380 protein-coding genes, 3 tRNA genes, 1 other RNA gene, 7 pseudogenes and 2 riboswitches (2 of these 393 running past the window's edge) are annotated in these 461373 nt (G+C 67.0%); of the genes and pseudogenes, 226 read left to right on the top strand and 165 right to left on the bottom strand.

From position 1 onward, the window contains the following. On the top strand, window positions 1-320 hold the 3' portion of the coding sequence (locus tag CKW06_RS19970) for a VanZ family protein (RefSeq protein WP_024957035.1). The gene continues 73 nt to the left of window position 1, outside the view; the window shows 320 of its 393 coding nt (coding positions 74-393); its start codon lies beyond the left edge, outside the window; the stop codon is at window positions 318-320. 105 nt (window positions 321-425) lie between these two features. Here CKW06_RS19970 and CKW06_RS19965 read toward each other — a convergent pair whose 3' ends face one another. The 3 genes from CKW06_RS19965 to CKW06_RS19955 form a co-directional block, all read right to left on the bottom strand. Beyond that, a complete protein-coding gene (locus tag CKW06_RS19965) occupies window positions 426-2783 on the bottom strand; it encodes a family 20 glycosylhydrolase (RefSeq protein WP_024957034.1) in 2358 nt (785 codons plus the stop codon). Window positions 2784-2894: 111 nt separating this feature from the next. Continuing rightward, window positions 2895-5603 carry a TonB-dependent receptor gene (locus tag CKW06_RS19960; protein WP_024957033.1) on the bottom strand — a complete coding sequence of 903 codons (2709 nt, stop codon included), beginning with the start codon at window positions 5601-5603 and terminating at the stop codon, window positions 2895-2897. A gap of 143 nt (window positions 5604-5746) precedes the next feature. After that, window positions 5747-6766, bottom strand: a complete 1020-nt coding sequence (locus tag CKW06_RS19955) for a glucokinase family protein (protein WP_024957032.1) — start codon at window positions 6764-6766, stop codon at window positions 5747-5749. A gap of 378 nt (window positions 6767-7144) precedes the next feature. Here CKW06_RS19955 and CKW06_RS19950 point away from each other — a divergent pair, with 378 nt between their 5' ends. The 6 genes from CKW06_RS19950 (at window position 7145) to CKW06_RS19925 (ending at window position 16118) form a co-directional block, all read left to right on the top strand. Next, window positions 7145-8431, top strand: coding sequence for a sugar MFS transporter (locus CKW06_RS19950; protein ID WP_024957031.1), 1287 nt, complete (start codon window positions 7145-7147; stop codon window positions 8429-8431). A gap of 39 nt (window positions 8432-8470) precedes the next feature. Beyond that, on the top strand, window positions 8471-9538 hold the full coding sequence (locus CKW06_RS19945) for a LacI family DNA-binding transcriptional regulator (protein WP_006391719.1): 1068 nt from the start codon (window positions 8471-8473) through the stop codon (window positions 9536-9538). Window positions 9539-9545: 7 nt separating this feature from the next. Next, window positions 9546-10574: an SIS domain-containing protein gene (locus CKW06_RS19940; RefSeq protein WP_005411044.1), complete on the top strand. Its 1029-nt coding sequence runs from the start codon at window positions 9546-9548 to the stop codon at window positions 10572-10574. Further along, a complete protein-coding gene (gene nagA / locus CKW06_RS19935; RefSeq protein ID WP_024957030.1) occupies window positions 10574-11722 on the top strand; it encodes an N-acetylglucosamine-6-phosphate deacetylase in 1149 nt (382 codons plus the stop codon). Before CKW06_RS19940 ends, nagA begins: the two co-directional genes overlap by 1 nt. Next, on the top strand, window positions 11722-12789 hold the full coding sequence (locus tag CKW06_RS19930) for an acyltransferase family protein (RefSeq protein WP_024957029.1): 1068 nt from the start codon (window positions 11722-11724) through the stop codon (window positions 12787-12789). The genes nagA and CKW06_RS19930 overlap by 1 nt, the downstream gene beginning before the upstream one ends. A gap of 299 nt (window positions 12790-13088) precedes the next feature. Continuing rightward, window positions 13089-16118: an autotransporter family protein gene (locus CKW06_RS19925; protein WP_024957028.1), complete on the top strand. Its 3030-nt coding sequence runs from the start codon at window positions 13089-13091 to the stop codon at window positions 16116-16118. Window positions 16119-16378: 260 nt separating this feature from the next. Here the strand turns inward: CKW06_RS19925 and CKW06_RS19920 are convergent, their stop codons facing one another. Next, complete coding sequence (locus CKW06_RS19920; protein ID WP_024957027.1) at window positions 16379-16813, bottom strand: hypothetical protein; 435 nt, start codon at window positions 16811-16813, stop codon at window positions 16379-16381. Window positions 16814-17225: 412 nt separating this feature from the next. On the opposite strand from CKW06_RS19920, the gene CKW06_RS19915 reads away from it, so the two are divergent. The 5 genes from CKW06_RS19915 (at window position 17226) to CKW06_RS19895 (ending at window position 20581) form a co-directional block, all read left to right on the top strand. Next, entirely contained in the window at window positions 17226-18263 is a 1038-nt protein-coding gene (locus tag CKW06_RS19915) for a S41 family peptidase (RefSeq protein WP_024957026.1), read from the top strand. 3 nt (window positions 18264-18266) lie between these two features. After that, entirely contained in the window at window positions 18267-18602 is a 336-nt protein-coding gene (locus CKW06_RS19910) for a hypothetical protein (protein WP_024957025.1), read from the top strand. Between the two features lie 49 nt (window positions 18603-18651). After that, window positions 18652-19086, top strand: a complete 435-nt coding sequence (locus tag CKW06_RS19905; RefSeq protein ID WP_005411035.1) for an SseB family protein — start codon at window positions 18652-18654, stop codon at window positions 19084-19086. Between the two features lie 137 nt (window positions 19087-19223). Next, window positions 19224-20177, top strand: a complete 954-nt coding sequence (locus CKW06_RS24030) for an RHS repeat-associated core domain-containing protein (RefSeq protein WP_024957024.1) — start codon at window positions 19224-19226, stop codon at window positions 20175-20177. Beyond that, window positions 20174-20581: a hypothetical protein gene (locus CKW06_RS19895; RefSeq protein ID WP_024957023.1), complete on the top strand. Its 408-nt coding sequence runs from the start codon at window positions 20174-20176 to the stop codon at window positions 20579-20581. The genes CKW06_RS24030 and CKW06_RS19895 overlap by 4 nt, the downstream gene beginning before the upstream one ends. Before the next feature lie 85 nt (window positions 20582-20666). Here CKW06_RS19895 and CKW06_RS19890 read toward each other — a convergent pair whose 3' ends face one another. Both CKW06_RS19890 and CKW06_RS19885 read right to left on the bottom strand, forming a co-directional pair. Further along, window positions 20667-21887: a multifunctional CCA addition/repair protein gene (locus CKW06_RS19890; RefSeq protein ID WP_024957022.1), complete on the bottom strand. Its 1221-nt coding sequence runs from the start codon at window positions 21885-21887 to the stop codon at window positions 20667-20669. A gap of 204 nt (window positions 21888-22091) precedes the next feature. After that, complete coding sequence (locus CKW06_RS19885; protein ID WP_024957021.1) at window positions 22092-24077, bottom strand: transglycosylase SLT domain-containing protein; 1986 nt, start codon at window positions 24075-24077, stop codon at window positions 22092-22094. A gap of 150 nt (window positions 24078-24227) precedes the next feature. Between CKW06_RS19885 and CKW06_RS19880 the strand changes: the two genes are divergently transcribed. Beyond that, window positions 24228-24635: an ExbD/TolR family protein gene (locus CKW06_RS19880; protein ID WP_024957020.1), complete on the top strand. Its 408-nt coding sequence runs from the start codon at window positions 24228-24230 to the stop codon at window positions 24633-24635. A 56-nt stretch (window positions 24636-24691) separates the two neighbouring features. Here CKW06_RS19880 and CKW06_RS23645 read toward each other — a convergent pair whose 3' ends face one another. Continuing rightward, window positions 24692-25579, bottom strand: a complete 888-nt coding sequence (locus CKW06_RS23645) for a hypothetical protein (protein WP_143565628.1) — start codon at window positions 25577-25579, stop codon at window positions 24692-24694. Between the two features lie 629 nt (window positions 25580-26208). Here CKW06_RS23645 and CKW06_RS19875 point away from each other — a divergent pair. Continuing rightward, window positions 26209-29070 carry a TonB-dependent receptor plug domain-containing protein gene (locus tag CKW06_RS19875; RefSeq protein ID WP_024957019.1) on the top strand — a complete coding sequence of 954 codons (2862 nt, stop codon included), beginning with the start codon at window positions 26209-26211 and terminating at the stop codon, window positions 29068-29070. 44 nt (window positions 29071-29114) lie between these two features. On the opposite strand, the gene CKW06_RS19870 is transcribed toward CKW06_RS19875, so the two are convergent. The 4 genes from CKW06_RS19870 to CKW06_RS19855 form a co-directional block, all read right to left on the bottom strand. Next, window positions 29115-29549 (bottom strand): hypothetical protein, encoded by a 435-nt coding sequence (locus tag CKW06_RS19870; protein ID WP_231910812.1) that lies wholly within the window; start codon window positions 29547-29549, stop codon window positions 29115-29117. A gap of 199 nt (window positions 29550-29748) precedes the next feature. Further along, window positions 29749-31908: a ferric-rhodotorulic acid/ferric-coprogen receptor FhuE gene (gene fhuE, locus CKW06_RS19865; RefSeq protein ID WP_024957017.1), complete on the bottom strand. Its 2160-nt coding sequence runs from the start codon at window positions 31906-31908 to the stop codon at window positions 29749-29751. Between the two features lie 171 nt (window positions 31909-32079). Next, window positions 32080-32631, bottom strand: coding sequence for a M23 family metallopeptidase (locus tag CKW06_RS19860; protein ID WP_024957016.1), 552 nt, complete (start codon window positions 32629-32631; stop codon window positions 32080-32082). Window positions 32632-32640: 9 nt separating this feature from the next. After that, window positions 32641-33123 carry an Lrp/AsnC family transcriptional regulator gene (locus tag CKW06_RS19855; RefSeq protein WP_005411028.1) on the bottom strand — a complete coding sequence of 161 codons (483 nt, stop codon included), beginning with the start codon at window positions 33121-33123 and terminating at the stop codon, window positions 32641-32643. Window positions 33124-33195: 72 nt separating this feature from the next. On the opposite strand from CKW06_RS19855, the gene CKW06_RS19850 reads away from it, so the two are divergent. Then, complete coding sequence (locus tag CKW06_RS19850) at window positions 33196-34071, top strand: EamA family transporter (RefSeq protein ID WP_024957015.1); 876 nt, start codon at window positions 33196-33198, stop codon at window positions 34069-34071. Between the two features lie 58 nt (window positions 34072-34129). Here the strand turns inward: CKW06_RS19850 and CKW06_RS19845 are convergent, their stop codons facing one another. The 4 genes and pseudogenes from CKW06_RS19845 to CKW06_RS19830 form a co-directional block, all read right to left on the bottom strand. After that, a complete protein-coding gene (locus tag CKW06_RS19845) occupies window positions 34130-34867 on the bottom strand; it encodes an endonuclease/exonuclease/phosphatase family protein (RefSeq protein ID WP_005411026.1) in 738 nt (245 codons plus the stop codon). A 53-nt stretch (window positions 34868-34920) separates the two neighbouring features. Next, window positions 34921-35757 carry a thiol:disulfide interchange protein DsbA/DsbL gene (locus tag CKW06_RS19840; protein WP_024957014.1) on the bottom strand — a complete coding sequence of 279 codons (837 nt, stop codon included), beginning with the start codon at window positions 35755-35757 and terminating at the stop codon, window positions 34921-34923. Between the two features lie 106 nt (window positions 35758-35863). Next, complete coding sequence (locus tag CKW06_RS19835; protein ID WP_005411024.1) at window positions 35864-36514, bottom strand: thiol:disulfide interchange protein DsbA/DsbL; 651 nt, start codon at window positions 36512-36514, stop codon at window positions 35864-35866. Window positions 36515-36652: 138 nt separating this feature from the next. Continuing rightward, window positions 36653-37420 (bottom strand): annotated as a pseudogene (locus CKW06_RS19830) (c-type cytochrome); the annotation flags it as partial. Window positions 37421-37576: 156 nt separating this feature from the next. Here CKW06_RS19830 and yihA point away from each other — a divergent pair. Continuing rightward, complete coding sequence (gene yihA / locus CKW06_RS19825; RefSeq protein ID WP_005411022.1) at window positions 37577-38179, top strand: ribosome biogenesis GTP-binding protein YihA/YsxC; 603 nt, start codon at window positions 37577-37579, stop codon at window positions 38177-38179. A 72-nt stretch (window positions 38180-38251) separates the two neighbouring features. Here yihA and CKW06_RS19820 read toward each other — a convergent pair whose 3' ends face one another. From CKW06_RS19820 to CKW06_RS19810, 3 genes are all read right to left on the bottom strand, one after another. Beyond that, window positions 38252-39223, bottom strand: coding sequence for an MBL fold metallo-hydrolase (locus CKW06_RS19820; RefSeq protein ID WP_038646393.1), 972 nt, complete (start codon window positions 39221-39223; stop codon window positions 38252-38254). Between the two features lie 715 nt (window positions 39224-39938). Further along, window positions 39939-40763, bottom strand: a complete 825-nt coding sequence (locus CKW06_RS19815) for a helix-turn-helix transcriptional regulator (RefSeq protein ID WP_005411020.1) — start codon at window positions 40761-40763, stop codon at window positions 39939-39941. Further along, on the bottom strand, window positions 40760-41464 hold the full coding sequence (locus CKW06_RS19810) for a VIT1/CCC1 transporter family protein (RefSeq protein WP_012481248.1): 705 nt from the start codon (window positions 41462-41464) through the stop codon (window positions 40760-40762). The genes CKW06_RS19815 and CKW06_RS19810 overlap by 4 nt, the downstream gene beginning before the upstream one ends. A gap of 152 nt (window positions 41465-41616) precedes the next feature. On the opposite strand from CKW06_RS19810, the gene CKW06_RS19805 reads away from it, so the two are divergent. After that, window positions 41617-42981, top strand: a complete 1365-nt coding sequence (locus tag CKW06_RS19805; RefSeq protein ID WP_024956060.1) for a glutamate--cysteine ligase — start codon at window positions 41617-41619, stop codon at window positions 42979-42981. A gap of 122 nt (window positions 42982-43103) precedes the next feature. Here CKW06_RS19805 and CKW06_RS19800 read toward each other — a convergent pair whose 3' ends face one another. Then, on the bottom strand, window positions 43104-44162 hold the full coding sequence (locus CKW06_RS19800) for an NAD(P)-dependent alcohol dehydrogenase (protein WP_024956059.1): 1059 nt from the start codon (window positions 44160-44162) through the stop codon (window positions 43104-43106). A gap of 107 nt (window positions 44163-44269) precedes the next feature. On the opposite strand from CKW06_RS19800, the gene CKW06_RS19795 reads away from it, so the two are divergent. Then, window positions 44270-45154, top strand: coding sequence for a LysR family transcriptional regulator (locus CKW06_RS19795; RefSeq protein ID WP_024956058.1), 885 nt, complete (start codon window positions 44270-44272; stop codon window positions 45152-45154). Between the two features lie 146 nt (window positions 45155-45300). Here the strand turns inward: CKW06_RS19795 and CKW06_RS19790 are convergent, their stop codons facing one another. Beyond that, complete coding sequence (locus CKW06_RS19790) at window positions 45301-45963, bottom strand: TetR/AcrR family transcriptional regulator (protein ID WP_024956057.1); 663 nt, start codon at window positions 45961-45963, stop codon at window positions 45301-45303. Window positions 45964-46039: 76 nt separating this feature from the next. Between CKW06_RS19790 and CKW06_RS19785 the strand changes: the two genes are divergently transcribed. Next, a complete protein-coding gene (locus CKW06_RS19785) occupies window positions 46040-46735 on the top strand; it encodes a DAPG hydrolase family protein (protein WP_024956056.1) in 696 nt (231 codons plus the stop codon). 15 nt (window positions 46736-46750) lie between these two features. Here the strand turns inward: CKW06_RS19785 and CKW06_RS19780 are convergent. After that, window positions 46751-47164 (bottom strand): annotated as a pseudogene (locus CKW06_RS19780) (VOC family protein); the annotation flags it as partial. 114 nt (window positions 47165-47278) lie between these two features. Here CKW06_RS19780 and CKW06_RS19775 point away from each other — a divergent pair. Continuing rightward, window positions 47279-47956 carry an SMI1/KNR4 family protein gene (locus CKW06_RS19775; RefSeq protein WP_024956055.1) on the top strand — a complete coding sequence of 226 codons (678 nt, stop codon included), beginning with the start codon at window positions 47279-47281 and terminating at the stop codon, window positions 47954-47956. A 112-nt stretch (window positions 47957-48068) separates the two neighbouring features. On the opposite strand, the gene CKW06_RS19770 is transcribed toward CKW06_RS19775, so the two are convergent. Beyond that, a complete protein-coding gene (locus tag CKW06_RS19770; RefSeq protein ID WP_024956054.1) occupies window positions 48069-49172 on the bottom strand; it encodes an alkene reductase in 1104 nt (367 codons plus the stop codon). Between the two features lie 129 nt (window positions 49173-49301). Here CKW06_RS19770 and CKW06_RS19765 point away from each other — a divergent pair, with 129 nt between their 5' ends. From CKW06_RS19765 to CKW06_RS19740, 6 genes are all read left to right on the top strand, one after another. After that, window positions 49302-50207 carry a LysR family transcriptional regulator gene (locus CKW06_RS19765; RefSeq protein ID WP_005414458.1) on the top strand — a complete coding sequence of 302 codons (906 nt, stop codon included), beginning with the start codon at window positions 49302-49304 and terminating at the stop codon, window positions 50205-50207. 70 nt (window positions 50208-50277) lie between these two features. Continuing rightward, entirely contained in the window at window positions 50278-50553 is a 276-nt protein-coding gene (frmR, locus tag CKW06_RS19760) for a formaldehyde-responsive transcriptional repressor FrmR (protein WP_005411009.1), read from the top strand. Between the two features lie 59 nt (window positions 50554-50612). Beyond that, window positions 50613-51722, top strand: a complete 1110-nt coding sequence (locus CKW06_RS19755; protein WP_005411008.1) for an S-(hydroxymethyl)glutathione dehydrogenase/class III alcohol dehydrogenase — start codon at window positions 50613-50615, stop codon at window positions 51720-51722. A gap of 8 nt (window positions 51723-51730) precedes the next feature. Continuing rightward, on the top strand, window positions 51731-52132 hold the full coding sequence (locus CKW06_RS19750) for a YqcC family protein (RefSeq protein WP_024956053.1): 402 nt from the start codon (window positions 51731-51733) through the stop codon (window positions 52130-52132). 21 nt (window positions 52133-52153) lie between these two features. After that, the gene (gene fghA / locus CKW06_RS19745; protein ID WP_024956052.1) at window positions 52154-52984 is read left to right on the top strand and encodes an S-formylglutathione hydrolase; all 831 of its coding nucleotides are present in this window, start codon (window positions 52154-52156) and stop codon (window positions 52982-52984) included. A gap of 188 nt (window positions 52985-53172) precedes the next feature. After that, on the top strand, window positions 53173-54618 hold the full coding sequence (locus CKW06_RS19740; RefSeq protein ID WP_024956051.1) for a GGDEF domain-containing protein: 1446 nt from the start codon (window positions 53173-53175) through the stop codon (window positions 54616-54618). A gap of 39 nt (window positions 54619-54657) precedes the next feature. On the opposite strand, the gene CKW06_RS19735 is transcribed toward CKW06_RS19740, so the two are convergent. Together CKW06_RS19735 and CKW06_RS19730 are read right to left on the bottom strand one after the other, a co-directional pair. Continuing rightward, a complete protein-coding gene (locus CKW06_RS19735; RefSeq protein WP_024956050.1) occupies window positions 54658-55128 on the bottom strand; it encodes a hypothetical protein in 471 nt (156 codons plus the stop codon). A 5-nt stretch (window positions 55129-55133) separates the two neighbouring features. Continuing rightward, on the bottom strand, window positions 55134-55580 hold the full coding sequence (locus tag CKW06_RS19730) for a universal stress protein (RefSeq protein ID WP_024956049.1): 447 nt from the start codon (window positions 55578-55580) through the stop codon (window positions 55134-55136). 141 nt (window positions 55581-55721) lie between these two features. On the opposite strand from CKW06_RS19730, the gene CKW06_RS19725 reads away from it, so the two are divergent. The 4 genes from CKW06_RS19725 to CKW06_RS19710 all read left to right on the top strand — a co-directional run bounded on the left by CKW06_RS19725 (window position 55722) and on the right by CKW06_RS19710 (window position 60835). Beyond that, window positions 55722-56639: a LysR family transcriptional regulator gene (locus CKW06_RS19725; RefSeq protein ID WP_005411002.1), complete on the top strand. Its 918-nt coding sequence runs from the start codon at window positions 55722-55724 to the stop codon at window positions 56637-56639. Between the two features lie 153 nt (window positions 56640-56792). After that, window positions 56793-58322: an MFS transporter gene (locus CKW06_RS19720; RefSeq protein WP_012481237.1), complete on the top strand. Its 1530-nt coding sequence runs from the start codon at window positions 56793-56795 to the stop codon at window positions 58320-58322. Between the two features lie 21 nt (window positions 58323-58343). Continuing rightward, a complete protein-coding gene (locus CKW06_RS19715; RefSeq protein ID WP_012481236.1) occupies window positions 58344-59426 on the top strand; it encodes an HlyD family secretion protein in 1083 nt (360 codons plus the stop codon). Then, window positions 59423-60835: an efflux transporter outer membrane subunit gene (locus CKW06_RS19710; protein ID WP_024956048.1), complete on the top strand. Its 1413-nt coding sequence runs from the start codon at window positions 59423-59425 to the stop codon at window positions 60833-60835. The genes CKW06_RS19715 and CKW06_RS19710 overlap by 4 nt, the downstream gene beginning before the upstream one ends. Window positions 60836-60947: 112 nt before the next feature. Here the strand turns inward: CKW06_RS19710 and CKW06_RS19705 are convergent, their stop codons facing one another. The 5 genes from CKW06_RS19705 to CKW06_RS19685 all read right to left on the bottom strand — a co-directional run bounded on the left by CKW06_RS19705 (window position 60948) and on the right by CKW06_RS19685 (window position 65745). Then, complete coding sequence (locus CKW06_RS19705; protein WP_005414449.1) at window positions 60948-61286, bottom strand: hypothetical protein; 339 nt, start codon at window positions 61284-61286, stop codon at window positions 60948-60950. A gap of 77 nt (window positions 61287-61363) precedes the next feature. Further along, window positions 61364-62305, bottom strand: coding sequence for a DegV family protein (locus CKW06_RS19700; RefSeq protein WP_005410997.1), 942 nt, complete (start codon window positions 62303-62305; stop codon window positions 61364-61366). Between the two features lie 94 nt (window positions 62306-62399). After that, window positions 62400-63032: a 2-hydroxychromene-2-carboxylate isomerase gene (locus CKW06_RS19695; RefSeq protein WP_005414448.1), complete on the bottom strand. Its 633-nt coding sequence runs from the start codon at window positions 63030-63032 to the stop codon at window positions 62400-62402. Between the two features lie 20 nt (window positions 63033-63052). Further along, entirely contained in the window at window positions 63053-64336 is a 1284-nt protein-coding gene (locus tag CKW06_RS19690) for an amidohydrolase family protein (RefSeq protein WP_024956047.1), read from the bottom strand. Then, window positions 64336-65745, bottom strand: coding sequence for an amidohydrolase (locus CKW06_RS19685; protein WP_024956046.1), 1410 nt, complete (start codon window positions 65743-65745; stop codon window positions 64336-64338). Before CKW06_RS19685 ends, CKW06_RS19690 begins: the two co-directional genes overlap by 1 nt. Window positions 65746-65897: 152 nt before the next feature. Between CKW06_RS19685 and CKW06_RS19680 the strand changes: the two genes are divergently transcribed. After that, window positions 65898-66674, top strand: a complete 777-nt coding sequence (locus CKW06_RS19680) for an AMP nucleosidase (RefSeq protein ID WP_005414446.1) — start codon at window positions 65898-65900, stop codon at window positions 66672-66674. A 43-nt stretch (window positions 66675-66717) separates the two neighbouring features. Continuing rightward, a complete protein-coding gene (locus CKW06_RS19675) occupies window positions 66718-67257 on the top strand; it encodes a DUF924 family protein (protein WP_024956045.1) in 540 nt (179 codons plus the stop codon). Between the two features lie 119 nt (window positions 67258-67376). Here CKW06_RS19675 and grxD read toward each other — a convergent pair whose 3' ends face one another. Next, window positions 67377-68303 carry a Grx4 family monothiol glutaredoxin gene (gene grxD, locus CKW06_RS19670; protein ID WP_024956044.1) on the bottom strand — a complete coding sequence of 309 codons (927 nt, stop codon included), beginning with the start codon at window positions 68301-68303 and terminating at the stop codon, window positions 67377-67379. A gap of 59 nt (window positions 68304-68362) precedes the next feature. On the opposite strand from grxD, the gene CKW06_RS19665 reads away from it, so the two are divergent. Continuing rightward, window positions 68363-69142 carry a polysaccharide deacetylase family protein gene (locus tag CKW06_RS19665; protein ID WP_024956043.1) on the top strand — a complete coding sequence of 260 codons (780 nt, stop codon included), beginning with the start codon at window positions 68363-68365 and terminating at the stop codon, window positions 69140-69142. A 75-nt stretch (window positions 69143-69217) separates the two neighbouring features. On the opposite strand, the gene CKW06_RS19660 is transcribed toward CKW06_RS19665, so the two are convergent. The 3 genes from CKW06_RS19660 to CKW06_RS19650 are packed head-to-tail and all read right to left on the bottom strand — an operon-like array spanning window position 69218 to window position 71834. Then, window positions 69218-69934 carry a class I SAM-dependent methyltransferase gene (locus CKW06_RS19660; RefSeq protein WP_024956042.1) on the bottom strand — a complete coding sequence of 239 codons (717 nt, stop codon included), beginning with the start codon at window positions 69932-69934 and terminating at the stop codon, window positions 69218-69220. A 4-nt stretch (window positions 69935-69938) separates the two neighbouring features. Continuing rightward, a complete protein-coding gene (locus CKW06_RS19655) occupies window positions 69939-70556 on the bottom strand; it encodes an SGNH/GDSL hydrolase family protein (protein ID WP_024956041.1) in 618 nt (205 codons plus the stop codon). A 3-nt stretch (window positions 70557-70559) separates the two neighbouring features. Then, the gene (locus tag CKW06_RS19650; protein WP_005414441.1) at window positions 70560-71834 is read right to left on the bottom strand and encodes a pyridoxal phosphate-dependent aminotransferase; all 1275 of its coding nucleotides are present in this window, start codon (window positions 71832-71834) and stop codon (window positions 70560-70562) included. Between the two features lie 114 nt (window positions 71835-71948). On the opposite strand from CKW06_RS19650, the gene rsgA reads away from it, so the two are divergent. Then, entirely contained in the window at window positions 71949-73058 is a 1110-nt protein-coding gene (rsgA, locus tag CKW06_RS19645; protein WP_032129866.1) for a ribosome small subunit-dependent GTPase A, read from the top strand. A gap of 209 nt (window positions 73059-73267) precedes the next feature. Beyond that, on the top strand, window positions 73268-74521 hold the full coding sequence (locus CKW06_RS19640; protein WP_024956039.1) for a flavohemoglobin expression-modulating QEGLA motif protein: 1254 nt from the start codon (window positions 73268-73270) through the stop codon (window positions 74519-74521). Between the two features lie 439 nt (window positions 74522-74960). Here the strand turns inward: CKW06_RS19640 and CKW06_RS19635 are convergent, their stop codons facing one another. The 5 genes from CKW06_RS19635 to CKW06_RS19615 all read right to left on the bottom strand — a co-directional run bounded on the left by CKW06_RS19635 (window position 74961) and on the right by CKW06_RS19615 (window position 81459). Continuing rightward, a complete protein-coding gene (locus CKW06_RS19635) occupies window positions 74961-77258 on the bottom strand; it encodes a TonB-dependent receptor (protein WP_024958497.1) in 2298 nt (765 codons plus the stop codon). Between the two features lie 160 nt (window positions 77259-77418). Beyond that, on the bottom strand, window positions 77419-77943 hold the full coding sequence (locus CKW06_RS19630) for a hypothetical protein (RefSeq protein WP_024958496.1): 525 nt from the start codon (window positions 77941-77943) through the stop codon (window positions 77419-77421). Window positions 77944-78151: 208 nt separating this feature from the next. Beyond that, a complete protein-coding gene (gene phbB, locus CKW06_RS19625; RefSeq protein WP_024958495.1) occupies window positions 78152-78892 on the bottom strand; it encodes an acetoacetyl-CoA reductase in 741 nt (246 codons plus the stop codon). A 24-nt stretch (window positions 78893-78916) separates the two neighbouring features. Next, window positions 78917-80245, bottom strand: a complete 1329-nt coding sequence (locus CKW06_RS19620; protein WP_005419191.1) for a CitMHS family transporter — start codon at window positions 80243-80245, stop codon at window positions 78917-78919. A 74-nt stretch (window positions 80246-80319) separates the two neighbouring features. Further along, entirely contained in the window at window positions 80320-81459 is a 1140-nt protein-coding gene (locus CKW06_RS19615; protein ID WP_024958494.1) for an OprO/OprP family phosphate-selective porin, read from the bottom strand. Between the two features lie 242 nt (window positions 81460-81701). On the opposite strand from CKW06_RS19615, the gene CKW06_RS19610 reads away from it, so the two are divergent. From CKW06_RS19610 to CKW06_RS19595, 4 genes are read left to right on the top strand one after another with little or no spacing between them, the layout of a single operon-like run. Then, window positions 81702-82391, top strand: a complete 690-nt coding sequence (locus CKW06_RS19610; protein ID WP_024958493.1) for a response regulator transcription factor — start codon at window positions 81702-81704, stop codon at window positions 82389-82391. Beyond that, window positions 82384-83775, top strand: a complete 1392-nt coding sequence (locus tag CKW06_RS19605) for a sensor histidine kinase (RefSeq protein ID WP_024958492.1) — start codon at window positions 82384-82386, stop codon at window positions 83773-83775. Before CKW06_RS19610 ends, CKW06_RS19605 begins: the two co-directional genes overlap by 8 nt. Beyond that, on the top strand, window positions 83772-84827 hold the full coding sequence (locus tag CKW06_RS19600; protein WP_005414429.1) for an ABC transporter substrate-binding protein: 1056 nt from the start codon (window positions 83772-83774) through the stop codon (window positions 84825-84827). Before CKW06_RS19605 ends, CKW06_RS19600 begins: the two co-directional genes overlap by 4 nt. 28 nt (window positions 84828-84855) lie before the next feature. After that, a complete protein-coding gene (locus CKW06_RS19595) occupies window positions 84856-85506 on the top strand; it encodes a response regulator (RefSeq protein WP_024958491.1) in 651 nt (216 codons plus the stop codon). A gap of 554 nt (window positions 85507-86060) precedes the next feature. Here the strand turns inward: CKW06_RS19595 and CKW06_RS19590 are convergent. Continuing rightward, window positions 86061-88703, bottom strand: coding sequence for a hybrid sensor histidine kinase/response regulator (locus CKW06_RS19590; protein ID WP_024958490.1), 2643 nt, complete (start codon window positions 88701-88703; stop codon window positions 86061-86063). 66 nt (window positions 88704-88769) lie between these two features. Continuing rightward, window positions 88770-89939, bottom strand: a complete 1170-nt coding sequence (locus CKW06_RS19585) for an OprO/OprP family phosphate-selective porin (protein WP_005414426.1) — start codon at window positions 89937-89939, stop codon at window positions 88770-88772. A 332-nt stretch (window positions 89940-90271) separates the two neighbouring features. Here CKW06_RS19585 and CKW06_RS19580 point away from each other — a divergent pair, with 332 nt between their 5' ends. Next, window positions 90272-91615, top strand: a complete 1344-nt coding sequence (locus CKW06_RS19580) for a dicarboxylate/amino acid:cation symporter (RefSeq protein ID WP_005410972.1) — start codon at window positions 90272-90274, stop codon at window positions 91613-91615. 230 nt (window positions 91616-91845) lie between these two features. Then, on the top strand, window positions 91846-94137 hold the full coding sequence (locus CKW06_RS19575; RefSeq protein WP_024958489.1) for an NADP-dependent malic enzyme: 2292 nt from the start codon (window positions 91846-91848) through the stop codon (window positions 94135-94137). A 498-nt stretch (window positions 94138-94635) separates the two neighbouring features. Here CKW06_RS19575 and CKW06_RS19570 read toward each other — a convergent pair whose 3' ends face one another. The 3 genes from CKW06_RS19570 to CKW06_RS19560 form a co-directional block, all read right to left on the bottom strand. Beyond that, window positions 94636-95580, bottom strand: a complete 945-nt coding sequence (locus tag CKW06_RS19570; RefSeq protein WP_038646404.1) for an IS481-like element ISStma1 family transposase — start codon at window positions 95578-95580, stop codon at window positions 94636-94638. A 147-nt stretch (window positions 95581-95727) separates the two neighbouring features. Continuing rightward, window positions 95728-96471, bottom strand: a complete 744-nt coding sequence (locus CKW06_RS19565; RefSeq protein ID WP_032964638.1) for a basic secretory protein-like protein — start codon at window positions 96469-96471, stop codon at window positions 95728-95730. Then, entirely contained in the window at window positions 96468-99812 is a 3345-nt protein-coding gene (locus CKW06_RS19560; RefSeq protein WP_024958468.1) for a GH92 family glycosyl hydrolase, read from the bottom strand. Before CKW06_RS19560 ends, CKW06_RS19565 begins: the two co-directional genes overlap by 4 nt. Before the next feature lie 421 nt (window positions 99813-100233). Here CKW06_RS19560 and CKW06_RS19555 point away from each other — a divergent pair, with 421 nt between their 5' ends. From CKW06_RS19555 to CKW06_RS24025, 4 genes and pseudogenes are all read left to right on the top strand, one after another. Continuing rightward, a complete protein-coding gene (locus tag CKW06_RS19555; protein WP_005410967.1) occupies window positions 100234-100431 on the top strand; it encodes a zinc-finger domain-containing protein in 198 nt (65 codons plus the stop codon). A 15-nt stretch (window positions 100432-100446) separates the two neighbouring features. Beyond that, window positions 100447-101562, top strand: a complete 1116-nt coding sequence (locus CKW06_RS19550) for a glycosyltransferase (protein WP_024958467.1) — start codon at window positions 100447-100449, stop codon at window positions 101560-101562. Continuing rightward, window positions 101543-102874 carry an O-antigen ligase family protein gene (locus CKW06_RS19545; RefSeq protein WP_012481209.1) on the top strand — a complete coding sequence of 444 codons (1332 nt, stop codon included), beginning with the start codon at window positions 101543-101545 and terminating at the stop codon, window positions 102872-102874. The genes CKW06_RS19550 and CKW06_RS19545 overlap by 20 nt, the downstream gene beginning before the upstream one ends. A 149-nt stretch (window positions 102875-103023) precedes the next feature. Continuing rightward, a pseudogene (locus CKW06_RS24025) lies at window positions 103024-103388 on the top strand (transposase). A gap of 42 nt (window positions 103389-103430) precedes the next feature. Here CKW06_RS24025 and CKW06_RS19535 read toward each other — a convergent pair. Beyond that, on the bottom strand, window positions 103431-104348 hold the full coding sequence (locus tag CKW06_RS19535; RefSeq protein WP_005410964.1) for an LpxL/LpxP family Kdo(2)-lipid IV(A) lauroyl/palmitoleoyl acyltransferase: 918 nt from the start codon (window positions 104346-104348) through the stop codon (window positions 103431-103433). 60 nt (window positions 104349-104408) lie between these two features. On the opposite strand from CKW06_RS19535, the gene waaA reads away from it, so the two are divergent. Further along, window positions 104409-105707: a lipid IV(A) 3-deoxy-D-manno-octulosonic acid transferase gene (waaA, locus tag CKW06_RS19530; RefSeq protein WP_024958465.1), complete on the top strand. Its 1299-nt coding sequence runs from the start codon at window positions 104409-104411 to the stop codon at window positions 105705-105707. 216 nt (window positions 105708-105923) lie between these two features. Next, a complete protein-coding gene (locus CKW06_RS19525; RefSeq protein ID WP_024958464.1) occupies window positions 105924-107141 on the top strand; it encodes a hypothetical protein in 1218 nt (405 codons plus the stop codon). Between the two features lie 87 nt (window positions 107142-107228). Here the strand turns inward: CKW06_RS19525 and CKW06_RS19520 are convergent, their stop codons facing one another. From CKW06_RS19520 to CKW06_RS24230, 3 genes are all read right to left on the bottom strand, one after another. Next, complete coding sequence (locus CKW06_RS19520) at window positions 107229-108587, bottom strand: TolC family outer membrane protein (RefSeq protein ID WP_005410961.1); 1359 nt, start codon at window positions 108585-108587, stop codon at window positions 107229-107231. Window positions 108588-108603: 16 nt separating this feature from the next. After that, window positions 108604-109251, bottom strand: a complete 648-nt coding sequence (locus CKW06_RS19515; protein ID WP_005410960.1) for a protein-L-isoaspartate O-methyltransferase family protein — start codon at window positions 109249-109251, stop codon at window positions 108604-108606. A gap of 136 nt (window positions 109252-109387) precedes the next feature. Continuing rightward, window positions 109388-109948 carry a TetR/AcrR family transcriptional regulator gene (locus CKW06_RS24230; protein ID WP_024958463.1) on the bottom strand — a complete coding sequence of 187 codons (561 nt, stop codon included), beginning with the start codon at window positions 109946-109948 and terminating at the stop codon, window positions 109388-109390. 117 nt (window positions 109949-110065) lie between these two features. Between CKW06_RS24230 and CKW06_RS19500 the strand changes: the two genes are divergently transcribed. Both CKW06_RS19500 and CKW06_RS19495 read left to right on the top strand, forming a co-directional pair. Further along, complete coding sequence (locus tag CKW06_RS19500; RefSeq protein ID WP_024958462.1) at window positions 110066-111196, top strand: efflux RND transporter periplasmic adaptor subunit; 1131 nt, start codon at window positions 110066-110068, stop codon at window positions 111194-111196. Window positions 111197-111200: 4 nt separating this feature from the next. Continuing rightward, complete coding sequence (locus tag CKW06_RS19495; RefSeq protein WP_005410957.1) at window positions 111201-114362, top strand: efflux RND transporter permease subunit; 3162 nt, start codon at window positions 111201-111203, stop codon at window positions 114360-114362. A 158-nt stretch (window positions 114363-114520) separates the two neighbouring features. On the opposite strand, the gene CKW06_RS19490 is transcribed toward CKW06_RS19495, so the two are convergent. After that, window positions 114521-115426: a LysR family transcriptional regulator gene (locus CKW06_RS19490; protein WP_024958461.1), complete on the bottom strand. Its 906-nt coding sequence runs from the start codon at window positions 115424-115426 to the stop codon at window positions 114521-114523. A 117-nt stretch (window positions 115427-115543) separates the two neighbouring features. Here CKW06_RS19490 and CKW06_RS19485 point away from each other — a divergent pair. Then, window positions 115544-116316 (top strand): annotated as a pseudogene (locus CKW06_RS19485) (SDR family oxidoreductase). A gap of 101 nt (window positions 116317-116417) precedes the next feature. On the opposite strand, the gene leuB reads toward CKW06_RS19485, so the two are convergent. The 9 genes from leuB to ilvC all read right to left on the bottom strand — a co-directional run bounded on the left by leuB (window position 116418) and on the right by ilvC (window position 126072). After that, entirely contained in the window at window positions 116418-117479 is a 1062-nt protein-coding gene (leuB, locus tag CKW06_RS19480; RefSeq protein WP_024958460.1) for a 3-isopropylmalate dehydrogenase, read from the bottom strand. Continuing rightward, complete coding sequence (gene leuD, locus CKW06_RS19475; RefSeq protein WP_024958459.1) at window positions 117469-118047, bottom strand: 3-isopropylmalate dehydratase small subunit; 579 nt, start codon at window positions 118045-118047, stop codon at window positions 117469-117471. Before leuD ends, leuB begins: the two co-directional genes overlap by 11 nt. Then, window positions 118047-119465 (bottom strand): 3-isopropylmalate dehydratase large subunit, encoded by a 1419-nt coding sequence (gene leuC, locus CKW06_RS19470; protein WP_005414408.1) that lies wholly within the window; start codon window positions 119463-119465, stop codon window positions 118047-118049. Before leuC ends, leuD begins: the two co-directional genes overlap by 1 nt. Window positions 119466-119525: 60 nt before the next feature. Beyond that, window positions 119526-120305, bottom strand: a complete 780-nt coding sequence (locus CKW06_RS19465; protein WP_024958458.1) for a class I SAM-dependent methyltransferase — start codon at window positions 120303-120305, stop codon at window positions 119526-119528. A gap of 10 nt (window positions 120306-120315) precedes the next feature. Beyond that, entirely contained in the window at window positions 120316-121902 is a 1587-nt protein-coding gene (locus tag CKW06_RS19460; protein WP_024958457.1) for a 2-isopropylmalate synthase, read from the bottom strand. Beyond that, window positions 121899-122990, bottom strand: a complete 1092-nt coding sequence (locus CKW06_RS19455; protein ID WP_033835631.1) for a threonine dehydratase — start codon at window positions 122988-122990, stop codon at window positions 121899-121901. The genes CKW06_RS19460 and CKW06_RS19455 overlap by 4 nt, the downstream gene beginning before the upstream one ends. Window positions 122991-123086: 96 nt before the next feature. Beyond that, on the bottom strand, window positions 123087-123338 hold the full coding sequence (locus CKW06_RS19450) for an ACT domain-containing protein (protein ID WP_024958817.1): 252 nt from the start codon (window positions 123336-123338) through the stop codon (window positions 123087-123089). Next, the gene (ilvG, locus tag CKW06_RS19445) at window positions 123322-125058 is read right to left on the bottom strand and encodes an acetolactate synthase 2 catalytic subunit (protein ID WP_024958816.1); all 1737 of its coding nucleotides are present in this window, start codon (window positions 125056-125058) and stop codon (window positions 123322-123324) included. The genes CKW06_RS19450 and ilvG overlap by 17 nt, the downstream gene beginning before the upstream one ends. Window positions 125059-125097: 39 nt before the next feature. Further along, window positions 125098-126072, bottom strand: a complete 975-nt coding sequence (gene ilvC / locus CKW06_RS19440) for a ketol-acid reductoisomerase (RefSeq protein WP_005410945.1) — start codon at window positions 126070-126072, stop codon at window positions 125098-125100. Window positions 126073-126729: 657 nt separating this feature from the next. On the opposite strand from ilvC, the gene ggt reads away from it, so the two are divergent. Both ggt and CKW06_RS19430 read left to right on the top strand, forming a co-directional pair. Beyond that, window positions 126730-128448 carry a gamma-glutamyltransferase gene (ggt, locus tag CKW06_RS19435; RefSeq protein WP_024958815.1) on the top strand — a complete coding sequence of 573 codons (1719 nt, stop codon included), beginning with the start codon at window positions 126730-126732 and terminating at the stop codon, window positions 128446-128448. A 472-nt stretch (window positions 128449-128920) separates the two neighbouring features. Beyond that, window positions 128921-130272, top strand: a protein-coding gene (locus CKW06_RS19430) for an IS3 family transposase (RefSeq protein ID WP_095052030.1) whose coding sequence is annotated in 2 segments (ribosomal slippage) — window positions 128921-129368 and window positions 129368-130272 — 1353 coding nt in all. Because the reading frame shifts where the segments join, the coding sequence is not laid out codon by codon here. Between the two features lie 159 nt (window positions 130273-130431). On the opposite strand, the gene CKW06_RS19425 is transcribed toward CKW06_RS19430, so the two are convergent. Further along, complete coding sequence (locus tag CKW06_RS19425) at window positions 130432-132009, bottom strand: BCCT family transporter (protein ID WP_005410943.1); 1578 nt, start codon at window positions 132007-132009, stop codon at window positions 130432-130434. Between the two features lie 220 nt (window positions 132010-132229). Then, window positions 132230-132330, top strand: a riboswitch (TPP riboswitch). An 82-nt stretch (window positions 132331-132412) separates the two neighbouring features. On the opposite strand from CKW06_RS19425, the gene thiC reads away from it, so the two are divergent. The 6 genes from thiC (at window position 132413) to CKW06_RS19395 (ending at window position 142081) form a co-directional block, all read left to right on the top strand. Beyond that, window positions 132413-134257: a phosphomethylpyrimidine synthase ThiC gene (gene thiC, locus CKW06_RS19420; RefSeq protein WP_012481195.1), complete on the top strand. Its 1845-nt coding sequence runs from the start codon at window positions 132413-132415 to the stop codon at window positions 134255-134257. A gap of 139 nt (window positions 134258-134396) precedes the next feature. After that, window positions 134397-135068, top strand: coding sequence for an ion channel (locus tag CKW06_RS19415; RefSeq protein WP_024957131.1), 672 nt, complete (start codon window positions 134397-134399; stop codon window positions 135066-135068). 269 nt (window positions 135069-135337) lie between these two features. Beyond that, window positions 135338-137668: a winged helix-turn-helix domain-containing protein gene (locus CKW06_RS19410; RefSeq protein ID WP_024957130.1), complete on the top strand. Its 2331-nt coding sequence runs from the start codon at window positions 135338-135340 to the stop codon at window positions 137666-137668. Between the two features lie 114 nt (window positions 137669-137782). Beyond that, window positions 137783-138682: a helix-turn-helix transcriptional regulator gene (locus tag CKW06_RS19405; protein ID WP_005414398.1), complete on the top strand. Its 900-nt coding sequence runs from the start codon at window positions 137783-137785 to the stop codon at window positions 138680-138682. A 49-nt stretch (window positions 138683-138731) separates the two neighbouring features. Further along, complete coding sequence (locus CKW06_RS19400; protein ID WP_005410938.1) at window positions 138732-141695, top strand: TonB-dependent receptor plug domain-containing protein; 2964 nt, start codon at window positions 138732-138734, stop codon at window positions 141693-141695. Between the two features lie 191 nt (window positions 141696-141886). Next, the gene (locus CKW06_RS19395; RefSeq protein ID WP_223846439.1) at window positions 141887-142081 is read left to right on the top strand and encodes a hypothetical protein; all 195 of its coding nucleotides are present in this window, start codon (window positions 141887-141889) and stop codon (window positions 142079-142081) included. Between the two features lie 57 nt (window positions 142082-142138). On the opposite strand, the gene CKW06_RS19390 is transcribed toward CKW06_RS19395, so the two are convergent. Then, complete coding sequence (locus tag CKW06_RS19390) at window positions 142139-143260, bottom strand: HDOD domain-containing protein (protein ID WP_005410936.1); 1122 nt, start codon at window positions 143258-143260, stop codon at window positions 142139-142141. Between the two features lie 152 nt (window positions 143261-143412). After that, the gene (gene ppa / locus CKW06_RS19385) at window positions 143413-143949 is read right to left on the bottom strand and encodes an inorganic diphosphatase (protein ID WP_005410935.1); all 537 of its coding nucleotides are present in this window, start codon (window positions 143947-143949) and stop codon (window positions 143413-143415) included. 184 nt (window positions 143950-144133) lie between these two features. On the opposite strand from ppa, the gene CKW06_RS19380 reads away from it, so the two are divergent. The 4 genes from CKW06_RS19380 to CKW06_RS19365 all read left to right on the top strand — a co-directional run bounded on the left by CKW06_RS19380 (window position 144134) and on the right by CKW06_RS19365 (window position 149370). Next, window positions 144134-144607, top strand: coding sequence for a hypothetical protein (locus CKW06_RS19380; protein ID WP_005410934.1), 474 nt, complete (start codon window positions 144134-144136; stop codon window positions 144605-144607). A 72-nt stretch (window positions 144608-144679) separates the two neighbouring features. Beyond that, window positions 144680-145180, top strand: coding sequence for an RNA polymerase sigma factor (locus CKW06_RS19375; RefSeq protein WP_005410933.1), 501 nt, complete (start codon window positions 144680-144682; stop codon window positions 145178-145180). Window positions 145181-145283: 103 nt separating this feature from the next. Then, the gene (locus tag CKW06_RS19370) at window positions 145284-146219 is read left to right on the top strand and encodes a FecR family protein (protein WP_024957129.1); all 936 of its coding nucleotides are present in this window, start codon (window positions 145284-145286) and stop codon (window positions 146217-146219) included. Between the two features lie 232 nt (window positions 146220-146451). After that, window positions 146452-149370 carry a TonB-dependent receptor domain-containing protein gene (locus CKW06_RS19365; RefSeq protein WP_038646413.1) on the top strand — a complete coding sequence of 973 codons (2919 nt, stop codon included), beginning with the start codon at window positions 146452-146454 and terminating at the stop codon, window positions 149368-149370. Window positions 149371-149520: 150 nt separating this feature from the next. Here CKW06_RS19365 and CKW06_RS19360 read toward each other — a convergent pair whose 3' ends face one another. Continuing rightward, window positions 149521-149778, bottom strand: a complete 258-nt coding sequence (locus CKW06_RS19360; RefSeq protein ID WP_024957127.1) for a DUF2789 domain-containing protein — start codon at window positions 149776-149778, stop codon at window positions 149521-149523. A gap of 107 nt (window positions 149779-149885) precedes the next feature. On the opposite strand from CKW06_RS19360, the gene CKW06_RS19355 reads away from it, so the two are divergent. Genes CKW06_RS19355 through CKW06_RS19335 form a run of 5 tightly spaced genes read left to right on the top strand, consistent with a single transcriptional unit; the run spans window position 149886 to window position 152838 of the window. Further along, window positions 149886-150473: a biliverdin-producing heme oxygenase gene (locus tag CKW06_RS19355; protein WP_024957126.1), complete on the top strand. Its 588-nt coding sequence runs from the start codon at window positions 149886-149888 to the stop codon at window positions 150471-150473. A 31-nt stretch (window positions 150474-150504) separates the two neighbouring features. After that, entirely contained in the window at window positions 150505-150972 is a 468-nt protein-coding gene (locus CKW06_RS19350) for a YbaN family protein (protein ID WP_024957125.1), read from the top strand. Continuing rightward, window positions 150959-151687, top strand: a complete 729-nt coding sequence (gene exbB, locus CKW06_RS19345; RefSeq protein ID WP_050426945.1) for a tonB-system energizer ExbB — start codon at window positions 150959-150961, stop codon at window positions 151685-151687. The genes CKW06_RS19350 and exbB overlap by 14 nt, the downstream gene beginning before the upstream one ends. Before the next feature lie 9 nt (window positions 151688-151696). Next, window positions 151697-152122, top strand: coding sequence for a TonB system transport protein ExbD (gene exbD / locus CKW06_RS19340; protein WP_024957123.1), 426 nt, complete (start codon window positions 151697-151699; stop codon window positions 152120-152122). Further along, the gene (locus tag CKW06_RS19335; protein ID WP_024957122.1) at window positions 152119-152838 is read left to right on the top strand and encodes an energy transducer TonB; all 720 of its coding nucleotides are present in this window, start codon (window positions 152119-152121) and stop codon (window positions 152836-152838) included. The genes exbD and CKW06_RS19335 overlap by 4 nt, the downstream gene beginning before the upstream one ends. Before the next feature lie 77 nt (window positions 152839-152915). On the opposite strand, the gene CKW06_RS19330 is transcribed toward CKW06_RS19335, so the two are convergent. Next, window positions 152916-154943, bottom strand: coding sequence for a sodium-translocating pyrophosphatase (locus tag CKW06_RS19330; RefSeq protein WP_005410924.1), 2028 nt, complete (start codon window positions 154941-154943; stop codon window positions 152916-152918). A 308-nt stretch (window positions 154944-155251) separates the two neighbouring features. Between CKW06_RS19330 and CKW06_RS19325 the strand changes: the two genes are divergently transcribed. Further along, a complete protein-coding gene (locus tag CKW06_RS19325) occupies window positions 155252-155755 on the top strand; it encodes a hypothetical protein (protein ID WP_005410923.1) in 504 nt (167 codons plus the stop codon). 73 nt (window positions 155756-155828) lie between these two features. On the opposite strand, the gene CKW06_RS19320 is transcribed toward CKW06_RS19325, so the two are convergent. After that, the gene (locus tag CKW06_RS19320; RefSeq protein WP_005410922.1) at window positions 155829-156218 is read right to left on the bottom strand and encodes a DUF488 domain-containing protein; all 390 of its coding nucleotides are present in this window, start codon (window positions 156216-156218) and stop codon (window positions 155829-155831) included. Between the two features lie 118 nt (window positions 156219-156336). Continuing rightward, window positions 156337-157593, bottom strand: a complete 1257-nt coding sequence (locus CKW06_RS19315) for a 6-phosphofructokinase (protein WP_005410921.1) — start codon at window positions 157591-157593, stop codon at window positions 156337-156339. A 136-nt stretch (window positions 157594-157729) separates the two neighbouring features. On the opposite strand from CKW06_RS19315, the gene CKW06_RS19310 reads away from it, so the two are divergent. The 3 genes from CKW06_RS19310 (at window position 157730) to CKW06_RS19300 (ending at window position 160562) form a co-directional block, all read left to right on the top strand. Then, window positions 157730-158293, top strand: coding sequence for an adenylate kinase (locus CKW06_RS19310; protein ID WP_024957121.1), 564 nt, complete (start codon window positions 157730-157732; stop codon window positions 158291-158293). Window positions 158294-158622: 329 nt separating this feature from the next. Then, complete coding sequence (gene mpl, locus CKW06_RS19305) at window positions 158623-159987, top strand: UDP-N-acetylmuramate:L-alanyl-gamma-D-glutamyl-meso-diaminopimelate ligase (protein ID WP_024957120.1); 1365 nt, start codon at window positions 158623-158625, stop codon at window positions 159985-159987. After that, on the top strand, window positions 159984-160562 hold the full coding sequence (locus CKW06_RS19300) for an LON peptidase substrate-binding domain-containing protein (protein WP_012481182.1): 579 nt from the start codon (window positions 159984-159986) through the stop codon (window positions 160560-160562). Before mpl ends, CKW06_RS19300 begins: the two co-directional genes overlap by 4 nt. 150 nt (window positions 160563-160712) lie before the next feature. Here CKW06_RS19300 and CKW06_RS19295 read toward each other — a convergent pair whose 3' ends face one another. Next, the gene (locus CKW06_RS19295; RefSeq protein WP_012481181.1) at window positions 160713-162710 is read right to left on the bottom strand and encodes a bifunctional DedA family/phosphatase PAP2 family protein; all 1998 of its coding nucleotides are present in this window, start codon (window positions 162708-162710) and stop codon (window positions 160713-160715) included. 85 nt (window positions 162711-162795) lie between these two features. Here CKW06_RS19295 and CKW06_RS19290 point away from each other — a divergent pair, with 85 nt between their 5' ends. Both CKW06_RS19290 and CKW06_RS19285 read left to right on the top strand, forming a co-directional pair. Continuing rightward, entirely contained in the window at window positions 162796-163458 is a 663-nt protein-coding gene (locus CKW06_RS19290; RefSeq protein WP_012481180.1) for a serine/threonine-protein kinase, read from the top strand. 14 nt (window positions 163459-163472) lie between these two features. Beyond that, complete coding sequence (locus tag CKW06_RS19285; protein WP_217279012.1) at window positions 163473-163961, top strand: DUF2867 domain-containing protein; 489 nt, start codon at window positions 163473-163475, stop codon at window positions 163959-163961. 51 nt (window positions 163962-164012) lie between these two features. Here CKW06_RS19285 and CKW06_RS19280 read toward each other — a convergent pair whose 3' ends face one another. Then, window positions 164013-164696, bottom strand: a complete 684-nt coding sequence (locus tag CKW06_RS19280) for a hypothetical protein (RefSeq protein WP_024957118.1) — start codon at window positions 164694-164696, stop codon at window positions 164013-164015. Between the two features lie 108 nt (window positions 164697-164804). Here CKW06_RS19280 and CKW06_RS19275 point away from each other — a divergent pair, with 108 nt between their 5' ends. Further along, window positions 164805-165623 (top strand): SDR family oxidoreductase, encoded by an 819-nt coding sequence (locus CKW06_RS19275; RefSeq protein WP_005410913.1) that lies wholly within the window; start codon window positions 164805-164807, stop codon window positions 165621-165623. A 93-nt stretch (window positions 165624-165716) separates the two neighbouring features. After that, window positions 165717-166709, top strand: coding sequence for a YiiG family protein (locus tag CKW06_RS19270; RefSeq protein WP_024957117.1), 993 nt, complete (start codon window positions 165717-165719; stop codon window positions 166707-166709). A 55-nt stretch (window positions 166710-166764) separates the two neighbouring features. On the opposite strand, the gene CKW06_RS19265 is transcribed toward CKW06_RS19270, so the two are convergent. After that, window positions 166765-167637: an ion transporter gene (locus tag CKW06_RS19265; RefSeq protein WP_024957116.1), complete on the bottom strand. Its 873-nt coding sequence runs from the start codon at window positions 167635-167637 to the stop codon at window positions 166765-166767. Between the two features lie 63 nt (window positions 167638-167700). Here CKW06_RS19265 and CKW06_RS19260 point away from each other — a divergent pair, with 63 nt between their 5' ends. Beyond that, the gene (locus tag CKW06_RS19260; RefSeq protein WP_024957115.1) at window positions 167701-168927 is read left to right on the top strand and encodes an acetylornithine transaminase; all 1227 of its coding nucleotides are present in this window, start codon (window positions 167701-167703) and stop codon (window positions 168925-168927) included. A 53-nt stretch (window positions 168928-168980) separates the two neighbouring features. On the opposite strand, the gene CKW06_RS19255 is transcribed toward CKW06_RS19260, so the two are convergent. Further along, complete coding sequence (locus CKW06_RS19255) at window positions 168981-169583, bottom strand: HAD-IA family hydrolase (RefSeq protein ID WP_024957114.1); 603 nt, start codon at window positions 169581-169583, stop codon at window positions 168981-168983. 122 nt (window positions 169584-169705) lie between these two features. Between CKW06_RS19255 and azu the strand changes: the two genes are divergently transcribed. Continuing rightward, window positions 169706-170155 carry an azurin gene (azu, locus tag CKW06_RS19250; RefSeq protein ID WP_005410908.1) on the top strand — a complete coding sequence of 150 codons (450 nt, stop codon included), beginning with the start codon at window positions 169706-169708 and terminating at the stop codon, window positions 170153-170155. Window positions 170156-170227: 72 nt separating this feature from the next. Here the strand turns inward: azu and hemL are convergent, their stop codons facing one another. Next, window positions 170228-171517: a glutamate-1-semialdehyde 2,1-aminomutase gene (gene hemL / locus CKW06_RS19245; protein ID WP_024957826.1), complete on the bottom strand. Its 1290-nt coding sequence runs from the start codon at window positions 171515-171517 to the stop codon at window positions 170228-170230. A 16-nt stretch (window positions 171518-171533) separates the two neighbouring features. After that, window positions 171534-172160 carry a thiamine phosphate synthase gene (gene thiE / locus CKW06_RS19240; RefSeq protein ID WP_024957827.1) on the bottom strand — a complete coding sequence of 209 codons (627 nt, stop codon included), beginning with the start codon at window positions 172158-172160 and terminating at the stop codon, window positions 171534-171536. Window positions 172161-172227: 67 nt separating this feature from the next. On the opposite strand from thiE, the gene CKW06_RS19235 reads away from it, so the two are divergent. Beyond that, a complete protein-coding gene (locus CKW06_RS19235; RefSeq protein ID WP_012481171.1) occupies window positions 172228-172419 on the top strand; it encodes a rubredoxin in 192 nt (63 codons plus the stop codon). A 78-nt stretch (window positions 172420-172497) separates the two neighbouring features. On the opposite strand, the gene CKW06_RS19230 is transcribed toward CKW06_RS19235, so the two are convergent. The 8 genes from CKW06_RS19230 to CKW06_RS19195 form a co-directional block, all read right to left on the bottom strand. Continuing rightward, on the bottom strand, window positions 172498-173343 hold the full coding sequence (locus tag CKW06_RS19230) for a SirB1 family protein (protein WP_024957828.1): 846 nt from the start codon (window positions 173341-173343) through the stop codon (window positions 172498-172500). Between the two features lie 144 nt (window positions 173344-173487). Continuing rightward, window positions 173488-173931 carry a DUF192 domain-containing protein gene (locus tag CKW06_RS19225; RefSeq protein WP_024958822.1) on the bottom strand — a complete coding sequence of 148 codons (444 nt, stop codon included), beginning with the start codon at window positions 173929-173931 and terminating at the stop codon, window positions 173488-173490. Window positions 173932-173952: 21 nt separating this feature from the next. After that, window positions 173953-174600 carry a ribose-5-phosphate isomerase RpiA gene (gene rpiA, locus CKW06_RS19220; RefSeq protein WP_006389802.1) on the bottom strand — a complete coding sequence of 216 codons (648 nt, stop codon included), beginning with the start codon at window positions 174598-174600 and terminating at the stop codon, window positions 173953-173955. Between the two features lie 22 nt (window positions 174601-174622). Further along, complete coding sequence (locus tag CKW06_RS19215) at window positions 174623-175102, bottom strand: EVE domain-containing protein (protein ID WP_005410901.1); 480 nt, start codon at window positions 175100-175102, stop codon at window positions 174623-174625. Beyond that, window positions 175099-175692: a 5-formyltetrahydrofolate cyclo-ligase gene (locus CKW06_RS19210; RefSeq protein ID WP_024958823.1), complete on the bottom strand. Its 594-nt coding sequence runs from the start codon at window positions 175690-175692 to the stop codon at window positions 175099-175101. Before CKW06_RS19210 ends, CKW06_RS19215 begins: the two co-directional genes overlap by 4 nt. An 84-nt stretch (window positions 175693-175776) precedes the next feature. Then, window positions 175777-175962: non-coding RNA, 6S RNA (gene ssrS / locus CKW06_RS19205), on the bottom strand. A gap of 154 nt (window positions 175963-176116) precedes the next feature. After that, entirely contained in the window at window positions 176117-176413 is a 297-nt protein-coding gene (locus tag CKW06_RS19200; RefSeq protein ID WP_005410899.1) for a cell division protein ZapA, read from the bottom strand. Continuing rightward, a complete protein-coding gene (locus CKW06_RS19195; RefSeq protein WP_005410898.1) occupies window positions 176410-176631 on the bottom strand; it encodes a TIGR02449 family protein in 222 nt (73 codons plus the stop codon). Before CKW06_RS19195 ends, CKW06_RS19200 begins: the two co-directional genes overlap by 4 nt. Window positions 176632-176784: 153 nt before the next feature. On the opposite strand from CKW06_RS19195, the gene CKW06_RS19190 reads away from it, so the two are divergent. Both CKW06_RS19190 and CKW06_RS19185 read left to right on the top strand, forming a co-directional pair. Continuing rightward, on the top strand, window positions 176785-177333 hold the full coding sequence (locus CKW06_RS19190; RefSeq protein WP_005410897.1) for a YecA/YgfB family protein: 549 nt from the start codon (window positions 176785-176787) through the stop codon (window positions 177331-177333). A gap of 5 nt (window positions 177334-177338) precedes the next feature. Then, window positions 177339-178661: an aminopeptidase P N-terminal domain-containing protein gene (locus CKW06_RS19185; RefSeq protein ID WP_024958824.1), complete on the top strand. Its 1323-nt coding sequence runs from the start codon at window positions 177339-177341 to the stop codon at window positions 178659-178661. A 556-nt stretch (window positions 178662-179217) separates the two neighbouring features. On the opposite strand, the gene pepQ is transcribed toward CKW06_RS19185, so the two are convergent. The 7 genes from pepQ to rph form a co-directional block, all read right to left on the bottom strand. Further along, window positions 179218-180549 (bottom strand): Xaa-Pro dipeptidase, encoded by a 1332-nt coding sequence (gene pepQ / locus CKW06_RS19180; RefSeq protein ID WP_024956761.1) that lies wholly within the window; start codon window positions 180547-180549, stop codon window positions 179218-179220. A gap of 75 nt (window positions 180550-180624) precedes the next feature. Further along, the gene (locus tag CKW06_RS19175; RefSeq protein ID WP_005410894.1) at window positions 180625-180999 is read right to left on the bottom strand and encodes a PilZ domain-containing protein; all 375 of its coding nucleotides are present in this window, start codon (window positions 180997-180999) and stop codon (window positions 180625-180627) included. After that, on the bottom strand, window positions 180996-183275 hold the full coding sequence (locus tag CKW06_RS19170; RefSeq protein WP_024956760.1) for a DUF1631 family protein: 2280 nt from the start codon (window positions 183273-183275) through the stop codon (window positions 180996-180998). Before CKW06_RS19170 ends, CKW06_RS19175 begins: the two co-directional genes overlap by 4 nt. Window positions 183276-183477: 202 nt before the next feature. Continuing rightward, the gene (hemW, locus tag CKW06_RS19165) at window positions 183478-184704 is read right to left on the bottom strand and encodes a radical SAM family heme chaperone HemW (protein ID WP_024956759.1); all 1227 of its coding nucleotides are present in this window, start codon (window positions 184702-184704) and stop codon (window positions 183478-183480) included. Between the two features lie 56 nt (window positions 184705-184760). Continuing rightward, entirely contained in the window at window positions 184761-185357 is a 597-nt protein-coding gene (gene rdgB / locus CKW06_RS19160; protein WP_005410891.1) for an RdgB/HAM1 family non-canonical purine NTP pyrophosphatase, read from the bottom strand. Then, the gene (locus tag CKW06_RS19155; protein ID WP_005414366.1) at window positions 185354-185743 is read right to left on the bottom strand and encodes a VOC family protein; all 390 of its coding nucleotides are present in this window, start codon (window positions 185741-185743) and stop codon (window positions 185354-185356) included. Before CKW06_RS19155 ends, rdgB begins: the two co-directional genes overlap by 4 nt. Further along, the gene (gene rph / locus CKW06_RS19150; RefSeq protein ID WP_005410889.1) at window positions 185740-186465 is read right to left on the bottom strand and encodes a ribonuclease PH; all 726 of its coding nucleotides are present in this window, start codon (window positions 186463-186465) and stop codon (window positions 185740-185742) included. Before rph ends, CKW06_RS19155 begins: the two co-directional genes overlap by 4 nt. Before the next feature lie 124 nt (window positions 186466-186589). On the opposite strand from rph, the gene CKW06_RS19145 reads away from it, so the two are divergent. After that, complete coding sequence (locus CKW06_RS19145) at window positions 186590-187450, top strand: YicC/YloC family endoribonuclease (RefSeq protein ID WP_024956758.1); 861 nt, start codon at window positions 186590-186592, stop codon at window positions 187448-187450. A gap of 25 nt (window positions 187451-187475) precedes the next feature. Here the strand turns inward: CKW06_RS19145 and CKW06_RS19140 are convergent, their stop codons facing one another. From CKW06_RS19140 to fdnG, 10 genes are all read right to left on the bottom strand, one after another. Continuing rightward, window positions 187476-188129, bottom strand: a complete 654-nt coding sequence (locus CKW06_RS19140) for a nucleotidyl transferase AbiEii/AbiGii toxin family protein (RefSeq protein WP_024956757.1) — start codon at window positions 188127-188129, stop codon at window positions 187476-187478. After that, window positions 188126-188617, bottom strand: coding sequence for a helix-turn-helix domain-containing protein (locus CKW06_RS19135; protein WP_024956756.1), 492 nt, complete (start codon window positions 188615-188617; stop codon window positions 188126-188128). The genes CKW06_RS19140 and CKW06_RS19135 overlap by 4 nt, the downstream gene beginning before the upstream one ends. A 70-nt stretch (window positions 188618-188687) precedes the next feature. Then, window positions 188688-189767 (bottom strand): selenide, water dikinase SelD, encoded by a 1080-nt coding sequence (selD, locus tag CKW06_RS19130; RefSeq protein ID WP_024956755.1) that lies wholly within the window; start codon window positions 189765-189767, stop codon window positions 188688-188690. A gap of 26 nt (window positions 189768-189793) precedes the next feature. Then, window positions 189794-189889, bottom strand: a tRNA-Sec gene (locus tag CKW06_RS19125). Between the two features lie 24 nt (window positions 189890-189913). Beyond that, window positions 189914-191845: a selenocysteine-specific translation elongation factor gene (gene selB / locus CKW06_RS19120; protein WP_024956754.1), complete on the bottom strand. Its 1932-nt coding sequence runs from the start codon at window positions 191843-191845 to the stop codon at window positions 189914-189916. Then, the gene (gene selA, locus CKW06_RS19115) at window positions 191842-193266 is read right to left on the bottom strand and encodes an L-seryl-tRNA(Sec) selenium transferase (protein ID WP_024956753.1); all 1425 of its coding nucleotides are present in this window, start codon (window positions 193264-193266) and stop codon (window positions 191842-191844) included. The genes selB and selA overlap by 4 nt, the downstream gene beginning before the upstream one ends. Before the next feature lie 4 nt (window positions 193267-193270). Beyond that, on the bottom strand, window positions 193271-194254 hold the full coding sequence (gene fdhE / locus CKW06_RS19110) for a formate dehydrogenase accessory protein FdhE (RefSeq protein WP_024956752.1): 984 nt from the start codon (window positions 194252-194254) through the stop codon (window positions 193271-193273). Window positions 194255-194638: 384 nt separating this feature from the next. Next, window positions 194639-195286: a formate dehydrogenase subunit gamma gene (locus CKW06_RS19105; RefSeq protein WP_005410882.1), complete on the bottom strand. Its 648-nt coding sequence runs from the start codon at window positions 195284-195286 to the stop codon at window positions 194639-194641. Further along, the gene (gene fdxH, locus CKW06_RS19100) at window positions 195283-196200 is read right to left on the bottom strand and encodes a formate dehydrogenase subunit beta (RefSeq protein WP_024958151.1); all 918 of its coding nucleotides are present in this window, start codon (window positions 196198-196200) and stop codon (window positions 195283-195285) included. Before fdxH ends, CKW06_RS19105 begins: the two co-directional genes overlap by 4 nt. A gap of 10 nt (window positions 196201-196210) precedes the next feature. Further along, a complete protein-coding gene (gene fdnG, locus CKW06_RS19095; protein WP_143568549.1) occupies window positions 196211-199279 on the bottom strand; it encodes a formate dehydrogenase-N subunit alpha in 3069 nt (1022 codons plus the stop codon). A 290-nt stretch (window positions 199280-199569) separates the two neighbouring features. Between fdnG and gmk the strand changes: the two genes are divergently transcribed. The 9 genes from gmk to CKW06_RS19045 all read left to right on the top strand — a co-directional run bounded on the left by gmk (window position 199570) and on the right by CKW06_RS19045 (window position 210294). Further along, a complete protein-coding gene (gene gmk / locus CKW06_RS19085; protein WP_024958153.1) occupies window positions 199570-200235 on the top strand; it encodes a guanylate kinase in 666 nt (221 codons plus the stop codon). Window positions 200236-200345: 110 nt separating this feature from the next. Continuing rightward, the gene (rpoZ, locus tag CKW06_RS19080) at window positions 200346-200645 is read left to right on the top strand and encodes a DNA-directed RNA polymerase subunit omega (protein ID WP_005410877.1); all 300 of its coding nucleotides are present in this window, start codon (window positions 200346-200348) and stop codon (window positions 200643-200645) included. A gap of 105 nt (window positions 200646-200750) precedes the next feature. Beyond that, the gene (locus tag CKW06_RS19075; protein WP_005410876.1) at window positions 200751-202913 is read left to right on the top strand and encodes a RelA/SpoT family protein; all 2163 of its coding nucleotides are present in this window, start codon (window positions 200751-200753) and stop codon (window positions 202911-202913) included. A gap of 183 nt (window positions 202914-203096) precedes the next feature. Continuing rightward, complete coding sequence (locus CKW06_RS19070; RefSeq protein ID WP_005410875.1) at window positions 203097-203483, top strand: RidA family protein; 387 nt, start codon at window positions 203097-203099, stop codon at window positions 203481-203483. Window positions 203484-203550: 67 nt separating this feature from the next. Further along, window positions 203551-205602, top strand: coding sequence for an ATP-dependent DNA helicase RecG (recG, locus tag CKW06_RS19065; protein WP_219625269.1), 2052 nt, complete (start codon window positions 203551-203553; stop codon window positions 205600-205602). Between the two features lie 392 nt (window positions 205603-205994). Further along, window positions 205995-206933 (top strand): nucleoside hydrolase, encoded by a 939-nt coding sequence (locus tag CKW06_RS19060; protein ID WP_005410872.1) that lies wholly within the window; start codon window positions 205995-205997, stop codon window positions 206931-206933. Window positions 206934-207021: 88 nt separating this feature from the next. Next, window positions 207022-207264, top strand: a complete 243-nt coding sequence (locus tag CKW06_RS19055) for a type B 50S ribosomal protein L31 (protein WP_005410871.1) — start codon at window positions 207022-207024, stop codon at window positions 207262-207264. A 296-nt stretch (window positions 207265-207560) separates the two neighbouring features. After that, complete coding sequence (locus tag CKW06_RS19050) at window positions 207561-208838, top strand: citrate synthase (RefSeq protein ID WP_005410870.1); 1278 nt, start codon at window positions 207561-207563, stop codon at window positions 208836-208838. A 436-nt stretch (window positions 208839-209274) separates the two neighbouring features. Beyond that, window positions 209275-210294: a hypothetical protein gene (locus tag CKW06_RS19045; protein ID WP_024958447.1), complete on the top strand. Its 1020-nt coding sequence runs from the start codon at window positions 209275-209277 to the stop codon at window positions 210292-210294. Between the two features lie 256 nt (window positions 210295-210550). Here CKW06_RS19045 and CKW06_RS19040 read toward each other — a convergent pair. After that, window positions 210551-211494 (bottom strand): annotated as a pseudogene (locus CKW06_RS19040) (IS481-like element ISStma1 family transposase). Between the two features lie 346 nt (window positions 211495-211840). Here CKW06_RS19040 and CKW06_RS19035 point away from each other — a divergent pair. From CKW06_RS19035 to CKW06_RS19010, 6 genes are all read left to right on the top strand, one after another. Further along, complete coding sequence (locus CKW06_RS19035) at window positions 211841-212350, top strand: CS1 type fimbrial major subunit (RefSeq protein WP_038646421.1); 510 nt, start codon at window positions 211841-211843, stop codon at window positions 212348-212350. A 52-nt stretch (window positions 212351-212402) separates the two neighbouring features. Beyond that, the gene (locus CKW06_RS19030) at window positions 212403-215129 is read left to right on the top strand and encodes a TcfC E-set like domain-containing protein (protein WP_038646424.1); all 2727 of its coding nucleotides are present in this window, start codon (window positions 212403-212405) and stop codon (window positions 215127-215129) included. Further along, entirely contained in the window at window positions 215126-216259 is a 1134-nt protein-coding gene (locus CKW06_RS19025; RefSeq protein ID WP_024958269.1) for a CfaE/CblD family pilus tip adhesin, read from the top strand. The genes CKW06_RS19030 and CKW06_RS19025 overlap by 4 nt, the downstream gene beginning before the upstream one ends. An 18-nt stretch (window positions 216260-216277) precedes the next feature. Continuing rightward, on the top strand, window positions 216278-216985 hold the full coding sequence (locus CKW06_RS19020; protein WP_024958268.1) for a pilus assembly protein: 708 nt from the start codon (window positions 216278-216280) through the stop codon (window positions 216983-216985). A 59-nt stretch (window positions 216986-217044) separates the two neighbouring features. Further along, window positions 217045-222087: an ESPR-type extended signal peptide-containing protein gene (locus CKW06_RS24010; RefSeq protein ID WP_032964451.1), complete on the top strand. Its 5043-nt coding sequence runs from the start codon at window positions 217045-217047 to the stop codon at window positions 222085-222087. Window positions 222088-222156: 69 nt separating this feature from the next. Further along, complete coding sequence (locus tag CKW06_RS19010; RefSeq protein ID WP_024958266.1) at window positions 222157-222900, top strand: hypothetical protein; 744 nt, start codon at window positions 222157-222159, stop codon at window positions 222898-222900. Window positions 222901-223159: 259 nt separating this feature from the next. Here the strand turns inward: CKW06_RS19010 and CKW06_RS19005 are convergent, their stop codons facing one another. Together CKW06_RS19005 and CKW06_RS19000 are read right to left on the bottom strand one after the other, a co-directional pair. Further along, complete coding sequence (locus CKW06_RS19005) at window positions 223160-223804, bottom strand: hypothetical protein (RefSeq protein WP_024958265.1); 645 nt, start codon at window positions 223802-223804, stop codon at window positions 223160-223162. Window positions 223805-224211: 407 nt separating this feature from the next. After that, complete coding sequence (locus CKW06_RS19000) at window positions 224212-226635, bottom strand: penicillin-binding protein 1A (protein WP_024958264.1); 2424 nt, start codon at window positions 226633-226635, stop codon at window positions 224212-224214. A gap of 219 nt (window positions 226636-226854) precedes the next feature. Here CKW06_RS19000 and CKW06_RS18995 point away from each other — a divergent pair, with 219 nt between their 5' ends. The 13 genes from CKW06_RS18995 to tkt all read left to right on the top strand — a co-directional run bounded on the left by CKW06_RS18995 (window position 226855) and on the right by tkt (window position 242715). Further along, window positions 226855-227913, top strand: coding sequence for a pilus assembly protein PilM (locus CKW06_RS18995; RefSeq protein WP_005410860.1), 1059 nt, complete (start codon window positions 226855-226857; stop codon window positions 227911-227913). Continuing rightward, a complete protein-coding gene (locus tag CKW06_RS18990) occupies window positions 227913-228785 on the top strand; it encodes a PilN domain-containing protein (RefSeq protein WP_024958263.1) in 873 nt (290 codons plus the stop codon). Before CKW06_RS18995 ends, CKW06_RS18990 begins: the two co-directional genes overlap by 1 nt. Beyond that, window positions 228782-229438, top strand: coding sequence for a type IV pilus inner membrane component PilO (locus CKW06_RS18985; RefSeq protein WP_005410857.1), 657 nt, complete (start codon window positions 228782-228784; stop codon window positions 229436-229438). Before CKW06_RS18990 ends, CKW06_RS18985 begins: the two co-directional genes overlap by 4 nt. Before the next feature lie 26 nt (window positions 229439-229464). Next, window positions 229465-229968: a pilus assembly protein PilP gene (locus tag CKW06_RS18980; RefSeq protein WP_050426971.1), complete on the top strand. Its 504-nt coding sequence runs from the start codon at window positions 229465-229467 to the stop codon at window positions 229966-229968. Window positions 229969-229989: 21 nt separating this feature from the next. Further along, window positions 229990-231957, top strand: a complete 1968-nt coding sequence (locus CKW06_RS18975) for a type IV pilus secretin PilQ (protein WP_005410855.1) — start codon at window positions 229990-229992, stop codon at window positions 231955-231957. A gap of 204 nt (window positions 231958-232161) precedes the next feature. Continuing rightward, window positions 232162-233187, top strand: a complete 1026-nt coding sequence (locus CKW06_RS18970) for an AAA family ATPase (protein WP_038646427.1) — start codon at window positions 232162-232164, stop codon at window positions 233185-233187. 8 nt (window positions 233188-233195) lie between these two features. Next, a complete protein-coding gene (locus CKW06_RS18965) occupies window positions 233196-234125 on the top strand; it encodes a DUF58 domain-containing protein (protein WP_005414346.1) in 930 nt (309 codons plus the stop codon). Further along, window positions 234122-234571, top strand: a complete 450-nt coding sequence (locus tag CKW06_RS18960; protein ID WP_024958483.1) for a DUF4381 family protein — start codon at window positions 234122-234124, stop codon at window positions 234569-234571. Before CKW06_RS18965 ends, CKW06_RS18960 begins: the two co-directional genes overlap by 4 nt. Further along, window positions 234568-235572 (top strand): vWA domain-containing protein, encoded by a 1005-nt coding sequence (locus tag CKW06_RS18955; RefSeq protein WP_024958482.1) that lies wholly within the window; start codon window positions 234568-234570, stop codon window positions 235570-235572. Before CKW06_RS18960 ends, CKW06_RS18955 begins: the two co-directional genes overlap by 4 nt. Continuing rightward, on the top strand, window positions 235569-237413 hold the full coding sequence (locus tag CKW06_RS18950; protein WP_024958481.1) for a VWA domain-containing protein: 1845 nt from the start codon (window positions 235569-235571) through the stop codon (window positions 237411-237413). The genes CKW06_RS18955 and CKW06_RS18950 overlap by 4 nt, the downstream gene beginning before the upstream one ends. Beyond that, window positions 237410-239125 (top strand): BatD family protein, encoded by a 1716-nt coding sequence (locus tag CKW06_RS18945; RefSeq protein WP_024958480.1) that lies wholly within the window; start codon window positions 237410-237412, stop codon window positions 239123-239125. Before CKW06_RS18950 ends, CKW06_RS18945 begins: the two co-directional genes overlap by 4 nt. A 57-nt stretch (window positions 239126-239182) precedes the next feature. Next, a complete protein-coding gene (locus CKW06_RS18940) occupies window positions 239183-240502 on the top strand; it encodes a dicarboxylate/amino acid:cation symporter (protein WP_024958479.1) in 1320 nt (439 codons plus the stop codon). Window positions 240503-240717: 215 nt separating this feature from the next. Then, window positions 240718-242715, top strand: coding sequence for a transketolase (gene tkt, locus CKW06_RS18935; RefSeq protein WP_005410847.1), 1998 nt, complete (start codon window positions 240718-240720; stop codon window positions 242713-242715). A 125-nt stretch (window positions 242716-242840) separates the two neighbouring features. On the opposite strand, the gene CKW06_RS18930 is transcribed toward tkt, so the two are convergent. Both CKW06_RS18930 and CKW06_RS18925 read right to left on the bottom strand, forming a co-directional pair. Further along, window positions 242841-244793 carry an acetyl-CoA hydrolase/transferase C-terminal domain-containing protein gene (locus CKW06_RS18930; RefSeq protein ID WP_024958478.1) on the bottom strand — a complete coding sequence of 651 codons (1953 nt, stop codon included), beginning with the start codon at window positions 244791-244793 and terminating at the stop codon, window positions 242841-242843. A gap of 34 nt (window positions 244794-244827) precedes the next feature. Further along, the gene (locus tag CKW06_RS18925) at window positions 244828-245385 is read right to left on the bottom strand and encodes a flavin reductase family protein (protein WP_024958477.1); all 558 of its coding nucleotides are present in this window, start codon (window positions 245383-245385) and stop codon (window positions 244828-244830) included. A 118-nt stretch (window positions 245386-245503) separates the two neighbouring features. Between CKW06_RS18925 and CKW06_RS18920 the strand changes: the two genes are divergently transcribed. From CKW06_RS18920 to CKW06_RS18910, 3 genes are read left to right on the top strand one after another with little or no spacing between them, the layout of a single operon-like run. Beyond that, window positions 245504-245869 (top strand): BlaI/MecI/CopY family transcriptional regulator, encoded by a 366-nt coding sequence (locus CKW06_RS18920; protein WP_012481135.1) that lies wholly within the window; start codon window positions 245504-245506, stop codon window positions 245867-245869. Next, entirely contained in the window at window positions 245862-247061 is a 1200-nt protein-coding gene (locus CKW06_RS18915) for a M56 family metallopeptidase (RefSeq protein WP_024958476.1), read from the top strand. Before CKW06_RS18920 ends, CKW06_RS18915 begins: the two co-directional genes overlap by 8 nt. Then, a complete protein-coding gene (locus CKW06_RS18910; RefSeq protein ID WP_024958475.1) occupies window positions 247058-247621 on the top strand; it encodes a hypothetical protein in 564 nt (187 codons plus the stop codon). The genes CKW06_RS18915 and CKW06_RS18910 overlap by 4 nt, the downstream gene beginning before the upstream one ends. Before the next feature lie 55 nt (window positions 247622-247676). Here the strand turns inward: CKW06_RS18910 and CKW06_RS18905 are convergent, their stop codons facing one another. From CKW06_RS18905 to CKW06_RS18895, 3 genes are all read right to left on the bottom strand, one after another. Further along, a complete protein-coding gene (locus tag CKW06_RS18905; protein WP_024958474.1) occupies window positions 247677-248477 on the bottom strand; it encodes an MBL fold metallo-hydrolase in 801 nt (266 codons plus the stop codon). Between the two features lie 11 nt (window positions 248478-248488). Beyond that, window positions 248489-249307, bottom strand: a complete 819-nt coding sequence (locus tag CKW06_RS18900) for a S1/P1 nuclease (protein WP_024958473.1) — start codon at window positions 249305-249307, stop codon at window positions 248489-248491. Between the two features lie 233 nt (window positions 249308-249540). Further along, window positions 249541-250170: an OmpW/AlkL family protein gene (locus CKW06_RS18895; RefSeq protein WP_005410839.1), complete on the bottom strand. Its 630-nt coding sequence runs from the start codon at window positions 250168-250170 to the stop codon at window positions 249541-249543. A gap of 191 nt (window positions 250171-250361) precedes the next feature. Here CKW06_RS18895 and gap point away from each other — a divergent pair, with 191 nt between their 5' ends. From gap to CKW06_RS18855, 8 genes are all read left to right on the top strand, one after another. Next, window positions 250362-251366, top strand: coding sequence for a type I glyceraldehyde-3-phosphate dehydrogenase (gene gap / locus CKW06_RS18890; protein WP_024958472.1), 1005 nt, complete (start codon window positions 250362-250364; stop codon window positions 251364-251366). Between the two features lie 125 nt (window positions 251367-251491). Then, on the top strand, window positions 251492-254161 hold the full coding sequence (locus CKW06_RS18885) for a DUF2339 domain-containing protein (RefSeq protein WP_024958471.1): 2670 nt from the start codon (window positions 251492-251494) through the stop codon (window positions 254159-254161). Then, window positions 254158-255534 carry a DUF3999 domain-containing protein gene (locus CKW06_RS18880; protein ID WP_038646432.1) on the top strand — a complete coding sequence of 459 codons (1377 nt, stop codon included), beginning with the start codon at window positions 254158-254160 and terminating at the stop codon, window positions 255532-255534. Before CKW06_RS18885 ends, CKW06_RS18880 begins: the two co-directional genes overlap by 4 nt. 578 nt (window positions 255535-256112) lie before the next feature. Further along, window positions 256113-257288, top strand: coding sequence for a phosphoglycerate kinase (locus tag CKW06_RS18875; RefSeq protein ID WP_005414330.1), 1176 nt, complete (start codon window positions 256113-256115; stop codon window positions 257286-257288). Further along, window positions 257285-257938: an HAD hydrolase-like protein gene (locus tag CKW06_RS18870; RefSeq protein ID WP_005410834.1), complete on the top strand. Its 654-nt coding sequence runs from the start codon at window positions 257285-257287 to the stop codon at window positions 257936-257938. Before CKW06_RS18875 ends, CKW06_RS18870 begins: the two co-directional genes overlap by 4 nt. Before the next feature lie 217 nt (window positions 257939-258155). Continuing rightward, window positions 258156-259622 (top strand): pyruvate kinase, encoded by a 1467-nt coding sequence (gene pyk, locus CKW06_RS18865; protein ID WP_005410833.1) that lies wholly within the window; start codon window positions 258156-258158, stop codon window positions 259620-259622. A gap of 196 nt (window positions 259623-259818) precedes the next feature. Next, window positions 259819-260823, top strand: a complete 1005-nt coding sequence (locus CKW06_RS18860) for a class I fructose-bisphosphate aldolase (RefSeq protein ID WP_005410832.1) — start codon at window positions 259819-259821, stop codon at window positions 260821-260823. 129 nt (window positions 260824-260952) lie between these two features. Further along, window positions 260953-262098 (top strand): hypothetical protein, encoded by a 1146-nt coding sequence (locus CKW06_RS18855; protein WP_024958693.1) that lies wholly within the window; start codon window positions 260953-260955, stop codon window positions 262096-262098. Between the two features lie 92 nt (window positions 262099-262190). On the opposite strand, the gene CKW06_RS18850 is transcribed toward CKW06_RS18855, so the two are convergent. After that, a complete protein-coding gene (locus tag CKW06_RS18850; protein WP_024958694.1) occupies window positions 262191-262790 on the bottom strand; it encodes an O-acetyl-ADP-ribose deacetylase in 600 nt (199 codons plus the stop codon). Between the two features lie 267 nt (window positions 262791-263057). After that, window positions 263058-264017: a cysteine synthase A gene (gene cysK / locus CKW06_RS18845; protein ID WP_005410829.1), complete on the bottom strand. Its 960-nt coding sequence runs from the start codon at window positions 264015-264017 to the stop codon at window positions 263058-263060. A gap of 207 nt (window positions 264018-264224) precedes the next feature. Here cysK and CKW06_RS18840 point away from each other — a divergent pair, with 207 nt between their 5' ends. The 8 genes and pseudogenes from CKW06_RS18840 (at window position 264225) to CKW06_RS18800 (ending at window position 276050) form a co-directional block, all read left to right on the top strand. Further along, entirely contained in the window at window positions 264225-265208 is a 984-nt protein-coding gene (locus tag CKW06_RS18840; protein WP_024958695.1) for a LysR family transcriptional regulator, read from the top strand. A 591-nt stretch (window positions 265209-265799) separates the two neighbouring features. Then, a complete protein-coding gene (locus CKW06_RS18830) occupies window positions 265800-266231 on the top strand; it encodes a DUF2946 domain-containing protein (protein WP_024956886.1) in 432 nt (143 codons plus the stop codon). 71 nt (window positions 266232-266302) lie between these two features. Further along, window positions 266303-268366: pseudogene (locus CKW06_RS18825) on the top strand (TonB-dependent copper receptor). A gap of 274 nt (window positions 268367-268640) precedes the next feature. Next, entirely contained in the window at window positions 268641-269747 is a 1107-nt protein-coding gene (locus tag CKW06_RS18820; RefSeq protein ID WP_012481120.1) for an efflux RND transporter periplasmic adaptor subunit, read from the top strand. Continuing rightward, window positions 269744-272869, top strand: coding sequence for an efflux RND transporter permease subunit (locus CKW06_RS18815; protein WP_005410824.1), 3126 nt, complete (start codon window positions 269744-269746; stop codon window positions 272867-272869). Before CKW06_RS18820 ends, CKW06_RS18815 begins: the two co-directional genes overlap by 4 nt. Next, the gene (locus tag CKW06_RS18810) at window positions 272862-273452 is read left to right on the top strand and encodes a GNAT family N-acetyltransferase (RefSeq protein WP_024956885.1); all 591 of its coding nucleotides are present in this window, start codon (window positions 272862-272864) and stop codon (window positions 273450-273452) included. Before CKW06_RS18815 ends, CKW06_RS18810 begins: the two co-directional genes overlap by 8 nt. A 251-nt stretch (window positions 273453-273703) precedes the next feature. After that, window positions 273704-275224 carry an alanine/glycine:cation symporter family protein gene (locus CKW06_RS18805; protein ID WP_005410822.1) on the top strand — a complete coding sequence of 507 codons (1521 nt, stop codon included), beginning with the start codon at window positions 273704-273706 and terminating at the stop codon, window positions 275222-275224. Then, entirely contained in the window at window positions 275217-276050 is an 834-nt protein-coding gene (locus tag CKW06_RS18800; RefSeq protein WP_024957683.1) for a TrmH family RNA methyltransferase, read from the top strand. Before CKW06_RS18805 ends, CKW06_RS18800 begins: the two co-directional genes overlap by 8 nt. Window positions 276051-276211: 161 nt before the next feature. On the opposite strand, the gene CKW06_RS18795 is transcribed toward CKW06_RS18800, so the two are convergent. The 4 genes from CKW06_RS18795 to CKW06_RS18780 form a co-directional block, all read right to left on the bottom strand. Continuing rightward, window positions 276212-277633 (bottom strand): M28 family peptidase, encoded by a 1422-nt coding sequence (locus CKW06_RS18795; RefSeq protein ID WP_024957684.1) that lies wholly within the window; start codon window positions 277631-277633, stop codon window positions 276212-276214. Window positions 277634-277858: 225 nt separating this feature from the next. Continuing rightward, window positions 277859-278263 (bottom strand): large-conductance mechanosensitive channel protein MscL, encoded by a 405-nt coding sequence (gene mscL, locus CKW06_RS18790; protein ID WP_005410819.1) that lies wholly within the window; start codon window positions 278261-278263, stop codon window positions 277859-277861. 54 nt (window positions 278264-278317) lie between these two features. Further along, on the bottom strand, window positions 278318-279034 hold the full coding sequence (locus CKW06_RS18785) for a fumarylacetoacetate hydrolase family protein (protein ID WP_012481114.1): 717 nt from the start codon (window positions 279032-279034) through the stop codon (window positions 278318-278320). Window positions 279035-279109: 75 nt separating this feature from the next. Beyond that, the gene (locus CKW06_RS18780) at window positions 279110-279391 is read right to left on the bottom strand and encodes a hypothetical protein (protein WP_005410817.1); all 282 of its coding nucleotides are present in this window, start codon (window positions 279389-279391) and stop codon (window positions 279110-279112) included. Between the two features lie 178 nt (window positions 279392-279569). Between CKW06_RS18780 and CKW06_RS18775 the strand changes: the two genes are divergently transcribed. Further along, window positions 279570-279905, top strand: a complete 336-nt coding sequence (locus CKW06_RS18775) for a Rieske (2Fe-2S) protein (protein WP_024957685.1) — start codon at window positions 279570-279572, stop codon at window positions 279903-279905. 365 nt (window positions 279906-280270) lie between these two features. On the opposite strand, the gene CKW06_RS18770 is transcribed toward CKW06_RS18775, so the two are convergent. The 4 genes from CKW06_RS18770 to thiS form a co-directional block, all read right to left on the bottom strand. Further along, window positions 280271-282118 carry an SLC13 family permease gene (locus tag CKW06_RS18770; protein WP_005414317.1) on the bottom strand — a complete coding sequence of 616 codons (1848 nt, stop codon included), beginning with the start codon at window positions 282116-282118 and terminating at the stop codon, window positions 280271-280273. Between the two features lie 27 nt (window positions 282119-282145). Further along, the gene (trmB, locus tag CKW06_RS18765; RefSeq protein WP_024956762.1) at window positions 282146-282880 is read right to left on the bottom strand and encodes a tRNA (guanosine(46)-N7)-methyltransferase TrmB; all 735 of its coding nucleotides are present in this window, start codon (window positions 282878-282880) and stop codon (window positions 282146-282148) included. After that, window positions 282880-283674, bottom strand: a complete 795-nt coding sequence (locus CKW06_RS18760) for a thiazole synthase (protein WP_005410813.1) — start codon at window positions 283672-283674, stop codon at window positions 282880-282882. Before CKW06_RS18760 ends, trmB begins: the two co-directional genes overlap by 1 nt. A gap of 151 nt (window positions 283675-283825) precedes the next feature. Then, window positions 283826-284026 carry a sulfur carrier protein ThiS gene (gene thiS / locus CKW06_RS18755; RefSeq protein ID WP_005410812.1) on the bottom strand — a complete coding sequence of 67 codons (201 nt, stop codon included), beginning with the start codon at window positions 284024-284026 and terminating at the stop codon, window positions 283826-283828. Window positions 284027-284232: 206 nt separating this feature from the next. On the opposite strand from thiS, the gene CKW06_RS18750 reads away from it, so the two are divergent. The 4 genes from CKW06_RS18750 to CKW06_RS18735 all read left to right on the top strand — a co-directional run bounded on the left by CKW06_RS18750 (window position 284233) and on the right by CKW06_RS18735 (window position 288201). Beyond that, window positions 284233-286068 carry an autotransporter domain-containing esterase gene (locus CKW06_RS18750; protein WP_024956763.1) on the top strand — a complete coding sequence of 612 codons (1836 nt, stop codon included), beginning with the start codon at window positions 284233-284235 and terminating at the stop codon, window positions 286066-286068. A gap of 115 nt (window positions 286069-286183) precedes the next feature. Beyond that, window positions 286184-286257: transfer RNA gene (locus CKW06_RS18745), tRNA-Gly, on the top strand. 310 nt (window positions 286258-286567) lie between these two features. Beyond that, entirely contained in the window at window positions 286568-286972 is a 405-nt protein-coding gene (locus CKW06_RS18740; protein ID WP_024956765.1) for a DUF805 domain-containing protein, read from the top strand. Window positions 286973-287046: 74 nt separating this feature from the next. Further along, window positions 287047-288201, top strand: coding sequence for a hypothetical protein (locus CKW06_RS18735; RefSeq protein ID WP_024956766.1), 1155 nt, complete (start codon window positions 287047-287049; stop codon window positions 288199-288201). Here CKW06_RS18735 and CKW06_RS18730 read toward each other — a convergent pair whose 3' ends face one another. Continuing rightward, window positions 288202-288639: an acyl-CoA thioesterase gene (locus CKW06_RS18730; RefSeq protein WP_005414313.1), complete on the bottom strand. Its 438-nt coding sequence runs from the start codon at window positions 288637-288639 to the stop codon at window positions 288202-288204. A gap of 129 nt (window positions 288640-288768) precedes the next feature. Between CKW06_RS18730 and rimK the strand changes: the two genes are divergently transcribed. The 6 genes from rimK to CKW06_RS18700 all read left to right on the top strand — a co-directional run bounded on the left by rimK (window position 288769) and on the right by CKW06_RS18700 (window position 293827). Next, window positions 288769-289647 (top strand): 30S ribosomal protein S6--L-glutamate ligase, encoded by an 879-nt coding sequence (gene rimK / locus CKW06_RS18725; RefSeq protein WP_005410807.1) that lies wholly within the window; start codon window positions 288769-288771, stop codon window positions 289645-289647. A gap of 246 nt (window positions 289648-289893) precedes the next feature. Continuing rightward, on the top strand, window positions 289894-290370 hold the full coding sequence (locus CKW06_RS18720) for a hypothetical protein (protein ID WP_005410806.1): 477 nt from the start codon (window positions 289894-289896) through the stop codon (window positions 290368-290370). Window positions 290371-290459: 89 nt separating this feature from the next. Beyond that, window positions 290460-290930 carry a hypothetical protein gene (locus tag CKW06_RS18715; protein ID WP_005410805.1) on the top strand — a complete coding sequence of 157 codons (471 nt, stop codon included), beginning with the start codon at window positions 290460-290462 and terminating at the stop codon, window positions 290928-290930. 8 nt (window positions 290931-290938) lie between these two features. Continuing rightward, entirely contained in the window at window positions 290939-291616 is a 678-nt protein-coding gene (locus CKW06_RS18710) for a response regulator transcription factor (protein ID WP_005410804.1), read from the top strand. Beyond that, complete coding sequence (locus CKW06_RS18705; protein WP_032963415.1) at window positions 291579-292946, top strand: sensor histidine kinase; 1368 nt, start codon at window positions 291579-291581, stop codon at window positions 292944-292946. The genes CKW06_RS18710 and CKW06_RS18705 overlap by 38 nt, the downstream gene beginning before the upstream one ends. A 494-nt stretch (window positions 292947-293440) precedes the next feature. Next, on the top strand, window positions 293441-293827 hold the full coding sequence (locus CKW06_RS18700) for a hypothetical protein (RefSeq protein WP_024956768.1): 387 nt from the start codon (window positions 293441-293443) through the stop codon (window positions 293825-293827). A gap of 259 nt (window positions 293828-294086) precedes the next feature. Here the strand turns inward: CKW06_RS18700 and coaE are convergent, their stop codons facing one another. Genes coaE through CKW06_RS18685 form a run of 3 tightly spaced genes read right to left on the bottom strand, consistent with a single transcriptional unit; the run spans window position 294087 to window position 296840 of the window. Beyond that, a complete protein-coding gene (coaE, locus tag CKW06_RS18695; protein ID WP_024956769.1) occupies window positions 294087-294698 on the bottom strand; it encodes a dephospho-CoA kinase in 612 nt (203 codons plus the stop codon). A gap of 11 nt (window positions 294699-294709) precedes the next feature. Next, on the bottom strand, window positions 294710-295573 hold the full coding sequence (locus CKW06_RS18690) for a prepilin peptidase (protein WP_012481100.1): 864 nt from the start codon (window positions 295571-295573) through the stop codon (window positions 294710-294712). A gap of 7 nt (window positions 295574-295580) precedes the next feature. After that, a complete protein-coding gene (locus CKW06_RS18685) occupies window positions 295581-296840 on the bottom strand; it encodes a type II secretion system F family protein (protein WP_024956770.1) in 1260 nt (419 codons plus the stop codon). Window positions 296841-297192: 352 nt separating this feature from the next. Here CKW06_RS18685 and CKW06_RS18680 point away from each other — a divergent pair, with 352 nt between their 5' ends. From CKW06_RS18680 to pilB, 3 genes are all read left to right on the top strand, one after another. Then, entirely contained in the window at window positions 297193-297630 is a 438-nt protein-coding gene (locus CKW06_RS18680) for a pilin (RefSeq protein ID WP_024956771.1), read from the top strand. 152 nt (window positions 297631-297782) lie between these two features. Continuing rightward, window positions 297783-298190 (top strand): pilin, encoded by a 408-nt coding sequence (locus CKW06_RS18675; protein WP_024956772.1) that lies wholly within the window; start codon window positions 297783-297785, stop codon window positions 298188-298190. A 223-nt stretch (window positions 298191-298413) separates the two neighbouring features. After that, complete coding sequence (pilB, locus tag CKW06_RS18670; RefSeq protein ID WP_024956773.1) at window positions 298414-300147, top strand: type IV-A pilus assembly ATPase PilB; 1734 nt, start codon at window positions 298414-298416, stop codon at window positions 300145-300147. Window positions 300148-300272: 125 nt separating this feature from the next. Here the strand turns inward: pilB and CKW06_RS18665 are convergent, their stop codons facing one another. Both CKW06_RS18665 and CKW06_RS18660 read right to left on the bottom strand, forming a co-directional pair. Continuing rightward, window positions 300273-301646, bottom strand: coding sequence for a sigma-54-dependent transcriptional regulator (locus CKW06_RS18665; RefSeq protein WP_005410795.1), 1374 nt, complete (start codon window positions 301644-301646; stop codon window positions 300273-300275). 60 nt (window positions 301647-301706) lie between these two features. After that, window positions 301707-303320 (bottom strand): sensor histidine kinase, encoded by a 1614-nt coding sequence (locus CKW06_RS18660; protein ID WP_024956774.1) that lies wholly within the window; start codon window positions 303318-303320, stop codon window positions 301707-301709. Window positions 303321-303677: 357 nt separating this feature from the next. Between CKW06_RS18660 and sucC the strand changes: the two genes are divergently transcribed. The 3 genes from sucC to CKW06_RS18645 all read left to right on the top strand — a co-directional run bounded on the left by sucC (window position 303678) and on the right by CKW06_RS18645 (window position 307620). After that, window positions 303678-304847, top strand: a complete 1170-nt coding sequence (gene sucC / locus CKW06_RS18655; RefSeq protein ID WP_024956775.1) for an ADP-forming succinate--CoA ligase subunit beta — start codon at window positions 303678-303680, stop codon at window positions 304845-304847. A 21-nt stretch (window positions 304848-304868) separates the two neighbouring features. Next, entirely contained in the window at window positions 304869-305744 is an 876-nt protein-coding gene (gene sucD / locus CKW06_RS18650) for a succinate--CoA ligase subunit alpha (protein WP_005410793.1), read from the top strand. Between the two features lie 241 nt (window positions 305745-305985). Beyond that, entirely contained in the window at window positions 305986-307620 is a 1635-nt protein-coding gene (locus CKW06_RS18645) for an NAD+ synthase (protein ID WP_024956776.1), read from the top strand. A 349-nt stretch (window positions 307621-307969) separates the two neighbouring features. Here CKW06_RS18645 and CKW06_RS18640 read toward each other — a convergent pair whose 3' ends face one another. Then, window positions 307970-309172, bottom strand: a complete 1203-nt coding sequence (locus CKW06_RS18640) for a lipase family protein (RefSeq protein WP_024956777.1) — start codon at window positions 309170-309172, stop codon at window positions 307970-307972. A 189-nt stretch (window positions 309173-309361) separates the two neighbouring features. Next, on the bottom strand, window positions 309362-310249 hold the full coding sequence (locus tag CKW06_RS18635) for an outer membrane protein assembly factor BamD (protein WP_024956778.1): 888 nt from the start codon (window positions 310247-310249) through the stop codon (window positions 309362-309364). 113 nt (window positions 310250-310362) lie between these two features. On the opposite strand from CKW06_RS18635, the gene rluD reads away from it, so the two are divergent. From rluD to CKW06_RS18615, 4 genes are read left to right on the top strand one after another with little or no spacing between them, the layout of a single operon-like run. Beyond that, window positions 310363-311352, top strand: coding sequence for a 23S rRNA pseudouridine(1911/1915/1917) synthase RluD (gene rluD / locus CKW06_RS18630; protein WP_005410789.1), 990 nt, complete (start codon window positions 310363-310365; stop codon window positions 311350-311352). Further along, entirely contained in the window at window positions 311352-312122 is a 771-nt protein-coding gene (gene pgeF / locus CKW06_RS18625) for a peptidoglycan editing factor PgeF (protein WP_024956779.1), read from the top strand. The genes rluD and pgeF overlap by 1 nt, the downstream gene beginning before the upstream one ends. A gap of 2 nt (window positions 312123-312124) precedes the next feature. Continuing rightward, complete coding sequence (locus CKW06_RS18620) at window positions 312125-312649, top strand: DUF4166 domain-containing protein (protein WP_005410787.1); 525 nt, start codon at window positions 312125-312127, stop codon at window positions 312647-312649. Further along, window positions 312624-313061 (top strand): thiol-disulfide oxidoreductase DCC family protein, encoded by a 438-nt coding sequence (locus CKW06_RS18615; protein ID WP_024956780.1) that lies wholly within the window; start codon window positions 312624-312626, stop codon window positions 313059-313061. Before CKW06_RS18620 ends, CKW06_RS18615 begins: the two co-directional genes overlap by 26 nt. Window positions 313062-313133: 72 nt before the next feature. On the opposite strand, the gene otsA is transcribed toward CKW06_RS18615, so the two are convergent. The 4 genes from otsA to CKW06_RS18595 all read right to left on the bottom strand — a co-directional run bounded on the left by otsA (window position 313134) and on the right by CKW06_RS18595 (window position 319748). After that, complete coding sequence (gene otsA, locus CKW06_RS18610; protein ID WP_005410785.1) at window positions 313134-314498, bottom strand: alpha,alpha-trehalose-phosphate synthase (UDP-forming); 1365 nt, start codon at window positions 314496-314498, stop codon at window positions 313134-313136. Next, window positions 314495-316276 carry a glycoside hydrolase family 15 protein gene (locus CKW06_RS18605; RefSeq protein WP_005410784.1) on the bottom strand — a complete coding sequence of 594 codons (1782 nt, stop codon included), beginning with the start codon at window positions 316274-316276 and terminating at the stop codon, window positions 314495-314497. The genes otsA and CKW06_RS18605 overlap by 4 nt, the downstream gene beginning before the upstream one ends. 41 nt (window positions 316277-316317) lie before the next feature. Beyond that, entirely contained in the window at window positions 316318-317076 is a 759-nt protein-coding gene (gene otsB / locus CKW06_RS18600; protein ID WP_005410783.1) for a trehalose-phosphatase, read from the bottom strand. Window positions 317077-317312: 236 nt separating this feature from the next. Beyond that, window positions 317313-319748, bottom strand: coding sequence for a TonB-dependent receptor plug domain-containing protein (locus tag CKW06_RS18595; protein WP_024956781.1), 2436 nt, complete (start codon window positions 319746-319748; stop codon window positions 317313-317315). 215 nt (window positions 319749-319963) lie between these two features. Here CKW06_RS18595 and CKW06_RS18590 point away from each other — a divergent pair, with 215 nt between their 5' ends. The 4 genes from CKW06_RS18590 (at window position 319964) to CKW06_RS18575 (ending at window position 325395) form a co-directional block, all read left to right on the top strand. After that, window positions 319964-320446 (top strand): DUF3574 domain-containing protein, encoded by a 483-nt coding sequence (locus CKW06_RS18590; RefSeq protein ID WP_010481551.1) that lies wholly within the window; start codon window positions 319964-319966, stop codon window positions 320444-320446. Window positions 320447-320482: 36 nt separating this feature from the next. Then, a complete protein-coding gene (locus CKW06_RS18585; RefSeq protein ID WP_024956782.1) occupies window positions 320483-321340 on the top strand; it encodes an SH3 domain-containing protein in 858 nt (285 codons plus the stop codon). A gap of 130 nt (window positions 321341-321470) precedes the next feature. Continuing rightward, window positions 321471-323189 (top strand): thiamine pyrophosphate-dependent enzyme, encoded by a 1719-nt coding sequence (locus tag CKW06_RS18580; RefSeq protein WP_024956783.1) that lies wholly within the window; start codon window positions 321471-321473, stop codon window positions 323187-323189. Window positions 323190-323790: 601 nt separating this feature from the next. After that, window positions 323791-325395 (top strand): SulP family inorganic anion transporter, encoded by a 1605-nt coding sequence (locus CKW06_RS18575; protein ID WP_038646440.1) that lies wholly within the window; start codon window positions 323791-323793, stop codon window positions 325393-325395. 79 nt (window positions 325396-325474) lie between these two features. On the opposite strand, the gene CKW06_RS18570 is transcribed toward CKW06_RS18575, so the two are convergent. Next, on the bottom strand, window positions 325475-326185 hold the full coding sequence (locus CKW06_RS18570; protein WP_024957830.1) for a glutathione S-transferase: 711 nt from the start codon (window positions 326183-326185) through the stop codon (window positions 325475-325477). 169 nt (window positions 326186-326354) lie between these two features. On the opposite strand from CKW06_RS18570, the gene CKW06_RS18565 reads away from it, so the two are divergent. Further along, the gene (locus tag CKW06_RS18565; RefSeq protein ID WP_024957831.1) at window positions 326355-327176 is read left to right on the top strand and encodes a DUF3014 domain-containing protein; all 822 of its coding nucleotides are present in this window, start codon (window positions 326355-326357) and stop codon (window positions 327174-327176) included. Between the two features lie 181 nt (window positions 327177-327357). Continuing rightward, on the top strand, window positions 327358-329943 hold the full coding sequence (gene clpB / locus CKW06_RS18560; protein ID WP_012481080.1) for an ATP-dependent chaperone ClpB: 2586 nt from the start codon (window positions 327358-327360) through the stop codon (window positions 329941-329943). A 72-nt stretch (window positions 329944-330015) separates the two neighbouring features. Here clpB and CKW06_RS18555 read toward each other — a convergent pair whose 3' ends face one another. The 3 genes from CKW06_RS18555 to CKW06_RS18545 form a co-directional block, all read right to left on the bottom strand. Continuing rightward, complete coding sequence (locus CKW06_RS18555; RefSeq protein ID WP_024957832.1) at window positions 330016-330816, bottom strand: MipA/OmpV family protein; 801 nt, start codon at window positions 330814-330816, stop codon at window positions 330016-330018. Window positions 330817-330956: 140 nt separating this feature from the next. After that, window positions 330957-332246, bottom strand: coding sequence for an ATP-binding protein (locus CKW06_RS18550; protein WP_024957833.1), 1290 nt, complete (start codon window positions 332244-332246; stop codon window positions 330957-330959). Continuing rightward, complete coding sequence (locus CKW06_RS18545; protein WP_005414287.1) at window positions 332243-332980, bottom strand: winged helix-turn-helix domain-containing protein; 738 nt, start codon at window positions 332978-332980, stop codon at window positions 332243-332245. Before CKW06_RS18545 ends, CKW06_RS18550 begins: the two co-directional genes overlap by 4 nt. A 182-nt stretch (window positions 332981-333162) precedes the next feature. Between CKW06_RS18545 and CKW06_RS18540 the strand changes: the two genes are divergently transcribed. Further along, complete coding sequence (locus CKW06_RS18540) at window positions 333163-334449, top strand: O-acetylhomoserine aminocarboxypropyltransferase/cysteine synthase family protein (RefSeq protein WP_024957834.1); 1287 nt, start codon at window positions 333163-333165, stop codon at window positions 334447-334449. Between the two features lie 330 nt (window positions 334450-334779). On the opposite strand, the gene ybaL is transcribed toward CKW06_RS18540, so the two are convergent. Then, on the bottom strand, window positions 334780-336477 hold the full coding sequence (ybaL, locus tag CKW06_RS18535; RefSeq protein ID WP_005414286.1) for a YbaL family putative K(+) efflux transporter: 1698 nt from the start codon (window positions 336475-336477) through the stop codon (window positions 334780-334782). Between the two features lie 481 nt (window positions 336478-336958). On the opposite strand from ybaL, the gene CKW06_RS18530 reads away from it, so the two are divergent. The 3 genes from CKW06_RS18530 to CKW06_RS18520 all read left to right on the top strand — a co-directional run bounded on the left by CKW06_RS18530 (window position 336959) and on the right by CKW06_RS18520 (window position 339023). Continuing rightward, a complete protein-coding gene (locus CKW06_RS18530; protein ID WP_024957835.1) occupies window positions 336959-337537 on the top strand; it encodes a hypothetical protein in 579 nt (192 codons plus the stop codon). Next, complete coding sequence (locus CKW06_RS18525) at window positions 337518-338015, top strand: hypothetical protein (RefSeq protein ID WP_024957836.1); 498 nt, start codon at window positions 337518-337520, stop codon at window positions 338013-338015. The genes CKW06_RS18530 and CKW06_RS18525 overlap by 20 nt, the downstream gene beginning before the upstream one ends. Window positions 338016-338171: 156 nt before the next feature. Beyond that, a complete protein-coding gene (locus tag CKW06_RS18520; protein ID WP_231910810.1) occupies window positions 338172-339023 on the top strand; it encodes a hypothetical protein in 852 nt (283 codons plus the stop codon). Window positions 339024-339127: 104 nt separating this feature from the next. On the opposite strand, the gene CKW06_RS18515 is transcribed toward CKW06_RS18520, so the two are convergent. Then, entirely contained in the window at window positions 339128-341515 is a 2388-nt protein-coding gene (locus CKW06_RS18515; protein ID WP_038645251.1) for a TonB-dependent receptor plug domain-containing protein, read from the bottom strand. 335 nt (window positions 341516-341850) lie between these two features. Between CKW06_RS18515 and CKW06_RS18510 the strand changes: the two genes are divergently transcribed. Further along, window positions 341851-343716, top strand: coding sequence for an ABC-F family ATP-binding cassette domain-containing protein (locus CKW06_RS18510; RefSeq protein WP_038645255.1), 1866 nt, complete (start codon window positions 341851-341853; stop codon window positions 343714-343716). 78 nt (window positions 343717-343794) lie between these two features. Here CKW06_RS18510 and ampR read toward each other — a convergent pair whose 3' ends face one another. Next, a complete protein-coding gene (ampR, locus tag CKW06_RS18505; protein WP_005410767.1) occupies window positions 343795-344661 on the bottom strand; it encodes a LysR family transcriptional regulator AmpR in 867 nt (288 codons plus the stop codon). Window positions 344662-344837: 176 nt separating this feature from the next. Here ampR and blaL2 point away from each other — a divergent pair, with 176 nt between their 5' ends. From blaL2 to CKW06_RS18490, 3 genes are all read left to right on the top strand, one after another. After that, window positions 344838-345749 (top strand): L2 family extended-spectrum class A beta-lactamase, encoded by a 912-nt coding sequence (gene blaL2, locus CKW06_RS18500; RefSeq protein ID WP_005414283.1) that lies wholly within the window; start codon window positions 344838-344840, stop codon window positions 345747-345749. Window positions 345750-345833: 84 nt separating this feature from the next. Beyond that, window positions 345834-347048 (top strand): cation:proton antiporter, encoded by a 1215-nt coding sequence (locus CKW06_RS18495; RefSeq protein ID WP_005410765.1) that lies wholly within the window; start codon window positions 345834-345836, stop codon window positions 347046-347048. A gap of 53 nt (window positions 347049-347101) precedes the next feature. Then, on the top strand, window positions 347102-347743 hold the full coding sequence (locus CKW06_RS18490; RefSeq protein ID WP_005410764.1) for a hypothetical protein: 642 nt from the start codon (window positions 347102-347104) through the stop codon (window positions 347741-347743). 49 nt (window positions 347744-347792) lie between these two features. Here CKW06_RS18490 and CKW06_RS18485 read toward each other — a convergent pair. Next, window positions 347793-348536 (bottom strand): annotated as a pseudogene (locus CKW06_RS18485) (DUF3011 domain-containing protein). A 158-nt stretch (window positions 348537-348694) separates the two neighbouring features. On the opposite strand from CKW06_RS18485, the gene aspS reads away from it, so the two are divergent. The 18 genes from aspS (at window position 348695) to queC (ending at window position 364957) form a co-directional block, all read left to right on the top strand. Then, complete coding sequence (gene aspS / locus CKW06_RS18480; RefSeq protein ID WP_005414279.1) at window positions 348695-350446, top strand: aspartate--tRNA ligase; 1752 nt, start codon at window positions 348695-348697, stop codon at window positions 350444-350446. A gap of 16 nt (window positions 350447-350462) precedes the next feature. Continuing rightward, a complete protein-coding gene (locus CKW06_RS18475) occupies window positions 350463-350783 on the top strand; it encodes a hypothetical protein (RefSeq protein ID WP_024958674.1) in 321 nt (106 codons plus the stop codon). Between the two features lie 31 nt (window positions 350784-350814). Continuing rightward, window positions 350815-351336: a GNAT family N-acetyltransferase gene (locus CKW06_RS18470; protein WP_005410760.1), complete on the top strand. Its 522-nt coding sequence runs from the start codon at window positions 350815-350817 to the stop codon at window positions 351334-351336. Between the two features lie 75 nt (window positions 351337-351411). Next, window positions 351412-352044, top strand: coding sequence for an esterase/lipase family protein (locus CKW06_RS18465; RefSeq protein ID WP_024958675.1), 633 nt, complete (start codon window positions 351412-351414; stop codon window positions 352042-352044). Window positions 352045-352230: 186 nt separating this feature from the next. Further along, complete coding sequence (locus tag CKW06_RS18460; RefSeq protein ID WP_005410758.1) at window positions 352231-352962, top strand: YebC/PmpR family DNA-binding transcriptional regulator; 732 nt, start codon at window positions 352231-352233, stop codon at window positions 352960-352962. 105 nt (window positions 352963-353067) lie between these two features. After that, window positions 353068-353589 (top strand): crossover junction endodeoxyribonuclease RuvC, encoded by a 522-nt coding sequence (gene ruvC / locus CKW06_RS18455; RefSeq protein ID WP_005410757.1) that lies wholly within the window; start codon window positions 353068-353070, stop codon window positions 353587-353589. A gap of 13 nt (window positions 353590-353602) precedes the next feature. Next, window positions 353603-354196 carry a Holliday junction branch migration protein RuvA gene (ruvA, locus tag CKW06_RS18450; RefSeq protein WP_005410756.1) on the top strand — a complete coding sequence of 198 codons (594 nt, stop codon included), beginning with the start codon at window positions 353603-353605 and terminating at the stop codon, window positions 354194-354196. Window positions 354197-354245: 49 nt separating this feature from the next. After that, the gene (locus CKW06_RS18445) at window positions 354246-356165 is read left to right on the top strand and encodes a potassium transporter Kup (RefSeq protein ID WP_005410755.1); all 1920 of its coding nucleotides are present in this window, start codon (window positions 354246-354248) and stop codon (window positions 356163-356165) included. A 449-nt stretch (window positions 356166-356614) separates the two neighbouring features. After that, window positions 356615-357655, top strand: coding sequence for a Holliday junction branch migration DNA helicase RuvB (gene ruvB / locus CKW06_RS18440; protein ID WP_005410754.1), 1041 nt, complete (start codon window positions 356615-356617; stop codon window positions 357653-357655). After that, on the top strand, window positions 357645-358076 hold the full coding sequence (gene ybgC, locus CKW06_RS18435; RefSeq protein WP_012481069.1) for a tol-pal system-associated acyl-CoA thioesterase: 432 nt from the start codon (window positions 357645-357647) through the stop codon (window positions 358074-358076). Before ruvB ends, ybgC begins: the two co-directional genes overlap by 11 nt. Window positions 358077-358086: 10 nt before the next feature. Further along, complete coding sequence (tolQ, locus tag CKW06_RS18430; RefSeq protein ID WP_005410752.1) at window positions 358087-358866, top strand: protein TolQ; 780 nt, start codon at window positions 358087-358089, stop codon at window positions 358864-358866. 24 nt (window positions 358867-358890) lie between these two features. After that, on the top strand, window positions 358891-359319 hold the full coding sequence (gene tolR, locus CKW06_RS18425; RefSeq protein ID WP_005410751.1) for a protein TolR: 429 nt from the start codon (window positions 358891-358893) through the stop codon (window positions 359317-359319). Further along, window positions 359309-360364, top strand: coding sequence for a cell envelope integrity protein TolA (gene tolA / locus CKW06_RS18420; RefSeq protein ID WP_005410750.1), 1056 nt, complete (start codon window positions 359309-359311; stop codon window positions 360362-360364). The genes tolR and tolA overlap by 11 nt, the downstream gene beginning before the upstream one ends. Before the next feature lie 283 nt (window positions 360365-360647). After that, window positions 360648-361967, top strand: coding sequence for a Tol-Pal system beta propeller repeat protein TolB (gene tolB / locus CKW06_RS18415; protein WP_005410749.1), 1320 nt, complete (start codon window positions 360648-360650; stop codon window positions 361965-361967). Between the two features lie 64 nt (window positions 361968-362031). Continuing rightward, window positions 362032-362550: a peptidoglycan-associated lipoprotein Pal gene (gene pal, locus CKW06_RS18410; RefSeq protein ID WP_005410748.1), complete on the top strand. Its 519-nt coding sequence runs from the start codon at window positions 362032-362034 to the stop codon at window positions 362548-362550. A gap of 3 nt (window positions 362551-362553) precedes the next feature. Then, window positions 362554-363372 carry a tol-pal system protein YbgF gene (ybgF, locus tag CKW06_RS18405; RefSeq protein ID WP_005414274.1) on the top strand — a complete coding sequence of 273 codons (819 nt, stop codon included), beginning with the start codon at window positions 362554-362556 and terminating at the stop codon, window positions 363370-363372. A gap of 139 nt (window positions 363373-363511) precedes the next feature. Continuing rightward, on the top strand, window positions 363512-364213 hold the full coding sequence (gene queE / locus CKW06_RS18400) for a 7-carboxy-7-deazaguanine synthase QueE (protein WP_024958176.1): 702 nt from the start codon (window positions 363512-363514) through the stop codon (window positions 364211-364213). A 78-nt stretch (window positions 364214-364291) separates the two neighbouring features. Beyond that, a complete protein-coding gene (queC, locus tag CKW06_RS18395) occupies window positions 364292-364957 on the top strand; it encodes a 7-cyano-7-deazaguanine synthase QueC (RefSeq protein ID WP_005410745.1) in 666 nt (221 codons plus the stop codon). Window positions 364958-365089: 132 nt separating this feature from the next. On the opposite strand, the gene CKW06_RS18390 is transcribed toward queC, so the two are convergent. Further along, window positions 365090-366046 (bottom strand): DUF2268 domain-containing putative Zn-dependent protease, encoded by a 957-nt coding sequence (locus CKW06_RS18390; protein WP_024958175.1) that lies wholly within the window; start codon window positions 366044-366046, stop codon window positions 365090-365092. A 179-nt stretch (window positions 366047-366225) separates the two neighbouring features. Between CKW06_RS18390 and CKW06_RS18385 the strand changes: the two genes are divergently transcribed. Continuing rightward, a tRNA-Lys gene (locus CKW06_RS18385) sits at window positions 366226-366301 on the top strand. A 75-nt stretch (window positions 366302-366376) separates the two neighbouring features. On the opposite strand, the gene CKW06_RS18380 is transcribed toward CKW06_RS18385, so the two are convergent. Further along, entirely contained in the window at window positions 366377-366715 is a 339-nt protein-coding gene (locus CKW06_RS18380; RefSeq protein WP_024958174.1) for a hypothetical protein, read from the bottom strand. Between the two features lie 174 nt (window positions 366716-366889). On the opposite strand from CKW06_RS18380, the gene CKW06_RS18375 reads away from it, so the two are divergent. Both CKW06_RS18375 and CKW06_RS18370 read left to right on the top strand, forming a co-directional pair. After that, window positions 366890-367732 carry an alpha/beta hydrolase gene (locus CKW06_RS18375; RefSeq protein ID WP_024958173.1) on the top strand — a complete coding sequence of 281 codons (843 nt, stop codon included), beginning with the start codon at window positions 366890-366892 and terminating at the stop codon, window positions 367730-367732. An 82-nt stretch (window positions 367733-367814) separates the two neighbouring features. Beyond that, window positions 367815-368753: an alpha/beta hydrolase gene (locus tag CKW06_RS18370; RefSeq protein ID WP_024958172.1), complete on the top strand. Its 939-nt coding sequence runs from the start codon at window positions 367815-367817 to the stop codon at window positions 368751-368753. 8 nt (window positions 368754-368761) lie between these two features. Here the strand turns inward: CKW06_RS18370 and CKW06_RS18365 are convergent, their stop codons facing one another. Both CKW06_RS18365 and CKW06_RS18360 read right to left on the bottom strand, forming a co-directional pair. After that, the gene (locus CKW06_RS18365; RefSeq protein ID WP_024958171.1) at window positions 368762-369184 is read right to left on the bottom strand and encodes a response regulator; all 423 of its coding nucleotides are present in this window, start codon (window positions 369182-369184) and stop codon (window positions 368762-368764) included. 92 nt (window positions 369185-369276) lie between these two features. After that, the gene (locus CKW06_RS18360; RefSeq protein ID WP_024958170.1) at window positions 369277-370044 is read right to left on the bottom strand and encodes a CPBP family intramembrane glutamic endopeptidase; all 768 of its coding nucleotides are present in this window, start codon (window positions 370042-370044) and stop codon (window positions 369277-369279) included. A 149-nt stretch (window positions 370045-370193) separates the two neighbouring features. Here CKW06_RS18360 and CKW06_RS18355 point away from each other — a divergent pair, with 149 nt between their 5' ends. Beyond that, window positions 370194-370502 carry a TFIIB-type zinc ribbon-containing protein gene (locus CKW06_RS18355; RefSeq protein WP_024958169.1) on the top strand — a complete coding sequence of 103 codons (309 nt, stop codon included), beginning with the start codon at window positions 370194-370196 and terminating at the stop codon, window positions 370500-370502. A gap of 73 nt (window positions 370503-370575) precedes the next feature. Here CKW06_RS18355 and CKW06_RS18350 read toward each other — a convergent pair whose 3' ends face one another. The 6 genes from CKW06_RS18350 to CKW06_RS18325 form a co-directional block, all read right to left on the bottom strand. Continuing rightward, entirely contained in the window at window positions 370576-371088 is a 513-nt protein-coding gene (locus CKW06_RS18350; RefSeq protein WP_024958168.1) for a GNAT family N-acetyltransferase, read from the bottom strand. A gap of 81 nt (window positions 371089-371169) precedes the next feature. Then, window positions 371170-372210 carry a copper resistance protein B gene (locus CKW06_RS18345; protein WP_024958167.1) on the bottom strand — a complete coding sequence of 347 codons (1041 nt, stop codon included), beginning with the start codon at window positions 372208-372210 and terminating at the stop codon, window positions 371170-371172. Further along, a complete protein-coding gene (locus CKW06_RS18340) occupies window positions 372207-374015 on the bottom strand; it encodes a copper resistance system multicopper oxidase (RefSeq protein ID WP_024958166.1) in 1809 nt (602 codons plus the stop codon). Before CKW06_RS18340 ends, CKW06_RS18345 begins: the two co-directional genes overlap by 4 nt. Window positions 374016-374090: 75 nt before the next feature. Further along, complete coding sequence (locus tag CKW06_RS18335) at window positions 374091-374471, bottom strand: CopL family metal-binding regulatory protein (RefSeq protein ID WP_005410734.1); 381 nt, start codon at window positions 374469-374471, stop codon at window positions 374091-374093. 154 nt (window positions 374472-374625) lie between these two features. Continuing rightward, complete coding sequence (recQ, locus tag CKW06_RS18330) at window positions 374626-376431, bottom strand: DNA helicase RecQ (RefSeq protein ID WP_005410733.1); 1806 nt, start codon at window positions 376429-376431, stop codon at window positions 374626-374628. A 544-nt stretch (window positions 376432-376975) separates the two neighbouring features. Continuing rightward, a complete protein-coding gene (locus CKW06_RS18325; protein ID WP_005410730.1) occupies window positions 376976-377524 on the bottom strand; it encodes a Dps family protein in 549 nt (182 codons plus the stop codon). Between the two features lie 86 nt (window positions 377525-377610). Between CKW06_RS18325 and hrpA the strand changes: the two genes are divergently transcribed. Beyond that, a complete protein-coding gene (gene hrpA / locus CKW06_RS18320; protein WP_024956417.1) occupies window positions 377611-381696 on the top strand; it encodes an ATP-dependent RNA helicase HrpA in 4086 nt (1361 codons plus the stop codon). A gap of 73 nt (window positions 381697-381769) precedes the next feature. Here the strand turns inward: hrpA and CKW06_RS18315 are convergent, their stop codons facing one another. Then, window positions 381770-382306, bottom strand: a complete 537-nt coding sequence (locus CKW06_RS18315; protein ID WP_005410728.1) for a hypothetical protein — start codon at window positions 382304-382306, stop codon at window positions 381770-381772. 130 nt (window positions 382307-382436) lie between these two features. On the opposite strand from CKW06_RS18315, the gene CKW06_RS18310 reads away from it, so the two are divergent. The 8 genes from CKW06_RS18310 to tsaB all read left to right on the top strand — a co-directional run bounded on the left by CKW06_RS18310 (window position 382437) and on the right by tsaB (window position 394659). Next, window positions 382437-384593 (top strand): RelA/SpoT family protein, encoded by a 2157-nt coding sequence (locus CKW06_RS18310; RefSeq protein ID WP_024956416.1) that lies wholly within the window; start codon window positions 382437-382439, stop codon window positions 384591-384593. A gap of 30 nt (window positions 384594-384623) precedes the next feature. After that, complete coding sequence (locus CKW06_RS18305) at window positions 384624-386195, top strand: hypothetical protein (RefSeq protein ID WP_024956415.1); 1572 nt, start codon at window positions 384624-384626, stop codon at window positions 386193-386195. A 63-nt stretch (window positions 386196-386258) separates the two neighbouring features. Next, window positions 386259-387149 (top strand): SDR family oxidoreductase, encoded by an 891-nt coding sequence (locus tag CKW06_RS18300; protein WP_024956414.1) that lies wholly within the window; start codon window positions 386259-386261, stop codon window positions 387147-387149. Window positions 387150-387221: 72 nt separating this feature from the next. After that, window positions 387222-388274 (top strand): glycosyltransferase family 2 protein, encoded by a 1053-nt coding sequence (locus CKW06_RS18295; protein ID WP_038645284.1) that lies wholly within the window; start codon window positions 387222-387224, stop codon window positions 388272-388274. Window positions 388275-388358: 84 nt separating this feature from the next. Beyond that, complete coding sequence (mrcB, locus tag CKW06_RS18290) at window positions 388359-390794, top strand: penicillin-binding protein 1B (protein WP_024958764.1); 2436 nt, start codon at window positions 388359-388361, stop codon at window positions 390792-390794. After that, a complete protein-coding gene (locus CKW06_RS18285) occupies window positions 390791-391327 on the top strand; it encodes a hypothetical protein (RefSeq protein WP_024958765.1) in 537 nt (178 codons plus the stop codon). The genes mrcB and CKW06_RS18285 overlap by 4 nt, the downstream gene beginning before the upstream one ends. Before the next feature lie 560 nt (window positions 391328-391887). Beyond that, window positions 391888-393936 (top strand): DNA repair helicase YoaA, encoded by a 2049-nt coding sequence (gene yoaA / locus CKW06_RS18280; protein WP_012481048.1) that lies wholly within the window; start codon window positions 391888-391890, stop codon window positions 393934-393936. A 9-nt stretch (window positions 393937-393945) separates the two neighbouring features. Next, window positions 393946-394659 carry a tRNA (adenosine(37)-N6)-threonylcarbamoyltransferase complex dimerization subunit type 1 TsaB gene (gene tsaB / locus CKW06_RS18275; RefSeq protein ID WP_024958691.1) on the top strand — a complete coding sequence of 238 codons (714 nt, stop codon included), beginning with the start codon at window positions 393946-393948 and terminating at the stop codon, window positions 394657-394659. A 575-nt stretch (window positions 394660-395234) separates the two neighbouring features. Here tsaB and CKW06_RS18270 read toward each other — a convergent pair. Beyond that, window positions 395235-396119, bottom strand: a complete 885-nt coding sequence (locus CKW06_RS18270) for an energy transducer TonB family protein (protein WP_005410719.1) — start codon at window positions 396117-396119, stop codon at window positions 395235-395237. After that, window positions 396119-397066, bottom strand: coding sequence for a glutathione synthase (gene gshB, locus CKW06_RS18265; protein WP_024958137.1), 948 nt, complete (start codon window positions 397064-397066; stop codon window positions 396119-396121). The genes CKW06_RS18270 and gshB overlap by 1 nt, the downstream gene beginning before the upstream one ends. A 240-nt stretch (window positions 397067-397306) precedes the next feature. Between gshB and pilG the strand changes: the two genes are divergently transcribed. The 7 genes from pilG (at window position 397307) to CKW06_RS18230 (ending at window position 409248) form a co-directional block, all read left to right on the top strand. Beyond that, window positions 397307-397708 carry a twitching motility response regulator PilG gene (gene pilG / locus CKW06_RS18260; protein ID WP_005418455.1) on the top strand — a complete coding sequence of 134 codons (402 nt, stop codon included), beginning with the start codon at window positions 397307-397309 and terminating at the stop codon, window positions 397706-397708. 18 nt (window positions 397709-397726) lie between these two features. Beyond that, window positions 397727-398089 carry a response regulator gene (locus CKW06_RS18255; RefSeq protein ID WP_005410717.1) on the top strand — a complete coding sequence of 121 codons (363 nt, stop codon included), beginning with the start codon at window positions 397727-397729 and terminating at the stop codon, window positions 398087-398089. Further along, window positions 398089-398619 carry a chemotaxis protein CheW gene (locus CKW06_RS18250; RefSeq protein WP_005410716.1) on the top strand — a complete coding sequence of 177 codons (531 nt, stop codon included), beginning with the start codon at window positions 398089-398091 and terminating at the stop codon, window positions 398617-398619. The genes CKW06_RS18255 and CKW06_RS18250 overlap by 1 nt, the downstream gene beginning before the upstream one ends. A 41-nt stretch (window positions 398620-398660) precedes the next feature. Next, window positions 398661-400697, top strand: a complete 2037-nt coding sequence (locus CKW06_RS18245; protein ID WP_005410715.1) for a methyl-accepting chemotaxis protein — start codon at window positions 398661-398663, stop codon at window positions 400695-400697. Between the two features lie 100 nt (window positions 400698-400797). After that, complete coding sequence (locus CKW06_RS18240) at window positions 400798-407475, top strand: Hpt domain-containing protein (RefSeq protein WP_024958138.1); 6678 nt, start codon at window positions 400798-400800, stop codon at window positions 407473-407475. Further along, the gene (locus CKW06_RS18235; RefSeq protein ID WP_024958139.1) at window positions 407462-408787 is read left to right on the top strand and encodes a chemotaxis protein CheB; all 1326 of its coding nucleotides are present in this window, start codon (window positions 407462-407464) and stop codon (window positions 408785-408787) included. The genes CKW06_RS18240 and CKW06_RS18235 overlap by 14 nt, the downstream gene beginning before the upstream one ends. After that, entirely contained in the window at window positions 408784-409248 is a 465-nt protein-coding gene (locus CKW06_RS18230) for a chemotaxis protein CheW (protein WP_005410712.1), read from the top strand. Before CKW06_RS18235 ends, CKW06_RS18230 begins: the two co-directional genes overlap by 4 nt. 102 nt (window positions 409249-409350) lie before the next feature. Here the strand turns inward: CKW06_RS18230 and CKW06_RS18225 are convergent, their stop codons facing one another. Together CKW06_RS18225 and bioA are read right to left on the bottom strand one after the other, a co-directional pair. After that, window positions 409351-410088, bottom strand: coding sequence for a 16S rRNA (uracil(1498)-N(3))-methyltransferase (locus tag CKW06_RS18225; protein ID WP_005414248.1), 738 nt, complete (start codon window positions 410086-410088; stop codon window positions 409351-409353). Next, window positions 410079-411470, bottom strand: coding sequence for an adenosylmethionine--8-amino-7-oxononanoate transaminase (bioA, locus tag CKW06_RS18220; RefSeq protein WP_032964373.1), 1392 nt, complete (start codon window positions 411468-411470; stop codon window positions 410079-410081). Before bioA ends, CKW06_RS18225 begins: the two co-directional genes overlap by 10 nt. Window positions 411471-411547: 77 nt before the next feature. Here bioA and nudE point away from each other — a divergent pair, with 77 nt between their 5' ends. The 10 genes from nudE (at window position 411548) to CKW06_RS18170 (ending at window position 419004) form a co-directional block, all read left to right on the top strand. After that, window positions 411548-412111, top strand: a complete 564-nt coding sequence (gene nudE / locus CKW06_RS18215) for an ADP compounds hydrolase NudE (RefSeq protein WP_024958141.1) — start codon at window positions 411548-411550, stop codon at window positions 412109-412111. Next, window positions 412108-412911 (top strand): 3'(2'),5'-bisphosphate nucleotidase CysQ, encoded by an 804-nt coding sequence (gene cysQ, locus CKW06_RS18210; protein ID WP_024958142.1) that lies wholly within the window; start codon window positions 412108-412110, stop codon window positions 412909-412911. The genes nudE and cysQ overlap by 4 nt, the downstream gene beginning before the upstream one ends. Window positions 412912-412924: 13 nt before the next feature. Beyond that, window positions 412925-413764 (top strand): nucleoside triphosphate pyrophosphohydrolase, encoded by an 840-nt coding sequence (gene mazG, locus CKW06_RS18205; protein WP_012481040.1) that lies wholly within the window; start codon window positions 412925-412927, stop codon window positions 413762-413764. Continuing rightward, a complete protein-coding gene (locus CKW06_RS18200) occupies window positions 413761-414090 on the top strand; it encodes a YnfA family protein (protein ID WP_005410706.1) in 330 nt (109 codons plus the stop codon). The genes mazG and CKW06_RS18200 overlap by 4 nt, the downstream gene beginning before the upstream one ends. A gap of 125 nt (window positions 414091-414215) precedes the next feature. Next, on the top strand, window positions 414216-414518 hold the full coding sequence (locus CKW06_RS18195; RefSeq protein WP_024958143.1) for an Mpo1-like protein: 303 nt from the start codon (window positions 414216-414218) through the stop codon (window positions 414516-414518). A gap of 66 nt (window positions 414519-414584) precedes the next feature. Continuing rightward, on the top strand, window positions 414585-415544 hold the full coding sequence (locus CKW06_RS18190) for an SPFH domain-containing protein (RefSeq protein ID WP_024958144.1): 960 nt from the start codon (window positions 414585-414587) through the stop codon (window positions 415542-415544). 1 nt (window position 415545) lies between these two features. After that, on the top strand, window positions 415546-415989 hold the full coding sequence (locus tag CKW06_RS18185; protein WP_024958145.1) for an NfeD family protein: 444 nt from the start codon (window positions 415546-415548) through the stop codon (window positions 415987-415989). Window positions 415990-416133: 144 nt separating this feature from the next. After that, window positions 416134-417246, top strand: a complete 1113-nt coding sequence (gene gcvT, locus CKW06_RS18180) for a glycine cleavage system aminomethyltransferase GcvT (protein WP_024958146.1) — start codon at window positions 416134-416136, stop codon at window positions 417244-417246. 93 nt (window positions 417247-417339) lie between these two features. Then, window positions 417340-417735 carry a glycine cleavage system protein GcvH gene (gene gcvH, locus CKW06_RS18175; protein WP_005410701.1) on the top strand — a complete coding sequence of 132 codons (396 nt, stop codon included), beginning with the start codon at window positions 417340-417342 and terminating at the stop codon, window positions 417733-417735. Window positions 417736-418509: 774 nt separating this feature from the next. Further along, complete coding sequence (locus CKW06_RS18170) at window positions 418510-419004, top strand: hypothetical protein (protein WP_024958147.1); 495 nt, start codon at window positions 418510-418512, stop codon at window positions 419002-419004. A gap of 119 nt (window positions 419005-419123) precedes the next feature. On the opposite strand, the gene CKW06_RS18165 is transcribed toward CKW06_RS18170, so the two are convergent. Further along, window positions 419124-420017 carry a LysR substrate-binding domain-containing protein gene (locus CKW06_RS18165; protein ID WP_024958148.1) on the bottom strand — a complete coding sequence of 298 codons (894 nt, stop codon included), beginning with the start codon at window positions 420015-420017 and terminating at the stop codon, window positions 419124-419126. Between the two features lie 114 nt (window positions 420018-420131). Here CKW06_RS18165 and CKW06_RS18160 point away from each other — a divergent pair, with 114 nt between their 5' ends. Continuing rightward, a complete protein-coding gene (locus CKW06_RS18160) occupies window positions 420132-420890 on the top strand; it encodes an SDR family NAD(P)-dependent oxidoreductase (protein WP_012481034.1) in 759 nt (252 codons plus the stop codon). Window positions 420891-420989: 99 nt separating this feature from the next. Here the strand turns inward: CKW06_RS18160 and CKW06_RS18155 are convergent, their stop codons facing one another. Further along, on the bottom strand, window positions 420990-422390 hold the full coding sequence (locus tag CKW06_RS18155; RefSeq protein WP_005410697.1) for a serine hydrolase domain-containing protein: 1401 nt from the start codon (window positions 422388-422390) through the stop codon (window positions 420990-420992). A gap of 324 nt (window positions 422391-422714) precedes the next feature. Here CKW06_RS18155 and CKW06_RS18150 point away from each other — a divergent pair, with 324 nt between their 5' ends. After that, complete coding sequence (locus CKW06_RS18150; RefSeq protein ID WP_171974398.1) at window positions 422715-424004, top strand: NTP/NDP exchange transporter; 1290 nt, start codon at window positions 422715-422717, stop codon at window positions 424002-424004. A gap of 42 nt (window positions 424005-424046) precedes the next feature. Next, window positions 424047-424397, top strand: coding sequence for a DUF1304 domain-containing protein (locus tag CKW06_RS18145; RefSeq protein ID WP_024958150.1), 351 nt, complete (start codon window positions 424047-424049; stop codon window positions 424395-424397). Window positions 424398-424897: 500 nt separating this feature from the next. Here CKW06_RS18145 and CKW06_RS18140 read toward each other — a convergent pair whose 3' ends face one another. The 3 genes from CKW06_RS18140 to CKW06_RS18130 form a co-directional block, all read right to left on the bottom strand. Next, a complete protein-coding gene (locus tag CKW06_RS18140; RefSeq protein WP_024956325.1) occupies window positions 424898-425365 on the bottom strand; it encodes a hotdog fold domain-containing protein in 468 nt (155 codons plus the stop codon). A gap of 76 nt (window positions 425366-425441) precedes the next feature. Next, on the bottom strand, window positions 425442-427919 hold the full coding sequence (locus CKW06_RS18135) for an acyl-CoA dehydrogenase (protein WP_024956326.1): 2478 nt from the start codon (window positions 427917-427919) through the stop codon (window positions 425442-425444). Beyond that, window positions 427916-428833, bottom strand: coding sequence for an alpha/beta fold hydrolase (locus CKW06_RS18130; protein ID WP_005410691.1), 918 nt, complete (start codon window positions 428831-428833; stop codon window positions 427916-427918). Before CKW06_RS18130 ends, CKW06_RS18135 begins: the two co-directional genes overlap by 4 nt. Window positions 428834-428974: 141 nt before the next feature. Here CKW06_RS18130 and CKW06_RS18125 point away from each other — a divergent pair, with 141 nt between their 5' ends. Then, window positions 428975-429574, top strand: a complete 600-nt coding sequence (locus CKW06_RS18125; protein ID WP_005410690.1) for a TetR/AcrR family transcriptional regulator — start codon at window positions 428975-428977, stop codon at window positions 429572-429574. Window positions 429575-429804: 230 nt separating this feature from the next. Further along, window positions 429805-432762, top strand: coding sequence for a TonB-dependent receptor domain-containing protein (locus tag CKW06_RS18120; protein ID WP_024956327.1), 2958 nt, complete (start codon window positions 429805-429807; stop codon window positions 432760-432762). Between the two features lie 219 nt (window positions 432763-432981). Here CKW06_RS18120 and CKW06_RS18115 read toward each other — a convergent pair whose 3' ends face one another. Both CKW06_RS18115 and hslO read right to left on the bottom strand, forming a co-directional pair. After that, window positions 432982-433794 carry an XOO1806 family protein gene (locus CKW06_RS18115; RefSeq protein ID WP_024956328.1) on the bottom strand — a complete coding sequence of 271 codons (813 nt, stop codon included), beginning with the start codon at window positions 433792-433794 and terminating at the stop codon, window positions 432982-432984. Between the two features lie 149 nt (window positions 433795-433943). Continuing rightward, the gene (gene hslO, locus CKW06_RS18110) at window positions 433944-434837 is read right to left on the bottom strand and encodes an Hsp33 family molecular chaperone HslO (RefSeq protein WP_005410687.1); all 894 of its coding nucleotides are present in this window, start codon (window positions 434835-434837) and stop codon (window positions 433944-433946) included. Between the two features lie 77 nt (window positions 434838-434914). Here hslO and mtgA point away from each other — a divergent pair, with 77 nt between their 5' ends. Genes mtgA through CKW06_RS18095 form a run of 3 tightly spaced genes read left to right on the top strand, consistent with a single transcriptional unit; the run spans window position 434915 to window position 437121 of the window. Continuing rightward, window positions 434915-435664 carry a monofunctional biosynthetic peptidoglycan transglycosylase gene (mtgA, locus tag CKW06_RS18105; RefSeq protein WP_024956329.1) on the top strand — a complete coding sequence of 250 codons (750 nt, stop codon included), beginning with the start codon at window positions 434915-434917 and terminating at the stop codon, window positions 435662-435664. A gap of 46 nt (window positions 435665-435710) precedes the next feature. After that, window positions 435711-436730, top strand: a complete 1020-nt coding sequence (locus CKW06_RS18100) for a glycosyltransferase family 2 protein (protein WP_024956330.1) — start codon at window positions 435711-435713, stop codon at window positions 436728-436730. Continuing rightward, window positions 436690-437121: a CBS domain-containing protein gene (locus CKW06_RS18095; protein ID WP_005410684.1), complete on the top strand. Its 432-nt coding sequence runs from the start codon at window positions 436690-436692 to the stop codon at window positions 437119-437121. The genes CKW06_RS18100 and CKW06_RS18095 overlap by 41 nt, the downstream gene beginning before the upstream one ends. Before the next feature lie 188 nt (window positions 437122-437309). Here CKW06_RS18095 and CKW06_RS18090 read toward each other — a convergent pair whose 3' ends face one another. The 4 genes from CKW06_RS18090 to CKW06_RS18075 form a co-directional block, all read right to left on the bottom strand. Continuing rightward, entirely contained in the window at window positions 437310-439283 is a 1974-nt protein-coding gene (locus tag CKW06_RS18090; protein WP_024956331.1) for an AsmA family protein, read from the bottom strand. A gap of 83 nt (window positions 439284-439366) precedes the next feature. Then, a complete protein-coding gene (gene trhA, locus CKW06_RS18085) occupies window positions 439367-440005 on the bottom strand; it encodes a PAQR family membrane homeostasis protein TrhA (RefSeq protein ID WP_024956332.1) in 639 nt (212 codons plus the stop codon). Between the two features lie 160 nt (window positions 440006-440165). Further along, on the bottom strand, window positions 440166-441770 hold the full coding sequence (locus CKW06_RS18080; RefSeq protein ID WP_005410681.1) for a peptide chain release factor 3: 1605 nt from the start codon (window positions 441768-441770) through the stop codon (window positions 440166-440168). A gap of 66 nt (window positions 441771-441836) precedes the next feature. After that, window positions 441837-442718, bottom strand: coding sequence for a M23 family metallopeptidase (locus CKW06_RS18075; protein WP_024956333.1), 882 nt, complete (start codon window positions 442716-442718; stop codon window positions 441837-441839). Between the two features lie 148 nt (window positions 442719-442866). Continuing rightward, window positions 442867-442985: riboswitch (SAM riboswitch) on the top strand. A 77-nt stretch (window positions 442986-443062) separates the two neighbouring features. Here CKW06_RS18075 and metX point away from each other — a divergent pair. From metX to CKW06_RS18060, 3 genes are read left to right on the top strand one after another with little or no spacing between them, the layout of a single operon-like run. Further along, complete coding sequence (metX, locus tag CKW06_RS18070) at window positions 443063-444094, top strand: homoserine O-succinyltransferase MetX (RefSeq protein ID WP_024956334.1); 1032 nt, start codon at window positions 443063-443065, stop codon at window positions 444092-444094. Next, entirely contained in the window at window positions 444091-445326 is a 1236-nt protein-coding gene (locus CKW06_RS18065; protein WP_005410678.1) for an O-succinylhomoserine (thiol)-lyase, read from the top strand. Before metX ends, CKW06_RS18065 begins: the two co-directional genes overlap by 4 nt. Next, complete coding sequence (locus CKW06_RS18060; RefSeq protein ID WP_024956335.1) at window positions 445323-446390, top strand: homoserine dehydrogenase family protein; 1068 nt, start codon at window positions 445323-445325, stop codon at window positions 446388-446390. The genes CKW06_RS18065 and CKW06_RS18060 overlap by 4 nt, the downstream gene beginning before the upstream one ends. A gap of 104 nt (window positions 446391-446494) precedes the next feature. Here CKW06_RS18060 and CKW06_RS18055 read toward each other — a convergent pair whose 3' ends face one another. Then, the gene (locus CKW06_RS18055; RefSeq protein WP_012481022.1) at window positions 446495-447490 is read right to left on the bottom strand and encodes an alpha/beta fold hydrolase; all 996 of its coding nucleotides are present in this window, start codon (window positions 447488-447490) and stop codon (window positions 446495-446497) included. A gap of 208 nt (window positions 447491-447698) precedes the next feature. Here CKW06_RS18055 and CKW06_RS18050 point away from each other — a divergent pair, with 208 nt between their 5' ends. Next, the gene (locus CKW06_RS18050) at window positions 447699-448643 is read left to right on the top strand and encodes an IS481-like element ISStma1 family transposase (RefSeq protein ID WP_012479022.1); all 945 of its coding nucleotides are present in this window, start codon (window positions 447699-447701) and stop codon (window positions 448641-448643) included. 107 nt (window positions 448644-448750) lie between these two features. Here CKW06_RS18050 and CKW06_RS18045 read toward each other — a convergent pair whose 3' ends face one another. Next, window positions 448751-450133 carry an L-serine ammonia-lyase gene (locus CKW06_RS18045; protein ID WP_024956918.1) on the bottom strand — a complete coding sequence of 461 codons (1383 nt, stop codon included), beginning with the start codon at window positions 450131-450133 and terminating at the stop codon, window positions 448751-448753. A 100-nt stretch (window positions 450134-450233) separates the two neighbouring features. Between CKW06_RS18045 and CKW06_RS18040 the strand changes: the two genes are divergently transcribed. Beyond that, window positions 450234-450464, top strand: coding sequence for a glutaredoxin family protein (locus CKW06_RS18040; RefSeq protein WP_024956919.1), 231 nt, complete (start codon window positions 450234-450236; stop codon window positions 450462-450464). 71 nt (window positions 450465-450535) lie between these two features. On the opposite strand, the gene CKW06_RS18035 is transcribed toward CKW06_RS18040, so the two are convergent. Genes CKW06_RS18035 through CKW06_RS18025 form a run of 3 tightly spaced genes read right to left on the bottom strand, consistent with a single transcriptional unit; the run spans window position 450536 to window position 452327 of the window. After that, window positions 450536-451108: a YceI family protein gene (locus tag CKW06_RS18035; RefSeq protein WP_005414145.1), complete on the bottom strand. Its 573-nt coding sequence runs from the start codon at window positions 451106-451108 to the stop codon at window positions 450536-450538. Between the two features lie 3 nt (window positions 451109-451111). Further along, a complete protein-coding gene (locus CKW06_RS18030; RefSeq protein ID WP_005410672.1) occupies window positions 451112-451684 on the bottom strand; it encodes a cytochrome b in 573 nt (190 codons plus the stop codon). Between the two features lie 10 nt (window positions 451685-451694). Next, the gene (locus CKW06_RS18025; protein WP_005410671.1) at window positions 451695-452327 is read right to left on the bottom strand and encodes a YceI family protein; all 633 of its coding nucleotides are present in this window, start codon (window positions 452325-452327) and stop codon (window positions 451695-451697) included. A gap of 165 nt (window positions 452328-452492) precedes the next feature. Between CKW06_RS18025 and CKW06_RS18020 the strand changes: the two genes are divergently transcribed. After that, window positions 452493-456035, top strand: a complete 3543-nt coding sequence (locus CKW06_RS18020; protein WP_024956920.1) for a sensor histidine kinase — start codon at window positions 452493-452495, stop codon at window positions 456033-456035. A gap of 94 nt (window positions 456036-456129) precedes the next feature. Further along, window positions 456130-459657, top strand: coding sequence for a hybrid sensor histidine kinase/response regulator (locus CKW06_RS18015; RefSeq protein WP_024956921.1), 3528 nt, complete (start codon window positions 456130-456132; stop codon window positions 459655-459657). A gap of 514 nt (window positions 459658-460171) precedes the next feature. Here CKW06_RS18015 and mdtD read toward each other — a convergent pair. Continuing rightward, window positions 460172-461373: the 3' portion of a multidrug transporter subunit MdtD gene (gene mdtD, locus CKW06_RS18010; protein WP_010482759.1), read on the bottom strand. It continues 208 nt past the right edge of the window; only the last 1202 of its 1410 coding nucleotides appear in the window; its start codon lies beyond the right edge, outside the window; the stop codon is at window positions 460172-460174.

The raw sequence follows: 461373 nt of genomic DNA, 5'->3' as shown, positions 1-461373 counted from the left end.
TACTGCTGGTGATCGTGGTCTGCCTGATTCCACCGCCGCCGATTCCGTTGCCGGAAAACAGCGACAAGGGCGAGCACTTCCTCGCCTACTTCATCCTGGCCGGCAGCGCGGTGCAGCTGTTCCGTCGGGGCCGCCCGCTGCTGTGGGTGGGCGTGGGCCTGGTGTTGATGGGCATCGGCATCGAATTTGCCCAGGGTGCGCTGACCAGCAACCGCATGGCCGACCCGATGGATGCCATCGCCAATACGGTCGGTGTGCTCGCCGGCATGGCCACCGCACTGACCCCGCTGCGCGACCTGCTGCTGCGCTGGCGCGGGTAAAGGCGTGCCAACCCAGGTTGGCACCTACCCGTAGATCCACGCCATGCGTGGATGCTCTGCCCGAGGTGCCGACCAAGGCCGGCACCCACCTGGACAGGCCTGCCGTCATTTCCCCAGGGTCACCTCATCCAGCACCCACATCGCCGGGCGCGTGTCGCCAGTGAAGTTGATGCACAGGTCACCGCTGCCCTGCGTCCCCTTCGGCAGCGCCGCGCGCAGGGTCACGAAGCCATCGGCATCCGGCGTGGCCGGCAGCGGTACTTCCGCCAGCACCTTGCCGCTGCAGTCGCCACGGCGTACCTGCATCTCACCGTGTGGCCGCTTGGCCTTCTCGAAGCGACGCTTGGGTTCATCGTGGGCAAGCTGGAAGTAGTACGGAATACGCCCCGCGCGGACCTCCAGGCTGCCGATGCCGTCCAGCTGTGCCTGCGGCCAGCGCCAGCACGGCTGGAAGATGTCCACGTTGAACACCGCACGGTTGCCTTCGCGTGGGCCATCGTCTTCCAGGCGCAGCACCAGGCCCTTCTTGCCCACGCAGCTGAGCAGCTCATCGCTGCGGCGGCTGAGCAGCGACTGTGCGGTGAAGGTGGCAATGGTCGGTTTCGCCGCCAGCATCTGGCCCTGGTAGAACGCGGCAGCCTGCACGGTGGTTGGCAGTTTTCCGGTCAGCGGCTGCTGGTACAGCGGTGACTGCGCGCTCAGCGGTTGCCCATCGGTGCTGTAGCGCACTTCATAGCCCAGCGGATTGGCCAGCGACACCGTCACCGTGTTGTCCGCGCGATTGTCGGTGTAGTCCACGCCCACTTCGAACGGGGTCTGCGCATAGGCCAGACCCCAGGCACGGTAGCGCTGCAGCTGGGACGGCAGGCGCGCGAGGAAATCGCGGAAATCGCGATGTTCCGGCGTGCTCCAGCCGGTCTCGGCCACGGCGGCCAGGCGTGGGAACAGGTTGTGCTGCAGGCGTGCGTAGCTGCGCGTGTGCTCGGTGAACATGTTGGCCTGCAGGCCGAGGATGTGCCCGCGCTTGTCAGCGGCCAGCTCGGCCGGCACCGGCTCGAAGTTGTACAGCTTGCCGAGGTTGACCTGGGTCGGGCGGCCGGGCGGTTCGTTCGGCGAGGCCGTCTGCAGGTAATCCAGATAGAGGTAGCCGACCGGCGACATGATCACGTCATGGCCGGCGCTGGCCGCAGCCAGGCCGCCTTCGGTGCCCTGCCAGGACATCACCGTGGCCTGCGGCGGCAGCCCGCCTTCGAGGATCTCATCCCAGCCGATCAGGCGCCGGTCGTGCTCCTCCAGGAAGGTCTCCAGGCGCTTGATGATGTGGCTCTGCATGGCCATTTCATCCTTGATGCCCAGCGCACGCATGCGCTGCTGCACCTGCTTCGACGCTTCCCACTGGTCCTTCACCGCCTCGTCGCCACCGACGTGCACGTACTTGGCCGGGAACAGGTCGATCACTTCTTCCAGCACGTTCTCGAGGAAGGTGACGGTGCTGTCTTCAGTGTTGAACAGGTTGGGGAACACGCCCCATTCGCTGATCGGCTTCAACGGCGTATCGATGGTGCCCAGCTCCGGATACGCAGCAATCGCGGCAGTCGCGTGGCCCGGCACATCGATTTCCGGAATCACCTGGATATGCAGCTTCGCGGCATAGGCAATCACTTCGCGGATCTGGTCCTGCGTGTAGAAGCCGCAATACGGATGCTCCTTGCCAGTGACCGGATCGATGCCACCGTCGCCGGCCGGCAGGCGGCAGCTGCCCACGTCGGTCAGCTTCGGGTAGCGCTTGATCTCCATGCGCCAGCCCTGGTCGTCGGTGAGGTGCCAGTGGAAGGTGTTGAGCTTGTGCGCGGCCATCGCGTCGAGTACGCGCTTGATCTCGTCCAGGCTCTGGAAGTGACGTGCGGAATCGAGCATGAAACCGCGCCAGCTGAAGCGCGGCGCGTCCTGGATCTGCACCGCCGGCAGCACGCCGTTGCTGCCGCCGGTAGCGAGCTGGGCGAGGGTGGTCGCGCCGTAGAACAGGCCGGTTTCGTTGCCGGCCTGGATCAGCACGCCCTGCGCGGTGCTCTCCAGCGTGTAGCTTTCGCCGCTGTCGCGGAAGGTGGGCACGATCTGGAAGCGGATGCTGCCCGACGTGCCTGCCGCCTTGCCGCTGGCTGGTGCAAGGCGCGGACCACCGCTGCGGGCCAGCAGATCGGCGAACTGGCTGGCGACGCGCTGCGCGGCTTCGCCTTCGGCCTGCAGCACGGTGTCGGCGCGGACGGTGATGCCGCTGCCCTGGCCGCGCTGCACGCTGGCCGGGGCAGGAATCAGCATCAGGCTGCCGGCGCGCAGCAGGGGGCCGGGTGCTTCAGTGGCGGGTGTGGGGTCGGCGGCAAGTGCCGGCAGTGCCGGCAACAGGGCGAGCAGGCTGCCCAGCAGCACTGCGCTGCGCATCCGGGCGCGGGAAGGCTTGACCATCGGTACGACTCCTTGGAACGGTGCGATGAACGCTATACATGAAAAACGCCGGGCCCGGAATGACCCAGGCCCGGCGTGCGTGCACGACTCGGCGATGTTGCCGCCGCTGGATCAGTACTTGAAGCGGAAGTTGAGGTAGTACTGGCGACCGTTGCTGTAGAACGAGGTCGGGATGGCCGCGGTCTGGTAGTACTTGTAGGTCGGGTTGTTGAGGTTGAGCGCATCGAAGCTGATGCTCAGCCAGTCGGTGGCCTTGTAGCTCAGCGACGCCGACAGGGTGCCGAAGTCATCCTGGTAGTACGGGTTGGCGCCGGACAGGCCGATCAGGAACGACGAACGGCGGGTGTAGCTGACGCGTGCACCGAAGGTATCGTTCTCGAAGTAGGCACCGACGTTGTAGGTGTTCTTCGAAGTACCCAGCAGGTTGTCGCTGCCATCGGCCCAGGTGTGGTCGGTGCTGCCATCGGCGTAGGTGTAGTTGGCATTGACACCGAAGTACTCGCCGATCGGCTGCTCATAGGCCACTTCGATACCGCGCACCTTGCCGTCGGCATTGCGCGGGCGGGAGATGTTGTATTCCTCGAGACGGTTGGTCAGCTCGCTGAACAGCATTTCCTTCTCGGTGCTGAAGGCGACGTAGTCCTTCAGGCGCATCGAGTAGGCACCGATCGACAACATGCCGCGCGGCATGAAGTACCACTCCAGGTTGGCGTCGAAGTTGGTCGACACCACCGGCTTCAACTTCGGATTGCCGCCACCGCCGGTCCGGTTCAGGTCCGAACCGTAGGACGAGGCACCCAGTGCCGAGAAGTCCGGCAGGGTCTGGGTCTGCGAGGCGGCCACGCGCAGCACCAGGTCGTCACGCAGGTCGTACTTGAAGTTGGCGCTCGGCAGCACACGGTTGTGCTTGTTCTCGAAAGCTTCGCGGGTCCACGCGCCGAACAGGCTGCTCACGTCCGGCACGGTCGAGCCGGTGGCGGCGGCGTAGGTATCGATATCCTGCTTGATGTTGACGTAGCGCAGGCCGACGTTGCCGCTCCAGCGGTCGCCGCTGAAGTTGCCCTGTACGTAGGCAGCGAAGTTCTTCTCGGACACCGTCCACTCGGCGCCGTAGTTGTGGCGGCCGGTCGGGCCGTCATTGCCGGACAGCCAGGTGGAGTTGTTGGTCACTGCTTCCTTCAGTGCGCCCGGGGTGAAGTACCACAGGTCACGCGGGAAGCTGCCACCGATGCCGTTGGCGAAGCCACCGGGGAAGTTGGCGGTGGCGCCGTTCTTCAGCGCATTCCAGATCGCGCCCGGGGTTGCGCCTTCCGGCGACTTGGCCTCGCGCTTGTGGTCGCCGAAGCGGGCGCCGAAATCAATCGAGTTCAGTACGCCAGCGTCGGCGAAGTACTGGTTGAAATCGAGCGTGGCCCACTTTTCCTTGTCGATCGCGGTGACCTGCTGGTTGCCCCAGGTGCCGAAGTCGCTCACGCCGCTCGGGCCGATGTTGCCACCGACGTTCCAGTCGATCGGCGAGCCGTTGCCGTGGGTTGCCCAGGTGGCGCCGCCACCACGGGCCAGGTTGACTTCGGCGATGTACTGGCGCGGCGTTTCGCCGGTGCCCTTGGTGCTGCCAGCCTGGAATTTCATGCCCAGGTTGTCGCTGATCTGCCAGTCGGCATCGAAGGTGATGTAGTTGGTCTTGGCCTTCGACTCGCGGTAGATCATGTCGTACACCGCGTAGTCGCGGTCGGCCTGGCCGGCGAAGGTGGCGTTGGACAGTACGCCATCCTTGATGACGTAACCCGGATTCGGGGCCTGGCCCGGAATCAGGATCTTGTTGCCATTGGCATCTTCAACGGTGCGGTCGTTGAGGATGCGGCCACCCCACAGCATGAAGTTGCGGTTGTAGTTGTTCGCCTTCAGTTCCGAGCTGAAGCCTTCCAGGCCCAGGGTCAGGTTGTCCATCGGCTTGAACTGCAGCGACACCAGGCCGCCCTTGCGCTCGCGGGTCTGTTCGAACAGGGTCGAGCCAAGCAGGCCCGGCGCGTATACGCCGGCCAGGTCCGGGTTGGACTTGGCCACGGTGCCATTCGGATCGATCTGGAAGAAACCGCCCGGGATTTCCTGCGCTTCACGGCGCAGCTCGCGCTTCTGGCTGAAGGCCTGCACCATCACGCCGAAGTTGCCTTCGTCGTTCTTGTAGTTGAACAGTGCCGACAGCTGCGGGTCGTTGGACTTGGCCTGGTCCGAACGCACCATGCCGATGGAGCCTTCCGCAGTGAGCTGCTTGGAGAATTCCAGCGGCTTGCGGGTGAGGATGTTGACGGTACCGGTGGTGCCGCCGTCCTGCAGCTTGGCCTGCGAGGACTTGTTCACTTCCACCGAGCGCACCAGTTCCGACGGCAGCAACGAGTAGCTCACGCTGCGGCCGACGTTGTTGCCCTGGCTGAGCACGAACCAGTCGGCGGTGCCGACGGTGTGGCCGTTGATCAGGGTCTGGGTCAGGCTCGGGCTGGTACCACGCAGGCTGACGCGGTCGGCTTCGTCGAAGCCGCCTTCGTCGGCGCTGGACGAGCTGATGTTCACGCCCGGCAGGCGCTGCAGGGTGTCGGCGACGTTGTGCGCGGGCAGCTTGCCCACGTCTTCGGCGGTGACCACTTCCACGCGCGCATTGGCTTCGCGCTTGGTGTCCAGCGATTTTTCCATCGACCCACGGATGCCGGTGACCTGCACGGTATCCAGGTCGGTGGCGGTCTGGGCGGCCTGCTGCGCATGTGCACTGAAGGCGATGCAGCTGACGATGGCGGCCGAAAGCAGGGTCTTGCGGGTGTTCATGATGTCTCTCCTCATCACTCGATTGGATGCCGGCGGCGGTGTTCGATTACGGTTGCGATGACATGCGCGGGGCGGCGGCGAAGTCCCGTGCGTTGGCGTGCCACGTACTGCGTGCTGCGATTGCGTTGAAGCCTGTTGCGGTGTCAGGCGGCCGACTGCTGCTGCAGGTACCAGCTGGCAGCGCCGACCACGCCCAGCTGGCCGTGCTCGACGACCTTCACCGGGATGCGTGCCAGCGCTTCGCCCATCGGCCCCTTCTGCAGGTAGCGTTCGACGAAGGTGCTGGCGTGCAGGTATTCGCGGATCTGCGGCAGGATGCCGCCGGCCAGGTAGACGCCACCATGGGCGCCGTAGAACAGCGCCATGTCGCCGATAGTGCTGCCGAGCAGGCCGCAGAACACATCCAGCGCCTGACGCGCATGCGCATCGCTGTCGGCCATGGCCGCAGCGGTGACCGCGTCGGGGCTGGCCAGGGTCGGCGCCTGGCCCTGCAGCGCGCATACCGCGCGGTACAGGTTCATCAGGCCCGGGCCGGAGATCGCGTGTTCGATCGACACGTGCGCGCGGTCGCGCTGCATGTGGCGGACGATGGCCATTTCCAGTTCGGTGCTGGCGGCCAGGGTCGGTTGGCCGGCTTCGGTCGGGAGCACCACCGGGCCGTGCGCGGTGGGGATCCACAGCGCGGCGCCGAGGCCGGTACCGGGGCCGACCACCAGGGTCGGGCCGCGGGCGGCGGTTTCCGGTCCGCACAGGTGCAGCACGCCACTGGCGTCAACCTGCGCGGCGGCATAGGCCACGGCTTCGAAGTCGTTGACGATGAAGACCCGCTGCAGGCCGACGTCGGCTTCCACCTGGCGTGCCGACAGCGGCCACGGCAGGTTGGCGGTGATCACCGTGCCGTCCTCGCGGGCGTAGCCGGCACTGGCGACCACGCAGTGCGTGGGCCGCGGGCCTTCGCCGAGGAAGTCGGACAGGATCGCGCTGAGGCCTGCATGGTCGGCGTTGCGGTACTTGCGGTACTCCAGCACCTGCACCGGATGGGCGGCATCACCGCTGGCCTGGACCCGGGCCACGCGCACATGGGTGCCACCGACGTCGGCGGCCAGGAACGAGGGCGCGATTCGGGACAGGACATGGGCCGGGGCGGGGTGGCTGGCGGTCACGCGGGCTCCTGCTGCAGGTGGGGCCGTCCCCAAGGTTCGAGGGCGGCGATTGGGGCGGAGTCTGTAACCGCGCTGACAACGATGTCAACGAGTTCGTGACACTTTCGTTGCTGCGTCGCAACGAATGCGGCGTGCAGTAAACGTTTACATGGCGTGAGCATGGGTTTCACGCTGGAACCGTTGCTGCACGGGGCTCAAGGGCTGCGGCGCATTCAGCACGATCCGCTGCCATCGGGTTGCGCAGTGCAGCACGAGGTTCACGCGGCCTCGCGGGGAAGTTGACAAACCGCGGTTGTCCATCGAAAGAATGTGACAACGTTGTTCCCAGCCACTCTCCGACGCCGCGTTCTGCGGCCGTCGCCGCAGGAGCCCTTCCCGATGTCCGCCGTCTCCGCTGCAAGCGTGCGCCCGAACGTGGCCACCTCCATCGCCATCGTCGGCGTGCTGTTCTTCCTGATCGGCTTCTTCACCTGGCTCAACGGCCCGCTGATCACCTTCGTCAAGCTCGCCTTCGAACTCAGCGAGGTCGGCGCCTTCCTGGTGCTGATGGTGTTCTACCTGTCCTACTTCTTCCTGGCCCTGCCGTCATCGTGGATTCTGCGCCGCACCGGCATGAAGAAGGGCCTGAGCCTGAGCCTGCTGGTGATGGCCGGGGGCGCCGCGCTGTTCGGCGAATTCGCCACCCAGCGCTGGTATCCGGGCGCGCTCGGCGGCCTGTTCGTGATCGGCAGCGGCCTGGCCCTGCTGCAGACCGCGATCAACCCCTACATCTCCATCCTTGGGCCCATCGAGACGGCGGCACGCCGCATCGCGTTGATGGGCATCTGCAACAAGATCGCCGGCATGCTCGCGCCGGTGCTGATCGGTACCGTGGTGCTGCATGGCATCGGCGACCTTGATGCGCAGGTGCAGGCGGCTGATGCGGTCACCAAGGCCGCGCTGCTCAACGAATTCGCCGCCAAGATCCATGTGCCGTACCTGGCCATGGCCGGCCTGCTGGTGCTGCTGGCGGTGGCCGTGCTGTTCTCGCCGCTGCCGGAAATCAAGTCGTCCGAAGCCAATGCCACGCCGGTTGCGGCCGGTGCCGCCGAGCGTCGCAGCATCTTCCAGTTCCCGCATCTGTGGCTGGGCGTGCTGTGCCTGTTCGTCTACGTGGGCGTGGAGGTGATGGCCGGCGATGCCATCGGTACCTACGGCCACGGCTTCGACCTGCCGCTGGACCAGACCAAGATGTTCACCTCGCTTACCCTGGGCGCAATGCTGGTCGGTTACGTGGTCGGCCTGCTGCTGATCCCCAAGGTTGTCTCGCAGTCGCGCTACCTGACCATTTCGGCGGTGCTGGGCGTGGTGTTCTGTCTTGGCGCCTGGGCCACCCACGGCTACGTGTCGGTGGCTTTCGTGGCCCTGCTGGGTTTTGCCAACGCCATGATGTGGCCGGCGATCTTCCCGCTGGCGATCCGTGGCCTGGGCCGCTTCACCGAGACCGGTTCGGCGCTGCTGGTGATGGGTATTGCCGGTGGCGCGATCATTCCGCAGCTGTTCGCCGTGCTCAAGCAGCACATCGACTTCCAGCTGGTGTTCGTGCTGCTGATGGTGCCCTGCTACCTGTACATCCTGTTCTATTCGGTGGTCGGCCACCGCGCCGGCCTGCCGCAGGAGCGCTGATCGGCGATGATGGACGGCAGCCAACCCCAGGGAAAACCCATGCGCAGAGCGACCATCAAGGACGTTGCGGAGAAGGCCAAGGTCTCGCTGAAGACGGTCTCGCGGGTGATCAACAACGAGCCCTCGGTGATGCAGGCCACCCGTGCGCGGGTGCTGCGTGCCATCGCCGAACTCGACTACGAGCCCGATCCGTCCGCGCGCAACCTGCGCAGCGGCACCACCTTCGTGATCGGGCTGGTCTACGACAACCCGAACCCGTACCACATCATCGGCGTGCAGAACGGCGTGCTGGCCGCATGCCGCGAGACCGGTTTCGGCCTGCAGATCCATCCCTGCGACTCCAGCTCGCCGCTGTTGGCCGATGAACTGGCCGACTGGGTGCAGCGTTCGCGGCTGGCCGGGCTGGTGCTGACCGCACCGATGTCCGAGCGCCGCGACCTGATCCAGGCGTTGACCGCACGCGGCATCAAGCTGGTGCGCATCATCGCCGCCACCGAAGACCCGGCCGACGGCGCCTGCGTGTTCGTCGACGACCGTGAGGCGGCCTATGAGATCACCGAGCACCTGATCCAGCTGGGTCACCAGCGCATCGGCTTCCTCTGGGGCGGCATCTCGCACCGTTCCTCCGGCGAGCGCTACGCCGGTTACGAAGCCGCGCTGAAGGACTACGGCATGACCGTGGACAAGCACCTGGTGGTGCAGGGCGACTACACCTTCGATGACGGTTTCCGCGGTGCGCGCCGCCTGCTGGCGCTGCGCGAACCGCCCACCGCCATCTTCGGTTCCAACGATGAAATCGCCGCCGGTGTGCTGGCCGCTGCCAAGTCGGCCGGCATGAACGTGCCGTACGACCTGTCCATCGCCGGTTTCGAGGACAGCCCGTTCTCGCGCCAGTCGTGGCCGCCGCTGACCACCGCCAAGCAGGCCACCGAGGACATCGCCCGCCACGCCGCGCGCCTGCTGATCGCGCAGCTGCGCAGCGACGCCTACGACGATGCGCCGGCACCGCTGCACAACCAGGGCTTCGTGCCGCAGCTGGTGGTGCGTGGTTCGACCGCGCCGATGCGCCCCGCCGGCGCACGCCCCCTTCCTTCCGATCCTGCCTGAGCCTGCCATGTCGCTGTCAGACCCCACGTCCACCCTGATGTTCGCCGAGGCCGCTGAAGCGGCCGACGTGGTCGCGCGCCAGTTCTCGCGCAACCACGCCACCATGGAAACCCTGGCCGCCAGCCTGCGTGCTGCACCGCCGCCGTTCGTGGTCACCTGTGCACGCGGCAGCTCCGACCACGCCGCCACCTATGGCAAGTATCTGCTGGAAACCCAGCTGGGCCTGGTGGTCGCGTCGGCCTCGCCATCGGTGGGGTCGGTCTACGCCGCACCATTGCAGCTGCGCGGCGCACTGTTCATCGTCATCTCGCAGTCGGGCAAGAGCCCGGACCTGCTGCGCAACGCCGAGGCCGCCAAGGCGGCCGGTGCGCGCGTGATCGCGCTGGTCAACGTCGAGGATTCACCGCTGGCGCAGCTGGCCGACACGGTCATTCCGCTGCACGCGGGTGCCGAAAAGAGCGTGGCGGCGACCAAGAGTTACCTGGCGTCGCTGGCCGCGCTGCTGCAGCTGGCCGCGTACTGGAAGCAGGACAGCAGCCTGCGCGCGGCGCTGGACCTGCTGCCCGACGCGCTGCGTGAGGCGTGGCAGTGCGACTGGAGCGCGGTGACCGAAGGCCTGGTCGAGGCCACCAACCTGTTCGTGCTCGGCCGTGGCCTGGGCCTGGGGGCGGCGCAGGAAGCGGCGCTGAAGTTCAAGGAAACCTGCAGCCTGCATGCCGAAGCCTACAGCTCGGCTGAAGTGAAGCACGGCCCGATGGCGCTGGTCGACCGCGGCTTCCCGGTGCTGGCCTTTGCCCAGCCGGATGAAACCGGCGCCGGCACCCGTGCCGTCGTCGAGGAATTCACCGCGCGTGGCGCACAGGTATGGATGGCCGGTGCTGGCGGCAACCTGCCGGTGGCTGCTGCGCCGCACCCGCTGTGCGCACCGCTGCTGACCGTGCAGAGCTTCTACCGCGCGATCAATGCGCTGGCGCTGCGTCGTGGCTTCAACCCGGACCTGCCGCCGCATCTGAACAAGGTCACGGAGACGGTGTGATGGCGACGGTCCTGCGCAATGCTCGCATTCTCGCCGGCGATGAATTCCGCGACGATCTGGCGGTGGTGATCGAGGACGGTCGCATCAGCGCGCTGCTGCCCGATGCGGCACCGCAGCTGGGCCACGCTGCAGAGCAGGTGGACCTGGGCGGCGGTTGGCTGCTGCCCGGCTTCATCGACGTGCAGGTCAATGGTGGCGGTGGCGCGCTGTTCAACAACACGCCCGATGTCGCCTCGCTGCGCACCATCGCGCAGGCGCACCGCCGCTTCGGCACCACCGCGATGCTGCCAACGCTGATCAGCGACGACGTGGCTGTGATGCGCGAAGCAATCGCTGCGATGCGCGAAGCGATCGCGCAGGGTGTGCCCGGCGTGATCGGCATCCACCTGGAAGGCCCGTACATCGCGCCGGCGCGCAAGGGCACCCACGATCCCAGCAAGTTCCGCGTGCCGGACGAAGAAGAAATCGCGCTGGCCGCCTCGCTGGACAACGGCGTGACCCTGCTGACACTGGCACCGGAACGCGTGCCGCTGGAAACCATCCGCGCGCTGGTCGAACGTGGCGTGATCGTTGCTGCTGGCCACACTGCTGGCACGTACGAAGAAATTCGTGCCGGCCTGGATGCTGGCGTGCGTGGCTTCACCCACCTGTACAACGCGATGTCGCCGTTGCAGGGGCGTGAGCCCGGTGCGGTGGGCGCTGCGCTCGAGGACCGCGACAGCTGGATCGGCATCATTGTCGATGGCGTGCATGTGCACCCGGCCAGCCTGCGCGTGGCGCTGGCAGCCAAGCCGCGCGGTCGCCTGCTGCTGGTGACCGATGCGATGCCGCCGGTTGGCGCCGACGATCCCAGTTACGTGCTGTATGGCGAAACCATCACCGCCATCGACGGCGTGGTGCGCAATGCTGCCGGTTCGCTGGCCGGCTCGGCGCTGGACATGGCCACTGCGGTGCGCAACACCGTGCAGCTGCTCGGCCAGCCGCTGGCCGAAGCCGCACGCATGGCCTCGACTTACCCGGCGCAGTTCCTCAACGTCGACGACCGCCTGGGCCATATCGCCGAGGGTTACCAGGCCGACCTGGTGCTGCTGGATGATGCCCTGCAGGTGCGGGGCACCTGGATTGCCGGGCAGTACGAGGCCGCCTGATGAACAGTTCGCCGCCACGCCGGCTGGGCTCGATCGATGCCCTGCGCGGCATCACCGTGGCGGCGATGCTGCTGGTCAATAACCCGGGTGACTGGAGTGCGGTGTTTGCACCGCTGCGTCATTCGGACTGGCATGGCTGCACGCCGACCGATCTGGTGTTCCCGTTCTTCCTGTTCCTGGTCGGTGTGTCGATGGCCTTCAGCGTGGCGCCGCGCGCGCAGGATGCGGCGGCGCGACCCGCGTTGGCGCGCGGCGTGCTGGAGCGAGCGCTGCGCATCCTGGTGGCCGGTGCGCTGCTGCATCTGCTGATCTGGTGGGCACTGGATACGCATCACTTCCGCATCTGGGGCGTGCTGCAACGCATCGCGGTGTGTGCGGCGTTGGTGGGCGTACTGGCGGTCTACGCGCGACCACGCGTGCAGGTGGGCGCTTTGATCGCGCTGTTGGTGGGGTACACCCTGTTGCTGCTGGGCATCGGCGACCTGGCGCCGTGGACCAACCCGGCCAGCCGCCTGGATACCGCGCTGTTCGCACCGTGGATCTACCAGTGGCATGCCGATACCGGACTGGGCCATGACCCGGAAGGATTGCTGAGCACGCTGGGGGCGCTGGCCAGTACCGTGCTCGGCCTGCTTGCCGGTGGCCTGCTGCGCAACGGGCGTTCGGCGGCATTGGCAGGGCTGGGCGTGGCGACCGCTGTGCTGGGCCTGCTGCTGGCCGTGGTTCTGCCGTTGAACAAGCAGCTGTGGACGCCCAGCTACGTGCTGTGGACCGGCGGCCTGGCCGCGCTGGCGCTGTGGCTGGGCCACGTGCTGATCGACCAGAAGGGTTGGCCGGCACTCGGCCGGCGCTTCGGGGTCAATGCGATCACCGCGTACCTGGGGGCATCGGTGATGTCGGTGGTGCTGATGGCCACCGGGATCTGGGGGTGGATCTGGCAGCAGCTGGCCACCGCGATGCCGCAGGCGCTGGAGCTGGCGTCGATGCTGCAGGCGCTGGTGTTCGTCGCACTGTGGTGGGGCGTGGCGTGGTGGCTGGATAAGCGGAAGATCTACCTGAAGATCTGACCCCATCCGCCAACGGCATCCAGGCATGACGTAGATTTACCAGGTGCCATGAGCGAATCGATTGGCGATGCAGGATCAGTAGATCCACGCCATGCATGGATGCTTTGCGCGTGATTCCGGATGCCGGAAAAAATGAATGATTTCAGCCACATCACATCGGCGTGAGGGCTGGGCGATTTCACATCTGAACTGTGATTTCCCGCACGCAAGTTCACCTATCGAAATGGTTCACCACACGGCAGACTGCAAGCGCCGTGCCGCACATACGCAGTTCCTGATTTCCCGCCCAGGAGTGCCCCATGTACCGTGCCGTTCCGCGTGCGTTCCGTCCGCGCCGCCTTGCTGTTTCCGTGTTGCAGGCCCTCGCCGTTCCCTCCCTGCTTCTGACGACCGCCAGCGTTGCCTGGGCCGGCTGCAACAGCCCGGCACCGACCGCCGGCCAGACGGTCACCTGTGATACAAACGCGCCGAATCCGCAGACCACTCCCGTTGCCGCAAATGGTGCGGCCGGCATCACCGTCAATGTCGCCGCCGGTGCACAGCTGCAGCAGAGTGGTGGTGGATCGGCCATCGCGCTGGTCGGCGCCGGTGGTCACCTGCTGTCAAACCAGGGCGCGATCAGTTCGGTCGGCGGTGTAACCGTGCAGCTTGGGGGTGGCAGCCGCGTCGACAACACCGGCAGCATCAGCACCGGCAACAACACCGCCCTGCAGTTCGTCGGTGCGGGCGACAGCGTGCTGGTCAATCGAGGAGCGATCAGCGGGCGCACCGGCGTACAGTTCGATGCGGGCAATGATCGCCTCGAGATGCAGAGCGGCAGCATCACCGGCGGCGTCCTGCAGGGCGATGGCAATGATGTGCTGCTGCTCAGCGATGGCACGATCGACAGCGTCGACCAGGGCGGCGGCGATGACCAGATGACCGGCACCGGCGGCGCCGTCACCGGCGTGGTGGCGCAGGGCAGTGGCCGCGATGATTTCATCATGAGTGGCGGCACCATCGGCGCGCTGCAGCAGGGCGACAACATCGATACCTTCCGCATGAGCGGTGGCCGCATCATCGGCGCGTTCGAGGATGGCGACCAGGCCTGGATGACCGCTGGCCGCATCGGCCGCGTCAACATGAAGCTGGACAAGAACCTGTGGGACCAGTCTGGCGGTACGGTGGACGGCAACGTGGTCACCGGCTTCGACACCGATACCATCATCATCTCGGGCACGGCCTACATCGGCGGCAACATCAGTGTCAGTGGCGGCAACGACAGCGTGACCATCACCGACGGCACCGTGCGCGGGCAGGTGCTGCTCAGTACCGGCAGCGACACCTTCAACTGGAGTGGCGGTGGCATCGTCTACGGCGCGATCGACATGGGGCCGGACAACGATGTGGCCAACCTCAGCAGCCTCAACCAGGGCAACCTCGGTGCGGTGCCGCTGTTGGACGGCGGCAGTGGCATCGACCAGCTCAACTTCAACAACGTCAAGACCACGGGCGTGGGCCGCTTCCAGAACTGGGAGGCGATCAGCCTGGCCAACAGCACCGAGCTGACCTTTGATGGCGATCTGGTGCTGGGCGACAGCGGAACCGGCACCGGCACGCTCACGGTGGATGACACCAGCACCGTCTACGCGGGCAGTGGTAGCCATGCCGTCCGTCCGTTCAACAGTGGTGGACTGGTGGAGATGGTCAATGCCGGGCGCATCGACCTGACCGGTACTGGCGCCGGCGACGTGTTCACCGTGCGTGGCAACTACCGCGGTGACGGTGGTGGTCTGTACCTGCGCACCGTTCTGGGGGCGGATAATTCAACCAGCGACCGCCTGGTGATCGATGGTGGTGCCGTCACCGGCACGACCGGCATCGGCGTGCTCAATGCCGGCGGCAGCGGCGCTGCCACGTTGGCCGATGGCATCCTGGTGGTGCAGGCCTTGAATGGTGGCCGCACCGCGCCGGGCGCGTTTTCGCTGTTCGCACCGGTCGCGGCCGGCGCCTACGAGTACTTCCTGTTCAAGGGTGGTGTCAGTGCCGGTACCAGCGAGAACTGGTACCTGCGCTCGACCCTGGTGGCCGGCCCGGCACCGGCGCCAAACGGAAGCGGTATCAATGGCGTGCCGCCGCCGCCGACGCCACCCGTCGCACCACCGCCACCGATCACCCCGGCACCGCCGCCGCCGCCCGAAGGCGCCCCCGATCCAGACCTGACAGCCGGCGAGACCGCACCACCGCCGCCGCCACCGGAACCGGCGCCTGTGGCGCCGCCCAGTGATCCAGCGGTACCGGACGTGCCGGTGGCCGGCGGTGCGCTGCCCGGAACCGGTGCGCCGCCGACGCCGGGCGCACGCCCCGCCGAAGGCGCGGTGGTGCCGCTGTACCGCGTGGAGACTGCTGCCTATGCCGTGGTGCCGCCGCTGCTGCGCGAGACCTCGCTGGCCAGCCTGGGTACCTTCCACGAGCGGCAGGGCGAGCAGCGCCTGCTGTACAGCCAGGGTGCGTTCCGCACCGCCTGGGGCCGTCTGGTGGGGCAGAGCAGCGAGATCCACTGGAAGGGCGATTCGCAGCCCGGCTTCGATGGCGATGTGATGGGCCTGCAGGCCGGTCTGGATGTGTGGGCTGCTGCCTCTGACAACCACCGCAACCAGATCGGCGTGTTCGTCGGCCGCACCCGCGCGCAGGGCAAGACCACCGGCCTGGCACTGGGCTGGGAGAACGTGCAGGTAGGCCAGAACCGCCTGGACGACAAGCACGTGGGCCTGTACTGGACCTTCACCGACAGCAGTGGCGGCTACATCGACGCCGTGGCGATGCAGAGCCGCTACGACGGCCGCGTACGTTCCTCGCGCGGGCTCGGCTTCGGGATCAAGGGTGATGGCACCAGCGTGTCGGTGGAGGCGGGCAAACCGCTGCTGCACTTCGGGCAGTCGGCGTGGTGGCTGGAACCGCAGGTGCAGGTGATCTGGCAACGCACCTCGCTGGACGACCGCCGCGATGAGGTGTCGAGCGTACGCTTCGACAACGACAACGCCTGGACCGGCCGCATCGGCCTGCGCCTTGCCGGCGACTATCAGCTGGCCGACAACGGCTGGCAGCCGTACTTCAAGCTCAACTACTGGCATGGCCGTTCCGGCGAAGACCGCGTCGGCTTCGACAACGACACGATCATCAATTCGCAGCGCTCGCGTGCACTGGAGGCCGGCGTCGGTGTGGTCGGGCGCTTCAACCGCACCATCAGTGCGTACGCGGTGGCCGACTACACCCGCGAACTGGGTGGCGATCGCAACGAGAAGCGCCGCATCATCGAAGGCAACATCGGCCTGCGCGCGGACTGGTAGCGCGCGGTGCAGATGTCATGACCCGCTCTGGTAGGCGCCGACCTTGGCCGACACGATGCTTCTCGCTGCCATGACCTGCTGGTAGGCGCCGACCTTGGCCGGCACAGGGCCAATCGACGCCATGATCCGCTCTGGTGGGTGTCGACCTTGGTCGACACGATGCTTCTCGCTGCCATGACCTGCTCTGGTAGGTGCCGACCTTGGTCGGCACGAATCCCACCGATGCCATGACCTCCGCGCAGCCCAGCAACGGCTCGGCTCTACAGCAGCGGTGCGCACGCATCCGGTTCCACCAGCGCGCCGGCATGATCGGCCAACACCACCATTGCGTGCAGCAGGCCTTCCTCCACCTGCGGCGGACACTGCGCCTGCGCATCGTCCGTCTCGCGCGCAGACTGTGCAGCCAGCAGTACCCCGCCGCACGCAGACAACGCCGCCAGGCAACGCGTCGCCTCGGCCAGTTCCCGACCGCGCCCCTCGCTGAGTTGCCGCTCGCGCCACGCCTGGCCGTCGGCTGCGTGGCTGTGAGCGATGCCGCGCAACCGCGCGAAGAATGCGGAGAGCGGCGCCTGTTCGTTGGCTTCGGCGAGTGCATCTTCCAACGCTTCGGCGGCGGTAGTGGGCAGCTGCAGGCCGGGCAGTGCAGCGCCGAGCAATGCCTGCAGGCGTGGATAGGTGGGGTGGGGCGTGTTCATGGCGGCAACCTCACGAGGCAAGGCCACCTGCGGCGTGCAAGGTGGCGGGCGGTGCGGGTTGGCGTGCCGGTCAAAATCGAAACGAAAAAAAAGCCGACGGATCACGAGGATCCCCACGCACCGCCCGCCATGGGCAAGCCGGTGCATTGTCGCGATTGCCGCTGAGGCGGCAACTCGATCGTTTCGATGTTTGATTCAGGACGCCAATCCCGGCCAGCGCAGGAGGCGCCGACGGAGGCAACCTTCTCGCGTTCTACGTGGCAATGACATGGGCAAAGTTGCAATTTACTGATCGCGTGCACGCTGTCTTGCTGCAACCCGCGGCGGGGCCAGATACGACAGTTCGCGCATGGCGAAAGCCATCACCTGCGGGCTATGCTGTGCGCCTGCCTCAACGACAAGGAAACGTCACATGCAGGTTCGCAAGGGAGTGCGTCGCATCGGCGCGCTGATGCTCGTGTTGCTGGCGACCGGCGCCATGGCCGATACGCCAGGCGCGGTCGAGGTGCCCTCGCCGGTGGCCCAGGCCGAGATCCTCAATCTGCTTGAACGCCAGGCGCTGTATCGGGATCGGGTGGACTGGGCCGCCACCCGCGTACGCCTGCAATCGGCGCAGGGCGACCCGGCGCAACGGCTGGCCGTTCTGCGCGAAGCCATTGCGGTCAGCACGGGCAATCATGGCGGATGGACGACGACCCAGCGCCAGAGCGAATCCCTTGCGCGCGCGCAGCAGGCCGGCGCCGCCGCCGTGGACCGGGCCAAGGCGGCCGATGCGGTGGATATGCGCATCGGCTGGGTGGTCATCGAGGGTTATGCCTCCACGCCGGGCGCGACGCCGCAGGAAAAGTTCCGCCAGGACATCCAGCGTGCCGCGCGGTGGCAGCAGGTCATCCGCAGCAAGGACGACGGCGCGCGCTGTGGCTGGATCGTCGACCTGCGTGACAACAGCGGTGGCAACATGTGGCCGATGCTGCTGGGCATGGCACCGCTGCTGCGCACCTCGGTAGTGAACAACGAAGATGTGGGGTCGTTCGAAACTGCACAGGGGCCGGAGCGCTGGACGTTGACCGCGACCGCCGTGCAGCGTGCAGGCAAGTCGGTGCTGGACTTCGGCCAGTCCGGCTATGTGCTGCGGCAGCCCGGCGCGCCGGTGGCGGTGCTGTTCGGGCCGCGCACCGGCAGTTCGGGCGAGGCCTCGGTGCTGGCGTGGCGTGGTCGTCCGCAGACGCGGAGTTTCGGTCAGCCCACTGCGGGTGTCTCCACTGGCAATGTCGTGCACACGCTTGCCGATGGCAGTCGCCTGCTGCTGACCACCACCGTGATGCGCGACCGCAATGATCGTGGTGATGGCTTGAAGATCGAGCCCGACCAGCGTATCGAGGGTGATGCCGCCACTTTGGCCGCCGCCCAAGCCTGGCTGCTGGCCCAACCCGCCTGCCAGGGCCGCTGATCCATGATCCTGATCGGCCAGCAGGAGCGGGTGGTGGTGGTCGGCCCGACCGAAGCCCACCATTGCCTGCGCTGCCAGACGGAAACCGAGTTCGCCCCGCAACTGCGCTACAAAATGGCGCGCATCGACCTGCTGTTTGGCCTCACCTACCAGCGCCGCTACGAGCTGGCCTGCACCCGGTGCGAGCACGGCTGGGTGCTGGATACCGAGACCATGGACCAGCAGCTGGGCGGGGTGCCGATCCCGTGGCGGCACCGCTTCGGCCTGCCGTTGATGCTGGTCGGCGTGGCCGGGCTGGCCGCGCTGGGCTGGCTGTGGCGGCACGGATTCCTCGGTTGAGGAGCGGGCCTGTTAAAGTCTGCCCTGCAACCACGTACCGGAACCGACCATGGACCACGACACCCCGTTCGAACCCCTCAACGACCTCGAGGTGCGCCTGCTGCAGGCCCAGGACGGCACGCTGACCGCATCGCAGTTCCTCGATGGCCTGCTGACCTCGACGGCGTTCGTGCTGCTGGACAAGGCCATCGGCGAAGACGGTGCCTGGGACGAGAGCATCTCGCCGCTGGTGCTGACCAGCGAGAGCGGCGAGCCGATGTTCGCGGTGTTCACCGCGCCCGAGCGCGCGGGCCTGTGGCACGAGCAGCTGCCGCAGTTCGCGCATGCCATGCCGATCGCGGTGCACGCGCTGCTGGCCGGGATCGGCGACGGCGTCGGCCTGGTGCTGAACCCCGGCCTGGACGTGGGCATGGAGATGATTCCCGATGCCGTGGCCCAGCTGAAGCAGCGTGCGGCGGCGATCACCCGCGGCATGGCGCACTGAGCCAGGAACCACGTTCGGCAAGGGGCGCATGTGGCTGCAATGCTCTGCACGAAACGGGCAGGGCAGGCGAGCGGCAGGGAAAGTGGGCACGCGCGGACCCAGGGGGCATCCCCCGCTCATGGGGGAGGCAGTTCAGGATGGACCTGCTGGAGAACGGAATGGTGGCTTCGAAGCTGCGGCTGGCGTTGTTCGCATCGACTTCACTGATGTACAGCGCCATTGCCGGCGCACAGGTCGTCACCTACGTCCATACCGACGCCCTCGGGTCGGTTGTCGCTGAAACCAACGGGGCGGGCGCCGTCATCACACGCTATGACTACGAACCCTACGGAGCCGCGATCGGTGAAGGGGTGGCCGATGGTCCTGGCTATACAGGGCATGTAAGCGACGCGGCTACTGGGTTGAGCTACATGCAGCAGCGGTACATGGACCCACAGCTGGGAGTATTCCTGTCGGTGGACCCGGTGACGGCATATGGACAGCCGGTTGGGCAGTTCAACCGCTACCACTACGCCAACGGAAATCCCTACCGGTTCACGGATCCGGATGGACGATGCCCGGAAGGGGCCGGCCGGTCCACGTGCATCGATGCCAGGCGTTTCGACCAGAGCCGATCAAGTGGCCTGGACATCCAGCTTTCGGCGCAGACGGAGAAGACCGCTCTGGCCAACACCGATTCGGTGAGAGTCGGTAGTGGCAACCGGGAGAAGGCTGTCACCATCGAGGCAAGCAGCAACGGTACCGAGTCGATCCGGGTGGATCCATCAATGGCGACGTCCTCGGATGCGTCCGGGTTCTATGCGGAACTGACGCCGACCGCCGATACCGTGGCTGTGATGCACGGCCATCTGGAGCAGAGTGGCCTGGTGGATCGGCTGACGCCAGGAGATTCCGGTCCCCTCGTGAGCCCGGGGGTTCCCAACATCACGGTGGACAGCACGGGTTCGCGGGTTGGTGTGCGTGAGCTGGTCGACGGCAAGGTGCAATTCCGGATGATTCAGGGCCGCATGACGCCGACCGAGCAGCGGCTCATCCAGCAGAACATCACCAAGCAGCAGGAGCTGTTCTACCTGCCAGGAAGTGGGCGATGAAGTGGTTCCTGCCTGGCGTCTTCCTGTTGTTCGCAACCGTGGCCGGGTGTGCAACTTCCGGGCAGGCACCTTCCTCCAACCCGGCGGCGCTGCTGCCAAGCAAGGCCATCAAGGGAAGCGCGGAGCTGGATGGGTCCCAGGTGGAACTTCGCGGCTACCTGGTGGCACAGTTCGAGGATCGTGGCATCTGGGACAGCAAAGCGGAGTACCGCCGGTACAACAGTGAAGCAAGCTGTGTGTCGCTTTTGATCCCCAAGCGCATGATTGACCAGGTTGAACGACGCTCTGGTGCCTACGCGACCATCAGGGGGAAACTGATCGGGGACCTGCGATCCCGAGGGACCGTGCTGCTGGGTGGATGCAATGTCGTGGCAATTGAAGTCCAGGAGTTGGGTGAGAACTGACTCCTGTGGCGGCAACCTGGGGTTGCCGGCCAGCGGCCGGCACTACCCATGACGCTCCACGCGCGCCCGGTACGGCCGTTGAGAATCAGCGGGCGGCGGCAATCGCCTTCACCCGTGCCTTGGCCAACGCTTCACCGATGGCCGGGCCCTTCAGATGGGTGGTATCCAGGTCCCGCGCCTGTACTGACAGTGCCGCCTGGTGCAGGCGCTTGAGCGTTTCGCCCTGCGGGTAGTCGGCGTCCTCGAAGCCGAGCCGGCCGCGTTTGTCGGCCTCGCAGCACAGTGCGATGCGGGCCACGCGCTCCGGCCGGCGCAGCGCATCACAGCGGCCCAGCAGTTCCAACACGGTGGCATCGCGGAGTTCGTCGATGCGGTGCACGTTCAAGTGCTCCCGGCAGACCGCTTCGGCCAGCTGCTGGTGCTCGGCGGGAATCTTCAACCGCGCGCACAGTGCCTTCAGGGGTTTGATGCCGCGCTGTTCGTGCATGATGTGGCGCGGCCACTCCCCCGGCGGGGTCAGGCCCTTGCCGAGATCGTGGGTAAGCGCGGCAAAGCCGACCAGGTCATCGCCGGGGGCCAGCTTCGCCGCCATGTCGCTGACCATTTCCTGGTGGATGCCGGTATCCACTTCCGGATGGAATTCGGCACGCTGCGGCACGCCATACAGCGCTTCCAGCTCGGGCAGGATAGGGCCCAGTGCATGTGCATCGTGCAGCGTGCGCAGGAAGGCGGAGGGCTGCTCACTGACCAGCGCCTTGCGCAGTTCCTGCCACACTCGCTCCGGCACCAGTGCATCCAGTTCGCCACTGGCGGCGATCTCGCGCATCAGCGCCATGGTCTCTTCGGCGACGGTGAAGCCCAGCGGGGCGAAGCGCGCCATGAAGCGTGCCGCGCGCAGCACGCGCAACGGATCTTCCACGAACGCAGGGCCGACATGGCGCAGCACGCGCTGCTCGATATCACGCACGCCGCCGTAAGGATCGACCAGCGCCCCGCTGTCTTCGTCGCAGGCAATCGCATTGATGGTGAAGTCGCGGCGCTGCAGGTCTTCTTCCAGCGTCACTCCCGGGTCGGCATCGACCACAAAGCCGCGATAGCCGCGGCCGGATTTGCGTTCGGTACGCGCCAGTGCGTACTCCTCACCGGTCTTTGGATGCAGGAATACCGGGAAATCGCGGCCGACCGCGGTGTAGCCCTGCGCTTCCATCTGCGCGGGCGTGGCGCCAACCACCACCCAGTCGTGGTCGCCGGCGGGACGCTGCAGCAGGCGGTCGCGTACGGCGCCGCCGACAAGATAGATCTTCATGGCTGGAATCATCGCATGCCCGGCGCAGATGCACCGGTAGTGCCGGCCGCTGGCCGGCAACGGCAGTCACACCGAAGCTGCCGGCCAGCGGCCGGCACTCCCGATACAGCGGCCAGCCTGATCCAGGCCAGCAGGCTCATCGTTTCACTCCAGGGCGTGGATACCGGGGAATGCCGGCCAGCGGCCGGCAGTACCGTGTTGCGATCAATCGCCGCCCTGCTCAGCGTTGGCGGCGCAGCTGAAGTTCTTGCGCTTGTCCACCAGGCGGCCCATCAGGCGGTCGCTCAGTGGCAGCGCATCACCATTGAGGCGCCAGTCGTAGATCACGCTGAAGGCCAGCACGCGGGCGACGTACTCGCGGGTTTCCTTGTAGCTGATGGTCTCGATCCACAGGTCCGGGTCAAAGCCCGGGCGCTGGCCCTGCCAGCGTGCGGTCGGGGTCGGGCCGGCGTTGTAGGCGGCGATGGTCACGTACGGCAGGCCGTCGTACTTGTTCATCAGCTGGCGCAGGTAGGCGGTACCGATGGCGATGTTGGTGTCCGGGTCGTACAGGCTGTCGGCGCCGCCGTAGCCGGTCAGGCCGATCGACTTGGCCACGCCGGCACCGGTGGCCGGCAGCACCTGCATCAGGCCCATGGCGTTGGCAGGCGAGCGCGCACGCGGAGTGAAGGTGCTCTCGGCGCGGATTTCCGCCGCTACCCAGGCCGGATCGATCGCGTTGCGTGCTGATTCGCGGCGGATGGTAGCGTCGTGGTGCAACGGGAAGCGCAGGTCGTACAGGCGCTGTTCCTGCGGCTGCTTGCCGAGCGCGAACACGGCGCGGTCGAACCAGCCGTTGTCCTGCGCCACGCGTACCGCCAGGCGGCGCTGGGTGTCATCGAAGCGCGACAGCGCGCTGTTCCATTCGGCCACGGCCCAGCCGGCACGGTCGATCTGGTACAGCGCCATCGCGCGCTGCATGGCCGGGTCGCGCGCGATCACCGCCTGTGCCTGCGCGCTGTCGTTCGGCTTCCAGGGGCACAGGGTATAGCCCTGCTGCAGCTTGTCGGCAGCCAGGAAACCGTGGAAGGTCGGTGCGCGCGCCGCATCGCGGAACAACGGCTGCGCCTGCTGGGCCTGGCCGGTCTTCTCCAGCATGCGGCCTTCGAAGTAGCGCCAGCGCGGGTCGCTGCGCTGCTTGCTGGCCATCTTGCGGATCGCGGTCAGTGCCGCCGGCCAGTCACCGCGCGACATCGCCTCGCGCACGCGCCATTCATGCAGGCGTTCGTCATACGCCGATTCAGGCACTGCGTTGAGGCGGCGTGCCGAATCGGGCAGGTAGGAAGCCACCGTCCACAGCGCGATCTGGTACAGCACCTGGCCCTGTTGCTCGGCACTCAGGCCGAGCGCCTGGGCGTACTGCGGCAACTGCTGTTCGGTGGCGGCCGGGTCGGCCTTGGCCAGCTTGGCCAGGCCGTCGGTGGCGATGCGCCGGCTGCGCTCGTTGCGCGGCCAGTTCAACGCGCTGGCATTGGGCTTGTCGACGAAGGCGGCGTAGCTGTTGGCCTGCGCCAGGTCCGCGGCGGGCAGGCCGCGTGCGGCGCTGCGCATCACGGCCGGCTGCTGTGCGTCGGCGGCGGCATCGATACGCTCCCAGCGCAGGGCGTCGCTCAGGCCGCCTTGTGCCTGCAGCACTGCGAATACCGCGTCGCAGCCGTCCGGCAGCGACTTGCCGTTCTTGCGCCACAGGTCCTGTGCCTCGCTGATCCACTGCGGATCGACCTTGCCCGTCATCTGGCGCGCGGTCAGCTGCGCACAGCGCAGCCCGACGTTGTCGGTGGGCGCCCAGTTGGCGAGCAGCGTGGGCCAGTCCTGGCGGCGCGCGACCGAGGGCAGCCACACGCTGCGGAAGGTGGCAGCCACGGCCTGGCCGTCATAGCGCTTGAGGAAGGCCTGCGCCTGCGCGGTATCGACGGTGTCGATGTTGCGGCGCAGGTTGGCGTACTCCAGCCAGCCGTAAGCCGGATGGCGGCTGAGTGCGGCGGCCTGGCCGGGATCGAACTGGCCGCGTTCGGCGGCAGCGATCGCGGCCTTCAGCTGCGCGTTCTGGGCGTCGAGGGACTGGGCATTGGCGCAGCCGATCAGCAGCGTGGTGGCCAAGGGCAGCAGGGACAGGGCGGTCGAAGAGCGTCGGGTCATGGCGTCCAGCATAGCGGGGACTGGCTGAATTCAGTTTCGCATTGCGTGCACGCCGGGCGTCGGCAACGACAGCTGAACGAACCCGTACAGGCACTGCCGCAGGTGACGGAAGGCGACGTACTGTCGGCCTTGGGCGAACGGCCCGGCTGCACGGAGCGGCACATGGCGTTCAGTAGCGCAGGAAGAAGCGGCCCGCTGGCGGACATCAATGTCACGCCACTGGTGGATGTGATGCTGGTGCTGTTGATCATCTTCATCGTGACCGCGCCGATCGTGGCCCGGCCGATTGCCGTGCAGCTGCCACAGGCCACCGATCGCACGATCGATCGCCCCGAACCGCCACCGCCGATCGAGCTGAGCCTGGACGCTGGCAACCAGCTCAGCTGGAATGGCCAGCCGATGGCCATTGGCGATCTGCAGGTGCGCCTGCAGGCACAGGTGGGCGAACATGCCGGCAACCTGCCGGAGCTGCGCATCGCCACCGATCCGGCGGCCGAGTACGAAGGCATGGCGCGGATTCTGGCCGCTGCCGAGGCCACCGGTATGGAGCGCATTGCGTTCGTGCGGTAGGGCTATCTAAACCGCCGCTCGTGGGGAGATTGCGACATGAGCGGCGGATGTGGGTGTCAGTATTGCTGGCAGTAGACTGTGCGACCATCCCAACTGCACGAGATGCGGCTGCTGCTTCCGCGCTGGACGGGGACTCCATACATCTGTGCGGATCTGACCCAGTTGTCCAGGTCACGATGCTGGCCGAAATAGTATTGTCCGGCGTACGAAGGGGCGGAGATCGGGTCGGCGATGGATTCGTCAGGAACCTTGTTGCCTGTGCTGTCGCGACTTTCGCCCTTCTGATACTTGGCTTCGGCCACGTTGTCGGGTGTTACTCGATAAAGCGTCTTTGACCCGTCACGCCATGTGATCATTATTGCTATGGATCCGCCACCTTTGAGACCTGCCCAGTTCAGGGCCGCTTGTTGAATCGAGAGCGCAATGCTGTTCCAGGTTGGGCTTCCCGTATTGGCTCCTGCCAGTTCTGTGGCTAGATACTGGCCAAGTCTGGTTCTCAGTGTGGCTGAGGCGACGATGTCGAAGGTATTGGAGGACTTGTAAGACTCGGGAAACCTCACTCCATTGGTGTTTCCGGGGTTGTCTGGATGCAGCACGACTACTGATCCGCCTCCTGCCATCGCGTGGGCGTCTTCAGGTGACGCTCGAAAGGCTGACGTCGCATCCAGAATTCGTAGGAAGGCCATTTGAATCTGTGCGGGAACCGGTGTCGAAAGTGCGCGCCACTTTCTGATCTCGCGATCATATTCAACTTCGAAGGCGCTCAGTCGGGCTTTTTCGAAGTCCATTACAACCGCCAACCCGGAGCCTGACATCAGGGCTGCATCCTTGGGAGATGCACAGTTGTTGCATTCAATCAGGCCCCCCGCTCTCGATTCGCTTGCCGGGGACAGAAGCAATGCCGTGACAATCGCGACATGGATCATGACGGTGATTGTTTTCACAATTGAGCCTCATGAGAATGACTGGGGTTCTCAGTCTCACCTTGGTCGGCCCCGAAAATCCGTTTGACGGGCAGTTTTCAAACTGTTCCTAAATGTTGTCTGAATTTGCTCCGTAGGTTCAAGCTAGTCGATGCATTTAGCTCTGTCATCGAGATGGCAGGATCCGAAAGAGCAGACATTGAGTGCCTCACGTTCGCACGGTGATCCCGGCGATCTGCAGTCCATCATTGCAAGAGCTCCTCCCTACGGGTTACTCACCATCTTGGTATGAGTTCCAGCTAGAAGGCGATCTGATCGAGACCGTCAACCGACGGCAACGGCGATCATCATGCTGCCGATGGCGAAGGCGCATTGTCGTTGGACGGATCGGCAAGAGCACTTGCCCAATTGCGGGAAAGCCGGGAAACGGCTGTCGCACCCGGCATTAACGACGTTCACAGCGAACAGTATCGTCCGGTCATAACCTGCAGCTATCTGACGTAATCGGCCTGCAATTGCGTCAATTCCGCGTGAAAGAGTGTCGATCATCACGCCGTGGCTTTTACTGTTTGTTTACAAAGGAGACGCTGCCGCCACGCAGGGGGGAGCGCGGCAGTCCATGTCCCGACATTCCTTTGGAGAGAGAGCGAATGATTCACCTGCATCACCGCCCGTTGGCGGTTGCCGTTGCGCTGTGCGTGACGGCCCTGGCACCGTTGGGTGCCGCTGCGCAATCCACCACCAACCTCGATGCGGTGGAAGTGACCGGTACCCGCATCAAGCGCGCTGAAGTCGAAGGCCAGGTGCCGATCCAGACATTGACGCGCGGTGACATCGAACGCACCGGCCTGACCTCGATCGGCGAAGTGCTGCAGCAGCTCACCGGTTCCGGTTCGGCGCTCAACGCCAAGTTCAACTCGTCCGGCAACTTCGGTTTCCCGCCCGATGGCAGTGGCGTGGGTGCCGGCTCGGCGCAGGTCGATCTGCGCCACCTGGGGGCCAAGCGCGTGCTGGTGCTGGTCGATGGCATCCGCTGGGTCAATGAGTCGTCCGCCTCCGGCGTCGGCTCGGCCACCGATCTCAATACCATTCCGCTGGCCATCGTCGAGCGCATCGAGGTGCTGGAAGATGGCGCGTCGTCGCTGTACGGCTCCGATGCCATTGCCGGCGTGGTCAACATCATCACCCGCCGTGACTTCGATGGTGGGCAGGTGACGCTGAACTACGGCGAGTACAGCAAGGGCGACGGCACGCAGAAGGGCGTGGACCTGGCCTGGGGCAAGAGTGGCGACCGCTTCAGCCTGTTCCTGGGCGCCAGCTGGACCAAGCAGGATCCGGTATTTGCCAAGGACCGCGAGCAGTCGCGCTTCCCGATTCCCGGCACCGGCCTGGCGTTCGGCAGCGGTGGCATTCCGCAGGGCCGTTTCATGTTCACCGACCCGAACACCGGTGCGGTGCAGAACATCGTGCCCAATACCGGCGTGAGCAATCCGCGCTACGACGGCAGCGCCGGCTGCAGCCGCACGGATGACTACCACTGCTTCACCACCGCCGACCGCTTCAACTTCGCCGAATACAACATGGTGCTGACGCCGTCGGAGCGCAAAGGCCTGTTCGGTCAGTTCCGCTTCGACATCACCGACAACGTGCAGTGGTACGTCAAGGCACTGGGCAACCGTCGTGAGTCGACCAACCAGGCCGGCCCGGAGCCGCTGTTCTTCGGCCCCGATGGCGCCACCGGCAATCCGCTGGCCGACAACATCGTGGTCTCGCGCCTGAACCCGTACAACCCGTTCGGCTTCGATCTCGTTTCCGGCGACAACATGAGCCTGATCGGTCGTCGCCCGGTGGAAGGCGGTGCGCGCGTGTTCAAACAGAAAGTGGACACCACCTACTTCGCCACCGGCCTGGTCGGTGACTTCCATGCCGCCGACCGCAGCTGGTACTGGGACGTCAACGGCATGTACAGCAAGAACAAGGCTGAACAGACCAACTACGGCAGCTATGACATCTACAAGGTGAACATGGCGCTGGGCGATCCGTCCGTCTGTGCGGCCACGCCGGGCTGCGTGCCGCTGAACATCTTCGGCGGCGTCGGTTCGATCACCCCGGACATGCTGAAGTGGGTCCAGCCGGTGGTGCGCGACCGCAGCCAGAACGAACTGAGCCTGTTCACCGCCAACCTGTCCAGCGAGCTGTTCTCGCTGCCGGCCGGTCCGGTATCGTTCGCCACCGGCTTCGAGTACCGCAAGTACAAGGGCTCCTACCAGCCCGATCCGCTGACGGTGATCGGCCACTACAACGGCGTGCCGTCGCAGCCGACCTCCGGTTCCTACGACGTCAACGAGGCCTACCTGGAGTTGAGCGTGCCGATCTTCGCCGATTCCTCGTTCGGCAAGAAACTGGACCTGAGCCTGGCCGGCCGCTATTCGGACTACTCCACCTTCGGTGGCGAGTTCACGCCCAAGTACGGCCTGCGCTGGCAGGTGACCGATGACTTCGTGCTGCGCACCACCTACGCCGAGGGCTTCCGCGCACCGTCGATCGGTGAACTGTACGGCTCGGCGGCGCGTGCCGACCTGCAGCTGTTCGACCCGTGCTCGGTGGGTCTGGGCGGCACTCCGCCGCGTGGCAGCGCCGCCAACTGTGCCGCGCTGGGCGTGCCGGCCGGCTTCCAGCAGGCCAACTCGCAGATCTCGGTGACCACCGGCGGCAACCGCGAGCTGGAGCCGGAACGCTCGCGCAGCTTCAGCGCCGGCTTCGTGTGGAGCCCGTGGTTCGGCAACAATGCGTCGTGGTCGGAGCGCTTCGATGTGGAGGTGACCTTCTACCGCCATGCCATCGATGGTGCGATCCAGGCGATCAACGCGCAGACCCAGCTGGACCTGTGCGTGGATACGCTGGACCCGATCTACTGCGATGGCATCACCCGTGCCAGCACCGGTGCGGTCAGCAGCTTCAACAACCGCCTGACCAACCTGGGTTCGATCAAGACCGACGGCTGGGACGTGGATCTGTTCTGGACCCTGCCGCAGACCTCCATCGGCCAGTTCAAGCTGGCGTGGAAGAACACCTTCGTCGGCCGTTACGAGGCCACCGGCGCGGCCGGGCAGAAGCAGCCGCAGAAGCCGGGCGTGGAAGTGGCCGACAGCTCGATTCCGGAGTGGACCAGCAATGCCAGCATCGGCTGGACGATGGACCGCTGGAGCGCCAACTGGACGGTGCGGCACATTTCCGAGCTGACCGAGAACTGTGGCGATGCCGCGGCCTTCCCGGTGTGCAGCAACCAGGCAGCGGGCACCAACACGCTGTCGGCCACCACCTTCCACGACATGCAGGTGGGCTACAAGATCGACTGGATGAAGGGGTTGCAGCTGACCGCCGGCCTGAACAACGTGTTCGACAAGGATCCGCCGATCTGCCTGTCGTGCTCGTTGAACGGTTACGACGCCTCGACCTATGACATCCCGCGTGGCCGCTACTGGTACCTGCGCGCGGATCTGCGGTTCTGATGAGGGACCGGTGCCGGGCATGTCCCGGCACCGGTCATCAGGGATCAATCCGGAATGTCCTGTTCCGGGGCGTCCTGCTCAAGGGCCGCGCGGCGGAAGGCTGTGCGCGCCCAACCCAGCCCGACCACGATCATCATCGGCCCAGCCGCGAAGGCGGGCAGTGACGGGATGCGGAACTGCGATTGGTGCTCGATCAGCAGGTTGTAAAGGATCCAGACAACCAACAGCAGGCCGATGACCGCACACAACAGCCCGAACAGCACCTGCGGAACGCCCATTGCCAGGCCGAGCGCTCGCTCGGTACGGGTGGGGCTGGGGATGGCACGCAGTTCACGGCCCAGATCGAACCAGGACAGGATGGCGGCGGGCAGGCCGATCAGCAGAAGCAGGATGAAGTAGCCGTTGCCGGTGCCGATCATCAGCGGTAGCGACGAGAACAGGGTCATGAGCGAGAGACCGAGTTTCGTGCGGGTGCGCATGGCCGGTCGTCCTTGAAGGGGAGGCGCAAGGTGTCCGGATGGCACGGGTCGAAGCTGCAGGCCACCGTGTCCGCGACGCTACACCTGCCGGGGCGCCGCCGCAACGAGGGCGCTGAGCGCCCCCGTTGTAGAGTCGCCGTGCTCGACTGCCCTCTGTGGCAGAGTCGGGCATGGCTCGACTCCACAGAAGCCGGTTACATCAGAACGACCAGGTGAACGTCAGCGAGCCGTTGCGGCCATCGCCATACGCACCGTAGCCGTTGATCTGCGACAGGTACTTCTTGTCCAGCAGGTTGTTGAGGTTGGCCTGCACGCTGAACTCCGGCGAGATGCGGTAGCGCACGAAGGCGCTCACCAGTGCATAGCCACTCTGCTCGATGCGGCCGTAGGCAGGTACCGGGTAGTAGATGCGGTTCTGCCAGTTGGCACCGCTACCGACGGTCAGTTCCTGCAGCGACTGCGGGGTGTAGCTGGTGAAAAGCTTCAGGGCGGTCTGCGGCAGGTTGGTGTTGATGTCGGCGTCGTTGATGTCCTTGGCCACGTAGCGCGAGGCGCCGAAGGTGGCATTCCAGCCCGGTGCCAGTTCACCGTTCACCTCGAACTCGAAGCCACGGCTGACGGTGCCGCGTGCGGCGATCGAGGCGAACTCACCCGGGCGGCCGATGATCGGCTCGCTGGTGACCTGGGCGACGTTGTCCTGCTCGATGCGGAACACCGCCAGCGAGGCATTCAGGCGGTTGTCGAACCAAGCCCCCTTGACGCCCACCTCGTAGCTCTTGCCGTCGACCGGGTCGAGATAACGGTCGTTGCGGTCGCGGGCGGTCTGCGGCTGGAAGATCTCGGTGTAGCTGGCGTACGCGGAGTAGGTGTCGTTGATGTCATACACCAGGCCGGCGTACGGGGTGGTCACCTTGTGTTCGCGGTCGTCGTTCTCGCCTTCGCTCTTCCAGTCGGTGTAGCGGGCGCCGATGATCAGCTTCAACGGATCGGCCAGTGACAGGCGTGCGGCGGCGTAACCGGCCTTCTGGGTGATGGTGCCCTGGCTGGCCAGTGCCAGCGGGTTCCAGTTCGGCTCGCTGATGTTGCCGGTCCAGTGCAGGTAGCTGGTGAACGGGTCCCAGGTCTTGCCGGCGCCACCGACCTGGTAGTCGCCGTAGTTGGCATAGTCGCGCTTGTTGTAGCTCAGTCCGGCCATGAACTGGTGCTCGCGGCCGAACAGCTGGAACGGACCGTCAACGTAGCCATCAACACCGGTGACCTTGCGCTCGGTGTTGTAGAAACCCGCGGAAGGCGAGATGCCCGTGCCGTTGGTTCTGTCGAAGTTCGATGCGCCCGTGGTCCAGTCGTTGTATGCCGGGTAGAACAGCTTGTCGTCGGCCTTGGTCTCATCGTGCGTGGCACCGACCTTGAACTTCCAGCCATTGCTGAAGGCGTGCTGCAGGGTGGCGAACGCGCGCTTGCTGGTGGTGTCCCAGTAGGTCCAGTCCGGGCTGGCGTTGAACGATTCGTCATAGCCGGTGCGCGAGCCATCGGAGTACAGCATCGGGAAGCCGCCCCAGGTCGCGCCGTTGGCGCGCTTCTGCTGGTAGTCGTAGCCCACGCTCAGCTGGGTGTCCGGGGTCAGGTCGGCGTCGATGACCGCATAGCCCAGCGTCTTGCGCTGGTTGTAGCGATCCATCTGGCCGTCGGTGTCCAGGTAGCTGCCGATCACGCGGCCGCGCACGGTGCCGCTGGCGTTCAGCGCACTGCCCACGTCCACGGTGGTGCGGGTGCGGCCCCAGCTGCCGACGTTCACCGAGGCGCTGCCGGTCAGTTCGGCGCTGTCGGCATGCTTGCGGATCAGGTTCACCGACGCGGACGGATTGCCGGCACCACTGAGCAGGCCGGTGGCACCACGCACCACCTCCACGCGGTCGTACAGCGCCAGGTCCAGGCCGGAATCACAGTAGCTCCAGTTCTGCACCATCTGCGTCGGCAGGCCATCGAACTGGTAGGCATCAATGTAGAAACCGCGCGCGTAGAACTCGGTGCGTTCGCTGTCGGACTGGGTGCTGGTCACGCCGGTGGTGTTGGCCAGCACGTCGATGATGTCGTCGAGGTTCTGATCTTCGATGCGCTGGTGGCTGATGATGCTGATCGACTGCGGGATCTCGCGCGGGGCCAGGTCGAAGCGGGTACCGGCCGAGGTGCGGCGCACCGAATAGCCTTCGGCGCGTTCACCCTTCACCACCACCTTGTCGAGGTTGGTCGGATCGGCGGCGGTTTCGGCGAAGGCGGCCGGGGCCACGGTGCAGAGAACGGCGAGCACGGCAACGGACAGCCGTTGTGGCTGCGGCGTACGGAAGACGGAACGGGTCATGGGGGTCCTGGACGAGCACGCGCGCTCGGCCGGCATCCAGAGGCGAGGCGCTACGGGTGGGAAACGGACGGGCAGGCCGTCCTGGCACCACCGGAAACGAAAGAAATGGTAATACGAACTATTCCTATTTACAAATCATGAACAGATCGATCTGCGGGCGTGCAGTGGCAGTCAGCGCAGCAGTGGCAGCGGGTTTCGCGCGCCGTCGGTGCCGTAGACGCCCCAGTGCAGGTGCGGCGGCGTGCCCTTGGCGTTGCCGCTGTCGCCGACATGGCCGAGCAGATCGCCGGGCTGCACCACCTGGCCGCGTGCCAGGCCGTCGGCCCAGGCCTCCAGATGCGCGTAGTAGTAGCGTTCGTGTCCGGGCCCAATCACCCAGACCTGACGCCCGCCGAGCCCGCGTTCGCTGACATCCGCGACGACACCGGCCGTGGCGCTGCGCACTGGGGTGCCGCGTTTGGCGAAGATGTCGATGCCGGCGTGGGAGCGGTCACGGCCACGTGGCGCGCCGAAGGTATCGGCGATCTGGCGTGGCCGCACGCCGTCCACCGGCACCGGTAGTTGCGTGGCCGGCGGCATCCGCGAGAGCGCCCACAGCATCTTCGGTGCGACCGCCCATGGGCTGTTCCACAGCGTCATCGCCGCGACGAGCGCAATGGCCAGCCACAGGCCACGCAGCAACCAGCGGCGCAGGCGGTGGGCGTGGGAGGACGGTGTATTCATGGCTCGACGCTACAGAACCGGTGTCAGCGGGACCTCGAAACTCCGCTTCAACGTGCCCAGCGCCACCGAGGTGCGGAAGCGCTCGATGTTGTCATCGCCGCCGAACAACCGCTCGGTGATGGCCTCGTACTCTTCCATCGACGCCGCCGAAAGCAGCAGCAGGAAATCGCCATCGCCGGTGATGGAGTAGCACTGCTGCACCGCAGGGTCGTCCTGCACGCGGCGCCTGAACGGCGCCACGCGGTCGCGCTGCTCGCTGACCACGCGCACCTCGACGATGATGGTCAGCGGCCGACCGATCTTGGCTGCGGCGACCACCGCCACGTTGGCCGCGATCACGCCACTGTCCTGCAGGCGCTTGATGCGCCGTTGCACGGCCGGGGTGGACAGGTGCACGGACTCGGCGATTTCGCGCTGCGGCAGGGTGTTGTCCCGCTGCAGGAGGTCGAGGATGGCGCGGTCGAAACTGTCGAGCACGGGAGCGATGGCCATGGCGAGCAGAAGTTGCACGAACAGGCTGTCAATTGAGCCAAGTGCTCGGCGCCGACGCAATAGACTTTGCGCATGCAGACCTCACGACTTGCGCCGATGTTGCCGGCGCTGGCGGTGCTCGGCTCGGTCACCTCGCTGGCCATCGGCACTTCCTACGCAAAACACCTGTTCCCGCTGATCGGTGCGCAGGGCACCAGCGCGCTGCGCGTGGGCTTTTCAGCGCTGTTGCTGCTGCTGTTCTGGCGGCCATGGCGCTGGAAGACCAGCCGCGTGGATGCAATCACCATCCTGCGCTACGGGCTCACCCTGGGGCTGATGAACCTGCTGTTCTACATGGCCCTGCGCACGATTCCCTTCGGCATCGCGGTGGCCATCGAGTTCACCGGGCCGCTGACGGTGGCGATGCTGTCATCACGACGCCCGATCGATTTCCTCTGGGTGGGCTGCGCGGCGGTGGGGCTGCTGTTGCTGCTGCCGATCGGCGGTGGCCCCGCGCTGGACCCGGCCGGTATGCTGTACGCGATGGGCGCTGCGGCCTGCTGGGGCCTGTACATCGTGTTCGGCAAGCGTGCCGGTCATCTGCATGCCGGGCACTCGGTCTCGCTGGGGCTGCTGGCGGCGTCTCTGGTGGTGGTACCGGTGGGCGTGGTGCATGCCGGTGCCGCGCTGCTCGACCCGAAGATCCTGGCGGCGGGCCTGCTGGTGGCACTGGTGTCCAGCGCGATCCCGATGTCGCTGGAAATGATGGCGCTCAAGCGCCTGCCGAAGGAGACCTTTGGCATCCTGATCAGCATGGAGCCGGCGGTGGCCGCGCTGTGGGCGATGCTGTTGCTGCACGAGCACCTGCACGGGCTGCAGTGGCTGGCGATCGGCTGCACGGTGCTGGCCTCGGTGGGTAGCACGATGACCGCGCGGCGGTTGAAGGTGCCGGTGGCGCAGACCGGGTAGCGCCGGGCGATGCCCGGCGGAGAGCGTGCCAATCAAGGTTGGCACCCACCAGGAATGGTCAGCGCAGGGCGTCGGCCGGGACGTCGATCTGCATCGCCAGGGCGAGGTGATCGGAGAACGCGGCCGGTACGGCTTCCACGGTGCGGGTCTGCAGGCCGCTGCTGACCAGGATGTGGTCGATGGCGCGGTCCGGGCGCCAGCTGGGGAAGGTCGGCACGATGCAGCCCGGGGGCTGCAGCCGGGTCTTCTGGTACAGCACCTGCATTTCCGGGCGCTCGGCCAGGCAGTTGAAGTCGCCCATCAGCACCGCGTTGGGGTGGTCGGACAACAGCTCGGCGATGAAGCCCAGCTGCGACATCCGCGATCCCGCGCCCAGCGACAGATGGGCCACCGCCACCGCCAGGCCATCGGCGCCATCGCCGAACTTGGCCAGCAGCACGCCGCGCCCGCCGATGCGGCCGGGCAGGGCGTGATCCTGCACTTCAACCGGTTCCAGTTTGCTCAACAGGCCGTTGGCGCTGGAGGCGACCCCACCCATGCGCCGGTTCGGCTGGTGGCTCCAGTAATTGAATCCGGCGCGCTGGGCCAAATAGTGGGTCTGGTTGGTGAAGCCCGAGCGCAGGCTGCCCGGGTCGGCCTCCTGCAGGCCGACGATGTCATGGTCGCGCGCCAGGGTGGCGATCGCGTCAAGACTGCTGCGCTTGCGACCCGCCGGCAGCGCATGTGACCAGCTGCGGGTCACATAGTCGCTGTAGCGGCGGGTACTTGAGCCGGCCTGGATGTTGGCCGTCAGCAAGCGCAGGGTCCGTGTACGGGGGGAATTCACGGCCGGGAAACGCTTCTCTTGGATCAGTGAGCCTGGGCCGCACCGCGTTCGCGGGCGATCAGGTGGTCGGCGATCCGCAGCATGTCCGGGAAGCTCTTGCCCTTCACCAGGTACTTGCCGTTGACGATGATCGACGGGGTGCCGCTGATCTGGCTGCGCTGCGCGAACTGCTTGGCCGAGTTGGTCTTGGCATTCACTGCGAAGCTGCCCATGGTGGCGGCGAACTGCTTCGGATCCACGCCGTAGGCACCGTAGAACTTGGCGATGTCTTCCACCGAATCACGGCCGCGCTCGCCCTTCAGGGTCTTCTGCGAGTGGATGGCGGCGTACAGCGCTTCGTGGGTCTTCTCCTGCACGCCCAGGGTCTGCGCGGCGTAGAAGGCACGGGCGTAGTCATCCCAGGTGCCGCCGAACATGGCCGGCACGTAGACGAAGTTCACGTCGCCCGGCAGGCCGGCCTTCCACGGGCCGACCAGCGGCTGGAATGCGGCGCAGGCCGGGCAGACGTAGCCGAAGATCTCGGTCACTTCGATCTTGCCGGTGGCCGGCTGGAACGGCTGGCCGTTCGGGATCACCTGGTAGTCGGCACCTTCCACCGGGGCCGGGCCGGTCAGTGCGGCGGTGGTCGGGGCCGGTGCGGTGGCCGGAGCCGCTTCGGCCGGGGCCTTCTCGCCTTCAGCGGCAGCCGGCGCGGCGCCTTCGCTGCCCGCCGCCGGCGCAGCAGTCGGTTCGGTGGTGGCTGCCGGGGCTGCAGCCGGTTCGGCCGGGGCCGCGGTGGTGTTGGTGCTGCCATCATCAGCCTTGCAGGCAGCCAGGATCGGCAGCAGCGCTGCGAGGGCGAGGGCGTAACGGATCTTCATGGAAACGTCTCCAGCATCTGGAATGGTGGGGCCGGCGCCAGGCGCCGGCCAGAGGGAAATGATGACATGCGGCGGCGACAGCGCCGTGTCGGTGGTGGGTGTTGGTTCAGCGGCCGCGGGCAGCGCGGGCCTGGGCGATCAGCGCCGAGGCGATGCGCAGCTGGTCGTCGAAGCTGTTGCCACGCACCAGGTACTGGCCGTTGATGATCAGCGCCGGGGTCCCCGGGATCCTGGTGCGCTGGGCGAACGCGCGCGCGGCATCGACCTTCTTCTGTACGGCGTCGCCGCGCAGGGCCTGCAGGTAACGGTCCGGGGTCACGCCATACGCCTTGTAGAAGGTGGCGAGCTCATCGGCCGAGACGTTCTGCATCGGCAGCGATCCCTGCTCGTGCAGGGCCTTGAACACGGCAGCGTGGCTGCGCTTGGCCACGCCGACCTCGTCGGCGGCGTAGTAGGCCAGTGCCCAGGCATCCCAGGCGCCACCGAAGGCAGCCGGGACCGGGGTGAAGCGCACGTCGGCCGGCAGCTTGGCCGCCCAGGCTTCCAGCTGCGGTTCGAAGTGGGCGCAATGCGGGCAGGTGTAGCCGAAGACCTCGACCACCTCGATCTTGCCGGCCAGCGGCTGGAACGGGCCCGGCTGGGCGATGCGCTCGTAGTCTTTGCCCTCGACCAGCGGGGCATTGGCGGGGGTAGCGGCGCAGGCTGCCAGCGGCAGCAGCACCAGCACGGACAACAGCAGGCGGGAAATCAACCTCATCGACACGCATCTCCGTTGAAAAAAGCAACGCCGGCGCGGTCGCCGGCGTGAAGGAAACATACCGCAGGCGCGGGCCGTGGTGGCGGCCCGGGCCGACCAGTGGTGGTCAGGGGGCGGCAGCCGGTTGCGCCGACGGGGGGCAGTGGCCACATCGTCGGCCTTGTTGTGCAGGCCCTGCAGGTAGCTCGACAGCGCCTGCCCCTCCTGCTCGCTCAGCTTCTGCGCGACTGTCGCCATGATCTGGAAGTGGGCCTTGTCGGTCTCGTTGGTCTGGCCGACCTGGTATTCCTGCAGGCGGCGCGCGACATAGCTGGCGTGCTGACCACCGATGTGCGGATAGGCCGGACCCGGATTACCGGCACCGCTGGGGCCGTGGCACGCCATGCAGGCCGGCAGGCCGCGCTTGGCGTCGCCGCCACGGTACAGCTGCTGGCCGATCTCGTAGAACTTCATGCCCTTGTACGGGCCGTCGGTGACTGCCGTGTCATCGGCGATGCCGGCGGTGGCCTTCTGCGTGGCGAAGAACGCGCCGATGTCGCGCATGTCCTGCGGGGTGAGATTCTGCACGAACGGCACCATCGCCACCGCCGCACCGGAGCTGCGCTGCCCATTGGCGATCAGGGCCATCTGCTGGGCGACGTAGCGTTCGCTCTGGCCGGCGATGGACGGGTACATCTCCACCGTGGAATTGCCGTCGGCGCCATGGCAGGCCGCGCAGGCCGAGGCCTTGGTCTGGCCGGCCTTGGCATCGCCCCAGTGGGTCTTGCTGAAATCCACCTCCAGCGAGGCGGTGTTGATCGGCCCGTTGTCGGGCAGCGGGGTCAACGTGGTCTGCGCGAACGCAGCAGCGGCAACGACTACAGCAGTGGCAAGGGCGGATACGGCAAGAACGCGAGCGTGGCGCATGCTGAAGCTCCGTATGGACCGGGCCGGGCGGTGGCCGCCGGCATCGCCCGGATTATCAACGCCGTTTCCGCGCACGGTCAACGCAGCAGTGCAGCAAAATGCCCGCAGGGGCCGCCGGCACGGGCGCGCGGCGCCGCAACATGCGATCCTAGGCACATGTCATTGCTCATCGAACGCGCCCGTTACCACCTTTCGGCCCACAACGTGCGGCAACTGCCGCCCGACGAAGGGGCCGAAGTGGCCTTCGCCGGCCGCTCCAACGCCGGCAAGTCCAGTGCGCTCAACGCGCTGACCCGCCAGAACGCCCTGGCCCGTGTCTCCAAGACCCCTGGCCGTACCCAGCAGCTGGTGTTCTTCCAGGTCACCCCGGAAGCGCATCTGGTCGACCTGCCAGGTTACGGCTATGCAAAGGTGCCGCTGGACCTGCAGGCGCACTGGCAGGCCTTCATCGACAAGTATTTCCGCACCCGCGAAGCCCTGAAGGGGCTGGTGGTGGTGATGGACATCCGCCATCCGCTGAAGGACTACGACCGGCAGATGCTGTCCTACGCCGTGCAGCGCGGCCTGCCGGCGCACGCCCTCCTGACCAAGGCCGACAAGCTCAGCCGCAGCCAGCAGATGCAGTCCCTGCAGAAGGTGCGCAAGGAACTGCAATCGGCCTACGGCGACAGCGTCAGCGTGCAGGTGTTCTCCGGCGAAGACCGTACCGGCGTGGACGAAGCCCGCGGCGTGATCGGCGGCTGGCTGGGGCTGGAATAAGGCATTTCCGGTCGCCCGGCTGGCAGCCGGGCGCTACCCGATCGGTGGGTGCCGACCTTGGTCGGCACACCCTCACAACGGCGAATACTCCGCCGGCACCCACGCATAGGCCTTACCCTCGCCACGCACATGGCCCAGGCCGGGGAACGGCAGGTGCGCACCGGCCACCCACCAGCCGTTGGCGGTGGCCTGCTGCAACAGCGCCCGCCGGCTGGCGATGGCCGCCTTGCGGTCCGAATCCGCCTCGAATGCCGCTTCCGGATGCGCGAACTGCACCGCGTGGAAGTGCAGCACATCGCCCCACACCAGCAGTGACTGGCCCTGGCTGTCGAACCGGTAGGAGACATGGCCGGGGGTATGGCCATGGGTGTCCATCGCCACCGCGCCGCCGGGCAGGGCGTCGCCGGGGCTGAAGGTGCGCAGGTGGCCGTTGGCCTGGTATGGCGCGACCGCATTGCGTGCCAGCGGGAAGGCGAAGCGCACGCCCTTTGGCGCGGTGCCCTCGCTGGCCGGGTTGAGCCAGTAATCGGCATCCGCCTTGGACAGCCACACCGTGGCATTGGGGTAGGCCGGCTTGCCCTGCGCGTCGAGTACGCCGCACAGGTGGTCCGGATGGGCGTGGGTCAGCAGCACCTCATCCACCTCGGCCGGGTCCACGCCGGAGGCGCGCAGATTGCCCAGCACCTGGCCCAGGCCGGGGCCGAAGCACTGCGCGGTGCCGGTGTCGACCAGGGTCAGGTGGTTGCCCTGGCGGATCAGGAACGCATTGATCGCGGTCTGCAGGCCCTTCTTGTCTTCCGGCACGTAACGGCCTTCCAGCAGGCGGCTGACCAGTGTCGGCGGCACGTCCACCACTTCCTGCCGACCCAGCGCGACCACGCCGTCGAACAGGGCGGTGACCTGCAGCGCACCGACGCGCTGGTGATAGACGCCGGGCACCTGCTGGGTGGGGGCGGGCGAAGTGGCCTCGGCCAGCGCGCACAGCGGCAGGGACGACAGTGCCAGCAGCAGGGCGCCGCGCAGCGGCAGGTGACGCAGGGTCATGGCGGTTCTCGGTGGATGACGGGCGGTTCCGTTGCCGCATAGCGTGCCGTGGCCGGCGTGTGCACGGCGCTCAAACCGCTGCGCGGAATGCTCAGGGAAGGGGTGTTGTCTGCAGGGCTGCGCCCTGCACCCGCAGAGGCAACGGCCGCAGCCAAAGCAACGTCAAAAACTGGTTTCCTGTGGGTGGGATGGCGGGGTGGGTCCGGTTGCGGGAGACGCCGTAAACCCGTCCATGGGGGCTTGGCCGCGGCATCCATGCCGCGGACACTCCCGCAACCGGACCCACCCCGCCTTCGACAGTTTTCCGCGATCTGTCAGCTCGTGGGGTCAGATCCGTTTTCCGCAGGAAAACGGATCTGACCCCACAGTTTCATTCGATATCTGACAGATGTGTCGACCAAGGTCGACACCTACCAACAGTCGCGAAGATCTGTCAGAGGTGGGGCGGTGTGGGTGGGCAGGACCGTTGGCGCCATGGATGGCGCCATCGAGCCCCCATGGGTGAGGGCGCTTTGCTTGCGAAGCACTGCTTCGCAAGCGCCCGAACGCACAGCCGCCAGCGGCTGGGCCGGACCCCGGAAGGGGGGTTTACGGCGTGTCCTGCCCACCCACACCGTCCCGCCATCCCACGGAATGCCGCTCTGGCTCTGGCTTTGGCCGTTGCCGTTGCCGTTGCATTGAGCAGGTGCAGGGCTGCAAGCCCTGCCGAACCCCCTCAAATGTCTGTGGGAGCCAGTCCGTACTGCTCGGCGAAGCGCTTGCTGAAACTCGCTGCAGACCGGTAGCCCGCACGCGCTGCCACGGTCTTCAACGGCAGGTCGGTGGTGTAGAGCAGCTGCATGCCATGCGCCAGCCTTGCCTCGGTGAGCAGCTGGCGCAGGCTGGTGTCCTCGGCGGCGAGGCGACGGCGCAGGGTCGCGCCGCTCAGCGCGAACTGTTCTTCCACATCGCGCGATTGCCAGTCGCGTGCGGGTTCGGCGGCGATGCGGTCGCGGATCTGTTCGCCCAGGCTCGGTGCCTGCGGCAGCAGCAGGTTGCCGTGGCCCTGCCGGCACAGGGTCAGTACCAGCGAGGCCAGGGCCAGCCGCGCTTCGCTGTAACGACCGTCCTGCAGCGATTGCCGCCACTGGCGCAGCACCGCGCCATGATCGATCAACGGCAGTCGCGCCATCGCCTGGCCTGGCGCGGGAAGCTCCTCGCTCCACAGCGTGCGTGCGGCCGCCAGCACTTCGGCACACAGCGGCACGATGGCACTGAGGTAGCGGCCACTGCGTGGGTCGGGGGTGTTGACCACATCGATGCGGCAGCGCTGGGTCAGCAGCAGGATGTCGCCGGGGATGAACTCCAGCGACTGGTGCGCGGTACGCACCTGCTTGCGGCCTTCCAGTAGGATCGCGAACTGCGGTTGCGGAATCTCCACCGAGCTGGCGCCATGTTCGCGCCGCGCGGTGATGCACGCATAACCTTCGGCGCGTGCGCAGCCGGCCAGGCTGGCCATCTCGGCCAGCAGTGCGGTAACTGGCGGCAGCATGCCGGTCATGTCACCTGGGCGCCGAACAGGCGACCGACGCCTGCAGCGGCGGCCATTGCCAGTGCACCCCAGAACATCACCCGTATTGCGCCGCGTACCGGCGGGGCGCCGCCGGCCTGGGCTGCCACCGCGCCGGTCAGGCACAGGCCGAGCAGGGTACTGGCCGTGGTCATCAGTGCGACCTTGTCGACCGGCGCCAGCAGGGCGGTCAGCACTGGCAGCGCCGCACCGCAGGTGAACGCACCGGCCGAGGCCAGCGCTGCCTGCAGCGGGCGGGCGCGCAGGGTATCGGTGATGCCCAGTTCGTCGCGGGCGTGGGCACCCAGCGCATCGTGGGCGGTGAGCTGTTCGGCCACCTGCCGCGCCAGCGCAGGCTCCAGGCCGCGGTGGCGGTAGATCGCGGCCAGCTCCTCCAGTTCGCTGTGCGGATCGTCGCGCAGCTCGCGCTTTTCCATTGCCAGGTCGGCCGCTTCGGTGTCGGCCTGGGTCTGCACCGAGACATATTCGCCCGCCGCCATCGACATCGCGCCGGCCACGGTACCCGCCACGCCGGTGGCCAGGATGGTCGCAGCCGAGGCGCCGCTGGCGGCCACGCCGACCACCAGGCCAGCCACCGAGACGATGCCATCGTTGGCGCCCAGCACGGCGGCTCGCAGCCAGCCGACGCGCTCGGAGCGATGCAGTTCGGGGTGTCGTGAATGGCGGCTCATGGCTCTGAGTGTACGAGGGTCAAGAGGGCGTCGGTAGGATGCTGAAACCCGTCACCGTCGCATGACGCAACGGGGTGCCACGCTATAGTGCGCCCTTGCGATGGAAGGCCGCGAGCCCCACATCCCCCGCCACCGTCCAGCGAGCCTTTCCCTTGTCGAGCCCCAGCCACGTCGCCGATACCCCCATTACCGACCGCTCGCAGCTGGTGGAGGTGATCGCCTCCGGCGAGAAGCCCCGCGCGCAGTGGCGCATCGGCACCGAGCACGAGAAGTTCGGGTTCCGCCTGGATGACCTGCGCCCGCCGACCTTCGAAGGCGAGCGCGGCATCGAAGCGCTGCTCAACGGCCTGGTCCGCTTCGGCTGGGAGCCGGTGCAGGAGAACGGCAACACCATCGCCCTGCTGCGCGATGGCGCCTCGGTGACGCTGGAACCGGCCGGCCAGCTGGAACTGTCCGGCGCGGCGCTGGAGACCATCCACCAGACCTGCGTGGAGACCGGCACCCACCTCAACGAAGTGGCACAGGTGGCCGGCGAACTGCAGCTGGGTTTCCTCGGCATGGGCTTCCAGCCGAAGTGGAAGCGCGACGAGATGCCCTGGATGCCCAAGGGCCGCTACAAGATCATGCGTTCGTACATGCCCAAGGTCGGTTCGCTCGGCCTGGACATGATGACCCGCACCTGCACGGTACAGGTGAACCTGGACTACGCGACCGAAGCGGACATGGTGAAGAAGTTCCGCGTATCGCTGGCGCTGCAGCCGATCGCCACCGCGCTGTTCGCCGATTCGCCGTTCACCGAAGGCAACCCGAACGGCTACCTGAGCTACCGCTCGCACATCTGGACCGACACCGACGCCGCTCGCACCGGCATGCTCGACTTCGTGTTCGAGGACGGCTTCGGTTACGAGCGCTATGTCGATTACCTGCTCGACGTGCCGATGTACTTCTCCTACCGGGATGGCATCTACCACGACGCCAGCGGGCAGAGCTTCCGCGATTTCATGCAGGGCAAGCTGCCGGTGCTGCCGGGTGCACTGCCGACGCTGCGCGACTGGTCGGACCACATGACCACTGCGTTCCCGGAAGTGCGCCTGAAGAAGTACCTGGAAATGCGCGGCGCCGATGGTGGTCCGTGGAGCCGCCTGTGTGCGCTGCCGGCGTTCTGGGTCGGGCTGCTGTACGACGACACCGCACTGGATGCCGCCTGGGACCTGGTGCGTGACTTCACCCTGGCCGAGCGTCATGCACTGCGCGACGGTGTGCCGAAGCATGCGATGAGCCTGCCGTTCCGCAATGGCACGGTGCGCGACCTGGCCCGCGAAGCCGTGAAGATTTCCGTCGAAGGCCTCAAGCGCCGCGCGGCGCGCAATGCCGACGGCCAGGACGAGAGCAAGTTCCTGGACGTGCTGCAGGAGATCGTCGAATCCGGGCTGACCCCGGCCGAGCGCAAGCTGGCGCTGTTCCATGGCCGCTGGCACGGCGACGTCGATCCGGTGTTCCGCGAATTCGCGTACTGAGTGGATTGCGGTAGTGCCGGCCGCTGGCCGGCAGCCAGGCGGGGGCGCCGGCCAGCGGCCGGCACTACCAGAAAAAAACCCCGGCATTGCCGGGGTTTTTCATTTTCCACATCTGCCTTGGATCAGGCGGCGTTCTTCATCGTCGCCATGTCGATCACGAAGCGGTAGCGCACATCGTTCTTCGCCATGCGTTCCCAGGCCTCGTTGACGTTCTTGATGTCGATCATCTCCACATCGCTGACGATGCCGTGCTCGGCACAGAAGTCCATCATTTCCTGGGTTTCAGCCATGCCGCCGATCGCCGAGCCGGTCAGGTGCTTGCGGCCGAAGATCACGCTGCCACCGGTCAGCGGCGGGTCCAGTTCGGTCAGCACGCCGACCAGGCACATGGTGGCTTCACGCTTGAGCAGGCCCATGTACGGGTTGGTGTCATGGCCGACCGGGATGGTGTTGAGCAGGAAGTCGAAGCTGCCCGCGTGCGCCTTCATCTGCGCGGCATCGCGCGAGACCAGCACCTCATCGGCGCCCAGGCGCTTGGCGTCGGCACCCTTTTCCGGCGTGGTGGTGATCATCACCACGTGCGCGCCGAGTGCCTTGGCGAACTTCACGCCCATGTGGCCGAGGCCACCGAGGCCGATCACGCCGACCTTCTGGCCCGGGCCGACCTTCCAGTGGCGCAGCGGCGACCAGGTGGTGATGCCGGCGCAGAGCAGCGGCGCGGCGGCCTTCAGGTCGAGGGTGTCGGACACCTTCACCACGAAGCGCTGTTCGACCACCACGTGGTCGGAATAGCCGCCGTAGGTCGGCGCGCCGCTTTCGCGTTCACGGCCGTTGTAGGTCCAGGTCGCGCCCTCTGCGCAGTACTGCTCCAGGTCGTGCTCGCAGGCATCGCAGTGGCGGCAGGAGTCGACCATGCAGCCGACGCCGGCGTGGTCGCCGACCTTGAAGCGGGTGACGTTGCTGCCGACCTCGGTCACGCGGCCGATGATCTCGTGGCCTGGCACCATCGGGTAGATCGAGCCACCCCAGTCGTCGCGGGCCTGGTGCAGGTCGGAGTGGCAGATGCCGCTGTAGAGAATCTCGATGCGCACATCGTCCGGGCCGACCGCGCGGCGTTCGAACTCGAAGGGCACCAGCGGGTCGGTATGGGAGTGGGCGGCGTAACCACGGGCGAGGGACATGGGGAATGCTTGGCAGGGTTTGTCGAAAGGCGTTTTACAATACGCCCCGTACCCAGCCGCAAGAAGCACGGATATCGGCATGATTCATCAAGTGAAACTGCACAATCATGGCCACTGACAATCTCACCCACCTGGCCGCGTTCGCGGCGGTCGCCCGTCACCGCAGCTTCCGCCGTGCCGGCGCCGAGCTGGCGCTGTCGACCTCGGCGGTGAGCTATGCCATCCGCGCGCTGGAGGAACGGTTGGGCGTGGGCCTGTTCCATCGCACCACCCGCAGCGTGGCCCTGACCGAGGCCGGGCAGCGCCTGCTGGAACGCCTGCAGCCCGCGCTGGGCCAGGTGAATGACGCGCTGGAGGAGATGAACCAGTTCCGCGCCGCGCCGGCGGGCCTGCTGCGTATCAATGCTACCCGCGCCGCAGTGCCGACCCAGTTGGGGCCACGGCTGGCGCGCTTCCTGCACGCCCATCCCGACGTGCGGGTGGAGCTGACCGAGAACGATGGCCTGGTCGATATCGTTGCCGAAGGCTACGACGCCGGCGTGCGCCTGCACGAGTTCGTACCCGAGGACATGGTGGCGGTGCCGATGGGCCCACCGCTGCGTGGCTTGATTGTCGGCTCGCCGGACTACCTGCGGCGGCGCCCGGCGCCACAGCATCCGCGCGACCTGGCCGCACACGAATGCATCCGCTTCCGCTTCGCCAGCGGGCATCTGTACAAGTGGCAGTTCGAGCGCGGTGGGCAGGCGCTGGAGATCGATGTACCGGGGCGGCTGACGCTGTGCGAGCAGGGCACCGTGGTCAGAGCGGTACTCGATGGCATCGGCCTGGCCTATGTGCTGGAAGACACCGCCCGCCCGTACATCGAATCCGGCCAGATGGTGGCAGTGCTGGAAGACTGGAGCGAACCGTTCGCCGGCTTCGCGCTGTACTACCCGAAGCAGCGGCAGATGCCCGGTGCGTTGCGCGCGTTCGTGGACATGCTGCGCGAGTGAGTTACTGCAGGAGTGCCGACCAACGGTCGGCACCCACCGGGGCAGGCCATTGCCGACCAACGGTCGGCACCCACCGTGGAAGGCCATTGCCGACCAACGAATCGGGACCGGCCGGTAGATCCACGCCACGCGTGGATGGAACAACCTTACGGCGCCTGCAACACCGGCGCCAAGAACGCCACGCAGTCGCGCAGGTGCACGTCCACCGGCGCATCCTCGGCCACCACACCGATCACGCGTTCGCGCAGCGGCTCGGCCACGGCCATCGCCAGCAGCAATCGCGCCATGCGAACAGGATCACCCTCGCGCAGCAGCCCACGCTGTTGCTGGCGCGCCAGCCAGTCGGCCAGCAGCGCACGGCCGCGTTCGATGCCGTTGTCCAGATAGGCCTGCAGCAGCGCGTCCTTGCCGGGAAAGTCGGTGGCCAGCAGGCGGAATACCTGCACCGCCTGCGCCGACAGCGCCTGCGCGCACACCGCGTGCAGGATGTCCTGCAGCAACGGCACGACCTCTTGGGCATTGCGCGCATCGCGCTGCAGTTGTGGCGCGAAGCCGTCGGTCCACTCACGCACCGCCAACCCAACCAGTTCCTCGCGGTTGCTGGCGTGGCGGTAGACGGTCTTCTTCGCCACCCCGGCGTGCGCCGCCACCGCTTCGATGGTGGTGGCCTCGTAGCCCTGCGCCAGCAGCAGTTCCAGCGTGGCCTGCAGCACGGCGTGGCGGACTTCGGCTTCCGGCCGCGCAGGGCGGCCGCGGCGGCGGGTCGGTGATGTGGGCTCGGGCACGGTGGTGCTGTTCATTGCGCCCATCTTACCGCATCCGGACAATTGCGAAACGGATAGCGTTTCCGTATTGTCGGGACTCCCAACACCGCAGGAGACCCCGATGGATACCGCTGTGAACGCCCGCGCCTGGCTGGACCACCACGATCTGCTTGACCCGGCACCGATGCACCTGGAGACCGTCATCCAGCGCCGCGAAGACGGCACCCTGCTGGTGGCGGTGCGCACCGATCTGCACGGCTGCAAGGGCCGCATGCTCGACTGGTGGTTCACCTTCTTCGAGACCACCCAGCACATCCGCTGGTGGCATCCGGTCGATCATGTCGAGCATCGCGGCTGGGACGCGGCCTGGCAGCGCGGGCGCAGCTACCACGGCGCCAGCATCCATGCCGTGGAATCACTGGCCGACATTCCGCCGGTGGCGGCGCGCCTGAAGTTCCATGACCCGCGCACGTTGCTGGTGCCCGAGCGCCTGCAGGCGGCACAGGATGCAGGCGATGTATCGGCGGTGATCGCCGCGCGAATCGGCTTCGGCGACCAGGTCCGTCTGGATGCAAACGCTGACCCCTGCGACGGGCAGATGCTGCACGTCGCACGCGATACGCCGTTTGGCTGTGTGCTGCGCAGCCGCTTCGTGCTCGGCCTGGACAGCACCGATCCGCACCGCGATGCCGGCGATGCGGTCGGGCTGGGCCTGCTCAAGCACTGCTACACGGAGTTCAGCTTCCTCTCGCGCCTGCTGCCGTCGCTGTACTACGGCGAGCGCGCCAACGGCGAAGCGGTGCCGTTGCCGTGGTGAACGGCGCAACGGCCATTCGACCAGCGCGTCGTAGCCTTCGCCACTGAACTGGATCAGGCAGAAGCCGTGGCCGAACGGATCGGCCAGCACGGCGATGTGCCCCCAGCGACGCTCGCGTACGGATTGCTCGAGCGTCGCTCCGGCTGCGACTGCACGTACCAGCGCGGCTTCGATGTCATCCACCACCCAATCCAGGTGCAGCGGCGTCCAATGGCGCTCGTAGTCGCGCACGTCGCCGTCTTCGGTGGCGGCGCTGCCGGCGTCGTTGTGCAGCAGGTAGAGCGGCGTTGGCCCACCGAGCAGCTCCACGGCGCCCGGGCCGAGACGGCGGCCGATGCGCAGGCCGAAGGCCCGGATGTAGAAGTCTTCGGCGGCGGCCAGGTCGGGCACGTCGAGGTTGACGATGAAGCTGTGGGCAGTGGCGTTCATGGCAGCGATGGGCGGCATCCGGTGGTCGCAGTCTAGTCCTGCCGCGTGCTGCGGCCGGTTCATCTCCTGCGCGGATTCGGGCAAGCTGGGCGGTCTCTATCGACAAGGACATCCATGAGCGCGCTATCCGGCATCGAACAGGCCACCGGCCAGTCCTTCCCGCCCCTGTTCAAGCAGCTGCACGCAGCGGATCGGTTGAGTTGGGGTGCTCCCCATCCGGAATGGTCCGAGGTGATATTTCCGACGCTGCAGGCGGATCCGCCGGTGCTGCTGTATGCCCAGGACTATGAGCCCCTGGAGGACGATGAGCTGCTCGAGGCGTGGCAGGAGCTGACTGCGGAGGATCATTACAATCCCCTGCGCACTGACCTGCAGTTGCTGCCCTTCGCGCGGACCGGCGGCGGCGACAGCTACTGCTTCTGGAGCAACGCGCCCGGCTTTGCCGAGCCCCCCGTCGTGCTGGTGTGGCATGACGATGATCGTGCCGATGTGCTGACGGCCAGCTATCAGGATTTCCTTTTCCGCAAGATGGTCGAAGCCGTTGCTGACTACCAGGGGCCGTACACGCTGCTGTCGCACGGCGAGCTGGCCAGCAACCTGCGGCGGTGGCTGCAGAGCCACCAGCCGTTCCTGCGCGATGACCAGTACGCAGCCCTGCAGCGGCTGTTCGCCCGCGTTGACGATATCGCTGAAGGAAACATCAGCGACGAGGATGCACAGGCCATCGTCGCTGAGGTGATCGGCTTCGAGCGGTTGGACGAGTCGTTCGCCTACGTGCGCGAGGACGCCTGAAGGCCGGGGTCGGATCCGCGCGCAGCGTGGCTCTGACGCCTTGTTCGCCGAACAGGGGGCAGAGCCCTTTCCGTTGGAAAGGGATCCGACCCCGTGGGGGCCCCGTGGGGGATCAGCCCGCGGCCGGGTAGTCGAGGTAGCCTGCTTCGCCGCCCCCGTAATAGGTGCTGCGGTCGGGCGTGGCCAACGCGATGTTGCGCTGCAGGCGTTCGACCAGATCCGGGTTGGCGATGAACGGCTGGCCGAACGCGGCCAGGTCAATGGTGCCCGCTTCGACCAGCTGCAGGGCGCGTTCGCGGGTCATGCCACCTGCCAGGATGACGGTGCCACCGTAGGCCTGCCTGAACTGCCGCAGGAACGCCTCGCCCAGCACCGACTGGCCCGCCTGCAGGTTGTCGTTGAGGTGCACGTAGGCCAGCCCACGCTTGCCCAGTTCCTCGGCCAGGTACAGATAGGTGGCTTCATTGTCGGGATAGAACGGCATGTCGAAGGTGAGGTTGTTCGGTGCCAGGCGCACGCCGATGCGATGCGCACCGATACACTGCGCCATCGCATCGACGGTCTCCAGGATCAAGCGCGCACGATTGGGCAGCGAGCCGCCGTAGCGATCATCACGCTGGTTGATGAGCGGGTTGAGGAACTGCTCGAACAGGTAACCGTTGGCCGCATGCAGTTCGATGCCGTCGAAGCCGGCCGCAATGGCGTTGTCTGCCCCGCGCACGAAGTCGTCGACGATACCGGGGATCTCCGCAGTCTCCAGTGCACGTGCCGGAGTGGGATCGGCGTGGCCGCGGCTGCCATCGTCCAGGTACACGAACGAGGTGTTCTTCGGTGCGCTGGCCACCGGGCGGGTACCGGCGCTGACCGGTTGCCCACCGTCGGGCTGCAGCGAGGAATGCGACATGCGGCCGACGTGCCAGAGCTGGGCGAAGATCGTGCCCTGTGCGGCATGCACCGCCTCGGTGACACGCTTCCACCCGGCCACCTGCTCGGCCGACCAGATGCCCGGCACGTCGATGTAGCCCTGGCCCTGCGGCGAGACAGGCGTGCCTTCGCTGATGATCAGGCCGGCGCTGGCGCGCTGCCGGTAGTACTGCGCGGTGAGTTCGTTGGCGACCGCTCCGGGGTTGCGGGCACGGGTCATCGGCGCCATCGCGATGCGGTTGCGCAGGGAAGTGCCTGCAAGGTCGAAGGGGCGGAACAGGGCGGCGGTCATGTCGGTCATCTCGGTGCGGGGGAAGGCGCCAGCGGCGCGATGCACACAGGATGGAGTTGACATGCGGGCGCATAAAGCGCTTCGATCTCCCTGGGTGCGGGACTATTTGTCCCCAATGGAGCGCGAACGATGCTGCCGCTGGAATCGTTGAATGGCCTGGTCACGTTCGTCACCACGGCCCGCTCAGGCAGCTTCACCGAGGCCGCCGACGCGCTGGGCATCTCGCGCTCGGCGGTGGGCAAGGCCATCGCCCGGCTGGAAGCGCGGCTGGGGGTGCGCCTGTTCCACCGCACCACGCGGCGCATCGCGCTGACCACCGATGGCGAGGCGTACTACGCATCGTGCGCGGCGGCGCTGGAAGAAATCTCCGCCGCCGAGGCCTGCCTGGGTTCGGCCGGCCTGCCCAGCGGGCGGCTGCGCATCGACATGCCATCCTCGTTCGGGCGCCTGGTGGTGCTGCCGGTGCTGTTGCGGCTGTGCCGGCAGTACCCGGACCTGCAGTTGACGATGACCTTCACCGATCATTTCGTCGATCCCGTCGAGGAAGGCATCGACCTGCTGATCCGCTTCGGCGGGCTGCACCAGGCCGAGCATCTGGTGGCGCGGCGGCTGGGGCGCCAGCGACTGGTCACCTGCGCATCGCCGGAGTACCTGCAGGCGCACGGCGTGCCGCGCACGGTGGAGGAACTGGCGCAGCACCGCAGCATTGTTGGCTTCCGCCACGGGCAACCGGTGTGGTGGCGGATCGGTAGCGAGGAGGACGAAGGGACATTCATCCCGAATGCGCCGTATCAACTCAATGACGGCGACGCGGTGATCGAGGCAGCCATCGCCGGGCTTGGTATCTGCCAGATGCCGGTTTCACTGGTACGCCGCCACCTGGATTCCGGCGCGTTGCGGTCGGTGCTGGATGCGCACATGCAACGGCACATCGATATCCACGCGCTGTGGCCACCGACGCGCCACCTGCGGCCGAAGGTGCGCTACGTGGTGGATGAGCTGACCCGGTTGGCGGGTGAGGGATTGTTCGATTGAGCCGGCCAGGATTGAGTTCGTGACTTCGGCTTGTATACTGTCCCCCAGTATAGTTCCGAGATGGCCCGCCATGCCGCACTCCCCCGAAGAGAAGAAAAAGGTCCTGGCCCGCGTGCGCCGCATCCGCGGCCAGTGCGATGCGCTGGACCGCGCGCTGGAAGCCGGCGCCGACTGCGGGCCGGTGCTGCAGCAGATCGCCGCCATCCGTGGCGCGGTCAACGGCCTGATGTCCGAGGTGATGGAGGCTCATCTGCGCGAGGAGTTCGGGCAACCCGCAGCCTCCGATGAACAACGCGCCGAACGCGTGCGCGACATGAGCGCGTTGATCCGCTCGTACCTGAAATAAACGATGGCGCAACATGGCGCCGCCCATCCTGTCATTGCCTGTCTCTGGAGAGTCCACCCATGAAATCCCGTGCCGCCGTCGCCTTTGGTCCCGGCCAGCCGCTGCAGATCGTCGAGATCGACGTCGCCCCGCCGAAGGCAGGCGAGGTGCTGGTGAAGATCACCCATACCGGTGTCTGCCACACCGATGCGTTCACCCTGTCCGGCGATGACCCGGAAGGCCTGTTCCCGGTGGTGCTGGGCCATGAAGGTGCCGGCATCGTGGTGGAGGTCGGCGAGGGTGTGACCAGCGTCAAGCCCGGCGACCACGTGATTCCGCTGTACACCGCCGAGTGCGGCGAGTGCCTGTTCTGCAAGAGCGGCAAGACCAACCTGTGCGTGGCCGTGCGCGCCACCCAAGGCAAGGGTGTGATGCCCGATGGCACCAGCCGCTTCAGCTACAACGGTGAGCCGCTGTACCACTACATGGGTTGCTCGACCTTCAGCGAGTACACCGTCGTTGCCGAAGTCTCGCTGGCGAAGATCAACCCGGACGCCAACCCGGAACATGTCTGCCTGCTCGGCTGCGGCGTCACCACCGGCATCGGCGCGGTACACAACACCGCCAAGGTGCAGGAAGGCGACAGCGTGGCCGTGTTCGGCCTCGGTGGCATCGGCCTGGCGGTGATCCAGGGTGCACGCCAGGCCAAGGCCGGCCGCATCATCGCGGTGGACACCAACCCGTCCAAGTTCGAGCTGGCGCGCGAATTCGGTGCCACCGACTGCATCAATCCGAAGGATTTCGACAAGCCGATCCAGCAGGTCATCGTTGAAATGACCACCTGGGGCGTGGACCACAGCTTCGAGTGCATCGGCAACGTCAACGTGATGCGCGCGGCGCTGGAATGCGCGCACCGTGGCTGGGGCCAGAGCGTGGTGATCGGCGTGGCCGGTTCGGGCCAGGAGATCTCCACCCGTCCGTTCCAGCTGGTGACCGGGCGCAAGTGGATGGGCACCGCCTTCGGCGGCGTGAAGGGCCGCAGCCAGCTGCCGGGCATGGTCGAGGATGCGATGAAGGGCGATATCGAACTGGCCCCGTTCGTCACCCACACCATGGACCTGGACAAGATCAACGACGCCTTCGACCTGATGCATGAAGGCAAGTCGATCCGTTCGGTGGTCCACTACTGAGCCGCGTCATGGGCTGGTTCGATGCCCTGCGCCGGCCGCGTGCGGAAGACCCGCGCGCGGCCCTGGTGGCGCCGATCGAGCAGGCGTTGCGTGCACTGGGCTGGGTCGACGGCGAGGTGGGACCACCGCGTGCGGTGACTTCGGCCTTCGGCAGCGACGATGGCATGCCGTTCGAGCAGTGGCTTGCGCAGGTATTCCTGCCGCGCCTGCACGAAGCCCGCGCCGACGGCCAGTGGCCACCACGCAGCGACGTGGCGGTGGCGGCGTATCGCAACCTGGACGGCCAGCCTGGCGTCGAATCATTGCTGCGCCTGCTGGCACAGCTGGATGAACGGATCAACCAAGGCATCCACGCCGGGCGTGGATATGCCGACCAAGGTCGGCATCTACCAGAAGCACGCGTGCGCTGACGCGCCGCGCAGGAGAGCACCATGGAACGCATTGAACACCGCGCCTGTTTCGGCGGCTGGCAGGACGTCTACCGCCATCATTCGACCACGCTGGGCTGCGACATGCAGTTCGCCGTGTACCTGCCACCGCAGGCGGAAACACAGAAGCTGCCGGTGCTGTACTGGCTGAGCGGCCTGACCTGCACCGAGCAGAACTTCATCACCAAGGCCGGCGCGCAGCGTTATGCGGCCGAGCACGGTGTGATCATCGTCGCGCCCGACACCAGCCCGCGCGGTGATGACGTGGCCGATGCCGAGGGCTACGACCTGGGCAAGGGGGCAGGGTTCTACCTCAATGCCACCCGCGCACCGTGGGCGAAGCACTACCGCATGCATGACTACGTGGCGCAGGAGCTGCCGGCGCTGATCGAGGCGAACTTCGCGGTGACCGACGCGCGCGCGATCAGTGGCCATTCGATGGGCGGCCATGGCGCGCTGGTGATCGCGCTGCGCAACCCCGGGCGCTATCGCAGCGTGTCGGCGTTTTCGCCGATCGTCGCGCCCAGCCACGTGCCGTGGGGGCAGAAGGCCTTCCATGCCTATCTGGGCGACAACCCGGCCGACTGGGCGCAATGGGATGCCTGCGAGCTGATCGCTATGGCTGGCGAGCGCCTGCCGCTGCTGGTCGACCAGGGCGAGGCGGACGAGTTCCTGCAGACCCAGCTGCAGCCGCAGCGCCTGCAGCAGGCCTGCGATGCCGCCGGCCATCCGCTGACCCTGCGCCTGCAGCCCGGCTACGACCACAGCTACTACTTCATCGCCAGCTTCATCGGCGAGCACATCGCCCACCACGCCCGCGCCCTGCAGGGCTGAGGGCTTTCCGGTAGCGCCGGCCGCTGGCCGGCAACCTGCAGCCCTGTGATTCATTGGGTTTGCCGGCCAGCGGCCGGCACTACCATCGCGGTGCACTCGGAGTGTCGTTTTGCCGCAGTGGATCACGCCGCTGTGGCGTGCCGGCGCGCTATCGTGCGCGTAGACGGCCTTGCGGATCGGGGGGATGCATGCCGGTAGTGCTGGCGCTGCTGTATGTGCTGTGCCATGGCCTGGTGCTGGCCCTGTGGCCTGGCCCCGCCGGGGTAGGCTCCTTCGTTTTCCTGACCGGCGCGCCGCTGCTGGCTACGGTCGCCTGCATGTGGCGGGCCCGCCGCGACCGCGCGGCACTGGGGTGGCGCGCCACGGCATTGGCACTGCTGCTGTGGGCCGGCGGTATGGCGTTCAACATGATCGACGCCTTGGGCGCCGGGCGTGCCGATTTCACCCCGCGCGCAAGCCTGTTCCTTTACGTGCTGTATGGCGTGCCCCTGGTGTTCATCCTGGCCCGGGCACGCCGCGAGCGCCTGAGCATCAGCCTGATCGATGCGGCGATGGCGGCGCTGCTTGGCGTGCTGTTCTTCGTGCATGCGCAGTCGTTCGCCGCCCGCGTGGACATCGACGACCACGCATTGTCCAACATGCAGCGCATGTTCGACATCCAGAACCTGTGTATCGCCGCGTTCGCCGTGGTGCGATGGCTGGCCGGCGACGTGCCCGAACGGCGCAGGTTCTTCCGCGCACTGGCGCTGTACGCGATGGCCTATCTGCTGGTGGCCTACTACATCAACCATTACACGTCCGACGATGCATTCGGTGCGTTCAACGATCTGCTGATTGACATACCTTTCCTGCTGATCGCCTGCCTGGCGCTGGACACGGCGCCGGACGCAGGCACAACGCCGCACCCGCGGCTGGCGAGGACGGTGCAGGCCGCCGGTCCGATCATCCTGCCATTGCTGCTGCTGGTGGTCGGCACGCTGGTGGTCGATCATGCGCGGCCGTTGGCCGTTGCCGGCTTCGTCGTAGCCACCCTTGGCTTCGGCCTGCGCAGCGTCCTGCTGCAGACCGATCTTCTGGAACGCAAGGCAGCACTGGATCAACTGGCGCGGCAGGATGGCCTGACCGGCGTGGCCAATCGCCGCGAGTTCGACGCACGGCTGACGTCCGAGTGGAATCGCGCACGGCGCAGCGGCACCGAGCTGGGCCTGCTGCTGGTGGATATCGACCACTTCAAGGCCTTCAACGACCAGCACGGCCATCCGGCCGGTGATCGTTGCCTGCAGGCGGTGGCCGGGGTGCTGAAGGCCATAGCCGGTCGCGGTGGTGACAGCGTTGCGCGTTATGGCGGTGAAGAGTTCGCCGTCATCGTGCCCGGAAGCCCGTTGTCGGGCGTGCTGGCGCTGGCCGAGCGGCTGCGCGAAGCGGTCGAAGCGCTGCCATTGCCGGAAGGCGCGGTCAGCATCAGCGTCGGCGTGGGTTATCTGCATCCGTCGGCTCTGGCCAGTGCCGATCAGTTGCTGGCAGACGCCGATGCCGGCCTGTATGCCGCCAAGTGGGCTGGCCGCAACCAGGTGATCCTGCATGCGCACGTGCTGGATGACGAGGGCAGCACGCACGGAACGATGGACTGCTGAGCAGCTCTCTGCATGCGATCACACGGGGGGCGCGACGGCTTATCGCTGCCGCAACCAGCCGGTCGGATCGAGCAGCCTCAGCCCGACCGGTGACAACGAGCGCTGCCGCAACGGCAGGTTTGCCGCCTGCACGGCCATCGCACAGCGTGCCAGTTGCCGGCGCAAGGGTGCCAGCGTGTCGTCTTCGCGGGGCCGCGCATGCCGCCATTGTGCGATGCGCAGCAGGCAGACCAGCAGGTCCAATTCGCTGGCGGCAATGAAGGGAGAGCCGGCCGGCAGCAGATCGATCGGAGCGGCGGGGGTGGCCAGCAGCGGCAGCAGGCCGATGAAGGCGTCGCATCCCTCCTGGCCAAGCCCGAGTCCGCTCAGCTGGGCAAGGCCATCGGCGTGCAGATCGGGGTCGCGCAGCTGCCGTATCGCGCCCAGCAGCGCCTGTTCGCCGCGGCCGAACTGTCGACCGAAGGCGCGGTAGTTGACCCGGGTGGGAAACAACGGGGAACGGGAGGCCATGGTGGCTAGGGCTGTGGGTCGCGGGTTTCCACCAGCACCGGACAGGGCGCGTGGTCGATGGTCCATTGCCCGATCGAGGGTTCGAACAGGCGTTCCAGCCGGGACAGGTGGCGGTGGCCGATGACGATCAGGTCGCACTTCAGGCGCCGGGCCTGCTCGCTGATCACTTCGCCCGGGTCGCCGGAGGGAATCTGCGCGATGGCGTCGACGCCGCGTTCGCGCAGCTGGGCCAGGGCTTCGGCCAGCACCGCTTCGGCCCGCGAGCGTTGGCGGGCGGCTTCCGGGTACTCGATGCGGTCGGCTTCGCTGGCATCGGCCGCCAGCGCGAATTCGGGGTCGAGCACGCACAGCAGGTGCAGGCGGCTGTGGGGGCCGGCGATGGCGGCGGCCAGGTCCAGCACGCGCGCGTGCTGGGGGCCACCATCCAGGGCGACCAGCAGGGTATTGAACATGGATGTCTCCTTGGCAGGCCGGGGATGGTCGCCGATGTCACCGCGCGCACCCATGCCGTGCGCGTCAGTCAATGAATGCGTCGAACGCAATCCACCGTGGTTGCAAGTGCCGTAAATTCATCTGATTTACTGGAGACTGTCATGCCCCTGCCGGACCTGAACCTGTTGCTGGCACTGGACGTGCTGATTGACGAATGCAGCGTGGCCGCCGCCGCGCGCCGGATGAACCTGAGCGCGCCGGCGATGAGCCGTACCCTGGGCCGGATCCGCACCGCGCTGGGCGACCCGGTGCTGGTGCGTGCCGGCCGCGGTCTGGCGCCCACGCCCCGCGCCCTGCAGCTGCGCGAGCAGGTCCGCGATGTGATCGAGCAGGCCCACCGCGTCTTCAACGCCGGTCGTGAAGTGGACATGCGCGTGCTCGAGCGGACTTTCAGCGTGCGTGCCAATGATGTGTTCGTCGGTGGTTTCGGCGGGCGCCTGCGCGAGCTGTTCCGCCAGCAGGCGCCGCGCGCGGTGCTGCGCTTCGTGCCCGAAGGAGATACCGACGACGATGCGATGGCGCAGGGCCGGATCGACCTGTACATCAGCACGGCCGGCAAGCATGCGCCCGATACCAAGGTGCAGAACCTGTTCAGTACCTCGTTCATGGGCGCCGCGCGCGAAGATCATCCCTTGTTCGATGAGGAGATCAGCGCCGAGCGTTTTGCCGCCTGCGACCACATCGCGGTGTCGCGCCGCGGCTTGCCGCGTGGTCCGATCGACGATGATCTGGCCGCGCTGGGCCTGCAGCGGCGGGTGGCGCTGATCAGCCCGACCTTCCACGGCGCGATCTTCGCGGCGGCCGAATCGGACCTGATCCTGCCGCAGATGCCGAGCGTGATGCTGGAGCGGATCGTCAGCATGCGCCTGCCGCTGCGCCTGTTCCCGCTGCCGATCCCGGTGCGGACCGCCGCCATCGTGCAGGCCTGGCATCCACGCCTGGACAACGACGCCGCCCACCAGTGGCTGCGGCGGTCGATCAAGACCATGTGCGAAAGCGCAGGGGAGGCCCCGCGCTGACATCTGCATGCGTGCGACTGGCGCACGCCTGGGATGCGGGTCGCGCCATTTTTCGCAGGGTACCGGCTCCCTAGACTGCGCTCCCCGGAGTTTCACTGAGCGCATTCCAATGACCCCCAACATGCCGTGCACCGCACGGATAGGTGCCCGGCGATGAGTACGCCGGCCGCCGCTGTCCCGGCCGCCGCAGCGCCCCGTCCTGCCGCCGCCCCCGGGCTCGATCGCCGCATTCTGGTCGGCCTGTGTGGCGTGCTGCTGGCGGTGCTGGTGTCGGGCTTCAACGAGAACATCACCAAGGTCGCTCTGGCCGACATCCGTGGTGCGATGGGTTTCAGCGTCGACGACGGCAGCTGGATCGTCGCCCTCTACAGCGCGATGTCGGTCAGCGCGATGGCCTTCGCACCGTGGTGTGCCGCCACCTTCTCGCTGCGCCGCTTCGCATTGGCGATGATCGGTGGCTTCATGGTGCTGGGCGTGCTGTGCCCGCTTGCCCCGAACCTGCAGGTGTTCCTGCTGCTGCGCGCGCTGCAGGGTCTGTGCGGTGGCGCGCTGCCGCCGCTGCTGATGAGCGTGGCGCTGCGCTTCCTGCCCCCGGGCATCAAGCTGTACGGCCTGGCCGGCTACGCACTGACGGCGACGTTCGGCCCGAGCATGGGCACGCCGCTGGCCGCGTTCTGGGTCGAGCAGGTGGGCTGGCACTGGGCGTTCTGGCAGATCGTGCCGTACTGCCTGGCCGCCATGGCAATGGTCGGCTGGGGCCTGCCTCAGGACCCGCTGCGGCTGGAACGCTTCGCCCAGTTCGATGGCGTCGGCCTGCTGCTGGGCCTGCCGGCGCTGGTGCTGCTGGTGCTGGGCCTGGTGCAGGGCCCGCGCCTGAACTGGTTCGACTCGCCGATGATCACGCTGATGATCGGTGGCGGTGCCGGCCTGATGGTGCTGTTCATGATCAATGAATGGTTCCACCCCTTGCCGTTCTTCAAGCTGCAGCTGCTGGCCAACCGCAATCTCAGCTACTCGCTGGTGACGCTGGGCGGCGTGCTGTTCGTGCTGCTGGCGGTGATCTCGATCCCGTCCGGGTTCCTGGCCAGCGTGCAGGGCTACCGGCCGCTGCAGACCGCACCGATGCTGCTGTGGGTGGCGCTGCCGCAGGTGATCGCGCTGCCGCTGGTGGCGGCGCTGCTGAACATCCGCGCGGTGGACTGCCGCTGGGTGCAGGCCACGGGCCTGGCGATGCTGGCGCTGGCCTGCTGGCTGGGCTCGCACCTGGACGTGGCCTGGATCCGCGACAACTTCCTGTGGGTGCAGCTGCTGCAGGTGTTCGCGCAACCGATGGCGGTGCTGCCGCTGCTGATGCTGGCCACCGGCGGCCTGGCGCCGCAGGACGGCCCGTTCGCCTCGGCCTGGTTCAACACGGTCAAGGGCTTCGCTGCCGTGCTCGCCGGCGGCGTGCTGGATGCCGTCGCCCAGGGCCGCCGTCATTTCCATTCCACCGTGCTGGTCGATCGCCTTGGCGAGCAACCGTGGCTGGCCGATGGCCCGCAGCTGGGCGCGCGCCTGCATGCACAGGTACAGGCGCTGACTTCGGCCGACCTGTACTGGGTGGTCGCACTGGTGGCGCTGGCCTTCATTCCCCTCATTGCCTGGATGCCCACCCGCATCCATCCGCCACGTGCCGTGGCCTGAACCTTTCGCAGGAACCCCCTCATGACGATCAATCGAACCACCCTCAACACCGGCCTGGGCCTGGGCGTGCTGGCCCTGGCCGTCGGCGCGTGGCTGCTGCTGCGCGATGGCGGCCACCAGACCACCAACAATGCGTACGTGGTGGCCGACTACACCCTGGTAGCGCCGAAGATTCCCGGCTTCGTCAGTGCCGTGGAAGTCGAGGACAACCAGTCGGTGAAGGCCGGTGATGTGCTGGCCCGCATCGACGACCGCGACTACCAGGTCGCCCTGCAGGCGGCCCGTGCCGACCTCGCCAATGCCCGTGCACAGCTGGCCAATGCGCAGGCCGCACTGGCCCAGCAGGACTCGTTGATCGCGCAGGCCAGGGCCAGTGTCGATGTCAGCCGTTCCGAGCTGACCCTGGCCAGTGCCGACCAGCAGCGTTACCGCGAACTGGCCCGTGACGGCGCCGGTACCGTGCAGAACGCGCAGCAGGCGCAGTCGAAGCAGGCCGTGGCCAGTGCGCATCTGCAGCAGGGCCAGGCCGCGCTGTCGACCGCACGCCAGCGCACCGACATCCTCAGCGCGGGCGTGCAGGCTGCACAGGCGGCGGTGCAGCGTGCGGAAGCGGCGCAGGCACGCGCCGAACTGGATCTGTCGCACACCGTGCTGCGCGCACCGATCGATGGCATGGTCGGTCGCCGCGCGGTGCGCGTGGGTGCCTACCTGACGCCGGGTACGCCAGTGGCTGCGGTGGTGCCGCTGAAGCGCGCCTTCGTGGTCGCCAACTTCCAGGAAACGCAGATGACCCGCATGCAGGCCGGTCAGCAGGTCGAACTGAAGGTGGACGTATTCCCGGGCAAGCCGCTGCGCGGGCACATCGACAGCATTGCACCAGCCACCGGCGTCACCTTTGCTGCCGTCGCACCAGAGAACGCCACCGGCAACTTCACCAAGGTGGTGCAGCGCATTCCGGTGAAGATCGTGCTGGAGCCGGGCCAGCCGCTGCTGGACCAGCTGCGTGCCGGCATGTCGGTGGAAGCCAGCGTTGACCTGGGCAGCCGCGCGCGCGCGCAGAGCGTGCAGCACAGTCCGGGCCACAAGAGCGGGGAGGGCGCATGAGCGCAGTCACCGTGTTCCGCACCTTCGTTGCGGCCAGCCTGTGCACGGCCCTGGCTGCCTGCACGATGGGTCCGGACTTCGTACGCCCGCAGGCGGAACTGCCCAGCCACTGGCAGGGTGAGGCCGTCGCCGGCAACGCCATCGACCAGGACGCGGCCTGGTGGGCCGGTTTCGACGATCCGCTGCTGGGGCAGCTGGGCAACCAGGTGCTGGCGGCCAACCTGGACCTGCAGCTGGCGGCCAACCGCGTGCAGCAGAGCCGTGCTGCACGCGGCATCACCGCCGCCGATCGCCTGCCCAGCGTCAGCGCGAGCGCCAGTGGCGTGCGTGCACGCAACAGCGAGGTGGGCCTGAATGATCCGTCCGGCAACGGCGGCCGTGATGACTACGGGCTGTTCCAGGCCGGTATCGGCCTGAGCTGGGAACTGGACCTGTGGGGCCGCGTGCGGCGCCAGGTGGAAGCGGCCGACGCGCGCGTGCAGATGGCCGAGGAGGATGCACATGCAGTGCGCATCGCGCTGCTGGCGGAAACCGCGCGTGATTACCTGCAGCTGCGCGCGACGCGGCAGCTGCTGGCGATCACCGAGGACAACCTCAGCATCGCCCACGACATCAAACGCCTGACCGAAGCACGCCAACGCCAGGGTGTGGCCAGCACGCTGCAGGTGTCCAGCGCGGCCGCGCAGGTGGCATCGCTGCAGGCACGCATCGCGCCGTTGCGGCATCGCGAATCGCAGCTGCGCAATGCGCTGGCGTTCCTGCTGGCGCAGCCGCCGCAGGCGCTGGACGCGCAGCTGCAGGATGCACGCCGTGACTGGCCGGCGTTGCCGGCCGTAGCGGTGGGGCTGCCCAGTGAACTGGCCGAGCGTCGCCCGGACATCCGTCGTGCCGAAGCGGCACTGCATGCGGCAACGGCAGGCATCGGCGTGGCCAAGGCCAGTTTCCTGCCGCGCATCACCTTGAATGGCGACGCCGGCTTCCAGGCCAAGCAGCTCGATGATCTGGATGGCTGGAACGCGCACCGTTTCAGCATCGGTCCGTCGATCAGCCTGCCGATCTTCCAGGGCGGACGGCTGAAGGCCAATCTCGCGCTGAGCAGGCTGCAGCAGCAACAGTCGGCCCTGCAGTTCCGCCGTACCGTGCTGCAGGCATGGCACGAAGTGGATGACGCCATGGATGGCTACAGTGCCGAGCAGCAGCGCACGGTGCAGCTGCACGTGGCAGTGGATGAGAGCGAGACGGCACTGGGGGCGGCGCGCCGGCAGTACCAGGCCGGCGTGGTCGACATGCTGGACGTGCTGACCACCCAGCGCATCGCACTGGACAACCAGGCCGCGCTGGCCAACAGCCAGGCCACCGCCGCGATCGCGCGTGTAGAGTTGTACCGCGCGCTGGGTGGTGGCTGGTAGTGCCGGCCGCTGGCCGGCACCTTCATGGATGTTGCGGTTGCCGGCCAGCGGCCGGCACTACCTCGCGTCCCGGTAGTTGCCAACCAAGGTTGGCACCTACCAGAGCAGGGCCTCAACGCACGTCGCGCAGTTCCCAGTGGCTGCCGGCCAGCAGGCGCAGGCGCTGCTTGAACACATCACTGTCGATGCGGGTGGTGGCGACCAGGTTGATGCGCAGGTCCTTCTGCTCGCCGGTCACGGTGGCGTCCGGATCGGTCACGCCCCACTGCGGTTCCACCGCGTCCGGGTCGGGCTGCTTGGCCTTCCAGCGCTCGAACAGCGTGCCGCTGCGCAGGGCATCCTGCAGCTCTTCGGCGAAACCGGCGGCGCCCTGCGAGTGGAAGGACAGGTCAGGGTCATTGCCACGGGCCTTGGACGGGTCGGGCAGGCTGATGTGGTACTGCGCAGGCATGGAGTTCTCCTTGAAGTGCGGCAAGACTGGCACAACCGCAGTGGAATCGATGTGCAGATTCCGGCCGTGGCCAGCGCTCATTCGAACCGATGCGGCCCATCGGCGAAGCCTACGGTGACCGCGCCCTTGCCGACGTTGACCATGCCGGTCAGGCTCATCACCGATTCGTACACGGTCACGCCATGGGTGGCGCAGACCTCTTTCAGCTGTGCGTAGCCGGGCAGGGCACGCAGCTCGTCCAGTTCTCCGCCGTAGCTGACGCACACCGTCGGCGTCATCAGTCCGGCACGTACGCGCTGGCCGACCACCGCGAACAGCTTCTGCACGGCATTGTCGAATCCCTTGATCTTGGCCACCGGCCCGGTCTCGCCGCGGTAGCCATGCAGCACCGGCTTGATGTCCAGCGCGCTGCCCAGTGCGGCGCTGAGCAGGCCGACACTGCGGTCACCCTTGTGCCGTGCGCGCGCACGCATGTAGTACAGGTCACGGGTGACCATGTAGCCGTGCACGTTGCCGGCCAGTTCCTCCAGCCGCTCCCGGATCTGCTGCACGCTGGCGTTGCTCTCGCGCAGGCGCACGGCTTCCACCGCCGTAACCGCCTGCGCGGCGAACAGGTTCTGGGTATCGAGCACGCGCAGCGCGAACGGTGAGTTGTAGCCTGCCGCCTGGCGCACCGGCTTGTAGTCGTTGAGGATGGCGAAGCTGGCCTGCAGCGCGTTGTCATGGATCGGGCTGCGGGTCTTGGTGATGGTCATGCAGAACACGTGGTCGTAATCGATCACCAGCTGCTGCAGGAACAGGTCGCGGATCTGGTTGACACTGAAGGGAATGGTTTCCGCCTCGGCGCCGTGTTCGGCCACGTGCGCGTGCAGGAAGCTCAGCGTGGCCTGCTCATCGCGGTGATCGGCCAGCACGGCTTCGCCGATGCGGACGGTGATCGGCAGCAGCACGATGTTGTGCTCGGCAATGAAGTCCTGCGGCAGGTCGCAGGCCGAGTCGACGACGATTCCGATGCGCATCCGCGGCTCCCCCTCCAGGGCGGTTGTAGGTTCGGAAACGTGAAATCTATCTCAAAACCAGAGCCCGCGCCCGAGGGAAAGGCGCCACCCCTGTTCAGCGATCGCGCTGTACCGCCACCGGCAGGCTGTCCAGGCGTTGCCATTCGGGCTGCTGCAGCAGGGCGGGATCGGCCAGCACGGCCGCCATCAGCGGATGGGCGTCGTTGCCCCAGAACAGTTCCTGGTCGATGGCCAGGGTCGGGACCCCGAACACCCCGGCGCCGATTGCGGCCTCGGTGTTGCGCCGCAGCTGTTCCTTGACCGCCGGGGCGGCGATGGCGCTGGCGACATCCTCGATGCCCAGCTGCGCACCCGGTTCGCGCAGGGCCTCGGCGCTGTCACCGGCATGGCCGTCGCGCCAGATCCAGTCGAACAGCACGTCCACCGCCTGTGCGCTGGCTCCGGCGGCCAGGCACAGGCGCAGCGCCGACAACGGATTGAACGGATGGCCGGGCGGGAAGCGCATCGGCGTGCCCTCGGCCTGCGCGGTCCATTGCAGCTGGCGGTACATGAAACGGCGCTTGGCCGGAATCTCGGCCGGCCCGAGATTGCCCAGGTGATGCAGCACCGCGCCGAAGGCGATCGGCACGGTCTGGATCTGCGCGAACTGCGGCAACTGTTTCAGCTTCTGCCAGTGCAGGTAGGAGTAGGGCGAGACGAAGTCGAAGTACCAGCGCAGGGTGGCCATGGTGGTGTCCTTCAATGCGGTCAGGGCTGCGCATTGCGCTGCAGGTAGCGATCACGCAGGTCGGTCTGGCGCGAGCGCATCGGCATCGCACGCCCGCCCAGCCAGACCTGTTCGGCATAGTGCGCCACGTCCAGCGGGTCGCCTTCCCACAGCACCAGGTCGGCGCGCTTGCCGGGCTCGATGCTGCCGATCTGGTCGGCCACGCCGAACGCCTGTGCGGGTACCCGGGTCAGCCCGGCCAGACCGTCAGCCCAGGGCAGGCCGTTGGCCACTGCATTGCCAGCCAGCTGGCGCATCTTGCGCGCGTTGTGGGTGGCATCGCCGCGCTGCACGAAAGAAACCGCCACGCCGGCACGCTGCAGGCGCGCGGCGTTTTCCAGGGTGGCACCGAGCTGGTCGAAGCTGGCCGGCAGGTTGGCCAGCACGTCGACGAATACCGGCACGTGCGCAGCGGCCAGCTCCGGCGCGACCTGCCAGGCTTCGCTGGCACCGGCAATGGCGATCTTTACCTTCTCGCGTGTGGCCCAGCGCAGCAGCTGGCGGATGTCCGAGGCACGATCCACCTCCACCACGATGCGGCCCTGGCCGGCCAGGTAGCGACTGAGCGTACGGCGCCCGGCCGGGGTCAACAGCGCGTGCGGCGAATCCACAGCAACCTGGCCGCGAGCTTCGTCGACCATCTGTTGCAGCAGCATCCATTGCGCGGCGCGCGAATGGCCGGTCAGTTCGGAGGCGGCCGCGCCGATGCGCAGGAACAGGGCACGCGGGCCGATCGGGTCGGCGCTGCCGTCCAGCCGCATTACGCCGCCCTGGCCGGCCACGAAACCACCACCAGTGGCTGCCCCCAATGCAGTGAAGCCGATGCCTTCCAGGCGCGTGACCGGAATCAGCACCGAGGCCGGGTTGTAGGCGAGCGTGACGTCGAATTCCGGGCGCAGCGGCTGCTCACCGAGCTTCAACGAACTGTCCACCGTGCTCGATTCACCCGAGACCTCTTCGATGCCGGTTTCGGTGATGCCACCGAACAGGGCCGGGGTCAGCGGCCTGCCATTGGCTTCGACCACGGTCGCCCCGGCCGGCGCGGACAGGCCGGGGCCGACCGCGCGGATGATGCCACCCTGGACCAGCACATCGGCGTTGTGCAGGCTGCCGCGTGCGCTGGCCGTGTGCACCGTTGCGTTGCGCACCAGCAGGTCCTGTGCCTGTGCGGATGCGGAGATGCAGGCCAGCACCATGACAGTAGCGCCGAACCATGCTCGGCTGCCCTTCGCGGCAGACTGCGTCAACTGCTTGAGCACCACCATCAGCGCACCTCCTGGCCAAGCTGGAAATCAGAACGCGGCGGCGCTGCCGGTGCACTGCGGTCGTACAACCTGCGGCCATCAATGAAGACCTGCTCGGCCAGCGCATACGAACTGAAGGGGTTGCCGTTCCAGACCACCACGTCGGCCATCTTGCCGGCCTCCAGGGTGCCGGTCTGGCCTTCAATGCCCAGCGCCTTGGCAGCGTTGGCGGTCATCCAGGTGATGGCGTGTTCGGGCGTGATCTCCGGCATGCGCGCGCGGCGCGCGGACGCCATCACCTTGGCTGCTTCCTGGTTCAGGCGCTGGATGCCCTCGGGTGAATCGGAGTGGACGATGGCGCAGCTGTTCTTCGGCCGGTCGACCAGCGCGATGTTCTCCGGAATGCCGTCGAAGGCTTCCATCTTGAAGCCCCACCAGTCGGCCCACAGCGCACCGCAGACGCCGTCGGCGGCCAGCCTGTCGGCCAGCTTGTAGGCCTCCACGCCGTGGTGGAAGGCGGCTACCTTGAAGCCGAATTCCTTGGCCAGATCGAGCATGGTGGCCATCTCGTCGGCGCGGTAGCAGTGGATGTGCACGCGGATGTCGCCTTCGATCGCGCCGGCCAGCGTGTCCAGCTTGAGATCGCGCTTGCCGCCGGCATCACCGGCGCTGTCGCCCTTGTCGCTGCCGAACCAGCTCTTGCGCTTGGCCGGCTTGGGTTTGTTCTTGGCGATGTAGTCGGCGGCATCGATGAAGGCGGCACGATAGCCGGCCACGTTGCCCATGCGCGTGGCCGGGGTCACGCCCTTGCCCTCGCCATAGACCCGCTTGGGGTTCTCGCCGCAGGCCATTTTCAGGCCCCACGGCGCACCGGGGAACTTCATCGCCTGGTAGGTGATGGCCGGGACGTTCTTCAGCGTCACGCCGCGGCCACCGACAAGGTTGGCCGAGCCCGGCAGTACCTGCATGCTGGTCACGCCGCCGGCCAGCGCGGTGGCGAAGCCCGGGTCCTGCGGCCACACCGAGTGTTCGGCCCAGACGTTGGCGGTGACCGGTGCGGTCATCTCGTTGCCGTCGCTGTGCGCACCGACACCCGGGCTGGGATACACGCCCAGGTGCGAATGCACGTCGATCAGGCCCGGAGTGACCCACTTGCCCTGTGCATCAATGCGGGTGACGCCCGCATCGGCCTGCAGCTGGCGGCCGACGGCAACGATGCGGCCGTCGCGCAGCAGCACATCGGCGTTGTCCAGGCGCTGGCCGGTACCGGTCAGCACGGTGGCGTTGTGGATCAGTACCGGCGCATCGGGATGGGCCTGGTAGGTGCTGGGGTAGGGATCGGCGACAAAGCGCGAGGCGCCCACCGCCGGAGCCGTACTCAATGAAAGCAGCGCCAGGGCCACCCCGGCGCGCAACAACGTCGATGCCATGCAGTTCCCCTTGCAACCTGGTCCAACCGCCGACGCTAGCCCGGTGGTGGCGGGCTTGCCAAGTGACCTTCTTCACAGGACGGTCGACGGCGGCTCGACTGCACCGGCCGGGTGGCCGAAAATACCCGGTCCCCCGCCGTACCGGACCGCCCATGAAAAGCAAGCAGGAAATCGTCGACAACTGGCTGCCCCGGTATACCGGGGTGCCTCTGGACCAGTTCGGCCAGCACATCCTGCTGACCAACTTCGGCGGCTACCTGCATACCTTTTCCGAGCTGACCGGTGCGCCGGTCATCGGCCTGGACCGGCCGATGGCAAGCGCCACGATCGACGGCATCACCATGATCAACTTCGGCATGGGCAGCCCCAATGCCGCGATCATCATGGACCTGCTGTCGGCGGTGATGCCCAAGGCGGTGCTGTTCCTGGGAAAGTGCGGCGGCCTCAAGCGCAAGAACCAGCTGGGCGACCTGGTGCTGCCGATCGCTGCGATCCGTGGCGAGGGTACCTCGGGTGACTACCTGCCGCCGGAAGTGCCGGCGTTGCCGGCGTTCGCGCTGCAGCGTGCGGTCTCGACCATGATCCGCGACCTCGGCCACGACTATTGGACCGGTACCGTCTACACCACCAACCGCCGGGTCTGGGAGCATGACGAGGCCTTCAAGGAGCGGCTGCGGGCGATGCGCTGCATGGCCATCGACATGGAAACCGCCACCGTGTTCGCCGCCGGCTTCGCCAACCACATCCCCAGCGGCGCGCTGCTGCTGGTCTCGGACCAGCCGATGATCCCCGATGGGGTCAAGACCGAGGCCTCCGATGCCAAGGTCAGCTCCCAGTTCGTGGAAAACCATATCCAGATCGGTATCGAGGCGCTTAAGCTTATCCGGCGCAACGGCAAGTCGGTCCGCCACCTGCGCTTCGACGAATGATGATGATGGCCTGGCGCGGCGCGCCGGCCCTGGGGAGTAGGTGATGGACGTTGCCGCGCAAGTGGTGGAATTCTGGAAAGAAGCGGGCCCTGCGAAGTGGTTCGCCCGCGACGATGCGTTCGACGCGCAGTTCCGCCAGTTGTTCCTGGATGAGCATTTCGCCGCCGCTTCGCGCGCGCGCGAGCATTGGCTGGGCAGTGCCGAAGGGGCATTGGCGCTGATGCTGCTGCTGGACCAGTTCCCGCGCAACTGCTTCCGTGGGACCGCCCATTCCTACGCCACCGATGGCCTGGCCCGGCACTACGCCATGCGCGCCATCGAGGAAGGCCTGGACCTGCAGCTGGTACCGAAGCTGCGCGCCTTCATCTACCTGCCGTTCGAGCACTCCGAGGATCCGATGGACCAGGACCGTTCGGTGGCGATGTTCGACGTGCTGGGTGACAAGGAGTACCTGCAGTACGCCGAACTGCACCGCGACATCATCCGCCGCTTCGGGCGCTTCCCGCATCGCAATGCCGTGCTCGGTCGCTTGCCCACGGCGGAAGAGCTGGATTACCTGGCCGAAGGCGGCTTCGCCGGGTAGGTCCACGCCATGCGTGGATGCAGAAAACGCCGGCGAATGCCGGCGTTTTCTGTGCTGGGGCCAGAGCCCTTTCCTGCGGAAAGGGATCCGACCCCAAGTCGACCCCATGCCGGGGCCGATCAGTACTTCGGCACGCCGTTGTCCACGTCTTCGGACCAGGCATTGATGCCGCCGGTGACGTTGAACACCTTGGTGAAGCCCAGTGCACGGAACTGCTCGGCAGCCTGTGCGCTGCGGCCGCCGTGGTGGCACATGAAGGCCAGCGCGGTGTCCTTCGGCAGGGCTTCCAGCTCCGCACGGCCGTTGCCGTCGAAGCTCCTGAACGGCACGCCGACGGCTGCGATGGCGCGCTCGTCGGCCGGGCGCACGTCCACCAGGGTGATGTTGCCGGCGCGCACCAGGTCGTCGGCATCACGCACGCTGATTTCCTGTACCGGCTTCGGCGCGTTCGGGTTGTCGATCGCCAGGCCCTTGCCGCGGATGTCGTCCACCCAGTCGATGGTGATGCCGTTGGCGCGACGGGCGCTGGACAGGTCGAACTGCACGCGCAGCCCATTGGACTCGGCAGCGATCGCGCCTTCGTCATGCGGGGCCAGCTGGAAGTTCGGCTGGAAGCCGGCGTCGATGGTCAGCTGCAGGGCAGCGCCCGGGGCGTCGGCCAGCGCGCCCTTGAGCATTTCCACAGCGGCCGGGGTGACGGTGATGCTCGGCGGGGTGCGGTCCGGTGCGGCCAGGCCCAGCACGCTGCTCAGTTCGCCGCTGGCGGCCATCTGCAGCACGATGTCGCTGCCGCCGACCAGTTCGCCGTCGATGTACAGCTGCGGGATGGTCGGCCAGTCGCCGTAGGCCTTGATGCCTTCACGGATTTCCTGGTCGGCCAGCACGTTGACGTGGGCGAACTCGACACCGAGGTCCTGCAGCGCGCCCACGGCCTTGGCCGAGAAGCCACACTGCGGCATCGACGGCTGGCCCTTCATGAACAGCACGACGCGGTTGGCGTTGAGGATGGATTCGATGCGCGAACGCAGGGCGGGATCGAGGGACATGGACGTCGGGGTTCCGGGAATTCGAATCATCAATTCTACCCCCCATGGCATCATGGGGGATGAGCAACGCAGGAACATTGCATCGCATCCCGACCCGGCCCTGGCGCTGGCTGCCCTGGCTGGTGGCGTCGCAGTTGGCCGTGATCCTGGTATGGGTACTGGCAGGCTGGCACTGGGCCCTGCCGCTGATGGTGGCCAGTCACGCGCTGTTCATGGTGCCGATATTCCTGCCCAACAGCCGTTTCTACGCGCCGGTATTGAGCCGGGTGCCGGACGCTGGCAACAGTGTCTGGCTGACGATCGATGACGGACCCGGCCCGGAAACCCGTGCCGTGCTCGACCTCCTGGACCGCCACCAGGCGCGTGCGACCTTCTTCCTGGTGGGGGACCGTGCACTGGCGCAGCCGGAACTGGTGGCCGAGATCCTGCGCCGTGGCCACGATCTCGGCAATCACAGTCTCAGCCACCCGCAGGCCCGCTTCTGGCGCCTGGGCCCAGCGGCGATGCGGGCCGAGATCGAAGGCTGCCAGCATGCGCTGCAGGCGCTGAGCGGGCATCCGGTGCGCTGGTATCGCTCGGTGGTGGGCATGACCAACCCGTTCGTGGCGCCGGTGTTGAAGGCGCTGGGCCTGGTGCGCGTGGGCTGGAGTGCCCGCGGTTACGACCGCGTCAGCTGCACGCCGGAGGGCGTGCTGGCGCGGTTGCTGCCGGACCTGCGCCCAGGGGCCATCGTGCTGCTGCACGAGGGCGCCGCCCACGGCCACAATCTGGCGATCATCGAGCGCGTGCTGCAGGCGCTGGACGAGCGCGGCCTGAAGGCGCGGCTGCCGGTCAGCTGACACGGATGCAGTAGCGCCGGGCGATGCCCGGTGGGTTCCACGGGCGCCGCTGCGCTCGCCGGGCATGGCCCGGCGCTACCGGTTCCGCCGCGCTACCAGCAGCCAGCTGTTGAACGGCGTACGCCCATGCAGTGGCCGGGGGGCGGCCACCTGCAATCCCGCTTCGGTCAGTGTCGCCTGCAGGACCTGCGGGTCAGGATAGTGGCGCGGCCGCGTGCCCATCCAGCCGACCAGCCAGGCCAGCCGATCCGCCACCCGCGTGGTGCGGTCGCGGCCATCGCCGGTGGCCAGCGGCGTGCGCAGCAGCAGGCAGCCGCCGGGGGCCACCCGTGCACTGGCCGCGCGCAGCAGTGCCTGCTGTGGGTCCGCGTCCAGGTACTGCAGCACGTCCAGCAGCAGGACGTGCCCGGCCTGCGCCGGCAGTGGCGCCTGCACGTCCACGCAGTCGAAGCGCACGTCATGCAGCTCGACGGCGGCACGTTGCGCGCGGGCGATCTTGCCCGCATCCACGTCCACGCCCAGGTAGCGCTGGGTGCCGCCGCGCTGGCGCAGTACATGGGCGAACAGGCCCAGCCCGCAGCCGAGGTCCAGCACCGGCTGCCCGTCGTCAGGCAGATGCTGCAGCACGCCGTCGTACAGCGGATCGCTGCCGAGCTTGCCGCGGGTGTAGTAGTAGTCGCGGCGGCTGCCCCAGGCCTGCGCCGGGCGGAACGCTTCGGCGATCAAGCGGGCCTGCGGGGCCGTCAGGGGAGCACAGGGCAGGGGCGGGCCGTTCCGTGGCGTGCCGTCCATCGCCTCAGTCCGTGCCGCCAAGCAGATGCGCGGCAACCGGCAGCGCGCGCGCGCTCCACAGGGCGTACATCCGCGCTGAAGGATGCAGGCCGTCCTCGGCGATCATCGTCGGGTCTTCGCCCTGCGCGCGGCTGATGTCGGTGATGTCGACGAAGGCTGCGCCGTGCCGGGTACTGATCACCTCGGCGGCGGCATTGAATTCGTCGGTCTCGATCTCGATCGCGGCCAGGTCGCGGCCACTGCCGACACCGAACGGGGTGGCGCCCCAATCGGGGAAGGACAGCACCAGCACGCGGCCGGCATCACCGCCGGCGAAGCCGATCGCCCGCTGCAGCAGGGCCTGGAACTGGCTGCGGTACTCGTCCAGCGGACGCCCGCGGTACTGGTTGTTGACGCCGATCAGCAGGCTGACGAAATCGAACGGGCCCTGCGGTGCAGCCGCGTCGATACCCGCATCGAGCTCGTCGGTCGTCCAGCCGGTGGTCGCAATGGTCTGCGGGTCGGCCAGCGCCACGTCCTGCGCGCGCAGCGCGGCGGCCAGCTGGTGTGGCCAACGGCCTTCGACTGCAACCGCTTCACCGATGGTGTACGAATCGCCCAGCGCCAGGTAGGACAGCGCCACGGCTCAGGCCACCGAGCGGCGAGGCTTCAGCGGCACGACCTTGGTCGCGTCCTCGGCACGCCGCGCCAGCACGCGGTCGATGCGCGCGAACACATCGCGCATCACCGAGGCCTCCGGCATCAGGGTCACGCGGAAATGATGGCGGTAGGGCACGTTGAAGCTCGAGCCCGGCACCACCAGCACGCCTTCGTTGTTCATCAGGTCCAGCGCGAAGTTGTGGTCGTCGAAGCCCTTCGCAGCGGCGCCGACCACGGCCGGGAACGCGTACAGCGCGCCGGCCGGTGCGACCAGCGACAGGTGCTCGCTGGCTTCGCAGGCCTCGATGACCGCGCGGCGGGTTTCATACAGGCGGCCGCCCGGCGTGCACAGTTCGGAAATGGTGTCCGGACCGTTCACCGCGGCCTCGATGGCGTACTGGCCCGGCACGTTGGCGCACAGGCGCAGCGCGCCCAACAGGTCCAGTGCCGCGCGGAAGTCACCCAGGCGGGCATCGTCGCCGCTGAGGTGGGCCCAGCCCACGCGCCAGCCGCAGGCGCGGTGCACCTTGCTCAGGCCGCTGAAGGTCAGGCACGGATGATCACCGGCCAGCGGCGCGACCGGCTGGAACACCGCGTCGTCGTACAGGATCTGGTCGTAGATCTCGTCGACCAGCAGCAACAGGTTGTGGCGGCGTGCGATCTCGACCACGCGCTCCAGCAGTTCGCGCGGGTAGCTGGCGCCGCTGGGGTTGTTCGGATTGATCAGCACGATGGCGCGGGTGCGCGAGGACACCAGCGTCTCGATCTCGCTCGGGTCCGGCTGGAAGCCGTTCTCCGGTGCGCAGCGGTAGTACACCGGACGGCCATCGTTGAGGATGGTCGAGGCCGACCACAGCGGGTAGTCGGGCGAGGGCACCAGCACTTCATCGCCCGGGTTGAGCAGCGCACGCAGCGACAGGTCGATCAGTTCGCTGACGCCGTTGCCGAGGAAGACGCGGTCCGGGTGCGCATCGGGCGCGCCACGGCGGGCGTAGTAGCTGGCGATGGCTTCACGTGCCACCGGCAGGCCCTGCTGGTGCGTGTACGGGTCGGTGCGGCCCATGTCGTCAGCGATCGCACGCTGCAGGTGCTCCGGCGCACGGAAGCCGAAAGCGCCCGGATTGCCGATGTTGAGCTTGATCAGCTTGCGGCCCTGCGCCTCCAGCTCCCGGGCTCGCCGCGCCAGTTCTCCGCGGATTTCGTAGCGCACTTCGGAAAGGCGCTCGCGGATGGCCAGGGGCTTGGGCGAGTTGGTGGACATGGGAGCTGGGCCGTCAAAAGGCATGGGGCTTCCATCCTACCGGAATTGCTGCAATGCATGGCAAGGGCGCCGGGCCCGTCATTGCTGGGCTGGCAGGGCGTCGGCACAGGTAGAATGGCGGCGATGACCCAGACCCCCGATTTCATCGCCCTGCAGACCATTGGCTGGCCCTGGCCGGGCCCGGCGCAGCAGGCCGACTGGCAGGCCGCGATGGCCGCACATCCGCAGGCCCGCCCGGCACGGGTGATCGAACAGCACCGCACCCACTACGTGGTGGCCGATGGCCCGGATGCGTCGATCAAGGCCGAGTCGCTGCCGGAATGGCAGCGCCCGCGCTTCCCCAGCCATGAACGGCCGGCGGTGGGTGACTGGGTGCTGCTCGATGGCATCCGCATCGTCGCCCTGCTGCCGCGTCGTACCGCGATCAAGCGTGGTGCTGCCGGCGAGCATTACCACCAGCAGGTGATCGCGGCCAACATCGATACGGTGTTCATCGTCTGCGGCCTGGATGCCGACTTCAATCCGAGGCGCATCGAACGCTACCTACTGCTGGTCGGCGGTGGTGGTGCCGAACCGGTGGTGGTGCTGACCAAGGCCGACCAGACCGAGTACAGCGAAGACGCGCTGGCGGTGCTGGAAGAGCTGGAGATGCAGGGTATCGCCCTGCATGCGATCAATGGCCTGGATGCCGACAGCGTGGCGGTGCTGCAACCGTGGCTGGGCCCGGGCCGCACGGTGGTGCTGGTGGGCTCGTCCGGTGCCGGCAAATCCACGCTGACCAACACCCTGCTCGGCGAGCAGCGGATGAAGACCAACGCGGTGCGCGCCAACGATTCACGTGGACGCCACACCACCACGCACCGCGCGCTGATGCCGCTGCCGACCGGCGCCTGCCTGATCGACACCCCCGGCATGCGCGAGCTGAAGCCGACCGGTGAAGAGACGCTGTCCGAAGGCGGCTTCGCCGATATCGAAGCCCTGGCCGCACAGTGCCGTTTCAACGACTGCAAGCACCAGCAGGAACCGGGCTGTGCCGTACGCGCAGCGATCGAAGCAGGTGAGATCGAAGAGAGCCGGCTGCTCAACTACTTCAAGCTGAAGGAAGAAGTGGCCGCCGCCGCCGCCAAGCTGGCGGTCCGCCAGGCCGAGACCGCGCAGGAGCGTGGCGGCAAGAAGGGCAAGGGCCAGCAGTTCCGCCCGGCCGGCAAGCCGCGTAGGCGCTGATCGGTACCGCGGGGGCGGATCCCATTGCACCGCAATGGGCGCTGACCCCTGCAATGAACCCGCCTCTGTCTGCTTCGGGCGGATGCCAACTGCCCGCTCCTGACAGGTGCCAACCCTGGTTGGCACGGGTGTGTCCGAAGCCCGCCGTCGGCGGATGCCAACCAACGTTGGCACCTACCAAAGCAAGGGCAGGGCGCTATAGTCCGCGCATGGAACCGACTGCGACGCTGGACCGTGACGTGGCCCACCATGCAGCGCTCGATGCGCGCCTGGTCGAGGCCGTGGGAGGCATCCGCCTGCTGGGCCTGACCAGTTGGCCGGCAACGGTGCAGGCACCGTTCCTGGATAGCGTGGCACGTGGTCAGCCGGTGCTGCCGAAGGTGGATTACCCACGGCTGGACTTCAGCGAAGAACGTCGCGCGCTGGCCGCGATCGCCGCCGACTGCGACGACAGCCACCCACTGGGCCACTACGTGCGACAGTCGGCGCAGAGCTGGGACCTGGCCGCGCAGCTGCTGGAAGGGCTGGGCACCGCGGCGGTCGATACCTGTTCGGTGCAGCTGTTCGGCGCACCCGAGCAGCCGCTGCCGGGCAATGGCCCGAGCACGCGCGAAGCAGCGCGCCACTTCATCCAGATTGCCGCCGAACTGGACCACGAACTGCTGGCGCCGGAAGAGCAGGTGCCAGTGTCGGCCATCGCCCTGCAGCTGCAGCTGCAGAACGACCTGGATGCCTTCTTCGAATCGCGCATCATCCAGGTACAGCTCGACCCGGAACTGGTGTCCAAAGCAGCTGCCGGCCCGACCCGCATCCGCCTGCGCACCAGTGCGCGCTTCAGTGCCTACGACCGCGCGCAGCTGTTCCACCACGAAGCGCTGGTGCATTCGCTGACCGCATTGAATGGCCGCGAACAGCCGGTGCTGCCGAGCCTGGCATTGTCTTCGCCGCGGGTGACCGCGACACAGGAAGGCCTGGCCACGTTCGCCGAGCAGATCACTGGCAGCATCGACATCGAGCGCCTGAAGCGCATCAGCCTGCGTACCGAAGCGATTGCGATGGCACGCGAAGGCGCCGATTTCATCGAAGTGTTCCGCTATTTCTGCGATGCGGGGCAGAACGCAGAGGAGAGTTTCGCCTCGGCACAGCGCGTGTTCCGCGGCGTGCCGCCGAGTGGCGGCCTGGCCTTCACCAAGGACACGGTGTACCTGCGCGGCCTGGTGTCGGTGCACACCTTCTTCCGCCACATGCTGGCCGAGGACCGCTTGCAGGTCTGTCGCTGGTTGTTCGCCGGCAAGATGAGCCTGACCGATGCGATCGCGTTCGCGCCGTTGTTCGAGGCGGGGGTGCTGAAGCCTCCGCGCTGGCTGCCGCACTGGGTGAGCCGGGCGAATGGCCTGGCCGGGATGCTGGCGTTCTCGCTGTTTGCCAACCGGATACGGATGGACCAGCTGGCGCCGGAATGAAATGCGTTGGCGGGATGATGCGCTGGCGCCTCGATTGATGTCGCTGGGCGGCGGTGGGGCACCCTGGCCAGGACACGCCGTAAACCCATCCATGGGGGCTCGATCGGCGCATCCATGCGCCTCACGGTCCTGGCCAGGGTGCCCCACCGCCGCCAGACAGTTTCCCGCGCGGGGGGCAGCACATCACCGCGCCGAAGGGATTGCGCTTGAAAAGCAAAGAGCCGGGCAATGCCCGGCTCTTTGCTTTTTGCTCTTCTTTGCCTTCCGCACCGTGGCGCGGGAAACCGTCGAGCAGGGTCGGATGGGCCGGCGCAGGACCGTTGGCGCCATGGATGGCGCCATCGAGCCCCCATGGATGGGTTTACGGCGTGTCCTGCGCCGGCCCATCCGGCCCTGCCCCGCGACGATAATCAAGACGCCGCGGGGCAACGCTTTCGACTTAGAACTCTGCCGCCACCGTCATGAACAACTGCCGCGGTGCGCTCGCATGGATCGCATAACGCGTGCCCTTCGGATCAGTCGGTGCGAACGAACTCAGCTGGCCGGCATAGCGCTTGTTGGTCAGGTTGGTCGCATTCAACGACACCCGCACGTTGCGCAGGCCCAGGCCGGGGCCGAAGTCGTAGCCCGCGCCGGCGTCGAAGGTGGTCACGCCCGGTACCGACTGGTCGTTGGTGTAGGTGTAGTAGCGCTTGCCGGTGTACTTGGCACGCAGGCTGGCGAAGAAGCCATCGCGGTTCCAGCTGATCTCACTGGAGGCCATGCGCTGCGGCGTATCCACCGTGATCTTGCCGGCCACCGGAACGATGGCGCCGCCCGAGGTGTAGTCATCCTCGTAGGTGGTCTTGTTCCAGGACAGCGCGTTGTACCACTGCAGGCCGTCGATCGGCTTGAGGATGAAGGTCAGTTCCGCGCCGTAGCTCTTCACCGAACCGACGTTGATGAAGCGCGTCACGCACTCCGGACGCGTGCCGACTTCGATGCTCGAGCACGGGTTCAACGACAGCAGGCGGTTGTCGAACTTCACGTTGTAACCCGCGATCGATGCCTGGTACTTCTCGCCGAAGGTACGGAAGCCGGCTTCCAGGCTCTTGGACTTCTCCGGCTCCAGGCCGGCGCTGGCCGCGAACGATTCCGGCGACACCTGCAGCGGGCCGCCGCTGCCACCGCCGACGAAGGCGGCGATGTTTTCGGCGTACGAGGCGAACAGCTCGTTGTTGGCGTTGAGCTTGAAGCCCAGGCCCACCTGCGGCAGCACCGATTCCTTGGCGGTCAGCGTGCCCGAGGCGATGCTGGTTTCCACGCCCGGCTGGGCGGTGGCACGCATGCGGGTGTTCGGGCTCTTGATGCCCACGTCCACGGTCAGGCGCTGGTCCAGGAAGCGCATGCGGTCCTGTACGTAGAACTGGCGCGTGCGGATGTCGAAGTCCTGGTTGAACAGCAGGCGGTCCGGGTTCTTCAGGTACAGGTCGTCCAGGAACGGGCCACTGATGTAGTAGAAGTTGCGCGAGACGTTGTGGTCGTTCTGCTCATACCACAGGCCGGCTTCCAGTTCGTGGATGCCCACCGTCCACGACAGCGCGGCGGTCAGGCCGTCGCGGTTGATCGTGTAGTTGGTGCTGCGGATCGAGATCGGCAGCATCCTGTCGGTGCCCGGGTAGGACGGCTGGCCCGGTGCCCACCAGTGGCCCTGGCCACGGTTGTCGTGGTGGTAGGCCAGCAGCTTCAGGCGGCCCTGCTCGCCCAGGCGCAGGTCGGCATCGACCGAATAGAGATTGTCGTCGCGCAATGCGCGGCTCTGGTAGTAGGCATCGTCGATGCTGTTGACGCCGCCGCTGAACTTGCAGCGTGCCTTGTTGTAGGTGCCCGGCGCGCAGTACGCAGCGGCGACGGCGCGATCCCAGTCCGGCGCGTAGATGTTCCAATCCCAGCCCAGGCCACGCGCCAGCATGTCCTTGGACAGGTAGGCGTAGTTGGCCTGGCTGGCGCGCGAGGTGGCCACGAACGCACCGAAGCGGTGGTCGCCGACATTCCACACTGCCTTGGCGTTGAACTGGCGGGTGGTCTGGTTCTGGTAGGGCGCGGCCCACATGTCCTGGTCCTGGTGCACGCCGGACACATAGGCCGAGAAGCCGTTGATGTCACCGGTATCCACGCGCAGGTAGCCACGGCGCTGGCTGTTGTCGCCGACGGTGACGCTGGCGCGGCCACCGAACTCGGTGGACGGGTCCATCGAGAAGTACTGGATGGTGCCGCCCAGGTTGCTGGTCGAGGCCACGCCCAGCGAACCGATGCCCTGCGACAGCTCGGCACCGGCCAGGTTCTCGGCGATGATCGCGCGGGCGATGCTCAGGCCGTTGTAGTTGCCGTAGCTGTTGTCGCCCAGCGGGATGCCGTCCAGCGTGTAGCCGAGGCGGCTCTTGTCGAAGCCGCGCAGGCTGATGGTCTGCGATTCTTCGTTGGCGCCGAAGGCATCGTTGGACTGCACCGACACGCCCGGCAGGCGGTCGAGGACCTTCTGGCCGCTGGTGCCCGGCGGCAGGACCTGCTTGTCGACGGTGGTGATGCGCTGCACCTGGCGGGTCTCGCCCTGGCCGATCACGGAGACGGTATCCAGCGTCTGCGCGCTCAGCGCGGCATCGGTGCTGGCGCCGGTATCGGCGGCGGTGGCGGCATGGGCGCTGGCGGCGGCGGAGAGCGCGATCGCCACGGCGATCGTCAGGTGTCGGGTCTGCATGGTGGTCCGTTGCATTGGGGGTGGTCACCGGCACGCGTGCGCGGTGCATGGCCACTATGCGAACGGAACATGAAACCTTCTTTACGAAAAACCAACGAAGGGTGCAGGGCAGTGGTGCGCGTCCTGCAACATGTTCGTCATGGTGGTAGGCCGGTGGGAATCAGAAGCGCTCCCCTGGCCAGCTCAACTTGAGCTGGTTCATGCAGTCACGGTCATGTTCGGAGAATGAGAACCCGATCTGGATGCCGTTCTCTACCGTGCCGAACACCGTCGACTCGTCCAGGCTATGTCCTGACGGGACGGAAAGGACATTGAAGTCGGGGTAGCGACGACCCATCTGCTTTCGCGAGATGCAGGCGCCGCCCAGCGACAGCGTAATGCCTTTGATGATTCGCCCCGACGCATCGGTGTGGATCTGGCCAGAAGGCCCCTTGATCCTCCCGGCGACCACGAATGGCCCCAGATCGATGGTGGCGCTGTCGCCCCGGCCCCTTCTTGCTTCCGAACGCGAGCCGGCCGGAGCCAGTGGCGATAGCTGCGCGACAAGGTCAGAGCGTGCCAGCTGCAGGGACCAGCGTTCCACGAGCCGCCATGTTGCATCCGCCTCATCCGCAGTGGCAGCAGGTGGCGTGGCCGCCAGTGGCGGGGTGGCGACCACAAGAAGCGCAATCAGCAATGCACGCATGCCAACCTCCTTGATCCGCGATTCCGGCCGTTCATCCATCGGGCTCAGCGAGCGTTGGCAGGTATAGCACCGGTTCTGCCGATGTATCGGGCAATACGTCCCGAAAATGCAGAAACAAAAAAGGGGCCGGATCCCCCTAGCAAGCGAAGGTTCACCGGCCCCGCGCACTCCGTGGGGGAGGCGGTCCACGCGTTGCGTGGAGACGGGCTCAACCCATGTACAGGCCACCGTTGACCGGATAGTCGGCACCGGTCACATACGAGGCTTCATCCGACGCCAGCCACGCGCACAGGCCGGCCACTTCCTCGGGGCGGCCCAGGCGGCGCACTGGTACCGAGGCGGCCAGCCGGTCCAGCACATCCGGCGGGAAGCTGCTGATCGCCTGGCTGGCGATGTAGCCCGGCGACAGCGTGTTGACGGTGACCCCGCGCGACGCAACTTCGGCAGCCAGCGCACGGCTGAAGCCATGCATCGCGGCCTTGGCGGTGGCGTAGTTCACCTGTCCGATCTGTCCCTTGTGGGCACTGACCGAACCGATGTTGATGATGCGGCCCCAGCCCCGCGTGGCCATGCCGTCCACCACCTGCTTGGTCAGGTTGAACAGCGCGTTGAGGTTGGACGCGATCACCGCGTTCCAGTCCTCCACCGCCATCTGCCGGAACAGCAGGTCGCGGCTGCCGCCGGAGTTGTTGACCAGCACGTCCACTTCACCGACTTCGGCGCGCACCTTGGCGAACGCGGCGCTGGTCGAGGCCCAGTCCGTCGCGTTGCCTTCGGAGGCGATGAAGTCGAAGCCCTGTTCGCGCTGCTCGCGCAGCCAGTTGGCCTTGCGCGGCGAGTTCGGCGCGCAGCCGGCAACCACGGTGTGGCCGCTGCGGGCCAGGCTCTGGCAGATGGCAGTGCCGACACTGCCCATTCCACTGGTGACGTAAGCGATTCGAAGCGTCATTGCAGAAGGCTCCTTGGCAAAGGGTCAGGCGGCGAGGGGATACAGGCCGAACAGCAGGCTGCCGATCATCAGCAGCATCGAGATGGCGATGGCCCACTTCAGGGTGAACTTCTGGTGGTCGGCGAATTCGACCTTGGCCAGGCCCACCAGCAGGTAGGTGGACGGCACCAGCGGGCTGAGCAGGTGCACCGGCTGGCCGGCCAGCGAGGCGCGCGCCATTTCCACCGGGGTGATGCCGTAGTTGCCAGCGGCCTCGGACAGGATCGGCAGCACGCCGAAGTAGAACGCGTCGTTGGACATGAAGAAGGTGAACGGCATCGACGCCACCGCGGTGATCACCGCCAGGTACGGGCCCCACGATTCCGGAATCACCGCCAGGAAGCTGTGCGACATCGCTTCGACCATGCCGGTGTTGTTGAGGATGCCGGTGAAGATGCCTGCGGCGAAGATCAGCGACACCACCGACAGCACATTGCCGGCATGGTTGACCACGCGGCGGCGCTGCTCGGCCAGGTTCGGGTAGTTGATCACCAGGGCGATGGCGAAGCCGACCATGAACAGCACCGGCATCGGCAGCACGCCGATGATCAGCGCGGTCATCAGTGCCACGGTCAGCGCCAGGTTCACCCACAGCAGCTTCGGGCGCTTGATGTCTTCGGCGTCTTCCACGGTCGGCAGCGGGTTGCTGTCATCGGACACGCTGTTGTCCATCCAGCTGCCGCCCTTGGGCAGGGTCACCACGCCGAGGCGTCGGCGTTCCTTCAGGCCCAGGTACCAGGCCAGCAGCAGCACGCCGGCACAGGCGATCACCATCGACGGGATCAGCGGCACGAACACGTCGGCCGGGTCCACGTGCAGCGCGGTGGCCGCGCGTGCGGTCGGGCCGCCCCACGGGGTCAGGTTCATCACGCCGCCGGCGAGGATGGTCACGCACGTCATGTTCAGCGCGTTCATGCCCAGCCGCTGGTACAGCGGAAGCATCGCCGAGACGGTGATCATGTAGGTGGTCGAGCCATCGCCATCGAGCGAGATCAGCATCGCCAGCACTGCAGTGCCAAGCACGATCTTCATCGGGTCGCCCTTGACGAAACGCAGGATCACCCGCACCAGCGGATCGAACAGGCCGGCGTCGATCATCACCCCGAAGTAGAGGATGGCGAACATCAGCATCACGCCGGTCGGCGCGATCTTCTTGATGCCCTCCAGCATCATCTCGTCGATGCCGGCACCGAAGCCACCGATCAGCGCGAACAGGATGGGGATGGTGATCAGGGCGACGAGCGGCGACAGGCGTTTGCTCATGATCAAGTACATGAACGTAATGACCATGCCAAAGCCGAGGATGCTCAGCATCATCTGCGGACTCCTTGCGAAAACAGGACGTGGGGAGTGGAAGGGGCCCGGGCGGAATGCCCGGAATGTCGGGCCTAGAAGTCGTACTGCAGGCGGCCGGTGACCGCGCGCGTGCGGTCCACCGTCACCCCGGCCAGGCGATCACGGTTGCGGCTTTCGATCACGTTGAGCATGAAGCGCAGGTTGTCGCGCAGGTACCAGTTGCCACCCAGCGTCCAGGCTTCGGTGCTGCCGCGACGCAGGTCCGGCGCACCGTCGAGATGCTGCGCGCCCCACATCTGGTCGTAGCGCAGCGCCACTTCGAAGGCGCCGGCCTTGTGCCGGATGTCCTTCACCCGCGCGAATCGACCGGTCTTGCGGTCGTAGGCACGGCTTTCGCCGGTGACGAACCAGCTGAGCATGCCGTAGGCCGCCATTACATCGCCGCGCTGCGCGCCGTCGTCGAAGGTGGCGCCACTGAACTCGCCCTGCCACGACAGCGGGCCGCGCACCTGCGCGTATTCCAGCGACCACTTGTTGACGTCGGTATCGCGGCCGGCGGAGAAGTCGACCAGGGTCAGGCGGCTGTTGTCGGACAGATGGCCGGCCGGGCGCGGGCGGATGCGCAGGCCGGGCACGCCGTTGGCGCCGGGGTTGTCGTAGGCCTCGCGGGCCAGCGACAGGCCCAGGTGCAGCACGTCGCCATCGCTGGGCGAGGGCGCCCAGGTGACGCGGCCACCGGCGGCGCGACCCTTCACCTGCCAGGCGTCGATGCTCTCCAGGCTGTAGAGGCTGGCCGCCCAGGTGAAGTCACCGGGGTTGGCCTGCCAGGACGCACCCAGGCGGTACAGCGGCGCCAGCGTGGTGCCGGCGTTGCCACGTTCCAGGAAGCTGCCGTAGTTGGAGCTGGTGCGGTCATCCAGCGAGAAGTACTGCTTGAACTGGCCCACGGTCAGCTTGCCGGCCTTGCCGAAGCTGCGTGCCAGGTACACGTCCTTGGCCTCGACGCGGTCGCCGGAGAAATCGGCTTCCAGCTTGTAGTCGACCACGAAGAACTTGCCGGACACGTCAACCCACGCACGGCGGATTTCGGTGTCGTCCTTGTTCGGGGTGCCCCGGTTGTCGTTGTCGAAGGTGGCGAAGTCCAGGTGCAGGCGACCACCCAGGGTGGCGGTGACCGGACGGTCGTCTTCGGCGGCAATGGCCGGCGCCGACAGGGCAGCCAGCGCCACCATGGCGGCAGGGCGCCGCCAGGCAAACATGAATTCCACAAACCCTCCCAGGTGCGCGCCAGGCGCGCGGCAATCGTGGGCACCGGACGGTGCGCGGCCGCAGTCTGGGTCGGGCAAGCTGTCATCGTCCTGTCAACGGATTGTGCGGTGCAGCGTAAAGCGGCCCGCTGCCGCCTCCGGGCGGGGCGCGGCGAGCGCGGCAGCGGCATGCGGTAGCATTCGTTTCCCTTCCCACCCCCGTGCCCATGCGCCTGCTGCTGGTCGAAGACAACCCGGATCTGGCCGATGCGATCATCCGCCGCATGCGCCGCAGTGGGCATGCCGTGGACTGGCAGGCCGATGGCCTGGCGGCGGCCAGCGTGCTGCGCTACCAGAGCTTCGACCTGGTGGTGCTGGATATCGGCCTGCCCAAGCTCGATGGCCTGCGCGTGCTGGCCGGCATGCGCGAGCGCGGCGACAGCACGCCGGTGCTGATGCTGACCGCGCGCGATAGCATCGAAGACCGCGTGCAGGCGCTGGATGTCGGCGCCGATGACTACCTGGGCAAACCATTCGATTTCCGCGAGTTCGAAGCACGCTGCCGCGTGCTGCTGCGGCGTGCGCGTGGGCAGGCCAGCGAAGTGGTGCAGATCGGCGGCTTCCAGTTCGATAACGCCGCGCACCGGGTCAGCCTCGACGGCGAACCGATCGAGCTGCCCAACCGCGAATACCGGCTGCTGGAGATCCTGGTCGGCCGCCTCGGCCAGGTGGTCGGCAAGGACGAAATCGGCAACGGCCTGTTCGGCTTCGACGACGAAGCCGGTCCGAATGCCATCGAACTGTATGTGGGTCGCCTGAGAAAGAAGCTGGCAGGCGCACCGCTGCGCATCACCACGGTGCGCGGCGTTGGCTACCTGCTGGAAGCCAGTGACGGCAGCGCCGACGCCGATGGCTGACGCGCGTACCGCGAATGCCGCACCGGGCTCGCTGCGGCGCACGCTGCTGCTCTATCTCGGCGCGTTGCTGGCGGTGTTCGCGGTGGCCCTGCTGTTTGCCGCGCGCGGCTATGGCCAGCGCGCCGCCAACCGTTCCTACGATCACCTGCTGGTGTCCTCGGCGTTGTCCATTGCCGATTCGGTGGCCCTGGTCGATGGCCAATGGCAGGTCGATCTTCCCTATGCCGCGCTGGACCTGCTGGCGATGGCTCCGGAAGACCGTGTGTTCTATCGGGTCGCCGACAGTCGCGGCAACCTGATCACCGGCTACGGCGACCTGCCGGCGCCACCGCGCCGGCCAGGCCCGCAACCGCAGCTGTTTGATGCGGCGTACAGCGGCGAGACCGTGCGCTTCGTGGTCGTCGGCCGCAGTTTCGCCGCCGCGTCGGCGCAGGGCGAGGTGCAGGTGCAGGTCGGCCAGACCCGGCGTGCACGTGAAGCGGTTGCGCAGGACATGGTCAACCGTGCATTGCTGGCGATCGGTGTGCTGTCCGGGCTGCTGCTGGCGCTGGTGGCCTTTGGCGTGCATCGCGCGTTCCGGCCATTGGTGCGGGTGGAACGCGAGCTGTCGCGCCGCGAGCCGTCCGATCTGAAACCGCTGGATGCGCGCGTGCCGCGCGAGATGGACCAGATGGTGGCAGCGTTGAACCGCTTCATGGAACGACTGTCCAGCAGCAACGAGACCTTGCGCGCGTTCATGGCCGAGGCCGCGCACCAGATGCGTACGCCGTTGGCTGCCCTGCGCGCGCAGGCACAGCTGGCGCTGGATGACGACGACCCCGAGGACATGCGGCGCAGCCTGCAGGCGATCGAACGCAATGCCACCCACATGAGCCGGTTGCTGAACCAGCTGCTCAGCGATGCCAGCGTGATCCATCGCTCGCATCTGCAGCGCTTTGCAGCGGTGGACCTGGCCGAGGCCGTGCACCAGGCCCTGCATGAGGCACTGCCGCAGGCAGGGCCGGCACCGCGCGTACAACTGGCGATGACCGCCGAACCCGTGCAGGTGCACGGTGATGCGCTGCTGCTGCGCGAGGCGATCAAGAACCTGGTCGACAACGCCCTCAAGTACGGCGGTGACGGCCCGTTGCAGATCGCGTTGACCGTGGAAGGCGGGCAGGCCGTGCTGACCATCGCCGACCACGGTGCCGGCATTGCCGCCGCCGATGCCGAACGCGTGTTCGAGCGCTTCGCCCGTGGCGAAGGCGCGCCGTCCGGCGGCGCCGGGCTTGGCCTGGCCATCGTCAAGCGCGTGGTCGACAGCCATGGCGGTCGCATCGACCTCAGCAACCGTCCGCAGGGCGGGCTGGTCGCCACCATCCGCCTGCCCCGGAGCAGTCCATGATCCGCCTGTTCGCTGCTGCCGTTGCCTTGCTGCTGGCCCTGCCGGTGCTTGCAGCACCGGGCGACGTGCGCCGCTTCCCGGCCCAGGCAAAGGCCACTGCGCAGCTGCGCATCCACGGCACCACCGACATCGAAGTGTTCGCGGTAGTGATTGCCGACTACCAGCGGCTGCACCCCGGCACTGAGGTGGTGTACGAGGACATCATCACCCAGGACCTGTACGCGCGGTACCTGCACGACCGCGGCGGACCGGCATCGCCGGACCTGCTGATCTCCAGCGGCATGGACCTGCAGACCAAGCTGGTCAACGACGGCCACGCGCTGCCGCATCGTTCGGCGCAGACCGCTGCGCTACCGGCCTGGGCGCAGTGGCGCAACGAGGCCTTCGGCATCAGCTACGAGCCGGTGGTGATGGTCTACAACACCCGCGCACTGCCGGCTGCGAAGGTGCCGCACACGCGTCGGCAACTGCTGGACCGGTTGCGCGCGGAGGGGGCACCGCTGCGCGGCAGGGTCGGTACCTATGACATCGAGCGCAGCAGTGTCGGCTACCTGTTGTCTACCCAGGATGCGCAGCGTGGCAGCATCGCCGGCGCGTTGCTGGGCGCGCTGGGCGACAACGACGTGGTGCGCGAGGAGCGCACCGGCGTGCTGCTGGACAAGGTCGCCAGCGGACAGCTGTCGCTGGTCTACAACGTGCTCGGCTCCTACGCGCAGGCGCGCATCGACGCGGGTGCGCCGCTGGCGATCGTGGAGCCCGAGGACTACACGCTGGTGGTGCTGCGTACCGCGGTGATTCCACGTACCGGCCCACACCCGGAAGAAGCCCGGCGCTTCCTCGACTACCTGTTGTCACCGCGTGGCCAGCAGGTGCTGTCGCGCGAGGCACGGCTGATGCCGATCGTGACCGGCAACGCACGTGGCGACGATGCGCCCGGCCGCAGCCGCCGTCCGATCCAGCTCGGCCCAGGCCTGCTGGTGTACCTGGACGCGCTCAAGCGCCGCCAGTTCCTGGATGCCTGGCGCAGCAGCGTGGAGCCGGCAGGGCGCTGAGGCTCCGGCCTGCCCGTACAATGGCGGCATGAGCGAATACACCATCCTGATCGCCGATGACCACCCGCTGCTGCGTTCGGCGGTGGTGCAGTCATTGCGGCAGAGCCTGCCGCTGGCGCAGGTGCGCGAGGTCGCCAGCGCCGAGGCATTGGCCGAAGCGCTGGATGCCCACCCGAATGTGGACCTGGTGCTGCTGGACCTGACCATGCCCGGCGCGCACGGTTTTTCCGCGCTGCTGCACGTGCGCGGCTCGCATCCGGACATTCCGGTGGTGATCCTCTCGTCCAACGACCATCCGCGGGTGATCCGTCGTGCTCAGCAGTTTGGCGCCGCTGGCTTCATCCCGAAGTCCGCCCCGGCCGAGACCATCGGCGAGGCGGTGCAGGCGGTGCTCGATGGTGGCCTGTGGTTCCCGGCGATGGCCGCCGAACGCTCCGAGGCCGACGCACTGCTGGCCAGCCGCTTGGCCCAGCTGACCCCGCAGCAGTTCCGGGTACTGCTGTGCCTGGCCGATGGCCTGCTCAACAAGCAGATCGCCTACACGCTGGGGTTGGCCGAGAACACGGTGAAGGTACATGTCACTGCGATCCTGAAGAAGCTCGAATGCCATAGCCGCACGCAGGCAGCGGTGCTGGTGAAGGCGCTGGAGCCCGAGGGCGACGCCGGCATCGGGTTGTAGTTTCCAGCCAACAGCGCAGCCCCTCGTGGGTGGGTTTGGGTTGGTCGCTGAAAGCAGAAGCTGCGAGCGGGCCGGTCGGGTTGGGTGCGCGGGGGACGCCGTGAATCCGTCCCTGGAGGCTTGGCAGCCGCATCCATGCGGCTGACACCCCCGCGCACCCAACCCGACCGGCCTCTGACAGATTTCGGTGGCCTGCCACCCACGGAGAAGAAAAAAGATCAAAAGCAAAGCAGGCTGTCAGGCCGCCTTTTGTAGAGCCGCGCCCACGCTCGGCTTCGCGGACCGGCCGGAAAGCAAGAGCATGGGCTCGGCTCTACACGAGCAAGCGCAGCGCGCGACCCGCTTTTGATCTTTTTTCTTCTCCGAGGGTGGACGCGCACGGAACGTGTCCGTGGCCGGGCAGATGGGCTGCACAGGGGCGTGAGCCGCATGGATGCGGCGACCGAGCTTACAGGGACGTACTTGCAGCGGCCCCTGTGCAGCCCATCTGCCCGGCCCCACCGATGAACTGCTTTGTGCGACCACCCACGAGGGGCTGCGCCGTTGGCTGGAAACTACCCGCGATGGCGGATCAACAACTGGCTCATCAACGCCCGCAGCGCCGGCGGCTTCACCGGCTTGGCCATCATTCCCCAGCCGCGCTCGGCGGCCATCTCACGCAATCCCGCATCGCGCTCGGCGGTGACCAGCACCACCGGCGGACGGGCCTGCCACAACTCGGTCAGCGTCTCGTACAGCACCGGCCCGTGGTGATCGCCCATGCGCACATCCAGCAGCACCAGCTCCGGCACCGCGCCTGTTGCCGCCAGCTGCAGCGCCGCCTGCGGGCCGTCGGCCAGCGCCACCTCGCAGCCCCAGCGCTCCAGCAGCGCGCGGCTGGCGGCGCAGACGTGCGGATCGTCGTCGATCACCCACACCCGGCGACCGCGCAGCGGATTGTCCGCGGCCGGTTCCTGCACCAGCACCGGCACAGGAGCAGTAGCGGGAATCGCGCTGGCTTCGCCGAACGGCACGCCCACCGCGAACACGCTGCCCTGGCCCAGCTGCGAGCGCAGGCGGATCGGGTGGCCGAGCAGCCGACCGATGCGGTCGACGATTGCCAGGCCAAGGCCGGCGCCGCGCTGCTGGCCGTCGTGCAGGCGGCGGAACTCCTCGAAGATCTCGCCCTGCAGTGCATCGGGAATGCCGGGGCCTTGGTCGTGAACTTCGATCCACAGCAGGCCTTCGCGGCGACGGCAGCCGAGCAGCACGCGGCCACGTTCGCTGTAGCGCAATGCGTTGGACAGGAAGTTCTGCAGGATGCGGCGCAGCAGCGCTTCATCGCTGACCACCACCGCAGCGGTATCGACCCAGTCGACCACCAGCCCGCGTGACTGCGCGGCGATGCCGAACTCGCGTGCCAGCGTCTGCAGCAAAGGCCCGAGCCGGAACGCCTGTACGCGCGTGGGCAGGCTGCCCGATTCCAGGCGCGCGATATCCAGCAGGCTGTTGAGGATCGCATCCTGCGCGGCCAATGCAGCATCGATGTGGTCGCTGGTCTGTTGCTGCGCCGGGTCACTCAGCTTGCCGCGCAGCACCGAGACGAACATGCGCGCCGCGTTGAGGGGCTGCAGCAGGTCGTGCACGGCCGAGGCAACGAAACGGGTCTTGTAGCGGTTGGCCTGCTCGGCTTCGCGGCGTGCTTCTTCCAGATCATGGGTGCGCTCGGCGATGCGGTGCTCCAGCGCATCGGCCAACGAGCGCAGTTCGCGCGCGGCGTTCTTGTAGCTGGTGATGTCGGCATAGCTGGTGACGAAGCCGCCGTCAGGCAGCGGATTGCCACGGATCTCCAGCACCGTGCCGTCGTCCTTCTCGCTCTCGCGCATGTGCGGGCGGCCGCTGCGCAGGTGGTTCAGGCGGCGCTCGATTGCTTCATCGACCGGGCCCGGACCGAGCAGGCCACGGCGTGCGTTGAAGCGGAACAGTTCCTCGATCGGCCGGCCGACGCGAACCAGGTCCTGTGGGAAACGGAACAGTTCCAGGTAGCGCGAGTTCCACGCGACCAGGCGCAGTTCGCGGTCGATCACCACCACGCCCTGCGGCAGGTGTTCGAGGCTGCGGCTGAGTCCGCTGTCGGCGTCGGTGGCCGCCTGCAGCAGGCCATCCTGTGCGGTGCGCAGTTCCTGTGCGTGCTGCTTGAGCAGGGTTTCCAGTTCGCGGCGGCTGCGCAGGCGATGCTTGGCCAGGCGTCGGCGCTGCTGCACGAACAGCACCAGGAAGCCCAGCGCCAGCCACGCGGCACCGCCGGTGAGGGCGGCCGCGCGACCGGCGGCGGTGGCGGCGCTGGCGTCGTGCAGCAGATGCAGGTTCCAGCCTTCGGCGGGCAGCGGCAGGCTTTGCCACAGCATCGGCTGCGGCAGTGCGGGATCGAGCAGGCGCACCATGCGGCCACCATCGGCAAGCACGTCTTCAGTACGCGCGCGCAATGGCTGCAACGCGCGGTCGGCGTATTGGCGGGCGTCCAGCATTTCGCGGCGCTCATCGGCGCCCAGCGGGCGCAGCAGGCGGTAGCGCCAGCTGTCACGGTTGGCCAGGAACACCACGTCATGGTCGTCGCTGGCCAGCACCACGTCCGGGCTGCTCAACCATTCCTGTTCCAGCGCCGACAGCTCGACCTTGATCACCACCACGCCGAGCCGCTTGCCGTCTTCCTCGATGGCCTGCGACAGGTAGTAGCCGGGTACGCCGGTGGTCATGCCGATGCCGTAGAAGCGGCCGCGGCCCTGCGCCAGTGCCTGCCGGTAGTAGGGGCGGTAGCTGTAGTTCTCGCCGACGTTGCTGGTCGGCTGGTCCCAGTTGCTGGCCGCCACTGCCACCCCGTCGTGGCCGACCAGGGTCAGGGTCGAGGCACGGGTGACTTCATTGGCGCGTTGCAGCTTGAGGTTCAGCCGCTGCTGTTCGGTGGGCGAGGGCGGCACACGCAGGGCGTGCAGCAGATCCGGATCCAGCGCCAGTACCTGCGGCAACGTGCCGAAGCGGTCGATGCGCTGCTGCAGGCCCTGGCCGTACAGCTGCAGCTGGCGTTGCACCTGGCTGCTTTCCTCGCCGAGGGCGCGCCGCCAGGCGTAGTGGCCGGCGGCGACCGCACAAAGCACGGTGCCTCCGACCATCACCAGGATGGTCAGCAACAGCATCCGGTGGCGGCTGAGCCAGTACATGGCGGCAGTCTACGCAGGGCCGGCGGGCGTGACGTGCACGCCCGCCGGGATCTGACGTGGAAGGGGTCAGAAGTGCATCTGCGCGCGCAGCTCGAAGATCTCCGGCGTGCTGTGCACACCACGACGGCTGGCGTCGACCTTCACGTAGTTGGCCTGGAACTTGAAGTGGCTGGTCAGGTACCAGTTCGCGCCCAGGGTCAGGTCGTGCTGGCGGCCACCAAGGATGCTGCCATCGTCCAGGTCCATGCGGCTGTAACGTGCCACCAGTTCCACCGCGCCGTAGTCGTGCGCCGGCTTGATGTTGGCCACGGCACCTGCGTTGTACGGGCGCGACTCGCCGGTCAGCACCCAGCTGGCCATAGCGTACTGGCCGCTGCCGGTGTAGTCGGGCTTGCCGTCATGGCGGGTGACCGTGGCGCGCAGGGCTTCGGCCTGCAGCGAGAACGGGCCGCGGATCCAGATGCCTTCCAGGCCGGTGCGGCGGATCTGGTCGGCGGTGACCAGGGCGCCGGAATCGACGTAGCGGATGTCGGTCAGGCCGGCTTCCGGGCGTGCGCGAAGGCGCGCGCTGGCCTCGTGGTGCACGTCACGGCCATCGCTGTAACCGCGCGGATTTTCCTGCGAGTAGGCCAGGCCCAGGTGGATCACGTCACCCGGCGCCTTCACCGGGGTCCACACCGCACGTACTGCCTGGGTGGTGCCGGGGTTGTCACCCTGCAGGTCCTTGCCGCCATAGGCGCCGGCCTGCAGCAGGTACTGCGGACGCTCCAGCACCCATTCCACGCCGGTGCGGCGGCCTTCGTAGAAGGCCTGCACGGGCAGCGCGGTTTCCAGGAAGCTGCCGGCGCGCGAAGAGGTGTTCGCATCCAGGCCGACCGGGGTCTTCATATAGCCGAAGCGGAAGCGACCGATGTCGCGACCGAAGAAGGCCTTGCTCTCGAAGCGCACGAACACGTCCAGCCAGGTATCGGACTGGAAGTCGTAGTAGACCATCGCGTCGTAGACGCCCTTCTTCTTCAGCGTCGCACCGAACTCCTTGCGGCGCACGGCGTCGTCGTCCTCCAGGCCGCTGCCCGAGGAGAAATCGTTGTAGTCGTAGGCGATGTTGGCGGTAGCGGCCAACTCGGTGCCGTCACCGAAGGCGTACTTGGTCGGCCAGTTGTCGAAATCGGCAGCCGAAGCGAAGGCGGGAAGCGCGGCCAGCGACAGGGCCAGCAAGGTGGGAATCGGGCGCATGTTGGGTGCGGCTCTCTCAGATTGCGTGTGGACAGGACAACAACGGCCGCAGGGGCCGAAACTTTCGCAATGACGCGCCCGGCCGTTCAGCACGGGCCACCGGCCTCCCCAGGATCGGGCGGTGCGGCGCCAGTGTAGGCATCGCCGCCACCTGAACCGGGGGGCTAGTACCAATAGGTTATCTGCGCCGGCGTGCCCGGCGCGTACAAAGGCGTCCATTGGTCGCACCTCCTGCGCATGCAGCACAGGGCCTGCGATCAGTTTCCACGGTAACGGTTCCCGTGCTGTCCCGGGGCCGTACGTGCCTGAAAACGCCCCTTCCGGAGTCCGCCATGCACATCCCGACCGCAGCCCCGGCGCCTGCAAAGCCGTTGCCGATCTATCGCCAGCTGTATTTCCAGGTGATCGTGGCGATCGTCCTGGGCGCCATCCTCGGCCACTACGAACCGCTGATCGGCGAGAAGATGAAGCCGCTCGGCGATGCCTTCATCAACCTGGTGAAGATGATCATCGCGCCGGTGATCTTCCTGACCATCGTCACCGGCATCGCCAGCATGACCCACCTGCGCACGGTGGGCCGGGTGTTCGCCAAGGCGATGGCGTACTTCCTGTTCTTCTCCACGCTGGCACTGATCGTGGGCATGATCGTGGCGCACGTGGTACAGCCCGGCGCCGGCATGAACATCAACCCGGCCGAGCTGGACCAGACCGCGGTGCACAGCTACGTCGAGAAGTCGCACGACCTGACCCTGGTCGGTTTCCTGATGGACATCATTCCGAAGACGCTGGTGAGCGCCTTCGTCGACGGCAACATCCTGCAGGTGCTGTTCATCGCGGTGCTGTTCGGCATCGCGCTGGCCTCGGTGGGCGAGAAGGGCAAGCCGATCCTGAACTTCCTGGAGGCGCTGGTCGCCCCGGTGTTCAAGCTGGTGCACATCCTGATGAAGGCCGCCCCGATCGGTGCCTTCGGCGCGATCGCCTTCACCATCGGCAAATACGGCGTCGGTTCGCTGGTCAACCTGGCGTGGCTGGTGGGCTCGTTCTACCTCACCGCGTTCCTGTTCGTGGCGGTGATCCTCGGTGTGGTCTGCCGACTGTGCGGCTTCTCGGTGTTCAAGCTGGCGCGCTACCTGAAGGCCGAGCTGCTGCTGGTGCTGGGCACTTCCTCGTCGGAGTCGGCGCTGCCGTCGCTGATGGAGAAGATGGAACGCGCCGGTTGCAGCAAGTCGGTGGTGGGCCTGGTGGTCCCGACCGGCTACTCGTTCAACCTGGACGGCACCAACATCTACATGACCCTGGCGGCACTGTTCATTGCCCAGGCCACCAACACCGAACTGACCCTGGGCCACCAGATCGCCCTGCTGCTGGTTGCCATGCTCAGCTCCAAGGGGGCGGCCGGCGTCACCGGTGCCGGCTTCATCACCCTGGCCGCCACCCTTGCCGTGGTGCCGGAGGTACCGGTGGCCGGCATGGCGCTGATCCTGGGCGTGGACCGTTTCATGAGCGAATGCCGCTCGCTGACCAACTTCATCGGCAATGCGGTGGCCACCGTGGTGGTTTCGCGCTGGGAAGGCGCGCTGGACCGCAACCGCCTGCAGCTGGCGCTGGATGGCCGCGAAAGCGAGCTGCCGCCGCCGGTGGACGCACTGCCCGAGGCGCTGCCGGCCAAGGGCTGACCCAGGTGTGTGGTACCGCGGGGCCGATCACGACAGTGGTACGGCCCCGCGGCGTTTCAGGGCGTCCCATGGCTGTCATCGGGGGCGCCGATGCTGGCATCCCGGTACCGTCGCATACGGCACGGAATTGTGCAGTCGCAGCATGCCTGCGACAGGATAGCGACAGGTCCAGACGCTCCAACGGGGGTATCATCCCCTGTCCCTTCTGCCCATTCATGTAACCCACATCGATGTCCAACGAAGATTTCAAACAGGCCGCCCTCGATTACCACCGGATGTCCCCGCCGGGAAAGATCAAGGTTTCCGCTACCAAGCCCATGCTGACCCAGCGCGACCTGTCGCTGGCGTATTCGCCGGGCGTGGCGTACGCCTGTGAAGCGATCAAGGCCGACCCGCAGCAGGCCAGCGAGCTGACCGCCCGCGGCAACCTGGTGGCGGTGATCTCCAATGGCACCGCGGTGCTGGGCCTGGGCAACATCGGCGCGCTGGCCGGCAAGCCGGTGATGGAAGGCAAGGGCGTGCTGTTCCAGAAGTTCGCCGGCATCGATGTGTTCGACATCGAAGTGGATGAAACCGACCCGGACAAGCTGGTCGACATCATCGCCTCGCTGGAGCCGACCTTCGGCGGCATCAACCTGGAAGACATCAAGGCGCCGGAGTGCTTCGTGGTCGAGCGCAAGCTGCGCGAGCGCATGAAGATTCCGGTGTTCCATGACGACCAGCACGGCACGGCGATCATCGTCGGTGCGGCCGTGCTCAACGCCATGGCGATCACCGGCAAGAAGATCGAGGACGTGAAGCTGGCGACCACGGGCATGGGCGCAGCCGGCATTTCCTGCGTGAACATGCTGGTGCAGCTGGGCCTGAAGCCGGAAAACATCCTGGCCTTCGACCGCGAGGGCGTGATCCACACCGGTCGTACCGACCTGGATCCGGAAAAGCAGCGCTATGCGCGCGACACCGGCAAGCGCACCCTGGCCGAGATCGTCGACGGCGCGGACATCTTCCTGGGCCTGTCGGCGCCGGGCATCCTGACCGCCGACATGGTCAAGACCATGGCGCCGGACCCGGTGATCTTCGCCCTGGCCAACCCGACCCCGGAAATCATGCCGGAGGTGGCGCGCGCCGCGCGTCCGGACGCGATCATCGGCACTGGCCGTTCGGATTACCCGAACCAGGTCAACAACGTGCTGTGCTTCCCGTACCTGTTCCGTGGCGCGCTGGACGTGGGCGCCACTGCGATCAACGAGGAAATGAAGATCGCGTGCGTGCGTGCGATCGCCGCGCTGGCCCGCCGTGCCGCCACCGACATGGGCTCGGCCTACGGTGGCGAGACGCCGAGCTTCGGCCGTGAATACCTGATCCCGCGTCCGTTCGACCGCCGCCTGCTGGTGGAACTGTCGGCCGCCGTGGCCCAGGCCGCGATGGACTCGGGCGTGGCCTCGCGCCCGATCGAGGACATGGGCGCCTACCGTGACAAGCTGGCCCAGTTCGTCTACCGCACCAGCCTGATGATGAAGCCGGTCTACGACCGCGCGCGCAGCGACAAGCAGCGCGTGGTGTACGCCGAAGGCGAAGAGGAAGTGGTGCTGCAGGCGGTGCAGAACGTGGTCGACGACGGCCTGGCGCACCCGATCCTGATCGGCCGACCGGAAGTGATCGAATCACGCATCGAACGCCTCGGCCTGCGCCTGAAGATCGGCGAGAACGTTGAAGTCACCAACATCAACGACGACCCGCGCTTCAACGAATACTGGCAGTACTACCACGGCCTGACCGGCCGTCGCGGCGTGACCGTGGCCGCGGCGAAGAACCTGATGCGTTCGCGCCCGACCCTGATCGCGGCGGTGATGGTGGCCCGTGGCGAAGCCGATGCGATGCTGACCGGCATCGTCGGCCGCTTCCACAAGAAGCTGGGCTACGTGCGCAGCGTGCTGCCGCTGGAGCCGAAGGTCACCTCGACCTCTGCGATGACCGGCGTGATCAACCAGCAGGGCGTGTTCTTCTTCGTCGATACCCACGTGCAGGAAGACCCGACCGCCGAGCAGCTATGCGAAGCGACCCTGCAGGCGGCCTACCGCATGAAGCTGTTCGGCATCGAGCCGAAGGTGGCGCTGCTGTCGCACTCCAACTTCGGCAGCCACGATTCCAAGGACGCGCTGAAGATGCGCCAGGTGCGCGAGCTGCTGCTCAAGCGCAACCCGCGTCTGAACGTGGACGGCGAAATGCAGGGCGACACCGCATGGGATGAAGCGCTGCGCCAGAAGCTGCTGCCGGGCTCGACCCTGCAGGGTCGCGCCAACCTGTTCGTGCTGCCGAACCTGGAAGCGGCCAACATCGCCTACAACCTGGTGCGTGTGTTCACCGACGGCGTGGCGATCGGCCCGATCCTGATGGGCGTGAACAAGCCGGTGCACATCCTGACCACCAGCGCGACCTCGCGCAGGATCCTGAACATGACCGCGATTGCAGCGGTGGATGCGCAGATCCGCAAGCAGCTGGAAGCGGAAAAGAAGGCGTAAGCCTTCTTTTCAGCGACAGCTGCAGAAACGCGCCCCACGGGGCGCGTTTCTGTTTCCGCAAAGCGGAAACGGGTAGAGTCGACTGTTAGTCGACTGCTCTTGATTCGGACGCCGAAAATCCCGCGCGATCGCGCGATAGTCGACTAACAGTCGACTCTACCGGTCCCGATGCCGATCCCAACGCCGATCCCACCGCTGCCACACGCGCTACGCAACCCGGTCATGTCCCTGCAACGCCGTTGCGGCCCAATACGCCCACGCGGCCCGGCCGTGGGAAGGGACCGGACCGGCCTTCCCACCCTGGGCCCGACCAACTTTCCACGGGTGAGGGTGTCATGCGCAATCGAGTGACGCGGCGGTACTTCCAGCAGCTGTTCGCGCTGTACGCCGGCTTCGTGCAGTCGCGCTGAGGCGTAGACGCCAGCGAGGTAGAGTCGACCGTTGGTCGACTATCGCGCGAAGCGCGGGGTTTTCGGGGGCTGTACGAAAGGCAGTCGACTAACTGTGTAAACCCACCACGTTGTTCAGCAGGACTCTGGAAATAGGTGGCTGGCCACCGATCCCCATGTGAGGGCGGTGCCAGTTGTAGTGGTGCAGCCATTGGGTCAGCACGGAATTGCGCTGGTCCGAGGAGGCGTATTCGCGGGCGTAGGCCCATTCGCGCAGGCTGGTTTGGATGAAGCGCTCGGCTTTGCCATTGGTCCGCGGCGTGTAGGGCTTGGTTCTGATGTGCTTGATCCCAAGGGATTTGAGCAGCTTGGCAAAGGCGGTGGAGCGATAGCAGGCACCGTTGTCGGTCAGGATCCGCTTGAAGGTGATTCCCAGGCTGGCGTAGTACTGCAGAGCGCCCAGCAGCGCCTGGCAGGCGGTTTCGGCCTGTTCGTTGGGGTGGACGCTGCTGAAGGCGACCCGGGAGTGATCGTCGATGGCCACGTGGACGTAGCCCCAGCCACCGCCAGCGGCGTTTCCCCGACGTTTGGCATCGGTTCTGTGCCCTGGCCGCTGGAAGTTGCCCAGCTTCTTGATGTCCAGGTGCAGCAGCCCTCCGGGCTGATCGTATTCGTATCGGATGACCTCCTTGGGCGGTTCAAGCCGACACAGCCGATTGAGGCCGTGGGCACGCATCAGCCTTGAAATCGTACTGTGGCCGACCCCCAGCGCCTTGGAGATGGTCAGGTAGGTCTGCCGTTTACGGCGGTGCTCCTTGATTTGCTCGATTACCGGAGCAGGTGTGGCATGCGGCGTCTGGTGAGGCCGTGAGCTGCGGTTTTCCAGCCCCGGTGCCCCGAACTGGCGGAATCGGGCCAGCCATTTGTAGGCCGTACGCACACTTACGCCGCATGCTTGGGCTGCTTCCTCTGGGCGCAGGCCCTCGTGGAGGATGCGGCGAATAAGAAGTGCTCGACTATAGACGGTCAAACGGGCATTTTTATGGTGGTTCATCCGGGCTCTTTGGGGTCTGGAGAGGTGTGGTAACCACCATTTTCCAAAGATGTCCCGGATGAACAACGTACAGAGAGATCACAACTAACAGTCGACTCTACCCAGTCGGCTCTACCCAGTCGCCGGAATACCCAGTTGATCGCCCAGTCAGCGCCGCTTGCCGCGGCGCGCTGGTGCCGGCGGCGGTGCATCCGAACGCGGCTTGGCATACTGCGTCCACAGCGCCGGCAGTGCCTTGCCGGTGTGCTTCTGCCACAGCGCCGGCGTATAGCGGCCGTCGCGCAGGGCCTTGTCCAGCGCCAGCACCAGGCCGGGATACTCGGCCTCGGCCCATTTCAGGAACGCACCGGTCACCCGGTAGCCGCTGTCGAAATTCTGCCCCTTCTCGACCTTGTCCGGCAGTACCCAGCCTGCGGCGGCATTGTCCATGCCGTAGCGGTCGCGTGCGTAGTCGGCGATGCCTTCCACCAGCCAGCCCGGCACCCGTGCATCGCCGTAACCTGGATAGCCCTGCACGATGTGCATCGCCTCATGGGTGACCAGGTCGATGTCGTTCGGGTGCTGCGCCAACCAGCCTGGGTTGATGGTGATCGTCGCTGCCTGGTCCTTGTCGCCGACGAAGGCGATGCCGGTGTAGGCCGGATCGATCACGATGCGCACCATCGCCGGCGCGGGCGGGTGGAAGTCCGCACGTTCGCGCAGGTAGGCGAAGAAGAACGTATCGATTACCCGCTTGCGCTGCGGCGCGGCCAGGGCGCCACGGGCGTCCTGGTAGTTCAGCGTCACGCCGTCGCGGGTCAGCTGCGTATCGAACGCCTGGGTCTGGCCGAAACTTGAGAAGGACAGGGCAACAAGGGCCAGAGGCAGAAGACGGTAGCGCATGCCGCTCATTGTACGGTGCCGGCCGCCAGCAGTTCGATCTCCGCCAGTGGCAGCCGTGCCGGTGCCGCCAGGCGCAGGCGGTATTCGCTGTAGCGGCCGGGTCTGGCGATGCGGAACGGACGGGTCTGGCGGGCGGATTCGAAGTCTTCGCCGCTGCGCTGGTCGAGCACGGTCCAGCTGCCGCCGCCGTTGCGCGCCTCCAGCGTCCACTCGCCGCCCTGGATGCGGCCGTCGCCGCTGGTGAGCGTGTACATCGTCGGCGTGCCGTCGCTCAGTCCGGTCAGCGCGATGGTTGCGCCGCCGCCCAGGCCCACGGTGGTACTCGCATCGTCATCGACCAGTGCGGGCAGGGCGCGGCCATCGGCCAGCGTCGCCTTCGCGCCGCTGCCGAGCAGGTCGTGCAGCAGCTGCGGGCGCTGGCCGCGCGCGGTCAACGAGCGCGGCACATCGTCCACGCCGCTGCCCCAGCGCGACGGACGGGGTCCCATCACGAAGTCGAGGGTCGCGCCCTTGGCGATCAGGTCGTGTGGCACCCAGGTCTTCGTCCACGGCTTGCCGTTGATCTTCAGCGACTGCACGTAGACGTTCTCGCGCGAGTTGTTGGCCGCGTTCACGGTCAGCACCGCGCCACCCTGCAGCTCCACGCGTGCATGTTCGAAGGCCGGCGAGCCGATCACGTACTCCGGGGCGCCCATGCGCAGCGGGTACAGGCCCAGCGAGGCCAGCACGTACCATGCCGAGGTTTCGCCGTTGTCCTCATCGCCCGGATAGCCCTGGCCGATCTCGCTGCCGACGTAAAGCCGCGACAGGATCTCGCGCACGTGCTGCTGGGTCTTCCACGGCTGCCCGGCATACAGGTACATCCACGGGATGTGGTGCGCCGGCTGGTTGCTGTGCGCGTACATGCCCATGCGCACGTCGCGCGCTTCGGTCATCTCGTGGATGGTGCCGCCGTAGGAGCCGGCCAGTGCCGGGTCTGCGGTTTCCGGCGTGGCGAAGAAGGTATCCAGCTTCGCCGCCAGCTTGTCGCGGCCACCGTACAGCGCGGCCAGGCCTTCGCCGTCATGGGCGGCAGTGAAGGCGAAGGTCCAGCCGTTGGATTCGGTGTAATCGTGGCCCCACACGCGCGGGTCGTAGTCCTTGGCGTCCACGCGCCAGCGGCCATCCGCCTTGCGGCCCTGGAAGAAGCCGGCGGCAGGGTCGAACATCGTCGCGTAGCTGGCAGCGCGGTGGCGGAAGTAGTCGGCTTCGGTGCTGTAGCGCTCGCGTGCGGCCGGCGTGGCCGCGCGCTTGGCCAGCGCATCGGCCATGTTGGCGATGCCGAAGTCATTGAGTGCGCCTTCCATCGTCCACGACATGCCCTCATGCACGTCGGCGCTGGCGTAGCCCCGGAAGGTCGAACGGTCCATGCCCTTGCGGCCGACATGGCGATCGGGTGGTACCACGGTCGCGTTCTTCAGCGCGGCGGCGTAGGCCTCGCCCGGATCGAAGCCGCCGACGCCCTTCAGCCACACATCGGCGAAGGCCACGTCCGAGCTGGTGCCGACCATCAGGTCCGCGTAGCCCGGCGACGACCAGCGCGCGATCCAGCCGCCAGCGCGGTACTGCTCGATGAAACCCTGCACCATCTGCCCGGCATCGTCGGGCGTGAACAGCGCGTAGGCCGGCCACGTGGTGCGGAAGGTGTCCCAGAAGCCATTGTTGACGAACACCTTGCCATCGCGCACGGCGGCAAAGGTGCGGGTCGCGCTGCCCTCGGTGTTGTCATCGCTGGCGCTGGCCTGGTTGGCGTAGCGCCACTCCGGTGCGGCGGCGCTGCCCACGTTTTCATGGCCGGAATTCGGGTACAGGAACAGCCGGTACAGGCTGGAGTACAGCGTGGTCTTCTGATCGTCGCTGGCATCGCCGATGTCGAAGCGGGCCAGGCGTGCGTCCCATGCATCCTGCGCACGGCCGGCCACGCTCTCCAGCGTATCGGTGGCGGCGATTTCCAGCGCCAGGTTGTGTCGTGCCTGCTCCACCGAGATCAGCGAAGTGGCGATGCGCATGGTCACCCGTCGTTCGCTGCCGGCATCGAACTTGATGTAGCCGGTCGGTCGGCCGGTGTCGAGGCGCCCACTGCTGCGCCACGGCTTGTCGAAGCTGGCCACCACGTACATGCGGCTGGCACCGTTGGACAGGCCGCTGCGCGTGTCGGTGTAGCCGGACAGCGTCTGCGTGGCGGCGTCCAGAGTCAGGCCACCGCGGGCATCGACGTTGTCGAACAGCAGGTTGGCGTCGCCGTCCTCCGGGAAGTCAAAGCGGAACAGCGCGGCATGGTCGGTCGGCGCGATCGATGCCGCGACGCCGTTGTCGAAGCGCACGTCGTAGCGGTAAGGGCGGGCGCTTTCATGGCTGCGGTCGAACGACAGGGCACGCTTGCGGCGGTCAGCCTCCGGCACGCCACGACTGGCCGAGGGCATCACCTGGAAGGTCTGGCGGTCGCCCATCCACGGGCTGGGTTGGTGGCTCAGCGCAAGCGCCTGCAGCTGCGGACGGTTCTGCGCGTCGTTCTGCTCGTTCCAGCGGTACAGCCAGTTCAGCGCACCGGCATCGGTGACCGGGGTCCAGAAGTTGAACCCGTGCGGCACCGCCGTGGCCGGGAAATTGTTGCCACGCGAGAAGGTGCCGTTGGCCTGGGTACCGCGGGTGGTCAGCACCCAGTCGGAGACGCGCGCTGGCTGCTGCCGTGGCACGGTGTCCAGGCGAACGTCATCAATCCAGCCGGAGACCGGTGCGCCGTCGGCACTGGCCACCTCCAGTTCGATCGCCACCACGCGGCGGCCCTTCAGCGCGGGCACATCGCCCAGCCGCACCGCCTTGCGCGCCCATTGCTGCGGGTACAGCGTCTTCGAGTCGCCCTGCGCGCGGGCGCCGAGGGCCACCCCATGCTGGTCACGCGCAGCGCCGGCCGAAACCCGACTGCCATCGTCCAGCAGCAGGTCCAGAGACACATAGGTCGAAGCCACGGTGTCCTTGCCGACGATCTCCGGCAGCACCAGCCACGACAGGGTGGTATCCGCCTCGATGGTCACGTCCGCCTTGAACAGTTCGCGCCGCGCATTGCCACCTTCACTGCTGTAGCGCAGTGCGTGCAGGCCGCTGTAGCCGACATTGCGCTTGGCGGCGTAGGGCGCCGCGGGGCCATTGCCGATCGTGACCTGCAATGCGCCTGCGGCCGGTTCCGGAGCCGGCTGGCCCGGCTCGAACGAGCTCTGCAGTCCCTGTGCCAGCACCGGCATCGCGGTAGTCGCACAGGCCAGGGCCAGGGCGAGCGGAAGCAGGGCGCGGCGTGGATCGGACAGGGTCATGCAGGGGTCTCCCGGAAGGGCTGGCGGCGGGCAGAACCCGCATCGGCGGACACCACGGACAGCATCGCTCCGCCCGCCGGGATGGCAGTGGAAGAGGCGATGCCGGTCCGGTGGGGGCGGGCCATGCGATCGGGTCGGATTGGGGTAGGCCGGTTCACGACCTGGCCCGATCCTGCAACAGCCGTGGCAACCTGACAAGTGCCATTTAGTTCGATCCAAATGCGGTAAATATCGTTGTCGGTGGTTTCCCGGGGTGAATCTGCAGGATCGGTCGGGAATTCCCACCGGCACCTCATCCCGAAGTGGCATGCAAGGTCGCAGGGAATCGGCCCGGTACGCGCAAAGACCCGTTGCGGCGCAATGTCGGGGCGGCCTGGATGCTAGAATCACAGGCCTCGCAACCCGTTCATCGACATCCGCCATGAGCCATACCGCCACTGCGCCCGCCAACGCCGAGAAGCGCTACACCGTGCACCGCAGCGATCTGCCGCTGAGCTGCCCGACCCCGGAAATGGCGCTGTGGAACTCGCATCCGCGCGTGTACCTGCCGATCGAAGACGAGCCCAATGGCGAAGCGCAGTGCCCGTACTGCGGTTCCGTGTTCGTGCTGGCCGACTAAGCGGCCGCCCCTTCGATGCGCCGATTGACCGTGGTGCAGTTGCTGCCGGCGCTGCACTCCGGCGGCGTCGAGCGCTCGACCCTGGAAATCGCTGCGGCCCTGGTCGCCGCCGGCCATCGCGCGCTGGTGGTTTCCGCCGGTGGCCGCCTGGTGCAGCCGCTGCTCGACAGCGGTGCCGAGCACCTCACCCTGGACATCGGCCGCAAGTCGCTGCTGACCCTGCGCCACTTACCGACCCTGCGTCGCTTGTTTGCCGAGGTTGGTGCGGACATCGTGCATGCCCGCTCGCGGCTGCCGGCCTGGCTGGGCCTGTACGCAATCCGTGCCCTGCCTGCCGCGCAACGCCCGCACTGGGTGACCACCGTGCATGGGCTGAACTCGCCCAGCCGCTACAGCGCGGTGATGACCAGCGGCGAACGCGTGATCTGCGTGTCCAACACCGTGCGCGATTACGTGCAGCGCCACTACCCGACCGTGCCCGAACAGGCATTGCAGGTGATTCCGCGTGGCGTCGATGTGGCCCAATTCCCGCGCGTGGCGCGTGCCGATCGCCGTCCGCGGATGGCGCTTGCGGCAGAGTACCCATGGCTGGCGCAGGTTGAAGGCCCCTTGCTGCTGTTGCCGGGGCGTGGCACCCGCCTGAAGGGCCACGCATACGCATTGCAGCTGCTGGCGGATATGCGCGCCGCCGGCGTGCCGGCACAGTTGTGGATGCTGGGCACCGATGAACCCGGCCGTGAAGCCTACGTCGCCGACCTGCGCCGGCAGGCGGCCGCGCTCGGCGTGGCCGAGGCCGTGCACATCAGCACGCCGACCGCACGCATCGCCCAGGCCTACGCGGCCAGCGACCTGGTACTGCAGGTGTCGGACAAGCCCGAAGCGTTCGGCCGCACCGTGGTCGAGGCGCTGTCGGTGGGCCGGCCGGTGCTGGGTTGGGACCATGGTGGCGTCGGTGAGCTGCTTCGGCAGCTGCAACCCGCAGGTGCCGTGCCGCTCGGCGATGCGCGGGCATTGGGTGAACGTGCGCTGGCCCTGCTGGCCCAGCCCCCGTCCTTGCCGACCCGCATCCCGTTTACCCTGCAGGCCATGCAGCGCGATACCCTCCGCCTCTATGCCGACCTCGCCGGCTGACCCTGCCGTCATCGTGCGCGACGACCGCGCCGGGCGCTGGGCGCCCTGGTGGGTGCTGGCGTACGTGGCGATGTGGCCGTTGCCAGGCATCGCCGAAACCGTGTTGGGCCTGGGCGCGCTGTACGCGGCGGCGCGCATGGTGACGCGCCGCCTGCAGCGCCGCCCGCATCTGTTGAGCACGGCGGCCTGGGCACTGACTTCGATCCTGTTCCTTGGTTACTGGCTGCCGCAGGCATTCTCCGCATTCGATGCGATCGATCCGGCGGCCTCGTGGACCAAGGCTGCTGCGGGCCTGCGCTATCTGCCCTTCATGTGGCTGGTGGCGATCGCGGTGGCTACGCCGGAGCGGCGGCGGCTGACCTTCGCGGGGCTGGCACTGATCACCGGCGCATGGACGCTGGATGCGCTGGTGCAGGCGGTGGCCGGCACCAGCCCATGGTTCTGGTCGCTGGAACACCTGAAGCTGGCGGTCAGTGGCCACGCACTGTGCCCGGCCGACGAGGCCGCACTGGCAGATCGCCTCAGTGGCGCACTGGGACCGTGCAACCTGAAGTTCGGCCAGGTGCTGGCCAGCCTGTCGCCGTTCCTGCTGCTGCCCGCCGCGCGGCGCTTTGGCAATACGGGCTGGCTGCTGGCTGCGGCAGCACTGGGCAGCGTGCTGCTGTTGGCCGGTTCGCGCGCCTCGTGGATCACCTTCGCGCTGGTGCTGGCCTACAGCGGCGTGCGCCAGTTCGGCTGGAAACGGCTGGCCGCGCTGGCGCTGGTGGCGGTGCTCGGCGCCGGTGCGCTGACCGCCAGCGTGCCGCAGCTGCGCGAGCGCTTCGCGCGAACGGCCATGGCCCTGGATGGGGGTGAGCGTGGTGTCGACGAGGCCCTGTCAGGGCGCGCGCGGATCTGGGAAGCCGCCGCCTGCATGATTGAAGAGCACCCGATCAATGGCGTTGGTGCACGTGGTTTCCGCGATGCCTATCCCGCTTGCGTGGCGGAGGACGGGCCGGCCGTGTGGGGCAATGCCCCGGCGCTTCATGCCCATCAGATCGTGCTGGAAATCCTCGCAGAGACTGGAGTGATTGGTCTGTTGCTGTGGCTGGCGGCCGTGGCCCAGGCTTGGCGCGCATGGCGCTACGCGCCGGCAATGGCCCGCGAACGCGCGCGTCCGGCGATGCTGGCGCTGGCGGTGACCGTGTTCCCGCTGAACACCCATCTGGCGTTCTATTCGGCCTTCTGGGGTGGCCTGACCGTATTGCTGGCCGCGCTGTTCGCCGGCAGCCTGCTGGCGCGCGACGCGGACGACACGCCGACGGCGGTGTGATCGTCCATCCAGCATGGCGTGGCTCTACTGCACGTACCGAACGGAGATTGCTGTGGTGGATCCACGCCATGCGTGGATGGAGCTTTCCCGACGCAAACACAGGTAACCCACCACTACCTGTGTTTCCATGCGTATCGCACGCTTGAGGCATGGCCAGCCCAGGACTCCGCTACGGTCGATATTCCCGATCCGGCAACGTGTACTCATTGACCACGGCAACCCTTGGCCGTGAACCGTTGTTCGCCGATGCGGCGAACATGGCAATCCTGATCGACACCCTGCGCTTCGTCGAGCGTAGGGGCTTCCGCCACAGTCTCGCCTGGGTGGTGATGCCCGACCATCTGCACTGGCTGATGGAACTGCGCAGTGGCAGCGCGCCTATCACGACCATGCAGTGCGGACCGACGAATCACTTCACGAGAAGGCGATGTGCATCCTGGCCAATCCGGTCCGTGCGGGCTTGGCGTGCGTGGTGGGGGAGTACCCGTACGCCTGGTGCCGCTGGCCGTTGTGAATCCCGGCACGGAATCGAAAAGCATCCACGCATGGCGTGGATCTACTTGTAGAAATCGCTCCGCCCGCCTGGCTGGCGCTTGAAGCGGCGGTGGATCCACAGGTACTGGTCGGGTGCCTCGCGCACCATCTCTTCGATGGCCTGGTTGACCCGCGTGGTATCGGCTTCCACGTCGTCGCTGGGGAAATTCTCCAGTGGCGCGCCGATCTTCAGGAAGTACTTCCCGCCTTCGCGGCGATGGAAATACGGGATCACCGCACAGCCGGTCATCCGCGCCAGCTGGTGGGTGGCGGTGATGGTCGAAGCGGTGTGGCCGAAGAACGGCACGAACACGGTGTCCTTGCCGCGCATGTCCTGGTCGGGCGCGTACCAGAGGAAGCCGCCCTTCTTCAGGTGGCGCACGGTAGCGCGGATGTCCTCATTGGCGAACATTGCCTTGGCGTAGCGCAGGCGGCCGAACTTCACCGCCCACTCGTACACCGGGTTCTTGTGCTTGCGGTACATGCCTGAAAGATCAACGTAGTCGCACAGCAGGCGCCCGCACATTTCCAGGGTCATGAAATGGCCGGACACCAGCAGCACGCCACGACCTTCCGCCTGCATCTGCCGCAGATGTTCCAGTCCTTCGATCTGCACCTGCGGGCGGATGCTGTCGATGCTGCCCCACCAGGCGCGGATGCACTCGAACACGCCCACACCCAGGGCATCGAAGCTGTCGCGCACCAGGCGCTGGCGCCAGGCCTCGTCCTTCTCGGGGAAGCACAGCTGCAGGTTGACCTCGGCGGCGCGGCGACGGCTGCCCAGCAGGCGCCAGGTGATCCAGCCGACGCCCCGGCCCAGCGCACGCTGCAGCATCCACGGCAGGCGGGCGATGGCGAAGGCGCCCAGCATGGCGGCGAACATCGGCCAGTTGCGGGGATCGCGCAGCGACGGGCGGACGGCGGTGGTGGCATCGGACATTGGCCCATTCTACCAAGGCGGCCGCGTGTCTTTCCCGGGGGGCTCCCGTATCCTTGCCGCATGCGTAAAGACCCTGTCGAATGGATCCTGCGCGGCCTGTACTCGGTCGTGCTCTATATCCTGCTGCCGATCACTGTGTACCACCTGGTCTGGCGCGGCTTCCGGGTCCGTGAATACTTCCGGCGCTGGGATGAGCGCTATGCCTCCTATCCCCAGCCCACCGGCCAACCGCGGGTCTGGCTGCACGCGGTCTCGGTGGGCGAAGTCAATGCCGCTGCGCCGCTGGTGAACGCGCTGCGCAAGGAGCGACCGGACATCCGCTGGGTCATCACCACCATCACCCCGACCGGCTCCGAGCGCGTGCGTGCGCTGTGGGGCGACGCCCTGGACCACGTCTACCTGCCGTATGACGTGCCCGGCAGCGTCAACCGCTTCCTCGGCCACTTCCAGCCCAGCCTGGCGCTGATCCTGGAAACCGAACTGTGGCCGAACATGCTGTTCGGCTGCCGTGACCGTGGCATTCCGGTCTACATCCTCAACGCGCGCCTCTCGGCACGTTCGCTGCGGGGCTACCGGCTGCTGGCGGCGTTGATCCGCCGCGCGCTGCGCACGGTCACCTGCGTGGCCGCGCAGTCGCAGGACGATGCCGAGCGTTTCGTGCAGCTGGGTGCCGCGCCGGAGCAGGTGCAGGCGCTGGGCAACCTGAAGTTCGACATCACTACGCCGGACGTGCAGGGCTTCGTCGAGCAGTTCCATGCCCGCGTGCCGGCCCGGCGGCCGGTGTGGATCGCCGCCAGTACCCATGATGGTGAAGAACAGGCGGTGATCGATCTGCATCGGCGCCTGCGCCGGCAGCACCCCGACCTGTTGCTGCTGTGGGCGCCCCGGCATCCCGAGCGCTTCCCGAAGGTGGAGGCGCTGGCGCGGGAGCAGGGCTGGAACGTGGCAACCCGGCGCGCGAAGCAGTGGCCGGAGGCTGGAACCGATGTGTTCGTCATCGATACCCTGGGCGAGCTGATGCCTTTCTATGCCTGCGCGCAGGTGGCGTTTGTCGGTGGAAGCCTGCAGCCGATCGGTGGCCACAACCTGCTGGAGCCGGCGGCGATGGGCACCGCTGCGGTGACGGGCCCGCACCTGCACAACTTCTCGGAGATTTCCCGCCGCATGCGCGAGGCGGGCGCGCTGTTGATCGGCGAAGACGTGCAGGCGGTCGGCGAACTGCTGCAGCACCTGCTCGAAGATCCACAGGCACGCGAGGACATGGCGCGGGCAGGCTGCACGCTGATCAGCAACGGACGCGGTGCCCTGCAGCGTACGCTGGCGCTGGTCGGACCGCACCTGCCGCCGCCTTGCCGCTGAGTCCGAAGGGCCGGCGCACGCGACGTGACTGTCGTGAAAGACCGCGTCAATTCTGCTTAGCGACCTGGAATCTGTCGTAGCGGGACCGTGAGCTTCCTTGCCAACGTGCCTGCCGTCACATCGTGATGCGCATGGCGCGTATTCCGATACCGCCTCCCGGCACAGGCTGTCAGTCTGCTGTCGACCGCGCTTGGGCGGATATCAAGGGAACTTGCGATGGACAGCGACAGCAGCCCCGGCATCGATGAGCCCGGGTACGGCGATCGCCTTGTGGTGGTGGCACTGACCTTGCTGCTGGGAGGCGGCGTGGTCGCGTTGGTCGGCCAGCACACCGCAGCCCAGGCAGGCCCGGCCATCGTCCTGAGCCTGCTGCTGGCCGCGCTGGGCACAGGGCCGCTGCTGTACTGCCTGCACGTTCTGAACCAGCAAAGGCCCGCTGCCGATGGCCTGCATGGCGTGGTGCGGGACTGCTGGGGAGGCGTGCCGGCCGTTCTGCTCGGTGGCGCGCTGCTGCTGGAACTGGTGGTGACTGCCGCTGGCGTTGCGCAGTCCGTCGCCAACCATCTGCATGTACTGCTGGCTGGTTGTGGAATCGAGGCCAGCAACGGGATGCCGGGTCAACTGATGGCTGCTGCCAGCCTGCTGTTGCTTGCAGTGGTCGGATTGCTGCGGCCACACCGTGTGGTGCTGGTTGCCTGCGTGCTGCTGACGGTGAAGGTCGGCGCCGGCCTGCTGTTGCTGGTGCTGGCAGCCCGCCATGTGCACTACGCGTACTGGATTCCATGGCTGCCGCCGGCAACGGCACCCTATCGCTTCGGGATCGGCGGTGTACTGGCGGCGAGCGTGCCGCTGTACGGTGTGTTTGCCACCGTTGGCCTGGCGCTGGGATTTCCTGGCATCGGCAGGCAGGCGAGGGCACGGCCGCCGCTGCTGCCGGCGTGCGTGCTGCTGGCCATGGTGCTGCTGATCGTACTGGCCGCGTTGCAGGCGGGCCTGGTCGAATTTCCGGCCCTGGCCAGCACGCGGCCTTTGTCGGTCGCCCTGCAGCATCACCCGCAGTTGTACTGGGTGATGCCCTTGCTGCCGCTGGCGGGAGTGGCAGGGTTGGTGGCGCTCATCCTGGTGCTGCTGATGTTGGCTGCGCAGGTGGCGATGCAGCTGTGGCCGACGGCAGGTGACCGATCCCTGGAGTTCCGGGAGAGACTGGTGCCGGTTGCCGTCGTCCTGCCGGCGGCATTGCTGGCGTTGTGGGCGCCCATGGGCAGCCTGCCGGTACTGCCTGGTCCGGCAACCCTGTTGGTGATGGGGGCCGTGTGCGTGGCCGTGCTGCGCGGACGGGCACAGCGGTCACGCGCCCTGCCGGTGCTGGCTCCCGTCGCCATCGCACTGTGTCTGCTGGCCGCAGTCGAACGGATGCGGGTCTGGCCCGGCTGACGGTCGGTGGGTGCATGCCTCCGTCCGCGCGACCAACAAAAAAGCCACCCTCGCGGGTGGCTTCTTCGTGATCGGCAGGCTGACGACTCAGTGCGTGGTGGTTGCCGGGTTGCCCGCGTCCTGGGTCAGCAGGCGGTTGACGTCCTGCAGCTCGGCCACGTCCAGCGCACCCAGCGACTGGCTCAGCAGCAGGCGGTTCTGCAGGAAGGTGTAACGGGCCTGGGCGTAGTCCAGCTGCGCCGAGAACAGGATGCGCTGGTTCTGGATCACGTCCAGCACGGTACGGGTACCGACTTCCAGGCCGACCTGCGAGGCGTCATAGGCGCTCTGTGCCGAGACCACCGCCAGGCGGCGGGCTTCCACTTCGCTGATGCCCTGTACCAGGGTCTGGTAGGCATTGCGGGTGTTGCGGTCCAGGGCACGCTTCTGCTGCTCGTAGCCGTCCTGGGCAATGTCACGCTGGGCCAGTGCCTGGCGCACGCCGGACTGGGTAGCGCCGCCGGCGAAGATCGGCACGTTCAGGGTCAGGCCGATGCTGTTGGTGCGGGCATCGGGGGACAGCGAGCCGGAGCCGGTGCTGTCGCCCCAGGTCGCGGTCTTGCCCCAGCTGCCGCCCAGCGACAGGGTCGGGTAGTGGCCACCACGCGCGGCCTGCACGCCGGCTTCGGCGGCGCTCACCTTCAGTTCCTGCGCCTTCAGCGCCGGATTCTGGGTGGTGGCCTGGTGCACCAGCTCATCGATGTTGCCACGGTTGGCCGGCACTTCCGGACGGAAGTCGGCCGGCAGGCCGCGCAGGTTGACCACCGGCTGGCCGGTCAGTTCGGTCAGGGCCTGGTAGTTATCGGCCAGGGTGTTCTGCGCAACGATGGTGTTGGCACGCGCCTGGTCGTACTGGGCGCGTGCTTCGTGCACGTCGGTGATCGGCGCCAGGCCCACTTCCAGGCGCTTGTCGGCGAAGTCGAACTGCTTCTTCGCAGCCGCTTCATTGGTCTGTGCGGCGTTCAGCGATTCGATCGCCACCAGCACGTTGAAGTAGGCCGCCGAGGTGCGCACGATCAGGCTGTCGTTGGCAGATTCGAGGGTGAAGTCCGCCGCCTTGCTCAGCTCACGCTGCGAACGCAGGTTGTTGATCTGGGTCCAGTTGAACAGCGTCTGGCTGCCATCGATCGTGTAATTGCGGCGCTTATTGGTGAACGAGCCGGAGTTGATGTCGGCGTTCGGCTCGCTGCGCGTGCGGTTCAGCGTGGCCTGGCCGTTGATCTGCGGCAGCAGGGCGGCGCGTGCCTGCACGGCGCCTTCCTTGTCGACCAGCCGGGTCGATTCGGCGGCAGACAGCTGCGGATCGCCGTTGCGCGCCATTTCGTAGACCTGCAGCAGGTCGGCGGCATGGGCAGACAACGGCAGCAGGGCAGTGGCCAGCGCAACAGCGAGGGATCGGCGGATCATTGCGGCTTCCTTGGACTCAGAGGTGGAACTGGGGTGCCGGGGCGGCACCACGCAGGTAATCGATATCGGTCTCGAACAGGGACTCGGTGCTGCCGTCGGCCTTGACCAGCAGGGCCTCCATCGCCGGCGAGCGGCCGTGGATCACGAACAGGCGACCACCCGGACGCAGCCACGAGGCGAACTGTGACGGCACCACGTCGACCGCACCAGTGACACAGATCACGTCAAAGCGGCGTTCGGTCTGCCAGGACAGGGCGTCAGCCACTTCCACGCGGACGTTGGTGCCCAGGCCGGAGGCGTCCAGGCGGGCACGCGCGGCGGTGGCCAGCTCCGGGTCGATCTCCAGGCTCAGCACGTCGCGCGCCAGCGCGCCGATGCAGGCGGACAGGAAACCGCTGCCGGTGCCGATTTCCAGCACTTCGTCACCCGGCTGCAGATCCAGTGCCTGCAGGGTACGGCCCTCGATGACCGGCTTCATCATCTTCTGGCCGTGGCCGATCGGCAGTTCGACATCGGCGTAGGCCAGCGCCCGGTGTGCATCGGCGACAAAAGCCTCGCGCGGCAGGCGGGCCAGGACGTCGAGCACCTTGATGTCCAGCACGTCCCAGGGACGGATCTGCTGTTCCACCATCAGTTCGCGGGCGTGGGCGTAATCAATCGTCATGAGGTTCAAATCCAGCGCAGTGGGCCGGCCATTTTACCGGTGCCGGAGGCCGGCGGCGCGCCCAGAGCATCAGCTGCCGGGTGGCCGGGGTCGCAGTGCCGGAAGTCATCGCGACCTCCGGTTCGTTCAGTTTTGGTTATTCAGCCGTCCCGGCCCCTCGCGGCGCATAGGCGCGCAGGAAGAAGTCGATGCTGGCGGTCACGTGGGCAAGAGGGTCGCACTCCACCGGTGACAGTGGCATGCCGCACATCATATTGAAATGCTGCCCGATGCCCTGTTCGTGGCCGACGCGGACGGCCCGCTGCGCGACCAGCTGATCGGCATCGGCCTGGCCTTCTTCGAACTGATCACTTCCGATGCGGCGATCTCTATCCAGCGCATGATGATGGCGCCGGAGACCGACGAACGCCTGCGCGAGCTGTTCTGGAAGGCAGGACCGGAACGCAATGCACTTTGACTGCACGGCCTCGGAGAACAGGGTCTCCTTGTCGCCGAAGTGGCTGTACACGGTCAGCTTCGAGACGCCGGCCTGGGCGGCAATGGCGTCCATGCTCACGCCGGTATACCCCTGTTCGATGAACAGTACCTTGGCTGCTTCAAGGATCGCCGCGCGCTTGCCCAGATCCTTGGGGCGCCCGGGTCCGGCGGCCTTGGCAGCGGGCTTGGCCGACGGCTTGCGGGAAGTGGAAGAACTCATCGCAACAATACTAGACCAAGCGGTTCGATATTTATACTATACCGGCCGGTTTATTAAATTGGGCCGGCAGTCGCGGCTCCCCCTTGTTGCAACCCTGCGTTTTCAGGACGTTGACCGATGAAGATCGTGCGCTGGATGGGCGGTATGGTGTGGGTGGCTGCGCTGGCAGCCTGTTCGGGACAGGAACAGGCGCCGCAGGCGGCCGTGCCGGTACTGGTGGTTCACCCCGGCGAACAGGCCGGACAGGCGCCGGCGGCATTCCCGGGCACGGTGCGTGCCCGTCAGGAAAGCCCGCTGTCGTTCCGCGTCGGAGGCAACCTGGTCAAGCGCCACGTCGATGCCGGCCAGCGGGTGAAGAAGGGCGACGTGCTGGCCGAACTGGACGTGGCTGACTTCGCGCTGCAGGCCCGTGCCTCACAGGCGCAGCTGGCTGCGGCCGAGGCCGACCTGGTGCGTGCCCGCGATGACCTGAAGCGCTACCAGGTGCTGGCCGACCAGCAACTGGTCAGCCGCTCGCAGCTGGACCAGCAGTCCGCGGCGTTCAAGGCCGCGCAGGGCCAGGCCAATGCGGCCCGCGCCAACCTCGATGTGCTGCGCAACCAGGCTGACTACGCGCAGCTGCGCGCGCCGGCCGATGGCGTGATCGCCAGCCGCGAGGCCGAAGCCGGGCAGGTGGTGTCCGCCGGCCAGACCATCTTCAACCTGGCCGCCGATGGCGGCCGCGAAGTGCTGATCGACCTGCCCGAGGCGACCATCCGCGACTACGCGGTCGGCCAGCCGGTCGAGGTGGAACTGTGGAACCGCCCGGGCCAGCGCCTGCCCGGTACGATCCGCGAGATCGCCGCCGCCGCCGATCCGCAGGCACGCACCTATGCCACCCGCGTCAGCCTGGCCGCCGATGCGCTGGCCGATGTCGAACTGGGCCAGAGCGCACGCGTCTACAGCAGCGCCGGTCGCCACGGCACCCTGCAGCTGCCGCTGGGCGCGCTGCAGCGCGGTGCCAACGGTGCCGCCAGCGTGTGGGTGGTCGATCCGGCCAACAGCACGCTGAAGGCCGCCTCGGTCACCACCGGTGCGTTTGGCAGCGAGACCGTGCCGGTGCTGTCCGGCGTGAACGCGGGTGACTGGGTGGTTGCCGCCGGTGGCCACCTGCTGCGAGCGGGCCAGCCGGTGATCGCCGTGGACCGGCAGAACCGCCCGGTGCTGAAGCCGGCCACGCCGGCGGCTGCCGCCAAGGCCAAGGAGTAAGCCGGTGCGCCGCTTCAATCTTTCCGAGTGGGCGCTGGCCAACCGCCCGCTGGTGCTGTTCGCGATGCTGGCCTTCGCGCTGATCGGCGCGTGGTCGTACAAGCACCTGGGCCAGTCCGAGGATCCACCATTCACCTTCAAGGCGATGGTGGTGCGCACGCTGTGGCCGGGCGCCACCGCCGAACAGGTCTCGCGGCAGGTGACCGAGCCGATCGAGAAGGCGCTGATGAACACCGGCGAGTACGAGTTCATCCGCTCCTATTCGCGCCCCGGCGAATCGCAGGTCATCTTCATGGCCCGCGACAGCCTGCGTTCCAGGCAGATCCCGGACCTGTGGTACCAGGTGCGCAAGCGCGTGGGCGACATCCGTGCGACGCTGCCGCGCGAGATCGTCGGTCCGTTCTTCAACGATGAGTTCGGCGACACCTACGGCAACATCTATGCGTTGACCGGCAAGGGCTTCGACTACGCGGTGATGCGCGACTACGCCGACCGCATCCAGCTGGAACTGCAGCGCGTGCCCGATGTCGGCAAGATCGACCTGGTCGGCCTGCAGGACGAGAAGGTGTGGATCGAGCTGTCCAACACCCGCCTGGCCACGCTGGGTGTGTCGATGCAGCAGGTACAGCAGGCGCTGGCCGACCAGAATGCGGTCACCGGCACCAGCTTCTTCGAGACCGCCACCGACCGCGTGCAGCTGCGCGTGACCGGCCAGTTCAACGACATCGAAGCGATCCGCCAGTTCCCGATCCGCGCCGGTGACCGCACCGTGCACCTGGGCGACATCGCCGAGGTCAAGCGTGGCTTCGCCGATCCGGCGTCGCCGAAGATGCGCTTCATGGGTGAAGAGGCCATCGGCCTGGCAGTGGCGATGAAGGATGGCGGTGACATCCTCAAGCTCGGCGCCAATCTCGATGCCGAGTTCGAGCGCCTGCAGAAGACCCTGCCGGCGGGCATGCAGCTGCGCAAGGTGTCCGACCAGCCGCAGTCGGTGGAAGAGTCGGTCGGCGAGTTCGTGCAGGTGCTGACCGAAGCGGTGGTGATCGTGCTGCTGGTCAGTTTCTTCTCGCTGGGCCTGCGCACCGGCCTCGTAGTGGGCGTGACCATTCCACTGGTGCTGGCGATGACCTTCTTCGTCATGCACTACTTCGACATCGGCCTGCACAAGATTTCGCTGGGTGCACTGGTGCTGGCGCTGGGCCTGCTGGTGGACGATGCGATCATCGCGGTGGAGATGATGGCCACCAAGATGGAGCAGGGTTACGACCGCCTGCGCGCGGCCAGTTTCGCCTGGGAGTCGACCGCGTTCCCGATGCTGACCGGCACGCTGATCACGGCGGCCGGCTTCCTGCCCATCGCTACGGCGGCCTCGAGCACCGGTGAGTACACGCGTTCGCTGTTCCAGGTGGTGACCATCGCGCTGGTGGTGTCGTGGATCGCGGCGGTGCTGTTCATCCCGTACCTGGGCGACAAGATGCTGCCGGACCTGTTCAATCCGCAGCCGCCGAAGCCGGGCAGCGTGTCCGCGCGCTGGCATGCCAAGCGCCAGCAGTGGGCCGACCGCTATCCGGCGCTGGCCAACCTGATCGCGCCGCCGCAGCACGGGCACGACCACGATCCGTACCAGCGCCCGTTCTACCGCAGCTTCCGTCGCTTCCTCGATGGCTGCCTGCGCCACCGCTGGTGGGTGATTGCCGCGACCATCGCCCTGTTCGTGTTCTCGCTGATGATGTTCCGCTTCGTGCCGCAGCAGTTCTTCCCGGATTCGACCCGGCCGGAACTGATGGTGGACATCGAGCTGGCCGAGGGCGCGTCGCTGCGCTCGACCCAGGCCCAGGCCGAGAAGCTGGAGAAGCTGCTGTCCAGCCGCGAGGGCATCGCCAACTACGTGTCCTACGTGGGCACCGGTTCGCCGCGCTTCTACCTGCCGCTGGACCAGCAGCTGCCGGCCACCAACTTCGCCCAGTTCGTGGTACTGGCCAAGGACATCAAGGCGCGCGAAAGCACACGTGACTGGCTGCTGCACGAGGTGATTCCGAAGTTCCCGGACGTGCAGATGCGCGTGACCCGACTGGAGAACGGCCCGCCGGTCGGCTATCCGGTGCAGATGCGCATTTCCGGCGAGCACATCGAGAAGGTGCAGGCGATCGCGCGCCAGGTCGAAGCCAAGGTGCGTGAGAACCCGCACGTGATGAACGTCAACCTGGACTGGAGCGAGCCGAGCAAGGTGGTGCGGCTGGTGATCGACCAGGAGCGTGCGCGGGCGCTGGGCGTGAGCAGTGCCCAGGTCAGCCAGTTCCTGTCCAGTTCGCTGGCCGGGCAGTCGGTGAGCGTGTACCGCGAGGGCAACCGCCAGATCGAGATGCTGCTGCGTGGCCCGGCCGATGAGCGCAACCAGCTGGAGCTGCTGTCCAGCCTGTCGATGCCGACCGCCAACGGCGGCAGCATCACGCTGTCGCAGGTGGCGACGATGGAGTACGGCTTCGAGGACGGCATCATCTGGCACCGCAACCGCCTGCCGACGGTGACCGTGCGTGCCGACATCAGCGATGGCATGCAGCCGCTGGACGTGGTGCATCAGATCCTGCCGACGCTGGATGGCATCCGTGCCGAGCTGCCGAACGGTTACCTGCTGGAAACCGGCGGTACCGTGGAGGATTCGGCACGTGGCCAGAACTCGATCAAGGCCGGCATGCCGCTGTTCCTGGTGGTGGTGGCCACGCTGCTGATGCTGCAGCTGCGCAGCTTCTCGCGTGCGGCGATGGTGCTGGTGACCGCGCCGCTGGGCATCATCGGCGCGACGTTGTTCCTGCTGCTGTTCCGCGCGCCGTTCGGCTTCGTGGCACTGCTGGGCACGATCGCGCTGGCCGGCATGATCATGCGCAACTCGGTGATCCTGATCGACCAGATCCAGCAGGACATCGATGCCGGGCATGACCGCTGGCATTCGATCATCGATGCGACGGTGCGCCGCTTCCGCCCGATCGTACTGACCGCGCTGGCGGCCGTGCTGGCGATGATTCCGCTGTCGCGCAGCGCGTTCTATGGCTCGATGGCGATCTCGATCATGGGCGGCCTGATCGTCGGCACGGTGCTGACCCTGGTGTTCCTGCCGGCGTTGTATGCGGCATGGTTCCGGGTGAAGCCGGACGAATCCGGGGCGTAATGCCCCGGATTCTGCGGCCACCGCCCTGGTAGGTGCCAACCTTGGTTGGCACTGACGCATGCATCCACGCATGGTGTGGATCTACAGCAGCTGGTCTTTGCCCTGGTAGGTGCCAACCTTGGTTGGCACTGCGGAACGCATCCACGCATGGCGTGGATCTACTGTAGCTGCAGGCCGCTCCGTAGCACTGGCAGCAGCCATTCGATGAATACCTGCACGCGTTGCGCGCGGTGTTGCCGGTGCGGCTGCAGCAGGGTCACCGGTAACGGCTGCGCCACGTACTGCGGCATCACCTCCACCAATGCGCCTGACTGCAGTTCGGCCTGTACGTCGTAGCGCGGAATCTGCAGCAGCCCCAGCCCCGCCACGCAGCACGCAATCGATGCCTCGGCACTGTTCACCCGCACCCAGCCGGGCATCGGCAATGTGCGTAGCTGCGTACCCTCCTGCCACTCCCACGGTTCCACCCGCGCCGTGGTCGGTGACGCGTAGTTCACCGCCCGGTGCTGCTGCAGGTCGGCAGGTTGCTGCGGCACACCGTACTCGCGCATGTAGGCCGGCGCGGCAACGTTGACGAAGTCCAGCTGGCCCAGCGTGCGGGCCACCAGGCTGGAATCGCCCAGCTGCCCGACCCGCAGCACCGCATCGCAGCCGTCTTCGATCAGGTTCACCGCGCGGTCGGTCATGCCCAGGTCGACTTCCACCTGCGGATGGCGCGCGAAGAAGTCGGGCAGCGCCGGGGCGATGATGCGGCGGCCGATGCGACTTGGCACGTCGATCTTCAGCAGACCCACCGGCTGCGCATCGTCCTGCCGGAACAGCGATTCGGCGTCTTCAACCTCGGCGATCAGGCGCAGGCAGCGGGCATGGAACACGTCGCCGTCGTGGGTGGTCGACACCCTGCGGGTCGAACGCTGCAGCAGGCGGGTACCGAGCCGCTGCTCCAGCTCCGCAATGGCTGCCGAGACGGTGGAGCGGGGCAGGCCGAGCTGGTCGGCGGCGCGGGTGAAGCTGGCGCACTCCACCACCCGGGTGAAGATGCGGAAGCGATCGATCCGGTCCATTGTTCGCTGGCTCTGGAAGGTTAAGTCAATGCGGCGGGCTTTATCCGCATTTTCTGCACGATATCGTCGTCAGGGCAGGGTTGCCACCCCGGACAGCCCACTTCCGAGACCGAGGCCATGACCGACCATTCCCTCAAGGGCAAGACCGTGCTGATCGCCGGTGGCGCCAAGAACCTGGGCGGACTGATCGCCCGCGACTTCGCCAGCCAGGGCGCCAAAGCCATCGTCATCCACTACAACAGCGCCGCCACCCAGGCCGATGCAGAGGCGACCGTCGCCGCCGTGCAGGCCGCTGGCAGCAAGGCGGTTGCCCTGCAGGGCAACCTGACGTCTGCCGCAGCGATGGAGCGCTTGTTCGCCGATGCCGTGGCCGCAGTCGGCCGTCCCGACATCGCCATCAATACGGTCGGCAAGGTGCTGAAGAAGCCGCTGCTGGAGATCAGCGAAGCGGAGTACGACGAGATGAGCGCGGTCAACGCCAAGGCCGCGTTCTCTTCCTCAAGGAGGCTGGCCGCCACGTCAACGACGGTGGCCGCATCTGCACCCTGGTCACCTCACTGCTGGGTGCGTTCACGCCGTTCTATTCCAGCTATGCCGGCACCAAGGCACCGGTTGAGCATTTCACCCGCGCGGCGTCCAAGGAGTTCGGTGAGCGCGGCATCTCGGTGACCGCGATCGGCCCGGGTCCGATGGACACGCCGTTCTTCTATCCCGCCGAGAGTGCCGATGCGCAGGCGTACCACAAGACCGCGGCCGCGCTCTCGGCGTTCACCCGTACCGGACTGACCGACATCGCCGACATCGTGCCGTGGATCCGCTTCCTGGTCACCGATGGCTGGTGGATGACCGGGCAGACCATCCTGGTCAATGGTGGGTACACCACCAAATAATGCAGCCACGCATGGCGTGGCTCTACAGTAGAGCCACCCCATGGGTGGCGGCCCGCAATGTCCGAAGGGAGAGGCGCCACGCGTGGCGTGGCGCTATCGGATCAGTTGAGTTTGGCCAGCACCGCGTCGGTGGCGGCTGCCGTGCTCACCGCCTGGCCCTTGGCGGCCAGATCGGCGGTGAACACGCCATCGTCCAGCACGGCGTGCACGGCGGCTTCCACCGCAGCGGCTTCCGTTTCCAACCCCAGCGAATGGCGCAGCAGCATCGCGGCGCTGAAGATCGTCGCGTACGGATTGGCGATGCCCTTGCCAGCGATGTCCGGGGCCGAACCATGGATGGGCTCGTAGATGCCGACTGCACCGGGTTCGCCCAGCGAGGCCGACGGCAGCAGGCCGAGCGAGCCGGCCAGCATCGAGGCTTCGTCGGTGAGGATGTCGCCGAACATGTTCTCGGTCACGATCACGTCGTACTCGCGCGGCTTGGCCAGCAGGTGCATGGCCATGGAATCGACCAGCTGGTGCTCCAGTGCAACGTCCGGGAATTCCTCGCGGCCGATGCGCGCGGCCACGTCACGCCACAGGCGCGAGGTCTCCAGCACGTTGGCCTTGTCCACCGAGGTGACCTTGCCGCGGCGCTGCCGGGCCAGGCGGAAGGCACTGCGCAGCACGCGTTCGATCTCGGCCACGGTGTAGCGGCACAGGTCGCTGGCGCTGTCGGCGTTGCGGGTCTTGTCGCCGAAGTAGATGCCGCCGGTCAGTTCGCGTACCACCACGAAGTCCACGCCCTGAAGCAGCTCGGCCTTGATCGGCGAGGCGTGCAGTGCGGCTTCGTGGGTACGCACCGGGCGCAGGTTGGCATACAGGCCCAGCGCCTTGCGGATCGCCAGCAGGCCCTGTTCCGGGCGCACCTTGGCATTGGGATCGGACCACTTCGGGCCGCCGACCGCGCCCAGCAGCACCGCGTTGGCGGCCTGGCAGGCAGTCAACGTCGAGGCCGACAGCGGCTCGCCGTGGCGGTCGATGGCGATGCCACCGATGTCGTGCTCGCTGAAGGTGAAGGTGTGGTTGAAGCGTTCGGCGACGGCCTTCAGGACGGCGACTGCCGCGGCGGCCACTTCCGGGCCGATGCCATCACCGGGCAGGACAACAATTTCAGCGTGCATGCTCACTCTCGTAACGTTCGATTTCAGGGACACGGCCCAACAGATACCCCAACTGGTCGACGCCTTCCAGCAGGCAGGTCTGCGAGAAGCCATCCAGCGGGAAGGAATAGACGCGCCCATCGGGCGTGCGCAGCTCACGCGCGGCCACGTCGATGGTCAGCTCGTCGTCCGGGCGCTGCATCAGCGCCTGCACGTCGGCTTCGTCCAGCACGATCGGCAGCAGGCCGTTCTTCAGCGAGTTGCCGCGGAAGATGTCGGCGATCTCGCTGCTGACGATGGCACGCAGGCCCAGATCGGTCAGTGCCCATGGTGCATGCTCGCGCGACGAGCCGCAGCCGAAGTTGCGGCCCGCCAGCAGGACGCTGCGGCCGGCGTTGTGCGGCTGGTTGAAGGCGAAGTCGGCCACCGGCGAACCGTCGGCCTGCCAGCGCCAGTCATTGAACGCGTTGCGGCCCAGGCCGGCGCGTTCGGTGGTGGACAGGAACCGCGCCGGAATGATCTGGTCGGTGTCGATGTTGGTCTGGCGCAGCACCACGCTGGCCGAGGTCAGGGTACGGAAACCGGCCATCACGCCACCTCCTGTGCGAACAGTTCGCGGGTATCGGCGACGTGCCCGTTCACCGCGGCCCACGCCGCGCTCATCGGTGAGGCCAGCAGCGTGCGCGAACCGGGTCCTTGGCGGCCTTCGAAATTGCGGTTGCTGGTGCTGACGGCCAGCTGCCCGGGCGCGACCAGATCGCCGTTCATGGCGATGCACATCGAGCAGCCCGGCTCGCGCCACTCGGCACCGGCCGCGCGCACGATCTCGTGGATGCCTTCGGCCTCGGCCTCGCGCTTGACGATCTCCGAGCCCGGTACCACCAGCATGCGCACCCGATCGGCGACACGACGGCCCCGCAGCACCTGCGCCACTTCGCGCATGTCGCTCAGGCGGCCATTGGTGCACGAACCGACGAACACCACGTCCACCGGCGTTCCGGCCAGCGCCTTGCCGGCCTGGAAATGCATGTAGTCCAGGCCCTTCTGTGCGGCGGCATCGTTGGCGGCGGGGATCGGTGCATCCACCGCGATGGCGGTGCCCGGATGGGTGCCCCAGGTCAGGGTCGGGCGGATGTCGGCGGCGTCGATGTGCACTTCGCTGTCAAAGCGCGCGCCGTCATCGCTGCGCAGCTGCTGCCAGCGCGCCACGGCGGCGTCGAAATCGGCGCCCTTCGGCCCGCGCGGCGTAGCGGCGACGAAGTCGAAGGTAACCTGGTCCGGCGCCACCATGCCGGCACGCGCACCCGCTTCGATCGACATGTTGCACAGGGTCATGCGCTGTTCCATGTCCATCGCTTCGATGGTGCTGCCACGGAACTCGATGACGTGGCCGGTGCCGCCGTTGACGCCGATCACGCCGATGATGTGCAGGACCACGTCCTTGGCGCCGACGCCGGGCGCCAGCGGGCCATCGACGGTGATCGCGAAGGTCTTCGCCTTGCGCTGCAGCAGGCACTGTGTGGCCAGCACGTGGCCGACTTCGCTGGTGCCGATGCCGAAGGCCAGCGAACCGAACGCACCGTGGGTGGAGGTGTGGCTGTCGCCACAGACGATGGTCATGCCGGGCTGGGTGAAGCCTTGTTCCGGCGCGATCACGTGGACGATGCCGCGATTGTCCGAGGCCATGTCGAACAGTTCGATGCCGTGTTCGGCGCAGTTGCGTGCCAGGGTGGCGACCTGCGCTTCGGAGGCGGCGCTGGCGTAAGGCAGCGTACCGTCGGCGGCAGGCGGCAGGGTTGGCGTGGAGTGGTCCATCGTCGCCTTGGTGCGGTCCGGGCGGCGCGGCGACAGGCCGCGCTCGCGCAGTTCGGTGAACGCCTGCGGCGAGGTCACCTCGTGGATCAGGTGCAGGTCGATGTACAGCACGGCGGGGGCGCTGTCGGTTTCGGGAACCACCACGTGGGCGTCCCACAGTTTGTCGTACAGGGTGCGGGGTGCGGAAGTCATGCGTATGCCTGGCAGAAGTACGAAATAGCGAACATCAGTAAAGAAAACGGAACGGTCAAGTCAGCGACGGCGGGCGAGCACGCGCAGGCGCACGTAGTCGGCCAGCGGCTGGCCGGCGGCATTGCGCGGCAGCTCGGCCAGCAACGCGGTGGCGGCCTCGCGCACGGTAGCGCGGGCCTCGGCCGGCAGGTCGTCCAGCAGTGGTGCGGCGAAGACCCGCAGCCAGCCGGCCACGCCGGTCGGCAGTGCGGTCGGGCGCGGCGTGCACTCGATCAGTTGCACCTGGAAGCCATGCTGGCGCAGGCGGTCGGCGTAGGCATCGGCCGTCGGGAAATACCACTGGAAGGTGCTGGCGCCATGGCCGTGGGCCACGCGCGCGGCCTGTACCGCCGCGATGATCGTGGCCACGTTGCCGTGGCCACCGAATTCGGCGACAAAGCGGCCGCCGGGGCGCAGGGCGCGGCGCACGCCTTCCAGCACGCGGTCCGGAGTCGTCATCCAATGCAGTGCGGCATTGCTGAACACTGCATCGAACTCGCTGTCGAACGACAGCGCGTGGCCGTCCATCACCTGCGCGTCGACACCGCGTGCTCGGGCGGCGACCACCAGTTCCGGCGAAGCATCCACGCCGTGGATGCGTGCGCCGCCCAGCGCCAGTTCGGTACTGAGTACGCCATCGCCACAGCCCAGGTCGAGGATGCGCTCACCGGCGCGCGGGTCGAGCAGGCGCGAGACCGCGCCGCCGAGCAGCGGGACGAAGCCGGCGTCGATCGCATAGTCCTGGGCGTTCCACTGCTGGCCAGCGGCGCTGGCCGGGGTGAAGGTGTCGAAGGCGCTCATGGCGGGTTCCTCAGGCGGTGGCAGGGGTGGGAACGTCGGTGTTGCTGTGGGCGGTAGCCTGGCGCTGGCGCAGCAGGCGGTTGGCCACATCCAGCCAGGCCAGCGCGGAGGCTTCGATGATGTCCTTGCTGGTGCCGGTGCCGTCGTACTCCACGCCCTCGTGGCGCACGCTCAGGTTGGCCTCACCGCGCGCATCGGCGCCGATGCCGACGCTGTGCACGTGGTAGCTGTCCAGCATCAGCTGCACACCGGTGGCGGCCGACAGTGCGCCGAACAGCGCATCGACCGGGCCGTCGCCCTGCGCGGTCTCGGCCACGCGGTTGCCATCCGGATCGGACAGTTCGACCAGTGCGTTGGCGCGGCTGCCGACATCGCTGATGGTCATCGAGGCCAAGCGGTAGCCCTGTGCGTTGGAGCCGCCCTGCATCAGCGTCTGCAGGTCGGCATCGGTGACCACGCGCTGCTGTTCGCACAGGCCCTTGAACTGCTCGAACACCAGTTTCAGTTCGTCTTCGTCCAGCCAGAAGCCCAGCGCACGCAGGCGCGCTTCAACAGCGGCGCGGCCACTGTGGCGGCCCAGCACCATCTGCGAGTCCTCCCAACCCACGTCTTCCGGGCGCATGATTTCGTAGGTGCCGCGGTGGCGCAGCATGCCGTGCTGGTGGATGCCCGATTCGTGGGCGAACGCGTTGGCGCCGACGATGGCCTTGTTGCGCTGTACCGGCATGCCGACCAGGCGCTGCAGCAACTGCGAGGTGCCGACGATGCGGGGGGTGTTGATCGAACTGTCCTGCTCGTAGAAGGCCTGGCGCACCTTCAGCACCATCGCGATCTCTTCCAGCGAACAGTTGCCGGCGCGTTCGCCGATGCCGTTGATGGTGCACTCGACCTGGCGCGCGCCGCCTTCGATGGCGGCCAGCGAGTTGGCCACGGCCAGGCCCAGGTCGTTGTGGCAGTGCGCGCTGAAGATCACGTTGGCCGCGTTCGGCACGTCGGCGACGCCGGCGATGACCTGCTGGAACATCGCGCGGATTTCTTCCGGCGTGGTGAAGCCGACGGTGTCGGGCAGGTTGATGGTGGTGGCGCCGGCGGCGATCGCCACGCGCGCGACTTCGATCAGGTAGTCCAGCTCGGTACGGGTGGCATCCTCGGCCGAGAACTCGACATCGTTGATATAGGAACGGGCCAGCGATACGTGCTTGCGTACCGACTCCAGTACCTGTTCGCGGGTCATGCGCAGCTTGTGCTCGCGGTGCAGCGGGCTGGTCGACAGGAACACATGCAGGCGCGGGTTGGCCGCGGCTTCCAGTGCGCGTGCCGAGGTCTCGATATCGGCCTGCAGGCAGCGTGACAGCACCGCCAGGGTCAGGCTCGGGCGGCGCAGTTCGCGGCCGATCAGTGCCATCGCTTCGCGGTCGGACTGCGAGCTGGCCGGGAAGCCGGTCTCGATGATGTCCACGCCCAGTTCGTCCAGCGCACGCGCCATCACCAGCTTCTGCGGCGGGCTCATGCTGCAGCCAGGGGACTGCTCGCCGTCACGCAGGGTGGTGTCGAAGATGCGGATGCGCGGGGTGGTAATTCGTTCGATGGTGGTCACAGGGAAATCTCCTCGACAGCGGGCGTTGCGGCTTGCAGGTGGGAAGGGGAAGGCATGGGGGAGGGCGGCGCGCTGGCCTTGGCGGGCGAGCGGGGTGTTTCGCTGCGCCGTCGCCGTGGCTTGCGCGGCGGGCGCGGTCGGATGTCGGTTAGCAGGCCGGCCAGCACACCGGCATCGATGTTCCCGCCGGAGACCACCGCGCACTTGCGGCGGCCCGCGACGCGGCGGCCAGCGGCCAGCGCCAGCGCGCCGGCACCCTCGGCAATGATGTGTTCTTCCAGTGCCAGCCGGACCAGGGTTTCGCGCAGTTCGGCTTCGCGCACGATCACCACATCGTCCAGCAGCGAGGTGCATAGGCGACGGGTCAGGAAGCCGGGGATCTTCACCCGCACGCCGTCGGCCAGCGAGGCGACGGGTGCGATCTCGCGCACGTCGCCGCGGATCGCGCGTGCCATCGAATCAACGCCTTCCACCTGCGCGCCGACCACGCGCACACCCTGTGATTTCAGCGCCAGGGCCACGCCGGAAGCCAGGCCACCGCCACCGATCGGCACGATCACCACGTCCGGCGCGTGCGCGGCCAGCTCGATGCCGACCGTGCCCTGGCCGGCGATCACGTCGGCATCGTCGAACGCGGACAGGAAGCGGTAGCCGTGGCGTTGTGCCAGTTCGACCGCGAAGGCGTAGGCTTCGTCATAGCTGTTGCCGTGCTGGCGCACGGTCGCGCCCCAGTGGGCGACGCCGGCGATCTTGGTGGCGGGTGCACCATGCGGCATCACAGTGATGGCCGGCACATCCAGGCGATAGGCGGCCCAGGCCACGCCCTGGGCGTGGTTGCCGGCCGAGGCGCAGATCACCGGCCGGGTGTCGCCGCGTTCGCGGCCGGCCAGCAGTGCATTCAATGCGCCGCGCACCTTGTAGGAACCGGTGCGCTGCAGGTTCTCCAGCTTCAGCCAGGTACCGAAGCGTTCGGCGTGGTGCAGCGGGGTGGGCGGCAGGAAGCGGCGCAGGCGGGCCTGCGCTGCCAGGACGTCGGCGACGCTTACGTCGCCGACATCGCTTTCCTGGCTGGTGTCAGCGGCCGGCATGGGCCACCAGCGCGGTGCGGAAGACCGCCGCATGCGGGCACGGGCGGCGAAGAAGACGCCTCCGTACCGGCACCGTGGTCGCTACGGTACGGGTGTTCATGGCGATACTCCTTCCACGGCGGTGACCTGCACGGACACGCAGTCGTAGATCTTCTCGATCTGCCGGCACAGCGTTTCCGCCGGGCGCTGGCCATCGACGACCAGCTGCAGGTGCCAGCGGCCATCGTCGGAGGCCACCGGCGCACCGCTGATCGCACGCGGCGCAAAGCCGCGGCGTTCGGCCATGCCGATCACGCGCAGCAGCGCGCCCTCGGCCGGGTGCAGCACCAGGTCAAGCCGGTATTGCATTGGGGGTCTCCTGGCGGGCATGGGCGGGGTTGCTTTCCAGCATCGTGCTGTTGGCGGTGTTCGGTGGCACCAGCGGCCACACGTTGGCGCGTGCATCGATGGCCACGTGCAGCAGCGCCGGGCCGGGCTCGGCCAGCAGCGCGGCCAGGCCGCCTTCCACGTCGTCGCGGTTGTCGATGCGGGTGCCGGCAATGCCGAACACCTGCGCCAGGGCTACGAAGTCCGGGTTGTCGGACAGGTCGATCTCGCTGTAACGCTCGGCGAAGAACAGTTCCTGCCACTGCCGCACCATGCCCAGCGAACTGTTGTCCAGCAGCACGATCTTCACCGGCAGACGGCAGCGGGCGATGGTCGCCAGCTCCTGCACGTTCATCATGAAGCTGCCGTCGCCGGACACCAGTACCACGGTGCGCTCCGGGCAGGCGAACTGCGCACCCATCGCCGCTGGCAGGCCGAAGCCCATCGTGCCCAGTGCGCCACTGGTCAGGTGGTTGCGGGGGTGGTTGAAGCGGCAGTGCTGGGCCACCCACATCTGGTGCTGGCCGACATCGCAGGCGATCACCGCATCGGCCGGGGCCAGCTCGCTCAGGCGCTTCAGCAGCGCCGGGGCGTAGATGTGCTGGCCCGGTGCGTCGTAGCGTGCAGCGAAGCGGTCGCGGTGCTGCGCACAGCGCTTGCGCCACACGTCCTGGTGGGCCCTGGGGGAGGGGAAGGCCGCACGCAGGGCACGGATGGCGTGACCGACGTTGCCAGGCACGGCGATGTCGGCAGTGCGCAGCTTGGAGATCTCGTAGGCGTCCGCATCGATGTGGACGACGCGGGCGAATGGCGCGAACTCGGCCAGCTTGCCGGTCGCGCGGTCATCGAAACGCGCACCCAGCACCAGCAGCAGGTCGCTTTCCTGCACCGCCATGTTGGCGGCGCGGGTGCCGTGCATGCCCAGCATGCCCAGCGACTGCGGATGGTGGGCCGGCAGTGCACCCAGGCCGCGCAGGGTCATTACGGTGGGGATGGCACTGGCCTCGACGAAGTCGCGCAGGTCCTGCACGGCATCACCCAGGGCGATGCCGCCACCTGCGTAGACCACCGGCTTCTCGGCCGCCGCCAGCGCGGCGATGGCCTCGGCGATGGCGGCCTCGGCCGGCGCCGGCGGCGGTTCGACGCTGCTGGGCACATGCGCCGGCAGATGGCTGGCATCGGCCAGCTGCACATCCTTGGGCAGGTCGATCAGCACCGGGCCTGGGCGACCCTCACGGGCAATGCGGAACGCATCGGCCACCACGCGTGGCAGGTCATCGACGCTGCGCACCAGCCAGCTGTGCTTGACGATCGGCATCGTCAGGCCGAACACATCCAGTTCCTGGAAGGCGTCGGTGCCCAGCAGCGGCGTGCCGACCTGGCCGGTGATGCAGACCATCGGTACCGAATCCAGCATCGCATCGGCAATGCCGGTCACCAGGTTCGAGGCGCCCGGGCCGGAGGTGGCCACGCAGACGCCCACCTGGTTGCTGGCGCGGGCGAAGCCGTTGGCGGCCAGCGCCGCGCCCTGCTCATGGCGTACCAGGATGTGCTTCAGCGACGAATCCACCAGCGCGTCGTAGAACGGCATGATGGTGCCACCGGGATAGCCGAACAGCGTGCGGACGCCTTCGGCCTCCAGCGCCTGGGTCAGCCAGCGCGCGCCGTTGGGCGGCGCGCTGCGATGTGTCGAAGAGTTCATGGGGGAACCTTGCAAAGCGGGTGGGGGAGGGCCGCGTGGTTACGCGGCCTGTCCTTGCAACCAGACCATCTTGGCGCGCAGTTCCTTGCCCACCTTCTCGATCGGGTGCTCCAGGTCGGCCTGCTTGAACCTGTTGTAGTTCGGCAGGCCCGCTTCGTACTCGGCCACCCAGTTCTTGGTGAAGGTGCCGTCCTGGATGTCCTTCAGCACCTCCTTCATGCGTTCCTTGGTGCCGGCATCGATCACGCGCGGGCCGCTGACGTAGTCGCCGTACTGCGCGGTCTCGGAGATGAACTCCAACATGCGCGAGATACCGCCTTCATAGAACAGGTCCACGATCAGCTTCAGTTCGTGCAGCACTTCGTAATAGGCGATCTCCGGCTGGTAGCCGGCTTCGACCAAGGTCTCGAATCCGGCCTGCACCAGCGCCGAGGCACCGCCGCACAGCACCGCCTGCTCACCGAACAGATCGGTCTCGGTCTCTTCCTTGAAGGTGGTCTGGATCAGGTTGGCGCGCGCACCGCCGAGGCCGGCCGCATAGGCCTGCGCATGCTGCGCGGCCTTGCCGCTGATGTCCTGGTAGACCGCCCAGATGCACGGCACGCCACGGCCGATCTCGTACTCACGGCGCACCAGCGCGCCGGGGCCCTTCGGCGCGACCAGCACCACGTCCAGGTCGGCACGCGGCTCGATCATCCCGTAATGCACGTTCAGGCCATGCGCGAACAGCAGGCACGCCCCCTGTTTCATGTTCGGCGCCAGCACGTCGTTGTAGAGCTTCTTCTGCACCATGTCCGGGGTCAGCACGGCAACCAGGTCGGCGTCCTTCACGGCCTCGGCGGGCGCGATCACGGTGAAGCCATCGGCCTGCGCCTTGGCTTCGGTCGGGCCGCCCGGACGCAGGCCTACCACCACGTCGAAGCCGGATTCGCGCAGGTTCAGTGCGTGGGCGCGGCCCTGGCTGCCGTAGCCGATGACGGCGATCTTGGTCTGGGGCAGGTCGTTGGTGCTCATGGGGGAGGTTCCTTGCGGTGGGAAGAAAAAAGAACGGCCGGTCGTCGAGGTGACGTGCCGGCCGGTCAGGGGAAAGCGGTGGAGGAGGCGCCGCGCATCGCACAGGCGCAGCCACCACGAGGCGTGGTGGTGCAGGTCCGGGTTGTGCGATGAGCGTTGGTCATGGTGGTTGCGTCTGAAACCAGGTTCTGAAATGAAAAAACCCGCACCGGGGCGGGTGCGGGTTTTTGAAGAGTTCCGGTGTGTGTGTTGCTTACACGCTGGCTCGTCCCGCACCTGTTGGTTGGGTAATAAGTACGAGCACAAGAATCGAACGCAGCGAGGCGGCGCCGGTGTCGGCGGCTTCGATGTGGGTTCGCGGTGGCGTGTTGTGATGCAACATGTGATCGAGAGAAACACAGCCATTTCGGCGGTGTCAACCCTCGCGACGGATTTTCTATCGGTTTCCGCTGCATCCAGCGCAATCGCTTGCGGCACAAGGATGGTTGCCGCTGAAAGTGTTTCGGTGAACCCGAATTCACTCCTTTCAGGGCGGTTTTTGCGCGGAATCCGGTGGATTTTTCCGCCCAAGGATCAACGTCCATGACGTCTGTCCGATACCGCGTGAAGGCCGCAGCGGCGAAGATCGGGGAACCACCCGTCCATCGGAACCCGACCGTGTCCCGACGCCTTGCCCGTTCCCTGCTCGCCGCCGCCGTACTGGCTGCCGTACCCGCGCTGTCCTTCGCCGCCGACCGCATCACCGGCCACACCTTCGCCACCCGTTCGGAGGTGATTGCCCCGCATGCGATGGCCGCGACCTCGCAACCACTGGCCACCCAGATCGCGCTGGACGTGATGAAGGGCGGCGGTTCGGCAGTGGACGCGGCGATTGCCGCCAACGCCGCGCTCGGCCTGATGGAACCCACCGGCAATGGCATCGGCGGCGACCTGTTCGCCATCGTGTGGGACCCGAAGACCCAGAAGCTCTACGGCTACAACGGCTCGGGCCGCTCGCCGAAGTCGCTCACCCTGGCCGAGTTCCAGCGCCGTGGCCTGAAGGACATCCCGGCCACCGGTCCACTGCCGGTGTCGGTGCCGGGTGCCGTCGACGGCTGGTTCGCGCTGCACGACCGCTTCGGTCGCAAGCCGATGGCCGACAACCTGGCGCCGGCCATCCGCTACGCGCGCGAGGGTCACCCGGTGGCCGAAGTGATCGCCTACTACTGGGACCGCTCGGTGCCCAAGTTGTCGCAGTACCCGGGCTTCAAGGAGCAGTTCACGATCAACGGCCACGCCCCACGCAAGGGCGAGATGTGGAAGAACCCGAACCTGGCCAGCACGCTGCAGAAGATCGCCGACGGCGGACGCGACGCCTTCTACAAGGGAGACATTGCCCGCACCATCGGCGACTACTTCAAGGCCAATGGCGGCTACCTGAGCTACCAGGACATGGCTGACCATCATGGCGAATGGGTCGAGCCGGTCAGCAGCAACTACCGTGGCTACGACGTGTGGGAACTGCCGCCGAACAGCCAGGGCATTGCCGCGCTGCAGATCCTCAATGTGCTGGAAGGCTACGACTTCTCGAAAATCCCGTTCGGTTCACCGGAGCATGTGCACCTGTTCGTTGAAGCGAAGAAGCTGGCCTTCGCCGACCGCGCACGCTTCTACGCCGACATGGCGTTCCAGCCGGCGCCGGTGCAGAAGCTGATCTCCAAGGAGTACGCCGCGCAGCGCCGCGCGCTGATTTCGATGGACAAGGCGTTGAAGGAAGTGCAGCCGGGCACGCCGAAGCAGCTGGAAGAGGGCGACACGATCTACATGACCGTGGCCGACGCCGACGGCATGATGGTTTCGCTGATCCAGTCCAACTACCGTGGCATGGGCAGCGGCATGGCACCGCCCGGTCTGGGTTTCATCCTGCAGGACCGTGGCGAGATGTTCGTCCTGCAGAAGAACCATCCCAACGGCTACGCGCCGGGCAAGCGTCCATTCCAGACCATCATTCCGGGGTTCATCACCAAGGGCGGCAAGCCGTATGCCAGCTTCGGCGTGATGGGCGGCGCGATGCAGCCGCAGGGCCATGCGCAGATCGTGATGAACCTGGTGGATTTCGGGATGAACCTGCAGGAAGCCGGCGATGCGCCGCGCATCCAGCATGAAGGTTCCACCGAGCCGACCGGCCAGGCCACGGCGATGACCGATGGCGGCGAAGTGAATCTGGAAACCGGCTTCCCGTACGAGACGGTGCGTGCGCTGATGCGCAAGGGGCATCGCATCGTGTTCGCCGATGGGCCTTATGGCGGGTACCAGGCGATCATGCGTGATCCCGAGAGCGGGGTTTATTACGGTGCGTCGGAGAGCCGCAAGGATGGGCAGGCGGCGGGGTACTGAGTTTCCCGGCCAACGGGCTGAGCCCCCTCTGCGGTGGGTTCAGAAGCGGAATAGCTTGTTGGGCCGGGTAGGTAGGCTGTTCGGGGGACGCCGCAAGTACGTCCTTGTAGGCTTGGCAGCCGCATCCATGCGGCTGACACCCCCGCCCAGCCCACCCACCCGGCCTCTGACAGTTTTCTGCGGCCGCCACCGCAGGAAGAAAGAAGAAGATCAAAAGCAACAGCAACAGCAACAGCCGCGTGCTGATGGTTGGGGTCGGATCCGTTTTCCGCAGGAAAACGGATCCGACCCCTTCTTGTTTTCCGATACACCTCTTCCACGCACAGCGTGGAAAACCAACCGTTACCGGGAAACTGTCGGGGGTGGGGTGGTGTGGGTGGGCAGGACCGTTGGCGCCATGGATGGCGCCATCGAGCCCCCATGGTGAAGTGCCCCCCGGGAGTTGGACGTCAGATCCAACCCCGAGGGATACATGAACAGATACGACGCACGTTTCAAACTGCAGGTCGCCAAAGAGGCCTGCAAGACCTCCACATCGGTCAAAGCCATTGCCCGTCGCCACGGCCTTGAGTTCTCCACGGTCAGGCGCTGGGTGGCGACCTATCGGCTGCATGGTTGGCGCGGATTTCATCGCCAGGCCCGGTTCTATGACCTCCCGTTCAAGCTGGCTGTCCTGGAAAAGATGAGCCAGGACGGCATGTCCGGGCGGGAGGCCACCACCTACTTCCAGATTGGTGATGCCGGCGCGGTGGGGCGATGGCAGCGCCTGTATGCTCAAGGCGGTGCCCAAGCGTTGGCACCGCCTCCGCCGCTGCCCCGAAAGCCGATGAAAAAGACCCGGTCGTCCAAGCCACCTGAGGAAATGAGTCGCGATGAGCTGCTCAAGGAAGTCGCCTATCTGCGTGCGGAGACCGACTACCTAAAAAAACTCGATGCCTTGATCCGGGAAGAGCAGGCGGCGCAAGACGCAAAGCGCAAGCCATCCAAGGATTGAGGCAGGTTCATACGCTGTCGCTTCTGCTCGAAGCGGCAGAGCTGTCACGCAGTACGTTCTATTACCAGAACCATGTCCTGGCCCATCCGGATCAGGACGAGGCAGCCCTGTGCGAGCGCATCCGTGCAATCTACGATCAAAGCCAAGGGCGCTATGGCTATCGCACGGTGACGCTGGAATTGGCCAATCAGGGTCATCGGACCAATCACAAGCGGGTACAGCGCCTGATGGGGGAGATGGGCCTGAAATCACGGGTACGGGTGAAGCGCTACCGGTCCTTCAAGGGGGCCGCCAATGTTGTGGTTGGCAATGACCTCAATCGTCAATTCCACGCCGAGCGCCCCAACCAGAAGTGGGTGACCGACGTGACCGAGTTCAAGGTACAAGGCATGAAGCTGTACCTGTCGCCGATCATGGACCTCTACAACGGCGAAATCGTGGCTTATCAGATCAAGCGCCAGCCCGTGTTCGATCTGGTAGGTCAGATGCTGGAGGAGGCCATCAAGAAGCTTTCGCCGGATGAGCGCCCCATGATCCACTCCGACCAGGGCTGGCAGTACCAGCATGAAAACTACCGGCACATGCTGGAAAAACATTCGTTGAAACAAAGCATGTCCCGGCGTGGCAACTGCCTGGACAATGCGGCGATGGAGAGCTTCTTCGGGACGCTGAAGTCGGAGTTCTTCTACCTGAACAGCTTTGACAGCATCGAGAGTCTGGAGGCTGGGCTGGTGGAATACATCCAGTACTACAACCAGGAGCGCATCAAACTGAAACTGAAAGGTCTGAGCCCGGTAGAGTACCGGGAGCGGGCCCAATCGGCCGCCTGACCCCGTCCAAGTCTCGGGGGTCACTTCAGGGATGGGTTCACGGCGTGTCCTGCCCACCCACACCGCCCCACCCAACCAGCAGCAATCCAGAGCCGCCTTTGAATTTGACCTTGGCCCTTGCCTGAAAAAGCGGTGCAGCCGCAGGCTGCAAAACAACCCTCAATCCTGATCGTGCGCGCGCGCTGCCTCGGCCTGCGTCTCCTCCTGTGCCGCCATCTCGCGTGCAATCCACGCATCGATCATGTGCCGCTGGCGCTGCGCCTGCCGCCGCTCCCGCGTGTACTCCTGGTCCAGCACCCGGTACAGCGACACCATCACCAGCACCATCAGCAGCGCGAATGGCAATGCCGCGATCGTGATCATGCCCTGCAGCGCGTCCAGGCCTCCGGCCAGCAGCAACGCCGCTGCGATCAGTGCCACCGCAATGCCCCAGGCCAGCTTGCGCTTCAACGGTGGGTCGCCAGCCTCGTCGGTGGACATGCTGGCCAGCACCAGGACCGCCGAATCGGCCGAGGTCACGAAGAAGATCATCAGCAGCACCAGCGCGATGCACGACAGCAACAACGGTAGCGGCATGCTGTCGAACAGTGTGAACAACACCGTCTCGTAGCCATTGCCAAGCGCCTGCACCAGATCGGCGTGTCCGAAGATCTGTGCCCACAACGCAGTGCCGCCGAACACCGCGAACCAGAAGAAGCCCAGCAGCGTCGGTGCGAGCACGACGCCGATCACGAACTCGCGCACGCTGCGGCCGCGCGAGATGCGCGCGATGAACGATCCCACGAACGGTGCCCACGAGATCCACCAGGCCCAGTAGAAGATCGTCCAGTCCGCCACCCAGGTGCTGCCGGAGAACGGTGACATGCGCAGGCTCATCGTCACCAGCTGGTTGAGGTAGGAGCCCAGCGTGGTGGTGAACGTATCGAAGATGAAGCCGGTCGGCCCCAGCACCAGCAGGATGGCTGCCAGCAGGGCAGCCAACGCCAGATTGAAGTTGGACAGCCACTTCACACCTCGCTCCACGCCACTGGCGGTGGAGGCCATGTACAGCACGAAGGCGACGGCAATGATGGTCATCTGCACGGCGACGGTAGCCTGCACGCTGAAGACGCGTTCGATACCGGCAGCAATCTGGATGGTGCCGAAGCCGAGCGTGGTGGCGACACCGATCGCGGTGGCAACTACGGCGGCGATGTTGACCACCCGACCGATCCAGCCGCGATGGTGGCGGCCGATGATCGGCTGCAGCATATCGCTGACCAGGCCGCGTCCATTGCGGTTGAACTGGAACCAGGCCATCGCCAGGCCGATCAGTGCGTAGATCGCCCACGGGTGCAGGCCCCAGTGGAAGAACGCATAGCGCATCGATGCGCGCGCCGCATCCAGGCTTTGCGGCGCCAGGCCTTCCGGCGGCTTGCTGAAATGCGAGATGGGCTCGGCCGCACCCCAGAACACCAGGCCGATGCCCATGCCGGCGGCGAACAGCATCGACATCCAGCTGGCACGCGAGAACTCGGGTTCGGCGTCCTCGCCGCCGATGCGCAGGTTGCCGAAGCGGCCGAACGCCAGGTACATCAGGAACACCAGCGCCAGGAACACCACCAGCAGGTACAGCCAGCCGACACTGCGGATGACTTCTGCCAGCATCGACTGGACCACGGTGTTGAAGGGGCCGGGGGCGATACCGGCGAGCAGCACCAGCAGCAGAACCAGTGCGATGGAAACGCGAAACACCATGAAGGAGCTTCTCCGATCAAGGGGGATTGAGGGGAGCGAGCAGAGCTTGCAGCGAAGGGCCGGCGGCATGCAGCACGGACCGGGCAGGAGCCGCGAAGGCGGCGGGGAACGCATCGATCTCAGCAACGCGATGGCGTGCACGTTACTGAACGCGACGTCATGGTTCCGTTAACGAATGGCGATCTGGTCCCGGAGGCGGGCGGTCTATGCTCTAATGCGCACCAAGAAGCGGGGGTACCGGGCCATCTGGCCACGGTTGAGACAGTCCCTTGGAACCTGATCCGGCTCATACCGGCGTAGGGAAGCTTTGCAATGCAGCCGTGCCCGGACTCCGCCCAAGGACCGTCCGTGCGCGGGTGCCGTGCGCCGCCGCTTCGTCCCTGACCTTCCTGGACGATGCCCGATGAACGCACAGCTCTCCGCCCTGCAGCAACAGGCCCAGCAACTCTCCGCATCCGTGACCCGGCCCATTCCCGGCTCGCGCAAGATCCACGTGCCCGGTTCACGCCCGGATCTGCAGGTGCCGATGCGCGAGATCGCGCTGACCCGTACGCCGACGCTGTTCGGCGGCGAAGAGAATGCGCCGGTGACCGTTTACGACACGTCGGGCCCGTACACCGACCCGGAGGTGCGCATCGATCTGTCCGCCGGTTTGCCGGCACTGCGTCGCGGCTGGGTGGAAGAGCGCGGTGATACCGAGCAGCTCGAAGGACTGAGTTCTTCGTTCGGTCGCGATCGCGAGCATGACCCGAAGCTTGACGCGGTGCGTTTCCCCGCGCGCAGCCTGCCACGCCGTGCACGTGCCGGTGCCAACGTCACCCAGATGCATTACGCGCGCCGCGGCATCATCACGCCGGAAATGGAATTCGTCGCCATCCGCGAGAACCAGCGCCTGGACGCGATCCGCGATGCCGGCCTGCTGCAGCAGCACCCGGGCGAGGCCTTCGGTGCGTCGATCCAGAAAGTCATCACCCCGGAGTTCGTGCGCGACGAAATCGCCCGTGGCCGTGCGGTGCTGCCCAACAACATCAACCACCCGGAAAGCGAGCCGATGATCATCGGCCGCAATTTCCTGACCAAGATCAACGCCAACATCGGCAACAGCGCGGTGTCTTCCGGCATCGCCGAGGAAGTGGAGAAGCTGGTGTGGGCGATCCGCTGGGGCGGTGACACGGTGATGGACCTGTCCACCGGCAAGCATATCCACGAGACGCGCGAATGGATCATCCGCAACTCGCCGGTTGCGATCGGTACCGTGCCGATCTACCAGGCCCTGGAGAAGGTTGACGGCCGCGCCGAGGCACTGACCTGGGAGATCTTCCGCGACACCCTGATCGAGCAGGCCGAGCAGGGCGTGGACTACTTCACCATCCACGCCGGCGTGCTGCTGCGCTACGTGCCGCTTACCGCCAAGCGTGTTACCGGCATCGTCAGCCGCGGCGGCTCGATCATGGCCAAGTGGTGCCTGGCGCACCACAAGGAGAACTTCCTCTACACGCATTTCGAAGACATCTGCGAAATCATGAAGGCCTACGACGTGACCTTCTCGCTGGGCGACGGCCTGCGCCCGGGTTGCATCGCTGATGCCAACGACGCGGCGCAGTTCGGCGAACTGGAAACGCTGGGTGAACTGACGAAGATCGCCTGGAAACACGATGTGCAGACCATGATCGAAGGCCCCGGCCACGTGCCGATGCAGCTGATCAAGGAAAACATGGACAAGCAGCTGCGCGAATGCGGCGAAGCGCCGTTCTACACGCTGGGCCCGCTGACGACCGACATCGCGCCGGGCTACGACCACATCACCAGTGCGATCGGCGCGGCGATGATCGGCTGGTTTGGCACGGCCATGCTCTGCTACGTGACGCCGAAGGAGCACCTGGGCCTGCCCAACCGGCAGGACGTGCGCGACGGCATCATGGCTTACCGCATCGCCGCGCACGCGGCCGACCTGGCCAAGGGGCATCCGGGCGCACAGGTACGCGACAACGCGCTGAGCAAGGCGCGCTTCGAGTTCCGCTGGGAGGACCAGTTCCACCTGGGCCTGGATCCGGAAAAGGCCAAGGAATTCCACGACGAGACGCTGCCGAAGGACGCGCACAAGCTGGCCCACTTCTGCTCAATGTGCGGACCGCACTTCTGTTCGATGAAGATCACCCAGGACGTGCGCGACTACGCCGAGGCCGGCATGAAGGAGAAGTCGCAGGAGTTCCGTGCTGGCGGGGCCGAGGTCTACCGCCAGGGGTGACGGGTAACGGGTAGTGCCGGCCGCCGGCCGGCATTCCGTCGTGCACGGGACCGGGGAGAGTGCTGGCCAATGGCCGGCACTACCGTTCATCACGCCGCGCCCGGCTATCCTCCGCGCATCGCCCAGGGGAAAGGACGCCATGCCCGTTGCCACGACCACCCGCTGGCTGGCCATCGCCCGCCGCCATCCTTCGGCCTGGCTCCTGGCCGCCCAGTTGATCGCGGTGCTGCTGTATCCCGCCCTCGATGACACCGCCGCTGGCCGGGCGGCGCTTGGCATGTTCGGCATGGCGGTACTCGGCCTGGCGCTGTGGGTGGTCCAGCGCAGTCCGCTGGGCACGTGGCTGGCATTGCTGCTGGCCATTCCATCGGTGGTGTTCTCGCTGGCTGGCGCCCTGCTGGACCGCAGTGCGCTGCTGACCACCGCGCAGCTGCTGGAAAGCCTGCGGTACTTCTACACGGCCGGGGCATTGATCGCCTACATGCTGCAGGACCATCGAGTAACACGCGACGAACTGTTCGCGGCCGGGGCAACCTTCACCCTGCTGGCCTGGGGGTTCGCCTTTGCATTCGCGGTGTGCCAACAGTGGTATCCAGGCAGTTTCCAGGGCGCGACGGCTGGCCCCGAGCGCAGCTGGATGGAGCTGCTTTATCTGAGCTTCAGCTTGTTGTCCGGAGTTGGATTGAGTGACGTCGTGCCGTTGCACCCGCAGGCACGGGCCTTGGTGATGCTCGAACAGTTCGCAGGCGTCATGTATATCGGCCTTGTGGTGTCGCGTCTGGTCGGATTGACCATGCTTCGGCGCATGTGAAAATGAACGCCAGATAAAAATTTCGCGCCCATAAGGGCGCGAATGGTGATGCAGATTATGTGAATGCGTCGGCGAGAGAGAGCCTGAGTGTCGACCCCGTCATAGGCGGGGTAACCGGCTTAGGCTAATATCCGGGGGCGTTATTGTTTTTGCGGTATGCGCCGATGCTTTGTGCGGAATCTGGCTTTTCGATGGCCCTGTCCAGGGACGGTGGGGACGGTATTGCTGGTGAGCCCTGCCCAGGTCCCGTCCCTACTGTATAGCGGAAAATGAACAGCAGCGAACTCACGCCCATTGACGCCGACCGCGTGCAGGTCGGCGACTGTGTCATTACCTTGTCCTCGCGTGAGGTCGAGGTTGAAGGCGCGCGCCGTCCGCGGCGGCTGACGCCGAAAGCGCTGGGCGTACTTCGCGTGTTGATGCGGCAGCCTGGGCGCGTGGTCACCCGTGAAGAGCTGTTTGCCGAGGTCTGGCCCGATACGTTGCCGACCAATGACGTGCTGACCCAGGCCGTCACCCAGCTGCGCAAGGCGTTCGCCAACGACGATGACAATGGCCAGGCCTACATCGAGACCATCGCCAAGAGCGGCTATCGGCTGCTGGTACCGGTGCAGGCGCTGGACGACGTCGAGCCGGTGGCGGAAGTGGACGCGGTGGCCGTTGCGGATGTGATGCCGTCGCCGGACGGTGCCGGCACGATTCCGGCGCTGGCCGTGCCGGCAGCGCCTTCACGCCGGCGTGGCTGGCGCCAGCTGCGCCGCCAGTTGTTGTGGGTGCTGGGTGTGATGATGCTGGCCGCGCTGCTGGTCATGGCCACATTGTTGCTGCGGCGCGGGCCGGAGCCGAGTTCACCGGTGGATGCAGCGGTCGAGAACGGCGTGCGGGTGATCGGCAGCCCGCAGCGTCCCTATCGCCTGATCACCGCTACCAGTGGTTTTGAAACCTATCCCACACTTTCGCCGGACGGCTCCCAGGTTGCCTACGAAGGCGCCAGCGAGGATGGCGCCGGAGGTGGTGTGATCAAGGTGCAGACCTCGGGCAATGCGCCGGCCCGGCAGCTGGCGCTGCCGCCGAAGGGGGCCAGTGACCGTTTCCCGAGCTGGTCACCGGACGGGCGCGAGATCGCTTTTGCCCGCTTTGGAGCCGACGGCGGTTGCCAGGTGCTGATCGCCAGCGCCACTGGCGGCGGCGTGCGCCAGGCGACCCGTTGCGATGGAACCGAGCTGCTCAGCTTCGACTGGACACCGGATGGCCGCGGCCTGGTCTTTGGCAGCATGGTGGGCCGCTATGCCCATCGCGGCATCCGTGTGCTCGACCTGGCCAGCGGCCAGTGGCGGGCGTTGGACTACGCGGTCGATCAGGATGATTTTGACTACGCGCCCCGCTACTCGCCCGACGGCAAGTGGCTGGTGTTCGTGCGCAATCCACAGATGGGCGACCTGTGGCGGATGCCGGCCGAAGGCGGTGAGCTGGAGCAGTTGACCAACGAATCCGCCGAACAGCGTGGCTGGGCCTGGCTGGGCGATGGGCGCAGCATCGTGTTCGGCCGGCGCGTGGACAGCGAGGTGCGGTTGTACTACCTGGACGTGGAGCGCCGCACCTTGCGTGATGCCGGCCTCGACGACGCACAATGGCCTGCGGTGTCGCGCCACGGCGACGTGCTGGCCTTCGTTCACCGCCGTGCCCAGTTCGGCGTGTTCAAGGTGCCGATGGCCGGCGGCAGCGCCGAGCGCCTGTTCGCGTCCAGTGGGCGCGACGGGCAGCCGATGGCGGCGCCCGACGGTCGCCAGCTGGTCTTCACCTCCGATCGTTCCGGCAGTTTCGCGCTGTGGTGGGCGGACATGCAGCGGCCCGACTCACTGCGGCCGATCGAGGGCCTGCGTCCGGAGGGGCGGCAGGCGCCGGACTGGTCGGCCGACAGCCGCCAGCTGCTGGTGGTCGGGCGTGACGAGCATGGGCGTACCGTTGTCTACGAGATCGCCCCGCGCGACGAGCACCTGCAACCGCTGCCGGTTCCGGTGGATCAGCCGCTGCAGGCCCTGTACGGGGCAACCCCGGAGCAGCTGCTGGTAGTCGAGCGCGATGCGGAGCAACGCACCCGGTTGAGCCTGTTTGATCGCAGCGTGACCCCCTGGCGCCGCCTGGCCAGTATCGACGGCGTCTCCCAGGCGCGTTTCGATCGCGGCGATGGCCGCGTGCTGTTCACACGCCTGGCGTCCGGCGGCTTGTGGTCGGTGGATGCGGCACTGTCCCCGGCCAGCGTGCAGCAGGTCAGTGAAGACCGGCCCAGCCGATGGCGCTATCGCACCTGGACGGTGGCGGGCACCGGTGGCATCGGGTATCTCGGCAACTCGACCGAATGCGGTACGACCTTGATCCATATCCAGGCCGGGACCGAAGCTCCCGAGCGCTGCCTGGACCGGCAGCGGCTCAGCGCGGGCAACGGCATCAGTGCCAGCGCCGATGGCCGGGACCTGTACGTCGCCCTGGCGGTCAGCGATGGTGCCGACATCGGCGTCATGCAGCTGCCCCAGTCGACGCCGGCACTGTTCCCGGCCTTTCTCAAGTCATTGATCCTGAAGAAAAATATCTCTTCGTGATTTTTTCGTGGAGTTCTCGCCGCGAATTCGTGGCGATCTCGGCGGATTTTCCTGACGGGCTGACGCCTGATTAGGCAAAACGGAAGCCTGTATCAGGCAAACCCGTGGTGCCCCATGCGTCAACTCTCGCTGGCCGATCGTGGCCAAACCGTCTCCCTCGACAAGGCGCTGGACGATCTCGCGCCGACCTGCATGGGCGTGGCCCGGCTCGGCAGCCTGCAGACGGCAGGGTCAAGCTTCACTGTCTGGCTGCAGGTGCGGGGCAGTTCCTGGGTGGAAGCCAAGGAAGGGCGTTTCCGCCTGCGCCATGGCGAGTGGATTGCCTTCGAGAAGGAGTCGCGCCCGTTGGTGCAGGCCGGCCGTAACGGACTGTGCGTGGGCCTCAGCCTGACTGCGGAGGCGATGCGGGTGCTGTCCGAGATGGCCGACTGCGGCCTGTATGCCGGTCGTGGTCGCATGAGCCGCGGCGACGCCCGCGTTGCCCTGCGCCTGTGGCGCGATGCGCTCGACAGCGGCCTGCCAGCGCAGGCGCTGCGCCCGCTGTTGTTGCATCTGGCCGGCCTGCAGCGTGACCTGGCCGACAACGTACAGCGCTGCCCCGGTCGCTCACGCAGCCGCAAGCGCCAGGTGTTCGGCCGCATGCAGCGCGCCCGTCTCTATCTGGAGGGCAACAGCCACCGCGTGGTGCGGATCGGCGAACTGGCCGAGCTGACCAACTTCTCCAGCTGGTATCTCTCCAAGACCTTCCAGAGCCTGTATGAAGAGAGCCCCCAGTCGCTTTCGGCACGGTTGCGCCTGGAGCGGGCCGCAGATCTGCTGCGCGACACCGACATGATGGTGGGCGAGGTCGCCGCGGCCAGCGGATTCGACAACTGCTGCAGCTTCGCGCGGGCCTTCCGCGCCCGTTACGGGCAGTCTGCTTCCCGGTTCAGGGAAAACGGCGGCTTGCTCCCGCCACACTCTGCAAAGTCTACGGTTGGGTCGCGCAAATACAGCATCGCAACGCAATCGTAACGTGCTGGAGCGTTTTAACACGCTACTAACACGTACCTTGGAGAGATTGATGAACGTTCGCACCCCTGCCGTGCGGCTGGGCCTGCTGCCCGCCGGCATCGCGCTGGCGCTGGCACCGGCATTTGCTTCCGCACAGGAAGCCAGTGCCCCGACCACCCTTGATCGCCTGGAAGTCACCGGCTCCCGCATCCGCTCGGTGGATGTGGAAACCTCCCAGCCGGTCCTCACCGTAAGCCATGAGGACATCCAGCGTTCGGGCCTGGTCAGCGTCGGCGACCTGCTGCAGAACCTGTCCGTGGCGGGCACCCAGACCTTCAGCAAGGCGGCCGTGCTGGCGTCCAACCCGGAACAGGGCGGCCAGTACGTCAGCCTGTACAACCTGGGTGAGCAGCGCACGCTGGTGCTGGTCAACGGCAAGCGCTGGAGCACCAGCCTGGCCGGCTTCACCGACATGTCGACCATCCCGACCTCGCTGATCGAGCGTATTGAAGTCCTGAAGGACGGCGCCTCGGCGATCTACGGTTCCGACGCCATCTCCGGCGTGGTCAACATCATCCTGCGCAAGAACTTCGACGGCGCCGAGGCCAGTGCCTACTATGGCCAGAACAGCCACGGCGACGGTTCCAAGACCCAGTACAGCCTGACCCTGGGTGCCAGCGGCGAGCGCTCCTCGATCGTGTTCGGCGCGAACTACATCAAGGAAGATCCGGTGTGGGCCAAGGATCGTGGCCTGACCAAGTACTCCTATGGCCAGGGCCACAAGGAAGACGGTCTGAGCCCGGCTGGCCCGTGGGGTCGTTTCACCGATCCGCGTGCCGAAGGCACCGCCGGTGCTGGCGAATACAACAAGGCTGGCAAGTGGGTCCCGAACACCTGGGTGGTCAACCACACCGGTTCCTGGGACACCCCGGTCGGCGTTGGCCAGCCGTCGAACAACTTCAACAACTACCACCTGATTGGTCTGGACGACTACTACAACGCCTCGCAGCAGATGATGCTGAACCAGGGCGCTGAGTCGAAGACCATGTTCACCTCGGCCAGCTACGACATCAACGACAACCTGCGCCTGAAGTCGACGGCGATGTACTCCGAGCGCGATTCCAAGCGCCAGATCGCCGGCTACCCGCTGACCGGCACCTCGCAGCCGCAGTTCCCGGTGGCGATCAGCAAGGACAGCATCTACAACCCGCTGGGCAACTGGGCCAACCCGGGCGCCGGCGTTGACATCGGTGGCTGGGGCCGTCGTATCTTCGAACTGCCGCGCATCACCCAGAACAACGTCAAGTCGCTGCACTTCGACGCGGCCCTGGAAGGCAACTTCGACTTCAACAACCGTCCGTTCGACTGGGATGTGGGCATCAACTACAACCAGTTCGACGTGACCCAGACCAGCTCGGGCAACATCAACCTGCTGGCCCTGAAGAACGCCCTCGGCCCGTCGTTCATCAACGCCAACGGCGTCGCCCAGTGCGGCACCGCTGCCAACCCGATCGCGCTGGGCACCAGCCCGGGCAGCTGCGTCCCGTTCGACCTGCTGGGCGGCGCCAGCGCCGCGACCCCGGATGCGCTGAAGTACATCAACACCCTGCTGAACTCGACCGGCCAGAGCAAGAGCAAGCAGTACTTCGCCAACATCACCGGTTCGCTGTTCGACATGCCGGGCGATGCGGGCGAGTTCGCCTTCGCTGCCGGTTACGAGCATCGCGAAGTGTCGGGCTACGATCACCCGGACGCACTGTCCTCCTCGGGTTACACCACCGAGCTGGCCGCGCAGCCGACCGAAGGCAAGTACAAGACCAACGAGTTCTACCTGGAACTGATGGTGCCGCTGCTGCGTGACCTGCCGGGTGCCAAGGAGCTGTCGCTGGATATCGCCAGCCGCTACTCGGACTACGACAAGTTCGGCAACACGGTCAACAGCAAGTTCAGCGTGACCTGGAAGCCGATCGACGACCTGCTGGTGCGTGCGACCTACGGCGAGGGCTTCCGTGCCCCGACCCTGGACGACACGTTCGGTGGTGGTTCGCAGACCTTCGACAAGTTCACCGATCCGTGTGATGCCGTGTTCGGCCAGCGCAGCAACCCGGCCGTTGCAGCCCGTTGCGGTGCTGAAGGCCTGGCGTCCGACTTCCGTCAGACCGACGCTGCCGGTCGTCCGATCAGTGCCCGTGACACCCAGGGTAACAACCCGTTCAACTCGGGTGTGGGCAACGACAAGCTGCAGCCGGAAACCAGCAAGACCCGCACCGCGGGCCTGGTCTGGAGCCCGAGCTTCGTCAGCGGCCTGAACGTCTCGCTGGACTGGTACAAGATCACTGTCGACAACGTGATCACCGCGCTGTCGGCGAACTACGTGCTGAACCAGTGCTACCAGAACGGTGTGCAGGCCTTCTGTGACCAGTACAGCCGTGGCGACGTCGCCAACGGCCAGCAGGTCACCGGCCTGAGCCGCGGCAACGCGAACCTGGGGTCGCTGGAAACCGAAGGCTACAACTTCGGCGTCCGCTACCGCATGCCGGAATACAGCTTCGGTACCCTGTCGTTCAACCTGGACACCAACTACCTGACCAGCTTCCGTCAGCAGGCCACCAAGGGTGCTGCATGGGATGACTACGCAGGCTACTGGAACTACCCGCGTGTCCGCGGCACCCTGGCCAGCACCTGGACCAAGGGCGACCTGTCGGCCACCTGGACCATGCGTTACTACGGCGGCTTCCGCGACTTCTGCTACGACCAGGAAAATGGCCTGGAGTGCAACCAGCCGGATTACTACACCGAGAACGGTGGCTGGAGCGGTGGCCTGGGTGCCAACAAGAAGGGCGCGATCGTCTATCACGACATCTCGGCCACCTGGCAGGCCCCGTGGAACGGCAGCGTGACCGTCGGTGCCCGCAACGTGTTCGGCAAGACCCCGCCGATCACCTACGCGGTGACCAACGCCAGTGCCGTGCAGCTGGACCCGATGCTGGATTACGACCGCTTCCTGTTCATCCAGTACAACCAGCGCTTCTGATCCATCGAAGCCTGAAGGCAAGACGAGGAGGGCGGGCCGCAAGGCCCGCCCTCTTTGCGTTTGGCAGAGCCGGGTCGGGAAATTCTGAATCGGGCAGTTCAGCGACAAAGGTCACGCTTGTCGCAACTGGACCGCTGGTAGGTTCGCAGAGGTCCATTCCGGACCAGGGAGAGCGTGAAATGAACAACGCGATGCCACGTATGTTTGCTGCTGCAGTTCTCGCCGTCCTGAGCCTGGCCGGCAGTGTGTCGGCCGGTCCGCTGGTGTGTGCCAATGGCCGTTATTGCGCGGAGGTGCGCAGCAACTGCATCAAGGCCGGTGAGGATGCGGCGTACTGCCAGTTCCTGTTCGAGCGCTGCGTGTACGACCACTGCGCGCAGCCCTGACGCAACGAAGGCGCGTCCCTGCGGACGCGCCTTCATCGTGTGGATTGCCGGTGGAACTCAGGCTTCGCTCGGCGTAAGCCCCATCAGGCTGTTGGCATGTTCACGCCACTGCGGCAGTTTGTTGAGCACGCCCGCGCGCTGCAGATAGTCCTCATCCACCGGGTCGCCGTTGACCAGCGCCAGGGCCACGTGCACCGCACCGGTCACCCAGAAGCTGCGGGTGTTGGCGCGCTGCGGCTGCAGGTGGAATGCCACCGCTTCGATGATCGGCATCGGCAGGCCCCACAGCCCCAGCAGATAGGCACCGGCTTCGGCATGGCCTGGGCGGGTATCACCGGCCAGCGACGGCTCGGTGCGCTCGTTGCGTACGCCGGGCAGCAGCAGGCCGATGTCGGCCAGCAGTGCCGCGGTTGCGCCCAGTTCGGCACTGGATTCGGGCAGCAGGCGTGCGGCCAGGCGCGAGGCGAGCAGGGCGCGCTGCTGCAGCGAGTTGCGTTCGGCAGTCGACAGCGTCGGCGCCGAGAACACTTCACTGGCCAGCACCAGGTCACGCAGCGTGGCCAGGCCCAGCCGGGTGACTGCAGTACGCAGGTCGGCAATGGTGCGGCCCTGGCTGAAGAACGCCGAGTTCGACAACTGCAGCACCTTGGCGGCGATGGCCGGATCGGCGGCCACCAGCTTGGCCACGTCGGCGCTGTCGGCGTCGTCATCATGCTCCAGCGCCTGGGTCAGGCTCAGGTACAGGTGCGGCGGCGACGGCAGTTTCTCGATGCGGCCGATGGCATCGCGCAGGCGCGGGCTGTCCAGCACTTCGCGCAGCTCTTCCAGGCTGGTCAGCGCTTCCAGCAGTACTTCCGGTGCCAGTGGCAACGGCAGGAAACGGTGAGCGACACCGATCAGGCGTGCCGGCGGCGGCCGGTTGCCATGCTGTGCGTCCACCAGCGCGATGCGGATGGTTTCCGGACGCAGGGTCCTGATCTGGCCGAGCAGCGTGGTGGCATTGAGGTCCGGCAGCTGCGGGCAGACAATCACCGCGTCCACGCCCTGGGTGGCAACCGCGGTCATCGCGGTCTGGCCATCGGTGGCGGTCAGCGGCTGCCAGTCTTCCCCAAGATCGGCAATGAATTCGGTCAGCTCAGCCGGCAGGCTGGCTGCATCCCCAACAAGCAGAATACGCACGACACATTCCCCTGGCTGTCTCGACGATGGATGTCGATGACGTGTGAAGTGACGCAATTTACCTAATACGGCAGCAAGAGTGATGTGCCGTCATCATGAAACGTGACCCGCATCGCTCCGGCAGGGTACCGCCGGAGCGATCCGGTTCAGGCTCAGGCCTTGCTGTCGAGGTGGCGCTGGTGCGCCTCGATCAGGATCTGCTTGGCCTCAGCGGCGCCGCCCCAACCGTCCAGCTTGACCCACTTGCCCTTCTCCAGGTCCTTGTAGTGCTCGAAGAAGTGACCGATGCGCTCCAGCCAGTGGCTCGAAACCTGGGCGATGTCTTCAACGTGGGCGTAGCCACTGAAGATCTTCGAGACCGGCACGGCCAGGATCTTCTCGTCGCTGCCCGCCTCATCGCTCATCTTCAGCACGCCGACCGGACGGCAGCGCACGACCGAGCCCGGCACCAGCGGCAGCGGCAGCACCACCAGCACGTCGGCCGGATCGCCGTCGCCGCACAGGGTGCTCGGCACGTAGCCGTAGTTGCAGGGGTAACGCATCGGGGTGGACAGGATGCGGTCGACGAAGATCGCGCCGGTTTCCTTGTCCACTTCGTACTTCACCGGCTCCGAGTCCTTCGGGATCTCGATGATGACGTTGATTTCTTCCGGCGGGTTCTTGCCGGGCGAGACGAGTTCCAGACCCATGGTCGTGCTCCAGGTGGGGGATATAGACGGATAGCCCCCCATTTTATGCCTTTGCCGGGCGCTGTGCAGAGGGAGGGGCTGACCGCTGCGTGGGGCAGGGACCCACGCGGCAGGCCGGGGTTGGCTGATAGGGCCGGCCGGTGCGGGGGCGCAGGCTGGATCGACCTTGCCAAGGAGTCCGCCGATGAAAGTGTCTGCCCTGCCGTTCGCCCTGTTCTGCATGCTGCTGGTTGCGCCGTTGGCCCAGGCCTCTCCTTACGTCGACCTGATCGACTACCCGCGGCAGGAAGCCAACTGGGACCGCTTCTTTGCCTTGGAAGGACGTCTGCAGTACGGGTTCGACGCGATCTGCGGCGATACCTTCTGCGAAGGCGAGTACAGCGATATCCGCGCCCTGCGCCTGCGCTGCTCGGTGGACGCGGTACGCGGCACGGTGCATGAGTGCCTGTGGGCATTTGCCGCCAGTGACCTGGCTGTGTCGCGGCATGACGGTGCGATCGTCGCCCGGCAACCGACCTGGCTGTGCCGCCTGCCGCTGGTGCCTGGCACACCGGTGGAGGCCTTCCATGCCGCGCTCGCCGCCCGCAATCCACTGCATGACCCGTTGCCGGGGACCTCGCAGAGCGTCTATGACGGGCTGACCGGGTGCATTCATTGATGCGAACGTGACTGATTCTCATTAACGGAGTAGCATGCGCGGCGCCTTCCGTCTGTCGTCCCGGTTCCGCGCATGTCCTCCAATGCCGCCTCCCTCACCGAACTGCTGATCCGCGAGCGGCCTGCGCTGCTGCGCCGGGTGCAACGCATCCTGGGGGGCGACAACGGCGCCGAGGACGTGATCCAGGCGGTGTGGTTCAAGGCGCGTGGTGTCGATGACAGCCAGGCCATCGACAATCCGCGTGCCTACCTGTACCGGCTGGCCGCCAACCTGGCCACCGACCACGGCCGCGAATCGACCCGGCGCAACCGCCTGCTGGCCGACCACTACCTGTGGGGAGCGGACGAGGTCATCTCGACCGAGGAACAGGCCATGGCCCAGGACGAGCTGCAGCGTGTGCTGGATGCGGCCGGACACCTGCCGGAGCCGACCCGCACCATCTTCCGGCTCAACCGCCTGCAGGGCCTGACCCAGGCCGAGATCGCCCGCCGCCTCGGGGTGTCGGTGACCACCGTCGAGAACCATGTGCGCACCGCGTTGCAACGCCTGGCCTGGGCGCGCAGCGGCCGATGATCGCCCCGGCTTGGGGCTGGCCCTCGCTGAAACGTCTTGATCACTGGACCGCAGATGCGGTCTAGTTCCCCGCCCGCGCTTGAATGCGCCTGTCCGCCAGCCGATGAGCCCGCCGAACACGCTGCCCGCCGCCAATGACGATGCCCTGGCCGAACAGGCCCGGGGCTGGATTGCGTGGCTGGCCTCGGGTGACATCGGCGAGGGGCGCATGCACGAGTTCGAGCGCTGGTTGGCAGAGCCGGGGCACCGCAGGGCCTTCGAGCACGAGCGCACGCTGTGGCGCAGTGTCGGGCCACGCCCGCAGGCCCGGCCCGCCGAACGCCGCCGCCCGCATCGAATGCGCTGGGCGATGGCCGCTGCAGCTGTGCTGGCGATGCTGGTGGCATGGCCGGAGGCCTGGTTGCGGCTGCAGGCCGACCATCGCAGCACGCACGTCGTGCAGAACGTAACGCTGCCCGATGGCAGCCGCGCAGTGCTGGATGCGGACAGCGCGATCGCCGTGCGCTTCGATGCGCACGCACGCGAGGTCGAGCTGCTGCGCGGGCGCGTCTGGTTCGAGGTCAGCCCGGATGCGCAGCGGCGTTTCAGCGTGCGTGCCGGCAATGGCGTGGTCGAGGACATCTCCACCGCGTTCACCGTCGCGCGTGGCGATGACCGGGTGGAAACCCAGGTCGGGCAAGGCAGGGTGCGTGTGGCCAGCCCGGCCGACGGTGGCTGGACCTACCTGCAGGCGGGCCAGCGCGCTGTCTATGGCGAGCGCAGCGGCGTGACGCGCCTGCAGGATGTGGCGGCCGACAGCGTGGGTGCATGGCGCCAGGGCGAGCTGCTGCTGGAGCAGGCCAGCGTCGCCGACGCCGTGCAATGGGTGGGGCGCTATCGTGCCGGCCCGACGTTCGTGCACGGTGATCTGTCGCGCTTGCCGGCGGTGAGCGCGGCGTTGCGCATCGACCGCCCGGAACAGGCGCTGGATGCACTGGCGGCAACAGCAGGTCTGCAGGTCACCCGCCTGCCGCTCGGCGTCGCCATCATCCATCAGTAGATCCACGCCATGCGTGGATGATCGCCCCTGTGCCGACCAACGGTCGGCCCCCACCGCTGCAACCAGCCGGCCAACGGTCGGCACCCACCGCGACCGCAAATCGCCCTTGGGGTTGCCGCGCACCCAACCGTCTTACCCCGCGAACGTACCCGCCGCCGCCAGTACGTCGCCGTGTCCGCCTGTGTTGCGGATGACGCCGCGCCTGCGGCACCGATTACCTGACAGGTTCCCCATGTTCGACTCCCACCGTCCGGGCCGCGCGCCGCGCCCGTCCCGCCTGTGCATTGCATTGCTGGCTGCCGGCCTGGCCAGTGCCACGCCATCCGTGCTGGCACAGAACGCCCGTGGCGATCACGCCGCCGTACAGCGCTTCGACATTCCGGCGCAGCCCCTGGACGAGGCGCTGCGCAGCTACATGCGCCAGTCCGGCGTGCAGGTCGTGTATCCGGCCATCCTGGCCCATGGGGTGAGCTCGCGTGCGGTCAATGGCAGCCTTCCGGCCAACGAGGCGCTGCAGCTGCTGCTGCAGGGCAGTGGCCTGGCGGTGCGCCGGGTCAGCGCAGATGCAGTCGCGCTGGAAGCGGCGACGCCGGCGCAGGCCGACAGCGGCGTGATCGTCACCGACACGCTCAGCGTGGCCGGCGACCGCGTCGACAGTGGCGCGACCAGCGACGAGGCGCGCCTGCTCGACAGCTATCGCAGCGTCGGTTCCACCACCACGCTCAACCGCACGCACCTGGAGCGTTTCCGCGGTACGTCCAACGGCGACATCGTCAAGGGCGTGGTCGGCGTCACTGCCGGTGACCCACGCGTCGGCAATGGTTTCGACGTCAACATCCGCGGCATCCAGGGCCAGGGCCGCGTGCCGGTGATCATCGACGGTGGCCAGTCCAGCATCGATACCTACCGCGGCTACGCCGGTCAATCGCAGCGTACCTACCTCGACCCGGACCTGATCTCCAGCCTGACCATCACCAAGGGCCCGAGCCTGCAGGCCAACGCCTCTGGCGGCATCGGCGGCGTGGTCGAGATGGAGACGCTGAAGATCGGCGACGTGCTGCGCGAAGAGCGCGACTTCGGCGTGCGCGTGCGTGGCGGCCTGGCCAACAACAGCGCCAACAACCTGCCTTCCTACAGTGCCGCGCCGCGCAACGATCGCAGCGCCACCGGCAGTCAGTTCTTCAACGTGGCCGCTGCGGGACACTGGGATCGCTTCGATCTGGTCGCCGCCTACGCCTACCGCGACAATGGCAACTACTTCTCCGGCAAGCACGGCTACGATGATTTCCCACAGACCCGGCGCACGCTGGCACCGCTGAATCCGCCGCGTACCGAGGTCTTCAATACCTCGGCCCGCTCGAAGTCGGCGCTGCTCAAGGGCACCTGGCGTATCGACGATGCACAGACCCTGGAGGCGGGCTACCGCCGCTACGAAGGCACCGCCGGCGAGATCATGGCCTCGCAGATCATCCGCGTCGATCGCGACCGCATTCCGCAATGGGATCCGGGCCACGTCGACATGGACAGCTACACCCTGCGCTATCGCTTCAACCCGGACAGCGAGCTGGTCGACCTGCGCGTCAATGCCGCGTACACCGACACCGACAGCGTGATGTACAACAGCCTGACCGGCATCACCCCGTGGTATTTCGATCGTCGTACCGAGTGGTACGACGCGCCCAGCTTCAGTGGCGACCCCGGCTACAAGGATGCCTACCGCAATCCGCTGCGGCAGAAGCGCTTCGGCCTGGATGCCAGCAACACCTCGAAGTTCGATACCCGCGCCGGTGCGTTCACCCTCGACTACGGCCTGTCCTACAGTGACGAAGACATCGCACCGGGCAGCTCGGGCCCGGTCATGCACGACGATCTGGTCAACAACCGTTTCCTGCGCAACGCCGAGCGCAAGGAATACAGCGCCGTGGCCTCGCTGAAGTGGCAGCCCGATGAGCACTGGGAACTGCTGGCCGGCGGCCGCTGGAACCGCGTGGGCGTGCACGACCGCAACCGCCTGGCCTCGCCCGATGCCTACGAGGTGCAGGGCCAGTACCGCTACACCGAACTGCTCAATGGCAACCCGGCGCTGCCGTCGTGGCGGGCCAAGCGCATCGCGCTGCTGAACTGGTATCCGGACGCCAACGGCAACTTCACCCGGGAATCGCTGCTGGCCTCACCGTACAAGAAGGGCACGGTGCGCGACATCGGTGGCTGGAACTTCTACGACGCCGGCAAGGCGCAGGACCTGGAAGTGCCGGTCAGCTGGACCTGGTCGCAGCCGATCCGCCGTCGTGACACCGCGTTCTCGCCGACCGCCAGCGTGGCCTACCGCTTCAGCGAAGACACCATGGTCTACGTGAAGTACGCCGAAGGCACCAAGCTGCCGAGCCTGTTCGAGACCACGCTGGGCCTGTTCACCGCGGCCAAGCCGGTGGGCGAGCTGAAGCCGGAGCGTGCGCGCAGCTGGGAAATCGGCGCCAGCACCCTCCGCTATGACCTGTTCACCGCCGGCGACCGCCTGGCGCTGAAGCTGGCGTACTTCGATACCCGCATCGACGACCTGATCACCCGTGACTACCGCACGCTGTCGGCGGGCCTGATCCGCAACGTCGACCAGTTCAGGGTCTCCGGCATGGAGTTCCAGTCCAGCTATGACAGCGGCAAGGTGTTTGCCGATCTGTCCGCGCACTACTACTTCAAGGCCAAGACCTGCGCGCCGGATATCGCCGCCGAGCGCCGTGCCTATGGGGCGCAGCGCAGGAACGGCGAGCTGGCCAACACGCCCGACTGCGTGGACGGCGGCTTCGAGGGCTCGTACACCAATACCCAGAACCCACCGCGCTACATGGTCAACCTGACCCTGGGCTCGCGCCTGTTCGACGAGCGCCTGACCTTCGGCACCCGCGTGGTCCACAACGCCGGCCCGATCAGCAAGCTGGACAAGGACTGGAACGTGGGCCTGTCGGCGATCCAGCAGCTGTACCGGCCAACCACGCTGGTGGATCTGTTCGCCAGCTGGAGCTTCAACGACCAGCTGTCGGTGGAAGCCGGCGTGGACAACCTGACCGACCGCTACTACCTGGACCCGCTGGCCCTGGGCGTGATGCCAGCCCCGGGCCGCACCGCGCGACTGGCGTTGACCTGGAAGTACTGATCGGTCGCGGATGAGTGGTGGGGTCGGATCCCTTTCCTGCGGAAAGGGCTCTGACCCCAGCGAGCCCCAACCGCCCTCGGTGGGCGCGGACCTTGGTCCGCACCGCTTCCGCCGTGCAATCGACAGCGCCGGGCCATGCCCGGCGTCTATTTACAGCCCGCTCGAAGCCTTTACCGCATCTTCGTGCAGCGACTCGTTCAGCTCATCCACCACCGTGCTCCATGCCGCATCGGCCTGCAGCGATTCAGACAGGAACTGGCGTTGGGCATCGTTCCAGTAGGGCGCCTCGACCACTTCGACATCGGTGGCCAGCTGGTGTTCGCGGATGAAGCGGGCGATGCCCTCTGCGCTGGCATCCAGGCCCAGTTGCAGGAACAGGTTGGTCATGCGCGGTTCGGTGGTGATCATCGTCGGTTCCGGATGGACAAGGGGATGGCCCATTATCGGTGTAGACGGCCTTGGGGAAAGCCCCGTGGCAGACGTCTACAGCACGACGACCCCCTTGGCATTCCCCCATGAACGCACACATCGCCCCTGAAGAAAGCCGCAGCCTGCGGCTCAAGGCCGCCACCCGCGACAGCCACGGTGCCCTGGACAAGCGCATCATGGCCGGCGACATCTTCGCCGACCGCAGCAATTTCGCCCGTTTCCTGCGCGTGCAGTATCGCTTCCACCGCAGCATCGATGCGCTGTATGCCAACCCTGCGCTGGACGCACTGCTGCCGGACCTGGGCGAGCGCCGCCGCCTGACCCAGGTCGCGCGCGACCTGCAGGACCTGGAGCAGACCCTGCCGGGGGCTGACATCGCGGCGTTGCCGTCCGATCTGGAACTGCCCGCCGCGTTGGGGTGGCTGTACGTGGCTGAAGGCTCCAACCTGGGCGGCACCATTCTGTACAAGATGGCTGCCAAGCTCGGCCTGGACCGTGATTTTGGCGCCCGCCACCTGGCCGCGCATCCGGATGGCGCGGCGCGCCACTGGCGTGAGTTCACCGCGGCGCTGGACGCGGTACCGCTGAGTGCCGAGCAGGAGCAGCAGGTAATCGATGCGGCCGACGCCGCGTTCCGCAGCGTGCACGGCCACGTCGAAGTGGAATTCGCCTGATGCACGGCGCGCGCCCACAGGTGCAGCGCTGATGCGCTGGCTCTGGTTCGCGCTGGGCTGGCTGATGGTCGGGCTCGGGGTGATCGGCGCGTTGCTGCCGGTGATGCCGACCACCATCTTCCTGATCCTGGCCGTGGGCTGCTTCGCGCGCAGCTCGCCGAAGTTCGAGCAGCGCCTGTTGGCGCATCCGCGCTACGGCCCGTCGCTGCGGTTGTGGCGCGAGCAGGGCGCGGTATCGCGCAAGGGCAAGGTGTTCGCCAGTGCCGGCATGGCGCTGGGCTTTGCCCTGTTCTGCTGGGGCGCGCACCCGTCCTGGCGCCTGCTGTTGGGCGTGGCCCTGTTCTTCGCGGTCAGCGCCGGCTACGTGCTGAGCCGACCGGCCCCCCGGCTGGAGTCCCATCCGGTCGTGGAAGTGGACGACGCCAATGATCCGCGCGCGGCCCGTCGTCGCGCAGCGACCCCTGATGCTGATGGAAACCGAGACGATGCTGCCTGCTGACCTGGCCCCCGTGGCCGCCCCCGCATTGACCCCATGGGGCATGTACCTGGCCGCCGACGTGGTGGTGAAGGCCGTGATGATCGCGCTGGCACTGGCGTCGCTGGCCACCTGGACCGTGCTGCTGGCCAAGGGCTGGGAGCTGGCCCGCCAGGCCCGGCAGCTGCGCGCGGCGCGCGCGCTGTTGCTGCAGTCCGCACAGCTGCCGCCGCAGAGCGAAGAGGCAAGTCTGCAGCAGGGCATCGCGCTGGCGATGCTGGACGCCGCCCGCATCGAACTGCGTCTGTCGCAGGATCTGGATAGTCGCGACGGCATCAAGGAGCGCATCGCCTCGCGCCTGGACCGCATCGAGCTGGAGACCGCGCGCGTGCAGCGGCGCGGCATCGGTGTGCTCGCCAGCATCGGCGCGGTGGCGCCCTTCGTCGGCCTGTTCGGCACGGTGTGGGGCATCATGAACAGTTTCATCGGCATCGCACACAGCAACACCACCAACCTGGCGGTGGTTGCGCCCGGCATCGCCGAGGCCCTGCTGGCGACCGCACTCGGCCTGGTCGCGGCGATTCCCGCGGTACTGGTCTACAACCATTTCAGCCGCGTGCTGGCCGGCCTGCGGGGCCTGCTCGGCGATCTGTCGGCGGCCGTGCAGCAGCTGGTCTCGCGCGATCTTGATCGTGCCGTGCCGCGTACCGCAGCGGCACCGCTGCGCGCGGTGCACTGAGGCGCGACGATGGCGATCAGGACCGCGTCCGACCGCGACGACGCACCGGAAGAAGCACACGAGATCAACGTCACGCCCTTCATCGACGTAATGCTGGTGCTGCTGATCATCTTCATGGTAGCCGCACCGCTGGCCACCGTATCAGTGCCGGTGCAGCTGCCGGCCAGCAGCGCCAGTGCCACGCCGCCCGAACAGGCGCCGGTGTATGTGACCGTGCAGGCCGATCTGTCGCTGCGCGTGGGCGAGCAGGCGGTGGCGCGTGACGGGCTGGCCGCTGCATTGCAGGCGGCCACCCACGGCGACACCGCGCAGCGCATCTTCCTGCGTGCCGATACCCGCGTGCCTTACGGTGAACTGATGGCGACGCTGGACGCGCTGCGTGCGGCCGGTTACCTGAAGGTGGCGCTGGTCGGCGTTGAGCAGGGCGCGCGATGAGCGGATTGCGGCGCTGGGCGACCAGCCTGGCGATCGTGCTGCTGGTGCACGCGCTGCTGATCGGCGCGGCCTGCTGGTGGGCGACGCGCGCACCGGTACTGGCTGCGACGGCGCCGCCCGCCGCGCTGATGCTGGAACTGGCACCGATGGCGCAGGCACCGCCGGTGCCGCCGCGCGAGGTCGCCACCGGTCCACTGCAGCAGCAACAGCAGCGGCGGGCGCCGAAGCCGGCCCTGCGCGAGCAACCGGAGGCGCCGGTGCAGCCGCAGGGTGACCTGCCACCGCCGCGTACACCAGAGCCGACGCCCTCGCCGGATGTCGCCGACGCCAATGTCGCGCAGACCAGCGCACCGCCGCAGGTGGCCGCTGACGCCGCCGCGCGCTACACCGCACCGCAGACCACGGCGGGTGAGCGCAGTCGCGCCGAGGCAAGCTGGGAAGGTCGCCTGCTGGGGCACCTGCAGAAGCATCGCCGCTATCCGCGCCAGGCCGAGCGGCTGCGCCAGCAGGGCGTGGTCTACGTGCGCTTTGCCGTGGCACGCGATGGCGCGGTCTCGGGGTTGAAGCTGGGCCGCAGCAGTGGCTTCGCGCTGCTTGACCAGGAGACGCTGGACACCGTGCAGCGCGCCAGCCCGGTACCGGCGCCGCCGGCCGAAGTGGCCGGCGACCCGGTGGACGTGATGGTGCCGGTGTCGTTTTTCCTGCGCGGGCGGTGATTGACGGTGGGGTCGGATCCCTTTCCTGGGAAAGGGCTCTGACCCCATCGAGGCCGTCATCCACGCATGGCGTGGATCTACAGCAACGGCACCAGCAGCAGCGCCACGATGTTGATGATCTTGATCAGCGGATTGATCGCCGGGCCGGCCGTGTCCTTGTACGGGTCACCGACGGTATCGCCGGTCACCGCAGCCTTGTGCGCCTCGCTGCCCTTGCCGCCGAAGTGGCCATCTTCGATGTACTTCTTGGCGTTGTCCCAGGCGCCACCGCCGGTGGTCATCGAAATGGCCACGAACAGGCCGGTCACGATCGTGCCGATCAGCAGGCCACCCAGTGCGCGTGGCCCCAGCAGCAGGCCGACCACCACCGGCACCGCCACCGGCAGCAGCGAGGGCACGATCATTTCGCGGATCGCCGAGCGGGTCAGCATGTCCACCGCCTTGTCGTACTGCGGCTTGCCGGTGCCCTGCATGATGCCGGGGATCTCGCGGAACTGGCGACGTACTTCCTCCACCACCGCACCCGCCGCGCGGCCGACCGCTTCCATCGCCATCGCACCGAACAGGTAGGGAATCAGGCCGCCGATCAGCAGGCCGATGATCACCGTGTGGTCGCTGAGGTCGAAGCGGAATTCCTGCCCCGGATGTGCAGCCTGCAGGTTGTGCGTGTAGTCCGCGAACAGCACCAATGCGGCCAGTGCGGCCGAACCGATCGCATAGCCCTTGGTCACCGCCTTGGTGGTGTTGCCCACCGCATCCAGTGGATCGGTGATGTCGCGGATCTCCGAGGGCAGCTCGGCCATCTCGGCAATCCCACCGGCGTTGTCGGTGATCGGCCCGTAGGCATCGAGAGCGACGATCATGCCGGCCATCGACAGCATCGCGGTGGCGGCGATGGCGATGCCGTACAGCCCGCCCAGCGCGAACGCGCCCCAGATCGCCGCACACACGGCCACCACCGGCAGCGCGGTGGACTTCATCGAGATGCCGAGGCCGGCGATGATGTTGGTGCCATGGCCGGTGGTCGAGGCCTGCGCCACGTGCTGCACCGGCTTGTACTGAGTGCCGGTGTAGTACTCGGTGATCCACACGATCAGCCCGGTCAGGACCAGGCCGATCAACGCGCAACCGTACAGGGCCATCGGCCCGTGCACGTTGTCACCCATCAGGCCGGTAGTGATCGGGTAGAAGGCGATGGCGGCCAGCACGCCGGAGACGATCACGCCCTTGTACAGCGCGCCCATGATCGAGCCGCCAGGCTTCACTTTGACGAACAGCGCGCCGATGATCGAGGCGATGATCGACACGCCGCCCAGCACCAGCGGATACAGCACGGCGTTGGCGCCTGCCTCGGCCAGCATCAGGCTGCCCAGCAGCATGGTGGCGATCACGGTCACCGCATAGGTCTCGAACAGATCGGCGGCCATGCCGGCGCAATCGCCCACGTTGTCACCCACGTTGTCGGCGATCACCGCCGGATTGCGCGGGTCGTCCTCGGGAATGCCGGCTTCCACCTTGCCGACCAGATCGGCGCCGACGTCGGCACCCTTGGTGAAGATGCCACCGCCCAGCCGCGCGAAGATCGAGATCAGCGACGAGCCGAAGGCCAGGCCGACCAGCGCATGCAGCGCCTGTTCCATCGGCAGGCCCATGCGCAGCAGCAGCGCGTAGTAGCCGGCCACACCCAGCAGGCCGAGGCCGACCACCAGCATGCCGGTGATGGCGCCGCCGCGGAAGGCGACGTCCATTGCGGCGCTGATGCCGTGGCGTGCAGCTTCGGCGGTGCGCACGTTGGCGCGTACCGACACGTTCATGCCGATGTAGCCGGCCGCGCCGGACAGTACCGCGCCGACCGCGAAGCCGATCGCGGTGTACCAGCTGAGGAACACACCGACCAGCACGAACAGCACCACACCGGCCACGCCGATGGTCAGGTACTGGCGGTTGAGATAGGCACGCGCACCTTCCTGGATCGCCGTGGCGATCGCGATCATGCGTTCATTGCCGGTGGGTTGGCGCAGGATCCAGCGCGCCGAGACGATTCCGAACAGGATCGCGAGAATGGCGCAGCCCAGCGCCAGTGACAGCCCGTGACGTTCCAGCATTAGACCCCTCCGCAGAATGGATGTAGGCATCCAGTGGCGATGAACGGCACCACGAGGGGGACGACGGGCTGCAGCCTGGAACCAACCCGTACCGACCTTGGCGGTCGTCCGACGTATGGCGGTGTTCAGCATTCCCTGGTGCCCGCAGTATGCGTGCCGCGCACTGTAGAGTCGAGCCGTGCTCGACTGGCTCCTGCGAGTCGTGCCGCATGGCGCCGGGCTAGGGGCATGATTCGAGAGCCACAGGCCTTTGCACCCCGTTAAGCCAAGCTCTGCAAGCCTGCGCTCAGTCCTGTAGGAGATCTCCCATGCGCCTGTCCCTGTTGATGCTTGCCGCCCTGGTCCCGGCTGTACCGGCACTCGCCGCGGAAACCCCGGAGCTACAGCGCGCCGTGGGTGCTCCGCAGGCGGTAGGCGCGGTGCATACGCTGCGGCAGATCCCCGAGGCCTGTGCGCGCCTGGAAGGCGCCTTCACCGGGCAGGCGGCCGAGCCGTACCGCTTCTCTGCGGTGCGTACCAGTGAGCAGTGCCAGCCGCGCGCGCGCTTCGTCGACTACGCCAAGGCGCAGCCAAGTGCCGACAAGGGCTGGAAGCTCAATGATGTGATCCGCGTGCCCAGCGCAGCATGCCCGGCACAGCAGGCGGTGGTGCGCGTGTGGCGCCTGCCGTCGACCAACAAGGTCGAGCTGGACGGTCAGGGCCAGTCGCGCATCTATCTGGAGGAAGCGAAGAAGCAGGCCGCTGCCGGCCAGATTCCGCAGGTGACGATGTTCGCCGCGCAGCTGCAGATGGAAGGCAAGGCCTGCAATTGAATTTTGCGTGGGCGGTGTACTCACGCGGTCATCCACGGGTAGTGCCGGCCGCTGGCCGGCAACCCTGCAATCATCACTCCGCCAGCGTCGCCCCGCGCGCCACCAGCAGCTCGCGCAAAGCCCTGCGATGGCAGTGCGCCTCATCCTCGCAGTAGCACCCCACGCTGATGTCGTTGTGCTGCGACAGTGCGGCAAGCAGGTCCAGTGCATGGGCGGCATCCGGCGCTTTCATCTCGGCCTTGTAGTGGCGGAAGAACGCGGTCCAGTCGGCGGCCGTCTTCGCCTCATGCGCCCGCTTCACCAGTTCCGCGCTGGGTGACAGGGTCGGGAACCAGACGTCGTACCAGTCCTGTCGGGCGAACTCGCTGCGCGGCACGCCGCGCGGCGGCCGCCGCACGGTGCCGATGCGCAGGCCCTCGCCAGGCACGCGCGGCGTACCGAGTCGAACAACACGCAATGCCATGGTGTTCCTCCACTAAAAGGGGACGGAGGGGATTAAGCCGTATCCGACCCACTGCTGACGCTGTTGGAGATGACAGAGGGGCGTATGCGACTTAATCCCCTCCGTCCCCTTTTTCGGGTCAGCCCTCGAACGGCGGCAGCTTCTGCTTCACCGCCACGTTCTTCAGGGTGACGTATTTCGGCAGGCCGTCGGCGCCATACGGCAGCGGTGCTTCGCCCTTGATCAGCGGCGACAGGTAGGCCCGCGCCCTGGCGGTGATGCCGAAGCCGTCGCGGCGGATGAAGCCGGCGGGCATCTTCTTTTCATGGTTGGCGATCTTCGACAGTGGCGCCGCCTCGATCTTCCAGCGATAGGGCGCATCGCTGCTGCGCACGATCACCGGCATCACGCCGTTCTGGCCCTTCAGCGCCAGCTGCACGGCGGCCTTGCCGACCGCCTGCGCCTGCTCCCAGTCGGTCCTGCTGGCCAGGTGCCGGGCCGAGCGCTGCAGGTAGTCGGGCAGCGCCCAGTGCACCTTCAGGCCCAGCTGGTCCTTGACCCGGCCGGCCAGGTGCGCGGCCACGCCGCCCAGCTGCGAGTGGCCGAACGAGTCCTTGCCGCCGCCAGCGTCAGCGACGAAGCGGCCATCGGCGGTGGCGATGCCCTCCGACGCCACCACCACGCAGTAGCCGACGCGCTCGACCACCGCTTTCACCTTGGCCAGGAACGCCGCCTCGTCATAGGCGCGTTCGGGCAGCAGGATGATGTGCGGCGCTTCGTCATCGCCGTTGCCGGCAAGGCCAGCGGCCGCGGCCAGCCAGCCGGCGTGGCGGCCCATCGCTTCGTAGATGAAGACGCGGGTGGAGGTCTCGGCCATCGCCGCCACGTCCAGCGCCGCCTCGCGTACCGACACCGCAGTGTACTTGGCCGCCGAGCCGAAGCCGGGGCAGGTGTCGGTCACTGCCAGGTCGTTGTCGATGGTCTTGGGCACGCCGATGCAGGTCAGGTCGTAGCCGGAGGCCTTGGCCAGCTGCGAGACCTTCAGCGCGGTATCGGCCGAGTCGTTGCCGCCGTTGTAGAGGAACCAGCGCACGTCGTGCGCGCGCAGCACCTCCAGCAGGCGGTCATAGCGGGCGCGGTCGGCGTCCAGCGATTTCAGCTTGACCCGGCAGGAGCCGAACGCGCCGCCCGGGGTATGGGCGAGGGCGCGGATGGCCGCAGCGCTCTCCTTGCTGGTGTCGATCAGTTCCTCGCGCAGCGCGCCGAGGATGCCGTTGCGCGCGGCCAGGACCTTGATGCCCTTGGCTCGGGCCTGCTCGATCACCGCCGCCGCCGTGGCGTTGATGACCGCGGTGACACCACCGGATTGGGCGTAGAGGAGAGTACCGTTGCGCATGCGTCTACCTGCTCGGGGGAAAGGACATTGCAGGGACATTACCCGGATGCGGTAAAGTGGCGCTATTGCGGTGCAGCGATACCGGTCCGTCCGGGACGCGAACCTTCTTTGTTTTCAACACGTTGGAGTCAGGTCAATGCGATTGGTTCTGTTGGGACCGCCCGGTTCGGGCAAGGGGACACAGGCGACGCGCCTGAAGGAAAAGCTGGGGATCGCCCACATTTCGACCGGTGACATGCTGCGCGCGGAAATCGCCGCGGGCACGGAGCTGGGCAAGCAGGCCAAGACGGTGATGGATGCCGGCAACCTGGTGTCGGATGACATCCTGCTGGGCATGCTGGAGTCGCGCCTGACCCAGCCCGATGTCGCCAAGGGCTTCATTCTTGATGGTTATCCGCGCAATGTGGCCCAGGCCAATGCGATGGACGGCCTGCTGGCCAAGATCGGCCAGCCGCTGGATGCCGTGGTGCAGCTGGACGTGGCCACCGAGCTGCTGGTCGAGCGCATCGCCGGTCGCGCCAAGGAACAGGGCCGCGCCGACGACACGCCGGACGCGGTGCGCCAGCGCCTGCAGGTCTACAACGACCAGACCGCCCCGGTGGTCGACTTCTACGCCGGCCGTGGCACCCTGGCCCGCGTCGATGGCGTCGGTGAGCTGGACGAGATCGAAGCCCGCATCCTGGCGGCGATCAAGGCCTGATCCGGCGGGGCCGGTCTGTTGCCGGCCCTTCGGGCGCAAAAAAACACAGGCCTGGTCCGTGAGGATCAGGCCTGTGTCGTTTGACAGGCGCCAGCGAAGGGCTTGCTCAGGGCCCCGCAGCATGAGCTCCCTTGGGGATGGCCTCTTGGGGAGTAGGACCGGTTCGGGTACTGCGGCTGGCAGTTCGAATTGTGTCCGGGTTCACAGAACATCGCTATCGGGAATTCCCTGACAGGTGATTGGAGTTTTCTCACATCCCGTGTAGGACTTGTCTTACCCGGGGGCGGACATTGGCCCTATACAGCCGTCATCGGTCACAATCCTCGGTCATGAGCAGCGTACATATCCTTGCAATCGCCGGCACCTTCATGGGCGGCGTGGCCGCCCTGGCGCGGGAACTGGGCCATACGGTCAGCGGCAGCGACCAGGCCATCTATCCGCCGATGTCGACCCAGCTCGAGCAGCTGGGCATCGCCCTGGACCAGGGCTACCGCGCCGACAGCGTGCCGGCCGGCACCGATGACGTGGTGATCGGCAACGCCCTCTCGCGCGGCAATGCCGCCGTTGAGGCCGTGCTCGACGCCGGCCAGCGCTACATTTCGGGAGCGCAATGGCTGTCCGAACAGGTACTGCCGGGTCGCGACACCCTGGCCGTGGCAGGTACCCATGGCAAGACCACCACCACCACCATCCTCACCTGGCTGCTGGAAAGCGCCGGTCGTTCGCCCGGTTTCCTGATCGGCGGCGTCGCCGAGGATTTCGGCGTCTCCGCCCGGCTGGGCCAGGGCCGCGAGTTCGTAGTCGAGGCCGACGAGTACGACACCGCGTTCTTCGACAAGCGCAGCAAGTTCGTGCACTACCGGCCGCTGGTGGCCATCCTCAACAACCTTGAATACGACCACGCCGACATCTTCCCGGACGTGGCCGCGATCCAGCGCCAGTTCCACCACCTGGTGCGCACGGTGCCGGCGCGTGGCCGACTGATCGTCAACGGCGAGGACCCGCATCTGGCCGAAGTGCTGGCGATGGGCTGCTGGACCCCGGTCGAGCGCTTCGGCTTCGACCCGTCGCTGGAATGGCATGCCGAGCTGCTGGCCGCCGATGGCAGCGCCTTCCGCGTACACCACCGCGGGCAGGCAATGGGCGATGTGCACTGGTCGTTGCTGGGCCGCCACAACGTGCTCAACGGCCTGGCTGCGCTGGCTGCCGCACATGCGGTGGGCGTGGCGCCGGCCGACGTGATTCCTGCGCTGGCGCGCTTCCGCAGCGTCAAGCGCCGCATGGAAGTGATCGGCCGCCATGACGGCATCACCATCTACGACGATTTCGCCCATCACCCGACCGCGATCGCCACCACGCTGGAAGGCTTGCGTGCCAAGGTGGGTGACGCGCGCATCGTGGTCGCGATGGAGCCGCGCAGCAATTCGATGCGGCTGGGGGCGCACGCGCAGGCGCTGGCCCCGTCGCTGGCGTTGGCTGACGAGGTGGTGTTCCTGCATCGCCCGGAACTGGCCTGGGATGCGGCCGCGGTGATCGCTGCAGTGCGCGGCGAAGCGCACGCGGTGCCCGATACCGACGCGCTGCTGGCGCAGTTGCAGGCCAGTGCGCGCAGCGGCGACCACGTGGTGTTCATGTCCAATGGGGGCTTCGACGGCGCACCGCGCCGCTTCCTCGCCGCGCTGCAGGCCCGATGAGCAGCGACACATCACTGCCGCTGTTTCCGCTGCACACCACGCTGGTGCCGGGTGCAGCGGTCGGCCTGCGCGTGTTCGAGCGGCGGTACCTGGATCTGGTCCGCGACAGCGGCCGCAGTGGCGAGGGCTTCGGTGTCTGCCTGATCCTCGACGGCCAGGAAGTGGGAGCCCCGGCGACACCGGCAGCGTATGGCGTGCAGGTACGCATCGAAGACTTCGATGTCGGCGCCGACGGCGTGCTGCAGTTGCGCCTGCGAGGCACCCGCCGCTTCCATGTCGAGCGCACCCGCGTACGCGACAACGGCCTGGTGGTGGCCGACGTGCGCTGGTGCGACGAAGACCCCGACGATGAGCTGCGGCCGCAGCATGCGCTGCTGGCCACGGTGCTGGGGCACATCATCGAGCAGGCCGGTGAGGCCTATGCGCCGGCCAATCCGGCGTTGCTGGACCAGGCCAGCTGGGTTGGCTGGCGGCTGGCCGAACTGCTGCCGCTGAGCGAGCAGCAGCGCCTGCAGCTGCTGCAGATGGACGACCCGCACCAGCGGTTGCAGCAGTTGCTGGGCTGGATGCCGTAGCAGCCTGCTTTGGGTGGGTGTGCACCTTGGTGCACACGCTGGTGCATGCGGGGAATGTCATCCACGCATGGCGTGGATCTACTCCGCCGGGCATGGTTCGGCGCTACCTGTCCGTGTTCCGGCAGCGCCGGGTCATGCCCGGCGGCGGCCTCAGGGCGTGGTGGTCTTCAACCGCAGCACCGGCAACCCGGTTTCGCTGTGCACGTCCTCGCGCTGCGGCAGGTCCTGCACGGCGTCCTTCACTGCGTTCAACGCCGGGTCGACGCCACGCAGCGGGTGCCACATGCCGATCCACTCGAAGTGGCGTTCGTAACGCAGGGTCTGTGCACTGCCCAGCCACAGCGGCGTGTTGCCCGCCTGCAGCTGCGCGGGTGCCGGCCACAGGCGCAGCACATAGCGTTCGTCCGGCTTCGCACCCTGGCGCACCATCAGCAGTGCTTCCACGCGGGTGTCCAGCGTGGCCGGCAGCACCGGCAGTTCATCGGCGCCGGTGTTCTTGTCCAGCATCAGCAGCGCCTGCTGCCAGCCGGCCTGTTCCTGCCGCTTCCAGCCACGCGCTTCCAGCTGCGCCTGCAGCGGTGCCAATGGCCCGGCCACCTGCACGTCCAGCGGCCAGCGCTGGTCGTCGTCGAACTCGTTGCGGCGCGCCGGCAGCGTGGCCCAGTCGTGCTGCCACCAGGCCTGCATGTCCATCGCCTGCGGGGCTGGCAGGGTCGGTTCGAAGCGTTCCAGCTTCACCGGGATGTTGCGCGGTGCGTACCACATCGCCGCCACGGCGAAGACGCCGTAGAACAGCCAGGCCACCGGCTTCACCCAGAACGAGCGGTTGAAGCGGCGGCGATAGGCGATGCCCAGCACCAGCAGCCAGAACGTGCCGAACAGCATGCCGCCGATCACGTCGCTCAGCCAATGCGCGCCCAGGTAAAGGCGCGAGAAGCCGATCAGGCTGACCACGATGCCCGAAACCAGGTACGGCCAGACGCGGGTGCGGCCGGGCATCTCGCGTGCGATCAGCACCGCGAAGAAGCCGAAGGTGATGGTGGCCATGGTCACCGACACCGACGGGAAGCCGAAGCCGCTGCTGGCGTCGATCGGGCGCACCACATCCACGGTGGCGCCCAGCAGCATGGTCAGCGCCAGGCCGAAGGCCAGTGCCGCCAGCCAGTGAGCAGCGGCCATCCAGCGTCGGCGCCAGATCAGATAGCCCATCGCCGCGGCGGTGGCCGGCAGCAGGACCTGCCAGGCCCCGAGCGACGCCAGCGCAGCCATCGGGTAGTCGGCCAGCGGATTGCGCAGCGCCAGCATGGCCTGGTGCACCAGCAGGTCGATCGCCAGCGGCTCGCCATGTGCGACCACCACGGTCAACAGCGCGAACCAGCCCCAGCCCAGCAGGAGCAGCATCAGCGCCAGCATCGCCAGCGGCACCGATTCGCGCCGCTTCGGGTCCAGCACGCCAACGGTGTAGCGGCCCAGCGTCGGGTGGCGGTTGGACCAGTCCAGCAGGCGTGCCAGCCAGTTGTCCATGCGTGCGGCCGACCAGCGGTAGCCGTACAGCACGATGGCCCAGACCAGGCCAAGGATCACCGCCAGCAGGCCGACCACCACCACCAGCCGCCCGGCCACAGCAGCCACCGCGTCGTACGCTTCGCCGAGGATCCAGCCCGGCGCCAGGAACAGCACCGCCCAGGAAATGCTGGCGATGCCGCTGGCCTGCACGTAGCGGCTGGCGGGCATCTTCATCATGCCGGCGATGGCCGGCACGAACGGGCGGATCGCGCCGACGTAGCGTGCCACCAGGATGCTCTTGAAGGCATTGCGGCGGAACAGGTTTTCGCCGCGGTCGAGCAGCTGCGGGTAACGGCTGAACGGCCACACGCCGCGCAGGCGGTCGCCCCAGCGGCGGCCGATCCAGTAACTGATGCCATCGCCGGCAAACGCACCCAATGCCGCAGCCGCCACCGCGTACGGCCCGGAGATCTGGCCCAGGCCAATGAACACGCCCACCGCGAACAGCAGTGGCAGCGCCGGCACGATGGCGCCAAGAATGATGACCGCATCGCAGAAGGCGATGAGGAAGATAACGGCGCCCGCCAGCACGGGGTGAGCGGCAATCCACGCGAGCGTGGCGTCGATCCATGAAGAGTCCATTGCCCGATTATAGGGGCGTGAAGGTGACTGGTTCCCAGCCGCTTCGTGACCGTTTGCAACCGGCGCCATCGCCTAGAATGGAGTCATGCCGCATACGCCAGACGCTCCCCACCGTGCTTTGAAGGCCGACAGTTTCGGTCAGATCCTTCTGGTTGAAGGGCCCGATGGCCCGTTCGTACGCCGCGATCTGGGGGCCACGCCGCTGTGGCTGCGGTTGCCCGCGTGGTGGCTTGCACGTCGCGAAGCACGCGCGCTGCGCCATATCCATGGCATGGCCGATGTGCCGCAGCTGCTGGCCTGGGATGGCCGCCACCTCGACCGCAGCTTCATGGCCGGCGATGCCATGTACCAGCGTCCGCCGCGCGGCGATCTGGCCTGGTTCCGCGCCGCGCGTCGCCTGCTGCAGCAGCTGCATCGCAATGGCGTGGCCCACAACGACCTGGCCAAGGAAGCCAACTGGCTGGTCACTGAAGATGGACGACCGGCGCTGATCGACTTCCAGCTGGCGGTGATCGGCAACCCGCGCTCGCGCTGGATGCGGCTGCTGGCCCGCGAGGACCTGCGCCACCTGCTCAAGCACAAGCGCATGTACTGCCGCGAATCACTCACCCCGGTGGAGAAGCGCGTGCTCAAGCGTACGTCGTGGGTGCGCGAGCTGTGGTTCGCCACCGGCAAGCCGGTCTACCGCTTCGTCACCCGCCGCATCCTGCACTGGGAAGACAACGAGGGGCAGGGACCGAAGCCGTGAGTGCATCGCAGGTGATGAGCGCGCCGCCGAGCGCGGGCAGCGTGCTGCGAACTCAGCTGCCCGGTGCGGATTTCGTGCATGCGTGCCATGCGACCACCCGTCGTGACGGGCGCTCGGCCTTGCAGGCCTATCGCGACATGGCCGCGAGCATTCCCGGTTGGTTCGACGGTCTGATGGCGCTGCGCAACCACGGCATGCGCCTGCTTGGGATGAAGCACCTTGGCTCATTGCGTGCGGTGCAGGACACCGACGATCCGGCTGCCGGCCAGCGGCTGGGCATCTTCACCCTGCAGTCGCTGGATGACGATGCCATCGTGCTGGAAGACGATGATCGCCACCTGCGCGTACAGCTGGCCCTGCAATGGCAGGGCGATGTGCTGGAAGTGGTGACGGTGGTGCATACGCATAACGCATTCGGGCGCCTCTACATGCTGCCGGTCGCGCCCGTGCACAGGTTGATCGTGCCGCATCTGCTGCAGAAGCAGGTGCAGGCGTACCGGTGATTCGACACTGCGCTCGCCGGGCCATGCCCGGCGACACGCGGCGTTTCCGGATTACGGCGTCGCCGGCACCACCTGCTGGCCGATGAAGTTGCGCTTGGCATCGAAGTCATAGGCGATCTGCAGCTGGCCCACGTCCGGGCAGGCGTGGCAGTCGCGCAGCGGTGTGCGGTACAGCAGGCGGATCCCGCCGCCCTCCAGCGGTGTCGCTCCGGCCGATTGCGCCGGCGCGAATGGCGTGGCCTGCGGGTTGGCCTTCAACAGCTCCTGCACGGCCGGGTCGGCACGCAGCGTGTCGTCCAGCTGTACGGCATCCACATCGATGCGCTTGCCGCTGGCGTCGACCAGGCGGGTGCCTTCGTTGGTGTTGGCCCGGAAGGGATACTCGACCGTGGCAATGCCCAGCCCCTCGTTCTCATGCCAGGCGGTGACATACGCCAGTTCCCCGGCGCTGGACAGTTGCTCGGCCGCGGTGATCGCCTCGGCGCTTGCTCCCCCCGCTCGCATCGCATCGCGCAGGCAATCCCGGGTGGCGGCATTCTCGCCCTGGCGGCATGCGTTCAGATCGCCATCCCAGACCACGGCCTCGCTCCAGCGCATCTTGCCGTCAGCGGCGGCCTTCTCCGCGCTGGGCGCGTCACCGGCGGCTGGCTCCTTGCCGGGTTCCGGCGAACGGCCCTGGCAGGCAGTCAGCAGGGCAAGCCCCAGGGCAGGCAGCAACAGGCGGGAACGGCGCATGGCGTGGACCTCGTGCGTTGGCTGGAGGCCCGAGTATCGTCAAGGCCGGGTGAACTCCGCGTCGGCGCGGCATACTAGCGGCTCATTGCATACGCTGGAGTGTGGAACGTGGGCAGTCTGCAGGGCAAAACGCTTTTCATCACCGGAGCCTCGCGTGGGATCGGCCTGGCCATCGCACTGCGCGCTGCGCGCGACGGCGCCAACGTGGCCATTGCGGCCAAGTCGTCGGTGCCGAATCCGAAGCTGCCGGGCACCATCCATACCGCGGCTGAAGCGGTGACGGCGGCAGGCGGGCAGGGCCTGGCCCTGAAGTGCGACATCCGCGAGGAAGAGCAGGTGCACGCGGCGGTTGCGGCCACGGTCGATACCTTCGGTGGCATCGACATCCTGGTCAACAACGCCAGCGCGATCTGGCTGCGCGGTACGCTGGATACGCCGATGAAGCGTTTCGACCTGATGCAGCAGGTCAATGCGCGCGGCAGTTTCCTGTGCGCGCAGGCCTGCCTGCCGTACCTGCTGCAGGCGCCGAATCCGCACATCCTCACCCTTGCACCGCCGCCCAGCCTGGAGCCGAAGTGGTGGGCACCGCATACCGGCTACACGCTGGCGAAGATGGGCATGAGCTTCGTTACCCTGGGCCTGGCCGCGGAATTCGGCCCGCAGGGCGTGGCGGTGAATGCGCTGTGGCCGCGCACGGTCATCGCCACCGATGCGATCAACATGATCCCGGGCGTGGATGCGGCCGGCTGCCGCACGCCGCAGATCATGGCTGATGCCGCGCATGCGGTGCTGGTGCGCGAAGCGGCGGGCTTCCATGGCCAGTTCCTGATCGACGATGACGTGCTGGCGCAGGCGGGTATCACCGATCTTTCGGGCTACGCAGTGGATCCATCGCGTCCGTTGCTGCCGGATCTGTTCCTGGATTGATCGTACGTCGCCGGAAGAGGCCGAGGGCTGCGACCTTCGGCCTGCTGCGCTAGAATGTGCGGCTGTAATCGTTTTCAACAGGGATGTGAACACATGTCACGCACTCTTTCCGTCGCGGCGCTGGCCGCTTCGCTGTCGTTGATCCTGGCCGCCTGCGGTGGCAAAGCACCCGCCGCTGCGGGCGGCGCCGCTGCATCCGGCACGCCGGACGCCAGCGCGGCGCCGTCCGACCCGCAGCAGCAGTTGACCGCCAAGCTCAACGCCTACATCGGCTGCTTCAACGCGCTTGATTCGAAGACCCACGGCAGCATCGAGTCCTATACGCGCTGGATCAAGGATGTCGCCGCCGGCCCGACCGGTCGCGAGACACAGGTGTACGGTCCGTTCGAGATCAGCGATTACGACATGAAGCAGTGCGATGCCCCCGTGACCGAGGCGATGGCTGCCAAGCCAGTGCTGGCCGATCTCGATGCTGCTGCTGGGCACTACCAGCAGGCGCTGAAGGCACTGGTGCCGATCAGCAAGGACGCGCACGACTACTACGATCGCCAGGACTACGAAGACGACCAGTTCGCCAAGGGCAAGCAGCTGCACGCGCCCCTGATGGCCGCCTTCAAGGATTTCGTGGCTGCCAGCGAAACGTTCAATGCCGAGCTGGAGCGCCAGAACGACGCCGCCCAGCGCGAGCAGCTCAAGGCACTGGAGCAGACCGAGGGTCGCACGCGCGAGTACTACCGCCTGGCGATGATGCTGGAAGCCAAGGCCATCATGGATCTGATGAGCGAGGATGATTTCGATCAGGCCAAGGCCCGCGAGCGTCTGGATGCGTTCAACCGCATTTCCGACGAAGCACATGCGAAGGTGGCTGATCAGGAACCGGGCAAGCTGGACTGGAACAGCTTCGAGCGTGAGGCCGAGAACTTCCGTCGGGAAGGCAAGGCGCGGCTGCAGCGCGTCAGCGAGAAAGAGCCTTACACCGATTTCGAACGACGCATGCTTGATTCGCCGTCGATGGCGCCCCGTGGATCGGCCAGCAAGCTGATGCAGGAATACAACACGCTCGTTTTCCAGAGCAACCGCCAGTAGTGCTCCCGCTCATGGCGTGATCAGCGTGCGCCGGTGTACATCGCCGGCGCTCGCATCAATGACTGAACGCATCCGGCAGCTTGCCGCCGCACTTGCGGCAGTGCAGTGCATCCGGTTCATGGCCTTCCAGCCCACAGTCCGGGCAGCCACGCGCATCGCGGCGTGCGGCCTGCCCGGCTTCACGCATGGTGCTGGCCAGTTCGGCGGTGTAGATGCCGGTGGGCACGGCGATGATGCTGTAGCCGATCAGGATCAGCACCGAGGTGACGAAGCGGCCGAGCACGGTCTGCGGCACGATATCGCCGAAGCCGACCGTGGCCATGGTCACCACCGCCCAGTACATGCTGGCCGGGATGTTGGTGAAACCGTGTTCGGGGCCCTCGATCACGTACATCAGCGCACCGGCGATGATGGTGATGGTGATCACCGTGAACAGGAACACCAGCACCTTGCGCCGGCTGCGCCACAGCGACGTCATCAGGACGCCGCTTTCCTCGATGTAGCGGGTCAGCTTCAGGATGCGGAACACCCGCAGGATGCGCAGCGCGCGCACCACCAGCAGGCTCTGCGCGCCGGGGATGAACATCGACAGGTAGGCGGGCAGGATCGACAGCAGGTCGATGATGCCCCAGATGCTCACTGCATACCGCAGGGGGCGCTTGACCACCGCCAGCCGTAGCAGGTACTCGGCGGTGAAGATGATCGTGAAGCCCCATTCCAGGATGTACAGGCCGGTGGACCATTCCGCATGCAGGTGCTGCACGCTGTCGATCATCACCACCAGGATGCTGGCGACGATCGCCACCACCAGGATCAGGTCGAAATTGCGCGAAGGGCGGGTGTCATGGCGGTAGATGATGTCGAACCACCGACGGCGCCAGCCGGTCTCGGTGGCGGGGTTGAGCTGGGGGGCGGAAAACGGTCGCATGGGCGCATTGTGCCGCAGGGGTTCCGGCGCGAGAATGGGCGTTCCTGAACCCTGCCGACTGCCATGACCGCCGCGACCGATCCGCTGATCTCCCTTTCGCACTATTACCTGCCGGTCTACAAGCCCCGCCAGGTGGTACTGGAGCGAGGCCAGGGCGCCCGCGTATGGGACAGCCAGGGCCGTGAGTTCATCGACCTGGCTGCCGGCATCGCCGTGTGCGGCCTGGGCCACAACGATCCGGACCTGGTGGCCGCGCTGGTCGAGCAGGCCGGCAAGCTCTGGCACACCAGCAACGTGTTCTACAGCGCACCGCCGCTGCACCTGGCCGAGGAACTGGTGAAGGCCAGTCGCTTCGCCGAGCGGGTGTTCCTGTGCAACTCCGGCGCCGAAGCCAACGAAGTGGCGATCAAGATGGTCCGCAAGTGGGCCTCCAGCCAGGGCCGCCCGGCCGACAAGCGCGTCATCATCACCTTCCGTGGCAGCTTCCACGGCCGCACCATGGGCGCGGTGACCGCTACCGCGCAGCCGAAGTACCAGGAAGGCTACGAGCCGCTGCCGGGTGGCTTCCGCTACATCGATTTCAACGACGAAGTGCAGCTGGAAACCGCGATGGCCGCCGGTGACGTTGCGGCGGTGATGCTGGAGCCGATCCAGGGCGAGGGCGGCGTGATGCCGGCCAAGTCCGGCTTCCTCAAGCGCGTGCGCGAACTGTGCGACCAGCACGACGCGCTGCTGGTGCTGGACGAGATCCAGGCCGGCATGGGCCGCACCGGCACGCTGTTCGCGCACTGGCAGGACGACGTGGTGCCGGACATGGTCACCCTGGCCAAGGCACTGGGTGGCGGCTTCCCGATCGGTGCGATGCTGGCCGGCCCGAAGGTGGCCGAGACCATGCAGTTTGGCGCGCACGGCACCACCTTCGGTGGCAACCCGCTGGCCGCTGCGGTGGCCCGCGTGGCGCTGCGCAAGCTGGCCTCGCCGGAGATCGCCGCCAACGTCAGCCGCCAGTCGAAGGCGCTGCGCGATGGCTTCGCGCGCATCAACGAAGAGTTCGGCGTGTTCAGCGAGGTGCGTGGTCGCGGCCTGATGCTGGGTGCGGTGCTGGGCAAGGACTTCGCCGGCCAGGCTGGTGCGATCCTCGACCACGCTGCCGGGCAGGGGCTGCTGACCCTGCAGGCCGGCCCGGACGTGCTGCGCTTCGTGCCGTCGCTGAACATCACCGACGAAGAAGTGGCCGAAGGCCTCAAGCGCCTGCGCGCGGCAATTGCCGCGTTCATCGCCGCGCGCTGACGCCTTGGCGTCGGGGTCGGATCCCTCTCCTGCGGAGAGGGCTCTGACCCCGATCAGCCCACCGCGTAACGCTTCAACACCTTGCCCAGCCCACGGCCATCGCGCACGGTTTCCGCGTGCAGGCCGCCGGCGCGTGCGCCGCGCACGTTGGCGAACAGGTCATCGACGAACAGCGTGCGTGCAGGTGCCACGTCCAGTGCTTCCAGCGTGCGCAGGAACACCGCGGGCGCCGGTTTGCGCAGGCCGAACTCCGCGCTGCAGAACACGCGCTCATGCAGGGCCGGGAACAGTTCCGGTAGCAGAGTCGGCAAGGCCTGCTGCATCAGTGCGCCATTGTTGGTCAGCACCGCCATCGGCAGCTGCAGGGCCTGCAGCCGCTGCAGCACGGCCGGCTGTGGATGGCTGGCGGCCTGTCGCGCCGCGATCCACGTGTGTACATCAACGGTACGGCCCAGCTGTTTGCTCAGCTGCGCCAGATAGGCCGGGCCATCCAGCGTGCCATTGTCATGTGCCGCTTCCAGCCCGCTGTCGTACAGCGCGGCCTGCACGGTTTCCGGCGCGACATCCAGCGCCTGTGCCAGATGCAGCACGCGCTGCGCGCGCTGGTACTGCACCAGCACGCCGTCCACATCCAGCAGCAACAGATCGATCCGCATCAGCCGAGCATGCCATCGCGGTGGATGCGCGGAAACCCTGGAGTGCGCGTGCGACAGACGGTCGCAGACGCGGCCACAGGGGGCTGCCTAGAATGGCGTTTGAATCCGCAGGAGATGCAACGATGAAGGCTTGGATGGTGGCAGTGGGACTGGGCGCGCTGATGCTGGCGCCGTCGGCGATGGCGCGGGTGTGTGCGGTCAGCATCGACAGCACCGACCAGATGAGCTTCAGCAGCCGCGAGATCAAGGTCGCCGCCGACTGCACCGCCGTGGACCTGACCCTGCGCCACACCGGCAAGCTGGCTGTCACCGCGATGGGCCACAACTGGGTGCTGACCCGTACCGCCGATTACCAGCCGGTGGCGATGGCGGGCATGCGCATGACCCTGGCCGACAGCTACCTGCCGAAGGCCGACAAGCGCGTGCTGGCGCACACCAAGGTGATCGGCGGTGGCGAGACCACGCGCGTGCGCTTCTCCACCCAGGGCCTGCAGAAGGGCGGTGACTACACCTTCTTCTGCTCGTTCCCCGGCCACTTCGCGATGATGAAGGGCAAGTTCGTCTTCGGTTGAAAAAAAGGGGACGGAGGGGATTAAGTCGTTTGTGCACAAACGACTTAATCCCCTCCGTCCCCTTTTTTGCGATCAGCCCTTGGCAGCCCGGAACGCTACGCGTGCGGCGGCGAGGGTGGCCTCGATCACCGCGTCATCGTGGGCGCTGGACAGGAAGCCGGCCTCGTACGCCGACGGTGCCAGGAACACGCCCTGCTCCAGCATCGCGTGGAAGAAGCGGTTGAACGCCGGAATGTCACAGGCGGTGGCCTGCGCATAGGTCTCGACCTTCTCGCTGGTGAAGAACAGCCCGAACATCGCGCCCACGCGGGTGGTGGTCACCGCCACGCCGGCTTCGGCGGCGGCCGCTTCCAGGCCGGCACACAGGCGTGCGGTGCGCTCGGCCAAGTCGGCGTGGAAGCCCGGCTGCTGGATCAGCTCCAGCATCGCCAGTCCGGCGGCCATCGCCACCGGATTGCCGCTCAGCGTGCCGGCCTGGTAGATCGGGCCGGCCGGTGCGATCTGCTGCATCAGCTCGCGGCGACCACCATAGGCACCCACCGGCATGCCACCGCCGATGATCTTGCCGAAAGTGGTCAGGTCCGGGGTGATGCCGTAATGCGCCTGCGCACCGCCAAGGGCAACACGGAAGCCGGTCATCACTTCGTCGAAGATCAGCAGCGCGCCATGCTTCGTGCACAGCGCACGCAGGTGTTGCAGGTAGCCCTCGCGCGGCGGGATGCAGTTGGCGTTGCCGACCACCGGTTCGATGATCAGGCCGGCGATGTCGCCACCCTGCTGTTCGAACAGGGCGGTGGCCGCTTCGAAGTCGTTGTAGGGCAGGGTCAGGGTCAGTTCGCTCAGGCCGGCCGGGACGCCCGGCGAGGTCGGCACGCCCAGGGTCAGCATGCCGCTGCCGGCCTTGACCAGGAACGAGTCGCCGTGGCCGTGGTAGCAGCCTTCGAACTTGACGATGCGGTTGCGGCCGGTGGCGCCACGCGCCAGGCGGATCGCCGACAGCGTGGCCTCGGTGCCGGAGTTGACCATGCGCACCATCTCGCACGATGGCACCAGGCGGGTGATGGTCTCGGCCATGGTGACTTCGGCCGCGCACGGCGCACCGAAGGACAGGCCATTGTCGATCGCCTTCTTCACCGCCTGGCGCACGGCCGGGTGGTTGTGGCCGACGATCATCGGGCCCCAGGAACCGACGTAGTCGATGTAGCGGTTGCCATCGACGTCGTACAGGTAGGCGCCATCGGCGCGTTCAACGAAGAACGGCTCGCCGCCGACCGACTTGAACGCACGTACCGGCGAATTGACGCCGCCCGGCAGCAGCTGCTGGGCACGGGAGAACAGGGCGTGGGACTGGTCGTGGTTCATGGGGCTTTCCTGGGCATTACGCGAACTGGGCGAGATAGGCGCGCTGGGTCGCGACCGGGTCCGATGCGGCATAGATACCGCTGACCACGGCCACCAGATCGGCGCCGGCGTCGATGATGGGACCGACATTGTCCGGCGTCAGGCCGCCGATCGCCACCCGCGGCACGCCGAGTGCGGCGCTTTGCCGCAGCAGGTCGGTGTGGGCGCGGCTGCTGGTGACCTTGGTGGTGGTCGGGAAGAAGGCGCCGAAGGCCACATAGCTGGCGCCGGCCGCCACGGCCTTCTCGGCATTGGCCAGCTGGTCGTAGCAGGAGGCGCCGATGATGGCCTCGGCACCGAGCAGCGCGCGCGCGCTGGGGATGTCCCCGTCGGTGCCGCCCAGATGCACGCCGGCCGCGCCCACGGCCTTGGCCAGCACCGGATTGTCGTTGACGATCAGCGGCACGCCGTGGGCGGCGCACAGGCCTTGCAGGGCCGCCGCCTGTTCCTGCCGCAGGGCATCGCTGGCGGTCTTGTTGCGGTACTGCAGCCAGGTGGCACCCGCGGCCAGCAGCGGCGCGGTACGGGCCAGCAGGCGCGCGGTATCGGGCTCGTCCGGGGTGATCAGGTAGACGCCGCGGGGCGCCGGGGAAGCAGAAGTCATCGATGGCTACCGGTGCGTGGGCTGCAATGGGACAATGGCGGCCCGTGAATCCAGCCCCGATTATCCGATGAGCGACGCCAGCCCCACCACCCTGCGAACCTGGATGTGCGTGGTCTGCGGCTTCCTGTACAGCGAAGCGGAAGGCTTGCCGGAGGAGGGTATTGAGCCCGGGACGCGTTGGGAGGACATTCCCGAGACCTGGACCTGCCCGGACTGCGGGGTGACCAAGGCCGATTTCGAGATGGTCGAGGTCGACTGACCGGCGGGCCACCCGGCCCATCCTGTGGGTGCGGACCGTTGGGGTGGGTGTGGACCGTTGGTCCACACACCGACACCCTCAATGCAGCCGCGGCATCGGCCCGCCGAGGTCGATCAGCTTCTCGCGCAGCCACTGCGCATCGCTGGCCTCGGGATTGCGCTTCAGGTACTGCCCCAGGTCATGGCGGGCACCGGCCAGATACTCCAGTTGCAGGTACGCCAGGCCGCGGTCGCGCAGCGCGTCGTCCTGCTCGGGCGCCAGTTTCAGCAGGCGGTCGGCACTGCGTGCGGCACGATCCCATTCACCGGCTTCGGCGTAGACACCATGCAGGTTGCGCAGCATGCGCATCAGGATCGCGCGCGCCGGCGCCGGGTCGAGGATCTGCGCCAGCACCTGGTCATCGGGCATCTGTCCGCCCAGGTGTGACTTGGCGCGTTCGCGCAGTTCGTCCACGTCCAGTGGCCGGCCACCGTTGAACGGGTCCATCACCAGCACGCCGTCGTCCACCGGCAAGCGCACCAGGAAGTGGCCGGGGAAGGACACGCCATCCAACGGTATGCCGAGCCGGCGCGCGACTTCCATCTGCACCAGCGCCAACGAGATCGGATTGCCCAGGCGCCGCTCGAACACCTGGTTGAGGTAGCTGTTGCGCGGGTCGTAATACTCGTCGTGGTCGCCGCTGTAGCCCAGCTCGTCGAACAGGTGGCGGTTGATCGCCGCCATTTTCAGTGGGCTGTTGTCGATGCTCTCCACTTCCGAACGGAGGTGGTCGACATGGCTCTGGATCAGCGCGTCGTAGGTGGACGGCTGCAGATCGGGGTATTCATCGCGCGCGATCAGCAGCGCGGTCGGCAACAAGGGCAGCGCCTCGTCTTCGAGGTCGGCCAGTGCATCCCAGTCGGGGAGTGTGATCCGGTCCTGCATGACCACAGACTGGCGTCATTCGCAGGCGGTTTCAAGCGGTGCCGCGTGAAAAATCCAGGGGTCAGATCCCTTTCGCGTGCGAAAGGGATCTGACCCCTGCAGGGTTGCCGGCCAGCGGCCGGCACTACCGCGGGCAGAACCCTGTTACTCGATGCCTGGGCCGAACTTCAGCTCCGTGCCATCCTTCAGCTTGAGCTTCTCGGCCTGGCCGGCGTTGAGCTCCAGCACGTAACGTGCCGGGCCACCGCTGGGGTAGGGCGGGCACATGTTGCCGGCCGAGCACGGCGGCACATCACGCTGCTGGCTGACCAGCTTGCGCTGGCTGTCGAAGTACAGGATGTCCAGCGCGATCCTGGTGTTCTTCATCCAGTACGCCTGCATTTCCTCGCGGTCGTGGATGAACAGCATGCCGTGGTCGGCCGCCATCTGGTCGCGGAACATCAGACCGCGTGCGCGGGTTTCATCGTTGGTGGCCAGCTCGACCTGGTAGCGGGCGCCATCCAGTTCGACCCAGTGGCGGGCCGCGTCGGTGGCGCAGCCAGCCAGGGCCAGCAGCGGGAGCATCAGCAGCGAACGCAACAGCGACATCGTCAGGATCCTTCGAAAGGGTCAGAGCACGACCGGCGGCTCGCCGCCGACGATCACCACATCGGCGCGGCGGCGGGCGAACAGGCCGACGCAGACCACGCCCGGCAGCTGGTTGAGCTCGCGCTCCAGCTTTTCCGGATCGGTGATCTGCAGGTTGTGGATGTCCAGGATCTGGTTGCCGTTGTCGGTGACCACGCCTTCACGCCAGGTCGGCTGGCCGCCGGTCATGTCGCGGATCTGGCGGGCGACCAGGCTGCGCGCCATCGGGATCACTTCCACCGGCAGCGGGAACTTGCCCAGCACCGGGACCTGCTTGCTCGGGTCGACGATGCAGATGAAGCGCTCGCTGGCCTCGGCGATGATCTTCTCGCGGGTCAGCGCGGCGCCGCCGCCCTTGATCAGGCACTTGTTGGCATCGCACTCATCGGCGCCGTCCACGTACAGCGACAGGTTGCCGCTGTGGTTCAGCTCGATCACTTCGATGCCATGCTGCTTCAGGCGCGCGGTGCTCTGCTCGGAGCTGGACACAGCGCCCTTGATGCGGTGCTGGATGCGGGCCAGGGCATCGATGAAATAGGCCACGGTGGAACCGGTGCCGACACCGACGATCATGCCGTCTTCAACGTACTCGATGGCTTTCTCGGCGGCCAGGCGCTTGGCTTCGGACATGGGAGAACTCTCAGGCAGGGAATCAGGATTTCTTTTCCAGCGACAGCAGCAGCTTCCACTGCGCGGCGGTCACCGGGAACACCGACAGGCGGTTGCCCTTGGCAACCAGCGGGAAGCCCTCGCCGAGTTCTTCGGCGTGCAGCTTGATCTCGTCCAGCGCGATCACCTGCTTGAGCTTGCGGTCGAAGGCCACGTCCACCAGCATCCAGCGCGGGTTTTCGCGCGTGCTCTTGGGGTCGTGGTAGTCGGATTTCGGATCGAACTGGGTGTCGTCCGGGTAGGCCGTACTGGCCACGGTGGCCAGGCCGACGATGCCGGGTACCTTGGTATTGGAGTGGTAGAACAGGATGCCGTCGCCCACCTGCATGCCATCGCGCATGAAGTTGCGCGCCTGGTAGTTGCGCACCCCGTTCCAGGGTTCGACCTTGACCTTGGCCAGGTCATCGATGGAGAAGGCGTCCGGTTCGGACTTCATCAGCCAGTAGCGCTTGCGGGCGGTCATGCGTTCACGGGGGCAGCGGAGGGGAACAGGGTGCCGTCTTCGGTGCAGATCGCATCCACCGGCACGTCCCACGACGCCACCGGCAAGGACTCGACCTGCTGCACCGCGAACGCAGCACCGACCAGCCAGGGCGGCGCCGGCCGGTCGTGGCGGAAGGCGAAGCTGCGATCATACCAGCCGCCCCCCATGCCCAGCCGCCGGCACTGCGTGTCGAAACCCACCAGCGGGGCCACCACCAGCGCCATCTGTGCTGGTTCCAGGGTGTCTTCCAGCGCCACGTCCGGCTCGGGAATGCCGTAGCGGTTGCTGGTCAGCGGCTGCCCCGGCCGCCACGGCGCGAAGCGCAGCACGTCGCCGGCCAGCACCGGCAGGCAGTAGGTGAGGCCTTCGGGCAACTGCAACTGCCAGCGGTGCAGGGCGATCTCGCCATCCAGCGCCCAGTAGCCGGCCACGGCACCTTCGCGCGGGGCGAACGGCAGGGCGAGCAGGGCATCGGCAAGCGATTCGGCGGCGGCGATGCGCTCAGCGGCGGAAAGGTCGCGGCGGCGTTGCCGCAGGTCGCGGCGCAGGGCCTGGCGCGGGTCGGTCATGGCAGCGTGCGGCGGGGGAACAGCCGCCATTGTGCCGGAAAGAACAAGGGCGACGCCCGAAGACGCCGCCCTTGCTGGAATATTGCATTCTCCGCAATGTCGATGCATGCGAAACGACCTTGAACCCGGGGGCTCAAGTGGGAACGCTGGAGAACCATCGGGCTTCCCGCTGCAAGGCGGACCTGCACTCCCGGCGCTGTCGCGCTCCCGGTGTCGTTCTTAAGGGACAAGGCGAATGTTTGCACATGCCGTCGAGTACCGCAGAGAACGCGTGGCCATTATAGCCAGCACGCAGGATCTGGATAGGCCGTTCGTCGGCAACAGTCCGTGCCAATTCAGATATGCGAAAAGGGGACGGAGGGGATTAAGACGTTTCCGGCACGGATGGGGGCGAATGCGCCTTAATCCCCTCCGTCCCCTTTTTCTAGGGGGTGCCGTCGATGGCGCGGTCCAGGCGCCGGTTCAGATCGGCCAGCGTCTGCTGCAGCGCCACCGCCTGGCGGGCGTTCTCGTCGCGCAGCAGCTGCAGTTCGTGGGCCAGGTTCAACGCGGCCAGTACGGCAACGCGATCAACCGCGGCCATGCGGTTGCTGCCGCGGATCTCGCGCATGCGCGCATCCAGCAGGCGTGCGGCGGCCATCAGGCTGTCACGTTCATCGCCGCCGACGCCCACGGTGTATTCACGATCGAGGATGCGGACACTGACCGGTTCGGCGCTCATGTGTGCTGCTCCAGGGATTTGAGCCGGCTGATCATTGCTTCCACCCGCGAACGTGCCTGCTCATTCTTGGCCAGCAGCGTCGAGCGCTCGGCCACCAGCTGTTCCTGCTGGTGGCGCAGGCTGCGGTTCTCCTCGGCCAGGCGCTGGTTGCGTTCAAGCAACGCTTCCACGCGGGCGGCGAAGTCCTGCAGCTGGGCAAGGGGATCGGCGGGTTCCATGCGGGCACGATAGGCAAGCCGGGTAAGGGCGGTCAAGCGTTGTCGCAGCAAGGCTGGACGCCTGCGGAGAGGATGCCGTCGGGTTGCTACACTACGGGGTCTCACGGGCGCGCGCGTGCGCGCCCCGGGTTTCCTTTCCGAACGAGCCGCACGATGACCGAACTTCCCTCCGTCGACGACGTTACCCGCGCCAGCCAGGCGTTGGGCCTGGGCGCCACCGCTGCCGAGCTGCACGGCGCGCTGTGCGGCTGGCTGGCTGCCGGCGGTGCCCCCGGCAACGACTGGCCGGCGCGCGTGCTGGCCGACGACAACCTGCCGCCGGTGGCTGCCGACAGCGTGCTGGGGCAGCTGCTGCAGGCCACCATCAAGCAGCTGGAAGACCGCGACTTCGCCTTCGAGCTGCTGCTGACCGACGGCGACGATGTATCCGCGCAGGCCGATGCCATGTTCAGCTGGACCCGTTCCTTCCTGGGCGGCTTCGGCCTGGGCAGCGGCGGCCGCCGCCCGACCCTGTCCGAAGAGGGCGAGGAAGCGCTGACCGACATGGCCAGCCTGGCGCGTGCCTCCAGCGAGGATTTCGAGGCCGGTGGCGATGACGACGACGAAGCCCTGTCGGAGATCGAGGAATTCATCCGCGTGGCGGTGCTCCTGCTGCACGGCGACGTGGTGCTGGCCTCGCGCCATCGTCAGCGCCTGAACTGATGGACATCAAGCAGCGCACCGGCATTGCCGCCGGCGAGTACAAGCGTCGCCGCCGCCAGCTGATGGACATGGCCGGCGAGGACGCGATCCTGGTGCTGCCGGCCGCGGCCGAGAAGGTGCGCAGCCTCGATACCCATTATCCGTTCCGGCAGGATTCGGATTTCCAGTACCTGAGCGGCTTCCCGGAGCCGGAAGCAGTGCTGGTACTGATCCCGGGCCGACGCCACGGCGAGGCCATCCTGTTCTGCCGCGAGCGCGATGCCGAACGCGAAGCCTGGGACGGCAGCCGCGCCGGCCAGGAAGGCGCGGTGGCGCAGTACGGCATGGACGACGCCTACCCGATCGATGATCTGGACGACATCCTGCCGGGCCTGCTTGAAGGCCGTTCGCGCGTCTACTACCACTTCGGCCGGGATGCCGACTTCGACCTGAAGCTGATCGGCTGGGTCAACCGCGTGCGTTCGCAGGTGCGCCACGGTGCGCAGCCGCCGCACGAGTTCCTCGAACTGGGCCACCTGCTGCACGAGCAGCGCCTGTTCAAGTCCGGTGCCGAAGTGGCGTTGATGCACCACGCCGCGCAGATCAGCGTGCGTGCGCATCTGGCCGCGATGAAGGCAGCCAGGGCCGGCATCCACGAGTACGAACTGCAGGCGGAGCTGGAACGCGTGTTCCGCACCAACGACGCCGTGCCGGCCTATTGCAGCATCGTCGGTGCCGGCCGCAACGGCTGCATCCTGCATTACCGCGACAACAACGCGCGTTCGCGCGACGGCGAGCTGGTGCTGATCGACGCCGGTGCCGAGTACCGTGGCTACGCCAGTGACATCACCCGCACGTTCCCGGTGAATGGCCGCTTCAGCGCTGAGCAGCGTGCACTGCACGACCTGGTCGGCGATGCGCAGGCCGCTGCGTTGGCCCAGGCCAGGCCGGGCGTGCCGTACGAAGCCGGTCACCTCGCCGCAGTGCAGACCCTGACCGAGGGCCTGCTGCGGCTGGGCCTGCTGAAGGGCACGCTGGAAAAGAACCTGGCCGAAGGCCTGTACCAGCGCTTCTACCGGCACAAGACCGGGCACTGGATCGGCATGGACGTGCACGACGTGGGCGACTACCGCCTGGCCGGTGACTCGCGTCTGCTGGAGCCGGGCATGGCGTTCACCATCGAGCCGGGGTTGTACATCGGCGTGGATGACACGACGGTGGAACCGCGCTGGCGCGGTATCGGCATCCGTACCGAGGATGACGTGCTGATCACCGACGATGGCCATCGCGTGCTGACCGAAGGCCTGGCGCGCAGCGCCGACGAGATTGAAGCGGTGATGGCGGGGTAAGGGGTGTTCTGCAGGGCTTGCAGCCCTGCACCCGCTGCACGCCAGAGCAACAGCAACAGCAACAGCAACAGCAACAGCGGGCTATCCGTGGGATGGCGGGGCGGTGTAGCTGGCCAGGACACGCCGTAAACCCATCCATGGGGGCTCGATGGCGCCATCCATGGCGCCAACGGTCCTGCCCACCCACACCGCCCCACCCCCGACAGATTCCTGTGGCTGTTGGTGGGTGCCGACCGTTGGTCGGCACATCTGTCAGATATCGAATGAATCATCCACGCATGGCGTGGATCTACGGGCAATTGCGGCTGTTGGTAGGTGTCGACCTTGGTCGACACAGAGCGAGCGCAGCGAGCGACCCGCTTCTGCTTTTCTTTTTCTTTTCCGTGGTTGGACGCGCCCAGGAAACTGTCAGAGGTGGGGCGGGGTGGGTTCGCGGGGGTGTCCGCGGCATGGATGCCGCGGCCAAGCCCCCAGGGACGGGTTCACGGCGTCCCCCGCGAACCCACCCCGCCCCACCAAGCGCGGCTTTTGAATTCAGCGCCCAACCACGAGGGGCTCAGCCGTTCGCCGCAGCAAACGCCGGCCGCGTCAGGTTGTCCGCCTCGCCATCAGTGCACAGCACTTCGTCTTCGATGCGGATGCCACCATACGGACGGAAGAAATCCACGCGCTCCCAGTTGATCGCATCACCATGGCCGGCGTCCTTCACTTCGTTCAACAGCATGTCGATGAAGTACAGGCCTGGCTCGATGGTCACCACCATGCCCGGTTCCAGCACGCGGGTCAGGCGCAGGTAGGGATGGCCGGCCGGGCGCTCGATGCGGCCACCTTCGTCGCTGGCGGCGAAGCCGGCCACGTCGTGCACCTGCAGGCCGATCAGGTGGCCGATGCCGTGCGGGAAGAATGCGGCGCTGACGCCGGTCTCCAGCGCGGTCTGTGGCGACACCTTGATCACGCCGAAGTCCTTCAGCACGCCCATCAGCGAAAGATGTGCGTCCACGTGCAGCTGCTTGTAGTCGAAGCCCGGGCGCACCGCTGCGCACATCTGCTGCTGGGCCGCGTCGACGGCCGCAATCATCGCGGCGAATTCGTCGTGGCCCTGCGCGGCGTAGGTGCGGGTGATGTCGCTGGCGTAGCCGTGCGCACTGGCGCCGGCGTCGATCAGGAAGCTGCGCAGCGGCTGCGGTGCCTTGCCGCCCAGCTCGGTGTAATGCAGCACGGCGGCGTGTTCGTTCAACGCCACGATGTTGCCGTAGGGCAGCTCGTTGGCATCCTGGCCGACGGCCTGGCAGTACGCCATGTGGATGCTGAATTCGTCGGCACCGTTGCGGAACGCGGCCTCGGCGGCGCGGTGGCCGCGCACGCCCAGCACCTGGGCCTGGCGCATCAGTGCGATTTCATACGGTGTCTTGCTGCCGCGGTGCCATTCCAGGTAGTTCACCACCGGCGCTGGATTGTTCGGCATGTAGTTGCCCAGTGCGCTCTGCGGCTCGCCCAGGATCGCGCAGCGCGACGGGTCGGCCGGCAGCAGGGCCAGCGCCTCTTCGGGCTTGCGGATGATGTGGATGTCGAAGTGCTCCACCCACCAGCCACTGGGGGCGTCCGGTACCACGTGCCAGTAGTCGAAGGGCTGGTGGAAGATCACTGCCGGGCGCTTGCCCGGGGTGAACACGATCCAGCTGTTGGGCACGCGGGTCAGCGGCAGCCAGGCCTTGAACTGCGGGTTGACCGCATACGGGTAGTCGCGGTCGTCGAACACCTGGTAGTGCAGGGTGCCGCTGGGCACCACCAGATGGTCGAAGCCGCCGCGGGCCAGCGCCTGTTCGGCGCGTCGGCACAGCACGGCCAGGTGGTCGGAATACAGGGCGCCGGGGTCTTGCTGGATCATTGCGGTGGCTCGACACGGAAAACGGCCCTAGATTCTGCCGCATACCGCGAAAAACCGCTGTGCCGGAACCGGCACTCAGGCCGTCGAAACCGGTCCCTCGTCGCTGTCTTCGCCCACCCACTGCCGCAGCAGCTGCCGATGTTCGCGCGACAGGGTCAGGAAGCGGAAGCCGGTCCAGCTCTGGCCGGGAACGTGTGCGGGCTCGCTCCACAGCAGATGCACGCCTACGTCGATGGCCTGCTGGCGGCCATCACCCAATGGCAAGGGAAAGCGCAGCTGGTACAGCGCATCCTCGCGCAGCGGCATGCTGGCCAGCATCAGCATGCCAGTTTCGGAGACATTGCCGAGGCGCCCGACCACGCACTCGCGCATCTGGTCGGTAACCGGCACCAGGTCCGAGACCTGGCGGCGCGGCGCGCGGCGGGTGTCCTGCGGCGGTACGGCTTTCATGCGGGGGTCTCCTGTGCGCGAGCCGTGGCCAGTGCGCGCAGCGCACCGAGGCTGGCTTCCCAGGCACGGTCGACCAGCCGGCCGTTGTCTTCGGTGACCAGCTGCGCGCGCCCGGCACTGATCTGCCGTGCCAGCGCATCCAGGTCGGTATCGGTGATCTTCTGCCCGCGCGCATTGACGAACAACGCGTGGCCGGTCAGCAGGCTGTACCAGGACAGGCGCTGGCGGCGCATCGTGCCATCGCCCGTGTCGATGTCGAACCAACTGCCGAACGGCAGGCTGGACAGTTGTTGGTAGGCCGCTTCTTCGGCGCTGCTGCGCGGCGTGGCAGGTGCGGCGCCACTGTTCGTGCCGGCGTGCTCGCCCAGGCGCGCACGTGCCTTGAGGCGTGCGCTGAGCTCGGTACGCGAGGTGCTTTCATCCTCGCCGCCGGGCGTGGCCAGCCTGCGCGCGACAGCGGCGGCTTCCTCGGCGTGGTAGCCGACCTGCAGCAATGCGGCCTCCACGTCCGCTGCCAGTGCGGTATCGGTGCCGCCGGGGGCGTCGATGGCCTGCGCGGTGATGGCAGCGATGCGCTCGGTCTGTTGCAGGCGCTCCTGCCATTGCGGTGAATCGTCGCCATGGCGCAGGCGGGTGAGGGTCAGTGCATCGGCCCAGGCCTGGCGCAGCAGGGTCTGCACGAAACGCGGTGGGGACCGGGTGTCGCAGCACTGGTCGATCTGTGCAGTGGCCTGGCGACGGGCCAGTTCCAATCGTTCCTTGCCGCGCGCGGCTTCCACATGGCGGCGCTCGGCCAGTTCGGCACGATGGGCCGCCGCGCGCTGGTGCTGCTGCAAGTCTTCACTGGCGGCGGCAAAGGCTTCCGGCGCACGCGCATCCTGCCCCAGCAGGCCCTGCACGCTCTGCGCCATGCGCTGCAGCAGCTGGGGGTCGACATCCTCATCGCCCAGCCAGTTGGCGCCGACTTCGGCGATCTGATTGAGCAGCTCACGCGCGGGGTGTTCGTCGCGCACGAAGAAGCCCGGATCGGCCATGGCGGCGCGTGCCAAGGGTACCTGCAGGCGGGCCAGCAGCGCGGCCGGCACTGGATCGGGACGCTGCTGCTGTTGCACCTGCTGCATCAGCATGCGCAGCAGGTCGAGGTTGTCCCGGTCGTGACTGCCCAGCTGGGCCTGCGCACCATGCTCGCTGCGCAGCTGCGCGACAACGGCAGCCTGCAGGTCGGCCACACCGGTTGCCGCACTGGACTGGGCCTGCAGGCGCGCGAGGACCGCGTCCACTGCCGCGCTGGGCACCGCGCCGCTGTCCGCCGGGGCAGGGCTGCCGTGCCGCGCCTGCTGCAGCAGTTCATGCAGCGCACTGCCGGTGGAGGTGGTCACGCCCGGCGTGGCGGGGCCGGCTGCGCCGCCCTCGTGGAAGGCGTCCTGTACCAGGCTGGACCAGGAGCCGGCCGGTGCCGAACCGTTCCAGCCGGTCAGGGGGGCTGCGGTGCGCTTGGCCGGCTGCGTGGTGCGGCCGCCCCCCACCGACTGGGTGATGATCCGCCGCGTGCTCGACGAGCGTGCCAGGTAGGGGGTGTAGACCAGCCCCGGCAGTACACCGGACTGGGCCAGCAGGGCATTGGCACGGTCAAGGATATCGCCCAGCCGTTCCAGCACCTGCCGTTCGAAACTGCGATACAGCGCCAGCTGTACCTCGACGCTCAGCGCGTCCTGTTCGGCAATCCGGCGCACCATCGCGCACAGTGCCTGCGGTGCCAGTGGCAGGGTGTCGGCCTCGAAGGCCGGCGCCGCCGCCAGCACGCCCAGGCGTTGGCCCAGCAGGTTCAGTGTGTTGGTTGAACGCAGGGTTTCGCGCCGCACCATCTCGGTCAGCAGCAGGTCGCGATCCACTTCGTGCTCATCAACCAGCGACAGCCCGAGCATGCCTGGCAGCGCTGGCGGCCCAGCACTGGTACTGACACCGCTGACCGGTTCGCGCAACCGCGCGAGGGCGTCGGCCACGGCATCGAGCATGCGATCGGCGAAATGGCCGGCGAAGGCGTGCAGCTGTCCACGCTGGGCCATCAGCTCGGCCTGCTGCTGCGGATTGCGTGCGCGGTCGGCGTCGTGCAGCAGGGTCTGCTCCAGCGCCTCGACGGTCAGGATCAGGGGCGCCGCCAGCGTCTGCCGGCACAGGCCGATCAGCGCGCCCAGCAGCTCACGTACCCGCGGTGGCAGATCGCTGGCGGCCAGGCGGTTCTTGTCGGCAGGAGTGATGGAAAAGACAGCTGACATCGGCAGGCGGTACCCGGATTCCCGCGGATCGATCTGGTGAATCTACCGTGTCGGCCGATGTCGGCGCTACTTTAGGCTGAACGTGAATCGCATCCGCCGGGCCTGGCCCGACCGATGAACGGTAGTGCCGGCCGCTGGCCGGCAGATATGTCTTCACCGGATTGCCGGCCAGCGGCCGGAACGATCCTTTGCCAGGCGAGGATCAATCTTCCAGGAACAGGCTCACCACATCGTTGGTGAAGCGGCGGCCCAGCTCGGTCGGCTGCACATGCCCATCGGTCACGTCGAGCCAGCCGCGCTGCACGGCCTCGGCCAGGGGAGCGTCCAGCACGCTGCGCGGCAGCCCCGTGCGCGACTCGAAATCGCGCAGGCCGAAACCTTCGTGCAGGCGCAGCAGGTTGAGCATGTACTCGAACGGCAGGCGCTCCGGCGCGATCACATCGTCGCCGCCGAACGAGGCGGGCGTGCCGGCGCTGTCCAGGTAGGCCTGCGGATGCTTCAGCTTCCAGCGCCGCAGCACGTGTTCCTCGGCGCCCGAGCTGATCTTGCCGTGCGCGCCGGCACCGATGCCCAGGTAATCGCCGAAGCGCCAGTAGTTCAGATTGTGCGCGCTCTGCCGGCCGGGGCGCGCATAGGCGCTGACCTCGTACTGGCCGAAACCAGCCTGTGCCAGCAATGCCTGGCAGTGTTCCTGCATGTCCCAGGCGTTGTCTTCATCGGGAATGCCCTGCGGCGGCCGCGCGAAGAACACCGTGTTCGGTTCCAGGGTCAGCTGGTAGTGGGAGATGTGTGCCGGCTGCAGCGCGAACGCGCGTTCCAGGTCGGCCTCGGCACCGGCCAGGGTCTGTTCCGGCAGCGCGTACATCAGGTCGATGTTGAAGTTGTCGTAGCCCGCGTCCTGCGCCATCTTCACCGCGCGCTCGGCTTCGCCACTGTCGTGGATGCGGCCCAGGCGCTTGAGCATCGCATCGTCGAAACTCTGGATGCCGAAGCTGAGGCGGTTCACGCCGGCCGCGCGATAGCGGTCGAAGCGGCCATGTTCGGCGGTGCCCGGGTTGGTTTCCAGGGTGATTTCGGCATTGGGCGCGAAACGCAGGCGTGCGCTGGCCTGCTGCAGGAAGCGGTCGATTGCCTCCGGCGGGAACAGGCTGGGCGTGCCGCCACCGAAGAACACGCTGTGCACCACCCGGCCCCAGACCAGCGGCAGGTCCTGGTCGAGGTCGCGCAGCAGCGCATCGATATAAGCGTCGAACGGCAGCTCGCCCTTGGCCTGGTGCGAATTGAAATCGCAGTACGGGCATTTGCGCACGCACCACGGCAGGTGCACGTACAACGACAGCGGTGGCGGCACCAGCCGCGGCGGGTTGTCGTGGTCGGCGGAGCAGGCTTCGCCGGGCAGGTGGTTGCAGTGGTCGTGGGCGTGCGGCATGGGCTTCTTCGGTAGTGTCGGCCGCTGGCCGGCTTCCCTGGGGCGATCGGGTAGCGTCAGTACAGCGTCGCCAGCTGCTGCTTGAGCTGCTGCAGGGCAATGGCGCGGTGGCTGATGGCGTTCTTCAGTGCCGGCTCCATTTCCGCAGCGGTCAGGCCGTGGGTGGTGTCCAGGAATACCGGGTTGTAGCCGAAACCATTGGTGCCGCGCAGTTCGCGGATGATCTGGCCTTCCCAGCGGCCTTCGCAGATCAGCGGCTGCGGGTCGGTGGCGTGGCGCAGCAGCACGATCACCGCATAGAAGCGGGCGCTGCGCTGGCCATCGGGAATGTCGGCCATCGCGTCCAGCAGCTTGGCATTGTTGGCCGCAGCATTGGTCGGGTGGCCGGCATAGCGTGCGCTGTACAGGCCCGGCGCACCGCCGAGGGCATCGACGATCAGGCCCGAATCATCGGCCAGCGCCGGCAGGCCGGTCGCTTCGCAGGCCGCGCGCGCCTTCAGCAGCGCGTTCTCGACGAAGGTCAGGCCGGTCTCTTCCACATCGCCCAGGCCCAGTTCGGCGGCCGAGGTGATCTGCAGCGGCAGATCGGCAAGGATCTCCTGCATCTCCACCAGCTTGCCGGCGTTGTGGCTGGCCAGTACCAGTTTCTTCATTGACGGGGCTCCAGCAGGTCCCAGGTGTTGCCATACAGATCGCGGAACACCGCAACCGTTGCATAGGGTTCTTCGCGCGGCGCTTCCAGGAACTCGACGCCGGCGGCGACCATCGCCGCGTGGTCGCGGCGGAAGTCGTCGGTGTTGAGGAAGAAGCCGACGCGGCCGCCGGTCTGGTTGCCGATGCGGCTGCGCTGCTCCTCGTCGCTGGCGCGGGCCAGCAGCAGGGCGGCGGCGCTGCCGTCGGTCGGGCCGACCACCACCCAGCGCTTGTGGCCCTGGTCGATGTCCTCCAACAGTGCGAAGCCGAGCTTGCCGGTGTACCAGGCAATGGCTTCGTCATAGTCGGCCACCACCAGGGTGGTCAGGGCGATGCGGCGGTTCATGCCGACAGCGCCGCCTGCTGTGCGGCCAGCAGTTCGCCCACGCCCTTTTCGGCCAGGCCCAGCAGCGCATCCAGTTCATCGCGACGGAAGGCGTGGCCTTCGGCGGTGCCCTGCAGCTCGATGAAGCCGCCACCGTCGTTCATCACCACGTTCATGTCGGTGTCGCAGTCGCTGTCTTCGGCGTAGTCCAGGTCCAGCACCGGGGTGCCGCGGTACACGCCTACCGATACGGCGGCCACTGCGCCCAGGATCGGGTTGCGCTTGATGTCGCCACGCTTCATCAGCACGTTCACCGCATCGACCAGCGCCACGTAGGCGCCGGTGATGGCGGCGGTGCGGGTGCCACCGTCGGCCTGCAGCACGTCGCAGTCGAGGGTGATGGTGCGCTCGCCCAGCGCGTTGCGATCCACGCAGGCGCGCAGGCTGCGGCCGATCAGGCGCTGGATCTCCAGCGTGCGGCCACCCTGCTTGCCACGGGCCGCTTCACGGTCACTGCGGGTGTGGGTGGCGCGCGGCAGCATGCCGTATTCGGCGGTGACCCAGCCTTCGCCCTTGCCGCGCAGGAAGCCCGGCACGCGGTTCTCGACGCTGGCGGTGCACAGCACACGGGTTTCACCGAAGCACACCAGCACCGAACCTTCGGCGTGGCGGGTGAAGCCGCGTTGGATGACGACCGGGCGGAGCTGGTCGGGCTGGCGGCCGCTGGGGCGGGAATCGGACATGGTGCGGGTTCCGTAATGGCGAGGGAGTACGCCGCCACGCCCGCGGCCTTCACGGGGCGGGCAAGGGGGCTCTGGTGAGGGCGCTAGGGTACCATTCCCCCTTTGCACGCACCGGACACAATCCATGATTCGAAGCATGACTGCCTATGCCGGCGGCGAGCGGGTCACCCCGTGGGGCACGCTGGGCTGCGAGCTGCGCTCGGTCAACCACCGCTTCCTGGAGGTCGGCACCCGCCTGCCCGAGGAGCTGCGGGCGCTGGAACCGCAGCTGCGCGAGCGCATCGCCGCGCGCCTGAGCCGTGGCAAGCTGGATCTGGTGATGCGCCTGCGCGCGCCGGAAGCGGCGGCCAACCTGCAGGTGGACGAGGCCCTGCTGGCCCAGCTGGGCCGCCTGGCGCACCGCCTGACCTCCGATTTCCCCAACCTGCAGGTCAGCTTCACCGACCTGCTGCAGCTGCCGGGCGTGACCCGTGGCGAGGCCACCGACGCCGCCGCCCTGCAGGTCGAGGCGCTGGCGCTGCTGGACCAGGTGCTGGATGGCTTCGTCGAGGCCCGTGAGCGCGAAGGCGGCAAGTTGGCTGCGGCCATCAGCGAGCGTGTGGACGGCATCGAACGCATCGCCACCGAAGTCCGCACGCTGATTCCGGCCATTCGCGACGGCCAGCGCGCCAAGCTGGCCGCACGCCTGGCCGACCTGCCGCACCCGGTCGACCCCGGCCGCGCAGAGCAGGAACTTGTCCTGTGGCTGCAGAAGCTGGACGTGGATGAAGAGCTGGACCGCCTCGGCAGCCACATCGTCGAGATCCGCCGCGTGCTCAAGCAGCGCGAGCCGGTCGGTCGCCGCCTGGACTTCCTGCTGCAGGAGTTCAACCGCGAAGCCAACACGCTGGGGTCGAAGTCGGTGGACAGCCGCACGTCCAATGCCGCGGTGGAGCTGAAGGTGCTGATCGACCAGATCCGCGAACAGGTGCAGAACATCGAGTGATGTTCTGCGCAATCGCCTGGGAGGATCACAGTCCTTCCAGGTAGTCCGCAGCTATCGCGACGCAGTGGTCGAAGTCTGGCGTGTAGTCCAGCGTGTCGATGGCCTTGAACGCAATCTTCAATGTCGGATGGGGATTGCGGATCTGATCAAGAAACGTTGATCGATGGCGGACCAGTGCGTCTGCGGCGGCCGCCAGCGCGTCCGGCTCGCGTTCGATGACCAGCGCAAGATCGAACAGGTCTCGGGCCGTTGTTCTATGCCCGCGATGGAACATTTTCTTGGCGATGATTTCCGCCGACGTTTCCACGCGTATGCGCCGGCCATCGATCGTCCATTCCTCCCAGGCGTCATCGAGAAGATTGGGAGCTGCGACGAAATCCACCTCGCCTTCCTCGAACTGCAGCTTGACCCATGCGCTGGGATCTTCGCTGTAGTCGCCGGTAAGGCTCGCGGCCACATCGCTCAAGCGGGGAGTGACGAAGCCCAGGTACTGGGGGTTCGGCACGAAGATGTCGATGTCCTTGCTGAGCCGGTGCCGATGTCGAAACATCAGTACCGTTCCGCCACCCAACGTCCAGAACGGATCGGTGATGCCGCCGTGGCGCCGGATCTCCCCGATGAGGACAAGCGCCCGGGGTAGCAGCGCCTGCCAGGCGCCGGCCGGCAGTTCGCGGTTCACATCCACAGGTCCTTGCGGTGAGCAGAAAGTGTGTTGGCCATCTTCGCCACGTTGCGCCAGATGCGCCGTGGTGGCATCTGCGCGCCGATTGCAGCTTCCTCGACCGCCATCACCATCATGGCGGGAGGGGCTTCATCCAGCAGGTGCGCCATCTGCGCCGCGTAGGTGGCAGGAACTTCCCCGCTGACCAGTACGCGGGCCAGCTCGCCCGCAGTCAATTCGCTTGCGTAGCTCACGTTCGCGGTTCGCGCGGCCATTTTCAGGCCTTGCTTGCGCAGCCGGTTCTCGGTGGTGGGTGCCGGAACATCCAGACCGAGCACGGCCATCAGCTGTCCCACGCGATTGACGCCCAGATCACTAAGGGTGCCCCCTTCCAGGCCGACCACGGTCTGCCGGGAAAGGCCGCTGAGATGAGCCAGTTGGCCTTGCGACAGGCCAAGCTGCTCACGGCGGGTACGAACCGCCTTGCCGATGTCGATCAGGTTCATGGCTTTAGTGTCCAATATTTTGGACATGATTCAAGTGCCCGGAAGTGGCACGTTGGCAAACCTTCACGTCTCAAACCACGCTGACGCCCGGCGCTCCTTCGCTCAAACGCCCGACCATGGCTGCCTGGCCGAACCCCGCGTCGTGGAAGCAGGCCAGCACTGCATCCACCGCCTCCGGAGCGCACGACACCAGCAGTCCGCCGCTGGTCTGCGGATCGGTCAGCAGCGGCTGCCAGTGTGCCGGCAACCCATCGGCGAAGCGCACCTCGGTGCCATACGAGGCCCAGTTACGGTTGGAGGCGCCGGTCACGCAGCCACGCTGCAGCAGCTCCAGCGCCTGCGGCAGCAGCGGCACCTGTGCACTGTCCACCTCGGCAGCGACACCACTGGCGCGGCACACTTCCAGCAGGTGGCCGAGCAGGCCGAAGCCGGTGACGTCGGTCATGGCATGCACGCCGTCCAGGGCGGCCAGCGGCACGCCCACGGTGTTCAGGCGGGTGGTCGACGCGATCATCTGCTGGTAGCCGTCGGCGTCCAGCACTTCCTTCTTCAGTGCTGACGAATACACGCCCACGCCCAACGGCTTGCCCAGCACCAGCACGTCGCCGGCGCGGGCATCGGCATTGCGCTTGAGTCGTTGCGGGTCGAGCACGCCGATCGCGGCCAGGCCGTAGATGGGTTCCACCGAATCGATGCTGTGGCCACCAGCGACCACGATGCCGGCATCAGCGCAGGCGCGTTCGCCGCCCTGCAGGATGCCGCGGATCGTGTCCTGCGGCAGCGTATTGATCGGCATGCCGACGATGGCCAGTGCGAACAGCGGGCGCGCGCCCATCGCGTACAGGTCCGACAGCGCGTTGGTGGCCGCGATGCGGCCGAAGTCGAACGGGTCGTCGACGATGGGCATGAAGAAATCGGTGGTGGCGACGATTGCCTGGCGATCATCGAGGCGGTACACCGCGGCGTCGTCGCTGGTCTCGCGGCCAACCAGCAGTTCAGCTGGTGCCGGAAGTGCTGGAACACCACGCAGCAGTTCGCTCAGCACGCCCGGCGCGATCTTGCAGCCGCAGCCGCCGCCATGCGCGAGAGAGGTCAGTCGTTGCGGGGCATCGGCCGTTGAAGGGGCGGGGGACTGCGCGTGCGTGGCCATGCCGACATCTCCTGCGGGAACGCGAATGGCGGAAGGCAGCAGGAGTCGAACCTACCAGGGAACGATCGACGCCCCCTACTGGGTTTGAAGCCCAGCCGCATGCCCGGATGCGCATGCCTTCCGAAAGTACGGCGGTACCGGTGGGCTCAGTCGCGGGCTGCGTTCCACTGCAGGTCGCCGCGCGGCCGATGCTGGTCACCGACGCGTCGAGTGTAGCCAACGCGATTGAAGAACTCCAAGATCTGGATGCTGCGTTTGCGGCCCAGGCCGATGGCATCGCGGAACGTGGCCGCATCCACCGTGCCGCTGGCCTGTGACAGCTGCGCGACGATCGCGGCGAGTTCCGCAATGCGCGCGGGTGCGTAGAACAGGTCCGGCACCACCTGGAACAGCTCGCCACGTGCGGTGGCGCGGCGCAGGACGGCGCGGACTTCGTCTTCGGCCAGGCCGATCTCGGCAGCAAGGGTGCGCACCCACGGCGGATCGAAGCCACCGGCGTGCAGTTGCGGCAGCACGCGTTCCAGCAGCAGACGCTCGCGTTCCGGTGGCGCATGGTCATGCCCGGGCAGGCGCCACCAGGCACCCACGCGTTGCACGCTGCCGTCGTCCAGCAGGTCCTGCAGCAGCGCATTCCAGAGGCTCGCTGCAAGCGCGGGCAGGGTGCTGCGCTGCAGGCGGCCGCTGTCGACACCGGGTTCGTCCGGGCGTCGCTCATGCCAGCCACACAGCGAGGTGATCACCTGCTCGCGCAGTGCCTGCCAGTGCGAGGCGAGGATGACCACCGTGTCTTCGCGGGTGACGATGCGCTGTGCGCCTGCAGGCAGAATGATCTGGTCGGCGGCGCGCCGGCAGTAGCGTTGCAGCGCGGCCATGGCAATGCCGAAGGGCGCCTGCTGCAACAGTGGGCCGATTCCCGCACCCGCGGCCAGTTGCTCCAGTGCTCCCAGCCACGTGAGCCGTGCAGGACTGCGCCGGCGCCGCTGTGGCGGGTCCGGATCGAGCACGATGCCACCGCCCAGCGTGTGGGTCGCCGCTGAATCACGGGCGATGAAGGGATCACCGCACATCGCACAGACGGGTGCTTCGAACACCAGTTGCACCAACTGCCCATTGCCGTGATCGTCGTCCTCCAGCAGCACCACATGGGCCTGCCGGTGCATCGTGCCCCAGTGGATGTGCAGCGGCGTCCAGTCGCGCAATGGCGCGGCCAACGGGGAAAGCCGCAGCCGCACATCAACGCGGGTGGTGGCCAGCAGTGCGCGCGCGTCGGCGATCCAGTCACCGCGGCGGATGTCATCACGGGCGATGGCCGCCAGGTTCAGCGCGCAGCGCTGCCCGGCCATCGCGTGGTCACTAGCCTGGTTCTGCGCGTGGATGCTGCGTATGCGCACTTCAGTGGCGGCCGGCATCAGCTGCAGATGCTCACCCACCGAGGCGATGCCGCCGTGCACTGCGCCGGTCACCAGCGTTCCGTGGCCGGCCAGCGAGAACACGCGGTCCACCGGCATACGGAACAGCTCGCTGCGCAGTTCGGCCTGGCGCGTGCTGGCGTCGTCCGCCGCCCACGCGTGCAGCTGGGTACGCAGCGCGTTGATGCCAGCATCGTCGGGTGCGGTGCTGTTGCAGGTGAACACAGGGGAATCCTGCAGTGGCGTGCCGGCCAGCAGGGCAGCGACCTCGATCTCGACCCGGGCCAGGCGCGCCGCATCCACACGGTCGATCTTGGTCAGCGCCACCGCACCCCGGTTCACGCCCAGCAGCTGCAGGATGGCCAGATGCTCGCGGGTCTGTGGCATCACGCCGTCGTCGGCAGCGATGACCAGCACGGCGACGTCGATACCCGTGGCGCCGGCCACCATCGTGTGCACGAAGCGCTCATGGCCCGGCACGTCGACGAAACCCAGCGTCGCGACAGGACCTGTGCCGTCCCTGCGTTCCACAGGAACATAGGCATAGCCCAGCTCGATGGAAATACCACGCGTACGCTCTTCCTGCAGGCGATCGGTTTCGATGCCGGTCAGTGCCCGCACCAGGCTGGTCTTGCCATGGTCGATATGCCCGGCGGTGCCGACGATCATGCCTGCAGCGTGCTCCACTGGGCGAGGAAGTCGGCTTCGTCGGCGGGTTCCAGGCAGCGCAGGTCCAGCCACAGCGCGTCATCGGCAATGCGGCCCAGCACGGGTCGCGCCAGCTGACGCAGGCGCTTGGCCAGGCGATCCAGTCCGCCACGGCGCGCGCTGGTAATGCGCAGTCCGGCGCTGGCCAGCTGCGCCTGTGGCTGCGCGCCGCTGCCGATCTGGCTGTGCATCGAAGCAGGCTCGAGGCTGTAGTTCGCCGCCAGCGAGGCACGCATCGGCTGCAGCAGGCGCTGGGCCTGCGCATCAATGTCATCCTGCGTGCGCGAGAGCGTGCGCAGTGTCGGCAGCCGCTGTGCCAGCAGCTCGGGTTCGCGGTACAGGGCCAGCACCGCTTCCAGTGCGGCCAGGCCCATCTTGTCCATGCGCAGTGCCCGCTTCAGCGGGTTGCGGTTGATCCGCGCGATCAGGTCGGCGCGGCCGGCGATGATGCCGGCCTGCGGACCACCCAGCAGCTTGTCGCCGCTGAACGAAACCAGATCGGCGCCGGCCGTCAGCGTTTCCTGCACGGTGGGTTCGTGCGGCAGGCCGAACGTGGCCAGATCGCACAGGCTGCCACTGCCCAGGTCCACCACCAGCGGCAGGCCATGTTCGTGCGCGATCGCGGCCATCGCCGCGGTGTCGACCTTGGCAGTGAATCCGCTGATCGCGTAGTTGCTGGCGTGCACCTCCATCAGCAGCGCTGTGCGCGCGCCGATGGCGTTGGTGAAGTCGGCCGGATGGGTGCGGTTGGTGGTACCTACTTCCAGCAGCCGCGCGCCGGCGCTGCGCATCACGTCGGGAATGCGGAAGGCGCCACCGATCTCCACCAGCTCGCCGCGCGACACCACCACGTCGCGGCGGTTGGCCAGGCTGTTGAGCAGCAGCAGGACCGCCGCCGCATTGTTGTTGACCACAGTGGCGGCTTCGGCACCGGTCAGCTCGCAGATCAGTGCCTGTACCCGCGCATCGCGGTCGCCGCGACGGCCACGGATGACGTCGAACTCCAGATCGACCGGCGCGGTCATCGCGCGGGTGACTGCCTGCACCGCGGCCTCGGGCAGCAATGCGCGACCCAGGTTGGTATGCAGTACGGTGCCGGTCAGGTTGAACATCGGTTGCAGGTCCAGCCGTGCATCGGCTGCCAGTGCGGCCTCGACCGCTGCCACCAGCGCCGGGCCGTCGACCGCTTCCTGCAGCTGCGCGGTCGACAACTGGCTGGCGCTTACACGCTCACGCAGCACCTGCAGGTGCGAACGCAGCAGCTGGGTGATACGGCTTCGACCGTGGCCTTCGATCAGTGGCGCCAGTGCAGGCAGGCGCAGCACCCGGTCCAGCGAGGGCAGGGCAGCGGCCGATGCCGGGGCGGGGGGCATGGCTGTCATCGCCTCAATCGCCGTCGGATTGCCACAGCAGAGGATTCTGGCTGGCACGCGCATAGCCTTCCTCGGCCAGCAGCAGATCCAGCGCCAGCGTGCCGAGGTCATCGGCCACCGGCTCCAGTGACGGGTCCTTTTCCAGATACAGGATCTTGCGGTAGCTGTGGCAGTGGTCGCAGGTCTCGGCACGCACCGCGCTCTCGCGCACCGCCTCGCCGCTGTCGCCGTCCACATCGGCCAGGGCGCGATAGGCGATGTCCTTGCCGGCGGCACCACACTGGCTGCACTGCACGCGCACGTAGTGCCACTGGCAGGCGCACAGCGAGCACGACAGGTAACGGTAGGACGCATAGGGTGGGCGTGCCTGCACCACGCTGGTCACCGGCAACGTGCCGCACAGCGGGCACAGCCCTGGCGCATCAGCCAGCGGCTTCAGGTCGGTAGGGCGGAAGCTGGCTGCGAGCACCGCCCAGTAAACCTGCAGTGCGTTCATCACCAGCAGCGCAGCGACCGCATCCACCGACGGCGCGTCATCGCGCTCCAGCACCGCGTGCGCCTGCGCATCCAGCCAGGCGTCGTCGGCCGCGGCGACGCGTTGCAGCTCCTGCCGGGTTTCCAGCGGCAGCCCCGTTTCGTCGGCACAGTGCTGGCACAGCATGCGCAGCCAGTCGCGCCAGCATCCATCCAGCTGAAGCGTGTTGGCCGGCCGCAACGGCATGCCGGCACCGGCCGCCGCACTCGACTGCTGCGCGCGCGCCTGCGACTGCAGCGCCTCGCGCTGCTGCGGTGTCAGTTCATCCAGCAGCGCCTGCTGTGCATCGGCCAACGCCGCCAGCAGCTGCAGGTAGCCGCCGATGGCACTGTGCGCGGCCAGGCTGCGCAGGCGCGTCGCGCGCTCAGCGAACAGTGACTCGATATCGGGCAGGATGATGCGCGGCACATCGCGCGAGGCGAGCGTCTCGATCTCACCGGGTTCAAGGATGCGTTGCGCCATGCAGGGCGAGCCAGAAGAACCAGCCTCCATCCTCGCCGTTGTCGGCGCTCGCGTCCAGCGGATTCAAACAACGCAGTCGAGCAAAGCAGTCGAGCACGGCTCGACTCTACAAAAACCGGTTTCGGTCGTTGCCATGTTCATCGTGTCGACCAAGGTCGACACCCACCAACAGCAACGCGGAACGCCGTCCCGACAGATCGCAGGAAACTGTCGAAGGCGGGGTGGGTCCGGTTGCGGGGGTGTCCGCGGCATGGATGCCGCGGCCAAGCCCCCATGGACGGGTTTACGGCGTCCCCCGCAACCGGACCCACCCCGCAATCCCACGGATAGCCGCTGTTGCTGTTGCCTTGGCTTGAAGCGGGTGCAGGGCCGCAGGCCCTGCCGCTAACCCTCTTCCCGACGTCCGCGCAGGATGTCCCTGAACCACTGCCGGTGATGCTTGTACGCCCACCCATAGGTCACCTTGCCCTGGGTCATCGCCCGCACCGAGCCCTTGATCCAGATCGCCGCATAGATGTGCACCACGATCGCGCACACCAGCACCCAGCCGAACAGCGCATGGGCCAGCACCGAGAAGCGGATCACCCCGATCGGGAAGAAGTGGCTGAAGTACTGCCGCCAGATCACGAAGCCGGTCAGCAGCAGCGCCGACAGGCAGCCGATGATGGCCCAGAACAGCAGCTTCTGGCCGGCATTGAAACGGCCCACCGGCGGCAGCTTCTCATCCTCGTTGCGCAGTACATCGCGCATGCCGCGCATCCATGCGCGATCGTCGGCGGTCGGCAGATTGTCGCGCCACATGCGGAACGCCAGCAGCGCAAAGCCCACCACCATGGCCAGCCCGATGAACGGATGCAGGATGCGCGTCCAGGGGCCGCCACCGAACAGCTGGGTCAACGGGAACAGGGCAGGGTGGAACAGCGCCAGCCCGGACAGCGCGGTCAACACGAAGCAGATCGCCACGATCCAGTGGTTGATGCGGGTCGGTGCGCGGTAGCGGATGATCTGGCGCGGGTGCGGGGCGTACTTCATGGCCGCTGCTCCTCTTCGATCTTCTTCGCCTCGTGCTCGGCTTCCTCTTCTTCCTCGTCATTGACCGTGTTGCGGCCGATGCCGATGTAATGCAGGAAGCCGGCGAAGGCGGTGGCGGCGATCGCCAGCACGCCCAGCGGCTTGGCCACGCCCTTCCACACCTCCACCATCGGGCTGATGCGCGGGTTCTTGGGCAGGTCGGCATACAGCTCCGGCTTGTCCACGTGCTGCAGCACGTACATCACGTGGGTGCCGCCGACGCCCTGCGGGTCGTACAGGCCGGCGTTCTCGTAGCCGCGCGATTTCAGGTCTTCCACGCGTCCGGCCGCGTGCTCGGTCATCGCCTGCTTGCTGCCGAAGGTAATCGCGCCGGTCGGGCAGGTCTTCACGCAGGCCGGTTCCTGGCCCACCGCCACCCGGTCCGAACACAGCGTGCACTTGTAGGCCTTGTGGTCCTTCTTGGAGATGCGCGGCACGTCGAACGGACAACCGGTCACGCAGTAGCCGCAGCCGATGCAGTTCTCTTCCTGGAAGTCGACGATGCCGTTGGCGTACTGGATGATGGCACCGGGCGACGGGCAGGCCTTCAGGCAGCCCGGATCGCTGCAGTGCATGCAGCCTTCCTTGCGGATCAGCCACTCCAGCTTGCCCGTCTCGTCCTCGTACTCGCGGAACTTCATCACCGTCCACGACTGGTCGCTCAGGTCGGGCGGGTTGTCATAGCTGCCAACGCAGCTGCCCACTTCGTCGCGCAGGTCATTCCACTCCATGCAGGCGACCTGGCAGGCCTTGCAGCCGATGCACTTGCTCACATCGATCAGCTTGGCGACCTGGCCGGTGTGCGCACCACGCGCCTCCGGCGAGGGCGTGGTGGTGGCCGAGCGGCGGATGATGTCCAGGGATTGCAGTGACATGGCGTGTCTCCTACACCTTCTCGACCTTGACCAGGATGCACTTCGATTCGGGCGTCTGCGAGTTGCCGTCACCGATGGCGTTGGTCAGCGTATTGGCGATGTATCCAGGCTTGGCCGCACCGAGGAAACCCCAGTGGATCGGCACGCCCACCTGGTGCACGGTCCGGCCATCGATCTGCAGGGCCTTGATGCGCTTGGTCACCATGGCGACCGCTTCGATGTGGCCGCGCTTGGAGCTGACCCGCACGCGGCTGCCGTTGTTGATGCCCAGCTCGTCGGCCAACGCCGCGCCGATCTCGACGAACTGCTCGGGCTGGATGATGGCGTTCAACTTGCCGTGCTTGGTCCAGAAGTGGAAATGCTCGGTCAGGCGGTAGGTGGTGGCCACATGCGGGAACTCGTCCGGCGAACCGATCTGTGCGCGATCGCTGGCGAATACGCGGGCGGCCGGGTTGTTCAGGGTCAGTGCCTGGCCGGGGCTGAGCGGGTTGCTGCGCAGCGGTGTATCGAACGGTTCGTAGTGCTCCGGGAACGGGCCTTCGGCCATGCCGGCCTTGGCGAAGAAGCGGGCGATGCCCTCCGGGTTCATGATGAACGGGCCCATTCCGCCGGCGGGATCTTCGTCGGCCTTGAAGTCGGGCACGTCCACGCTGCCCCAGTTTTTCCCGTTCCACGCCAGCAGCGTGCGCCGCGGATCAAACGGCTTTCCGGCGACGTCGCACGAGGCGCGGTTGTACATCACGCGACGATTGGCCGGCCACGCCCAGGCCCAGCCCAGCGTGTTGCCGATGCCAGTGGGGTCGCTGTTGTCACGCCGCGCCATCATGTTGCCGGTCGGGCCCCAGGCACCGATGTAGATCCAGCAGCCGGAGGCGGTGCTGCCGTCGTCGCGCAGGTCGCCGAATGCGGCCAACTGCTCGCCGGCCTTGCGCACCAGCTTGGTTGGGTCCTTCGGATCGAACACGTCGGTCAGCGCCTTGCCGTTGTATTCCATCGCCAGTTCTTCGGGCGTGGGTACCTCAGGGTTGGCGTAGTTCCAGGCCAGGTCGCGCACCGGCTCCCACCACGCCCCGCCGTCCTTCTCGTACATCGCTTTGATGCGATGGAACAGCTCGGACATGATCTCGATGTCGCTGCGCGCTTCTCCCGGTGGGTTGGCACCCTTCCAGTGCCACTGCAGCCAGCGCGAGGAATTCACCACCGCGCCGTTCTCCTCGGCGAAGGAGGTGGTCGGCAGGCGGAATACTTCGGTCTGGATCGTGCTCGGGTCGACGTCGTTCAACGCACCGTGGTTCTGCCAGAAGGCGATGGTCTCGGTTTCCAGCGGGTCCATGCTGACCATGAACTTCAGCTTGGAGAACGCGCTGATCAGCTTGCCCTTGTTCGGCGCCGAGGCCAGCGGATTGAAGCCCTGGCAGATGTAGCCGTGGATCTTGCCTTCGTTCATCAGCTCGTACGCCTGCAGCATGTCGTACGGCTTGTCGAGCTTGGGCAGGTAATCGAAACACCAGTTGTTGTCGGCGGTGGCGGCGTCGCCCCACCACGATTTCATCAGGCTGACGTGGAACTTCGGGTAGTTCTGCCAGAACGACATCTGGTTGGCGCGCAGCGGCTTCTGCGTGCGCTTGGCGATGTAGGCCTCGTAGTCCTGCTCGTCCTGTTTCGGCAGGGTCAGGTAGCCGGGCAGCAGGTCGGACATCAGGCCGATGTCGGTCAGGCCCTGGATGTTGGAATGCCCGCGCAAGGCGTTCATGCCACCACCGGCCACGCCGATGTTGCCCAGCAGCAGCTGCACCATGGTGCCGGCACGCACGTTCTGCGCGCCGATCGAGTGCTGCGTCCAGCCCAGCGCGTACAGGATGGTCATCGCCTTGTCCTTGCCGGCGGTGGACGCGATCATGTCCCAGATCTGGCGGATGCTGTCGGCCGGCGTGCCGCAGATGCGTTCGACCATCTCCACCGTGTAGCGCGCATAGTGCTGCTTGAGCAGGTTGTAGACGCAGCGCGGGTCCTTCAGCGTCGGGTCGCTGCGCACGAAGCCATCGTCACCGTAGGCGTAGTCCCAGCTGGAGCGGTCGTAGCTGCGCTTCTCTTCGTTGTAGCCCGAATACAGGCCGTCCTTGAAGGCGAACTCGTCCTTCACCAGGAACGACATGTCGGTGTAGTTCAGCACGTACTCGTGCTGGATGCGGTCCTCGGTCAGCAGGTAGTTGATCAGGCCCCCCAGGAACACGATGTCGGTACCGGTGCGGATCGGCGCGTACACGTCGGCCACCGCGGCCGAGCGGTTGAAGCGCGGATCGACCACGATCAGGCGTGCCTTGTTGTGTGCCTTGGCCTCGGTCACCCATTTGAACCCGCACGGGTGCGCCTCGGCGGCATTGCCACCCATGATCAGGATCAGGTCGGCATTCTTGATGTCGACCCAGTGATTCGTCATCGCACCACGGCCTAGCGTCGGGGCAAGACCTGCCACCGTCGGGCCGTGTCAGACACGTGCCTGGTTGTCGAATGCCAACATGCCAAGGGAGCGCACGACCTTGTGGGTCAGCACCGCGGTTTCATTGCTGGTGGCCGAGGCCGCCAGCATGCCGGTGGTCAGCCAGCGGTTGACCGTCTGCCCGGCCTCGTTCTTCTGCACGAAGTTGGCATCGCGGTCTTCCTTCATCAGCCGCGCGATGCGGTCCAGCGCATCGTCCCAGCTCAGCCGCTTCCACTCGTTCGAGCCCGGCGCGCGGTACTCGGGGTAGAGCAGGCGCGACTTGCTGTGGATGATGTCGGCCAGGCCGGCGCCCTTCGGGCACAGCGTGCCGCGGTTCACCGGATGGTCCGGGTCGCCTTCGATATGGAAGATGCTCGGCTCGGCGTTCTTGGCACCATCGCCGAGGCTGTACATCAGGATGCCGCAGGCCACCGAACAGTAGGTACAGGTGTTGCGGGTCTCGGTCGCGCGGGTCAGCTTGTACTGCCTGACCTCCGCGAGCGCGATGCCGGGCGCGAAGCCCATCAATGCCAGGCTGGAGCCGACCAGGGTTGTCCCGGTCACTTTCAGGAACTGGCGGCGGCTCATCGATGGCATGCCGTTCTCCTGGGATGGCGGGGAGGCGCAGGCCTCCGGGCTGTCGTTGGGTACGGCCCGGTTATAGCACAGGCCCCCGTACGCCCATGTGGCACAAGGCCCGGCGCCCGCCAGACGGGCGCGCAACGGGGCCGCTCTGGTAAAGTTGCGTGCCCGCCCCCGGGGAAAGCGTCTGCCGGGCCTGGTTCCAGGATGTTCCGCGCAGCCCCCGCCGTCCTGGCGCGATCCTCCGCGCCGGATCTGGAACACCGAGGAAAAATTTTGCGAAATCAACCCGTTGGATCCCCCGCATGAGCGCCCCGTCGAAGCCGTCGGACGCCGTTGCGCGCGGCACGCTGTACATCGTTGCCGCCCCGTCCGGTGCCGGCAAGAGCAGCATCGTCAATGCCACCCTGGCGCGTGACCCGCAGATCGCCCTCTCGATCTCCTTCACCTCGCGCGCGATGCGCCCGGGTGAAGTGAACGGCCGGCACTACCATTTCGTCTCTGCGGAGAGGTTCGAGGAAATGATCGCCGCCGGCGACTTCTTCGAGCATGCCTGGGTGCACGGCGACTGGAAGGGCACCGCCCGGCAGTCGGTGGAGCCGCAGCTGGCCGCCGGCCAGGACGTGCTGCTGGAAATCGACTGGCAGGGCGCGCAGCAGGTGCGCCAGCTGGTGCCGGGCACGGTCACCGTGTTCATCCTGCCGCCGTCCAAGCAGGCCCTGCAGGACCGCATGCGCAAGCGCGGCCAGGACAGCGAGGCGGTCATCGCCCAGCGCCTGGGCGCGGCACGCGATGAAATGCTGCACTTCAACGAGTTCGACTACGTCATCGTCAACGAGGTGTTCGACACCGCCGTGGACGAGCTGTGCGCCATCTTCACCGCCAGCCGCCTGCGCCGGGAGGCCCAGAAGGTCCGCCACGCCGGCCTCATCCAGGCCCTGCTGACCCCCGATCCGGGTGCAACTGACTGATTCCAAAAGAATCGGGTGGGGGTTGGCTTGATTTTGTCCAGCCCCTGCCAGTACACTCCGTCCCCTTTCCCTCATTCGACTGAGCGGCCGACCGGTCGCCGGGAGCCCGTATGGCCCGCATCACCGTAGAAGATTGCCTGGAAGTCGTTAACAACCGTTTCGAACTGGTCATGATGGCTTCCAAGCGTGCCCGCCAGCTCGCCAACGGCGTGCAGGCCACGCTGGACAACAGCGAGACCGAGGACAAGCCGACCGTGCTGGCGCTGCGCGAAATCGCCGCCCGCAAGATCGACAACGCGCTGATCGACGAAGTCGAGAAGGCCGAGCGTGAGCGCGCCGAGCGCGAAGCGCTGGAGTGGGCTGCCGCCGAAGTGGTCGCCGACGAAGACATGTCCAAGAACGACGATTGATCGCATCGATCAACGTTATTGCTGGATCGCCGAACAGCCCGCCCCGTGCGGGCTGTTTCGCATTCAGGATTTGCCGTAAACGTCGCGCTGGAATAGGCTTCGGGCATGAACCCAGGCCCCACTGCCAAGGTCGCCGCAGCCCCCGCTGCCGCCGTACCCGACTACGTCCTCCAGCTTGAACGCGCCGCCCATTACCTGCCGCCGGAACAGCTGCCGCTGCTGCGCCGTGCCTGGGAAGTCGGTGCCTCCGCGCACGCTGGGCAGACGCGCAAGTCGGGCGAGCCCTATATCACCCATCCGGTGGCCGTGGCCCAGGTGCTGGCCGAGCTCGGCCTGGACGTGGAAGCGCTGATCGCCGCGATCCTGCACGACACCATCGAAGACACCCCACTCACCCGCGAGGCGCTGGCTGCCGAGTTCGGCGAAGCCGTGGCCGAACTGGTCGACGGCGTGACCAAGCTGGACAAGCTGAAGTTCCGCGACCGCCAGGAAGCGGCCGCCGAGAGCTTCCGCAAGATGCTGCTGGCGATGTCGCGCGACCTGCGCGTGATCATGATCAAGCTGGCCGACCGCCTGCACAACATGCGCACGCTGGGCGCGCAGAGCCGCGAAGCGCGCGGCCGCATCGCCCGCGAGACGCTGGAGATCTACGCGCCCATCGCCCAGCGCCTGGGCATGAGCCTGGTCAAGAGCGAGCTGCAGAACCTCGGCTTCAAGGCGCTCTACCCGTGGCGCCACGCCATCATTGAAAAACACATCCGCAGCCAGCCGGTGGTGCGCCGCGAGGCGATGGCGCAGGTGGAAGTGCAGCTGTCGCAGCGCCTGGCCAAGGAGGGGATCGAGCATCGGCTGATCAGCCGCATCAAGACCCCGTGGAGCATCTACAACAAGATGCGCGACGAGAACAAATCCTTCGACCAGGTGATGGACGTGTTCGGCTTCCGCCTGGTCGTGCGCAGCGTGCCCAGCTGTTACCACGCGCTGGGTTCGGTGCATGCCACCTTCAAACCGCTGGATGGCCGCTTCCGCGACTTCATCGCCATTCCCAAGGCCAACGGCTACCAGTCGCTGCACACCGTGCTGTTCGGGCCGTATGGCTCGCCGATCGAAGTGCAGATCCGTACCGAGGAAATGGACCTGATCGCCGAGCGCGGCGTGGCCGCGCACTGGACCTACAAGTTTGGTGGCGATTCGCCCAACAGCGCGCAGAGCCGTGCCCACGCCTGGATCGTCGAGCTGATCGACTCGCAGCGCGCTGCCGGCTCCTCGCTGGAGTTCCTCGACAACGTCAAGGTCGACCTGTTCCCGGACGAGGTCTACCTGTTCACGCCGAAGGGCAAGATCCTGGCCCTGCCGCGCAATTCCACCGCGCTCGATTTCGCCTACGCCGTGCATACCGATGTCGGCAACATGGCGGTGGCCTCGCGCGTGGACAAGAAACTGGTGCCACTGCGCACCAAGCTGGTGTCGGGGCAGTCGGTGGAGATCATCACCGCACGCTCGGCCACGCCGAAACCGCAGTGGCTGGAATTCGTGGTCACCAGCAAGGCGCGCACTGCCATCCGCCACCAGCTCAAGCAGCTGGAACACGAAGATGCCGTGCAGCTGGGCCACCGCATGCTCGACCGTGCGCTGGAGGCGATGGATTCATCGCTGGAACGGCTGCCGAAGGGGCGCCTGGATGCGTTCCTGGCCGAGCATCGTTTCCCGCGCCTGGAGGCGCTGCTGGCCGAGGTCGCGCTGGGCAACTGGATGCCGACCCAGGCCGCGCAGGCGCTGATGGCCTACGCCGAACTGCGTGGCGGCCCGCATTCGCGCCACCATTCGCAGGAAAAGATCCTGATCAACGGCAGCGAGCGCGGCGTGGTCACCTTCGCCGGCTGCTGCCAGCCGATTCCCGGTGACGAGATCATGGGCTACCACACCGCCGGCAAGGGCATCGTGGTGCACCGCATGGACTGCCCGAACCTGGCCGAGCTGCGCAAGTCGCCCGAGCGCTGGGTGCCGATCGGCTGGGACACTACCGTTTCCGGCGACTACGACACTTCGCTGGTGGTGGAAGTGGAGAACGGCACCGGCGTGCTGGCGCAGCTGGCCGCCGCCATCGCCCAGAGCCATTCCAACATCGAGCGCGTGGACTACCTGGACCGCGACTTCAACGCCGCCGTGCTGGCGTTCAACATCCAGGTACGCGACCGCAACCACCTGGCCGAAGTGATGCGCCGCCTGCGCCGCCTGTCGGTCGTGCAGTCGGTACGCCGCCAGTAGGTCCTGCGCGGACCCGGTAGTGCCGGCCGCTGGCCGGCAACTTCGCGGTGCTTCCGATGTTCATGAGGTTGCCGGCCAGCGGCCGGCACTACCGGAGCGGTGCGGTAGATCCACGCCATGCGTGGATGCACCCCCACCCGGTACAATCACCGCTCTGTTTTCCCCCAAGCACCGGAGCGACCCATGTCCCGCCAGATCATCAACACCGAAAAGGCCCCCGCCGCCATCGGCCCGTACTCGCAGGCCGTGCGCGCCGGCAACACTGTGTACTTCTCCGGCCAGATCCCGCTCGACCCGGCCACCGGCGACATCGTCGGCGCCGGCGACGTCGAAGCACAGGCCCGCCGCGCCTTCGACAACCTCAAGGCCGTGGCCGAAGCCGCTGGCGGCTCGCTGGACAAGGTCGTGCGTCTGGGCCTGTACCTGACCGATCTGGGCGAGTTCGCCAAGGTCAACGCGGTCATGCAGGACTACTTCCAGGCCCCGTACCCGGCCCGTTCCACCATCGAAGTCTCCGGCCTGCCCAAGGGCGCCAACTTCGAGGTCGACGCGGTGATGGTCATCGACTGACCGCCACGTGGCACGCAAGGCGGCGGTCACCCCGGTCCTGTCACCGTCCGGCGAAGCATCCCTGGCGATGCTCGCGGGCGTCGGTCCGGCCGTGGCCGCCAAACTGCAGGCGCGTGGCCTGGCCACCCTGCAGGATCTCTGGCTTCATCTGCCGCTGCGCTATGAAGACCGGACCCGGCTGACCCGCATTGAAGACCTGCGCAACGGCGTACCGGCGCAGGTGGAAGGGCGGGTGGTCGCGGTCGAGCGCGGCATGCGCTACCGGCCGATGCTGAAAGTGGCGGTGGAAGACGAAGGGCGGGGCACTTTGGTGCTGCGCTTCTTCCACTTCCGCCAGCAGCAGGTCGGCCAGTTCGCGGTCGGCAACCGGTTGCGCTGCTTCGGCACGCCCAAACCGGGCCAGCTCGGCCTGGAAATCGTCCACCCCAGCTACCAGGTGCTGGGCCGCAACGACGATCCCGAACTCGGCGACCGCCTCGACCCGGTGTATCCCACCGTCGAAGGCGTCGGTCCGATGACCATGCGCAAGCTGATCGGCCAGGCGCTGGACCGCCTGCCCGAGGAAAGCGCGCTGGAACTGCTGCCCAGCGGCTGGCTCGATGGCCTCGGGCTGCCGTCACTGCGCAGCGCGCTGCTGACCGTGCACCGGCCGCCACCAGATGCCGATCTGGCCGCGCTGGCCGCCGGCACCCACCCGGCGCAGCGTCGCCTGGCGATGGAAGAACTGCTGGCCCATCACCTCAGCCTGCGTCGCCAGCGCATTGCCTTGCAGGCACACCATGCGCCGCCGCTGGCCGGTCCTGGCAAGCTGGCCAAGGCGCTGCTGAAGCAGCTGCCGTTCGCGCTCACCGGCGCGCAGGCGCGCGTGTTCAAGCAGATCCGCGAAGACCTCGCGCGGCCCAGCCCGATGCTGCGGCTGGTGCAGGGCGATGTGGGCTCCGGCAAGACCGTGGTCGCCGCGCTGGCGGCGATGCTGGCGGTGGAGCAGGGCAAGCAGGTTGCATTGGCTGCGCCCACCGAACTGCTGGCCGAACAGCATCTCAACAACCTGCGCGGCTGGCTGGAACCGCTCGGTGTGCGCATCGCGTGGCTGGCCGGCAAGGTCACCGGCAAGGCGCGCGCCAAGGTGATGGAACAGGTCGCCAGCGGCGAAGCGCAGGTGGTGGTTGGTACCCACGCGCTGATGCAGGAGGCGGTGGTATTCCAGGATCTGGCGCTCGCCATCGTCGACGAGCAGCACCGCTTCGGCGTGCACCAGCGCTTGGCGCTGCGCGACAAGGGCGCAGGCGGCAACAGCGTGCCACACCAGCTGGTGATGACCGCCACGCCGATTCCGCGCACGCTGGCGATGTCCGAATACGCGGACCTGGATGTGTCGGCCATCGACGAACTGCCGCCGGGCCGTACCCCGGTGCAGACCGTCGCGCTCAACAATGATCGTCGTCCCGAGCTGATCGAGCGCATCGCACTGGCCTGCCAGGAAGGGCGGCAGGTGTACTGGGTGTGCACCCTCATCGAGGAAAGCGAAGAACTGGATGCCACCCCGGCGCAGGCCACCTACGAATCGCTGCAGGCGCTGTTGCCGGGCGTGCGCGTGGGGCTGGTGCATGGCCGTCTGAAAGCCGCCGAAAAGCTGGCGACGATGGTGGCGTTCAAGGCCGGCGACATCGACCTGCTGGTGGCGACCACGGTAATTGAAGTGGGCGTGGATGTGCCGAACGCCTCGCTGATGGTGATCGAGAACGCCGAGCGCCTGGGCCTGGCCCAGCTGCATCAGCTGCGCGGCCGCGTCGGCCGTGGTTCGGCGGTATCGCGCTGCGTGCTGTTGTACCAGGCTCCGCTTTCGCAGATGGCGCGCGAGCGCCTGCAGACCATGCGCGAAACCAACGATGGTTTCGTCATCGCCGAAAAGGATCTGGAACTGCGCGGCCCCGGCGAACTGCTGGGTACGCGGCAGACCGGCCTGGCCGGTTTCCGCATCGCCGACCTGGCCCGTGACGCCGGCCTGCTGCCCGGCGTGCATGACCTGGCCGAGCGCCTGCTGGACCAGCAACCCGCGCTGGCCGATCGTGTGGTGCAGCGCTGGATCGGCACCGCCGTGCGTTACGCCTCGGCGTAGCGCCACCTTGATGGGTGTGGACCTTGGTCCACGCATCCACGCATCCACGCGTGGGGTGGATCTACTCCATGTTCATCCACGCATTGCATGGATGTGTCGACCAAGGTCGACACCCACCAACAGCCGCGGAAATCTGTCGAAGGCGGGGTGGATCCGGTTGCGGGGGCGTGAGCCGCATGGATGCGGCGACCGAGCTTACATGGACGTACTTGCAGCGTCCCCCGCAACCGGACCCACCCCGCCAGCCCCCAGGAAACCCGCTTTTGCCGTTGCTCTGGCGTTTGCCGTTGATTCGGCGGGTGCAGGGCGCAGCCCTGCCGAACCCCAACCCCCGTACTTGCAACGGTCATCATCCCGGTCCACACTTCGTTGCCGATCTGAAGACGGCAACGATGACCCACAAGATCCCCCTGTTGATCGACACCGACCCCGGTGTGGACGACGCCCTGGCCCTGCTGATGGCCTTTGCCGACGAACGGCATGACGTGGTCGCCCTGACCATCGCCGCCGGCAATGTCGGCCTGCAGTACACCGTCCGCAACGCCCTCAAGCTCTGCGACATCGTCGGCCGCACCGACGTACCGGTGTTTGCCGGTAGCCCGGATCCGCTGCTGCATCCCTCCGTTGACGCTGCCCACGTGCATGGCCGTGACGGCTACGGCGACGTGGACCTGCCGCCGCCGAGCCGCCAGGCTGAAGCCGAACACGCCGCACTGGCCATCCTGCGCCTGTCGCACGAGCACGCCGGCGAACTGATGCTGGTGATGCTGGGCCCGCTGACCAACCTTGCCCTGGCACTGAAGCTGGACCCGACCCTGCCCGAGCGCATCAAGCGCATCGTGGTGATGGGCGGCGCGGTCACCTGCCACGGCAACATCACCCCGGCGGCCGAATTCAACATTGCGTTCGACCCGGAAGCGGCGCACGTGGTGTTCACCTCGTTCAAGCACCTGCTGGTGTCGGACTGGGAGGCCACCGTCGCCCATGGCCTGCCGCTGCAGGACGCCGAGAAGTGGCTGCAGGCCGATTCCGATCGCGCCCGCTTCTACGAACTGATCTCGCGCAAGACCCGTGGCCTGTCCGAAGACAGCAAGGGCGGGCGCTGGTACACCGCCGATGCGGTGGCCATGGCCTGGGCGCTGAACCCCGAAGGGCAGCTGCGGGTCGAGTCGCGCCCGCTGAACGTGGAGCTGAACGGCACGTTCAGCCGCGGCGCCACCATCGTCGATTGGAACCGCCAGACCGGCCAGCCGGACAACTGCGATCTGCTGATGGCCTACGACCAGCAGCGTTTCGAGGCCCTGGTGCGCCAGGCCCTGGGTGCGGACTGACGTCGATTGACCGGCACCGGTTGCCCCGGGCGGCAACCGGTGCTTATAATGCCGCTCTTGACCACCAGCCCATTTACGGTGTGAGCCCATGAAGGCCGATATCCATCCGAACTACCGCGACGTCGTCTTCCATGACGTCACCTCCGATTTCAAGATCCTGACCCGCTCGACCATGGCGACGAAGGAAACCATCCAGTGGGAAGACGGCAACGAATACCCGCTGGTCAAGGTTGAAATTTCCTCGGCTTCGCACCCGTTCTACACGGGCAAGCACAAGGTCATCGACACCTCGGGCCGTATCGACAAGTTCCAGAAGCGCTACGCGCGCTGATCTGTCGATCCAGCTTCGAACCAACGGCCGCGCTCTGCGCGGCCGTTTGTTTTTCCCCAACGCCAACCCAACGGGCGTTTGGATGGACGGAACACTGCGTTCGTGTAACAACGCTTTTGCCGATCCGGGCCGCTCAACGGCCGGTGTCTGGCTGCCTGTCGTATACGACTTCTGTCTAGCGCCGGGCAAATGCTGCTGTGCGATAATGATCTGATCCCCGGCACAGGCCGAGGACGTCATTCACGTGCCTGACCAATGCGCTTGGGCAGGCGCCTTCCCATGAAGGAGCGCACACAGTGTCCGATCTTGATCAGGTCACGCTCAACGCCGGCGACAAGTCGGTCGTTCTGCCCGTCATCAAACCCACCCTTGGCAACGACTGCGTCGACATCGCGAAGCTGACCAAGGAAACGGGGTTCTTCACCTACGATTCCGGCTTCACCGCGACGGCCAGCTGCAAGTCCGCCATCACCTACATCGACGGCGACAAGGGCGTGCTGCTGTACCGTGGCTACCCGATCGAACAGCTGTCGGAAAAGTCGAGCTACGTCGAAGTGGCCTACCTGCTGATCAACGGCGAGCGCCCGAGCGCCGAGCAGCTGAAGGCCTTCACCGATGAGCTGACCGCCGAAGCCAACGTCGATGAGTCGATCAACACCCTGATCGGCAGCTTCGCCAAGGATGCCCATCCGATGGCCATCCTGGCCGCTGCAATCGCGCAGCTGTCGGCCATCTACCACGACTCGCTGGACCTGTCCGACGCCGAACAGCGCCGCCAGGCCGCCGTGCGCCTGATCGCCAAGGTGCCGACCCTGTCGGCGCTGATCTACCGCCACGGCAAGGGCCTGCCGGCCAACAAGCCGGACACCTCGCTGGACTACGTCAGCCGCTTCCTGAAGCAGACCTTCGAGTCGGCTGACGGCCAGTACGATCTGAACCCGGACGTGGTGAAGGCGCTGGACCTGCTGTTCATCCTGCACGCCGACCACGAGCAGAACGCCTCGACCTCGACGGTGCGTCTGGTCGGTTCGACCGGTGCCAACCCGTACGCGTCGGTTGCTGCGGGTGTCACCGCGCTGTGGGGTCCGGCCCACGGTGGTGCCAACGAAGCCGTGCTGAAGATGCTGGAAGAAATCGGCAGCGCCGACAACGTCGAGTCCGCCGTGGTCAAGGCCAAGGACAAGACCTCCGGCTTCCGCCTGATGGGCTTCGGCCACCGCGTCTACAAGAACTTCGACCCGCGCGCCAAGGTCATCGGCGAGATGACCAGCAAGGTGCTCAAGCAGCTGGGCGTGCAGGATCCGCTGCTGGACGTGGCCGTGAAGCTGGAACAGGCCGCCCTGCAGGACGAGTACTTCGTCGCCCGCAAGCTGTACCCGAACGTCGATTTCTACAGCGGCATCATCTACAAGGCGCTGCAGATCCCGACCGAAATGTTCACCGTCATGTTCGCCCTGGGCCGTACCTCCGGCTGGGTCTCGCATTGGCTGGAACAGCAGGTTGATCCGGAAATGAAGATCGGCCGTCCGCGCCAGGTCTACACCGGCAGCGACGTGCGCGACTACCAGGGCTGATCGCCCCGCGTGAGTTGTGAGAAGAACGCCCCGCATCCGCGGGGCGTTTTTTTTGGAGCGGACCTGGTAGGTGCGGACCGTTGGTCCGCACGATTTCGGCGCCCGCGAAAAATCATCCACGCATGGCGCGGATCTACCGCCGCACCCGCCTTCGGTAGGTGCCAACCTTGGTTGGCACGCTTTCCCATCCACGCATGGCGCGGATCTACCGCCGCACCCGCCTTCGGTAGGTGCCAACCTTGGTTGGCACGCTCTCCCATCCACGCATGGCGCGGATCTACCGCGTTCCCGCTTCTGGTAGGTGCCAACCTTGGTTGGCACGCGCTTCATCGCGCCAAGACCGCGTGATTCAAGGGTCTCGCCAGCTTCACAAGCGCTCGCGCAGCCTCAGGACGCCAGCTGCATCCGCAGCGCCTGAAATGGAGCGTCTATCCCGATGAGTACCCGATTCGACCCACCCGAGCGCGGACCGCTCGGCCCTGACGTCGCCGCCGTCGTCACCGCCCCGATCGTCGCCCCTCCCAGCGAAAGCGCCGTTTCCTGGGGCGCGATCTTCGCTGGCGCCACCGCTGCCGCTGCACTCTCCCTCATCCTGCTGATCCTCGGTGTTGGCCTCGGCCTGTCGTCGGTGTCGCCATGGTCGTTCGAAGGCGTCAGCAAAGAGACCTTCGGTTGGTCCAGCATCATCTGGCTCACCTTCACCGCATTGGCCGCGTCCGGCCTGGGTGGCTATCTGGCGGGCCGCCTGCGTACCAAGTGGACGCAGATCCATGGCGATGAAACCTATTTCCGCGATACCGCGCATGGCTTCGTGTCTTGGGCGGTGGCCACGCTGCTGACCGCGGGCTTGCTCACATCGGCCATCGGTGGCGTGCTGGGCGCCGGCGCAAAGGTGGCGGGTGCCGCCGCAGGCGCTGCCGCATCCACGGCCGGCGTTGCCGCAGCGGGCGCGGGCAGCACTGCTGCGGCGGCCCCGGAAGGCGACCTCAACTACTGGGTGGATTCACTGTTCCGCAGCACGACCAGCGCAGGGCCGATTGATCCTGCAGCGCCGCCGCCGGGTGCACCGATGGATCCGAATGCCGCCCCGCCGCCGCGCCCGATGCCGGGTATCGGCACGATGGGCGACCGCCGCGAAGTGCGTGCCGAAGTGAACCGCATCATCGTCAACAGCCTGCAGGGAGACGGCCTGGACCCGGCCGACACCCAGTACCTGTCGCAGCTGATCGCGCGCGAAACCGGCATGAGCCCGGCCGAAGCGCAGGCGCGCGTGACCGATGTGCAGACGCGCATGCGTGCGGCGCTGGAAAAGGCCAGGAACACCGCCAAGCAGGCCGCCGACGATGCCCGAAAGGCGACCGCCTATGCCGCGTTGTGGCTGTTCATCACCCTGCTGATCGGTGCGTTCTTCGCCAGCCTCAGCGCCACCTGGGGCGGTCGCCGACGCGACCTGTAACCCGCCTTCCACGCAAGGAGACCTGCAATGAAAATGATTCTGCTCTGGTTGTTGGGCGTACCGATTCCGCTGCTGATCCTGTACGCGATCTTCTTCTGATCGTGCGCCAACACGATGTGTCATCAGGCCGCCGAAAGGCGGCCTGATGCCATCCAGCAGATCCACGCCATGCGGGGATGACCCGTTGTAGAGTCGAGCCGTACTCGACTCACGCGCGCAGCGGGTGTGTTTCGCGCAGTGTTGGAAGAGCAGTCGACTAACTGTGTAAACCCACCACGTTGTTCAGCAGGACTCTGGAAATAGGTGGCTGGCCACCGATCCCCATGTGAGGGCGGTGCCAGTTGTAGTGGTGCAGCCATTGGGTCAGCACGGAATTGCGCTGGTCCGAGGAGGCGTATTCGCGGGCGTAGGCCCATTCGCGCAGGCTGGTTTGGATGAAGCGCTCGGCTTTGCCATTGGTCCGCGGCGTGTAGGGCTTGGTTCTGATGTGCTTGATGCCAAGGGATTTGAGCAGTTTGGCAAAGGCGGTGGAGCGATAGCAGGCACCGTTGTCGGTCAGGATCCGCTTGAAGGTGATTCCCAGGCTGGCGTAGTACTGCAGAGCGCCCAGCAGCGCCTGGCAGGCGGTTTCGGCCTGTTCGTTGGGGTGGACGCTGCTGAAGGCGACCCGGGAGTGATCGTCGATGGCCACGTGGACGTAGCCCCAGCCACCGCCAGCGGCGTTTCCCCGACGTTTGGCATCGGTTCTGTGCCCTGGCCGCTGGAAGTTGCCCAGCTTCTTGATGTCCAGGTGCAGCAGCCCTCCGGGCTGATCGTATTCGTATCGGATGACCTCCTTGGGCGGTTCAAGCCGACACAGCCGATTGAGGCCGTGGGCACGCATCAGCCTTGAAATCGTACTGTGGCCGACCCCCAGCGCCTTGGAGATGGTCAGGTAGGTCTGCCGTTTACGGCGTGCTCCTTGATTTGCTCGATTACCGGAGCAGGTGTGGCATGCGGCGTCTGGTGAGGCCGTGAGCTGCGGTTTTCCAGCCCCGGTGCCCCGAACTGGCGGAATCGGGCCAGCCATTTGTAGGCCGTACGCACACTTACGCCGCATGCTTGGGCTGCTTCCTCTGGGCGCAGGCCCTCGTGGAGGATGCGGCGAATAAGAAGTGCTCGACTATGGACGGTCAAACGGGCATTTTTATGGTGGTTCATCCGGGCTCTTTGGGGTCTGGAGAGGTGTGGTAACCACCATTTTCCAAAGATGTCCCGGATGAACAACGTACAGAGAGATCACAACTAACAGTCGACTCTACAAACCCAAGGCAATGAGGTTTATTGCATTCAAGCAGTGAGGGAGTTTGCATAACCCTCAAACATTGAGCGTCTTCAAGAATTCTTCTTAACCTCCCGCGTTTTAGGAATGCTTGAATGGCCTGCATGGCAGCGCATTTCTAACATTCTCTCCGTCGCCCGCAACCACCTCTGCGGGCGGCGCCTCCCTCCCTTTCTCCTTAGGGGAGGGGGGCTTTCATATTCCCCCTGTCCGAGAGAGACACCCATGCACGCCATTCTCAAGAAGGCCGCGCTCGCTGCAGCGCTGGCCACTGCTTCGCTGTCCGCGCACGCGCTGGAAACCAAGATCACCGTCTACGCCGACGTCGACCCGACCCTGGCACTGCTGCGCGATGACGGCACGCCGCTGCCGGACGCCGTCACCCTGACCCACGATCCGCTGCGCGGTCTGATCCCGGACACCCAGCGCGTCCGCATTCACTCCAACGATGAAACCGCCGATATCGAGGCACGCATCGACGGTGCATTCGTCCTGGCCAACGAGACCGGCGCCGTCACCGTGCCGATGACCATCAGCCTCAACAACCGCGCACTGAGCGCCACTGCCATCGAGTACAAGGCGGCCGATCTGTTCACCGGTGCCGGCTCTACCCCGGGCGCCTCGATTTCGATGCCGTTGACCATTGCCCAGACCACGCCGACGCCGATTGCCACCAAGGGCCGCTACGCCGGCATCGTCAACGTCGTGTTGAACCAGAAGGCCACCACGCCGTAATCCCCGCGCCGGCCCGCACGCCGGGCCGGCCGCTTCTCCAGCGGTACCCCCCATGACCCCACACGCCCCCGCCGTCACCCGGCTGGCGGTCGCGCTCGCCCTGGCAATGGTTGCTCCCCTGGTGGCGGCCCGCGGCGTGCCCGCCGGTTTCGAAGATCTGGTCGATGGCCAGACCGAACAACTCGACATCCAGCTGTTTGGCCGCTCGGCCGGGCTGTCACCGGTGCGCGTGACCCTGGAGCACGTGCAGCTGGAAGATCCTGCACGCGTGCTGCAGGTGCTGGACCTGCCTGCCGAAGCACAGGCAGCGTTGCTACCGGCGTTGTCGCAGCCGCTGCCGCGCAATAGCCACCTGGCCTGCCGCTTCGGCGGCGCCACGGCCGGTTGCGGCTATCTTGACCCGCCGGAGGACCCCGCCGCCGTACGCGCGCTGTACGACGAAGGCGAGGGCGCGGTGCGCCTGTTCGTGGCGCGGCAGTGGATTCCCGGTGAGCCGGCGGCTGAGCGTTACCACAAGGTCACGGCCAATGCCGAGAACGCCTTCCTGCACCAGCAGACGCTCAACGTCAGCGGCGGTCGCGACTACCAGACGCTGTCCGCGCGCGGCGTGGGCACGCTGGGCCTGTTCGACCGCGGTCATCTGTCCGCCGAGTGGTACTACACCCAGCAACGCTACCGCAGCCGAAGCGACGACGACTTCCAGTTCGACAACGTCTATTACCGCCATGACCTGGGGCCGGCGCACTACCTGCAGGCCGGTCGCATGGACCGCCGCAACCTGTCCAGTCCGCAGGGCGGCACCTTCAGTTTCAGCATGCTGCCGCTGGACCGCTTCCAGGGCGCGCGCGTGGGCACCACCCAGGCCTATGTGGACACCGATGCCGCCGTTCAGGCCTCGCCGCTGACGGTGCTGCTGGCACGCGACGCCCGCGTCGATGTGTTCGACGGCGAGCGGCTGTTGCAGACCTTCTACCTGCAGGCCGGCATCAACCAGATCGACACCCGCAATTTCCCGTTCGGCAACTACCTGGTACGCATGCGCATCTACGAAGACGGCGTGCTGGTGCGCACCGAGGAAGCGCCCTTCGACAAGGGCGGTGACTGGAGCAACAGCCAGTGGCAGTGGTTCGTGCAGGGCGGCCGCCGCAACGAGCGACGCAGCGATCGTTTCGATGGTGAGTCGGTTGCGGTGGCGGGTGTGCGCGTGCCGCTGGGTCGTGACGCCGCCCTTACCGCCGGTGCCGCTAACCTGGGTGGCCACAGCTACGGCGAGCTGCGCCTGGACCTGCGCCGCGTGCTGGCCACCCAGGAAATGCGCGCCACCTTCAGCGGCATGCGGGGCAGCGACGGCAGCCATGGCCAGCAGCACCAGCTGTCGTACCGGCGCAAGGCGTCGTGGAATCTCTACCAGCAGCGCATGCGCGGCAAGGCCTGTCAGTTCGAGGCCGACGCGCGCGACCAGCTGGGCTGCACAAATTCGCTCAGCGGCTCGATGTCGACGCCCGTAGCGGGTGGCAGCGCCTACCTGGGCTACACCCGGCGCCAGACCTGGCGCGCCGGCTGGCATCGGCCTGGATTCGACCAGGACCCGTTCTTCGGGCTCGATCCGCTGCTGCCGCCCGGCCCGCTGGAACCGCGCCGCGAGCCCGTGCTCAGCCGCACCTGGCAGGCCAGCTTCAGCCGCAGCCATCGCTGGCAGGACTTCAGCGTGTCCACGCGCGTGGGCCTGTGGCAGCAGCACAGCACCGACAGCGTGCGCGGCAGCAACGAGCGTGACCGTGGCATCTACTTCAACCTCAGCCTGACCCGCCTGCAGCGCAGCCATGCCAGCAGCGGCCAGCGCCGCTATGCGGTGGACGTGCGCCAGCCGCAGCATCAGCGCCCGGCCATCGACTACAGCGTGGGCCAGAGCCTGCGCCAGGAACGGGATACGCACTATCGGGAGCTGAACGCCGAACTGCGCGCCAACAACAACGATCGCTACAGCGCATCGCTGAGTGGCCAGCTGCAGAATGGCATTGGCAACACCAGTGCCGCCATCGCGCGCTACCAGCAGCGCGGCCGCAGTGAGCCAGGTTACAGCGGCGCCCACAGCTCCGGTTTCGCACTTGGCCGCCGGGGTTTCTACTGGAGCGGTGCCAACGGCGCCGACGCCGGCCTGGCCGTACAGGTGGACGGCTCTGACGACATCGACCTGCGTGGCGTAGCCGCCGAACTGCAGGTGGGCGGCCTGCGCCGGCAGCGGCTGCAGATCGGCGAGCGCCGCCTGCTGCCATTGCCGTCGTACCAGTCGCATCGTGCTGAAGTGCAGGACGCCAGCACGCTGGACAGCATCGCCGCCATCCGCGTGCGCGGCGTGGGCGGTGCGCGGCCGATGTTCCTCACCCCCGGCAAGCTGATGCGCATCCCCGTGCCGATCGAAGTGACCTACACGTTCATCGGCAGTGCCAAGGATCTTGCCGGTGCGCCGCTGGGTGGCGCCCGCATCCTCAATGCGCCGGTGCCGGGCACCAGCGCCAACGGCAGCTTCGTTGCCGATTTCCCACGTCGCGAAACAACGCTGTACCTGCTGCAGGACGACCGCCTGCTGCACTGCCCGCTGCAGGTGCGCGAGCGCCGGCAGGTGGTGTTGCTGGTCGGCGCCGTGCACTGCGAGCCGCTGGCCGTGGCCCAGCTGCCAGCAGAAAATCGCCAGCAGGCGCGCGTGACCCGCCTGCTGCAGGAACGCGCGTTGATTGCCGCCACGCCCCAGACCGCTGCCGCAGGAGGTACGCCATGAACCGGCGTTGGATGTGTGTGTTGATGCTGGTGTGTGCGCTGATGCTGGTGATGCCACGGGCGTGGGCGCAGTGGCCGCCGGAGACGCATCCGACGGATCAGAGCAGGGACATCGTGATGAGCTGGGACCGCTCGGCGGTGCCGGGCGATGTGGAGCTGTGGGCGCCGCGGACGGTGCTGGGATTCAGTCACGATCTGGCGATGAAGTATGGGCAGATCCATGTGGTTTGTGGGTCTGCTTCTGATAGTGAATTTGGGAAATGCGCCGTAGATGGTGAGCCGGAAGCGTCAGTTGGCGTAAGTAACGTTGCGCTGCTGTTCGTAGATCAGAGAACGGGATTGCGTATTGAACTTCAGGCGCAGGGGTATCTGCAGAGAGTCATGTCGGATTGGGTCTGCTTCACTGATTACTGGGACCTGTCCAGAAGACGTCTGAATGCGTCCTACTGGTTCAAGTGCGATTCGAGTGAGCCAGCTGGTACCGGTGCCAATCTTGAGCTTCCCTCTGGCGAACTCTCCAAGCTCGTCGCCGGCAATTGGAAGGCCACGATGCGCCTGAACATCAAAGCTGATCCCGCCGCACCACCGGTCGCCACGGCCACCTTCAACTTCGATTTCACCGTCACCGACTACGACGCGATCTCGATCTACTTCCCAGGCTTCGACGGCGTTGCCCCCCTGGTCAACATGGACCTGCGCTACGACCCCATCCGCAAGGTCGTCGCCGGGCGCAAGGAAGTGGACATGTGCCTCTACGACGGCGTGGGTTCACAGAGCGAATTCCTGGGTGTGACCGTGCGCGACAGTGGACCACGCCCACCTCCCGGGCGGGACTTCGCGGTCTGGCATCGCGATGGTGGCAGCGATGACACCCAGCGTCTGGACTACCAGGTTGGCCTGAAATACGGCGGAAACCTGCTGGCCATGAAGCACGGCGAGGAACAACTGCTGCGCGGCATCGACAGCGCACAGCTGCGGCTGGTGATGCTGCCGGGCATCAGTCAACCCGTGTACTGCGTGCCCACGCCGCTGACGCTGGAAACGCCCCCTACACCCATCGCCAGCCAGCGCCCCGGTCTTTACGAAGGCGAGCTGACGGTAGAGCTGCGCGTGCCGACCGCCAAACCCTGATCCCCACGGAGGCCCATCATGAAGAAGCTGCTGTTCTGTCTGCTGCCGCTGAGCGCACTGCTGGCCCCGCCAGCGCAGGCCAATCTGTCCATCCATCCAATGCGTGCAGCGGTGGATGCCAAGCACGGCACGCAGATCCGCGTGTATTCGCAATCCACCCAGCCGCAGTACGTGCAGGCGCGTCTGCTGCGTATCAACAACCCGGCGCAGGTGGGTGAGGAAGAAATTGAAGTGGACGCCGCCGATGCGGCGATTGCCATCACGCCGGGCAAGTTCGCACTCAGCGGGGGTGGCAATCGCCTGATCCGGGTGATTCCGCTGCAGACCGTCGAAAAGGAGGCGGCGTACCGCATCTACTTCGAAGGTGTGAGAGGCCCGGATGAAACGCCTCTTGAGGAAGACGAGCAGGCTGCACAGGCCAATGTAGGCGTCAGCCTGGTCTGGGGCGCGCTGGTGAACGTGGTGCCCGCCAAGGGCAGCGTGGATCTGCGATTGCAGGGCGACACCCTGCGCAATACCGGCACGCTGCGTGTCGGCATTACCGGTGCGTCCGAGTGCAATGCCCGTGGCGTGTGCACACCGCTTGAGTTGTCGACGAGCCTCTATCCCGACGCCGCGCTGACCCTGCCGGTCCAGCTCCAGCCCGGCAGCACCCTGCAACTGCAATACCGCCTGTCAAGTGACGGCTATCGCGATCACGTAACGACCCTGGCGCCGAGCGCCTGACCTTCATTGCCCCGCCCACGTGCGGGGCTTCATTTCCCTTGTCCTGTTAAGGAGAACGCATGAATCACGTCTATCGTCGTATCTGGAGTCACGCCAAGCAGTGCTGGGTGGTCGGCAGTGAATTGACCGCGCGCCGCCGCATGGCCTCGTCGGCATCGGCCACAAGCGTGGGCGGCGTCTGTGCGCTTGCGCTTGCCATCGGTCTGCTGCTGCCAGAAAGCGCTCGAGCCGATGCGGATTACTTCGCCCGCTGCGAGGTGGGGAGCTACAACCTTCATTCCTGCCTGCCAATGATTGGCGCCGCCGATTCCTATGTGGCAGCCTCGGGAGTGTGGGGAAAAAAGCGCTATATCGCGATGGGTAATGGTGCCTACGTTGGCGGCTCGGAAAGCACGGTGTTTGGCATTGAAGCCAAGTCCTACGGCGATCGCTCAGCGTCATTTGGCTACCGTGCAATCAACAACAAGGGCTACAGCGTCGCGCTGGGCGCGTTCGCGACGACTAATGGCATTGGCGGAATGGCGATCGGAAACGACGCAACGTCCACCTATAACGACGCCATAGCCATTGGCAGTGGTGCCTCCGCGGGACGCACCGGCTATTCGGGAGCGATTGCGCTGGGTGGAAGTGCGCATGCGGATTACCACGGCGTGGCAATCGGCCACAGGGCGGTGGTCTCTGCCGCAGACTCCGTCGCGCTCGGCCCCAACTCGGAAGCAACCGAACAAGGGGTCGTTGCGGTTGGAAGCAGCAGGAACAGGCGCCGCATCGTCAATGTGGCTGACGGGCGCTTGAATGCCACGAGCACGGATGCCGTTACTGGGAAACAGTTGTTCGCGACTCATACACTGGCTGAATCCGCCAGCAATCGGGTGGATGCGGCGGCGCTGGCGCTTGGCAAAGGGGCAGTGGCAGAGTCGGATGTTTCCTATGGGGCGAATACATCGCTGGGCAATAGCGCCAAGAGCTACAACGGGGCGAGCGTTGCGCTCGGCGACGACGCACGCGCAGGCGTAGATGTATCAGGAAACAAGGTCAATGGCAGGACAGGAGGGGTCTCGGTCGGGTCCGGTACCCGGAGTGCGCATGGCGCCGTGGCCATGGGACACAAGGCAGTTGCAGGGGGAAACTTCTCCGTTGCAATCGGCTCCGATGCCGTCGCCAATGAGGAATTGAGCACCGCCTTCGGAAAGAGCAGTATCGCGGGCGCCCAGCAGACCACGGCCTTGGGACGAGGCACGCAGGCCACGGCGAAGTTCGCTACCGCAGTGGGTAATCTAGCCAGGGCAACGGGCATCAGTTCGCTGGCCCTTGGAAACAGCGCACATGCTGGGCATGAGGACGCCGTCGCGATTGGCGCCGGTTCGGTAACCGCTTCGACCAGCTCCGTATCGGTCGGTAGCGCCAGCAGGAAGCGGAAGATCCAGTACGTTGCTGATGGTGTAGTGGCTTCAGGCAGCGCCGATGCCGTCACCGGCAACCAGTTGTTCCAGACCAATACCCGGCTCTCGGCCGTGGAGAAGACCGCAGGCGATGTCACGGGCGAACTGGCCGCGGTCAAGTCAATCGCTCAGGCTGCGACGAGCCGCATCGATGCGACGACCTTGGCGTTGGGCAGAGGTGCCACCGCAGAGAACGGCAGCTTCGGCATCAGCACCGCACTCGGCAACAACGCCAAAGCGTACAACGGTCGCAGCGTAGCGCTGGGCGACGACGCGCGCGCTGGTGTGGATGCGGACGGTAACAAGGCGGCCAACCAGAATGCGGGCGTCTCGGTCGGCGCCGGAACCCGTAGCGCCAACGGGGCCGTTGCAACCGGCTTCCGTGCAAACGCAAGCGGCAACTTCTCTATTGCTGTGGGCGGCGACGCCAAGGCCGAGGCCGAGCACGGTACGGCGGTTGGTTATCTGAGCAAAGCCAGCGCCAGCCAAGCCACCGCACTGGGGCGTGGCAGCGAGGCGACGGCGCAGTTCGCCAGCGCGTTGGGCAATCTGGCCAAGGCTACGAACACCAGCTCCGTGGCATTGGGTGACCGCGCCCAGGCCTCTCATGAGAACGCTGTTGCGCTGGGTGCAGGTGCAGTGACCGCCTCGGCCAATTCAGTATCGGTTGGCAGCGCCAGCCGGAAGCGGAAGATCCAGTATATCGCCGATGGCGCGGTGGGAGCCGGCAGTACCGATGCCGTCACCGGCAACCAGCTTCATGCCACCAACCAAGCGGTTACCAAGGCCCAGACAGCCGCTGACGCAGCGACGACGACTGCCAACGCCGCAAAGGCGGAATCGGGCAAGGCGCTGGCCGAGGCGGTGGCGCTGGGGGGCCTGGTTAACCAGACCGCTGTCAATGGCAACGTTCGCATTGGCGAGAAGAACAGCGGCACCGTGCTCGATGTGCGTAACAGCGCGAACGCGAATCGGAAGCTGACCGGCGTGGCCGATGGTGCGGTTGGCACCAGCAGCTATGACGCCGTCAACGGCAGGCAGCTCAACGCCACCAATGACACGGTGGCGGCGGTGGAGGGTGTGGCCAGGTCTGCGGGCGCAGATGCTGCCGTGGCGAAGACGGATGCGGCCAAGGCGTTGGTCGAAACAGCGGCGCTGGGCGGGCTTGTGGCCCAGGTGTCTGCGTCTGGTGATGTGCGTTTGGGGGGGAAGAACAGCGGTTCGACGTTGGACGTGCGCAACAGCGCCAATGCCAATCGGAAGATCAGTGGTGTGGCGGATGGATTGGTGAGCGCCAGCAGTGCTGAGGCTGTGTCCGGAAAACAACTGTATTCAACCAATACACGGATTTCAGTTCTGGAAGATGCAAGTCAGTTCCTAAGCATTGGCGTCGCACCCACTAGCGAACGCGCCGATGCTGGAATGGCGGGGGTTGCTGTAGGCAACTCAGCCAAAACCGGCAGCGATGGGGGAACTGCGGTGGGAACTCTGGCAAAGGCCCTCGGTAGAAACTCTGTGGCCATTGGTCGCGCTTCAGTTGTGCATGAGAATTCCGATAGTGGATTTGCACTAGGTGCTGGAGCGGAGGTTGGCATTGCTAGTGGCGGCGCGCGGGGAGGTGTTGCTATCGGTGCCGGAGCAAAGGTAGGCAGCGGAGCGAATGGTTCGCTTGCGATTGGCGAAGGCTCTCAGGCGAATGAGGCTGGAGTTGCATCATTTGGAAGTGCAACTGCTTATCGCCGGCTGGTGAACGTCGCCCGAGGGACCGCCGACCACAACGCCACCACCGTCTCCCAGCTCAAGGATTCCCTCGCTACCCTCGGGGGCGGAGCAAGCATGGACGCAAGCGGCAACATCACCGCCCCGACCTACACGGTGCAGGGTGGATCGCAGAACACCGTCGAGGATGCACTGATGGCACTCGATGGCGCTGTCATCACCGCAGTCCACCGTGCGGACAAGGTGGAAGGCCAGCTGAGTTCGATCTTCCAGGATTCACCTTCCGCCCGTGCCGATGGCATGAACCAGATCGCGCTGAATGGCGTGAATGGCATGGTGCTGACCAACCTGGCCGACGGACGCGTGGCGCCAGGAAGCCGTGAAGCCGTAACTGGCAGTCAGTTGCACGCCGCCGAGCAGAAGATCTCGCAGAATCGGAATGATCTGGAGGCGATGCGCAAGGAGCGGGAGATGGGCGAGCAGGCAATGCGTGGATTGGAAGGGAGCGGTCCGATCGACTTCGGCGGTGCGCGTTTGACTGGTGTGGCCGACGGTTCAGTTTCTGCGGATAGTCACGATGTGGTTACCGGTCGCCAGTTGTTTGGCGTCAGTGATCGGGTATCCAAGATTGAGCATCAGGGCCGCTTCCTCAAGATCGACACGGATCAGCTGAGCGAAGATGCCTTCGCAGGCTTCTTGGGCGTTGCAATTGGTGACTCGGCTCGCACGCAGGAAGAGGGAGGGATTGCGCTGGGCGCATACTCCTCGGCATTAGGTATGAATTCAGTCGCGCTTGGTCGTGGGGCTGGAGTCTCGAGTAAGGCATCGAATGCGTTTGCGATGGGTGCCGGCTCCCAAGTGTATGCGGCCAGTGGAATAGCGCTTGGAGCAGCGGCAATAGTCGAAGCATCGGCGAAGGGTTCGCTGGCACTAGGGGTTGGCTCAGCTGCAAATGAGGTCAATACCGCGTCCTTTGGGAACGCTACGACCAAGCGCCGTCTCGTAAACATCGCCAACGGCACCGCCAACCACAACGCTGCCACCGTCGGCCAGCTGCGCGGCGCGCTCTCCGCTCTGGGAAGCGAAGTCGATGCCAACGGCAACATCGTCGGCCCCCGCTTCAACGTACAGGGCCAGTCCCAATCCACACTCAATGGCGCATTGGAAGCGCTCGACGGTGGAGTCGTCAGCACCACCTCGCGGGTGAACCAGGTCGAATCCCAGCTCCGCTCCGTGTTCCAGGAGACCCCCTCGGTCCGCGCAGACGGCGCCCAGCAGCTCACCCTGGCCGGCGCCAACGGCATGGTCATCTCCAACGTGGCCAACGGCCTGATCGCGGCCGGCAGCCGCGATGCCGTCAACGGTGGCCAGCTGCATTCGATGCAGCAGCAGCTCAATGGCCGCATGGATGGGCTGGAGCAGCGCATTGACGATCAGCCGCAGGCCCGCGCCATGGCCGCAGCGTCCACGCCTTCGCCATCCACCGAAGAGATCGCGCCGACGCCGGAAACCAGCGGTTCTCCGCAGATTGCCTCAACCGGTGAAGGTGACAAGCCCACGCCGCAGCCGAAGTCGAAGCAGGACGACACCCCCAAGCCGCAGGTTGATACCGCCGACCTGGAAAAGATGCTGGCCCGTGCCAACGAGTACACCGATGGTGCAATCAGCACCTTCGAGCGTCGCCTGGACAAGATGGACAAGCGCTTCAACCGCATGGCGGCGATGAGCAGCGCGCAGAGTGCGATGGCGATGAACACCGCCGGCCTGGCCACCTACAACCGCCTGGGTGCGGGCGTGGGCTACAGCGAGGGTGAGTCGGCGATGGCGGTGGGTTACCAGCGTGTGCTGAACGAGAAGGGTTCGGCCACCTTCAGCCTCAATGGTGCGTTCACCAACAGCGGTGAGCGCAGCATGGGCGTCGGTGTGGGCATCGGCTGGTAAGCCATGCCGCCCCGGCGTAGTGCGCGTAATGAACCCCGCCGCGCCGGGGTCCTTGCCGAGGAGAAGGCAATGTACAGATGGGTAAGTGGAATCGTCAGCTATCGCACGTTCTATATCTGGCGGGCGCGCTATCGCTACTACACACGGAACCTGGATATGTGGACGCTGATGAGCGGGCTGTGCATCGCCGGTCTGCTGCTGGCGCTGTGGTACCTGTGGCAGATGCTGGGTGTGCCGCCGCCGCGCGTGCACCCGCAGGCAGCGGCGCTGCGCATCGACGGCGTCACCAGCGAGGCGATTCATCGCATCGTGCTGGTACGCCATGCTGGCAGCACGCCGGGTGCCCCGTTCACCACGCCGGAGGAGGTGCGGGCGAGCACGCTGCGCACGATGCGGGTACGCCAGGTGATGGACAGCGAAGTGGTGTGGCGGCTGAAAGCCGACATGCTGGCGGACATCGCCGACTACATCACCGCCACGGGTGGGTGCTTCCCTTACGACTGCCGGCGGGTCCTCGATCGATTGGACTACGTGCGCCAGGCGGGGGTTGAGAACGCGCAGATCAACGCGGCGCTGTCGACGATCCTGGAGGTGTCGCTGGATCAGATGCCGCCGTTGGAGGCAGACGAGCATGAGCGCGTGAAGAGTGGTTGGTCGGATGGGTTCAACGACATCTATTACCAGTCCTGGTTGCTGCGGGATCTGCAGGCCATGCACGCACAGATGATGCGGGAGTATCCGCAGCGAGCTCCTGCCCCGTGGTTGCCGCGGTTGTTCAGTGACCCGCTGCGCGATACTCGTTTTGTCTGGTAGCGGGAGCATGATGGGCATCATCTGCCAAGGCAGGTAACACCGCTTTTGTAGAGTCGAGCTTGCTCGACTGCTCTCCGCTCAGCCATCGAAATGCCCGAAGCACCGTGCGGACCAACGGTCCGCACCTACCAAACACGGGTGCAGCGCCCCTGTAGAGTCGAGCTTGCTCGACTGCTCTCCGCTCAGCCATCGAAATGCCCGAAGCACCGTGCGGACCAACGGTCCGTACCCACCCAAGGCAGGCACCGCTGCGCTACCGTCACCCGCCGATGTACGCGGTGATCTCCGCTTCGGCCAGCAGCTGCCGCAACTGCGCCACAGACGCGCGCCGCATCGGCTTTTCATCCACCGGCGACAGCGGTGCCTGGCGCAGGGCATCGTAGGGCAGCACGGCCAGGTCGAAGGTCAGCTCCTCGGCACTGAACACCCACACCGGCACATCCAGGCTGCGCTCGCGATCCATGCGCAGGCGACGCGTCCGCGATTCGGCGGGAATGCCGTGTTCGTCCAGGAAGCGGTGCACGGCTTCCGGGTCGTCGCTGTGCAGGTGCAGCTGCACGGGGCTGTTGGCGTCGGCGGTGCCATCCAGCACTGGGCCAGCCAGGCGAGGGGCGAAGCCGTGCAGGAACTCCAGCGCACGCATGGCGGCCTCGCGGCGGCGCTGCAGCTCGTTGCCGTGTTGGGGCCCGGAGAACAGCCGCTGGTACTCGCGCAGGGCGTCTTCGATCTCGGTGTTGCGGGGCAGGGAGGCATCGTCGTGGATGCCGAGCCGGCTGGCGGCCTTCAACTTGGCCTGGTGGTAGTCGCGGATGCCGCCTACGGCCATCAGGCGGGCGGCTTCGTGGGCGAGGCGGTGGCGCCGCTCGCGGGTCTGGCTGGCAGCATGCTGACGGGCGCGATGCATGCGATGACTCCCTGTTGCGACCTGGCTACAGACTAGCGCACGGATGTGACATCTGCGTGGGTATGGCGCGGAGATGCCAACCAACGGTTGGCACCCACCAACGCTCTGGTAGGTGCCGACCTTGGTCGGCACAGGGCGCCAACCAAGGTTGGCATCTACCGGAACAGCATCGGTACCAGCCAACGGTTGGCCCCCACCAACGCTTTGGTAGGTGCCGACCTTGGTCGGCACGGGGCGCCAACCAAGGTTGGCATCTACCGGAGCGGCATCGGTACCAGCCAACGGTTGGTACCCACCAACGCTTTGGTAGGTGCCGACCTTGGTCGGCACAGGGCGCCAACCAAGGGTGGCCTCTAACGGAGCCGCATCGGTGCCAACCAAGGTTGGCACCCACCCCCACCTGCCTCTTAGAAGATGTCGAACGCGGCGGCGTCGGCCTGCGGCGTATTGAGGTTCAGGTCGTATTCGGTCAGGCGGTCCATGTCTTCCACCTTCACCCACTCGGTCGCGCCGTTGAGGGTGGCCTGGACCATGCCGCTGGGCGGTTCGTTCTGCGCGATCGGGGTGTCCTTCAGCGCGGTGCGCATGTAGTCGATCCAGATCGGCAGGGCGGCCTTGCCACCGTATTCGCGGTAACCCAGCGAGCGGAAATCGTCGCGGCCCACCCACACGGTGGTCACGTACGGGCCGCCGAAGCCGGAGAACCAGGCGTCGCGGTGGTCGTTGGTGGAGCCGGTCTTGCCGCCCACGTCCTCGCGGCCGAGCACCTTGGCCTGGGCACCGGTACCGCGCTGGACCACGTCGCGCATCATCGACACCAGCTGGTAGGCGGTGCGGGCGTCGATCGCGCGCGGGGCGGTGCGGGCATCGGGGTTGACCGGCGCGGCCGGGGTCTCGGTCTTGGCTTCGGCCTTGGCCGCAGCGGCCGGGTCCACCTTCGGGGCCGGGGCGCCGAAGTTGAAGCCGTCCACCACCTGGTTCACCGGCTGGTCGCTGCTGCCGGCGCAGTCGCGGCAGGCCAGTGCCGGGTTTTCCTTGAACACCAGGTTGCCGTCGCGGTCATTGACCTGGTCGATCAGCCAGGTGTCCACGCGCGAGCCGCCATTGGCGAACACGGCGTAGCCACGGGCCACCGACAGCGGGGTCAGCGAGGCGGTACCCAGCGACATCGACAGGTTCGGCGGCAGTTCCGATTCGGCGAAGCCAAACTCGCTGATGTACTTGCGCGCATAGTCCACGCCCATGCCATCGAGCAGGCGCACCGAGACCAGGTTGCGCGACTGCACCAGCGCTTCACGCAGACGCATCGGGCCGCGGAAGCCGCCGCCGTCGTTCTGCGGGGCCCAGGTCTTGCCGCGGCGGTCGCGGAACACGACCGGGGCGTCGAGCACGATCGAGGCCGGGTTGTAGCCCTTGTCGAAGGCGGCCGCATAGACAAACGGCTTGAAGCTCGAACCCGGCTGGCGACGGGCCTGGGTGGCGCGGTTGAACTTGTTGCCGGAGAAGCTGAAGCCACCGACCAGCGCCTTCAGTGCGCCGTTGTGGGCATCCAGCGAGACCAGCGCGGACTGGCCGCGCGGGATCTGGTCCAGCAGCCACTCACCTTCCTTGGCACCGGCACGCACGCGCACGATGTCGCCGCGCTGCACCAGCTTGCCCGGGGTCTTGTTGGTCCACTTGGCAGCGCCGGCCGGCAGCACGATCTCGCTGCGGTTGGCCAGCACCACGGTGGCGCTGCCATCGGCGCCGGTGCTGGCGACGATCGCCGGCAGCAGGCCGGCCTGGCCGTACATGCCGCGCAGGTGCTCGGCCAGGGCGGCGGCGTCTTCACCCGCACCCACCTGCACCTGCTTCTCCACGCCGTGCCAGCCGTGGCGGTGGTCGTACAGCAGCAGGCCGTCGCGCACCGACTGGTTGGCGGCGGTCTGCAGGGTGGAGTCGATGGTGGTGGTGACGTGGTAACCCTTGTTGACCACATCCCCGCCGAAGCGGGCGATCATTTCCTGGCGCACCAGCTCGGCCACGTACGGCGCGTCGACCTGCACCGGCGGCTCATGGGCGGTGGCGTGCATCGGCACGGCCTTGGCCGCGTCGGCCTCGGCCTGGCTGACGAACTTCAGGTCGGCCATGCGCTGCAGCACGTAATTGTCGCGGCGCTGGCGGGCGCGCTCCGGATTGGAGATCGGATTGCCCGAGGACGGGAACTTGGGGATGCCGGCCAGCGAGGCCATCTCGTCCAGGTCCAGCTCGTTCAGCTTCTTGCCGTAGTAGAACTCGGCGGCAGCGGCCACGCCGTAGGCGCGGTTGCCGAAGAAACTCTTGTTCAGGTACAGCTCGAAGATCTCGTCCTTGCTCAGCTCGGACTCGATCTTCCGTGCCAGCAGGATCTCGGCCAGCTTGCGGGTGTAGCTGTACTCGGAGCTGAGGAAGAACTGGCGGGCCACCTGCTGGGTGATGGTGGAACCACCCGGCACGCGCTTGTCGTTGGTGGTGGCCAGCAGCCACACCGCACGGCCGATGCCCATGTAGTCCACGCCGCCATGCTCGTAGAAGCGGGCGTCCTCGGTGGCCAGGAAGGCCTGCTTCAGGCGCTCGGGCACGTCCTTCATGGTGATCGGGGTGCGCCGGGTCTCGCCGAACACCGCCATCAGCTTGCCGTCGGCAGCATAGACGTACATCGGCTCCTGCATTTCCACGTCGCGCAGGGTCTGCACGTCGGGAAGCTTGGAGGACACAGCGTAGTACAGACCGCCCACGGCGGCCGCGCCGATCAGCGCCAGGACCAGGACAATCAGGAAGATCCAGCGCAGCCAGCGGCGGAGTCGAGTCATCGGGTTCAGATTCCGATTGCGAATTTCGTGGTCGCAGAGTATAGATTACGCAAGGTGGCGGCTGGGGTCGGCACCGGGGAGCGCAAGGGGAACAGTCAGGGGCTGCATGGTGAATCCGTGAGGAACTTCACAGCAGGGCCGTTGCCATTTGCTAAGAATACGTTATTAATGCTCGGGCGCAGGTCTTGCGTCCAAGTGCCCGTCGGCAGGGGAGAAACCGTGGGGCTCATCCCAAAAAGTCAGTCGCCGCTTGTAGGCGTCGACATCAGTTCGACTGCGGTAAAGCTTTTGCAGCTGTCCCGCAGCGGCAATCGTTTCCGTGTGGAACATTACGCTGTGGAACCTCTTCCGCCGAATGCGGTGGTAGAGAAGAACATCGTGGAAGTGGAGGCCGTGGGTGAGGCCATCCGCCGTGCCATGAACCGTTCAGGCAGCAAGGCCAAGCTGGCCGCTGCCGCCGTCGCCGGGTCGGCGGTGATCACCAAGGTGATCCCGATGCCGGCCGAACTCGACGAGAACGACATGGAAGCCCAGATCGAGCTGGAAGCGGTCAACTACATTCCGTACCCGATCGAGGAAGTGAACCTGGACTTCGAGGTGATCGGGGCGATCCCGAACAACCCGGAGATGGTCCAGGTGCTGCTGGCCGCGTCGCGTTCGGAGAACGTGGAACTGCGCCAGTCGGCCCTGGAACTGGGTGGCCTGCAGGCCAAGGTGATGGACGTGGAGGCCTTCGCGGTCGAGAACGCCTACGCCCTGGTCGCCAGCGAGCTGCCGGTGTCCATCGACGGCGTGGTCGCGCTGGTCGATATCGGCGCCACCATGACCACCCTCAACGTCCTGCGCGGCGGCCGCAGCCTGTACAGCCGCGAACAGGTGTTCGGTGGCAAGCAGCTGACCGACGAGATCATGCGCCGTTACGGCCTGAGCTACGAGGAGGCCGGCCTGGCCAAGCGCCAGGGCGGGCTGCCGGAAAGCTACGAGATGGAAGTGCTGGAGCCGTTCAAGGAAGCCACGGTCCAGCAGATCAGCCGCCTGCTGCAGTTCTTCTATGCAGGCAGTGAGTTCAACCGCGTTGATCACATCGTGCTGGCCGGCGGCTGCGCCGTGCTGGGCGGGCTGCCGGAAATGGTCGAGGAGCAGCTGGGCGTGCCGACCGTGGTCGCCAACCCGCTGGCACAGATGACCCTGGGCCCCAAGGTGAATGCGCATGCGCTGGCCCAGGATGCCCCCGCGCTGATGATCGCCACCGGTCTGGCGCTGAGGAGCTTCGACTGATGGCACGCATCAATCTATTGCCCTGGCGCGCCGAGCGGCGCAAGCAACGCCAGCGCGAGTTCTACGCAATGCTGGGCATGGCCGCGATCGGTGGCCTGCTGCTGTCGCTGCTGATCTGGTTCTATTACGACCGGCAGGTGAGCGGCCAGATGGACCGCAATGCCTATCTGGAAGCCGAGATCGAGAAGGTCAAGGAACAGAACAAGGAGATCGACCGCCTCGATGCGCAGAAGGACCGCCTGCTGGCCCGCAAGAAGGTGATCGAGGAACTGCAGGCCAAGCGCTCGCAGATGGTCCACCTGTTCGACGCGTTGGTGCGCACGATTCCCGACGGCGTGGTGCTGACCGCCCTGCAGCAGGAGGGGGACATGCTCACCCTCGAGGGACGCACCCAGTCCAATGCACGCGTGTCGGCTTACATGCGCAACCTGGAAACCTCCGGCTGGATGACCAACCCGGAGCTGTCGATCATCCAGGCCAGTGCCGGCGACAAGAGTGCAGCCGGTCCGGTATCGGACATCAAGGCACTGCCGTACATGTTCAAGGTCACGGTGAAGCTGCCGGCGCAGAGTGAAGAGACAGGCACTGCCGGTTTGAACGCGGATGGCAGCGTGGCGGCCGCCCCGGCTGCGACGCCCGCCGTGGCGCCGCTTGCCGCCGGCCCCGATGTGGCGGCCCCGGCTGCTGCACCAGCACCGGCCCCGGCCCAACCGGCGGCGGCCCCGGCCGCAGCACCCGCCAGCGCACCGGCGCCTGCACCGGCCAAGCCGAACCAGCCCGCCGCACCGGCTCCGGCCGCCAGGCCTGAGGGCAGCCGCCTGGCGCAGCCGCCGCAGGCCTCTTACGCCCCGCTGCAGGGGGACCGCGCATGAGCCAGAAAATCGATCTGAAGAACCTGGATTTCAACGACATCGGCAACTGGCCGCAGAAGGCCAAGATCGTTTTCTGTTCGTTGCTGGCCCTGGTCATCATGTTCGTTGCATGGATGCTGCTGATCAGCGGCAAGCGCGATGAACTGGCCAGCCTGGAATCGAAGGAAAGCGATCTGCGTACCGAGTTCTCCAAGCAGCAGGAACGCGCGGTGAACCTGGGGCCGCTGAAGCAGCAGCTGGCACAGATGGAGCAGGTGCTGCAGCAGATGCTGCGGCAGCTGCCCAGCAAGACCGAAATGCCGGACCTGATCATCGACATTTCGCAGACTGCGCTGTCCAGCGGCCTGACCAGCCAGCTGTTCGAACCGGAACAGGAGCAGGTCAAGGAGTTCTACGCCGAGAAGCCGATCAAGCTGAAGATGGTGGGCAGCTACCACCAGTTCGGTGCGTTCGTCAGTGGCGTGGCCTCGCTGCCGCGCGTGGTGATCCTGACCATGCACGACATCAATCTGAAGCCGGCGGACAAGGCTGGCGGTGGTTCGCGTGCCGGTGCGCTGGAATTGTCCGGCACGGTCAAGACCTACCGGTATCTCGACGAAACCGAGGTGCAGGAACAGCAGAAGGCTGAAGCCGGCAAGGAGGGCAGCAAGTGATCCGTTCCTTCTTTGCACGCTGCGGGATGGCCGCTGCCGTATTGCTGCTGGCCGCCTGCGGCCGTGGCGTGACCAGCACGCCGGGCGATGCGCCGAATCTCGAGAAGTGGGTGGAAGGCGAACGTGCCCGGCCGGCGCAGCCGCTGGAACCGTTGCCTGTGATGCAGCAGTTCGAGACCTTCGAATACTCCGCGCAGGGCCTGCGTGATCCGTTCACCGATGCCTGGACCAATCCGCAGGGGAATGGCGGATTGCGGCCGGATCCTAACCGGCGCAAGGAGCCCCTGGAGGGCTTCCCGCTGGACGCACTGGACATGGTCGGTACCATCGGCACCGGCGGCGGCACCGTCGCACTGGTGATGGGGCCGGACAAGGTGACCTACCGGGTGCGCCCGGGCGGTTACCTGGGGCAGAGCGACGGGCGGGTCACTGCGGTCTTCGAAGACCGTGTGGAGCTGATCGAACTGGTGCCGGATGGCGCGGGTGGCTGGCTGGAACGGCCGGCAAAGCTCTCGCTTGAAGATCAATGATCGTTTACTGGGGATAGCACGATGACCTTTCACCAAGCCAAGGGGCTGCGTCCCAACCGGCGCTCTACCTTGAACCGTGTCAGCGCGTTGGGAGTCGCGCTGATGCTGGCCTGCGCTCCGGCGCTGGCCGCCGCACCGGCGGAGAAGCCGGTGGGCACCACCGTCGCACCGGCCGCGGCACCGGCCGGCCTGTCGGTGGCCAAGATCGATTTCAAGCGCGGCGATGATGGCGCGGGCCGCCTGATCGTGCAGTTTGACGGCCAGGGCGCGATCCCGGACCTGCGCACGCAGGGCAACAGCGTGGTGGTCGACGTGGGCAATGCCCGCCTGCCGGCCAACCTGCAGAAGCCGTTGAACGTCGTCGACTTCGCCACGCCGGTGCAGCGCATCGACGCCAAGCCGTCCGGCGCCGGCACCCAGCTGGTGCTGAGCACCGGCGGTGCGGTGGAGTCACTGGCCTACCAGAGCGGCAACGAATACGTGGTGGAGATCAGCGCGCGGCAGGCTCCGGCCGCCGTCGGTGCAGTGACCGCCGGCAGCGTCACCCAGGCCGCAAAGGCCGTCGGCCAGCGTGGCTTCACCGGCAAGCCGGTGACCTTCAATTTCCAGGACGTGCCAGTGCGCACCGTGCTGCAGTTGATCGCCGAAGAGTCCAACCTCAACGTGGTGGCCTCCGACTCGGTGCAGGGCAATGTGACCCTGCGCCTGGTCAACGTGCCGTGGGACCAGGCACTGGACATCGTGCTGCGTGCCAAGGGCCTGGACAAGCGACGCGATGGCAGCGTGATCTGGGTCGGCCCGCAGGCCGAGCTGGCCAAGTTCGAGCAGGAGAAGGAAGACGCGCGCATCGCCATCGAGAACCGCGAAGACCTGGTGACCGATTACGTCCAGATCAACTACCACAGCGCCACCCAGATCTTCAAAGCCCTGACCGAAGCCAAGGGCATCGGCGGGGGGGGCGGTGGTGGCGCAGGTGGCGGTGGTGGTGGGTCGTCGCAGGAGGAGAGTGGCTTCCTGTCCGGCCGTGGCCGCATCGTTGCCGACGAGCGCACCAACACGCTGATGATCAGCGACATTCCGAAAAAGATCGCGCGCATGCGCGAGCTGATCAACGTGATCGACCGTCCGGTCGACCAGGTGCTGATCGAAAGCCGCATCGTCATCGCCACCGATACGTTCGCGCGTGAGCTGGGTGCGCGGTTCGGCATCAGTGGCAGCCGCGACAACGCCTACTTCAGCGGCAATCTGGAAGCCAACGAGGCAACCCGCAAATCGCAGGTCGAAGCCAATGCGACCAACGCCAAGGCCTACCGCGACTGGCTGGCCGGTGGCAGTACGGGCCCGGCGCCGGTGCCGGTCGGCTCGGCAATCACCCGTGGCCTGAACTGGGCCATGCCGGCGGCGTCCACCAACCCGGCAGGCTCGCTTGCGCTGTCGATCCTCAATGCCGGCTACCTGCTGGACGTCGAGCTGTCGGCCATGCAGGAGGAGTCGCGTGGTGAAGTGATCTCCAACCCGCGCGTGGTCACCACCAACCAGCGCGAGGCCCTGATCAAGCAGGGTAAGGAAATCGGCTATGTGACCATCAGCGCCGGTGCGGGCGGTGTCGCTACGCCGAACGTGCAGTTCAAGGAAGTGGTGCTGGAACTGAAGGTCACCCCGACCATCACCAACGACAACCGCGTGTTCCTCAACATGCAGGTGAAGAAGGATGAAGTGGACCGGCTGATCCAGCTGGAAGGCTATGGCACCGTGCCGTCGATCAACCGCCGCGAAGTGAACACCGCAGTGCTGGTCGAGGACGGGCAGACCGTGGTCATCGGTGGTGTGTACGAGTTCACCGACCGCAACAGCATCAGCAAGGTTCCGTTCCTGGGCGATGTACCGTTCCTGGGCAACCTGTTCAAGAAGCGTGGCCGCAGCAAGGACAAGGCCGAGCTGCTGGTGTTCGTTACCCCGAAGGTGCTGCGCGTAGCCAGGCAGAACTGAGCCAGCGCACCCTCGACACGAAGAAGGGCCGCCATGTGCGGCCCTTCTTCGTTCATGCCGGACGTAATCCGCGGATGCGGATGATCCGGTAGATCCACGCCATGCGTGGATGAGAGGCCCGTTCAGCCGTTCTTGATGCCAATCGCAGGGCACCCTGCGATGATGTCGGGAACCCGTGCCGTCCCGCGCCGGTCAAAGGCCCCCATGAACCTGCCACCGCCGATGCCCGAAACCGTCTCGCCGCCGCCCGCGCCGGCCGCCTCCCGCCTGCATGGCGCCTTCAACCAGTTGCGCGACGCGCTGTCGGCTGAAATCGTCGGCCAGGCGGCTTTGGTCGAACGCCTGTTGATCGCATTGCTGGCCGACGGGCACCTGCTGGTGGAGGGCGCGCCGGGCCTGGCCAAGACCACGGCCATCCGCGCACTGGCCTCGCGCCTGGAGGCGGATTTCGCCCGCGTGCAGTTCACCCCCGACCTGCTGCCGGCCGACCTGACCGGCACCGAGATCTGGCGCCCGCAGGAAGGGCGCTTCGAATTCGTACCCGGCCCGATCTTCCACCCGATCCTGCTGGCCGATGAAATCAATCGCGCGCCAGCCAAGGTGCAGTCGGCACTGCTGGAAGCGATGGGTGAGCGCCAGGTCACCGTTGGCCGCCACACCTATGCGTTGCCGCCGCTGTTCCTGGTGATGGCCACGCAGAACCCGATCGAGCAGGAAGGTACCTTCCCGCTGCCGGAAGCGCAGCTGGACCGTTTCCTGATGCACGTACGCATCGGCTATCCGGACCAGGCGGCCGAATCGGAGATCCTGCGGCTCGCTCGCGAGCGTGCCCGTGGCGCACTGGGCGAGGCGGCACCCGCACCGGCGAAGTTGCCGATGCAGGATGTGTTCGACGCCCGCCGCGAAGTGCTGGACCTGCACATGGCGCCGGCGCTGGAGCGCTACCTGGTCGAACTTGTGCTGGCCTCACGTGATCCGTCGCGCTATGACGCCGGCCTCGGGCGCCGCATCGCCTGGGGCGCAAGCCCGCGTGGTTCCATTGCGTTGGAACGCTGCGCCCGTGCACGCGCCTGGTTGGCCGGCCGCGACTTCGTCACCCCCGACGATGTGCGTGCGGTCGCCGCCGACGTGCTACGCCATCGCGTGCTGCCCAGCTACGAAGCCACCGCCGAAGGCTGGGATGGCGAACGCCTGGTGCAGGAGCTGCTGGCCCGGGTGCCGGCACCCTGAGCCCGCGCATGACCGATCCATCCCTGGAAGCCGCATCCACCGTCAGTGATGGCGACGGACTGCGCCCGCACCTGTCCGAACTGGTGGCCCTGCGCCGGCTGGCACAGCGGCCGCCGCCGCCACGCCGTGGCCGTGCCGGCAACGCCGGGCAGGCGCCGTCGCCGCTGCGTGGGCGTGGCATGGAGTACGCCGAGTCACGCGAGTACGTGGCCGGTGATGATGCACGGCATATCGACTGGCGCGTGACCGCGCGGACCGGCCGTGCCCATACCAAGCTGTTCCAGGCCGAGCGCGAGCGGGTCAGCCTGATCGTGGCCGATACGTCGCCGGCGCTGTATTTCGGCACCCGCGTGCGATTCAAGTCGGTGCAGGCGGCACGCGCGGGCGCCGTCGCCGCGTGGTCGGCGCAGCGCCGCGGTGATCGCGTGGGTGCCCTGCGCGGCAGCGACCGCGAAGCGCCGATTGCACCCGCGGGTGGGCCGCGTGGTGTACTGCGCGTGCTCGACGCACTCACCCGCTGGTACACGCAGCCGCCCGCCGACGATCTCGGCCTGGAACGCGCGCTGGACCATGCCGCCCGCGTGCTGCGCCCCGGGGCGCGCATGCTGGTGCTGGCCGATCCGCAGCAGGCCGCGCGGATTCCCGTCGTGCGCTGGAGCGCGCTGGCCCAGCACCATGACCTCAGCCTGGTGCTGCTGGTCGATCCCCTCGAGCTGCAACCGCCCTCGGCGGCCCTGCAGTTCCAGACCGCGCAGCAGCGCATTGGCCTCGACCTGCGTCGTAGCGAGGTGCAGGCGCACTGGCAGGCGCACTTCGTCGAACCACTGCAGGCGCTGCGCCGCCAGCTCGGCGCACGCCGCGTTGACGTGCAGGTGTTGTCCACCGATGCGCCCAGCGACGCCTGGTTGGCACCACCGGTAACCGAGGTGCCGGCATGAGCGCCAACCTTCCGCTACGCGATGTGCAGTTGCCGCCGGCACCGTCGTGGTGGCCGCCGGCCCCCGGCTATCTGATGGTCGGGGGCGCGGTGTTGCTGGTGATCCTGGCGCTGGCCCTGCTGTGGTGGAAACGCCGCCGTCGTCGCCAACGCTGGTTGCAGGCGTTCGACCAGGAGCTGGCCACCACCGCCGATGCCACCGCGGAACTGGCGGCGATCGCCGGCCTGCTGCGTCGCGCCGCGCGACAGGCACAGCCCGGCAGTGAATCCCTGCGTGACGATGCCTGGTGGCGGCGCGTGGATCCGAAGGGCACGTTGCCGGATGCGCGCCGCAACCTCCTGGCCGAAGGTGCCTATCGTCCCCGCGTGGACGCCAGCGAAGTGGCGGCCGTGCGTAGCTGGGCGCGCGAGCGCTACCTGGCGATGCTGCTGGAGCGCCGCCGATGAACCTGCTGGCAAGTTACTGGCCATGGCCCGACCTGCAGCTGGCGTGGCCGCTGGCCCTGCTGGCGCTGCCGTTGCCGTTGCTGATGCGCTGGTGGAAGCGTCGTGCCGATCCCGGCGCTGCGCTGCGCGTGCCCTATGCGGCGACGGAACTGGAAGCGCTGGCCGGTGGCGGCCGCGTCGATGGGTCGTGGCTGCGTACGCTGCTGTTGTGGCTGGGCTGGTGCGCGCTGTGTGTCGCACTGGCTCGCCCGCAACAGCTGGGCGAAGCGATCACGCCACCGCAGCAGGGCCGGCAGATGATGCTGGCGATGGACGTGTCCGGCAGCATGGGCGAGGGCGACATGGTGCTGGGGGGGCAGGCGGTGGATCGCCTCACCGCAGCCAAGGCCGTGCTGGCCGATTTCCTGGATCGTCGTGCCGGCGATCGCATCGGCCTGCTGATCTTCGGGGACCGCGCTTATACGCTCACGCCACTCACTGCGGACCTGGCCAGTGTGCGCGACCAGCTGCGCGACAGCGTGGTCGGCCTGGCCGGGCGCGAGACGGCCATCGGTGATGCCATCGGCCTGGCGGTGAAGCGCCTGCGCAGCCAGCCGGAAGGGCAACGTGTACTGATCCTGCTGACCGATGGCGTCAGCAATGCCGGCGTGCTGGAACCGCTGCGTGCGGCCGAAGTCGCGCAGGCCGAAGGGGTGCGCATCCACACCGTCGCGTTCGGTGGCGATGGCAGCATGCGCTTCCTCGGTATTCCGATTTCCGCTGACCAGGACCCGGTCGACGAGGCCACGTTAAAGAAGATTGCCAGCCTGACGGGTGGCCAGTTCTTCCGCGCACGCGATACCGCGCAGCTGGCCGGCATCTACGCCGAACTGGATCGTCTGGAGCCGATCGCTGCGAAGGGGCCGAGCCTGCGCCCGCGCGAGGAGCGCTATGCGTGGCCATTGGGCCTGGCCTTGCTGCTGGGGGCATTGGCATGGGTGTGGCCGGAGCGCCGTCGATGATCGCATTGGCATCCCATCTTCCCGACTGGAATGCACTGCACTTCCTGCGCCCGGAATGGCTGTGGGCCTTGCTGGCCTTGCCGGTGATTCTCGCCGTGGCGCTGTACCGGCAGCGGCGCAACGATGCGTGGCGGCAGGCGGTGGATGCGCACCTGTTGCCGCATCTGCTGGCCGCCGGTGCTCGCCGTCGCGTGCGGCTGCCATTGGCAGTGCTGCTGGGTTGGACGCTGGCAGCACTGGCGATGGCGGGGCCGAGCTGGCGGCAGCAGGCACAGCCGATGTTCCAGCCCAGCGCACCGCTGCTGATCGTGCTGGATCTGTCCAGCCGCATCACTGCCACCGACCTGCCACCGTCGCGCCTGCTGCAGGCAAGGGCCAAGGTCGGCGAGCTCCTGCGTGCACGCAAGGGTGGGCAGGTGGGGCTGGTGGTGTACGCCGAAGATGCCTACACCGTCGCGCCGCTGACCGATGACGGCAGCAACGTCGCGCTGTATCTGGATGCCTTGTCGCCGGATGTGATGCCGCGTGATGGCCAGCGTGCCGACCGTGGCATCGACTGGGCCACGCGGCTGATGCGGCAGATCGCTGCACCGCAGGGACAGATCCTGCTGGTCACCGATCAAGCCGATGGTGAAGCTGCATTGGCGGCCGCGCAGGCACGTGGTCTCGGCCTGCAGGTGTCGGTGCTGGGGCTCGGTACACCGGCGGGTGCGGCGTATCGTGACGACAGCGGACAGATCCGCCAGGCTGCGCTGGACGAAGGTCGCCTGCGTGCGGTGGCCACGGCAGGTGGCGGTCGCTATGCGCGCATCACCGCCGATGGCAGTGACCTGCGCGCACTGGGTGTGCTTGATGCACGCGAAGGTACTGCGGCGCAGCGGCCCGGCGAGGGCAGGCAATGGCGCGATGAAGGATTCTGGCTGCTGCCACCGGTGATGCTGCTGGCGCTGCTCGCCTTCAGACGCCGCGCGCTGCTGGCCGCAGTACTGGCGGTCGGCCTGCTGCCATGGATGGGGGATGTGCAGGCGCAGGCACCTTCAGCGCCCGCTTCGCCGCCATCGCAGGGCACGCTGTGGAAGCGCGCCGACCAGTTGCAGCACCAGCGCCTGGCCGACGGCGTGCAGGCCTATCGCGCGGGCGACTTCGCCACTGCGCGCAAGCAGTTCGAGGGCATCGACAGTGATGCGGGCTGGTACAACCTGGCCAACACGCTGGCGCGCCAGGGCAGCTACGACGAAGCCATCGCCGCCTACGACCGCGCGCTGGCGCTGCATCCCGGCATGGCCGATGCGGTCGCCAACCGTGCCGTGGTTGATGCCGCACGCAGGCGCAAGCAGTCGGGGGGGCGGGGCCAGGACCAGCAGAAACCGCAGCAGAACGGGCAGCAGAAGCAGCAGAACAATTCACAGGGCCAGCGGAACCCGCAGGGCCAGCAACCGCAGCAAGGCCAGAAGGATCCAGGACAGGGTCAGCCACCATCTCAGCAGGGCCAGCAGGGGCAGCCCCAGGCGGGTGACGACGACGCGCAGTCGGCGCCTCAGCCCGGCGAGCGTGGCCGCGATGGACAGCAGGCGCCACCACAGGTGGAGGATGCCAAGGCGCAGGCCCAGGCTGATGAGCAGCAGCGCCAGCGCATGCAGCAGGCGATGCAGCAGGCACGTGAGGGCAAAGGCGAACAGGATGGCAAACCCGTGCCAGGCAGTGACGGCACTACTCCGCGCCAACGCGAGGAGCAACAGGCGGTGGAGGCGTGGATGCGGCGCGTGCCGGATGATCCGGGCGCATTGCTGCGGGCCAAGTTCCAGCTGGAAAATGAACGCAGGAAGAGGGAAGGGCGATGACGCGGGCGATCAACATGCACGGGCACTGGCCCCGACAGGTACTGGCGGCGCTGCTGCTGTGGCTGCCGCTGCTGGCCTGGGCGCAGCCGCGCGCGTGGCTGGACCGCGACCGCATCGCGATGGGCGACACGGTCACGCTCAATGTCGAGAGCGACCAGGGCGCCCCTGACTTCACACCGTTGCGTACCGACTTCGACCTCAGCGGGCAGACCAGCAGCCGCCAGGTGGAGTGGAGCAACGGCAGCATGCAGCAGCGCAACCTGTATGGCGTGGCGCTGACGCCACGGCGCATCGGTGCACTGGTGGTGCCGGGCCTGCAGGTGGGCAGCGTCCGTACCGCGCCGCTGACCCTGCAGGTGGATGCCGCTGCCGTGGCCGGCCCCGACAGCAATGCGGTGGCATTCATCGAAACCGTTGTCGATGACGAAACGCCGTATGTGCAGCAGAGCGTAGGCGTGGTGGTGAGGCTGTTCTTCGCCTCTCAGCTGGCCTCTGGCGAACTGGTGCTGGATACCCCGGCGGGTGCGTCGCTGCAGCGGGTAGGCGATGACCGCACCGATGTGCGGCAGGTCAACGGCCGCCGCTACAACGTGGTCGAGCGCCGCTTCCTGCTGATCCCCGAGCGCAGCGGTGCACTTCGGCTGGCCGGTGCGCGTTTCAGTGGGCGCAGTGCCGGTGGCTTCTTCGACGACTTCTTCGGCGGCGGCGACGGCCGCATGAATGCCACCGGCGCCGATCGCACGCTGCAGGTGCAGGCGCAACCGGCACAGGCGCCGCAGCCATGGCTTCCGCTGCAGAGCCTCCAGCTGCGCTACACCAGTGCGCCGACCAGCGCCCGTACCGGTGAGGCCGCCACTGTGGTGGTCGAGGCGATGGCCGAAGGGGCAACCCGCGCACAGTTCACCGACCTGCCGGTGCCGGATCTGGGCACCCACGCGCAGGTATTCGCCGAACCTGCGCAGTACGAAGAATCGTTCAATGGCAGCACGCCGCGGCTGAAGATCACCCGCCGCTATTCGATCGTGCCGCGCCAGCCAGGCTCGCTGGTGGTGCCGGGGCCGCGCCTGCCGTGGTGGGATGTGCGCGCGGGCAAGGCGCAGGAAGCGAAGCTGCCGGACCTGACACTGGCTGTCGCAGCCGGTAATGGCGGTGGCAGTGCTTCACCTGCGCCGCTGCCGCCGATCGACACCAATGCCGCGCTGCCCGGCAGCGATGGCCAGGACAGCCGCATCGCCGCGACCGATCCGCGCGCCGGTGGTCTGGCCGAACGCCCGTGGCCGTGGATGGGCGCGGCCATCGGCCTGGCGCTGCTGTGGCTGCTGACCCTGTTGTGGGGCTGGCAGCGAGGCCGCCGACCGCGTGCGGCGACGCCTGCAGTCGGCAGGCCCTCTGTGCCGACTGTGGCGAGCGGACGTGCCGGCCTGGCCGAACTGCGCCGCGCGCTCGATGGCGAGGGGTTCGACCAGGTTGAAGCACAACTGTGTGCGATGGCCGACGTTGAACGCATCGAACAGCTCATCGCGCGGCTTGAGGATGCAGCCCAGCGCCAGGTGCTGCAGGACCTGCAGCAGGCACGCTGGGGCGGGCAGGGCGACCTGGCATCGCTGCGCGCACGTCTGCGCGAGGTCTTCCGTGACGGACCGCACTGGTCGGCGGCTACCGGCGCCGCTGACACTGGCCTGGCGCCGCTGTATCCAACGCGGCGAACCTGAACCGGCGCCGCTTGCGCGCTTTGTTAGAGTGCATTCATTTTTCGAGGAAACCCGCGCATGACAGCAGCTGCTGCCGACAAGAAGAAGTTGCCCCTGCATTGGAAGATGGGCATCGGCTTTGCGATCGGCCTGATCCTGGGACTGATCGTGCACGCCCTGGGCGGCAGCGTCGATGGTCTGCAGGCCGGTGCCAAGTGGGTAATGGACTACATCACCACCCCGGCGTCGGGCCTGTTCCTCAACCTGATCTTCATGCTGATCGTGCCGCTGATCTTCTCGGCGCTGATCATGGGCGTGTCGGAGATGGGCGACATCCGCGCCCTTGGCCGCATCGGCTGGAAGACCCTGGCGTATACCGTGCTGCTGTCCGGCATTGCCGTGGGCATCGGCCTGGTGCTGGTCAACCTGCTCAAGCCGGGTGCCGGCGTCGATCCGCAGGTCGCCGCGATGATGCTCTCGGAGAACGCCGAGCGCAGCAAGGAAATCGTTGCTGGCATCCATGGCACGCCGAAGGGCATGGACATGCTGCTGTCGATCGTGCCGAGCAACGTGCTGCAGGCCGCGTCCGACAACGGCGCGATCCTGTCGCTGATGTTCTTCGCGCTGATGTTCGGCATCGGCATGGTGCTGACCGACGATGAGAAGGTCGCGCCGCTGCGCCGCGCCATTGAAGGCGTGTTCGAAATCTCGATGACCCTGATCAACCTGGTCATCCGCCTGGCCCCATATGCGGTGGCCTGCTTCATGTTCAACCTGGCCGCGCTGTTCGGCTTCGAGCTGATCATCCGCCTCGGTGCCTACGTGGGCGTGGTGGTGCTGGCACTCGGCCTGCACATGATCGTGACCTACGGTACCGCCGTTTGGCTGTCCGGCCGTTCGCCGCTGTCGTTCTTCCGCGATACCCAGGAAGCGACGGTGATGGCGTTCTCCACCGCCTCCAGCAACGCCACCCTGCCGACCGCGCTGCGCGTGGCCGACCAGATGGGCCTGCCGCAGCGCGTGTCGCGCTTCGTGCTGACCGTGGGCGCCACCGCCAACCAGAACGGCACCGCGCTGTTCGAGGGCGTGACGGTGATCTTCCTGGCCCAGTTCTTCGGCGTGGACCTGAGCATCGGCCAGCAGATCATGGTGATGGCGGTCTGCATCCTCGGTGGCATCGGCACCGCCGGCGTGCCGTCGGGCTCGCTGCCGGTGGTGGCGATGATCTGTGCGATGGTGGGCGTGAACCCGCTGGGCATTGGCCTGATCCTGGGCGTGAATCACTTCCTGGACATGTGCCGTACGGCGCTGAACGTGACCGGCGACCTGGCCCTGACCACCCTGGTGGCCAAGGGCGAATCGCACGACGGCCCGGCGCTGGGCCCGCAGCAGGACTGAGTCCAACGCCACCGCTGGCGACCTGATCGGGGTCGGATTCCTTTCCGCAAGGAAAGGGCTCCGACCCCGCTTCACATGCGGAATCCGGGGGAGATGACGACGTTGCCGGCCAGCGGCCGGCACGACCGGGCAAGGTGAACCGACCCCCCGCCCGGCGACTATGGGACAATAGGCCGCCCGCACGTCCGCGGCCGCCTCCCGATTCCGACAGAACCATGACGCAGCCTACCCGTCGCCAGTTGGCCAACGCCATCCGCTTCCTTGCCGCCGATGCGGTTGAAACCGCAAAGTCCGGCCACCCCGGCATGCCCATGGGCATGGCCGACATCGCCGAAGTCCTCTGGAACGACTACCTCCGCCATAACCCGAGCAACCCGCACTGGTTCAACCGCGACCGTTTCGTGCTGTCCAACGGCCACGGTTCGATGCTGCAGTACGCGCTGCTGCACCTGAGCGGTTACGACCTGCCGATCGAGCAGCTGAAGCTGTTCCGCCAGCTGGGCAGCCACACCGCCGGTCACCCGGAGCGCCACGAGACCCCGGGCGTGGAAACCACCACCGGCCCGCTGGGCCAGGGTTTCGCCAATGCCGTGGGCTTCGCCCTGGCCGAGAAGCTGCTGGCACAGCGCTTCAACCGCCCGGAGCTGGAAGTGGTCGACCACCGCACCTGGGTGTTCATGGGCGATGGCTGCCTGATGGAAGGCGTGTCGCATGAAGCCGCTTCGCTGGCCGGTACCTGGGGCCTGCACAAGCTGGTCTGCTTCTGGGACAACAACCACATCTCCATCGACGGCAACGTCGAGGGCTGGTTCACCGACAACACGCCGGAGCGTTTCGAGGCCTATGGCTGGAACGTGGTGCGCGATGTCGATGGCCATGACCCGGAGAGCATCAAGGCCGGCATCGAGGCCGCGCTGTCGCAGAGCGACAAGCCGACCCTGATCTGCTGCCGCACCACCATTGGCTTTGGTTCGCCGAACAAGGCGGGCAAGGAATCCAGCCACGGCGCACCGCTGGGCAAGGACGAACTGGAAGCCACCCGCAAGCAGCTGGGCTGGGAATACGGTCCGTTCGAGATCCCGCAGGCGATCTACGACGGCTGGCGCGCCAACGGCGCCGGCACGCTGCGCCAGGCCGAATGGGAACAGCTGTTCGACAAGTACGCCAGCCAGTACCCGGCTGAAGCGGCCGAACTGACCCGCCGCTCGCATGGCGAACTGCCGGCCGACTTCGTTGCCAAGGCCGATGCCTACATCGCCCAGGTGGCCGCCGAAGGCCCGACGATCGCCTCGCGCAAGGCGTCGCAGCTGGCCATCGAAGCCTATGCACCGCTGCTGCCGGAAATCGTCGGCGGCTCGGCTGACCTGGCGCACTCCAACCTGACCCTGTGGAAGGGCAGCAAGTCGGTTGCCAGCGACGACGCCAACGCCAACTACGTGTACTACGGCGTGCGCGAGTTCGGCATGACCGCCATTGCCAACGGCCTGGCCCTGCACGGTGGCTTCATTCCGTTCGACGCCACCTTCCTGGTGTTCAGCGACTACGCCCGCAACGGCGTGCGCATGAGCGCGCTGATCCCGGCCCACGCCATCCACGTCTACACCCACGACTCGATCGGCCTGGGCGAAGACGGTCCGACCCACCAGCCGGTGGAGCACCTGGCCTCGCTGCGCTACATCCCGAACAACGACGTGTGGCGTCCGTGCGATGCGGTCGAGTCGGCGGTGAGCTGGAAGGCTGCGATCACCCGCCAGGACGGCCCGAGCTGCCTGGTGTTCAGTCGCCAGAACCTGCCGCACCAGCCGCGCAACGCCGAGCAGATCGCCCAGATCGAGCGCGGTGGCTACGTGCTGGCCGATGCTGCTGGTACCCCGGACGTGATCCTGATCGCCACCGGTTCGGAAGTCTCGCTGGCCACCGAAGCCAAGGCCCAGCTGGACGCGGCCGGCCTCAAGACCCGCGTGGTCTCGATGCCGTCCACCGACGTGTTCCTGCGCCAGGATGCGGCCTACCGTGAATCGGTGCTGCCGAACGCCGTGCGCAAGCGCGTGGCGGTGGAAGCCGGCGTCACCGGTTTCTGGCGCCAGTTCGTCGGCCTGGACGGTGCCGTGATTGGTATCGACACCTTCGGTGCCTCGGCCCCGGCCGACCAGCTGTACAAGCACTTCGGCATCACCACTGCCCACGTGGTGGAAGCGGCCAAGTCGCTGTAAGCAGCTTCGCGACGTAATGAGAAAAGGCCGGCGCACGCCGGCCTTTTCTTTGCCGCAGGAAAAAGGGGACGGAGGGGATTAAGTCGTTTGTGCACATGCGACTTGATCCCCTCCGTCCCCTTTTCTCAGGCGGTACGCGCCAGCGCCAGCCGCAGCAGTCGCGCGTCCAGGCGCTCGGCGAAGTCCTTCGGGGCCTGTAGACCCATGCGCTGCAGGTACACCGCATCGCCGTCGCCGGCCGGTTGCCGCAGAGCCGCCCAGACCGTGCGCAGCTTGTCGCCGCGGGTCTGCGTGTTGGCCTTCAGCCAGCCCAGCGCCTTCACCAGCACCTGCTCGATCTCGTTGAAGTCGCTGCCCAGCGGATAGTCCGGCAGGCTGCCGTCGGCGCGGAACGGTGCCAGCGCCGCCGCCAGCGCCTGTGGCGTGTTGCGCTGCTGGCGCTCCGGATCCGGTTGCGTGGCTGCCAGCAGCTTGCGCGAGGCCTGTGCCTGCTGCAGCAGGCCACCCTGGAACGGGGCCTCGGTGATCGCGGTCATCGCATGCACGCAGTCCTCGTCGGTCAGGCCGCGCAGATCGGCGATGCCGTATTCGTTGAGGTAGATGTCGCGCAGGTGGCGCGGGATGGTGGTGTGCCCGTAGTTCCAGCGCACGTTGGATTCGCGCTGGCCCTTGTCATCGCGCGCCGCGCGGAACATCAAGACGCTGCGCGCTTCCGGCAGGGCATGTGCCATCGCCACGAAGTTGTACTGGCCACCCACGCCGGACACCACACGTCCGTCGTCCAGCGCATCCGACACGGCCGCGCCCAGTGCAGTGGCCATCATGCAGGAGTTGAAGAAGCGCGCATGGCGGCGTTGCAGGTGCTCCAGCGTCTCGTTGCCGCCATACAGCTGGTTGATTTCGCTGATGCGGCGCATGCCGATCGCACGGCATTCGTCTTCCGGCAGCGTGCGCAGCCACTCGTAGAACTCCGGCGAGCCCAGGTAGAACGCGCCGTGCAGGTACTCGCCCTCGGCGGCCAGGGTGGCGTGGTCGATGGACAGCGTGCTGCCGTTCTCGATGCGCTGCATCAGCGCCAGGTCGTCGTGCACCTTGCGCTTGATCACCCCGGTCTGCACCAGCCGGCGGAAGCCTTCGTTGAGCATCTCGCTGCAGCCGTACAGGCCCACCTCGAACGGATCCAGTCCGCCGATCTCCTGCACCAGCGGGTGGCTGGCAAGCTGTGGATCCAGCGCATGCAGCACGCGGCGGTAGCGCGCGTTGTCGGTGTGGCGCAGCACCAGCGCATGGCTGAGCGCGTCGGCCAGCGTGCCGATGCCGATCTGCAGGGTGCCGCCGTCGCGCACCAGCGTGCTGGCGTACAGGCCGATGGCGTAGTCGGCATCGCCCACCGGCTGCCGCGGCAGCCCGAACAGCGCCGGGTACGGCGGCGGCGGGGTGATCACCAGATCGAAGAACGACACATCGACCGTGGCCGAGCCGCCCATGTAAGGCAGCTGCGGATCGATCTCGGCGATGAGCAACGGGCGCGGCAGCCCGCGCGCGGTCATCGCATCCAGCGTGTCCTGGGTGATGTCGTTGTTGCACGACAGCGAAAGCCGGCGATCGTTCGACCGCATTGCCACCTTCTGCACGATCACCTGCGGCGCGCGCTGCGCGACCGCATCGGCGGCGTGGGTGTAGTTCAGGCTGGTATAGCTGGATTGCGCCTGGCGCGAACCGAGCAGGGCGCCGGACTGCATGTAGAACTCTTCCACCTGCACATGCGCCGGCAGCGCATCGCGCGCGATCGCATCGGCATAGGCCAGGCGCGGGAAATCGTCGCCGAAATGGCGCTGCGCGAACGGCGCCATGAAGCGCGCTTCCAGGCCGTTGCCGCGCGCCTTCGGCGGGTTCAGCGACAGCGCGGTATACAGCTGCAGCGGTCGCGATGGATCGTGCTCGACGCGTGCATAAAGGGCATTGAGCAGCCGATGCGGCTTGCCCAGTGCCAGCGGTGCCCCGATCCGCAGCGGCCCGTCCACGCGCGCAAACAACCAGTCGACGGCGGCGTCCAGGTCGGTGAGGTGTTCGGTCATGCGCGGCGGTCCTGCGTGTGGGGGAGTGCTGGCATTACAGCATGTCGGGCTTGAACCGCCGTCGACGCGAGACTTCGGCGCCGGACACCATGAACTGGCCATCGCCGCGGTAATGCACCGTGCGCGGCAGTTTCGGCCGGGGCGCGACGTGGGCGCGCACGATTTCCCAGATGAACAGGTTGCTCGATTGCACCTGGCTGTCGTCGTAGAGTCGGCATTCGAAGCTCGAATGACATTGGCCGACCAGCGGCGCGCCGACCTCGCGCGCGGGCAGCGCATCGAGCTCGAAACGGGCGAACTTGTCGACCTCGCGGCCGCTGCAGTTGCCGATGTCCACCACGGTGTCGAGCAGTTCCACGCCCGGCACATTGATCACGCACTCGCCGCTGCCACGGGCCAGCGCGTGGCTGTGGTTCGCGTCCCACAGGTAGGTGGCGACCAATGACGGCGAGAAGCCCATCACCATGTGCCAGCCCAGCGTCATCAGGTTGCGCTGGCCACGCCAGGCGGTACTGACCAGCACGATCGGGCCAGGTTCGAGGAAGCGGCGGGCCTGCTCGACCGGGAAATCCTTCTTGGGCAGCGGCTTCATCCGGGGCCTGGGGCGGGAGGCATCGATGCTGGCGCAGCCGGGATGAACCTGGAGTCGAGGGGCTTGACAGATGATTCGATTACGCGCGTAATCGGGACGTCGATTACGGATGTAAACAATGACCCCGATCAGCGAAGCCGAAGCCGTTGTGATGGAGGTTCTGTGGCAGCAGGCACCGCGTAGCGCCGATGAAGTGGTTGCCGCACTGGCCCACCGCGACTGGGCCGAACCGACCATCAAGACCCTGCTCAATCGTCTGCTGACCAAGGGCGCGATTGCTGCCGAGCGTGATGGCCGGCGCTACCTGTACCGGCCGCTGCTGCAGCGCCAGGCGTGGGTGGAGGCGCAGAGCCAGGACTTCATCGGCCGTGTCTTTGAAGGGCGCGTTGCGCCGTTGGTCGCGCACTTCAGCGAACGCGGCCAGTTGAGTGCGCAGGACATCGCCGAACTGAAGAAACTGATCCAGGAGCTGGACCATGACTGAGCTGCTCAACGGAGTGTGGCAGGGCAGCCTGTGGTTGGCGATGGGCGCGGTCCTGCTGGCGGTGATGCGGCCGCTGCTGGTGCGATTGGGGGGCGCTGGTCTGGCATACCGCAGCTGGTGGCTGCTGCCGATGCTGCTGCTGGCACTGATGCTACCGTTGCCGCAGGTTGCGTTGTTGCAGCAGGTACCCACGCTGCCGCTGAAAGTGCTGCCCGGTGCCATTGATGGCGCGGCCGGCCAGTCCTTGCCATGGGCCGGGTTGTTGCTGGCATTCTGGGCCGTGGGCACGGGCCTCCGCCTGCTGCGCGACCTGCACGCGCAGCGCCGTTTCGAACGGAGCATGGGTCCACTGACGCCGCGCACCGATGGTAGCTGGCAGGCGAGCGGCGACCCGGGCCTGCCAGCGCTGGTTGGCCTGTGGCGGCCGCGCATCGTGGTCGGCCCGGCGTTCGATCAACAGTTCAGCGCGCAGGAACAGCACCTGATCCTGCAGCACGAGCGCAGCCACCGTCGCAATGGCGACCACTGGGCCAACGGCGCGCTGCTGCTGGTGCGCGCGGTGTTCTGGTTCCACCCGTTGCTGCCTTGGGCCGCGCGCCGCTTCCTGCGCGACCAGGAACTGGCCTGCGATGCCCGCACCATCGGCCCGCAGCCTGCGCTGCGCGGCCTCTACGCCAGCACGCTGCTGAAGGCGCAGCTGGTCCAACCGGTTGCGCCCGCGGTCTGCCATTGGCGCAGCCAACCCGTGTTGAAGGAGCGCATCGCCATGTTGAAGCAGTCCAAGCGGAAGGCATTGCCGTGGGTGTCGGGACAGGTACTGGTGGTCGGGGTGTGCCTGGGAATGGGAGCGGTGGCGTGGGCCAGCCAGGGCGGAGGCGCGGGAGGCCCGGCAGGGTCCGTCATGGATCGGGAGATCCAGGTCGACAAGATGCCGCCGCCATCCTATCCGAAATCTGCGGTCGAGCAGCGCCAGGTGGGCGTGGTGAACCTGCGCGTGGAAGTGGATGCCCAAGGCCGTCCCACCGACGTCCAGGTGCTCAGCGCCACCAATCCGGGGGTGTTCGATGCTGTCTCGATTGCTGCGGCGCGCAGCTGGACCTATCGGCCCGCAGTGAAGAACGGCAAGCCGGTGGCCGGTGCCGTGCGCGTCCCGATTACCTACGCCATGGATGACACCGAGGACACGAAGTGAAGCGAGCGCCGCTGCTGATGATGGCGGTGCTGCTGGCGGGATGTGCAACCCAGGATCGCCTGACCACGGCCGATACCCGCAGCGAGAATGTCGGTCACCAGCGTCTGCGACCCGATGCGGGGGGAGGGACCGGTCAGATCCAGCCCTACGCGCTGGCCGCCAGCGAAGGCTACCGCATGCCACAACTGCATACGGCACCGGACCCGGTAGTGGGCGAGCGTGATCCACGCACCTCGCTGCCGCCGACTACGGTCTGCCTGCAGGTGGTGGTGGATGCGCAGGGCAGCGTTGAGCGCAGCATTCCGCTGACCGACCGCAGCGAATGCAGTGCGGGTGAGGCACCGGAGAATGCGCCCTTGCTGCAGGCAGCGCAGGAGGCGGTTGCCATGTGGAAGTACTCCTCCGCCGCAGTCTGTCACTTCGCGGCAGGCAAAGTGCCGGCTGATCGCGGCGACTGCCGCAGTGCCGAGCGGGTCGAACCGGTGGCCGTCACCCTGCAGTACGCCTTCACCTTCGAGGTCGTGAAGGGCCGGCAGACGGTCCGCACGCAGGGAAAATGATCGCGCGTGATGCCGGGTGGCGCCGGGCCATGCCCGGCCAGTACAGCGGCGTCGATCAGGCCCCGCCCTGGATGTTGGCCTTCACTGCGGGCTGCATCAGTTTCGGTTCTTCCAGCGTGGCATCGCGGGCCTGTCGCACGCTGACGAACTCCGCCTCGGCTACGCCGTCATGCACGTGGATGTTGTGCGCGCGCTGTTCGCCGATGGTGGTTTCGTTGGCAAAGCCGCGTCCACCCGGGCCGTAGTCGTGGCAGACGAACACGCGCGTTGCATCGGGCAAGGCCAGCAGGCGCTGGATCGAGCGGTACAGCTGCGCGGCATCACCACCGGGGAAATCACAGCGGGCAGTGCCGCCGTCGGGCATGAACAGCGAGTCGCCGGTGAACAGCGCATCGTCGATCAGGTAGGCGATGCTGTCGCTGGTATGGCCAGGCACGGCGATCACCTGGCAGCGCAGTTCGCCCAGAGCGAAGGTTTCGCCGTCGCTGAACAGGTGATCGAAGATCTCATCTGCGGCAGGAAGCTGCAGGCCATAGCGTGGTGCAAACGTTGCCTGTACCGCGCGGATGCCTTCGCCGATGGCCAGCGTGGCTTGCGGGAAACGGTGCTTCAGGCGGCGCCCGGCCGACACATGGTCAGCGTGGGCATGGGTTTCCAGCAGCCAGCGCAGCTGCAGGCCTTGTTGCTCGATGGCCTGCAATGCGGCATGCAGCGGCGCTTCACTGCTGGCGTCGGTATCCGGGTCGTAGTCCAGGACCGGGTCGATCAGCACTGCCTCGCTACTGGCCGGGTCGCTGACCAGGTAGCTGAAGGTATTGCTGTCACGGTGGAAGAACGACTGCACCTGGACTGACATTGGAACCCTCCTCAGCGCGCGCCGAGCACGCGGTTCAGCAACTGCGCCAGGTTTTCACCGGCTAGTCGCAGCTGCGCTTCGGCCAGCGGCCGGTAGCGCTCGGTGTATTCGTCACCGATTTTACGCGTGGCCGGATAAACGCCAGCTTGCATGGAAATGCGGCAGCTGGCCTCTGCCCACGTCTGCGGGTCGCGCTGCGGGTTGGACTGGCGCGCCAGCTTCGGCGCGCGCTGGCTCTGCAGCAGCGGCAGGTAGCCCGCGTCGTCCAGCTTGCGGGTGTTGAGCATGCCGCTGTCCCACAGCGAGTGCAGGTTGGTACCGCGGTTGCCGAACTGCAGCTGGAAATCGTTGCCGCCCTTGTCGTGCGCGTAACCGGCGTGCATCGGCTGATGGATGTCGCCGACCAGGTGCACGACGAACTTCAGCGCCTGCAGGCGCTCGCCGTCGGTCAGGCTGCGGTCGCCGAGGATGGCGCTCTGTGCTTTCAGCGCCTCGACAATGCAGTTGCCGTTCCTGCAGTGCTTCGGTGCTTCGTAATGGCAGTTGTCTTCGGCGATGTTGACGTAGTGCCAACCGGCCGAACGACGGCCCAGACCGGGGTCCTTGGCACGCAGCTGGTCGGCCCAGGGGGCGATGCTGGCCAGGGTGGCGTCTGGCTCGGTGGCCAGCAGGCGGTCCACTTCGGCGCGGGCGGTGGGGTTAAGGCGGGCATCGGCGACTTCGGCGACAAGGCGGTGGCCTTGCGCGCCCCAGGCATGGGCCGGGGCGGAAGCGGACAGCAGGGCCGGCGCCAGGGCGGCGGCGAGGAACAGGGAATGCAGGGCTTTCATGTGCACATTCTAGCGGGGTAGGTGGATTGAAGAGCGGCGCGTTCCTGTTCCGAAGTGGGAGCGCAGCGGGAGGCGCGGCGTGTCCCGGCTCTGCTCCCCGCCTCGCCCCAGCTCCGGAACCGCTTCAGTCCCAGGCACAAAAAAAGCCCCGGCAATCACCGGGGCAACATGCTGCGAGGGTTTTGCGTGTAGCGGGGGAGCGGGGGGCGAAGCCCCCGCGCCCAACACACCGCTTAGAACTTGAAGACGTACGAAGCGCCGTAGACCAGCGGATCGATGTTGACGGTGCCGATCTTCTCGCCGTTCAACTTCACCTTGCTGTCGATGTCGATCCAGCGCATGTCCACACGCAGGGCGCCCTTCTCGCCGATCGCGAAGTCGATGCCCGCATGCGCGGCCAGGCCCCACGAATCCTGCAGCTTCAGTTTGCTGCCGGCCAGTGCACCGGTGGTGTCTTCGCTGAAGAAGGTCGTGTAGTTCACGCCCGCGCCGACGAACGGCGAGACCTTGCCCTTGCTGTTGAAGTGGTACTGCAGGGTCACCACCGGCGGCAACTGCTTGGTGCTGCCGACGCGGCCGAGGCCATTGATGTTGATGTCGTGCTTGAACGGCAGCGCGGCCAGCACTTCGATGCCCAGGTTGTCGGCAATGAAGTACTCGCCGGTGATGGTCGGCTTGACGTCGTTATCGACGTCGACCTTCAGCGTGTGGCCGGCCAGCCAGCCGTTGTTCGACTTCGGCGCCACCTGGTGGACGCCGGCCGAGACGGTCCAGTCGCCCTTGGACTGGGCCATGGCCGGGGCGGCGGCGAGGGACAGGGCGGCGGCCAGGCCGGCCAGGATCAGGGGGGAGGTCTTGCGCATGGGGGTGATCTCGTTGCTGGGTGGATGGCGACAGTCTCGGCCTCACGCCGTGCTAACGCTTTGATCCGGATCAAATCCTGTCCGCCGGCCCTCTGGCCCGGGCGCTGGCCCACGGTGGCCAGCCCCGGTTTGCTAGACTTGTGGGCCCTATCCATCCCGCCGCACCCGTAGCGGCCGCAGGAGCTTGAGAAATGGCAATCAAGGTTGGTATCAACGGTTTCGGTCGCATCGGGCGTAACGTCCTGCGCTCGGCGGTGCTGAACTTCGGCGACGACATCGAAATCGTGGCCATCAACGATCTGCTGGAGCCGGACTACCTGGCGTACATGCTCAAGTACGACTCCGTGCACGGCCGCTTCAAGGCCGACGTGGCGGTGCAGGGCAACGACCTGCTGGTCAACGGCAAGAAGATCCGCCTGACCCAGGAACGCGACCCGGCCAACCTGAAGTGGGATGAAGTCGGTGCCGACGTGGTGCTGGAAGCCACCGGCCTGTTCCTGACCAAGGAAACCGCGCAGAAGCACATCGATGCCGGCGTCAAGAAGGTCATCATGTCGGCGCCGTCGAAGGACGACACGCCGATGTTCGTCTACGGCGTGAACGACAAGACCTACGCCGGCCAGGCGATCATTTCCAACGCCTCGTGCACCACCAACTGCCTGGCCCCGCTGGCCAAGGTCATCAATGACAAGTGGGGCATCAAGCGCGGCCTGATGACCACCGTGCATGCGGCAACCGCCACCCAGAAGACCGTCGATGGCCCGTCCAACAAGGACTGGCGCGGTGGCCGTGGCATCCTGGAGAACATCATCCCGTCGTCCACCGGTGCGGCCAAGGCCGTCGGCGTGGTCATCCCGGAACTGAACAAGAAGCTGACCGGCATGAGCTTCCGCGTCCCGACCTCGGACGTGTCGGTGGTCGACCTGACCGTCGAACTGGAAAAGGAAGCCACCTACGCCGAGATCTGCGCGGAAGTGAAGGCACAGAGCGAAGGCCCGCTGAAGGGCATCCTGGGCTACACCGAAGACAAGGTGGTGGCCACCGATTTCCGCGGCGAAACCTGCACTTCGGTGTTCGACGCCGACGCTGGCATCGCCCTGGACGGCACCTTCGTCAAGCTGGTCACCTGGTACGACAACGAGTGGGGCTACTCGAACAAGTGCCTGGAAATGGCCAAGGTCATCGCCGCCAAGTAAGGCCGGCGAAGATCGCACACGGACCCCGGCCTGGCCGGGGTTCGTCGTTTATGGGGCCGGCCCTGTCGTAGCATGGGCCGGTCGACCGCTGCCGATGGGGCGCGGGAACGCTATGGAAGCACGCAATGGAAGCACTGATTGCCCTGGTCGTACTGGTCCTGCTGGCCATCCCGCTGCTGCTGGTGGTGGCGCTGGTGATGATTGCCGGCCTGCGCCGCCGCGTCGCCGCGCTGGAAAGCGCCATGGCTGCCGCGCCGGTCGCCGCCATGCACGCGCCTGAACGGCCTGCGGCCCCCCCTGTGGCCAGTGCCGATCCACCGTTCCTGCGGCCGGTGGCGGCTGCTGCACCGCCTCCGCCTCCGCCTCCGCCTCAGCCAACGCCGGTGCGCGAAGCGGTGCCTGCGGCAACGGAGGCGCCGCGCCCGATCGCACCACCGCCGGTGCCACCCGCGCCGATGCAGCCACCATTGCCTTCCGGACCGGCGCTGCCGAACTTCATCGAGCGCGGCATTGGCGCGGTCAAGCGCTGGTTCACCGAGGGCAACGTGCCGGTGAAGATCGGCATGCTGGTGCTGCTGGCCGGTGTCGCTGCGCTGCTGAAGTACGTCAGCGACCAGGGCTGGCTGGTGCTGCCGATCGAGCTGCGCCTGGCCGGTGTCACCGTCGGTGCACTGGGCCTGCTGGCGTTCGGCTGGCACCAGCGCGAGCGCCGGCGCCTGTTTGCGCTGGCCTTGCAGGGCGGTGCCATCGGCGTGCTGCTGTTGACCATCTTCGCGGCCTTCAAGCGTTTCGAGCTGATTCCGCCGGGCTTCGCCTTCGTCAGCTCCATTGCACTGGTGGCCGCGCTGTGCGTGCTGGCGGTGGTGCAGAACTCGCGCACGCTGGCGGTGCTGGGCATCCTCGCCGGCTTCATGGCACCGCTGTGGCTGTCCACCGGCAGCGGCAACCACGTGGGGTTGTTCAGCTACTACGCCGTGCTCAACGCCGGCATCTTCGCCATTGCCTGGTTCCGACCGTGGCGCGCGCTGAACCTGCTGGGCTTCGCCTTCACCTTCGGTATCGGCACGTTCTGGGGCGTGCTGCAGTACGCGCCTGACAAGTTCAACAGCACCGAGCCGTTCCTGCTGCTGTTCTTCGCCTTCTACCTGCTGATCCCGTTGCTCTACGCACGCCGGCAGCCCGCCGGGCAGCGTGACCTGGTCGATGGCAGCCTGGTGTTCGGTACGCCGTTGGTCGCGTTCTCGTTGCAGGCGGGAATGCTGTACCAGCAGCCGATGACGCTGGCGCTGTGCGCACTGGGCCTGGCCGCGATCTACGCGGCGCTGGCGTGGGCGTTGATCAGGCGCGCGTCGTACACCGTGCTGGCGCAGTCGCACGCGGTGCTGGCGGTGGGCTTTGCCACGCTGGCGGTGCCGCTGGCCTTGTCGGCGCGGGCCACCGGCGCGGTCTTCGCGCTGGAAGGCGCCGGACTGGCCTGGTTGGGCCTGCGCCAGAAGCGCTGGCTGCCTCAGGTGTCCGGCGCGCTGCTGCAGATGGGCGCTGCGTTCGCCTTCGTGGCCGGTGGCGATCACTGGCATGAGGACCTGCGCTTCCTGATCAATCCGACTGCCATCGGGGCGCTGCTGCTGGCCCTGGCCGGCTTCGCGTCGGCCTGGAGCTACCAGCGCAGGTCGCGCCACGAGATCGCCCTGGTCTACTACCTGTGGGGCCTGCTGTGGTGGCTGGGCGGCATGGTGCATGAGATCACCCGCTTCTTCCCGTACCGCACCGAAGTGGACGCGTTGCTGGTGCTGGCCGCCGTCACTGCCTGGCTGGCCGCCGAAATGCAGCGCCGTCAGCCGGCATGCGCACTGGGCGTGACCGCGCTGGCCATGCTGGCGCTGGGCTTCCCGCTGGCGCTGATGCAGAGCGACGCGCACCATCAGCCGTTCGCCGGCTACGGTGCGCTGGCCTGGGCGGTGTTCGCGGTGATGGGCGTGCGCACGCTGCTCTGCCTGCGCCAGGGGGGCGACAGCGTGGCGCGCATCGCGCAGTTCCTGTGGTGGCTGTTGTGGCCGTCTCTGCTTTCGCTGCTGGCCCTGTGGGGCGGTGGCGAGGCCGGGCTGGCACAGGGCTGGACCACGTTGCTGGTGACGGTGCCGTGGCTGCTGATGGCGGCGCTGTCGCTGTGGCGCTGGAATGCGCTGCGCTGGCCGCTGGGTGCAGCGTTCGATCGCGTGCGCCAGCCGCTGCAGTGCGTGCTGTTCGGCCTGTTGTCGATCGGCTGGCTGTTCGGACAGCTGCTGCCGGGCGATGCTGCGCCGCTGCTCTGGCTGCCGGTATTGAATCCGGCCGAGCTCGGACAGTGGCTGAGCCTGTTGCTGCTTGCGCGCTGGCTGTACAGCGATCAGGCGCCGAAGACCCTGTCGGGAATCCGCATGCCGCTGCTGTCACTGGCAACGTTCGTCGCGCTGACCAGCGTGGTGCTGCATGGCGTGCATCAGTGGGGCGGCCTGTCGTGGAGTGCGTCGATGATGCGTTCCAGCCTGGCGCAGACCAGCCTGACCGTGCTGTGGAGCGTGCTCGGCGTGATTGCCTGGGTGTGGGGATCGCGCCGTGGCCAGCGCGTGTTGTGGATGGTCGGTGCCGTGCTGATGGGCGTGGTGCTGGCCAAGCTGGTCATCGTCGATCGGCAGCACCTGGGCAACCTGCTGGGCATCGCATCGTTCATCGCCTACGGCCTGCTGTGCACGGTCGTGGGTTATCTGGCACCGGCACCGCCCAGCGCGGCGCCGTCCGTGGAGGAAAAACAATGAGGAAGTGGAGCAGGGCGCTGCTGCCGGCGATGTTCGGCATGCTGGCCGCCGTCGCGGTGCAGGCCGCCGACTACCGCACGCAGTACGCCGAGCAGTGGCCGCTGACGCTGTCCAGCGCACAGTCCGGTGCGTACAGGGTGGTTCTGGAGCCGGCAATCTATCGCCGTGCAGGTGCCGCAGACCTGGGTGACCTGCAGGTGTTCAACGCCGCCGGCCAATCGTTGCCATCGGCATTGCTGGCGCCGGACCAGCCCCTGGCACAGCCGCCGGTGCAGCGTGAGCTGCCGTGGTTCGCGCTGCCGCCGCTGGCCGAAGCACAGCGCAACGATCTGCAGTTGCTGACCGAGCGCGATACCGATGGCCGTGTCCGTCGCGTCGAAGCACGCGTGAGCGGCGGTGCGGCAGCGAACGGGCAGGGTGGTTGGCTGATCGATGCCAGCGTGCTCGGCCAGCAACCGTTGGCGGCACTGGTGCTGGACTGGGCTGACAGCGGACAGCCGTTGCAGGCGCAGGTGCAGCTGGATGCCAGCGACGACCTGCAGCACTGGCGTCCGATCGGGCGTGACATCCCGCTGGTCGACCTGCAACGTGCTGGCAAGCGCCTGCTGCAGCGCCGCCTGCAGGTGGACGGCGAGGCGCGCTATCTGCGCGTGCTGGCGCAGGGCGATACGCGCCTGCCGACGCTGCGCAGCGTGCTGGCCGAGCTGCCGCCGGCGCCGGCCACGCTGCCGTGGGAGTGGCTGTCGCTGGAACCGACCTCGAAGGGCAAGGGTGAATACACCTTCGAACTCGACGGCCGTTTCCCGGTAGCGCGCGCGGATGTGGCCAGCACCGACAACAGCCTGGTGCAGTGGACGTTGTTCAGCCGCGATGACGAGAGTGCGGAATGGCAGCGCCGCAGTGCGCCATGGATTGCGTACCAACTGCAGCAGGGCGCGCAGGGCCAGCGCCAGCAATCAGCGGCCCAGCCGCTGGGGGGCGTGCATCGTGACCGCTACTGGAAGCTGGTGGCGAACCCGGCGGAAACTGCGACCGCACCGACCCTGCGCTTGGGCTACCAGCCGGAAGTACTGGTGTTCCTGAGCCAGGGGGCAGCACCGTATGCACTGGCAGTGGGCAGCGCGACCGCGCGCCGCATGGAAGCGCCGATTGGTGTGTTGATCGAGGAACTGCGGCAGCGCAATGATCCGTCGTGGCAGCCGACGCTGGCGCGCCTGGAGGGCAGCCCGGAGCCGCTGGCCGGTGACGCGGCGCTGAAGCCGCAGCACGATTGGAAGGCGTGGTTGCTGTGGGCGTTGCTGGGGCTGGGTGTGTTGGTTGTTGGCGGCCTGGCGGTCAGCCTGCTTCGGCAGAAGCCTGCGCCTTCGGCGTAGTTTCCGGCGAACGGCGGAGCCCCTCGTGGGTGGTCATTCTTCGAGCAAAAGCCGCGCTTGGCCGGGCGGGTGGGTTGTCTGGGGGACGCCGTGAATACGTCCCTGTAGGCTCGGTCGCCGCATCCATGCGGCTCACGCCCCCAGCCAACCCACCCGCCCGGCCACGGACAGTTTCCGTGTGCGTCCACCCACGTAGAAAAAAAGAAAAGCAAAAGCGGGTCGCGCGCTTCGCGCACCCCTTCTTTCTTCAACCGACACCACACACTGCTCTTGCGTTTGCCATCCGCTCTACCTCATGAACCTGTTGAGGCCGGGGCGGTGCGGGTTGGCAGGGGTGTCAGCCGCATGGATGCGGCTGCCAAGCCTCCACGGACGGATTCACGGCGTCCCCTGCCAGCCCGCACCGCCCCGGCCCACCCACAGCATCACAAGGCGCCAGCGCTTTGGCTTTGGCCGCTGCTGTTGCTGTTGCTGTGCGCCTCTGCCTGCCGCAGGCATCGACCCTCCCACCACCCGCACCCGATACAATGGCCGCCTGCCGCATTCCGGCATCCCGTCCCCGAGCCAAAGAGTTGCCCATGTCCATCGTCCGCATGACCGACCTCGACCTCTCCGGCAAGCGCGTGCTGATCCGCCAGGATCTGAACGTGCCGATCGAGAATGGCCGCATCACTTCCGAACAGCGCATCACCGCTTCGCTGCCGACGCTCAAGCGCGCGCTGGAGCAGGGCGCGGCGGTGATGGTCACCTCGCACCTGGGGCGCCCGAAGGAAGGTGTGTGGAGCGAAGCCGATTCGCTGGCGCCGGTGGCCCAGCGCCTGTCCGAGCTGCTCGGTCGCGAGGTTCCGCTGGTGCGCGACTGGGTCGACGGTGTAGAGGTCCAGCCGGGCCAGCTGGTGCTGCTGGAAAACTGCCGCATGAACGTCGGCGAGGGCAAGGACGATGAAGCCCTGTCGAAGAAGTACGCCGCCCTGTGCGATGTGTTCGTGATGGACGCCTTCGGCACCGCGCACCGTGCGCAGGCCTCCACACACGGTGTCATCCGCTTCGCCCCGGTTGCTGCCGGTGGCCCGCTGCTGATGGCCGAACTGGACGCGCTGGCGCAGGCGCTGGATGCACCGGCCAAGCCGCTGCTGGCCATCGTCGCCGGCAGCAAGGTCAGCACCAAGCTGGAACTGCTGGCCAACCTGGTCGGCAAGGTCGACCAGCTGATCGTCGGTGGTGGCATCGCCAACACCTTCATCGCTGCCGCCGGCTACAACGTCGGCAAGTCGCTGTACGAGCCGGACCTGCTGGACACCGCGAAGAAGATCGTGGCCGATGCCAAGGCGCGCGGCGCCGACATCCCGCTGCCGGTGGACGTGGTGACCGCCAAGCAGTTCATGCCCGACGCGGTCGCCGAGGTGAAGGCGGTCGACGCCGTTGCCGAAGATGATCTGATCCTGGACATCGGCCCGCAGACCGCGGCGCAGTACGCGCAGCTGATCGACAAGGCTGGCACCGTGGTCTGGAACGGCCCGGTCGGTGTGTTCGAGTTCGAGGCCTTCAGCAAGGGCACCGAAGCGCTGGCCCGCGCCATCGCCAGCTCCAAGGCGTTCTCCATCGCCGGTGGCGGCGACACCCTGGCGGCGGTCGACAAGTTCGATATCGCCCAGCAGGTCAGCTACATCTCCACCGGCGGCGGCGCGTTCCTGGAGTTCCTGGAAGGCAAGACCCTGCCGGCGGTGGCCGCACTCGACGCGCGCGGCGCATGAGTGCCGGGCACGGCAAGGATGTCCTGTTCTTCGACCTGGACGGCACGCTGATCGACTCGCAGGTGGGCATCACCGCCTGCATCGCCTATGCGCTGCAGAAGATGGACCATCCGGTGCCGCCGCAGGAGACGCTGCTGGGCTGGATCGGTCCTTCGCTGCGTACCACCTTCACGCCACTGTTCGTCGAACCAGCGCGGGTGGAGCAGGCGGTGGGCTATTACCGCGAGCGTTTCGACGCCGAAGGCTGGCGCGAACACACGGTGTACCCGCAGGTGGAAGACACCCTGCGCACGCTGCATGGCCGAGGCCACCGCCTGGCGGTGGTCACCGCCAAGAACGAGCCGCATGCGCGCCGCATCCTTGCGCACCTGCCGTTTGGCGGGCTGTTCGAGGAGATCGTCGGTTCGACCCTGGACGGCTCGCGCAGCCACAAGCCCGAGCTGGTCGGGGAGGCACTGCGCCGCCTGCAACTGCAGCCCGCACAGTGCTGGATGATCGGCGACCGCCGCATGGACATCGAGGGCGCACGCCACCACGGCCTGCGCAGCGTGGGGGTGCTGTGGGGCTTTGGCGGTGAGGCCGAACTGACCGAAGCCGGTGCGGGCCAGCTGGCTCGCGAGCCGGCACAGCTGACGACGCTGTTGGCCTAGCCGCCCTTGCCTGTAGAGCTGGCCCCACGCTCGGCTGATTGCGGCCCACGGTGCAGCCGGGCATGGCCCGGCTCTACAGAACACCCTGCGCCAGCGTATGTCCGGGTGATGTCCGTTCCATGACCCGCGAAGTCAGGCAGCACAAGGCTGTAACCGTATACATGCGGCGTGAAGGATGTGCTAATTTCCGTTCTTTATCGGGAGAGGCCCATTCACCATGTTCGAGCGTCAGCGTCGCACCAAGATCCTTGCCACCCTCGGTCCGGCCACTGATCCGCCGGGCGTGCTGGAGGATCTGTTCCGCGCCGGCGTCAACGTGGTGCGCCTCAACTTCAGCCATGGTGACCCGTCCGGCCAGGCCAAGCGTGCCGCCGAAGTGCGTGCCGCCGCCGCCCGCGTCGGCGTGGAAGTGGGCATCCTGGCCGACCTGCCGGGCCCGAAGATCCGCATCGAGCGCTTCGCAGAAGGCAAGGTGCAGCTGAAGGCGGGCAACCGCTTCGACCTGATCGCCAGCACCAGCGCCGGCCCGGGTGATGCCACCCAGGTGGGTGTGAGCTACCTCGGCCTGCCGCAGGACGTGGGTCCGGGCGACGTCCTGCTGCTCGACGACGGCCTGATGCAGCTGCAGGTGGTGGAGGTGCAGGGCGAACGCATCATCAATACCGTACTGAACGACGGTGTGCTGTCCGACCGCAAGGGCCTGAACAAGCAGGGCGGAGGCCTCTCGCTGGGCGCGCTGACCGAGCGCGACAAGGAACTGATCGGCATCGTCGCCAAGATCGGTGTCGACTTCATCGCCGTGTCGTTCTGCCGCAACGCACAGGACATGAACGATGCGCGTGACATCGCCCGCTCGCATGGCTGTGATGCTGCGCTGGTGTCGAAGATCGAGCGCACCGAGGCCATCGAGAACCTGGAAGAAATCGTCGAGGCCAGCGACGTGGTGATGGTCGCCCGTGGCGACCTTGGCGTGGAGATCGGCGATGCCGAACTGCCGGGCCTGCAGAAGAAGATCATCAAGGCCTCGCTGGCGCAGAACAAGGTGGTGATCACCGCCACGCAGATGCTGCAGTCGATGGTGGAAAGCCCGATTCCGACCCGTGCCGAAGTGCTGGACGTGGCCAACTCGGTCATCGACGGCACCGATGCGGTGATGCTGTCGGCCGAGACTGCTGCAGGTGCCTGGCCGGTCAAGGCGGTCGAAGCAATGGCGCGCATCTGCCTGGGGGCCGAGCGCCAGTTCCAGACCGAGACCGACTTCAACGCTTCGCCGCGCAACCTCGAGCGTGCCGACCAGGCCATTGCCATGGCCACCATGTTCCTGTCCCAGCACGTGGGCGTGCGCGCGATCGTGGCAATGACCGAGTCCGGCGGCACCGCGCGTTACCTGTCGCGTTTCCGCGCCAAGGCGCCGGTGTTCGCGGTGACCCGCCATGACGGCGCGCGCCGGCAGATGGCGCTGATGCGCGATGTGTTCCCGATCAACTTCGACAGCCGCGGCCTGACCCCGCGCGAAGCCGCGCGCGGCAGCATCCGCCTGCTGGTGGAAGCCGAACTGCTGCAGGCCGGCGACCGCGTCGTGTTCACCAGCGGCGAGCACATGGAAACCCACGGTGCCACCAATACCCTGCGCCTGCTGGAAGTGGGTGAAGACGGCCGCGCCATTGGGCTGGGCGATCTGTAAACCCAGTCGGCCTTGGGTCGGAGCCGCTGCGCGGATCCGACCCGGGGTCAGATCCCCAAAGGTGCTCTGACCCCATGCCGCAGGACATCCCTTGTCCTGCGCGGACATTGGAATCGTTTCCATCCTGGCCTCGACACCGGGGCAACGGGCAGCGGGGCTATACTTACGTTTTTCCCGCACCCGCCACAGGAAATACATGAGCATCGAACAGCTGGCCGAAACCGCCCAGGCCATGGTCGCCCCGGGCAAGGGCATCATCGCGATCGACGAATCCACCGCTACCATCGCCAAGCGTTTCGCCGGCGTCGGTATCGAGAACACCGAGGAGAACCGTCGTGCCTACCGCGAGCTGCTGCTGACCACGCCGAAGCTCAACGAGCACATTTCCGGCGCCATCCTGTACGACGAAACCATCCGCCAGTCGACCAGGGACGGCGTGCCGTTCGCCAAGTACATGGCCGACCACGGCATGATTCCGGGCATCAAGGTGGACAAGGGTGCGCACCCGCTGGCCGGCTGCCCGGGCGAGCTGGTCACCGAAGGCCTGGACGGCCTGCGCGAGCGCCTGCAGGAGTACTACAAGCTGGGTGCGCGCTTCGCCAAGTGGCGTGCGGTCATCAACATCGGCGAGAGCATTCCGTCGGGCACCTGCATCGAGTCCAACGCCCATGCGCTGGCCCGTTATGCCGCCCTGTGCCAGGAATGCGGCCTGGTGCCGATGGTCGAGCCGGAAGTGATCATGGACGGCGACCACGACATCGAGACCTGCTACGAAGTCACCGAAGCCACCCTGCGTTCGCTGTTCGACGCGCTGTACCAGCAGAACGTGCTGCTGGAAGGCACCATCCTGAAGGCGTCCATGGTCATCTCCGGCAAGAACTGCGATGAGCAGGCCGACGTCGAGGAAGTGGCCGAGTCGACCGTGATGTGCCTGAAGAGCACCGTGCCGGCCATCCTGCCGGGCGTGGTGTTCCTGTCCGGTGGCCAGAGCGACGAGCAGTCCACCGAGCACCTGAACGCGATGAACCAGCTGGGCAACCTGCCGTGGCCGCTGAGCTTCTCCTACGGCCGCGCCATGCAGCAGGCCGCGCTGAAGCTGTGGGCCAAGGACATGAAGGGCAACTACGCAGCCGCCCAGAAGACCGTGTACGAGCGTGCCAAGGACAACGGCCTGGCTGCGCTGGGCAAGTGGAACGGCTGATCCGTCCCATCGCTGGATGAACAAGGCAGCGCCGGCATCACGCCGGCGTTTGCTTTTGCGGGTATCTTTTCCGCCCCCGCGTGCCCGGCCGGTACGCGGGAACCACATGGAAGGCCAAGGAGAAACAACATGCGTTTGGCAGCAATCACACTGGCCGTAGCCACGGTCCTGGTCGCCGGCGGGTGCAACCGTATCGGCGGCGGCGCAGAGGCAGGCAAGGCCGCGTCGCTCGATTTCGACAAGCCGGTGTCCGGCGAGATCACCTCGCGCAGCGGCATCAACTTCAATGATGGCAGCCATCACCAGCTCTACCAGATCAAGCTGGAAGACAAGGATCTGGTCGGCCTGAAGCTCACTGGTGCCCTCAGCGGCTCGATCGCCGTTTTCAACAACGGCAGTCTTGTTTCCACCAGCAACACCGGTTACGAACGCGAAGGCGACGTCTCGCTGGCGTTCCGTGCCAATGGCGGCGGCACCTACCAGGTGGCGATCAATGCCGATGGCCCGACCGCCTTTGGTCCGTATCGCCTGCGAGCCGAGAAGCTGAAACCTTACGACGGCAAGCCGTTGGCGGGCAGTGGCGAAATCGTGGACATGCTGGCCAGTGACTCGCAGGACTACACCCTGCAGGTGGACAAGGCCGGCCTGTACGAAATCCGCCTGGTGTCGGATGTCTTCGATCCGGTGCTGAAGCTGTCGGGCCAGGGCGTTGAAGCCGAAAACGACGATGGCAACGACAGCACCAACTCGCGGCTGACCCTGTCGCTGAAGCCGGGCAAGTACACCCTGACCGCGCGCGGCCTCGGCAGCGGTGTCAATGGCATGTTGACCCTGTCTGCCACCCGCATCGAACTGCCGGGGAATCTGGTCGAGCGCGATGGCACCGCCCTGCCGAAGTCGGGCAGCGTGTACACCATGCTGGACAACGAAGGCCGTCGCCGCTTCCTGCTGACCCTGGACCGGCCGGCCGACGTGCGCCTGGATGCGATTTCCAGCCAGGTCGATACCGTGCTGCGCGTGGTCGGTGGCGATGTCGAGCTGACCGACGACGACGGTGGCAACGGTACCAACTCGCGCCTGGAGGAGACTCTGCCGGCCGGTCATTACACCGTCGACGTGTCCAGCCTGAACAATGGCGCAGGCATGGTCGAGGTGCGCGTGCAGGTGGAAGGGGCCAGCGCCGAGGGTGCTGCCGCCTCGGCTGCACGTGCCGCTGCCGACGCTGCAGCCGCCGTGGCCGATGACGCCGCTGCGGTGGAAGCTGCCAGTCGTTGAGCGTGATCCACGCCACGCGTGGATGACATCAACGGTGCAACTGAGAAGGCCGGGCAATGCCCGGCCTTTTCCTTTCCACGCTGCGTCGCGATTCAATGCGCGGCGGCAAAACCCGCGTCACCCAAGGGCGGCAGCATCGACCCGCGCGGTTCGTTGTCGGCGCTTTGCCCGGCGGCACTCAACGCCTGCTGGTAGGCCTTGGCCGTAGCGGTATTGAACGCCACCAGCACGATGCGCATCGGTTGCGCGTGGCTGCGCTGCCAGGCCAGTGTTTCGGTCACTGCGATCTGCGCGGCCTGGTACAGCGGATAGCCGTATACGCCGCAGCTGATGGCTGGGAATGCGATCGACTGCACGCCCAGCGATTCGGCCAGCTGCAGCGACTTCCAGTAGCAGTTGGCGAGCAACGCCGGTTCATCGCGCTGGCCGTCGTGCCAGACCGGGCCCACCGTGTGCAGTACGTAGCGTGCAGGCAAAGCGTAAGCGCTGGTGGCGCGCACTTCGCCGGTCGGGCAACGTACGCCCGGGCGCAGCTCCGGCAGCTGCTCGCATTCGGCCAGCAACGCGGGCCCGGCCGCACGATGGATCGCGCCGTCGACACCGCCACCACCGAGCAGCGTTTCATTGGCCGCGTTGACGATCGCATCCACCGCCAGGGTCGTGATGTCGCCCTGCCAAACTTCGATCTTCATGCGTCCGTCTCCTGCCTGTGAGGTGATCCGCGCAGCATCTGCGCCGGCTGTTCCCACGGTAGGGGACAGGGCATCGATACTGCGTCATGACCGTCTCACGCGCTGCGATCCGACGGCCTTCACGCACGATGGCGGGCGACGCCTTCATGCAGGCTGAAGCAGAAGGGGGTCGGAGCCCTTTCCCTGCGGAAAAGGGATCCGACTCTGGGCATGTAACAGGATGCGGTCAGATCCTTTTCCGGATGGAAGAGGCTCTGAGCCCGGGTGTCACGGCAGGCCGGCCAGCCAGTCGTCGTCGGAACCCTCATTCACGTCGGCAAACAGCGGCGTGGAGAAGTAGCGTTCGCCGGTGTCCGGCAGCATCGCCAGAATCACTGAACCCGGTTCGGCACGTGCGGCCACGTCCAGTGCGCTGGCCACGGTAGCGCCGGCGGAGATGCCGACGAAGATGCCTTCCTCGGCGGCCAGCCGGCGCGCGGTGGCGATCGCGCGGTCATCTTCCACCGTCAGCAGTTCATCCACCACATCACGGTTGAGCACGTCGGGCACGAAGTCCGGGGTCCAGCCCTGGATCTTGTGCGGCTTCCAGTCATCGCCCTTCAGCAGTGCGGCGCCGGCTGGCTCGGTGGCGATGATGCGGGTCTGCGGACGCGCGACCTTCAGCACTTCGCCCACGCCGGTGAGCGTGCCGCCCGTGCCCCAGCCGCTGACGAAGTAGTCCAGCCGCTTGCCGGCGAAGTCGCGCAGGATCTCGGCGGCGGTGGTGTTGCGGTGATACGCCGGATTGGCCGGGTTGGCGAACTGGCTGGCCAGGAACCAGCCGTGCTGCTCGGCCAGTTCGCGCGCCTTGCGCACCATGCCGCTGCCGCGTTCGGCGGCCGGGGTCAGGATCACCTTGGCGCCATAGGCGCGCATCAGCTTGCGGCGCTCCACCGAGAAGGTCTCGACCATGGTCGCCACGAACTTGTAGCCGCGCGCGGCGGCGACCATCGCCAGCGCCACACCGGTGTTGCCAGAAGTGGCTTCGACGATGGTGTCGCCCGGCTTGAGCAGGCCACGCGCTTCGGCGTCGAGGATGATCGCCAGCGCCAGGCGGTCCTTGACCGAGCCGCCCGGGTTGAACGACTCGACCTTGGCGTAGACGCTGACCTGCGGCGGCGCCAGGCGCTGCAGCTTGACGATGGGGGTGTTGCCGACGGTATCGAGGATGGAGTCGTACAGGGCCATGGAAGCGCTCCGGAAACAGGGCCGCGCCGGACGCCGGCGGGCAGAAGGGGAGGGCTGGCTGTTCAGGCCAGCGGCTGCCGGCTGACCGTAGCGCCGGCATATGACGCCCGGAAATGACCAGATACCTTTCTTAAACAACCTTTGGTTATAAGCTGGTGACGGCAATTGACCCTAGAGTGGACCTCCGCCCCACGCCGCCCGCCTCCCATGACGCTGACCCAGCTGCGCTACCTGGTCGCCATCGCCGACGCCGAGCTGAACATCACGCTGGCCGCCTCGCGCGTGCACGCCACCCAGCCCGGCCTGTCCAAGCAGCTCAAGCAGCTGGAAGACGAGCTCGGCTTCCTGTTGTTCGTGCGCAAGGGCCGCAGCCTGGAATCGGTCACCCCGGCCGGCACCGAGGTCATCGCCCGCGCCCGCGCGGTGCTGGCCGAGGCCAACAACATCCGCACCTACGCGGCCAACCAGCGCCGCGAGAGCCAGGGCCAGCTGATCCTGACCACCACCCACACCCAGGCGCGCTTCGTGCTGCCGCCGGCGGTGGCAGCGATCAAGCAGGCCTATCCCCAGGTGAGCGTGCACCTGCAGCAGGCCGGTGAAACCGACGCGCTGGACCGCTTGAACCAGGGTGACGCGGATATCGCCATCATCAGCACCGCCGGCAGTGAGCCCACCGATGGCATCGCGGTGCCGCTGTTCCGCTGGCGACGCCTGGTGGTGGTACCCAAGGGGCACCCGCTGGACCGCGCCGGCCGCGCACCGGACCTGGCCGCGTTGGCCCGGCAGCCGCTGATCAGCTACGAATCCTCGACCCGCCCGAATTCCTCGTTGCAGCGCGCCTTCGCTGCAAACGGCCTGGCGCCGGACCTGGCGCTGACCGCGCTCGATGCGGACCTGATCAAGACCTATGTGCGTACCGGGCTGGGCGTGGGCCTGCTGGCCGAGATGGCGGTCAGTTCCAACGACGAAGACCTGCGCTCGTGGCCGGCGCCGGACCCGATCAGCGAGTGCATTGCCTGGGCGGTGTTGCCGCGCGACCGGGTGCTGCGCGATTACGCGCTGGAGCTGGTGCACGTGCTGGCACCGCAGATTGATCCGCGCGATCTGCGCAGGGTGCTGGATGGCAACCAGGCCGCCGCGTGGCCGGTGCCCCCGACGTGGGAGTCACTGACCCAGACCATCACGGTGTGAGGGGGGGCGAGCAGGGCTTGCAGCCCTGCACCTGCTGCGGACAAAGGCAACAGCAACAGCAGAAGCGGCATTCCGTGGGTTGGCGGGGCGGTGTCGGAGTGCGGGGACGCTGCAAGTACGTCCCTGTAAGCTTGGCAGCCGCATCCATGCGGCTGACACCCCGCACTCCGACACCGCCCCACCTCTGACAGATTCCGGCGGCTGTTGGTAGGTGTCGACCTTGGTCGACACGATAGATCCATGCGTGGATGCTTTTCGATTCCAGTTCGAAATATTCGATTCCGATGGAGATTCATCCACGCATGGCGTGGATCTACAGCAGATCGCGAGAATCTGTCGAAGGCGGGGTGGGTCCGGTTGCGGGAGTGTCCGCGGCATGGATGCCGCGGCCAAGCCCCCAAGGACGGGTTTACGGCGTCTCCCGCAACCGGACCCACCCCGCCTACCCACAGGAAGCCCGCTTTTGCTTCGGCTGTTGCTGTTGCTGTTGCTCCAGCTCGCAGCGGGTGCAAGGCGCAGCCCTGCCGATAAACCCCCTCCTGCGACGGTTCGTCGCACGGGCAACCCTGGACCCGCCTCTACACTAGCGGGGTGACCCGCCTGTCCCGCCCGCAGCGTCTTCTGCTCCAGCTCGCCATCCTGGCGACGCTGCTGATGGTGCTTGCGCCGCTGGTCAGCCGCGCGCTGCAGGCGCCGCCGATGGACCACACCGCAATGGCGGGCATGGACCACGCCACCATGGGCCATGACATGCACGACATGGCCATGGCCGGGCACGATCAGCACGGCGCCGCGCCGGCAGTGCCCCGCCCCGCGGCCGATCCCCACGCCATGCATGGCGAAGCCTGCGAATACTGTGTACTGGCCATGCGCCTGCTGCCATGGCTGGCGGTGCTGGTGCTGCTGTTGCCGTTGCTGTGGCGGCCGCGCCTGGTGTTCCCGTGGTCGCAACAGGTGCTGCCCGCACCGCACTGGCCCGCACATGCCGCACGTGGGCCACCGCGCGTCTCCATCGTCCGCTGATATCCCCGTGAATCTGCCGCACGACGCCTGACCGGGCGCCGTGCGCGCGTGCGTACCTTGGAGCTGTTCCGATGAAAATGACTTCCCGCCCCGCGGGCGCCTGCGCGCGCCTGCCGGCTGCCCTTGGCCTGGCCGTGACCACGTCACTGGCTTACGCCGCGCCTGCCGAAGAGGCGCGTACCCTCGATACGATGGTGGTCACCGCCGCCGCACCGTCCTCGCCGCTGCACTGGGTGACCGACCCACGCCTGCCGCGGCAGCCGGTGCCGGCCAGTGATGGTGCCGATTACCTGAAAACCGTTCCCGGCTTCTCTGCCATCCGCAATGGCGGCACCAACGGCGACCCGGTGCTGCGCGGCATGTTCGGTTCGCGCCTGAACATCCTCAGCAACGACGGCAACCTGATCGGTGCCTGCCCGTCGCGCATGGACAATCCGCTGTCCTACATCGCGCCGGAGAGCTTCGACCGGCTGACCATCATCAAGGGCCCGCAGAGCGTGCGCTGGGGCGCAGGTGCCTCGGCCGGTACCGTGCGCTTCGAGCGCGACACGCCGCGCTTCGATGAACCCGGCCTGCGTGCCGATGCCAGTGCGCTGGTCGGTTCGCGCAACCGCAATGACCAGGTGCTGGACCTGACCCTGGGCAACCCGACCGGCTACGTGCGTGCCAACGGCAACCGCTCCGAGGCCGATGACTACAAGGACGGCCACGGTGACGTGGTGCCGTCGAAGTGGCGCAAGTGGAACGGTGACGTAGCCATCGGCTGGACGCCGGATGCCGACACGCTGCTGGAGATTTCCGCCGGTGCCGGCGATGCCATCGCGCGTTACGCCGGGCGCGGCATGGACGGTGCCGCGTTCGAACGCACCAGCTATGCCGCGCGCTTCGAAAAACGAAATCTGCCCGGTGCGTGGGACACGTTGCAGGCCAACGTGTACTACAACGAAGCCGACCACGTGATGGACAACTACACGCTGCGCACGCCGAATCCCAACAGCATGATGCCGATGCCGATGGCGTCGAACGTGGACCGCCGTACCCAGGGCGGCCGGGTCAGTTCCGAGTGGCACTGGCAGGACGTGCAACTGGTGGCGGGTGTGGACGGCGAAGACAGCCGCCATCGTGGCCGCATGGGCATGGGCCGCAACACCTACCGCCAGGCCGCCTGGGAGACCGATGCCAAGTTCCGCCGCTACGGCGTGTTCACCGAGTTGACCCTCGGCGCCGGCACCGATCAGCGGTGGATCAGTGGCCTGCGCATCGACCGCGCCAGCGTCCGCGATGAGCGGCAATCGCTCCGCGGAATGATGGGGAACAGGCCCAATCCGACTGCGGGCCAGCGCCGCAAGGAATGGCTCGGCAGTGGTTTCCTGCGTTACGAGCAGGACCTGGCCGACGGCCTGACCTGGTACGCCGGGCTCGGCCACAGTGAACGCATGCCCGACTACTGGGAGCTGTTCTCGCCCAACCATGGCCCGGCCGGCGCAGTGAACGCGTTCACCGGCGTGCAGCCCGAACGCACCACCCAGCTCGACGTCGGCCTGCAGTACAAGGGACCGCGCGTGCAGACGTGGGTTTCGGCGTACGCCGGGCAGATCCAGGACTACATCCTGTTCACGTACCACGGCAGCGGCATGATGGGCATGAGCCAGGCCCGCAATGTCGACGCGCGCATCGCCGGTGCCGAGGCGGGCCTGGAAGTGAGCCTGGCCGGGCAGTGGAAGCTGGGCGGCACGCTGGCCTATGCCTGGGGCGAGAACCGCGACCAGTAGCGTCCGCTGCCGCAGATGCCACCACTGGAAGCACGCCTGAGCGCGAACTGGGAAGGCCAGCGCTGGAGTGCCGGGGCACTGCTGCGTGCGGTGACCCACCAGCACCGCGTGGCCGAGGGCCAGGGCAACGTGGTCGCACAGGACCTCGGGCCGAGTGCAGGTTTCGCCACGTTCGCGCTCAACGCCGCGTACCGTTTCAGTTCGCAGCTGCAGCTCAGCGCGGGCGTCGACAACCTGTTCGACCGCGCCTACAGCGAGCACCTGAACCTGGCCGGCAGTGCCGACTTCGGCTTCCCGGCCGACCCGGTGCGCATCAACGAGCCCGGGCGCAGCCTGTGGATGAAGGTGAACTACCGGTACTGATCCGCCGGGTGAAAAAAAACCGGGGCCGGATCCCCGCCAGGATCCGTCCCCGCCCGACGCCCTCTGTCGGGCAGCTTCGACTCTACGATGGCAACGCCCGTGGTGCACGGCTGGATACAACCCGACACACGCCGACACCGCCAAGGGCAGCCTTGCACGGAACGGGTTCAAGGCGCTATCACGGCTTCGGTTCCACGATGGTAAACGCTTGGCACATACCGCTTTTGCGGGGCCTTGCCTACACTCGGCGGCCGTGGATCAATCAGGACCATTCATGTTGGCTCGTATCGCTTCGACCCTGGCCCTTGGCCTCAGCCTGGCCGTGTTGGCCGGGTGCGCAGGCAAACAGGAGGCCGCCGCGCGTCGGCAGGGCGAAGCAGTGCCGGTCACGGCGCAGGTGGTGCAGCCCATGCAGTGGAACGACACCCTGCAGGCGCTGGGCACGGCCAAGGCGCGCGAGTCGATCAGCGTCACCGCCAAGGTCAGCGAAATCGTCGAGAAGGTGCATTTCGAAAGCGGCCAGCACATCGCCGCCGGCGCACCGATCGTGACGCTGCGCGGGCAGGCCCAGGAAGCGGCGCTGGTGCAGGCGCAGGCCACCTTTCACGAGGCCGACCAGTTGTACAAGCGCCAGCGCGAGCTGGCCTCCCAGCGGCTGGTGTCCAGCGCCACACTGGATACGCAGAAGTCGATCCGTGATGCCGCCGAGGCGCGCGTGATGCAGATGCAGGCCGACATCGGTGATCGCCGTGTGCGCGCACCGTTCGCCGGCGTGCTCGGCATCCGCCAGGTCAGCCCGGGCTCGCTGGTGACCCCGACCACGGTCATCGCCACGCTCGACGACATCGAGCACATGCACATCGATTTCCAGGTGCCGGAAGTGGAACTGGCCGCACTGGGCGTCGGTGACAAGGTCAGTGCCACCAGCGTGGCGTGGCCGGGCCGCACCTTCGAGGGCGTGGTCAGTACCATCGACGCACGCATCGACCCGGCGACCCGTGCGGTGACCGTGCGCGGCGATTTCGCCAACAGCGACCATGCGCTGCGCCCGGGCATGCTGCTGGACGTGCGCCTGTTCCGCCCCGAGCGCCCGGCGCTGGTGGTGCCGGAAATCGCCGTGGTGCAGGTGGGCCGCGACACGTTCGTGTACCGCATCAAGAGCGACGACAGCGTCGAGCGCGTGGACGTGGTGACCGGTGCGCGCCGCGCCGGCGTGGTTGAGATCAAGCAGGGCCTGGAAGCCGGCCAGCGTATCGTGGTCGATGGCACCGGCAAGCTGCGCCCGGGCTTGAAGGTCGCGGCCAAGGATGCGGCGCCGGCCAGCGGTGCCAAGCCGGCGGATGCACCGGTGCCGGTCGCGGCCGAGGGCCACGGCGGATGAAGCTGTCCGACATCTCCATCCAGCGGCCGGTGTTCGCCGTGGTGATGAGCCTGTTGCTGCTGGTGCTGGGCGTGATGTCCTTCACCCGCCTGACCCTGCGCGAACTGCCCGCCATCGATCCGCCGATCGTGTCGGTGTCGGTGGACTACACCGGCGCCTCGGCGGCGGTCATCGAAAGCCGCATCACCCAGGTGCTGGAAGATGCGCTGGCCGGCATCGAAGGCATCGATACGATCAATGCGCGCAGCACCAACGGCCGCTCGCAGGTCAGCATCGAGTTCACCTCCAACCGCGATATCGAAGCGGCGGCCAATGACGTGCGCGATGCGGTCAGCCGCGTCGCCGACCGCATGCCCGAAGAAGCGCGTCCGCCGGAAATCGCCAAGGTCGAGAGCGATGCCGACCCCATCATCTGGTTCAACATGGTCTCCTCGACCATGGACACGCTGGAGCTGAGCGACTACGCCGACCGCTACGTGGTCGATCGTTTCTCCAGCCTCGATGGCGTGGCCCAGGTCCGCATCGGTGGCCGCCAGCGCTATGCGATGCGCATCTGGCTGGACCGTGACCAGCTGGCCGCGCGCGGGCTGACCACTGGCGATGTGGAAACCGCACTGCGCAACGAGAACGTGGAATTGCCGGCCGGCCGCATCGAGTCGACCGACCGTGACTTCACCCTGCGCGTGGAGCGCAACTACATCAAGCCGGAAGACTTTGCGACCATCCCGCTGGGCAAGGGCCGCGACGGCTACGTGGTACGCATGGGCGACGTGGCGAAGATCGAACTGGCTTCGGCCGAGCGTCGCGCGTACTACCGCAGCAACGGCGAGCCGGGCATCGGCCTGGGCATCGTCAAGACCTCCACCGCCAACTCGCTGGACGTGGCGCGTACCGCGCGCGCTGAAGCCGAGCGGGTGGCACTGACCCTGCCCAAGGGCACGCAGATCTTCGTCGCCTTCGACAACACCACCTTCATCGAAGCCGCAGTTGACCGCGTCTATGCCACGCTGGTGGAAGCGATGATCCTGGTGCTGGCGGTGATCTGGCTGTTCCTCGGCAGTTTCCGCGCCGCGTTGATCCCGGCGGTAACGGTGCCGGTCTGCCTGGTCGCGGCGTTCATCGCGCTGTATGCGTTCGATTTCTCGATCAACCTGCTGACCCTGCTGGCCCTGGTGCTGTGCATCGGCCTGGTGGTGGACGATGCGATCGTGGTGGTGGAAAACGTGCAGCGCCGCATCGACCTGGGCGAGCCCCCGCTGGTGGCCTCCAAGCGCGGTACCACGCAGGTCGCCTTCGCGGTGATCGCCACTACCGCCGTGCTGGTGGCGGTGTTCCTGCCGGTCGGTTTCCTGGAAGGCAATACCGGCCGCCTGTTCCGCGAACTGGCGGTGGCGCTGGCGGCAGCGGTTGCGTTGTCCGCGTTCGTGGCGCTGACGCTGACGCCGATGATGGCCTCCAAACTGCTCAAGCCGCACACCGGGCAGGCACCGCGCGGCCTGCATGGCTTCGTCAACCGCAACCTGGAGCGCCTGGCCTCCGGCTATGGTCGCGTGCTCGACCATCACGTGGACCGCACGTGGATCTACCTGCTGGTGATGGTGGCCGCGCTGGCCGCCAGCTGGGGCCTGCTGAAACTGCTGCCGTCGGAGCTGGCGCCGGCCGAAGACCGCGGTTCGTTCCAGATCATGATCGACGGCCCGGAAGGCGCCGGCTACGACTACACCGTGCAGCAGGTACAGCAGGTGGAAGCGCTGCTGGCGCCGCACGTGGGCGCGGACAAGCCGATCGTGCGTGCCAACCCCCGCGTGCCCGGCGGCTTCGGCGCCAGCGAGGAAATGCACACCGGCCGCGTCAGCATCTTCCTGCAGCCGTGGCGCCAGCGCAGCGAGGCCACGCCGGACGTGGCCAACGCACTGCAGAAGGAGCTGGACACCATCCGCGGCGTGCGCGTGCGTACGCAGGTGGGCGGCGGGCTGGTGCGCAGTGGTGGCCAGCCATTCCAGATCGTGCTGGGCGGCCCGGAATACGCCGAGATCGCGCAGTGGCGTGACCGCATCCTGCTGCGCATGGCCGACAATCCGGGCCTGGTCGGCCCGGATTCGGACTACAAGGAAACCCGGCCGCAGATGCGGGTGAACATCGACCGCCAGCGTGCGGCGGATCTCGGCGTGCCGGTCACCGCGATCGGTTCGGCACTGGAAACCATGATGGGCTCGCGCCGCGTCACCACCTTCGTCGACAACGGCGAGGAGTACGACGTGCTGGTGCAGGCCGGTCGCGATGGCCGTGCCAGCCCGGCCGACCTGGCTGCGATCCGTGTGCGTGCCACCTCCGGCGAACTGGTGCCGCTGTCCAACCTGGTCACGCTCAGCGAAGTGGCCGAGGCGGGCACGCTGAACCGCTTCAACCGCCTGCGCTCGATCACCATCACCGCCGGCCTGGCACCGGGCTATCCGCTGGGCGAGGCCATCGCCTGGGCGCAGAACGTGGCCCGCGAGGAACTGCCGCAGTACGCGCAGGTGAACTGGAAGGGCGAATCGCGCGAGTACCAGAGTGCGGGTGGCGCGGTGCTGCTGACCTTCGCCATGGCCCTGCTGGTGGTTTACCTGGTGCTGGCCGCGCAGTTCGAGAGCTTCATCCACCCGCTCACCATCATGCTGACCGTGCCGCTGGGCGTGCTCGGTGCCTTGGTCGGGTTATGGGTGAGCGGCGGCACGGTGAACCTGTTCAGCCAGATCGGCATCGTCATGCTGGTCGGCCTGGCAGCGAAGAACGGCATCCTCATCGTCGAATTCGCCAACCAGCTGCGCGACGACGGAAGAACCGTGCGCGAGGCGATCATCGAATCGGCGATGGTGCGCCTGCGCCCGATCCTGATGACCTCGATCGCCACCGTGGTCGGCGCGATTCCACTGGTGGTGGCCGGTGGCCCCGGCTCGGCCAGCCGTGGCACGATCGGCATCGTGATCATCTTCGGCGTGACTCTTTCGACGTTCCTGTCGCTGTTCGTGGTGCCGGCGTTCTACGCGCGGCTGGCCCCGTACACCCGCTCGCCGGAAGCGGTGAAGCGCGAGCTGGAGAAGCAGGAAGCCGAATCGCCCTCGGTGGGCGGGCATGCCTGACCGGCCTGCCGACGGGGTCGGACCAGGGGGCGGATCCCTTTCCGGAACGGAAAGGGCTCTGACCCCGCCACTACAGGGAGAGGGTTTCCGACTGCGCCCCTGGCGCCCGGAAGACCTGGAATCCCTGCTGCGGCATGCCAACGACGCCGAGGTATCGCGGGGCCTGCGTGATCCGTACCCGTACACGCGCGAGGATGGCGAGGCCTTCCTGGCGGGCCGCGTGCTGGCCCCTGGAACCCTGAACCTGGCCATCGAGATCGACGGCCAGGCCTGCGGCAGCGTCGGTGCCCAGCAGGGCGTGGCCGAGCGTGGGCATACCGCCGAACTGGGTTACTGGCTCGGCCAGGCTTACTGGGGGCAGGGCGTGATGACCCGCGTGGTCGGCCTGTTTGCACCGTGGGTGATGGACGAACTGCGCCTGTTCAGGCTGCAGGCTAGCGTGGTCGACTTCAACCTCGGCTCGGCCCGTGTACTGGAGAAGAGCGGCTTCCAGGAAGAGGGCGTGGAGCGCTGTGCGGTCTACAAGCGCGGCGTCCTGCACGACCTGCGCCGCTTCGCCCGGGTACGCACCCAGCTGCCCTGAGCAGCCGGGGAGGGGGAGGGGTAGAGTCGACTATCGCGCGCAGCGCGGGCTCTTCTGCGACCGGGGCCAACGGCAGTGGACCAACAGTCGACTCTACCGGGCATCATGGCGTCAGCGCAGTCATCCCACCCACCCATCCCGCAGCCCCCATTGATCCGGCGCTACCGCAGCGGCCTTCGATCAGGGAGAATCGACCGGTCCCTTCCAGCCGACGGGACGTCCTTACAACCCGCCGACTGGAGAGAGCGCGCGTGGAAGCAACCGTACATTTCATCAACAGCATCATCTGGAGCAAGGCACTGATCTTCGTGTGCCTGGGCGCCGGCCTGTTCTTCAGCCTGCGCACGCGCTTCATGCAGATCCGCGGCTTCCTCGAGATGTGCCGCCTCACCGTCAAGGGTGAGAAATCCGACGCCGGCGTGTCCTCGTTCCAGGCCCTGGCCATGTCGATGGCCGGCCGCATGGGCATCGGCAACATCGCCGGCGTGGCCACCGCCATCGCCTTCGGCGGCCCCGGTGCGATCTTCTGGATGTGGGTGATGGGCTTCCTCGGCGCGTCCACTTCGTACGTGGAATGCACCCTGGCGCAGATCTACAAGACCAAGGACGCTGAAGGCCGCTACCGCGGTGGCCCGGCCTACTACATCGAAAAGGCCATGGGCCTGAAGTGGTACGCGCTGGCCTTCGCCATCGCCACGATCATCGCCGCCGGCTTCCTGATGCCGGGCGTGCAGGCCAACGCGATCGCCGACAGCATCATCAACGCCTGCCGCGGCACCGCGCTGTGCGGGCCGCTCGATGGCCAGGCCTTCGGCATGGAATCGGTGCAGGCGCTGAAGCTGGGCATCGGCATCGTGGTCGCGCTGCTGCTGGGCGTGGTGATCTTCGGCGGCGTCAAGCGCATCGCCAACTTCGCCGAAGTGGTGGTGCCGTTCATGGCCGCCGGCTTCATCCTGATGGCCATCGTCATCATGATCATCAACTACGACCGCGTGCCGGAGATGTTCAACATCATCTTCAGCAGCGCCTTCGGCACCCACGCCGCGTTCGGCGCGATGATGGGCCTGGCGGTGGAGTGGGGCATCAAGCGCGGCATCTACGCCAACGAAGCCGGCCAGGGTTCGGGCCCGCATGCAGCGGCCGCCTCGGAAGTCTCGCACCCGGCCAAGCAGGGCTACGTGCAGGCCTTCGCCATCTACTTCGACACCATGATGGTGTGCACCGCCACCGCGTTCCTGATCCTGGCCAGCGGCACCTACAACGTCTACTCGCCCGCAGGGGCCGGCGCCGCGCCGATCTTCCAGGGCCTGGCCGGCATTCCGGAAGGCGCGGGCTATGCCCAGGCCGGTGTGGAAGCCGTGCTGCCGGGCTGGGGTTCGGCGTTCGTGTCCATCGCCATCTTCTTCTTCGCCTTCACCACCATCATGGCGTACTACTACATGGCCGAGACCAACCTCAGCTATGTGAACCACAACAGGAAGCGCCCGCTGACCGTGCTGGTGCTGCGCCTGGGCATCATCGGCATGGTGGTGTTCGGCGCGTTCCATAATGCGACCCTGGCCTGGGCGCTGGGTGACATCGGCGTCGGCCTGATGGCCTGGCTGAACATCATTGCCATCCTCATCATCCAGAAGCCGGCCATGCTCGCCCTGCGTGATTACGAACGACAGAAGAAGCTCGGCCTCGATCCAATCTTCGACCCCGATGCCCTGGGCATCAAGAACGCCGATTTCTGGCGTCAACGCAAGCTGGAGTTGTCCCGTAGTGAATGATCCCTGGAAGAATGCCCGCTGCCCGTCGTCGCGACCGCCGCGGGCCACCCCGCTGCCACCGCGTGAGGGCGGCACCCCGCCGCCGCCGGGGCGCGGCAACGACGAACTGCGCCTGTATGGCTGGAACGCCGTACAGGCGCTGTTCGCCAAGCGCCCGCAGGCGCTGCGCAAGCTGTACCTGGTGGACGCGCTGATTCCGCGCATGCAGCCGGTGCTGAAGTGGTGCGTGGCCAACCGCGTGGGCTATCGCGTGGTGGAGGAGGGCGATCTCAACAAGCTGGCTGCCACGACCCATCACGAAGGCCTGGTGGCTGACGTGCTGCGTGCGCCGGTCGTGCCGCTGGCGCAGTGGCTGGCCGATCTGGAGCAGGGCCCGGTGCTGGCGTTGTGGCTGGATGGTGTCGGCAACCCGCACAACTTCGGCGCGATCCTGCGCTCGGCCGCGCATTTCGGCGTCAAGGCGCTGCTGCTGCCGGCCGGTAGCACGCTGGCACTGTCCGGTGCTGCCGCACGCGTGGCCGAAGGCGGGGCGGAGTCGGTGCCGCTGGTGCAGCTGCCGGAGACTGCTCAGGCGATGGCGCAGCTGCGTGCGGCCGGCTTCGGGCTGGCGGCGACCCTCGTTGAGGGTGGCGACGACGTGTTCCGTGCGTCGCTGCCGGAGCGGCTGGTGTACGTGATGGGCGCCGAAGGCGAGGGCATGGACCGCGGTTTGGCGGGACAGTGCGACCTGCAGGTCTCGATTCCCGGCAGTGGCGCGGTGGAGAGCCTGAACGTGGCCTCGGCCACGGCCGTGCTGCTGGCGCAATGGGCCAGTCGACGCGGGTGATCCCGTATCCGGGCTCGCATGATCGGGGTCGGATCCCTCGCCGCAGGCGAGGGCTCTGACCCTGCCGGGTTCCTGATTCAGGACCCGCCTTGGTGGGTGCGAACCTTGGTTCGCACCGCTCCTGCCGCTGCGCTCGCCGGGCATGGCCCGGCACTACCGCATCATTCGTTCGGAGGCGTGGTCGCCTTGGCTTCGCTGCCGAAACTGCCATCGGCTTCCGCCGCCAGGTACGCGAACACCGTATACGCGGCCACGTTCTGCGCCAGCGCCTTCGGGTCGATCTTGTCCAGCGTGTCGTCGGCGGTGTGGTGCAGGTGGAAGTAGTCCGAGCCGTCCTGCGCCAGCCACGCCCACGCACCGCCCTTGGCGGCCAGCGGGCCGACGTCCGGGCCCGGGCCACCCTTGTCGGCCTGGTACTCGATGCCCAGCGGCTTCATCACTTCGGCAATCTGCTTCGTCGCTTCACGCGAGCCTTCCGGATTCGGTGAACCGGTATTGAAGGCGTAGATGCGGCCTGCGCCGAAGTCGCTCTCGGCGGCCAGCTGGTGCAGGGCCACGTCCTTGGCGTGTGCCTCGGCATAGGCCTTGCCGCCGTAGAGGCCCTGCTCCTCGTTGGCGAAGGCGATCACGCGGATGGTGCGCTTCGGTGCCTGCTTGAGCTGGCCGATCAGGTGGCCGGCGGCCATCGTGATGCCCACGCCCGCGCCGTCATCCACGGCGCCGGTGCCCAGGTCCCACGAATCCAGGTGGCCGCCGATCACCACCACTTCCTTCGGCAGGATGCGGCCGGTGATCTCGCCGATCACGTTGTACGAGGTGGCGGTGCCGTCCCAGCCGCAATCCAGTGCCACCTTCACCGTGGTGCTGCCACGGGCCAGCAGGCGCGCCAGCTGGTCGGCATCGGGCACCGACAGTGCCGCCGACGGCACCGGGGTCAGGCCATCATCGAAACGGGTGATGCCGGTGTGCGGCACGCGGTGGGAGTCGGTACCGGCCGAGCGCATCAGGAAGCCCACCGCGCCCTTGCGGATCGCTTCTGACGGTCCCTTGCTGCGGATTGCACCGCCGCGGCCGTAGTCGCGGCCATCGCGGAACGGCAGCATCTGGTAATCGACGAAGGCGATCTTGCCCTTCAGCGAACCGGCCGGTGCCGCCTGCAGGGCGGCCAGATCGGCGAAGCGCACCACCTCCGCTTCCACCGTGCCGCCCGGGCTGCCGCCCAGCGCAGTGATCTGCAGCGGCTGCGGGTTCCTGCCGGTCACGGCAGCGTGTTCACTGCGGCGCTCCCACTTCGGGAAGGTCACAGGTTCCTTCCACACCTTGTCGAAGCCCAGTGCCTTGAACTTGGCTTCGGCCCAGGCCACGGCGCGGGCGTCGGCCTCGCTGCCGGCGATGCGCGGGCCGATTTCGGTGGTGAGCGATTCGACCACCTTCCAGCCGGTGTCATCGGCCAGCGCCTGGTCGCGCAGCTGCGCGGCGGTGGCCAGCGACGCCGGGGGCAGGGTGGTGGTATGCGGCGCCGCGAAGGCCGGGGCGGCCAGCAGGGCGAGGGAGGATGCGATGGCAAGGACGCGGCGACGCATGGACAACTCCGGGAAGGGACCTAAGCCTTGGAGCTTAACAGTCGTTCAGCCCGGCGCATGGGCGGGAGGTCATGGCTGGCGCGAACGCTGTTTTCCGCCATGTCCGGCAAAGCGAAAGCCCCGCCGGAGCGGGGCTTTCGCGCAGCTGCGGTAGTGCCGGCCGCTGGCCGGCTTCCGCATGTTCCGATGTTGCCGGCCAGCGGCCGGCACTACCGTTCTGCCGCCTTATTTCTTCAGGCTGTCGCGGATCTCGCGCAGCAGCACCACTTCCTCGGCCGGTGCGGCCGGTGCAGCTTCCTGCTTGCGCGACAGGCGGTTGATCGCCTTGACCACGATGAAGATGGCGAAGGCCACGATCACGAACTGGATCAGCGTATTGATGAAGTCACCATAGCCGATCACCACGGCCGGAATCTCCTTGCCGTCCGGCCCGATCCGGGCCGGTGACAGCGTCCACGCCAGCTGCGAGAAATCCACCTTGCCGATCAGCAGGCCCAGCGGCGGCATGATGATCTTCTCGACCAGCGCCGTCACGATCTTGCCGAAGGCCGCGCCGATCACCACGCCGACGGCGAGGTCGATGACGTTGCCGCGCATCGCGAATTCCTTGAACTCGGTGAGCATTCCCATTGTTGTTTTTCTCCGGTGGGGAAGTGGACAGCGCGCAGGGTAGCGCAGGTGATGTCAGCCGGCGATCACGCCGTGGCGCTCGGCCACGTTTTCCAGTCGCGCGCTGAAGCGGTCGCCGGGCTTCAGTGCGGCCACCCCGGACGGGGTGCCCATGAACACCAGGTCGCCGGCACGCAGCTGCCACAGCTTGGACAGCTCATGCAGGATCTCCGGCACGTTCCAGATCATCTGGTCCAGCAGCGCCTGCTGGCGCACCTCGCCGTTGACCTCCAGCGACAGGTTGAGCGCGGCCAGGTCGCCGACCTCTTCGGCGTGGACGATTTCGCTGATCGGCGCGGAGGCATCGAAGCCCTTTGCGGCATCCCACGGGTGGCCCTTGTCCTTGGCCGCAGCCTGCAGGTCGCGGCGGGTCAGGTCCAGGCCGACGGCGTAGCCGTAGACCAGTGCTTCGGCATCGGCCACGGCCAGTTCGCCTGCGGGCGCATCACGGCCGATCGCCACCACCAGCTCCACTTCGTGGTGCAGGTTGGCGGTCGCCGGCGGGTAGGGGATGGCGTCGTCATGGCCGACCACGATCGCATCGGCCGGCTTGCTGAAGAACATCGGGCGGCCACGGTCATCGGCCGCCGGCACCGCCGCGCCCATTTCGCGGGCGTGGTCGGCGAAGTTGCGGCCGACGCAGTAGATGCGGTGCACGGGGAAACTGCCACCGCCCACTACCGGGACACGCGGCAGGGCTACGGCAGGGATCACATCGGAGACATCGGACATTCGGGCATCCAGGAAGGGCGTGCCCGCAGTCTAGAACGCATGGCGCCCGCCGTCAGCGGGCGCGGAAGACCTGGATCAGCGCGAGGCCGGCAGCACTGGCTTGCGCACCACGCGGTACTCGCCTTCGACCACGGTCGGGTCGACCGGACGGGCAACACCCGGCTTGCGCGAGGCCAGCAGCTTCCACGCCAGGCCCACCAGGATCATCGCCGCACCGACGAACACGCCGATGAACACCATCGCGGCCAGGATCGCCAGGCCAAGCAGGCCCACGGCAACGCGCACCAGCGGGTGGCGCGGCTTGCGCGGCGCGAACAGGGTGCGGAACTGGTTGAAGGCGGATGCGCGATTGAACATGGCGGCTCGATAGGCTGGGATCAGCGAAACCAGAGTATCGGGACGCGCCACTGTCATTGAGTGAAAAACTCGTTAAATATAGCCTGTGCTTATTACGGATCAATGACTTGTGTTCATGTCGCAGCCAGTCACCTGAGTGGGCGTGCGACAATGGGGGTTTACTGTCCGAGCCTTCGCCATGACTGCCCCTGCCGCCCTGATCGCCCTTGATGCCATTGCCGATGGCGCGTTTGCCGAGGTCGAAGCGGTGGTTGATGGCGATGCCGAATCGTTGGTGCTGTACCGCGACGGCGCGCAGGTGCGTGCGTTCCTGAACATCTGCCCGCACGCCGGCCGCCGCCTGGACTGGGCCCCGGGCCAGTTCCTGAAGAGCCGTGAAGGCCACCTGGTCTGCGCCGCGCATGGTGCCTCGTTCGCCCTGGACAGTGGCGACTGCATCGCCGGCCCGTGCAAGGGCGACCGCCTGCGCGCGGTGCCGGTGGACGTGCGCGACGGGCAGGTTTACCTGGCTTGAGGCAACCGGTGTGCGAACCAAGGTTCGCACCCACAGGATCAATGGGTATCCACATCAATGGGTATCCAGAGATTCATCCACGCATGGCGTGGATCTACGGTGTCGACCAAGGTCGACAGCTACCAGAGCGAGATCGGTGCCGACCAACGGTCGGCACCCACCACCAGCCGCGTGAAACTGTCGAAGGCGGGGTGGGTCCGGTTGCGGGGGTGTCCGCGGCATGGATGCCGCGGCCAAGCCCCCACGGACGGGTTTACGGCGTCCCCCGCAACCGGACCCACCCCGCCATCCCACGGATTGCCAGCCTTTGACGTTGACGTTGATTCGGCGGGTGCAGGGCGCAGCCCTGCCAACAAACCCAACTCTCAGAACATCAGGTTGATCATCAGCACCACCACGCAGGTGTAGATCAGCGACAGCGGTCCGCCGACCCGCCACATCTCGCGCGGGGTGTAGTTGGCCGGGCCGGTGATCATCGAGATCACCGGGTTGGAGGCCGTCATCAGATTGTTGGACGCCGACAGCGCCACGATCAGTGCGAACGCGGTCGGGTTGCCGCCCGCCGCCAGTGCCAGGTTCACCGCGATCGGCACCATCACGATGGTCGCGCCCACGTGGCTGATCACCAGCGAGAACGCCGTGGTCAGCAGCGCCAGCGCCACCTCCAGCACCCACACCGGGATGCCGGTCGGCAGCTTGTCGATGGTATGGCCGGCCACCCACGCCGCCGCACCACTGGAGTCCATCGCCCAGCCGAGCGGGATCAGCCCGGCCATCATGAACACCGTTTTCCAGTTGATCGAGGCATAGGCCTCGTCCATGCGCAGCACGCCGGTCAGCAGCATGCCGGCCACGCCGGTCATCAGCGTCAGCGCCACCGGCAGCTTGCTGGTCAGCGCGATCAGGATGGTCAACGCGAAGATCGCCATGGCGATCTTGAACTTGTGCGGGCGTTGTTCGCCGGTCGGGTAGTCGGTCACCACCACGAAGTCGCGGCTCTTGGCCGCCTGTGCCAGGTCGGTCCAGATGCTGTGGAAGACCAGCATGTCGCCTGCACGCAACTGCACGTCGCGCGCGTCCTCGCGGATCACCTGCTTGTCGCGGTTGATCGCCAGCAGGCTGATGCCGCGCTCCTTGCGCAGGCGCAGGTCGGCCGCGCTCTTGCCGATCACGTTCGAGGTCGGCGGTACCACCGCCTCGGAAATACCGGCGCGGCTCGGGTTGAACAGGTCACCCAGGTGCTTCAGGCGCGAAGACATGCGCAGGAACTGGTTCTGCGCGAAGTCGTTGATCTGCTCGCGCGGACCCATTGCGCCGAGCACGCTGCCCACCCAGATGCGCATCTCCGCCGGCGGCGCCAGGCGCGTGTCATTGCCGGTCTTCAGGGCCAGCAGCAGCGGGGCATCGTGCAGGTTCTCGGCCTCGCCCAGGGTCATGCCGACCAGCGGGCTTTCGGCACTGACCACCAGCTCGAACACATCGCCTTCGATGCCATAGGTCTTGGCGAAGTAGCTTTCGGTGCGCGCCGGGGTGACCCCGTCGTTGGCCAGGTTCTCTTCCTCGATCAGCTTGCGGTCGCCGTAGTAGCGGAAGTACAGCAGCGAGGCGATCAGCAGCGCCACGCCGATCGGCAGCGGCGCGAACATGCGCAGCGGCTCGATGGTGGCCAGGCCCGAGGGCAGGTTGTTGTTGGCCGAGGCCAGCAGGTCGTTCAGCAGGATGAGCGGTGAATTGCCGACCATAGTCAGCGCACCGCCCATCACGATCGCCGCCGAAATCGGCAGCAGCAGGCGCTGCAGGGTCAGGCCGGTGCGCGCTGCCAGTCGCGAAGCCACCGGCAGGTACAGCGCCATCACCGACGGGTTCTGCATGAAGGACGAGTTCAGGCCGGCAATGGCCGTGGTCATCATCAGCAGCCTCTGCTCGACGCCATGACCGCGTCGCAGCAGCCACGCGGCCAGCCGGTTCAGCGCCCCGGTGCGGTCCAGGCCGGCGCCGAGGATGGTGGTGGCGATGATGCTCATCACCGCGTTACCGGAGAAGCCGCCGAAGATTTCCTCCGGCGCGATCAGCCCGGTGACACCGAGCACCACCAGTACCACCAGCGCGACCACGTCGGCGCGGATGCGCTCGAACAGGAACATCGCCATCGTGAAGCCGACCAGCCCGAGCACGAGCTTCATGTCGTTGGTCAGCGTCAGCGCGGTATCCATGTGGGGCGCGGCGTCCTCAGGCGATCGTCAGGTGCGGTCGTACAGCAGGTCCCAGACGCCATGGCCGAGTTTCTGGCCGCGGGTCTCGAAGTGGGTCTGCGGGCGCCAGTCCGGGCGCGGCACGCTGCCACGCAGGCCGGCACGGTTGACCAGGCCGGCGGTGGCATCGAGCACGTCCCACATCTGCTCGGCGTAGTCCTCCCAGTCGGTGGCACAGTGCAGGCGACCGCCCGGGCGCAGCTTGCGCACCAGCAGTTCGGCGAACGCCGGCTGCAGCAGGCGGCGCTTGTTGTGGCGCTTCTTGTGCCACGGGTCCGGGAAGTAGATGCGCACTTCATCGAGCGCGCCATCGGCGATCTCGTTCTGCAGCACTTCCACCGCGTCGTGGTGGTACAGGCGCACGTGGTCGGCGTTGTCGTCGGCCAGCGCGTTCAGCAGCCGGCCCACGCCCGGGGCGTGCACTTCGATGCCGATGTAATCGCGTGACGGGTCGTGCTGGGCGGCGAAGCGCAGCGCGGCACCGTTGCCGAAGCCGATTTCCAGCACCTTGTGTGCCGGGCGGCCGAAGGTGGCGTCCAGGTCACGCGGTTGGCCGGTGTAGTCGAGGCCGAAGCGCGGCCAGCGTTCGTCGAACGCGCGCTGCTGGGCGGGGGTGAAGCGGCCTTGGCGCAACACGAAGCTGCGCACCTCGCGGCGGCCCTCGCTTACGGTGAAGGGCTTGGGCGGAGCCTTGGAACCGGCGCTGTCGAATGGATTGGTCATCAGCCGATCAGCCCATCCACCGGGGAGGAGGCGCTGGCGTAGCGCTTGCGCGGGATGCGCCCGGCCAGGAAGGCCTCGCGGCCGGCCTCGACCGCCTTGCGCATGGCGCTGGCCATCAGCACCGGGTGGCGCGCACCGGCAATGGCTGTGTTCATCAGCACGCCGTCGCAGCCCAGCTCCATCGCAATCGCGGCATCCGACGCGGTACCGACGCCAGCGTCGACGATGATCGGCACCTTGGCGTCTTCGATGATCTGCAGCAGGTTGTACTTGTTCTGGATGCCCAGGCCCGAACCGATCGGCGCGGCCAGCGGCATCACCGCAGCGCAGCCGATCTCTTCCAGGCGCTTGGCCAGGATCGGATCGTCAGAGGTGTAGACCATGACCTCGAAGCCGTCCTTGACCAGCTGCTCGGCAGCCTTGAGGGTCTGCACCACGTCCGGGTACAGCGACTTCTGGTCGCCCAGCACTTCCAGCTTGGTCAGGTTATGGCCGTCCAGCAGCTCACGGGCCAGGCGGCAGGTGCGCACGGCGTCTTCGGCGGTGTAGCAGCCGGCGGTGTTGGGCAGGATGGTGTAGCGCTCCGGTGGCAGCACGTCGAGCAGGTTCGGCTCGCCCGGGTTCTGCCCGATGTTGGTGCGGCGGATCGCCACGGTGACGATCTGGGCGCCCGCGGCCTCGGTGGCCAGGCGGGTTTCTTCCAGATCCTTGAACTTGCCGGTGCCGGTCAGCAGCCGCGAGCCATAGGTCTTGCCGGCGATCACCAGCGAATCGGGGGAGACATGAACGTTCATGGCGCGATTATCGCCTATCCGCCTGAAGATGGGATCACGCAAGGCGGTGCTGTCCGCAGGAGAGCGAGGGTAGAGCCGGCCGCTGGCCCGCACATGCAGGGTGCCTGACAGCGTCGGATTGCCGGCCAGCGGCCGGCACCACCCGGAGGTCTCAGCCCCCGCCCAACGCGTGCACGATCTCCACCACGTCGCCTTCGGCCAGGACGTGCTCGCCGTGGCGGCTGCGGCTGACGATCTCGCCGTTGACCTCGACCGCCACCCGGCGCTGCAGCAACTGTTCGGCCTCGAGCAGGTCGTGGAGGGTTGCCGAAGCGGGCAGGGCGCGGGGTTCGCCATTGAGCTGGATGTTCATCCGTGCATTGTCGCCGATAGCCCGCCGGGATCGGAACACTTGCAAATTGAACGGGGCGCCAGCTCCGGCACAGCAGGTTTCCCGGCGATCGGGCGACAATCCATGCGGCGGCGCAGCGTGAGCAAAACGCGGCGCAGTGAAACCATTCACCGTGCGCCGGCGTACGTCCGCCGGGTCCTCAACGATATCCCCACAGGAGTTTTTTCATGCTGCTCAGCAAACGCCCGATCCGCACCCTGATGGCGGCCGCGATCGCGCTGGCCGCGCTTCCGGCCATGGCAGGCGAATCCCCGTATTCCAAGGCCGTGTTCTTCGGCGACAGCCTGACCGATGCCGGCTATTTCCGCCCGCTGCTGCCGGCCGATGTGCGTCCGGTGACCGGCCAGTTCACCACCAACCCGGGCTGGGTGTGGTCGCAGCAGGTCGCCAACTACTATGGCCTCAATGGCGCCGCCAATGGCAACGGCCAGAACGGTGACAATTACGCGGTCGGTGGTGCCCGCGTTGGCGTGGACGTGCCGAGCGCAATGGGGACTATCCCCTCGCTGAAGTCGCAGGCGGCCCGTTATCTGGCCGCCAACGGCGGCAAGGCTGACGGCAATGTCCTGTACACGGTGTGGGGCGGCGCCAATGACCTGTTCGCCGCCGCAGCTGCGCCGACGCAGGCACAGGCCATCATCGGCGCCGCCGTCACCGACCAGATCGCTCTGGTGGGTGCGCTGAAGCAGGCCGGTGCGCAGTACGTGCTGGTGCCGAACCTGCCGAATGTCGGCCTGACTCCGGCCTTCCGCGGCCCGAACGCGGCCACCGCCACCGCGCTGTCAGCCGGCCACAACAAGGCTCTTTATGGTGGCCTGAAGCAGGCCGGCATCGAGTTCATCCCGCTCGATACCTTCACCGTGCTGGGCGAAGTCGCCGCCAATCCGGCCATGTACGGCTTCACCAACGTCACCAGCACCGCCTGCAAGATCGATCCGGCCAATTCGACCCAGAGCATCCTGACCTGCAACCCGACCAGCTACGTCAGCCCGGATGCGGCCAACACCTATCTGTTCGCCGATGGCGTGCATCCGACCACGGCGGGCCACCAGCTGCTGGGCCAGTACGCGGTCTCGGTGCTGGAAGCCCCGCGCCTGCAGCAGGTGCTGAGCCACTCGGCACAGACCATCGGTCGTTCGCGTGCCGATCAGGTCAGCATGCACCTGGGCGGTCGTCCGGCCGACGGCCTGTCCTGGTGGGGCGGCGTCCGCGGTGACCTGCAGCGCTACGACCACGCGGATCTGTACGACGGACTGGCGCCGGCCGGCCTGTTCGGCATCGACTGGGCGCGCGACGGCATGGTGGTCGGCGGCTTCGCCGGCTTCGGCCGCCTCAACGCCGACTTCGGCAACAGCCGTGGCGATTTCACCCAGAAGGACACCACCGCCGGTCTGTTCGCCGGCTGGTACGGCGATCGCATCTGGGTGAACGGCCAGGTCAGCTACACTTGGCTGTCGTATGACGTGAACCGCAAGGTCCAGCTCGGCCCGGCCACCCGCGAGCACGGTGGTTCGCCGGACGGCAGCAACCTGACCGCCGCCCTGAACGCCGGTTACGAGTTCGGCACAGAAGGCGGCTTCCGCCACGGCCCGATCGCTTCGGTAATCTGGCAGAAGGTGAAGATCGATGGTTACACCGAAAGCGCTGCGGCCGGCACCCTGGCCACCGCGCTGGGCTACGACCGCCAGAACGTTGATTCGACCGTTGGTCGCATCGGTTGGCAGGCCCGCTTCGATGGCGGCACCCTCAAGCCGTACGCGCAGCTGACCTACGACCATGAGTTCGAAGACACCAAGCAGGGCAGCGCGTGGCTGCAGACCCTGCCGGAACTGGGCAGCTACCGTGTGCCGGGCCTGAAGTTCGACAAGGACTACGCGACCGTCGTGCTGGGCGCCCGCACCGAACTGTTCGGCCTGCAGAGCAACTTCGGCCTGAGCGCTTCGGCCGGGCAGAAGCGTGCCCAGGACGCAACGCTGTTCGCCAACTTCAGCGGCAGCTTCTAAGCAGAAACCAGGCGGGGTCGGCCCTCTCGGCAACGAGAGGGCTTTGACCCCCGGCCTGATGCGATGGGCACCATTGCGCAACACGGGGCCCAGCGCATAGACTTCCCACCGCAACGCGGGCGTAGCTCAATGGTAGAGCTGTAGCTTCCCAAGCTACTGACGTGGGTTCGATTCCCATCGCCCGCTCCATGTCTCCAGCGGTCTGCATCAGGCAGACGCTCCGCGATATCCGAACCCCGCTTTTCCGCGCATGGATCCCGGTCGAGATGCCCGGTGAATGCCGGGGCTGGACGTGGCTTCGCAAACATCCCTTGGCCGGATCGGTCGAGTCCGAATGCATCCTTGCGCAGAGCCTGCAGGACAGGAACTGCCCCGCTGCAGCTGCGGCTGCTGTGGCCTCCAGGGCCCGGTCGAGCTGCGGGGTTCAGTTGATGCTTGGCTTCGCAATGCTAGAAGATCGTCAGCTGTTGACGCCCAACATCCGTTGCCCGGAGCGTGAATGATCGCTGCACTTGTGCCCATCAGGCGATGCTTTGTTTTTTCCGGACGATCCGACCGGCGGGAGTTCTGGTCGTATTCGCTGCTGGCCGGGTTCGTGATGGCGGTGAGCTACAGCGTGATGGATCGCGGTTACTGGCTGGTCGGGCACCTGTCGTTGGATTGGGAAACGTCCGAGATCCTGTGGAAGGTGGGATGGGTCATGACCGTCTGCGCTGTCTTCGTCTTCCTGCCTCCGATGCTGGCCCTGACCGTGAGGAGATTGCACGACATCGACGAGTCAGGCTGGTACACCGTGATCGCGTTCATTCCCTTGGGGGAGTTCGTCCTCTTTCCGGTCATGCTGCTTCCCGGGAGCGAGGAAGAGAATCGATTTGGCGCAGTTCCAGGAGCGCAGGATGCTTGAACCGGCATCGGCCGCAATCGATCGGATCGGCATTGAAGACGTCGACGGTTCGCTGGGGCGCCTCTCTCATCCGCATGTCCCTTGATCGAACCGCCCTGCGGCGCTACACCCAGTGGTTGCCGTTCCTGGCCCTGGTCGCCGTCTGTGTGGCCTGGTGGTCGCCTTTGGGAGTGATTGCCGGCCTTGCCGTGTGCCTTGCGTTGGGGCGCGCGCTGCAGCGAATCGATCTGGTCGGCAATGCCGTGGGCGGTTCACGACTGCGCTCGCAATCGATGAAGCCCTTTGCCGAACGGCCGCCCGCACATGATGTGCTGTTGGATTGGGGCGAGCTGGGCATGGGCGGACCGGCGTACAGCACGCAGATGCTGCGCGATGGCGCCATCGTCGAAGGCGTATCCACTGGAGGCAGTCGTGATGCCAGTGGTGAATGGCAGGACCTGCCGAGAGGCGCGCTGCGCCTGGCCAGCGGGTATGTTGATCGATGCGAAGCAGTGATCGTCTACGACGAGCGCCAAAAGACGGTGCAGGTGCTTGCGGCTGATCCCGGCCAGTTCCGGCAGCAGCTGGGCGAGCGCCTGCAGACCGATGGGGAGGCGGGGGCGGCGTCGTGGCTGCGCAGCCAGTCCGGCGGCGTGACCCAGCTGCATTCCTGCCGAGGCCTATGGTTGGAGCACGGACATCCGGCGCTGGCCGCCGGATTGCCGCGGGAGCTGAGGCACGTCCTGCCTGATGCCCGGGTGCTGCGCGCGGTCCCGCTTCTTCCCGATGATCTGCGCGTGACTGCGCATCCGGCCCTGTTCGCGTGCATCTGCCCGTATGCCCTTTACCTTGACGAGGCCTCCAGTGGTCGCCATGCCTGTGATCTGGAGACCGTGATCGCGAGCCCGTCGGGACGCTGCCTGGTGGTGGCCGGCAGTGTGCTTGATGAGAACCTGCGACCCATCGAGGGCGTGTGGCTTGTCTGCTGGCAGGGTCGTTGGCAAGCCTTTGCCCGTCATGCGATGGGGGGCTTCGGCAAGGCCCGGAGCATGGCCTGGATCAATGTGATCGATGCTGACGATGACGGCACACTCCAGTGCGAAGCCTATGAGGAATGCTGGGAGTCCGATGCCGTCCATCGATACCCCACGCGCCACACAGCCTTGGAGCTGCCTGTGGAATGGCGGGAAACCGGGTTGGCGCTGCGCGCCCGGGATGGGCACTTCAGGCTGCGCCTTCCCTCGCGCTGATCAGGCCTCGGCGGCGCGCGCGCTCGTTTCCCGCAGCGACTGTGCATATTCTTCGGTGAACAGCCCCGACAACGCCTGGCGCTGCTCCGCATCGATCTCGCGCGAGGCGTTGGCCGTGTAGTCGAAATGAACCATCACGCAGCGCCCGCTGGCTACCAGGGCCTCGAACTGGAACGCCTGTTGCACGATCGACAGCGAGGAGCGGCCAATGCTCTCGATCCGGGTCTCGATGCGCACTTCGTGTCCCGCCTGTATCTGCTGCAGGAAGTCGATCTCGTAGCGGCGCAGGATCAGTGCCAGGTCGCGCATGCTGGCCTCGCGGCTGAAATGCCGGAAGATCTCCTGGCGGCCTTCCTCGAACCAGACGGGCAGGGCGGTGTTGGTGACGTGGCCGAGTACATCCACTTCGGAGAAGCGCGGGAATACGGTGATCGACATCGGGTTTCCTTGCGGTCTGGCCTGCCCCCGCAGTGTGCCGCCTGCGCCGGAGCAAGCCACGCCGCAGGGCATCATCCACCCGCCACACGCCCGCGCTATGCTGCGCGCCTGCCGCCCGATCCTGCCGCGATGAAGCTCGCCATCCTGTCCCGCAACAGTTCCCTGTATTCCACCCGCCGGCTGGTCGAGGCGGCGCGCGCGCGCGGCCACACCGTGCGCATCCTCGATCCGCTGCGCTGCTACATGCGCATTGCCGCCGATGGCTTTTCGATGCATTACAAGGGCCGGCCGATGACCGGCGTGGACATGGTCATCCCGCGCATCGGTGCCTCGATCACCCGCTATGGCACGGCCGTGCTGCGCCAGTTCGAACTGATGGGTGCACGCACCCCGAATCCGTCCGACGCGATCCTGCGTTCGCGCGACAAGCTGCGCGCACACCAGCTGCTGGCGGCCAAGGGCATCGACATGCCGGTTACTGTGTTCGGCGACAACCCCGACGACACCGTCGACCTGTTGTCCATGCTGGGCCCACCGCCGCATGTGGTGAAGCTCAATGAGGGTACCCAGGGGCGCGGCGTGATCCTTACCGAGAAGGCCAGCGCCTCGCGCGGCATTGTCGAGGCCCTGCGCGGGTTGTACGCCAATTTCCTGATGCAGGAATTCATCGGCGAGGCCAAGGGCGCCGATCTGCGCTGCTTCGTGGTCGGTGACCAGGTGGTTGCCTCGATGCAGCGGCAGGCGCCGGAAGGTGACTTCCGCTCCAACCTGCATGCCGGGGGTACGGCGGTGGCGGCCAAGGCCAGCCGTGCCGAGCAGCAGGTGGCGGTGCGGTCGGCCAAGGCGCTGGGACTGTCGGTGTGCGGGGTGGACCTGATCCGCTCCGCGCGCGGCCCGCTGGTGCTGGAGGTCAATTCAACGCCGGGGCTGGAAGGGATCGAGGCCGCCTGCGGGGTGGACGTGGCCACGCGCATCATCGAGCACGTCGAGAAGCTTAAAAAACCCTGAGTATTCAGCGGCTTGAGATTCTCACGGGCGGATGAGGCCGGCTTTAACAAGCCTTTAATCGGCCCACGCGTAGGCTTCAGCGAACCGCAGCTCTGCCTCTCAGCAGGATCGGTATCGGGATACAACTTCAGACCCAGGCGGGGGCACCGCCTGGGTCTTTTTTATGCCTGCCCGCTGTCCCTTGTGGAGGTGGCGTGACGGCCGTAGAGTGGCCCCCATCGTTCCTGGATGGATCGGAGGCTGGCGATGTACCGCATCACGATGATCGCGTTGTTGCTGGGCCTGGCCGGATCTGCTGCGGCCAAGCCGGAGAAATCCGTTGTGCAGATGGACCGGCAGTCGCCGGTGGCCGAGCAGGTGCGCCAGGTCGAAAAAGCCCTGGATGATGGCGATTACAGCGAGATTTCCGCTGATGACCGCAGCACCGTGCGCGAAGCGCTGGCCCGGATCACCGCGCGGATGGGCGGCCACCAGAGCGTGCAGGAACTGCCGCCGCAGGTGCAGGGGGAGGTCTTCAACGACCAGGAGCGGATCAATACCCTGCTCACCCGTGCCCACGAGGACAGCCGGCAGATCTGCCAGCACACGCGCAGCACCGGCAGCAACATGCCCAAAAGCCGCTGCCTGACGGTGGCCGAGCGCCGCCGGATCGAGGAAAAGGGCAAGGCGCTGTTGAACGACCAGCGCACCTTCAACAACTTCAACCCTGCCAGCTCGCGGTAGGGCTTCCGCTGCCCCGACCATTGGCACTTGCTGGCGTGAAGGGGGTGCGAATAGAGTCGGGATTCGCCACAGACAAGGATTTGTTTGCCATGAAACAGGCTTTGATGTCGGCCGTCCTGTTGTCAGGACTCGCCCTGGTCAGTACCGCATCGGCATCCAGGGGCAAGGACGTGTTCGTGCCCGGCCAGCCGCTGCAGCAGCAGATCGCGCGTATCGAGGTGGAGCTCAAGGACGGCGAAACCTATTCGGAACTCAAGCAGGACGAGCGCACCCGCGTCAACGACGCCCTGGCACGCATGCGGGCAGCGGTGGAGCAGTACCCGGCGCGCGATTCCATGCCTGAACCGGTGCAAACCCAGGTCTTCAACGATCAGCAGGTCGTGAACACGGTTTTGACACAGGCGCGTGAAGATAGTCGTCTAATATGCCAACGTGAAAAGCCCATCGGTTCCAACCGGACCACGACGCAGTGCATGACCGTTGCCGAGCGCGCTCGGCAGAAGGAACGGGCACAGCAGGACATGAGGCAGGTCATGCGCGCCGGCAGTACAGTCAATTAGAGGTGACAGTGAGAATCCTGGTAATCGAAGACAACAGCGACATTGCGGCCAACCTGGGCGACTATCTGGAGGACCGGGGGCATACGGTGGACTTCGCGGCTGACGGGGTCACCGGCCTGCATCTGGCCGTGGTGCACGAGTTCGACGCGATCGTGCTGGATCTCAACCTGCCAGGCATGGACGGCATCGAAGTCTGCCGCAAACTGCGCAATGAAGCGCGCAAGCAGACCCCGGTGCTGATGCTGACGGCCCGCGATTCGCTGGACAACAAGCTGGCCGGCTTCGATTCCGGTGCCGATGACTACCTGATCAAGCCGTTCGCGCTGCAGGAAGTGGAAGTGCGTCTGAACGCCCTGTCGCGCCGCGGCAAGGGCGTGCAGACCCGCGTGCTGGAAACCGGCGACCTGGAATACAACCTGGATACGCTGGAAGTGCGCCGCCAGGGCAAGCTGCTGCAGCTCAACCCCACTGCGCTGAAGATCCTGCAGGCGCTGATGGAAGCGGCACCGGCGGTGGTGACCCGCCAGGAGCTGGAAACCCGCGTGTGGGGCGAGGAACTGCCTGATTCGGATTCGCTGCGCGTGCATATCCATGGCCTGCGTGCGGTGGTCGACAAGCCGTTTGAAGTGCCGCTGATCCAGACCCGCCATGGCATCGGATACCGCATCGCCACCCCGGAAGCCTGATTCCGTGGCAGCCAAGGGGGAGCGCCGGCGCACGCCATACCGGCGGCGCCTGCGCAGCCGCATCATCGTCTCGTTCGTGTTGTTGGGCTTCTGCCTGACGACACTGTTCGCGTTCGCCACCAACTGGGCCCGCCTGCACGTGGAAAACCAGCTGGTGGAAGAGCTGATGAACCGCAACATCGACGAGTACGCGCGGCGCTACTACGAACACCCGGGCCACAACCCGGACGCGCCGGTGCTGCAGATCCGTGCGTATGCCTATTCCAAGGACAAGTTCGACCGGGTGCGCGAAGAACGCGCGCAGTGGGCGGGCTTCTCCGATGGCATCCACAGCGTCAGCGGCGACGAACACGGCGAACCCTATTCCTACAAGCTGGCCGTGCGGAAGACGCCCGACGCCTGGTTCTTCCTCGCCTATGACATGACCGACAGCGTGCGCGGCGGCAAGCAGCTCAACCGCGCGCTGGTGTTGTCGGTGCTGGTGTTCAGCGTGCTGTCGCTGGTGCTGGGCTGGTGGTCGGCGTCGAAGGTGATGAAGCCGGTGTCGGACCTGGCCGCGCGGCTGCGTGCGTACCGTGGCGGTACCAGTGAGCCCGAGCCCTTGGCGCCGCGCTTTCCCGATGACGAGGTGGGGCAGCTGGCACAGGCGCTGGACGACTATTCCTCGCGGCTGACCGAAGTGGTGCAGCGCGATCGCGAGTTCAATGCAGACGTCAGCCATGAACTGCGCACGCCGCTGGCAGTGATCCGCGGTGCCACCGAGCTGCTGCTGACCCGGCCCGGCCTGGACGAGAAGGTGCTGCAGCGCCTGCAGCGTATCCAGCGTGCCGAGCAGCAGTGCAGCGACCTGATCGGCGCACTGCTGCTGCTGTCGCGCAACGAGCGCGGGCAGGGCACCAGCAACGTGGCCCGCGTGGCCGAGCAGCTGCTGGATGCGCACCGCGCGCAGCTGGGTGGCAAGCCGCTGGAGCTGCTGTTGGAAGGCGAGCGCAACCTGGTGATCGATGCGCCCGAGGCGGCGCTGTCGGTGGCGCTGGGCAACCTGATCGGCAACGCGGTGAAGTACTCACAGGACGGCGAAGTGCGCGTCTTCGTGGGCACCAATTCGGTATCGGTGACCGACAGCGGCCCGGGCCTGAGCGAGGAAGATGCGGCCAAGCTGTTCCAGCGCGGCTACCGCGGCACGCACGCCGGTCATTCGCAGGGCGGCGGCATCGGTCTGTCGATCGTCAGCCGTCTGTGCGACCTGTACGGCTGGCAGGTGAGCGTGCGTCCCGGTGGCGAGCGTGGCGTGATCGCCACCCTGACGTTCTCGCCGAAGCCGCTGTAAGCACCCCTGCTTTGGTGGGTGACGACCTTGGTCGGCACGGACCCTGCCGACCTTGCATCACGCCCTGTGTCGCTTGTGCCACTGAATCCCCCGCACGCGAACATCCCATCGCAGGCCCGACACGACACCACCGTGATCGCTGCCGCGTCCTGCGCGTGTTCCAACGCACGCATTCGCAAGCCCGCGCCGCACTTGGGAATTTCCTTACAGATTGCCGTGCGCGGCGATGGCCTGATGACCTGGCCGGGGCAGCTGCCTTGGCTGGGATTGGCGTCCTGAAAAAAACCAACAAATCAAAAGCTCCGGATGTGCTCTAGCTCATCATGGAAAATGCATCGTCTGCCCTCGCTTTGGCGGACGGTGCGTGGGGATTCGCCAGAATCCGCTGGAGTCTTTTTCCTTCGCTTTTGAGTTGTTGGGTCTCCGGTACGCCAACCCGCACCGTCCGCCACCTTGCATCTGCAGGTGGCCTGCCGTCTGCGAGGAGCTTCATCATGTCCACCCGCCCGCTGTTCCCCCAATTGCACGCCCTGATCGGCGATGCCGCCCACCTGCTGCCTGCCGACGTCGCCGAGCGGGTCGAAGTTCTGCTGGATGACCCCAGGGACCTGCTGCCCGCCCTGCTGGCGCGCATGGATGGCCGCGACGCCGCCGACGGCCAGCGGCTGGATGTGCAGGGGGCCAGCCCGGCGCAGGCCGCCACGATGGCTGGTCTCAGCCGCACGCTTGCCGGCCTGAATACCCTGATCCAGCTGCTGCACGCTGCCGAAATCGCGCGGGAGCAGGGTGGCGCCCGCCAGCAGCTCAATCCCGATGTGGTCGACGGCCTGCTGTTGGGCGCCCGCGAACTGGCCCGCTACGCCCACCAGCAGCTGGAGTAGATCCACGCCACGCATGGATGCGCTTCGGTAGTGCCGGCCGCCGGCCGGCAATCGAATCGACCAGTAGATCCACGCCACGCATGGACGCGCTTTGGTAGTGCCGGCCGCTGGCCGGCAATCGAATCGGCCAGTAGGTCCACGTCACGCATGGATGCGCTTCGGTAGTGCCGGCCGCTGGCCGGCAATCGAATCGGCCAGTAGATCCACGCCACGCATGGATGCGCTTCGGTAGTGCCGGCCGCTGGCCGGCAACCAGGCCTCAAGCCCCGGCCAAGCCCAGATACCGCGCATGCAGCTGTTCCACCTGCACCTGCAGGTCCTCCGGCTGCCCATCATTGACCACTACGTCATCGGCCAGTGCCAAGCGCTGCGCACGGCTGGCCTGCGCAGCAATCATCCGGTCGGCCAGCGCAGCATCAATGCCATCGCGCTGCATCAGCCGGGCATGCTGCACGGCTTTCGGTGCATCCACCAGCAATACCCGGTCCAACCAAGGGTAAGCCTTCCGCCCGCCCACCTCGGTCAGCAGCGGAATGGCCGCAATCGCATAGGGGCTCTCAGCCTGCTCGCACTGCTGTTGCATCAGCAGGCGGATGGCCGGGTGGGTGATGGCTTCCAGCGCCGTCCGCTCGGCCGGATCGGCAAAGACGTGGGCGCGCAGGCGGGCCCGGTCCAGGTTGCCGTCGGCCAGCAGCATGTCGGCGCCGTAACGCTCGGCAATGCGGGCCAGCGCCGGGCTGTCGGCAGCCACCACGGCCCGGGCGGCCAGGTCGGCGTCGGCCACCACGATGCCCAGCGCTTCGAAGCGCCGGGTCACTTCACTCTTGCCCGAGGCGATGCCACCGGTCAGGCCAACCACATAGCGGCTCATGGGGCCTCCCCTCAGCGCAGCCCGCTCATCACCATGTACTGCTCCACCAGCGGCGCACCCCACATGAAGTACAACCAGCCGGCAATGGCCAGGTAAGGGCCGAACGGAATCGGCGTGGCGCGGTCACGGCCCCGGCTGTACAGCCAGATCGAGCCGATGATGGCTCCCAGCACCGACGAGAGCAGGATGATCGGCAGGACGCCCTTCAGCCCGCACCAGGCGCCCAGCGCTGCCAGCAGCTTGAAATCGCCGTGGCCCATGCCTTCCTTGCCGGTCAGCTGCTTGAACAGCCACCAGACCGTCCACAGCGACAGGTAGCCCACCGCCGCGCCCACCAGGGCGGGCTTGGCCGGCATGTACAGGTTGTCGATGCTGCCTATCAGCCCCAGCCACATCAGCGGCAGGGTGAGCTGGTCGGGCAGCAGCTGGGTGCGCAGGTCGATGCCGGACAATGCGATCAGGAAGCAGGTCAGCACGATGGCGCCGAAACCCTGCCAGCCGAAGCCGAACTGCCAGACGCAGGCCACCACCAGCAGTGAGGTCAGCGCCTCCACCAGCGGGTACTGCAGCGAGATCGGTGCCTTGCAGTGGCGGCACTTGCCGCCCTGGATGATCCAGCTGAACAGCGGGATGTTCTCGTACCAGCTCAGCTTGTGCTTGCAGTGCGGGCAGTGCGACGGCTCGACCACGATCCCCGGCGGGGGTGGTTCATAGAAGTCCGGTTCCTCCAGGACTTCGCGCGCATCGCGCTTCCACTGCCATTCCAGCCGCTTGGGCAGGCGCAGGATGACGACGTTCAGGAAACTGCCCAGCAGCAGTCCGAAGGCGGCCGCGGCGGGGTAGCCGAGGCCAGGATGCTGGTCGAGAAAAGCCATGTATGTGTTATCCGACGACGGCGCCGAGTTTGAAGATGGGAAGGTACATGGCAATCACCATGCCGCCCACAATGGTACCAATGAACACCATGATCATCGGTTCCAGCAGGCTGCTCAGGGCATCCACCGAATTGTTGACCTCCTGCTCATAGTACTCGGCCACCTTGAACAGCATGGCGTCCAGCGCACCAGCCTCTTCGCCGATGCCGGTCATCTGGATGACCATGTGCGGGAACAGGTTGGTCTGCTTCATCGACATGTTCACCGGGTAACCCACCGAGACGTCGTCGCGCATGCGCAGCACCGCCTCTTCGTACACGGTATTGCCGGTGGCGCCGGCCACGATGCCCAGCGCCTCCACCAGCGGCACGCCGGCCTTGAAGGTCACCGCGGTGGTGCGCGAGAAGCGGGCGATGGCGCTGTTGTGCATGATCTGCCCGATCACCGGCACCTTCAGCACGAACCGGTCCATCGCATGCTGCATCTTCGGCGAGCGCTTGTAGGACATGACCAGAGCGACCGCCGTACCGATCGCGACCAGCAGCATCAGCCACCACCACGACACCATGAACCGCGAGAGATTCACCACCATCTGGGTGAAGGCGGGCAGCTCGGCACCGAAGCTCTTGAACACGTCCTCGAACTGCGGCACCACGAACACCAGCATGATGCCGCTGACCAGCATGGCCACCACGACCACCATGATCGGGTAGAACAGCGCTTTCTTGATCTTGCCCTTCAGCGCTTCGATGTTCTCCTTGTAGGTGGCCACCGTGTCCAGCACGGTTTCCAGCACGCCGGCGCCTTCGCCGGCCCGCACCAGGTTGCGGTACAGCTCGTCGAACTGCACCGGGTGCTTGCTGACTGCTTCGTACATCGAGGAACCGCCCTCGATGTCGGTGCGGATGGTGTCGACCAGCTTCTTCATCCGCGGGTTCTTGTGCCCGCTGGCGATGATGTCCAGCGCCGACACGATCGGCACGCCGGATTTCATCATCGTGGCCATCTGCCGGCTGAAGAAGGCGATGTCCTTGGGCTTGACCGGGCTGCCGGCAGCGCCGAACAGCGGCTTCGACTTCGGCTTGACCTGGCCCGGGTTGATGCCCTGGCGGCGCAGCTCGGCGCGCAGCAGGTTGGCGTTCTTGGCCAGCTGCTCGCCCTTCATCTTCACGCCCCGCTTGTCGGTCCCCTCCCAGACAAACGGCTGCAGCTCCATGGTGGCACGCGCCACCGGCTCTTTCTTGATCGCACTGCGACTGACAGACATGTTGGCTCCCCAAGACCCGCCATCCCCAGGCGGGTAACTAGCCATCGATGGTAGCGGGTTCAAGGCCGGATGGGCAGTTGGCAGGCGGCCCAGCGTGCGATTTCGTGCCGGGTGCCGACCAAAGGTGACGCACTGCGTCACATTGCCGCGTCCATCGCAGATTCGGATGCGGGGGGTTCCCATCCGCGAAATTGCTGCCATCATGGGCGCGGGGAAATCCAGGGGGAGGCGTGCCGGGGTTGGCACGCAACCTGCGTTGATCCACCCGCAGGGCATGGGGCCCGCTCAACCGGCACAGCCCGGTCCGATCCCGTGCACTGAACTCAACCACCACTATCTTGGGGATGTACCAATGAAGAACCAGAAGGGCTTCACCCTTATCGAACTGATGATCGTCGTCGCGATCATCGCCATCCTGGCCGCCATCGCGCTGCCGGCCTACCAGGACTACACCTCGAAGTCGAAGGTCACCGCTGCGCTGGCCGACCTGGCCTCGCACAAGACCCAGTTCGAGATGGAGAAGAGCGCGGGCCGTGATCCGAATCCGAATAGCGCCGGTTTCCAGGGCACTTCGACGGGTAGCTGCTCATTGATCGCAGTGGACGGTGATGGCATGACCTGCACCATCCGTGATCCGGGCCGTATTGGTAGCGAGTCCACCATTGCCTTGACCTACACCGACTCTACTGTAAATGCCGCTACGGGCGCTATCACCACTGCTGGTGGCTTCGCCTGTGTTACCACCAGTGTGGCGGAAAAGTTCCGTCCGAAGGGCTGCACTGGTACCTAATACTCTTGACGTGACAGGCATAGGAATTTTCTGCTCCTGTAGCTGTCATCAGAGTTGACACAGGGCCCGCTTCGGCGGGCCTTGTGCTGACCGAGATACAAAATTCAGTCAGCACGCAGCAATGGGGATTGCTGGATTAAACAGGGGGAGTCATGAACACGCAGAAGGGCTTCACGCTCATCGAACTGATGATCGTGGTGGCCATCATCGCCATCCTTGCGGCGATTGCGGCTGTGGCATTTCAGCCATACGTCGTGCGCACCCAGTTGGCGGCGGCACTTGCGGATATCACGCCGGGAAAGACCAAGGTGGAAATCCTCGTCAACGAGAACCGTCCGGCCAGTCTGATCACCCCCGAGTTCATCGGTGGCGCCCAGAACGCCCACTGCTCCAACGTCGAAGCCGAACTCAGCGATTCCGGCGTCGGCCATATCAGCTGCACCTTGAAGGGACACAGCGCGCTGGACGGCAAGGACCTGATCCTGCGCCGCTCCGCCGAGGGCATCTGGAGCTGCGATGGCAGCGCGTTCGAAGCGCGCTATCGCCCGACCGGCTGCTGATCACACTTCAGCGCATCCGATGGGATGCTGGCTGCCCCTTGACGGGGCTATCATCCCCGGGGGAGTCAGGATCGTGCCTGCCGGGCCGGGAGTGCCGGGCAAGGCAGTGTTGCTCATGGATTGGCGATGCCGATGGCCATTGGGTCGCGGCGGGTTCTGCTGCCCCGTGCGGTGTCCGTGCAAGACGCACGGCATGGCATGACCCCATGAGCCAAGGATTCATATGAACGCTGTCACCACCGCCAATCTTGTCGGCATCACCGGCCTGGCCCGTCGCCTGGTGCAGGACGGGGCCCTGGACGAGGCCACCGCCCGCGACGCCATGGCCAAGGCCGCCGCCGCGCGCCAGCCACTGCCGACCTGGTTCGCGCAGAACAAGCTGGTCAATGCCTCGCAGCTGGCCGCCGCCAACGCGGTCGAGTTCGGCATGCCGCTGTTCGACGTGTCCACTTTCGACGCCAGCCAGAACGCGATGAGCCTGGTCAGCGAGGAGCTGCTGCGCAAGCACAACGTGCTGCCGCTGTTCAAGCGCGGTGGCAAGCTGTTCGTCGGCACCAGCAACCCGACCCACTCGCTGGACGAGATCAAGTTCCATACCAACCTGGTGGTCGAGCCGATCCTGGTCGACGAGGACCAGATCCGGCGCACGCTGGAACAGTGGCACGCCAGCCATGACGCCCTTGGCGACGCCCTGGGTGGCGATGACGATGGCATGGGCAACCTGGACGTGGCGGCCGGCGACGAGGATCTGGGCGCCACCGGCGGCGATTCCGGCATCGACGCCAAGGGTGACGACACCCCGGTGGTGAAGTTCGTCAACAAGGTGCTGGTCGATGCGATCCGCAAGGGCGCCTCGGACATCCACTTCGAGCCCTACGAAGACGATTACCGCGTGCGCCTGCGCATCGACGGCCTGCTGAAGATGGTGGCGCGCGCGCCGGTGAAGCTGAACCAGCGCATCGCCGCGCGCCTGAAGGTGATGGCACAGCTGGACATCGCCGAGAAGCGCGTCCCGCAGGACGGCCGCATCAAGCTCAACCTGTCCAAGACCAAGCAGATCGACTTCCGCGTCAGCACGCTGCCAACCCTGTTCGGCGAGAAGGTGGTGCTGCGTATCCTCGATGGCAGCGCGGCCAAGCTGGGCATCGACAAGCTGGGTTACGAGCCGGACCAGCAGAAGCTGTTCCTGGATGCCATCCACAAGCCGTACGGCATGGTGCTGGTGACCGGCCCGACCGGTTCGGGCAAGACAGTGTCGCTGTATACCGCGCTGGGCATCCTCAACGACGAGACGCGCAACATCTCCACTGCCGAAGATCCGGTGGAAATCCGCCTGCCCGGCGTCAACCAGGTACAGCAGAACAACAAGCGCGGCATGACGTTCGCCGCGGCGCTGCGCTCGTTCCTGCGACAGGACCCGGACATCATCATGGTCGGCGAAATCCGCGACCTGGAAACGGCGGAGATCGCGATCAAGGCCGCGCAGACCGGCCACATGGTGCTGTCCACGCTGCATACCAACGATGCGCCGCAGACCATCGCGCGCCTGATGAACATGGGTATCGCGCCCTACAACATCACCAGCTCGGTGACGCTGGTGATCGCCCAGCGCCTGGCGCGCCGCCTGTGCGGCAACTGCAAGCGTCCGTCCAGCCTGCCCGAACATGCGCTGCTGGCCGAAGGCTTCACCCAGGCGCAGCTGGATGCGGGCATCGAGCTGTACGAGGCCGTGGGCTGCGACGAATGCACCGAGGGCTACAAGGGCCGGACCGGCGTCTACCAGGTCATGCCGATGACCGATGAGATCGCCACCATCGTGCTGGCCGGTGGCAATGCGCTGCAGATTGCCGAGGCGGCGCAGCAGATCGGGGTGAATGACCTGCGCCAGTCGGCATTGAAGAAGGCGGCGGCGGGCATCACCAGCCTGGCCGAGATCAACCGCGTCACCAAGGATTGAGGTAGATCCACGCCATGCGTGGATGACGCGATGCATGAGGTTGCCGGCCAGCGGCCGGCACTGCCAGGTCGGTGGTACGCGCCGGGTCAGAGCCCTTTCCTTTGAAAAGGGATCCGACCCCGGGTTTACTCCATCCCCAGCTTCTTCAGCTTGTAGCGCAGCGCACGGAAGGTGATGCCCAGCTGCGCGGCGGTACGGGTCTTGTTCCAGCGGTTCTCTTCCAGCGCACGCTGGATGGCGCTGCGCTCGAGCTGCTCGATGTAGGAGGGCAGGGCGGCGCTGCCCGGCTGCAGGTCGGCCACGGCTTCGGCGGGCGCGGCACTGCCGGGTGCACGCGGCGCGTGCTGCGGCAGGCGCAGGTCATCGGCGCCGATGCAGTCTTCCTCGGCCAGGGCCAGCGCACGTTCCAGGATGTTCTCCAGCTCGCGCACATTGCCCGGGAACGCGTACTGCGCCAGTGCTTCCAACGCCGATGGCGCCAGCAGCGGGGTGGCGCGGCCGTGGCTGCGGGCCAGGCGGGCCAGCACGGCGGCGGCCAGTTCGGGCAGGTCCTGGCGGCGTTCGCGCAGTGGTGGCACCTTCAGTTCGATCACGTTGATGCGGTAGTACAGGTCGTGGCGGAAGCGCCCGTCCTCGACCAGCTCGGCCAGGTCCTTGTGGGTGGCCGAGAGGATGCGGACATCCACCGGCTCCTCGTTGGCCGCGCCCACCGCGCGCACCGACTTTTCCTGGATCGCGCGCAGCAGCTTCACCTGCATCTGCAGCGGCAGTTCAGCCACTTCGTCCAGGAACAGGGTGCCGCCGTGCGCAGCCTGGAACAGGCCGGGCTTGTCGGCGTGCGCGCCGCTGAAACTGCCCTTGCGATGGCCGAAGAATTCGCTCTCCATCAGCTCGCCGGGAATGGCACCGCAGTTGACCGGCACGAACGGGCCGGCCGCGCGCGCGCCCTGGGCATGGATGGTGCGTGCAACCAGCTCCTTGCCGACGCCCGACTCGCCGAGGATGTAGACCGGCGCCTGGCTGCGCGCGACCTTGCCGATGGTGGTGCGCAGCACATCCATGGCCTGCGAGTGGCCCAGCAGGCGCCCGCCCTGTTCGGCGTTGGGGCCCGGTGCGGGGCGCTCGGCGTTGTTGAGTTCCAGCGCGTGCTTGACCAGTCCGCGCAGCACCGAGATGTCCACCGGCTTGCTGACGAAATCGAACGCACCGGCCTTCAGTGCCTCCACGGCGAGATCCATGCTGCCGAATGCGGTGATCATCGCCACCGGCGTGCGCGGGTAGTGCTGGGCGATCTCGCTGACCAGTTCGATGCCGTTGCCATCGGGCAGGCGCATGTCGGTGATGCACAGGTCGTACGGATTGCTGGCCAGCAGCTCACGTGCCTCGGCCAGGTTGGCGGCGGTACTGATGCGCAGCCCCATGCGGCCGAGGGTCAGCACCAGCAGTTCGCGGATGTCGCGTTCGTCGTCGACGACGAGGGCGCTGCGGGTTTCATTCATGGGCGTGAAAGATAAACGAGGGGGCTGGAAGCGACAAATGTTTGACGCACAGAATGGGGATCAGCTCGGCAGCAGCGTATGTGGACCGGGCAGCACCAGGCGGAAGCAGGAGCCACCGGCCGGCACCGCGATGTAGTCCAGGCGGGCCTGGTTGGCCCTGCACAGCTCGCGCGCGATGTACAGGCCCAGTCCCGTGCCATGCTCGGACGTGGTGAAGAAGGGCCGGAACAGCTGCGCGGCCACGCTCTCCGGGATACCCGGGCCACGGTCCATCACGTCGATCACCGCGCTGCGTTCGTGCTGGGCCACGCGCAGCCGCACCCGTGCAGGCTGCTGGCCGATGCGGCCGTACTTCAGTGCGTTGTGCACCAGCACGGTCAGCACCTGGTAGAGATGCTTGGCGTCGACCTGGGCCATCACCGATGTGTCGCTGATGATCGGTTCGATGCTGTCGGTTTCCAGGGTCTGGCCCTGCTTGTACTCCAGCACGAAGCGGCGCACGAAGGCGACCAGGTCCACGTTCTCCGGCGTGGCGCGTTCGCGCCGAGCCAAGCCCAGCACGCTCTCGACGATGCCGTTGGTGCGCTGGCACTGCTGGCGGATGATCTGCAGCAGGCGGCGGTCGCTTTCGTTGAAGCCGGTGCCTTCCTCGAGCAGCTGCACGGCATAGTTGATCGCCGCCAGCGGATTGCGGATCTCGTGCGCCAGGCTGGCCGAGAAGCGGCCCATCGCCGACAGAGTGAGCGATTCGGCGCGGCGCGAGACCACGCTGGAATCGTCCAGGAACACCAGCGCAAGGTCGCTGCCGGCCAGCAGGCGGGCAAAGCGCGGCTGCACTTCCGGCTGGTCGGGGTTGAGCTGCAGCGGCAGTTCGTCCTGTGCCCAGCCATTGCGCCAGCGCTGCAGCCGGCGCGCCAGTTCCGGTGCGGCACTGGCCAGGTCCAGGCGCCCGCTTTCGCCGTTGCCGTCGTTATCGCCCAGCAGCATCGAGGCGGCTTCGTTGGCCAGGGTGATGCGGTTGTCGGCGTCCACCACCAGCACGCCGGTGCGCATGCGGCGGATGATCAGTTCGTTGATCTGGAACAGGTTGGCGACTTCATCGCCGCGCTGGTTGGCCAGCTGCTGGTTGCGGCGGGCGCGGTTGCCCACCTGGTAGCTGATGAAGGCCAGTGCCAGGTAGCTGGTGGCGAACATCGCCAGTTCGGCGAGGGTGCGGGTGGGGTCGCCGCCTTCCAGCAGCTTCCAGGTGTACTCGACGCCGGTGGCCAGGCTGGCGGCCAGCGCCAGGCCCAGCCCCAGGCTGAGCGGCAGCAGGGTGGCGGCGGCGGCGATGTTGAACAGCAGCGACATCGAGATACCGGCACTGGCGCCGGGCAGGGCGTGCGACAGCAGGGTGGCGGCCACGATATCCACCAGCACGCCACTGACCACGATCGGGCGCAGCCAGCGTTCGTTGCGGCCGACCACCAGGGCCAGCAGCGACAGGGCCAGGTAGATGACCGCAACGACATCGGCCAGCCGCGGGTGGTGGGCTTCGCCGACCATGGCCGACAACGGGCTGTAGAGCAGGGCGGCAATGACCGTAGCGATCAGCACCCGGTACAGCGCGAAGAAATGCAGTTCACGCCGCGGAATCGATTCGATGCGGTCAATCAATGAAGCACTGGGTGACACGCCGGAACTCCCCTTCTGGCTGCCTGGGTCTGGATTCTGCGGCGGGCCTGCCCGGCGTCCCCTGAAGCCGGGCCGGCACGTCGCGTTTGCAAAGGGCAGTATAGGGCCCCCGGCCGGGCGCCGCCGAAGTGACCCGGATCGCGCATTTGGCCCGGTGCGGACACCGGTGGCCAGCCCCGGCCCGGGTGCAACTGCCTGAATGACCGTGGAAATCTGCCCGCGTCTGGCGTTTTGTACAGACTTCTTTGCGCCCCGGCGCCGGCTCGGCCACAATAGTGGGCCCGCCGCGGTCCATGCCGGCGCCCCGCCGGGGCCCTGAGGAATTGCGTGCGGTCGTTCCTATTCCCACGGTGACGCATGAATTTCCACGAATACCAGTCAAAACAACTGCTTGCCGAGTACGGCATCCCGGTCCCGGCCGGCAAGGTCGCTGCGACCCCGGACGAAGCGGTTGCCGCTGCCAACTCCCTGGGCCAGGGCCCCTGGATGGTCAAGGCGCAGATCCACGCTGGCGGCCGCGGCAAGGCTGGCGGCGTCAAGTTCTGCAAGACCACCGACGACGTGAAGGCCGCCGCGGCCAAGATGCTCGGCACCAAGATGGCCACCTACCAGACCGCTGGCGTTGAACTGCCGGTCAACCTGGTGCTGGTGACCACCGCCGGCGAGATCGTCAAGGAACTGTACCTGTCGGTGCTGGTCGACCGTGGCACCAAGACCATCACCTACATCGCCTCTTCGGAAGGCGGCGTGGAGATCGAGCAGGTCGCCGCTGAAACCCCGGAGCTGATCCACTCGCTGAACGTCGACTTCGTCGAAGGCGTGCAGGGTTACCACGGCCGCGATTTCGGCTTCAAGCTGGGCCTGACCGCCAAGCAGGCCGGCCAGTTCGCCAGCATCATGGTGAACCTGTACCGCCTGTTCAACGAAAAGGACCTGGCCCTGGTTGAAATCAACCCGCTGGCCATCCTGGACGACGGCAACCTGTACGCGCTGGACGGCAAGTTCGACAGCGACGACAACGCCGCGTTCCGCCAGAAGGCCCTGGTCGCCATGCGCGACAAGACCCAGGAAGATCCGACCGAAGTGATCGCTTCGGAGCTGGACATCAACTACGTCACCATGGACGGCAACATCGGCTGCATGGTGAACGGCGCCGGCCTGGCCATGGCCACCATGGACGTCATCAAGCTCAAAGGCGGCGAGCCGGCGAACTTCCTGGACGTGGGCGGCGGTGCCAACAAGCAGCGCGTCATCGAAGCCTTCAAGCTGATCCTGTCCTCGGACAAGGTCGAAGGCATCTTCGTCAACATCTTCGGCGGCATCGTCCGCTGCGACATGATTGCCGAAGGCATCATCGCCGCCGTGAAGGAAGTGGGCGTCAAGGTTCCGGTCGTGGTGCGCCTGGAAGGCACCAACGTGGAAGAAGGCAAGCAGCTGCTGCGTGACAGCGGCATGGCCATCATCCCGGCTGACAACATCAACGATGGCGCCAAGAAGATCGTTGAAGCTGTCAAGAACGCCGCCTGATACCGACACCAAGGAATTCCAATGTCTGTTTTGATCAACAAGAACACCAAGGTGATCGTGCAGGGCTTCACCGGCCAGCAGGGCACCTTCCACGCCACTCAGATGATCGAGTACGGCACCCAGGTTGTCGGCGGCGTGACCCCGGGCAAGGGTGGCACCACCCATATCGACCTGCCGGTCTTCAACACCGTTGCCGACGCCGTGCAGAGCACCGGCGCCAACGCCTCGGTCATCTACGTGCCGCCGCCGTACGCGGCTGACGCGATCCTGGAAGCCGCTGCTGCCGGCATCAAGGTCATCGTCTGCATCACCGAAGGCATCCCGGTGCTGGACATGCTGCGCGTCAAGAACGTGCTGACCCGTTCGCATCCGGACACCGTGCTGATCGGGCCGAACTGCCCGGGCGTCATCACCCCAGGTGAGTGCAAGATCGGCATCATGCCGGGCCACATCCACCAGCCGGGCAAGATCGGCATCGTGTCGCGTTCGGGCACCCTGACCTATGAAGCGGTCAAGCAGACCACCGAAGTCGGCCTGGGCCAGTCCACCTGCATCGGCATCGGTGGTGACCCGATCAACGGCCTGAACTTCGTCGACTGCCTGAAGCTGTTCAACGAAGACCCGCAGACCGAAGGCATCATCATGGTTGGCGAAATCGGCGGCGACGCCGAAGAAGCCGGCGCCGAGTACATCAAGAACCACGTGAAGAAGCCGGTCGTCGGTTTCATCGCCGGTGCGTCGGCTCCGGCCGGCAAGCGCATGGGCCACGCCGGTGCGATCGCCTCGGGCGGCAAGGGCACTGCCGAAGGCAAGTTCGCCGCCATGGAAGCGGCCGGTGTTGTCACCGTCCGCTCGCCGGGCGACCTGGGCGCTGCCATCGCCAAGCTGGTCAAGTAAGACCGCTGGGCGGGGGATTGTAGAGTCGACTGTTAGTCGACTGCTCTTCCCACCGGCTGCTGCAAAACAGAAAGGCCGCCTCCGGGCGGCCTTTCTGCGTCTGGCGCCCTGGCCATCCCGGCAAGCTCATCCACGCATGGCGTGGGTCTACTGAGCCGGGGCTGTCCACGCAGCGAGCGCGCCCGGCGCGCGCATGGCGCAGCGCTACAATGGCGGCATTGCAACCACAGGCTGGATTCCCATGGCTTCGATCCGCATCGCGATGGCGCAGTTCGACTTCCCGGTCGGCGACGTCGCCGGCAACACCGAGCGCATCATCGAGATGATCGGCCAGGCGCGCGACGAGTACGGCGCCGAGCTGGTGATGTTCCCCGAGCTGGCGGTGAGCGGTTATCCGCCGGAAGACCTGCTGCTGCGCCCGGGCTTCCTGTACGAGTGCGAGCAGGCAATGATGCGCATCGCCGGTGCCTGCCGCGGCATCACCGCGGTGGTCGGCTGGCCGCAGGCGGCTGGCGCGGTGGTCTACAACGCCGCCAGCGTGCTGCGCGATGGCCTGGTCGAGCAGACCTACCGCAAGCGTGAGCTGCCCAATTACGCCGTGTTCGACGAACGCCGCTACTTCGATGTTGATCCGGACGGCGGCAGCTGCGTCTTCGAGGTCAACGGCATTCCGGTGGGCCTGCTGATCTGTGAGGACCTGTGGTTCGCCGAGCCGCTGGCCGACACCGTGCGCGCCGGCGCGCAGCTGGTGGTGGTACCCAATGCCTCGCCGTACGAGCGCGGCAAGCACGCCCAGCGCGATGCGGTGCTGGCCGCACGCACCCGCGAGAGCGGGGCAGCGATTGCCTATCTCAATGTGGTCGGTGGCCAGGATGCGCTGGTGTTTGATGGCGCCTCGGTGGTGGCCGATGGTGACGGCACGGTGCACCCCGCCGCCGCCGCCTTCGTCGACCAGTGGCTGGTGGTGGAGTACGACGGCCAAACACGCCGCTTCATGCCGCACGTGTGGATGGACGACGGCGACGAGAGCATGGACGCGCTGGCCTGGCGCGCGGTGACCCGTGGCATCCAGGATTACTGCCGCAAGAACGGTTTCAAGAAGGTCTGGCTGGGCCTGTCCGGTGGCATCGATTCGGCGCTGGTACTGGCGCTGGCGGTCGACGCGCTCGGCGCCGAGAACGTTACCGCTGTGCGCCTGCCGTCGCGCTACACCGCCGGCATGTCCAACGACCTGGCCGCCGAGCAGTGCCAGGCACTGGGCGTGAAGCTGGAAGCGGTCTCGATCGAGCCGGCGTTCAAGGGCCTGATGGAATCGCTGGCGCCCATGTTCGAAGGCACTGCGCCGGACGTGACCGAAGAGAACCTGCAGTCGCGCAGCCGTGGCGTGATCCTGATGGCGCTGGCCAACAAGTTCGGTGGCCTGTTGCTGACCACCGGCAACAAGAGCGAGTACGCGGTGGGTTACGCCACCATCTACGGCGACATGTGCGGTGGCTACGCGCCGTTGAAGGACCTGTACAAGACCGAGGTGTTCGGCCTGTCCAAGTGGCGCAATACCGTGGGCGGTGCGCCGGTGATCCCGCCGGCGGTGATCAGCCGCCCGCCGTCGGCCGAACTGCGCGAGAACCAGCTGGACCAGGACTCGCTGCCGGCCTATGACGTGCTGGACGGCATCCTGTACCGCTACATCGACCAGGAGCAGTCGCGCACGGAGATCGTTGCCGCCGGTTATGACGCGGCCGTGGTCGACCGCGTGCTGCGCCTGGTGCGCATCAGCGAGTGGAAGCGGCACCAGGCCGCGCCAGGCCCGAAGGTGTCGCGCCGTGCTTTCGGTCGTGAGCGTCGCTACCCGATCAGCAACGGCTACAAGGGTTGAGGTAGCCGTTGGCAGGTAGTGCCGGCCGCTGGCCGGCAACGCCGTATGCCGCGCATCCACGCATGGCGCGGATCTACTGCCTTTGGTAGTGCCGGCCGCTGGCCGGCAACCCGTATCCCGCGCATCCACGCATGGCGTGGATCTACTGCCTCCGGTAGTGCCGGCCGCTGGCCGGCAACCCGTACCCCGCGCATCCACGCATGGCTCGGATCTACTGCCTCCGGTAGTGCCGGCCGCTGGCCGGCAACCCGTATCCCGCGCATCCACGCATGGCGTGGAGCTACTGCCTTTGGTAGTGTCGGCCGCTGGCCGGCAACCCGTACCCCGCGTATCCACGCATGGCGTGGATCTACCGGGCGTCGTCGAGCAGCTGTTCGAGGCCGGCGGTTTCCGCAGCGTCGTTGAAGTGGCCCTCCCCCAGCCGGGCTCGTACGAACGCCAGGCCATCCGCCGCCGCCGCGTCGAGCGTGCCGCGATGGTCGACCGGGTAGCGCCGGAACGCGACCGGCTCGCCGCGCAGCGCCAGGCCTGCGGCATACAGCAGGGTGGTCAGATAGGGCACGTCGCGGTCCTCGCTGCCGTGGCCCAGCATCAGCGGTTGGCTGAAACCGCGGCGCGGTACGCCGAGATAGTCGTACAACACGGCCCAGATGCCTGGCACGCTGGTCAGCGGTGCGGTGAACATGCTGCCGGTATCCGCGCCGTCCAGCGTGGTGGCCAGTTCGCCCAGGCACTGCTCGCGTGCCACTGCCACGCGAGCGCGGCCGGTGTCGCTGAGGACGCGGTCGATCTGCGGCGCAACCTGCAACAGACCATCGAGCAGATACGCGTGATACGCGTTGAGCGCGCCAGGATTGGCGGTGCGGTTGTCCGGCTTCATCACCAGTGCGGTCAGCTCGACGGCGGTGGGCGTGCCGGTGGTGAAGCTGCCGCGGTAGTGCAGCGACGGGCCAGCATAGGTGGGCGCCAGATGCCCGGCAGTGAGCGCGGCGGCACCACCCTGCGAATGGCCGACCGAGACCCAGCGCGGCGACAGCGTTGCGGTGCCCAGATACTGGCGGCTGGCTTTGACGAGGTCGATGGCATTGCGTGCGGCGGTGCGCACATGCAGATAAGCATGGTCACCTGGACTGCCGAGGCCCTGGTAGTCCGCAGCAACCACCGCATAGCCCTGTGCCAGAAACTGATCGAGGAAGCGGCCGTCGCGTTCGGGTTGGTAGGGGCCGGACACCGAGGGCGCACAGCGATCCGCGATGCCCTGGGTGCCATGTGCCCAGGACACCACCGGCCAGCCGCCTGCAGGCGCCGCGCCGGCGGGCAGGTACAGCAGGCCGGTGCCTTCGGCCAGCTGGCCGCGATGATCCGGGGTGCGGTAGTGCAGCTTGTAGGCCTGCGCGGCCTTGGACGGCACCCATGACGCGCGATAGGGGGCAGCAGACAGCAGATCGCCCGGTGCGGGTGAGGCAGCCGCCACGGGGCCCGAGGACAGCGCCAGCAGGGCAGTGGCGAGGAGGCAGGCGAGGGGGCGGAAACGACGGGGTGGTGGGGCCATGGGCGCTCCTTCACGGCCGGGATGGCCGTTGCGCCGCAGTGTGGAGGGCCTCACCTACGCCGATTGGGACCGGCGTCGCATCCGCCGGGGATTCGTAGAATTCCTAGTGTCGTGGTCCATGGTCGCGCGAACCCTCCACGCATGGCGTGGATCTGCCGACAAAGAAAAGGCCCCTTTCGGGGCCTTCTTTTACTTCTTTTCCAGTCGCGCGTTGCGCTGGCCGGTGCTGGCGGACTTTTCGCCAGCGAACGGGTTCAGCTTGCGGATCATCCACGGATACTTTGGCCACTTGCCTTCCAGCCACGGGTGGTCCGGCTGGTTCAGCTGCAGGACGCGGCGGGCGTCGTCGGCCAGGGTCTTGTTGCCCAGGTGGGTGTAGGAATCGGCCAGGACGGCGACGGCATCGTACTGGAACGCGCTCTGCGGATAGGTTTCCAGCAGGTAGTTGGCGCGGCCGGCGGCCGAGACCCAGGCGCCGCGGCGCATGTAGTACAGGGCGTTGTCCAGCTCATGCTGGGCGAACACGTCACGCAGCTCCAGCATGCGCTGGCGCGCATCGGCGGCGTAGCGGCTGTTCGGGTAACGGTCCACCACGATGTTGAAGTCCGAATACGCCTGGTGCGGCGTGGACAGATCGCGGCGGCTGGCATCCAGTGACCATACGCGGCGCAGGAAAACCGTACTGCGGTTGGAGTTGGCCAGGCCGCGCAGGTAGTACAGGTACGCGATGTTGCGATGGGTCGGGTAGGTACGGATGAAGCGGTCGATGCTGGACACCGCATCGTCGTGCTTGCCGGCCTTGTACTGCGCGTAGGCGGTTTCGATCATCGCCTGTTCGGTATACGGGCCGTACGGATACTGGGCCACGAGGCGGCGGAAGCTGGTTTCAGCCCCGCTCCAGTTGCCACCCTGCATCAGCTTGTGGCTCTTCTCGTACAACTGTTCGACCGGCGTCCCTTCATCGGGGCGATCGCCCTTCTTGGCGCCACGGTGGCAGCCGGTGGCGGCGATGACCAGCACCAGCAGCAGGGCGGTGAGGCGGACGGGCGCGGAGAGCATGGAGGAGCGTCGGATCATGAGGTCAAGGCGGGACGCGGCTGGAATACGAAGGGTCGATGATAGCCTAGTGTCCTGTCCAGCGACTGAAACCGGCCGCCGGGACCCCAAAATTTCAAAGAATGCCCCCTGCCATGTCTGAACAACCCTCTGAATCGGCCCGCCAGGCCATCGTCCCCGACACCGCTGCCGGCCGCCGTTTCGACGCCGTGGTGGCCGAATTGTTCCCCGAATACTCGCGTTCGCGCCTGACCGAGTGGATCAAGGCCGGGGAGGTCCTGCTGGACGGCGCCCAGGTGCGCCCGCGCGATCCGCTGCGCGGTGGCGAGGTGGTGACCCTCAACGTGGTACTGGAAACCCAGACCGACGCCCAGCCGGAGGACATCCCGCTGGACGTGCTGTTCGAGGACGAGCACCTGCTGGTGATCAACAAGCCGGTCGGCCTGGTGGTGCACCCGGGCGCGGGCAACCACAGCGGCACCCTGGTCAACGCCCTGCTGTTCCGCGATCCGTCGGTGGCGGTGCTGCCGCGCGCGGGCATCGTGCACCGCCTGGACAAGGACACCAGTGGCGTGATGGTGGTGGCCAAGACCCTGGAAGCGCAGACCGCGCTGGTCGAGCAGCTGGCCGCACGCGACGTGCACCGCCAGTACCTGGCCATCGTGATGGGTGCGCTGGTGGCCGGCGGTACCGCCGATGCCCCGATCGACCGCCACCCGCGCGACCGCCTGAAGATGGCGGTGCGCGAGGACGGCAAGGAAGCGATCACCCACTACCGCCTGCGCGAGCGCTTCCGTGCGCACACCGCGCTGGAGTGCCGCCTGGAAACCGGCCGTACCCACCAGATCCGCGTGCACATGGCGCATGTGCGCCATCCGATCATCGGTGACCCGCTGTACGGCGGTGCGCTGAAGCTGCCCAAGGGGGCCAGCGATGAGCTGGTGGCCGCGCTGCGTGGCTTCAAGCGCCAGGCCCTGCACGCCGAGACCCTGGAGTTCACGCACCCGATCACTGGTGAGCTGGTGCGCAACACCGCGCCGGTGCCGGAGGACATGCTGCACCTGATGAAGGTGCTGCGCGAAGACAGCGAAGCCTTCGCCGCGCGTGAGCGGGACCGCTGGTGATGGCCGCCGTGCTGCCGGTGCTGCAGGCGGACTGGCCGGCGCCGCCGGGCGTCAATGCGCTGACCACGCGTCGGCACGGTGCGGGCATTTCGCCGGCGCCGTTCGCGCAGTTCAACCTGGGCAACCGGCACGCGGCCGACGGTGATACCCCAGCCAACGTAGAGCACAACCGCCAGCTGCTGCAGCAGGGGCTGGGGCTGCCCTCGACACCGCACTGGCTGCGCCAGGTGCACAGCAGCACCGTGCTGCGCTTCACCGCGCCGCCGGTGCCCGGCGCAAGCGAGCCGGTGGCCGATGCCGCAGTGACCTCGGTGCCGGGCGTGGTGCTGGCGATCCTGACTGCCGACTGCCTGCCCGTGGTGTTTGCCGCCGCCGATGGCAGTGAGGTGGGCGCGGCCCACGCAGGCTGGCGTGGCTTGGCCGATGGCATGCTGGAGGCCACCGTGGCCGCCATGCAGACGCCGCCGGCGCAGCTGCGGGCCTGGCTGGGCCCGGCCGCCGGACCGGCCGACTACGAGATCGGCGAGGAGGTCTACCACGCCTTCGTCGGCCATGATCCGGCCGCCGAGGCGGCGTTCGTGGCCACCCGCGCAGGCCATTGGAAGGTGGACCTGTTCGCGCTGGCGCGGCAGCGGTTGCAGGCGGCGGGCATGGACCCGGCGCAGGTCCATGGCGGCACGGTGTCGACCATGGCCGATCCGGACCTGTATTCGCACCGGCGCGACCGTCGCACCGGGCGCATGGCGACGCTGGCCTGGATCGCGCCCTGACCTTGCCGCTGTTCGCGCGCGTGCTGGGGCCGGCCTTCGCCACCCTGGCCGCGCCGGTGCAGGCGTTGCATGCCGCGCCGTTGCCCTGCCGCTACGTGGGGCAGGCGCGTATCGTGAGGGGGCGGCACTGGCTGGTGCCGCTGTTGGCCGCGTTGGCGCGGCTGCCGAAGGACGGTGGAGCGTTGCCGACCGAAGTGGCGTTCAGTGCACACGGGCAGGGCGAGCAGTGGGCGCGGCAGTTTGGCCGCTGGCCGATGGTGTCGCGGCTGTGGGCGCACGAGGGCTGCCTGCGCGAGCAGTTGGGCGCGGTGCGCTTCGAGTTTGATCTGCAGGCCCGCGAGGGTGGCATCGACTGGTCGGTGCGCCGGGTCTGGGCGTTCGGGCTGCTGCCGCTGCCGAGGCGCTGGTTTGGTGGCGTACGTTGCCGCGAAGCCTGGCAGGGCGAGCGTTACACTTTCCTGGTCGATGTGACGCTGCCCTGGGCGGGAGCCCTGATCCGCTATGAAGGTTGGCTCGAACCGCAGTGAGGCCGCCGCCGAGGCGGGCAGCGCGATGATCGTATTCGATGGCGTATGCGCGCTGTGCAACCGCTGGGTGCGCTTCCTGCTGCGTTTCGACCGCGCGGGGCGCTACCGCTTTGCGGCGATGCAGGGGCAGCAGGGCAGCGCGATGTTGCGCGCGCACGGGCTGGACCCGCAGGACCCGATGTCGTTCCTGCTGCTGGACGCGCAGGGCGCCTGGACCGATACCGATGCGATCCTGCGCGTGCTGGCGGGGCTGGGCGGCGCCTGGCGCCTGATCGGCGTGTTGCGGGCAGTGCCGCGCGGCTGGCGTGATGCCGCGTACCGCGCGCTGGCGCGCAACCGCTACCGCTGGTTCGGGCGGCACGACGCCTGTCATCTGCCCGCACCGGAGCAGGCAGCGCGATTCCTGGATTGAAGGAAAAAGAGGACGGAGGGGATCAAGGCGTCTGTGCACAACTGCCTTGATCCCCTCCGTCCCCTTTTTTCCTCAACCTTCCAGCGCGTCCAGATAGCTGCGGCGCCAGTGATTGATGTCGTAGGTGCGCAGGTGATCCATCATCGCGTGCCAGCGTTCCTTGCGCCTGCTCAGTGACATCGTTGCTGCCGTGGCGATGGCGTCGGCCACGCCGTCCAGATCGTGCGGGTTGACCAGCAATGCCTGCTTGAGTTCGTCGGCAGCGCCGGCCAGCAGCGACAACACCAGCACGCCGGGATCTTCCGGGTCCTGCGACGCCACGTATTCCTTGGCCACCAGGTTCATTCCATCGCGCAACGGCGTGACCAGGCCGACCGCCGCCGCCCGGTAGAAGCCGGTGAGGGTGGCATGGGTGAAGTTCTGGTTGACGTAGCGCAGCGGCGTCCAGTCAGGTTCGGCGTGACCACCATTGATGTGGCCGGCGATCTGTTCCAGCTGGCTGCGCAGCTGCCGGTACTCGGTGACATCGCCGCGCGAGACCGGGGCGATCTGCAGGTAGGTCAGCGAGCCGCGCTGGTCGGGGTGGCGCTCAAGATAGCGCTCGAAGCCAAGGAAGCGTTCGGGCAGGCCCTTGGAATAGTCCAGGCGATCCACGCCGATCGCCAGCTGGCGATCGCGCAGACTGGCGCGCAGGTTCTTCACGGCGGCCTTGGTGGCCGCGGTGCCGGCCTGGCGTGCGATCAGCTCGGTGTCGATGCCGATCGGGAAGGCGGCGGCACGGAAGCGGCGCCCGCCCGGTGCTTCCAGCTCGCCGTTGTCGAGCACGCGGCCGCCGCCGAACAGGCGCAGGTAGGTCTGGAAGCGATCAGCGTCGCGTTGGGTCTGGAAGCCGACCAGGTCGTAGGCGTACAGCGCGGAGAACAGCCGCAGGTGGTCGGGCATCGCCTGCAGCAGGTCGGCAGACGGCATCGGGATATGCAGGAAGAAGCCTATGCGACAACCGATGCCGCGCTCGCGCAGCAGCGCACCGAGCGGGATCAGGTGGTAGTCGTGGATCCAGACGATGTCGTCCTCGCGCAGCAGTGGCGCGAGCTTGTCGGCGAACAGCGCGTTGACCTTGTGGTAGGTCTCGCGGGTGCCGCGGTCGTAGTCGACCAGATCCAGGCGGAAGTGCAGCAGCGGCCACAAGGTGCGGTTGGCGAAGCCGTTGTAGTAGCCATCGACCTCGCGCTTGCTCAGGTCCATGGTGACGTAGTCGATGTCACCGTCTTTCTGCCGGTGCAGCGTGCCGCTGCCTTCCTTCACCGTCTTGCCGCTCCAGCCGAACCACAGGCCGCCGCGTTCCTTCAGGGCAGCCAGCAGGCCGACAGCCAGGCCGCCGGCGCGGTTCTCGCCGGGCACGGCCACACGGTTTGAGACCACGACCAGACGACTCACGATGCCTCCTGCCAGGACCGCGACAGGCGCATTGCGGCGGTGATCAGGCCGACGTGCGAATAGGTCTGCGGGAAATTGCCCCAGGCCTCGCCGCTGTCGAAGGCCAGATCCTCCGACAGCAGGCCCAGGTGGTTGCGCTGCTTCAGCAGCAGCTCGAACATCTCACGTGCTTCATCCATGCGCCCGATCGCGGCCAGCGCGTCGATGTACCAGAAGGTGCAGATGGTGAAGCTGGTCTCCGGCTCACCGAAGTCATCCGGCGCGACATAGCGGTACAGCGAATTGCCATGCTTGAGGTCGCGGCCGATGGCATCGACGGTGGCGATGAAGCGGGCGTCCAGCGCGTCGATGAAACCGATATCGGCCAGCAGCAGCAGCGAGGCATCCAGCCGATGGCCGCCGAAGGTATCGGTGAAGTGGCCCAGCTCCTCGTTCCAGGATTCGGCCATGATGCGCGCGTGGATGGTGTCGGCGCGCTCGCGCCAGTAATGCGCGCGGTCGTCACGCTTCAGGCGCACGGCGATCTTGCACAGGCGGTCGCAGGCGGCCCAGCACATCGCGCTGGTGTAGGTGTGCACTTCGGTGCGGCCGCGGAATTCCCACAGGCCGGCATCGGGTACGTCGTGCAGGGCGAAGGCCTGTTCGCCCAGGGGTTCCAGGCGGGCAAAGGTGTGCGCATCACCCGGGTCCTGCAGGCGCCGGTCGAAGAACAGCTGCGTGGACGCCAGCACCACGCTGCCGTAGACATCGTGCTGGCGCTGCACCCAGGCCAGGTTGCCGCGCCGTACCGGGCCCATGCCGCGATAACCGGACAGGCTGGGCACTTCGTCTTCGTCCAGCTTGGCCTCGAAGCCGATGCCATACAGCGGCTGCAGCGTGCCGTCGGTGGTGGCCAGGTTGAAGATGTAGCCGAGGAACTGTTCCATCGTGCGCGTTGCGCCGAGACGGTTCAGCGCCCGCACCACGAAGGCCGCGTCGCGCAGCCAGCAGTAGCGGTAGTCCCAGTTGCGCACGCTGCCGGGTGCTTCCGGAATGGAAGTGGTCATCGCCGCGATGATCGCGCCGCTGTCCTCGTACTGGCACAGCTTCAACGTGATCGCACTGCGGATGACCGCGTCCTGCCATTCCAGTGGAATGGACAGGTAGCGCACCCACTCGCGCCAGTAGTCGCGGGTGCGCTGGAAGGCTTCCTGCACGTAGCCGCTGATCGAACGATTGAGCGATTCATCCACGCCCAGGATCAGGTGAATCGGATGGTTGAGCACGAACGGCAGGCCGTCGCGCACGAAGCGCACCGGCACATCGGTGGTCAGCCGCAGCACGTGTTCGGGCAGGATCCAGCGCACATGGTTGCTGCCCCAGGTGGATTCGGGCACGCGTGCGCCCCAGTCCGCCAGTGGTCGCGCACGCACGGTGATGCGCGGGCTGCCAGCCAGCGGACGCACCTGGCGGATCAGGCTGACCGGGCGGTAGAAGCGATCGTTCTGGCGCCAGCGCGGGGCGAAATCGAGGATTTCCAATGCGCCGCCCTGCGTGTCACGCAGCACGGTGCGCAGGATCGCAGTGTTGGTGAGGTATTCCTGCTCGCTGCTCGCGAAGTCCTCCAGCTCGATGGCGAAGTCGCCGCCGGTCTGCTGGTTGGGGCCGAGCAGGGCGCAGAAGGTCGGGTCGCCGTCGAAGGTGGGCAGGCAGCTCCAGACAACGCGGGCATGTTTGTCGACCAGGGCGCCGAAGCTGCCGTTGCCGACCACGCCCAGATCAAGATCGGGTTGGGTCATCACGCGGTACATCTCGGTTGCGGCCGTGGGGGTTGGCCGGGTCAATAGGCATTCTCACGCAGCCAGGCGTGCACGCTGCGTATGTCGGGCAGCGCGAACACGGCCGCACTGGGTTCACGTTCACCCACCAGCACGCTCCAGCCATGCTGGCCGTTGGCAGCATCGAAGCCGAATTCGTCGGTGAGGTCATCACCGAGGAACACCGGCAGGCGGCCGCGGAAGGGCAGGTACTGCATCATCCGGCGCACGGCACGGCCCTTGTCGGTGCCGACAGGTACGAACTCGACCACATGGTCGCCAGGCTGCAGGCGGTAGCTGGTGCGGCCACGCACGTGGCGGTCAGCGAACGCGCGGACATCGCTGGCGGCATGCGGCGCACCGCGCCAGTGCAAGGCCAGGCCGACGCCCTTGTCTTCCACCAGCACGCCAGGATGCCCATGGGCGAAGCGCATCGCCTGCTGGTGCAGCGCGTGCAGCCATTCGGCGGTGTCGTCGTCGTGTTCGTCGCGCAGCACACGACCGTCTTCGCCACGCAGCTCATGGCCGTGCAGGCCGGCGGCGGGTAGTTGCAGGGGGGCGAACAGTTGATCCAGCTGTTCAAGCGGGCGACCACTGACCAGTGCCACAGCACCTTCCAGGCGGTCGCTGATGCGGCCGATGGCTTCACGCACATCCGGCAGCAGCTGCACGGCATCCGGGCGTGCAGCGAATTCGATCAGGGTGCCATCGACATCGAGGAACAACGCACAGGCGTCGTCCAGCAATGGCGGTGGCGGACGCAGGGGGAGCGGTTCAGCCATGACGCCCAGCTTGCCAGCGTGGGCGTGTACGCGGGGTCGAGGGCAGGCTACGGCCCTGCTTCGGTGGGTGCCGACCGTTGGTCGGCACGGCAGGTCAGCCTGCATCCAGCTCAAACAGTGCGGGCCAACGGTCCGCACCCGCCCAAAGCAGATCCGCACCCGGATCACGAAGTTGCCGGCCAGCGGCCGGCACTACCGTGTCGTGCGGACCAACGGTCCGCACCCACCCAATGCGATCAGAACATATAGCGGACGCGGCCGTAGTAGTACGCGCCGTTGCTGCCGATCGGCGACAGCACGTCATACGGCAGGTTGCCGAAGTAGTGGATATCGCTGTTGGATCGATCCGGGTAGTTGTCGGTCAGGTTCTGGCCGCCGATGGCCACGCTCCAGCGCGGAGTGATGCGGTATTCGACCTCCGCATCCAGCTGCCACTCGGCCTGGTAGGTCTGGCGCGGGATGTAGCCGTCACCGAAGTTGAACACGCGGGTGGCGCTGCCGTAGCGGTTCACGCGGCTGCTCAGCGACCAGTGGTCGTTGCTCCATGCGGCCGAGAAGCTGCCGCGGGTACGCGGCGTGGCATCGGTGAGCGTGTTGGTCTCTTCGATGCCGAACAGCACATAGTTCGGGTTGAGCGCCTGCAGCTGCGCCGGCGTAGCCAGCACGTTCTTCAGCGTGGTCTTGGTGTACGCATAGGTGCCGGTCAGCAGCAGCTGGCCGTCGCCCAGTGACTGGCGCCAGTTGCTCACCAGCTCGGCGCCGCGGGTGCGGGTATCGGCGGCGTTGACGAAGAAACTGGCGCTCTGCAGGCCGCTGACGCCGTAGTTGGCGGCCACGTAGTCGGTCAGTGCATCGCCGGTGATGCTCTCCGACAGCGCGATGCGATCGTCGATGTCGATCTGGAAGAAGTCCAGTGACAGGTCGAAGTGCTCGCCAATTCGGCTGGTGAAGCCCAGCGAGGTATTGATCGACTTCTCCGGCTTCAGGTTCTGCGCACCCAGGCCACGCGCGATCGGATTGTTGACCGACAGCAGGCGGCCCTGCACCAGCTGGCCGCCAGCGTTGTAGCCGGTGGAGGTGGACTCGTAGCCGATCTGCGCCAGCGACGGCGCGCGGAAGTTGTTGGAGATGGCGCCACGCAACGCGAACGCCGGGGTGAATTCGTAGCGCAGGCCGAGCTTGCCGGTCAGTTCGCCACCGAAATCGTCGTTGTGCTCGTAGCGCGCGGCCAGATCGGTGGAGAACTTCTCGCCGAACTGACTGGACAGGCTGGCGTAGGCGCTGGCGACATCGCGAGACAGGGTGGCCGCGTCCTGCGGGGTCAAGCCGCCACCGGCCTGCGAACCGGTCGGGCGGTCGGTGTACGGGCCGGCCGCATAGCTGGCCGGGTCGCCGGGACGGGTCTGGTAGCGCTCGTGGCGTGCTTCCACGCCCAGGCCGAGCGTGTGGCTGATGCTGTCGCTCTGGGTGAACACGCGGCTCAGATCGAGGTTGCCCACGGTCTGCGCGTATTCGTAATCGGCGGTCTTGAAGCGGGTCGGGCTGGTCGGGCCCAGCGAGGCGTTGAGCGAATCACGCAGGCGGTAGGTGAAGTCGTTCTGGCCGTAGTCCAGGCTGCCGTCGTAGCTCCATTCGCCCCACTGCCCGCGCACGCCGGCCACGGCCTGCACGTCGCGGTTCTCGCCCTCGGAGATCGGCCGGTACCCATTCGGATAGACCTCCTTCCAGTTGGCATCGCCATCGGGGTAGCGGAAGTAGTTTGCGCCTTCGGTATCGCGCTGGTTGAAGGTGCCGAACGCGTAGAACGTCGAGGTCTGGCCCACCGGGATCTCGGTGTTCAGCCACAGGTTGATGTCCTTGCTCTTGCCATCGCCCAGCACATAGTTGCGCTTGCCCTGCAGCGCCAGGTTGTCGGGGGTCTGGTCCCACGGCGGAATCTGGTCGAAGCCGGCACGGTTGGTGCCGTTGCGATGCTTGTATTCCAGGCCGGCGCGCAGGAAGCCGCCGTCCTCGCCCAGCGAGGTGCCGACCTTGGCGCTGATGTTGCCGGTCTGGCCGTCGGTAAGGGTACGCCCGATCGGCTTGAGGTCGGTGTGGTTGGCACCGTAGCTGGCCTCGATCTCGCCGCCATCGCCGCCGTTGTCGAGTATCACGTTGATCACACCGGCCACCGCATCCGATCCGTACAGCGCGCCGGCGCCGTCGCGCAGCACTTCGATGCGCTTGATCGCACTGACCGGAATCGAGTTGAAGTCGACCGGGGTGGTGCCCTTGCCGATCTTGCTGTCGGTGTTGACCAGCGCGGTGTGGTGGCGGCGCTTGCCATTGACCAGCACCAGCACCTGGTCCGGCGAGAGGCCACGCAGCTGTGCCGCGCGCACGTGGTCGGCGCCACCGGAGTTGGACTGGCGCGGGAAGTTGAACGACGGCAGCAGCGCCTGCAGCGCGCTGCCCAGTTCACCGTTGACCACGCCGGCCTTGCGGATGTCCTCGGCGGTGAGCACATCCACCGGTGAGGTGGATTCGAGCACGGTGCGGTCGGCGGCACGGGTGCCGGTGACGATCACCGTGTCCAGGTTGGTGGCGTCCTGGGCCAGGGCCGGGACGGCGGCGGAGGACAGCGCGAGGGCGATGGCGAGGCCGAGTGGCGACGCGGGCAGGCGGGCGGACATGGGGGCTCCAGCAACAACGACGACGGGGAAGGGGGAGATAGTTTCACTTACATCCATCCGGATGAAGCGATATATTATCTTCGCGTGATGGCCGGTGCCGGTGCAAGCCCCTGCCGGTCCAGCATGAGCTGATGCCCGGCTGGCATCAGCACGCTGAACCGATGGCGCTGTACGCTGCCGGCTCGCCTTTTCCCCCCTTCCCCGGAGCTGTACCGATGAAACACCTTGGCCTCGTCTTCGCCGTGCTGCTGGCCACCAGTGGCTGCGCCAGCCTGTCCTCGCAGGCGCCCAGCGCCTATGCCACGGCCACCACCGCCGAACTGAAGGGCGATGCTGCACGCCCGTCCGCCGGCCACGGCTGGGTGCGCAGCGAGCTGTATTTCGGCGTGGGCGAGGAGCAGGGCGCCGGCAACCGCCCGCAGGCCGATACCATCAGCGAGGCGCAGTGGCGCACCTTCCTGGACAAGGAAGTCACTCCGCGCTTCCCGGATGGCCTGACCGTGTTCGATGCCTATGGCCAATGGCTGTTCCGCGGTGATGCCGCGCCCAACCGCCTGCGCACCAAGGTGCTGGTGGTGCTGCACGAGGACACCCCGCAGCGCCGCGCCGACATCGAAGCGATCCGCCTGGCGTGGAAGCAGCAGACCAAGCATCAATCGGTGCTGTGGTCGCGGCAGCCGGTCGAGGTATCGTTCTGAGTTGAAGGTGCCGCCGCGGTGCCGCAGGGAGCAATGATGAATTGCAGGGAATGCGTGCTGGGCCTGGTGCTGGCGGGCGTGCTGGCACCGTCGGCGCAGGCAAGTGGCGACGACGGCGAAACGCTGCGGTTCCAGGTGGCCGCGCATGTGCAGGCGCACGCCGATCCGCAGCAGGACGGCAGCATCGCCGTGCAGCTGTCACCGTCGGGCAAGCGCCAGACGCTTGAGGGCGCGGCGGATGCCGATGGCAGTTCGCGATGGTCGCTCGAAGATGTCGATTTCGATGGCTACCCGGAACTGGTCGCACGCGCCTCGGTGGGCATGGTCAACGAAGCGGTGACGGTGTACCGGTTCGATCCGGCCAGTGCGGGGTTCCGCGCGCTGCAGGCCGACACCCACGGCAAGGACAGTTGCGGTGACCTGATGGGGTTGAGCGTGGATGCTGCCACTCGAACCCTGACCAGCAGCTGCCGCAGTGGCCCGATGTGGTACACCGACCTGTACCGGTTTGCAGGCGCGAAGCTCCATCTGTACCGCTCTGAGAGCGTGCTGATGCTGGGCGATACCTTGAACGCCGCGCTGCAGTGGGAACAGACCGACGAGCAGGGCCCGTTGGCGGTCTGGCGCACGTATGATCCGGCCGGCCGTGTGCTGGAGAGCGCGATTGCCAATGGCCTGGGCGCACCGCCGGACGGGCCGTTGCGTGGTCAGCAGGCCGCCGTGGTACCCGCGCGCCTGTTCCTGTTCGACCGACCCGGTGCGTCCAGCACCAAGCGTTACCTGGTGCAGGGCGACCGCGTGGAACTGCTGGATGAACAGGACGGCTGGGTGAAGCTGCGCTACCGCAACCCGAAGCAGGGCGCGGTGGAAGGCTGGATCAACGTCAACGATTGAAGAAAAAGGGGACGGAGGGAATCAAGTCGTTTGCGGCACATACGACTTGATTCCCTCCGTCCCCTTTTTTGCGGAGGCATCACTTCATCGGGTCTAGCCTCGGATGTTCCCCCGTTCGAGGATGTATCCGATGAGCAAGCGCGTGGCCGAAATCGTGGTGGACGCCCTGCAGCAGGCCGGTGTCCGCCGTTGCTACGGCATCGTGGGCGATACGCTCAACCATGTGACCGATGCGATGCATGGCAGCGAGATCGCATGGGTGCATGTGCGGCATGAGGAAGTAGCAGCCTTTGCCGCAGGCGCCGATTCGCTGGTGAGCGGCGAACTGACCGCCTGCGCCGGCTCCTGCGGCCCCGGCAGCCTGCATTTCATCAATGGCGTGTTCGAGAGCAACCGCAACCGCGCGCCGATGGTGCTGATCGCCAGCCAGGTGGTGACCAGCGACCTGGGCATGGAATTCCCACAGGAAGTGGACTTCAAGGCGGTGTACGCCAGTTGTTCGGTGTTCTGCGAGCAGGTGCACAGCGCCGAGCAGGCGCGTCGCGTGGTCACCCTGGCCTGCCAGGCCGCGATCAGCCGTCGTGGCGTGGCGGTGGTGATCCTGCCCGCCGATATCAGCCAGGCCGAAGTGAAGCACGATGTGCCGTTCTCGGTGCATTACACCCAGCCGGTACTGCGCCCGTCGGATGCTGAGCTGCAGCGCATCGCCGAGCTGCTGGGGCAGGGCAAGCGCATCGGCATCTACTCCGGCGCCGGTTGCCAGGGTGCGCACGCACAGCTGCTGGAACTGGCCCGGCGCCTGCAGGCACCGATCGCGCACACCTCGCGCGCCAAGGACTTCGTCGAGCCGGACAACCCGTACAACATGGGCATGACCGGCATCTTCGGCATCGAATCCGGCTTCCACACGCTGATGGAGTGCGACACGCTGCTGCTGCTCGGCGCCGACTTCGCCTGGGGCCAGTTCTACCCGGACAAGGCCACGATCGTCCAGGTCGACCGCGATGGCAGCCATCTCGGCCGCCGCCATCCGGTGAACCTCGGCGTGGTCGGTGACATCGCACCGACGCTGGATGCCTTGCTGCCGATGTTGCCGCCGCGCGAGGACAGCAGTTTCCTGGACGAATGTATCGAACGTCGCGACAAGGCGCTGAAGAAGCGCGAGCAGGAAGAACAGCCGGGCGAGGGCGAGCTTATCCACCCGCAGCATCTGACCGCGCTGCTGTCGAAGTACGCCAGCGACGATGCGCTGTTCACCGCTGACGGCGGCTCGCCGATGGTCTGGGTGCTGCGGCATATCCGCGTCAACGGTCGCCGCCGCACGCTGACCAGCCTGCTGCACGGCACGATGGCCAATGCAATGCCGCAGGCACTGGGCCTGCAGAAGGCGTTCCCCGGCCGGCAGGTGATTTCGCTGTCCGGCGATGGCGGCCTGGCGATGCTGCTGGGCGACCTGCTGACGGCCGTGCAGGAGAACCTGCCGATCAAGGTGGTGGTGTTCAACAATGGCTCGCTGAACTTCGTCGAGCTGGAGCAGAAGGTGGAAGGCCTGCTGGACAACTACACCGACCTGAAGAACCCGGATTTTGGCCGCCTTGCCGAAGTGATCGGCTTCCACGGCCGCACGGTGACGCGCAGCGAGGATCTGGAAGAAGCGGTGCAGGATTTCCTGGCGCAGCGTGGCCCGGCGCTGCTGGATGTGCATACCAGCCGCGCCGAGCTGGTGATGCCGCCGCAGATCGAGGCCAAGCAGGTGGCCGGTACCGCGCTGTATGCAGCCAAGGCGGTGTTGAACGGCCGCTTCGACGACGTGAAGCATCTGCTGGTGGACAACTTCCTGAAGAAGTAACGGGGTGGGTTTGATGCAGGGCTGCGCCCTGCACCCGCTACGAGCCGGAGCCAGAGCAGAAGCGGGTTTCCTGAGGGATGGCGGGGTGGGTCCGGTTGCGGGGGACGCCGTAAACCCGTCCCTGGGGGCTTGGCCGCGGCATCCATGCCGCGGACACCCCCGCAACCGGACCCACCCCACCTTCGACAGTTTCCTGCGATCTGTCGGTAGATCCACGCCCTGCGTGGATAGCGTGGAAATGATCGAATTGTTCGTGTAGAGCCGAGCCATGCTCGGCTCAGAGCGAAGCGACCCGCTTTTGCTTTTGATCCTTTGATTCCTTTCCGTGGCTGGCACGCGCAAGGAATTATCAGGGGCCGGCCGGGATGGGCTGCGCAGGACCGTTGGCGCCATGGATGGCGCCATCGAGCCCCCAGGGATGGGTTTACGGCGTGTCCTGCGCAGCCCATCCCGACCGGCCCACTCCGATAAAGCTGCTTTTGACGACCCCCCAGCCACGAGGGGCTCCGCCGTTGGCTGGAACCCATCATTCCACGACGGAATTGGCGCGCTGGCCCCGCTGGGCCTACCATCGGCGGTCCCCACCCCCACCGCCCCTTCCATGTCCGCTCCCGCTTCCGCCGCACCGCGTCGCTGGTTCGTCGCCGGCGACTTCAACGGCTTCTTCGGCCTGGTCGTCGATAACCTCTCCATCCTCGGCTTCATCGCCATGGCCCTGGTCGGGATCTTCCAGTTCCCCGCCGAAGTGGTGTTCGGCCGCATGTTCCCCGGCACCGCCTTCGGCGTGCTGGTCGGCAACCTGCTGTACACCCTGATGGCGCGCCGGCTGGCCGCGCGTACCGGCCGCGACGACGTCACCGCCATGCCGCTCGGTCTGGATGCACCGACCAGCATCGGCATGGCGCTGCTGGTGCTCGGCCCGGCCTTCATCGCCTTCAAGCAGCAGGGCATGGACCCGCATGCTGCGGGCATCGCCACCTGGCAGCTGGGCATGGCCGCGCTGGTCATCATGGGCGTGCTCAAGTTCGTGTTGTCGTTCTTCGGCGAAGCGGTCACCCGCGCGCTGCCGCGAGCCGCGCTGCTGGGTTCCATCGCCGGCATCGCGCTGGTGCTGATGGGTCTGCTGCCGCTGCTGGAAACGCTGCGCTCGCCGCTGGTCGGCTTCACCACGCTCGGTTTGCTGCTGTACGTGCTGATCGCCAAGGGCAAGCTGCCGGTGCGTGGCCCGGGCGTGCTGCTGGCCTTCGTGTTCGGCACCGTGCTGTACTACGGCCTCGGCCTGGCCGGGCTGGGCGCACCCGGCTTCCATGTACCGGAGTGGGTGCCGCCGCAGGTGGTGCTGCCGCTGCCGACACTGGGCTTCCTCGACGGCCTGCCCACCGCGATGACCTACCTGCCGCTGCTGCTGCCGTTCGGCCTGCTGATGGTGGTCGGTGGCATCAACGTCTCTGAAAGCGCGCGCGCAGCCGGCGACGACTACCGCACCCGCGACATCCTGCTGGTGGAAGCGGTGGCCACGCTGGTGGCCGGCGTCTGTGGCGGCGTGGCGCAGACCACGCCCTACATCGGCCAGCCGGCGTACAAGCACATGGGTGCGCGCAGCGGCTATACGCTGCTGACCGGCCTGTTCGTCGGCATCGGCGGCATGCTCGGCATCATCTCCGGGCTGGTGCAGTGGCTGCCGCTGGCGGTGCTGGCACCGATCATCGTGTACGTGGCCATCGATATCACTACCCAGGCCTTCCAGGCCACGCCGCGTCACCACACCGGTGCGATGGTGTTCGGTTTCCTGCCGTCGGTGGCGTACCTGCTGGCGATCAAGGCACCCGGCTGGATCGCGCCGGACCAGCTGCCGCAGCTGCTGAGCAAGCTCGACGGCCATGGCCTGCCCGAGCTGGCGGTGATCTTCACCCTCGGCAACGGCTTCATCATCACCTCGATGCTGTGGATTTCGGCGGTGGCGGCGATGGTCGATGGCCGCCTGCGCCGTGCCTGCGGCTTCCTGCTGGTGGCTGCGGTGCTGACCCTGTTCGGCCTGATCCACTCGGTGGATCCGCGCGGTGGCATCTACCTGCCGTGGGAGCTGGACGGCCTGGCGCGCATCATCAGCTGGCAGTTCGCTGGTGCCTACGTGGCACTGGCGTTGCTGCTGGGGTTGCTTTCGCTGCAGAAGCAGCCGGTGCAGCCGCTGGGTGAAAACAACTGACCCAACGGTAGTGCCGGCCGCTGGCCGGCATCCTCATGGGCTTCGGTCGGATCGTGCAGCTGCCGGCCAGCGGCCGGCACTACCGTTCGGCGTCCAGTTCCGGGTAGTGGCGGAAGATGCCGTTGGTGTTGAACGCCAGACGTCGTTCCGAGGCCAGATAGGCGGCGATGTTCGGCCGCTTCGCCACCCGCGCCTGCAGCGCACGCAGCAGGGGCAGGGTCGGCGCCAGTGCCTGCATGCGGCGTGGAAACATGTAGTCCAGCCCACTCAGTAGCTGGAACAGCGACAGATCCACGTAGGAATGCTCGCGCAGTGCATGGCGGCCACCGTTGGCGGCCAGCACCCGTTCGAAGTAGCCCAGGAACTTCGGCAGGCGCTCGCTGCGCAGCGACGCGGCACGTGCCTTGGCCTCGGTCTTCTGCGCTTCGTAGTACTTCGATGCGGCAATCGGATGGTGGGTGTCGTGCACCTCGGCCACCAGGTCGGCGATGGTCAGCTGCAGTTGCAGCGCCTGCATCCGCCGCGAGGCCGCCTGTGGCACCAGGTCCAGCGTCGGGCCGAGGAAATCCAGGATCGCCGCGACCTGCGCGATGACCTGGCGGCCGGCCTTCAGGAACGGCGGTGCAAAGGGCTGTGGCCCGTCACTGCTGCCATCCAGGAATGGCTGCATCACCGCATCGCCGTGCACCCGCGCCATGTCGATGTAGTCGGCGCCGGCATCTTCCAGCGCCAGTCGCACGAACTCGCCCCGGCCCTGGATGCCGGTCCAGTAATACAGCGCGTACTGCATGGCAGTGTCTCCGCAGGACAAGGCCCCCAGCCTCGCGCGCGGCATGCAAAGCAGGCGTGAGCGCGGTTCTGGTGCAGGGCGAACCCGAACGGCAGCGGAACCGGTGGGGAACCGGCTGCAATCGGTGGGGTCACACCTTCTCCATGCGTGTGAAACGAGGTGCTGCATCATGCAGAGTGCAAAGGCGGTATGGCCCTGGGTGCTGGGTGTGGTGGTGATCGGCGGCGCGGGCGGTTGGTTGTTCCGGGATCAGCTGAAGCACTTGGCAGACGGTGTTTCGGTGCCGGTGCAGTCAACCCCCGCCAGTACCGGCGCGCCGCCACAACCGCAGGCGGCCGCGCAGCCCGCGCCGGCACCACCGCCGATCAGGCATCCGCTGGATACCGAGGCCGCGGCCGACCCGGCGCTGCCAACGCTGGCCGATAGCGATGCGGCGGCCTGGGGCGCATTGAGCCAGCTGTTCCAGGGCGAGGGGCCACTGACCCTGCTGCTGCGCGACCACCTGATCCAGCGCCTGGTTACCCAGCTCGACAACCTGGACAAGCCCAGCGTGCCGCCGACCGCGCTGGCCGCGCGGCCGCTGCCGGGCAGCCTGCAGGTCGAGCCGGGCGAGGGCGGCGAGCACATCGCTGCCAGCAACGGCGCGCGCTATGCGCCCTACGTGCAGGCCTTCACCGCGCTGGACCCGGCGGCAACGGCTACTGCCTACAAACGCTTCTATCCGCTGATCCAGCAGGCCTATCTCGACCTGGGCCGGCCCGACGGGTACTTCAATGATCGCCTGGTCGCGGTGATCGATCACCTGCTGGACACCCCGGAACTGGCCCAGTCCCCAGTGGTGCAGCGCGATGAACGCGGCCGCTACCGCTTTGTCGATCCCACCCTGCAGTCGCGCTCGATCGGGCAGAAGGCGCTGCTGCGGATGGATGCCGCCCAGGCGCGGGCGGTCAAGCAGCAGCTGCGGGCGATCCGCAGCGCGATCACCCGCTGAGCCCGTTCACCGCGTAGAACTGATCGGGATCAACGCGCCGACCACACCGGTTCCGGCATGCTGGCCGAAGCCTGACTGGCCTCGGGGTGCAGTCGCAGCCACCCTTGAAACCGGGTGGGGCAACCGCATCTTTCCAGCATCGCCGGCGCGGGCCGGCCCTGATGACCGATGAGGATTCGCAATGCGGATGGACAAGCTCACCTCGCGTTTCCAGCAGGCGCTGGCAGACGCACAGTCGCTGGCCGTGGGCCGCGACAACAGCATCATCGAACCGGTTCACCTGTTCAGCGCGCTGCTGGACCAGCAGGGCGGCAGCACGCGTCCGCTGCTGGCCCAGGCCGGGGTGAACGTGCCGGTGCTGCGCGAGCGCCTGACCGAGGCGCTGGATGCGCTGCCGAAGGTGTCCGGCCAGGCCGGCAACGTCTCGATGGGCAACGACCTGGGGCGCCTGCTGAACCAGACCGACAAGCTGGCCCAGCAGCACGGGGATGCCTTCATTGCCAGCGAGTGGTTCGTGCTGGCGGCGCTGGACGACGGCGGCACGCTGGGCATGGCGCTGCGCGCCGCCGGTGCCGACAAGACGCGCCTGCAGGCGGCCATCGACAAGCTGCGCGGCGGCGAGAACGTGCAGTCGGAGAATGCCGAGGAACAGCGCCAGGCGCTGGAGAAATACACCATCGACCTGACCGCGCGTGCCGAGAGCGGCAAGCTCGACCCGGTGATCGGCCGAGACGAGGAGATCCGCCGCACCATCCAGGTGCTGCAGCGCCGGACCAAGAACAACCCGGTGCTGATCGGCGAACCCGGCGTGGGCAAGACCGCGATCGTGGAAGGGCTGGCCCAGCGCATCATCAACGACGAAGTGCCCGAAGGCCTGCGCGGCAAGCGCGTGCTGTCGCTGGACATGGGCGCGCTGATTGCCGGGGCCAAGTTCCGCGGCGAATTCGAGGAGCGCCTGAAGGGCGTGCTCAACGACCTGGCCAAGAACGAGGGCCAGATCATCCTGTTCATCGACGAACTGCACACCATGGTCGGCGCCGGCAAGGCCGATGGCGCGATGGATGCCGGCAACATGCTGAAGCCAGCGCTGGCACGCGGCGAGCTGCACTGCATCGGCGCCACCACGCTGGACGAATACCGCAAGTACATCGAGAAGGATGCTGCGCTGGAGCGTCGCTTCCAGAAGGTGTTCGTGGGCGAGCCGTCGGTGGAGGACACCATCGCGATCCTGCGCGGCCTGAAGGAAAAGTACGCCGTGCACCACGGCGTGGAGATCACCGATCCGGCCATCGTCGCGGCTGCGACGTTGTCCAACCGCTACATCACCGACCGCCAGCTGCCGGACAAGGCCATCGACCTGATGGACGAAGCCGCCTCGCGACTGCGCATGGAGATCGACTCCAAGCCGGAAGAGCTGGACCGCCTTGAGCGCCGGGTGATCCAGCTGAAGATCCAGCGCGAGATGCTGAAGAAGGAGAAGGACGAAGCCTCGCGGCAGCGCCTGGCCGACCTGGAAAACGACATCGACGGGCTGGAGCGCGAGTTCTCCGACCTCAATGAAATCTGGAAGTCGGAGAAGGCCGCGCTGCAGGGCGCGACCAAGATCAAGGAACAGGTCGAGCAGGCCAAGCTGGAGCTGGAGGCCGCGCAGCGCCGCCAGGATTTCGCCAAGATGAGCGAGATCCAGTACGGGCTGCTGCCGCAGCTGGAAAAGCAGCTGGCCGCGGCCCAGGAGGCCGAGCACAAGGACTTCAAGCTGGTGCAGGACCGCGTGACCGACGAGGAGATCGCCGAGGTCGTATCGCGCTGGACCGGCATCCCGGTCAACAAGATGCTCGAAGGTGAGCGCGACAAGCTGTTGCGCATGGAAGAGGTGCTGCACAACCGCGTGGTCGGCCAGGAAGAAGCGATCAAGGTCGTCTCCGATGCCGTGCGCCGTTCGCGTGCGGGCCTGTCCGATCCGAATCGCCCGGCCGGCTCGTTCCTGTTCCTCGGCCCGACCGGCGTCGGCAAGACCGAGCTGTGCAAGTCGCTGGCCGAATTCCTGTTCGACAGCGCCGACGCGATGATCCGCATCGACATGAGCGAGTTCATGGAGAAGCACAGCGTCGCCCGTCTGATCGGCGCGCCTCCGGGTTACGTGGGCTACGAGGAAGGTGGCTACCTGACCGAGGCCGTGCGTCGCCGTCCGTACTCGCTGATCCTGCTGGACGAAGTGGAGAAGGCGCATCCGGATGTGTTCAACATCCTGCTGCAGGTGCTGGACGATGGCCGCCTGACCGATGGACAGGGCCGCACCGTGGACTTCCGCAACACCGTCATCGTGATGACCTCGAACCTGGGCTCGCACCAGATCCAGGACATGAGCGCCGACGACAGTCCGGAGGCCTACACGCAGATGAAGGCGGCGGTGATGGGCGTGGTACAGGCGCACTTCCGTCCGGAGTTCATCAACCGCCTGGACGACATCGTGGTGTTCCACCCGCTGGACAAGCAGCAGATCAAGCAGATCGCGCGCATCCAGATGCGTGGGCTTGAAAAGCGGCTGGCCGAGCGCGGGTTGAAGCTGGCGGTCTCCGATGCGGCGTTCGACCTGCTCGGCAACGTCGGCTTCGATCCGGTCTATGGCGCACGCCCGTTGAAGCGTGCAATCCAGTCGCAGCTGGAGAATCCGCTGGCGCAGCAGATCCTGTCCGGTGCTTTCGTCAACGGCGATACCATCGAAGTCGGAAACGACGGTGGCCGCCTGGTGTTCGCCAAAGCGTGATTCACACGGGGCGCTGCCTGGCCGCAGCGCCCCGTTTCCTGCGAAGTGGGCCGGGCAATGCCCGGCGCTCACTCAGAAGCGGTGCGTATAGCCGCTCATCAAGCCGAACTGGTTCGCCTTCTGCACGATCGGGCTGTCGGCGGCATCACCGAGCAGGCGCGTGCCTTCGGCCGAGATGTACCAGTTGCCGTTGCGGCCCACGCGGTGGCTCCACTTCAGGCCGACACCGGCACTGACCAGGCCGGCTTTTGGCTTGTGCTCGGCAAAGCCGGTACGCGCCGCCTGTTCCGGGCTGACGCCGTACCAGGTCTGCATGTAGCCGCGGTTGCCGTAGTCGGTGGACACGCTGCCGCTGACCACGCCGCCGGCCAGGTCGAACAGCGGCATGCTCAGGTTCAGATGGATCTGCTGGGTGGCCAGGCCGTTCTCTGCCTTGTCCTCGTCCTTGCGGGTGAACTGCCAGGAGCCGCTCAGCACGGCTTCGCCCAGCGTATAACCAGCCGAGACGCCGACCAGGGGACGGGCATCGATATCACCCATGCCGCGCAGGAAGTCGGAACCGCCGAGCAGCGAGTCCTTTTCCTTGCGGATGCCGCTGGCGCCGACATACGCGCGCACGCGGGTGTGCTCGCCGATGGAGGTGCCCCAGCCAATGCCACTGGTGCCCAGAAACCATCCACCCGGCGAGGTGACATCAAAGGACAACGACGGCGTCGCACGATACTCCTCGCTGCCGCTGTAGCGCGGCGCCACGCCACCGCCGGCAGCGACCTCGAAGGTCCAGTGGTCATCCTTGGCGTGGGCGATCGGTGCGGCGAACAGCGGCAACAGGACCAGGCAGAGCAGGGCGGGGGAACGGCGAAGCTGGGACATGGAAACTCTCGACAATGGGAGGAAGGCAGCACGCGCATCCGGCGAGTGCTGCAGGGTCGCTAGCGTGGCGATACGCCGGCGACCGATCCGTCCGCAGTTGTGCGGGAGTTGTAATCAACTGTAACCGCGCCCAGGGGCGTTCAGCTGGCAGCCAGCGGCCAGTGCATTTCCATGCGCGCGCCGCCCAACGTGGCGCGGCTGATGCGAAGTTCGCCGCCGTGGCGGACGGCAATGCGGCTGACGATGGCCAGGCCCAGGCCGAAGCCCCCGGTATCGCGGCTGCGGCTGTCATCCAGGCGGGTGAACGGGCGCATCACCTTTTCGCGATCGGCCTCGGCAATGCCGGGACCGTCGTCATCCACACGCAGGCAGGCGCGGCCGCTGACACCGACCAGCGAGACTTCCACCTGCGAACGCGCATGGCGCAGCGCATTGCCCACCAGATTGCTGAGTGCCAGCTGCAGCAGGCGTGGTTCGGCATCCACCCGCGGCAACGCACTGGGCTGCACGCGCAGTACCACCCCGGCACGTTCGGCATCACGGCGCGCATCGGCCAGGCAGGCCTGCAGCCAGTCGTTGGCTTCGATGCGCTGCATCGGCTCGCCCTCGCTGGGATGCTCCAGCCGTTCGTAAGCCAGCAGTTCGCTGACCAGCCGGTTGAGTTCGGCCAGATCGCCGTGCAGGCCCCGCGCCAGCCGTTCGCGGCGTTCGCGGTCATCGCTGTCCTGCATCAGGTCCAGGCCGAAGGCCACGCGCGCGATCGGCGTGCGCAGCTCGTGCGAGATCGCATGGGTCAGGTCGCGCTGGCGCTGCACCAGTTCGGCCACGCGTGCCGCCATGCGGTTGGAGTGGTCGACGATGACCCGGATCTGCGAGCGTGGCGAGACCTGGGCACGTGCCTGCAGATCGCCCGAACCGATGCGGTCGGCATGCCGGCGCAGCGCTTCCAGGTCGCGCCAGAGCAGGCGCACCCACGCGTACAGGCTGGCGCCCACCAGCAGCAGGATGCTGAGGTAGGCGGCGATGGTCATGTACGTCGTCATCTGCACCGCGCCAGGCAGGCGCAGGTGCAGCCAGCGGCCATCGCTGCCCTCGATGGGCAGCAGGACCTGCTGGTATTGATCGCGCACGATGAAACCATCGGCCTTCACGGCCACCTGTTCCTGCGCGTCGAGTGCGGGAGGTTTGTCGAGCAGGGTCAGGGCGATGCCGTAGTGTGGCTGCCACTGCTGCAGGCGCTCACGCTGCTGGTCGGCATCCAGGCCGGCCAGGCCACTGCGCAGGGCGTACACCTGACCACGCACCTGCTGGACGAAGACGCGATCCTGCACGGGCGTGTAGATGCCGTCCAGGATGTGGTTGAGGAAGAACACCGACACCAGGAAGCAGGCACCCGTGATAAACCACAACCACAGGAACAGCCGCTTCATGCCGTCCAGGCCGACGGATTGAACTGGTAGCCACGGCCCCACACGGTCTTGATCCGCCGCGGTTCGCGCGCATCATCACCGAGCTTGCGGCGCAGCTTGCCGATGCTGACATCAACACTGCGGTCCAGGCCGTCAAAGCCGATGCCGCGCACCGCCTGCAGGATCTGGTCGCGCGACAGGATCTGCCCCGGCTGGCTGGCCAGCAGCCACAGGATCTCGAATTCCGTGGTGCCCAGCTCGACCGGTTGACCGTGCAGGTGCACTTCGCGCTGCATGCGGTCGATCAGCAGTTCGCCATGCATCAGACGGCTGGGTGTACCGGTGTTGCTGCTGCCATGGCGGCGGCGCAGCAGGGCGCGCAGGCGGGCCAGCAGCAGGCGCGGCTCGATCGGTTTGTGCACATAGTCATCGGCGCCCGATTCCAGGCCCAGCACCTGCTCGATGTCGTCTTCGCAGGCGGTCAGCATCAGGATCGGCACGTCGGAGAAGCTGCGGATCTGCCGGCACACGTCGATGCCGCCGAGGCCGGGCAGCATCAGGTCCAGTACCACCAGCTCGGGCGCATGCTGGCGGCAGGCCGCGCCGGCAAGGTCACCGCGTGCCACATGCTGCACGGCGAAACCATGTTCGTGGAGATAGTCGCTGACCAGCTCGGCCAGGCGACGGTCGTCCTCCACCAACAAGACCTGGGTCGGGGTACCGTTGGCGGTGGGTGTCCAGGGGGATGGCTGCATGCGCGTGGGGCCTCCGTGCCCGGGCAGGAGCGCCCGGCGGCGAAGCCTATCAACGCCCCGTGACCGCTGCCTGAATCGCGGCCAACCTGATAACCCCCGGTATGGACGTCATCGCCAGCAGCTTTCAGCGGCCGGCGACGGCTGGCCTATGGTGGCGGTTTCCCCGGATGGAGCCTGGCGCAATGAGCGACCCGCAGTGGCAACTGGAAGCCCTGGCCGTACACGGCGGCTACCGTCCCGACCCGACTACCCGCGCGGTGGCGGTGCCGATCTACCAGACGGTGGCGTATGCCTTCGATGACACCCAGCACGGCGCCGACCTGTTCGACCTGAAGGTACCGGGCAATATCTACACGCGCATCATGAACCCCACCACCGACGTGCTGGAGCAGCGCCTGGCCGCGCTGGAAGGCGGCATCGGTGCGCTGGCGCTGGCCTCGGGGCAGGCCGCGATCACCTATGCCATCCAGACCATTGCAGAGGCTGGCGACAACATCGTCGCCTCCAGCGCGTTGTATGGCGGCAGCCTCAACCTGCTGGCGCACACCCTGCCGCAGTACGGCATCCAGGCGCGCTTTGCTGATCCGGCTGATCCTTCTGCGTTCGCCGCGCTGATCGACGAGCGCACCAAGGCGGTGTTCGTCGAATCGATCGGCAACCCGCGCGGCAACGTCACCGACATCGCTGCGATTGCGGAGGTCGCGCATGCCGCTGGCGTGCCGCTGATCGTCGACAACACCGTGGCCACGCCGTTCCTGCTGCGCCCATTCGAGCACGGCGCCGACATCGTGGTGCATTCGCTGACCAAGTACCTGGGCGGCCACGGCACCAGCCTCGGCGGCGCGATCATCGATTCCGGCCGCTTCGACTGGACCGCACAGCCCCAACGCTTCGCGCGGCTCAACCAGCCCGACCCCAGCTACCACGGCGTGGTCTATACCGAAGCCCTGGGGCCAGCGGCCTACATCGGCCGCGCGCGGGTGGTGCCGCTGCGCAATACCGGCGCTGCGTTGTCGCCGTTCAATGCGTTCCTGATCCTGCAGGGCATCGAGACCCTGGCCCTGCGCATGGAACGCATCAACGCCAACGCACTGGCCGTCGCGCAGTTCCTGAAGTCACACGCAAAGGTGGCGTGGGTGCGCTATGCCGGGCTGGCCGACGATCCCGAGCACGCCGCCGCGCAGCGCTATCTGGGTGGGTACGGCTCGGGCGTGCTGACCTTCGGCCTGCCGGGCGGGCGCGAGGCAGGGGCACGTTTCCTTGACGCGCTGAAATTGTTCACCCGCCTGGTCAACCTGGGCGATGCGAAGTCACTGGCCACCCATCCCGCCTCGACCACCCACCGCCAGTTGGATGCGGCGGAGCTGGCCAAGGCCGGCGTCAGTGAAGACACCGTGCGGCTGTCGATCGGCATCGAACATATCGGCGACCTGCGTGCCGACCTGGAGCAGGCCCTGGCCGGCGCCTGATAGCCACACGCTTGGTCGTCATCGCCACAGGCGATCACCACCCGCGCCGCGATGGGTTACGGTGGAACTGCCTCTCCAAGGCGTGGCAACGTGGCGATCCAGATCCCCGGTCGATGCGGGTCGACCGGGGATTTTTTTGTTTCCGGGGTCAGATCCGTTTTCCTGTGGAAAACGGATCTGACCCCATGCGCCGCCGTGTCGACCAAGGTCGACACCCACCAACAGCAGCCGGGACGCGCCCCGCCATCCCACGGAGAGTGAGCTTTTGCCGTTGCCGTTGACGTTGATTCGGCAGGTGCAGGGCTGCAAGCCCTGCCGCACGCACACCCCTCACACCACCGGAATACTGTGCTGGCCCAACCCGCGATACGGCGGCGTGGCCATCACCATCTCCGCCAGCGAATACGCCAGCTCACGTTCGGCCATCACCGTGCCATCCGCACCGTGTTCCAGCAGATGCTTCACCTCGGCGTCGCTGTGCGCACGCGCCAGCAGGGTCAGGTCCGGGTTGATCGCCCGCAGCTTGGCCAGTGCCTCACCGGCTTCCAGCGGCTGCGGAATCGCCAGCACCGCGATCTTCGCGCGTTCCGGATGGGCCTCGGCCAGCACCCGGTCGGCAGCGGCACTGCCGCGGATCGCCGCCAGGCCCTTGGCGTGCGCCTGCTCGACGTGTTCCTTGTTGTCATCGATCACCAGCACCGGCACGCCACGGTCGCGCAGCACCTGCGCCAGTTCGCTGCCCACCCGGCCATAGCCGATCACGATGGCGTGGTCATGCAGGTCGCGCGACGGGCCGATCGCTTCGGGCGGCTCGGGTACCTGCGGAGACTGCTCCTGCTTGGCCTGCCAACGGTCGAGCAGGCCGAACACCAGCGGGTTGAGCATGATCGACACCAGCGCACCGGCCAGTACCAACGACTGGCCCTCCTTCGGCAGGATCTGCAGCGCCACGCCGAGGCCGGCGATGATGAAGGCGAACTCGCCGATCTGCGCCAGGCTGGCCGAGATGGTCAGCGCGGTGCTGGTCGGGTGGCCGAACGCACGCACGATGAAGAACGCGGCGGCCGACTTGCCGAACATGATGATCAGCACCGTGGCCAGCACCTGCCACGGGTGCTGCACGATGATGTTGGGGTCGAACAGCATGCCGACCGACACAAAGAACAACACCGCGAACGCATCGCGCAGCGGCAGCGAATCATGCGCGGCCTTGTGGCTCAGCTCCGATTCGTTGAGCAGCATGCCGGCAAAGAACGCGCCCAGCGCGAACGAGACGCCGAACAGCATCGCCGAGCCGAACGCCACGCCCAGCGCGATCGCCAGCACGGACAGGGTGAACAGCTCACGCGAACCGGTACCGGCGATGCGTTCCAGGATCCACGGGATGACCCGGCGCCCGACCACCAGCATCACCGCCACGAACAGGCCCAGCTGCACGAAGGTCCAGCCGATGTCGGCCAGCACGCTGCCCAGCGAGTGCGATTCCTTGGCCGCGTCGGGGCCGAACACGCCGGCCATCACCGGCATCATCACCAGTGCCAGCACGCAGGCCAGGTCTTCGACGATCAGCCAGCCGACCGCGATCTTGCCGCGCATCGTCTCCAGCAGACGGCGTTCTTCCATCGCCCGCAGCAGCACCACGGTGCTGGCGGTGGCCAGCGAGAAACCGAAGATGACGCCATGGATGGCCGGCCAGCCCATCAGCGAGGCCACGCCCCAGCCGAGCAGGGTGGCCACTGCGATCTGCCCAATGGCACCGGGAATGGCGATGGCCTTGACCGCCATCAGGTCCTTCAGCGAGAAGTGCAGGCCGACACCGAACATCAGCAGCATCACGCCCAGTTCGGCCAGCTGGTTGGCCAGCGCCTGGTCGGCGACGAAGCCGGGGGTGAACGGACCTACGCAGATGCCAGCAACCAGGTAACCGACCAGGGGAGACAAGCGGAGCTTGTTGGCCAGCGCGCCGAAGATGAAGGCGAGCCCCAGGCCAACGGCCACGATGTTGATCAGGTCGGTGTCATGGTGCATCGGCACTCGCAGGAAATCGGGGGGATGCCCGATTTTCACCGATGCGGCCACATACGGCAAACCCGGCCAGCGTATCGGATCGTTGCGTGGGCGGAGCCATCAGTGGTCGGCGTCCGACCTGGCGTGTGCAGGGCGATCGAGGGTGGCGCTGTCGGGATCGGACCTAATTGGGGTGACCCGTTCCTCTGGACCGTGAACCGGAGCCAGGCCGACGCCACCCGAGAAAGGCACGGGAAGGGGGATGGGTTCGATACGCGGCGGCGCCATCGCAGGACTCTTTGCCCCTGTGCGCCAAGGTTTTCAGTCGATCCAACGACATACGAGGGTGGGAAGTCATTCTGGTGGCGCGCGTTCTGGGCAGGACGCCTGAGGTCTGGCCGAAGTTTTTCCGAGCCCCGCACGCGTCACCATGTGCTCATTGCCCCTTCTGCTTGCCAACCAGGCGGGGCCTGCTCTCTAGATCGCATGGGTGAACAACCGCATGAAGCTTCCCGACATTGAATTAGTGATTCAGGCGGTAGGCCAGGACACGAGTTCTGCCTCCCTGTCCCGGTTGCTCCTTGAACTGGAAATCGGCGAGGTCGACTTCCGTCGCTATCCGTTCAACTTGGCTGGAAGGCGAATATGGACCGACAGCGAGGGGGCGCTGCAGTTGGAATTCAAGGACATCGGCCTGCTGAAGGACATTCCATATCACGGTCTGGACGATGGCCCATGGGTGCTGACCGACGCGATCTTCTGGGGAGTCAGGAAAAACAAGCGGGCCTACGCTGGATCTTTACCCCACGGACTGAGCTTTTCCATGCTGCGTCCACATATCAGGGACCGACTTGGCGCTTTGGGTGCAGGGAACGCTGTCGAGATGGGCTTTTCTGGAGAAGTGGATATCTGGTGGGTCAGCGGTCTGAAGCTTGCGGTGGATTTTTCTGGTCCCGGAGATTCGATTCACTGCGTATCCGTTGGCATTCCGGTGGACCGTCCTGATCGCCGGGCGTACGCGCGGCGTGTGTGCTTCTCGCCCGTATGGACAAGGGACCTTGATGAATCATCCAGCCATTGAAGAGTTCATCGCTGCGATCGGCAGCGATTCAGAATCGCAGGAGCTCGAAACCATATTTTCGAGGATTGGAATCCAGCTTCAGAATCTGGATGATTACCGCATGGGTGTCAGTGGTCACCGGATCTGGGCAGATGACGCTGCTGGACTGCAGCTTGAATTCAAGGATGCCGGTCTGGTCTCAGAGACCGCCTATCACGACATCGATGATGGCCCCTGGATGCTCGCCGACGTGATCTTCTGGGGCTGGCGAAATGACACCGGCACCCAGTATGAAGGGCCGATGCCTTTCGGCCTGAACTTCCTGATGTCCAGGGACCAGATCAGGTCGGACGTATCTGCCGATCTGGGGGCGCCAATGGTGTTTGGTCTGTCTGGTAATGTCGACGCATGGATGCTCGGAAAGCTGGAGCTGGCTGTCGACTACGACGGTGAAAGGGGAGTCCGTTGCGTCAGCCTGGGGCTTCCACCAGAGGAATGAATGGACCTACAGGCGATAACGGCGCTGTTTGGCAGAAGCGCCACTGACCCAGCCGTCTCAACGATGCTGCAATCGCTTGGCGTCAGGCGAAGGCCAGAGCTGGCCCGTCCTGCAAAATGCCCTTACGAGGCGATTCTGCGTGTGAGCGCGCGGGGCATGCTGTTCTCTTTCAGCGAGCGCAACTACTGGAACGGGCGATCCGTTGCTTCGCACGGCAAGAGCGGTGAGCTGATCTTCACCAACGTTGCGGTGACAGCCGGCATTCCGGATGTCATGCGCAGGTACGAAGGCGATCTGCCGTTTGGCCTGCAATGGGAGGACGACAGGACGACCGCTCGCGAAAGGCTCGCCACGGCGGGCTTTGGGGATAGCTTGCACGCCGGCAGGCGTGACGCGTGGTGGTTGCCTGACTACCGCATTCGTCTGACGTATCAGGCTGGATGCATCAAGCAGGCAGGAGCGTGTGGGATCTTTGATATCAGCTTGGGAATTCCCATGCGTCCGTTGGCTTGCGCACCGGCAACGCGCGAGTACCCTTCAGCGGAGCAGGTGCTCGCTGTCCTCGGCAGATCGACCGAGGACGCTGATTTCCATGCCGTGTTCCGGGAGTTTGGTCTTGCGAGTCTGATGGCGGAGTCGAGCAGGGAGGTCGTCGATAGATCCGGCGAGCATGGCTTCATCCTGTACTTCGACAGCAAACGGGGCACGCCCGGTGGCCATCCGGTATGCACGGGTATCAGTTTCGTCCGCGATCGATTGGGAAACTCAAGAGCCTGGGCTGGGTCGCTGCCATTCGGTCTTCAGTTCGATGATCCGCCGTCCATTCTCGAAGAGCGCATTGGCCAAAGAGCCAGTCGTTGGCACGATGAACAGACATTTGGCAGCGCGAGCTGGATGCTTCCTGGTCTTCAAGTGAACGTGAATTTTGACAGTCTGGATAACTGTCTCGAGTCTGTCCGTGTGATCGCAGAAGGTCATCGCACGTCCAATTGCCAGCCGCACGGCTGATCTTGCTCGCAGCACATAGCAAAACACCCGCCGGATCATTCCGGCGGGTGTGAGAGATGCGGCGAGGGTATGCCGGCCAGCGGCCGCCACTACCAGAGCCTCGCTTACCAGGTGTACTTGATCCGCCCGTACACATACGCGCCGTTGAAGCCGAACGGCGAGTAGTTGCTGTACGGCAGCATGCCGAAGGTCGAGTTCTGCAGGTCTTCGGTGCGGTCCGGGTACTTGTCCAGCAGGTTGTCGGCGCCCACGGTCAGGGTCCAGTTGCTGCTCGGCTTGTAGCTGGCCGAGGCATCCACCACCCAGGCGTCGCCGTAGGTCTGGTCACGCAGCGCGGTGGCCGAGTTGCGCACGGTGAATTTGCCGTAGCGGGTGGCGGCCAGGCCCAGTTCCCAGTGGTCCGAACGCCAGGTGCCGCTCAGGATCGCCTTGTCGCGCGGGTAGCTGTCCTCGATGCGGCCAATTTCGTCGCGACCGATCAGCGACTGGGTCAGGCCCAGCGTTCCGAACACCGCCGGGGTGCCGCCAACGCGGCGCACTTCGGTGTCGTTGTAGCTGTACGCAGCGGTCAGCTCCAGGCTGCTGGCGTTGAACGGCACCGTATAGCTGGACACGAAGTCGACGCCACGGGTGCGCGTATCCAGGCCGTTGGTGAAGTAGGAGAACGCGGTCACCTGCGGCAGGCCCAGGGTGCCCAGCAGCGCGCTGGTGGCCGCGTTGGTGGTGATGCTGGACGACAATGCGATGCGGTCATCGATGTCGATCTGGTAGGCGTCGACGGTGATATACAGGCGGTCGACCGGCTGCAGCACCAGGCCCAGGCTGTAGGAGGTGGAGGTCTCGGCCTTCAGCGGCGAGGCGCCCAGCGCCTGCGCGGCCGGGCTGGTGGTCGGGAAGGTGCCACGCTCGACGAATACGCCATTGAGGAACTGGCTGGTGACCGCCTGGTAGCCCTGCTGCGCCAGCGACGGTGCACGGAAGCCACTGGAGGCGGTGGCCCGCAGCGCGACCTTGTCGGTGAATGCATAGCGCGCCGAAAGCTTGCCGGAGAAGCGGTCGCCGAAGTCCGAGTAGTCCTCGTAGCGGCCGGTGATGCCGGCCGAGAACTTCTCGGTCAGGTCCGCTTCCAGGCCAGCATAGACCGCGTAGTTGTGGCGGTCCGCATGCACTTCATTGGTCGGGGTGAAGCCCGCGAAGCCCTGCGCGCCGCTGCCTGTGTACGAGTTCAGCTCGCCCGGGTTCTGGTCCCACTTTTCCTTGCGGTACTCACCACCGAAGGACAGCGTGACCGGGTAGGCCAGGCCCCAGTCCAGCGACTTGGTCAGGTCGGCATTGAAGATGTCCTGCTGGTATTTCAGCGTGCCGTCGTAGAACGAGCGCGGGCTGGTTGCGCCGAGGCTGTAGTTGATGCTGTTGCGGGTGTGGAAGTCGAGGGTGTTCTCGCCGTGGTTCAGGCTCAGGTCCCAGGTCCAGCCGTTGTCGGTGTTGCCCTTGACCCCGGCCACCAGCGAGCGGTCCTTCGAATACTGGTTGATCTCCGGCACGAAGCCGTCGGGGTAGGTCTGCGCCAGCAGCGCGCTCTGACCGCTGTGGTTGCGCGAACGGTAGAACGCGAACGAGGTGATGTCGCGGTTGCTGAGCAGCGCGCTGGCGTAGCCGGTCACGTGGTCGCTGAAGTCGAAGCTGGCGTTGGCCGACGCGGCGGTGGCATCCACGCGCGGGTCGCCGACGATGAAGGTCTTCTGGCCGATGCTGGGGAAGTTGCCGGTGTTCGGGGTGGTGCCGCGGTACGGGCCGGCGCGGTTGCTCTCGTCCTGCTGGCTGATCTGGCCAGCCACGTGCACGCGACCACGGCCGTTGCCGAACTCGACGCCGGTATCGCCGGAGAGCTGGTACTTGTTGCCGTCACCGGCCGAGTACTGGCCGTAGTCCACGGCCAGGCTGCCGCCACGACCGCTGCCCTTGAGCACGACGTTGATGACGCCTGCAATGGCGTCCGAGCCGTACTGTGCCGACGCACCGTCGCGCAGCACTTCCACGCGCTCGATGGCGGCGATCGGGATCGCATTGATGTCCACCGCCGACGAGCCACGGCCGATGCTGCCGTTGACGTTGATCATCGCCGAGGTGTGGCGGCGCTTGCCGTTGACCAGCACCAGCACCTGGTCCGGCGACAGGCCGCGCAGCTGCGCCGGGCGCACGCCACTGGTGCCGTCGGTCAAGGCCGGGCGCGGGAAGTTCAGCGAGGGCAGGGCGCGCGACAGTGCGGTGGCCAGTTCACTGGTGCCGGTGGACTGCAGCACTTCAGGGGTGATGATGTCGATCGGCGACTGCGATTCGGCGACGGTGCGGTCGGCCACGCGGGTGCCGGTGACGATCACCGTGTCCAGGGTGTTGGCGGCGGTGCCGGCCTGCTGGGCAGCGGCAACGAACGGAGAGCCACCGAGTGCGACAGCGACGGCGGCGGCGATCAGGCTGGTCTTGCGGGTCATCGGGATGGGGCTCCGGTTGGCGGGGGTGGCACCGGAATCGACATCACGGGGGTGAGGCGGACGGCGGTTGTTGCGGTGCGCAAGGCAGGAATTAACGGGATATTCAGTGCCTGTCAAATGGTTGCAACAGGAAAAAACGTTGCAGCAGCAACCATTTAGCGGCAGAGGGCAGCGGCGGGAGGTGGGGCCCGGGGGCTGCGCGGGGCCGACGAGGGAGAGAGTTGGCCTGCCGCCGCGCATCCCGGGGCGCGTCAAGTATTCGTTAACGCTAGAATTACGTCGCAGGAACAGTGCTCACCAGCACATTCCATCCGGTTATATGGACCCCTCCCCCGATGATCTCCCTTCGTAATTTCGCCTTGCGCCGCGGCGAGCGGCTGCTGTTGTCCAATGTCGACCTGACCCTGCACGCCGGTTACCGGGTGGGCGTGGTCGGCCGCAACGGTGCTGGCAAGTCCAGCCTGTTCGCGGCGGTGAAAGGCGAGCTGGAGGCCGACAAGGGTGACGTCGACCTGCCCGGCAAGGTCCGTATCGCCAGCGTGGCCCAGGAAACCCCGTCGCTGCCGGACCCGGCGCTGAGCTTTGTGCTGGGCGGGGATACCGATGTGGCTGCGGTGCTGGCTGAAGAGGCTGAAGCAACCGCGCGCGAAGACTGGGAGGCGGTGGCCAACGCGCACACGAAGATGGCCGAGATGGGGGCCTACGACGCCGAAGCGCGCGCCGGCAAGCTGCTGCACGGCCTCGGTTTCCCGGCCGAGACCCACCACCGCGCGGTGTCCTCGTTCTCCGGCGGCTGGCGCGTACGCCTGAACCTGGCCCGCGCGCTGATGATGCCCAGCGACCTGCTGCTGCTGGACGAACCGACCAACCACCTGGACCTGGACGCGGTGTACTGGCTGGAGCAGTGGCTGCTGAAGTACCCCGGCACCCTGCTGTTGATCTCGCATGACCGCGAGTTCCTCGACAACGTGGCCACCCACACCCTGCACCTGCACGGCGGCGGCGCCAAGCTCTACCCGGGCGGTTATACCGATTTCGAGCGCCAGCGCGCCGAACAGCTGCGCCAGCAGCAGATCGCGCACGAGAAGGAACAGGCCGAGCGCGCCCACCTGCAGAGCTTCATCGACCGCTTCAAGGCACAGGCCAGCAAGGCCGCGCAGGCACAGAGCCGCATGAAGCGCCTGGCCAAGCTGGCCGGCACCGAAGCAGTGCGCGCCGAGCGCGAGTTCCGCATCGAGTTCGCGCCGCCGGCCAAGCTGCCGTTCTCACTGATCCGCCTGAACCATGTCGAGGCCGGCTACGGCAAGGACGCAGTGATCCTGCACAACGTCGGCTTCGGTCTGGAAGCGGGCCAGCGCATTGGCCTGCTCGGCCCGAACGGTGCCGGCAAGACCACCCTGGTGAAGACCCTGGTGGGCGAGCTGGCGCCGATCGTCGGCGAGCGCATGGCGCACCCGGACCTGAAGATCGGCTACTTCGCCCAGCACACGGTGGAGTCGCTGCACGAAGGCCAGTCGCCGATGGAGCACTTCCGCGAGATCGCCCCGGATGCACCGAACCAGTCGTTCCGCGATTTCCTTGGCAAGTGGAACTTCCCGGGTGACCGCGCGTTCGAGCCGGTCGATGGCTTCTCCGGTGGCGAGCGCGCGCGCCTGGCGCTGGCGCTGATCGCCTGGCAGCAGCCGAACGTGCTGCTGCTGGACGAACCGACCAACCACCTTGACCTGGAAATGCGCGAAGCGCTGGCCGAAGCACTGGTCACCTTCGAAGGCGCGATCGTGATGGTCTCGCACGACCGCCATCTGATCGGCCTGGTCTGCGATACCTACTGGCGCGTGGCCGATGGCGTGGTCGAGCCATTCGATGGCGACCTGGATGCCTACGCCGCGTGGCTGCGTACCCGCCCGCAGGCGCAGGGCACCAAGGCGCGCATGGAACAGGTGGAAGAGCCGGTGGTGGTCAAGACCGCCCCGGTGGCGCAGGTGGTGCAGAAGAAGCCGGTGAACCCGCACAAGCTGGCCGCCGCTGAAGCCAAGGTGGCCGAGCTGGAAGGTGCCTTGGCCGAGCTGGACCGCCAGCTGGCCGACCCGGCCAACTACGCCGATGCCACGCGCATGGCTGTGCTTGGCCGCGATCGCGAAACCGCCGCCGCGCAGCTGGAAAAGGCCGAAGCCGCCTGGATGGAACTGCTCGAGTCCTGACCGGTAGTGCCGGCCGCTGGCCGGCAGCGCGATGCGCCCACAACGATCAAGGGGTTGCCGGCCAGCGGCCGGCACTGCCTACCCGCCCTGTGCCTGCAGCCATTCGCGGAAGCGCCTGGCCGGCTCACGTTCGGCACGCGATCGCAGCCGCGTCAGCCAGTAGCGCCCCAGCTCCAGCGTGGTGCTGAACGGCTGCAGCAGGCGACCCTCGGCCAGTTCCTGCTCGAACATGCGCAGCGGCAGCAAGGCCACACCGGCGCCACCGGCGGCCGCCATCGCGACCGTCAACGAGGAATCGAATACCGGCCCGCGCGCTTCCACGCCGCTGACCCCGGCCGCCTGCAGCCAGCGCGGCCATTCGTCGCTGCGGTAGGAACGAAGCAGCGGCAGCGTGCCCAGGTCGCGTGGCTGTTTCAGGCGCCGCGCCAGCGCCGGTGCGCACAGCGGTGCAAACGGCGCGTCGAGGATCGCCGTGCACGCCTGGCCCTGCCAGTCGCCATCACCAAAGCGGATCGCCAGGTCCAGCCCTTCTCCGGCCAGGTCGATGCGGTTGTTGTGGGTCTGCAGGCGCAGCTCGATGTCCGGGTGCGCTGCCTCGAACGCGGCCAGCCGTGGCAGCAGCCAGCCGGTGGCGAAGGTGCCGACCACGCCCAGGGTCAGCACTTCACGCGCAGGTCCGCCGGTGTAACGCGCGATGCTGGCGGAGATGCGCTCGAACGATTCGTTGAGCACCGGATACAGGGCCGCGCCTTCATCGGTGAGCGCCACGCCGCGCGGGAGGCGATGGAACAGGCGGATGCCGAGCCGGTCCTCCAGTCCACGGATCTGGTGGCTCAGTGCGGCCTGGCTGACACACAGCTCCAGCGCGGCACGGGTGAAGTTCTGGTGGCGGGCGGCGGCCTCGAAGGCGCGCAGCGCGTTCAGTGGCAGGGTAGGGTGCAACATCGCGCAGTCGTGAGCTGGAGTGATGGATGATCCTAACGCTTCAACGAGACATTTCGGAAAATTAAGGGGTTGAATGCGTCAGACATTAATTGAACTAATGTCTCTCGCAGATTTTTTGCGCTGGTCGCCCCTGATCAAGGCTTCAATAATCGAGCGGTCCCCCAAGGAGAACCCGCATGCTCGCCCGTCGCCGATTCCTGCAGTTCAGTGGTGCCGCCGTGGCTTCCTCGCTTGCCTTGCCGCTGCTGGCACGTGCAGCGGGCAAGGCCACCGCCAACGCACCCACCGATGCCGCCATCACCGCCGCCAGTGATTTCGCCGCGCTGGAAAAGGCCTGCGCCGGACGCCTCGGCGTGACCCTGCTGGACACCGCCAGCGGTCGCCGCATCAGTCATCGCCAGGACGAGCGCTTCCCGATGTGCAGCACCTTCAAGAGCATGCTGGCGGCCACCGTGCTCAGCCAGGCCGAACGCATGCCGGCATTGCTGGACAGGCGCGTGCCGGTGGGCGAGGCCGATCTGCTCTCGCATGCACCGGTCACCCGCCGCCACGCCGGCAAGGACATGACCGTGCGCGACCTGTGCCGTGCCACGATCATCACCAGCGACAACACCGCCGCCAACCTGCTGTTCGGCGTGGTCGGTGGCCCGCCCGCAGTGACCGCGTTCCTGCGCGCCAGCGGCGACACGGTGAGCCGCAGTGACCGCCTGGAGCCGGAGCTGAACAGCTTTGCCAAGGGCGACCCGCGCGACACCACCACGCCGGCGGCGATGGCCGCGACCCTGCAGCGCGTGGTGTTGGGCGAGGTACTGCAACCGGCTTCGCGGCAGCAGCTGGCCGACTGGCTGATCGACAACGAAACCGGCGACGCCTGCCTGCGCGCGGGCCTGGGCAAGCGCTGGCGCGTGGGTGACAAGACCGGCAGCAATGGTGAAGACGCGCGCAACGACATCGCCGTGCTGTGGCCCGTAGCCGGGGGCGCCCCGTGGGTGCTGACGGCTTATCTGCAGGCAGGTGCGATCAGCTACGAGCAACGCGCTAGCGTGCTGGCACAGGTGGGGCGGATTGCCGACCGGTTGATCGGATGAGGTAACCGGGGTCATTCAAACGTGGCTTGCCGGATCGGTTCGGCGCGCGCATCCTGCGCGCGTTCGAACCACACGGAAGTCCCCATGAGCCATGAACTGATCTACCTGCTGCTGATCTTCGCGCTGCTGGTGATCCCGCGCGCGCTGCAGCGTTTCAGCCTGCCCGCGCCGCTGACCTGCCTGCTGTTCGGCATCATCGGCATGCTCTGGCTGGGCGACCAGGCCCATGATGCGGTGATCGGCCTGCTGGCCACGCTGGGCATTTCCTCGCTGTTCCTGTTCGCCGGCCTGGAAGTGGACCTGCAGGCGCTGCGCCGTGGCATGTGGCCGCTGCTGGCGCACCTGGTGATCCGTACCGGCACGCTGTTCGGCGTGGGCTGGCTGGCCTGGCGTTATGCGGGGCTGCCGTGGCAGGCCGCCGGCCTGCTGGCGCTGGCGCTGCTGACGCCGTCCACGGGCTTCATCATGGACTCGCTGTCGCGGCTTGGCCTCAGCGAAGACGAGCGGTTCTGGGTGACCAGCAAGGCCATCGCCGGCGAACTGCTGGCGCTGGCGGCGTTGTTCATCGTGCTGCAGGCCGGTGACCCAGGGCACATGGCGTTGTCCAGCCTGGCACTGCTGGCGATGATGATCGGCCTGCCGCTGCTGTTCATCGCGCTGGGCCGCTGGGTGGCACCGCACGCGCCGGGCTCGGAATTCTCGCTGCTGGTGATGGTTGGCATGGTGGCGGCCTACATCACCTACCTGCTGGGCGTGTACTACCTGGTTGGCGCGTTCATCGCCGGCCTGGTCGCGCGCCTGCTGCACCAGCGCATGCCGCTGCTGGCCTCGCACGAGAACCTGCACGCGCTGCGCCTGTTCGCCTCGTTCTTCGTGCCGTTCTACTTCTTCAACGCCGGCACCAAGGTGCCCGCCGAAGCGCTGAGCTTCGAGGCGCTGGGGCTGGGCATCGTGATCACCCTGGTGGTGCTGCCGCTGCGCATCGGCGTGGTCTGGCTGCAGCGCCGGGTGATGTTCGGCGAGAGCTTCCGCAGCAGCCTGCGGGTTTCGCTGGCGCTGGCACCGACGCTGATCTTCACCCTGGTGCTGGCGGCGATCATGCGTGAGCGCTTCCAGATTCCGGCGGTGCTGTTCGGTGCGCTGCTGCTGTACGCGGCGCTGACCACGCTGTTGCCGTCGCTGGTGTTCCGTACACCGTTTGACGTTGATCCGGTGGAGCAGGAGCCGGCCGGCGAGGGCGAGGCCGCACCGGTGGCGGCGACCGAAGCACTGCCGGCAGCACCGTCTGCCGAGCGCTGAGCGGGACTGGCGCGCGGTTTGCGCCCATCGTCCATGGCCGTTAGGGTTGGGGCATGAGACCGATTGCCGTTGCCACTACCGCCGCCCTCCTGCTCAGCCTCGCTGCGTGCACGCAGCGCTCCGATACGGTCGCCCACGATCTGGCGACCGCACCGGCCGATGCGTTCATGGCCGCCATCGCCGCACATTGCGGCCAGGCCTACGTCGGCAAAGTGGTGGAGGACACGCCTGCACCGACCGCCAAGGATCCGTTCGCCGGGCAGCGCCTGGTCATGCATGTGCGCGGCTGCGCCGACCCGGCGCACGAGCTGCGCATCCCGTTCCATGTCGGTGATGACCACTCGCGGACCTGGGTGCTGACCCGCACGCCGAACGGGCTGCGGCTGAAGCACGACCATCGCCACGAAGACGGCAGCCCCGACGCGATCACCCTGTACGGTGGCGACAGCACGCCGCCGGGCACCGCCGAGCGCCAGCAGTTCCCTGCTGATGCCGATTCGGTGGCGATGTTCCGCCGTGCCGACATGCTGGCTTCCACGCACAACACCTGGGCGATGGAGATCGATCCGGACCAGACGTTCGTCTACGAACTGACGCGCCCGGACGGCCGCCGCTTCCGCGTGCAGTTCGACCTGAGCAAGCCGGTCGACCTGCCACCGCCACCGTGGGGCGACGACACAGCACCCGCGCCGTGATCCCGGGGTCGGATCCCTCCTGCGGAGGGCTCTGACCCCGACCCTGCACTCATCGCGTGCCGAAGCGCGCCCGGCAGCCGTTGCTCACCCACACCTGGCCACGCGAGTAACCCCAGCTGCGGCCTTCCTGGCAGGCGCTGCCCGACAACTACTGCTGCAGCACCGGCCGGCCCTGGCGCTCATCCCAGTCGCAGGTCTGCGAGCGGTTGTTGTTGCTGCTGCAGGTGACGGAATAGTTGCTGTTGCCACCGCCCCAGCCGCCACCGCCACCGCCCCAGCCACGGGCCTCGGCGAATTCGGCGCGGCAGCCATTGCTGACCCACACCGCGCCGTTGCGCACACCCCAGGTACGGCCCTCGTTGCAAGGGCTGCCGGACAACTGGCGGACCAGATGAGCGTTGCGCCAGCCGACCGGGCAGCTGCGCTCGCGGTTGTTCTGGCTTTCGCAGCGGATGGTCTCGCCGGGGCGACCGTTGTTGCCTCCCCAGCCACCGCCATTGCCGCCACCCCAGCCACCACGGGCCTCGACGAACTCGGCGCGGCAACCATTGGTGACCCAGATGCTGCCATTGCGGCTGCCCCAGGAGCGCCCTTCCTCGCAGGGGCTGCCAGACAACTGACGGACCAGCTGCGCGCCGCGCCAGCCGGTGTTGCAGACCCGTTCGCGGTTGCTCTGGCTTTCGCAGCGGATCACCCCGTTCTGCGCACAGGCGGACGGGGCGGGCAGGGCAAGGGTGCCCAGCGCACCCAGGCTGAGGGTCACGGCCAGGCTGGCCAGGGACAGCGGTTTCATGGCGGCATCCCATACGGTGGCAGGTGCCCGACTATAGGGAGGGGGACGATCAAGCCGGTGTGACTGGCCGGATTTGCCCCAGCCGGGGCCTCGGCCGCAGAATACGAGGCTTTCCGGCCCCCACCCGGTGCCGGCGTTCTCCAGCGGAGCTTCCCCCCATGCGTACCCACTTCTGCGGCCTGGTCGACGAGACCCTGATTGGCCAGACTGTCACCCTCGCCGGCTGGACCGACGTGGCCCGTAACCAGGGCGGCGTCTGCTTCATCGATCTCCGCGATCATGAAGGCATCGTGCAGGTGACGGTGGAGGTCGACAATGCCGAAGTGTTCGCGGTGGCCGCGTCGCTGGGCTACGAGGATGTGCTGCAGGTGGAAGGCGTCGTGCGTGCCCGCCACGCGGTGAACGACAAGATGCGCACCGGCAAGGTGGAAGTGATCGCCACCGCCATCACCGTGCTGAACAAGGCTGCGCCGCTGCCGTTCCACGCCCATGAGAACCCGGGCGAGGAAACCCGCCTGAAGTACCGCTACCTGGACCTGCGCCGCCCGGAAATGCAGCGCATGCAGCGCACCCGCATCAAGCTGGTGCAGGCGCTGCGCCGCCACCTGGACGAAAAGGGCTTCCAGGACATCGAAACCCCGATCCTGACCAAGGCCACCCCGGAAGGCGCACGCGACTTCCTGGTGCCGGCGCGCATGCACCCAGGCGAGTTCTACGCCCTGCCGCAGAGCCCGCAGCTGTTCAAGCAGATCCTGATGGTGGCCGGCTTCGACCGCTACTACCAGATCGCGCGCTGCTTCCGCGACGAGGCCCTGCGTGCCGATCGCCAGCTGGAGTTCACCCAGCTGGACATGGAATTCGCCTTCGTCCGCGAGCGCGACGTGCAGGATTTCGTCGAGGACATGATCCGCGCCATCTTCAAGGAAGTGGTGGACGTGCAGCTGGATGCCAGCTTCCCGCGCATGACCTGGGCCGAGGCCATGCGCCGCTACGGCTCGGACAAGCCGGACCTGCGCATCGCGCTGGAGCTGGTGGACGTGGCCGAACTGGTCAAGGACAGCGAGTTCCCGGTGTTCACCGGCCCGGCCAATGATGCCGAGGGCCGCGTTGCCGCGCTGCGCATCCCGGGCGGTGCGTCGCTGTCGCGCAAGCAGATCGACGAATACGCCGCGCATGCCGCCAAGTACGGCGCCAAGGGCCTGGCCTACATCAAGATCGCCGACAACGGCGAAATCAGCTCGCCGATCCAGAAGTTCTTCAGCGAAGCGTCGTTCGCCGCGCTGGTCGCCCACGTCGGCGCCGGCAACGGCGACATCGTGTTCTTCGGTGCCGGCGGCTACAACAAGGTCTCCGACTTCATGGGCGCGCTGCGCCTGAAGGCCGGCAAGGACTTCGGCCTGGTCGCCGACGGCTGGGCGCCGCTGTGGGTCACCGACTTCCCGATGTTCGAGTGGGACGAGGAAGAACAGCGCTACGTCGCCCTGCATCACCCCTTCACCGCACCGGCCGTGGACGACATCGCCGACCTGCGCGCCAATGCCCGTACCGCCGTTTCGCGCGGCTACGACATGGTGCTCAACGGCAATGAGATCGGCGGCGGTTCGATCCGTATCCACCGTCCGGACATGCAGAGCGCGGTGTTCGAGCTGCTGGGCATCGGTGCCGAAGAAGCCCGTGCCAAGTTCGGCTTCCTGCTCGACGCGCTGAACTACGGCGCGCCGCCGCACGGTGGCATCGCCTTCGGCATCGACCGCATCGCCGCGCTGATGGCCGGCACCGAGTCGATCCGCGACGTCATCCCGTTCCCGAAGACCACTGGTGCACAGGATCTGATGACCGACGCGCCGTCGCCGATCGTCGACGCGCAGCTGGCCGAAGTGCACATCCAGGTTCGCCCCAAGACCAACTGATCAGGAGATCCAGGCAATGACCGAGTTTGCGTTTTCGCTGGAGTGGGAAAAGCTGGGCAATGAAGGCTCCGAGGCCAACCTGGTCACCGAGCGTGCACGCGTGTTCGGCGGTTGGCTGGTCCGCGTCGGTACCAACCCGGCCGCGATGGCCCTGACCTTCGTCGCCGACGGCGAAGGCCGTTGGGATGGAGAAGACTTCGGCGTCGAGGATTACGAGGACGACGAAGAGGAAGAGTACGACGAGGACGAGGACGGCGAGGAAGAAGAGGACGAGGACGAAGAGGAATACGAGGAAGAGGACGAGGAAGAAGAAGCGGAATCGCCTGAAAAGGCTTGACCCGCGCTTCGCCCTGACGTCAACTTCCTGCATGTATTCGATCCGCCGCGCCACCGTGGACGACGCGCCGACCCTGTCGGCGCTGGCTGCCCGCACGTTCACCGAAACCTTCGGCCATCTGTATCCGCCGCAGGACCTGCAGGCCTTCCTTGAGGAGGCCTACACGGTCGAGCGCCAGCGCGTGATCCTGGCCCACCCGGATTACGCGGTGTGGCTACTGGAGCTGGACGGGGAGGCGGTCGGCCATGCCGCCGCCGGTCCCTGTGGCCTGCCGCACCCGGACGTGAAGCCCGGTGACGGCGAACTCAAGCGCCTGTACCTGATCAAGACGCAGCAAAGCTGCGGCTGGGGCAGCCGCCTGCTGGAAACCGCGCTGGCCTGGCTGGAACACGAGGGCCCGCGCACCCTGTGGTTGGGCGTGTGGTCGGAGAACTTCGGCGCACAGCGCTTCTACGCCCGCTACGGTTTCGAGAAGGCCGGCGAATACCTGTTCCCGGTGGGCGACACGAACGATCTCGAATTCATCCTGCGCCGCGCACCGCGCGCGGCCTGATGTTCACTGCCGCTTGCTGCGCGCGCGTGTTCAATCACCGTACGTTCCTGCCCCGCTGACCGCCAGGCTGTTTGCATGACTCCCCCCGTATTGCTGCTGCATGGCATCTGGAATGCCCGCGCCTGGGTCGGGCCGCTGGCCTGGCGCCTGCGCGCGCGCGGCTTCCAGGTGCACGCGTTTGGTTATTCCTCGGTGTTCGGTGGCCCGGACGTGGCCGTACCGCAGCTGCTGGAGCGGCTGGCCGACGCCGGCCCGCTGAGTTTGGTCGGCCACAGCCTGGGCGGGCTGTTGGCGCTGGAAGCGCTGCGGCGCAATCCGCAGCTGCCGGTGCAGCGCGTGGTCTGCCTGGGTTCACCGCTGCGCGGCAGTGGCACCGCGCGCTCGTTGTCCGATCATGGCTGGGGCCTGGCGCTGGGGCGCAGCAGCGAGCTGCTGCTGGACGGCTTGCCGGACTGGCAGGGCAGGGCCGAGGTCGGGCTGATCGCCGGTTCGGTGCCGCATGGTCTGGGCAGCCTGCTGGGCGCGATGGACGACGCCTCCGATGGCACCGTGGCCCTGGCCGAAACCCGTCTGCCGGGCCTGACCGATCATTGCGTGGTGCGCACCAGCCACAGCGGCCTGGTCGTGTCGCCGGATGCCGCGCGGCAGACCGCGCATTTCCTGCGCCACGGCCAGTTCGACCACAGCCGCGACGCCGCCGCCGCGTAATCTGGTAGGGGCGACCGCCCTGGCTCGGTGGGTGCGAACCGTCCTGCCCTGGTGGGTGCGAACCGTTGGTTCGCACGCGCTTCGCCGGGCCATGCCCGACGGCATCTCTCCGCCCTAGACACGGTTGCCGCCCCCGATCAGGTAGAATCCGCGCCTTGATCCTGAAGCAGCCAGACGGTAGCACCCATGGGTAGAGGCCCCTCCATCGAAGCCCGCAAGAACGCGTCCGACGCGAAGCGCGGCAAGATTTTCACCAAGATCATCCGCGAGATCGGCGTTGCCGCGCGCGGCGGTGGAGGCGACCCCAACAACAACCCGCGCCTGCGCGTGGCGGTGGACAAGGGCCTGGCCGTGAACATGTCCAAGGACGTGATCGAGCGCGCCATCAAGAAGGCCACCGGTGAACTGGAAGGCGTCGACTACGAGGAAATCCGCTACGAAGGCTACGCCCCGGGTGGCGTGGCCGTGATCGTCGACTGCCTGACCGACAACCGCGTGCGCACCGTGGCCGATGTCCGCCATGCGTTCAGCAAGTGCGGCGGCAACATGGGTACCGAAGGCTCGGTGGCCTTCATGTTCAAGCGCCTGGGCGTGCTCAGCTTCGCCCCGGGTGCCGACGAGGAAGCCATCACCGAGGCGGCAATCGAGGCCGGCGCTGATGACATCGTGGTCTATCCGGACGATGGCTCGATCGATGTGGTCACCAGCCCTGACGCGTTCAGCGCAGTCAAGGACGCGATGGCCGCCGCTGGCCATGTCGCCGACCACGCCGAGATCACCTTCCGCGCCGACAACGACATCAAGGTCGAGGGCGAGGTCGCCCTGCAGGTCAAGAAGCTGCTGGACATGCTGGAAGACCTGGACGACGTGCAGGACGTGTATTCCAACGCCGAACTCGGCGCCGACGCCTACGCCTGAGCCGTCTTCGACGGCCTGGGCGCGGGCCGTTGAACGGTCACCGCGGACAGTCATGAGCCCATACGCCTGCCAGCGCATTCCGTTCCGCCCCGCCAGGAGTGCAGCATGACCCGCATCCTCGGCATCGACCCCGGTTCGCAGCGGACCGGGGTCGGCATCATTGATGTCGATGCCACCGGCCGCGTCAGCTACGTGCACCACCAGCCGCTGGTGCTGCTGGGCGCTGACGACTTCCCGCAGCGCATGAAGCTGCTGGTGCTGGGCCTGGCCGACCTGTGCCGCGAGTATGAGCCGCAGGAAGTGGCCATCGAACGCGTGTTCATGGCCCGCAACCCCGATTCGGCATTGAAGCTGGGCCAGGCCCGTGGCGCGGCGATCTCGGCGGTGGTGCTGCGCGACCTGCCGGTGCACGAATATGCTGCCAGCGAGATCAAGCTGGCGGTCGTCGGGCGCGGTGGCGCCGAAAAGCAACAGGTTCAACACATGGTCGGGCTCATGCTCAACCTGAAAATCAAGCTGCAGGCCGACGCGGCCGACGCGTTGGCGGTGGCGATCACCCATGCCCACGTAAGGGCGACGGCCAACCGCCTGGGGCTCAGTGCCCGCCAGGCATGGGGCCGCAAATGAGGAGCTGCACGCAATGATCGGTCGACTGCGCGGCATCGTCGCCTACAAGGCGCCGCCGTGGCTGGTGGTGGACGTGAACGGAGTGGGCTACGAACTGGAGGCGCCGATGAGCACCTTCTACGACCTGCCCGAGCTCGGCCGCGAGGTCACCCTGTATACCCACTACTCGCAGAAGGAAGACAGCGTCTCGCTGTACGGCTTCCTGCGCGAGGGCGAGCGGCGCCTGTTCCGCGATGTGCAGAAGGTCAGCGGCATCGGCGCGAAGATCGCGCTGGCCGTGCTGTCCGGCGTCACCGTCGAGGAGTTCGCGCGCATGGTCCAGGCCGGTGACATCACCGCGCTGACCCGCATTCCGGGCATCGGCAAGAAGACCGCCGAGCGCATGGTGCTGGAGCTGCGTGACCGCGCGGCCCAGTTCGGTGCCGGCGGCGCGCTGCCCACCGGCAGTGGCCCGGCCCCGGCCGATCCGCTGTCCGACGCCACCGTGGCCCTGCAGCAGCTGGGCTACAAGCCGGCCGAAGCCGCGCGCATGGCCCGTGATGCCTTCAATGAAGGCGACGAAGTGGCCACCGTGATCCGCAAGGCGCTGCAGTCGGCGCTGCGTTGAGCCGCCTTCCTTTCCTTCAACAAACCGCCTGAGCTTCGCCAGGAGTCCCATGTCCAGCAGTCAAACCCCGCACGCAGCCGCCCCCGGCGGCCATGGCCACGCCCCCTCCGCTGGAGGACTGGCGCTGGTCATCGGTGCGATCGGCGTGGTCTTCGGCGATATCGGTACCAGCCCGCTGTACACCCTGAAGGAGGCGTTCTCGCCGCACTACGGGCTCAACAGCGACCACGATACCGTGCTGGGCGTGCTGTCGCTGGCGTTCTGGGCGCTGAACCTGGTGGTGACGCTGAAGTACGTCACCATCATCATGCGCGCCGACAACGATGGCGAGGGCGGCATCATGGCGCTGATGGCGTTGACCCAGCGCACGCTGCGCAACGGCTCGCGCTCGGCTTATGTGGTGGGCATCCTCGGCATCTTCGGCGCCTCGCTGTTCTTCGGCGACGGCGTGATCACCCCGGCCATGTCCGTGCTCAGTGCGGTCGAAGGCCTGGAGGTGGCTGCGCCCGGACTGCATGTCTTCATCGTGCCGGTCACCCTGGTGGTGCTGCTGGCAGTGTTCGCCGCGCAACGCTTCGGTACCGAGAAGATCGGCAAGGCGTTCGGCCCGATCATGGCGATCTGGTTCGTATCGCTGGCGGCGATCGGCATCTACAACATTGTCGATGCGCCCGAGGTGCTGAAGGCCTTCAACCCGTGGTGGGGCATCCGCTTCTTCATGGAGCACGGCTGGCACGGCATCTTCATTCTCGGTGCAGTGGTGCTGGCGGTGACCGGCGGCGAAGCGCTGTATGCGGACATGGGCCACTTCGGCCTGCGCCCGATCCGCCACGCCTGGTACTTCTTCGTGCTGCCGTGCCTGGTGCTGAACTACCTGGGGCAGGGCGCACTGGTGCTCAACCACCCCGAGGCCCTGAAGAACCCGTTCTTCGAGGCGGTGCCCTCGTGGGCGCTGTACCCGATGATCATCCTGGCCACCATGGCGGCGGTGATCGCCTCGCAGTCGGTCATCACCGGCGCGTTCTCAGTCTCGCGCCAGGCCATGCAGCTGGGCTACATCCCGCGCATGCGCATCAAGCACACCTCGCACGACACCATCGGCCAGATCTACATCCCGGGCATCAACTGGGGCATCGCGGTGATGGTGTTCGGCCTGGTGCTGGCGTTCCGCAGTTCGTCCAACCTGGCCGTGGCCTACGGCATCTCGGTGTCGGCCACGATGCTGATCGACACCCTGCTGCTGGCCGTGGTGGCACGTTCGCTGTGGCCGAAGTCGCGTGGCTGGCTGCTGCCGCTGTGCGTGGTGTTCTTCATCATCGACCTCGGCTTCGTCATCGCCAACGGCGCCAAGCTGCTGCAGGGCGCCTGGTTCCCGGTGGTGCTGGGCATCTTCCTGTTCACCATGATGCGCACCTGGCGGCGTGGCCGCGAGCTGCTGCGTGATGAGATCCGCAAGGACGGCATCCGCCTGGACACCTTCCTGCCGGGCCTGATGCTGGCACCGCCGGTACGCGTGCCGGGCACCGCGGTGTTCCTCACCGCCGACCCGACCGTGGCCCCGCACGCGCTGATGCACAACCTCAAGCACAACAAGGTGCTGCACGAGCGCAACGTGTTCCTGCACGTGGAAACCCTGCCCATTCCCTATGCGATGGAAGGGCAGCGGCTGAAGATCGAGTCGGTGGGCGACGAGTTCTACCGGGTCTATGTGCGCTTCGGTTTCATGGAAACCCCGGACGTGCCGCTGGCGCTGATGCGCTCGTGTGACCACGGCGGCATCTACTTCGACCCGATGGACACCACCTTCTTTGCCAGCCGCGAAACCATTGTGGCCACCGCCAACCGCGGCATGCCGATCTGGCGCGACAAGCTGTTCGCGCTGATGCATCGCAACGCCGCCCCGGCCACGGGCTTCTTCCGGATTCCGGGCAACCGCCTGGTGGAACTCGGCGCGCAGGTGGAGATTTAATCTCCGCCTGCGCTACGCCCCACACGCATTCCACCTCATCCCCCGCCTATCGGCGCGCCCCCTTGAACAACAAGGGGGCTCCGCTTGCGGAGGCACCGCGCGCCAGAAGCTGAGCCAACTTTCCCCCTCTGTTCCATCCACGCATGGCGTGGATCTGCCGTGTCGACCAAGGTCGACACCCACAAGAGCAGGCACAGGCCACGCCATCCAGACAGATCGCAGGAAACTGTCGAAGGCGGGGTGGGTCCGGTTGCGGGGGCGTGAGCCGCATGGATGCGGCGACCGAGCTTACATGGACGTACTTGCAGCGTCCCCCGCAAGCGGACCCACCCCGCCATTCCCCAGGAAGCCCGCTTCGGCTGTTGCTCTGGATGTTGCCGTTGCCGTTGCCTCTGCGGGTGCCGGGCGCAGCCCGGCCGAAACCCGCACTTTTGCCGCATAATCAGCACATGACCGACGACCGCATCATCGGCGCCGGCGCCACCCGCGAGGATGACGCCGCCGACGCCAGCATCCGCCCCAAGCGCCTTGCCGACTACCTCGGCCAGGTGCCGGTGCGCGAGCAGATGGAAATCTACATCCAGGCGGCCAAGGGGCGTGGCGACGCGCTCGACCACGTACTGATCTTCGGGCCGCCGGGCCTGGGCAAGACCACCCTCAGCCATGTCATCGCCAACGAACTGGGCGTGGCCCTGCGCGTGACCTCCGGCCCGGTGATCGAAAAGGCCGGCGACCTGGCTGCGCTGCTGACCAACCTGCAGCCGCACGACGTGCTGTTCATCGACGAGATCCATCGCCTGTCGCCGGTGGTCGAGGAAGTGCTGTACCCGGCGATGGAAGATTTCCAGATCGACATCATGATCGGCGAGGGCCCCGCCGCCCGCTCGATCAAGATCGACCTGCCGCCGTTCACCCTGATCGGCGCCACCACCCGCGCCGGCCTGCTGACCGCGCCGCTGCGCGACCGCTTCGGCATCGTCCAGCGCCTGGAGTTCTACAGCGTCGAGGAACTGACCCGTATCGTGCGCCGCTCCGCCAGCATCCTCGGCATCGACTGCACCGCCGATGGGGCAGGGGAGATCGCGCGCCGCGCGCGTGGTACCCCGCGTATCGCCAACCGCCTGCTGCGACGCGTGCGCGACTATGCGCAGGTCAAGGCCGGTGGCCACATCGACGAGCCCGTGGCCCAGGCCGCGATGAAGATGCTCAAGGTCGACCCGGAAGGCTTCGACGAGCTTGACCGGCGCCTGCTCAAGACCATGGTCGACTACTTCGATGGTGGCCCGGTCGGCATCGAATCGCTGGCCGCGGCGCTGTCCGAAGAGCGTGGCACCCTGGAAGACGTGGTCGAGCCGTACCTGATCCAGCAGGGCTTCCTGGTGCGTACCGCGCGTGGCCGCATGGCCACCCACAAAGCCTACCGGCACATGGGTCTGAAGCCGAAGAACCCGCCGCAGGACCTGTTCGCGGAGGTTCCCGATGTCGGTTGAGCCACTATTCAGTTGGCCGACACGCATTTACTGGGAAGATACCGACGCTGGCGGCGTGGTCTACCACGCCCGCTACGTGGCCTTCATGGAACGGGCCCGGACCGAATGGATGCGTTCGCTCGGCTACGGCCAGGAGCGCATGCGCGCCGAGCACGGGATGATCTTCGCGGTGCGCTCGATGCAGATGGATTTCATCAGGCCGGCACGGCTGGATGACACCCTGCAGGTGAGCGCCCGCCTGGTCCAGCTGAAGAAGGCCAGCATGGTCTTCGACCAGCAGATCCTGCGCGACGGCGAATTGCTGCTGTCGGCCCAGGTCCGCATCGCCGCACTGGACGCGGCCAGTTTCCGCCCGCGTGGCATGGACGAGGCCGTCCTTGCCGTGCTGCAACCCCACCTCCACCCCGAATCCGAACACTGAGGAACAACGGATGATCGCAACGCTCCTGGCCCTGCAGGCCACGGTCACCGAGGCACTGCCGGCCGACGTCAGCAACGCCGCGACACAGACCCTTGCCCAGGCCACCACCGGCGGCGGCATCAACTACCTCGAACTGATGGCCAAGGCCAGCCTGCCGGTGAAGATCATCGTGCTGCTGCTGCTGGTCGGCTCGTTCGTCAGCTGGGTGATCATTTTCCGCAAGGCCCGCGTGTTCAAGCAGGCCACCCGCGAAGCCGACGAGTTCGAGAACCGCTTCTGGTCCGGCGCGGACCTGGGCAAGCTGTACAGCGCGGCCACCGACCGCAGCCGCAGCGTGACCGGCCTGGAAGCCATCTTCGAAGCAGGGTTCCGCGAATACACCCGCCTGCGTGACAAGCGCCGCCTGGATGGCCGCGCACAGCTGGAAGGCGCGCAGCGCGCGATGCGCACCACCTATACCCGCGAAGTGGACCAGCTTGAGCGCAACCTGGAACTGCTGGCCAACATCGGTTCGACCGCGCCGTACGTGGGCCTGGTCGGCACCGTGTTCGGCATCATGGTGACCATGCACGACATGATCAGCAGTGGTGCGCAGGCCGGCATCGCCGCCGTCGCGCCGGGCATCTCCGAGGCACTGTTCGCTACCGCCATCGGCCTGTTCGTGGCGATCCCGGCGGTGTGGGCCTACAACCGCTTCACCACGCGCGTTGAGCGCATGTCGGTGCGGTTCGAGACCTTTGCCGAAGAGTTCAGCTCCATCCTGCAGCGCCAGAGCGCTGGCGACGAGTAAGCGCCTGACCCGGGAGTCCAAGCCATGTCCGCTGCCATCGGTCGCCGCAAGCGCCGCAAGCTGAAATCGGAAATCAACGTCGTTCCCTACATCGACGTCATGCTGGTGCTGCTGATCATCTTCATGGTCACCGCGCCGCTGCTCACCCTGAGCTTCGACGTCGACCTGCCGCAGTCCAACGCCAAGGCGCTGGAGAGCAAGCAGGACCCGGTGATCGTCTCGGTGCGCCAGGACGGCCAGCTCAGCCTGAAGCTGCCCGATGCCAAGGAACCGACCGCCGTGTCGGCCGAGGAACTGGAAGGCCGGCTGGCCGGCATCGCCGCCCAGGACAAGGGCGTGCGCGTGATCGTCGCCGCCGACCGTGCCGTGGCCTATGAAAAGGTCATCGCCGCGATGGATGTGATCAAGCGCGCCAAGGTAGACAAGGTAGGCCTGGCCACCGATGCACGCTGACGCCCTGCCACCCCCGCATCAGCGCGAACCCGGCTGGGGCCTGCCCCTGGCATTGGCGTTGCTGGTGCACCTGCTGGTCGCGCTGGTCTTCATCGTGGCCTGGTTCTGGTCGCCCGAGCGCAACACCGACGCCGCCGCCGGTGATCCGTCGGTCGAGGCCAGCTTGGCGCTGTCCGCGTCGGAGGCCTCCGCTGCGCGCCAGGCCCTGCGCCAGTCGGAAAAGCTGGAAGACCTGCCGCCGCCGGTGGCCGAGCCCATCCCGGTGCCGGAAGACACCATTCCGCCGCCGCAGCCGATCCCGGAACCGCGCCCACAGGACGCCCCCACGCCGCAGCAGCAACAGGCGCAGGAGCGTGTCGCGCAGCCGGATACCAAGGATCAGGAAGCGGTGAGTGCGCTGGCCATCTCCCAGGAGAAGGCCAAGCAGGAACAGGAAGCCAAGCGCCGCCAGGAACAGATCGACCTGACCGAACGCAAGCGCCAGGAAGAAGCGGAGCAGAAGCTGCGCCTGGCCAAGCAGCAGGAAGCGGACGAGAAGAAGAAGCAGGCCGAGCAGGAGCGCGTGGCCGCTGACAAGGCCGAGGCCGAGAAGCAGAAGAAGATCGCCGAGATCCGTGCCCGCCGCGAGCAGGCCGAGAAGGAAGCCAAGCTGGCCGAGCAGAAGCTGCGCCAGGTGGCCGCCGCGCGCAATGCCGCAGGCAGTGCCGCTGCCGGTTCCAGTGGTGCCTCGCAGCCGGCCGCCGGTGGCGGTGGCAACAGCGACGACCTTTCGGCCAAGTACGCAGCCGCCATCCAGGCCAAGGTGCTGTCGCAGTGGGTGCGCCCGGATACGGTGCCGTTGGGCCAGCGCTGCCAGATCACCATCACCCAGATTCCGGGTGGTACGGTGATGCAGGCCAAGGTCAGCCCGAACTGCCCGTACGACGAGGCCGGCAAGCGCTCGATCGAGGCCGCCGTGCTCAACGCGCAGCCGCTGCCGTACCGCGGCTTCGAGTCGGTGTTCGCACGCACGCTCAACTTCACCTTCACCGCCCAGGATCGCTGAGGCGGGCAGGGCAGGGTGGCTCTCCGCTGCCCGCGTCCACGGATGTCGCGCTTGCCTCTGGCAGGCCAGGTCTCGACCGGGCAGGCTGTGGGCTGCTGTCGGACACCGCCCCGCAGGGCGGCGTGACGGGGCAGACGGGCGCGATGTTAGCCACGACGTTAACGGTGCGTGAGAGGACGGGCTGGAACTGACCCGGAATTCACGTACCCTTGGTTCATGATTGCGAAGCGGTTCACTGCCGCTTTGTTATCCCTCGTTCCGGTTTCCCCCTATTGAGCGCTCCATGAAAAAGATGCCTCGCTGGCTTGCCGTGTTTGCGGCCCTGTTGCTGCCCTTTGCTGCCGTCGCGCAGCAGAAGGGGCTGGATATCGACATCATCGGCGGCAATGCTTCCGCGCTGCCGATCACCATCGTGCCGATGCCTTACCAGGGGTCGTCGGCTGCACCGCAGACCGACGTCGCCGGCGTGGTCCGTGCCGACCTGGAGCGCTCGGGCCAGTTCCGTACGCTGCCCGAAGCGCAGATCGTCGAGAAGCCGGTGCGCGGCGGCGACATCCAGTTCGCCACCTGGCGCGCGCTGAAGCAGAACTACATCGTGGTCGGCCGCGTGCTCGACGCCGGTGCCGGCGCCTACCGCGTCGAGTACGAACTGTTCGACGTACCCAAGGGCGAGCGCCTGCTGGGCCTGGCGATGACCGCCCGTGGCAACGCCATGCGCGATGTTGCCCACCAGATGGCCGACGCCATCTACGAAAAGATCACCGGTGTGCGCGGCGCCTTCTGGACCCGCATCGCCTACGTGACCGCTAGCGGCAAGGGCGACGCCATGCGCTACGCGCTGATGGTGGCCGACTCCGATGGCTTCAATCCGCAGACCATCGTGCGTTCGGCCGAGCCGCTGCTGTCGCCGTCGTGGAGCCCGGATGGCAGCAAGCTGGCCTACGTCAGCTTCGAGCGTGGCAATTCGGCCATCTACATCCAGAACATCGGTACCGGCGCGCGTGAGCTCGTCACCAGCTTCCGCGGCATCAACAGCGCCCCGGCGTTCTCGCCGGACGGCCGCAAGCTGGCCCTGACCCTGTCGCGTTCGGGTAACCCGGAAATCTACGTGATGGACCTGGGCAGCAAGCAGCTGACCCAGCTGACCAACCACTTCGCCATCGATACCGAGCCGACCTGGGCGCCGGACGGCAGCGCGGTGTACTTCACCTCCGACCGCGGCGGCCGTCCGCAGGTCTACAAGGTCGGCGCGGGCGGCGGCAGCGCCGAGCGCGTGACCTTCCAGGGCAACTACAATGCCAAGCCCTCGGTGTCCTACGACGGCAAGAAGATCGCCGTCGCCCAAGGCTCGGGCAACAGCTACAAGATCGCGGTGATGGACAGCTCGCTGGGTTCGCCGCGCTGGAGCACGCTGTCCCCGGGTTCGCTGGATGAATCGCCGAGCTTTGCGCCCAACGCGAGCATGGTGTTGTACGCCGCCCGCGAAGGTGGCCGTGGTGTGTTGTATGCCGTCTCGGCCGATGCGCGGGTTCGCCAGCGCCTGGTCCTGGCCGATGGTGATGTGCGCGAGCCGGCATGGTCCCCATACCGTACCCAGCGCTAAAAGAGTGTTAATATTTTCGTTGTCTTGAACCCCTCATCGGCCTAGGAGCCACAAAGGTATCGCCATGAACAAGTCCACCCGCGTTCTGCTTGTTTCCCTGCTGTCTGTGGCCGTCCTGGCCGGTTGCTCGAAGAAGGTGAAGGAAGAGCCGGCAGCCCCGGTCGACACCGGCACCTCGACCACCACCCCGACCGGTCCGTCGACCTCGGGCCTGTACGGCCCGGGCGACCTGGATACCGACGCTTGCCTGCGCCAGCGCGTTGTCTACTTCGATCTGGACAAGGAAGACGTGAAGCCGGAATTCCAGGCCATCATGGCGTGCCACGCCAAGTACCTGCGTGACCGTCCGTCCTCGCGCATCACCCTGCAGGGCCACACCGACGAGCGCGGTTCGCGCGCGTACAACCAGGCCCTGGGTGAGCGTCGTGGCAACGGCGTCAACTCGGCCCTGCAGGCCAACGGTGGCTCGGCTTCGCAGCTGACCGTCGTTTCCTACGGTGAAGAGCGTCCGGTCTGCACCGAGTCGAACGAGTCCTGCTGGTCGCAGAACCGTCGCGTCGAAATCGTCTACACCGCGCAGTAATCCATGCGCATTGGCATCAAACTGATGCTGGTCGTTGCGGCAGCCCTCGTGGCTGCCGCACCGGCGCATGCACAGCGACAGAGCCTGGCTGACCGTGTCGGCGCGCTCGAGCAGCAGATGTACAACAACAGTGCCAACCAGGACCTGTTGAACCAGATCAACCAGCTGCGGCAGCAGGTCACCAGCCTGCAGGCCTCGATCGAGCAGTTGCAGCACGACAACGCCCAGCTCAAGCAGTCCGCCCAGGACCAGTACCTGGATCTGGACAGCCGCCTGAACCGGTTGGAAGGGGGCAATGCCGCCCCGGCCCTGCCGCCCGTTCCGGCGAGCGCGCCGAAGGCCGCACCGGCCCCGGCAAAACCCGCAGCGGCGGCCACTTCCGAGCGGCCGCCTTCCGTCCATGGTGATGCCGGCAGCCTTGCCGCCACCGGCGACGAGCGCACGTCCTACAACGTCGCCTTCGATTCGCTGAAGGCCGGCAAGTACGATGATTCGGCGCAGCTTTTCCTGAGCTTCCTGCAGCTGTATCCGAACGGCGTCTACGCGCCGAACGCGCTGTACTGGCTGGGCGAGAGCTACTACGCCACCCGCAATTTCCCGATGGCCGAGACCCAGTTCCGTGAACTGCTCGCGCGCTATCCGACCCACGACAAGGCCGCTGGCGGCCTGCTCAAGGTTGGCCTCTCGCAATATGGCGAGGGCAAGGTCGACCAGGCCCAGCAGACGCTGGAGAGCGTCGTGGCGCAGTACCCGGGCTCGGACGCCGCGCGCACCGCCCAGGATCGGCTGCAGTCCATCCGCCTCGGCAAGCAGATCCGTTGATCCGCTGACCGGGCGTACAATGCGTACCCTGGCGCCGGGCTGATTTCCGGCAGCCTCCTGTAGAGCCGAGCCCATGCTCGGCTGCTTTCGTTTCCGGCGCCGATAAATCGGTCGCCCGTCCCATGAAGAATTGTTTGCCATGACCGCCGTTACCCCGTCCAACGCCGTCGCCACCCCCAGCGACATCGTGCAGTCGCCGCTGCCGCGCCTGAAGATCACCGAGATCTTCACCTCGCTGCAGGGCGAAGCCGATACCGCCGGCTGGCCGACCGTGTTCGTGCGCCTGACCGGCTGCCCGCTGCGCTGCCAGTACTGCGATACGGCCTATGCCTTCCATGGCGGCACCTGGTGGGACATCGACGACATCGTGGCCGAGGTGCTGGCCCAGGGCGTGCGCCACGTCTGCGTGACCGGCGGCGAGCCGCTGGCGCAGAAACGCTGCCTGGTGCTGCTGCAGAAGCTGTGCGACGCCGGCATGGACGTCTCGCTGGAAACCTCCGGCGCGCTGGACGTCAGCGCGGTGGACCCGCGTGTATCGCGCGTGGTCGACATCAAGACCCCGGGGTCGGCCGAAGCGGCGCGCAACCGCTGGGAAAACCTGCCGCTGCTGACCGCACGCGACCAGATCAAGTTCGTCATCTGCAGCCGCGAGGACTACGACTGGGCCAAGGCCCTGGTCGCCGAGCACGAGCTGGTGAAGCGCTGCACCGTATTCTTCTCGCCCAGCAAGGGCGAGATCACCGCGCGGCGGCTGGCCGACTGGATCGTCGAAGACCGCCTGCCGGTGCGCTTCCAGATGCAGTTGCATAAAATCCTGTGGAACGACGAGCCGGGCCGATGAGCCCGCGCGGCGTTCCCTGATGTAGCTCCGGCGCGGGACAGCGTGCTGGCTTTCCCCTCCCAACCGGATGTTTTACCCATGAAGAAGGCAGTCGTGCTTCTCTCCGGCGGCATGGATTCAGCCGCCGTCATCGCCATGGCCCAGGAACAGGGCTTTGCCGTGCATGCCCTGAGCGTGCGCTATGGCCAGCGCCATACCTCCGAACTGGATGCCGCCGCCCGCGTGGCCAAGGCCCAGGGCGTGGTCGCGCACAAGACCGTGGACGTGGACCTGCGCAGCATCGGTGGCTCGGCGCTCACCGATGACATCGACGTGCCCGAGGCCGGCGGTGCCGGCATTCCGGTCACCTACGTACCGGCGCGCAACACCATCATGCTGTCGCTGGCCCTCGGCTGGGCCGAAGTGCTCGGCGCCAACGACATCTTCTGCGGCGTCAACGCCGTGGATTACTCCGGCTACCCGGACTGCCGCCCCGAGTTCGTGGCCGCGTTCCAGGCGCTGGCCAACCTGGCCACCAAGTCGGGCGTGGAAGGTGCGGGCATCAAGGTACACGCGCCGCTGCAGTTCCTCAGCAAGGGCCAGATCGTCAGCGAAGGCGTGCGCCTGGGCGTGGACTTCGGCCTGACCGTGTCCTGCTACAACGCCGACGCCAACGGCGCCGCCTGCGGCCACTGTGATGCCTGCCGCCTGCGCGCGCAGGGCTTCGCCGAAGCCGGCGTGCCCGACCCGACGCTGTACGCCTGATCGCCCCTGGTAGTGCCGGCCGCTGGCCGGCTTCCCTGATGGGTGTGAATTCCCAGATGGTGGGGGCGAACTGCTCCACGGTGGGTGCGAACCTTGGTTCGCACTCCCTGACCCGCCAGGCATGGCCCGGCGCTACCGTTGCCGCAGCCACCCCGACGCTTCAATAAACGCCCGCACCGCCTTCGGATCGGCATAGTCCAGCTCGATCATCCGCGCGACACCGGCTTTCTCGTCGGCTTGCTGGCGCATGTACTCCTGCGCGATGCGGTAGCCGGCGTAGTACCCCACATCACCCACCCCGAACGGATTACGGGCGCTGTTGTACAGCCAGTTGTCCAGATCCCCGCCGTCCATTTCAGCGACGAAACGCGTGCGGATTTCCGCTTCGTGCGCGGGCCCGTAGCTGTACAGCGGAAGCGCCGGCCGACGCCCACTCAGCCGTTCGGCCACATACTCCGCCACGCCTTCGCGCACCGCGTACTGCGCCAGGCTGCCGGTAGTCTCGCGCTGCTGGGTATGCACGTACTCGTGCAGGTTGTTCTGCGCGTTGTTCGCCCCCGGACGGCTGTCGTAGAAGATCCGCAGGCGGCTGCGCATCGGCTCCGGCAGCTCGCTCACGTCCACGCGTTCATCGCCCAGCGCCATCTCCGCACCGATCAGTACCTTGTCACCCAGCGTGGTCCCGCCAGTACGCAGCACGCCCACGGCATAGGTGATGGTGGCCGGGCGCAGGGCGGGGTAGAGCGTGCGGAAGGCGGCCAGGTCCCGTTCCAGTGTGGCGCTGGCCTGCTGCGCGTTGGCGGTCAATGGGCGTACCGACGTCCAGAAGCGCGGCCACGCACGCATGGCCTCGGCGTATTCGCGGGCGGTGTAGTTACGGACCTGCATCAGCGCATGCAGGCCGGGGCTGCATGGATCGATGTAGCGCGCCTGCACCAGTGCGACGTGGCGTTCAACGTCGGGCTCGGCGCGCACAGCGTCATAAGTGGCCCAGAAGCGGCCGATGTCGTCGGTGACGACCTGGGATGGGGCGGCCAGTGCCGCACAGGGCAGCAACAGGGCGGCAATCAGGCTGAAGGGCAGGCGCATCCGGAATTCCGCGATGGGATCACAGTTGAGATGCGACGTTGGCCCGGAAGGTTTAAGCCCGCGGCCCAGATCGAGGTAGTGCCGGCCGCTGGCCGGCAACCTCGACACACCGGGGTTTCACGCGATCGGCCAAAGTAGGGTAGAATGCCCACCCCGCCGAAAGGCTGGGGCAGTGCAATGGGCCGTTAGCTCAGTCGGTAGAGCAGAAGACTTTTAATCTTTTGGTCGAAGGTTCGAATCCTTCACGGCCCACCATTGCATCCAATGACCCAGGTCATTCAGAAAGGCACCGTAATGCGGTGCCTTTTTTGTTGCCCTGGTCCGTGGCCTCTACTTCGCCCGCACTCCCTTGGCTTTTGCGGCCGCCGCGTCGGCAGCTTGCTGTGCGGCCGTCGCTGCCGCATTCGCGGAACGCACGGCTTCCGCTTGAGCCGCGTCAAAGTCAGCCCGGCGCTGCGCGCTGATCCGGCGTTCCAGTTCTGAATATGCGACGTAGTTCTCCGGATACTTCGCGACGCAGGCCTGCTGCAGCAGCGGGATCGCGTGGTCGGACAATCCCGGTTGGAGGTGGGCGAGCAGGCAGTCCGCATACGCTGCGGATGCTGGCGGAGTGCTGCTGGACTGCGGTGAGGCGGCGGCAAGGGTGGTGGCGATCAATACACTCAACATGGGAACCTCCTTGTGGATATGAGCGTGGCGGTGACCAGTCCTTGGGCCAAGGTGCCCGTTGCATGACCATCACCGGCTCCATGGTGCTCCAGTTCCGGCAGATCGGAAAAGTGCCGCGAACGACAGTGCCTCCGGCGGTCTATGCTCGGCATCTTTCCCAGGATGGGCCGTCCCATGCGTCTGATCATGCTGTCGCTGTTGTTGTCCGTCGTCTCCGCCGCGCCGCTGATGGCCGCCGAATCCGCGTCGCCCGCCGCCGCCACGCCGCTGGTCATCGGCGAGACCTTCACCATCGAGTCGAAGGCGCTGGGCGAGACCCGTCGTATCAACGTCTACCGCCCGCAGCCGTGGGGGCTGGACCCGAAGGCACCGCTACCGGTGCTCTACATGCCCGACGGCGGCATCGGCGAGGACTTCCTGCATGTGGCCGGGCTGGTGCAGGTGCTCAGCGGCAACGGCAGCATGCGTCCGTTCCTGCTGGTTGGCATCGAGAACACCGAGCGCCGCCGCGACATGACCGGCCCCAGCAAGGACCCGCAGGACCAGAAGATCGCGCCGCGCATCGGCGGCTCGGCGGCCTACCGTACCTTCCTGCGCGATGAACTGATGCCGCAGGTGCGTCAGCGTTACCCGACCACCGAGGAGCGCGCGCTGATCGGCGAGTCGCTGGCCGGCCTGTTCGTGGTCGAGACGCTGCTGCAGGAGCCTACGCTGTTCAACAGCTATATCGCGCTGGACCCCAGCCTGTGGTGGAACCGTGGTGCAATGCTGGCCGGGGCGGCCAGACAGCTGCCGGCGGTGACGCGTGCGCAGCCGCGCGTGTTCCTGGCCAGCAGTGGTCAGCCGGAGCTGGCGGCCTCTGCCGCACAGTTGGCCACGCTGTTGCAGCAGGCGTCGCCGTCGCCGCTGGTGAAGTACCTGCCGCTGCCGGAGGAAACCCACGCCACCATCTATCATCCGGCCGCGTTGCAGGCGCTGCGCACGCTGTTCCCGGCGCCGCCGCCGGCCTCGCCCTGACCGCACTGGCAGCGGGTTGCGCACCATGCAACGATGCGGCAGCGGCGCCATCGGGTGCGCCGCACGCAACGGGAGCGTGTGGATGCAGCGTGTGCGTGGATGGAGTGTGGCGGCCTGCCTGGCCGTGAGTGGCTGTGCGATGTCGGTCGCGCCGCCCGCAGTGCAGAGTGAAGCGAAGGACAGTGCGCCGACTGCCACGCCGGGTGTGGTGCTGCCGGACACCGAAGCGCTGCGCATGCACGACCCGGTCGGCCGCGACTATCCGGTCTGGGTAGCGCTGCCGGCCGACTATGCGGCGCATCCGGAAAAGCACTACCCGGTGCTGTACGTGACCGATGCGCTGTACAGCTTCCCGCTGGTGCGCAGCGTGCGCGACATGGTCGGGCAGAAGGGCATCAACATCGAGGATTTCATCCTGGTCGGGCTGCCGCCGCAGGAAGGCCTGACCTCCAAGCAGAGCCGCTCGCGCGACTACACGCCCAGCGACCCGGCGCGTACCGATCCGCGTGATTACAGCGATGACGTCAGCTACGGCGGCGCGGCGCACTACCGCGATTTCCTCGCTGGGCAGGTACTGCCGATGATCGATGCGCGCTACCGCACCGATCCGGCGCGGCGTGCCTATGCGGGTCATTCCTATGGTGGCCTGTTCGGCGCCTATGTGCTGACCACGCGCCCGGACATGTTCCGCACCTACATCCTGTCCAGCCCATCGCTGTGGTTCGACGACCATCGGGTGCCGCGCATGCAGGCCGAAGCCAAGGCGCCGGCGCAGTCGACCACGGTGGTGCTGTCGGTGGGCAGCTTTGAAACGGTCAAGCCCGAACCGCGTTACTTCACCCGCAACGACATGCTGCGCCACAACGCCGAGTTCGCCGAGCAGCTGCGCAGCAGCGGGCGATCGTTGAAGGTGGAGAACATGGTGATCGATGACGAGGATCACTTCACCGTCTACCCGGACATGATCACCCGCGCACTGCTGAAGGTGTTCCCGGGTACCGGACCGTACAGCAGCGGTTGATGAATGCCTCAGGCCGCTTGTGCATCCGGCCTGGTCAACACGCCCACATCGGCGTGCCGGAAGCACAGCCGGATGGCGTCGAGCAGCTCGCTCATGTTGTACGGCTTGGGCAGGAAATGGATGCCGTCGCGCAGCTGCGGCAGCACCTGGTGCTGGTCCATGCCCGACGTCACCAGGATCGGCAGCTGGGGATACAGGCCACGGACCCGGTTGGCGGCTTCAATGCCACTGATCGCGCCCAGATTCACGTCGGTGAACAGCAGGTCGAAACGCTCACCGGCGGCCAGCAGGCCCAGCGCCGCTTCGGCAGAGCTCACGCCCACTACGTGGCAGGCCTGGCTTTCCAGCGCCAGCCGGCTCAGTTCGCGGGTTTCCTCGGCGTCCTCGATGAGCAGGACGCGGGGTTCAACGTGGCGCTTGGACAGCAACATGACGCGACAACTCCGGACAGCAACGGTGAAAAGGCGCGCAAGTATGCGCAAGCCGGTAGTGATCCCGACGTGCACGGCAAGCTAAGCGGGCGTTACAGGCTTCTTTGGCGCCGAAGCCGCACGTGCCAGGCCAGCACCGCGACCGCGAGCAGGGCGGTGCCGATGCGCAGGCTGGTGGCCTGCCAGCCCAATGCGAGGGCGTCATCGAGGCTGAACACATTCCAGGCCAGGTTCATCGAAACATGCAGGACCAGGCCGCACCAGAGCGTGTTGCCGTCAAGGTGGTCGAGCCAGGCGAAGATGAAGCCGCCCACGGCGATCACCGCGCCGACGAACAGCGCGATGCCGCCACCGTCGAACCCGCCGAAGCCGAGCCAGTGCACCATGCCGAACAACAGCGCCTGCGGCAGTGCAAGCCATGGCCAGGGGCCGCGCACGATCTTCACCAGCAGCACGAAGCCCAGGCCGCGGAAGAGCACTTCCTCGGCCAGCGGGAACAGCACCGCCAGCATGGCGGCATCCAGTGCATTCAGTGCCCTGTTCGGTGTTCCGAGCAGCGCCAGGCCCAGCCAGCACGGCAGGCTGGCCAGCAGCACCCACATGGGGCCGCTCCAGCCGTTGCCGCGCAGCCCCAGGCTGGCCATCAGGCCCATGTCACGGGGCCGCAGCAGCGCGGCCAGCAGCAGTGCCGCCAGTGCCGCCAGCGCGTTGTCCAACAGGCTGCCGCCATAGGGGAAGGGCAGTGCGGGAATCGGTGTGCCGATGGCCGCGGCGATATCGCGCAGGTTCAGGCCAAGGCCGACGCCCAGCAGCACCAGCAACATGCGTGCGGTGGTGGGCAGGCGGGACAACACGGTCATGTACGCATTCCCTGCGGAACAAGGGCGCAGTGTGCCCCGCGGTACGCATGTGGGCACACGCCGGAAGTCCCTGTGCCATCGGTCATGCGTTGCCGCACAGTCATCGCGGTGCAGGTACAGTCGAAACCAGACCGACAGGAGCAATGCCGATGCTGTGCCCCGTGTGCAAGACCCAGACGCTGCAGATGGCCGAACGCCATGGCATCGAGATTGATTACTGCCCGAGTTGCCGCGGTGTGTGGCTGGATCGTGGCGAGCTGGACAAGATCATCGAGCGCGCGGGTTCCGGTGCGGCCGTGTCGCCGCCTGCGCCCGTGCAGGCTCAGCCGGCGCCCGCGCCGCCGCCGGTGATGCATCGTGACACCCGCCACCTCGGCCAGCGCTACGAGGACAACCGCGGACACGGCTACAGGAAAAAGAAGAAGGACAGCTTCCTGTCGGAGTTGTTCGATTTCTAGTTTGTAGCGTCGAGCCATGCTCGACGTTTGGCGCTAACAGTCGAGCAAGCTTCACTCTACATGGGGCGCGTGATCACGGCCGACGCAGGATGAACTCGCGGTCGTGGGTATCGCCCACGATGAAGTCGTACTCGCCAACCTTGCTGCAGCCATAGCGCGCGTAGAAGCGCTGCGCGCCGAAATTCTCTTCCCACACGCCCACCCACAGGGTGCGGCGCTGCGGCTGGTCCAGCCACTCCATGAACGCGTCCATCATGCGTGCACCATGTCCGCCGTTCTGGTGTGCGGCCAGGATGTAGAACCGCTTCAGTTCGATGTCACCCTCGCATGCATCCGTGTGCGGCAAGGTGTTGGCACCCGCGGCCAGGTAGCCGACCACGGCGTCACCGTCCAGCAACAGCCAGATGGCACTGCGTGGGTCGGACAGTTCGATGCGCTGCGGTTCGCTGCTGTAGTGCGCCTGCAGGAAATCGTGCAGCTCCTGCGGCGGATAGGAATCGCCCCAGGTTTCGTTGTACGTGGCGATGGCGATCGCCGACAGCGCATCGACATCGGCAAGGGTGGCGCGGCGGATCTGCAACGACATGGCGGTGCCTGCATTGGAACGTGGCGCAGTGTAGCCGGCCCCGGCGGCTGCCGGGGCTGGCCATTGCTCACGATCCGCTGCTCAGAACCACATGCGCACGCCGGCCACCCAGCGCGTGTCGCGCGCGTGGTCACCGGCATAGTCGGCGGTGTCGCCAAAACTGCGTTCGTGACTGATGCCGATGTAGGGCGCGAAGCGACGGCTGAACTCGTAGCGCAGGCGCAGGCCGGCCTCTACCTTGTTCAGGCCACGGCCGATGCCGTACTCCTGCTCGTCCTTGGCCGCAACGGTAGCTTCCAGCAGCGGCTGCAGGATCAATCGGTTGGTCAGCAGCACGTCGTACTCGACCTCGGCCTTGGCCAGCACCTGGCCGCCGGAGCCCATGTACAGCGTGGCCGAGCTTTCGAACTTGTACGGCGCCAGACCCTGGATGCCGATGGCCGCCCATGTGCGCGAGTCGGACGGGCGGAAGTCCTGGCGCACGCCGACCAGCACATCCCACCACGGCGACACGCTGCGGCCATACAGTGCTTCCAGTGACGACGATTCGGTGCGGCCGCGGCTGCGTTCGCCATCGGTGCGCAGCCACAGGCGGTTGATGTTGCCGCCGACCCAGCCGGTGGCTTCCCATGCCTGGCCGTTGCTGCTCTTGCCATCCCAATGCTCAAGCCGGTCGATCAGCAGCAGGCTGTTGATCTCCGGCGCGTGTTCCATCGCGCCATGCGCGATCGGCGGGAAGGCGGCGGCGCGGTCGGCATCGGTCGGGACCGGGATCGGTTCGCGCGGTTCGGTGGGTGCAGGCGTGCCGTGGCCCATCGCCCCGTGGTCCATCTGCGAATGGTCCATCGCCGCTGGCTGCATCGCGCCATGGTCCATCTTCGAGTGGTCCATCGTGGAGTGGTCCATCGTGGAGTGGTCCATGCCGGCGTGATCCGCCGCACCCATGTCCATCTCCGAATGATCCATCTTTGAATGATCGACCGGTTCGGCCGGGGTCTTCGCGCTCTTCGCAGGCACGTTCATCGCGCCCATGTCATGGCCGGCGTGCGACTGCGCGAACACCGGCAACGCGGCCGCGAGGCCCAGGGCCAGCAGGCTGGGGGAAAGAAGTGAGCGGCTCATTCTTCGATCCTCACTTCGCGCATCATGCCTGCTTCCATGTGGTACAGCAGATGGCAGTGGTAGGCCCAGCGGCCGAGTGCATCGGCGCGCACGCGATAGCTGCGGCGGGTGCCCGGCGGCATGTCGATGGTGTGCTTGCGGACCTGGAACTCACCTTGCGCGTTTTCCAGATCGCTCCACACGCCGTGCAGGTGGATCGGGTGCTGCATCATGGTGTCGTTGACCAGCACGATGCGCATGCGCTCGCCGTAGTTCAGCCGCAGCGGCTCGGCGCTGGCGAACGGGACGCCATCGAACGACCACGAGAATTTCTCCATGTGGCCGGTCAGGTGCAGCTCGATCTCGCGGCTCGGCTCGCGGCCATCCGGGTCTTCGAACAGGCTGCGCATCGCGCCGTAGGTCAGCACCTGGCGGCCGTTGTCGCGCAGGCCGATGCCAGGGTCGTCCAGCTTCGGCTCGGTGGCCGAACTCTGCATGTCCACCAGCGGGTTGTTGCGCTCGCTGGCCGGATGCTTCGGTACCTTGCTGGCGGCACCGCCGCCGTGCGCACCGTGGCCCATGCTGGCGCCGCAGCTACCTTCCGTGCTCTTCATCGCGGCCATGTCGTGGCCACCATGGCCACCACTGCCCATGTCGTGCCCCATGTCGCTCATCGTCAGCAACGGGCGTGGGTCGCGCGCGGGAATCGGTGCCTGCAGCCCGTGGCGTACCGCCAGCGTGCCGGCGGCGTAGCCGGTGCGACCCATGTCCTGGCAGAAAATGGTGAACGCATCCTGGCCGGTGGGTTCGACCAGCACGTCGTAGGTTTCGGCGGGAGCGATGCGGAATTCGTCGATGCTGACCGGGTGGATGTACTGGCCGTCAGCGGCCACCACGGTCATCTTCAAACCGGGGATGCGCACGTCGAAGTAGGTCATCGACCCGCCGTTGATGAAGCGCAGCAGCACCTTTTCGCCACTGCGGAACAGGCCGGTCCAGTTGCCGGCCGGGGCGGTGCCGTTCATCAGGTAGGTGTAGGTATGCGCGTTGATATCGGAGATATCGGTGGGCGTCATCCGTATCCGGCCCCACATGCCACGGTCGGACAGCGCCGCGGACCAACCGTCGCGTTTCGCGTCGCGCAGGAAGTCGGGCAGGGTGCGCTTGTAGTAGTTGTCGTGCTCGGCCAGCTTCTTCATGCGCCGGAACAGCGCGCCCGGGTCCATGTCGGTCCAGTCGGACAGCATGATCACGTGCTCGCGGTCGTGGTGGTACGGCGCCGGTTCGGCCGGGTCGATGATCAGCGCGCCGTACAGGCCGGCCTGTTCCTGGAACATCGAGTGGCTGTGGTACCAGTAGGTGCCCGACTGCTTCAGCTGGAAGTGGTAGTGGTAGGTCTCGCCGGGGCCGATGCCGTTGAAGCTCAGGCCCGGCACGCCGTCCATGTTGGCCGGCAGCAGGATGCCGTGCCAGTGGATGGAGGTCGGGTGGCGTTCCAGCGTGTTGCGCACGAACAGGTCCACGGTCTGGCCTTCGCGCCAGCGCAGGATCGGGGCCGGCAACGAGCCGTTGACGGTGATCGCCGGGCGGGTGCGGCCGGTGAAATTGGCCAGCGATTCGCCGATGGCCAGTTCGATGCGGGTATCGCTGAGCACGGCGGGGGCACCGGCCAGCCGTGGGGCGGCAGTGGCGGCGGCGAGCGCGCGCTGCGGCACGCCGACAGCGGCGATGCCGGCGACCACGCCACCGGCGGCCAGGCCCTGCACGAACAGGCGGCGCGACGGCATGGGCACAGCGCCCGGACCGGGGGGATTGCGGGTATTCATGGTGGAGACTCCAGACACGGAAAGACGCCGGCAGGCGGCCGGCTACGGTGCGCAGGGCGCACGGTGCGTGTGGAATCAGCCGATGGGAGGGCGGGAGATCGGTGGCAGCGGCGGCGCCGGACGGCCGGTGGCCGGCATCGGCTGCGGGGCCAGCGACAACGCCGGGCCGGCCATGAACGGCAACGCCTGCACCACCAGCAGCGGGTGCTGGGCGCAGCTGCGCACGCAGTCCTTGATCTGGCAGTGGGCGTCGTGGGCGGGGGCCTTGGTCTGCGGGGCCTGGTCGGCCTGCATGCCGGCGTGGTGGTGACAGTCGGCATTGCCGCCTTCAAGGGCGGCTGCCGTGTGGGCCATCCGGCCCATTTCCTCGTGACCGCTGGCCATGGCCGCGTTCAGCCCGTTGAGCAGCAGGCTGAGCATGAGCACGACACGGAGCAGGGTCGAGGCGAGGGACATGGCGCTAATCTAGCCGCAAGCGGCCGTGGATGCACTTCCGGCTGAATGGCCGGTTCAAGGTTGGACCTGCACCAATGTAGAGCCGAACCCGCGCTCGGCTGCTTCTGCGGCCACGGCAGCCGAGCGTGGGCTCGGTGCTACAGGGAGCGCGGCGTCAGCCTTCTTCGCGCACGATCTCGACCAGGCGCGGGCCGTAGCGGCTCAGCTTGGTGCCGCCGATGCCGCCGACCCGGGCCAGTTCATCCAGGCTGGTCGGGCGCTGCTCGGCGATGTTGCGCAGGGTGCTGTCGTGGAAGATCACGAAGGCCGGCACGTTCTGTTCGCGCGCCAGTTCGGCACGCAGGCCGCGCAGGGCGTTGAACAGGGCCAGGTCCTGCGGCAGTACCGACAACCCGGTGCGCTGCGCGCTGCGCTCGCGTCCGCTGGTGCTGCTGGCTGGATCGCGGCGCATGCTGATCTGGCGGCGGCCGGTCAACACGTCACGGCTGGCATCGGTCAAACGCAGGCCACCGTGGCCCTCGCTGTCCACTTCCAGCAGGCTGGCGGCGACCAGCTGGCGGAACACGCTGCGCCAGGTGCGCGCATCCAGATCGCGGCCGATGGCGTAGGTGCTGAGCTTGTCGTGGCCCTGCTGCTTCACCTTCTCGTTCTCGCTGCCACGCAGGACGTCGATCAGGTGGCCGACGCCGAAGCGCTGGCCAGTGCGGTAGACACAGCTCAGCGCCTTCTGCGCCGGAATGGTCGCGTCCCACGAGGCCGGCGGCGTCAGGCAGTTGTCGCAGTTGCCGCACGGCTGGGGATAGGTCTCGCCGAAACCGGCCAGCAGCACCTGGCGGCGGCACTGCATGGATTCGCAGTAGCCCAGCAGGTGATCGAGCTTGCCCCGCTCCAGCTGCTTGCGTTCTTCGCCGGCCTCGGATTGTTCGATCATCTGCTTGAGCAGTACCACGTCGCCCAGGCCGTAGCACAGCCAGGCCTCGGCAGCTTCGCCATCACGACCAGCGCGGCCGGTTTCCTGGTAGTAGCCTTCCATCGACTTGGGCAGGTCGGTATGCGCCACGAAGCGCACGTCCGGCTTGTCGATGCCCATGCCAAAGGCGATGGTGGCGCACATGACGATGCCGTCCTCGCGCAGGAAGCGGCGCTGGTTGTTCGCGCGCACTTCCGGCGGCAGGCCGGCGTGGTAGGGCAGGGCGTTGAAACCCTGGCCGCAGAGGAATTCAGCGGTCTCCTCGACCTTGCGCCGCGACATGCAGTAGACGATGCCGGCCTCGCCACGGTGGCCGCGCAGGAAATCGGTCAGCTGCTTGCGTGCGTTGTCCTTCTGCACCACGGTGTAGCGGATGTTGGGGCGGTCGAAGGAGCTGACGAAGTGGCGTGCTTCCTGCAGATCCAGGCGCTCGGCGATCTCGCGCTGGGTCGGCGGGTCGGCGGTGGCGGTGAGCGCGATCCGCGGAATCTGCGGCCAGCGCTCGTGCAGTACGGTCAGCTGGCGGTATTCCGGGCGGAAGTCGTGGCCCCACTGCGACACGCAGTGGGCTTCGTCGATGGCGAACAGGGCGATCTGGCTGCGCGACAACAGCGACAGGAAGCGGCCGGTCAGCAGCCGCTCGGGAGCGACATAGAGCATGTCCAGCTCACCCGCGAGCAGTTCGCGCTCGACGCGGCCGGCGGTCTCGGCATCCAGGGTTGAATTCAGGTACTCGGCACGCACGCCGAGCTGGCGCAGGGCTTCGACCTGGTCCTGCATCAGCGCGATCAGCGGCGAGATGACGATGCCACATCCGTCACGCAGCAGGGCCGGGACCTGGTAGCACAGCGACTTGCCACCGCCGGTGGGCATCAGTACCAGGGCATCATGACCGGCAGCCACATGCTCCACGATGTCCTGCTGCGGACCACGGAAATCGTCGTAACCAAAGACGCGTTGGAGCAGGTCGTGCGCGGGACGGGAAGCCATCCGGCTAGTTTACCTCCCGGAGGCGGCGGCAGGGCTGCGCCCTGCACCTGCTACAAGCCAGAGCAACGTCAAAGGCAACAGCCGGCTCTGGGGTGTCTTCTGGCTGGGCGGGGCGGTGTGGGCTTGCAGGACACGCCGTAAACCCGTCCCTGGGGGCTCGATGGCGCCATCCATGGCGCCAACGGTCCTGCAAGCCCACACAGCCCCACCCCCGACAGTTTCCCGGTGACGGTGGATCCATCCACGCCATGCGTGGATGAAATCTGTCAGATATCGACAAACAAAATGGGGTCGGATCCGTTTTCCGACGGAAAACGGATCCGACCCCAATGGCTTTGCCGGCAGATCGCGAAAATCTGTCGAAGGCGGGGTGGGTCCGGTGGCAGGGGTGTCCGCGGCATGGATGCCGCGGCCAAGCCCCCAAGGACGGGTTTACGGCGTCCCCTGCCACCGGACCCACCCCGCCAGCCCACAGATAGCCAGCTGTTGACGTTGCCGTTGCCTCGGCGGGTGCAGGGCGCAGCCCTGCCGAGCCCCCCAACTCTTACTGGAGCAGAGAACGCAGCATCCAGGCGTACTTCTCGTGTGTCTGCAGCCGCTGGGTCATCAGATCCTCGGTCGGGGCGTCGTCCCCCTTGGCCGCCACCTCCAGCACTTCACGTGCCGTACGGCAGACCGCTTCGTTGGCGACCACCAACTGGCGTACCATTTCACGCCAGTCCGCACTGTCGGTCAGGCCCGGTTCCTCGGCGATCGAGGTCAGCGCAGCGAATTCCCGGTAGGAGCCCGGGGCATTGAAGCCCAGCGCGCGGATGCGCTCGGCCACGTCGTCCAGTGCCGCCCACTGCTCGGTGTACTGCGTCTCGAACATGGTGTGCAGCGAGTTGAACATCGACCCGGTCACGTTCCAGTGGAAGTTGTGCGTCTTCAGGTAGAGCGTGAACGCATCGGCCTGGAAGCGCGACAGACCGTCGGCGATCTTCTTGCGGTCGCCCTGGGTGATCCCGATATCGATGTTCGGTGCCGACGGTGCCGCCGCAGCAAGCTTCTGCTTGCCGGTCTTGGCCTTGGTCGTGCTCTTGGTCTTCGCCATGGGGTTCCTCCTTGTGGAATCGTTGGCCTTCACAATAAACCGGTCGTGATGACTGGTCGCTTTCAAAGTTTTGAACGAACCGATTGATGAACTCTATCGATAAAAATCCATCGCCCCGCCTGCGCCAACAGCGTGCCGCCATCGACGGCGCCATGAGCCGCGACCGGGGCCGTTTGCTGGGGATGCTCTCGCGTTGCCAGGCCAAGCCACAGGATGCGGCACTGGCCGCCACCTTCGAGCAGGCCTTGCAGGCGTCGGTGCAGCGCCGGCAGGTCCGGGCGCAACAGCAGCCGTCCATTACTCTGGACCCGCAGCTGCCGATTGCGCGTGAAGCCGACGCCATCATCGGGATGATCCGCGAACATCAGGTGGTGGTGATCGCCGGTGAAACCGGCTCGGGCAAGACCACCCAGCTGCCGAAACTGTGCCTGGCCGCCGGCCGTGGCCAGGCCGGCATGATCGGCTGCACCCAGCCGCGACGGATTGCCGCACGTGCGGTGGCCAGCCGCGTGGCACAGGAACTGCAGAGTGAACTGGGCCAGCTGGTCGGCTACCAGGTGCGCTTCAATGACAAGGTCAGCGAAGACAGCCGCATCAAGTTCATGACCGACGGCATCCTGCTGGCGGAGATCGCCAGTGACCGCTGGCTGTCGAACTACGACACGATCATCGTCGACGAGGCGCACGAACGCAGCCTCAACATCGATTTCCTGCTGGGCTACCTGAAGCAGCTGCTGCGCAAGCGGCCGGACCTGAAGCTGATCGTCACCTCGGCCACCATCGACACCGAACGCTTCGCCCAGCATTTCGACAATGCGCCGGTGATCAGCGTCGAAGGCCGTACCTATCCGGTGGAAGTGCGCTACCGCGCGCTGGAAGGCGAGGGCGAAGACCAGGGCGAACGCACCGTCAACGACGCCATCGTGTCGGCCATTGACGAGATCACCCGCCTGGATGCGCGCGGCGACGTGCTGATCTTCCTGCCGGGCGAGCGCGAGATCCGCGATGCGCACCAGTCGCTGGAACGGCGCAAGTACCGTAATACCGAGGTGCTGCCGCTGTACGCGCGGCTGTCCAACCAGGACCAGGACCGGGTGTTCAACCCCGGGCCGAACCGGCGCATCGTGCTGGCCACCAACGTGGCCGAAACCTCGCTGACGGTGCCGCGCATCCGTTACGTGGTCGATCCGGGTTTCGCCCGCGTCAAGCGCTACAGCCCGCGCAACAAGCTGGACCGCCTGCACATCGAGCCGATCTCGCAGGCCAGCGCCAACCAGCGCAAAGGTCGCTGCGGACGTATCGCCGAAGGTATCTGTTACCGCCTGTACGCCGAAGCCGATTTCCAGGCGCGGCCCGAATTCACCGATCCGGAAATCCGCCGCTCCAGCCTGGCCGGGGTGATCCTGCGCATGCTGCAGCTGGGCCTGGGCCGCATCGAGGATTTCCCGTTCCTGGAAGCGCCGGACGAGCGCGCGGTAGCCGATGGCTGGCAGCAGCTGACCGAACTGGGCGCGATCGACGCCGAGCGGCGCATGACCACCATCGGCAAGCAGATGGCACGCCTGCCGGTGGACGTGAAGCTTGCGCGCATGCTGGTGGCCGCGCAGGCCGCAGGCTGCCTGCGGCCGATGCTGGTGATCGCCTCGTTCCTGGGCATCCAGGACCCGCGCGAACGCCCACCCGAAGCGCGTGGTGCGGCCGACAGCGCGCACGCGCAGTTCGCCGATGGCCGCTCCGAGTTCGTTGGCGTGCTGCGCCTGTGGGATGCCTACCGGCAGGCCCATGAAGACCTGACGCAGTCCAAGCTGCGCGACTGGTGCGGACGTCATTTCCTCGGCTTCCTGCGCATGCGCGAGTGGCGCGAGCTGCATCGCCAGCTGCGGCTGCTGTGCGAGGAACTGGGCTGGAAGGAGGAGGCCAGCGAGGCGTCGATGGCGCCGTTGCTGGCCGGCAGCAGTGCGCCGGCACCGGCGCGTGACGACGCGGCGGCGGTGAAAGCCACCCGGGGCCAGCTGCACCGCGCCGCGCGCCTGGCCCGCGAAGGCAAGGCCGAGGCCGCACCGGCGCCGGTGGCCGTGCGCGCGCAGAAGGAACAGGCGCCGGTTGGCGGCGGTTTCAGCGAACGCGTGCGCGCCGCCGCCTACCAGACCCTGCACCGGGCGCTGGTGGCGGGCCTGCCGACGCAGATCGGCCACCGCACCGAGAAGGGCGATTTCCAGGCGCCACGCCAGCGCCGCTTCCTGCCGTTCCCGGGTTCGGCGCTGTCCAAGCGGCCGCCGCCGTGGCTGCTGGTGGCCAACCTGCTGGATACGCAGAAGGTGTGGGGCATGACCCTGGCCGCGATCGAACCGGACTGGGTGATTGCCGAGCTGCCGCACCTGCTGTTGCGCAAGCACTTCGATCCGCACTGGTCGCGCGCACAGGGACAGGTGCTGGCGTCCGAGCAGATCAGCCTGTTCGGCCTGGTGCTGGCGCCGAAGAAGCCGGTGCATTACGGCCGCATCGAGCCGGGCGAGGCACATGACATCTTCGTGCGCCAGGCATTGGTGACCGGCGAGATCAACACCCGCGCCAGTTTCGTGGCCGACAACCAGAAAGTGCTGGAGGTCGCCCGCGAGGAGGAAGCCAAGCTGCGCCGCGCCGGCATTGTTGCCGACGAGGACTGGCAGGCGCGCTGGTACCTGGACCGGGTACCGCCGCAGATCCATTCGGCGGCGGGGCTGGATACCTGGTGGAAGGGACTGGCACCGGAACAGCGCAAGGCGCTGCATTGGTCGCTCGCAGACTTGCTGCCCGGCGACGGCAGTGAGCAGGAGCGCTACCCGAAATACCTGGCGCTGGGCCAGGCGCGGTTGCCGCTGCACTACCGCTTCGAGCCGGGTGCCGACGATGACGGCGTGACCCTGGACGTGCCGCTGCACCTGCTCAATGCATTGGACCCGGTGCAGCTGGGCTGGCTGGCGCCGGGCTTCGTCGCCGACAAGGCCTCGGCACTGATCCGCAGCCTGCCCAAGGCAATGCGCCGCAACTACGTGCCGGCGCCGGACTTCGGCCGCGCGTTCTACGAGGCGTTTCCGCAGCCCAGCGCCGATGCCATCACCGGCGAACTGGCGCGTTTCCTGTCACGTGCAACCGGTGCCACCGTGACCGCGCTCGATTTCGAGCCCGGTTCGATCGAGCCGCATCTGCACATGAACCTGCGGCTGCGCGACGAGCAGGGCAAGGTGCTGGCCACTTCGCGTGATCTGGACGCACTGCGCGCGAAATTCGGCGGTCGTGCCGGCGACGCCTTCGCTGCACGCGCTGGCCGCGAGATGGCGGCCGATGGCCTGCGCACGTTCCCGGCCACGCCGATACCGCTGCAGGTGCCCGGTGAAGCCGGCGTTCCGGCCTATCCGGCATTGCTGGACGAGGGTGACAGCGTGGCGCTGCGCATCTTCGCCGATCGGCAGCAGGCACAGGAGGCTCACCCGCTGGGCGTGCGCCGGCTGCTGGAGATCGCCCTGGCCGAGAAGGTCAAGCAGGCGCGCAAGCAGCTGCCGGTGGGCGCCAAGACCGGCCTGTTGTATGCGGCGATCGAGTCGCAGGAGCGCCTGCGTGGTGACCTGGTGGATGCGGCGATGAACGCGGTGTTGGCGGAGGGCCTGGAAGACATCCGCGATGCGGCGGCCTTCGAACAGCGCCGTGAGCACGCGGCCAAGGCCCTGTTCGGCGAGGCCATGTCGCGGCTGAAACTGGCCGCAACCATCCTGGCGCTGGTGGCGGAACTGAAGCCGATGCTGGAAGCACCGTTGATGGGTTGGGCGCGCGGCAACCTGGACGACATGGAAGCGCAGCTGTCCGGGCTGATCCACCCCGGTTTCCTGCGCGATACGCCGGCCGACGCGCTGGCGCAGTATCCGCGCTACCTGAAGGCCATGATCCTGCGCACCGAACGCGCCAAGCGTGATCCGCCACGTGACCAGGCACGCATGCTGGAACTGCATCCGTTCCTGGAAGCGCTGGAAACGGCAGAGCAGCAGGGCCTGCGCGATCGCCCGCAATGGCAGGCGCTGCGCTGGGATCTGGAAGAGCTGCGGGTGTCACTGTTCGCGCAGGAGCTGGGGGCACGTACCGGCATTTCGGCGAAGAAGCTGGCGCAGCGGGTGACGGCACTGCGCCAGGCCTCGTAACCCCCGACCCGACCCCGCCGGACGATGACCGGCGGGGTACGGTGGAATGTCATCCACGCGTGGCGTGGATCCACTACTTGGAGCGGCGCACCTTGGGCTGGCTGTTCACGCCTTCCACCTTCATGTACCACACGCCCATCACGCCGGGCTTGATGCTGACCTTGGGCGATTGCTTGCGCACGCCGACCACGCTGGTGCTGTCGGTCTGCTCCCATTCCTGGCCATTGTCCAGCACGTAGACGCGGCCCTTGCCGAAGCCACGGAACTCGCCCTGCAGCACACCGGTGATCGGCTCGCTGCTGCCGAAATCGAAGAACCCGCGGTTCTTCACGATCACTTCCTGGCGGCCCTGTTCGCGGGCTTCTTCGCGTACCGCTGCCACAGCCTGGGTCGTCGCCGCTTCAACCTTGCCCTGCAGCCAGCGGTTGAGCGTGGCCAGTTCCTGCGCGCTCAGCTTGTCCAGGCCGGCCGCCTTGAATTCGGTCGGCGACATCTGCTGCTGCAGGTCACCGTCCACCACGCGCTGGGCCAGCGCAGGCGCCGACAGGGACAGCAGCAGTGCGGCGCAGGCCAGCAGCCGTGGACGGAAACGTGGGGCGATCGAGGGCATGGCGGAACTCTCCTGGGTTTGCCGGCGAGTGTAGCGGCATGTCTTCATGCCGGGTGATGGTGGCTGCGGTGATTGTCCCTGAACGGCGCCGGCGCTAGTGTAGGAACCTCTGTCTTGCCTGCTCGATGCTGTGAACCGCGCTTCTGTCCCCGGCCTGGATGCCTTGTTGAACCGTCCCTCCGCCGCGGTGCTGCCCGCTCCGCTGCGCCAGGCCCTGCGCGAACACTGGGAAGCACCGGAGTGCGACCACCAGATGCGCGCCAGCTGGTCGGTGCTGGGCGATACCCTCGATGCACTGTCGACGCTCTCGGCCGACGAAGGCGCGGTGGTTGCCGCGCTGTTGTTCGACCTGCCCGGCCTGCGCGCCAGCCTGGACCAGCTGCCGCTGGGCAACCACAAGGCGGCGGTGATCGGCCTGCTCGACGGCCAGGACGCCGCCGATCCGGTCTGGGCGCTGCATGCTGGCCGCGAGGCCGGGCGCAACAGCGAGGGCCTGCGCCGCCTGCTGCTGGCGATCATCCGCGACCTGCGCGTGGTGCCAATCCTGCTGGCCCGGCAGCTGGCGAGAATGCGCGCTGCCGACAAGCTGGACGACGAGCAGCGGCGGGCGCTGGCGCAGCTGACCCGCGACATCCACGCGCCGCTGGCCAACCGATTGGGCATCTGGCAGCTGAAGTGGGAGCTGGAGGACCTGGCGTTCCGCCACCTGGAGCCGGAAACCTACCGCCGCATCGCGCGCGAAGTGGACGAAACCCGCGTGGCGCGCGAGCGCTACGTGCAGAACGTGAAGAAGCAGCTGTCGCGCGAGCTGGCCGCACAGGGCATCCATGCCGAAGTGAGTGGCCGCCCCAAGCACATCTACAGCATCTGGCGGAAGATGCAGAAGAAGCGGCTGGCGTTCGACCAGCTGTACGACATCCGCGCGGTGCGGGTGATGGTCGACGACGTCGCCGCCTGCTACGCCGCGCTGGGTGTGGTGCATGCGCTGTGGGCCCCGGTGCCGAGCGAGTTCGACGATTACATCGCACGCCCGAAGGCCAACGACTACCGTTCGCTGCACACCGCCGTGGTCGGCCCGGAAGGGCGCACGATCGAAGTGCAGATCCGCACCCACGAGATGCATTCCCAGGCCGAGCTGGGCGTGGCCGCGCACTGGAAGTACAAGGAAGGCGGCAAGGGCGCGGAAAAGTCGTTCGATCGCAAGATCACCTGGATGCGCCAGCTGCTGGAGCAGGCGCAGGACGGGCAGGGCAATGAACTGGCCGGGGCACTCGACGCCGAGCTGACCGAGGACCGGGTCTATGCGCTCAGCCCGAAGGACGAGGTGCTGGACCTGCCCCAGGGGGCCACGCCGCTGGATTTCGCCTACCAGGTACATACGATGGTGGGCCACCGCTGCCGTGGCGCCAAGGTCAATGGCCGCATCGTGCCGCTGACCTATCGCCTGCGCAGCGGCGACCGTGTCGAGATCCTCACCGGCAAGGAGGCCGACCCCCGCCGCGACTGGCTGATGCCCGCGCTGGGCTTCCTGGCCAGCAACCGCTCGCGCGAAAAGGTGCGCAGCTGGTTCCACAAGCTGGACCGCGCGCGCAACGTGCAGGCCGGGCGCGAACTGCTCGAGCGCGAGCTGAAGCGCCTGGGGCTGCAGCATTCGGATCTGGCGGTGGCGGCGAAGAAGTTCCATGCCGACAGCGTTGACGACCTCTACATCCAGGTGGCGCTGGGCGACACCGGCCCGAACCAGGTCAGCCGTACGCTGCTGGAGGCAGAGCGCGCGGCCAGCCAGCCGGCCCCTGTGCCGGCGCTTCCGCGCCCGACCGCCCGCCGCGAGAACCTGGGCAAGTCCAAGTTCACGGTGCAGGGCGTGGGCAATCTGCTGGTGCAGCTGGCGCGCTGCTGCCAGCCGGTGGCCGGCGAACCGATCATCGGCTACCTCACCCGTAGCCGCGGTGTCACCGTGCACCGGGCAGACTGTGCCGCGCTGGCCCGGCTGGCGGCCACCAGCCCGCAGCGCATCCTGCCGGTGGAATGGGGCCAGGCCGGGGGCGGCTACGAGGTGGACGTGGTGGTCGATGCGGTCGACCGCCGCTGGCTGCTGAAGGACATCACCAACCTGATCGCCCAGGAAGACGCCTACGTGCTCGACATCCACAGTGACAACGTGCGCAACAGTGGCCGTGCCCATCTGCGCCTGAGGCTGAAGGTCAGCGACTACGACCAGTTGTCGAACCTGCTGGGCAAGCTGGACGCGCTGCCGGGCGTGAGCGAGGCGCGTCGCCTCGGCTGAGCTTCACGCCGCCCCGGCTACCCTGCACGCATGGAACGCGAGCCCCCGCATCGCCCGCATGGCGCTGAACACCCTGCGCTGGATCGCGTCCGCCGCGAAGGCCGCTGGTGGTGGCTGCAGGCACGTCATGCGCGGCGGGTCTGGCGATGGGCGCTGGTCGCGGCGCTGGCGGTGTTCGTGCTGCTGGTGCTGCTGCGCAAGCCGCTGGCCGACTGGTTCTGGGACGAGCCGCAGATCGAACAGCTGCTGGTCGAAGGCGATCGCGCGCTCGCCGCCGGCCGGCTGAGTGCGGCCGACGGCAGTGGTGCGCGGGAGCGCTACCAGGCGGTGCTGGCACTGGATGGCGATCGGCCGCAGGCGCGCCAGGGCCTTGCACGAACCGCCGCGGCAGCACTGCAGCAGGCCCGCGACAAGCTGCAGGGCGACGATCTGGAGGGCAGCGCGCAGTCACTGGCGCTGGCCCGCGAGCTGCAGGTGCCGCAGGGCGACGCCGACGCCGTGGCCCGTCAACTGCAGGCGCGGCGTAGCGCCGGCGCCGGTATCGGCGCGTTGCTGGCCCAGGCCCGCAATGCGTTCGCGGCCGGCCGGCTGGACGATGGCGACAGCAGTGCGTTGCCGCTGTTCCAGCGCATCCTGGCACTGCAGCCGGACAACCTGCCCGCTCTGGAGGGGCGCGAGGATGCACTGAGCGATCTGCTGCAGCATGCGCGCGCGCTGGCCGGACGCGGGGAACTGGCTGAAGCCGCTGCGACGTTGCAGCGCGCGCGCCTGTTCGATGCAGGCCACGCCGATCTTCCCGCCAGCCAGGAGGCCCTGGCACGGGCGGTCGACGAGCGCTTGCGGCAGGCACAGCTCGCACTTCAGCGACAGCAGCTGGAACGTGCCGCAAAGGGGTTCCTGGCCGTGCTGGCGGTGGCGCCGGACGATCCCACTGCCCAGCGGGGCCGCGAGCAGGTGCTGCAGGCGGTGCTGGCGCGAAGCCAGATCCAGGCCGACGATTTCCAGTTCGAGGCGGCGCAGCGTGATGCCGTGCTGGCCGAAGCACTGGGCGCTTCGCAGGCGGCACGACAGCAACTGGTGCAGCGCCTGCAGCGTGCACGGCAGGCCCGGGAGGCACTGCAGCAGCCCGCAGTGAGCAACGCGCAGCGTGAACGCGAGCTGCGCGATCACCTGCGCCGGATCGAACGCGCCGAGCGCGCAGGCCAATGGATCAGCCCGCCGGGGCACAGCGCATTCGATGCCCTTCGCGAAGCACAGGCGCTGGCACCGCGCGATTCACGGGTGAAGGCCGCGGCCGCGCGCCTGCTGCCTGCCAGTCGCCGTTGTTTCGACGACAACCTCCGGCAGAACCGGGTGCAGGCTGCAGGTGCCTGCCTGCAGGCCTGGCAGACGTTGTCTCCCACCGCTGGCGGCCTGCCTGCGGCCCGCCAGCGCCTCGCGCAGCGTTGGATTGCGATTGGCAGCGAACGATTGGGCAACGGAGATGTCGCCTTTGCCGAACGTGCGCTCCAGCAGGCGGGCGAGCTTGGCGTCGGCACTTCCAGCAGCGAGTACCAGCAGTTGCGGCAGCGCCTGCGCGACATCGGGGTGTCGTCGCCCTGAGCCCGCCGCTGCCGGAGGGACCGCTATAGTAGCCACCCCTCGCAACATCCCCACGGAGTGCCGATGACCGTCCTTGTTTCCGGAGCCACCAGCCAGATCGGCCGGTTCCTGCTGCCGCGCCTGGTGCAGGCGCATGGACGGGTACAGGCGGTGAGCCGGCAACCGCAACCGGCACAGGACGGCGTGCAGTGGCTTTGCGGGGACCTGGCGGCTGCGCTGGACAGCGTGCCGTCTCCGGACTGGCAGGCGATTGCCAGCTTCGGCCCCCTTGAAGCATTGGCGCAGTGGTTGTCGCGGCAGACGGCGGCCCCCGCGCGGCAGGTCATCGCCACCAGTTCGATGAGCGTGCTGAGCAAGCAGAATTCCGAGCAGGCCGACGAGCAGGACGTCGTGGCGATGCTGCAGCGGGGCGAAGCGGGCCTGATCGCGCAGGCCGAGCGTCTTGGCATGGGCTGGACGATCCTGCGGCCGACCCTGATCTATGGGGCCGGCATCGACCGCAGCATCACCCCGATCGTGCAGCGTGCGCTGCGTCTGCGCCTGTTTCCGATTCCGCTGGTGGGAGGCCTGCGCCAACCGGTGCATGCCGACGATATCGCCCGCGCCGTGGTGACCTGCATCGCCACCGGTGCAGCGTCGGCACGGGTGCTGGAAATCGGCGGTGGCGAGCGCCTGCCCTATCACGCGATGTTCCGCCGCGTGCACGCCAGCCTGGCACAGCCGACATTGGCGCTGCCGTTGCCGGGCGCGGCACTGCGGGGCCTGGCCGCGTTGCTGCCGCGGGCGCGTGGTCCGGTGTCACGCCTGCAGCAGGATCTGATTGCGGACAATGGCCAGCTGCAGGCGCTGCTGGACATACATCCGCGGCCGTTCCAGCCCGACGCGGACACGTGGCGACCGATGAGCTCGACCCAGGCCGTGCAGCGGATCGCTGCGTATCCCGGCAACGGCTAGCCAGCCATCGTATCCATCCTCTCTGGGGGCTCTGCTACCATCCCCCGGCCCTTGTTTCCGCGAGTACGTTCGATGCCTGACGCGCCATCCCGATCGGCCCCTGCCGAGCGCATTGGCGTCGCGCTGTGCACCTACAACGGTGCGCGCTACCTGCAGGCGCAGCTGGACAGCATCCTCGACCAGGATCTTCCGGTGAACGAAGTCATGATCGGCGATGACGGTTCCAGCGACCAGACGCTGCAGCTGCTGCAGGCCTTCGTGCCGCGTGCAAAGGCGCTGGGCATCCGTGTCGAGATCGTCCAGCACGCGCGCAATCTCGGCTATGTGCGCAATTTCGCCGATGCACTGATGCGTTGCCAGGCCGACATCCTGTTCCTGTGCGACCAGGATGATGTCTGGCATCCGGGGCGTGTCCGCCGCTATGTTCAACGCTTCCAGGCAGACCCGGCCCTGTTGCTGCTGCACAGCGACGCATGCCTGGTGGACGCGCAGGGTGCGCCGCTTGGCCAGCGGCTGCTGGAGGTACTGGTGGTCCATCCGGCCGAGGTCGAGCTGGAACGCTCGGGCCTTGCGATCGACGCGATCCTGCTGCGCAACTTCATCACCGGTGCCACCTGCGCGCTGCGCCGCGGGCTGCTGGCCGGATCGCTGCCGGTCCCGCCGGGCTGGAGCCACGACGAATGGCTGGCGGTCCACGCATCGCTGCGTGGAGGATTGGACATGCTGGCCGAACCGACCATCGACTACCGGCAGCATGGCAACAACCAGATCGGTGCCAGTCGCCGCGGTTTCCTGCAACGCCTGCGGCATCTCGATCTGTTCGATTCACAGGCGCGCCAGCGCACGGCCGGGCGCCTGCTGGCCCTGGCCGATCTGCTGGGGCAGCGCGGCGTGGTGGTGGCGCCGGAGCGCTTCCAGGGACTTCACGCGCTCGCCTGGCGCATGGCCTGGTCGCGACTGCAGCTGTATCGCCGCGTGGATGTGCCGGCAGGCTGGATCGCCCATGATGCGCCGCGGTTGATCGCACGCCTGGCCAACGTCTGCCTGGCGGGGGGCGGCTGGAAAGGGGGCTGGGCAGCGCTTGCGGGTGCGTGGGCCGGGTGGCGGGCGCCGCGCGCTGCTTGAACTGCAGTGAAACCGCGGGCCATCGCCTGCCAGCCACCGCGGCGCCTGCGTTAGACTCGCCAGACCCTACCTGCCTGCATGCCCGTGCCCCGACGCTACGATTCCGACGACATCGACGATTTCGACGACGACCAGCAGGACGACAGCCCGCTGTGGCGGCGTCGCCTGATCACCTGGAGCATGGCTGCGGTCGCGTTGGGATTGGGCTTCCTGATCCCTTATACGCTGTACCTGAACCAACAGGTGACCCAGCGCTTCGGTGAACTGCGCTGGCAGATCCCGACCCGGGTATATGCGCGGCCGCTGGTGCTCACCCCCGGCAAGGCGATGGACGCAGCGACCCTGAAGACCGAACTCGCCGCATCCGCCTACCGCGATGACGGGCAGGGCAAGGAGCCGGCGACCTATGCGGTGAACGGCGGGCGCTTTGTCATTTCCAGCCGTGGCTACAACGATGTGGATGGCCGCGTCGCACCGCGTCGGCTGGAACTGTCGCTGGCAGACGGTGCGGTCGCGTCGCTGCGTGATGCCGACAACCGCAAGGCGCTGAAGGCTGCGCGCCTGGACCCGGCACGTATTGCCACCCTGTACGGGCAGAAGCAGGAAGAACGCCGCCTGATCCGCATGGACGAGGCGCCGGACCTGCTGGTGACCGGCCTGCAGGCGGTGGAGGACAAGGACTTCAACCGTCACCACGGCATCGATCTGTCCGGCATCGCGCGCGCGGTGTGGGTGACGGTCCGTTCCGGTGGCCAGAGCCGCCAGGGGGCGTCCACGCTGACCCAGCAGCTGGCCCGCAGCGGCCTGCTCGGGATCGGCAAGGAACAGACGGTCACCCGCAAATTCAACGAAGTGCTGTACGCGCTGATCATGGAGGCGCGCTACGACAAGCGCACCATCTTCGAGGCCTATCTCAACCAGGTGTACCTGGGCCAGCGCGGCAGCCAGGCCATCCACGGCATGTCTTCCGGCGCCGAGTTCTGGTTCGGCCGTGACCTGCAATCGCTGGAAACCGAGCAGATCGCGCTGCTGATCGGCCTGGTCAAGGGCCCGTCCTACTACGATCCGCGGCGCAACCCGGAACGCGCGCTGGATCGCCGTAATTTCGTGCTGGGCAAGCTGCATGAGGCGACGCTGATCGACGATGCCGAGTACCAGCGTGCACTGAAGGCGCCGCTGGGCGTGCCCAAGACGCCGGGCCTGGTGGCGGCCAACCGCTTCCCGGCCTATGTGGACCTGGTTCGCCGCCAGCTCGGCCATGACTATCCGGAATCGGCGCTGCAGGGCGCCGGCCTGAGCGTGATGACCGGCATGTCGCCGTCTGCGCAGGCCTATGCCGAAGGCGCGGTGACCCGCACCATCAAGTCGCTGGAAAGCAAGCGCCGTCCCGAACTGCAGGCCGGCATGGTGCTGACCGACGTGCACAACGGTGACGTGCTGGCGGTGATCGGCAGCCGTGAAGTGTCCGAGGTGGGGTTCAATCGAGCGATCGAAGCACAGCGCCCGGTCGGCTCGCTGTTGAAGCCGTTCGTGTACCTGCTGGCGCTGGCGCAGCCGGACCGCTACTCGCTGGCCAGCTGGGTCGACGATTCGCCGGTGACGGTGCAGCTCGGCCGTGGCCGCAACTGGAGCCCGGGCAACGCGGACAACCGCAGCCACGGCACTGTGCGCCTGATCGACGCGCTGGCGCATTCCTACAACCAGGCCACGGTGCGCGTGGGCATGCAGGTCGGCCCCGAGCGTGTGACCCAGCTGATCCACGTGCTGGCCGGCATCAAGGCCGAAGCGAATCCGGCGGTGATCCTCGGTTCGACCGACCAGAGCCCATACGCGATGGCACAGCTGTACCAGTTCCTCGCGTCCGGTGGCGAAATCCAGCCATTGCATGCGGTGCGTGGCGTGCTCGATCCGCAGGGCAAGCTGCTCAAGCGTTACGACAAGACCCCGGCACCGGCCCAGGAAGGCGATTCGATTGCCGCCAACCTGATCAGTGTCGGCCTGCAGCAGGTGGTTGCCAGCGGCACCGCGCAGCGGCTCAACGCCGATGGCCTCAGCCGCCTGCAGCCGGCCGGCAAGACCGGTACCACCAACGATGGTCGTGACAGCTGGTACGCCGGTTACACCGGGGATCACCTGGCGGTGATCTGGATCGGCAACGACCAGAACGAGCAGGCCGGCCTGTACGGTGCCACCGGCGCGATGCGGGTCTGGTCGGGCATCTTCCAGCGTCTTCCCAGTGCGCCGCTGCGGGTCAGCAACAAGGGCCTGGACTGGCAGTCGGTGGCCGCCAGCGGCCTCAACACGACCGACGAGGGCTGCCCGGGAGCGCGCCGCTTCCCGTTCGTGGTCGGCTATGCGCCGGCCTATGCGCCCTGTGCACCGGCGGTGTCGCCGGACGGGCAGGGCGAGGCCGAAGGCGAGGGTGGTGGCTGGCGCAGCTGGTTCGGCCTGGACCGCAAGCCGGAAGCGCCTGCCGAACCTGCCGCGACGCCCGCCGCCACTCCTCCCCCGAGCCGATGATGCCGATGAACATGCGATCCCTGCTGCAGCCCCTGGCCCTGACCGGCCTCAGCCTGGCCCTGGCCGCCTGCGTGAGCAGTGCACCGCCGGTGGTCAAGCCGGTCGATACCACCACGCCGGCGCAGCGCCTGGCTGCCGTGGATGCAGCCGCAGGCCCGGACGACAAGGAACTGTCGGTGCAGCCGCTGCGTGATTCGCAGGTGGAAGACCTGCGGTTGACCGCACAGGCGCAGCGCCGGGCAAACGATCTGGCCGGCGCGGCCAGCAGCCTGGACCACGCGCTGGAGATCGTGGCCGGCGACCCGGCGGTTTTGCAGGAACGTGCCGAGCTGGCACTGCTGCAGGGCCAGTGGGCACAGGCGGAGACGTTCGCGCGCAAGGCGGTGGATCTGGGTTCGAAGACCGGGCCGCTGTGCCGCCGGCACTGGGCGACGATCGAGCAGTCGCGCCTGGCGCGGGGCGAGAAGGAGAATGCGGTGTCGGCGCATGCGCAGCTGGAAGGCTGCACCGTGCCGGGGATCAAGCGGTACTGAGGTATTCCACTCCATCGGGCGCTGCCCCCTCTGCGGCAAGCGCTCGCACTGATGGATGGTCGTGATGGGCCGTGTGGGTGGGGCGTGCAGGACACGCCGTAAACCCATCCCTGGGGGCTCGATGGCGCCATCCATGGCGCCAACGGTCCTGCACGCCCCACCCACCCGGTCCGCCATACATCGCGCGGGCCGCAGGCAAGAACAAAATCAAAATCAAAAGCGGGTCGCGCGCTGCGCGCGCTCGCTGCCATTTCTTTTCTTCTTTCCCCGTTACTCCCATCGCTTCTGAGCTGCCAGTCGAGCAGGCTCGGCTTTGCGAAGTCTGTCCCCTCCGTCACCGGGAAACTGTCGAAGGCGGGGGACTGTGGGTTTGCGGGGTGTCCGCGGCATGGATGCCGCGGCCAAGCCCCCAGGGACGGGTTTACGGCGTCCCCGCAAACCCACAGTCCCCCGCCAGTCCCCAGTACAACCCAGAGCCATGAACACCGCTGTTGCTGTTGCTGGTGCTCCGGCTTGAAACGGGTGCCGGGCAGCGCCCGGCCGGGTATTCTTTCCCTCTGATGTCCGACCTTGTCCATGCCAGCCGCGAAGCCCTCAGCGACGGCGGCGCGCTCGCCTCGCACTTGGATGCCTTCGTCCCGCGTCCGGCACAGCTGCACCTGACCGAAGCCATCGCCGATGCGCTGCAGCAGCGTGACCTGCTGCTGGCCGAGGCCGGTACCGGTACTGGCAAGACCTTTGCCTATCTGGTGCCGGTGCTGCTGTCCGGGCTGCGTACCATCATTTCCACCGGAACCCGCGCGCTGCAGGACCAGCTCTACCACCGCGATCTGCCACGGGTGCGTCAGGCACTTGGTGTCGGCCTGCGCAGTGCGCTGCTGAAGGGGCGCGCGAACTACCTGTGCCGCTATCGCCTGCAGCAGGCGCGCGGCGAGCCGCGTTTTTCCAGCCCCGAACAGGCGGCGCAGTTCCAGCGCATCCTGGCCTGGTCCGGTCGTTCGGAGTTCGGTGACATCGCCGAACTGGAAGGCCTGGCCGATGATTCGCCGCTGCTGCCGATGGTCACTTCCACGGTCGACAACTGCCTGGGTACCGACTGCCCGTTCTGGGATGACTGCTTCGTGGTGCGCGCGCGGCAGCGTGCGCAGGCCGCCGACGTGGTGGTGGTCAACCATCATCTGCTGCTGGCCGATCTGGCTCTGAAGCAGGATGGCTTCGGTGAATTGCTGCCGGGGGCGCAGGCCTTCGTCATCGACGAGGCACACCAGCTGCCCGAATTGGCCGCGCAGTTCTTCGGCGAAGGTTTCGGCATGCGCCCGTGGCAGGAACTGGGCCGCGACTGCCTGGCCGAAGCGCGTGGCGTCGGCGGCGCGCAGTCGGCGCTGCAGGAACCGGTCGACCAGTTGCAGCAGGCGCTGCTGGCCCTGCGTTCGGCGATGGAGGGACTACCGCCGCGTGGCACGCAATGGCGCGCGTTGGCGATGCCGCAGGTGCGCGATGGATTCGATACGGTGATGGCGGGGTTGGTGACGCTGGAGCAGGCACTGCAGCCGCTGCGCGAAGCCGCGGCGGGCCTGGATGCCTGCCATGCACGGGCGCGCGAAGCGGTCTCGCGGCTCAGCCGCTGGCTGGGCGATGACGAACCTGCCCTCGATTTCGATACCGACCCGGCGGAAACCGCCACTGCCGCTGATGTGCTCTGGTACGAGCTCACGCCACGTGGTTTTCGCTGCCAGCGCACCCCGATGGATGTGTCCGGCCCGTTGCGTGAGCATCGCGAACGCAGTCGCGCGGCATGGATCTTCACCTCGGCGACGCTGACCGTGGGCGGTGGCTTCGACCACATCGCCACCCGCCTGGGCCTGGACGATCCGCACACGCTGGTCCAGCCGAGTCCGTTCAATTGGCCGGAGCAGGCGCTGTGCTACCTGCCCGAAGGCCTGCCTGATCCGGCTGCGCGGGGCTTCGGTACTGCGTTGATCCAGACCCTGCGGCCGGTGTTGCAGGCGTCGCAGGGCAGGGCATTCCTGTTGTTTGCCTCGCACCGTGCATTGCGCGAGGCCGCCGAGGCACTGCGCGATGGGCCATGGCCGTTGTTCGTGCAGGGCGAGGCGCCGCGCGCGACGCTGTTGCAGCGCTTCCGCGAATCGGGCAATGGCGTGCTGCTGGGCTCGGCCAGTTTCCGCGAGGGCGTGGACGTGGTGGGCGAGGCGCTGAGCGTGGTGATGATCGATAAGCTGCCGTTCGCGGCACCGGACGATCCGGTGTACGAGGCACGGCTGGAGGCGATCCGCAGCCAGGGTGGCAATCCGTTCCGCGATGAGCAGCTGCCGCAGGCGGTGATTGCGCTGAAACAGGGCGTCGGTCGCCTGATCCGCAGTGAGAGCGACCGTGGCGTGTTGGTATTGTGCGACCCGCGCCTGCTCAACCGTGGCTATGGCCGGGTCTTCCTCGATTCACTGCCGCCATTCCGCCGTACCCGCAGTCTGGCCGATGTGCAGGCCTTCTTTACGCCACAATGGGCGCCCGTGGCCGATGGTGCGGCTGCTCCGGCCGCCGTTGCGACCGGCCCCGAGCCGGCGCCCGGTGCCACGTTCCCCCTGTTCTGACCCGATCCGATGAAACTGCTCGCCTTTGAAACCGCCACCGAAGCCTGTTCCGTTGCCCTGCATGTCGATGGGCAGGTGCTGGAACGCTTCGAGATCGCCCCGCGCCGGCATGCCGAACTGAGCCTGCAGTGGGCGGAGGCGCTGCTGGCCGAAGCCGGCATCAGCCGCCGCCAGCTGGACGGTATCGCGCTCAGCCGCGGCCCGGGTGCATTCACTGGCGTTCGCCTGGCGATCGCCATCGCGCAAGGCATTGCGCTGGCACTGGATCGGCCGTTGCTGCCGGTCTCGACACTGCAGGTGCTGGCGCTGCGGGCACCGGCGGACGAAACGCAGATCCTGTCGGCGATCGACGCACGGATGGGGGAGTTGTACGTCGCGCGCTTCGAGCGTGTAGACGGGCTGCCGGTGGCACGTGATGCCGAGCGCGTGTGCGCACCCGCTGCGGTTGCGCTGCCGGAAGGGATGTCGGCCTACGGTGTCGGCACCGGTTTCGGCGCAGCCGAGGGGGCACTGGTGACCCAGCTGGGCACCGGCCTGCGCGGCTTTGATGCGACGGCGCTGCCGCGAGCGTCGGATGTACTGGCACTGGCGGTGCCGGCGTTCGCTCGCGGCGAAGCCATTGCACCGGAGAAGGTCGAGCCGGCGTACCTGCGTGACAATGTGGCGCTGACCCTGGTCGAGCAGCAGGCCGCGCGCGAGGCGAAGGCGAAGGCCAACGGCTGAGCCCCTCGTGGCGGGGTTGGTTGATCGCATAAACCAAAAGCCGCGCTTGGCCGGGCGGGGTGGGTTCGCGGGGGACGCCGTAAACCCGTCCATGGGGGCTTGGCCGCGGCATCCATGCCGCGGACACCCCCGCGAACCCACCCCGCCCGACCTCTGACAGTTTCCGTGTGCGTCCGCCACGGAAAATCAAAAAAGAAAATCAAAGTCAAAAGCGGATCGCTTCGCTCGCATCCACGCGTAGCGTGGATGTGTGTCGACCAAGGTCGACACCTACCAATAGCAAAAATGCGCCGCGATCTGTCAGAGGTGGGGCGGTGTGGGCTTGCAGGACCGTTGGCGCCATGGGCCCGAGGCATGCCTCGGGCGGGTTGGGCAGGACGCCCAACCCCGGTCTTGCCGTGTGCGCAGGACAGCGCACACGAGCAAGGCGCCAGCGAGCCCCCAGGGACGGGTTTACGGCGTGTCCTGCAAGCCCACACCGCCCCGCCAAACCCACAGCCCAACCGCCGCTGTTGCTGTTGCCGTTGCTCTAGCCTTCCAGCGGGTCCCGGGCCGCAGGCCCGGGCACCAAAACCCTATCGGTCGTCGTGCAGGGTGCCGCCCGGCAGGAACACCCACGTACGGGTAACCTGCAGGATGTCGATTTCGTCTTCAGTCTTCGGCAATGGCGGGAACGGCTGGGCCAGCTGCACCACCCGCAGTGCGGCCTCATCCAGCAATGGCGTCCCGCTCGAACGCAGGATCCGGCTGCTCTCCACGCTGCCATCGCGACGCACGCCCACGCTGATCACTACCTGGCCGCCGAGGCGGCGCTGCCGCGCCTCATCCGGGTAATTCAGGTTGCCTACCTTCTCGGCACGGTCGACCCAGGCGCGCAGGTAATTGGCATAGGCATACTCACGCGTGCTGGCCGACACGAACTTGCGGTTCGGGCGCTTGGCGTACTGCGCCGAGCGCAGATGTACTTCGGCAGCCAGCCGCGCCATCTCCACGTCGCGCTGTTCGCGTGCGCTCAAGGGCGCATCCGGTTCGGGCTGATCCGGCGTGGGGCGGGACTGCGCCTGCGCCACCACCTCTTCGCCATTGCGGCTGCTGACCACCCGTGCCTGTGGCGGCGGAACCGGCGCGGCCGATTGCTGCTGCTGTGGAACCGGGCTGATTCCGGACTGGGCCTGCGGCACGATGCCGGCCTGGTTGTCGCGCGGACGCTGTGCGCGGTCGTGCTCGCCACCGCCCTCCTGGTTGGCCGCGGCCAGGAAATCGGCCTGCTTCGGGGTCAGCGCGGTGCGGGTCTGGCTGAAAATGACTTCCAGTGTCGGCACCAGCGGCGCATCGCCCTTCACGGCGAAGCCCACGCCCAGGATCAGCAGGGCGTGGACCAGCACCGACAGCGCGATGGTCGCCCCCAGCCGTTGCGCTTCGCGCGGCGGCGGGGGCAGGACGGCAGGTGCGGCAGACATCAGCGCAGGCCGGCCTCGAGTGCGTCGAACAGGGTGCCGGCGATGTTCAGGCCGTACTGCGCGTCCAGTTCGCGCACGCAGGTCGGGCTGGTCACGTTGACCTCGGTCAGGTAATCGCCGATCACGTCCAGGCCGACGAAGCGCATGCCGCGGCGCTTCATCTCCGGGCCGACCTGGGCGGCGATCCAGCGGTCGCGCTCGCTCAGCGGGCGGCCTTCGCCGCGGCCGCCGGCGGCCAGGTTGCCGCGGAATTCATCGCCCTGCGGGATGCGCGCCAGGCAGTAGTCCACCGGTTCGCCATCGACCAGCAGGATGCGCTTGTCACCGGCGGTGATGTCGGGAATGAACTTCTGGGCCAGCGCCAGCTTGCGGCCGCCGTCGGTCAGGGTTTCCAGGATCACGTTCAGATTCGGATCGCCCTGGCCGCTGCGGAAGATCGAGCGGCCGCCCATGCCGTCCAGCGGCTTCAGCACGGCCTGGCCGTGCTCCAGCGCAAAGGCCTTCAAGACCTTCGCGTCGCGGCTGACCAGGGTCGGCGGACAGCACTGCGGGAACAGCAGCGCGGCCAGCTTCTCGTTGTAGTCGCGCAGGCCCTGCGGGTTGTTGACCACGCAGGCGCCAGCCGCTGCGGCCACGTCCAGCACCTGGGTGTCGTAGATGTATTCGGCGTCGACCGGCGGGTCCTTGCGCATCAGCACGATCTGGCCGGGGCCGAACTCGGTGCGGCCGAACGCGCCCAGCTGATACCAGCCGGCCGGGTCGTCGCGCACCTGCAGCGGCGCGGTCTGGGCCACCGCTACGCCACCCTCCAGGGCCAGGCCGCCCGGGCGCACGTAGTGCAGGGCATGGCCGCGGCGCTGGGCTTCCAGCAGCATGGCGAAGGTGGTGTCCTTGGCGATCTTGATGTGGGCGATGGGATCCATCACCACGATGACGTTCAACGGCATGGGCGCACCTGTCAGGCAAGGCGTTGATGGTAGCGGCAACGCCGCTCGCGCGCCTCCCCGCCGTCCTGCAACGCAGCGTCCGCCCGGCGGTCGCGCACGCATTGCGAAACCCGTCACGTTCAGGGGGGTGCCATGCCCCGCGCCATGGGGCGGCCTTGAAGCGGGCGCGGAAAGTGCGATATAGATACGCTTTCGTAGCGGCCCCCGCCAGAGATCGGGCCGTGCGCTTGGGGATAGGCAATGACTGAAAACACGACTGCGGGCGGGGAACTCGCAGGACTCCGGGTGATGGTCATCGATGATTCGAAGACCATCCGCAGGACTGCGGAAACGCTGCTCAAGCGCGAAGGCTGCGAGGTGGTCACCGCCACCGACGGCTTCGAAGCGCTTGCGAAGATCGCAGACCAGCAGCCGCAGATCATCTTCGTCGACATCATGATGCCGCGCCTGGACGGGTACCAGACCTGTGCGCTGATCAAGGGCAACCAGCTGTTCAAGGCGACCCCGGTCATCATGCTCTCGTCCAAGGATGGCCTGTTCGACAAGGCGCGGGGACGCATCGTCGGCTCGGAGCAGTACCTGACGAAGCCTTTCACGCGTGAAGAACTGCTGGGTGCCATCCGCACATACGTCAACGCCTGACCAGGGGGGAAAGGCACAATGGCTCGTATCGTTCTGATCGAGGATTCACCGACCGACCGCGCGGTGTTCACCCAGTGGCTGCGCCGTGCCGGCCACGAGGTGCTGGAGGCGGACAATGCCGAGGATGGACTGCAGCTGGTCCGCGACCAGGTGCCGCAGCTGGTGCTGATGGACGTGGTCCTGCCCGGCATGAGCGGCTTCCAGGCCACCCGCGCGATGGCCCGTGATGCGGCGATCAAGCACATCCCGGTGATCATCGTCAGCACCAAGGCGATGGAAACCGACAAGGCATGGGGCCTGCGCCAGGGCGCGGCCGATTACATCGTCAAGCCGCCGCGCGAGGATGAACTGATCGCGCGGATCAACGAACTGGTGGCCTGATGCGCTCGCCCTTCGACATTCTCGAAGCCTACGAACGGCGCAGCCTGGCCCATGCGGTGCAGCTGCCCGAGCGGCAGTTCGCCCAGGACCTCTGGCGTGGCGTGGGTTACCGCGTCGGCCAGCGCCGGCTGGTGTCCGATTTCCGCGAAGTGGTTGAAATCGTGCCGATGCCGCCGGTGACCCCGGTGCCGTGCGCGCAGCCGTGGCTGCTGGGCGTGGGCAATCTGCGCGGTAACCTGTTCCCGGTGGTCGACCTGAAGTACTTCCTGGAAGGCACGCGTACCGTGCAGCAGGAAGGCCAGCGCGTGCTGATCATGCGCCAGGCCGGCGGCGACGTCGCCCTGACCATCGATGAACTGTTCGGCCAGCGCAGCTTTGAACTGGACCAGCAGATCGCGGCCGGCACGCTGGCCGAAGGGCGCTACGGCCACTTCGTCGATCGCGCCTTCCACGCCGACGGCCACGACTGGGGCGTGTTCTCCCTCTCGCTGCTGTCGCGTACCCCTGAATTCCGGCAAGCCGCGGCCTGAGGCCGGGCATCGCCCCCTGCATTGAAGATCGAGGTTGAACGATGAGTACTGCTTCGGACGCCACCAAGACCGGCAAGCTGCGGCTGGGCGGCAGCAACCTCTGGCTGTTCCTGCTGCTGGCATCGATGATCCTGTTCGGCGTCAACACCGGCGTCGCCACCTGGCAGGGCAGTCGCCTGGCCGATGCCGGTTCCAAGGCGGCCGACCTGCAGGTGCTGTCACAGCAGCTGGCCAACCAGGGCCGTGACGCCGTGGGCGGCAACGCGCAGGCGTTCACCGCTTTCAAGGCGACCCGCAACGCGATCGAACAGAACGTGTCGACACTGCAGGGGCGCTACGGCAAGGAGCCGGGCGTGTCCGGTGCCATCGCCACCCTGGGCGAGACCTGGGCGCCGCTGGGCAAGCAGGCCGGGCAGCTGGTCGCCAGTGAACCGGCGGTGCTGGCGCTGGCCGGCAACGCCAACAACTTCACCGGTGCGGTGCCGGGCCTGCAGGCCCAGCTGAACGAGCTGGTGCGTGCGATGTCGGCCTCCGGCGCGCCGTCGTCGCAGGTGTACAGCGCCCTGCAGCAGGTGGTGGTGGCCGGCTCCATGGCCCGTCGCGTGACCGAAATGCGCGCCGGTGGCAGCGCCGCAGCGACGTCCGGCGATGCACTGGCACGCGACATCACCGTGTTCTCGCAGGTGCTCGACGGCCTGCGCAACGGCAACGAGGAACTGGGCATCACCGCCGTGCGCGGTGCCGCCGCCGTCGCCGCACTGGAGCAGTCGCAGCAGAAGTGGGAAGCGATGAAGCAGGACGCTGACGCGATCCTGGCCAGCTCGCGCCAGCTGTTCGCGGCGCAGTCCGCCGCCACCGCGCTGGGCCAGGGTTCGGCCCACATGCTGGATGACAGCCGCAAGCTGTTCGACGCGTTCTCCTCGTTCGGCTCGGTGTCTGACACCCGCCTGTTCCCGAACTTCTGGATCGGTGTGGTGTCCGGTGCGCTGTCGCTGATCGCGATCATCGGCTTCGTTTCCACCAACGTGCGCAGCCGCTCGCGCGAGCAGGAACTGCGCTACCAGACCCAGGTGGAATTCAACAGCCGCAACCAGCAGGCGATCATGCGGCTGCTGGACGAAATCTCCTCGCTGGGTGAGGGCGACCTGACGGTGAAGGCCTCGGTGACCGAGGACATGACCGGCGCCATCGCCGACGCAATCAACTACGCCGTCGACGAGCTGCGCCACCTGGTGACCACCATCAACGACACCTCGGCCAAGGTCGCGCTGTCCACCCAGGAAACCCAGGCCACCGCCATGCAGCTGGCAGAGGCGGCGGGCCACCAGGCCAACCAGATCACCTCGGCGTCGGACCGCATCGGCGAAATCGCGGCGAGCATCGAACAGGTGTCGCGCAACTCGGCCGAGTCGGCCGACGTGGCACAACGTTCGGTGGTGATCGCCGCCGAAGGTGCCGGCGTGGTGCGCGAGACCATCCAGGGCATGGACCAGATCCGTGACCAGATCCAGGAAACCTCCAAGCGCATCAAGCGCCTGGGTGAGTCGTCGCAGGAAATCGGCTCGATCGTGGAACTGATCAACGACATTTCCGAACAGACCAACATCCTGGCGTTGAACGCAGCGGTCCAGGCGGCCTCGGCAGGTGAAGCGGGCCGCGGTTTCGCGGTCGTGGCCGACGAAGTGCAGCGCCTGGCAGAACGTACCTCCGGCGCGACCCGACGCATCGAGAACCTGGTGCAGGCCATTCAGGCCGATACCAACGAAGCGGTCACCTCGATGGAACAGACCACCGCCGAAGTGGTGTCCGGTGCACGTCTGGCCGAGGACGCCGGCACCGCGCTGACCGAGATCGAGCGCGTGTCCAATGCACTGAACACCCTCATCAAGAACATCTCCATCGCCGCCCAGCAGCAGTCGGCTGCGGCCTCGGACATCACCCGCACCATGGGCGTGATCCGGCAGATCACCGGCCAGACCTCGCAGGGTGCCGGGCAGACCGCCGAATCGATCGGCCACCTCGCGCAGCTGGCGGCCGACCTGCGTCGTTCGGTCGCCGACTTCAAGCTGCCGGCGTGACGCGGGCAGGGCGGCGAGCAAGGAACCAGTCGATGAAGCATTTCCATTCCCCACGCCAGAACTCGCGCGGCTTCCGCGCGGCGGCGAACGGAGCGCGTCCATGAGCAGTCTGCGCGATGCGATGAGCCACGCAGCGCTGGGCTGGGTCAAGCCCGAGCTGGACGAGACCCTGCGCCAGGTGCGCAACGAAGTCGAGTACTACGCGGAAGACCCGACCGACGCCAGCCGCATGCGCATCTGCGCCGGCTACCTGCACCAGGTACAGGGCACCCTGCGCATGGTCGAGCTGTACGCCCCGGCCATGGTGGCCGAGGAGCTGGAACAGCTGGCCAATGCCATCGGCGCCGGTGGCGTGGCCGATCGGGATGAAGCCTGCGCGACTCTGATGCGTGGCAGCGTGCTGCTGCCCGATTACCTGGAGCGCCTGCAGAACGGTCACCGTGACATCCCGATCGTGCTGATGCCGCTGCTGAACGAGATCCGTGCCGCACGTGGCGAAGAGGGCGTGCATGACAGCGTGCTGCTGGCATTCGCACCGGACAGCATCACCGCCACCGAGGCCGAGCTGGACCATGCCCGTGGCAGCCTGAGCGGGCGCAACCGCGAGCTGCTCGATACCGTGGGCAGTGCAGTGAAGGAAGAACTGCTGCGCATCAAGGATGCGCTGGACCTGCACCTGCGTACCGGCGGTGCGCCGGAGCAGCTGCAGACCCAGGCCAACGAGCTCGGTGCGGTCGCCGATACGCTGGGCATGATGGGCCTGGGCGTGGCCCGCGGCGTGGTCGTGCAGCAACGTGATGCCCTGCGTGGCGTGGTCGAGGGCCGCCAGCAGATCGACGAAAACCTGCTGCTGGATATCGCCGGGGCGCTGCTCTACGTGGATGCGTCGCTGGATGACCAGGTCGCCCATCTGGGCGCCGGCGGCAGTGGCCAGGACGATCCGAGCGCAGTGGAGAACCGGCGCACGGTAGAGGTGCTGGCGCACGAGGCCATCGCCAACTTCGCCGCCGCGCGCGAGCACTTCGTCGCGTTCATTGAAACCAGCTGGAACCATGCCGAGCTGCACGACGTGCCGCGCCTGCTGGGCGATGTGTCCGGTGCGCTGCGCATGCTCGACCTGGGTACCGCCGCCGATTACCTGCGCGGTGTGCAGCAGTACATCGAAGCCGAGCTGATCGGTCGCCAGCGCGTGCCGAGTGGCCGCCAGCTGGACACGCTGGCCGACGCCATGGCCAGCCTGGAGTACTACCTCGAAGCCCTGCGCGACCGCCGCCCGGGTCGCGAGGACATCCTCGACATCACCCGCAGCAGCCTTGAGGCGCTGCGCTACTGGCCGTTGCCGGACCACGATGCGGCTGAGCCGGCAGCGTCCGTGCCGCAGTCGATCGAGCGTGAGCCGGTCGTGCTGCAGGGCGAGGCACTGCAGCCAGAGCACATCGAGATCCCGGTACAGTCGGCCGCGCCGGCACCCGGTGAGGTGCCGGTACCGCTGCCGGACTTCACCTTCGATCCGCCACCGGCCACGCCTTCGCCGGCAGCGGCGGACAACAGCTTGATGTTTGGTGGGCTGGGATCCGTCGCCTCCGCGCCGCTGTCGCTGCGTGACGAGTCGGATGCACCGCTGGTCTTTGCCGCCTCCAGTGCACCTGCACCCGAGGTCCCGCAATGGGATCTGGCACCGTTCCATCCTGAGACCGATCCGCTCGCTCCAGCGGACGATGAGCGCAGTCCGACGTTTGCCAGCTTCGATCCGGTCAGTTTCGAACAGCTCGATGCAGGGCAGGGCGCCGCCGCCCATTGGACGCTGTCGGAGGCGGCTCTGCCAGTGCAGTCCGATGCGACAACCGGCCTGGACGTAGAGGACGCCGCCGACGCGTCGCTGTCCATCGAGACCGGCGCGCATGCCGCACCGGGGTTCGACCCGGTGGCCGCCGAACATGACGCGTTTTCTGCAAGTGACGACGTCGTGTTCCGTTTCGATGCCGATGCGCTGGACAATGCCGATGACGTGTTGTCGCTGCATGCGATGGAGGCATTGTCGCTGGAGGACGCTGCCGGGCTGCATCCGTCGCTGGAGAGCATCGATGCCACTGCCCCTGCGGTGGTGGAAGAGAGCCCGGCTGCCGCAGAGCCGGACATCACCCCCGTGGATGTGCCGGTGGAAGCGCCCGCACCGCTTGCCGATGTGCCGGCAGCGGCGGTGTCGATGATCGACATCGACACCATCGCACCGATTGATTTCAGCGAAGCCGACGCGCAGTTCTTTGCCGAGCTGAGCGCTGCCGCCGCGGACTTCAATCCGCAGGCGACCCCGACGCCGGCTGATGCGGAAGCGCCAGTCGCCGTGGGCAGCGCGGAAGATGCAGACGCCGGCTTCGAGGCCGGCTTCGACGACGATGCCGAGAACATCGACGAGGACATCCGCGAGGTGTTCCTGGAAGAGTTCGACGACGAACTGGCCAACCTCGGAACGTTGCTGCCGGCATGGCGCATGCAGCCGGACAACATGGACCGTCTGCGTCCCATCCGTCGCATCTTCCATACGCTCAAGGGCAGTGGCCGACTGGTCGGTGCACGCACCCTGGGCGAATTTGCGTGGAAGATCGAGGGCATGCTCAACCGCGTGCTCGACGGCAGCCGCCCGGCGACGCCAGCCGTGCTGGCCATGGTCGACAACGCGCATGCCGCGCTGCCGCAGCTGAACGCCGCGTTGCGTCATGGCCAGCGGATCAGCGTGGACCTGCAGGCGATGCAGGCCATTGCCGATCGCGTCGGCGCGGGTGAGGAAACCTATTACGTACCGCTGCCGGTTGCGGCCGCTCCCGCCGCACCGGTGGTCGAAGCCGATGGCGAGGACGAGATCAGCCGCATTCTCGAAGCCGAAGCAATGGCGTCGGTGCAGGCTGAAGCCCATGCGGACCCGGCGCCCGAAGCATTGGGCACGCCAGCCAACATCGACAGCGTGCTGCGCGAGATCCTGGAAGCCGAAGTGGAAGTCCACCAGGCGACCCTGCAGGACTGGCTGCGCTTGGCACAGCAGGCGCCGCAGCCGGTCAGCGACGCGCTGCTGCGCGCGGTGCACACCATGAACGGCGCCTTCGCGATGACGGAAGTGCCGGAAATCACTGCCGTTACCGGCGGTGCCGAGTCCTACATCAAGCGCGCGCTGGCTGCAGACGTGGTGCCGGGCGACGAGGGCGTGGCTGCGCTGGATGCGACCGCGCAGGCGATCACCGCGACCATGGAAGCGCTGCAGGCCGAGCAGCCGCGCATCACGCCACAGGAAGCGCTGGTACAGCGCCTGCAGGCGCTGGCCGGTGAACTGCCGGAAGCGCGCTGGCCGATGGTCGGGCTGGAGGACGAGGATGAAGAGGGCATCGCGCTGGCGCCTGATGTCGGGCGGGCATCCGAAGCCGAAGCGCCGCTGGCCGGGCTGGACACGCTGGACGAAACCAGCATGGCGTCCGCTTTCGATGTGGCGCCCGATCTCATTGCCGAGCCGCAGCCGCTTGCCGAAGATGCGCTGGAACCGGTTCCAGCTGCAACCGACCCGCAGACGCTGGACATCGCGGCCGACAGCGGCCTGGACGTGGGCGAGCTGACCGCCAGCGACGATCTTTCGCGTTACTTCGACGCCGGCTGGCCGTCGGTGCCGGGCGAAGGTGAACCTGCCGTGGCGGACACCTGCGCGATTGAATCGATCCAGCCGGTCGAGAGGGCGCCTGTTGTCGAAGTGGCCGAAGCAGATGCCGTGCCCACGATCACGACGGTCGACGACGCTGATCTGACCATGGCCGACGATCTGTCGCCCTACCTCGATGCCCGCGCGCTGCCGGTGGATGACCGCGACGCCGATGAGATGCCGGTGTCCGCGGAGGTTGACGCAATCGACCTGAATACGTCGATGTCCGCTGATCTGGGCGATGCCGACGCCAGCCTCGACGACGACGCTGCTGCACTGCCACTCGACAGCGGGCTGTCGAGCCTGCAGGATGAAATGGCTGCGCCGGGTTTTGCAGAACCGGTCACGCTGGCAGCCGCGCTCGAGGCCGGCCTGCACGTGATCGAAGAAGAGCAGACCCTGGACGACGACGGGCAATGGCCCGTGCTCGGCCTCCAGGCCAGCGAACTCGCGCCGGGCGAGGCGGAAGCCTTTGCCGAGGATGCGGACGTCGGCGGGGAGGCGGCGGTCGGCGAAGGAGAGAGCGCCGATCAGCCGTCCCCGGCGACGGTGAACGAGGTGAGCGCTGCCGAAGCACTGCAGGCCACCGCCGAGCCGGTGCGGTTCTTCGAACTGGAAGAAGCGCCGGGGCAGGGCACGGCCAACACCGATGCCGAACCTGCCGAGGCCGACGCCGGAGAGCGGGCGCCGCTCCACGATGAAGCCTCCACCCTGGAAGACACCGCGGATGGCGCCGATGCGCTCGACTTCAGCGTGTACGACCGCGAACTGGTCGACATCTTCGTCGAGGAAGGCAAGGACCTGCTCGACCACTGCGATGGCCTGATCAGCGAGCTTCGCAATGCGCCGCAGGATCGCGAGGTGCTGGCCGGCCTGCAGCGTGACCTGCACACCCTGAAGGGTGGCGCACGCATGGCCGGCATCAATGCAATCGGCGACCTTGGCCACAGCATCGAATCCCTGCTGGAAGCCGTGGCGGCCGGCCGCACCGAGATCGAACGCCGCGACGTGCAGCTGCTGGAGCGCGGCTTCGACCGCCTGCACCAGCTGCTGACGCGGACCGGTGCCCACCGCGTGGTGGCGCCTGCACAGGATCTGGTGGAGGCCTTCGAGGTCCGCACCACCACCGATATCGCGGCGGCCGCTGCGGCCGCGCGTGCGGCCAGCGAGGCCGAGGCCGTGCCGGCACAGGCTGTGGGCCCGCTGACGACGCCGGCCGATGCCCCGCTGTCGGCACCACTGCCGGCCGAAGGCGTGGCCGACGAAGATCCGCTGGCGCGTCCGCAGCAGGAGCAGGTGCGGGTGCGCGCCGACCTGCTCGACCGCCTGGTCAACCATGCCGGTGAAGTGGCGATCTATCGCTCGCGTCTGGAACAGCAGCTGGGTGCCTTCCGTGGTGCCATGGCCGAACTGGAGCGCACCAATGCGCGACTGCGCGACCAGCTGCGCCGACTCGACCTGGAAACCGAGGCGCAGATCGTCGCCCGCTACCAGCGCGAGCAGGACCAGGCGGACCAGAAGTTCGATCCGCTGGAACTGGACCGTTTCTCCACCCTGCAGCAGCTCAGCCGTGCGCTGAACGAGTCCGCCGCCGACCTTGGCGGCCTGCAGGGCGTCCTGGACGATCTGTCGCGCCAGTACGACTCCCTGCTGCAGCAGCAGTCGCGCGTCAGCTCGGAACTGCAGGATGGCCTGATGCGCGCGCGCATGGTGCCGTTCGACGGTCTGGTGCCGCGCCTGCGCCGCGTGGTCCGCCAGTCCGGCATGGATACCGGCAAGCAGGTCCACCTGACCCTGGAAGGTACCCACGGCGAACTGGACCGCAACGTCCTCGACCGCATGGTCGCGCCGCTGGAACACATGCTGCGCAACTCCGTGGCGCATGGCCTGGAAGCGCCGGAACAGCGCCGCGCCGCCGGCAAGCCGGAGGAGGGCGAGATCGCCATCCGCCTGCACCGCGAAGGCTCGGAAATCGTGCTGGAAGTGGCCGACGACGGCGCCGGCCTGGACCGCGAGGCGATCCGCCGCCGCGCCATCGACCGTGGCCTGCTGGCTGCCGATGCGCAGCCGAACGAGCAGGAACTGGACAACCTGATCTTCGCCTCTGGTTTCACCACCGCTGACCAGGTCAGCCAGCTGGCCGGCCGTGGCGTGGGCATGGACGTGGTGCGCAACGAAGTGCGCCAGCTGGGCGGTTCGGTCGATATCCAGTCAGTGCGGGGCCAGGGCGTGCGCTTCACCCTGCGCCTGCCGCAGACGCTGGCGGTCACCCAGGCGGTGTTCGTGCAGATCGGCGAAACCACCTTTGCGGTGCCGGTCGCATCGGTCAGTGGCATCGGCCGCCTGTCGCGCGAGCGTTTCGAAGCGGCCGACAGCAGCTATCGCTACAGCGGCGAGGACTATCCGCTGTACGACCTCGGCAGCCTGGTCGGGCAGGCCCCGGCGCGTGCCGATGGCCAGGACCAGGTACCGCTGCTGCTGGTCCGTGCTGGTGACCTGCGTGCCGCCGTGGCGATCGACCAGGTGCTGGGCAACCGCGAAATCGTGGTCAAGCCGGTCGGCCTGCAGATCGCTTCGGTACCGGGCATCTACGGTGCAACCATCACCGGCGATGGCCGCGTGGTGGTGATCCTGGACGTCGCGCCGCTGGTGCGCCGCTTCCTCGCCAACCCGACGCTGCCGGTGCTGGCCAACGCGCCACGCCAGGAGCGCCAGGTGCCGCTGGTGATGGTGGTGGACGATTCGCTGACCATGCGCAAGGTGACCGGGCGCATCCTCGAACGCCACAACTTCGAGGTCAGCGTCGCCCGCGACGGCGTGGAAGCACTGGAGCGCCTGGAAGAACGCGTGCCCGACCTGATGCTGCTGGACATCGAGATGCCGCGCATGGATGGTTACGAGCTGGCCACCGCGATGCGTGCCGACCCGCGCTACAAGGACGTGCCGATCGTGATGATCACCTCGCGCAGCGGCGACAAGCACCGCCAGCGCGCCTTCGAGATCGGTGTGCAGCGCTACCTGGGCAAGCCGTACCAGGAGCTGGACCTGATGCGTAACGTGTACGACCTGCTGGGGATCGCCCGTGTCCGTGAGTGAAGCCCAGGCGGCCCCGGCCGTCGCCCTGCTGGCCCGTCCTGGCGCGGCGCGCGAGCGCCTGCGCGAGGCGTTGTCGCATGCCGATGTGCAGCTGGTGCTGGAAGACGACCCCAATGGCCTGGAGCCGCAGCTGCTGCAGGACGCGCGTCCACAGTTCGTGGTGATCGCGCTGGAAGCGGCCATCGAGGATGCTCTGGAGCGGCTTGAAGCGGTGCTGTCCGCACCAGGCCTGACCCTGGTCTTCGACGAAGCCGAGCTGGCGGCGCGCCGTGATGGTTGGGAGGCACAGCGCTGGGGCCGCCACCTGGCCGCCAAGCTGCACGGCCACCAGCAGGTGCTGCCGCCGGGTGCGGAAGACGAACCCGCCCTGCAGCTGGAACCGGGCCACCCGGCACCGCCGCCGGCACCACGGGAAGAAGCGCTCCAGCCGCATCTGGACCAGGCATTGAGCTGGGCCGACGAGGTGCCGGCGGACAGCCTGTATGCGCCACCGGCGCACCTGCACGAACCGATCGCGCTGGAGCAGGCACTGGCCGCGCTGCAGCCGGTGGTGGCGGAGCCGCTGGAGGCAGCGCCGATGCAGCCGGTTGCCACACCGGCAACGCCGCCGGTGTCCTTCGACCACACCGCGTGGTCACTGGTCGAGGACGTAGCAGACGCACCCGCAGCCACCGGGTACAGCGCCGCGATGGAAGCCCCGCTGCCGTCCTTCGATACCGATCACCTCAGCCTGGTGGACCTGGACACTGCGGCGCCTGCGGGCGCACGTGCCGGCTCGCTGCTGGTGCTGGCCGGCATTGGCGGCCCGGATGCGCTGCGCCGCCTGCTCGGTGCGCTGCCATCGTCGCTGAGCGTGCCGGTGCTGGTGCACATGCGCCTGGACGGTGGCCGCTACGGCAACCTGGTCAAGCAGATGGCACGGGTGTCGCCGCTGCCGGTGCAGCTGGCCGAAGCCGGCCAGCGTGCAACACCCGGTGAAGTGCACGTGCTGGCCGATGACATCGGCGTGCAGGCCGCCAGCGACGGCCTGTATTTCGTCAGCGACGCGCAAGGCATTTCGATTGCCGGGCTGCCGGCCGACCACACTGCGCTGGTCCTGCTCAGCGGCGCCGACCTTGCGCATGTGGGTCCGGCGCTGGATCTGGCCGCCGCCGGTGCCTGGGTGGCCGGGCAGGTCGGCGAGGGCTGCTATGACCCTGCCGCAGCCACGGCGGTGGTCGCCGCTGGCATGGTGGCGGGTGAGCCACAGGAACTGGCGCAGGCCATCGCCTCGCGCTGGGGCGTGGAAGACGATAACGGAGAGGCACCATGAGCTATGCCAGCAATGACGAAATCCGCGGCGTCCTGATCCAGGCCGGCAACGAGCGCGTGCTGCTGCCCAATGCCACCGTGGCCGAAATGATGTCGCGGGTGCCGGTGCAGCCGGTTTCCGACGCCCCGCGCTGGCTGGTCGGCGAAATCGGCTGGCACGGCTGGCAGGTGCCGCTGGTGTCGTTCGCGCGCCTTTCCGGCCTGGGCGAGGAAGCCGTGGGCGGCCACAACAAGGTCGTCGTGCTGAAGGCCCTCAGCGGCAACGCGCAGCGCCCGTACTACGCGCTGCTGACGCAGAATTTCCCGCAGTTGATCTCGGTGCCGCGCGATGGCCTGCTGGCCGATGCTTCCGAGGAAACCCTGCCGCAGATCGTGCACATGCGCGTGCTGCTGGGTGAGCAGAGCGCGCTGCTGCCGAACCTGGATGCGCTGGAAGCCGCGCTGGATTCGCTGGCGGCCTGATCGGCAATCCGCCGGTCGGGTTCCCGGTAGTGCCGGCCGCTGGCCGGCAACCTCATGATCCCTTGGATGCCGGCCAGCGGCCGGCACTACCACCAATCAACCTTACCCCAGGTCGCCCAACCGCGCCTGCAATGCCGCGATCGCGGCCAGCCCGGCGGTCTCCGTGCGCAGGATGCGCGGCCCCAGCTGCAGGCCCTGGAATCCTGCCGCTGCCAGCTGATCCCGGTCGCGCGGCGACCAGCCGCCTTCCGGGCCGATCGCGATCACGATGCCGCCCGTCGGCGCCGCGTCGAGCGTCGACAGGCGATGGGCACCGTGCGGGTCCAGCGTCAGCCGCAGCGTATCGGCCGGCAGCGTCGCCGCCGCCTGCGCCAATGACACCGGCGAGCCCACCTGCGGAATGCGCGCGCGCCCGGACTGGCCGCAGGCCGAGGTCACCACGTTGTTCCAGTGCGCTACGCGCTTCTCCGCGCGCGCGGCATCCAGCTTCACTTCGGTGCGCTCGGCATTCACCGGAACGATGGCGCTCACGCCCAGCTCGGTGGCCTTCTGCAGGATCAGGTCCATCTTCTCGCCTCGGGCAATGCCCTGCAGCAGAGTGATCGCCAGCGGCGATTCGTTGTCCACCGCCTGCACCGCATCGATGCGCACCTGCACCTCGCGCTTGCCGGCGGCAGTCAGCGTGGCGCTGTAGTCGTGGCCATCGCCGTTGAACAGCACGCAGGTATCACCCTCGCGCAGGCGCATCACCCGCACCAGATGGTTGGCCGTCTCTTCCGGCAGGGTCACGGTCTGGCCGCTGTGCAGCGCCAGGTCGATGGGGCAGCGGGTCACGCGCATGCAATCGCCTCGTCAATCGCCGCCAGCGTGGTATGTGCCAGCAGCTCCAGTTGTTCGTCATCCACGCAGTAGGGTGGCATCCAGTACAGCACGTCGCCCAGCGGACGCAGCACCACGCCACGTTTCAGCGCAGCCTTGTAGGCGTGCAGGCCCAGTCGCAGCGCCGGATCGAACGGCGTGCGCTTGTTGCCATCCCGCGACAGCTCGAAGGCCACCACCATGCCGGCCTGGCGGACGTCGGCCACGTGCGGATGGTCGCTCAATGGCGCAGCCAGCGCGCCCATCACCGAGGCGATGCCACGGTTGCGGGCGATCACATCGTCGTCGCGGAAGATGTCCAGCGTCGCCAGCGCAGCCGCGCAGGCCAGCGGGTTACCGGTGTAGCTGTGCGAGTGCAGGAACGCGCGCTCGCGCGAGTCGTCGAGGAACGCGTCGTACAGGGCCTGCGTCGCCAGCACGGCGGCCAGCGGCAGGAAGCCGCCGGTCAGGCCTTTCGAGAGGCACATCAGGTCTGGCATCACTCCGGCCTGCTCGCAGGCGAACAGGGTGCCGGTGCGGCCGAAACCGGTGGCGATCTCGTCGGCGATCATGAATGCACCGTGCGCATCACACAGTTCGCGCACCCGCTGCAGGTACACCGGGTCATGCATGCGCATGCCGCCCGCGCACTGCAGGCGTGGCTCCAGGATCACCGCACAGATCTCGCCCGGATGCTGGTCGAACAGCGTAGCCAGGCCATCGGCGGCCTGGCGCGCGCGATCCGCGGCGCTCTGGCCGGGCTCGGCCAGGTAAGCGTCAGGCGACGGCGCGAACAGCCCTTCGGCCAGCAGCGGCGCATAGACGCGGCGATACAGCGGGATGTCACCCAGCGCCAGCGCGCCCAGGGTCTCGCCGTGGTAGCCGTTCTCCAGTGCGATGAAACGCGTGCGCCGCGGTTCCCCACGGTTCTGGAAATACTGGAAGGTCATCTTCAGCGCCACTTCCACGCCGGCGGAGCCGTTGTCGGCGTAGAACACCTTGGCCAGCGGTTCGCGGCCAGGCTGGCGCGGGGCCAGCGCCAGCAGGCGTTCGGCCAGGGTGATGGCTGGCTCATGGCCGAAGCCGGCCAGCATCACCTGTTCCAGCTGCGTGGCCTGGGCGGCGATGGCGCCACCGATGCGCGGTTCGGCATGGCCGAACAGGTTGGTCCACCAGCTGCTGACCGCATCCAGGTAGCGATTGCCATCGTGGTCGATCAGCCAGGCACCTTCGCCGCGGGCGATCGGCACCAGCGGCAGGGTGTCCGGGTGTTCACGCATCTGCGTGCACGGGTGCCACAGCACCTGCAGGTCGCGTTGCCGCCAGTGCTGGGCCAGCGGGGAGGGGGTTGGGTCTGCTAGCATTTCGGGCTCATGAACATGTTGCTGCCTGCACATTCTATCGGCCCCGGCGCAGGCGCCGGCCGCCGCGGAGATTCCGCATGAACGATGACCGTGCCGGCCGTCGCTTGCCGATCATCCATCGGATCACCGATGAGGAGAACGGTCCCTTCCAGCGCCAGCATCTGGACCTGGAGTTCTCCAACGGCGAACGCCGCCGCTTCGAGCGGCTGGTCAGCCGTGGCCATGGTGCGGTGGTAGTGGTGCCGATGCTCGACGACGAGACCGTGCTGCTGGTACGTGAATACGCTGCCGGCATGCACCGCTACGAACTGGGGCTGGTCAAGGGCCGGATCGACGCCGGCGAGACCCCCGAGCAGGCCGCGGACCGCGAACTGAAGGAAGAGGCCGGTTATGGTGCGCGCCGGGTAGACGTGCTGCGCGCGATGACCCTGGCCCCCACCTACATGAGCCACCAGTCGTGGCTGGTGGTGGCGCGCGACCTGTACCCGGAAAAGCTGGCCGGCGACGAGCCGGAAGAACTGGAAGTCATCCCGTGGAAGCTGGCCGAGCTGGACCAGCTGATGCTGCGCGAGGACTTCTCCGAGGGACGCTCGCTGGCGGCGCTGTTCATCGCCCGCCAGTGGCTGCAGGGATTGCGATGATCAAACTGACCACGGACCTGCGCGAGACTGCCATCGCCATCGCCCAGGAAGCCGGACAGGCCATCATGCAGGTCTATGCCGATGGCTTCGACGTGCAGATCAAGGACGACAACAGCCCGGTCACCAGTGCCGACCTGGCGGCCAACCAGGTCATCGAGCAGGGCCTGCAGCAGCTGACCCCGGACCTGCCCATCCTGTCCGAGGAATCGGCGCAGGTGGGCTGGGAGCAGCGCCGCCACTGGGGTGCCTACTGGCTGGTCGACCCGCTCGACGGCACCCGCGAGTTCGTCAAGCGCAACGGCGAATTCAGCGTCAACATCGCGCTGATCTACCAGGGCGCACCGGCCTTCGGCGTGGTGCTGGCCCCGGTGACCGGCATCGTCTGGCATGCCATGCGTGGCGAGCTGGCCTATCGCCGGCAGGGCCTGCACGACACCGTGCTGCGCACCCGCACGCCGGCCACCGCCCCGCTGCGCGTTGCCGCCAGCCGTTCGCACCGCTCGCCGGAAACCGAGGCGCTGCTGGCGCGCATGGGCCGCATCGAGACCATCGCGCAGGGCTCGTCGCTGAAATTCTGCCGGATCGCCGAAGGCGGCCTGGATGTCTACCCTCGGCTGGGCCCGACCTCCGAATGGGATACCGCTGCCGGCCAGTGCGTACTGCACGCCGCCGGCGGTGCGGTACTGTCGGCCGCGACCGGCAAGCCGTTCCGCTACAACCGCCGCGAAACCCTGTTGAACGGTGATTTCATTGCCCTTGGTGATACCAGCCTGCCATGGCGCGACTGGTTGTCCGACTGACCCTGGAGGCCGCATGAGCGCGCACGACACCCCCACCACCGGCAGCGCCGCCGCCCACGAGCTGGAGCGCCTGCTGGCGATCATGGCGCGCCTGCGCGACCCGCAGGGCGGCTGCCCTTGGGATCTGGAGCAGAACTTCGCAACCATCGCGCCGTACACCATCGAGGAAGCCTACGAGGTGGCCGATGCGATCGACCGTGGCGATCTCGACGATCTCTGTGACGAGCTGGGCGACCTGCTGCTGCAGGTGGTGTTCCATGCGCGCATGGCCGAAGAGCAGGGGGCCTTTGCCTTCGCCGAGGTCGCACGCGCGATCAGCGACAAGATGCAGCGCCGTCACCCGCACGTGTTCGCCGACGTGAGCGTCGACGATGCCGACGGCGTGACGCGCAACTGGGATGCGATCAAGCGTGCCGAGCGTGCCGCCAAGGGCGAGCAGGACACCTCCGCGCTGGCCGGCATTTCGCGCGGGCTGCCGGAATGGCAGCGGGCGGTGAAGCTGCAGTCGCGTGCGGCCAAGGTCGGCTTCGACTGGCCCGGCCCGTTGCCGGTGCTGGACAAGGCGGCCGAGGAACTGCAGGAACTGCGCGAGGAGTTCGAGCGCGGCGATATCGCCGGCAACAAGGTGCGGCTGCAGGAAGAACTGGGCGACCTGCTGTTCGTCTGCGCCAACCTGGCCCGCCATGCCGACATCGACCTGGGTGCGGCGCTGCGCGGGGCCAACCACAAGTTCGAACGCCGCTTCCGCGCGATGGAAGCGCAGGCCGACGCGCAGGGTGGGGCGCTGGCTGCGATGAGCCTGGATGCGCAGGAAGCGCTGTGGCAGCACGCCAAGGCAGCAGAAAAAGCGTGAAGACGCTTGGCCTGTTCCTGCTGACCGCGCTGGCCGAGATCGTCGGCTGTTACCTGCCATGGTTGTGGCTGCGCAAGGGAGGCAGCGTCTGGCTGCTGCTGCCGGCCGCGGCCAGCCTGGCCCTGTTCGCTTGGCTGCTGACTCTGCACCCGACTGCCAGTGGACGGGTCTATGCCGCCTACGGTGGCGTGTACATCGGCACCGCGCTGTTCTGGTTGTGGTTGGTCGACGGCATCCGCCCCAGCCGCTGGGACCTGCTGGGCGCTGCGCTGTGCCTGGCCGGCATGGCGGTGATCATGTTCGGGCCGCGCACCTCATCAGGGTAGCGCCGGGCCATGCGTGGCTGCGCCTCCTTCCGACCGCGCTGGCGCGCGCAAGCCGGGCCTAGCTCGGCGCCACAAGGTCAGCGATGGTGCATGATGGCGACGACCCTGGTTCCCGGAGCACGCGCATGTCCCGCTTCGCCAGCTTCCGCGAGTTCTATCCGTTCTACCTCAGCGAGCATCGCCACCCGGTGTCGCGCCGCCTGCATTTCATCGGCAGCTGCGGCGTACTGCTGCTGGTCGCGGCGGCGATCCTGCGTGGGCAGCCGGTGCTGCTGCTGGCTGCCCTGGTCTGCGGTTACGGCTTCGCCTGGGTTGGCCATTTCTTTTTCGAGAAGAACCGCCCGGCCACCTTCCAGCACCCGCTGTACTCGTTCATGGGCGACTGGGTGATGTTCGCCGACATCCTGCGCGGGCGCATGCCTTGGTAGCTCCGCTGTGAATGCGGCCTTCACGCGCTATGCTGGGGCCTGGACGTCATAGATAAGGAAAGCAAGATGTTCCCGACCATGTTCTTTACCGTGGTGCTGGCCTTCGTGGCCGTGGTGATCCTGTTCAAGGCGGTGCGGATGGTGCCGCAGGGGTACGAATGGACCGTCGAGCGCTTCGGGCGCTACACGCACACCATGACCCCCGGCCTGCACTTCCTGATTCCGATCGTGTACGGGGTCGGGCGCAAGGTGAACATGATGGAGCAGGTGCTGGATGTACCCAGCCAGGAAGTGATCACCAAGGACAACGCCGCCGTGCGCGTGGATGGCGTGGTGTTCTTCCAGGTACTGGATGCCGCCAAGGCTGCCTATGAGGTGGCGAACCTGGAAGTGGCGATGATCGCCCTGGTGCAGACCAACATCCGTACCGTGATCGGTTCGATGGACCTGGATGAATCGCTCAGCCAGCGCGAGGTGATCAATGCCCAGCTGCTGAGCGTGGTCGACCATGCCACCAATCCTTGGGGCGTGAAGGTCAACCGCATCGAGATCCGCGACATCCAGCCGCCGCGCGACCTGCTGGATGCGATGGCGCGGCAGATGAAGGCCGAGCGCGAGAAGCGCGCGCAGATTCTAGAGGCAGAGGGTTCCCGCCAGTCGGAGATCCTGCGTGCCGATGGCGAAAAGCAGGCCACCGTGCTGGAGGCCGAAGGCCGTCGCGAAGCTGCGTTCCGCGATGCCGAGGCGCGCGAACGCCTGGCCGAGGCCGAAGCGATGGCGACCAAGGTGGTGTCGGCGGCGATTGCCGAGGGCGACGTGCAGGCGATCAACTACTTTGTTGCGCAGAAGTACGTGGAAGCGTTCAAGGAGCTGGCCAGTTCGCCGAACCAGAAGCTGGTGCTGATGCCGATGGAGGCCAGTGGCGTGATCGGTTCGATCGCCGGCGTGGCCGAACTGGCGAAGCAGGCGCTGGCCAGCCAGTACAACAAGGCCGCCGGCAAGCGGCCGCCGCCGCTCGGAGGCTGACATGCGTTGGGAAGTCGTCGGTTGGGGCGCGCTGGCGCTGCTGCTGTTTGCCGCCGAGGCGTTGGCGCCCGGGGCGTTCATGCTGTGGATCGGCATTGGCGCGGCGGCGGTGTTCGTACTGGTTGCGGTGTTCAGCGGCATTCCATTGCTGTGGCAGGTCGTTGCCTTCGTCGTGCTGAGCGTTGTCTCGATCCAGTGCTACCGGCGCTGGGGCAAGGCAAGGGCGCGACCCAGCGATGCACCGTTGCTCAACCGCCGCGCCGAACAACTGGTCGGACGGGTGGTGCCGTTGCAGCAGGGTATCGTTGGTGGGCAGGGCCGGGTCAGCATCGACGACGCGTACTGGCAGGTCAGCGGCTCGGACCTGCAGGCCGGCAGCCTGGTGCGGGTGGTGGCGGTGCAGGGCAGCACGCTACGGGTCGAGGCTGCAGACCGCCCCCTGTAGAGCCGGACCCGCGCTCGGCGCGCACACGAAGAGCCGCCGAGCATGGGCTCGGCTCTGCAGCTCCGGCGCTGCGCTGCGGCACGCCTGCGGGCGACCGATCTGGGATAATGGGGATTCTTGTTTCCTCTGCTGCCGGACCCGGTCATGACCCAGAAGACGCTGCTCAACGATACCCACCGCGCCCTTGGCGCCAAGATGGTCGATTTCGGGGGTTGGGACATGCCCATCCACTACGGCTCGCAGCTGGACGAGCACCACCTGGTGCGTCGCGAGTCGGGTGTGTTCGACGTCAGCCACATGACCGTGGTCGACCTGCGCGGTGACCAGGTCAAGCCGTTCCTGCGCCGCCTGCTGGCCAACTCGGTCGACAAGCTGAAGGTGCCGGGCAAGGCGCTGTACTCGTGCATGCTGAATCCGCGCGGCGGCGTCATCGACGACCTGATCGTCTACTACCTGGGCGACGATTTCTTCCGCATGGTGGTCAACGCCTCCACCCGCGAAAAGGACCTGGCCTGGCTGCGTGAGCAGGCCGCGCCGTTCGGCGTCAGCGTCGAGCAGCGCCCGGACCTGGCCATCCTGGCCGTGCAGGGCCCGCAGGCGCGCGCGATCGTGATCGGCCTGGCCCGCGAATCCGAGCGCGAGGCGCTGACCAAGCTGGGCCGCTTCGCCGCCCTGCAGGTGCAGTCCGACGACGGCGTCGAGCTGTTCGTCGCCCGCACCGGTTACACCGGCGAAGACGGCTTCGAAATCCTGCTGCCGCAGGACGCGGTGGTCGCGTTCTGGAACCGCCTGCTGGCGGCGGGCGTGAAGCCGGCCGGTCTCGGCGCACGCGACACGTTGCGCCTGGAAGCCGGCATGAACCTGTACGGCCAGGACATGGACGAAGAGATCAGCCCGTACGAAGCGGCGCTGGCCTGGACGGTGTCGCTGGACGAAGGCCGCGACTTCATCGGTCGCGACGCGCTGGAAGCGCAGAAGGCTGCCGGCACAGCACGCCAGATGATCGGCCTGGTGATGGACGAGAAGGGCGTGCTGCGCCATGGCCAGGCGGTGACCACCGCTGGCGGCCAGGGCGAGATCCTGTCCGGCACCTTCTCGCCGACCCTGGCCAAGGGCATCGCTTTTGCCCGCGTGCCCGCCGGTGAACTCGGCGAGGTCACCGTCGACATCCGCGGCCGGCAGGTGCCGGTGCGCGTGGTCAAGTTCCCGTTCGTGCGCGAAGGCCAGGCCCAGCCCGGCGTGCTCGCCGACGCCTGATCCGGACATGCCGGTCGTCACTGACAGCAGTGGCGGCCGGTTGGTTACACTAGCCCCGTTTTTTCCACCCCTGCATATCTCTGGAGCAGTCCCATGAGCGAGATCCCCGGCGACCTCAAGTTCCTCAAGTCCCATGAGTGGGCCCGTGTCGAAGGCAATGGCCGCGTCACCGTCGGTATTTCCGACCATGCCCAGGGCCTGCTGGGTGACCTGGTCTACGTCGAACTGCCGGAAGTCGGCGCCGACGCCAAGGCCGGCGAACAGATCGCCGTCGTCGAGTCGGTGAAGGCCGCCTCGGACGTCTACAGCCCGATCAGCGGCAAGGTTGTCGAGGTCAACTCGGCCCTGTCCGACAAGCCGGAAACCATCAACGAAGATGCCTACGGCGAAGGTTGGATGTTCGTGGTCGAACTGACCAACGCTGAAGAGGTAAACGAGCTGCTGGACCCGGACGCGTACGCCGAAGCCCTGGAGAACGACGACCACTGAGTCGTCGTTTCCGGGTTCTGCAACGGCCACCTTCGGGTGGCCGTTTTTGTTTTGGCGAGTACGTCGGCTCATGACGCAGGGTTTGCTGCGCGCCCTCGACGCGGCATCAGCAGACCCGCGAACGGTACCGAGGGGCGTGCGCAGTTTTGCGCAAATCCGCGTTTCCGCCCCGCGCCGACGCGTCCGGATGTGAAAACTTTTCGCCCCCCGTTGCGGTGCCGTTGTGCTGGCGCTGGTGCCGGCGCCGGCCGGTGCCGGCGTTGCGTGCATGCAGTGGCCGCCAACATGCATGCATCTGCGCAGAGTGCCTATTTCAAGTGGTTTTTGTTCAACGCTTGCGTTGTTGTTGCTGCAGGCAACGCGCGTGCGTGGTGCTTCGTTGGTCGTCGAGGGCGGAGCGTCGCGACCGTGCGGGCAACACCGCGGATGGCGCGGATGTGAAAATTTTTCGCGGGGGTTGTTGACAGTAAAAAAAACCGTGATTAGGTTTCGCCTCAGCAGACCTTGCCTGCCAAACCGAGTGCGCAGAATCAATCGTCCGATGCGAAGCAGCCCCTTCAAGACCACCGCGACCCAGATGACGGTGGACATGGCCCCGCTTCCCCCGGAGAAATGCAAGGCACCTCCCGTTCCGATGCCCGCTCCGCCGATCGAGGCGGGCATTGCCGCATCCGTAACGGCGCGCTTGACGCGCCGGCGGTCCCCGCACGCAGCATCCGCGGGTTTGATCCACCTGGGCGTTTCAACTCCCTATCACTGACGAGGAGCCATCCCATGGCAACCAAGAAAGCTGCGAAGAAAAAGCCCGCCGCCAAGAAGGCGGTGAAGAAGGTCGCGAAGAAGGCCGCTGCCAAGAAGGCAGTGAAGAAGGTCGCGAAGAAGGCGACCGCCAAGAAGGCAGTGAAGAAGGCTGCGAAGAAGGTCGCCAAGAAGGCCACTGCGAAGAAGGCAGTGAAGAAGGCGGCGAAGAAGGTAGCCAAGAAGTCTCCTGCCAAGAAGACCGCGAAGAAGGCCGTCAAGAAGGCCACCAAGAAGACTGCCAAGAAGGCAACGGCCCGCAAGCCGGCCAAGAAGGTCGCGAAGAAGGCGACTGCCAAGAAGGCCGTCAAGAAGACCGCCAAGAAGGCAGTGAAGAAGACCGCGAAGAAGGCCACCAAGAAGGCTGCCCCGAAGAAGGCAGCGAAGAAGGTTGCCAAGCGCAAGCCGGCCGCCCGCAAGAAGAAGGCCGCTCCGGTCGCTCTGCCGGCAACCCCGGCGCCGCTGATCTAAGTACTTCCCGATAGCCGCATCCTGAAACCCCTTCCCTGGCTGCCCAGCGGGGAGGGGGTTTTTTTATGGGGCCATTGGTAGCGTCGAGCCATGCTCGACCGCCTTGCTGACGGTCGATGCTAGCGGTGCGGCGCCGGTGGAAAGCGCTCCACCAGGAAATCGATGAAGCTGCGCAGGCGGGTCGAGGGGTAGCGGTCGTGGGCGTAGACCACGTGCATCGGCCGCCCCGCGTGGCCGTGTTCGGGAAACAGTTGCACCAACCGCCCAGCCTCGACATCCGCGGCCAGAAGCAGTGCCGATTGCAGCACGATGCCCAGCCCATGCAGCGCCGCTGTACGCAGCGCTTCGCCGTTGTTGATCTGCAGTCGACCTGTGGGCACATGGCCGAGCCCGCCAGCATCGGCCTGCAGCCACTGCGCCAGCGCGCTGGGTTCGAAGGACAGGCATTGGTGCCGGGCAAGCGCCAGCAGGTCGGAGGGCGTACCGTGCCGGGCGAGGTATCCAGGCGAGGCGCACATCATCAAGCGATACGGTGCCAATGCACGCGCCACCAGCACGCTGCTGTCGGCCAGCGTGCCGACGCGCAGGGCTGCTTCGAAACCCTCCTCTGCGAGGTCGACCACGCGGTCGGTCAGCACCGCGTCGACACGCACGTCGGGGTAGCGCGCCATGTAATCGGCCAACGCCGGTACCAGCGCATGCGTGCCGAAGATCACCGGCGCGCTGATGCGCAGCGTGCCTGCAGGTGCAAGGTGCTGGTACTGGGCCTGAGCATCGGTTTCCTCCACCAGCCGCAGGATCTCCCGGCAGCGGGCGTAGTAGTCCTCCCCGAACGGCGTCATGTGCTGGCGCCGGGTGGTACGACTGAGCAACTGCATGCCCAGCCGCGCCTCCAACGCACGCAGGTGCTTGCCGGCCATCGTCGGGGAGATGGCCAGTGCTGCCGCCGCAGCGCTGAGGCTGCCCTTGTCCACGATCAGCACGTAGACCTGCATGCTTTCCAGCAGGTTCATCTGACACTCCGGGTGTTGAATGCTGAAACTTTTGCGGAGTTTATCAATCACGGGTGATCAAACAGCATGCACTGCAGGGGCCGGATCCACCGGCCGTGCTGAAAGGAGAACACGATGGATTTGAATCTTGAGGGACGCACAGCGCTGGTCACCGGGGCGGGCAGTGGCATCGGTGCCGCTGTCGCCAGGCAACTGGCCGCGCAGGGCGTACGTGTTGCCATCTCGTCACGGCGGCAGGCACCGCTGCAGGCGCTGGCGGCAGGGATCGAAGCGGCGGGCGCACCCGCGCCGATCATCCTGCTGGGCGATGTCACTGACGCCGGGGACGTGCGACGCATTGCTGACGCGTCGCTGGCGGCGTTGCAGCGGGTGGACATCCTGGTCAACGCGGCTGGCGGTTCGCGGCCAACGACCGTCGATGCAGCCGACACGATCTGGGAGGAGGCATTGGCGCTGAACTTCTCTGCCGCACGACGGCTGACCCAGGCACTGCTGCCGGCGATGCAGGCGCAGGGATGGGGGCGGGTGATCAACTTCAGCGGTTCGATGGAGCCCCGTTCGGTGAATGCCGCCACCGCGGCGAAAGCAGCGCTGCATCTGTGGAGCAAGGGGCTGTCGTCGGAGGTGGCCGGGCAGGGCATCACGGTGAATGCCATTGCGCCGGGTCGGATCAACAGCCCGCAGATCCTGGACCGCCTGCATCCCACCGAGGAAAGCCGACGCGCGTTCATCGCCAGTAACATCCCGATCGGGCGCTTCGGTGAGCCGGAAGAAGTGGCGCCGCTGGTGGCATTCCTCGCCTCGCCGCTGGCCGGTTACATCACCGGTGCGGTGATTCCGGTGGACGGCGGCATGCACTACTTCGCGCATTAGCGCTGCGTTTGTAGAGGCGAGCGTGGCTCGACTCCACAACAACCAACAAAAAGGGCGGCCCGCAGGCCGCCCTTCATGCTCACGGTCCCGCCCGCCTGATCAGCGCGGCGACGCCACCGCGCGGTTGCTGGAAGCGCCCTTGCCCTTGCGCTTGTCCTGCTGCGCCGGGCTCGCGCCTTCGGCCATCAGGTTGTCGCTGCCGAAGTCGGTGTCCACATCCAGCCAGCGCTGTGCCGGCAGGCCGAGCGCGGAATCGAGCACGGTCGGCAGCAGGCCGCTGGGCAGGCCGCTCTCGCCATTCCACATGATGGCGATGCCGAGATCGCGTTCGGGGACCAGCGCGACCAGGCCGCGGTAGCCCTGTACGGCACCGGCATGGAATACCACGTCGTGGCCGGCGTAGTCGAAGGTGCGCCAGCCCAGCGCGTAGCCGGCCGAGTGCAGGCGCTCGCGGCGCCAGCCCGAACGCATCTCGCCGGGGGTGTTGATCAGGCTCGAATGCAGGGTAGCCAGCAACGGTGCCGGCAGCACATCGGGGCGATGGCCGGTGTGCGCCAGCAGCCACTGCGCCATGTCGCTGGCGCTGGCGTTGACGCCAGCCGCCGGGGCAACACGGTAGTAGGTCGGCTTCGGTGTCAGCGACACCCAGCCGTTGCGGCTGCGCACGTGCGGGCGCGCCCAGCGCGAGCTGGCCTGGATGCCGGCCAGGCCGAGGCTGGCATCGTTCATGCCCAGCGGCTTGAAGATGCGGCGCTCGACCGACTGCTCGTAGAAGCTGCCGGAGGCGGCATAGACGACGTCGCCGATCAGGCTGAAGGCCACGTTCTGGTAGGCGTAGCAGTCGCCCGGCAGGCACTTCAGGCTGGTGTTGGCCAGCTTCTGGGTCAGCGCGTAGTACTCGGCGTTGCCTTCGATGTCGCGGTCGTAGGCGTTGTAGGGCAGGCCGACGCGGTGGCTGAGCACATCGGCCACGGTCAGGCGGTCGGTGGCTTCGGGCGAGTTGAGGCGGAAGCCCGGCACGTAGTCGGTGACCTTGCTGTCCCAGCGCAGCGTGCCGTCGTTGACCAGCAGTCCGGCCATGGTGCCGGCGAAGGCCTTGGACAGCGAAGCCAGGCGGAACACGGTGTGGGCGTCGACCGGCAGCGGATTGTTGACGTCAGTGACGCCATAGCCGCGCGCGCTGAGGATGCGGCCGCCCTGCACGATGGCCACGGCCATGCCCGGCACGCGCTCGCCATAGGTGAGCTGCTGCGCCATCGATTCGATATTGGCGACGTTGAAGCCTGCGGCGGGCGCCTGCACCTGCGGCACCAGCCCGGTACGGTAGGCCGCCGGCTGGGTGTGGGCAACAGCGGTGGCCGCAGCGGACTCGATGTTGGCCGGCATCGGCGGCAACGGCGGCGGGGTCTGCGCGGTGGTGGACAAGGCAACAGGCATCAACATGCCCAGCAAACCGGTGGCCGCCGAACGGATCGGACGACGCAGGCTGTTCTTTTTCATCGGTGGGACCCGTGCGCGACTGCTGATGGCGATTCTAGCGCCGCTTTTCCTCTGTGCACAAACAAAGCGAAGATGAATGCGCATCTCGTTGAAAAAGTTGGGATTTTGACGCCTCGAAAGCGTGTATCGGAACGTGTCATCCGGACCCGGTCATGACACCGCGTTGCGGCCTTCAGACGGCCACCTGCTGGCGATGTTGCAGTGCATTGGATAACGTACGCGCTTCACCGCCCCGGAGCCTGCCATGCCGCTGTCCAACCGCCGTCATCTGGCGAGGGACGCCGCGTGAGCGCGGTACGAGGGAAGGGCCCGCTGCAGGGGCTGATGGCGGCACTGCGCGAGTCCCCGGCGCTGTGGTGGTCGTTCCTGTACTTCTTCTGCCTGCTCAGCGGCTACTACGTGCTGCGTCCGGTGCGTGAAGCCATGGCCGCCTCGGCGGACCTGGAAACGGTGTTCCCGCCAATGCTGATTGCCTGGTTCGCCGGTCACGGCATCGCGCTGAAGGACTTCGTCCTGCAGTTCCTGTTCTCCTGCGTGTTCGTGATCATGCTGGTGCTGCAGCCGGTGTACGGCTGGCTGGTCAGCCGCTTCCCGCGACGGGTGTTCCTGCCGGCGGTGTACGGGTTCTTCATCGTGACCCTGCTTGGCTTCTACATGATGTTCGACAGCGGCGTGCCTGGCCGCGGCATGGCCTTCTTCTTCTGGATCACCGTCTTCAACCTGTTCGCGGTGGCGGTGTTCTGGAGTTTCATGGCCGACGTGTTCTCCAACGCGCAGGCGCGGGCGTATTACGGCTACATCGGCGCGGCGGGCACCGTTGGTGCCTTCCTTGGTCCGGTCATCACCAGTGCGCTGGTGCAGCGCGTGGGCATCGCCAACCTGATGCTGGTGTCAGCCGGTTTCCTGGCGATCTGCTTGTTCTGCATCTGGCGCCTGCGGCACTGGGCGGTGCTGCGCGAGCAGGAGCAGCAGTTGGTGTCGGGTGAGAAGCCGATGGGCGGCAGCGTGCTGGATGGCCTGAAACTGATCGTGCGCGAGCCGTTGCTGCGCTGGCTGGCGATCATGGTGGTGTTCGGCGTGGGCGTGGGGACGCTGCTCTACAACCAGCAGGCTGCGATCGTGCGTGCGGCGTTCACTGACCCGGCGGCCAGTACCGCGTTCTTCTCGCGCATCGACCTGGCGGTGAACGCGCTGGCGCTGCTGATGCAGGTGGGCCTGACCCGCTGGCTGCTGTCGCGCCACGGCATCGCGCCGGCGCTGCTGATTCCCGGTTTCGCGATCCTGATCGGCTTCTCGGTTCTGGCAGCCTCGCCGATGCCGTTGATGGTCGCGGTGGTGCAGGTGATGACCCGCGCCAGCGAATTTGCACTGGCCAAGCCGGCGCGCGAGACCATCTACACGCGCGTGGACCGGCAGTGGCGCTACAAGGCCGGCGCAGCGATCGATACCGTGGTCTACCGCGGTGCGGACCTGAGCTTTGCCTGGGTGCACAAGGGCCTGTCATTGTTCGGCTCGCACGTGGTGTTCATCGGCGGCATGCTGGTGGCCGCGTGCATGACCGCAGCCGCGTTCGGTGTACTGCGCGAAGAAAAGAAACTGCCGCGCGACCGCTGATTTTCCGGGGCCCGACCCCCATCCCTGTCCAAGGAACTGCCCATGTACTGGATCGCACTCACCCTGACGTTGCTCGTCGCCCTGCTGCACGTCTATTTCCTGGTGCTGGAGATGTTCCTGTGGGCCCGCCCGCTGGGCCTGAAGACCTTCCGCAACACGCCGGAGAAGGCGGAGACCACGCGGGTGCTGGCGGCCAACCAGGGCCTGTACAACGGCTTTCTGGCAGCAGGCATCGTGGTGGGGCTGGTGATCGGGCAGCCGGTGCTGGTGACGTTCTCGCTGGCCTGCGTGGTGGTGGCAGGGTGCTATGGCACCTACAGCGTGAGCCGGCGTATTTTCATGATCCAGGCGGTGCCGGCGATCCTGGCGCTGGTGTTTCGCGCGGTGGCGTAGTTCCCAGCCAACGGCGCAGCCCCTCGTGGGTTGGTCGCGGAATGCGGGTCGTGGATCTGGCCGGGCGGATGGGCTGGGCAGGGGACGCCGTAAACCCGTCCCTGGGGGCTTGGCCGCGGCATCCATGCCGCGGACACCCCTGCCCAGCCCATCCGCCCGACCCCGGACAGGTTCCGTGTGCGGCCAGCCCACGGAGAAGAAAAAGAAGATCAAGAGCAACAGCGGGTCGCTGCGCTCGTGGGTTCTGCGCGCACGAAAAAAGCGGCCAGTGGGCCGCTTTTGCTTTTGTTCTTATTTTTTTCTTGCGTGGGTGGACGCCGCAGAAATCTGTCAGAGGCTGGGGGCGGTGAGTTCGCGGGGGTGTCCGCGGCATGGATGCCGCGGCCAAGCCCCCAAGGACGGGTTCACGGCGTCCCCCGCGAACTCACCGCCCCCAGCCAAACCAAGGCTTTCCGCGATCAACCGTCCACCCACGAGGGGCTGCGCCGTTCGCCGGAACACTACTTCGCCGGCGACATCCACATGTCGATGACCGCGCTGAACACCTCCGTCCCCGCGCGGTCGCGCACACTCACCGTCACCGGCAGTGCATAGCCCTCGGCAGCGGCCACGATCGGCTGGGCCGGCAATGCCACCGCCTGCAGCGTGCCGCGCGCCTTGGCCAGGTACTGCACCTGCATCCCCTTCGGAATCCAGCGCATGCCCTTCGGCAGCGAGGCGTCAACCATCAGCCCGGCGGTCAGTTCGGCCAGGTTGCACATCGCGATCGCGTGCACCGTGCCGATGTGGTTGCGCACCCTGCGGCGGTCGGCCAGCGTGCCTTCGCAGCGGCCGTGTTCCAGGCGGGTGATGCGCGGCGCGATGCTGGCGAAGTAGGGCGCCTTGAAACACACCGCGCGTGAGAACAGCCAGGTGCCGGCGGGCCAGCGCTGCAGGCGGTTGTAGAGCGAGAGCAGGGGCGTGGACATGGTCGGTGTTCCGGTCGTCGGATAGAGCGACGGCGGGCCGAGGCCCGCCGTCGAAGGCAACGCGTATCGCGGGCGATCAGGCGGCCTGCGAATGCGGATCCTTGTGCTGGCGGTCGTAGTAGCTGGCCGCGCGCAGTTCGTGGGTGTCGAAGTCGTCCACGGTGATCGTGTCCAGGGTCAGCGTGCGCAGCTCTTCCAGCAGGCTGCGCTCGTCCTGGGTGATCACGCCCTCGGCCACGGCTTCGTCCAGCTGGCTCTTGAAGTCCAGCGCCTCGATGCCCTTGCTCTTCAGCGCCTTCAGGAACTTGCGTTCCACCGGCTCGGCCATGATCGCCTTGCTCAGGTAGCTGTTGATGCGGCCACCCGGGTTGTTCTCGCACGGGGTCAGGAACACGCCACTGGCCAGGCGGTCGCGGGCTTCGTTCGGCGCCATCAGCAGGGCGGCGACGCGGCGGCTCAGGCGGTCGCCCGGGGCCTCGGCACGACGGCCCAGCGGGAAGATCAGCGCCCACATCAGCCAGCCGATCGGACGGATCGGGAAGTTGCGCAGGGCCGCCGACAGCGATTCCTCGATCTTGTGCACGCTGTCATGGAAGGCCCAGGCCAGCAGCGGCTGGTCGGCCTGCGGTGCGCCCTCGTCGTGGTAGCGCTTGAGCATGGCGCTGGTCATGTAGACGTGGCTCAGCACGTCGCCCAGGCGGCCGGACAGCGATTCCTTGAACTTCAGCTTGCCGCCGAGGGTCATCATCGAGATGTCGGCCATCAGCGCCAGGTTGGCCGAGTAACGGTCCAGCTTGCGGAAGTAGCGGCGGGTGTAGGCGTCACCCGGGGCGGCACCGAAGCGTGCCCCGGTCAGGCCGAACCAGAACGAACGCACGGCATTGGAGATGCCATAGCGGATGTGGCCGAACAGGCTGCGGTCGAAGTCCTGCAGGCCGGCACGGGTATCCGGATCCTGCGCGGCCTTCATTTCCTTCAGTACCCACGGGTGGCAGAGGATCGCACCCTGGCCGAAGATCAGCAGGCTGCGGGTCATGATGTTGGCGCCTTCCACGGTGATCGCGATCGGCGCGGCCTGCCAGCTGCGGCCGGCGAAGTTGCGCGGCCCCAGGATGATGCCCTTGCCGCCGATCACGTCCATCATGTCCGAGATCACTTCGCGGCTCATGGTGGTGCAGTGGTACTTGGCGATCGCCGACGGTACCGACGGCACGTCACCACGGTCGACTGCAGCAGCGGTGGCCTGCGACAGCGCGCTGATCTTGTACGCCTTGCCGCCGATGCGGGCCAGCGCTTCTTCCACGCCTTCGAAGCGGCCGACCGACAGACCGAACTGCTTGCGGATGCGTGCATAGGCGCCGGTCACGGCGGCACCGGCCTTGGCACCGCCGCTGGCGGTGGACGGCAGGGTGATCGAACGGCCCACGGCCAGGCACTCGTTGAGCATGTTCCAGCCCTTGCCGGCCATGGCCGCGCCACCGATCAGCTGGGTCAGCGGAATGAACACGTCCTTGCCGCGGATCGGGCCGTTCTGGAACGTCGAGTTCAGCGGGAAGTGGCGACGGCCGATTTCAACGCCGGCGGTGTCGCGCGGCAGCAGGCCCAGGGTGATGCCGATGTCGCGGGTGTCGCCGATCAGGCCATCCGGGTCGTACATGCGGAAGGCCAGGCCAATCAGCGAAGCGACCGGGGCCAGGGTGATGTAACGCTTGTCGAAGGTCAGCTTGACGCCGAGCACCTGCTCGCCGTTCCACTCGCCCCTGCAGACGATGCCGTAGTCCGGAATCGAGGTGGCGTCGGAGCCGGCGAACGGACCGGTCAGGCCGAAGCAGGGCACTTCGCGGCCATCGGCCAGGCGCGGCAGGTACTGGTCCTTCTGTTCCTGGGTGCCGTAATGCACCAGCAGTTCACCCGGGCCCAGCGAGTTGGGCACACCGACGGTGGAGCTGACCACCGAGGACACCGAGGCCAGCTTCTGGATCACCTTGTGGTGGGCCAGCGCAGAGAAGCCCAGGCCGCCATATTCCTTCGGGATGATCATGCCGAAGAACTTGTTCTTCTTGATGAAGGCCCACAGCTCCGGCGGCAGGTCAGCGTGGACGTGGGTGATTTCCCAGTCGTTGACCATCGTGCACAGCTCTTCGACCGGGCCATCGAGGAAGGCCTGTTCTTCGGCGGTCAGCTGCGGCTTGGGGTAATTGAGCAGGATGTTCCAGTCCGGATCACCGGTGAACAGTTCGCCCTCGAAGCCAACCGAGCCGGTTTCCAGCGCGATGCGCTCGGTCTGCGACAGCGGCGGCAGCACCTTGCGGAACACCTTCATCATCGGGCCGGTCAGCAGCGGCTTGCGGATGAACGGCAGCAGCAGCGGCACGGCGATGACGGCCAATATGGCGGCAGCCACGATCGTGGCGGTCTGGTTGACGTAGGGAATGAACCAGCAGGCGACCAGCAGGGCCACGCTGATCAGCGTCCAGGTAACCAGCCGCATGCGGTGGTAGGCGACGAACGCGCCTGCCAGCAGCAGGGCGAGGAAGGGAAGAACGATGCTCATGAGCGTGCTCCGGTGACGTGCTCGTTTGTGGCGGACGAAGCTGCAGCATCCGCTGCGGGCAACACGTCCAGATAGTCCAACACAGTAGCGGTAAAGGCGTCGTTGTCATCGCCGGCGACCATGTGCGTGGCCTGCGGCAGCTGTACATGACGCGCGTGCGGCGCCAACGCCAGGAATTCGGCCACGGTCTGTGGCGTGACCAGGTCGCTTCGGCCGCCGCTGACCAGCAGCAGCGGGCACTTCACCTGGCGTGCGGCCTCGGCCAGTGCATCCTGGTGCTGCTCGCTGTCGCGCGCCAGTTCGGCCACCAGGCGCGGGTCCCAGTGCCAACGCCAGCGGCCGTGGCCGTCCTCGCGCAGCAGTGCGCGCAGCGACTGCTCGGATTTGCGCGGACGGTGCGGCATGTAGGCCGAGATCACATCGGCGGCCTGGGTGAGCGAGGCAAAGCCGTCGGGATGGGCGGTCATGAAGGCCAGAATGCGTTCAACACCGGCGGTATCCCAACGCGGGGTGATGTCCACCAGCACCATCGCCGAGAACAGGCCCGGCCAGCGCGATTCGGCCAGCAGGCCGAACAGGCCGCCCATCGAGGCTGCGACCAGCACCGGCGGGCGTGGCTGTTCCCCGGCCAGCACGATCAGGTCATCAGCGAACTGCTCGCCGTGATAGGGCAGTTCGGCAGAATTCCAGTCCGAATCGCCGTGGCCACGGGCGTCGTAGGCCAGCGTCTGCAGCCCCGCCGCAGACAGGGCCCGCGCGGTGGCGTTCCATGCGTGCCGGGTCTGGCCGAAGCCGTGCGCGAACAACACGCGGCCACGGCGGCCGTGGTCGCTGGCGGTTGCGGCCAGGCGTGCGCCATGGGCGGCCTCCAGGCGAAGATCATGGAACGCAGCGGGAGTAGGGGACGTAACCATACTTGCTAGTATGGATCGCTTGTGAGGGAAGTCAATACTGCACGGTATGGTGCGCTGCGGCAGGTGCCCAGGCGGGCGTCGCGACGGTTTCGGCCGCAACCGCGTACTGCAACGAACCCCGGCGTATGGTTAAATCAGCCCATGAATCAACCTGACGCTTCCGCCGGCGAACCGCGCGCCGGCCGCAACAGCCGCCTGAGTGCCGAAGACTGGGCCCAGGCCGCTCTCGATCTGATTGCTGAACAAGGTGTGGGGGCCGTCGCGGTGGAACCGTTGGCGCGGCGCCTGGGTGTGACCAAGGGCAGTTTCTACTGGCACTTCCCCTCGCGTGATGCACTGCTGCAGGCGGCGCTGGAACGCTGGGAACTGTTCGAACAGGAACAGGTGTTCGGCAGCCTGGAGGACGTGCCGGACCCGCGCGTGCGCCTGCGCCAGCTGTTCCAGATGGTCGCGCACGAAGTGCAGCCGCACATCATCTACAGCGAACTGCTGAAGGCGCTGGACCACCCGATGGTGCGCCCGGTGATCGACCGCGTTTCGCAGCGCCGGCTCGACTATTTGGTTGCTTCGTTCCGCCAGGCCGGGCTCAGCTCCACCGATGCACGGCATCGCGCGCGCCTGGCCTATGCCGCCTACGTCGGCTTCCTGCAGCTGTCGCTGCAGCTGCAGCAACCCAAGCAGGCCCGCGAGGATTTCGAGGCCTATGTCGAGCATCTGATCGAGACGCTCATTCCCAGCTGAATGGGAGAATGGCGCCCTGCAAGTGCCGAATGCGCCTTGCAGGCGACCTCAATGCGCCAACGTATGTCGTGGTGAGGCTGGTTTCACGCGATTTGGGCATTTTCTTAACGACTCTTTAATTCCAGATCAAGTGTGGCTACTATCGGGTCACCAGCCGTTTTTTGTGCCTCCCTTTTGGGGCACGTCGGTTGGACTCAGCACACAACCCAAGATCCATGGAGAGAGAGCCCATGAAGTTGAACAGCAACAAGCTGCGCGATGCAGTGTGCGTTGCGCTGGCCGCCAGCGCCGCATCCGTTGCCGGTACCGGGGTGGCGTCTGCCCAGACCGCCACCAACCTGGACCGCATCGAAGTCACCGGTTCGCGCATCCGTACCGTCGACGTCGAAACCGCCCAGCCGGTCCTGACCCTCAACCGCGCTGACATCGAGAAGCAGGGCTTCTCGTCGGTCGCTGACATCCTGCAGAACATCAGCGCCGTGGGTACGCCGCCGATCAGCCGTGCCCAGCCGCTGTCCTCGGGCGAAGCCGTCGGCGGCACCTACATCAGCCTGCGTGACCTGGGCGCCACCCGCACCCTGGTGCTGCTCAACGGCAAGCGCCTGGGCATCACCACCGGTGGCCTGCAGGACATCTCGACCGTGCCGGTCTCGGCCATCGAGCGCATCGAAGTGCTGAAGGACGGCGCTTCGTCGATCTACGGTTCCGATGCCATCGCCGGCGTCATCAACATCATCACCCGTACCAACTTCGAAGGCGCCACCGGCAGCGTCTACTACGGCCAGTACAGTGAAGGCGACGGTGCCACCCGCACCATGGACTTCACCATGGGCGTGAAGGGTGAGCGCGGTTCGCTGACCATCGGTGCCGAGTACGCCAAGGAAGACAAGGTGCGGGCGGCCGATCGTCCGTACGGTGCGTTCCCGCGCAGCTCCAACCACCCGGACTTCGGTTGGACCACCGTCGGTGAGTTCGGCGGTTTCGTCAGCCGTCCGGCCGATGGCCTGCCGGGCGTCACCTATCCGGCCGCCAGCGCATCCAACCCGAACCGCGAAGTGCGCGTGATCCTGCGTGAGGGTGGCAACGCGAACAACAAGGCCGACTACGTCGCGCAGAACGTCAACAGCTTCTCCACCAAGGACAAGACCAACACCAACCTGCAGACCGACCTGCGTACCCCGCAGGAACGCCGTGCAGTGTTCGTCGATGGCATCTACGACCTGACCGACAACGTGCGCCTGCGCACCAACATGCTGTACAGCTTCCGCGATTCGAACCGCCAGATCGCCGGCTACCCGTACGGCGCACTGGCCTTCGGTTCGCCGATTTCGGCCAGCAGTGCGTTCAATCCGCTGGGTGCTGACATCGCCAACTGGTGGCGTCGTACTTCGGAAGTGCCGCGCAACACCCGCGCCGAGCTGACCACCTTCCGCTTCAGCGGCGGCCTGGAAGGCAGCTTCGAGTTCTCCGACCGCCTGTTCGACTGGGATGTCGGCTACCTGTACAACAACAACAAGCTGGTCCAGACCAGCACCGGCGACCTCAACCTGACCGCGCTGCGTGCGGCGGTGGGTCCGTCCTTCATCAACAGCAGCGGCGTGGCGCAGTGCGGTACCGTGGCCAACCCGATCGGGCTGAACCAGTGCGTGCCGTACAACCCGTTCCTGCACGCCGGCATCCAGAGCAACGGTGCCAACGGCGCATTGACCGGCAACACCGCCCTGCAGAACCTGCTGTTCCCGTCCGCGCACTCCACCGCCGAGACCACCACCAAGGTCATCACCGCCAACCTGGCCGGCAGCCTGTTCACCCTGCCTGCCGGCGACCTGGGCTTCGCCGTGGGTGTCGAGCACCGCAAGGAAACCGGCAGCTTCAGCCCGGACGCGCTGGTGCAGTCGGGCAACACCTCCGGCCTGGCCAACTTCCCCACCGGTGGTGGCTACAAGGTTGACGAAGTCTACGCCGAGTTCAACGTGCCGATCCTGGCCGACCTGCCGGGCGCCCGCGAGCTGAGCCTCAACGCGGCCACCCGCCATTCGGACTACGACACCTTCGGCACCACGCTGAACAGCAAGTTCGGCTTCAAGTGGAAGCCGATCGACTCGCTGCTCATCTGCGGTACCTGGGCGGAAGGCTTCCGTGCCCCGACCATCGCCGACCTGTACAGCGGCGGTTCGCAGTCGTTCGACTTCTTCACCGATCCGTGCGATTCGGTCTACGGTGCGGCGCGCACCAATCCTGCGGTGCGTGCCCGTTGCGCCGCCGCACTGCCGGCCGGCGTAAATGCAGCCAACTTCCGCCAGCAGCAGCAGGGCTTCACCCCGACCACCGCTGCATCGTCGCAGACCCCGCTGGCCTTCGTCTCCGGCTCCAACGACCAGCTGACCCCGGAAACCTCGACGTCCAAGACCCTGGGCTTCGTCTGGAGCCCGGGTTTCATCCAGAACTTCAACATGTCGCTGGACTGGTGGGAAATCCGCGTCGAGAACACCATCATCTCGGACACGGCCAACCTGATCCTCAACGACTGCTACATCAACGACATCGCGGCACGCTGCTCGGCGTTCACGCGTGACCCGGTGACCGGCATCGTCAACAACCTCAAGCGCACCGGCATCAACGCCGGTTACCGCGAGGTGGAAGGCTTCGACCTGGATGTCAGCTACCGCCTGCCGACCGATCGTTTCGGCAACTTCAGCGCGCAGTGGACCAGCACCTACACCTCGCGTGATGACCTGGTCACCACCAAGAACGCGGTCACCCACCCGAACCCCCGCACCGGCGTGGGCTGGGCTGGCTACGCCTTCCGCGTGCGTTCGAACCTGAACCTGGGTTGGGAAATGGGTGACTTCGGCGCCAGCTGGACCGTCCGTTACTTCTCCGGCATGAAGGAAGCGTGCCTGAGTGCCGTGACGTTCCCGGAAGAGTGCAACCTGCCGAACTACGCTTCGCCGAACAACCAGGGCGTGGCGGTGGGCAGCGCGACCAACCAGCGTGGCGCGACCGTGTTCAACGACGTCCAGCTGCGCTGGAACGCACCGTGGAATGCGACCGTGGCCGTGGGTGCCAACAACGTGTTCGGCCGCGTGGGCCCGACCATGTACAGCCAGCCGAGCGCGAACGTCTCCTACTACGGTGGCTTCGACATCGGTCGCTTCCTGTACATGAAGTACACCCAGCGCTTCTGATCGCGGCGTAATATGTACGTGTGACATGGCCACGCCCCGAAAGGGGCGTGGCTTTTTTCATGGGGCAGCCAGGCTTGATGGCGCAGGCCTTTGCGCAGCCGTGCTGGACCAGGCCGCGCACAGGCGCTTGCGCATCGCCGCGTGGCGGCGGCGAGGTGTCATTACGGGGATGGGCGAAGGGAGCGCGCGCGGAAACGTCGCGGTGAGGCGGCAGGGAGCCTACAGGTCCTGCTCGTAGCGCACGTACGGCACGGTGCCGTCGTCGTTGCTTTCGTTGCGTGGCGAGAACGGATTCTTGCCGCGGCTGATCACGTTCTCGGCGCCCACGGTGAGCTGGCCGGACCATGGCGTGCGCCAGGTCAGGCCGATACCCAGGCCTTCCCACTTGCCGGGCTTGCCGGGCACGTCGATGACGCGGCCGATGATGCTGCCGGTGAAATTGCCGTAGCCGGCGCCGATGCTCAGGCTCTTGCTGTCCCAGCGGTCGGCAATGGCCGGCGAGGCGTCGGCCAGCGGTACCAGGCGGGCCTTGGCGTAGGTGCCGGCGATGGACACGAAGCCTTCGCGGCCGATGTTCTTCTGCGCGAACACGGTCAGGTCATTCTGCTCGGCGCGCAGCGAAGGGGTCTTGTTCGGGCCTGCCAGCCATGCCGGCAGGGTTTCACGGCCGGTGCCGGCGGTGATGCCGAGGCGGCTGCTGCCACGGTTCAATGCGGCGGTGCCGGTGAAACGCCGGCTGTTGAGGTCGTCCTCGTCGCCGAGGCTGGCCAGCATGCAGTGGCTGGCCAGGCCGCTCATGCTGGTCCCGCTGCTGCTGCAGAGCAGGCCCAGCGAATCGCCGGAGGACAGGCCAAAGGCCGCATCCAGCGAGTTGCGGCCGAAATGCCAACGCGCCCCGGCCGCCTGCTCACCGGTCGGCTCCAGGTACAGCAGGGCCTCGACCTTGCCGCTGCCCTTGTTCCATACCGGCAGCACGGTGCGGGTGTCCTTGCTCTGCGCATGCACGCCCGTGATCGCGCCAAGGGCGATCATCATGGCCAGCGGTAGACGCAGGAAGGTACGCATCGGACCAGTTCAGACAGGGACGGACAACGGAAGTTCCCGTGGGGACGGGAACTTGATCCTAGGGTGTTTATGAATTCTTAACAAGCCTTGATCCTCCCCAGGTACAAGACTGCCGTTCATTGAAGCCGTTCAGGCGCCGGTACAGCCCCCTGGGCGCCGTGGAACAGTATGCCGAACTCCGTCAATGGAAAGTGATACTCACGCCCGCAGAATTCGCAACGGACCTCGACGGCGCCGGTGTCTGCAGCCGCTGCACGGGCCTCCTCCTCACCCAGCGACTGCAGCATCGCCGCCACCCGCTCGCGGGAACAGGAGCAGGCAAAGGACAGCGGCTTTTCGCCCATCAGCGCCGGCTTCTCCTCGTGGAACAGGCGGTGCAGCAGCTGCTCGGCCGGGGTGGCCAGCAGTTCAGCCTTGCCAAGGGTCTCGAACAGGGCGCTGGCGCGCGCCCAGCCGTCCTCGTCGCCCTCGTCGCCCGGCAGCTTCTGCAGCAGCAGGCCGGCGGCACCATTGCGGTCGGCCGCCAGCAGCAGGCGGGTCGGCAGCTGCTCGGACTGGCGGAAGTAGTCCTCGAAGGCCTCGTCCAGTTCCGGCGCGGTCAGTCCGACCAGGCTCTGGTAGCGCTGTGGTTCACGCGGGTCCAGGCCGGGGTTCTCGATGGTGATGGCGAGGATCGCGTCATCGCCCAGGCTGGACAGGTCGCGCGGCGCGTCGCCGCCTTCGCTGAGCTGGGCGATGCCGCGCAGGGTGCCGGCGGCGGTGCATTCGGCGAACAGGGTGCGCAGGGCAGTGCTGCTGCGCAGCTGGATCGACAGGCGTCCATCGATCTTGGTATGGCCGGTGAACAGCGCCGAGGCCACGCAGGCCTCGCCGAGCAGTTCGGCGGCGGTATCCGGGTACTCGGCGTGGGACAGGATCTCCTGCCAGGTGGCCTGCAGGTGCACGTGGACGCCGCGGACGCCGGCGTCGGGGAGCAGGAAGCGGATCAGGGAATCGGAGTTGGCGGTCATCGGCTCACATCGCGCGTAAACGGGGGCAGTTGCCGGATAATGCGCCGACAACCAGATAGAAGAAGGATGCACCAGTAATGGGGGCAGGGGGAGAGCAGCACAAGGTGGAAGCTGTCGTAGAAGGCCCACGCCGCAGGCGCTGGCGCTGGAAACGGCTGCTGTGGCTGCCGGTGCTGCTGGCTGCTTTCAGCTGCCTGCAGGTCCTGGTGCTGCGGTTCATCGACCCGCCGGTGTCCATGGTGATGCTGTGGCGCTATGGCGAGGCGCTGGGCGAGGCCGATTGGTCCTATCGCCTGCATTACCAGTGGCGCGACCTTGACCAGATGGCGCCGAGCCTGCCGATTTCGCTGGTGGCCGCTGAGGACCAGCGTTTCCCCGACCACAACGGCTTCGACCTGCAGGCGATCGAGAAGGCCCGCGACCACAATGCCAAGGGCGGGCGACTGCGTGGCGCCAGCACGATCAGCCAGCAGGTGGCCAAGAACCTGTTCCTCTGGCAGGGCCGCAGCTGGATCCGCAAGGGGCTGGAGGTCTGGTACACCGTGCTGATCGAAGCGCTGTGGCCAAAGAAGCGCATCCTGGAGATGTACGCCAACATCGCCGAGTTTGGTGATGGCGTGTACGGAGCTCAGGCGGCGGCGCAGAAGTTCTGGGGCAAGGACGCGGCCAGGTTGAGCCCGGCCGATAGCGCGCGGTTGGCGGCGGTGCTGCCGGCACCGCGGCGCTACAACGCCGCAAAGCCAGGGCCGTACGTGCAGCGGCGCGCCGCCTGGATCCAGCGCCAGGCACGGCAGCTGGGCGGGGCCGCGTACCTTTCGGAAGAGTGAGCGCGCGCCGCCTGATCTACGGCCGGCGGCAACGTACAATCCGGGCATGACCCGCGAACGGCTCACTTTCGTCATCGCCGCCTACAACGAGGCCCTGGCACTGCCGTTGCTGCATCCGCGGTTGTGCGCGGTGCTCGACGCGCTGCCCGACATCGACGGCCACATCCTGTACGTGGACGACGGCAGCCATGACGGGACCTGGGAGGTGATCGCCCGCCTGGCCCAATCCGACGCGCGGGTCTCCGCGCTGAAGCTGTCGCGCAATTTCGGCAAGGAAGCCGCACTGACCGCTGGCCTGGACCTGGTACGCGAAGGGGCGGCGATGATCCTGGATGCCGATGGCCAGGACCCGCCGGAGCTTGTGCCGCAGTTCGTCGCGCGCTGGCGCGAGGGCCATGACAACGTCTATGGCACGCGCCTGGCGCGCGATGGCGAGGCCTGGATCAAGCGTGCCACGGCGGCGATCTTCTACCGCGTGATGGGGCGCCTTTCGCGTACGCCGATCCCGGCCGATACCGGGGATTTCCGCCTGCTGTCACCACGCGCGCTGAGTGCGCTGCGCGAGATGCGTGAGCGCCATCGTTTCATGAAGGGGCTTTTCAGCTGGGTGGGTTTCAAGCGCGTGGCGGTGCCCTACCACCGCCACGCACGCGTGGCCGGCACCAGCAAGTTCAGCCTGTGGCGGCTGTGGAACTTCGCCCTGGAAGGCATCACCGGGTTCTCGACCGTGCCCCTGCGCGCGGCGACCTACCTGGGGCTGGCAACCGCGGCGGTGGCCTTCGTGTTCGGCATGTGGGTGATCGTCAAGGCCGCGCTGTACGGCGACCGGGTGGCGGGCTGGCCGACGATGATGGCGGTGATCCTGTTCCTGGGCGGGGTGCAGTTGATCGCGCTGGGCCTGATCGGTGAGTACCTGGGGCGCCTGTACGAAGAGTCCAAGCAGCGGCCGTTGTACCTGGTTGACGCGTGGCTAGCATCCGCCGTGGCAGGCTCGGCCCTGCAACCCACCCTCGGAGGGCAGGCAGATGACCACGGTACGGCAACTGTTGGACGGCAAGTCTCCTGAAGTACATGCGGTCGCGCCGGATGCGGCGGTGATCGATGCGATCCGGTTGATGGCGGAAAAGGGCATTGGCGCGGTCCTGGTGATGGACGGGCCACGGTTGGTCGGGATCCTTTCGGAGCGCGATTACGCGCGCAAGATCGTGTTGCGTGATCGTTCTTCGCGCGATACGGCGGTGGCCGAGATCATGACGACGCAGGTGGTGACGGTGTCGCCGGGCGAAGAGGTGGAGCATTGCCTGCAGCTGGTGACCGACTACCGCATCCGCCACCTGCCGGTGGTGGAGGGCGCCCAGGTGCTGGGGGTGATTTCCATTGGCGACCTGGTGAAGTCGGTGATCGATGCGCAGCGGCGCGAGCTGGATCAGCTGCAGCAGTACATCGTGGCGGGATGAGTTTTTCGCTGGCGGGCCTGCGGCCCGCCAGCCCGCTTTTCGAAGCTCAAAGCCAGGGCCAAAGCCAAAGCCAAAGCCAAACCAGCGCCTTCCTGATGCGGGGGGAGGCTGAGGGCATGGGCGTGTCCTGCCTGGGTCACCCGTCCCCCTCAAACCACGATCAATCCAGGCGCCACGAACGAACGCTCCTACTTCGCATACTGCCCACCGCAGTTGGCATCCTTGCCCGGCCCCAGTTCAATCGTAGCCAGCAGCGCTGCCGGCGGGGCAATGCTGCCCAGTGCCAGGGCCACCGCGCCGCGAATACCCAACGCCTTGAAGTCCGGGCGGAACGACGGGTCCTTGAACGTGCCGCTGATATGCAACGGTGACCGCAGTACCAGGATGCTCTTGTCCTTCGGGCGCGGTTTCAGCAGCAGGTCCAAGGTCTCGTCGCGCAGGCTGACCGTGCCTTCGCCGATGAGGATGGTATCGGTGGTGTCCACCGCCAGTGCCTGGCTGGTCATCAGGCCGTCCTGCACACCGAAGTCGGCGAAGGCGCAGCGCAGCGGAATCTGCTTGTCACCGGTCACCAGGAATTTCAGCGACTCGGTGATATCCAGCCCGGCCAGTTCCATCACCAGGTTGCCGACATGGCCACGGCCCATCGCCAGCCCGACCTTGCCGCTGCTGCTGCCGAGCATGGCGGCGATCGAGTTGCCGCGCCCGCTCAGGTCCACTTCGCCGCCGATGCCGCCCTTGGCCTGCTCGGCCAGCTTCGCATCCGGGAAAAGCTGGCCCAGCTGCACGCCGCGTACGCTGGCCTTCAATGCGGTGCGAATCTGCGCCTGGCGTGCATCCATGCGGATCGTGCTGCGGATATCGCCGCCGGCCACGCCGAAGTTCAGCGGGTCCAGCCGCAGCACGCCGTCATCCAGCAGCAGGTGCGCGTCCATGTCGTCCAGTGGCAACGAGGGCGCGTTGATGCGGTGGGCCTTCCAGCGCACGTCGGCATCCATCGCACGCAGTTTGCCCAGGTTGTAGGGCGTGTCGGGCAATACCCGGCTGCTGGCGGCGATGCGGGCGGCCTGTGCCTTTTGCTCCGCATTCGCGGTTTCGCCGCCGCCGGTCTTCGGTGGCGCTCCCACGAAGCCGGCCAGGTCATCGAAGTCCAGGCGCCTGGATTCCAGTGTCGCGGTCAGCCGTGGACGGTCGCGTCCCACCTCGAACTGCAGGTTGCCAGCGAGGTCGCTGTCACCGACCTTCCCGGTGAAGCTGTCGTAGCGCCAGACGTTGTGGTCGCGCTTCAGCCGTCCGTCCAAGGCGTAGGGCGGTGAGGGCGGGATGGCAATGCCGAGCAGCGGGTACAGGTCCGACAGGTCCTGCCCGCTGAGTGCGAACTGCAGGTCGAACACCCGCAGCTGGAACGGATTGGTCAGCGTGCCACTGGCCACCGCGTGGGTAGCGCCGGCGCGACCGTCGAGGTGGATGCGGAACGGGTGGTCGCTGTCGGTCAGTTCCAGCGGAGATTCGGTGCCACCGCGCAGGGTGAACGGGTTGCCTTGCCAGTGGCCTTTGCCCTGCACCAGCAGCGGCGGTGAGGCATCGGCCTGTTTCGGCTGACCGCTGCGCACGCCCACGCGGATGTCGGTGCGGCCCAGTGCATCGATGAACTGCAGCCGACCATCGTCGATGCGCAGGCGTTTGAGCTGCGGGCTTGTGCCGCCGGCGCTGTCACCGAGGAAGTCCCAGTTCCCCGGCTCGCCCTTGCGCGGGGCGGTTTCCAGCAGCACGTCCGGCCGGGTCAGGCGCACCTCGGGCAGCTGCACGCTGCCGCGCAGCAGGGGCCAGACCCGCACGTCGATCTCGACGCGGTCTGCGCTGGCCATCTCAGGTTGTTTCGCCCAGCTGGCATTGGCGAAGGTGATCGCATCGGCGCGGATCGTGCTGGTGCGGCCGAGGTCGACATCAAGGTTCCCGATGCGCAGCACTCGGCCGGTGCGTGCCTGTACCGCGCGCTCCACCGGACCCTTGAACCAGTTCCAGTCCCACAACGCGAGCAGTATCAGGATCGCCGCCAGCAGGAAGACCAGGATCGTGAGCCAGCGCCGGCCTCGTGGGCCGGGGCGGCGGAGGCGCCAACGGGACGTGCGCTTTGCGGCAGGGGAGGCGGCAGCATTCACGCTGCCATGGTTGCCCCCTGTTCGTGGACAGGGCGCGAAGCGACCATGTGCATGGCGTGCACACGCCGCCGTCGAGCGGCCATTTACAGCACCTGCATGGTGACCGCGACGAAGTGGCAGACGCTGCCGCCGATCACGAACAGGTGCCAGATGGCATGCGAGTACGGGATCGATTCACGGTGGTAGAAGTAGGTCCCCAGCGTATACGACAGGCCGCCGCCGAACAGCCAGGTGAGGGTGCCGCCATCGATCGAGGCCCACATCGGCTTGATCGCCACGACCACCAGCCAGCCCATGGCGATGTAGATCACCGTTGAGAGCACCTTGAAACGGCCGGTGTAGAACAGCTTGAACACCACGCCGCCCAGCGCCAGCGCCCAGATCGCGGTGAACAGGCCCCAGCCCCACGGACCGCGCAGGCCGATCAGGGTGAACGGGGTATAGGTGCCCGCGATCAGCACATAGATCGCGCAGTGGTCGAACACCTTCAACCGGCCCTTGGCGACCGGATGCTGGATGGCGTGGTACAGCGTGGAGGCGGTGTACAGCAGCAACAGCGCGATACCGAACACGATCGCGCTGGCCAGCTGCCAGCCGTCGCCGTAGATCGCAGCCAGGGTGATCAACACCGCGCTGGCGGCCAGGGCGAATACCGCGCCCAGGCCATGGGTCAGGGCGCTGGCGATTTCTTCACGGATCGAAGCAATGGACGTCGTGGACATGGCGTAGGCATTGTTCGCGGGGAGGGGGACCCGCACCCCCTTATCATCGCCGCGATGGGCGATACGTGCACGCCTGTCACCGTATGGTGGGTGAATGCCTGCCTTGCGTTGGCTGGGGTCAGAGCCCTTTCCTGCCGGAAAGGGATCCGACCCCGTGGCATCAGCCCACCGAAACGGTATGGGCCGCTTCGCGGGTGGCCGAGAAACGCACGTCCGGCGAGCGTTCCTGCGCCAGCTGCAGGTTGACCCGGGTCGGTGCCAGGTAGACCAGGTGGCCGGCTGCATCCAGTGCCAGGTTCAGCGCATTCTTTTCGCGGAACTCTTCCAGCTTCTTCTCGTTGCTGCAGTGGACCCAACGCGCGGTGGTCACGCTGACCGGCTCGAAGGTGGCTTCCACGCCGTACTCGTCCTTCAGGCGATAGGCCGCCACGTCGAACTGCAGCACACCCACCGCACCCAGGATCAGGTCGTTGCTGGTGAGAGGGCGGAAGAACTGGGTCGCGCCTTCTTCGGACAGCTGGGCCAGTCCCTTCTGCAGCTGCTTGAGCTTGAGCGGATCGCGCAGGCGCGCGCGGCGGAACAGTTCCGGGGCGAAGTTGGGGATGCCGGTGAAGGTGACCGCTTCGCCTTCGGTAAAAGTATCGCCGATGGAAATGGTGCCGTGGTTGTGGATGCCGATCACATCGCCCGGCCAGGCTTCTGCGGCGATTTCACGATCGCTGGCCATGAAGGTCAGTGCGTTGGCCAGCTTCATTTCCTTGCCGGTGCGCACGTGGAAGGTCTTCATGCCAGCGCTGAAGCGGCCCGAGCAGACCCGCATGAACGCGACGCGGTCGCGGTGCTGCGGGTCCATGTTGGCCTGGATCTTGAACACGAAGCCGGTCAGCTTGTTCTCTTCCGGGGCGATCTCGCGGCCAGTGGTGGAACGCGCCTGCGGCGACGGCGCATGCTCGACGAAGAAGTCCAGCAGCGGCTGCACGCCGAAGTTGTTCACGCCCGAGCCGAAGAACACCGGGGTCTGCTTGCCGGCGCGGTAGGCCTCCAGGTCGAACGGATGGCTGGCGCCCTGCACCAGTTCCAGCTCGTCGCGCAGGTCGGCCAGCATCTGCGCACCGATCTTCTCGGCCAGGCCGGGGGCATCGATGGACGGGAAGATGGTCGAATCCTGGCGGGTGAAGTTGCGGCCCGGCTCGTACAGGTGCACTTCGCCGGTCAGCAGGTGGACCACGCCCTTCAGGCGCTGGCCCATGCCGATCGGCCAGGTGACCGGCGCACACTGGATGCCCAGCACGGTTTCCACTTCATCCAGCAGCTCGATCGGGTCCTTGCCCTCGCGGTCGAGCTTGTTGATGAAGGTCATGATCGGGGTATCGCGCAGGCGGCACACTTCCATCAGCTTGATGGTGCGCTCTTCCACGCCCTTGGCCACGTCGATCACCATCAGCGCCGAGTCCACCGCAGTCAGCACGCGGTAGGTGTCCTCGCCGAAGTCGGCGTGGCCGGGGGTGTCGAGCAGGTTGACGATCTTGTCTTCGTACGGGAACTGCATCACCGAAGAGGTGACGGAGATGCCGCGTTCCTTTTCCAATGCCATCCAGTCGGAGGTGGCGTGGCGGGCGGCCTTGCGGCCCTTGACCGAACCGGCCATCTGGATCGCGCCTCCGAACAGCAGCAGCTTTTCGGTCAGCGTGGTCTTGCCGGCGTCAGGGTGGGAAATGATGGCGAAGGTGCGGCGACGCGACGCTTCGTTGGCGACTTCGGACATGGCAGTGGCGCCCGCCCGGGGCGCTTTTCAAAGAGATAAGCGCCCGATTATACCGACCGGGGCCGTTCAGCGCCCGATGCCGCCCTCGGCCTCGCCCTGGCGGGCGAACTGCAGCTGGCCCTGCTCGGCGAAGATGCGTGCCGGCACCGAACGCAGGCCCATGCCGCGGTTGACCTGTACCACGAAGTGCAGGTGCGGTGCGCTGCTGAAGCCGCTGTTGCCGGACAGGCCGATGGGCTGCCCGGCGCCCACTGCCTGGCCGCGACGCACGCGCATGCCGCCGGCCTGCAGGTGGCCGTACAGGGCCATGCTGCCGTCGCTGTGCAGCACGCGGATGAAGTTGGCGCGGGCACCATCACGTTCGCGGTCCTGGCCGTTGCCTCGGAAGCCATCCTGGATCTGCATCACCGTGCCCTCGCGCGCGGCCAGCACCAGCGTGCCCTCCGGCAGTGCGAAGTCGACCGCGTCGCGGTTCTCCTCGTCGTCATGGCTGAACCGGCCCTGCGGCGCCTGGTCCACGCGCGGGCGTGCATCATCGAAGGGCAGGCGGTAGGCCACATCCTCGGCCTGTGCGGCGGGGTTGCCTGGTACCGACTGCAGGCGCAGGTCCAGCATCCGGCCGTTGACTGGCGCGGGGAGGTGGCCGACGACCAGACTGCTGTCGCCCTGTATCAGTGACTGCACCGGCAAGCCGTCGACCGGGTGCCCAGGGGCGGCGCGCAGTTCGATCTGCAACGGCCCGGCCAGGGTGTTGTCGATCCGGGCCTGCCACTGTTCGCCGATCGACTGCAGGCGCAGCTGGGCCATCGGAAGGGGGGCCTTTGCGTCGGCGCTGGCGGGGGCAGGCGCCTTCGGCAGCATCCCCCAGCCCTGGCGCCAGTCGCTGGCGCCGGCAGAGGCGCTGGCCAGCAGCGGCAGGAGCAGGCAGGTCAAGGGCAGGCGTGGCATCAGCGGATTCAGGAAAACGGACCGTCAGGACTGTACCCGATCCTGAACGGAGCGACCGCGACGCCTCTCGCATACCTGTCGCGAAAATATTCATCGCTTTATCCGCATGAAGGGATTGACAGCGCCCGGAAGCGCTGGCATCGTGGACTCACCATCGAGACCGGCAGAGGGACAGGCCCTTTGAAGCCGGGGCAGCCCGCGGATGCGAAAGCGTTCGCGTAGGTGCCAAATCCTGCGGGGACCGTGGCGTCCACCGAAAGATGGTTCGATCCATGCACCGCACGTGCATCTCGAACGCGAGCCCCGCGAAGGCTCGATGGCCGATTCCCCAACCGGATCCCGCCATGAGCTTCGCTGCCAGTACCGCCGTTCGCCCCGAACCCTTTGTTCCCGTCAGCGTGCCGGTCGAAGACCGCGTGCATGCCGAGCGCGGTGAGTTCGCCGCGGTGCTGTCGATGCGTCACGCTGGCCCCAGCCCGGTGCGCCTGCGCTATGAGTGGGTCGGCCCGGCCAATGCGCCGGTGGTGGTGCTGGCCGGCGGCATTTCCGCCCATCGCCATGTGGCGTCCAACGCACAGTTCAGCGAGAAGGGCTGGGCCGAAGACCTGGTCGGCAGTGGTCGCACGCTGGATCCGCAGCAGTTGCGCGTACTGGCGTTCGACTTCATCGGGGCCGACGGTGCGTTGGACGTGCCGATCGATACCGCTGACCAGGCCGATGCGCTGGCACTGCTGCTGGATCATCTGGGTATCCGCACGCTGAAGGCCTTCGTCGGCTACTCGTATGGCGCGCTGGTCGGCCAGCAGCTCGCAATCCGTCATCGAGCCCGGGTGCGTCAGCTGGTGCTGGCCAGCGGCGCGCATCGTCCGCACCCGTATGCCGCGGCCTGGCGCGCACTGCAGCGCCGCGCCGTCGCCCTCGGCCAACTGCAGTGCGGCGAAGACCATGGCCTGGCGCTGGCCCGGCAGTTCGCCATGCTCAGCTACCGCACCCCGGAAGAGTTCGGCGAGCGCTTCGACGCCGCGCCGGAAGTGATCAACGGCCGCGTGCGGGTCGCCGCCGAGGACTATCTGGACGCCGCCGGCGCGCAGTACGTCGCGCGCACGCCGGTGACCGCCTACCTGCGCCTGTCCGAATCGATCGACCTGCACCGCGTGGACCCCGCGGCCATCCTGCCGCCGACCGTGGTGGTCGCGGTGGAGGGTGACCGCCTGGTGCCGCTGGCCGACCTGGTCAGCCTGGTCGAGGGGCTGGGGCCGCGCGGAAGCCTGCGCGTGCTGCGCTCGCCCTATGGCCACGACGCCTTCCTCAAAGAAACCGATCGCATCGACGCGATCCTCGCCACCGCCTTCCGCACCTCTGGAGAGTCCGCATGAGCCTGCACGCCAACGAGCCGTCCTGTAGCCGCACCACTGCCGCCGTCCGTGCCGGCATCGATCGGGACACCGCGCATGGCGCGGTCACGCCGCCGATCGTGCTGTCGTCGAACTTCAGTTTTGAAGGCTTCGGCAACAAGCGCCAGTACGACTACACGCGCAGTGGCAACCCGACCCGCGACCTGTTGGGTGAAGCGCTGGCCGAGCTGGAAGGCGGTGCGGGCGGCGTGATCACCGCCACCGGCATGGGGGCGATCAACCTGGTGCTGAACGCGCTGCTTCAGCCGGGCGATACCCTGGTCGTGCCGCACGACGCGTACGGTGGCAGCTGGCGGCTGTTCAATGCGCTGGCGAAGAAGGGCCATTTCGAACTGGTCACCGCCGACCTGACCGATCCGCGCGCGCTGTCGCAGGCGCTGGCCACCCAGCCGAAGCTGGTGCTGGTGGAAACGCCGTCCAATCCGCTGCTGCGCATCACCGACCTGCGCTTCGTCATCGATGCCGCGCACAAGGCAGGTGCTCTGGTTGTGGTCGACAACACCTTCCTGTCGCCGGCCCTGCAGCAACCACTGTCATTCGGCGCGGATCTGGTGCTGCATTCCACCACCAAGTACATCAACGGCCACAGCGACGTGGTGGGTGGTGCGGTCGTCGCGCGCGATCCGGCACTGCATGAGCAGCTGGTGTGGTGGGGCAACGCGCTGGGCCTGACGGGTTCGCCGTTCGATGCCTTCCTGACCCTGCGCGGCCTGCGCACGCTGGATGCGCGCCTGCGCGTGCATCAGGAGAACACCACGTCGATCGTTGCGCTGCTGGACCAGCATCCGGCGGTCGGCCGCGTCTATTATCCGGGTCTGGCCGATCACCCGGGCCACTCCATCGCTGCTCGCCAGCAGAGTGGCTTCGGCGCGATGCTGTCGTTCGAACTGGCGCACTGCGCGGGTGATGATCCGCACGCGGCGGTGCGCGCGTTCGTCGATGGCCTGCGCTGTTTCACCCTGGCCGAATCGCTGGGCGGCGTCGAAAGCCTGATCGCGCATCCCGCCACCATGACCCATGCGGCGATGACCGCCGAAGCGCGTGCCGCGGCCGGCATCAGCGAAGGCCTGCTGCGCCTGTCGGTTGGCATTGAGGCCGAGCGTGACCTGTTGGCCGATCTCGGCGCCGCGCTGCAGCGTGCCGAAGCGGTGATTGATGCGGCTGCGCGCCGCAAACAGGTGGTGGATGCATGAGCGCGCTCGCCGCAGAAATTCCTGCTCTGGGCGTGGGACGCCTGGCGCTGCTGGGCACCGGCACGGTCGGCTCGGCCTTCGTACAGCGTTACCAGGCATTGCGGGCGCGTGGGCTGGAACTGCCCAGCGTGCAGTGGCTGGCCAATTCACGCACTGCGCTGGAGATCGATCGTGACCTGGCCTTGCCGCTGGAACTGGCACGGCGTGCACCGCGCGATGGCCAGAGTTCGCCACCGTGGGCGAGTGCCGAAGGACTGGAGCGTGGCGACGTGGTGGTCGACGCCACCGCCAGCGAAGACGTGGCCGCGCGCCACGTGCAGTGGCTGGCGCGGGGCGTGCATGTGGTGACCGCCAACAAGCTGGGGCGTGGTGCGCAGCTGGCCCGCGCGCAGGCCATTGCGGAAAGCTGTGCCGACAGTGGCGCACGCTATGGCGACAGCGCGACGGTGGGCGCGGGCCTGCCGCTGTTGAGCAGCCTGCGTGCACTGGTGGCCGGTGGCGATCACATCCATGCCATCGAAGGCGTGCTGTCCGGTTCGCTGGCGTGGCTGTTCCATCGTTATGACGGCCAGTCGCCGTTCTCGGCGGCGGTGCGCGAGGCGCTGGCTGCCGGCTACACCGAGCCCGATCCGCGCCTGGACCTTTCCGGTGAAGACGTGCGTCGCAAGCTGCTGATCCTCGCTCGCAGCAGCGGGTTGGCGCTGGATGCGTCGCAGGTAGAGGTGGATTCACTGGTGCCTGAAGCGCTGGCAGCGCTGCCGCTGGAGGATGCGGTGGCGGCGCTTGAGCAGCTGGATGCGCCGTTGCAGGCGCGCTGGCAGCAGGCGCATGACAATGGCCGCGTGCTGCGTTTCGTTGGCCGTGTCGATGGCGAGGGTGCGCAGGTGGGCCTGCGTGAGTTGCCTGCCGATCACCCGTTGGCGCAGGGCGCGGGCACCGACAACCGCGTGGCCATCCACAGTGACCGCTATCGGCGCCAACCGCTGTTGATCCAGGGGCCGGGCGCGGGGGCGGAAGTCACTGCCGCTGCGTTGCTGGATGACGTGTTGCGGATCGTCGGCTGATCGCACTGCTTCTGTAGAGCCGAGCCCATGCTCGGCTGCTGGCAAAATCCCCTCCTGCTGGATAAGCCGAGCATGGGTTCGGCTCTACAGGGGACGGCTGCCGTTCAATGCGCCTTCAATGCCTTCAGCAACGCCGCGTTGAACTGCTTCGGGTCCTGCACCTGCGGCGAATGGCCCAGTTCGGCGAACTCGATCAGCGTCGCGCCGGGAATCGCCGCGGCTGCCGCCTTCCCGAGCACCGGATAGTTGCCCAGCGTCGCCTTCACCGCTGGTGGCGCCAGGTCGCGACCGATCGCGGTGCGGTCCTTCTGCCCGATAAACAGCGTGGTCGGCACCTGAACATTCTTGAGTTCGTAGACCACCGGCTGGTTGAACACCATGTCCGAGGCCAGTGCCTGGCTCCATGCAACGGCCTGCTTGCCGGGCCCTTCGTACATGCCCGACTGCATCCGTGCCCACGGTTCATACGCCGGCTTCCATTTGCCGTCGTAATACACGTCCAGCTGGTAGCGGCGGATGCTGTCATAGCTGATGTTCATTTCGCCGGCGTACCACGCGTCCACGCTGCGCCAGGGAACACCCAGCGCCTTCCAGTCTTCCAGCCCGATCGGGTTGACCAGTGACAGGCTGCGCAGGTCCTGCGGGAACATCAGCGCATAGCGCACCGCCAGCATGCCGCCCATCGAATGACCGACCAGGTGCACCGGGACATCACCCAGTTGCAGCTGTTGCAGCAGGGCATGGGTGTTGGCGGCCAGCTGCGCGAACGAATACTGGTAACGCTCGGGCTTGCTGGATTTGCAGAAGCCCACCTGGTCCGGGGCGATCACCCGATAGCCGGCGGCAACCAGTGGCTTGATCGATTCCTTCCAGGTGGCGGCACAGAAGTTCTTGCCGTGCAGCAGCACCACCACGCCGATGGGTGCCTTCTTCGGCGCGATGTCGAGGTAGGCCATCTCCAGCGGCTGCCGCTGCGATTCCAGCGCGAAGGTCTTCACCGGATAGCCGTAGTCGAAACCCTCCAGCCGCGGCCCGTAAGTGGGCGCGGCCAGCGCAGGCAGCGGCAGGCAGGCAAGCAGGGCGGCAGCGATCACGCGCATGGGGCGGTCCTGGATAGGGGAGCCCCGAGCCTAACCGGAACGCAGTGACGGTGTCGTCCGACCGGGCAAGGGCGACTGGGTAGAGTCGACTGGGTAGAGTCGACTGGGTAGAGTCGACTGTTAGTTGTGATCTCTCTGTACGTTGTTCATCCGGGACATCTTTGGAAAATGGTGGTTACCACACCTCTCCAGACCCCAAAGAGCCCGGATGAACCACCATAAAAATGCCCGTTTGACCGTCCATAGTCGAGCACTTCTTATTCGCCGCATCCTCCACGAGGGCCTGCGCCCAGAGGAAGCAGCCCAAGCATGCGGCGTAAGTGTGCGTACGGCCTACAAATGGCTGGCCCGATTCCGCCAGTTCGGGGCACCGGGGCTGGAAAACCGCAGCTCACGGCCTCACCAGACGCCGCATGCCACACCTGCTCCGGTAATCGAGCAAATCAAGGAGCACCGCCGTAAACGGCAGACCTACCTGACCATCTCCAAGGCGCTGGGGGTCGGCCACAGTACGATTTCAAGGCTGATGCGTGCCCACGGCCTCAATCGGCTGTGTCGGCTTGAACCGCCCAAGGAGGTCATCCGATACGAATACGATCAGCCCGGAGGGCTGCTGCACCTGGACATCAAGAAGCTGGGCAACTTCCAGCGGCCAGGGCACAGAACCGATGCCAAACGTCGGGGAAACGCCGCTGGCGGTGGCTGGGGCTACGTCCACGTGGCCATCGACGATCACTCCCGGGTCGCCTTCAGCAGCGTCCACCCCAATGAACAGGCCGAAACCGCCTGCCAGGCGCTGCTGGGCGCTCTGCAGTACTACGCCAGCCTGGGAATCACCTTCAAGCGGATCCTGACCGACAACGGTGCCTGCTATCGCTCCACCGCCTTTGCCAAGCTGCTCAAATCCCTTGGGATCAAGCACATCAGAACCAAGCCCTACACGCCGCGGACCAATGGCAAAGCCGAGCGCTTCATCCAAACCAGCCTGCGCGAATGGGCCTACGCCCGCGAATACGCCTCCTCGGACCAGCGCAATTCCGTGCTGACCCAATGGCTGCACCACTACAACTGGCACCGCCCTCACATGGGGATCGGTGGCCAGCCACCTATTTCCAGAGTCCTGCTGAACAACGTGGTGGGTTTACACAGTTAGTCGACTACCTTCCCCACAACGAGCGAAGATCCCGCGCTGCGCGCGATAGTCGACCAACGGTCGACTCTACCTGTGGCCCGGCGCCATCGCGCCGGGACCGGTCGACCTCAACACTCGATGACGTTCACCGCCAGGCCGCCACGGCTGGTTTCCTTGTACTTGTCCTGCATGTCGCGGCCGGTATCGCGCATGGTCTTGATCACCTTGTCCAGCGACACCTTGTGCTTGCCGTCGCCGCGCATCGCCATGCGCGAGGCATTGATCGCCTTCACCGCGCCCATCGCATTGCGTTCGATGCAGGGGATCTGCACCAGCCCGCCGATCGGGTCACAGGTCAGGCCGAGGTTGTGTTCCATGCCGATTTCCGCGGCATTCTCGATCTGGCTCGGGTTGCCACCCAGCGCTGCGACCAGGCCACCGGCCGCCATCGAGCAGGCCACGCCCACTTCGCCCTGGCAGCCCACTTCGGCGCCGGAGATCGAGGCGTTTTCCTTGTACAGGATGCCGATCGCTGCCGAGGTCAGCAGGAAGTCGAATACGCGCTGTTCGTTGGCGCCGGGGCAGAAACGGTCGAAGTAATGCAGCACCGCCGGCAGCACGCCGGCAGCGCCGTTGGTCGGCGCAGTCACCACACGACCACCGGCGGCGTTCTCTTCGTTCACCGCCAGCGCGTACAGGTTGACCCAGTCCAGCGTGGTCAGCGGATCGCGCATCGCTGCTTCCGGCTTCGACGACAGCTCGCGGTACAGCGCCGGTGCACGACGGCCGACCTTCAGGCCACCCGGCAGCACGCCTTCCTCGCGGATGCCGCGCGCCACGCACGACTGCATCGCACTCCAGATCTCGCGCAGGTTGGCGCGGATCTCGTCTTCGCTGCGCCAGCACTTCTCGTTCTCGAACATCAGCTGGGCAATGCTCAGGCCGCTGCGCGCGGTCTGTGCCAGCAGCTCGTCGCCGCTCTTGAACGGGTAGGGCAGCGGGGTTTCGTCGGGCACGATGCGGTCATCGGCTGCATCATCCTGGTTGACCACGAAGCCGCCACCGACCGAGTAGTAATCGCGGGTGGCGATCACCTCGTCCTCGGCGTTGTACGCGGTGAAGCGCATGCCGTTGGTGTGGTACGGCAGCTTCTGGCGCTTGTTCATGCCGAGGTCGCGCTTCTCGTCGAAGGCGATCTCGTGCTGGCCCATCAGCTGGATGCGCTTGCTGCTGCGGATGCGCTCCAGGGTGGCCGGAATGATGTCCGGATCGATCAGGTTCGGCCGCTGGCCTTCCAGGCCCAGCAGGATCGCCTTGTCGGTGCCATGGCCGCGGCCGGTCAGCGCCAGCGAGCCATAGACATCGGCGCGGATGCGCGCGACCTCGTGCAGGCGGCCCGGGTCAAGCAGCCAGCGATGGATGAATCGCTCGGCGGCCTTCATCGGCCCGACGGTGTGCGAGGAGCTCGGGCCAATGCCGATCTTGAAAACGTCGAACGTGCTGACAGCCATGGTTGCCGTACTGCGGGTACCGGAGGAGACCGCTATTCTAGCGGTTCATGCCGCACTTCCATGGCTGCGGCGCAGCATTTCGGCAGAGGGAGCAAAACCGGTGTTGACCCTGTTCCAGCGCGATGACTGCCACCTGTGCGACATGGCCCTGGCCGAGCTGGCCAAGGCGCGGGCACCGGAGTTCGAATCGGTGTTCCTGGACGATCAGCCTGCGCTGGAAGCGCGCTACGGCGCGCGGGTGCCGGTGCTGCGTGACGAGACTGGCGGTCGTGAGCTGGACTGGCCGTTCGACGCGGCCACGGTCCAAGCCTGGCTGGCCGTCGACCGGTAGTGCCGGCCGTTGGCCGGCAACCCCGCGATGCCCAGTGATGCCGGCCAGCGGCCGACACTACCAGAGGCGGTTTATTTCGCGTCGAACTTCACGATCGTGCTGATCGCGGTTTCGTCCGGGATGGTCTTGGTGTCGGCCCAGTCGCCGCCGCCGACGCCGAAGTCCAGCCGCTTGACCGTGGCCTTGCCGGTCAGCACCGGCTGGGTGCCCGGCTTCCAGGTGAAGGTGAGGGTGACCGGCTTGCTGACGCCTCGCAGCTCCAGTGTGCCATCGGCGGCGAACTGGTCATTGCCCACCGCGCGGAAGCCCTTGGCGGTGTAGCGTGCGGTGGCGAACTTGCCAACATTGAAGAAGTCGGCGGTCTGCAGGGTCGAGTCACGGTCGCTGTTGCCGCTCTTGGCGCCGGCCAGCGGGATCACCACGTCCAGCGAACCGGCGGCCGGATTGGCCGGGTCGAAGCTGAGCTTGGTGGCAAAGCCCGGGAAGCTGCCGGTGAACACTTCGCCGTCGTACTTGGTGGCGAACACCAGGATCGAGCCGGCGCCGGGCGCCTGTGCGTAGTCGGCGGCGAACACCGGGGTGGTGGCCAGCATGCCGGCCAGGGCGGCGGCCACGGCGGCCGGAGTGGTCAGTTTCAGGTTCATCGGTCAGTCCTTCTGAGGGGAGGCAAGCCAGCCGCGCGGCAACATGCGGGACAAGGTCGCATCGCGCTGGAACAGGTGGTGGTAGAAGGCAGCGCCGGCATGGGCCAGCACCACCGCGATCAACAGCCAGAAGCCGTACTCGTGGATGGCATGCGATACCGCGACCACCTGCGGGTCGGGACCGCTCAGCTTGGGCACGTCGACCAGGCCGAACCAGCGGAACGGGCGCAGGCCGCTGGCCGAGTCGTACAGCCAGCCCGACAGTGGGATGGCGAACATCAGCACATACAGCAGCACGTGGGTGGCACTGGCGATGCGTTCCTGCCAGCTGGGCACGCCCGGCACCGGCTTGGGGGCACCGGCATACAGGCGCCAGCCGAGGCGGAAGAGCACGAGCGCCAGCACGGTGATGCCGATCGACTTGTGCGCGGTATAGACCCAGAAATACTTGGGGGTCTTGGGCAGTTCGCCCATGGTCAGGCCGACCACGCCCAGGGCGAGGATCAGCAATGCGATCAACCAATGCAGGATCTGGCTGACACTCCCCCAGGCGGCGGGGGTGTTCTTGGCGGTCATGAAGGGTCCTCTAGGGGGCCGTCTTGGGGTCGGAGTGTGGAACGGGAGCGGGAGTTCCCGGGGCGTCGCTGCGGTCGAGGGTGGCTTCAGCCTCGATCCTCAGCTGTACTGCATCACCGATGACGCCCGGCCAGGCGGTGATGCCGAACGCGCGCCGGCTCAGCGTGGTGCTGGCGGAAAAACCGGCGGTGCGTCGGAACGGGGGGAGGGGGTAGCGCTTGATGGCGTTGAGGGTCACGTCCAGCGTGATCTCCTGGCTGACCCCGCGCAGGGTCAGGGTGCCGATCACGTGGGCGCGCCTGGCATCGATCGGTTCGACCCGGCTGGAGACGAAATGTGCCTTCGGGAAACGCTCGCCATCCAGAAGGCTGCGGGCCAGCGTGGCCTGGTTCCATTTGGCGTCACCAAGGTCCAATCGCGACACGGGGACTTCGACGTCCAACGTGGCTTCGCGCCAGTTGTCGGGATCGAACTGCAGCCGGCCCTCACTGCCGGAGACCGTGCCCATCGCCTGCGAGTAGCCCGCGTGGTCGATGCTGAACAGCACACGCGTGTGCACCGGATCGAGGCGATAGGTATCTGCATCCGCCCAGGCGGGAGCGGTGGCGAGCAGCATCGGCAGCAGGGCCAGGCAGGGACGCATCGATGGCGGGCTCCGGAAGGGGGACGCTGTGATCATACGCACAGGCCCCTGCCAAGGATGCGTGCATGGCTGCAACAGTTCGTGGTGGTCCTGCCCCCGGCAACAGGCTGTTGCAGCCATGACCCCGGCCCTGTGTGACAATCGGGACAGGACAGGGGGTTCAGGATGACGAGCAGCTGGCGCCTGTGGTGCCTGGGCATCGCGGCAACGGGGCTGCTGCTGTTGGCGTCTGCCACGGCGGCTGCAGCCCTGGACATGGCAGAAACACCACGCCTGCGGCGCTTCGGTGCCGCCGAAGGCATGCCTTCGCGCATGGTGCTGGCGCTGGCCGAGGACCGCCAGGGCCATGTCTGGGCCGCAACCGATGGCGGTCTGGTGCGCTACGACGGCAGCTCGCTGCGGGTCTGGGAACATGACCCGGAACAGCCCGGCTCGTTGCCCGGCAACGAGATCGAGACCCTGCTGGTCGATCCGCTGGACCGTGTGTGGGTGGGCATCAATGGCAAGGGCGTGGCCCGCCTGGATGCCGACCGCGAGCGGTTCAAGACCTTCGATGCGGTCAATGGTCCGTGCCTGGGCCAGTTCTGGACGCTGGCCTACGCCGGGGATGCGTTGTGGATCGGCACCAGCAGCCAGGGTATCTGCCGGTTCGGGGAGGACGGCAGTCTGCGCTTCTTCAAGCACGACCCGGCCCGTGCCGACGGCCTGCCCAGCAACACCATCTACAGCAGTCTGGTCGATGCGCGGGGGCGCCTGTGGATCGGTACCGAGGCCGGCGTCGCACGCTGGAATGGCCGTGACTTCGAGCCCGTGGCACCGCACGCGCTGGGCGCATTGAGCGTGCTGCGGATGAGCCGCGATCCGGATGGCTCGATCTGGGTCGGCAGCCAGAACGATGGCCTGTATCGCATCGATGCGCAGGACCGGGTCAGTCGTCCGCGCTGGAGCGACAGCGCCGGCCTGCGCTCGGCGCTGGTGCTGGCCGATCGCCAGGGCGGCTACTGGGCGGGCACGTCCGATGGCCTGCTGCGTGGCGACGCAAGTGCGCTATGGCGGCTCGACGGCGACCGCGGCAGTGGTTTCCTCACTGCACAGAGCGGTGTGCTCGATCTGCTGCAGGACCATGAAGGCGGATTGTGGGTCGCCCTGCTGACCCAGGGACTGGCCTACCTCCCGCCGGACTGGCGCCGCTTCTCGATCTGGAACCAGCTCGATGGCAAGCCGCTGGACAGCCAGTACCTGCTGGGCGCGGCCAGTGATGGCCAGAACTACTACGTGGGTTCGGCGCACGGCGTGTATCAGCTGGACGCGCATGGCACGTTGCGCCTGCTGGCCAGCGACCGCGAGATCGGCAGCGGTGCGGTGTGGTCGGTACTGCCGCGGTCGGACGGGCGCCTGTGGCTGGGGCGTGCCGGCCGCATCAGCGTGTATGACCCGGCCACCCGCGCGCTGCACGACTGGCACATTGGTGGAGGCGCCGATCTGCGCCAGCGCATCGACCTGATGCGGCAGGCACCCGATGGCACGGTCTGGCTTTCGGTGATGAACCTGGGCCTGCAGCAGCGCAGTGCGGAGGGCCGGGTGCTGCGCAGCTATCCTCTCGACGATTTCCGCAAGGCGGCCGACTCACCCATCGAGCAGATCCGCTTCGATGCCCATGGCAAGGCATGGGTGATGGGCGACATGGGCATCTGGCGTGAGCAGGCCGGTCGCTTCGAAGCGGTGCCGGGGGTCTCGCGCGGGCTGATCTACGACCTGGTGTGGGTGGATCCGCAGCAGTTGTGGCTGGCCCGCCAGGGCGCGCTGGAGCGCTACCAGTGGGATGGCATGAGCCTGCGCCTGATCCAGCGCATTGATGGAAGCGCCGGTGTGCCGCCGGTCAGCATGGGGGGCCTGGCATTGGCCGACAATGGCCGGGTGTGGGCGACCACGCCGCGCGGCCTGCTGCGCTGGGACCCGAAAGCACGACGCCTGCAGTTGTTCAATGAACGCGATGGCCTGTCCGATGCCGAGTTCACCAGCCGGCCGCCAGCGGTGAATGCCGATGGTCGCGTTCTGGCCGTCGCCCAGACCGGCCTGGTTGCATTCGACGTGAATGCCGACGACGTGGTGCTGCCCGGGTCGTCGCTGGTGATTGCCGAGGTGCGCGTGCGCCGCGACGATGCACGCGGCTGGCAGCCGCTGCCGAACACCGGCACCCTGCTGCTGGGACCGGATGATCGCGACCTGCAGATCGATGCGCGGTTGTTGTCGTATGCCAATCCCCAGGGCAACCGCTATCGCTTCCGGGTACGCGGGTATGACCAGAACTGGGTGGAGCAGGGCGGCGACGGCCAGCGCACGCTGTCGCGACTGCCGACCGGCAGCTACGTCATCGAAGTGCAGGCGGCCACCGCCAATGGTGCATGGACGCCTTCGCAGCAGCTGCAGGTGAAGGTGCTGCCACCCTGGTGGCGCAGCGGCATGGCGATCTTCGGCTACATCCTGATCGGTTCGCTGCTGCTGCTCGTCCTGGTCTGGTCGATCCGTGCGCGCCTGCGCCGTCGCCAGCAATGGCAGCTGACCGTGCACAAGCAGGAGCTGGCCGAACAGGCCTCGCAGGCCAAGAGCCGGTTCCTGGCCACGCTGGGGCATGAAGTCCGCACGCCGATGACCGGCGTGCTTGGCATGAGCGAGTTGCTGCTGGCCACACCGCTGGACCCGGTGCAGCGCAGCTATGCCGGCTCCATCCAGCAGGCCGGCAGCCATCTGCTGCGGTTGGTCAACGATGCGCTGGACCTCGCGCGCATCGAAGCCGGTCGACTGGAGCTGGATCTGCGTCCGTTCGACCTGGCCGGACTGCTCGACCAGGTGCAGGCGCTGATGCAGCCCATGGCCAAACAGCGCAAGCTGGATTTCCAGCGTGGCGACGATCCGCCCGGCCCGATCAGCATCAGTGGCGACGAGATGCGCGTGCGGCAGATCCTGCTCAACCTGCTGGGCAATGCCATCAAGTTCACCGAGCGCGGTCATGTCGGCCTGGCCGTGCACCTGGAAGAGAACGGCGGCGGTCTCTGCTTCGAAGTGCACGACAGTGGTCCGGGTATCAATGCCGAGCAGCAGGAGCGGCTGTTCCACCGATTCGAACAGGCGGAGGGGCCGCGCACGGCCTCGCGCTATGGTGGAAGCGGGCTGGGCCTGGCGATCTGCCAGGAGCTGGCCGTGGCGATGGGCGGGCGCATCGAAGTGGACAGCCAGCCAGGCAAGGGCGCGCGTTTCCGGGTGCGGTTGCCGCTGCCCTGGACCCGGCAGGCAGCCGCCACGGGCGAAGCGCCGACACTGCCGATGCTGCCGCCACTGCGCATCCTGCTGGTGGAGGACGATGCCACCGTGGCCGAGGTCATCGCCGGCCTGCTGCGCAGCCGCGGCCATGAGGTGGTGCATGTGCTGCATGGCCTGGGGGCTTTGTCGGAGATCGCTACCGACGGCTTCGATGTCGGCCTGCTCGATCTCGACCTGCCTGCGCTGGACGGCACTGCGATCGCCCGCCAGCTGCGCACCCTGGGCTACGAACTGCCACTGGTGGCGGTGACCGCCCGCTCCGATGCGTATGCCGAATCGCAGGTGCTCGCTGCCGGTTTCGATGGTTTCCTGCGCAAGCCGGTGACCGGCGACATGCTGGTGGCAGCGATCATCCAGGCTCGCGCCAAACGACAGACCACAACTTGAAAACGTCGACGCCGGGCGTGAACGGCGCGACTTTCGGTTTACCATGCCGACGCCCGCGGCGCGGGAATCATCAGGCAGCGTGAGGAGGCAATCGGTGGTGTATCTGCGGGCGGCAATGCTGCTGCTGATCCTCCTGTGCGGCCTGTCACCCGCTGCCGCGCAGCCGGTGCCACCGAGCCCGCGCCAGGTGACGGTATTCGACGGCCTGCCGTCCAATACCGTCAACCGCATGGCCGAAGACCGCTATGGCTACCTGTGGATCGCCACCAACGACGGCCTGGCCCGTTACGACGGGCGCAACTACCGGATCTGGCGTTCTGAGGATGGCCTGCGCGACAACCGCATCTGGACGGTCCTGGTCGATGCGCGCAACCAGCTCTGGATCGGGACCGAGAACGCGGGCCTGGTACGGATGTCGGCCGACCGCCGCCAGCTGCATTTCTACGACCGCAGCAGCCAGCCGTTGATGGGGACCAACACGGTCTGGAGCCTGGCGACCACGCCGGACGGTGCGATCTGGTTCGGCACCCACGAAGGTGGGCTGTACCGGCTGGACAGCCAGGACCGCCTGCAGCGTTTCCTGCCCGAGGCCAACAATCCCCGCAGCCTGCCTGCCGCCTCGGTGCCGTACCTGGCCACGCTGGCCGATGGCAGCCTGTGGGTCGGCACAAAGCATGGCGTGGCGCGCTGGACCGGCACCGACTTCGAGCGGGTCGGTACGGACGTCATTCCCAGCCTGCTGATCGATGGGTTGACCAGCGAACCCGATGGCAGCCTGTGGATCAGTACGATGGCCGGCGCCACGGTGCGTCGCCCGGACGGGCGTTTTGAATCGCCGCCCTGGAAACTGCCCCCGGGCGAGCAGGTGCTCGGCATGATGCTGCGCGATGAACAGGGCGGGCATTGGTTGGATACCCGTACCGGGCTTGGTCGGGCCGTGGATGGGCAGTACCAGACCGTTCCACTGTACAGCGCCGTTGCGCGCGGGCCGGTGCGGCCGAACTGGACGGGCGCCTACGAGGACCGCGAAGGCGGCATCTGGTTGGCCAGTACCAATGCCGGCCTGTGGCATCTGCTGCCGCGCTGGTGGCAGTTCTCGGTGCTGTCGCGATTGGAGGACGACACCGGTTCGCTGCGCAATGCCTTCGTGCTCGGCACCAGCCCTTCCAGCAATGGCGGCATCTGGACGGTCGGCAGCCACGGTGCGCTGGACCGGTTCGATCCAAGGACGGGCAAGATCGAGCAGCACCGCACCTGGGTCAATGGCATGTACTGGTTGTCCTCGGTACGCGAGGATCGCCGTGGCCAGGTCTGGATCGGCTCGACCGATGCGTTGCTCCGCTATGACCCGAAGCGACGTGAGCTACGTCGCTGGGGCCGTGATGCCGGGGCCGACGCGACCATGGAAGGGGTCATCGAGTCGATGATGACCTGTGACGGCGACAGTCTATGGTTGATGTTGCCTGCAGGCCTGCAGCAGCGTGACCTCGACGGTCGCCTGCGCCGCCAGTTGGAAAACGGCCAGCGCGGCCTGCAGCAGGGCCAGCTCAACCTGGATGTGGAATGCGGGCCGCAGGACCACATCTGGCTGGCCAGTAGCCGTGGCCTGCTGCAGTGGCTGCCGGAAAGCGAGCGCTTCCAGCCGGTGCCGGGCGCGCCGGCGACCGCGATCCATGCGTTGCACGTGGGCCGCGATGGCCAGGTCTGGCTGTCGGAGGATGGCCGCCTGTCGCGCTACCGCTGGAGGCAGGGCCGGCTTGAACGGCAGGCCGTGGTCGGCGCGGAGCAGGGTTACCCGGCGATCTCCGCTTCCGGGCTGGTGGTCGACGCACAGGGGGTGGCCTGGGCCACCAGTGCGCGCGGCCTGGTCCGGGTTGGCGCCGACGGGCAGAGCGTGCGCCTGTACGGCGTCCACGACGGCCTGCCCAGCCAGGAGTTCCGCGAGCACACGTTGGCGATGTCCGGCGATGGCCATCTGGTGGCCGGTACCCCGGCCGGCGTGGTGGTGTTCGACCCGGAACAGGTGCGGCCGTCGGTGCGGCGGGCGCCGTTGGTGATCGAACGGGTCGAAGTCCGCCGCAACGAGCAGGTACTCGACCTGACCCACGACACGCCCTTGCAGATTGCCGATGGTGACCGTGACCTGCGCATCGTCGCGCGACTGTTGTCATTCGCCGATTCGGCCTCCAACAGCTACCGCTACCGCCTGGCCGGCTACGACCCCGATTGGGTGGAAGTGGGGCCGGCCGGTGAGCGCCTGTTCTCGCGCCTGCCGCCGGGCAGCTACCGCCTGGAGGTACAGGCGCGCTCGGCCGACCATGTCTGGTCCCGGGTGCAGAGCCTGGAATTCCGTGTACAGCCACCGTGGTGGCGCAGCCTGTCCGGGCTGCTGGTGCTGGCCTCGATCGCGCTTCTGCTGACCAGTTGGTTTGCCTGGTTGTATCGCCGTCGCCTGCAGCGGCGCCATGCCTATCAGCTGGCACTGCATAAACAGGAACTGGCCGAACAGGCCTCGGCGGCCAAGACCCGCTTCCTGGCCAATCTCGGCCACGAAATCCGCACGCCGATGACCGGTGTGCTCGGCATGAGCGAACTGCTGCTGGCCTCGCCGCTGGACCCGCAGCAGCGCGGCTACACGCAGTCGATCCGGCACGCCGGCGAACACCTGCTTCACCTGGTCAACGATGCACTGGACCTGGCACGGATCGAATCCGGACGGCTGGAGCTGCAGTCCAAGCCGTTCGCGCTGAGCTGCCTGCTGCAGGACCTGGCCGCGCTGATGGGACCGCTGGCAGCGCAGAAGGGCCTGCGCTTCATCCTCGACAACCAGTTGCCGCCGGGCCTGCAGGCGACCGGCGATGCGATGCGGGTAAGGCAGATCCTGCTCAACCTGCTCTCCAACGCGGTCAAGTTCACCAGCCGCGGAACCATCACCCTGCATGCGCGCAGCGACGGCGAGCTGCGCGCGTTGCATTTCGAAGTGCGCGACACCGGGCCGGGCATCAGCCAGGAACAGCAGCAGCGCCTGTTCCGCCGCTTCGAGCAGGCCGATGGCGCCCGCACCGCGGCGCAGTACGGCGGCAGCGGCCTGGGCCTGGCGATCTGCCGCGAACTGGCGCAGGCGATGCAGGGGCGTATCCAGGTGGAGAGCCAGCTCGGCCGCGGCACGTGTTTTGGCGTGACCCTGCCGTTGCCGCTGGTGGTCGATGCCAATGCAGAGTCCGAGGGCGAAGTGCACCGCGAGGATGCGGCCAACATGCCGCCATTGCGCGTGCTGCTGGTCGAGGATGATGCAACCGTGGCTGATGTGGTGCGCGGGCTGTTGAGTGCGCGCGGCCATGAAGTGGTGCATGCGGGCCATGCGCTGGCGGCACTGCGCGAGATCAGCGCAGGGGATTTCGACGTCGGCCTGCTGGATCTGGACCTGCCGGGCCTGAGCGGCTTCGAGCTGGCCCAGCACCTGCGCAACCAGGGCTACATGCTGCCACTGCTCGCCGTGACGGCACGGACCGATCCGGACCTGCAGCAGCAGGTGGAAGCGGCCGGCATCGGTGGTTTCCTGCGCAAGCCGGTGACCGGTGAGCTGCTGGTGGAAGCGATCGCCAAGGCGATGGGCAGGTAGGGTTTATTGCAGGGCTTGCAGCCCTGCACCTGCTGCAAGCCGGAGCAACAGCAACAGCCGAAGCAAAAGCTGGTTTCCCGTGGGATGGCGGGGCGGTGCCGGAGTGCGGGGACGCCGCAAGTACGTCCTTGTAGGCTTGGCAGCCGCATCCATGCGGCTGACACCCCGCACTCCGACACCACCCCGCCTTCGACAGAATTCTGCGATCTGCAGTAGATCCACGCCATGCGTGGATGGTTTTCGATCTCAATTCGACATATTCGATCTCGATGGAGATTCATCCACGCATGGCGTGGATCTACCCGATCGCGAAAATCTGTCAGAGGTGGGGCGGTGTGGGCTTGCAGGACCGTTGGCGCCATGGATGGCGCCATCGAGCCCCCAGGGACGGGTTTACGGCGTGTCCTGCAAGCCCACACCGCCCCACCACCCACGGAATGCCTGCTTTTGCCGTTGCTGTTGCCTTGGCTTGAAGCCTCTGCAGGTGCAGGGCGGCAGCCCTGCCGAACCACCCTCACTCCGCAACGTGCTCGACCTGCCGTGGCTCCGGCTTGGTATCGGGCAGCTGCCAGAAGATCATCGTCGAGGTCAGGGTGATCGCGCCCACGCACAGGAACGTGGCATGCAGCGCGGCGGTGGCGCTGTTGCTGTCCAGGTGGTTGCCGAACGCGGCCAGCAGGCTGCCGGCCGCAGCAGCACCAAAGCCGGCGGCGAGCATCATCACCATCGACAGCAGGCTGTTGCCGGAACTGGCGAACTCACGGTCCAGATCGCGCAGGGTCACGGTGTTCATCACGGTGAACTGCAGCGAATTGACCGCGCCGAAGAACGCAAGCTGCAACAGGCGCCAGGCCAGGTGCTGGCCGGGTGTCATCAGGATGAAGCTGGCCATCGCCAGGCCCACCAGCACGGTGTTGACCATCAGCACGCGACGGTAGCCGTAGCGCTCCACCAGTTTCACTGCCAGCTTCTTCGAGACCATGCCGGCGGCTGCCACCGGCACCATCATCAGGCCGGCGTTCATCGGGCCCAGGCCCAGGCCGACCTGCAGCAGCAACGGGATCAGCATCGGCATGGCGCTGCTGCCGATGCGCGAGAAAAGATTGCCGAGAATGCCGATGCGGTAGCTGGGTACGCGGAACAGCGCCAGCGAGAACAACGGCGCCGTCGAATTGGCAGCGTGCAGCCAGTAACCCACCAGCGCCGCCAGCCCTGCAACGGTCATCAGCATCACCAGCGCGTGTGGCGTGCCCAGTCCGGAGATGCCGTCCAGCGCCAGTGACAGCACCACCATCGCGAAGGCCAGCATGATGTAGCCACGCAGGTCGAAACGGGTGCGATGGCTGGCGTAGTGGTCGGGCATGATCTTCATCGCGGCGATGAATCCGATCACGCCGATCGGCAGGTTGATCAGGAACACCCAGTGCCACGAGGCGATCTCCACCAGCCAGCCGCCCAGCGTGGGGCCGATCAGCGGGCCGACCAGGGCCGGGATGGCAATGAAGCTCATCGCGCGCAGGAAATCCTCGCGCGGCACTGATCGCATCACTGCCAGCCGGCCGACCGGCAGCAGCATTGCGCCGCCGATGCCCTGCAGCACGCGCGCACCGACCAGCTGGTGCAGGTGCTGGGCCAGCGCGCAGGCCAGCGAGCCGAGGGTGAACAGAATGATCGCCACCAGGAAGGTGCGACGGGTGCCGTAGCGGTCAGCGATCC

The sequence above is a fragment of the Stenotrophomonas maltophilia genome (assembly GCF_900186865.1).
In the GTDB taxonomy this organism is placed as follows: Bacteria; Pseudomonadota; Gammaproteobacteria; order Xanthomonadales; family Xanthomonadaceae; genus Stenotrophomonas; species Stenotrophomonas maltophilia.
This window is presented reverse-complemented; position numbering and strand designations above follow the sequence as displayed.

Bases quoted from the DNA above. Each gene is read 5' to 3' on its own strand.
- CKW06_RS19560 (WP_024958468.1), bottom strand. From the start codon at position 99,812: ATGACCCTGTCCGATCCACGCCGCGCCCTGCTTCCGCTCGCCCTGGCC.
- CKW06_RS19785 (WP_024956056.1), top strand. From the start codon at position 46,040: ATGGATACCGCTGTGAACGCCCGCGCCTGGCTGGACCACCACGATCTG.
- CKW06_RS19230 (WP_024957828.1), bottom strand. From the start codon at position 173,343: ATGCAGGACCGGATCACACTCCCCGACTGGGATGCACTGGCCGACCTC.
- trmB (WP_024956762.1), bottom strand. From the start codon at position 282,880: ATGACCAATCCATTCGACAGCGCCGGTTCCAAGGCTCCGCCCAAGCCC.
- CKW06_RS18120 (WP_024956327.1), top strand. From the start codon at position 429,805: ATGAAGTTGAACAGCAACAAGCTGCGCGATGCAGTGTGCGTTGCGCTG.
- CKW06_RS19680 (WP_005414446.1), top strand. From the start codon at position 65,898: ATGAAAAGCAAGCAGGAAATCGTCGACAACTGGCTGCCCCGGTATACC.
- ppa (WP_005410935.1), bottom strand. From the start codon at position 143,949: ATGGGTCTGGAACTCGTCTCGCCCGGCAAGAACCCGCCGGAAGAAATC.
- CKW06_RS18030 (WP_005410672.1), bottom strand. From the start codon at position 451,684: ATGACCGCCAAGAACACCCCCGCCGCCTGGGGGAGTGTCAGCCAGATC.
- blaL2 (WP_005414283.1), top strand. From the start codon at position 344,838: ATGCTCGCCCGTCGCCGATTCCTGCAGTTCAGTGGTGCCGCCGTGGCT.
- CKW06_RS18920 (WP_012481135.1), top strand. From the start codon at position 245,504: ATGACCCCGATCAGCGAAGCCGAAGCCGTTGTGATGGAGGTTCTGTGG.
- ruvA (WP_005410756.1), top strand. From the start codon at position 353,603: ATGATCGGTCGACTGCGCGGCATCGTCGCCTACAAGGCGCCGCCGTGG.
- CKW06_RS19025 (WP_024958269.1), top strand. From the start codon at position 215,126: ATGAACCGGCGTTGGATGTGTGTGTTGATGCTGGTGTGTGCGCTGATG.
- gmk (WP_024958153.1), top strand. From the start codon at position 199,570: ATGAGCGCCCCGTCGAAGCCGTCGGACGCCGTTGCGCGCGGCACGCTG.
- CKW06_RS19920 (WP_024957027.1), bottom strand. From the start codon at position 16,813: ATGAACACGCCCCACCCCACCTATCCACGCCTGCAGGCATTGCTCGGC.
- pepQ (WP_024956761.1), bottom strand. From the start codon at position 180,549: ATGATCCAGCAAGACCCCGGCGCCCTGTATTCCGACCACCTGGCCGTG.
- CKW06_RS18815 (WP_005410824.1), top strand. From the start codon at position 269,744: ATGAAGCTGTCCGACATCTCCATCCAGCGGCCGGTGTTCGCCGTGGTG.
- fghA (WP_024956052.1), top strand. From the start codon at position 52,154: ATGGAACGCATTGAACACCGCGCCTGTTTCGGCGGCTGGCAGGACGTC.
- metX (WP_024956334.1), top strand. From the start codon at position 443,063: ATGAGCTTCGCTGCCAGTACCGCCGTTCGCCCCGAACCCTTTGTTCCC.
- CKW06_RS19365 (WP_038646413.1), top strand. From the start codon at position 146,452: ATGTTCGACTCCCACCGTCCGGGCCGCGCGCCGCGCCCGTCCCGCCTG.
- selB (WP_024956754.1), bottom strand. From the start codon at position 191,845: ATGATCGTCGGCACCGCCGGGCATATCGACCATGGCAAGACCAGCCTG.
- selA (WP_024956753.1), bottom strand. From the start codon at position 193,266: ATGACAGCCATGCCCCCCGCCCCGGCATCGGCCGCTGCCCTGCCCTCG.
- CKW06_RS18525 (WP_024957836.1), top strand. From the start codon at position 337,518: ATGAATCATCCAGCCATTGAAGAGTTCATCGCTGCGATCGGCAGCGAT.
- CKW06_RS18860 (WP_005410832.1), top strand. From the start codon at position 259,819: ATGAGCATCGAACAGCTGGCCGAAACCGCCCAGGCCATGGTCGCCCCG.
- CKW06_RS19260 (WP_024957115.1), top strand. From the start codon at position 167,701: ATGACCGCCGCGACCGATCCGCTGATCTCCCTTTCGCACTATTACCTG.
- CKW06_RS19320 (WP_005410922.1), bottom strand. From the start codon at position 156,218: ATGGCATTGCGTGTTGTTCGACTCGGTACGCCGCGCGTGCCTGGCGAG.
- CKW06_RS18240 (WP_024958138.1), top strand. From the start codon at position 400,798: ATGAGCAGTCTGCGCGATGCGATGAGCCACGCAGCGCTGGGCTGGGTC.
- CKW06_RS18925 (WP_024958477.1), bottom strand. From the start codon at position 245,385: ATGAAGCCGCTGCCCAAGAAGGATTTCCCGGTCGAGCAGGCCCGCCGC.
- CKW06_RS19960 (WP_024957033.1), bottom strand. From the start codon at position 5,603: ATGAACACCCGCAAGACCCTGCTTTCGGCCGCCATCGTCAGCTGCATC.
- CKW06_RS19650 (WP_005414441.1), bottom strand. From the start codon at position 71,834: ATGTCCACCAACTCGCCCAAGCCCCTGGCCATCCGCGAGCGCCTTTCC.
- tolA (WP_005410750.1), top strand. From the start codon at position 359,309: ATGCACGCTGACGCCCTGCCACCCCCGCATCAGCGCGAACCCGGCTGG.
- gshB (WP_024958137.1), bottom strand. From the start codon at position 397,066: ATGCCGTTGAACGTCATCGTGGTGATGGATCCCATCGCCCACATCAAG.
- CKW06_RS18720 (WP_005410806.1), top strand. From the start codon at position 289,894: ATGTACCGCATCACGATGATCGCGTTGTTGCTGGGCCTGGCCGGATCT.
- sucD (WP_005410793.1), top strand. From the start codon at position 304,869: ATGTCTGTTTTGATCAACAAGAACACCAAGGTGATCGTGCAGGGCTTC.
- CKW06_RS18785 (WP_012481114.1), bottom strand. From the start codon at position 279,034: ATGTCCGATGTCTCCGATGTGATCCCTGCCGTAGCCCTGCCGCGTGTC.
- CKW06_RS18640 (WP_024956777.1), bottom strand. From the start codon at position 309,172: ATGGCCCCACCACCCCGTCGTTTCCGCCCCCTCGCCTGCCTCCTCGCC.
- CKW06_RS19265 (WP_024957116.1), bottom strand. From the start codon at position 167,637: ATGCGACCGTTTTCCGCCCCCCAGCTCAACCCCGCCACCGAGACCGGC.
- CKW06_RS19425 (WP_005410943.1), bottom strand. From the start codon at position 132,009: ATGGTGTTTCGCGTTTCCATCGCACTGGTTCTGCTGCTGGTGCTGCTC.
- CKW06_RS19525 (WP_024958464.1), top strand. From the start codon at position 105,924: ATGGACAGCGACAGCAGCCCCGGCATCGATGAGCCCGGGTACGGCGAT.
- gcvH (WP_005410701.1), top strand. From the start codon at position 417,340: ATGAGCGAGATCCCCGGCGACCTCAAGTTCCTCAAGTCCCATGAGTGG.
- CKW06_RS19795 (WP_024956058.1), top strand. From the start codon at position 44,270: ATGGCCACTGACAATCTCACCCACCTGGCCGCGTTCGCGGCGGTCGCC.
- CKW06_RS18140 (WP_024956325.1), bottom strand. From the start codon at position 425,365: ATGTCCACGCCCCTGCTCTCGCTCTACAACCGCCTGCAGCGCTGGCCC.
- coaE (WP_024956769.1), bottom strand. From the start codon at position 294,698: ATGAGCCGCTATGTGGTTGGCCTGACCGGTGGCATCGCCTCGGGCAAG.
- exbB (WP_050426945.1), top strand. From the start codon at position 150,959: ATGCTGCCTGCTGACCTGGCCCCCGTGGCCGCCCCCGCATTGACCCCA.
- cysQ (WP_024958142.1), top strand. From the start codon at position 412,108: ATGATCAAACTGACCACGGACCTGCGCGAGACTGCCATCGCCATCGCC.
- CKW06_RS19815 (WP_005411020.1), bottom strand. From the start codon at position 40,763: ATGACCGGCATGCTGCCGCCAGTTACCGCACTGCTGGCCGAGATGGCC.
- CKW06_RS18020 (WP_024956920.1), top strand. From the start codon at position 452,493: ATGACGAGCAGCTGGCGCCTGTGGTGCCTGGGCATCGCGGCAACGGGG.
- recQ (WP_005410733.1), bottom strand. From the start codon at position 376,431: ATGGCTTCCCGTCCCGCGCACGACCTGCTCCAACGCGTCTTTGGTTAC.
- CKW06_RS19910 (WP_024957025.1), top strand. From the start codon at position 18,267: ATGATCCTGATCGGCCAGCAGGAGCGGGTGGTGGTGGTCGGCCCGACC.
- gcvT (WP_024958146.1), top strand. From the start codon at position 416,134: ATGACCCAGAAGACGCTGCTCAACGATACCCACCGCGCCCTTGGCGCC.
- rpoZ (WP_005410877.1), top strand. From the start codon at position 200,346: ATGGCCCGCATCACCGTAGAAGATTGCCTGGAAGTCGTTAACAACCGT.
- CKW06_RS18550 (WP_024957833.1), bottom strand. From the start codon at position 332,246: ATGAAGCGGCTGTTCCTGTGGTTGTGGTTTATCACGGGTGCCTGCTTC.
- CKW06_RS18510 (WP_038645255.1), top strand. From the start codon at position 341,851: ATGATCTCCCTTCGTAATTTCGCCTTGCGCCGCGGCGAGCGGCTGCTG.
- CKW06_RS18810 (WP_024956885.1), top strand. From the start codon at position 272,862: ATGCCTGACCGGCCTGCCGACGGGGTCGGACCAGGGGGCGGATCCCTT.
- rluD (WP_005410789.1), top strand. From the start codon at position 310,363: ATGTCTGAACAACCCTCTGAATCGGCCCGCCAGGCCATCGTCCCCGAC.
- CKW06_RS18565 (WP_024957831.1), top strand. From the start codon at position 326,355: ATGCAGAGTGCAAAGGCGGTATGGCCCTGGGTGCTGGGTGTGGTGGTG.
- CKW06_RS19700 (WP_005410997.1), bottom strand. From the start codon at position 62,305: ATGCGCATCGGAATCGTCGTCGACTCGGCCTGCGACCTGCCGCAGGAC.
- CKW06_RS19395 (WP_223846439.1), top strand. From the start codon at position 141,887: ATGCCACGTATGTTTGCTGCTGCAGTTCTCGCCGTCCTGAGCCTGGCC.
- hemL (WP_024957826.1), bottom strand. From the start codon at position 171,517: ATGAACCACGACCAGTCCCACGCCCTGTTCTCCCGTGCCCAGCAGCTG.
- ybgF (WP_005414274.1), top strand. From the start codon at position 362,554: ATGCGCATTGGCATCAAACTGATGCTGGTCGTTGCGGCAGCCCTCGTG.
- CKW06_RS19555 (WP_005410967.1), top strand. From the start codon at position 100,234: ATGAGCCATACCGCCACTGCGCCCGCCAACGCCGAGAAGCGCTACACC.
- CKW06_RS18375 (WP_024958173.1), top strand. From the start codon at position 366,890: ATGCGTCTGATCATGCTGTCGCTGTTGTTGTCCGTCGTCTCCGCCGCG.
- nudE (WP_024958141.1), top strand. From the start codon at position 411,548: ATGAACGATGACCGTGCCGGCCGTCGCTTGCCGATCATCCATCGGATC.
- CKW06_RS19415 (WP_024957131.1), top strand. From the start codon at position 134,397: ATGCCCGTTGCCACGACCACCCGCTGGCTGGCCATCGCCCGCCGCCAT.
- CKW06_RS18230 (WP_005410712.1), top strand. From the start codon at position 408,784: ATGAGCTATGCCAGCAATGACGAAATCCGCGGCGTCCTGATCCAGGCC.
- rph (WP_005410889.1), bottom strand. From the start codon at position 186,465: ATGTCCGATTCCCGCCCCAGCGGCCGCCAGCCCGACCAGCTCCGCCCG.
- CKW06_RS18190 (WP_024958144.1), top strand. From the start codon at position 414,585: ATGTTCCCGACCATGTTCTTTACCGTGGTGCTGGCCTTCGTGGCCGTG.
- selD (WP_024956755.1), bottom strand. From the start codon at position 189,767: ATGGCCACGCACGCGCAGTCCCCCGCCCCTTCAACGGCCGATGCCCCG.
- ilvC (WP_005410945.1), bottom strand. From the start codon at position 126,072: ATGAGCACCAACGACCTGCCCCAGACCAAGATCGCCGTCATCGGCTAC.
- CKW06_RS19860 (WP_024957016.1), bottom strand. From the start codon at position 32,631: ATGAATACACCGTCCTCCCACGCCCACCGCCTGCGCCGCTGGTTGCTG.
- CKW06_RS19450 (WP_024958817.1), bottom strand. From the start codon at position 123,338: ATGCAATACCGGCTTGACCTGGTGCTGCACCCGGCCGAGGGCGCGCTG.
- CKW06_RS18270 (WP_005410719.1), bottom strand. From the start codon at position 396,119: ATGTCTGCCGCACCTGCCGTCCTGCCCCCGCCGCCGCGCGAAGCGCAA.
- CKW06_RS19145 (WP_024956758.1), top strand. From the start codon at position 186,590: ATGATTCGAAGCATGACTGCCTATGCCGGCGGCGAGCGGGTCACCCCG.
- CKW06_RS18545 (WP_005414287.1), bottom strand. From the start codon at position 332,980: ATGCAGCCATCCCCCTGGACACCCACCGCCAACGGTACCCCGACCCAG.
- CKW06_RS18465 (WP_024958675.1), top strand. From the start codon at position 351,412: ATGACTCCCCCCGTATTGCTGCTGCATGGCATCTGGAATGCCCGCGCC.
- CKW06_RS18185 (WP_024958145.1), top strand. From the start codon at position 415,546: ATGCGTTGGGAAGTCGTCGGTTGGGGCGCGCTGGCGCTGCTGCTGTTT.
- CKW06_RS19330 (WP_005410924.1), bottom strand. From the start codon at position 154,943: ATGCTGGAACGTCACGGGCTGTCACTGGCGCTGGGCTGCGCCATTCTC.
- CKW06_RS18875 (WP_005414330.1), top strand. From the start codon at position 256,113: ATGTCCATCGTCCGCATGACCGACCTCGACCTCTCCGGCAAGCGCGTG.
- CKW06_RS18045 (WP_024956918.1), bottom strand. From the start codon at position 450,133: ATGGCTGTCAGCACGTTCGACGTTTTCAAGATCGGCATTGGCCCGAGC.
- CKW06_RS19695 (WP_005414448.1), bottom strand. From the start codon at position 63,032: ATGGCCACCCTGCGCTGGTACTTCGACTTCGTCTCGCCCTACTCCTAC.
- CKW06_RS19515 (WP_005410960.1), bottom strand. From the start codon at position 109,251: ATGACGATTGATTACGCCCACGCCCGCGAACTGATGGTGGAACAGCAG.
- bioA (WP_032964373.1), bottom strand. From the start codon at position 411,470: ATGCTAGCAGACCCAACCCCCTCCCCGCTGGCCCAGCACTGGCGGCAA.
- CKW06_RS18160 (WP_012481034.1), top strand. From the start codon at position 420,132: ATGGATTTGAATCTTGAGGGACGCACAGCGCTGGTCACCGGGGCGGGC.
- CKW06_RS19940 (WP_005411044.1), top strand. From the start codon at position 9,546: ATGTCGCTGTCAGACCCCACGTCCACCCTGATGTTCGCCGAGGCCGCT.
- CKW06_RS18170 (WP_024958147.1), top strand. From the start codon at position 418,510: ATGGCAACCAAGAAAGCTGCGAAGAAAAAGCCCGCCGCCAAGAAGGCG.
- CKW06_RS19590 (WP_024958490.1), bottom strand. From the start codon at position 88,703: ATGTACTGGCTCAGCCGCCACCGGATGCTGTTGCTGACCATCCTGGTG.
- leuD (WP_024958459.1), bottom strand. From the start codon at position 118,047: ATGGCCGGTTTCCGTACCCTGACCTCGGCCAGCGTGGTGCTGCGCCAG.
- trhA (WP_024956332.1), bottom strand. From the start codon at position 440,005: ATGTCCACGACGTCCATTGCTTCGATCCGTGAAGAAATCGCCAGCGCC.
- CKW06_RS19195 (WP_005410898.1), bottom strand. From the start codon at position 176,631: ATGGAACCCGCCGATCCCCTTGCCCAGCTGCAGGACTTCGCCGCCCGC.
- tsaB (WP_024958691.1), top strand. From the start codon at position 393,946: ATGAAACTGCTCGCCTTTGAAACCGCCACCGAAGCCTGTTCCGTTGCC.
- CKW06_RS18645 (WP_024956776.1), top strand. From the start codon at position 305,986: ATGGCTTCGATCCGCATCGCGATGGCGCAGTTCGACTTCCCGGTCGGC.
- CKW06_RS18895 (WP_005410839.1), bottom strand. From the start codon at position 250,170: ATGCGCAAGACCTCCCCCCTGATCCTGGCCGGCCTGGCCGCCGCCCTG.
- CKW06_RS19360 (WP_024957127.1), bottom strand. From the start codon at position 149,778: ATGATCACCACCGAACCGCGCATGACCAACCTGTTCCTGCAACTGGGC.
- CKW06_RS18780 (WP_005410817.1), bottom strand. From the start codon at position 279,391: ATGTTCAATCGCGCATCCGCCTTCAACCAGTTCCGCACCCTGTTCGCG.
- CKW06_RS18155 (WP_005410697.1), bottom strand. From the start codon at position 422,390: ATGAAAAAGAACAGCCTGCGTCGTCCGATCCGTTCGGCGGCCACCGGT.
- CKW06_RS18065 (WP_005410678.1), top strand. From the start codon at position 444,091: ATGAGCCTGCACGCCAACGAGCCGTCCTGTAGCCGCACCACTGCCGCC.
- ilvG (WP_024958816.1), bottom strand. From the start codon at position 125,058: ATGAACTCTTCGACACATCGCAGCGCGCCGCCCAACGGCGCGCGCTGG.
- fdhE (WP_024956752.1), bottom strand. From the start codon at position 194,254: ATGGCGCAACGCATCCTTGAACCCGGTGAGATCGAGACGCTCGCCTCG.
- CKW06_RS18970 (WP_038646427.1), top strand. From the start codon at position 232,162: ATGAACCTGCCACCGCCGATGCCCGAAACCGTCTCGCCGCCGCCCGCG.
- CKW06_RS18380 (WP_024958174.1), bottom strand. From the start codon at position 366,715: ATGTTGAGTGTATTGATCGCCACCACCCTTGCCGCCGCCTCACCGCAG.
- CKW06_RS19945 (WP_006391719.1), top strand. From the start codon at position 8,471: ATGCGCAGAGCGACCATCAAGGACGTTGCGGAGAAGGCCAAGGTCTCG.
- exbD (WP_024957123.1), top strand. From the start codon at position 151,697: ATGGCGATCAGGACCGCGTCCGACCGCGACGACGCACCGGAAGAAGCA.
- CKW06_RS19550 (WP_024958467.1), top strand. From the start codon at position 100,447: ATGCGCCGATTGACCGTGGTGCAGTTGCTGCCGGCGCTGCACTCCGGC.
- CKW06_RS19295 (WP_012481181.1), bottom strand. From the start codon at position 162,710: ATGGACTCTTCATGGATCGACGCCACGCTCGCGTGGATTGCCGCTCAC.
- CKW06_RS18460 (WP_005410758.1), top strand. From the start codon at position 352,231: ATGGGTAGAGGCCCCTCCATCGAAGCCCGCAAGAACGCGTCCGACGCG.
- CKW06_RS18055 (WP_012481022.1), bottom strand. From the start codon at position 447,490: ATGCGCGTGATCGCTGCCGCCCTGCTTGCCTGCCTGCCGCTGCCTGCG.
- CKW06_RS19500 (WP_024958462.1), top strand. From the start codon at position 110,066: ATGAAGATCGTGCGCTGGATGGGCGGTATGGTGTGGGTGGCTGCGCTG.
- CKW06_RS18225 (WP_005414248.1), bottom strand. From the start codon at position 410,088: ATGCGCGTGACCCGCTGCCCCATCGACCTGGCGCTGCACAGCGGCCAG.
- CKW06_RS19520 (WP_005410961.1), bottom strand. From the start codon at position 108,587: ATGATCCGCCGATCCCTCGCTGTTGCGCTGGCCACTGCCCTGCTGCCG.
- ruvC (WP_005410757.1), top strand. From the start codon at position 353,068: ATGACCCGCATCCTCGGCATCGACCCCGGTTCGCAGCGGACCGGGGTC.
- CKW06_RS18470 (WP_005410760.1), top strand. From the start codon at position 350,815: ATGTATTCGATCCGCCGCGCCACCGTGGACGACGCGCCGACCCTGTCG.
- CKW06_RS18345 (WP_024958167.1), bottom strand. From the start codon at position 372,210: ATGAGCCGCTCACTTCTTTCCCCCAGCCTGCTGGCCCTGGGCCTCGCG.
- CKW06_RS18870 (WP_005410834.1), top strand. From the start codon at position 257,285: ATGAGTGCCGGGCACGGCAAGGATGTCCTGTTCTTCGACCTGGACGGC.
- CKW06_RS18760 (WP_005410813.1), bottom strand. From the start codon at position 283,674: ATGAACGTTCATGTCTCCCCCGATTCGCTGGTGATCGCCGGCAAGACC.
- CKW06_RS19310 (WP_024957121.1), top strand. From the start codon at position 157,730: ATGCGATTGGTTCTGTTGGGACCGCCCGGTTCGGGCAAGGGGACACAG.
- CKW06_RS19270 (WP_024957117.1), top strand. From the start codon at position 165,717: ATGTCACGCACTCTTTCCGTCGCGGCGCTGGCCGCTTCGCTGTCGTTG.
- CKW06_RS19355 (WP_024957126.1), top strand. From the start codon at position 149,886: ATGAACGCACACATCGCCCCTGAAGAAAGCCGCAGCCTGCGGCTCAAG.
- CKW06_RS18060 (WP_024956335.1), top strand. From the start codon at position 445,323: ATGAGCGCGCTCGCCGCAGAAATTCCTGCTCTGGGCGTGGGACGCCTG.
- tolQ (WP_005410752.1), top strand. From the start codon at position 358,087: ATGATCGCAACGCTCCTGGCCCTGCAGGCCACGGTCACCGAGGCACTG.
- hemW (WP_024956759.1), bottom strand. From the start codon at position 184,704: ATGCCGCACGCCCACGACCACTGCAACCACCTGCCCGGCGAAGCCTGC.
- pgeF (WP_024956779.1), top strand. From the start codon at position 311,352: ATGGCCGCCGTGCTGCCGGTGCTGCAGGCGGACTGGCCGGCGCCGCCG.
- CKW06_RS18690 (WP_012481100.1), bottom strand. From the start codon at position 295,573: ATGGCTTTTCTCGACCAGCATCCTGGCCTCGGCTACCCCGCCGCGGCC.
- pilB (WP_024956773.1), top strand. From the start codon at position 298,414: ATGAACGCTGTCACCACCGCCAATCTTGTCGGCATCACCGGCCTGGCC.
- CKW06_RS19545 (WP_012481209.1), top strand. From the start codon at position 101,543: ATGCCGACCTCGCCGGCTGACCCTGCCGTCATCGTGCGCGACGACCGC.
- CKW06_RS18905 (WP_024958474.1), bottom strand. From the start codon at position 248,477: ATGTCAGTCCAGGTGCAGTCGTTCTTCCACCGTGACAGCAATACCTTC.
- CKW06_RS19715 (WP_012481236.1), top strand. From the start codon at position 58,344: ATGACGATCAATCGAACCACCCTCAACACCGGCCTGGGCCTGGGCGTG.
- CKW06_RS24010 (WP_032964451.1), top strand. From the start codon at position 217,045: ATGAATCACGTCTATCGTCGTATCTGGAGTCACGCCAAGCAGTGCTGG.
- waaA (WP_024958465.1), top strand. From the start codon at position 104,409: ATGCGTAAAGACCCTGTCGAATGGATCCTGCGCGGCCTGTACTCGGTC.
- CKW06_RS18150 (WP_171974398.1), top strand. From the start codon at position 422,715: ATGGCGGCACTGCGCGAGTCCCCGGCGCTGTGGTGGTCGTTCCTGTAC.
- CKW06_RS18840 (WP_024958695.1), top strand. From the start codon at position 264,225: ATGACGCTGACCCAGCTGCGCTACCTGGTCGCCATCGCCGACGCCGAG.
- CKW06_RS18775 (WP_024957685.1), top strand. From the start codon at position 279,570: ATGACTGCCCCTGCCGCCCTGATCGCCCTTGATGCCATTGCCGATGGC.
- CKW06_RS18820 (WP_012481120.1), top strand. From the start codon at position 268,641: ATGTTGGCTCGTATCGCTTCGACCCTGGCCCTTGGCCTCAGCCTGGCC.
- CKW06_RS19765 (WP_005414458.1), top strand. From the start codon at position 49,302: ATGCTGCCGCTGGAATCGTTGAATGGCCTGGTCACGTTCGTCACCACG.
- CKW06_RS19215 (WP_005410901.1), bottom strand. From the start codon at position 175,102: ATGACCGCCCGCAAGCGCTACTGGCTGATGAAGTCCGAACCGGACGCC.
- CKW06_RS19105 (WP_005410882.1), bottom strand. From the start codon at position 195,286: ATGAAGTACGCCCCGCACCCGCGCCAGATCATCCGCTACCGCGCACCG.
- CKW06_RS19705 (WP_005414449.1), bottom strand. From the start codon at position 61,286: ATGCCTGCGCAGTACCACATCAGCCTGCCCGACCCGTCCAAGGCCCGT.
- CKW06_RS19735 (WP_024956050.1), bottom strand. From the start codon at position 55,128: ATGGCCTCCCGTTCCCCGTTGTTTCCCACCCGGGTCAACTACCGCGCC.
- CKW06_RS18475 (WP_024958674.1), top strand. From the start codon at position 350,463: ATGACCGAGTTTGCGTTTTCGCTGGAGTGGGAAAAGCTGGGCAATGAA.
- CKW06_RS18195 (WP_024958143.1), top strand. From the start codon at position 414,216: ATGTCCCGCTTCGCCAGCTTCCGCGAGTTCTATCCGTTCTACCTCAGC.
- CKW06_RS18095 (WP_005410684.1), top strand. From the start codon at position 436,690: ATGACCACGGTACGGCAACTGTTGGACGGCAAGTCTCCTGAAGTACAT.
- CKW06_RS18945 (WP_024958480.1), top strand. From the start codon at position 237,410: ATGACGCGGGCGATCAACATGCACGGGCACTGGCCCCGACAGGTACTG.
- CKW06_RS19840 (WP_024957014.1), bottom strand. From the start codon at position 35,757: ATGAAGATCCGTTACGCCCTCGCCCTCGCAGCGCTGCTGCCGATCCTG.
- CKW06_RS19170 (WP_024956760.1), bottom strand. From the start codon at position 183,275: ATGTCAGCTGTCTTTTCCATCACTCCTGCCGACAAGAACCGCCTGGCC.
- CKW06_RS19350 (WP_024957125.1), top strand. From the start codon at position 150,505: ATGCGCTGGCTCTGGTTCGCGCTGGGCTGGCTGATGGTCGGGCTCGGG.
- CKW06_RS18555 (WP_024957832.1), bottom strand. From the start codon at position 330,816: ATGTCCCAGCTTCGCCGTTCCCCCGCCCTGCTCTGCCTGGTCCTGTTG.
- CKW06_RS19225 (WP_024958822.1), bottom strand. From the start codon at position 173,931: ATGTCGCTGTTGCGTTCGCTGCTGATGCTCCCGCTGCTGGCCCTGGCT.
- cysK (WP_005410829.1), bottom strand. From the start codon at position 264,017: ATGGCCCTGTACGACTCCATCCTCGATACCGTCGGCAACACCCCCATC.
- CKW06_RS18855 (WP_024958693.1), top strand. From the start codon at position 260,953: ATGCGTTTGGCAGCAATCACACTGGCCGTAGCCACGGTCCTGGTCGCC.
- ruvB (WP_005410754.1), top strand. From the start codon at position 356,615: ATGACCGACGACCGCATCATCGGCGCCGGCGCCACCCGCGAGGATGAC.
- CKW06_RS18035 (WP_005414145.1), bottom strand. From the start codon at position 451,108: ATGAACCTGAAACTGACCACTCCGGCCGCCGTGGCCGCCGCCCTGGCC.
- pal (WP_005410748.1), top strand. From the start codon at position 362,032: ATGAACAAGTCCACCCGCGTTCTGCTTGTTTCCCTGCTGTCTGTGGCC.
- leuB (WP_024958460.1), bottom strand. From the start codon at position 117,479: ATGCACGCTGAAATTGTTGTCCTGCCCGGTGATGGCATCGGCCCGGAA.
- CKW06_RS19000 (WP_024958264.1), bottom strand. From the start codon at position 226,635: ATGACTCGACTCCGCCGCTGGCTGCGCTGGATCTTCCTGATTGTCCTG.
- CKW06_RS19890 (WP_024957022.1), bottom strand. From the start codon at position 21,887: ATGAAGATCTATCTTGTCGGCGGCGCCGTACGCGACCGCCTGCTGCAG.
- CKW06_RS19620 (WP_005419191.1), bottom strand. From the start codon at position 80,245: ATGCTGAGCATCCTCGGCTTTGGCATGGTCATTACGTTCATGTACTTG.
- CKW06_RS19965 (WP_024957034.1), bottom strand. From the start codon at position 2,783: ATGGTCAAGCCTTCCCGCGCCCGGATGCGCAGCGCAGTGCTGCTGGGC.
- CKW06_RS18740 (WP_024956765.1), top strand. From the start codon at position 286,568: ATGATCGCTGCACTTGTGCCCATCAGGCGATGCTTTGTTTTTTCCGGA.
- CKW06_RS19235 (WP_012481171.1), top strand. From the start codon at position 172,228: ATGAGCGACGCCAGCCCCACCACCCTGCGAACCTGGATGTGCGTGGTC.
- CKW06_RS19660 (WP_024956042.1), bottom strand. From the start codon at position 69,934: ATGGACGGCACGCCACGGAACGGCCCGCCCCTGCCCTGTGCTCCCCTG.
- CKW06_RS18975 (WP_005410855.1), top strand. From the start codon at position 229,990: ATGACCTTTCACCAAGCCAAGGGGCTGCGTCCCAACCGGCGCTCTACC.
- CKW06_RS19380 (WP_005410934.1), top strand. From the start codon at position 144,134: ATGAAAGTGTCTGCCCTGCCGTTCGCCCTGTTCTGCATGCTGCTGGTT.
- CKW06_RS18730 (WP_005414313.1), bottom strand. From the start codon at position 288,639: ATGTCGATCACCGTATTCCCGCGCTTCTCCGAAGTGGATGTACTCGGC.
- CKW06_RS18915 (WP_024958476.1), top strand. From the start codon at position 245,862: ATGACTGAGCTGCTCAACGGAGTGTGGCAGGGCAGCCTGTGGTTGGCG.
- CKW06_RS18075 (WP_024956333.1), bottom strand. From the start codon at position 442,718: ATGCCACGCCTGCCCTTGACCTGCCTGCTCCTGCCGCTGCTGGCCAGC.
- CKW06_RS18350 (WP_024958168.1), bottom strand. From the start codon at position 371,088: ATGTCGTTGCAGATCCGCCGCGCCACCCTTGCCGATGTCGATGCGCTG.
- phbB (WP_024958495.1), bottom strand. From the start codon at position 78,892: ATGACGCTTCGAATCGCTTACGTCACCAGTGGAATGGGCAGTGTCGGC.
- mtgA (WP_024956329.1), top strand. From the start codon at position 434,915: ATGGGGGCAGGGGGAGAGCAGCACAAGGTGGAAGCTGTCGTAGAAGGC.
- CKW06_RS19800 (WP_024956059.1), bottom strand. From the start codon at position 44,162: ATGTCCCTCGCCCGTGGTTACGCCGCCCACTCCCATACCGACCCGCTG.
- CKW06_RS18255 (WP_005410717.1), top strand. From the start codon at position 397,727: ATGGCTCGTATCGTTCTGATCGAGGATTCACCGACCGACCGCGCGGTG.
- CKW06_RS19930 (WP_024957029.1), top strand. From the start codon at position 11,722: ATGAACAGTTCGCCGCCACGCCGGCTGGGCTCGATCGATGCCCTGCGC.
- CKW06_RS18115 (WP_024956328.1), bottom strand. From the start codon at position 433,794: ATGATCGCCCTTGGCGCGATCACGGGCGTGCATGCGCAGAGCAAGGAC.
- CKW06_RS18125 (WP_005410690.1), top strand. From the start codon at position 428,975: ATGAATCAACCTGACGCTTCCGCCGGCGAACCGCGCGCCGGCCGCAAC.
- CKW06_RS18680 (WP_024956771.1), top strand. From the start codon at position 297,193: ATGAAGAACCAGAAGGGCTTCACCCTTATCGAACTGATGATCGTCGTC.
- recG (WP_219625269.1), top strand. From the start codon at position 203,551: ATGCTCGCGGGCGTCGGTCCGGCCGTGGCCGCCAAACTGCAGGCGCGT.
- CKW06_RS19610 (WP_024958493.1), top strand. From the start codon at position 81,702: ATGCGCCTGCTGCTGGTCGAAGACAACCCGGATCTGGCCGATGCGATC.
- CKW06_RS19490 (WP_024958461.1), bottom strand. From the start codon at position 115,426: ATGGACCGGATCGATCGCTTCCGCATCTTCACCCGGGTGGTGGAGTGC.
- CKW06_RS19850 (WP_024957015.1), top strand. From the start codon at position 33,196: ATGCAGACCTCACGACTTGCGCCGATGTTGCCGGCGCTGGCGGTGCTC.
- CKW06_RS19210 (WP_024958823.1), bottom strand. From the start codon at position 175,692: ATGACCGACCCGCGCCAGGCCCTGCGCCGCGACCTGCGGCAACGCCGC.
- CKW06_RS18705 (WP_032963415.1), top strand. From the start codon at position 291,579: ATGGCATCGGATACCGCATCGCCACCCCGGAAGCCTGATTCCGTGGCA.
- CKW06_RS18580 (WP_024956783.1), top strand. From the start codon at position 321,471: ATGAGCAAGCGCGTGGCCGAAATCGTGGTGGACGCCCTGCAGCAGGCC.
- CKW06_RS19315 (WP_005410921.1), bottom strand. From the start codon at position 157,593: ATGCGCAACGGTACTCTCCTCTACGCCCAATCCGGTGGTGTCACCGCG.
- CKW06_RS19925 (WP_024957028.1), top strand. From the start codon at position 13,089: ATGTACCGTGCCGTTCCGCGTGCGTTCCGTCCGCGCCGCCTTGCTGTT.
- CKW06_RS19335 (WP_024957122.1), top strand. From the start codon at position 152,119: ATGAGCGGATTGCGGCGCTGGGCGACCAGCCTGGCGATCGTGCTGCTG.
- CKW06_RS19565 (WP_032964638.1), bottom strand. From the start codon at position 96,471: ATGAGCGGCATGCGCTACCGTCTTCTGCCTCTGGCCCTTGTTGCCCTG.
- CKW06_RS18965 (WP_005414346.1), top strand. From the start codon at position 233,196: ATGACCGATCCATCCCTGGAAGCCGCATCCACCGTCAGTGATGGCGAC.
- CKW06_RS18300 (WP_024956414.1), top strand. From the start codon at position 386,259: ATGACCGTCCTTGTTTCCGGAGCCACCAGCCAGATCGGCCGGTTCCTG.
- CKW06_RS18665 (WP_005410795.1), bottom strand. From the start codon at position 301,646: ATGAATGAAACCCGCAGCGCCCTCGTCGTCGACGACGAACGCGACATC.
- CKW06_RS19045 (WP_024958447.1), top strand. From the start codon at position 209,275: ATGAGTACCCGATTCGACCCACCCGAGCGCGGACCGCTCGGCCCTGAC.
- CKW06_RS19810 (WP_012481248.1), bottom strand. From the start codon at position 41,464: ATGAGCCGCCATTCACGACACCCCGAACTGCATCGCTCCGAGCGCGTC.
- queE (WP_024958176.1), top strand. From the start codon at position 363,512: ATGACCGCCGTTACCCCGTCCAACGCCGTCGCCACCCCCAGCGACATC.
- CKW06_RS19055 (WP_005410871.1), top strand. From the start codon at position 207,022: ATGAAGGCCGATATCCATCCGAACTACCGCGACGTCGTCTTCCATGAC.
- CKW06_RS19630 (WP_024958496.1), bottom strand. From the start codon at position 77,943: ATGCGTGCATTGCTGATTGCGCTTCTTGTGGTCGCCACCCCGCCACTG.
- CKW06_RS18980 (WP_050426971.1), top strand. From the start codon at position 229,465: ATGGCCGCTGCCGTATTGCTGCTGGCCGCCTGCGGCCGTGGCGTGACC.
- CKW06_RS19135 (WP_024956756.1), bottom strand. From the start codon at position 188,617: ATGAACCTGATCGACATCGGCAAGGCGGTTCGTACCCGCCGTGAGCAG.
- CKW06_RS18245 (WP_005410715.1), top strand. From the start codon at position 398,661: ATGAGTACTGCTTCGGACGCCACCAAGACCGGCAAGCTGCGGCTGGGC.
- CKW06_RS19010 (WP_024958266.1), top strand. From the start codon at position 222,157: ATGTACAGATGGGTAAGTGGAATCGTCAGCTATCGCACGTTCTATATC.
- fdxH (WP_024958151.1), bottom strand. From the start codon at position 196,200: ATGTCACTGCAATCCCTGGACATCATCCGCCGCTCGGCCACCACCACG.
- CKW06_RS18365 (WP_024958171.1), bottom strand. From the start codon at position 369,184: ATGTTGCTGTCCAAGCGCCACGTTGAACCCCGCGTCCTGCTCATCGAG.
- CKW06_RS19595 (WP_024958491.1), top strand. From the start codon at position 84,856: ATGAGCGAATACACCATCCTGATCGCCGATGACCACCCGCTGCTGCGT.
- CKW06_RS19675 (WP_024956045.1), top strand. From the start codon at position 66,718: ATGGACGTTGCCGCGCAAGTGGTGGAATTCTGGAAAGAAGCGGGCCCT.
- pyk (WP_005410833.1), top strand. From the start codon at position 258,156: ATGTTCGAGCGTCAGCGTCGCACCAAGATCCTTGCCACCCTCGGTCCG.
- mpl (WP_024957120.1), top strand. From the start codon at position 158,623: ATGAGCAGCGTACATATCCTTGCAATCGCCGGCACCTTCATGGGCGGC.
- CKW06_RS19905 (WP_005411035.1), top strand. From the start codon at position 18,652: ATGGACCACGACACCCCGTTCGAACCCCTCAACGACCTCGAGGTGCGC.
- CKW06_RS19600 (WP_005414429.1), top strand. From the start codon at position 83,772: ATGATCCGCCTGTTCGCTGCTGCCGTTGCCTTGCTGCTGGCCCTGCCG.
- CKW06_RS18615 (WP_024956780.1), top strand. From the start codon at position 312,624: ATGAAGGTTGGCTCGAACCGCAGTGAGGCCGCCGCCGAGGCGGGCAGC.
- CKW06_RS19875 (WP_024957019.1), top strand. From the start codon at position 26,209: ATGATTCACCTGCATCACCGCCCGTTGGCGGTTGCCGTTGCGCTGTGC.
- CKW06_RS18100 (WP_024956330.1), top strand. From the start codon at position 435,711: ATGACCCGCGAACGGCTCACTTTCGTCATCGCCGCCTACAACGAGGCC.
- CKW06_RS19535 (WP_005410964.1), bottom strand. From the start codon at position 104,348: ATGTCCGATGCCACCACCGCCGTCCGCCCGTCGCTGCGCGATCCCCGC.
- CKW06_RS19730 (WP_024956049.1), bottom strand. From the start codon at position 55,580: ATGTTCAATACCCTGCTGGTCGCCCTGGATGGTGGCCCCCAGCACGCG.
- mazG (WP_012481040.1), top strand. From the start codon at position 412,925: ATGAGCGCGCACGACACCCCCACCACCGGCAGCGCCGCCGCCCACGAG.
- CKW06_RS19885 (WP_024957021.1), bottom strand. From the start codon at position 24,077: ATGCTGGACGCCATGACCCGACGCTCTTCGACCGCCCTGTCCCTGCTG.
- CKW06_RS19035 (WP_038646421.1), top strand. From the start codon at position 211,841: ATGCACGCCATTCTCAAGAAGGCCGCGCTCGCTGCAGCGCTGGCCACT.
- CKW06_RS18025 (WP_005410671.1), bottom strand. From the start codon at position 452,327: ATGCGTCCCTGCCTGGCCCTGCTGCCGATGCTGCTCGCCACCGCTCCC.
- hslO (WP_005410687.1), bottom strand. From the start codon at position 434,837: ATGACCGCCAACTCCGATTCCCTGATCCGCTTCCTGCTCCCCGACGCC.
- CKW06_RS18355 (WP_024958169.1), top strand. From the start codon at position 370,194: ATGCTGTGCCCCGTGTGCAAGACCCAGACGCTGCAGATGGCCGAACGC.
- CKW06_RS19200 (WP_005410899.1), bottom strand. From the start codon at position 176,413: ATGAGCGCCGAACCGGTCAGTGTCCGCATCCTCGATCGTGAATACACC.
- CKW06_RS19070 (WP_005410875.1), top strand. From the start codon at position 203,097: ATGTCCCGCCAGATCATCAACACCGAAAAGGCCCCCGCCGCCATCGGC.
- CKW06_RS19005 (WP_024958265.1), bottom strand. From the start codon at position 223,804: ATGCATCGCGCCCGTCAGCATGCTGCCAGCCAGACCCGCGAGCGGCGC.
- CKW06_RS19075 (WP_005410876.1), top strand. From the start codon at position 200,751: ATGAACCCAGGCCCCACTGCCAAGGTCGCCGCAGCCCCCGCTGCCGCC.
- CKW06_RS19775 (WP_024956055.1), top strand. From the start codon at position 47,279: ATGAGCGCGCTATCCGGCATCGAACAGGCCACCGGCCAGTCCTTCCCG.
- CKW06_RS19915 (WP_024957026.1), top strand. From the start codon at position 17,226: ATGCAGGTTCGCAAGGGAGTGCGTCGCATCGGCGCGCTGATGCTCGTG.
- aspS (WP_005414279.1), top strand. From the start codon at position 348,695: ATGCGTACCCACTTCTGCGGCCTGGTCGACGAGACCCTGATTGGCCAG.
- CKW06_RS19615 (WP_024958494.1), bottom strand. From the start codon at position 81,459: ATGGTGGCGCTGGCTGCCCTGTCGGCGCCGGCCATTGCCGCCGAAGAC.
- nagA (WP_024957030.1), top strand. From the start codon at position 10,574: ATGGCGACGGTCCTGCGCAATGCTCGCATTCTCGCCGGCGATGAATTC.
- CKW06_RS19855 (WP_005411028.1), bottom strand. From the start codon at position 33,123: ATGGCCATCGCTCCCGTGCTCGACAGTTTCGACCGCGCCATCCTCGAC.
- CKW06_RS18575 (WP_038646440.1), top strand. From the start codon at position 323,791: ATGTCCGCTCCCGCTTCCGCCGCACCGCGTCGCTGGTTCGTCGCCGGC.
- CKW06_RS19580 (WP_005410972.1), top strand. From the start codon at position 90,272: ATGCACATCCCGACCGCAGCCCCGGCGCCTGCAAAGCCGTTGCCGATC.
- CKW06_RS18985 (WP_005410857.1), top strand. From the start codon at position 228,782: ATGAGCCAGAAAATCGATCTGAAGAACCTGGATTTCAACGACATCGGC.
- otsB (WP_005410783.1), bottom strand. From the start codon at position 317,076: ATGGCTGAACCGCTCCCCCTGCGTCCGCCACCGCCATTGCTGGACGAC.
- CKW06_RS19020 (WP_024958268.1), top strand. From the start codon at position 216,278: ATGAAGAAGCTGCTGTTCTGTCTGCTGCCGCTGAGCGCACTGCTGGCC.
- queC (WP_005410745.1), top strand. From the start codon at position 364,292: ATGAAGAAGGCAGTCGTGCTTCTCTCCGGCGGCATGGATTCAGCCGCC.
- CKW06_RS24230 (WP_024958463.1), bottom strand. From the start codon at position 109,948: ATGAGTTCTTCCACTTCCCGCAAGCCGTCGGCCAAGCCCGCTGCCAAG.
- CKW06_RS18295 (WP_038645284.1), top strand. From the start codon at position 387,222: ATGCCTGACGCGCCATCCCGATCGGCCCCTGCCGAGCGCATTGGCGTC.
- CKW06_RS19710 (WP_024956048.1), top strand. From the start codon at position 59,423: ATGAGCGCAGTCACCGTGTTCCGCACCTTCGTTGCGGCCAGCCTGTGC.
- CKW06_RS18285 (WP_024958765.1), top strand. From the start codon at position 390,791: ATGATGCCGATGAACATGCGATCCCTGCTGCAGCCCCTGGCCCTGACC.
- rdgB (WP_005410891.1), bottom strand. From the start codon at position 185,357: ATGAAGAAACTGGTACTGGCCAGCCACAACGCCGGCAAGCTGGTGGAG.
- CKW06_RS19770 (WP_024956054.1), bottom strand. From the start codon at position 49,172: ATGACCGCCGCCCTGTTCCGCCCCTTCGACCTTGCAGGCACTTCCCTG.
- CKW06_RS18250 (WP_005410716.1), top strand. From the start codon at position 398,089: ATGCGCTCGCCCTTCGACATTCTCGAAGCCTACGAACGGCGCAGCCTG.
- CKW06_RS18590 (WP_010481551.1), top strand. From the start codon at position 319,964: ATGAAACACCTTGGCCTCGTCTTCGCCGTGCTGCTGGCCACCAGTGGC.
- CKW06_RS19155 (WP_005414366.1), bottom strand. From the start codon at position 185,743: ATGAACCGCCGCATCGCCCTGACCACCCTGGTGGTGGCCGACTATGAC.
- rsgA (WP_032129866.1), top strand. From the start codon at position 71,949: ATGGCGGCGATGACCCAGACCCCCGATTTCATCGCCCTGCAGACCATT.
- CKW06_RS18570 (WP_024957830.1), bottom strand. From the start codon at position 326,185: ATGCAGTACGCGCTGTATTACTGGACCGGCATCCAGGGCCGGGGCGAG.
- yoaA (WP_012481048.1), top strand. From the start codon at position 391,888: ATGTCCGACCTTGTCCATGCCAGCCGCGAAGCCCTCAGCGACGGCGGC.
- CKW06_RS19820 (WP_038646393.1), bottom strand. From the start codon at position 39,223: ATGACCCTGCGTCACCTGCCGCTGCGCGGCGCCCTGCTGCTGGCACTG.
- CKW06_RS18390 (WP_024958175.1), bottom strand. From the start codon at position 366,046: ATGCGCCTGCCCTTCAGCCTGATTGCCGCCCTGTTGCTGCCCTGTGCG.
- CKW06_RS19410 (WP_024957130.1), top strand. From the start codon at position 135,338: ATGAACAGCAGCGAACTCACGCCCATTGACGCCGACCGCGTGCAGGTC.
- CKW06_RS19405 (WP_005414398.1), top strand. From the start codon at position 137,783: ATGCGTCAACTCTCGCTGGCCGATCGTGGCCAAACCGTCTCCCTCGAC.
- CKW06_RS18305 (WP_024956415.1), top strand. From the start codon at position 384,624: ATGGAACGCGAGCCCCCGCATCGCCCGCATGGCGCTGAACACCCTGCG.
- CKW06_RS18750 (WP_024956763.1), top strand. From the start codon at position 284,233: ATGCTGCTCAGCAAACGCCCGATCCGCACCCTGATGGCGGCCGCGATC.
- CKW06_RS18515 (WP_038645251.1), bottom strand. From the start codon at position 341,515: ATGACCCGCAAGACCAGCCTGATCGCCGCCGCCGTCGCTGTCGCACTC.
- CKW06_RS19325 (WP_005410923.1), top strand. From the start codon at position 155,252: ATGCGCCTGTCCCTGTTGATGCTTGCCGCCCTGGTCCCGGCTGTACCG.
- tolR (WP_005410751.1), top strand. From the start codon at position 358,891: ATGTCCGCTGCCATCGGTCGCCGCAAGCGCCGCAAGCTGAAATCGGAA.
- CKW06_RS19755 (WP_005411008.1), top strand. From the start codon at position 50,613: ATGAAATCCCGTGCCGCCGTCGCCTTTGGTCCCGGCCAGCCGCTGCAG.
- CKW06_RS19895 (WP_024957023.1), top strand. From the start codon at position 20,174: ATGAAGTGGTTCCTGCCTGGCGTCTTCCTGTTGTTCGCAACCGTGGCC.
- CKW06_RS19750 (WP_024956053.1), top strand. From the start codon at position 51,731: ATGGGCTGGTTCGATGCCCTGCGCCGGCCGCGTGCGGAAGACCCGCGC.
- gap (WP_024958472.1), top strand. From the start codon at position 250,362: ATGGCAATCAAGGTTGGTATCAACGGTTTCGGTCGCATCGGGCGTAAC.
- CKW06_RS18950 (WP_024958481.1), top strand. From the start codon at position 235,569: ATGATCGCATTGGCATCCCATCTTCCCGACTGGAATGCACTGCACTTC.
- CKW06_RS18490 (WP_005410764.1), top strand. From the start codon at position 347,102: ATGAGACCGATTGCCGTTGCCACTACCGCCGCCCTCCTGCTCAGCCTC.
- rpiA (WP_006389802.1), bottom strand. From the start codon at position 174,600: ATGTCCGAAGCCAAGCGCCTGGCCGCCGAGAAAGCCATCGAGTACGTT.
- CKW06_RS19285 (WP_217279012.1), top strand. From the start codon at position 163,473: ATGAGCGCGCCGCCGAGCGCGGGCAGCGTGCTGCGAACTCAGCTGCCC.
- azu (WP_005410908.1), top strand. From the start codon at position 169,706: ATGAAGGCTTGGATGGTGGCAGTGGGACTGGGCGCGCTGATGCTGGCG.
- CKW06_RS24030 (WP_024957024.1), top strand. From the start codon at position 19,224: ATGGACCTGCTGGAGAACGGAATGGTGGCTTCGAAGCTGCGGCTGGCG.
- sucC (WP_024956775.1), top strand. From the start codon at position 303,678: ATGAATTTCCACGAATACCAGTCAAAACAACTGCTTGCCGAGTACGGC.
- CKW06_RS19870 (WP_231910812.1), bottom strand. From the start codon at position 29,549: ATGCGCACCCGCACGAAACTCGGTCTCTCGCTCATGACCCTGTTCTCG.
- CKW06_RS18145 (WP_024958150.1), top strand. From the start codon at position 424,047: ATGTACTGGATCGCACTCACCCTGACGTTGCTCGTCGCCCTGCTGCAC.
- CKW06_RS19570 (WP_038646404.1), bottom strand. From the start codon at position 95,580: ATGAACCACCATAAAAATGCCCGTTTGACCGTCTATAGTCGAGCACTT.
- thiC (WP_012481195.1), top strand. From the start codon at position 132,413: ATGAACGCACAGCTCTCCGCCCTGCAGCAACAGGCCCAGCAACTCTCC.
- CKW06_RS19465 (WP_024958458.1), bottom strand. From the start codon at position 120,305: ATGAGCGCCTTCGACACCTTCACCCCGGCCAGCGCCGCTGGCCAGCAG.
- CKW06_RS18675 (WP_024956772.1), top strand. From the start codon at position 297,783: ATGAACACGCAGAAGGGCTTCACGCTCATCGAACTGATGATCGTGGTG.
- CKW06_RS18135 (WP_024956326.1), bottom strand. From the start codon at position 427,919: ATGAGCATCGTTCTTCCCTTCCTCGCCCTGCTGCTGGCAGGCGCGTTC.
- CKW06_RS18080 (WP_005410681.1), bottom strand. From the start codon at position 441,770: ATGTCCGAAGTCGCCAACGAAGCGTCGCGTCGCCGCACCTTCGCCATC.
- CKW06_RS18495 (WP_005410765.1), top strand. From the start codon at position 345,834: ATGAGCCATGAACTGATCTACCTGCTGCTGATCTTCGCGCTGCTGGTG.
- mscL (WP_005410819.1), bottom strand. From the start codon at position 278,263: ATGGGAATGCTCACCGAGTTCAAGGAATTCGCGATGCGCGGCAACGTC.
- hrpA (WP_024956417.1), top strand. From the start codon at position 377,611: ATGAACTCTATCGATAAAAATCCATCGCCCCGCCTGCGCCAACAGCGT.
- CKW06_RS18520 (WP_231910810.1), top strand. From the start codon at position 338,172: ATGCTGTTCTCTTTCAGCGAGCGCAACTACTGGAACGGGCGATCCGTT.
- CKW06_RS18445 (WP_005410755.1), top strand. From the start codon at position 354,246: ATGTCCAGCAGTCAAACCCCGCACGCAGCCGCCCCCGGCGGCCATGGC.
- CKW06_RS19720 (WP_012481237.1), top strand. From the start codon at position 56,793: ATGAGTACGCCGGCCGCCGCTGTCCCGGCCGCCGCAGCGCCCCGTCCT.
- CKW06_RS18885 (WP_024958471.1), top strand. From the start codon at position 251,492: ATGGAAGCACTGATTGCCCTGGTCGTACTGGTCCTGCTGGCCATCCCG.
- CKW06_RS18955 (WP_024958482.1), top strand. From the start codon at position 234,568: ATGAACCTGCTGGCAAGTTACTGGCCATGGCCCGACCTGCAGCTGGCG.
- CKW06_RS19740 (WP_024956051.1), top strand. From the start codon at position 53,173: ATGCCGGTAGTGCTGGCGCTGCTGTATGTGCTGTGCCATGGCCTGGTG.
- CKW06_RS18595 (WP_024956781.1), bottom strand. From the start codon at position 319,748: ATGTCCGCCCGCCTGCCCGCGTCGCCACTCGGCCTCGCCATCGCCCTC.
- frmR (WP_005411009.1), top strand. From the start codon at position 50,278: ATGCCGCACTCCCCCGAAGAGAAGAAAAAGGTCCTGGCCCGCGTGCGC.
- CKW06_RS18880 (WP_038646432.1), top strand. From the start codon at position 254,158: ATGAGGAAGTGGAGCAGGGCGCTGCTGCCGGCGATGTTCGGCATGCTG.
- CKW06_RS18715 (WP_005410805.1), top strand. From the start codon at position 290,460: ATGAAACAGGCTTTGATGTCGGCCGTCCTGTTGTCAGGACTCGCCCTG.
- CKW06_RS19685 (WP_024956046.1), bottom strand. From the start codon at position 65,745: ATGGCATCGACGTTGTTGCGCGCCGGGGTGGCCCTGGCGCTGCTTTCA.
- tkt (WP_005410847.1), top strand. From the start codon at position 240,718: ATGACGCAGCCTACCCGTCGCCAGTTGGCCAACGCCATCCGCTTCCTT.
- CKW06_RS18370 (WP_024958172.1), top strand. From the start codon at position 367,815: ATGCAGCGTGTGCGTGGATGGAGTGTGGCGGCCTGCCTGGCCGTGAGT.
- CKW06_RS19835 (WP_005411024.1), bottom strand. From the start codon at position 36,514: ATGAGGTTGATTTCCCGCCTGCTGTTGTCCGTGCTGGTGCTGCTGCCG.
- CKW06_RS19175 (WP_005410894.1), bottom strand. From the start codon at position 180,999: ATGAAAGCCGTACCGCCGCAGGACACCCGCCGCGCGCCGCGCCGCCAG.
- CKW06_RS18605 (WP_005410784.1), bottom strand. From the start codon at position 316,276: ATGACCCAACCCGATCTTGATCTGGGCGTGGTCGGCAACGGCAGCTTC.
- CKW06_RS18050 (WP_012479022.1), top strand. From the start codon at position 447,699: ATGAACCACCATAAAAATGCCCGTTTGACCGTCCATAGTCGAGCACTT.
- CKW06_RS18530 (WP_024957835.1), top strand. From the start codon at position 336,959: ATGAAGCTTCCCGACATTGAATTAGTGATTCAGGCGGTAGGCCAGGAC.
- CKW06_RS19880 (WP_024957020.1), top strand. From the start codon at position 24,228: ATGGCGTTCAGTAGCGCAGGAAGAAGCGGCCCGCTGGCGGACATCAAT.
- CKW06_RS18685 (WP_024956770.1), bottom strand. From the start codon at position 296,840: ATGTCTGTCAGTCGCAGTGCGATCAAGAAAGAGCCGGTGGCGCGTGCC.
- CKW06_RS18315 (WP_005410728.1), bottom strand. From the start codon at position 382,306: ATGCCCTCGATCGCCCCACGTTTCCGTCCACGGCTGCTGGCCTGCGCC.
- ybgC (WP_012481069.1), top strand. From the start codon at position 357,645: ATGTCGGTTGAGCCACTATTCAGTTGGCCGACACGCATTTACTGGGAA.
- CKW06_RS19255 (WP_024957114.1), bottom strand. From the start codon at position 169,583: ATGCGGATCGATCTGTTGCTGCTGGATGTGGACGGCGTGCTGGTGCAG.
- CKW06_RS18700 (WP_024956768.1), top strand. From the start codon at position 293,441: ATGTCCACCCGCCCGCTGTTCCCCCAATTGCACGCCCTGATCGGCGAT.
- CKW06_RS19375 (WP_005410933.1), top strand. From the start codon at position 144,680: ATGTCCTCCAATGCCGCCTCCCTCACCGAACTGCTGATCCGCGAGCGG.
- ybaL (WP_005414286.1), bottom strand. From the start codon at position 336,477: ATGCACCATGACACCGACCTGATCAACATCGTGGCCGTTGGCCTGGGG.
- CKW06_RS18735 (WP_024956766.1), top strand. From the start codon at position 287,047: ATGTCCCTTGATCGAACCGCCCTGCGGCGCTACACCCAGTGGTTGCCG.
- CKW06_RS19790 (WP_024956057.1), bottom strand. From the start codon at position 45,963: ATGGGCGCAATGAACAGCACCACCGTGCCCGAGCCCACATCACCGACC.
- CKW06_RS18940 (WP_024958479.1), top strand. From the start codon at position 239,183: ATGACAGCAGCTGCTGCCGACAAGAAGAAGTTGCCCCTGCATTGGAAG.
- grxD (WP_024956044.1), bottom strand. From the start codon at position 68,303: ATGTCCCTCGATCCCGCCCTGCGTTCGCGCATCGAATCCATCCTCAAC.
- rimK (WP_005410807.1), top strand. From the start codon at position 288,769: ATGAAGCTCGCCATCCTGTCCCGCAACAGTTCCCTGTATTCCACCCGC.
- CKW06_RS18130 (WP_005410691.1), bottom strand. From the start codon at position 428,833: ATGGTTACGTCCCCTACTCCCGCTGCGTTCCATGATCTTCGCCTGGAG.
- pilG (WP_005418455.1), top strand. From the start codon at position 397,307: ATGACTGAAAACACGACTGCGGGCGGGGAACTCGCAGGACTCCGGGTG.
- CKW06_RS18850 (WP_024958694.1), bottom strand. From the start codon at position 262,790: ATGAAGATCGAAGTTTGGCAGGGCGACATCACGACCCTGGCGGTGGAT.
- CKW06_RS19605 (WP_024958492.1), top strand. From the start codon at position 82,384: ATGGCTGACGCGCGTACCGCGAATGCCGCACCGGGCTCGCTGCGGCGC.
- CKW06_RS19635 (WP_024958497.1), bottom strand. From the start codon at position 77,258: ATGCAGACCCGACACCTGACGATCGCCGTGGCGATCGCGCTCTCCGCC.
- CKW06_RS18900 (WP_024958473.1), bottom strand. From the start codon at position 249,307: ATGAAAGCCCTGCATTCCCTGTTCCTCGCCGCCGCCCTGGCGCCGGCC.
- CKW06_RS18340 (WP_024958166.1), bottom strand. From the start codon at position 374,015: ATGAATACCCGCAATCCCCCCGGTCCGGGCGCTGTGCCCATGCCGTCG.
- fhuE (WP_024957017.1), bottom strand. From the start codon at position 31,908: ATGACCCGTTCCGTCTTCCGTACGCCGCAGCCACAACGGCTGTCCGTT.
- CKW06_RS19950 (WP_024957031.1), top strand. From the start codon at position 7,145: ATGTCCGCCGTCTCCGCTGCAAGCGTGCGCCCGAACGTGGCCACCTCC.
- CKW06_RS18930 (WP_024958478.1), bottom strand. From the start codon at position 244,793: ATGACCGAACACCTCACCGACCTGGACGCCGCCGTCGACTGGTTGTTT.
- CKW06_RS18325 (WP_005410730.1), bottom strand. From the start codon at position 377,524: ATGGCGAAGACCAAGAGCACGACCAAGGCCAAGACCGGCAAGCAGAAG.
- CKW06_RS19640 (WP_024956039.1), top strand. From the start codon at position 73,268: ATGGAACCGACTGCGACGCTGGACCGTGACGTGGCCCACCATGCAGCG.
- CKW06_RS18990 (WP_024958263.1), top strand. From the start codon at position 227,913: ATGGCACGCATCAATCTATTGCCCTGGCGCGCCGAGCGGCGCAAGCAA.
- CKW06_RS18770 (WP_005414317.1), bottom strand. From the start codon at position 282,118: ATGGATACCGCGCTGACGCTGACCAACGACATGAAGCTCGTGCTCGGG.
- CKW06_RS18635 (WP_024956778.1), bottom strand. From the start codon at position 310,249: ATGATCCGACGCTCCTCCATGCTCTCCGCGCCCGTCCGCCTCACCGCC.
- thiS (WP_005410812.1), bottom strand. From the start codon at position 284,026: ATGAACATCCAGCTCAATGGCGAACCCCGCGCCCTGCCCGCTTCGGCA.
- CKW06_RS18795 (WP_024957684.1), bottom strand. From the start codon at position 277,633: ATGCGTCGCCGCGTCCTTGCCATCGCATCCTCCCTCGCCCTGCTGGCC.
- CKW06_RS19290 (WP_012481180.1), top strand. From the start codon at position 162,796: ATGCCGCATACGCCAGACGCTCCCCACCGTGCTTTGAAGGCCGACAGT.
- CKW06_RS19665 (WP_024956043.1), top strand. From the start codon at position 68,363: ATGAGCAACGCAGGAACATTGCATCGCATCCCGACCCGGCCCTGGCGC.
- CKW06_RS18165 (WP_024958148.1), bottom strand. From the start codon at position 420,017: ATGAACCTGCTGGAAAGCATGCAGGTCTACGTGCTGATCGTGGACAAG.
- CKW06_RS19280 (WP_024957118.1), bottom strand. From the start codon at position 164,696: ATGCGCCGTTCCCGCCTGTTGCTGCCTGCCCTGGGGCTTGCCCTGCTG.
- CKW06_RS19190 (WP_005410897.1), top strand. From the start codon at position 176,785: ATGACCGAACTTCCCTCCGTCGACGACGTTACCCGCGCCAGCCAGGCG.
- CKW06_RS19300 (WP_012481182.1), top strand. From the start codon at position 159,984: ATGAGCAGCGACACATCACTGCCGCTGTTTCCGCTGCACACCACGCTG.
- CKW06_RS19575 (WP_024958489.1), top strand. From the start codon at position 91,846: ATGTCCAACGAAGATTTCAAACAGGCCGCCCTCGATTACCACCGGATG.
- clpB (WP_012481080.1), top strand. From the start codon at position 327,358: ATGCGGATGGACAAGCTCACCTCGCGTTTCCAGCAGGCGCTGGCAGAC.
- CKW06_RS19725 (WP_005411002.1), top strand. From the start codon at position 55,722: ATGCCCCTGCCGGACCTGAACCTGTTGCTGGCACTGGACGTGCTGATT.
- CKW06_RS19060 (WP_005410872.1), top strand. From the start codon at position 205,995: ATGACCCACAAGATCCCCCTGTTGATCGACACCGACCCCGGTGTGGAC.
- CKW06_RS19370 (WP_024957129.1), top strand. From the start codon at position 145,284: ATGAGCCCGCCGAACACGCTGCCCGCCGCCAATGACGATGCCCTGGCC.
- CKW06_RS18540 (WP_024957834.1), top strand. From the start codon at position 333,163: ATGAGCGACCCGCAGTGGCAACTGGAAGCCCTGGCCGTACACGGCGGC.
- CKW06_RS19030 (WP_038646424.1), top strand. From the start codon at position 212,403: ATGACCCCACACGCCCCCGCCGTCACCCGGCTGGCGGTCGCGCTCGCC.
- tolB (WP_005410749.1), top strand. From the start codon at position 360,648: ATGAAAAAGATGCCTCGCTGGCTTGCCGTGTTTGCGGCCCTGTTGCTG.
- CKW06_RS18360 (WP_024958170.1), bottom strand. From the start codon at position 370,044: ATGACCGTGTTGTCCCGCCTGCCCACCACCGCACGCATGTTGCTGGTG.
- ampR (WP_005410767.1), bottom strand. From the start codon at position 344,661: ATGTTGCACCCTACCCTGCCACTGAACGCGCTGCGCGCCTTCGAGGCC.
- leuC (WP_005414408.1), bottom strand. From the start codon at position 119,465: ATGACTTCCGCACCCCGCACCCTGTACGACAAACTGTGGGACGCCCAC.
- CKW06_RS19400 (WP_005410938.1), top strand. From the start codon at position 138,732: ATGAACGTTCGCACCCCTGCCGTGCGGCTGGGCCTGCTGCCCGCCGGC.
- CKW06_RS19690 (WP_024956047.1), bottom strand. From the start codon at position 64,336: ATGGTGGTGCTCAAGCAGTTGACGCAGTCTGCCGCGAAGGGCAGCCGA.
- CKW06_RS19455 (WP_033835631.1), bottom strand. From the start codon at position 122,990: ATGCCGGCCGCTGACACCAGCCAGGAAAGCGATGTCGGCGACGTAAGC.
- CKW06_RS18585 (WP_024956782.1), top strand. From the start codon at position 320,483: ATGAATTGCAGGGAATGCGTGCTGGGCCTGGTGCTGGCGGGCGTGCTG.
- CKW06_RS18960 (WP_024958483.1), top strand. From the start codon at position 234,122: ATGAGCGCCAACCTTCCGCTACGCGATGTGCAGTTGCCGCCGGCACCG.
- yihA (WP_005411022.1), top strand. From the start codon at position 37,577: ATGTCATTGCTCATCGAACGCGCCCGTTACCACCTTTCGGCCCACAAC.
- CKW06_RS19585 (WP_005414426.1), bottom strand. From the start codon at position 89,939: ATGCGCCCGATTCCCACCTTGCTGGCCCTGTCGCTGGCCGCGCTTCCC.
- CKW06_RS18335 (WP_005410734.1), bottom strand. From the start codon at position 374,471: ATGTCCCTCGCCTCGACCCTGCTCCGTGTCGTGCTCATGCTCAGCCTG.
- thiE (WP_024957827.1), bottom strand. From the start codon at position 172,160: ATGACTTCTGCTTCCCCGGCGCCCCGCGGCGTCTACCTGATCACCCCG.